At 71.3% G+C, this 362268-nt stretch carries 326 protein-coding genes, 9 tRNA genes, 3 rRNA genes, 1 other RNA gene, 1 pseudogene and 1 riboswitch (1 of these 341 cut by a window edge); of the genes and pseudogenes, 120 read left to right on the plus strand and 220 right to left on the minus strand.

Going from position 1 to position 362268, the window contains the following annotated elements:
- From ABRP24_RS14190 to otsA, 23 genes are all read right to left on the minus strand, one after another.
- Positions 1 to 42 carry the 5' portion of a glycosyltransferase gene (locus ABRP24_RS14190; protein WP_349848867.1) on the minus strand. 3522 nt of this gene lie to the left of the window's left edge, so 42 of the gene's 3564 nt are visible here — the first part of the coding sequence; the start codon lies at positions 40 to 42; its stop codon lies off the left edge, out of view.
- The gene (locus tag ABRP24_RS14195) at positions 39 to 1004 is read right to left on the minus strand and encodes a glycosyltransferase family 2 protein (protein WP_301599562.1); all 966 of its coding nucleotides are present in this window, start codon (positions 1002 to 1004) and stop codon (positions 39 to 41) included. Before ABRP24_RS14195 ends, ABRP24_RS14190 begins: the two co-directional genes overlap by 4 nt.
- A complete protein-coding gene (locus tag ABRP24_RS14200; protein ID WP_349848869.1) occupies positions 1001 to 1939 on the minus strand; it encodes a glycosyltransferase family 2 protein in 939 nt (312 codons plus the stop codon). The genes ABRP24_RS14195 and ABRP24_RS14200 overlap by 4 nt, the downstream gene beginning before the upstream one ends.
- Before the next feature lie 427 nt (positions 1940 to 2366).
- Positions 2367 to 5150 (minus strand): AMP-binding protein, encoded by a 2784-nt coding sequence (locus ABRP24_RS14205; RefSeq protein ID WP_349848871.1) that lies wholly within the window; start codon positions 5148 to 5150, stop codon positions 2367 to 2369.
- Positions 5151 to 5529: 379 nt separating this feature from the next.
- Positions 5530 to 5601, minus strand: a tRNA-Gln gene (locus ABRP24_RS14210).
- 45 nt (positions 5602 to 5646) lie between these two features.
- On the minus strand, positions 5647 to 6678 hold the full coding sequence (locus ABRP24_RS14215; protein WP_349848873.1) for an NAD(P)/FAD-dependent oxidoreductase: 1032 nt from the start codon (positions 6676 to 6678) through the stop codon (positions 5647 to 5649).
- Positions 6679 to 6684: 6 nt separating this feature from the next.
- A complete protein-coding gene (gene gltX, locus ABRP24_RS14220; RefSeq protein WP_301598492.1) occupies positions 6685 to 8172 on the minus strand; it encodes a glutamate--tRNA ligase in 1488 nt (495 codons plus the stop codon).
- Positions 8173 to 8288: 116 nt separating this feature from the next.
- Positions 8289 to 8405, minus strand: a 5S ribosomal RNA gene (rrf, locus tag ABRP24_RS14225).
- A 158-nt stretch (positions 8406 to 8563) separates the two neighbouring features.
- A 23S ribosomal RNA gene (locus ABRP24_RS14230) occupies positions 8564 to 11691 on the minus strand.
- A gap of 427 nt (positions 11692 to 12118) precedes the next feature.
- A 16S ribosomal RNA gene (locus tag ABRP24_RS14235) occupies positions 12119 to 13640 on the minus strand.
- The 16S, 23S and 5S rRNA genes sit together here, the layout of an rRNA operon.
- Before the next feature lie 520 nt (positions 13641 to 14160).
- Entirely contained in the window at positions 14161 to 14931 is a 771-nt protein-coding gene (locus ABRP24_RS14240) for a fumarylacetoacetate hydrolase family protein (protein WP_027466538.1), read from the minus strand.
- A 30-nt stretch (positions 14932 to 14961) separates the two neighbouring features.
- On the minus strand, positions 14962 to 16071 hold the full coding sequence (locus ABRP24_RS14245) for a branched-chain amino acid aminotransferase (protein ID WP_027466537.1): 1110 nt from the start codon (positions 16069 to 16071) through the stop codon (positions 14962 to 14964).
- A 15-nt stretch (positions 16072 to 16086) separates the two neighbouring features.
- A complete protein-coding gene (locus ABRP24_RS14250; protein ID WP_214525475.1) occupies positions 16087 to 17160 on the minus strand; it encodes a 3-isopropylmalate dehydrogenase in 1074 nt (357 codons plus the stop codon).
- A gap of 13 nt (positions 17161 to 17173) precedes the next feature.
- Complete coding sequence (gene serA, locus ABRP24_RS14255) at positions 17174 to 18763, minus strand: phosphoglycerate dehydrogenase (RefSeq protein ID WP_027466535.1); 1590 nt, start codon at positions 18761 to 18763, stop codon at positions 17174 to 17176.
- A 157-nt stretch (positions 18764 to 18920) separates the two neighbouring features.
- The gene (locus tag ABRP24_RS14260; RefSeq protein WP_027466534.1) at positions 18921 to 19259 is read right to left on the minus strand and encodes a hypothetical protein; all 339 of its coding nucleotides are present in this window, start codon (positions 19257 to 19259) and stop codon (positions 18921 to 18923) included.
- Positions 19260 to 19300: 41 nt separating this feature from the next.
- Positions 19301 to 19765 (minus strand): hypothetical protein, encoded by a 465-nt coding sequence (locus ABRP24_RS14265; RefSeq protein WP_027466533.1) that lies wholly within the window; start codon positions 19763 to 19765, stop codon positions 19301 to 19303.
- Between the two features lie 59 nt (positions 19766 to 19824).
- Positions 19825 to 21015 carry a mannitol-1-phosphate 5-dehydrogenase gene (locus ABRP24_RS14270; protein WP_111056057.1) on the minus strand — a complete coding sequence of 397 codons (1191 nt, stop codon included), beginning with the start codon at positions 21013 to 21015 and terminating at the stop codon, positions 19825 to 19827.
- Positions 21016 to 21224: 209 nt separating this feature from the next.
- Positions 21225 to 22250: a ketol-acid reductoisomerase gene (gene ilvC, locus ABRP24_RS14275; protein ID WP_214543594.1), complete on the minus strand. Its 1026-nt coding sequence runs from the start codon at positions 22248 to 22250 to the stop codon at positions 21225 to 21227.
- 71 nt (positions 22251 to 22321) lie between these two features.
- Complete coding sequence (ilvN, locus tag ABRP24_RS14280; protein ID WP_301599575.1) at positions 22322 to 22822, minus strand: acetolactate synthase small subunit; 501 nt, start codon at positions 22820 to 22822, stop codon at positions 22322 to 22324.
- Positions 22819 to 24642, minus strand: a complete 1824-nt coding sequence (locus ABRP24_RS14285) for an acetolactate synthase large subunit (protein ID WP_027466529.1) — start codon at positions 24640 to 24642, stop codon at positions 22819 to 22821. The genes ilvN and ABRP24_RS14285 overlap by 4 nt, the downstream gene beginning before the upstream one ends.
- Positions 24643 to 24687: 45 nt before the next feature.
- A complete protein-coding gene (ilvD, locus tag ABRP24_RS14290; RefSeq protein WP_071246395.1) occupies positions 24688 to 26382 on the minus strand; it encodes a dihydroxy-acid dehydratase in 1695 nt (564 codons plus the stop codon).
- A 70-nt stretch (positions 26383 to 26452) separates the two neighbouring features.
- Positions 26453 to 27235 carry a trehalose-phosphatase gene (gene otsB, locus ABRP24_RS14295; protein WP_349848892.1) on the minus strand — a complete coding sequence of 261 codons (783 nt, stop codon included), beginning with the start codon at positions 27233 to 27235 and terminating at the stop codon, positions 26453 to 26455.
- The gene (gene otsA, locus ABRP24_RS14300) at positions 27228 to 28820 is read right to left on the minus strand and encodes an alpha,alpha-trehalose-phosphate synthase (UDP-forming) (protein WP_071246399.1); all 1593 of its coding nucleotides are present in this window, start codon (positions 28818 to 28820) and stop codon (positions 27228 to 27230) included. Before otsA ends, otsB begins: the two co-directional genes overlap by 8 nt.
- A gap of 226 nt (positions 28821 to 29046) precedes the next feature.
- On the opposite strand from otsA, the gene ABRP24_RS14305 reads away from it, so the two are divergent.
- Together ABRP24_RS14305 and ABRP24_RS14310 are read left to right on the plus strand one after the other, a co-directional pair.
- Positions 29047 to 31803: a hypothetical protein gene (locus ABRP24_RS14305; protein ID WP_349848894.1), complete on the plus strand. Its 2757-nt coding sequence runs from the start codon at positions 29047 to 29049 to the stop codon at positions 31801 to 31803.
- Between the two features lie 84 nt (positions 31804 to 31887).
- On the plus strand, positions 31888 to 32859 hold the full coding sequence (locus tag ABRP24_RS14310) for a magnesium transporter CorA family protein (RefSeq protein WP_349848896.1): 972 nt from the start codon (positions 31888 to 31890) through the stop codon (positions 32857 to 32859).
- Positions 32860 to 32904: 45 nt separating this feature from the next.
- Here ABRP24_RS14310 and ABRP24_RS14315 read toward each other — a convergent pair whose 3' ends face one another.
- Entirely contained in the window at positions 32905 to 34056 is a 1152-nt protein-coding gene (locus tag ABRP24_RS14315; RefSeq protein ID WP_349848898.1) for an SLC13 family permease, read from the minus strand.
- Between the two features lie 93 nt (positions 34057 to 34149).
- Between ABRP24_RS14315 and ABRP24_RS14320 the strand changes: the two genes are divergently transcribed.
- On the plus strand, positions 34150 to 34338 hold the full coding sequence (locus ABRP24_RS14320; protein WP_027466522.1) for a hypothetical protein: 189 nt from the start codon (positions 34150 to 34152) through the stop codon (positions 34336 to 34338).
- Positions 34339 to 34462: 124 nt separating this feature from the next.
- Here ABRP24_RS14320 and ABRP24_RS14325 read toward each other — a convergent pair whose 3' ends face one another.
- Positions 34463 to 35626 (minus strand): mechanosensitive ion channel domain-containing protein, encoded by a 1164-nt coding sequence (locus tag ABRP24_RS14325; protein WP_349848901.1) that lies wholly within the window; start codon positions 35624 to 35626, stop codon positions 34463 to 34465.
- 138 nt (positions 35627 to 35764) lie between these two features.
- Here ABRP24_RS14325 and ABRP24_RS14330 point away from each other — a divergent pair, with 138 nt between their 5' ends.
- Complete coding sequence (locus ABRP24_RS14330) at positions 35765 to 37297, plus strand: amino acid permease (protein WP_027466521.1); 1533 nt, start codon at positions 35765 to 35767, stop codon at positions 37295 to 37297.
- A gap of 77 nt (positions 37298 to 37374) precedes the next feature.
- Positions 37375 to 37674 (plus strand): hypothetical protein, encoded by a 300-nt coding sequence (locus ABRP24_RS14335; protein WP_155896884.1) that lies wholly within the window; start codon positions 37375 to 37377, stop codon positions 37672 to 37674.
- A gap of 92 nt (positions 37675 to 37766) precedes the next feature.
- On the opposite strand, the gene ABRP24_RS14340 is transcribed toward ABRP24_RS14335, so the two are convergent.
- From ABRP24_RS14340 to ABRP24_RS14370, 7 genes are all read right to left on the minus strand, one after another.
- Positions 37767 to 38423, minus strand: a complete 657-nt coding sequence (locus ABRP24_RS14340) for a PepSY domain-containing protein (protein WP_349848904.1) — start codon at positions 38421 to 38423, stop codon at positions 37767 to 37769.
- A gap of 49 nt (positions 38424 to 38472) precedes the next feature.
- Positions 38473 to 39873 (minus strand): HAMP domain-containing sensor histidine kinase, encoded by a 1401-nt coding sequence (locus ABRP24_RS14345; protein ID WP_349848906.1) that lies wholly within the window; start codon positions 39871 to 39873, stop codon positions 38473 to 38475.
- Positions 39866 to 40543: a response regulator transcription factor gene (locus tag ABRP24_RS14350; protein ID WP_027466518.1), complete on the minus strand. Its 678-nt coding sequence runs from the start codon at positions 40541 to 40543 to the stop codon at positions 39866 to 39868. Before ABRP24_RS14350 ends, ABRP24_RS14345 begins: the two co-directional genes overlap by 8 nt.
- A 48-nt stretch (positions 40544 to 40591) precedes the next feature.
- On the minus strand, positions 40592 to 40804 hold the full coding sequence (locus ABRP24_RS14355; protein WP_027466517.1) for an SCO4848 family membrane protein: 213 nt from the start codon (positions 40802 to 40804) through the stop codon (positions 40592 to 40594).
- Between the two features lie 162 nt (positions 40805 to 40966).
- On the minus strand, positions 40967 to 41893 hold the full coding sequence (locus ABRP24_RS14360) for a hypothetical protein (protein WP_301626170.1): 927 nt from the start codon (positions 41891 to 41893) through the stop codon (positions 40967 to 40969).
- Entirely contained in the window at positions 41890 to 42351 is a 462-nt protein-coding gene (locus ABRP24_RS14365) for an ImmA/IrrE family metallo-endopeptidase (RefSeq protein ID WP_027466515.1), read from the minus strand. The genes ABRP24_RS14360 and ABRP24_RS14365 overlap by 4 nt, the downstream gene beginning before the upstream one ends.
- Positions 42348 to 42788, minus strand: coding sequence for a hypothetical protein (locus tag ABRP24_RS14370; protein ID WP_051596928.1), 441 nt, complete (start codon positions 42786 to 42788; stop codon positions 42348 to 42350). The genes ABRP24_RS14365 and ABRP24_RS14370 overlap by 4 nt, the downstream gene beginning before the upstream one ends.
- Before the next feature lie 101 nt (positions 42789 to 42889).
- Between ABRP24_RS14370 and ABRP24_RS14375 the strand changes: the two genes are divergently transcribed.
- Positions 42890 to 43540, plus strand: a complete 651-nt coding sequence (locus tag ABRP24_RS14375; protein WP_371836757.1) for a YigZ family protein — start codon at positions 42890 to 42892, stop codon at positions 43538 to 43540.
- A gap of 105 nt (positions 43541 to 43645) precedes the next feature.
- On the opposite strand, the gene ABRP24_RS14380 is transcribed toward ABRP24_RS14375, so the two are convergent.
- Positions 43646 to 43718: transfer RNA gene (locus tag ABRP24_RS14380), tRNA-Lys, on the minus strand.
- Positions 43719 to 43813: 95 nt separating this feature from the next.
- Here ABRP24_RS14380 and bcp point away from each other — a divergent pair.
- Complete coding sequence (gene bcp, locus ABRP24_RS14385) at positions 43814 to 44284, plus strand: thioredoxin-dependent thiol peroxidase (protein WP_027466512.1); 471 nt, start codon at positions 43814 to 43816, stop codon at positions 44282 to 44284.
- A 79-nt stretch (positions 44285 to 44363) separates the two neighbouring features.
- Here the strand turns inward: bcp and ABRP24_RS14390 are convergent, their stop codons facing one another.
- Complete coding sequence (locus tag ABRP24_RS14390; RefSeq protein ID WP_035808873.1) at positions 44364 to 44795, minus strand: hypothetical protein; 432 nt, start codon at positions 44793 to 44795, stop codon at positions 44364 to 44366.
- Positions 44796 to 45056: 261 nt separating this feature from the next.
- Between ABRP24_RS14390 and ABRP24_RS14395 the strand changes: the two genes are divergently transcribed.
- The gene (locus ABRP24_RS14395) at positions 45057 to 45305 is read left to right on the plus strand and encodes a WhiB family transcriptional regulator (RefSeq protein WP_017888820.1); all 249 of its coding nucleotides are present in this window, start codon (positions 45057 to 45059) and stop codon (positions 45303 to 45305) included.
- Positions 45306 to 45661: 356 nt separating this feature from the next.
- Here ABRP24_RS14395 and ABRP24_RS14400 read toward each other — a convergent pair whose 3' ends face one another.
- A complete protein-coding gene (locus tag ABRP24_RS14400; protein ID WP_027466510.1) occupies positions 45662 to 47161 on the minus strand; it encodes a sensor histidine kinase in 1500 nt (499 codons plus the stop codon).
- A gap of 118 nt (positions 47162 to 47279) precedes the next feature.
- Here ABRP24_RS14400 and ABRP24_RS14405 point away from each other — a divergent pair, with 118 nt between their 5' ends.
- Positions 47280 to 47720, plus strand: coding sequence for an Rv3235 family protein (locus tag ABRP24_RS14405; RefSeq protein WP_214520440.1), 441 nt, complete (start codon positions 47280 to 47282; stop codon positions 47718 to 47720).
- Between the two features lie 143 nt (positions 47721 to 47863).
- Here ABRP24_RS14405 and secA read toward each other — a convergent pair whose 3' ends face one another.
- From secA to mtrA, 6 genes are all read right to left on the minus strand, one after another.
- Positions 47864 to 50644 carry a preprotein translocase subunit SecA gene (gene secA, locus ABRP24_RS14410; protein WP_111056066.1) on the minus strand — a complete coding sequence of 927 codons (2781 nt, stop codon included), beginning with the start codon at positions 50642 to 50644 and terminating at the stop codon, positions 47864 to 47866.
- 171 nt (positions 50645 to 50815) lie between these two features.
- Positions 50816 to 51526 carry a ribosome hibernation-promoting factor, HPF/YfiA family gene (gene hpf, locus ABRP24_RS14415; RefSeq protein ID WP_214520441.1) on the minus strand — a complete coding sequence of 237 codons (711 nt, stop codon included), beginning with the start codon at positions 51524 to 51526 and terminating at the stop codon, positions 50816 to 50818.
- 158 nt (positions 51527 to 51684) lie between these two features.
- On the minus strand, positions 51685 to 52347 hold the full coding sequence (locus tag ABRP24_RS14420; RefSeq protein WP_349848914.1) for a phosphoribosyltransferase family protein: 663 nt from the start codon (positions 52345 to 52347) through the stop codon (positions 51685 to 51687).
- Positions 52348 to 52444: 97 nt separating this feature from the next.
- Positions 52445 to 54127, minus strand: coding sequence for a GerMN domain-containing protein (locus tag ABRP24_RS14425; protein ID WP_349848916.1), 1683 nt, complete (start codon positions 54125 to 54127; stop codon positions 52445 to 52447).
- On the minus strand, positions 54127 to 55851 hold the full coding sequence (gene mtrB, locus ABRP24_RS14430; protein ID WP_349848918.1) for an MtrAB system histidine kinase MtrB: 1725 nt from the start codon (positions 55849 to 55851) through the stop codon (positions 54127 to 54129). The genes ABRP24_RS14425 and mtrB overlap by 1 nt, the downstream gene beginning before the upstream one ends.
- 5 nt (positions 55852 to 55856) lie before the next feature.
- Positions 55857 to 56531: an MtrAB system response regulator MtrA gene (gene mtrA / locus ABRP24_RS14435; RefSeq protein ID WP_017888813.1), complete on the minus strand. Its 675-nt coding sequence runs from the start codon at positions 56529 to 56531 to the stop codon at positions 55857 to 55859.
- A gap of 149 nt (positions 56532 to 56680) precedes the next feature.
- Between mtrA and ABRP24_RS14440 the strand changes: the two genes are divergently transcribed.
- From ABRP24_RS14440 to ABRP24_RS14460, 5 genes are read left to right on the plus strand one after another with little or no spacing between them, the layout of a single operon-like run.
- On the plus strand, positions 56681 to 58054 hold the full coding sequence (locus ABRP24_RS14440) for a glycerophosphoryl diester phosphodiesterase membrane domain-containing protein (protein WP_349848920.1): 1374 nt from the start codon (positions 56681 to 56683) through the stop codon (positions 58052 to 58054).
- A complete protein-coding gene (locus ABRP24_RS14445; RefSeq protein ID WP_214520445.1) occupies positions 58051 to 58692 on the plus strand; it encodes a DUF4129 domain-containing protein in 642 nt (213 codons plus the stop codon). The genes ABRP24_RS14440 and ABRP24_RS14445 overlap by 4 nt, the downstream gene beginning before the upstream one ends.
- Complete coding sequence (locus ABRP24_RS14450; RefSeq protein WP_214520446.1) at positions 58689 to 59939, plus strand: DUF4350 domain-containing protein; 1251 nt, start codon at positions 58689 to 58691, stop codon at positions 59937 to 59939. The genes ABRP24_RS14445 and ABRP24_RS14450 overlap by 4 nt, the downstream gene beginning before the upstream one ends.
- A 5-nt stretch (positions 59940 to 59944) precedes the next feature.
- Positions 59945 to 60952 (plus strand): AAA family ATPase, encoded by a 1008-nt coding sequence (locus ABRP24_RS14455; protein ID WP_371836761.1) that lies wholly within the window; start codon positions 59945 to 59947, stop codon positions 60950 to 60952.
- A complete protein-coding gene (locus tag ABRP24_RS14460) occupies positions 60952 to 62304 on the plus strand; it encodes a DUF58 domain-containing protein (protein WP_176709005.1) in 1353 nt (450 codons plus the stop codon). Before ABRP24_RS14455 ends, ABRP24_RS14460 begins: the two co-directional genes overlap by 1 nt.
- 13 nt (positions 62305 to 62317) lie before the next feature.
- On the opposite strand, the gene ABRP24_RS14465 is transcribed toward ABRP24_RS14460, so the two are convergent.
- Positions 62318 to 63316, minus strand: coding sequence for a stage II sporulation protein M (locus ABRP24_RS14465; protein ID WP_111056074.1), 999 nt, complete (start codon positions 63314 to 63316; stop codon positions 62318 to 62320).
- Positions 63317 to 63358: 42 nt separating this feature from the next.
- Here ABRP24_RS14465 and ABRP24_RS14470 point away from each other — a divergent pair, with 42 nt between their 5' ends.
- Positions 63359 to 64228 carry an RDD family protein gene (locus tag ABRP24_RS14470; protein ID WP_051596923.1) on the plus strand — a complete coding sequence of 290 codons (870 nt, stop codon included), beginning with the start codon at positions 63359 to 63361 and terminating at the stop codon, positions 64226 to 64228.
- Positions 64229 to 64382: 154 nt separating this feature from the next.
- Here ABRP24_RS14470 and ahcY read toward each other — a convergent pair whose 3' ends face one another.
- Positions 64383 to 65861 (minus strand): adenosylhomocysteinase, encoded by a 1479-nt coding sequence (gene ahcY / locus ABRP24_RS14475; protein ID WP_111056267.1) that lies wholly within the window; start codon positions 65859 to 65861, stop codon positions 64383 to 64385.
- Between the two features lie 103 nt (positions 65862 to 65964).
- A complete protein-coding gene (locus tag ABRP24_RS14480) occupies positions 65965 to 66180 on the minus strand; it encodes a DUF3499 family protein (RefSeq protein ID WP_027466499.1) in 216 nt (71 codons plus the stop codon).
- A 59-nt stretch (positions 66181 to 66239) separates the two neighbouring features.
- On the opposite strand from ABRP24_RS14480, the gene ABRP24_RS14485 reads away from it, so the two are divergent.
- On the plus strand, positions 66240 to 66680 hold the full coding sequence (locus ABRP24_RS14485; protein ID WP_071405768.1) for a metallopeptidase family protein: 441 nt from the start codon (positions 66240 to 66242) through the stop codon (positions 66678 to 66680).
- Positions 66681 to 66728: 48 nt separating this feature from the next.
- Here ABRP24_RS14485 and ABRP24_RS14490 read toward each other — a convergent pair whose 3' ends face one another.
- From ABRP24_RS14490 to manA, 5 genes are all read right to left on the minus strand, one after another.
- On the minus strand, positions 66729 to 68132 hold the full coding sequence (locus ABRP24_RS14490) for a DUF5719 family protein (protein WP_349848924.1): 1404 nt from the start codon (positions 68130 to 68132) through the stop codon (positions 66729 to 66731).
- Positions 68129 to 70966 carry a glycosyltransferase gene (locus ABRP24_RS14495; RefSeq protein WP_349848926.1) on the minus strand — a complete coding sequence of 946 codons (2838 nt, stop codon included), beginning with the start codon at positions 70964 to 70966 and terminating at the stop codon, positions 68129 to 68131. Before ABRP24_RS14495 ends, ABRP24_RS14490 begins: the two co-directional genes overlap by 4 nt.
- 178 nt (positions 70967 to 71144) lie before the next feature.
- Positions 71145 to 71477 carry a WhiB family transcriptional regulator gene (locus tag ABRP24_RS14500; RefSeq protein ID WP_081827389.1) on the minus strand — a complete coding sequence of 111 codons (333 nt, stop codon included), beginning with the start codon at positions 71475 to 71477 and terminating at the stop codon, positions 71145 to 71147.
- Between the two features lie 188 nt (positions 71478 to 71665).
- Complete coding sequence (gene galE / locus ABRP24_RS14505) at positions 71666 to 72628, minus strand: UDP-glucose 4-epimerase GalE (protein ID WP_027466495.1); 963 nt, start codon at positions 72626 to 72628, stop codon at positions 71666 to 71668.
- Positions 72629 to 72684: 56 nt separating this feature from the next.
- Positions 72685 to 73893, minus strand: a complete 1209-nt coding sequence (gene manA, locus ABRP24_RS14510) for a mannose-6-phosphate isomerase, class I (RefSeq protein ID WP_349848928.1) — start codon at positions 73891 to 73893, stop codon at positions 72685 to 72687.
- Positions 73894 to 73938: 45 nt separating this feature from the next.
- On the opposite strand from manA, the gene ABRP24_RS14515 reads away from it, so the two are divergent.
- Both ABRP24_RS14515 and ABRP24_RS14520 read left to right on the plus strand, forming a co-directional pair.
- Positions 73939 to 76083: an acyltransferase family protein gene (locus ABRP24_RS14515; RefSeq protein ID WP_083404086.1), complete on the plus strand. Its 2145-nt coding sequence runs from the start codon at positions 73939 to 73941 to the stop codon at positions 76081 to 76083.
- Positions 76080 to 77480, plus strand: coding sequence for an O-antigen ligase family protein (locus tag ABRP24_RS14520; RefSeq protein ID WP_349848931.1), 1401 nt, complete (start codon positions 76080 to 76082; stop codon positions 77478 to 77480). The genes ABRP24_RS14515 and ABRP24_RS14520 overlap by 4 nt, the downstream gene beginning before the upstream one ends.
- Before the next feature lie 37 nt (positions 77481 to 77517).
- Here ABRP24_RS14520 and ABRP24_RS14525 read toward each other — a convergent pair whose 3' ends face one another.
- Complete coding sequence (locus ABRP24_RS14525) at positions 77518 to 78885, minus strand: hypothetical protein (RefSeq protein WP_349848933.1); 1368 nt, start codon at positions 78883 to 78885, stop codon at positions 77518 to 77520.
- 90 nt (positions 78886 to 78975) lie between these two features.
- On the opposite strand from ABRP24_RS14525, the gene ABRP24_RS14530 reads away from it, so the two are divergent.
- A complete protein-coding gene (locus ABRP24_RS14530) occupies positions 78976 to 80277 on the plus strand; it encodes an O-antigen ligase (RefSeq protein ID WP_081827387.1) in 1302 nt (433 codons plus the stop codon).
- A 120-nt stretch (positions 80278 to 80397) separates the two neighbouring features.
- Complete coding sequence (locus tag ABRP24_RS14535) at positions 80398 to 82260, plus strand: hypothetical protein (RefSeq protein ID WP_349848935.1); 1863 nt, start codon at positions 80398 to 80400, stop codon at positions 82258 to 82260.
- Positions 82261 to 82368: 108 nt separating this feature from the next.
- On the opposite strand, the gene ABRP24_RS14540 is transcribed toward ABRP24_RS14535, so the two are convergent.
- Together ABRP24_RS14540 and ABRP24_RS14545 are read right to left on the minus strand one after the other, a co-directional pair.
- Positions 82369 to 83115, minus strand: a complete 747-nt coding sequence (locus ABRP24_RS14540) for a polyprenol monophosphomannose synthase (RefSeq protein WP_349848937.1) — start codon at positions 83113 to 83115, stop codon at positions 82369 to 82371.
- Positions 83112 to 85766 (minus strand): glycosyltransferase, encoded by a 2655-nt coding sequence (locus ABRP24_RS14545; protein WP_371836758.1) that lies wholly within the window; start codon positions 85764 to 85766, stop codon positions 83112 to 83114. The genes ABRP24_RS14540 and ABRP24_RS14545 overlap by 4 nt, the downstream gene beginning before the upstream one ends.
- Between ABRP24_RS14545 and ABRP24_RS14550 the strand changes: the two genes are divergently transcribed.
- Positions 85744 to 87063 carry a glycosyltransferase gene (locus tag ABRP24_RS14550; protein WP_175474949.1) on the plus strand — a complete coding sequence of 440 codons (1320 nt, stop codon included), beginning with the start codon at positions 85744 to 85746 and terminating at the stop codon, positions 87061 to 87063. The two genes, ABRP24_RS14545 and ABRP24_RS14550, sit on opposite strands and share 23 nt — an antisense overlap.
- Positions 87064 to 87233: 170 nt before the next feature.
- On the opposite strand, the gene ABRP24_RS14555 is transcribed toward ABRP24_RS14550, so the two are convergent.
- Positions 87234 to 89747, minus strand: coding sequence for a hypothetical protein (locus ABRP24_RS14555; RefSeq protein ID WP_051596918.1), 2514 nt, complete (start codon positions 89745 to 89747; stop codon positions 87234 to 87236).
- Positions 89747 to 90319 carry a hypothetical protein gene (locus ABRP24_RS14560; RefSeq protein WP_111056083.1) on the minus strand — a complete coding sequence of 191 codons (573 nt, stop codon included), beginning with the start codon at positions 90317 to 90319 and terminating at the stop codon, positions 89747 to 89749. Before ABRP24_RS14560 ends, ABRP24_RS14555 begins: the two co-directional genes overlap by 1 nt.
- 205 nt (positions 90320 to 90524) lie before the next feature.
- Here ABRP24_RS14560 and ABRP24_RS14565 point away from each other — a divergent pair, with 205 nt between their 5' ends.
- The 5 genes from ABRP24_RS14565 (at position 90525) to ABRP24_RS14585 (ending at position 95768) form a co-directional block, all read left to right on the plus strand.
- Positions 90525 to 91424, plus strand: a complete 900-nt coding sequence (locus ABRP24_RS14565) for an ABC transporter permease (RefSeq protein ID WP_027466489.1) — start codon at positions 90525 to 90527, stop codon at positions 91422 to 91424.
- A gap of 3 nt (positions 91425 to 91427) precedes the next feature.
- On the plus strand, positions 91428 to 92657 hold the full coding sequence (locus ABRP24_RS14570) for an ABC transporter ATP-binding protein (protein WP_214520463.1): 1230 nt from the start codon (positions 91428 to 91430) through the stop codon (positions 92655 to 92657).
- A gap of 14 nt (positions 92658 to 92671) precedes the next feature.
- The gene (locus ABRP24_RS14575; RefSeq protein ID WP_349848941.1) at positions 92672 to 93691 is read left to right on the plus strand and encodes a glycosyltransferase family 2 protein; all 1020 of its coding nucleotides are present in this window, start codon (positions 92672 to 92674) and stop codon (positions 93689 to 93691) included.
- A gap of 74 nt (positions 93692 to 93765) precedes the next feature.
- Positions 93766 to 94917 carry a glycosyltransferase family 1 protein gene (locus ABRP24_RS14580; protein ID WP_349848943.1) on the plus strand — a complete coding sequence of 384 codons (1152 nt, stop codon included), beginning with the start codon at positions 93766 to 93768 and terminating at the stop codon, positions 94915 to 94917.
- The gene (locus ABRP24_RS14585; protein ID WP_027466485.1) at positions 94914 to 95768 is read left to right on the plus strand and encodes a glycosyltransferase family 2 protein; all 855 of its coding nucleotides are present in this window, start codon (positions 94914 to 94916) and stop codon (positions 95766 to 95768) included. The genes ABRP24_RS14580 and ABRP24_RS14585 overlap by 4 nt, the downstream gene beginning before the upstream one ends.
- Positions 95769 to 95787: 19 nt before the next feature.
- Here ABRP24_RS14585 and ABRP24_RS14590 read toward each other — a convergent pair whose 3' ends face one another.
- The 3 genes from ABRP24_RS14590 to ABRP24_RS14600 are packed head-to-tail and all read right to left on the minus strand — an operon-like array spanning position 95788 to position 99146.
- Positions 95788 to 97629 (minus strand): glycosyltransferase, encoded by a 1842-nt coding sequence (locus ABRP24_RS14590; RefSeq protein ID WP_349848945.1) that lies wholly within the window; start codon positions 97627 to 97629, stop codon positions 95788 to 95790.
- Positions 97630 to 97651: 22 nt separating this feature from the next.
- A complete protein-coding gene (rfbA, locus tag ABRP24_RS14595) occupies positions 97652 to 98515 on the minus strand; it encodes a glucose-1-phosphate thymidylyltransferase RfbA (RefSeq protein ID WP_349848947.1) in 864 nt (287 codons plus the stop codon).
- Positions 98516 to 98537: 22 nt separating this feature from the next.
- Positions 98538 to 99146 (minus strand): dTDP-4-dehydrorhamnose 3,5-epimerase family protein, encoded by a 609-nt coding sequence (locus ABRP24_RS14600; RefSeq protein ID WP_027466482.1) that lies wholly within the window; start codon positions 99144 to 99146, stop codon positions 98538 to 98540.
- Positions 99147 to 99277: 131 nt separating this feature from the next.
- On the opposite strand from ABRP24_RS14600, the gene ABRP24_RS14605 reads away from it, so the two are divergent.
- From ABRP24_RS14605 to ABRP24_RS14630, 6 genes are all read left to right on the plus strand, one after another.
- The gene (locus tag ABRP24_RS14605; RefSeq protein WP_027466481.1) at positions 99278 to 100219 is read left to right on the plus strand and encodes a glycosyltransferase family 2 protein; all 942 of its coding nucleotides are present in this window, start codon (positions 99278 to 99280) and stop codon (positions 100217 to 100219) included.
- On the plus strand, positions 100209 to 103124 hold the full coding sequence (locus ABRP24_RS14610; RefSeq protein ID WP_349848950.1) for a hypothetical protein: 2916 nt from the start codon (positions 100209 to 100211) through the stop codon (positions 103122 to 103124). Before ABRP24_RS14605 ends, ABRP24_RS14610 begins: the two co-directional genes overlap by 11 nt.
- A 142-nt stretch (positions 103125 to 103266) precedes the next feature.
- Complete coding sequence (rfbB, locus tag ABRP24_RS14615; protein ID WP_027466479.1) at positions 103267 to 104253, plus strand: dTDP-glucose 4,6-dehydratase; 987 nt, start codon at positions 103267 to 103269, stop codon at positions 104251 to 104253.
- Positions 104254 to 104334: 81 nt separating this feature from the next.
- Complete coding sequence (gene rfbD / locus ABRP24_RS14620; RefSeq protein WP_349848952.1) at positions 104335 to 105186, plus strand: dTDP-4-dehydrorhamnose reductase; 852 nt, start codon at positions 104335 to 104337, stop codon at positions 105184 to 105186.
- The gene (locus tag ABRP24_RS14625; RefSeq protein ID WP_349848954.1) at positions 105183 to 106130 is read left to right on the plus strand and encodes an NAD-dependent epimerase/dehydratase family protein; all 948 of its coding nucleotides are present in this window, start codon (positions 105183 to 105185) and stop codon (positions 106128 to 106130) included. The genes rfbD and ABRP24_RS14625 overlap by 4 nt, the downstream gene beginning before the upstream one ends.
- A 9-nt stretch (positions 106131 to 106139) precedes the next feature.
- The gene (locus ABRP24_RS14630; RefSeq protein WP_349848956.1) at positions 106140 to 107291 is read left to right on the plus strand and encodes an acyltransferase; all 1152 of its coding nucleotides are present in this window, start codon (positions 106140 to 106142) and stop codon (positions 107289 to 107291) included.
- A gap of 121 nt (positions 107292 to 107412) precedes the next feature.
- On the opposite strand, the gene ABRP24_RS14635 is transcribed toward ABRP24_RS14630, so the two are convergent.
- Entirely contained in the window at positions 107413 to 108594 is a 1182-nt protein-coding gene (locus ABRP24_RS14635) for a glycosyltransferase family 4 protein (RefSeq protein ID WP_111056092.1), read from the minus strand.
- 29 nt (positions 108595 to 108623) lie between these two features.
- Between ABRP24_RS14635 and ABRP24_RS14640 the strand changes: the two genes are divergently transcribed.
- On the plus strand, positions 108624 to 109679 hold the full coding sequence (locus ABRP24_RS14640) for a YbhN family protein (protein WP_214523258.1): 1056 nt from the start codon (positions 108624 to 108626) through the stop codon (positions 109677 to 109679).
- A 57-nt stretch (positions 109680 to 109736) separates the two neighbouring features.
- Positions 109737 to 110879: a glycosyltransferase family 1 protein gene (locus ABRP24_RS14645; RefSeq protein ID WP_349848959.1), complete on the plus strand. Its 1143-nt coding sequence runs from the start codon at positions 109737 to 109739 to the stop codon at positions 110877 to 110879.
- 25 nt (positions 110880 to 110904) lie between these two features.
- Here the strand turns inward: ABRP24_RS14645 and ABRP24_RS14650 are convergent, their stop codons facing one another.
- The 5 genes from ABRP24_RS14650 to ABRP24_RS14670 all read right to left on the minus strand — a co-directional run bounded on the left by ABRP24_RS14650 (position 110905) and on the right by ABRP24_RS14670 (position 116950).
- Positions 110905 to 111666: a glycoside hydrolase family 16 protein gene (locus tag ABRP24_RS14650; RefSeq protein ID WP_071244221.1), complete on the minus strand. Its 762-nt coding sequence runs from the start codon at positions 111664 to 111666 to the stop codon at positions 110905 to 110907.
- A gap of 175 nt (positions 111667 to 111841) precedes the next feature.
- Positions 111842 to 112309, minus strand: coding sequence for a 5-(carboxyamino)imidazole ribonucleotide mutase (gene purE / locus ABRP24_RS14655; RefSeq protein ID WP_035809140.1), 468 nt, complete (start codon positions 112307 to 112309; stop codon positions 111842 to 111844).
- Between the two features lie 54 nt (positions 112310 to 112363).
- Positions 112364 to 113512: a hypothetical protein gene (locus ABRP24_RS14660; protein ID WP_349848960.1), complete on the minus strand. Its 1149-nt coding sequence runs from the start codon at positions 113510 to 113512 to the stop codon at positions 112364 to 112366.
- A 122-nt stretch (positions 113513 to 113634) separates the two neighbouring features.
- A complete protein-coding gene (locus tag ABRP24_RS14665; RefSeq protein WP_301627972.1) occupies positions 113635 to 115608 on the minus strand; it encodes a glycoside hydrolase family 6 protein in 1974 nt (657 codons plus the stop codon).
- A 205-nt stretch (positions 115609 to 115813) separates the two neighbouring features.
- Positions 115814 to 116950 (minus strand): 5-(carboxyamino)imidazole ribonucleotide synthase, encoded by a 1137-nt coding sequence (locus ABRP24_RS14670; RefSeq protein WP_027466473.1) that lies wholly within the window; start codon positions 116948 to 116950, stop codon positions 115814 to 115816.
- Between the two features lie 113 nt (positions 116951 to 117063).
- Between ABRP24_RS14670 and ABRP24_RS14675 the strand changes: the two genes are divergently transcribed.
- Positions 117064 to 117582: a GtrA family protein gene (locus tag ABRP24_RS14675; protein ID WP_071244232.1), complete on the plus strand. Its 519-nt coding sequence runs from the start codon at positions 117064 to 117066 to the stop codon at positions 117580 to 117582.
- Positions 117583 to 117592: 10 nt separating this feature from the next.
- Positions 117593 to 119131, plus strand: a complete 1539-nt coding sequence (locus ABRP24_RS14680; RefSeq protein WP_349848963.1) for a DUF2142 domain-containing protein — start codon at positions 117593 to 117595, stop codon at positions 119129 to 119131.
- Here the strand turns inward: ABRP24_RS14680 and ABRP24_RS14685 are convergent.
- From ABRP24_RS14685 to ABRP24_RS14700, 4 genes are all read right to left on the minus strand, one after another.
- On the minus strand, positions 119109 to 120992 hold the full coding sequence (locus tag ABRP24_RS14685; RefSeq protein WP_214520475.1) for a hypothetical protein: 1884 nt from the start codon (positions 120990 to 120992) through the stop codon (positions 119109 to 119111). The genes ABRP24_RS14680 and ABRP24_RS14685 overlap by 23 nt on opposite strands.
- Positions 120993 to 121048: 56 nt before the next feature.
- Positions 121049 to 122356, minus strand: a complete 1308-nt coding sequence (locus tag ABRP24_RS14690; RefSeq protein WP_349848965.1) for a UDP-glucose/GDP-mannose dehydrogenase family protein — start codon at positions 122354 to 122356, stop codon at positions 121049 to 121051.
- An 82-nt stretch (positions 122357 to 122438) separates the two neighbouring features.
- A complete protein-coding gene (locus ABRP24_RS14695; RefSeq protein ID WP_071244247.1) occupies positions 122439 to 122987 on the minus strand; it encodes a PH domain-containing protein in 549 nt (182 codons plus the stop codon).
- A gap of 4 nt (positions 122988 to 122991) precedes the next feature.
- Positions 122992 to 123792 (minus strand): biotin--[acetyl-CoA-carboxylase] ligase, encoded by an 801-nt coding sequence (locus ABRP24_RS14700; RefSeq protein WP_214525931.1) that lies wholly within the window; start codon positions 123790 to 123792, stop codon positions 122992 to 122994.
- 74 nt (positions 123793 to 123866) lie between these two features.
- Here ABRP24_RS14700 and ABRP24_RS14705 point away from each other — a divergent pair, with 74 nt between their 5' ends.
- Complete coding sequence (locus ABRP24_RS14705) at positions 123867 to 125462, plus strand: acyl-CoA carboxylase subunit beta (protein WP_349848968.1); 1596 nt, start codon at positions 123867 to 123869, stop codon at positions 125460 to 125462.
- Positions 125462 to 125716 (plus strand): acyl-CoA carboxylase subunit epsilon, encoded by a 255-nt coding sequence (locus ABRP24_RS14710; RefSeq protein WP_051596908.1) that lies wholly within the window; start codon positions 125462 to 125464, stop codon positions 125714 to 125716. The genes ABRP24_RS14705 and ABRP24_RS14710 overlap by 1 nt, the downstream gene beginning before the upstream one ends.
- Before the next feature lie 716 nt (positions 125717 to 126432).
- On the opposite strand, the gene ABRP24_RS14715 is transcribed toward ABRP24_RS14710, so the two are convergent.
- The 4 genes from ABRP24_RS14715 to ABRP24_RS14730 all read right to left on the minus strand — a co-directional run bounded on the left by ABRP24_RS14715 (position 126433) and on the right by ABRP24_RS14730 (position 130893).
- On the minus strand, positions 126433 to 127482 hold the full coding sequence (locus tag ABRP24_RS14715) for a hypothetical protein (RefSeq protein WP_027466467.1): 1050 nt from the start codon (positions 127480 to 127482) through the stop codon (positions 126433 to 126435).
- Entirely contained in the window at positions 127479 to 128732 is a 1254-nt protein-coding gene (locus ABRP24_RS14720; RefSeq protein ID WP_349848971.1) for an ATP-binding protein, read from the minus strand. Before ABRP24_RS14720 ends, ABRP24_RS14715 begins: the two co-directional genes overlap by 4 nt.
- Positions 128733 to 128737: 5 nt before the next feature.
- Positions 128738 to 129457, minus strand: coding sequence for a response regulator transcription factor (locus tag ABRP24_RS14725; RefSeq protein WP_301597583.1), 720 nt, complete (start codon positions 129455 to 129457; stop codon positions 128738 to 128740).
- A gap of 176 nt (positions 129458 to 129633) precedes the next feature.
- Entirely contained in the window at positions 129634 to 130893 is a 1260-nt protein-coding gene (locus ABRP24_RS14730) for a TRAM domain-containing protein (RefSeq protein WP_349848974.1), read from the minus strand.
- Between the two features lie 14 nt (positions 130894 to 130907).
- On the opposite strand from ABRP24_RS14730, the gene ABRP24_RS14735 reads away from it, so the two are divergent.
- Positions 130908 to 131702 (plus strand): Maf family protein, encoded by a 795-nt coding sequence (locus ABRP24_RS14735; protein ID WP_349848976.1) that lies wholly within the window; start codon positions 130908 to 130910, stop codon positions 131700 to 131702.
- A gap of 79 nt (positions 131703 to 131781) precedes the next feature.
- Positions 131782 to 133569 (plus strand): biotin carboxylase N-terminal domain-containing protein, encoded by a 1788-nt coding sequence (locus ABRP24_RS14740; RefSeq protein ID WP_173034498.1) that lies wholly within the window; start codon positions 131782 to 131784, stop codon positions 133567 to 133569.
- A gap of 88 nt (positions 133570 to 133657) precedes the next feature.
- Here the strand turns inward: ABRP24_RS14740 and ABRP24_RS14745 are convergent, their stop codons facing one another.
- The 13 genes from ABRP24_RS14745 to ABRP24_RS14805 form a co-directional block, all read right to left on the minus strand.
- Positions 133658 to 134350, minus strand: coding sequence for a hypothetical protein (locus ABRP24_RS14745; RefSeq protein WP_349848978.1), 693 nt, complete (start codon positions 134348 to 134350; stop codon positions 133658 to 133660).
- A 407-nt stretch (positions 134351 to 134757) separates the two neighbouring features.
- Positions 134758 to 136422: a phospho-sugar mutase gene (locus tag ABRP24_RS14750; RefSeq protein WP_349848980.1), complete on the minus strand. Its 1665-nt coding sequence runs from the start codon at positions 136420 to 136422 to the stop codon at positions 134758 to 134760.
- Complete coding sequence (locus tag ABRP24_RS14755; RefSeq protein ID WP_349848982.1) at positions 136419 to 137261, minus strand: purine-nucleoside phosphorylase; 843 nt, start codon at positions 137259 to 137261, stop codon at positions 136419 to 136421. Before ABRP24_RS14755 ends, ABRP24_RS14750 begins: the two co-directional genes overlap by 4 nt.
- 29 nt (positions 137262 to 137290) lie before the next feature.
- Entirely contained in the window at positions 137291 to 137569 is a 279-nt protein-coding gene (locus ABRP24_RS14760; protein ID WP_349848984.1) for a PTS sugar transporter subunit IIB, read from the minus strand.
- A complete protein-coding gene (locus ABRP24_RS14765; protein WP_027466459.1) occupies positions 137566 to 138012 on the minus strand; it encodes a PTS sugar transporter subunit IIA in 447 nt (148 codons plus the stop codon). The genes ABRP24_RS14760 and ABRP24_RS14765 overlap by 4 nt, the downstream gene beginning before the upstream one ends.
- A gap of 3 nt (positions 138013 to 138015) precedes the next feature.
- Positions 138016 to 139128, minus strand: a complete 1113-nt coding sequence (locus ABRP24_RS14770) for an adenosine deaminase (protein ID WP_349848986.1) — start codon at positions 139126 to 139128, stop codon at positions 138016 to 138018.
- A gap of 120 nt (positions 139129 to 139248) precedes the next feature.
- Positions 139249 to 140547 (minus strand): thymidine phosphorylase, encoded by a 1299-nt coding sequence (locus tag ABRP24_RS14775; protein ID WP_349848988.1) that lies wholly within the window; start codon positions 140545 to 140547, stop codon positions 139249 to 139251.
- Position 140548: 1 nt separating this feature from the next.
- Entirely contained in the window at positions 140549 to 141031 is a 483-nt protein-coding gene (locus ABRP24_RS14780) for a cytidine deaminase (protein WP_071244268.1), read from the minus strand.
- 19 nt (positions 141032 to 141050) lie between these two features.
- On the minus strand, positions 141051 to 142340 hold the full coding sequence (locus ABRP24_RS14785) for an ABC transporter permease (RefSeq protein WP_027466455.1): 1290 nt from the start codon (positions 142338 to 142340) through the stop codon (positions 141051 to 141053).
- A complete protein-coding gene (locus ABRP24_RS14790) occupies positions 142337 to 143704 on the minus strand; it encodes an ABC transporter permease (RefSeq protein ID WP_349848991.1) in 1368 nt (455 codons plus the stop codon). Before ABRP24_RS14790 ends, ABRP24_RS14785 begins: the two co-directional genes overlap by 4 nt.
- A 55-nt stretch (positions 143705 to 143759) precedes the next feature.
- Positions 143760 to 145280 (minus strand): ABC transporter ATP-binding protein, encoded by a 1521-nt coding sequence (locus tag ABRP24_RS14795; RefSeq protein ID WP_027466453.1) that lies wholly within the window; start codon positions 145278 to 145280, stop codon positions 143760 to 143762.
- Positions 145281 to 145421: 141 nt separating this feature from the next.
- On the minus strand, positions 145422 to 146486 hold the full coding sequence (locus ABRP24_RS14800; RefSeq protein ID WP_027466452.1) for a BMP family protein: 1065 nt from the start codon (positions 146484 to 146486) through the stop codon (positions 145422 to 145424).
- Between the two features lie 198 nt (positions 146487 to 146684).
- Positions 146685 to 147800 (minus strand): mannose-1-phosphate guanylyltransferase, encoded by a 1116-nt coding sequence (locus ABRP24_RS14805; RefSeq protein WP_027466449.1) that lies wholly within the window; start codon positions 147798 to 147800, stop codon positions 146685 to 146687.
- A 154-nt stretch (positions 147801 to 147954) separates the two neighbouring features.
- On the opposite strand from ABRP24_RS14805, the gene ABRP24_RS14810 reads away from it, so the two are divergent.
- The 6 genes from ABRP24_RS14810 (at position 147955) to ABRP24_RS14835 (ending at position 153487) form a co-directional block, all read left to right on the plus strand.
- Positions 147955 to 149190, plus strand: a complete 1236-nt coding sequence (locus tag ABRP24_RS14810; protein WP_232750000.1) for a glycosyltransferase family 1 protein — start codon at positions 147955 to 147957, stop codon at positions 149188 to 149190.
- Between the two features lie 78 nt (positions 149191 to 149268).
- Positions 149269 to 149718 (plus strand): succinate dehydrogenase, cytochrome b556 subunit, encoded by a 450-nt coding sequence (sdhC, locus tag ABRP24_RS14815; protein WP_017888739.1) that lies wholly within the window; start codon positions 149269 to 149271, stop codon positions 149716 to 149718.
- Between the two features lie 11 nt (positions 149719 to 149729).
- A complete protein-coding gene (sdhD, locus tag ABRP24_RS14820) occupies positions 149730 to 150176 on the plus strand; it encodes a succinate dehydrogenase, hydrophobic membrane anchor protein (protein ID WP_027466446.1) in 447 nt (148 codons plus the stop codon).
- Positions 150177 to 150225: 49 nt separating this feature from the next.
- Positions 150226 to 152019: a succinate dehydrogenase flavoprotein subunit gene (gene sdhA, locus ABRP24_RS14825; protein WP_027466445.1), complete on the plus strand. Its 1794-nt coding sequence runs from the start codon at positions 150226 to 150228 to the stop codon at positions 152017 to 152019.
- Position 152020: 1 nt separating this feature from the next.
- Positions 152021 to 152794 (plus strand): succinate dehydrogenase iron-sulfur subunit, encoded by a 774-nt coding sequence (locus ABRP24_RS14830; RefSeq protein WP_071244286.1) that lies wholly within the window; start codon positions 152021 to 152023, stop codon positions 152792 to 152794.
- 51 nt (positions 152795 to 152845) lie between these two features.
- Complete coding sequence (locus ABRP24_RS14835) at positions 152846 to 153487, plus strand: TNT domain-containing protein (RefSeq protein ID WP_349848996.1); 642 nt, start codon at positions 152846 to 152848, stop codon at positions 153485 to 153487.
- A gap of 67 nt (positions 153488 to 153554) precedes the next feature.
- Here the strand turns inward: ABRP24_RS14835 and ABRP24_RS14840 are convergent, their stop codons facing one another.
- The 5 genes from ABRP24_RS14840 to ABRP24_RS14860 form a co-directional block, all read right to left on the minus strand.
- Positions 153555 to 154295, minus strand: a complete 741-nt coding sequence (locus tag ABRP24_RS14840; protein ID WP_371836759.1) for a DUF805 domain-containing protein — start codon at positions 154293 to 154295, stop codon at positions 153555 to 153557.
- Positions 154292 to 154816, minus strand: a complete 525-nt coding sequence (locus ABRP24_RS14845; RefSeq protein ID WP_071244290.1) for a DUF805 domain-containing protein — start codon at positions 154814 to 154816, stop codon at positions 154292 to 154294. The genes ABRP24_RS14840 and ABRP24_RS14845 overlap by 4 nt, the downstream gene beginning before the upstream one ends.
- Positions 154813 to 155397, minus strand: coding sequence for a DUF805 domain-containing protein (locus tag ABRP24_RS14850; protein WP_083404092.1), 585 nt, complete (start codon positions 155395 to 155397; stop codon positions 154813 to 154815). Before ABRP24_RS14850 ends, ABRP24_RS14845 begins: the two co-directional genes overlap by 4 nt.
- Before the next feature lie 81 nt (positions 155398 to 155478).
- Positions 155479 to 155964, minus strand: coding sequence for a DUF805 domain-containing protein (locus ABRP24_RS14855; protein WP_027466440.1), 486 nt, complete (start codon positions 155962 to 155964; stop codon positions 155479 to 155481).
- A gap of 120 nt (positions 155965 to 156084) precedes the next feature.
- On the minus strand, positions 156085 to 157017 hold the full coding sequence (locus tag ABRP24_RS14860; protein WP_349849001.1) for an NADP-dependent oxidoreductase: 933 nt from the start codon (positions 157015 to 157017) through the stop codon (positions 156085 to 156087).
- Positions 157018 to 157048: 31 nt separating this feature from the next.
- On the opposite strand from ABRP24_RS14860, the gene ABRP24_RS14865 reads away from it, so the two are divergent.
- Positions 157049 to 157750: a hypothetical protein gene (locus tag ABRP24_RS14865; RefSeq protein ID WP_071244297.1), complete on the plus strand. Its 702-nt coding sequence runs from the start codon at positions 157049 to 157051 to the stop codon at positions 157748 to 157750.
- Between the two features lie 27 nt (positions 157751 to 157777).
- Here the strand turns inward: ABRP24_RS14865 and ABRP24_RS14870 are convergent, their stop codons facing one another.
- The 3 genes from ABRP24_RS14870 to ABRP24_RS14880 all read right to left on the minus strand — a co-directional run bounded on the left by ABRP24_RS14870 (position 157778) and on the right by ABRP24_RS14880 (position 159353).
- On the minus strand, positions 157778 to 158041 hold the full coding sequence (locus tag ABRP24_RS14870; protein WP_173034525.1) for a hypothetical protein: 264 nt from the start codon (positions 158039 to 158041) through the stop codon (positions 157778 to 157780).
- 370 nt (positions 158042 to 158411) lie between these two features.
- Positions 158412 to 158681 carry a hypothetical protein gene (locus tag ABRP24_RS14875; RefSeq protein ID WP_027466436.1) on the minus strand — a complete coding sequence of 90 codons (270 nt, stop codon included), beginning with the start codon at positions 158679 to 158681 and terminating at the stop codon, positions 158412 to 158414.
- Positions 158682 to 158696: 15 nt separating this feature from the next.
- A complete protein-coding gene (locus tag ABRP24_RS14880; RefSeq protein WP_349849004.1) occupies positions 158697 to 159353 on the minus strand; it encodes a hypothetical protein in 657 nt (218 codons plus the stop codon).
- Between the two features lie 73 nt (positions 159354 to 159426).
- Between ABRP24_RS14880 and ABRP24_RS14885 the strand changes: the two genes are divergently transcribed.
- Positions 159427 to 160068 carry a TNT domain-containing protein gene (locus ABRP24_RS14885; protein ID WP_176709047.1) on the plus strand — a complete coding sequence of 214 codons (642 nt, stop codon included), beginning with the start codon at positions 159427 to 159429 and terminating at the stop codon, positions 160066 to 160068.
- Between the two features lie 580 nt (positions 160069 to 160648).
- On the opposite strand, the gene ABRP24_RS14890 is transcribed toward ABRP24_RS14885, so the two are convergent.
- Genes ABRP24_RS14890 through ABRP24_RS14910 form a run of 5 tightly spaced genes read right to left on the minus strand, consistent with a single transcriptional unit; the run spans position 160649 to position 164495 of the window.
- The gene (locus ABRP24_RS14890) at positions 160649 to 161188 is read right to left on the minus strand and encodes a hypothetical protein (RefSeq protein ID WP_027466437.1); all 540 of its coding nucleotides are present in this window, start codon (positions 161186 to 161188) and stop codon (positions 160649 to 160651) included.
- Entirely contained in the window at positions 161185 to 163431 is a 2247-nt protein-coding gene (locus tag ABRP24_RS14895; protein ID WP_349849008.1) for a TNT domain-containing protein, read from the minus strand. The genes ABRP24_RS14890 and ABRP24_RS14895 overlap by 4 nt, the downstream gene beginning before the upstream one ends.
- Complete coding sequence (locus ABRP24_RS14900) at positions 163428 to 163811, minus strand: DUF6507 family protein (RefSeq protein WP_349849011.1); 384 nt, start codon at positions 163809 to 163811, stop codon at positions 163428 to 163430. The genes ABRP24_RS14895 and ABRP24_RS14900 overlap by 4 nt, the downstream gene beginning before the upstream one ends.
- A gap of 1 nt (position 163812) precedes the next feature.
- Complete coding sequence (locus tag ABRP24_RS14905) at positions 163813 to 164130, minus strand: pore-forming ESAT-6 family protein (RefSeq protein ID WP_027466434.1); 318 nt, start codon at positions 164128 to 164130, stop codon at positions 163813 to 163815.
- Positions 164131 to 164159: 29 nt separating this feature from the next.
- Positions 164160 to 164495, minus strand: a complete 336-nt coding sequence (locus ABRP24_RS14910) for a WXG100 family type VII secretion target (RefSeq protein ID WP_027466433.1) — start codon at positions 164493 to 164495, stop codon at positions 164160 to 164162.
- A 98-nt stretch (positions 164496 to 164593) separates the two neighbouring features.
- Between ABRP24_RS14910 and ABRP24_RS14915 the strand changes: the two genes are divergently transcribed.
- From ABRP24_RS14915 to ABRP24_RS14950, 8 genes are read left to right on the plus strand one after another with little or no spacing between them, the layout of a single operon-like run.
- Complete coding sequence (locus ABRP24_RS14915) at positions 164594 to 165706, plus strand: FHA domain-containing protein (RefSeq protein ID WP_349849014.1); 1113 nt, start codon at positions 164594 to 164596, stop codon at positions 165704 to 165706.
- Positions 165703 to 166812, plus strand: coding sequence for a DUF6177 family protein (locus tag ABRP24_RS14920; RefSeq protein WP_349849016.1), 1110 nt, complete (start codon positions 165703 to 165705; stop codon positions 166810 to 166812). The genes ABRP24_RS14915 and ABRP24_RS14920 overlap by 4 nt, the downstream gene beginning before the upstream one ends.
- Positions 166796 to 167074, plus strand: a complete 279-nt coding sequence (locus ABRP24_RS14925) for a hypothetical protein (protein WP_051596901.1) — start codon at positions 166796 to 166798, stop codon at positions 167072 to 167074. The genes ABRP24_RS14920 and ABRP24_RS14925 overlap by 17 nt, the downstream gene beginning before the upstream one ends.
- Positions 167071 to 168438, plus strand: a complete 1368-nt coding sequence (locus tag ABRP24_RS14930; RefSeq protein WP_301600696.1) for an EsaB/YukD family protein — start codon at positions 167071 to 167073, stop codon at positions 168436 to 168438. The genes ABRP24_RS14925 and ABRP24_RS14930 overlap by 4 nt, the downstream gene beginning before the upstream one ends.
- Before the next feature lie 2 nt (positions 168439 to 168440).
- Complete coding sequence (locus tag ABRP24_RS14935; RefSeq protein WP_349849020.1) at positions 168441 to 169295, plus strand: hypothetical protein; 855 nt, start codon at positions 168441 to 168443, stop codon at positions 169293 to 169295.
- Complete coding sequence (gene eccCa / locus ABRP24_RS14940) at positions 169292 to 173356, plus strand: type VII secretion protein EccCa (RefSeq protein WP_349849022.1); 4065 nt, start codon at positions 169292 to 169294, stop codon at positions 173354 to 173356. Before ABRP24_RS14935 ends, eccCa begins: the two co-directional genes overlap by 4 nt.
- On the plus strand, positions 173346 to 173690 hold the full coding sequence (locus ABRP24_RS14945; RefSeq protein ID WP_232749984.1) for a hypothetical protein: 345 nt from the start codon (positions 173346 to 173348) through the stop codon (positions 173688 to 173690). The genes eccCa and ABRP24_RS14945 overlap by 11 nt, the downstream gene beginning before the upstream one ends.
- The gene (locus tag ABRP24_RS14950) at positions 173687 to 174295 is read left to right on the plus strand and encodes a hypothetical protein (RefSeq protein WP_176709055.1); all 609 of its coding nucleotides are present in this window, start codon (positions 173687 to 173689) and stop codon (positions 174293 to 174295) included. Before ABRP24_RS14945 ends, ABRP24_RS14950 begins: the two co-directional genes overlap by 4 nt.
- Positions 174296 to 174368: 73 nt before the next feature.
- Here ABRP24_RS14950 and ABRP24_RS14955 read toward each other — a convergent pair whose 3' ends face one another.
- The 4 genes from ABRP24_RS14955 to ptsP form a co-directional block, all read right to left on the minus strand.
- A complete protein-coding gene (locus ABRP24_RS14955) occupies positions 174369 to 175526 on the minus strand; it encodes a mannitol-1-phosphate 5-dehydrogenase (RefSeq protein ID WP_349849025.1) in 1158 nt (385 codons plus the stop codon).
- Positions 175523 to 175960, minus strand: coding sequence for a PTS sugar transporter subunit IIA (locus ABRP24_RS14960; RefSeq protein WP_071244331.1), 438 nt, complete (start codon positions 175958 to 175960; stop codon positions 175523 to 175525). The genes ABRP24_RS14955 and ABRP24_RS14960 overlap by 4 nt, the downstream gene beginning before the upstream one ends.
- Positions 175961 to 176048: 88 nt before the next feature.
- Positions 176049 to 177596, minus strand: coding sequence for a PTS mannitol transporter subunit IICB (locus tag ABRP24_RS14965; protein WP_027466425.1), 1548 nt, complete (start codon positions 177594 to 177596; stop codon positions 176049 to 176051).
- A 68-nt stretch (positions 177597 to 177664) separates the two neighbouring features.
- Entirely contained in the window at positions 177665 to 179323 is a 1659-nt protein-coding gene (gene ptsP / locus ABRP24_RS14970; RefSeq protein ID WP_027466424.1) for a phosphoenolpyruvate--protein phosphotransferase, read from the minus strand.
- 251 nt (positions 179324 to 179574) lie between these two features.
- Between ptsP and ABRP24_RS14975 the strand changes: the two genes are divergently transcribed.
- A complete protein-coding gene (locus ABRP24_RS14975; RefSeq protein ID WP_027466423.1) occupies positions 179575 to 180345 on the plus strand; it encodes a DeoR/GlpR family DNA-binding transcription regulator in 771 nt (256 codons plus the stop codon).
- Between the two features lie 69 nt (positions 180346 to 180414).
- Positions 180415 to 180687 carry an HPr family phosphocarrier protein gene (locus tag ABRP24_RS14980; RefSeq protein ID WP_022905912.1) on the plus strand — a complete coding sequence of 91 codons (273 nt, stop codon included), beginning with the start codon at positions 180415 to 180417 and terminating at the stop codon, positions 180685 to 180687.
- A 92-nt stretch (positions 180688 to 180779) separates the two neighbouring features.
- On the opposite strand, the gene ABRP24_RS14985 is transcribed toward ABRP24_RS14980, so the two are convergent.
- Positions 180780 to 181112 (minus strand): hypothetical protein, encoded by a 333-nt coding sequence (locus tag ABRP24_RS14985; protein ID WP_027466422.1) that lies wholly within the window; start codon positions 181110 to 181112, stop codon positions 180780 to 180782.
- 52 nt (positions 181113 to 181164) lie between these two features.
- Here ABRP24_RS14985 and ABRP24_RS14990 point away from each other — a divergent pair, with 52 nt between their 5' ends.
- From ABRP24_RS14990 to ABRP24_RS15025, 8 genes and pseudogenes are all read left to right on the plus strand, one after another.
- Positions 181165 to 182007 carry an exodeoxyribonuclease III gene (locus ABRP24_RS14990; RefSeq protein ID WP_349849029.1) on the plus strand — a complete coding sequence of 281 codons (843 nt, stop codon included), beginning with the start codon at positions 181165 to 181167 and terminating at the stop codon, positions 182005 to 182007.
- A 41-nt stretch (positions 182008 to 182048) separates the two neighbouring features.
- Complete coding sequence (gene trpS / locus ABRP24_RS14995) at positions 182049 to 183059, plus strand: tryptophan--tRNA ligase (protein WP_071244338.1); 1011 nt, start codon at positions 182049 to 182051, stop codon at positions 183057 to 183059.
- Between the two features lie 2 nt (positions 183060 to 183061).
- Positions 183062 to 183616, plus strand: coding sequence for a GNAT family N-acetyltransferase (locus tag ABRP24_RS15000; protein WP_176709058.1), 555 nt, complete (start codon positions 183062 to 183064; stop codon positions 183614 to 183616).
- A 91-nt stretch (positions 183617 to 183707) separates the two neighbouring features.
- Positions 183708 to 184787: a bifunctional diaminohydroxyphosphoribosylaminopyrimidine deaminase/5-amino-6-(5-phosphoribosylamino)uracil reductase RibD gene (gene ribD, locus ABRP24_RS15005; protein WP_349849125.1), complete on the plus strand. Its 1080-nt coding sequence runs from the start codon at positions 183708 to 183710 to the stop codon at positions 184785 to 184787.
- Positions 184788 to 184816: 29 nt separating this feature from the next.
- Positions 184817 to 185446 (plus strand): annotated as a pseudogene (gene ribA, locus ABRP24_RS15010) (GTP cyclohydrolase II); the annotation flags it as partial.
- A 219-nt stretch (positions 185447 to 185665) separates the two neighbouring features.
- Positions 185666 to 187045 (plus strand): MFS transporter, encoded by a 1380-nt coding sequence (locus tag ABRP24_RS15015; RefSeq protein WP_349849033.1) that lies wholly within the window; start codon positions 185666 to 185668, stop codon positions 187043 to 187045.
- Positions 187046 to 187311: 266 nt separating this feature from the next.
- Positions 187312 to 187527 (plus strand): hypothetical protein, encoded by a 216-nt coding sequence (locus ABRP24_RS15020; protein ID WP_027466417.1) that lies wholly within the window; start codon positions 187312 to 187314, stop codon positions 187525 to 187527.
- Positions 187528 to 187534: 7 nt separating this feature from the next.
- Positions 187535 to 189388 carry an ABC transporter ATP-binding protein gene (locus ABRP24_RS15025; RefSeq protein WP_349849036.1) on the plus strand — a complete coding sequence of 618 codons (1854 nt, stop codon included), beginning with the start codon at positions 187535 to 187537 and terminating at the stop codon, positions 189386 to 189388.
- 46 nt (positions 189389 to 189434) lie between these two features.
- Here the strand turns inward: ABRP24_RS15025 and ABRP24_RS15030 are convergent, their stop codons facing one another.
- From ABRP24_RS15030 to ABRP24_RS15105, 16 genes are all read right to left on the minus strand, one after another.
- Positions 189435 to 190943 carry an NAD-dependent succinate-semialdehyde dehydrogenase gene (locus ABRP24_RS15030; protein ID WP_349849038.1) on the minus strand — a complete coding sequence of 503 codons (1509 nt, stop codon included), beginning with the start codon at positions 190941 to 190943 and terminating at the stop codon, positions 189435 to 189437.
- Entirely contained in the window at positions 190940 to 191560 is a 621-nt protein-coding gene (locus tag ABRP24_RS15035; protein ID WP_349849040.1) for an isochorismatase family protein, read from the minus strand. Before ABRP24_RS15035 ends, ABRP24_RS15030 begins: the two co-directional genes overlap by 4 nt.
- Before the next feature lie 23 nt (positions 191561 to 191583).
- Positions 191584 to 193092, minus strand: a complete 1509-nt coding sequence (gene dacB, locus ABRP24_RS15040; protein ID WP_349849042.1) for a D-alanyl-D-alanine carboxypeptidase/D-alanyl-D-alanine-endopeptidase — start codon at positions 193090 to 193092, stop codon at positions 191584 to 191586.
- A 73-nt stretch (positions 193093 to 193165) separates the two neighbouring features.
- Complete coding sequence (locus tag ABRP24_RS15045; RefSeq protein WP_349849044.1) at positions 193166 to 194161, minus strand: Gfo/Idh/MocA family oxidoreductase; 996 nt, start codon at positions 194159 to 194161, stop codon at positions 193166 to 193168.
- A gap of 67 nt (positions 194162 to 194228) precedes the next feature.
- A complete protein-coding gene (locus ABRP24_RS15050; RefSeq protein WP_051596899.1) occupies positions 194229 to 194669 on the minus strand; it encodes a BLUF domain-containing protein in 441 nt (146 codons plus the stop codon).
- A 192-nt stretch (positions 194670 to 194861) separates the two neighbouring features.
- Positions 194862 to 195656 (minus strand): glycoside hydrolase family 16 protein, encoded by a 795-nt coding sequence (locus ABRP24_RS15055; protein ID WP_349849047.1) that lies wholly within the window; start codon positions 195654 to 195656, stop codon positions 194862 to 194864.
- 180 nt (positions 195657 to 195836) lie between these two features.
- A tRNA-Thr gene (locus tag ABRP24_RS15060) sits at positions 195837 to 195909 on the minus strand.
- A 44-nt stretch (positions 195910 to 195953) separates the two neighbouring features.
- Positions 195954 to 196589, minus strand: a complete 636-nt coding sequence (locus tag ABRP24_RS15065) for a TetR/AcrR family transcriptional regulator (protein WP_035808852.1) — start codon at positions 196587 to 196589, stop codon at positions 195954 to 195956.
- Between the two features lie 24 nt (positions 196590 to 196613).
- Positions 196614 to 197756 carry a DNA polymerase III subunit delta' gene (locus ABRP24_RS15070; RefSeq protein WP_027466411.1) on the minus strand — a complete coding sequence of 381 codons (1143 nt, stop codon included), beginning with the start codon at positions 197754 to 197756 and terminating at the stop codon, positions 196614 to 196616.
- 25 nt (positions 197757 to 197781) lie between these two features.
- Complete coding sequence (gene tmk, locus ABRP24_RS15075; RefSeq protein ID WP_027466410.1) at positions 197782 to 198417, minus strand: dTMP kinase; 636 nt, start codon at positions 198415 to 198417, stop codon at positions 197782 to 197784.
- Positions 198414 to 201230: a type I DNA topoisomerase gene (topA, locus tag ABRP24_RS15080; RefSeq protein WP_349849050.1), complete on the minus strand. Its 2817-nt coding sequence runs from the start codon at positions 201228 to 201230 to the stop codon at positions 198414 to 198416. The genes tmk and topA overlap by 4 nt, the downstream gene beginning before the upstream one ends.
- Entirely contained in the window at positions 201206 to 201685 is a 480-nt protein-coding gene (locus ABRP24_RS15085) for a hypothetical protein (protein WP_214520536.1), read from the minus strand. Before ABRP24_RS15085 ends, topA begins: the two co-directional genes overlap by 25 nt.
- A gap of 1 nt (position 201686) precedes the next feature.
- Entirely contained in the window at positions 201687 to 201992 is a 306-nt protein-coding gene (locus ABRP24_RS15090) for a TadE family type IV pilus minor pilin (protein WP_173034573.1), read from the minus strand.
- A gap of 10 nt (positions 201993 to 202002) precedes the next feature.
- Positions 202003 to 202242, minus strand: coding sequence for a DUF4244 domain-containing protein (locus ABRP24_RS15095; protein ID WP_027466407.1), 240 nt, complete (start codon positions 202240 to 202242; stop codon positions 202003 to 202005).
- An 84-nt stretch (positions 202243 to 202326) separates the two neighbouring features.
- Positions 202327 to 203160: a type II secretion system F family protein gene (locus tag ABRP24_RS15100; RefSeq protein WP_027466406.1), complete on the minus strand. Its 834-nt coding sequence runs from the start codon at positions 203158 to 203160 to the stop codon at positions 202327 to 202329.
- Positions 203157 to 204086: a CpaF family protein gene (locus tag ABRP24_RS15105; RefSeq protein WP_027466405.1), complete on the minus strand. Its 930-nt coding sequence runs from the start codon at positions 204084 to 204086 to the stop codon at positions 203157 to 203159. The genes ABRP24_RS15100 and ABRP24_RS15105 overlap by 4 nt, the downstream gene beginning before the upstream one ends.
- Positions 204087 to 204856: 770 nt before the next feature.
- Between ABRP24_RS15105 and acs the strand changes: the two genes are divergently transcribed.
- Positions 204857 to 206809, plus strand: coding sequence for an acetate--CoA ligase (gene acs / locus ABRP24_RS15110; RefSeq protein WP_349849054.1), 1953 nt, complete (start codon positions 204857 to 204859; stop codon positions 206807 to 206809).
- Between the two features lie 80 nt (positions 206810 to 206889).
- On the opposite strand, the gene ABRP24_RS15115 is transcribed toward acs, so the two are convergent.
- Both ABRP24_RS15115 and ABRP24_RS15120 read right to left on the minus strand, forming a co-directional pair.
- Positions 206890 to 207351: a RidA family protein gene (locus ABRP24_RS15115; RefSeq protein ID WP_027466403.1), complete on the minus strand. Its 462-nt coding sequence runs from the start codon at positions 207349 to 207351 to the stop codon at positions 206890 to 206892.
- Positions 207348 to 207506, minus strand: coding sequence for a DUF4177 domain-containing protein (locus ABRP24_RS15120; protein WP_017888699.1), 159 nt, complete (start codon positions 207504 to 207506; stop codon positions 207348 to 207350). The genes ABRP24_RS15115 and ABRP24_RS15120 overlap by 4 nt, the downstream gene beginning before the upstream one ends.
- 50 nt (positions 207507 to 207556) lie before the next feature.
- Between ABRP24_RS15120 and ABRP24_RS15125 the strand changes: the two genes are divergently transcribed.
- The 5 genes from ABRP24_RS15125 to ABRP24_RS15145 all read left to right on the plus strand — a co-directional run bounded on the left by ABRP24_RS15125 (position 207557) and on the right by ABRP24_RS15145 (position 213047).
- A complete protein-coding gene (locus ABRP24_RS15125; RefSeq protein WP_071247319.1) occupies positions 207557 to 210121 on the plus strand; it encodes a transglycosylase domain-containing protein in 2565 nt (854 codons plus the stop codon).
- Positions 210118 to 211074: a metallophosphoesterase gene (locus tag ABRP24_RS15130; RefSeq protein ID WP_027466402.1), complete on the plus strand. Its 957-nt coding sequence runs from the start codon at positions 210118 to 210120 to the stop codon at positions 211072 to 211074. The genes ABRP24_RS15125 and ABRP24_RS15130 overlap by 4 nt, the downstream gene beginning before the upstream one ends.
- Positions 211075 to 211167: 93 nt before the next feature.
- Positions 211168 to 211241 (plus strand) — tRNA-Pro (locus tag ABRP24_RS15135).
- 157 nt (positions 211242 to 211398) lie between these two features.
- Complete coding sequence (locus ABRP24_RS15140; protein ID WP_349849058.1) at positions 211399 to 212433, plus strand: histidine kinase; 1035 nt, start codon at positions 211399 to 211401, stop codon at positions 212431 to 212433.
- Positions 212430 to 213047: a response regulator gene (locus ABRP24_RS15145; protein ID WP_027466400.1), complete on the plus strand. Its 618-nt coding sequence runs from the start codon at positions 212430 to 212432 to the stop codon at positions 213045 to 213047. The genes ABRP24_RS15140 and ABRP24_RS15145 overlap by 4 nt, the downstream gene beginning before the upstream one ends.
- Positions 213048 to 213127: 80 nt before the next feature.
- On the opposite strand, the gene ABRP24_RS15150 is transcribed toward ABRP24_RS15145, so the two are convergent.
- From ABRP24_RS15150 to ffs, 13 genes are all read right to left on the minus strand, one after another.
- Positions 213128 to 214174 carry an LLM class flavin-dependent oxidoreductase gene (locus ABRP24_RS15150; RefSeq protein WP_035808847.1) on the minus strand — a complete coding sequence of 349 codons (1047 nt, stop codon included), beginning with the start codon at positions 214172 to 214174 and terminating at the stop codon, positions 213128 to 213130.
- 252 nt (positions 214175 to 214426) lie between these two features.
- Entirely contained in the window at positions 214427 to 215053 is a 627-nt protein-coding gene (locus ABRP24_RS15155; protein WP_349849060.1) for a thymidine kinase, read from the minus strand.
- Positions 215053 to 215754, minus strand: a complete 702-nt coding sequence (locus ABRP24_RS15160) for a response regulator transcription factor (protein ID WP_035808846.1) — start codon at positions 215752 to 215754, stop codon at positions 215053 to 215055. Before ABRP24_RS15160 ends, ABRP24_RS15155 begins: the two co-directional genes overlap by 1 nt.
- On the minus strand, positions 215741 to 216997 hold the full coding sequence (locus ABRP24_RS15165) for a hypothetical protein (protein WP_349849063.1): 1257 nt from the start codon (positions 216995 to 216997) through the stop codon (positions 215741 to 215743). The genes ABRP24_RS15160 and ABRP24_RS15165 overlap by 14 nt, the downstream gene beginning before the upstream one ends.
- Positions 216994 to 218214, minus strand: coding sequence for a sensor histidine kinase (locus ABRP24_RS15170; protein ID WP_214520548.1), 1221 nt, complete (start codon positions 218212 to 218214; stop codon positions 216994 to 216996). The genes ABRP24_RS15165 and ABRP24_RS15170 overlap by 4 nt, the downstream gene beginning before the upstream one ends.
- 170 nt (positions 218215 to 218384) lie before the next feature.
- The gene (locus ABRP24_RS15175; protein ID WP_111056155.1) at positions 218385 to 219503 is read right to left on the minus strand and encodes an Rv2578c family radical SAM protein; all 1119 of its coding nucleotides are present in this window, start codon (positions 219501 to 219503) and stop codon (positions 218385 to 218387) included.
- 58 nt (positions 219504 to 219561) lie between these two features.
- Entirely contained in the window at positions 219562 to 221049 is a 1488-nt protein-coding gene (locus ABRP24_RS15180) for a malate:quinone oxidoreductase (RefSeq protein WP_349849066.1), read from the minus strand.
- A gap of 105 nt (positions 221050 to 221154) precedes the next feature.
- Positions 221155 to 222207, minus strand: a complete 1053-nt coding sequence (locus tag ABRP24_RS15185; protein ID WP_071405015.1) for an aspartate-semialdehyde dehydrogenase — start codon at positions 222205 to 222207, stop codon at positions 221155 to 221157.
- A 43-nt stretch (positions 222208 to 222250) separates the two neighbouring features.
- Entirely contained in the window at positions 222251 to 223516 is a 1266-nt protein-coding gene (locus ABRP24_RS15190; RefSeq protein WP_017888681.1) for an aspartate kinase, read from the minus strand.
- Positions 223517 to 223632: 116 nt separating this feature from the next.
- The gene (recR, locus tag ABRP24_RS15195; protein ID WP_017888680.1) at positions 223633 to 224232 is read right to left on the minus strand and encodes a recombination mediator RecR; all 600 of its coding nucleotides are present in this window, start codon (positions 224230 to 224232) and stop codon (positions 223633 to 223635) included.
- Positions 224232 to 227018 carry a DNA polymerase III subunit gamma and tau gene (locus ABRP24_RS15200; RefSeq protein ID WP_349849067.1) on the minus strand — a complete coding sequence of 929 codons (2787 nt, stop codon included), beginning with the start codon at positions 227016 to 227018 and terminating at the stop codon, positions 224232 to 224234. Before ABRP24_RS15200 ends, recR begins: the two co-directional genes overlap by 1 nt.
- Positions 227019 to 227182: 164 nt before the next feature.
- The gene (locus ABRP24_RS15205; protein WP_349849069.1) at positions 227183 to 234802 is read right to left on the minus strand and encodes a choice-of-anchor G family protein; all 7620 of its coding nucleotides are present in this window, start codon (positions 234800 to 234802) and stop codon (positions 227183 to 227185) included.
- Between the two features lie 232 nt (positions 234803 to 235034).
- An RNA gene (ffs, locus tag ABRP24_RS15210) (signal recognition particle sRNA small type) lies at positions 235035 to 235131 on the minus strand.
- Between the two features lie 37 nt (positions 235132 to 235168).
- On the opposite strand from ffs, the gene ABRP24_RS15215 reads away from it, so the two are divergent.
- Positions 235169 to 235843, plus strand: coding sequence for an SDR family oxidoreductase (locus ABRP24_RS15215; protein WP_027466391.1), 675 nt, complete (start codon positions 235169 to 235171; stop codon positions 235841 to 235843).
- A gap of 140 nt (positions 235844 to 235983) precedes the next feature.
- Here the strand turns inward: ABRP24_RS15215 and ABRP24_RS15220 are convergent, their stop codons facing one another.
- Positions 235984 to 237180: an acetate/propionate family kinase gene (locus tag ABRP24_RS15220; RefSeq protein ID WP_027466390.1), complete on the minus strand. Its 1197-nt coding sequence runs from the start codon at positions 237178 to 237180 to the stop codon at positions 235984 to 235986.
- 49 nt (positions 237181 to 237229) lie between these two features.
- Positions 237230 to 239338 carry a phosphate acetyltransferase gene (gene pta / locus ABRP24_RS15225; protein ID WP_349849072.1) on the minus strand — a complete coding sequence of 703 codons (2109 nt, stop codon included), beginning with the start codon at positions 239336 to 239338 and terminating at the stop codon, positions 237230 to 237232.
- Between the two features lie 121 nt (positions 239339 to 239459).
- Between pta and ABRP24_RS15230 the strand changes: the two genes are divergently transcribed.
- Together ABRP24_RS15230 and ABRP24_RS15235 are read left to right on the plus strand one after the other, a co-directional pair.
- Positions 239460 to 239544 (plus strand) — tRNA-Ser (locus ABRP24_RS15230).
- A gap of 301 nt (positions 239545 to 239845) precedes the next feature.
- A complete protein-coding gene (locus ABRP24_RS15235; protein WP_027466388.1) occupies positions 239846 to 240487 on the plus strand; it encodes a hypothetical protein in 642 nt (213 codons plus the stop codon).
- A 92-nt stretch (positions 240488 to 240579) separates the two neighbouring features.
- On the opposite strand, the gene ABRP24_RS15240 is transcribed toward ABRP24_RS15235, so the two are convergent.
- Both ABRP24_RS15240 and ABRP24_RS15245 read right to left on the minus strand, forming a co-directional pair.
- Positions 240580 to 242622: a helicase HerA-like domain-containing protein gene (locus tag ABRP24_RS15240; RefSeq protein WP_349849074.1), complete on the minus strand. Its 2043-nt coding sequence runs from the start codon at positions 242620 to 242622 to the stop codon at positions 240580 to 240582.
- 41 nt (positions 242623 to 242663) lie between these two features.
- The gene (locus ABRP24_RS15245; protein ID WP_051596893.1) at positions 242664 to 243920 is read right to left on the minus strand and encodes a multidrug effflux MFS transporter; all 1257 of its coding nucleotides are present in this window, start codon (positions 243918 to 243920) and stop codon (positions 242664 to 242666) included.
- Positions 243921 to 244146: 226 nt separating this feature from the next.
- Here ABRP24_RS15245 and ABRP24_RS15250 point away from each other — a divergent pair, with 226 nt between their 5' ends.
- Complete coding sequence (locus tag ABRP24_RS15250; protein ID WP_139179218.1) at positions 244147 to 244728, plus strand: TetR/AcrR family transcriptional regulator; 582 nt, start codon at positions 244147 to 244149, stop codon at positions 244726 to 244728.
- A gap of 122 nt (positions 244729 to 244850) precedes the next feature.
- Here ABRP24_RS15250 and ABRP24_RS15255 read toward each other — a convergent pair whose 3' ends face one another.
- From ABRP24_RS15255 to ABRP24_RS15275, 5 genes are all read right to left on the minus strand, one after another.
- Positions 244851 to 245423: a substrate-binding domain-containing protein gene (locus ABRP24_RS15255; protein ID WP_349849077.1), complete on the minus strand. Its 573-nt coding sequence runs from the start codon at positions 245421 to 245423 to the stop codon at positions 244851 to 244853.
- Between the two features lie 30 nt (positions 245424 to 245453).
- Positions 245454 to 246896: an MFS transporter gene (locus tag ABRP24_RS15260; RefSeq protein WP_301581170.1), complete on the minus strand. Its 1443-nt coding sequence runs from the start codon at positions 246894 to 246896 to the stop codon at positions 245454 to 245456.
- A 90-nt stretch (positions 246897 to 246986) separates the two neighbouring features.
- Positions 246987 to 248132, minus strand: a complete 1146-nt coding sequence (locus ABRP24_RS15265) for a cystathionine gamma-synthase (protein ID WP_301581169.1) — start codon at positions 248130 to 248132, stop codon at positions 246987 to 246989.
- 13 nt (positions 248133 to 248145) lie between these two features.
- Positions 248146 to 249510, minus strand: coding sequence for a cystathionine beta-synthase (locus ABRP24_RS15270; protein WP_027466384.1), 1365 nt, complete (start codon positions 249508 to 249510; stop codon positions 248146 to 248148).
- Positions 249511 to 249678: 168 nt separating this feature from the next.
- Complete coding sequence (locus ABRP24_RS15275) at positions 249679 to 251553, minus strand: ABC transporter ATP-binding protein (RefSeq protein ID WP_176709724.1); 1875 nt, start codon at positions 251551 to 251553, stop codon at positions 249679 to 249681.
- Positions 251554 to 251679: 126 nt separating this feature from the next.
- On the opposite strand from ABRP24_RS15275, the gene ABRP24_RS15280 reads away from it, so the two are divergent.
- Both ABRP24_RS15280 and ABRP24_RS15285 read left to right on the plus strand, forming a co-directional pair.
- Entirely contained in the window at positions 251680 to 253104 is a 1425-nt protein-coding gene (locus tag ABRP24_RS15280) for an amino acid permease (RefSeq protein WP_301581167.1), read from the plus strand.
- Positions 253105 to 253301: 197 nt separating this feature from the next.
- A complete protein-coding gene (locus tag ABRP24_RS15285) occupies positions 253302 to 254228 on the plus strand; it encodes a hypothetical protein (RefSeq protein ID WP_232749955.1) in 927 nt (308 codons plus the stop codon).
- Between the two features lie 160 nt (positions 254229 to 254388).
- Here ABRP24_RS15285 and rplL read toward each other — a convergent pair whose 3' ends face one another.
- The 4 genes from rplL to ABRP24_RS15305 all read right to left on the minus strand — a co-directional run bounded on the left by rplL (position 254389) and on the right by ABRP24_RS15305 (position 257871).
- Complete coding sequence (rplL, locus tag ABRP24_RS15290; protein ID WP_027466380.1) at positions 254389 to 254772, minus strand: 50S ribosomal protein L7/L12; 384 nt, start codon at positions 254770 to 254772, stop codon at positions 254389 to 254391.
- 51 nt (positions 254773 to 254823) lie between these two features.
- Positions 254824 to 255339 carry a 50S ribosomal protein L10 gene (gene rplJ / locus ABRP24_RS15295; protein WP_017888663.1) on the minus strand — a complete coding sequence of 172 codons (516 nt, stop codon included), beginning with the start codon at positions 255337 to 255339 and terminating at the stop codon, positions 254824 to 254826.
- A gap of 280 nt (positions 255340 to 255619) precedes the next feature.
- A complete protein-coding gene (locus ABRP24_RS15300; RefSeq protein WP_349849083.1) occupies positions 255620 to 257134 on the minus strand; it encodes an ATP-binding protein in 1515 nt (504 codons plus the stop codon).
- Positions 257131 to 257871, minus strand: a complete 741-nt coding sequence (locus tag ABRP24_RS15305) for a response regulator transcription factor (RefSeq protein WP_017888661.1) — start codon at positions 257869 to 257871, stop codon at positions 257131 to 257133. Before ABRP24_RS15305 ends, ABRP24_RS15300 begins: the two co-directional genes overlap by 4 nt.
- Before the next feature lie 103 nt (positions 257872 to 257974).
- Between ABRP24_RS15305 and ABRP24_RS15310 the strand changes: the two genes are divergently transcribed.
- The 5 genes from ABRP24_RS15310 (at position 257975) to ABRP24_RS15330 (ending at position 263524) form a co-directional block, all read left to right on the plus strand.
- On the plus strand, positions 257975 to 259009 hold the full coding sequence (locus ABRP24_RS15310) for an acyl-CoA dehydrogenase family protein (RefSeq protein ID WP_349849085.1): 1035 nt from the start codon (positions 257975 to 257977) through the stop codon (positions 259007 to 259009).
- The gene (locus tag ABRP24_RS15315) at positions 259006 to 260361 is read left to right on the plus strand and encodes a bifunctional PIG-L family deacetylase/class I SAM-dependent methyltransferase (protein ID WP_349849087.1); all 1356 of its coding nucleotides are present in this window, start codon (positions 259006 to 259008) and stop codon (positions 260359 to 260361) included. The genes ABRP24_RS15310 and ABRP24_RS15315 overlap by 4 nt, the downstream gene beginning before the upstream one ends.
- Positions 260358 to 261068 carry a glycosyltransferase family 2 protein gene (locus ABRP24_RS15320; RefSeq protein ID WP_301600084.1) on the plus strand — a complete coding sequence of 237 codons (711 nt, stop codon included), beginning with the start codon at positions 260358 to 260360 and terminating at the stop codon, positions 261066 to 261068. The genes ABRP24_RS15315 and ABRP24_RS15320 overlap by 4 nt, the downstream gene beginning before the upstream one ends.
- A 129-nt stretch (positions 261069 to 261197) precedes the next feature.
- A complete protein-coding gene (locus ABRP24_RS15325; protein ID WP_349849090.1) occupies positions 261198 to 262745 on the plus strand; it encodes an ABC transporter permease in 1548 nt (515 codons plus the stop codon).
- A gap of 101 nt (positions 262746 to 262846) precedes the next feature.
- Positions 262847 to 263524 (plus strand): ABC transporter ATP-binding protein, encoded by a 678-nt coding sequence (locus ABRP24_RS15330; RefSeq protein ID WP_027466375.1) that lies wholly within the window; start codon positions 262847 to 262849, stop codon positions 263522 to 263524.
- A gap of 160 nt (positions 263525 to 263684) precedes the next feature.
- Here the strand turns inward: ABRP24_RS15330 and ABRP24_RS15335 are convergent, their stop codons facing one another.
- The 6 genes from ABRP24_RS15335 to ABRP24_RS15360 form a co-directional block, all read right to left on the minus strand.
- Entirely contained in the window at positions 263685 to 264632 is a 948-nt protein-coding gene (locus tag ABRP24_RS15335; RefSeq protein ID WP_301600082.1) for a biopolymer transporter Tol, read from the minus strand.
- A gap of 124 nt (positions 264633 to 264756) precedes the next feature.
- Positions 264757 to 265596, minus strand: coding sequence for a carbohydrate ABC transporter permease (locus tag ABRP24_RS15340; protein ID WP_027466373.1), 840 nt, complete (start codon positions 265594 to 265596; stop codon positions 264757 to 264759).
- Positions 265589 to 266584 (minus strand): carbohydrate ABC transporter permease, encoded by a 996-nt coding sequence (locus tag ABRP24_RS15345; protein ID WP_017888646.1) that lies wholly within the window; start codon positions 266582 to 266584, stop codon positions 265589 to 265591. The genes ABRP24_RS15340 and ABRP24_RS15345 overlap by 8 nt, the downstream gene beginning before the upstream one ends.
- Before the next feature lie 249 nt (positions 266585 to 266833).
- On the minus strand, positions 266834 to 268135 hold the full coding sequence (locus ABRP24_RS15350) for a sugar ABC transporter substrate-binding protein (protein ID WP_071247367.1): 1302 nt from the start codon (positions 268133 to 268135) through the stop codon (positions 266834 to 266836).
- A gap of 114 nt (positions 268136 to 268249) precedes the next feature.
- On the minus strand, positions 268250 to 269401 hold the full coding sequence (locus ABRP24_RS15355) for a Gfo/Idh/MocA family protein (RefSeq protein ID WP_138803847.1): 1152 nt from the start codon (positions 269399 to 269401) through the stop codon (positions 268250 to 268252).
- Entirely contained in the window at positions 269398 to 270144 is a 747-nt protein-coding gene (locus ABRP24_RS15360; RefSeq protein ID WP_349849094.1) for a sugar phosphate isomerase/epimerase, read from the minus strand. The genes ABRP24_RS15355 and ABRP24_RS15360 overlap by 4 nt, the downstream gene beginning before the upstream one ends.
- A 144-nt stretch (positions 270145 to 270288) precedes the next feature.
- On the opposite strand from ABRP24_RS15360, the gene ABRP24_RS15365 reads away from it, so the two are divergent.
- Both ABRP24_RS15365 and ABRP24_RS15370 read left to right on the plus strand, forming a co-directional pair.
- Positions 270289 to 271500: an ROK family transcriptional regulator gene (locus ABRP24_RS15365; protein ID WP_110863395.1), complete on the plus strand. Its 1212-nt coding sequence runs from the start codon at positions 270289 to 270291 to the stop codon at positions 271498 to 271500.
- Positions 271501 to 271567: 67 nt separating this feature from the next.
- Positions 271568 to 272251: a YqaJ viral recombinase family protein gene (locus ABRP24_RS15370; protein ID WP_214561295.1), complete on the plus strand. Its 684-nt coding sequence runs from the start codon at positions 271568 to 271570 to the stop codon at positions 272249 to 272251.
- Between the two features lie 5 nt (positions 272252 to 272256).
- Here the strand turns inward: ABRP24_RS15370 and ABRP24_RS15375 are convergent, their stop codons facing one another.
- From ABRP24_RS15375 to ABRP24_RS15400, 6 genes are all read right to left on the minus strand, one after another.
- Positions 272257 to 272865 (minus strand): Pr6Pr family membrane protein, encoded by a 609-nt coding sequence (locus ABRP24_RS15375; protein WP_349849097.1) that lies wholly within the window; start codon positions 272863 to 272865, stop codon positions 272257 to 272259.
- A gap of 85 nt (positions 272866 to 272950) precedes the next feature.
- A complete protein-coding gene (rplA, locus tag ABRP24_RS15380) occupies positions 272951 to 273640 on the minus strand; it encodes a 50S ribosomal protein L1 (protein WP_017888639.1) in 690 nt (229 codons plus the stop codon).
- A gap of 90 nt (positions 273641 to 273730) precedes the next feature.
- Positions 273731 to 274162 (minus strand): 50S ribosomal protein L11, encoded by a 432-nt coding sequence (gene rplK, locus ABRP24_RS15385; RefSeq protein ID WP_017888638.1) that lies wholly within the window; start codon positions 274160 to 274162, stop codon positions 273731 to 273733.
- A gap of 158 nt (positions 274163 to 274320) precedes the next feature.
- A complete protein-coding gene (nusG, locus tag ABRP24_RS15390; protein WP_349849100.1) occupies positions 274321 to 275361 on the minus strand; it encodes a transcription termination/antitermination protein NusG in 1041 nt (346 codons plus the stop codon).
- A gap of 135 nt (positions 275362 to 275496) precedes the next feature.
- Positions 275497 to 275760, minus strand: coding sequence for a preprotein translocase subunit SecE (gene secE, locus ABRP24_RS15395; protein WP_371830607.1), 264 nt, complete (start codon positions 275758 to 275760; stop codon positions 275497 to 275499).
- Between the two features lie 35 nt (positions 275761 to 275795).
- A tRNA-Trp gene (locus tag ABRP24_RS15400) sits at positions 275796 to 275868 on the minus strand.
- 152 nt (positions 275869 to 276020) lie between these two features.
- Between ABRP24_RS15400 and ABRP24_RS15405 the strand changes: the two genes are divergently transcribed.
- Positions 276021 to 277247 carry a pyridoxal phosphate-dependent aminotransferase gene (locus ABRP24_RS15405; RefSeq protein WP_071247383.1) on the plus strand — a complete coding sequence of 409 codons (1227 nt, stop codon included), beginning with the start codon at positions 276021 to 276023 and terminating at the stop codon, positions 277245 to 277247.
- Between the two features lie 117 nt (positions 277248 to 277364).
- On the opposite strand, the gene ABRP24_RS15410 is transcribed toward ABRP24_RS15405, so the two are convergent.
- The 3 genes from ABRP24_RS15410 to ABRP24_RS15420 are packed head-to-tail and all read right to left on the minus strand — an operon-like array spanning position 277365 to position 279267.
- Positions 277365 to 278393 carry a UDP-N-acetylmuramate dehydrogenase gene (locus ABRP24_RS15410; protein ID WP_349849102.1) on the minus strand — a complete coding sequence of 343 codons (1029 nt, stop codon included), beginning with the start codon at positions 278391 to 278393 and terminating at the stop codon, positions 277365 to 277367.
- A 2-nt stretch (positions 278394 to 278395) separates the two neighbouring features.
- Positions 278396 to 278821: a MaoC/PaaZ C-terminal domain-containing protein gene (locus ABRP24_RS15415; RefSeq protein WP_027466539.1), complete on the minus strand. Its 426-nt coding sequence runs from the start codon at positions 278819 to 278821 to the stop codon at positions 278396 to 278398.
- Positions 278818 to 279267 carry a MaoC family dehydratase N-terminal domain-containing protein gene (locus ABRP24_RS15420; protein WP_083404408.1) on the minus strand — a complete coding sequence of 150 codons (450 nt, stop codon included), beginning with the start codon at positions 279265 to 279267 and terminating at the stop codon, positions 278818 to 278820. The genes ABRP24_RS15415 and ABRP24_RS15420 overlap by 4 nt, the downstream gene beginning before the upstream one ends.
- Before the next feature lie 131 nt (positions 279268 to 279398).
- Here ABRP24_RS15420 and ABRP24_RS15425 point away from each other — a divergent pair, with 131 nt between their 5' ends.
- Together ABRP24_RS15425 and ABRP24_RS15430 are read left to right on the plus strand one after the other, a co-directional pair.
- Positions 279399 to 279797 (plus strand): hypothetical protein, encoded by a 399-nt coding sequence (locus ABRP24_RS15425; RefSeq protein ID WP_111056175.1) that lies wholly within the window; start codon positions 279399 to 279401, stop codon positions 279795 to 279797.
- A gap of 112 nt (positions 279798 to 279909) precedes the next feature.
- Positions 279910 to 281805 carry an ABC transporter ATP-binding protein gene (locus ABRP24_RS15430; protein ID WP_349849103.1) on the plus strand — a complete coding sequence of 632 codons (1896 nt, stop codon included), beginning with the start codon at positions 279910 to 279912 and terminating at the stop codon, positions 281803 to 281805.
- 93 nt (positions 281806 to 281898) lie between these two features.
- Here ABRP24_RS15430 and ABRP24_RS15435 read toward each other — a convergent pair.
- The 5 genes from ABRP24_RS15435 to ABRP24_RS15455 all read right to left on the minus strand — a co-directional run bounded on the left by ABRP24_RS15435 (position 281899) and on the right by ABRP24_RS15455 (position 284458).
- Positions 281899 to 281972: transfer RNA gene (locus tag ABRP24_RS15435), tRNA-Met, on the minus strand.
- 32 nt (positions 281973 to 282004) lie between these two features.
- A tRNA-Thr gene (locus ABRP24_RS15440) sits at positions 282005 to 282076 on the minus strand.
- A 93-nt stretch (positions 282077 to 282169) separates the two neighbouring features.
- The gene (locus ABRP24_RS15445; RefSeq protein WP_349849104.1) at positions 282170 to 283336 is read right to left on the minus strand and encodes a peptidoglycan DD-metalloendopeptidase family protein; all 1167 of its coding nucleotides are present in this window, start codon (positions 283334 to 283336) and stop codon (positions 282170 to 282172) included.
- Positions 283337 to 283484: 148 nt separating this feature from the next.
- Positions 283485 to 284315, minus strand: a complete 831-nt coding sequence (locus ABRP24_RS15450) for an inositol monophosphatase family protein (RefSeq protein WP_349849105.1) — start codon at positions 284313 to 284315, stop codon at positions 283485 to 283487.
- Between the two features lie 58 nt (positions 284316 to 284373).
- A tRNA-Tyr gene (locus ABRP24_RS15455) sits at positions 284374 to 284458 on the minus strand.
- A 162-nt stretch (positions 284459 to 284620) separates the two neighbouring features.
- Between ABRP24_RS15455 and ABRP24_RS15460 the strand changes: the two genes are divergently transcribed.
- Both ABRP24_RS15460 and cls read left to right on the plus strand, forming a co-directional pair.
- Positions 284621 to 285109, plus strand: coding sequence for a YajQ family cyclic di-GMP-binding protein (locus tag ABRP24_RS15460; RefSeq protein ID WP_017888627.1), 489 nt, complete (start codon positions 284621 to 284623; stop codon positions 285107 to 285109).
- Between the two features lie 33 nt (positions 285110 to 285142).
- Complete coding sequence (gene cls / locus ABRP24_RS15465; RefSeq protein WP_071247396.1) at positions 285143 to 286603, plus strand: cardiolipin synthase; 1461 nt, start codon at positions 285143 to 285145, stop codon at positions 286601 to 286603.
- 36 nt (positions 286604 to 286639) lie between these two features.
- Here cls and ABRP24_RS15470 read toward each other — a convergent pair whose 3' ends face one another.
- The 4 genes from ABRP24_RS15470 to ABRP24_RS15485 form a co-directional block, all read right to left on the minus strand.
- Entirely contained in the window at positions 286640 to 287755 is a 1116-nt protein-coding gene (locus ABRP24_RS15470) for a heparan-alpha-glucosaminide N-acetyltransferase domain-containing protein (RefSeq protein WP_349849106.1), read from the minus strand.
- A gap of 5 nt (positions 287756 to 287760) precedes the next feature.
- Entirely contained in the window at positions 287761 to 289134 is a 1374-nt protein-coding gene (locus tag ABRP24_RS15475) for an FAD-dependent oxidoreductase (protein ID WP_071247400.1), read from the minus strand.
- A gap of 84 nt (positions 289135 to 289218) precedes the next feature.
- A complete protein-coding gene (locus ABRP24_RS15480) occupies positions 289219 to 290295 on the minus strand; it encodes a polyprenyl synthetase family protein (protein WP_027466355.1) in 1077 nt (358 codons plus the stop codon).
- Positions 290296 to 290326: 31 nt separating this feature from the next.
- Positions 290327 to 291118: a demethylmenaquinone methyltransferase gene (locus tag ABRP24_RS15485; protein ID WP_017888622.1), complete on the minus strand. Its 792-nt coding sequence runs from the start codon at positions 291116 to 291118 to the stop codon at positions 290327 to 290329.
- A gap of 86 nt (positions 291119 to 291204) precedes the next feature.
- Between ABRP24_RS15485 and ABRP24_RS15490 the strand changes: the two genes are divergently transcribed.
- Positions 291205 to 292464, plus strand: a complete 1260-nt coding sequence (locus tag ABRP24_RS15490) for an isochorismate synthase MenF (protein ID WP_176709102.1) — start codon at positions 291205 to 291207, stop codon at positions 292462 to 292464.
- An 82-nt stretch (positions 292465 to 292546) separates the two neighbouring features.
- On the opposite strand, the gene menD is transcribed toward ABRP24_RS15490, so the two are convergent.
- Both menD and ABRP24_RS15500 read right to left on the minus strand, forming a co-directional pair.
- Positions 292547 to 294352 carry a 2-succinyl-5-enolpyruvyl-6-hydroxy-3-cyclohexene-1-carboxylic-acid synthase gene (gene menD / locus ABRP24_RS15495; protein WP_349849128.1) on the minus strand — a complete coding sequence of 602 codons (1806 nt, stop codon included), beginning with the start codon at positions 294350 to 294352 and terminating at the stop codon, positions 292547 to 292549.
- Entirely contained in the window at positions 294345 to 294704 is a 360-nt protein-coding gene (locus ABRP24_RS15500) for a PLDc N-terminal domain-containing protein (protein WP_071406307.1), read from the minus strand. Before ABRP24_RS15500 ends, menD begins: the two co-directional genes overlap by 8 nt.
- A gap of 65 nt (positions 294705 to 294769) precedes the next feature.
- Here ABRP24_RS15500 and ABRP24_RS15505 point away from each other — a divergent pair, with 65 nt between their 5' ends.
- Positions 294770 to 295105 carry a DUF4229 domain-containing protein gene (locus ABRP24_RS15505; protein ID WP_071247405.1) on the plus strand — a complete coding sequence of 112 codons (336 nt, stop codon included), beginning with the start codon at positions 294770 to 294772 and terminating at the stop codon, positions 295103 to 295105.
- A 39-nt stretch (positions 295106 to 295144) separates the two neighbouring features.
- Here the strand turns inward: ABRP24_RS15505 and ABRP24_RS15510 are convergent, their stop codons facing one another.
- The 4 genes from ABRP24_RS15510 to ABRP24_RS15525 are packed head-to-tail and all read right to left on the minus strand — an operon-like array spanning position 295145 to position 298632.
- Positions 295145 to 296146 carry a 1,4-dihydroxy-2-naphthoate polyprenyltransferase gene (locus tag ABRP24_RS15510; RefSeq protein ID WP_349849108.1) on the minus strand — a complete coding sequence of 334 codons (1002 nt, stop codon included), beginning with the start codon at positions 296144 to 296146 and terminating at the stop codon, positions 295145 to 295147.
- A 5-nt stretch (positions 296147 to 296151) separates the two neighbouring features.
- Entirely contained in the window at positions 296152 to 297327 is a 1176-nt protein-coding gene (locus ABRP24_RS15515; RefSeq protein WP_349849110.1) for an AMP-binding protein, read from the minus strand.
- Entirely contained in the window at positions 297327 to 298256 is a 930-nt protein-coding gene (locus ABRP24_RS15520; RefSeq protein WP_071406303.1) for a 1,4-dihydroxy-2-naphthoyl-CoA synthase, read from the minus strand. The genes ABRP24_RS15515 and ABRP24_RS15520 overlap by 1 nt, the downstream gene beginning before the upstream one ends.
- A 31-nt stretch (positions 298257 to 298287) precedes the next feature.
- On the minus strand, positions 298288 to 298632 hold the full coding sequence (locus ABRP24_RS15525) for a hypothetical protein (RefSeq protein ID WP_027466348.1): 345 nt from the start codon (positions 298630 to 298632) through the stop codon (positions 298288 to 298290).
- 317 nt (positions 298633 to 298949) lie between these two features.
- Between ABRP24_RS15525 and ABRP24_RS15530 the strand changes: the two genes are divergently transcribed.
- Entirely contained in the window at positions 298950 to 299939 is a 990-nt protein-coding gene (locus ABRP24_RS15530; RefSeq protein WP_349849112.1) for an o-succinylbenzoate synthase, read from the plus strand.
- Positions 299940 to 300230: 291 nt separating this feature from the next.
- Here ABRP24_RS15530 and ccsB read toward each other — a convergent pair whose 3' ends face one another.
- From ccsB to ABRP24_RS15560, 6 genes are all read right to left on the minus strand, one after another.
- Complete coding sequence (gene ccsB, locus ABRP24_RS15535) at positions 300231 to 301250, minus strand: c-type cytochrome biogenesis protein CcsB (RefSeq protein WP_349849130.1); 1020 nt, start codon at positions 301248 to 301250, stop codon at positions 300231 to 300233.
- Positions 301251 to 301255: 5 nt separating this feature from the next.
- A complete protein-coding gene (locus tag ABRP24_RS15540; protein WP_349849114.1) occupies positions 301256 to 302980 on the minus strand; it encodes a cytochrome c biogenesis protein ResB in 1725 nt (574 codons plus the stop codon).
- Positions 302964 to 303662 carry a cytochrome c biogenesis CcdA family protein gene (locus tag ABRP24_RS15545; RefSeq protein ID WP_071247888.1) on the minus strand — a complete coding sequence of 233 codons (699 nt, stop codon included), beginning with the start codon at positions 303660 to 303662 and terminating at the stop codon, positions 302964 to 302966. The genes ABRP24_RS15540 and ABRP24_RS15545 overlap by 17 nt, the downstream gene beginning before the upstream one ends.
- 45 nt (positions 303663 to 303707) lie before the next feature.
- Positions 303708 to 304346 (minus strand): TlpA disulfide reductase family protein, encoded by a 639-nt coding sequence (locus ABRP24_RS15550; RefSeq protein ID WP_349849116.1) that lies wholly within the window; start codon positions 304344 to 304346, stop codon positions 303708 to 303710.
- A complete protein-coding gene (locus ABRP24_RS15555) occupies positions 304343 to 304999 on the minus strand; it encodes a histidine phosphatase family protein (protein ID WP_214529588.1) in 657 nt (218 codons plus the stop codon). Before ABRP24_RS15555 ends, ABRP24_RS15550 begins: the two co-directional genes overlap by 4 nt.
- A 67-nt stretch (positions 305000 to 305066) precedes the next feature.
- Positions 305067 to 306560, minus strand: coding sequence for a SulP family inorganic anion transporter (locus ABRP24_RS15560; protein WP_349849117.1), 1494 nt, complete (start codon positions 306558 to 306560; stop codon positions 305067 to 305069).
- Positions 306561 to 306601: 41 nt separating this feature from the next.
- Here ABRP24_RS15560 and ABRP24_RS15565 point away from each other — a divergent pair, with 41 nt between their 5' ends.
- Positions 306602 to 307003, plus strand: coding sequence for a MerR family transcriptional regulator (locus ABRP24_RS15565; RefSeq protein WP_027466340.1), 402 nt, complete (start codon positions 306602 to 306604; stop codon positions 307001 to 307003).
- Here the strand turns inward: ABRP24_RS15565 and ABRP24_RS15570 are convergent.
- Together ABRP24_RS15570 and ABRP24_RS15575 are read right to left on the minus strand one after the other, a co-directional pair.
- Positions 306980 to 307183 carry a hypothetical protein gene (locus ABRP24_RS15570; protein ID WP_027466339.1) on the minus strand — a complete coding sequence of 68 codons (204 nt, stop codon included), beginning with the start codon at positions 307181 to 307183 and terminating at the stop codon, positions 306980 to 306982. The genes ABRP24_RS15565 and ABRP24_RS15570 overlap by 24 nt on opposite strands.
- Positions 307173 to 307526, minus strand: coding sequence for a hypothetical protein (locus ABRP24_RS15575; protein ID WP_027466338.1), 354 nt, complete (start codon positions 307524 to 307526; stop codon positions 307173 to 307175). The genes ABRP24_RS15570 and ABRP24_RS15575 overlap by 11 nt, the downstream gene beginning before the upstream one ends.
- 171 nt (positions 307527 to 307697) lie before the next feature.
- On the opposite strand from ABRP24_RS15575, the gene aspS reads away from it, so the two are divergent.
- Positions 307698 to 309038 (plus strand): aspartate--tRNA(Asn) ligase, encoded by a 1341-nt coding sequence (aspS, locus tag ABRP24_RS15580; protein WP_027466337.1) that lies wholly within the window; start codon positions 307698 to 307700, stop codon positions 309036 to 309038.
- Between the two features lie 119 nt (positions 309039 to 309157).
- Here aspS and ABRP24_RS15585 read toward each other — a convergent pair whose 3' ends face one another.
- From ABRP24_RS15585 to ABRP24_RS15605, 5 genes are all read right to left on the minus strand, one after another.
- A complete protein-coding gene (locus ABRP24_RS15585) occupies positions 309158 to 309451 on the minus strand; it encodes a Dabb family protein (RefSeq protein ID WP_071247431.1) in 294 nt (97 codons plus the stop codon).
- Complete coding sequence (locus ABRP24_RS15590) at positions 309448 to 309702, minus strand: glutaredoxin family protein (protein WP_071247435.1); 255 nt, start codon at positions 309700 to 309702, stop codon at positions 309448 to 309450. Before ABRP24_RS15590 ends, ABRP24_RS15585 begins: the two co-directional genes overlap by 4 nt.
- An 87-nt stretch (positions 309703 to 309789) precedes the next feature.
- Positions 309790 to 309888: a 30S ribosomal protein bS22 gene (locus ABRP24_RS15595; RefSeq protein WP_003792170.1), complete on the minus strand. Its 99-nt coding sequence runs from the start codon at positions 309886 to 309888 to the stop codon at positions 309790 to 309792.
- Positions 309889 to 309997: 109 nt separating this feature from the next.
- Positions 309998 to 310192, minus strand: a complete 195-nt coding sequence (locus ABRP24_RS15600) for a helix-turn-helix domain-containing protein (RefSeq protein WP_017888579.1) — start codon at positions 310190 to 310192, stop codon at positions 309998 to 310000.
- A gap of 137 nt (positions 310193 to 310329) precedes the next feature.
- Entirely contained in the window at positions 310330 to 310845 is a 516-nt protein-coding gene (locus ABRP24_RS15605) for a helix-turn-helix transcriptional regulator (protein ID WP_051596885.1), read from the minus strand.
- 74 nt (positions 310846 to 310919) lie between these two features.
- On the opposite strand from ABRP24_RS15605, the gene ABRP24_RS15610 reads away from it, so the two are divergent.
- Both ABRP24_RS15610 and ABRP24_RS15615 read left to right on the plus strand, forming a co-directional pair.
- On the plus strand, positions 310920 to 312353 hold the full coding sequence (locus ABRP24_RS15610) for a TrkH family potassium uptake protein (protein ID WP_027466334.1): 1434 nt from the start codon (positions 310920 to 310922) through the stop codon (positions 312351 to 312353).
- The gene (locus ABRP24_RS15615) at positions 312346 to 313041 is read left to right on the plus strand and encodes a TrkA family potassium uptake protein (protein ID WP_216852501.1); all 696 of its coding nucleotides are present in this window, start codon (positions 312346 to 312348) and stop codon (positions 313039 to 313041) included. The genes ABRP24_RS15610 and ABRP24_RS15615 overlap by 8 nt, the downstream gene beginning before the upstream one ends.
- A gap of 87 nt (positions 313042 to 313128) precedes the next feature.
- Here the strand turns inward: ABRP24_RS15615 and proC are convergent, their stop codons facing one another.
- A complete protein-coding gene (proC, locus tag ABRP24_RS15620) occupies positions 313129 to 313959 on the minus strand; it encodes a pyrroline-5-carboxylate reductase (RefSeq protein WP_349849122.1) in 831 nt (276 codons plus the stop codon).
- A 64-nt stretch (positions 313960 to 314023) separates the two neighbouring features.
- Between proC and ABRP24_RS15625 the strand changes: the two genes are divergently transcribed.
- Entirely contained in the window at positions 314024 to 314980 is a 957-nt protein-coding gene (locus tag ABRP24_RS15625; RefSeq protein WP_027466331.1) for a cation diffusion facilitator family transporter, read from the plus strand.
- On the opposite strand, the gene ABRP24_RS15630 is transcribed toward ABRP24_RS15625, so the two are convergent.
- The gene (locus tag ABRP24_RS15630) at positions 314961 to 315395 is read right to left on the minus strand and encodes a nucleoside deaminase (protein ID WP_349849133.1); all 435 of its coding nucleotides are present in this window, start codon (positions 315393 to 315395) and stop codon (positions 314961 to 314963) included. The two genes, ABRP24_RS15625 and ABRP24_RS15630, sit on opposite strands and share 20 nt — an antisense overlap.
- Positions 315396 to 315471: 76 nt before the next feature.
- Between ABRP24_RS15630 and upp the strand changes: the two genes are divergently transcribed.
- The 5 genes from upp to ABRP24_RS15655 all read left to right on the plus strand — a co-directional run bounded on the left by upp (position 315472) and on the right by ABRP24_RS15655 (position 321143).
- Positions 315472 to 316107, plus strand: a complete 636-nt coding sequence (upp, locus tag ABRP24_RS15635) for a uracil phosphoribosyltransferase (protein ID WP_110861591.1) — start codon at positions 315472 to 315474, stop codon at positions 316105 to 316107.
- Between the two features lie 682 nt (positions 316108 to 316789).
- A complete protein-coding gene (locus tag ABRP24_RS15640; RefSeq protein ID WP_027466328.1) occupies positions 316790 to 317557 on the plus strand; it encodes a winged helix-turn-helix domain-containing protein in 768 nt (255 codons plus the stop codon).
- A 258-nt stretch (positions 317558 to 317815) separates the two neighbouring features.
- On the plus strand, positions 317816 to 318328 hold the full coding sequence (locus tag ABRP24_RS15645) for a MarR family winged helix-turn-helix transcriptional regulator (protein ID WP_027466327.1): 513 nt from the start codon (positions 317816 to 317818) through the stop codon (positions 318326 to 318328).
- Positions 318325 to 319674 carry a deoxyribodipyrimidine photo-lyase gene (locus ABRP24_RS15650; protein WP_349849123.1) on the plus strand — a complete coding sequence of 450 codons (1350 nt, stop codon included), beginning with the start codon at positions 318325 to 318327 and terminating at the stop codon, positions 319672 to 319674. Before ABRP24_RS15645 ends, ABRP24_RS15650 begins: the two co-directional genes overlap by 4 nt.
- Positions 319671 to 321143, plus strand: coding sequence for a serine hydrolase domain-containing protein (locus tag ABRP24_RS15655; RefSeq protein ID WP_349849124.1), 1473 nt, complete (start codon positions 319671 to 319673; stop codon positions 321141 to 321143). The genes ABRP24_RS15650 and ABRP24_RS15655 overlap by 4 nt, the downstream gene beginning before the upstream one ends.
- Positions 321144 to 321198: 55 nt before the next feature.
- On the opposite strand, the gene ABRP24_RS15660 is transcribed toward ABRP24_RS15655, so the two are convergent.
- A complete protein-coding gene (locus ABRP24_RS15660) occupies positions 321199 to 322170 on the minus strand; it encodes a PfkB family carbohydrate kinase (RefSeq protein WP_349849383.1) in 972 nt (323 codons plus the stop codon).
- A gap of 157 nt (positions 322171 to 322327) precedes the next feature.
- Here ABRP24_RS15660 and ABRP24_RS15665 point away from each other — a divergent pair, with 157 nt between their 5' ends.
- On the plus strand, positions 322328 to 322945 hold the full coding sequence (locus ABRP24_RS15665) for a TetR/AcrR family transcriptional regulator (protein ID WP_349849385.1): 618 nt from the start codon (positions 322328 to 322330) through the stop codon (positions 322943 to 322945).
- A gap of 109 nt (positions 322946 to 323054) precedes the next feature.
- Here the strand turns inward: ABRP24_RS15665 and ABRP24_RS15670 are convergent, their stop codons facing one another.
- The 5 genes from ABRP24_RS15670 to ABRP24_RS15690 all read right to left on the minus strand — a co-directional run bounded on the left by ABRP24_RS15670 (position 323055) and on the right by ABRP24_RS15690 (position 329219).
- Positions 323055 to 323669, minus strand: a complete 615-nt coding sequence (locus ABRP24_RS15670) for a superoxide dismutase (protein ID WP_027466323.1) — start codon at positions 323667 to 323669, stop codon at positions 323055 to 323057.
- A 44-nt stretch (positions 323670 to 323713) separates the two neighbouring features.
- Positions 323714 to 324223 (minus strand): flavin reductase family protein, encoded by a 510-nt coding sequence (locus tag ABRP24_RS15675; protein ID WP_027466322.1) that lies wholly within the window; start codon positions 324221 to 324223, stop codon positions 323714 to 323716.
- A 236-nt stretch (positions 324224 to 324459) separates the two neighbouring features.
- Positions 324460 to 325983, minus strand: coding sequence for an MFS transporter (locus ABRP24_RS15680; RefSeq protein WP_027466321.1), 1524 nt, complete (start codon positions 325981 to 325983; stop codon positions 324460 to 324462).
- A gap of 213 nt (positions 325984 to 326196) precedes the next feature.
- Positions 326197 to 327204, minus strand: a complete 1008-nt coding sequence (locus ABRP24_RS15685) for a LacI family DNA-binding transcriptional regulator (protein ID WP_349849388.1) — start codon at positions 327202 to 327204, stop codon at positions 326197 to 326199.
- On the minus strand, positions 327183 to 329219 hold the full coding sequence (locus ABRP24_RS15690; protein WP_349849390.1) for an aldo/keto reductase: 2037 nt from the start codon (positions 329217 to 329219) through the stop codon (positions 327183 to 327185). The genes ABRP24_RS15685 and ABRP24_RS15690 overlap by 22 nt, the downstream gene beginning before the upstream one ends.
- 155 nt (positions 329220 to 329374) lie before the next feature.
- Here ABRP24_RS15690 and ABRP24_RS15695 point away from each other — a divergent pair, with 155 nt between their 5' ends.
- Together ABRP24_RS15695 and ABRP24_RS15700 are read left to right on the plus strand one after the other, a co-directional pair.
- A complete protein-coding gene (locus tag ABRP24_RS15695; RefSeq protein ID WP_027466318.1) occupies positions 329375 to 329923 on the plus strand; it encodes a TetR/AcrR family transcriptional regulator in 549 nt (182 codons plus the stop codon).
- 66 nt (positions 329924 to 329989) lie between these two features.
- Positions 329990 to 330160: a hypothetical protein gene (locus ABRP24_RS15700; RefSeq protein WP_017888559.1), complete on the plus strand. Its 171-nt coding sequence runs from the start codon at positions 329990 to 329992 to the stop codon at positions 330158 to 330160.
- A gap of 133 nt (positions 330161 to 330293) precedes the next feature.
- On the opposite strand, the gene ribH is transcribed toward ABRP24_RS15700, so the two are convergent.
- From ribH to ABRP24_RS15725, 5 genes are all read right to left on the minus strand, one after another.
- Complete coding sequence (gene ribH / locus ABRP24_RS15705; protein WP_027466317.1) at positions 330294 to 330773, minus strand: 6,7-dimethyl-8-ribityllumazine synthase; 480 nt, start codon at positions 330771 to 330773, stop codon at positions 330294 to 330296.
- Positions 330770 to 331459 (minus strand): 3,4-dihydroxy-2-butanone-4-phosphate synthase, encoded by a 690-nt coding sequence (gene ribB / locus ABRP24_RS15710; protein ID WP_308192257.1) that lies wholly within the window; start codon positions 331457 to 331459, stop codon positions 330770 to 330772. The genes ribH and ribB overlap by 4 nt, the downstream gene beginning before the upstream one ends.
- Positions 331459 to 332112: a riboflavin synthase gene (locus tag ABRP24_RS15715; RefSeq protein ID WP_349849393.1), complete on the minus strand. Its 654-nt coding sequence runs from the start codon at positions 332110 to 332112 to the stop codon at positions 331459 to 331461. The genes ribB and ABRP24_RS15715 overlap by 1 nt, the downstream gene beginning before the upstream one ends.
- A gap of 94 nt (positions 332113 to 332206) precedes the next feature.
- Positions 332207 to 332341: riboswitch (FMN riboswitch) on the minus strand.
- 128 nt (positions 332342 to 332469) lie between these two features.
- Positions 332470 to 334191 (minus strand): hypothetical protein, encoded by a 1722-nt coding sequence (locus tag ABRP24_RS15720; protein ID WP_349849395.1) that lies wholly within the window; start codon positions 334189 to 334191, stop codon positions 332470 to 332472.
- A gap of 87 nt (positions 334192 to 334278) precedes the next feature.
- The gene (locus ABRP24_RS15725; RefSeq protein WP_349849397.1) at positions 334279 to 335589 is read right to left on the minus strand and encodes a hypothetical protein; all 1311 of its coding nucleotides are present in this window, start codon (positions 335587 to 335589) and stop codon (positions 334279 to 334281) included.
- A gap of 111 nt (positions 335590 to 335700) precedes the next feature.
- Here ABRP24_RS15725 and ABRP24_RS15730 point away from each other — a divergent pair, with 111 nt between their 5' ends.
- A complete protein-coding gene (locus ABRP24_RS15730) occupies positions 335701 to 336132 on the plus strand; it encodes a GNAT family N-acetyltransferase (protein WP_027466313.1) in 432 nt (143 codons plus the stop codon).
- Between the two features lie 15 nt (positions 336133 to 336147).
- Here the strand turns inward: ABRP24_RS15730 and ABRP24_RS15735 are convergent, their stop codons facing one another.
- Both ABRP24_RS15735 and ABRP24_RS15740 read right to left on the minus strand, forming a co-directional pair.
- Positions 336148 to 336675 carry an Lrp/AsnC family transcriptional regulator gene (locus ABRP24_RS15735; RefSeq protein ID WP_027466312.1) on the minus strand — a complete coding sequence of 176 codons (528 nt, stop codon included), beginning with the start codon at positions 336673 to 336675 and terminating at the stop codon, positions 336148 to 336150.
- Between the two features lie 9 nt (positions 336676 to 336684).
- Positions 336685 to 337251 (minus strand): TetR/AcrR family transcriptional regulator, encoded by a 567-nt coding sequence (locus tag ABRP24_RS15740; RefSeq protein ID WP_027466311.1) that lies wholly within the window; start codon positions 337249 to 337251, stop codon positions 336685 to 336687.
- A 119-nt stretch (positions 337252 to 337370) separates the two neighbouring features.
- On the opposite strand from ABRP24_RS15740, the gene ABRP24_RS15745 reads away from it, so the two are divergent.
- Both ABRP24_RS15745 and ABRP24_RS15750 read left to right on the plus strand, forming a co-directional pair.
- Positions 337371 to 338846 (plus strand): MFS transporter, encoded by a 1476-nt coding sequence (locus ABRP24_RS15745; protein WP_071247493.1) that lies wholly within the window; start codon positions 337371 to 337373, stop codon positions 338844 to 338846.
- A 174-nt stretch (positions 338847 to 339020) separates the two neighbouring features.
- Positions 339021 to 339467: a phage holin family protein gene (locus tag ABRP24_RS15750; RefSeq protein ID WP_232749924.1), complete on the plus strand. Its 447-nt coding sequence runs from the start codon at positions 339021 to 339023 to the stop codon at positions 339465 to 339467.
- A 50-nt stretch (positions 339468 to 339517) separates the two neighbouring features.
- On the opposite strand, the gene ABRP24_RS15755 is transcribed toward ABRP24_RS15750, so the two are convergent.
- Entirely contained in the window at positions 339518 to 340024 is a 507-nt protein-coding gene (locus tag ABRP24_RS15755; RefSeq protein WP_349849401.1) for a hypothetical protein, read from the minus strand.
- A 40-nt stretch (positions 340025 to 340064) separates the two neighbouring features.
- Positions 340065 to 340454 (minus strand): DUF5997 family protein, encoded by a 390-nt coding sequence (locus tag ABRP24_RS15760; RefSeq protein ID WP_017888549.1) that lies wholly within the window; start codon positions 340452 to 340454, stop codon positions 340065 to 340067.
- 33 nt (positions 340455 to 340487) lie between these two features.
- Between ABRP24_RS15760 and ABRP24_RS15765 the strand changes: the two genes are divergently transcribed.
- Both ABRP24_RS15765 and ABRP24_RS15770 read left to right on the plus strand, forming a co-directional pair.
- Positions 340488 to 341297 carry a LysR family transcriptional regulator substrate-binding protein gene (locus ABRP24_RS15765; RefSeq protein WP_349849403.1) on the plus strand — a complete coding sequence of 270 codons (810 nt, stop codon included), beginning with the start codon at positions 340488 to 340490 and terminating at the stop codon, positions 341295 to 341297.
- Positions 341294 to 341764: a GNAT family N-acetyltransferase gene (locus ABRP24_RS15770; RefSeq protein ID WP_349849405.1), complete on the plus strand. Its 471-nt coding sequence runs from the start codon at positions 341294 to 341296 to the stop codon at positions 341762 to 341764. The genes ABRP24_RS15765 and ABRP24_RS15770 overlap by 4 nt, the downstream gene beginning before the upstream one ends.
- A gap of 181 nt (positions 341765 to 341945) precedes the next feature.
- On the opposite strand, the gene ABRP24_RS15775 is transcribed toward ABRP24_RS15770, so the two are convergent.
- Genes ABRP24_RS15775 through ABRP24_RS15785 form a run of 3 tightly spaced genes read right to left on the minus strand, consistent with a single transcriptional unit; the run spans position 341946 to position 343758 of the window.
- On the minus strand, positions 341946 to 342626 hold the full coding sequence (locus tag ABRP24_RS15775) for a DJ-1/PfpI family protein (RefSeq protein ID WP_349849407.1): 681 nt from the start codon (positions 342624 to 342626) through the stop codon (positions 341946 to 341948).
- A 57-nt stretch (positions 342627 to 342683) separates the two neighbouring features.
- Positions 342684 to 343304, minus strand: coding sequence for a DNA-3-methyladenine glycosylase I (locus ABRP24_RS15780; RefSeq protein ID WP_176709129.1), 621 nt, complete (start codon positions 343302 to 343304; stop codon positions 342684 to 342686).
- Positions 343305 to 343341: 37 nt separating this feature from the next.
- Entirely contained in the window at positions 343342 to 343758 is a 417-nt protein-coding gene (locus tag ABRP24_RS15785) for a VOC family protein (protein ID WP_349849409.1), read from the minus strand.
- Here ABRP24_RS15785 and ABRP24_RS15790 point away from each other — a divergent pair.
- On the plus strand, positions 343739 to 344383 hold the full coding sequence (locus ABRP24_RS15790; RefSeq protein WP_371836760.1) for a DUF3800 domain-containing protein: 645 nt from the start codon (positions 343739 to 343741) through the stop codon (positions 344381 to 344383). The two genes, ABRP24_RS15785 and ABRP24_RS15790, sit on opposite strands and share 20 nt — an antisense overlap.
- Positions 344384 to 344604: 221 nt before the next feature.
- Here the strand turns inward: ABRP24_RS15790 and ABRP24_RS15795 are convergent, their stop codons facing one another.
- Together ABRP24_RS15795 and ABRP24_RS15800 are read right to left on the minus strand one after the other, a co-directional pair.
- Complete coding sequence (locus ABRP24_RS15795; RefSeq protein WP_027466303.1) at positions 344605 to 344940, minus strand: hypothetical protein; 336 nt, start codon at positions 344938 to 344940, stop codon at positions 344605 to 344607.
- 22 nt (positions 344941 to 344962) lie between these two features.
- Positions 344963 to 346633, minus strand: a complete 1671-nt coding sequence (locus ABRP24_RS15800; protein WP_071247518.1) for a sodium:solute symporter family protein — start codon at positions 346631 to 346633, stop codon at positions 344963 to 344965.
- A 142-nt stretch (positions 346634 to 346775) separates the two neighbouring features.
- Between ABRP24_RS15800 and aroQ the strand changes: the two genes are divergently transcribed.
- Positions 346776 to 347219 (plus strand): type II 3-dehydroquinate dehydratase, encoded by a 444-nt coding sequence (aroQ, locus tag ABRP24_RS15805; protein ID WP_027466301.1) that lies wholly within the window; start codon positions 346776 to 346778, stop codon positions 347217 to 347219.
- Between the two features lie 256 nt (positions 347220 to 347475).
- Here the strand turns inward: aroQ and ABRP24_RS15810 are convergent, their stop codons facing one another.
- Complete coding sequence (locus tag ABRP24_RS15810) at positions 347476 to 348072, minus strand: NAD(P)H-dependent oxidoreductase (protein WP_027466300.1); 597 nt, start codon at positions 348070 to 348072, stop codon at positions 347476 to 347478.
- Positions 348073 to 348160: 88 nt separating this feature from the next.
- Here ABRP24_RS15810 and ABRP24_RS15815 point away from each other — a divergent pair, with 88 nt between their 5' ends.
- The gene (locus ABRP24_RS15815) at positions 348161 to 348628 is read left to right on the plus strand and encodes an MSMEG_6728 family protein (RefSeq protein WP_027466299.1); all 468 of its coding nucleotides are present in this window, start codon (positions 348161 to 348163) and stop codon (positions 348626 to 348628) included.
- Between the two features lie 22 nt (positions 348629 to 348650).
- On the opposite strand, the gene ABRP24_RS15820 is transcribed toward ABRP24_RS15815, so the two are convergent.
- The 7 genes from ABRP24_RS15820 to ABRP24_RS15850 form a co-directional block, all read right to left on the minus strand.
- Entirely contained in the window at positions 348651 to 348941 is a 291-nt protein-coding gene (locus tag ABRP24_RS15820) for a hypothetical protein (protein ID WP_017888538.1), read from the minus strand.
- A gap of 218 nt (positions 348942 to 349159) precedes the next feature.
- Complete coding sequence (locus tag ABRP24_RS15825; RefSeq protein WP_111233264.1) at positions 349160 to 349426, minus strand: hypothetical protein; 267 nt, start codon at positions 349424 to 349426, stop codon at positions 349160 to 349162.
- 79 nt (positions 349427 to 349505) lie between these two features.
- Positions 349506 to 350645 (minus strand): cysteine desulfurase family protein, encoded by a 1140-nt coding sequence (locus tag ABRP24_RS15830; protein ID WP_349849415.1) that lies wholly within the window; start codon positions 350643 to 350645, stop codon positions 349506 to 349508.
- A 2-nt stretch (positions 350646 to 350647) separates the two neighbouring features.
- The gene (nadC, locus tag ABRP24_RS15835) at positions 350648 to 351571 is read right to left on the minus strand and encodes a carboxylating nicotinate-nucleotide diphosphorylase (protein ID WP_349849417.1); all 924 of its coding nucleotides are present in this window, start codon (positions 351569 to 351571) and stop codon (positions 350648 to 350650) included.
- Positions 351568 to 353283: an FAD-binding protein gene (locus ABRP24_RS15840; protein WP_349849419.1), complete on the minus strand. Its 1716-nt coding sequence runs from the start codon at positions 353281 to 353283 to the stop codon at positions 351568 to 351570. Before ABRP24_RS15840 ends, nadC begins: the two co-directional genes overlap by 4 nt.
- A gap of 32 nt (positions 353284 to 353315) precedes the next feature.
- Positions 353316 to 354587 carry a quinolinate synthase NadA gene (nadA, locus tag ABRP24_RS15845; protein ID WP_349849421.1) on the minus strand — a complete coding sequence of 424 codons (1272 nt, stop codon included), beginning with the start codon at positions 354585 to 354587 and terminating at the stop codon, positions 353316 to 353318.
- An 8-nt stretch (positions 354588 to 354595) separates the two neighbouring features.
- Positions 354596 to 355303: an NUDIX domain-containing protein gene (locus ABRP24_RS15850; RefSeq protein WP_035808830.1), complete on the minus strand. Its 708-nt coding sequence runs from the start codon at positions 355301 to 355303 to the stop codon at positions 354596 to 354598.
- Positions 355304 to 355447: 144 nt separating this feature from the next.
- On the opposite strand from ABRP24_RS15850, the gene ABRP24_RS15855 reads away from it, so the two are divergent.
- The 3 genes from ABRP24_RS15855 (at position 355448) to ABRP24_RS15865 (ending at position 358734) form a co-directional block, all read left to right on the plus strand.
- Positions 355448 to 355729 carry an acylphosphatase gene (locus ABRP24_RS15855; protein WP_349849424.1) on the plus strand — a complete coding sequence of 94 codons (282 nt, stop codon included), beginning with the start codon at positions 355448 to 355450 and terminating at the stop codon, positions 355727 to 355729.
- Positions 355730 to 355896: 167 nt separating this feature from the next.
- Positions 355897 to 357378 (plus strand): MDR family MFS transporter, encoded by a 1482-nt coding sequence (locus tag ABRP24_RS15860; protein WP_349849426.1) that lies wholly within the window; start codon positions 355897 to 355899, stop codon positions 357376 to 357378.
- A 108-nt stretch (positions 357379 to 357486) separates the two neighbouring features.
- A complete protein-coding gene (locus ABRP24_RS15865) occupies positions 357487 to 358734 on the plus strand; it encodes a D-arabinono-1,4-lactone oxidase (protein ID WP_349849428.1) in 1248 nt (415 codons plus the stop codon).
- Positions 358735 to 358850: 116 nt separating this feature from the next.
- On the opposite strand, the gene ABRP24_RS15870 is transcribed toward ABRP24_RS15865, so the two are convergent.
- Complete coding sequence (locus ABRP24_RS15870) at positions 358851 to 359360, minus strand: 2'-5' RNA ligase family protein (RefSeq protein ID WP_173034733.1); 510 nt, start codon at positions 359358 to 359360, stop codon at positions 358851 to 358853.
- Positions 359361 to 359541: 181 nt separating this feature from the next.
- On the opposite strand from ABRP24_RS15870, the gene ABRP24_RS15875 reads away from it, so the two are divergent.
- From ABRP24_RS15875 to ABRP24_RS15885, 3 genes are read left to right on the plus strand one after another with little or no spacing between them, the layout of a single operon-like run.
- Positions 359542 to 360492, plus strand: a complete 951-nt coding sequence (locus tag ABRP24_RS15875) for a MetQ/NlpA family ABC transporter substrate-binding protein (protein ID WP_027466289.1) — start codon at positions 359542 to 359544, stop codon at positions 360490 to 360492.
- Positions 360492 to 361592, plus strand: a complete 1101-nt coding sequence (locus tag ABRP24_RS15880) for a methionine ABC transporter ATP-binding protein (protein ID WP_349849431.1) — start codon at positions 360492 to 360494, stop codon at positions 361590 to 361592. The genes ABRP24_RS15875 and ABRP24_RS15880 overlap by 1 nt, the downstream gene beginning before the upstream one ends.
- Positions 361589 to 362263, plus strand: coding sequence for a methionine ABC transporter permease (locus ABRP24_RS15885; protein ID WP_017888525.1), 675 nt, complete (start codon positions 361589 to 361591; stop codon positions 362261 to 362263). The genes ABRP24_RS15880 and ABRP24_RS15885 overlap by 4 nt, the downstream gene beginning before the upstream one ends.
- Positions 362264 to 362268 lie beyond the last annotated feature (5 nt).

Below are 362268 nucleotides of genomic sequence, written 5' to 3' on the forward strand. Positions count from 1 at the left end.
CACGACCGGCGAGAGGACCATCGCCAGGGTCGCGCGGGTCACGGTGTGCCCACCGGCTGCGGGAGCGGGGCGGGTGCGGGCGGGGTCCGCACGACGACGGTGCCGAGGACCCGGCCGACGGCGTAGCCGGCGACCGTCGAGACGACGGAGAGCGCGATCGCGTACGCCCGCAGGCCTCCGCCACGACCGACGTGACGCAGTTCGCGCAGCACGGCGCCCGGGATCACGCGGGTCAGGTAGGTCGACTCGCTGGCGAGCGAGTCACCCGTGCCGACCCGACGGCTCAGCACGGCCTTCGAGATGCCCTCGTAGTAGCTGCGGCGGCGCAGGTAGCGCATCGTCACACGGTCCGGGGAGACCCGGTGCGAGACGTTCGAGCGCGGTTCGTGCCGGATCCGCGCGCCGGGACGGGCCTGGGCGATGCGGATGCAGAGTTCGGTCTCCTCGCAGCCGAGCGGCTGGTTGCCGACGCGGCCGATGCCGGAGCGGAAACCGCCGGCGAGCAGGATCGCGTCGCGGCGGAACGCCATGCTCGACCCGATGACGTTGCGGACGTCGCCCGGGGTCTCGGGCAGCCCGCGGTACGAGCACCCGACGATCCAGAGCAGTTCGTCGGCGTACGGGCCGGGGCCGGTCGCGGCCGGCCAGGACGGCGTGGCACGACCGCCGACACCGACGACGTCGGGGTCCTCGAGCGCGGTGAGCATGTGCCCGAGCCAGTCGGGGTCCGCGGTGGCGTCGTCGTCCAGGAACGCGACGACGTCGGCGTCGGTCAGGGCGACACCGGTGTTGCGGGCCCCGGAGAGTCCGCGGTCCTCGGTGTTCGGGACGACCCGCAGTTCCGGCCAGCGCGCGGCGGCGCGGGCCAGGAGCTCGGGCTCGTGGTCGATGACGACGACGACCTCGGGGCCCTCGGGCTGGCGCTTGGCCGACTCGACGCTGTCCTGCAGGTCACCCCAGCGCTGCTGGGTGTAGGCGCAGATGACGACCGCAACGGTCGTCACGCGACGTCCTCCTCGAGGGCGACGACGGACGCGACGACGGACGCCCCGGCGACGACGGATGCCCCGGCGACGGCGGACGCAGCGACCGGCGACGCAGCGGCGGGCGCAGCAGCGACAGGAGCAGCAGGCGGCGCGGCCAGCTGCTCGGCCGGCGGGACGACGCTCATCGCCGCGCGACGGACCTCGGCACGGCCGATGGCGGCGCGACGACGCTCGTGCATGATCGACTTCAGCACGCGGATGCCGTCGGTCACGGCGTTGAGGTTGCTGGAGCCGTGCACCCGGAGCTTCTCGTGACTCGGCACCTCGGTGATCGCGAGCTCGGCGGCCGACCAGCGGCAGGTCAGGACGGTCTCGATCTCGAACCCGTCGCCCCACAGCATCGAACCGTCGGCCGGCTTCGGCAGCTCGGACGACAGCAGACCGATCTCCGGCAGGACGTCCGCCCAGAAGGCGTTGTAGCCGTAGCAGAGGTCGCTGTAGCGGGTGCCGAGGATGATGTTGCAGAGCATGTTCAGGCCGCGGTTGCCCATGTTCCGGACGATCGTGATGTCGTCGCTGCCACCGCCGAGCGAGTACCGGGTGCCCTTCGCGACGTCGGCGCCGTCGATGAGTGCCTGGACGAACCGCGGGATCTCGTCGGGGTCCGCGGAGCAGTCGGCGTCGAACATGACGACGATGTCGCCGGTGACGGCCTCGAAGCCGCAGGCCAGGGCGTTGCCCTTGCCCTTGCGGGTCTGGTGCACGACGCGGATGTCGGGCATCACGCGCTGGGCGGCGGCGATGGTGTCGTCGACGGAGTTGCCGTCGACCAGGATCACCTCGTACACGGGCGGGAGCTTCGGGAGGATGATCTCGAGGTTGCGGGCCTCGTTCCGTGCCGGGATGACGACGGAGACCCTCGGGTCTGCAGGGCGAACGGTACGTGCGGGCATGGCGCGGTCCTGTCGGGTCAGGGTTGCTGTCGGGTGGTGGCTCGTCGAGACGAGCGGCGCGTCCTCGGATGACGCATCGACGACGGTGACCGTCGTCGGTCGAGCAGCGGGACGCGGGTACGACGCCGCCTGCTTGCCGCGGGTGAGTGGGTACTCTCCCCCGCGGTTCCAACCATCGCCGTGGCCAGCGGGAGGGTCAATGCGCGGTGCGGTCCCTTGCGGACACCCGGGTGCGGATACGGAAACCCGCAACCCTCGTGCAGGTCGGCCCTCCGGCGCGGCGGCCGGCGGGCGGTGGACGCAGGACGAGCGGACGGGCGCGCCCCGCAGAGCGGCAACGCGAAGCGCTGCGCGGGGCGCGCTGACCGAGCCTGCGAGGGAGGTGTGCCAGCCGGCACCGCGCCTCCCGTCCGGTCGTGGGCCGGTCTCAGACCTGCGGCACGTCCGCCGTCTCGAAGGCGGCCCGCAGCGCGACCGCCAGCTCGGCGACGTGCGGTTCCCGCAGCAGCGACGTGTGCTCGCTCGCGATCCGCACCATCTCGGTGGGCCCGCGCAGCAGGGCGGACCACCCGGCGGCGTCGGGGTTGGCGTCGGCGAGGACGTAGGTGGCCCTCCCGTGGAACGGCGTCGGGTGGTGGCGCCTGGTGACGATCTCGGCCTGGTCGAAGAACGCGTCGAAGTCCTTCTGCCCACCGTGCCGCAGCACGCCGGCCGTGTACGCACGGAGCCGCTTGGCGAACAGCGCCCCGTACGGCACACCCGCGGGCAGCACCCGCCTGACGGCGCGGTCGAGCCCCCGCTGCACGGCCCGGACGGCGGTGTTCGGCTGGTCGCGCGGCTCCATCCGGCCGAAGTGCAGGCGTGCCTGTTCGGACTTCGTGCGGGGCAGGTAGGTGTCGAGCAGGACGACGTGCTCCACCTGCTCCCCGCTCTCGGTCAGGAGCCGGGCGATCTCGAGCGCGACGAGTCCGCCGAGCGAGTGCCCGACGAGCAGGTACGGGCCGCGGGGCTGCACGATGCGCATCAGGGCGAGGTAGCGGCGGGCGCTCCGCTCGATGTTCCAGTCCGGCATCCCACGGCGCTCGAGGGCGTGCTGCTGGAACGCGTACAGGTCGTGTGCGGGCAGGTGCCGCGAGAGCGGCAGGAACGTCAGCGCCAGGGCACCGCCACCGGCGAAGCAGAACACCGGCGGACGGCCGCCCTCGCGCGCCTCGGACACCTTCACGACGTCGGGGTGGCTCGGCAGCGCGCTCGTCCCGCTCCGCACCCGTCGGGCGAAGGCGCGGAGCGTCGGGTGCTCGAGTACGTCCGAGGAGCGCAGGTCGACCCCGAGCCGGTCCTGCACGACGGCGAGCATCTCCTCGGCGGACAGCGAGTCGCCGCCGAGCGCGGAGAAGTCCTCGTCCAGGTGCACGCCCCGGAGGCCGAGCACCTCGGCCCAGATCTGCCCGACGACGAGCTCCCACTGGTCGTACTCGCCCTCGACCATCTCGGTCTCGACGCTCGGCGCACCGGGGAGTTCGGCCCGGTCAACCTTGCCGCGCTCGTTCCGCGGCAGTTCGGTCATCGGCACGATCGACGCCGGCACCATGTACTCGGGGAGCCGCTCACGGAGCGCCCGGCGGAGCGCGCCCGGTGCCGGGGTGCGGTGCCCCGGGCGACCGACCACGTAGGCGACGAGCCGGGTGACGGAACCGGGGTCGACCTGTGCCGTCACGACCGCGTCGTGCACCTCGGGGACCGCGCGGAGGGCCGCCTCGACCTCACTCGGCTCGACCAGGTAGCCGCGGACCTTCACGGCGTCGTCGGATCGGCCGAGCAGCACGAGCCGCCCGTCGGGGTCGACGCGTGCCAGGTCGCCCTGCCGCCAGCTCGGGGTCCCGACGGGGATGCCGGCGACGGCCTCGGCTTCGCCGGTGTGTCCGGCCCGTTCGGCGGTCTTCTCCGGCGCGCCCCAGTAGCCCGCGGTCAGGGCGTCGGAGACCACGACGAGCTCGCCGGTCTCCCCCGGGTCGGCAGGGCTGCCGTCCTCACGGAGCACGAGGACCGTCTTGCCGGGCAACGGCCACCCGGCGGGCACGACGCCCTCGGGCACCGGCTCGCCCGGGGTCACCGGGCAGTAGGCGACGCACGCGGTCTCGCTCGAGCCGAAGGCGTTCAGGAGCAGCGTGTCCGGGTCCAGGTGGGGTCGGGCCGCGGCGAGGTCGGCGCCGGTGACGGACTCGCCCGTGGTCATCAGGAAGCGCAGCCCGCCGAGCACCGGTGCGGTTCCGGCTGCGGTCCCGTGCGACCCGGGGGCGCTCTGCGACCCGATGATCGAGCGCAGCAGGTGCGGGGTGCAGACGAGCACGTTCACGTCGTCGTCCCGGAACCGCCCGAGCAGTCGCTCGACACCGAGTTCACGCGGCTCGAGCAGCACGATGGTGCCGCCGCAGAGCAACGTGTCGAACGAGAACAGGAGCCCGGCGGCGAAGGACAGCGGCAGGACGACCCCGAGCCGGTCGCCGGGGCCGAGGCCGAGCGCGACCGCGTCCTGCTCGGCATCGGCGATCTGCTGCCGGTGCGTCAGGACGACGCCCTTCGGCATGCCGGTCGAGCCGGAGGTGAAGACGATGGCGAAGGGGTCCCGCCCGCCGGGGCGCACGCCGACGGTGTCCGCCGACGGGGCCGCGCCGGGACCGCCCGCGTCCAGCGGTTCGCCCGTGTCCAGCAGTTCGCCGAGTGCGTGCACCCGGCCGTCCCGCTCCGCGACGACGGCAGCGGCCAGCGCCGCACGCTCGGTGTCTGCCACGATCTCGTCGACGCCGGCGAGCCGGGCCACGTGCGCCAGGCGTGCTGCGGGCAGGTGGTCGTCGAGCACCACCACGGTCCGTCCGGCACGCACCAGCGCGAGGATGCCGATCACGGCCTCGGTCGACTGCCCCGCCATCAGCCCGACCGGCTTCGACGCCCCGCCCGGGGTGTCGCCGACGCCGGCGCCGCTGTGGTCGTCGGGTCGGAGCGTCACGGCCAGGGCTGCGGCCAGCGCGCGCGAGGCCCGGTCCGCTTCGGCGTAGGTGTACGGGCGGCCGTCGCCCGCGAGCGCGGCGGCGTCGCCCCGGAGTGCCACCACGCGGTCCCAGCGGTCCAGCACGGAGTGGTCGGCCGCCGCGGGCACGGCTGCGGGGTGGTTCCAGGGATCGACGGTCGTTAGCGGGTCGACGGAGGTCACGATGACACCTCGGGTGCTCAGCAGCGGACCGCCACGACTCCCGCGACGGTCTTCCGACCGTAGGTCCGCGCTCCCCCCGCCCGCGAGCAGTCGAGAGCCCGGTGCGGGGAACCGCAACCGGCCTGGAGGCGCGGCCTGCGCCCGCCACGGACGGTACGGCTCCGGAACGACCGGACCACCGCCGTGGGCGCCTTCCGCACGGCGGCTCGCGCCGGCTCGGGGATCGTGCGGTTCCGCGCAACCTCCGGATCAGCCGTGGCGTGACCGTGGATGAGCCGTGCATCCCCGATGAGGACGCTCGGAACCAGCGGGGCCGCGAACGAGAACAGCCTGGAACGAGAACAGCCCCCGGGAGATCCCGGGGGCTGTTCATCGAGTGCTGGGGTACCTGGACTCGAACCAAGAACGACGGTACCAGAAACCGCTGTGTTGCCAATTACACCATACCCCAAAAGGCCTGTCGGCCTTCTGGCCCGGTCACCCGGGGCACGATCAACTACTGTACAGCATCCCGGAGGTCCGCAAGACCACCCACCAGGTCTCGGTGCACGGCGGCGGCGGTCGCGGCTCCGTGTCCGGCGGCGACGATGAGCTGCTCCGGCCCGGGAGGGGTGACGTCTCCCACGGCGTAGAGCCCCGGGACGGACGTCCGGCCCACCCGGTCGACCACGAGGAGTCCCCGCGTGTCGCGCTGGAGCCCCTCGAGTGCTCCGGGCGTGTCGCCGTTCTCGGCCGTGTTCCCGCTCGTGGCGCTCGTACTCGTGGTGGCGCTGGTGCGCAGCCAGTCGAGGTCGGCGTGCCACACCGGTCGGACGAACCCACCGGTCCGCGGCTCGACGTGGCCGTCCGCGAGCCGGACGCCGGTCATCCCGGAGCGATCGCCCTCGAGGTCCTCGACGACCCGCTCGTCCACGACGACCCCCGCCGACGCCAGCCGAGCACGGCCGGCGTCGTCGAGCGGCGCCACCCCGTTCGTGTAGACGATCAGGTCGTCGGTCCAGGAGGCGATGAGCAGCGCCCGGTCGACCACGTCGTCGGTCTCGCAGATGAACGCGAGCGGCTGCCCGGCCTTGTCGTACGCATCACACTCGACGCAGCTGTGCACCGCGGTGCCGTAGAACGCGCGGAGCATCGGCAGCGCCGGGAACTCTTCACGCAACCCCGTCGCCACGACGACCGTCCGGGCGCGGGCCTCGAGCTCGGTGCCGCGCCACGAGCCGTGCACCCGCCAGGTGTCCGTGTCGACGTCCGGGGCCACCAGGTCGACGACGGACTGGACGACCGTCGCCTCCGGGTACCCCTCGACCTCGGTCCGCCCGAGCTTCCGGAGCTCGAGCGGCGAGATGCCATCGCGCGTCAGGAACCCGTGCGACCGGAGCGTCGCGGCGTTCCGGGGGCGGTTCGCGTCGACGAGCAGCACGGTGCGCTTCGCACGGACCAGGTTGAGCGCAGCGCTCAGCCCGGCCGGACCAGCGCCGATGATCGCCACGTCGTGCACGACCGGGACGGTGTGCGCCGTGCTGCTCACGGTCGGTCAGCGCGCCGCGAGGGCGCGGAGCCGGGTCAGGGTGGACTCCTTGCCCAGGATCTCCATCGACTCGAACAGCGGCGGACTGATCCGACGTCCGGACACCGCCACGCGCAGCGGGCCGAAGGCGACGCGGGGCTTCAGGCCGAGCTCGTCGATGAGGGCTGCACGGAGCGCGCCCTCGACGGCCTCGGTGGTCCAGTCCTGGACGCCCTCGAGTGCCGCGGTGCTCGCCGCCAGGACCGTCGCCGTGTCGCCCTTGAGCGAGGCCAGGGCGTCGTCCTCGACCACCAGGTCGGCGTCGGAGGTGAACAGGAACCCGAGCATCGCCGGTGCCTCGCCGAGCAGCTGCATGCGCTCCTGCACGAGCGGAGCAGCCTTGGTCAGGACCTCGAGCTGCTCCGGGGTCGCCGGGTCGCTGATGAACTCCGACAGGTACGGCAGCAGGCGCGACCGGAAGTCCTCCGGCGCCAGCAGACGGATGTGGTCCCCGTTGATCGCCTCGGCCTTCTTGTGGTCGAAGCGGGCCGGGTTCGGGTTCACGTCGGTGACGTCGAACGCCGCGACCATCTCGTCGATCGAGAACACGTCGCGGTCGGGGCCGATCGACCAGCCGAGCAGCGCCAGGTAGTTGACGAGCCCCTCCGGGATCATGCCGGCGGCACGGTGGTGGAACAGGTTCGACTCGGGGTCACGCTTCGAGAGCTTCTTGTTGCCCTCCCCCATCACGTACGGCAGGTGCCCGAACACGGGGATGGAGGGCGCGAGGCCGATCTCGTACAGCGCCTCGTACAGGGCGATCTGCCGCGGCGTCGACGACAGCAGGTCCTCACCCCGGAGCACGTGGGTGATGCCCATCAGGGCGTCGTCCACCGGGTTCGTGAACGTGTACAGCGGCGTGCCGTTCGGGCGGACCACCACGAAGTCGGGGAACGTGCCCTGCTTGAAGGTGATCTCACCGCGCACCAGGTCGTCGAAGCTCAGGTCACGGTCGGGGACCCGCAGCCGGAGTGCCGGCTCGCGGCCCTCGTCGCGGAAGGCCTGGCGTTCGGCATCGGTCAGGTCACGCTCGTGGTTGTCGTACCCCTGCTTGGGGTCACGACCGGCGGCCTTGTTGCGGGCTTCCATCTCGTCCGGCGTGACGAAGGACTCGTAGATGTGGCCGGATTCCTTGAGCTTCGCGATCACGTCGTCGTAGATCGCGGTTCGCTCGGACTGCCGGTACGGTCCGTGCTCGCCGCCGGCGTCCACCCCTTCGTCCCAGTCGAGCCGGAGCCAGCGGAGCGCGTCGAGGATCTGCGCGTACGACTCCTCGCTGTCGCGGGCGGCGTCGGTGTCCTCGATGCGGAACACGAGCTTGCCGCCGGTGTGGCGGGCGTACGCCCAGTTGAAGAGCGCCGTACGGATGAGCCCCACGTGCGGGGTCCCCGTCGGGCTCGGGCAGAAGCGGACGCGGATGTCGGAGCCGGAGGCGGTGGTGAATGGCGCAGTCATGACCCGTCAACCCTACCGCGGCGCCTGTCCCTCCCACCGGCCCTGTGGATGGGTCGCAGAACGCAGAAAACCCCTGACCACGAATGGTCAGGGGTTCCCTGGTTCTTCTACGTTAAGTCCGGCGGCGTCCTACTCTCCCACAAGGTCCCCCTTGCAGTACCATCGGCGCTGAGAGGCTTAGCTTCCGGGTTCGGAATGTGACCGGGCGTTTCCCTCTCGCTATGACCACCGGAACACTCTCGACCAGATCATGCATTTGGTCTCAAAGCTGTCCCAGCTACCATCTCCCGTGAAGAAGACAGAGCGGTGTATTCAGTTTCGATTCCCGATCGTCTGTCGGGAACCACAAAGTGGACGCGAGCCCGTGCAACAAGTGCACGGAAATCAGTGTGTTATCAAGTCTTCGGCTTATTAGTACCGGTCAGCTCCACGGGTCGTTAGTCCCCGCTTCCACATCCGGCCTATCAACCCAGTAGTCTGCTGGGAGCCTCTCACACTCAAGGTGCATGGAAATCTCATCTCGAAGACGGCTTCCCGCTTAGATGCTTTCAGCGGTTATCCGGTCCGAACGTAGCTAATCAGCGGTGCCCTTGGCAGAACAACTGACACACCAGAGGTTCGTCCATCCCGGTCCTCTCGTACTAGGGATAGATCTTCTCAAATTTCCAACGCGCGCAGCGGATAGGGACCGAACTGTCTCACGACGTTCTAAACCCAGCTCGCGTACCGCTTTAATGGGCGAACAGCCCAACCCTTGGGACCTACTCCAGCCCCAGGATGCGACGAGCCGACATCGAGGTGCCAAACCATGCCGTCGATATGGACTCTTGGGCAAGATCAGCCTGTTATCCCCGAGGTACCTTTTATCCGTTGAGCGACAGCGCTTCCACAAGCCACTGCCGGATCACTAGTCCCGACTTTCGTCCCTGCTCGACCTGTCAGTCTCACAGTCAAGCTCCCTTGTGCACTTACACTCGCCACCTGATTGCCAACCAGGTTGAGGGAACCTTTGGGCGCCTCCGTTACTCTTTGGGAGGCAACCGCCCCAGTTAAACTACCCATCAGGCACTGTCCATGAACCCGATCAGGGTCCTACGTTAGACATCCAAAGTGACCAGAGTGGTATTTCAACAATGACTCCACGAACACTAGCGTGCCCGCTTCACAGTCTCCCACCTATCCTACACAAGCCACTCCGAACACCAATACCAAACTGTAGTAAAGGTCACGGGGTCTTTCCGTCCTGCTGCGCGTAACGAGCATCTTTACTCGTAGTGCAATTTCGCCGAGTTCGCGGTTGAGACAGCTGGGAAGTCGTTACGCCATTCGTGCAGGTCGGAACTTACCCGACAAGGAATTTCGCTACCTTAGGATGGTTATAGTTACCACCGCCGTTTACTGGGGCTTAAATTCAGAGCTTCGCCCAAAGGCTAACCCTTCCTCTTAACCTTCCAGCACCGGGCAGGCGTCAGTCCGTATACATCGTCTTGCGACTTCGCACGGACCTGTGTTTTTAGTAAACAGTCGCTTCCCACTGGTCTCTGCGGCCTTCAACGCTCACGGAGTAAATCCGGTCACGTGTCCGGCCCCCCTTCTCCCGAAGTTACGGGGGCATTTTGCCGAGTTCCTTAACCACGATTCTCTCGATCTCCTTGGTATTCTCTACCTGACCACCTGAGTCGGTTTCGGGTACGGGCGGCTGCAACCTCGCGTCGATGCTTTTCTCGGCAGCATAGGATCACTGATTTCCCCTTACGGGTACGCGTCGGATCTCAGGCACACAGACGACGGATTTGCCTATCGTCAGCCCTACATCCTTACACCAGGTTCACCTTACGGATACCATCGCCTGGCTCAGCTACCTTCCTGCGTCACACCTGTTCATACGCTAACCGCACCAGCATGGGGTCGAGCGTTAGACCGGCCACCATCACCCCGAAGGGATCCGGTTGTACCGGGTTAGGACTCTTAGCACCACTGGATTAGCTTGGGCGGTTGTTCGCCGGTACGGGAATATCAACCCGTTGTCCATCGACTACGCCTGTCGGCCTCGCCTTAGGTCCCGACTTACCCAGGGCGGATTAACCTGGCCCTGGAACCCTTGGTCTTTCGGAGGACGGGTTTCTCACCCGTCTTTCGCTACTCATGCCTGCATTCTCACTCGTGTAGCGTCCACGGCTGGATCACTCCGCCGCTTCACTCGCCACACGACGCTCTCCTACCACTCCGCACGACTGAACCACGAAGGCTTGTCTATAGTGCGAAATCTACAACTTCGGTGGTGTGCTTGAGCCCCGTTACATTGTCGGCGCGGAATCACTTGACCAGTGAGCTATTACGCACTCTTTCAAGGGTGGCTGCTTCTAAGCCAACCTCCTGGTTGTCTGTGCAACTCCACATCCTTTCCCACTTAGCACACGCTTAGGGACCTTAGTTGGTAGTCTGGGTTGTTTCCCTCTCGACGATGAAGCTTATCCCCCACCGTCTCACTGCTGCGCTCTCACTCACCGGCATTCGGAGTTTGGCTGACGTCAGTAACCTGTTGAGGCCCATCGGCCATCCAGTAGCTCTACCTCCGGCGAGAAACACGCAACGCTGCACCTAAATGCATTTCGGAGAGAACCAGCTATCACGAAGTTTGATTGGCCTTTCACCCCTATCCACAGCTCATCCCCTCCATTTTCAACTGAAGTGGGTTCGGTCCTCCACGACGTCTTACCGTCGCTTCAACCTGGCCATGGATAGATCACTTCGCTTCGGGTCTAGAACATGCGACTCAAACGCCCTATTCAGACTCGCTTTCGCTACGGCTGCCCCTCACGGGTTAACCTCGCCACATATCACTAACTCGCAGGCTCATTCTTCAAAAGGCACGCCGTCACCCCTACTAAGGAGGCTCCGACGGTTTGTAAGCAAACGGTTTCAGGTACTATTTCACTCCCCTCCCGGGGTACTTTTCACCTTTCCCTCACGGTACTTGTCCGCTATCGGTCATCTGGGAGTATTTAGGCTTATCAGGTGGTCCTGACAGATTCACACGGGATTTCTCGGGCCCCGTGCTACTTGGGATACACATCCGGCCATAACACCATTTCGTCTACGGGGCTGGCACCCACTACGGCCCGGCTTTCAAACCGGTTCGACTATGATGCGCTGTAACCGTCCCAGTCCGGCAGAACTGAGTGACGTGTCCCACAACCCCGACCATGCAACGCCCGCCGGCTATCACACATGATCGGTTTAGCCTCATCCGCTTTCGCTCGCCACTACTCACGGAATCACATGTTGTTTTCTCTTCCTGTGGGTACTGAGATGTTTCACTTCCCCACGTTCCCTCTACCCGCCCTATATATTCAGGCGGGAGTCACCAGGTCGCAAAACGCCTGGCGGGGTTTCCCCATTCGGAAATCCTCGGATCGAGGCTCGATTATCAGCTCCCCGAGGCTTATCGCAGATTTCTACGTCCTTCATCGGCTCCAGATGCCAAGGCATCCACCGTTTGCTCTTAGAAACTTGACCACAAAGATTAAAATTGCGATCCAACGTCACCAATCAACAACCTAAAAGTCTGATCATGGATGACGCGAATCAAAGATGCTCGCGTCCACTGTGTAGTTCTCAACATACGATCGGCACCAGCACTCCCCCACCACAACGGTAGGTTCACCCTGGCCCGAAGAAGGACCCGTAGGCCCAACCCCCACCACCACTCACGTGACGACAGGAAGCCTGGTCCCTCAGGACCCAACAACGTGCACCAGCCAGCAGCTCCACCCCGACCCGTCCCAACCCTGCAAGCAGAGCGTACTGAGGTCGGAAGCATCACTCCCAACTGCACTGTCAATGTTCCACCCATGAGCTACCCGTCGGACACGTTCGGTCCGAATCAGGCGCCTGGACCATGCGTGCCCCGATAAGGGACAACACGAGGCCAGATGCTCCTTAGAAAGGAGGTGATCCAGCCGCACCTTCCGGTACGGCTACCTTGTTACGACTTAGTCCTAATCACCGATCCCACCTTCGACGGCTCCTTCCACAAGGGTTAGGCCACCGGCTTCGGGTGTTACCGACTTTCATGACTTGACGGGCGGTGTGTACAAGGCCCGGGAACGTATTCACCGCAGCGTTGCTGATCTGCGATTACTAGCGACTCCGACTTCATGAGGTCGAGTTGCAGACCTCAATCCGAACTGAGACCGGCTTTTTGGGATTCGCTCCACCTTACGGTATCGCAGCCCTTTGTACCGGCCATTGTAGCATGCGTGAAGCCCAAGACATAAGGGGCATGATGATTTGACGTCATCCCCACCTTCCTCCGAGTTGACCCCGGCAGTCTCCTATGAGTCCCCGGCATAACCCGCTGGCAACATAGAACGAGGGTTGCGCTCGTTGCGGGACTTAACCCAACATCTCACGACACGAGCTGACGACAACCATGCACCACCTGTACACCGACCACAAGGGGGCGACCATCTCTGGCCGTTTCCGGTGTATGTCAAGCCTTGGTAAGGTTCTTCGCGTTGCATCGAATTAATCCGCATGCTCCGCCGCTTGTGCGGGCCCCCGTCAATTCCTTTGAGTTTTAGCCTTGCGGCCGTACTCCCCAGGCGGGGCGCTTAATGCGTTAGCTACGACACAGAAACCGTGGAAAGGTCCCTACATCTAGCGCCCAACGTTTACGGCATGGACTACCAGGGTATCTAATCCTGTTCGCTCCCCATGCTTTCGCTCCTCAGCGTCAGTTACGGCCCAGAGATCTGCCTTCGCCATCGGTGTTCCTCCTGATATCTGCGCATTCCACCGCTACACCAGGAATTCCAATCTCCCCTACCGCACTCTAGTCTGCCCGTACCCACTGCAAGCCCGAGGTTGAGCCTCGGGATTTCACAGCAGACGCGACAAACCGCCTACGAGCTCTTTACGCCCAATAATTCCGGACAACGCTTGCACCCTACGTATTACCGCGGCTGCTGGCACGTAGTTAGCCGGTGCTTTTTCTGCAGGTACCGTCACTTTCGCTTCTTCCCTACTAAAAGAGGTTTACAACCCGAAGGCCGTCATCCCTCACGCGGCGTTGCTGCATCAGGCTTTCGCCCATTGTGCAATATTCCCCACTGCTGCCTCCCGTAGGAGTCTGGGCCGTGTCTCAGTCCCAGTGTGGCCGGTCACCCTCTCAGGCCGGCTACCCGTCGTCGCCTTGGTGAGCCATTACCTCACCAACAAGCTGATAGGCCGCGAGTCCATCCCCAACCAAAAAATCTTTCCACCACCAGACCATGCGGCCAGTGATCATATCCAGTATTAGACGTCGTTTCCAACGCTTATCCCAGAGTCAGGGGCAGGTTACTCACGTGTTACTCACCCGTTCGCCACTAATCCACCCAGCAAGCTGGGCATCATCGTTCGACTTGCATGTGTTAAGCACGCCGCCAGCGTTCGTCCTGAGCCAGGATCAAACTCTCCGTAAAAAAATACAGACCCAACACCCGAAGGCATCAGACCGAGTTGATTCTGACTGTTGACTGTCTACTGACAATCTTCAATCCAAAAGGAATTGCTTCATGACCCAGTCAGCAAGCCGACCAGGCACGAGGTCAATCAATAAATTGGCATTGACAATGTGCACGCTGTTGAGTTCTCAAGGACCAGACGCACTCCCCGCTCGACCCATCACAGGTTCCGCCAGAGAGGCATTCGTCTTGTACAACCTCCTGGGCGCACAACCAGAGGTCGTGGTTCCGAGGAGTTGGTTGCCTGAGCGGGACCCCGTCCGGACTGCATCTCCAGGTGTTCAACCCGGTGATCGTCTCGGCCGTTCCGTTCTCCGCCTCAGCGGCAACGAGTGATTACTTTACGCAGAGGTGAACGGCAGCGCCAAGCCGGGCCACATCCCGGGCGTGTCGCCATCTGCGCCGCGGCTGGGCACTGCCCCGAGAACGACGAACGGCCCGCTCCCCACCTGGGGGAACGGGCCGTTCGGCAGCGCTGTCAGTGCCGGGCGATGACGGGGTTCTTGAGCGAACCGATGCCGGAGATGGTGACCTCGACGATCTCGCCGTCCCGGATCTGTCCGACACCGGCCGGGGTCCCGGTCAGGATGACGTCACCGGGCAGCAGGGTCCAGATCGAGGACACGAACTCGACGAGCGACGGGATGTCGTGCACCATCTCGTTCGTCGAGGCAGCCTGCCGGAGGTCACCGTCGACGCGGGTCTCGATGCGGATGTCCGACGGGTCGATCTCGGTCTCGATCACGGGGCCGAGCGGGCAGAAGGTGTCGAACCCCTTCGCCCGAGTCCACTGCCCGTCGCGCGCCTGCAGGTCACGGGCGGTCACGTCGTTGGCGATCGTGTAGCCGAGGATGACGCTCGCGAAGTCCTCACGCCGGACGTTCTTCGCGAGTGAACCGATCACGATGGCGAGTTCGCCCTCGTGGTCGACGCGTCCGATGTCGGCGGGGAGGCGGATGGGTTCGTCCGGACCGATCACCGAGGTGTTCGGCTTGAGGAACACCACCGGGTCGTCGCCGGCGCGCTCGTCCATCTCCGAGGCGTGCTCCGAGTAGTTGAGCCCGACGCCGATGACCTTCGAGCGCGGGATGACGGGGGCGAGGAGCTTGGCGTCGGCGAGTGCCACGCGCTCCCCCGTGGTCTCGAACCCCTGGTACATCGGGTCTCCCGCGAGCACCACCAGGGCGCGCTCGTCGAGGATGCCGTACCGGGGGTCTTCACCCTTGCTGCTGAACCGTGCGATCTTCACCGTTCGACCCTACCCACGCCCGCCGGTCGATCAGGACGCGTCGGTCAGCTTGGTCATCCAGCCGTGGGGGTCGGGACGACGGCCGTACTGGATGTCGGTGAGCTCGTCGCGCAGGGACATCGTGAGTTCGCCCGCCCCGACGGTCGGCGAACCGATCGTGAAGCCGTCGCCCCGGAGTTCGGCGATCGGGGTCACCACGGCGGCGGTGCCGCACGCGAAGGCCTCGGTGATCGAGCCGTCGGCGACGCCGTCACGCCACTCGTCGAGGGTCACCCGGCGCTTCTCGACGGTCAGGCCGCGGTCCTCGGCCAGCTGCAGGATCGAGTCACGCGTGATCCCTTCGAGGATCGAGTCGGAGTCGGGCGTGACGAGGGTGCCGTCGGACTTGACCAGGACGACGTTCATGCCGCCGAGCTCTTCGAGGTACTTGCCCTCCACCGAGTCGAGGAACATCACCTGCTGGCAGCCGTGCTCGTAGGCCTCTTGCTGGGGCAGCAGCGACGAGGCGTAGTTGCCGCCGGTCTTCGCCGCACCGGTCCCGCCCTTGCCGGCACGGGCGTACTGCGTCGACAGCCAGATCGACACCGGCTTCGGGCCCGAGGTGAAGTACGCACCGGCCGGGCTCGCGATGCAGTGGTACGCGACGGCCTGTGCAGCCCGGACCCCGAGGAACGACTCCGTCGCGATCATGAACGGCCGCAGGTACAGGCTGGTCTCGGGCGCCGAGGGCACCCAGTCGACATCGGTCTGCACCAACTGCCGGATCGACTCGACGAACGCCTCGACCGGGAGCTCCGGCAGAGCGAGCCGTCGGGCGGACCGCTGGAATCGCCGGGCGTTGGCGTCCGGTCGGAACGACCAGACCGAACCGTCCGCGTGCCGGTAGGCCTTGAGCCCCTCGAAGATCTCCTGGGCGTAGTGCAGGACACTCGCGCTCGGGTCGAGGGACAGCGGCCCGTACGGGTGGATCGACGCGCTGTGCCAGCCGTCGTCGAGCGTCCACTCGACCGTCGCCATGTGGTCGGTGAAGTGCTTGCCGAAGCCCGGGTCGGCGAGGATCTGCTCGCGCTCGGCGGCCGCGCGACGGTCGGCGGACGGGGTGCTGGCGAACTCGAGTCCGAAGGCGGTGTCGGTGCTCATGGGGAGGACTCCTTCTCAGGCGGTGGTGGTGCGTGCCGTGGCCGCGGCGGCGATCGCGTCGCCGATCTCGGCCGTGCGACGCGGCGTGGTGCCCCGGTCGGCGAGGTCGGACTCCACCGCAGCCGTCACCGCGGCCGCCAGGTCACCGCGACCGATGTGGTCGAGCAACAGGGCGACGGAACGGATCGCGGCGGTGGGGTCGGCCAGCTGCTGACCTGCGATGTCCGGCGCGGAACCGTGGACCGGCTCGAACATGCTGGGGAAGGTGCCGTCCGGGTTGATGTTGCCCGAGGCCGCCAGACCGATGCCGCCGCTGATCGCGCCGGCCAGGTCGGTGATGATGTCGCCGAACAGGTTGTCGGTGACGATGACGTCGAACCGTGCGGGGTCGCGCACCATGTGGATGGTGACCGCGTCCACGTGCTGGTAGTCGACCGTGACGTCCGGGTACTCGGCGCCGACGGCCGCGACGGTGCGCTGCCAGAGGGCTCCGGCGTGCACCAGGACGTTGCTCTTGTGCACGAGGGTCAGGTGGCGACGCGGGCGTCGGTCCGCCAGCGCGAAGGCGTACCGCACGACCCGCTCGACACCGAAGGCGGTGTTCAACGAGACCTCGGTCGCGATCTCGTGCGGGGTACCGGTCCGGATGGCACCGCCGTTGCCGACGTAGGGCCCTTCGGTCCCTTCGCGCACGACCACGAAGTCGACCTCACCGGGGTCGGCGAGCGGTGTCGGGACGGCCGGGTGCACCGTCGTCGGCCGGAGGTTCACGTAGTGGTCGAACGCGAAGCGGAGCTTGAGGAGCAGCCCGCGCTCGATGATGCCCCCGGCGAGCCGCGGATCACGCGGGTCACCGCCGACCGCTCCGAGCAGGATCGCGTCGTGCTGCGCGATCGCTGCCATGTCGTCGTCGGTCAGGATGTCGCCGGTCTCCAGGTACCGTGCGGCGCCGAGGGAGAACGGGGTCTCCTGCACCACGAGGTCGTCTGGCAGGACCGCGTGCAGGACCTTCAGGGCCTCGTCGACGACCTCGGGGCCGATGCCGTCACCACGGATGACCGCGAGTCGGATCGTCTGCGCGCTGCTCATGTCCGCCACTCCCCTAGAGCGTGATGTCGATCTCGCGGAGCGAGGACGCGTCGATCGCCGAGCGGACGTGCTCGAGGATCTCGGCCGGCACGGGCGAGTCGACCGTCAGGACGCTCAGCGCCTGGCCACCGGCGGCTTCGCGCGAGATCTGCATCGCGGCGATGTTGATGCCGGCCTGGCCGAACTCCTTGCCGTAGACCGCGACGATGCCCGGTCGGTCGGTGTACTCCATGACGACGTGGTGCCGGTCGAGCGGCACCTCGACGTCGTGCCCGTTGATCTCGACGAGCTTCTCGACCTGCTTCGGGCCGGTGAGCGTGCCGGACACGCTGATCGCCGGGCCGTCGGACTGGGCACCGCGGATCGTCAGCACGTTGCGGTACTCGGGGCTGTCGGTCTCGGTGATGAGGCGGACGGTGACCCCGCGCTGCTCGGCGATGAGCGGGGCGTTGACGTACGAGACCTGGTCGCTCACGACGTCGGTGAAGACGCCCTTGAGCGCCGCGAGCTTCAGCACGCTGACGTCGTACTCGGCGAGCTCGCCGTGCACCTCGACGTCGATGCTCGTGACCGGCGAGGTCGCCAGGGCGGTGAAGACCTGGCCGAGCTTTTCGACGAGCGGGATGCCGGGGCGCACGTACGGGTCGATGACCCCGCCGGCCACGTTCACCGCGTCGGGCACGAGCTCGCCGCCGAGGGCGAGACGGACCGACTTGGCGACCGAGACGCCTGCTTTCTCCTGCGCTTCGTCGGTGGAGGCACCGAGGTGCGGCGTCACGACGACGTTCGGGAGTGCCAGGAGCGGCGAGTCCTTCGGGGGCTCGGCGACGAAGACGTCGAGGCCGGCGCCGGCGATGGTGTTCGCCGTGAGTGCACGGTGCAGGGCGTCCTCGTCGATCAGGCCGCCGCGGGCCACGTTCACGACGAACGCGGTCGGCTTCATCAGGGCGAACTGGGCGTCCGAGATCATGCCGAGGGTCTCCGGCGTCCTCGGCATGTGGATCGTGGTGAAGTCCGCTCGGCGCAGCAGGTCGTCGAGGGAGACGAGCTCGACCCCGAGCTGCTGCGCACGTGCCGTGGTGACGTACGGGTCGTACGCGATGACCGTCACGCCGAAGGCCTGCAGCCGCTGGGTGATGAGCGCGCCGATGCGGCCGAGGCCGATGATGCCGACGGTCTTCTCGTAGAGCTCCACACCGGTGTACGACGAGCGCTTCCACGCGCCGGCGGCCAGCGAGGCGTGGGCGGCCGGGATGTGCCGCGCGAGCGACAGGATGTGCCCGACCGTGAGCTCCGCCGCCGAGATGATGTTCGAGGTCGGGGCGTTCACCACCATCACGCCGGCGGTCGTCGCGGCCTTGATGTCGACGTTGTCGAGGCCGACGCCGGCACGGGCGACGACCTTGAGGCTCGGTGCCGCGGCGATCGCCTCGGCGTCGATCTTGGTGGCGGACCGCACGAGGACGGCGTGCGCGTCGGACAGCGCCGCCAGGAGCGCCGGACGGTCGGTGCCGTCCACGTTCCGGATCTCGAAGTCGGGCCCGAGGGCGTCGACCGTTGCGGGCGAGAGTTCTTCGGCGATCAGGACGACCGGCTTCGACACAGCAGCTGTTTCCTCACTCGAGACGGTTGGTATCCCACCATGCTATCGACGCGGGCCGGTGGTTACGACCGCGGGAGCGGTCCTGTGGAGAACCACACGACGGCCGGGAGGCGCGGGGCGGGGCCGCACCGTGCCTCCTGGCCGTGGGCGGGTCGCGTCAGAAGTCCAGCAGCGTCGGGACGAACAGCTGGAGGTCGAGCCAGAGGGCGCCGGCACCCGCGAACGCGACCACGAACACCGCGATCGTGACGGGCAGGCTCGCGCGCCGGGTGATGACGATCGCCGCGACGAACGCGACCGGCGCGATGAGGATGTCGAGCACGAGCCACAGCCACGGGGTGCTGGTCTGCAGCGAGTCGCCACCCGAGGTCGTCTGGAGGAACGCGTTGAAGGCGTCCACCCGCTGGTTGATCTGCGTCAGGTTGCCGACGGCCTGCACCGTCATGTAGGCGAACAGCGCCGCGAACACCACCCAGACCACGATCTTCGCGACCACGGGGGCACTGTTCCGGCGGGTCGTCGCCGGCACTGCCCCGGTCACCCGAAGCTCCGCGTCAGGAGGAACGGCCAGGGGAAGAGCACGACGGCGCCGAGGAGCATCCAGAGCAGGCGGGTCCGGGTGCGGCTGCTGCGCGCTGCCCAGAGCACCACCGTGAACCAGAGTGCCGGCGCGAGGATCGCGAGGAAGCGGAGCACCTCGACGAAGAGCGTGAGGACGGTGTCGACGCCGGAGACGTACGCGGTCGAGGCGGTGAGGAGCCAGGCCACCGTGTAGAGCAGGTAGAGGCCCCCGAAGACGCCGAACCCGACGAGCGCGCCGGAGGTCTCGGGGGCTTCGGGGTCACGGGCTCCGCGGTCGCGCACCGCCACCGGGTTGTGCGCCGCGTCGACGTGGGTGGCGTCGTCCGCGTCACCCCAGCTGAGGGCGGCGTCGTCGGTGTCGACGGCGTTCGGCACGTCCGGGTCGATCGACCCGTCTGGTGGGGATGCTGCCGTGGTCATGCCCCGATTCTACGAGGGACACGACCCCGGGGAGACCAGCGACGGCCGGGAGGTCGACGTCAGACGTCGGCCGGCTGCGTCGCGAGGACCTCGGCGACGACGTCGCGGACGGCCGGGAAGAGCGGGTGGCTCTCCATCAGGCCCGTGAGGATCTCGGTGAGCGCGTGCGCGGTCGCCCCGGAGCGCAGGAGTGCGTGCAGCTCGATCGACTCCGGGTCGTTCTCGTCGTCGAACGCGAGCGCCGCGCGGACCGCACCGAGCAGGTGTTCGACGGGCAGGCCGCGCTCGGCGAGCTGCGACGCCGGGCCGACGAAGCGTTCACGACGGCCGAGCTTGCGGAGCGGGTTGCGGCCGACGCGTGCCGTGGAGTCCGGCAGGTGCGGGTTCGCGATGCGGGAGAGGTTCGCGGCGACGTAGCGCGCGTGGTCCTCGGGGTCGAAGCCGTGCTTCGCGATCAGCAGTGCGGTGGTCTCGGCGAGCACCCCGTCGACCTCGGCGCGGACGGCGTCGTCCTCGAGTGCTTCGCGGATGAGCCGGATGCCCCGCACGTAGCCGTGGTAGGCGGCGGTGGCGTGCGCCGTGTTGACCGTGTAGAGCTTGCGCTCGACGAAGGGCTGCAGGTCGTCGACCCAGGTGACGCCCTCGATCGTCGGCGGTTCGGCGTCGGAGCCGAGGAACGGGGTGCGCTCGATGACCCACTCGTAGAACGGTTCGAGCACGACGTCGAGGCCGCCGGACTGCCCGAGCACACCGGACTGGTCCGGGACGATGCGGTCGATCGCGCAGTTCGCGAAGACGGCGGCGATGTCGCGGTCTTCGAGGATGGGGGCGCGGCGGATGCTGGCGTGCAGGGAGTCGGTCGCGTTGAACGCGTTCTCGCAGGCCACGATCGTGACGTCACCGCGCTCGAGCGGACGTGCCGCGAGCCCTTCGGCGATGAGCGGCGCGACGAGCGGGAGCGTGCGTGCGCCCACGGCGGTGGTCACCACGTCGGCCTCGGCGATGGCCTGCACCACGCGCTCGCGGTCGGTCTTGCTGCTGAGCGCACGGAACCCGTAGACGAGGTGCTCGACCGGCATCTCGCCGACCTCGTGCACCACGAACCGGCCGGCTTCGTTCAGGGCCGAGACCACGCGTTCGTCGACGTCGACGAAGGTGAGCTCGTAGCCGCTCGCCACGAGGAACTGGCCCACGAACCCACGCCCGATCTTGCCGGCGCCGATGTGGACCGCTCGCTTCGTCACCGCCATCGAACGATCATCCCATGCTGGTCGGGGCGGTCCTGACCGCGGGTGCGCAGCACGGCCGACGGGTGTCGGGAATCGTCCGCGCGCACGGCGGAGGGACGCCGGTCCGCGGCGTCGGGGCTGGAGAAGAGCTGCTGCATAACGTTCGGGTCACATCGCGAGGCGGCGGTGCAGGTGCACCGCCGCCTCGTCATCGAGTGGTTCTCGGAAGACTACCGCGCGGCCGAGCCGTCCACGTAGTCGCCGTCGTTCTGCTTCCACGCGAAGAGCGCGCGGAGCTCACGGCCGGTGGCCTCGATCGGGTGGCCCTCGCCCTTGGCACGGAGCGCCTTGAACTCCGGAGCGCCGGCGTCCTGGTCCTCGATGAAGCGCTTCGCGAAGGCACCGTTCTGGATGTCCGCGAGCACCGCCTTCATGTTCTCCTTGACGTCCGGCGAGATCACGCGCGGGCCGGAGACGTAGTCACCGAACTCGGCGGTGTCGGAGATCGACCAGCGCTGCTTGGTGAGGCCGCCCTCCCAGATGAGGTCGACGATGAGCTTGAGCTCGTGCAGGACCTCGAAGTAGGCGATCTGCGGCTGGTAGCCCGCCTCGACCAGGGTCTCGAAGCCGTACTGGATGAGCTGCGAGGTGCCACCGCAGAGGACGGCCTGCTCGCCGAACAGGTCGGTCTCGGTCTCCTCGGTGAAGGTCGTCTTGATGCCGCCGGAGCGGAGGCCACCGATGGCCTTGGAGTACGACCACGCGAGGTCCCAGGCGGAACCGGACGCGTCGACCTCGACGGCGACGATCACGGGGACGCCACGGCCGGCCTCGTACTCGCGGCGGACGGTGTGCCCCGGGCCCTTCGGCGCGACGAGCGACACGTCGACGCCCTCGGGCGCCTCGATGTAGCCGAAGCGGATGTTGAAGCCGTGGCCGAAGACGAGCGTCGCGCCCGGCTTGAGGTGCGGGCGGATGTCCTCGGCGTAGACGATGCGCTGGACCTGGTCCGGCGCGAGGATGACGACGACGTCGGCCCAGGCGGTGGCGTCGCCCGGGGTGTGGACCTCGAAGCCCGCCTCTTCGGCCTTCTGCCGGCTCTTCGAGCCCTCCTGCAGGCCGATCTTCACCTCGACACCCGAGTCACGGAGGTTGAGGGCGTGGGCGTGGCCCTGCGAGCCGTAGCCGATGACGGCGACCTTCTTGCCCTGGATGAGCGTCAGGTCGGCGTCGGCGTCGTACACGATGTCAGTCACGAGGGTGTGTCTCCTTGGTTCTGTGGTCTGTGCCGGGCACCATCGGCGCCCGGGAAGGGTGTGACGGGCGCTCAGCGCACCCGGTCGGTGATGCTCTTCGGTCCGCGGCCCATGCCGAGGAGGCCCGCGCGGGCGAGTTCCTTGACGCCGTAGGGCTCGAGCACGCGGAGGATCGCCTGGATCTTGCCGGGGTCGCCGGTCACCTCGACGATCAGGGAGTCGGTCGCCACGTCGACGACCTGGGCACGGAACAGGGTCACTGCTTCGAGCACCGCCGAGCGCGTCTGGTTGTCGACGCGCACCTTCACGAGCATGTGCTCGCGCTGGACCGACTGCGAGAAGTCCAGTTCGACGATCTTGATGACGTTCACCAGCTTGTTGAGCTGCTTCGTCACCTGTTCCAGCGGGAGGTCCTCGACGTCGACGACGACCGTGATCCGGCTGAGGCCGTCCACCTCGGTGTTGCCGACGGCGAGCGACTCGATGTTGAACCCGCGCCGGGCGAAGAGTCCGGCGACACGGGTCAGCAGACCGGGCTTGTCCTCCACGAGGAGGGAGAGGACGTGGCTCATGCGGTTTCTCCCGTCATGTCGGCGTCCTCGTCGTCCCAGGTGGGCGCGAGTGCCTGGGCGTACTCGATGGAGGAGTTGCTGACGCCCTGCGGGACCATCGGCCAGACCATCGAGTCACGGCTCACGACGAAGTCGATCACCACCGGGCGGTCGTTGGTCGCCAGGGCGAGCTCGATCGCGGCGTCGACCTCGTCGGCCTTCTCGACGCGGATGCCGAGGGCACCGTAGGCGTCGGCCAGCTTCACGAAGTCCGGGACGCGGCGCGAGGCGTGCCCCGTCTCGAGGTCGGTGAAGGAGTGCCGGCCGTCGTAGAACAGCGTCTGCCACTGCCGGACCATGCCGAGCGACGAGTTGTTGATGATCGCGACCTTGATCGGGATGTCGTTGATGACGCAGGTCGCGAGTTCCTGGTTCGTCATCTGGAAGCAGCCGTCGCCGTCGATCGCCCAGACCACGCGGTCCGGCTGTGCGACCTTCGCACCCATCGCCGCGGGGACCGAGTAGCCCATCGTGCCGGCGCCACCGGAGTTGAGCCAGGCGTTGGGCCGCTCGTACTTGATGAACTGCGCGGACCACATCTGGTGCTGGCCGACACCGGAGGCGTAGACGGCCTCGGGACCGGAGAGCTCACCGATGCGCTTGATGATGCCCTGCGGCGCGAGGAGTCCGTCGGTCGGCTCGGCGTACCCGAGCGGGAAGTCGGTCTTGAGCTGGTGGAGCTTCGCCCACCACTCGTCGGTCGACGCGCGGTCCTCGACGGCGATGCCGCCCCAGGCGTCGAGCAGGTCGACCAGGACCTCGCGGGCGTCACCGACGATCGGGACGTCGGCGAAGCGGATCTTCGAGATCTCGGCCGGGTCGATGTCGACGTGCACGACCTTGGCGTCCGGGGCGAACTCGTCGGCCTTGCCGGTCACGCGGTCGTCGAAGCGGGCACCGAGGGCGACGATGAGGTCGCTGTCCTGCAGGCCGAGCACCGCGGGCACCGTGCCGTGCATGCCGGGCATGCCGAGGTGCTGCGGGTGCGAGTCCGGGAACGCGCCGCGCGCCATCAGGGTCGTGACGACCGGCGCACCGGTCGCCTCGGCGAAGCGGAGCAGCTCGGCGGTCGCGCGGGAGCGGATGACCCCGCCACCGACGTAGAGCACCGGGCGCTTCGACTCGGACAGCAGCTGCGCGGCCGCGGTGATCTGCTTGCCGTGCGCCTTGGTCACCGGGCGGTAACCGGGCAGGTCGATCTTGGGCGGCCACACGTACGGCGCCGACTTCTGCTGAGCGTCCTTCGTGATGTCCACCAGCACGGGACCGGGCCGACCGGTCGTCGCGATGAGGTGCGCCGCGGCGAGGGTCGCCGGCACGTCGGCCGGGTCGGTCACCAGGAACGAGTGCTTCGTGATGGGCATCGTGATGCCGACGATGTCGGCTTCCTGGAACGCGTCGGTGCCCATCAGCGTCGAGAACACCTGACCGGTGATCGCGATGAACGGCACCGAGTCCATGTAGGCGTCGGCGATGGCCGTGACGAGGTTCGTCGCACCGGGGCCGGACGTCGCGATGGCGACCCCGACCTTGCCGGACGACGAGGCGTAGCCCTCGGCGGCGTGGCCGGCGCCCTGCTCGTGACGGACGAGGATGTGGCGGATCGTGGTCGACGCCATCAGCTCGTCGTAGAACGGGATGATCGCGCCGCCCGGCAGGCCGAAGACGTCGGTGATCCCGAGGTGCTCGAGCGTCCGGAGGACGGCTCCCGAGCCGGTCAGGATCTCCGGCGACCGGCGTGCACCGGCGGCCGCGGACAACGGAGTTGCTTCCGTGGGCATGAGTGGTCCTTGCCTGAGTGGTGGCGGTGGTGCGGGTGTCGGACGCTAGCCCGTGACCGCGCCCTGGGCGGCGGACTTGACGAGCTTGGCGTACTTCGCGAGGACTCCGCGGGTGTAGCGCGGGGGCAGCGGGGCCCAGCCGTCACGGCGGGCCTCCAGCTCGGCCGGGTCGACCAGTAGGTCGAGCGAGCGAGCCGCGATGTCGACACGGATGCGGTCGCCATCACGAACGAAAGCGACTGGACCTGCGTCCACTGCTTCCGGTGCGATGTGGCCGATGCACAGGCCGGTTGTGCCGCCTGAGAATCGACCGTCGGTCAAGAGTAGTACATCCTTGCCGAGGCCCGCGCCCTTGATGGCCGCGGTGATCGCGAGCATCTCGCGCATGCCCGGGCCGCCCTTGGGGCCCTCGTAACGGATGACGACGACGTCGCCCTTCTCGATCTTGCCCTCGGTCAGGGCGTCCATCGCCGCACGTTCGCGGTCGAACACGCGGGCGGGGCCCTCGAAGACGGAGGCGTCGAAGCCCGCGGTCTTCACCACGGCGCCCTCGGGGGCGAAGGAGCCCTGCAGGACGGTCAGGCCACCGGTCTCGTGGATCGGGTTGTCGAGCGTGCGGAAGACCTCGCCGTCGAGTGCCGGCGGGTCGATCTCGGCCAGGTTCTCGGCGACGGTCTTGCCCGTCACGGTCATGCACTCGCCGTGCAGCAGGCCCGCGTCGAGCAGCGCCTTCATGATCACGGGGATGCCGCCGTTGCGGTCGACGTCGACCATGACGTACTTGCCGAAGGGCTTCATGTCGGCCAGGTGCGGGACCTTCGAACCGATGCGGTTGAAGTCGTCCAGCGACAGCTCGACCTCGGCCTCGTACGCGATCGCCAGCAGGTGCAGGATCACGTTGGTCGAGCCGCCGAGGGCCATCGCGACGGCGATCGCGTTCTCGAACGCTTCCTTGGTGAGGATCTGGCGGGCGGTGATGCCGTGCTCGAGCATGTTCACCACGGCCTCGCCGGAGCGGTGCGCGTAGTAGTCGCGGCGACGGTCGGCGCTCGGCGGGGCGGCGGAGCCCGGCAGCGACATGCCGAGCGCTTCGGCGACCGAAGCCATCGTGTTCGCGGTGTACATGCCACCGCAGGCGCCCTCGCCGGGGACGATCGCACACTCGATCTTCTTCAGCTCTTCCTCGCTCATGGTGCCGGCCTTACAGGCACCGACGCCCTCGAAGGAGTCGATGATGGTGACTTCCTTCATCGTGCCGTCGGCCTGCTTCACGTAGCCCGGCATGACCGAACCCGCGTAGAGGAACACGCTCGCCAGGTCGAGTCGCGCGGCGGCCATCAGCATGCCGGGCAGCGACTTGTCGCAGCCGGCGAGCAGGACGGTGCCGTCGAGGCGTTCGGCGTTGACGACGGTCTCGACGCTGTCCGCGATGACCTCACGCGAGACGAGGGAGAAGTGCATGCCCTCGTGGCCCATCGAGATGCCGTCCGAGACGGAGATGGTGCCGAACTGGAGCGGGTAGCCGCCACCGGAGTGCACGCCCTCCTTCGCACCCTGCGCGAGGCGGTCGAGCGAGAGGTTGCACGGCGTGATCTCGTTCCACGAGGACGCGATGCCGATCTGCGGCTTGCTCCAGTCCTCGTCTCCCATACCGACGGCCCGCAGCATGCCACGCGAGGTGGTTGCTTCGATCCCGTCGGTGACGACCCGGCTGCGCGGCTTGACGTCGATATCAGGCATGGGATGAGTCTAGGACGCTTTGGGATACCAGCCGTGCACCCCCGTGCATTCTCATGCTCCGGGCCCGCGATCAGCGGGTGGCGCGGAGCCTCGCCAGCTGCTTCAGGACCCCGGTCAGGGCCGCGGGGTCGGCGATGCGGTACCCGGCCCGGGTCTGGCCCGGCCCGACCTTCACCCCGACGTCGCCGTCGCCGAGCACGCGGAAGGCGTCCTCGTCGGTGACGTCGTCGCCGGCGAAGAACACCGCGTCGGCGCCGTGCAACTCGCGGAGCCGGGCGATCGCGTCGCCCTTCGTGACGTGGCGCACCGCGAACTCGACGATGTCCTTGCCACCGCGCTCGAGCACCTCGGGGTCGGCCTCGTGCGCCGCACGGCTCGCCGCCGCGTTCGCCTCGGCAGCGACCTCGGCGGAGACGCGGCGCGTGTGCACCCCGTGCCCCGCGGGCTTGTGCTCGATGACGACGCCCGGGAACCGTTCGCCGACCGCGTCGAGCGCGGCGCCGATCCGTGCCACACGACCGACCTCGTCATCGGACAGCGCGGCCTCGTCGTGGCCGTCCACGCGCCACTCGACACCGTGCGAGCCGACGAGCGCCATGTCCTCGGGTGCGTGGGTCACCGCGGCCAGGCTGCCGAGCGGACGCCCGGACACGAGCACCACCTCGGTGTCCTTCGCACGGTGCAGGGTCAGGACCGCGGCCCACGAGCCGGGCAGCGCGCCGACCTGCGAGGGGTCGTCGGCGAAGGGGGCCAGCGTGCCGTCGAAGTCGAGGGCGACGATCAGTCGCGGCGCAGCCGCGAGCGTCTCGAGGGCCGTGTCGATGGCGGTCTGGTCGGTGGTGGTCTCAGTCATCACGTGCCTCCCGGGTGTCCTCGGCAGCCCTGGCGGACTGGGCGTCCTGGTCGAAGATCGACATGTTGTCGGTCTGCGCCTCACGGTGCTGCTCACGCGGGTCGGCGGCGGACGGGTCGATCTGGGCGTTCCGCGGCGCGTGTCGGTCGAGCGCCTCGAGGAACGAGCGCGACCAGCGCGCCACGTCGTTGTCGCGGACGCGCTTGCGGAGCGCGCGCATGCGCGTCGACCGCTCGCGACGCGGCATCTGGATGGCGCGCTCGATCGAGTCCTTGAGCGCTCCGATGTCGTGCGGGTTCACGATCACGGCCTGCTTGAGCTCGTCGGCGGCACCGGCGAACTCGGACAGGATGAGCACCCCGTCGTTGTCGAAGCGGGCGGCGACGTACTCCTTCGCGACCAGGTTCATGCCGTCGCGCAGTGCGGTGACGAGCATGATGTCGGCGGCCAGGTACAGCGCCACCATCTCCTCGCGCGGGTAGCCGTGGTGCAGGTACGAGATCGGCTGGTGACCGATGACGCCGAGGTCGCCGTTGATGCGGCCGACGCTCAGCTCGATCTCGTCGCGGAGCGCCGCGTACGAGTCGACACGCTCGCGACTCGGGCTCGCGACCTGGATGAGGGTGGCGTCCTCGACCGCGATGCGGCCGTCCTCCACCAGCTCGCCGAAGGCCTTGATGCGGTGGCGGATGCCCTTGGTGTAGTCGAGCCGGTCGACACCGAGCAGCACCGTCTTCGGGTTGCCGAGGCTCTCGCGGATCTCGCGAGCACGCTCCTGCACCTCGGGCTTGCGGGCGATCGCCTCGAAGCTCTCGGCGTCGATGGAGATCGGGAAGTGCCTGGCCTCGACGTGGCGCACCGTGATGCCCTTGCGGCTGCGCGGGGCTGCCGGGTCGTCCACCGGGACGTCGATCGTGGTGCCCTTGGTCGTGTAGCCCTTGATGTGCCGCACCGCGCGCAGGAAGTCGCTGGCGTCGTCGTGGCGCTGGAAGCCGATGACGTCGGCGCCGAGCAGCCCGTCGAGGATCTGCGCACGCCACGGCAGCTGCGCGTAGATGCCGACCGGCGGGAACGGGATGTGGTTGAAGAAGCCGATCGTCAGGTCGGGACGCTTCGCACGGAGCAGGGCCGGCACGAGCTGCAGCTGGTAGTCCTGCACCCAGACGATGCCGTCCTGCTCGACGATCTCGGCGATCTGCGTGGCGAAGCGCTCGTTCACCCGCTTGTACGCGTTCCACCAGTCGCGGTGGTAGCTCGGGTGCTCGATGACGTCGTGGTACAGCGGCCAGAGCGTGTCGTTGCTGAAGCCCTCGTAGTACTCCTCGACGTCGTCGTCGGAGAGCGGGACGGGGACGATGTGGATGCCCTCGTTGTCGAACGGTGCGACCTCGACCTCGGCCTGCCCCACCCAGCCGACCCAGGCTCCGTCGTTCGCGCGCATCACGGGTTCGAGGGCGGTGACGAGGCCGCCCGGCGAGTGCCGCCAGCCCTCGTTGCCGTCCTGGTCGACGACGCGGTCCACCGGGAGTCGGTTGGAGGCGACGACGAACGAGTAGCGGGTCTGTTCGGTGCGGTCTGCAGGCATGGGGTGGTGTGATCTCCGTTCCGCCCGGCCGGGGCCGGGTGCGTCGGTGCGTCGTGCGTCGGGTGCGACGGCCGGCGTGGTGCGCCGGGCGCGCTGCCGAAGTTACCAGCGTGGGGACAGCGCATTCACGGCGGATCGGCGGTTCCGCTACGCTGCAGGCACGTGTCGGGGGGACACGGGTGCTGGAGTGCGGCGCCGGCCTCCCGGTCGGAGAGGACCCCCAGCCGTGAGCGAGAACCCGCCCAACCAGCCCGTCCCGCCGTCGCAGCCCGGCCCCGGCCAGTCCGGTTCCGGCCAGCCCGTCCCGCCGTCGCAACCCGGTCCCGGCCAGTCCGCCGAGAACGGCCAGCCCGCCTGGCAGCAGCAGCCTGGAGGCCCGCAGCAGTGGTCGGGTCAGCCCGCCCCCGCCGCACAGCCGTCCGATGCGTTCGGCCGCTTCCTGCGCTCCGTGTCCGGTCGCGACTGGCTGGCGGCCGTGCTCGCCGCCGTCGGCGGCTGGGTCGCGGCGTACGTCGTCGCGGGACTCTCACTGCTCATCACCGTGGGCCTGCTCGCATCCGGCGGCAGCGGTCCGGCAGCTCCGTCCACCGGGTCCGGCACCGACTTCGGCGCGGGCTCGGCCCCCGACGTGGAGTCACTGCTCTCCGGCGTGAGCGTCCTGCTCGGTGCGCCGGCGCAGCTCGTGGCCCTCGCCGACCTCGGCCGTCTGCACCTGTCCGGGTCCATCGGGTTCCTCGGTTCCGGTTCGGGCTCGCTCGCCGTGGTGCCCGCGCTGGTCCTCACCGCGCAGGTCGTCCTGGCCGTCGTGCTCACCCGCCGGATCCGTACGCGTGGCCTCGGTCGCACGCAGGTGCTCATCACGGCGGTGGTCTCCGGCCTCGTCACCACCGTGCTCACGAACGTCGCGGCCGCCCTGTTCGCGATCCGGTTCCCGTCGGTGTCCGGCGCGGTCATCGAGCCGGTGCACGCCGTCGGTGTCGGGAGCATCCTCGGCGCGTTCGTCATCGGTGCCCTGGCCGCGCTCCTCGCCCGGCCCTCCGTCCTCGCTGGTGGCAACGTCTTCGCCGCCCGCCTGCTCGGCACACTGCGTGTCGCCGCGTCGCAGCTCACGGTCCTCGTCGTGCTGGTCGCCCTCGTCGTCCTCGTCGTCGCCGTCATCGCCCAGCCGTCCTTCGGCTCCGCGTTGCCGCTGCTGCTCGGCAACGTCGCGGTCGGGCTGACCGCGCTCGGGTTCTTCGGTGGTGTGGGGACCTCCGGCTTCGGGTCCGCCAGCGACACCGCCTCGGTGTTCAGCGGGGCCGGCGGCTGGACCTGGCTGGTCGTGCTGTTCGTCGTCGTCACCTCGGTCGTGGCCGGGCTCGCACTCGCCGTCCGCCGCAACGACCGGATCCGCACCACCCTCGACTGGGTCGTCACGCCGCTGGTGTGGTTCGCACTCGGTCTGCTGTTCTTCGTCCTCGGCACCGGCGTCGCCTCGTACCAGGTGAGCAGCACGAGCTCCGTGGACGCATCGGGGTCGATCGGCGTCGCGCCGTGGACGCCGATCGTCTTCGCCCTGTGGGGCGGCGTGATCGAGGTCGTCGCCCGGTACCTCGCTCCGGTGCTCCTGCCCCGCCTCGGTGGTGCCGCGGTGCTCCGGACGTCGCGTCTGGTCGGGGCGGACCCCCGCCCCGTCGTGCCGCAGGCGTTCCCGGCCGGGCCCGTCGCCGGTCCGGGCGCCCCCGTGGCACCCACCGCCTCCGCCGACCCGGCCGCTCCCGGTGCTCCCGCTGCGCCCGGCGCGCCTGTCGCCGCCGACGCTCCGGCCGCCGCCGCGTGGAACACTCCCCCGGCCGCCGGCCAGCAGGCCCCGTACCCGCCGGCCGGGTCCGGCCAGGAGCCCGCGGACGGCCCGCAGTCGATCTCCGGCGCGCAGCCGTCGTACGGGTCGCAGCCGCCCTACGGCACGCAGCCCCCGTACGGCGCACCACCCGCCTACGGGTCGCAGCCGTTCATCGGCGGTGGTGCCCCCGCTCCGGCACCGATGTCCCCGCGGTCCAAGAAGATCCTGGTCCGTTCGCTCATCGCCGGCGGCGCCGTGATCGTCGTCGTCATCGCCGGCGCGGTCACGACGAGCGTCCTCCGCGCCAACGTGTGGGGTCCGGCACCGACCGTCAAGTCCTACGTGCAGGCCATCGCCAGCGGTGACGCCGACACCGCCGCCGACCTGAGCGAGGTCCCCGACGACGCCGCGATGCTCGACTCGAAGGTGCTCCGGAGCGCGAAGGACCGCCCGTCGGACATCCGCGTCGGCCGGGTCGCCCGGACCGGTGACACCGCGATCGCCACCCTGAGCTACACGCAGGACGGCAAGAACCGCTCCGGCCAGGTGTCGTTGCGGCGCACGGGCACCTCGTTCCTGGTGAAGGACGAGTGGCGTGTCACGCAGCCCCTCGCCCAGCAGGTCACCCTGACGGCCTCCGACGTGCTCGAAGGTGCACCCGTGACCGTCGGCGGCAAGGAGATCGGGGAGATCAGCGAGGGCAAGTTCACGTCCCTCGCCTACCCCGGCACCTACCAGGTCTCGGTCGGCGGGACGAAGTACTTCACCGGCGGCACCGAGAAGGTCTCCGTGGGCACGGCCACGTCCGGCTACGTCGACTTCGCACCGAAGGCGACCAAGGCACTCGAGCAGGACGCCGAGCGGTACGTGACCGACCTGATCGACGACTGCGCCGAGAAGACCGAGCTCCGGGCACTGAGCGGTTGCCCCTGGTACGGGCCCTACGACGCCGACGGCGGCGTGCAGTACGACGTCACGTCGAAGCCCGAGCTGCAGGTCGAGGCGTCCCGCGCCGGCACCGTGATGGTGACGAGCACGAAGGACGGGAGCGTCTCGTACAGCTACACCTCGTACCTCGGCGACAAGAAGCGCGGCGAGGATTCCTTCGATGTGAACCAGTACCTGAAGGTGGAGGACGGCAAGCTCGTCTCCGCCTACTGAGCAGGAGCCGACTGAGCGGCTCCGCAGCACCGCGACGGCCGACCCGGGATCTCCCGGGTCGGCCGTCTCAGTAGGCTGACGAGCATGGTCAGGACACGGGCGTGGTGCAAGGGCGACACGGTCGAGCGGGACTTCCCCGTCGACCGGATCTCCGACCTCGTCGCCGATCCGGACACGTTCGTCTGGATCGACTACACCGACCCGACGTCGGCCGATCTCGAGCAGATCGAGGAGGAGCTCGGCATCCACGCGCTCGCGGTCGAGGACGCCGTCGAGCACGGACAGCGGCCGAAGCTCGACCGGTACCGGGACAGTCTGTTCCTGGTCGTCTACGACGTGGGCGGCACGGACGACGAGGGCGACCTGATCACGCACGAGGTCAAGGCCTTCGTCACCGAACGGGCGCTCGTCACGATCCACGGGTCCGACGTCGACACCACCCCGATGGAGCACCGGCTCACCGCGAACTCCGACATCGCCGAACACGGCGTGCCCTGGCTCGTCTGGGCGCTGCTCGACGCCGTCGTCGACCGGGCGACCGACACCGTCGAGGACCTGGAGCGGCAGATCGACGCGCTCGAGGACGACCTGTTCGAGCCGGGCGACCCCCGTGAGCAGCAGATCCAGCGGCGGTCGTTCCGGCTCCGCAAGACCCTCGGGGTGCTCCGGCGGCTGGTCGTCCCGACGCGGGACAGCGTCGCCTCGTTGCTGCACGGTGACGCGGAGACGATCTCGAACGGCATCCGGCCGTACTTCCGCGACGTCGAGGACCACCTGGTCTCGATCGCCGACTCGGTCGAACAGCTGCGCGACGCGGTGTCGAGCGTGCTCGACACGACCCTGAACCTGGCGTCGAACCGGCAGAACACCGTCATGAAGAAGGTCACGAGCTGGGCGGCGATCATCGCGATCCCGACGGGGGTGACGAGCTTCTTCGGGCAGAACGTCGAGTTCCCGGGCGAGGGAGCCTGGAGCGGGCTCTGGGCGTCGCTCGCGATCATCACCGCGTCGTCGCTCGTGCTCTACCGCGTCTTCAAGGCCCGCGACTGGCTCTGACCGCGTAGGGTTCCGGCACCCGAACGGTCCGAGGCCCCGCCGACGTCAGAGCGCGAGCGCCAGGACCCCGGCGACGACGGTGAGCGGCGCGACGATGCACCCGAGCGCCATGTACCGGCCCCACGACAGGTGCACGCCCTCGGCCGACAGCCGCGCGTGCCACAGGAGCGTCGCGAGTGAGGCCCACGGGGTGATGAGACAGCCGGCGTTCACGCCGATGAGCAGGGCCGCGTACCGCACGGCCTCGTGCCCGGCGGCAGGTTCGAGCACCAGGTACGCCGGCAGGTTGTCGATGCCGTTCGCCGCCACCGCGCCCGCACCGCCGAGCAGCAGCAGCGGGCCGGTCCCGGTGCCGCCCTGCAGCGCGTGCACGATCGGGTCGGTGATGCCCGTCGTGTGCAGCGCCTCGACCACCACGAAGAGCCCGGCGGCGAACAGCAGGGTCGACCACGGCACGCGGGACACCCGGAGTTCGGACGGGGACCGGAACGCCGCGACCACGACGAGCACCACGGCGGCCAGGACCGCAGCGATCCACACGGTCACCCCGGCCGTCAGGGCGACGACGAGCGCGACGAGCACGGCGGAGGCCGCCCAGAAGAACACGGGGTCGCTCGGTGTGCGGACGGACACCGGCGAGTAGCGGCCGAACAGCTTGCCCCGGAACACCACGAGCAGGACGACGCACGGCACGACCACCCCGGCGACCGCGGGCCAGGCGATCAGCCCGGCGAACGGCAGCGGGCCGCCGAGCCCCATCCGGTCGACGGCGAGCAGGTTCGTCAGGTTCGACACCGGCAGCAGCAGCGAGGCGGTGTTCGCGAGCCAGACCGTGGTCAGGGCGAACGGCATCGGGGGCAGTCCCACACGCCGTGCGAGCGAGATGACGATGGGGGTGAGGAGCACCGCGGTGGTGTCGATCGACAGGAAGACGGTGCAGAGCACGGCGAGCACGACGACCGCACCCCAGAGTCCGATGGTGCGTCCGCCGCCGACCCGGGCGGCGACGTCGGCGAGGCGGTCGAACACTCCGGCGTCCGCGGCCAGCTCGGCGACGATGGTCAGTCCGAGCACGAACCCGAGGACCGGCAGGACCCGGTCGGCGAGGACGGCGAGGTCGTCGAGGGGCAGCAGCCCGAACACGACGCAGACCGCGCCGACCACGAGCAGGGCCGCTCCGATGACCGCTTGACGCACGAACACTCCTCTGGCAGACACCGCGGCAGGGTGACCGGCGGCGCTCCAATGTACGGGCCGGTAGCGTTGTCAGCACGACGACAGGAGGCCTCTGTGCGCAAGTTCATGTTCAACGGTGCGGTGTGGAGTTCGCTCATCAGCGGCTACAGCGTGCTGCAGACCACCCGCCAGGGACCGCGCGACTGGCGGCTCGCGCTGACCTGGGTCGCGTGGCTCGCCACGACGATCGTGGCGATCGGCACGGTCGTCGAGGACGACCGCGCGGTCAAGGCGCGCCAGTAGGACCAGACGCGGCAGGCGGTCGCAGACGCGACCGGCCTGACGGACGGGAGGCACGGTGCCAGCTGGCACCGTGCCTCCCGTCCGTCGTCCTGGCCGTCCAGGACACGCCGATCCCGTCACCGGGTCAGCGCTCGGACTCCGGGATGCCGGAGGTCTGGATCGGTCCGGTGAAGAGCGCACCGCGCTCGTCGTCGCCGAACAGCTGCGAGTCCCCCTCTGCCGGGCGTCCGCGTCGCCGCGGCGCCGTCGCGCTCGGCTCGGTGAGCTGCACCCGCTGGACCGGCAGGGCGTCCGGATGGGTGCGCTGGAGCCACTCGACCATCTCCTCACGGACGTAGCAGCGGAGGTCGAACAGGCCACCGGCATCGGGTGCGGTCACGAGGATGCGGACCCGGACGAGTCCCCCGACGGCGTCCGTGACCTGGAGCACCTTGACCCGGCGGTCCCAGATCGTCGAGGTGTCGAGGATCCGGTCGAGCTCCGCGCGCATGTCGGCCGGGCTCACCCGCCAGTCGAGGTCGAACTCCACGGCGCCGAGCAGTTCGCTGCCGGTCCGCGTCCAGTTCTCGAACGGCGTGCTCGTGAAGTACGTCGACGGCAGCACGAACCGACGGTCGTCCCACAGGTGCACGACGACGTAGGTCAGGGTGATCTCCTCGATCCGGCCCCACTGCTGCTCGACGACGACGACGTCGTCCACCCGGATCGACCCGGAGAACGCCAGCTGCATACCGGCGAACACGTTGCCGAGCGTGGACTGCGCGGCGAGGCCCGCGACCACGGAGATGAGGCCGGCGCTGGCGAGCACGCTCGCACCCGCCGCCTCGACCCCGTCGAAGGTCAGCAGGATCGCGCCGACCGCGATGATGACGAGCACGGCGACGGTGAGCCGCCGGATGATGAGCACCTGGGTGCGGATGCGACGCGCCTGCCGGTTGTCGGGCACGTCGATGCGGAAGCGGTGCAGCCCCAGGTCCTCGAGGAAGATCGCGACCTGGCACGCCAGCCAGCACCCGGTCGCGATCGTGACGATGAGGAAGGCGTGCGCGACCTCGTCGCGCCACGGGTAGGCGTCGGCGTTCCGCGGGATGCTCGACGTGAAGGCGATCCAGAGCAGGACGGCCAGCAGGACGGTGCGGAACGGGTGCTTCGTCCGTCGCGAGAGCACGCCGGCCCAGCGTTCCCGGCGCGCGATCGCCCGGAGGACCAGGTGCAGGACGAGGGCGACGACGGCGGTGACGAGCAGGGCGAACCCGATCGCGACGAGGAGTCGGAGGAGGATGTCCATCCCTCCATGCAAGCAACGGACGACGGTCGTCGTTCAGGATCGGGGCACCGTCGGCTGTGCGGACGTTCAGCAGCTGCGGTTCGACCGAACCGGGGTTTGCGTGACGGCCCGGTCCGGTGCGCATGTAGGTTCTCTCGCATGACAGCGCAGAACGACACGGGTGGCAACCGAGCGCCGGCGAACGACTTCTCGCACGAGCAGGAGGGCTACCAGCACGGTCTGAAGCCCCGGCAACTGCAGATGATCGCGATCGGCGGCGCGATCGGCACCGGCCTCTTCCTCGGTGCCGGCGGACGCCTGCACACCGCGGGCCCCGCGCTCGCGCTGACCTACCTGGTCGCCGGGATCTTCGCCTTCTTCATCCTGCGGGCCCTGGGCGAGCTGGTGCTGCACCGTCCGTCCTCGGGGTCGTTCATCTCGTACGCCCGCGAGTTCTACGGCGAGAAGTTCGCGTACGCCGCGGGCTGGATGTACTTCCTGAACTGGGCGATGACCTCGATCGTCGACACCACCGCGGTCGCGATCTACCTGCAGTACTGGTCGGCCTTCACCGCCGCACCGCAGTGGCTGCTGGCGCTGATCGCCCTGGTCGTCGTCCTCGCGGCGAACATGGTCGCCGTGAAGGTGTTCGGTGAGCTCGAGTTCTGGTTCGCCCTGATCAAGGTCGCCGCGCTCGTAACGTTCCTCGTCGTCGCGATCATCTGGCTCGTCTTCGCGTTCCCGGTCGAGGCCGGTGGCGAGGCCGTCCGGACCGGCTTCTCGATCTGGGGTGACAACGGCGGGCTGTTCCCGAACGGGCTGCTCCCCGCGGTCATCGTGATCCAGGGTGTCGTCTTCGCCTACGCCGCGATCGAACTCGTCGGCACCGCGTCGGGTGAGACGCAGAACGCCGAGAAGGTCATCCCGCGCGCGATCAACTCGGTCGTCTTCCGCATCGCGGTCTTCTACGTCGGGTCGATCGTCCTGCTCTCCCTGCTGCTGCCGTACACGGCCTACAAGGAGGGCGAGAGCCCCTTCGTGACGTTCTTCTCGTCGCTCGGCAACCCGCACGTCGGCGCGATCGTCGGCGGCATCATGAACTTCGTCGTGCTCACCGCGGCCCTGTCGTCCCTGAACGCCGGCCTGTACTCCACCGGACGTGCGCTCCACTCGATGGGGATGAACGGTTCGGCGCCGAAGTGGACCACGAAGATGTCGAAGGGCGGTGTCCCCTACGCCGGCATCCTGCTCACCGCGGCGTTCACCGTCGCGGGCGTCGTGCTGAACTACTTCGTGCCGAGCCAGGCGTTCGAGATCGCCCTGAACATCGCCAGCCTCGGCATCATCACCGCGTGGGGCACGATCATCCTGTGCCAGATGCGGCTGCGCCAGTGGGCCAAGCAGGGGCTCGCGAAGGAACCCTCCTTCAAGCTCCCCGGGGCACCGGTCACCGCCTGGCTGACCCTGGCGTTCCTCGCCTCGGTCATCGTCCTGATGGCGATCGACTACCCCGTCGGCACGTACACGATCGCGTCGCTCGTCATCATCATCCCGCTGCTCATCGTCGGGTGGTTCCTGCAGCGTGACCGCATCCTGCGCATCGCCGCCCTGCGCGAGGGCGTCACGGGCCCCTACCCGATCGGTGTCCGCGACCCCGCCGCCTCGGTACGGCGCGACGGCGACGGGAGCTAGCGCTCCGCTTGTCCCCGGAACGCAAGGCCCCCAGCGCCGAACACGAGCGGTCCGGCACCCGTCGCTACCATCAGCGGGTGCCGGACCGCTCTGTTTCTCCCACCCTCGACCTGCAGCTCAGCTGGCGAGGTGCCTACGGACGCCTCCGGGTGTTCCCGGATCGTCTCGAGGCCGAGACCGACTACCAGCGCGAGACGCGCACGACGGTGCCGATGGACGCGGTGCAGGGGTGGCGCCTCGGACCGTGCGACGAGGACGCCGTCTGCGTCGAGTTCCTCGCCGGGCAGGACACCTACCGGGTGCTGCTCGACACCCCGGACGAGCAGCTCGCTGCGCTGGCGATCCGGAAGGTGCTCGGCCCGCCGCTGGAGTCCTGAGGACGCCGGTGCCGGGCCGCGGGAGGCCGCGGCGCGGCTGCCCGGTTGCGCGGTTGCCCGGGGGCCCGGGGGCCCGGGGACTGGGGGCCAGGTCAGTCGTCGCTGTCGACGCGGTCGGTGACGACGTCACCGGAGCCGGCGTCGATGCGCACGCTGTGCTTGGTGCCGGACGAGTCGAGCACGTCGCCCTCCCAGACCACCGTGCCGACGTGGTCGTCGAGTCCGAGTTCGGTCACGGTCCCCGCGTGCAGGTCCTGGAAGGCGTCGACGGCCTGCTTGACGCTCAGGTCGGCGGCGGCGACGAAGCGCTCGTGCTCGGCCTTGTCGTCCGCGTCGGCGGCCTCGGTCTGCGGGGTGCCGGCGACCGAGGTGCCGTCGGCGTTCGTGTGCACCTCGTGCTCGGTGCCGTCCTTCGTCACGACCAGGACCTCGTAGGCGGAGGCGCCCTGCTCCTGCTCGACCGAGATGACGGTGCCCGAGCCGACCTCGCCGCGTGCGGTGGCGACCGCTGCGAGCAGGGCCGTGTTCGAGCCGGTGGACGCGACGCCGGACGCACCGGACGACGACGAACCGGAGCCCGACGAGTCCGTCGCCGACGAGCCGACCGAGCCGGAGCCGGCCGAGCCGGTGTCGTCGTCGGAGTCGTCGCTGGCGCAACCGGTGAGTGCGAGCGCCGCGACGATCGGCAGGGCGGCGAACGCGGCGATGCGGCGGGCGGAGGGCTTCTGGTGCTGGGTGCGGAAGTTCATGTGGACGAGCATCGCGTCGGGGTGCTGAAGCAGCCCTGAAGCCGCCTGTTCAGCCGCCGAGTGCGATGCGGACGACGAACCGCGCGCCGCCGAGCGGGGACGTGACCACGGTCGTGTCGCCGCCGTGCGCCCGCACGGCGTCGCGGACGATGGCGAGGCCGAGCCCCGCGCCACCGGCGTCCCGGCTGCGGGCCTCGTCGAGACGGACGAACCGCTCGAAGACGCGCTCGCGCTCGTCCTCGGGGACGCCGGTGCCGTCGTCGTCGACCGTGAGCACCGCGGACCCGTCGTGCTCGGTGAGCGACACGGCGACGCGTGTGCTCGCGTGCCGGACGGCGTTGTCGACGAGGTTCCGGACCACCCCTGCCAGCACGCGCTCGTCGCCGAGGACCCGCGCTGTCGAGATCGCCGAGCCGTCCACCCGGACCGCCGGGGCGTCGCCGTCCCGCGCGGGCGCGTCACCGGCCGTCGACCGCGCTCGCGCGCGGGCCACCGCGTCCAACGCCAGGTCGTCGAGGTCGACGGGGCGACGCGTGCGGATCCCGCCCTCGTCGAGGCGGGAGAGCTCGAGCAGCCCGGTGACCAGGTCCTGCAGGCGCACCGCCTCGGACCGGACGACGTCGGCGAGGTCGGCCACGTCGGTCCGCTCCGGGTGCGCGACGGCGACCTCGGCGTGCTGCCGGATCGACGCGATCGGCGACCGGAGTTCGTGGGAGGCGTCGGACACGAAGCGCCGCTGGCTCTCGGCGGATCGTTCGAGGCGGTCGAGCATGGCGTTCATGGTGCTCGCGAGCCGGGCGACCTCGTCGCCGGTGTCCGGCACCTCGACCCGGGCGTCGGGACGGGCCGCCCGGATCGTCTCGACCTCGGTGCGCATCTGCTCCACGGGCCGCAGCGAGCGCCCGGTGACGGCCCAGGTGACCGCGACCAGCACGAGCACCAGCACGGGCACCCCGACGGCGAGGAGCACGACGGCGGTGCGGACCGCGGTGTCGGCCTGGTCTAGCGTGGTGCCGTATACGAGCGTCGCCTCACCGCCGCCGGGCAGGTCCACGTCGTCCGCCACGAGCAGCCAGCGTTCGCCGTCGTGGGTCCACCGGGACTCGTCGGCGGTGGGCAGTGCGGCGCCGTCGGCGTCCTCGCCGTGCGCCAGGACCGCCCCGCCGTCGCCGATCACCTGCACCAGGACGTCCTCGTAGCCGGTCACCGCGGCCGCACCGTCCGTCTCGACCCGCGAGGACACCTGCTCGAGACCGGCCTCGGCCGAGGTCCGCACGCCGTCGAGCAGCACGAGCCGCAGCACGACGACGAACGCGACGGCGCCGAGGACCAGGGCCGCGAGGACGACGACCCCGGCGCCGAGGGTGGTGCGGGCACGGACCGACCGGGGGCGCCGTGGCCTGCTTCGTGCGGGCCCGCTCGCACGGGGGTTGACCGGCCGCTCAGCCACCGTCGGCCGCCAAGCGGTACCCGGCGCCACGGACCGTCTCGATCGCGGCACGCCCGAACGGCCGGTCGAGCTTCCGGCGGAGGTGTCCGACGTACACCTCGACGATGTTCGGGTCGCCCTCGAAGTCGACGTCCCAGACGTTCTCGATGACGTCGCGCTTCGACCGGACCTGTCCCGGGTGCCGTGCGAGGTACTCGAGCACGGCGAACTCGCGGCTGGTCAACTCGACGGGGGTCTCGCCCCGGGCCACGGTGCGCGCCGCGGGGTCGACGACCAGGTCGCCGAGGGTCAGCACGGTGGGGCGCTCGCTGGCACCCCGTCGGACGAGCGCCCGGAGCCGTGCGACGAGCACCGGGTGCGAGAACGGCTTGGTGACGTAGTCGTCGGCCCCCGCGTCGAGCGCCTCGACCTGGTCCCACTCGCCGTCCTTGGCGGTCAGCATGAGCACGGGGGTCCAGTCGCCGTCGGCGCGGAGCTGCGCGCACACGGCCCAGCCGCTCAGGCCGGGCATCATCAGGTCGAGCACGATCGCGTCGTAGCGGAACTCACGCGCGTGCCACAGACCGTCCACGCCGTCGTTCGCGACGTCGACCGCCCATCCCTCGGCCTCGAGGCCGCGGCGCACGCCGTCGGCGAGCCGGACCTCGTCGTCGACCACCAGCACACGCATGGGTTCGATCCTGTCGTGCCCCGCTGAAGCAGGGCTGAAGCGACCGGCTCAGACCAGCAGCAGGATCCCTGCGATGACGGACGCGACGGCGATCGCGAGCGCGATGAGCAGGAGCACGAGGTGCACCGTGTAGAAGGTCGTCGGCTTGCCGGCGGCGTCGCGGGCACGAGAGTCCTTCGCGACGCGCTGGAAGAAGCGCGGCCAGGTGACGACGTTGAAGACGGCGCCGATGAACAGGACGACTGCGGCGAAGACGAGCACGGGACGATCCTACTGAACGCCGGTCTCGACGATGCTGGTGCCGCGATGCCGGGCAGGTGGTGCTCGGCCGCCCCCAACGCGGCCGAGTCCCGACCCGGCAGGCCACAGGATCTGTAGCACCTGCTACAGACTCTACACGGCCTGTCCGGCAGCGTCGAGGGACTACGCGGTCTCGAGCGCGGCCTCGGCGTCGGCGAGGGCGGCACGCTCGGCGTCGGACAGTGACGCCCGTGCGCCCCGGACGCCGTCGTTGATCTCGACGATGCGGCGGCTGAGCCGGGTCGCGGGGTCGTCGGTCGGCGGGTAGGCGTTGTCCACCCCGATCCGTTCGTGCAGCGGCGCCAGGCGGCGCAGCGCATCGTCCACGCGGCGGGCCCGGCGCCGGCGGGAGACCCGGTGGCCGACGACGAGCAGCAGCATGCCGGACGCCACGCACAGCACGGCTCCCGGCGTGGTGACGTCGTAGGGCAGCGAGAGCGCGTGCGTGACGTCGAGGTCACCGGCGACGTGGGCGACGTCCATCACGACGACCACGACCATGCGGACGACCCCGAGCACCCCACCGAGGACCAGGACCCACAGCCCCACCAGGTCGGTGGTCGTCCGGGCTTCGCGGAGCCGGAGCACGCAGATGAACCCCGTCGCGCCGAGGGCGACTCCGAGGTAGACGGTCTGCGCGATCGAGTAGACGGTGGCCGCCGGGTGGGAGCCGGCGTCGAGCATGAAGGTCGTCGTGGTCGCGGGCTTGTCGAGCACGGTGAACGCGACGACGACCACCACGACGACCACGGCGAAGGACACCCCGACCGCGTTCCGGAGCCAGGGCCGCGCAGCACCGACCGCCTTCGCCACGCCCCACAGCAGCGTGCTCGTGCCGGCCACCATGAGGCAGTCGCTGACGACGGTCACGACGTTGTACCCGCCGAGCAGCGGGTCGAGCCACCGGTACAGCGGGTCGACGTTCGTCACGATGGTGGCGGCGAAGAGCAGGAACGTGAACGCCAGCGTGCGGTCCTGCCCCCGTTGCAGGACCAGCAGCACGATCGTCCCGACGATGAGCAGCACCGCCTGGACGACGGCGATGATCACCCGAAGACCCCTCGGAAGGCGCTCGGGCGGCCGCGGTGCTGGCGGATCACCGTGGCCAGGCGGTCGGCGAAGACCTCGGCCTCGTGCTCGTAGGTGTTCGAGAACATGCCCCGGGCCAGCGCACGCTCGACCTTGTACTCGGGCAGGTCGGGGATGACGTCGCGGATGTACGCGCTCTGCGGGGCGTGCTCCTGGTGCCGGTGCAGGACGTGCCCGAGCTCGTGGCCGATGACGAACGACCGGAACGTCGGCGAGGCCGTCGGCGAGATCATCACGAGGTGCGCGTGCTCGAGCGTCGCCACGAAGCCGCACACGGGCTCGGCGGCCAGGAACGACTCCTCGCGCACCACGATCGGCTTGCCGACGACGTCAGCGGCGGCGGCGACGGCCTGGTCGACGTCCGACCACCCCTCGGCGGCACCACGAGCCCAGAACGCCTCGACGAGGGCGTCGGTCATGCGACACTCCCCCGCTGCGATTCCTCCTCGAGCACCTCGGCGATGCGCCGCAGCGCGTCGGGTGAGAGTTCACCGGGGAACGTCCGGGCCGCGAAGCCGCTCACGCGGGCGGAGCGCAGGGACCGGACGAGGGCGAGCTGGGCACCGATCCGTTCCGGTACCTCGCTGTCCTCGAGCAGGAAGCGCTCGTCGACCTCGAAGTACCCGGCCAGCAGGCGCAGGAGCTCGGTGTCGCGGTTGCGGCGACCGTCGCCGGAGAGCATGTAGGTCCACTTCGCCCGCGACAGCGACCCACCGTGGGCCGCGACGTACTCCTCGATCGAGGAGAACGGCACCGGGGCGCCACGCTGGGACTCCTCGAAGTCGAGGAGCAGGTTGAGGCGGCGCGCGAGCTCGGCGGCGTCGAGCGCCCCGCCCTTCAGATCACCCGTGTCCATGTCGGACTCCTCCCCAGCCGTGTCCGCGCGAGGTGTGGGTCCGGCGCGTGGACGCCATGCTAGCGCGGGCGCCCGGCACGCGCGCCGCTAGCCTCGTGGGCATGCCCCGCCGCTTCCCCGCCACCGTCGCGGCACCGGTCGAGCACGAGATCGTGATCACGAAGTCGCGCTTCATCACCACCGTCGCGCCGGTCTCCGGCGTCGAGGACGCCGACCGCGTGATCGCCGAGGTCCGCCGGCGGTACTGGGACGCCCGGCACAACTGCACGGCGATGGTCACCGGCGTGCTCGGGGACCAGGCCCGTTCCTCGGACGACGGGGAACCCTCCGGCACCGCGGGCGTCCCGATGCTCGAGGTCCTGCGACGCCGCGGCCTGACCGACGTCGTCGCGGTCGTCACGCGGTACTTCGGCGGGGTGAAGCTCGGCGCCGGCGGACTGGTCCGGGCCTACTCGACCTCGGTGTCCGAGGCGCTCGACACGGCGGTCCTCGTCCGCCGTGAGGCCCTGACGCAGGTGCGCTTCGACGTCGACCACGCCGACGCCGGGCGGCTCGACAACGTGCTGCGCGACTGGGTCCGACACCACCACGCGACGCTCGGCCCGACCGAGTACGGGCAGGCGGCGACCTTCGAGGTGTGGGTCCCCCACGAGGCGCTCGGCGCCCTGACGGCCGACCTCGCCGCCGCGTCGGCCGGTTCGCTCGAACCCGTCATCGGCGAGGAGCGGATCGTCGACGTCCCCACCGACTGAATCCGCGGTTCCTGCACACCTCGGGCGTGTCTCCGCTTCTGCGCGGAAACCTGCCCGGAACGCACGAACGCCCCGACTCGATGAGCCGGGGCGTTCGTCCTGCGGTGCACCCCCTCGGACTTGAACCGAGAACCCACTGATTAAGAGTCAGTTGCTCTGCCAATTGAGCTAGAGGTGCATGTTCCGGCTTCCGTGCCGCAACGGGAATCAACAATAGCATGGGTTTCGCGCGCCCACGACCACTCGTGGGCGCACGACGCGAACAGGAGCACCATGACCGACCGTCTCGTCCCCGGCGACACCGCCCCCGACTTCACGCTGCCCGACCAGGACGGTGTGGAGCACTCCCTCGCTGCCCTTCGTGGCAAGAAGGTCATCGTGTACTTCTACCCGGCGGCGTCCACCCCGGGCTGCACCACCGAGGCCTGCGACTTCCGCGACAACATGTCGTCGCTGCAGGCCGCCGGCTACGAGGTCCTCGGCGTCTCGAAGGACGAGCAGGCGAAGCTCAAGACGTTCCAGCACGAGCAGGCGCTGACCTTCCCGCTGCTGAGCGACCCCGACCTCGCCGTGCACAAGGCCTACGCGGCCTGGGGCGAGAAGAACAACTACGGCAAGATCGTCACCGGCACGATCCGGTCCACGATCGTGGTCGACGAGGACGGCACCGTGCAGCTGCCGCTCTACAACGTCAAGGCGACCGGTCACGTGGCGAGCCTGCGGAAGAAGCTCGGCCTGGTCTGAGGACCGGCCACGCACCGGAGGCCCGGTGCCGGTTCTCGGAACCGGCACCGGGCCTCCGGTGTGTGGCGGACCAGACCGTCTACTCGGCCGGACGCGCGAGCGCGGCCGTCACCGACCGCGACAGCACCAGCGTGATGCCGAGCAGGGCCGGGACGAGCAGCAGCCAGCCGACCGCGGCGACCCGGAAGACGCCCTGGAACGCCCCGATCGCGATGGCGCCCTGCAGCACCTGCCAGACGATGATGCCGGAACGCACCCAGGCCCGGCCCTGCCACAGGCCGTTCAGCAGCGCACCGAGCCAGAGCGCGGCGATGGCGACGAGGACCGTGAGGGCGATGCCGGAGGCGATGCTCGTGGCCGGGGCGACGAGCAGTTCGACCACCAGGACGACCGTCACCACCACCAGCGCGAGGAACTCGAGGCCGACCACGGCGAGCAACCCCAGCATCGCCGGCGACCGGCGCGCGACGGGTGCGGAGGGATCGGTGTCGTTCGGGGTGTCGTCGTGCACAGTGATCCTCCAGCATCGGAACCCTTGATTTGGCCCTACCAGTATGGAACGATATTGGAGGTCGTTTGGACGGCACGATGTGGTGTGCGTCTCCCGTGGTTCATCGCTCCTCCCCCGAGCGTCTCGCGGGCGTCAGACACGCTTCCTGCGGACTCCTCCCCACAGTTGTCCCCTCCATGCCGCATGCATGGTCAGCGTTCCGATCCCCCGAACCACGGCCCCGGCCTGCCGTTCGAGCATCGACATCAAGGAGCACCACACATGGACTGGCGTGACAAGGCTGCCTGCCTCACCGCAGACCCCGAGCTCTTCTTCCCCGTCGGGAACACCGGGCCCGCCGTCGACCAGATCGAGAAGGCCAAGTCGGTCTGTGCGCGATGCACGGTCACCGAGATGTGCCTGCAGTACGCACTCGAGAACAACCAGGACTCGGGTGTCTGGGGTGGTCTCAGCGAGGACGAGCGTCGTGCGCTGAAGCGCCGCGCCGCCCGCGCTCGCCGCGCGTCCTGACCCCGGTCGTCTGACACCACGACGCCCGTCGTCCCCTCGGGGGCGGCGGGCGTCGTCGTGCGCGCGGGGCGGGCGCGGCGCAGCGCGGCTGCGCACAACCAGAATGCGTCCGCGCCACGTGATCGGCTTGTGCGGATGCATTTTGGTTGTGCGGACGTTCGCGCAACCGCCTGGAGGCCCGCTGCCGGTCCGCCGTGCAGCCGCCGCGCCTCCAGGCGGTCGCGTCGCGAGCTGCGACGGAGTCCGCAGGGCTGGCCGTCGGCGGACACGACCAAAGCGAACCCGCGCCACACGAGCGCAGGGCGCGGATGCACTTCGGTTGCGCGGACGACGAGCGCGCCAACCGCCGGGCGGCGTCAGGCGGGTGCGGTCAACCAGCGGAACGGGATGGTGATCGTCACCTCGGTGCCGCTGCCCGTCAGGGTGTGCCAGTCGATGGTGCCGCCGAGCTCGCCCTGGATGAGCGTGCGGACGATCTGCGTGCCGAGGCCCGAACCGACCTTGCCCTCGGGGAGCCCCACGCCGTTGTCGCGGACCTCGATCTCCAGGTGGTCGTCGAAGCGGCGCGCGACGATCTCGACCTCGCCGTCACGGCCGTCCAGCCCGTGCTCGACGGCGTTCGTCACGAGCTCGGTGAGGCCGAGGGCGAGGGGCGTCGCAGCCTCGGACGGCAGCACCCCGAACTCGCCGGTCTTCTTCGGGTGCACGGTCGTGTTGTGCGACGCGGCGACCTCGGTGACGAGCTTGAGCACCGAGTCGAACACCTCGTCGAAGTCCACCGTCTGGCTGAGGCCGCTCGACAGGGTGTCGTGCACGACGGCGATGGCGGCGACGCGGCGCATGGCGTTCTGCAGCGAGGTCCGCGCTTCGTCCGAGTGCGTACGACGCGCCTGGATCCGCAGCAGGGACGCCACCGTCTGCAGGTTGTTCTTCACGCGGTGGTGGATCTCGCGGATCGTGGCGTCCTTGGTGATGAGCTCGCGCTCCTGGTGCCGCAGTTCGGACACGTCGCGGCAGAGCACGATGGCACCGATGCGCTCACCGTGGTCGCGGAGCGGGATCGAGCGGAGCGACACCGTGACGCCCTTCGACTCGATGTCCGCCCGCCACGGTGCACGGCCGGTGACGACGAGCGGCAGGGACTCGTCGACGTCGAGCTGGGCGCCGATGAGCTCGGTGGTGACCTCGGCGAGGGACTTCCGCTCGAGTTCCCCCTCGAAGCCCATGCGGTTGAACGCGCTCAGGCCGTTCGGGCTCGCGAACGTGACGATGCCGGCGGTGTCGAGGCGCAGGAGGCCGTCGCTGGCACGGGGCGCACCACGACGTGGGCCCGCCGGCGCACCGAGATCGGGGAAGTCACCGGTGGCGATCATGCCGAACAGGTCGTTCGCGCTCGCGGTGAAGTTGAGCTCCTGGCGGCTCGGGGTCCGCATCTCGTCCTGGTTGGAGTGACGGGTGACGACGGCGATCGGCCGCTCGGTGGTCTCGGCGCTCTTCGCGCTCAGGCGGCGGAGCACCGGGATCGCGCGGACGCGGGTCGGGGTGTCCTCGTACCAGTCCGGTTCGGCGGAGTCGACGACCCGTGACCCGGCGAAGCTCTCGGTAACCTGGCCGCGCCACTCCTCGCGGATCTCCTGGCCGACGATGTCGCGGTAGAACAGCGTCGCCGCAGAGCTCGGCCGGGCGTGTGCGACGGCCACGAACGAGCCGTCCTCGGCCGTCGGCACCCAGAGCACCATGTCGGCGAACGACAGGTCGGCGAGGAGCTGCCAGTCCCCCACGAGCAGGTGGAGCCACTCCACGTCTGCTTCCGAGGAACGGCCTTGCGCGAGGACGAGGTCACTGAGGGTCGACACCCAGCCAGTCTAGGTCCGCCGCCTTGTGGAGAACGTCGTCCTCTCCACAGGGTAGACCGGTTCGTATTTCGTATGTCGCACGCCCCATACGCTCGCTCCAACGACGGAAGGGGCAGGGGTGGCAGAGCAGGCACGCCGCATCGATCACGAGACGACGACGGCGCACCCGCCGCCGTTGCGGATCGTCGAACCGCCGCCGGAGCCCGCCACGGCGACCGGTCCCCCGGACCCGGCGACGACGGCACGAGCGCTCGGGCTCTGCGTCGCCGAGGTGCTCACCGGCGCGCGAGAGGTCGACAGCATCGCCCGGTGGATCAGCGACGACGTGCAGCGGCACCTGCAGCAGCGGGCCGCGGTGGCAGCGCACGCGCGGGGCTCCGGTCGGCGGGCACGCGGGCGCCCGGTGCTCCGGGTCGGCAGCGTCCTGGTGTGCCGCCCCGCGGCGGGCGTCGCCGAGGCGACGGTGGTCGTGCACACGCGCAGTCACGCGCGAGCGGTCGCCATGCGACTCGAAGAGCGACACGGTCGCTGGCAGGCGACCGCGATCGGGGTCCTGTAGCCGGGTGGCGGACGGACGGGAGGCCCGTGGCGGCGCCGCCACGGGCCTCCCGTCCGTCGGCGGTCACGCTTGGTGAGCACGAATGGTCGGGTCCCGACGTGGGACCCGACCATTCCTGCTCACGATGCGCTCGCGCGCGGACGCTAGTTCTTCTTGGCCGCCTGGCGACGCTCGGCGCGGTTGCTCGCCGCGGCCTGACCGGAGGCCGTGGCCGCGTTGCCGAACGCGGAGCCCTGCTCCGGCTCGGCGGCCGCTTCGGCCTCGGCCTGGGCGCGCTGCGCGCGAGCGGTCGCGGCCTGCTCGAGGCGACCCTTCTCGTCGCGGACCTCGACCTCGCCGTCGATCGACGGAGCCGAGTACTCGAGGCCGGAGACCTCGTCCTCGCCGAGACCCTTGGCCTCGATCACCGCGTTCTCGCCGTCGGACTGCACCTGGACCTCGAGGTTGAACAGGTAGCCGACGGACTCTTCGCGGATCTGCCCCATCATCGTCTGGAACAGGGCGTAGCCCTCGCGCTGGTACTCGACCAGCGGGTCGCGCTGCGCCATCGCGCGGAGGCCGATGCCGTCCTTGAGGTAGTCCATCTCGTACAGGTGGTCGCGCCAGCGGCGGTCGATCACCGAGAGCACCACGCGACGCTCGAGCTCACGCATCGCCTCGTCGCCGAGGAGCTCCTCACGCTGCTGGTAGGCCAGCTTGGCGTCCGAGAGGATCTCGCGGGCGAGGAAGTCACGCGACGCCTTGCCCTTCGAGCCGGCCTCGGTGATGACCTCGTCGATGGAGATCGAGATCGGGTACAGCGTGCCGAGCTCGGTCCACATGGCGTCGAGGTCCCAGTCGTCCGGGGAGCCTTCGCCGGTGTGGCTGTCGATCACGTCGTCGATGACGGCCTTGAGGAACGACTGCGCACGGTCGTGCAGGTCGTCGCCCTCGAGGATGTGGCGGCGGTCGCTGTAGATCGCCTCGCGCTGGCGGTTCAGGACGTCGTCGTACTTCAGGACGTTCTTGCGGATCTCGGCGTTGCGGCCCTCGACCTGCGCCTGGGCGGACCGGATCGCACGGCCGACGAGCTTGTTCTCGATCGCCAGGTCATCCGGCACGTTCGAGCGGCCCATCAGGCTCTCGGCGGCACCGGAGTTGAACAGGCGCATCAGGTCGTCGGTCAGCGACAGGTAGAAGCGGCTCTCGCCCGGGTCACCCTGACGGCCGGAACGACCACGCAGCTGGTTGTCGATGCGGCGCGACTCGTGGCGCTCGGTACCGAGCACGTACAGGCCGCCGACGGCGCGGACCTTGTCGCCCTCTTCCTCGACCTCGGCCTTGACGCGCGCGAACACGTCGTCCCACTCGGCCTCGTACTCGTCCGGGGTCTCGGTCGGCGACAGGCCCTTGACGTGCATCTCCTGCACGGCGAGGAACTCCGCGTTGCCACCGAGCATGATGTCGGTACCACGACCGGCCATGTTCGTCGCGACGGTCACGGCGCCGAAGCGACCGGCCTGGGCGACGATCGCGGCTTCACGTGCGTGGTTCTTCGCGTTGAGGACCTCGTGCTTGACGCCCTGCTTGGCGAGGAGCTTCGACAGGTACTCGGACTTCTCGACGCTCGTGGTGCCGACGAGGACGGGCTGGCCCTTCTCGTGGCGCTCCGCGATGTCCTCGGCGACCTGCTCGAACTTCGCCTTCTCGTTCTTGTAGACGAGGTCCGTCTGGTCGATGCGCTGCATCGGCTTGTTCGTCGGGATGGGGACGACGCCGAGCTTGTAGGTCGACATGAACTCGGCCGCCTCGGTCTCGGCGGTACCGGTCATGCCGGAGAGCTTCTGGTAGAGGCGGAAGTAGTTCTGCAGCGTGACGGTGGCGAGGGTCTGGTTCTCGGCCTTGACCTCGACGCCTTCCTTCGCCTCGATCGCCTGGTGGATGCCCTCGTTGTAGCGGCGGCCCATCAGGATGCGGCCGGTGTGCTCGTCGACGATGAGCACCTCGCCGTTCATCACGACGTAGTCCTTGTCCTTCTTGAACAGGGCGACGGCCTTGATGGAGTTGTTCAGGAACGAGATGAGCGGGGTGTTCGCCGACTCGTACAGGTTCTCGATGCCGAGGTAGTCCTCGACCTTCTCGATGCCGGGCTCGAGGACACCGACGGTGCGCTTCTTCTCGTCGACCTCGTAGTCCTCGCCCGGGGTGAGGCGCTTGGCGATCGAGGCGAACTCGGTGAACCAGCGGTTGGCCTCGCCCGAGGACGGACCGGAGATGATGAGCGGCGTGCGGGCCTCGTCGATGAGGATCGAGTCGACCTCGTCCACCACGGCGAAGAAGTGGCCGCGCTGCACCATGTCCGAGGCCTGCCACGCCATGTTGTCGCGCAGGTAGTCGAAGCCGAACTCGTTGTTCGTGCCGTACGTGATGTCGGCGGCGTACTGCTCGCGGCGCTCGGCCGGGCTCTGGTTCGCGATGATGCAGCCGGTGGTCATGCCGAGCGCGCGGAAGACGCGGCCCATGATCTCGGACTGGTACGACGCCAGGTAGTCGTTGACCGTGATGACGTGCACGCCGCGCGACGGGATCGCGTTGAGGTACGCGGCGGTCGTCGCGACGAGGGTCTTGCCCTCACCGGTCTTCATCTCGGCGATGTTGCCGAGGTGCAGTGCCGCGCCACCCATGAGCTGCACGTCGAAGTGCCGCATGCCGAGGGTCCGCTTCGCGGCTTCACGCACGGCGGCGAACGCCTCGGGCAGGAGGTCGTCGAGGGTCTCGCCGTTGGCGTACCGCTCGCGCAGCTCCTTGGTCTCGTCGTGGAGTTCCTCGTCGGTGAGGCTCGAGAAGTCGTCCTCGAGGTCGTTGATGGCCGAGGCGTACGCCTTCAGCCGACGGAGGGTTCGTCCTTCGCCGATGCGGAGGACCTTCTCCAGCACGTTTGCCACGTGAACTCCTTACGAGGTCGTCGCGCGCGACCTGCACGCCCGATCGACCAGTCATGCTAGCAACCCGCGAACGCACGGCGCTGTGAGCGGCGCGGCTGCCCGCGGACACGGGTGTGCGCGGCCCGCGAACGGACCGCGCACACGGTGCGGGACCGGTGGTCCCGAGTGGGATCAGGCGATCGCGGCTGCGCGCTCCGCGTCGGCGTCGACCGCGGCCGGCGCCTGGCCGGCCGGCACCTCGTCGATGCCGATCACGCCGTAGTCCCAGCCCTTGCGTCGGTACACGACACTCGGACGGCGGGTCTCGGCGTCGAGGAACAGGTAGAAGTCGTGCCCGACGAGCTCCATGTAGTACAGGGCGTCGTCGACCGTCATCGGGGCGGCCTCGAAGACCTTGTGCCGGATGACGACCGGGCTGTAGACCTCGTTCTCGTCCTCGGCGGTCTCCTGGTCGACGACCGGGACGGCACCGGTCGCGACGTCCTCGATGAGCTTGCCGTCGGCCGGGACGACACCCATGCCGTCGAAGCCGCTGCCGGCGGCCTCGGCGACCGAGGTGGGGCGGTGCCGGCCGTGGTGCACCTTGCGGCGGTCACGCGCCCGACGGAGGCGTTCCATGATCCGCGCGAAGGCGAGGTCGAAGGCGGCGTACTTGTCCGACGCCGCGGACTCGGCCCGTACGAGCGGCCCCGGTCCGATCAGCGTGAGCTCCACGCGGTCCTCGCCCTGGCTGCCGCTCGACTTCTCGTGGTGGCGGCTGATGCGCACCTCGAAGGCGAGGGCGCGGTCGGCGAGCACGTCGATCTTCTCGGACTTCTGTTCGACGTAGGTGCGGAAACGGTCGGTGACCCCGACGTTCCGGCCCGTGATCGTCACGTCCATGTGGCGGCTCCCATCCAGTGTCGGCGCGTCGCCTCCGTCCGGCGACCCGAACGCCTTGTCGCGAGGCTAGACCCGGCGCACCCTCGGCGTCACGGGGAGGCGGCGAGTCCGTCGGACACTCACCGGACACACAGCGGCCACCGGGTGTTCACCGAGCGTCAGTCGTCGACGCTCGCCACGGCGACACAGCGCACCACCCGCCCGCCCGCAGCGCGCACGGCACGGACGCCCTCGGCCATCGTCACTCCCGTGGTGACGACGTCGTCGACGAGCACGACGTCGCGGCCGTCGACGCAGGACGCGCGCAGGGTCCCGACGGTCGCGGCGACGCGTTCCACCGCCGACCGCTCCTTCTGCCCCGGTCCGGATCGCCCGCGTCCGGCCGGGGTGCGGACGAGGCGCCCCGTGTGCCGGACACCACCACGGGCGAGCAGCAGCACCACCGGGTCGAACCCACGCCGTCGGGCACCCGCGCGGGACGGCGGCACCCGGAGCACCACGGTGCCGTCCGGGGCCGCGGCGAGCGCCGCGCGGACGAGGGCACCGAAGCGGACGCCGAGCGGTCGGGCGACGTCGACCCGGCCCCGGAGCTTGAGTTCGAGCACCAGGGTGCGGACCAGCCCCTCGTACTCGAAGGCGGCGTCGAGCCGGACGCCGGCGACCAGCCGGACCCGCCGGGGCCGTGCGTCGAGCGCCGCGCGGCACGGTGGGCAGAGCGCGCGGTCCGGGCGGCCGCAGCCCAGGCAGGCGACGGGCAGGAAGAGCCCGAGCACGGCGAGCAGGGCATCGCACCAGGGGGTGGGGGCGTCATCAGGGGACATGCCCACGACTGTGGTGGTGACCGGACGACGGCGGTGGGCCGGTGCGCCGGACGGTGGACGGGCCTCCAGGCCGGGTGGGGTGTGGAGGACCGTCGTGTCAGCGCTGGACGCCGAGCACGTCGGCGGTGACGCCCGTCGTGTCCCAGCCGCCCCCGGTGGACTGCAGGACGTTGCCGCTCGACATCCGGAGCAGCAGCGCGCCACCGCTGCCGCCGCTGATCGCGGTGGCGCGCCCGTCGGGCTTCGGCAGGGTGCTCGACTTGCCGCCGATGGTGGTGCGGACGATGTTCGGACCGGTGGGGGTCTGCCCGACCGAGGCGACGTCGGTGTCGCTCACCCACGCGGCATCGACCGCGGTGCCGCTGGCGGCCTGCACCCGGACCGGGGCGCCGAACGAGGTCGGTGACCGGTCGGAACCGCGGATGATCGCCATCACGTACAGGCCGGGGCCGTCCGAGGTCTGGATGAGCGCGAGCGCCCTGGTCGAGTCGCGGGACACCTGGAACGACACGAGGTCGCCGCGCGGCAGGGTGGTGCGCACCTGGTGGGGGTCGCCGCCGAGGCCGTACGCGGTGATGTGACGGGTGTCGGACTGCTGCCCCGCCCAGACGAAGCCGAGGTCGTCGACGGCGGGGGCGATGAGGTCGTCGCGGGCATCGACGCGCAGGCGGTCCTTGCCGCGCACGACGACGACGCCGTCCCGGTTGCCGACGGCGGCCGTGGTGCCGGACGCCGACAGGGCGATCGAGGTCGGGTCGAGGCCGGCGATCGCGGCCCCGACGCCGCTGCCGAGCTCGGAGACCTTGCCGGTGCCCGAGGCGGCGTAGCCGACGACGCCGTCCTCGTCGACCAGGGGTCGGGGGTCGACGTCGGGGTTCTGCTGGGCGTCCGCTCCCCCGGAGTCCGGCACCGACAGCGTCGCGCCCTCGATCGTCATCGAGACCGACGAGATGGTGGCGACCGAGGCGAGGGACTTGCTGAGCTGTTCCCGCATCCGGACCTTGTCGACGGTGCTCGCGCGCAGGGCGTCGCTCGACAGGTCGACCAGGGCGGTGCCGCTGTCGATCGTCACCGCGTTGAGCGACAGCTGGGTGCCCTCCGGGAACGACGAGACGACGGCGCCCTTCAGCCAGTCGGCGGGCCCCGCGAGCAGGGCGCTGGCGATGCGGGTGCTCGTGGAGGACCGGGCGAGGAACCAGCGCTGGTCGGGCACGAGGAAGCGGTAGGTCGGGTCGTAGAAGTACAGCGCGTGCGGCTGGAACACCGACTCGAAGCTGACCGGCGACAGGATGATGCCGTCCGGGGCGTAGGCGATGCGCCACTCGCCGTCCTCGCGGACGAACTGGAACGTCAGCGTCGACGAGGTCGGGCGGACGGACTGGGTGTACTCCCCCTCGGAGTCGACCGTGGCACTGGCCGTCATCGTGTAGGTGAGCTCGCTGTCGTCGGCGCGCTCGACGGTGCCGCTGCCGTCGCGGATCGTGACGCCCTGCCGCGGGTTCCACCGCTGGGCGAAGTCGGCGGCCAGGAACTGCCGGGCGATCGCGTAGTTGTCCTGGGCACCGGTGGCTGCGGCGATGAACCCGCGGAGGATCGCCGTCTGGTCGGACCCGGTGATCGGTTTGTCCGGCCGGAAGTCGACGCCCGAGAGCGACTCGTCCTTGATCGTCTGCCCGGTGCGCACGGCACCGTCGGTCGGGATGGCCGCGCAGGCGGTGACCGCGAACAGGCTGACCGCGGCGAGCGCGACGGCGAGGACGTGGCGGATCCGGTGGCGCATCAGGACTCCTCTCGCACGGCGCGGGGGCCGTCGTACGACTCGTCGAGCTCGGGCAGCGGGATGGCCGAGGTGGCGGTGGTGCCCTGCTCGTTGCGGGGCAGGGTGAGCACGAAGGTCGATCCCTCGCCCGGTCGGGACCACACGTCGATGCGCCCGCCGTGGAGCTTCGCGTCGCCGAGGCTGATCGCGAGGCCGAGCCCGGTGCCGCCGATGGTGCGCTTCCGGCTCGGGTCGGCCCGCCAGAAGCGGTCGAACACCCGTGCGGCGTCCTCCGGCGGCATGCCGACGCCCTGGTCGCGGACGGCGATGGCGACGGTGCGTGCGTCGCTGTCGACGACGACCTGCACGGGCTTCGCGTCGCCGTGCTCGATGGCGTTGCCGACGAGGTTGCGCAGGATGCGGCGGACGCGCTTGGCGTCGAGCCGCATCGTGGTGTGGCCGCCGGGGGTCGCCAGCTGCAGCTCGACGCCGGCGCGTTCGGCGAGCGGACGGAACTCGTCGACGATGTCCGCGGCGAGGGACGCCGGGACGACGGGTGCGGTGTCGAGCTGCACCGCCTTGGCGTCGTACCGCGAGATCTCGAGCAGGTCGGCGAGGAGCATCTCGAAGCGCTCCACCTGGGCGTGCAGGAGTTCGGCGGACCGGCCGACCGACGGTTCGAACGCGTGCCGGGAGTCGTAGAGCATGTCGCCGGCGAGCCGGATCGTGGTGAGCGGGGTGCGGAGCTCGTGCGACACGTCGGACACGAACCGCTGCTGCACGCGGGAGAGCTCGGCGAGCTGGGTGATCTGGCGGCTGACCGCCTCGGCCATCCCGTTGAAGCTCCGCGCCAGGGTCGCCAGGTCGTCCTGCCCGCGCACCGGGATGCGTTCGTCGAGGCGCCCCGCGGCGATCTTCCGGCTCGTCTCGGCGGCACCGCGGATCGGCACGACGACGAGCCGGACCACGAGCGACGTGACCAGGGCGATGAGCACCATGAGCGCCACACCGCCGATCGAGAGCGTCTGGGAGACGAAGTCCAGGGTCTGCTGCGCGTCGGAGAGGTCGTAGACCAGGTACAGCTCGTACTGGCCGGCGCTCGGGATCTGCAGCGTGGACCCGACGGCGAGGCCCGGCACCCGGCGCCCGTCGTCCTCGAGTTCGACGGGCTGCAGGCTCAGCCGCCCGGTGTTCTGCGCGACCTCCTTGCGCAGGGCATCGGTGATCACGGCGTCCGGGAAGCCCTGGCTGGCGATGGTCTGCAGCGTCTGCGCGGTGGACTGGTCCGGGCTCCGCTCGATCGCGATGCTCGTGCCGCCCGGACTCGTCGTGTTCGACAAGATCGCCTGCCGGGCCTCGTTCTGCAGCGTCTCGAGCTCGGACTGGTTGTTGTCCTCGCCCGCGGTCGCCGCGTCGAAGATCCCCTGGGCGACGATGGTGGCCCGTGCCGACTCGGACTCGATCTGGTCGCGGCGCTGCGAGTAGACGTTCGTCGAGATGCTCACCATGACCGCGGTGCCGATGATCCCCACCGCGAGCCCCGTCGTCATCACGGTGATGGCGACCGAGCGGAACATGAGCGAGCGCCGCCACAGGTACGCGATCGGACGCCAGGCGCGTCGGAGCCAGCGCCGCATCCGGCGGCGGCTGCGGTCGACGACGCCGATCGAGACGGTGGCCCCGCCGGCCCCGCCGGCGCGGCCCGAGCGGCGTGCCGAGCCCGACGGGCGCGTCGAGGGTGGCACGGTGCTCAGGCTCCTCCGGCGCGGTACCCGACGCCGCGGACCGTGGTGACGGTCTTCGGGTTGTCCGGGTCGTGCTCGATCTTCGCGCGGAGCCGCTGCACGTGCACGTTCACCAGGCGGGTGTCCGCCTTGTAGTGGTAGCCCCAGACCTGCTCGAGCAGCATCTCGCGGGTGAACACCTGGTTCGGCTTCTCGGCGAGCGCCCGGAGCAGGTCGAACTCGAGCGGCGTGAGCGCGATCACGGTGTCGCCGCGGCGCACCTCGTGCCCGGCGACGTCGACCGTGACGTCGCCGACGTGCAGCACGGTGGCGTCGGACGCGCTCGGCCGCAGGCGGGTCCGGATGCGGGCGACGAGCTCCTTCGGGTTGAAGGGCTTCACGACGTAGTCGTCGGCACCGTTCTCGAGCCCGAGGACGACGTCGGCGGTGTCGCTCTTCGCGGTGAGCATGATGATCGGCGTGCCGCTCTCGGCACGGATGCGCTTGCACACCTCGATGCCGTCGATGCCGGGCAGCATGACGTCGAGCAGGACGAGGTCCGGCTTGGTGGCGTGGAACGCGTCGACGGCGTCGTTGCCGTCGGCGCTGAACTCGGGTTCGTACCCCTCGGAGCGGAGCACGATGCCGATCATCTCGGAGAGGGCCTGGTCGTCGTCGACGACGAGGATGCGCGGTGTCATGTGATCTGGACTCCGGGTGGCGTGCGGGTGCCGTGGTCGGCACGTGTCCCCACACGATAGCCGAGGCCCCGCCGAGCCGGGTTTTCCGCCAGGATGGAGGTGGACCGTGCATCGCTGGCTCGGTCCGACACGACGAGGGGGCTGGAGTCATGTCCGATTGGCACACACCGGGCGGTGGGCAGCAGGGTGCGCCGACGCCGCCGGCGTCCGGACCCGGACCCCTGTCTGGAGGCCCGCCCCGCTTCTCCGTGCCGCCGCAGCCCGCCCCGGGGCCGGGTCCGGGGCGACCGGGCGGCCCGTCCGGCGGCTCGCGTCCGGTGATCCCCCTGCGCCCGCTCGGCCTCGGTGACGTCCTGGCCGGCGCGTTCACGGTCTTCCGCCGGAACGCCCGCGTGCTGCTGCTCTGGAGCGTGCTGCTGAGCGGTGTGCTCGGCCTGCTCTCGACGCTGGCCAGCACCTTCGGGCAGCAGGCGCTGCAGTCGCGGATGTTCTCGGCCCTCGACGGCGGCAGCGGTGCCGACTCGGTGGTCGCGGGCACGCTGACGCTCACGGCGCTGCTCTCGGTCGTGCTGCCGTTCCTCGCCTACCTCGGTCGCGGGTTCCTGGTGGCGCCGGTCGCCGCGGACACCGGGCAGCGGGTGCTCGGCCGTCGAGCCACGTTCCGGGGGCTGTGGGCGCTGCTCGCCGGCCGCCGGTGGTCCGTCGTCGCGTGGATGCTCGTGCAGATCGGGGCCGGCGTGGTCCTCGCGATCCTGGCCGGGCTCGTGTTCTTCGGGGTGTTCGCGGCCATGGGTGCCGCCGACTCCGGCACCGGGTGGTTCGTGCTGGCGCTCGTGCTGTTCGTGCTCGGGATCGGTGTCGTCGTCGTGTGGCTCGCCACGCGCTTCGTGCTCACCGTCCCGACCATCGCGCTCGAGGGCCGGCCGGTCTTCGCCGCTGCCGCCCAGTCGTGGCGCCTGACCCGCGGAGCCTTCTGGCGGACCTTCGGCATCCTGCTGCTCGTGCAGCTCATGTTCGGGTTCGCCGCATCCATCGCGTCGATCCCGCTCACCATCGGCGCCGTGCTCATCGGGGGCACCTTCGACCCCCTCGGGCAGACGGGCGGCACGTCGGGTGCCGGTACCGGTGCGGTCATCGCCATCGTCGTCGGGAGCCTGCTCGCGATCGCGGTGCAGTGCGTCACCGACGTGCTGAGCGCGTCGATCACCACGTTCCTCGCCATCGACCGGCGGATCCGCACCGAGGCGCTCGACCAGCGGATCGCGTCGCACCTCGACTCGGGGCAGCCGACCGACCCGTTCGCGCCGTCCGAGCCCGTCGCACGCCCGCCGTGGCCGCCGCAGCAGCAGTGGGGTGGCCAGCAGTGGCCGGGGCAGCAGTGGCAGGGGCAGCAGCAGCCGTGGCAGCCCGCGCAGCAGCAGCCCTGGCAGCCCGGTCAGCAGCAGCAGCCCTGGCAGCCCGGTCAGCAGCAGCAGCCGTGGCAGCCGGGTCCGGGCCAGGCCCCACCGAACGGCTCCGCGTGACGGCGGTCGACCCGGACGAGGCGCGGCGCCTGCTCGAGCGTGAACTCGAGCGGTCCGCCTACGACGGTGCCCGGCCGACGTGGTGGGACCGTGCCTCGCGCTCCTTCCTCGACTGGCTCGGGTCGCTCCGCGCCGACGGCATCGACTCCCCCGCTGCGGCCCGCACGGCGCTGGTGATCGCGATCGTGGTCCTCGTCGCGGTCGTCGTGCTCGTCGTCGTCGCCCGCGGACTCCCCCGCCGGCGCGCCCGGGCCGGTGACGGTGACACCGGCGGGGTGTTCGACGCCGACGACCTGCGCTCCGCCCGGGAACTCCTCGAAGCGGCACAGGCCGCGGTCCGTCGCGCCGACTGGTCAGCAGCGGTGCTCGACGGGTTCCGCGCGATCGCCAGGGGCCTCGGCGAGCGCGATCTGGTGCCCGACGTGCCCGGAGCCACCGCGCGGACGATCGCCGCACGGGGCGCCGTGCCGTTCCCCGCGTCGGCCGGTGCACTCGACGCGGCAGCGACCGCGTTCGACGCGGTCCGGTACCTCGGCGGTGAGGCCGACGAGGCCGCGGCCCTCCGCGTGCTCGACACCGAGCGCTCCGTCCGGCAGGCCCGCCCCGCCCGCGCCGAGGGACCGGCGGTACCGGCATGACGACCGACACCGCCACGCGGACGAGCACCGGGCCGACTCCGGCTCCGGCTCCGGCTCCGACCGAGGGACGCCGGTTCCGCGTCGGGTTCTGGGTCGCCATCGTCCTGGTCGGCGTCCTGCTCGCCGCCCTGACCGCCCTCGTGCAGGGCACCGACCCGGACGCACCGCGCGCGCTCGACCCGACCTCGACGACGGCGAGTGGTTCGGCCGCCCTGGTCAGGGTGCTCGAGCAGCGGGGCACCGCGGTCTCCGTCACCGACACCGTCGACGGCGTCGGTGGGATCGACGGCGGCACGGTGTTCATCGACGACGCCGACGGGGCGCTCGACCCCGACGTCGCAGAACGGATCGCCCGCACGGCGCGGCACGTCGTGGTCGTCGGCACGAGCGGCGCCGGGCTCGAGGCACTGCTCGGGTTCCCGGTCGACCCGGCCGTCCAGGTCGACGGGGACGCCACCGTCTCGACGGCCTCGTGCGGGATCCCGGCGGCGGCCTCGGCTGCCCGGGTCACCACCGCCGGCTCCGGGTACACCGTGGACGACGACGACGCCGCCGAACGGTGCGCGCCGACGGGCGACGGCGGCTCGCGCGTTTGGGGCCTCGTGCGCACCGCGACGCCGGGCGGCGACGTCACCCTGCTCGGCACGACCTCGGCGTTCCGGAACGACACGATCGCCACCGCCGGGAACGCCGCGCTCGCCCTCGGGCTGCTCGGCGCCGACGAGCGACTCGTCTGGTACACCCCGGCGGTCGGCACCCCCGACGCCGCCCCGACCCTCGGCGAGCTCGCCCCGCCGTGGGTCCCGAGTGCCCTCGCACTGCTCGCCCTCGTCGCCGTCGCAGCCGGTGTCTGGCGGGGCCGACGGCTCGGCCCGCTCGTCGTCGAGCGGTTGCCCGTCGTCGTCCGTGCTGCCGAGACCACCGAGGGGCGTGCCCGGATGTACGCCCGCACCCGTGACCGCACCCACGCCCTCGACACCCTGCGCATCGCGGCCGTCCGCCGCATCGGCCGGATGCTCGGACTCCCCCGTTCGGCCCACGTCGACGAGGTCGTCCGGGCCGCGGCCCAGGCCACCGGCATCCCGCACACCCGTGTCGGTGCCGTGCTCGTCGGCGGGACCACCGCCGACGACCGTGCACTCGTCGACGGCACCGCGGCGCTCAACGACCTCGAACGCGCCGTGCGCCGGGCGACCTCCGGCGACCGACCCACCTCTGACCCCGACCGACCAGGAGCACGACCGTGACCGACCTGCCCCCTGCCACCACCGAGCACACCGCGCCGGAGCACGACCCCACGACCGCGGCCGTCTCCGACCTGCGCGACGCGTTCGGCCGGGTCCGCACCGAGGTCGCGAAGGCCGTCGTCGGCCAGGAGGGCGCGGTGTCCGGCATGATCGTCGGACTCCTCGCGCAGGGGCACGTGCTGCTCGAGGGCGTCCCCGGTGTCGCGAAGACCCTGCTCGTCCGCAGCCTCGCCGCCGCGATGACGCTCGACACGAAGCGCATCCAGTTCACGCCGGACCTGATGCCCGGCGACGTCACCGGGTCGCTCGTCTACGACGCCTCGACCGGCACATTCCCATTCCGCGAGGGCCCCGTCTTCACGAACGTCCTGCTCGCCGACGAGGTCAACCGCACGCCGCCGAAGACCCAGTCGGCGCTGCTCGAGGCGATGGAGGAACGCCAGGTGAGCGTCGACGGTGACGCCCGTGCGTTGCCGGACCCCTTCTTCGTCGCCGCGACGATGAACCCGATCGAGTTCGAGGGCACGTACACGCTGCCCGAGGCGCAGCTCGACCGGTTCCTGATGAAGCTGACCCTCGACATCCCGCCGCGCGACGTCGAGTGGCAGGTGCTCCGTCGCCACGCCGACGGCTTCGTGCCGCGCGACGTCCGGTCGGCCGGCATCACCCCGGTGGTCGGCGTCGACGAGGTGGTCCGTGCGCAGCGTGCCGTCCGCGCCGTCGGTGCCCGCGACGACGTGCTCGCCTACATCGTCGACCTCGCCCGGGCCACCCGGCAGGCACCGTCCGTCCGTGTCGGTGTCAGCCCCCGCGGTGCGACGGCACTGCTCGCGGCCGCCAAGGCCTGGGCCTGGCTCACCGGCTACGACGCGATCACCCCGGACCACGTGCAGGCCATGACCCTGCCGGTCTGGCGGCACCGCCTGCGGGTCGCCGCCGACGCCGAGCTCGAGGGCGTCGGCGCCGACGGCGTGCTCCAGCAGGTGCTCGAGCAGGTGCGGGTGCCGATCTAGTGGCGGTCTCCGGCCGGTTCGTCGCGCTCCTCGCCGTCGCCCTCGTGCCCACCGTGCTGCTCGGCAGCGGGTGGGCCGGTCTGGCGTGGGTCGGGGTGGTGCTCCTCGCCGCGGCCCTCGACGTCGTGCTCGCCGCCGACCTGCGACGGGTCCGGGTGGAGCGGCGGATGCCCCGGCTCGCCCGACGCGACAGCACCGCGGACGGCACCCTCGTGCTCGCCAACGACGGCTCCCGGACGGTCCGCGGTGTGGTCCGCGACATGTGGGAGCCGTCGGCCGGCCACCGTCCCCGTCGGATCCGGATGACGGTCCCCGCCGGGGAACGACGGACGGCCCGGATGCGCTTCACACCGTTCCGTCGTGGTCGACGCCGCACCACCGGGGTCGCCGTGCGGTCCTTCGGTCCCCTGGGCCTCGCCGCACGGCAGCGGGTCGTCGCGGCACCGGGCGAACTCGTCGTGACGCCGCCGTTCCGCTCCCGGCGGCACCTGCCGTCACGGTTGGCACGGCTCCGCGAGCTCGACGGCGAGACCACGCTGCAGCTCCGCGGGCACGGCACCGAGTTCGACTCGCTGCGCGACTACGTGCGCGGCGACGACGTGCGGTCGATCGACTGGCGCGCCACCGCGCGGCGGCAGGACCTCGTCGTCCGCACCTGGCGGCCGGAACGCGACCGGCGCGTCGTCGTCGTGGTCGACGCGGGCCGGGCGGGTGCCGGCCGGGTCGCCGACGAACCCCGACTCGACACGTTCATCGAGTCGGCGCTGCTCCTCGGCGCCCTCGCGGCAGCCGCCGGTGACCGCGTCGACCTGGTGGTGCTCGACGACACGGCACACGACCGGGTGCACGGCGCCACCCGCACCGACGTCGTGCAGCGCTTCGGCGAGGCACTCGCGATGGCCGAACCCGGGCTCGCTGCGACCGACTGGGCATCCGTGCCCGCGCTCGTCGACTCGATCACGACCTCGCGCGCCCTGGTCGTGCTCGCCTCGAGCCTCGACTCCGTCGGCGCCTCGGGCGACCTGCTCGCCGTGCTCCCCCGGCTGTCCCGACGGCATGCGGTCGTCGTGACGAGCATCGAGGACCCGGCCGTCCAGCAGATGGCACGCGGCGGGGTGGACCCGACCACGGCGATCCGGACCGCGCGGGGCGGACGGGTGCCGGGCCTCCCGACCGGCGCGGAGCGCGACGTCTACCGACGCGCCGCCGCCGAACGCAGCCTGCTCGACGCGGACGGCGCGGCCGACGTCGCACGGCGCTCCGGCGCCGAGGTCGTGCGCGGCGCACCGGCGGACGTCCCGCCGCTCGTCGCGGACGCGTACATCCGGGCGAAGGCCACCGGCCGGCTCTGAACCGGGACGGACGCTAGCCGGCCACCAGGGCGGTGGAGCCGCGCTCGAACTCCTCGAGGTCGCCGCGCTCCCCCGCTCGGTACGCGCGGCCGCCGAGCACCCACTGGTAGGCGAGCACCGCGACCAGGGCGAGGGTACCGATGCCGATCTTGATCGGCCACGGCCAGTCCTGCCGCGTCACCACGCCCTCGACGATGCCGGACAGCAGCAGGGTCAGGGTCAGGCCGATCGCGATGGTGATGAGCGCACGGCCGTCCTCGGCGAGGGCCTGGGCGCGGGTGCGTCCGGACCCCGGCGCCACCCACGACCAGAAGATCATCAGCCCCGCGCCGCCGGCGAGGAACACCGAGTAGAGCTCGAGCTGCCCGTGCGGGGAGATGTAGAGGAAGAAGTCGGCCAGGCGCCCCTGGGAGTGCATGATCGCCGCGGAGACCCCGAGGCTGACGGCGTTCTGCATGATCGAGAACGGCACGAAGACGCCGGTGATGCCGAACGCCACCATCGTCGCGGCGATGTAGGCGTTGTTCGTCCAGACCTGCGCGGTGAAGGCCCCGAGGCCACGGTCGGAGTAGTAGTCGACGAAGTCCTGCGTTGCGTACCGGCGCAGGGCCTCGTCGCTGCCGAACGTCGCCGTCGCACCGGGGGTGGTGGTGATCCAGACGGCGACGATCGCCGCGATCGCCACCGTCGCGAGCGCGACCCAGATGGTCACCCAGCGGATCCGGTAGAGCGCCGCGGGCAGCTGCCGCGTGAAGAACAGGGCGACGGCGGTCAGCGGGTCGACGGGGGTCCCCGTGAACCGCAGGCGGGCGCGGAACAGCGTCAGCGAGAGCCGGTCGCCGGCCACGGTGCGCGGTGCGGCGCCCCGGATGCGGGCGAGGTCGGTCGCGGCCTCCTGGTAGCCGGCGACGAGCCGGTCGACGTCCGCACCGGACCGGTGCCGGGCACGCGCCAGACGGTCGAGCTCCTGCCACCGGTCACGGTGCACCTCGGTGTAGGCATCCAGGTCCACGTGTTCCCCCTCAGGTCGCGCGATCTCCGACAGAATGATCCCATGCCGAAGCCCCGCACGCCGCGTGACCTCGCCGACGCCCGGTTCTCGCGCGACCTCGACGAGACCGCCGACGAGCTGGTGGTGGGCGAGGGCGTCGCGCTCGACGTCCAACCCGCCGGACTCGTGCTGCGGCTCGCGGCCGCGCTGCTGGACGGCCTGTGCGTCCTCGTCCTGTTCGTGCTCGCGCTGTTCGGTGTCTCGCGGCTCTGGCCCAGCGGCATCGACCCGGCCTGGGGTGCAGCGCTCGGCATCGTGCTGCTCGTCGTCGTGCTGGTGCTGGTCCCCGCGGCGGTCGAGACCGTGACGAAGGGACGGAGCGTCGGACGGTTCGCCACCGGCACCCGGGTGGTCCGGCTCGACGGCGGCGCGATCGGGTTCCGGCACGCCTTCACCCGGGCGCTCGTCGGCCTGTTCGAGCTCTGGATGACGTTCGGCTCGGTCGCCCTGCTCGTCGCGCTGTTCGGCAGTCGGCCCCGGCGCCTCGGCGACCTGCTCGCGGGCACGATCGTGCAGCACGAGCGCCTGCCGAAGCAGCGGGACCCCGAGGTGCTGCTGCCACCGGAGCTGACGGCGTGGGCCGTCGTCGCGGACGTCTCGGCGCTGCCGCAGCGGTTGGAGAACCGCCTGGGGGCGTTCTTCCGCGGGGCTGCTCTGATGCGCCCCGAACTGCGCGAGGCCGCGGCGCAGACCCTGGCGGCCGAGGTGTCAGCGTTCGCGCACCCCGTGCCGCCCGTCCCGCCCGAGGTCTTCCTGGCCGGGGTCGTCGTGCTGCGGCGCCGACGGGACGTCCGGGCGCTGGGTGCCCGCGCCGAACTGCTCACCGCCGCGGGTGCGACGGCGGCGGCGCCCCCGCCCGGCTTCCCGCGCTGACGCGCGGCGCGACGGGCTGCGCGCTGCGCCGCTGCGCGCTGCGCGCTGCGCCGCTGCGCGCAGCGCCGGAAGAGTTCGCACAACCAAAGTCACCCGGCACCACACAATCGCGCGGTTCCGGGTGACTTTGGTTGTGCGGGCCGCCCCGCGGCGCTCAGTAGCGGTAGTGGTCCGGCTTGAAGGGACCCTCGACGGGGACACCGATGTACGCCGCCTGCTCCGGACGCAGCGACGTCAGCTGCACCCCGAGGGCGTCGAGGTGCAGGCGCGCGACCTTCTCGTCCAGGTGCTTCGGCAGCACGTACACGCCCGTCGGGTACTCCTCGCGCCGGGTGTGCAGCTCGATCTGCGCGAGCACCTGGTTCGTGAACGAGTTGCTCATCACGAACGACGGGTGCCCGGTCGCGTTGCCGAGATTCATGAGCCGGCCCTCGGACAGCACCAGGATCGACCGCCCGGTCGGCAGCCGCCACTCGTGCACCTGCGGCTTGATCTCGACCTTCGAGACGCCGGGCAGCGCCTCGAGCCCGGCCATGTCGATCTCGTTGTCGAAGTGCCCCACGTTCGCCACGATCGCCAGGTGCTTCAGCCCGAGCATCTCGTCGACCCCGACGACGCCCAGGTTGCCGGTGCACGTGATGACCATGTCGACGGTGTCGACGACGTCCGCCAGGCGCGCGACCTGGTAGCCGTCCATCGCCGCCTGCAGCGCGCAGATCGGGTCGACCTCGCTGACGATGACACGGGCACCCTGTCCGCGGAGCGCCTCGGCCGCACCCTTGCCGACGTCGCCGTAGCCGACGACGAAGGCGACTTTGCCGCCGATGAGCACGTCGGTGGCGCGGTTCAAGCCGTCGGGCAGCGAGTGCCGGATGCCGTACTTGTTGTCGAACTTCGACTTCGTGACGGAGTCGTTGACGTTGATCGCCGGGAACTTCAGCTCGCCGTTCCGGAACAGCTCGTACAGACGGTGCACGCCCGTGGTGGTCTCCTCGGTGACGCCCTGGATGTCGGCCGCGATGCGGGTCCAGCGGTCCGACGATGTCTCGAGCGACCGCGCGACGGTGTCGAGCACGATCTTCCACTCGGTGCTCGCGTCCGGCTCGGCGACCGGAGCGGCGCCGGCCGCCTCGGCGTCGGCACCGGTGTGCACGAGCATCGTGGCGTCGCCGCCGTCGTCCAGGATCAGGTTCGGCCCGGTCCAGTCCGCGCCGGCCGCGGTGGCCTCGTCGCTCCAGTCGAAGATGCGGCTGGTGCACCACCAGTACTCCTCGAGCGTCTCGCCCTTCCACGCGAACACCGGGACACCGGCGGGGGCGTCCGGGGTACCGGTGGGTCCGACGGCGACGGCGGCGGCGGCCTCGTCCTGGGTGGAGAAGATGTTGCAGCTGGCCCAGCGCACCTGCGCGCCGAGGGCGACGAGCGTCTCGATGAGCACCGCGGTCTGCACCGTCATGTGCAGGGACCCGGCGATGCGCGCGCCGGCGAGCGGCTGCGACGCCGCGAACTCGTCACGCAGGGACATCAGGCCCGGCATCTCGTTCTCGGCGAGGCGGATCTGGTGCCGGCCCGCCTCGGCGAGGGACAGGTCGGCGACGCGGAACGCAGCAGCGGTGCGGGTTTCGGTGGGCATGCCCACAGTCTTCCATGCCGGGAGGCGCGGATCACCAGCCGATCCCGGTCACGTCCCACGGGCCTCCCGTCCGACCACCGCGGCACGTCGCGGACGCGAGCCGTCAGTCGGCGTCGCGCGGCAGCGGCTCGCGCCGCACCACCTGCCAGCCCCGCGGGACGCGCAGGGTGGCCGCGTGGCGGGCGCAGAGGTCGTAGCCGTGCGGTTCGACCCGGGTCGACAGCGGGCCGACGACCACCATGGAGTCGCCGTAGTCGTACGTCAGGGTCGACGAAGCGCTGTTGGCACACGCCACCTTGCTGCAGATCCGCACGTCCATCTCGTCAGGGAGCCTAGCGGAGCGTCCGGCGCGCACCGGTCCCCGCGTACGATGTGGGGATGCGTCGGAAGCCTCGCCTCGTCACCCCGGTCGACCGCGGTCGGGGGCGCTCCCGGCACGGCCGTGGCGGGCGTTCGAGCGTCACCGGACCGGAGCTCGCCCCGATCATCACCCGCGCCGAGGCGTTCGACCGGATCGTCGGTGACAGCGCGCACTACCTGCTCGGTCTCTGGCCCGAGGAGCTCTCCGGCGTGGTGTTCCAGGTGGCGGACATGCCGAGCGACACGACGCTGCCGGACGAGATGCCGCGCTGGCGCATCGACCGCGACACCCGCCGCGTGACCGTCTTCCGGATCCCCGTCGAACGGGTGAACCGGAGCCCCGAGAAGGACGACTCGGACCGCCGCATCATCATCGAGACCGCGGTGTTCCGCGCCGTCGGCGAGCTGATCGGCAAGGACCCCTGGGACCTGGCACCGGACCGCTACCGCCACTGGTGAGCCACGGCGGTCCGCCGACGACGTCCGTCGACGCGCGTCCGCCGGACGTCAGGGGTAGACGCGGACCGGGGTCGACACCGCGGTGGCCGGACGGATCGGGAACCCGGCGATCCCGTCGTCCCCGAGGTAGCTGACGCCGGCGACGACGCCGTCGGCACCGGTGAGCGTGAGCTGCTTCGCGGTCTGGACCGACAGGGTCTCGGTCGCTCCCGACGGCACCTCGACCCGACGCTGCTCGTCGCCCGAGCGGATCGTCACGGTGCGGTCCGATCGGGTCGGGTTGACGAGGTTCAGCCGTGCGCCGTCGCCCGGGGCGATCGAGGTGATCGCCCGCTCGCCGAGCGGCTCCGCCGACGCGAACCAGCCGAGGTCGGTGCCGTCCCCGTCGGTCGGGGTCGTCGTGCGGGCCCCGGCGACGATCGGGACGGTCGAGGTGATGGTGAACGAGTACCGGCCGTCCGGGAAGTCGTCGAGCGGGACGTCGGTGACGACGCCGGGTTCGGCGGTGGCGTTGACGGTCGTGCCGCCGCCGTCCGCCGTCGTGATGCCGAGGGTGACGCGTGCGGACCGCTCGCCGGGGACGAACAGCCGGACGACCGGTGCGGCGTCCGCGGTGTCGCTGCCGCGCTGGGCCGCCTTGGCGTTCGCGAGGGCGACCGCGGGGATCACCTGCGAACGCGTGGGCGCGGCGCCGCCGGAGACGATGTCGTAGCCGCCCGGCGTGAGCGTCCGGACGACGGTCTCCTGCATGTGTGCCACGATCTGGCCGCCGGATGAGGTGACGTGCACGACGGTCGAGGCCGCGTCGGAGACGAAGCCCGAGAGCGGGACGACCTTCTGCGTGTTCGGCGCCACGACGATCCCGGTGGTGCCCGGCGCGCTGACGGTGCCGTTGCTGTCGAAGATCGCCAGGTCGACGGTGGCGTTCACGTCGGTCGGGTTCGACAGCGTGACGAGGCTGGTGCGCCCGGTCTCCGTCGAACCGCCGACGAGCCAGGTGGACTGGCTCGGGTCGTCGCACGAGGCGGCACCGGCGCCGACGAGGTCGCCGTTCGAGACGCTCTGGAAGCTGCTGCCCGCGACCTGCGGCGTGGTCTCCCCCGCCGGGGCCGTCAGCAGCCGGGGGTCGCTGCCGCCGGTGGTCGAGGCGTCGAGCTCGGACCGGTCGACCGTCGAGCCCGTGGTCGCGGTGGCGACGGTGGCGGTGCCGACCGTGCTCGCCTGGGTCGCGTCGTTGCCGGCGTCGTCGGACAGGCGCAGGGCGCTGCCGGCGCAGACGCGCTCGGCAGCGGCCGGGATCGGTGTGACCGTGCGCCCGGCCGGACGCCCGGGCTCGGAGTCGGTGCCGTAGGCGTGCGCCGCGGTGACGGCGCCGGCGGCGACGACGACGGCGACCGCCGTGGCGGTGCCGCGGACGACCCACCGGCGGACGGAGGCGGGGGTGCGGCTCATTCGTCTCGCTCCTCGTCGAAGGTGGTGGCGGGTTCCTCGGCCTCGATGACGTTCGAGGTGGCACGGCGGCGGCGCGGTGCCGTCGGGACCGCGAGCAGGGCTGCGGCGCCGAAGACCACGCCGAGCACGACGAGGTACAGCACGTGGGTGGCCTGGGTCGCGGCGGAGCCGGAGCGGGTGCGGTCGACCTCGCCGTCGTAGTGGAACAGCTGCCCGTTGGTGGTCTCGCCGATGCTCGTGAAGAGCGCGTTCTGCCCGATGGCGCCCGCGGCCCGGTCGTGCACCGTCTGCGCCTCGGGGTCGTCGTCGGCGTCATCGATGAGCACGAAGCTCACGCCGAGCTCGCGGAGCGCCGGCCGCGGGTCGTACCCGCTGCGGCTCGCCAGGTTGCCGGCGAGCGTGGTGAGGCGTGCGCCGGACTCGCTCAGCCGGAGTGCGGTGGCGTCGAGCGTCGACTGGTCGTCGAGGGTGGAACCCTGCCCGCGCTCGAGCGTGACCGCGAGCGATCCGTCGTCCTGCGGGACGACCACGAGCGTGCCGACGTCCGGGTTCGCCTGGGCCTCGGCGTTCACGTAGGCGCTGAGCACCCGGCCCGTGGTCGGCTCGATCGTGGCCGTGCCGAGGTAGAACGCTGCGAAGGCCGGCGCCACGGCGACCCCGGCGAGCACGGTCGCGACGAGCCCGGTGACCGGGGCGGCCTTGGGCAGCACGTCGATGCCGATGCAGGCCGCGACCACGAGGGCGAGCCAGTACACGGACAGACCGCTGCCGGGCCAGACGATGGTGGTGGTCGAGCCGACACCGGTGACGGTGACGTGGGTGGCGGCGAAGGCCGTCGCGAAGCCGAGGAGCGCGATGACGAGCGCCGAGCCGGCGACCGCCCAGCGGTGTCCGAGCATCGCCCCGATCGCGGCGACGGCCACGGGGAGCGCGAGGACGGCCATCACGATCGGCAGGGCCGCGGCGACCAGTCCGAGCCCGGAGGTGGCCGGGAGCCAGCCGGTCCAGTCCGGCAGGGGCTGCCCGATGGCCAGCTGGAGCGCGGACGGCGCCCGGGTCGCGGACGGCACACCGGGGTCGGCGAACACGGCGAGCAGGTTGCCCCGTGCCGCCTGCGCCAGGATCAGCGGCAGGAACAGCACCGCGGTCGGCACCGGGATGAACACGCGACGGTGTGCCCGGCGCCAGCCGACCAGGAGCGCCACGAGCCAACCGATCAGCAGGACCGGCAACAGCGACGGCGCCGAGGCGGCGACGACGGCGAACAGGAGCGATGCGCCGGAGGCCCACGCCCACGAGCGGTGCGCCTCGAGCACGGCGACGAACAGCCACGGCAGGACCAGGTGCGCGATCACGGCGCCGAGGTGCCCGGTGGTCACCGCGCCGACGAGCGACGGGGCGATCGCGTAGAGCGACGCACCGATGACCGGGACCCACGTGCGGGTCGTGACCTTGCGCACTGCGAACCAGGCGCCCAGGGCGGACAGCGGGAACGCGACGAGCATGACGAGCACGACCGCGGTGGACGGCGACCAGAAGACGATCGAGCCGAGCACGGCGAGCACCGCGGCGAAGGGGTCGGACGGGCCGGTGAAGCCCGTGCCGAGCGAGTGGAAGCCGTACCCGACGTTCTGCCAGAGCTGTCCCGGGGTCGCGGAGAGCGGCAGGAGTCCCCCGCCGGTCAGGGCCGGCGACCCGAGCAGCGGGTAGAGCGTCACGACGCTGAGGACCGCGGCGGCCAGGACCACCCAGATGCCGCCGTCGCTCAGGAACGACGCCCGCGCGATCGGGGCGTCCTCGACCCGGGCGAGTTCGACGTCGCGCGAGGTGGTGCGGTGTTCGTGCACCCGCCGCCAGCTCACGCGGAGCGGCTCGACGGCTGCCCACCCGAGCTTCTTGGTGCGGGCCAGGTTCTTGCGCGCGCGCCCGGTGCCACCGCCGAACGCGACGGCGAACGCGGCGGAGAGTTCGGGGACCACGGCGGCGGGGTGCTTCGCGACGAGGTGTCCGAGCGCGCGGCCGATCGCGAACGGCACGAGCGTGAGCCAGTGCAGCCAGACCAGCGCGGCCGGCGCGTAGGTCATCCGGCGGTGCAGCTGCGCCTGCCGGTGCATCCGGACGCGCCGCGCCTCGGACACACGCTTGCGACCGAACTCCTCGATCGGTCCGGCGCTGGTGACCTTGGCCTCCGGCACGAGGGCGACGCGGTGTCCGGCGAGACGGACCCGCACCGAGAAGTCGAGGGCCGCGTCGACGTCCGGCAGCGCCGGGTCGAAGCCGCCGAGTTCGTTCCAGACCGAGCGGCGCACCAGCATGCCGCCAGCGGCGACGGCGAGCACGTCGGTGTTGCGGTCGTGCTGGCCCTGGTCGAGCTCGTCCTGCACCAGCACGATCGACCGGCCGAAACGGGTCATGCTCTCGCCGAAGGCACGGATGAGCGAGGGGTCGTCATCGGCGACGAGCTTCGGACCGGCGACGACGACGGACGGTGCGATCTCGACGGCGGACAGCAGCTCGGCGAGCGCGGTCGGTGCCGGCGCGTTGTCGTGGCCGAGGATCCACAGCCACTCGTCGACCGGCTCGTCGGTCGCTGCGGGCGGCGCGCTGCGCTCGCCCTGTCGGACGGCGTCGCCGAACGCCCTGCCCGCGGGGAGACGGACGAGCTGCGCGGACCCACCGAAGGACAGTTCGGCGGTCGATCCGTCGGTCGTGCCGACGTCGACGACCACCAGGTTCTCGGGGTGGCGGGTCTGGGCGGCGAGCGCGTCCAGGGTCCGGTCGAGGTGGGCCGCCCCGTTGGCGGCGACGAGGATCGCGGTGACTCTGGGCTGCATGACGGGCGTCACTCTACGGTCTGGAGGCGCGGTGTCGGCTGCGCACGGCGGCGCGCCGTGAACCTGTGGGCGCGCTCACTGCACGGTGCGGGACGGGCGGAGGTGGTCGCCTTCCGGCGCCTTCGTCGCAGGCTCCTCAGGGGCGCAGTCGCACGGCGCTGGCGCGCCGTGAACGCTCCTACGCCCGCTTCCGCAGCTTGCGGCGTTCGCGCTCGGAGAGGCCGCCCCAGATGCCGAAGCGTTCGTCGTTCTCGAGCGCGTACTCGAGGCACTGCGCCCGGACCTCGCACGAGGTGCAGATCTTCTTCGCCTCGCGCGTGGAGCCGCCCTTCTCGGGGAAGAACGCCTCGGGGTCGGTCTGCGCGCAGAGCGAGTCGACCTGCCAGGCGAGCGGGTTCTCCTCGTCGTCGGTCTCCGGACGTCGGACACCCGGGACGCCGAGCGCCACGGGATCGACGTGCCAGTCCTCCGGAACTCCGGCGTGGAACTCGGAACCGTTCACCCTGATCACCCCTGCCGCCTCGACAACGAACCCCAACTCTTGCGGCCGTTGCCTGTAATTACAGCGGTGTCATTCGCCTGAGTCAAGTCGCGGATCATAGAAGCCACTGACCGCTCCAGCGTGTCATGTCCCCCGTTTGGGCGTGTCGCACCGCACAGGTGGGCCTTCCGGGGGACAACTGACGCGTCCTCAGGCGCTCAGGAGGCGCTGCGACGGGCCTCCCACGCGCTCGACACCATCTCGTCCAGGGAGTGCCGCATCGCCCACTCGAGGTCACGGGCGGCGGCCTCGCCGGTCGCGACGATGCGGGCCGGGTCGCCGGGGCGCCGCGGTGCGATCTCGGGGTCGAAGGCGATCCCGGTGCCCGCCGCCATGGCGTCCATGATCTGCCGGACGCTGACGCCGTCGCCGCTGCCGAGGTTGTAGGCACGCTCGAGCGGCTCCCCCGCCTCGAGCTTCTGCGCGGCCACCGCGTGCGAGTGCGCCAGGTCGGCCACGTGCACGTAGTCACGCACGCAGGTGCCGTCCGGGGTGGCGTAGTCGTCGCCGTTGATCCGCGGGGTCCGGCCGGCGAGCAGCGCGTCGAAGACCAGCGGGAACAGGTTGTGCGGGCTGGCGTCGTACAGGTCGGGCTCCCCCGAACCGACGACGTTGAAGTACCGCAGCGACGTGGTGGTGAAGCCCGCGGCGACCTCCATGTCGCGCAGCAGCCACTCGCCGATGAGCTTCGACTCGCCGTAGGGCGACTCCGGGTTCTTCGGGGTGGACTCGACCACGGTCTCGACGTCCGGGGTGCCGTAGACCGCCGCGCTCGACGAGAACACCGCCTTGGTGACGCCGGTCTCGGCCATCGCACGCAGCAGGGTGGCCATGCCGGTGACGTTCTGCTCGTAGGTGTGCAGCGGACGCTCGACCGAGACGCCGGCGTACTTGAACCCCGCGACGTGGACCACGCCGGTGACCTCGTGCTCGCGCAGGGTGCGTGCGACGAGCTCGCCGTCGAGGATCGTGCCCTCGACGAACGGCACGTCGTCCGGGACGAACGCGCGGAAGCCGCTCGAGAGGTCGTCGAACGCGACCGTGTCGATGCCGGCCGAGCGCAGTGCTCGGACGACGTGGGACCCGATGTACCCGGCACCGCCGGTGACCAGCCAACTCATGCTCGCCACGCTAGCGGACGTCGGCGACGCCCCGGTCGCGGCGCCGGTGTCGCGCCCTAGGCGCCGGTGGCGATGAACACGGTGGACGTGATGCCGTCCGACGAGTCCGCCTCGACCGTCACGTCGCCCTCGTCCGGCGTGACGAAGCACGACTCGCCCTTGCGGAGCAGGGTGGCGGACTTCGCGCCGACGAGCGTGACGACGCCCTCGGTGCAGACGGCGATCGACGGGCCGACCAGCGGGGCGACGCCGCCGGTGCTCAGTCCCGCGGGGCGACCGTCGCCGTCCACCCGCAGCAGCGCGAACCCGACGCCGTCCGGCGCGAACCGGTCGACGCCCGGGGCGATGCGCTCCGGCTCGAGGACCGGGGCCGGGTACGCGGTGAAGTCGAGCACCCGCAGGAGCTCCGGTACGTCGACGTGCTTCGGCGTGAGCCCGCCGCGCAGCACGTTGTCCGACGGCGCCATCAGCTCGATACCGAGCCCGTCGAGGTAGGCGTGGATGTTGCCGGCGGGCAGGTACATGGCCTGCCTAGCGGCGAGCGTCACCCGGTGCATGAGCAGGGAGACGACGATGCCGGGGTCACCGGGCCAGCTGGTCGCCAGGTCGCGGACGGTCGCGGTGTTCGGGGTGAGCAGGTCGTCGTCGAGCGAGACGGCCAGGTCGCTCGCGGCCTGCACCACGGCGAGCGCCGACTCGTCGGCGGTCTCGAGCCAGCGGACGGTGTCCTCGAGCCCGTGCAGCAGGTGCACCTCGAGCGGACCGAGCCGTCCGGTGCCGGCGTCGAGCACGCGCACCTCGGCCAGGGTCTCCTCGACGGGGCGGAAGCCGCTCAGCGCCTCGAACCGCTCGCTCAGCGCGACGACGAGCTCGGGCTTCGGGAACGGGTCCTTGTAGTTGCGGGCCGGGTCGTCGAGCGGGATCCCCTCGCGCTCCTCGCGGGCGAACCCTTCCTCCGCCTGCTCCGGGGTCGGGTGCGCCTGCAGCGAGAGCGGTGCCGCCGCCGCGAGCACCTTGAGCAGGAAGGGCAGGTCGGTGCGGTCCGGACCCAGTGCGGTCTCCGGCTCGTCGGCGATCCAGTCACGGAGCGTGTCGGCCCCGCCGACCATGGCCGGGTTGACGACGACACTGGGGCTGCCGGCGTGGGCGCCGAGCCAGAGCTCCGCCTGCGGGGCACCCGTGACGGTACGGCCGAGGAGCTCCGGGATCGCGGTGACCGAGCCCCAGGCGTAGTCGCGGGGGGTGTTCGTGATGCCGAGGAACATGGGCCAGAGCCTACCGGCGCGGCGCGCGACACTAGAATCTCCGCGATGTCTGCAAGCACGGTCGAACCGCCGACCCGAGGATCCCTCCGCACCTCTTCGCCCCGGTCGACCGACCCGACCCGGTGGGACATCCAGGGGCTCCGCGCGTTCGCGGTCCTGGCGGTCGTGCTCTACCACCTCTGGCCGGCACGTCTGCCCGGCGGGTTCGTCGGCGTCGACGTGTTCTTCGTCATCTCGGGTTTCCTCATCACCGGACACCTGCTCCGCGAGCTCACCGCCACCGGCCGGATCGGACTCGCCGGGTTCTGGGCGCGCCGGGCGAAACGGCTGCTGCCCGGGGCGTTCATCACCATCGTCGCGACCGGTTCCGCCGTCCTGCTGTGGGTGCCGAGCGCGCTCTGGGGGCAGTACGGACGCGAGCTCATCGCGTCGACGGTGTACGTGCAGAACTGGCAGCTGGCAGCCGACTCGGTCGACTACCTGGCGCAGGGCAACCGGCCGTCGCCGTTCCAGCACTTCTGGTCGCTGTCGGTCGAGGAGCAGTTCTACATCGCCCTCCCGCTCCTCCTGCTCGCCGCACTGTGGGCCGCTCGCCGCATGCGCCGATCGGGTGCCGACCCGGTCACCGTCACCCGGGTGCTCCTGGGGGCCGTGGTCGTGCTGTCGCTCGCGTGGAGCATCATCCAGACGCAGACGGCCCCGGGTGTCGCGTACTTCTCGACGGCGACCAGGGCGTGGGAGTTCGCGCTCGGCGGCCTTGCCGCGACCCTCCCCCTGACGGCACCGCGGACGACGCCGGCGCGGTCGGTGCGCATCGTCGGCGCGTGGCTCGGCGCAGCCGGGCTGGTGGTGTCGTTGTTCGCCATCACCGCGTCGACGCCGTTCCCGGGCATCGCCGCGGCCCTGCCCGTCGTGTCAGCCACGCTCGTCGTGCTGTTCGGTGGGCACTCCGGCCTGCAGCGCGTCGGCCGGTCCACCCCGGTCGCGTTCCTCGGCCGGATCTCGTACGCGGTCTACCTCTGGCACTGGCCCGCGGTCGTCCTGCTGCCGATCGTGCTCCGCCACGACCTCACGACGAAGGACCGGCTCGCGATCCTGGTCGGCTCGGTCGTGGTCGCCGCCGTGACGACGCTCGGCATCGAGGAACCCCTGCGGTTCTCCGCGCGGGTGCGGTCGCTCCGCCCGCGGCGGGTCGCGCTGTACGGCGTCGTCAGCACCGCCCTCGTCGTGGCGCTCGGTGCCGCGTCGCTCACCGCCCTGCACGTGCAGCAGGTCCAGGCGGCCGAGTTCCAGGAGCGCCTGAGCACCGGTGACGTCCGGTGCTTCGGAGCGGCGGCACTGATCTCGTCGTCCGATCCCTGCGTCAACCCGGCGCTCGCGGCGGTCCGCGTCCCCGCTCCCGCGAACGCCCTGGAGGACGACTCGAACCGGCCCGCGTGCTGGTCGAACGACTCGAGCGCGTTCAACGTCTGCGCGCTCGGCCCGAAGTCCGGCTACACGAAGCACCTCATCGCGATCGGCGACTCGCACAACAACGTCTTCGTGGACACGTACGAGAAGATCGCCGAGGCACGCAACTGGCGCATCGACGTCGCCGGGCACCAGAGCTGCTACCTCACCACGGCGGTGCAGAGCGCTGGCTCGCAGAAGCAGGTCGACGACTGCAACGCCTGGAAGCAGAACGCGATGGCGTACCTCCGCTCCCACCGGGACCTCGACGGTGTGATCGTGACGCACTCGACCGGCAACGGGCCGGTCGAGCCGGCGGCCGGCGAGTCCGAGGAGGACGCCGTCGTCGGCGGCCTGGTGCAGGCGTGGCAGGCCGCGGCCGACGTCGGGATCCCGATCGTGGCGCTGCGCGACAACCCGGGCGCGCGACCGGACATCGTGGCCTGCGTGGGGCAGATGTCCGGACCGACCACCGACGAGTGCGACTCCAGCCGTTCGGTCGGGTTCACCCTGTTCGACGGCTCCGAGCAGGCGGTCGCCCGGATGCCGGACAAGGCGCGCCTGATCGACCTGTCGCGCTACTACTGCACCGACACGATCTGCCCGGCGGTCATCGGCGGCGTGCTCGTGCACCGTGACCGGACCCACCTGACGAACACCTTCGCGGTGACCCTGGCCCCGTACCTCGGCGACGAGATCGCCGGCGCACTCGACACGTTCGGCGGCGACGGTCGTCGATGAGCACGTACCCTGACGTCGTGACGAACACCTGGCCGCTGTCCCGCGGGACCGTCCCCGAGCGCGAGGCGTTCTCCTTCGGGGCAACCCTGCTGTTCGTGCTCTTCGCCGGGGACGCCGTCCCCAACACGCTCACGTGGGTGGGCGGGGCGGTCCTCTGGGCGCTCGTCGCCGCGTGGGGTGTCTCGATCCTGGTCCGGGCGCGTCCGCCGATCGTCCGGACGCCCTGGGCGCTCTGGTTCTTCCTGGGCTGGTGCCTGGTGTCGGTGGCGTGGTCGCACTGGCGTCTCGCGACGCTCGCCAGCATCACCGCGCAGGTGATCTGCGTCGCGGCGGCCTTCGCCGTCGCGTCCACCCTCACCTGGCGCCGGATCCTGGACGCGCTGAGCCTCGCCATGCGCTGGGTGCTGCTGGTCTCGCTGCTGTTCGAGGCGTTCGTGGCCGTGGTCGTGCGCCACCCGATCGTGCCGGTCTGGACCGACTACGGCGACCGGGACATCCCGGACGCGTTCTACTTCTCGCGGGCCGAGCTCCTGACCGGCGGACGCATCCAGGGTCTGCCCGGCAACGCGAACCTGCTCGCCATGGTGGCCCTGCTCGTCGCCATCGCCGTCGCCGTGCAGTTCGCCGAGGGGCGCATCCGGCGGAACCGTGCCGTCGGCTGGCTGGTCCTGGCCGCCCTGGTGCTCGCCCTCACGCGGTCGTCCACCGTGCTCGTCGCGGCGCTCGTCGTCGTGGTCGTCCTCGTCGTCGCGCTGTGGATCCGGAGCGTCCCGACCGAGCGGCGGACCCCCAGGTACCTGGTCGTCCTGCTCGGCGCCGCGGTGGTCGCCGTGGTCTCGTCAGCGGCGAGCGGAGCCGTCTCGGAGCTGCTCGGCAAGGGTGCCGACGCGACGGGCCGCGGGCAGATCTGGGACCGCGTCCTCGGCCTGGTCGATCAGCACCCGGTGCTCGGGTGGGGCTGGATCGGCTACTGGTGGCCGAGCATCCCGACGCTGGCCGACCTGGCGCACCGGAAGGGTGTGACCTACCTGCAGGCCCACGACGCGTACCTGGACGTGTGGATGCAGACGGGGTTGATCGGGCTGGTGCTGTTCGCCGTGTACGTCCTGACCACCCTGAACCGCTCGTGGTCGTCGGCGACCCGCATCGGGTACGGGGCGACGCAGGTCCCACGGCCGTTCGACCCGGTGTCCCTGCTGCCGCTGCTCGTCGTCGTCGCACTGCTCGTGCAGTCCGTCGCCGAGTCCCGGTTGCTCTACCAGGGCAACTGGGTGCTGTTCGCCCTCATCGCGATCAAGACGCGCATCGTCCTGGTCGGCGAGGAACCCCACTCCACGGGCGACGGCCCACGCACACCGGCCGCACGACGCGAGTTCCGGCTGCCGACCGGGCGCTGACCGCCTCCCCGGACACGGATCGAGCACACCGGGGCCGTCAGCGCTCGAGCAGTCGCGCGCACGGCACCCGTGCAAGCCACGGTGCCTTCCGGACGGCGACCGCACCCGTCGGGTCCCCGTCGCACGCCGCGACCGCCGCCGGGATCTGTGTCGCCCAGACCGGACCATCGCTCCGGCGGGTCGGGCCCGGCCCGACGTTGCCCAGCGTGGCGACGACCACCACCGCGACGACGCACCAGCCGGTCAGGAGACGGACGAACCGGGTCGGCGACGAGCCCGAGGCCTTCCGCCTCGGCTGCTCCCCCAGCAGGACGCTCGCCGCGACGACTGCGCCGGCGAGCAGCAGCAGGCCGGACGCAGCGGCGTAGCGCAGCGGCGGGACGGCCGCGAGGGCCGCGGTCGGCGCCGCCCAGGGCTGCGCCTCGCCGCCGTTGGCGTACAGCGCCGCCCACCACAGGCCGCCGGACGCCACGGCGAGCGCCACGATCACCCACCGGGCTCGCCACTGCGCGACCACGACGGCGGCGACGAGCACGGCGGTCAGGAGCAGGACGGGGACGACCACGACGCCCCAGCCGTGCGTCACCACGGAGCGGACGGCGGCTCCGACGTCGGGGTTCCAGATCCCGGCGACCGGCTGCAGCACCCAGCCGGCGATCACGTCGGCGATCGTCGGCGAGCCCGCGGTGCGCGAACGGTGGTCGGTGGCCGCCGTCACGATCTGTGCGACGCCTCCGGTCAGGGCGACCACCGTGACCGGGACGGCGCGGGGCCACGCCCGGGCTCCGGACGGATCCCGTGGCGGCCACCACGCGAGTCCGAGGAGCGGGAGGAACAGCACCGCCTGCAGCTCGGAGAGGACGACGAGGCCGGTCAGGACGGCGACGACGGCGGAGCCCCACCAGGTCCGTGCCCGGTACGCGAGCAGCCACGGCACCGCGAACAGCAGGAACCAGTGGAGGTTCGCGGCGTTCCCGGCGATCTCGAACGGGGCGAGGGGCAGCAGGGCGGGCACCGCGGCGAGCAGCGCACGGAGCGGCCACTGCGGCACGACCTCGCGGGACAGCACGAACACGGTCGCCGCCACCGCCCCGACGACCAGGCAGGCGCCGACCGACAGCGCCCGGGCGTACTCCTCGACGGGCAACGACCATGCGACGTCGACGAGGACCCGCGGCACGAGGTGCAGGTACCCGGCGTACGGGTGCAGGAGGGAGTCGACCGGGCCGAGGGCGAGGCGTTCCCGGAGGAACACACCGCCGTCCTCCGCCCACACGGTCCCCCGGGTCGCCGGACCGAGGCGCCACCACGTGAGCGCGGCCACGACCACGCCGACCACGAGTGCGGCGCCGACCGCGCCGAGGGCGTGGAACGGGCGGGGGATCGTGCTCGCGGGGCGCTGCATCGTCGGACGACGCTAGCCGGTTCATCACGGATCAGCGATATCGACGCTCCGCGATGCCCGGCTCCGAGGCGCGTGCGCCAAGATGGTCGGGTGACGGACGGACGGTTGACGAAGCGTGTGCTCGCGCGCCGCTACCTCTCCGCGTGGGTCGGGTTCTCCGCCGGTGGACGGTTCAGCCAGGCGCTCGCGACGGTCATCGTCCTGTTCGCCTTCGGTCAGCCGACGGTCGAGGCGCTCGTCGGACGCGCCGGGGTCTGGGCCGTGCTCGTCGCCCTCGTCGTCCTCGCCGGGCTCAGCCTGCTCGGCCAGCGCTACCGGATCGAGTGGCACGGGGTCCTCCCGCTGTCGCTCCTGGCCCTCGTCGGCTACTGCGCCCTGAGCGTGCTCTGGAGCGAGTACTCGTGGGTCGCCCTGCGGGGGCTCGTCAGCACCGTCTGCTTCATCGGCCTCGGCCTGTACCTGGCGCTCGGCCGCGACCTGGTGCAGCTCATCCGGGCGTCCGGCGACGCCTTCCGCATCCTGCTCGTCGCCGCGCTCGGCCTCGAGGTCCTGTCCGGGCTCGTCCTCGACCTGCCGATCCCCGCGTTCGGGATCCAGGGCACCATCGCCTACGGCGGCCCGATCCAGGGCATCGGTGGCACCCGCAACTTCATGGGGTTCATCGCGGCGATGGCCCTCGTCACCTTCGTCGTCGAGTTCCTCACCCGCTCGGTGACCACCTGGCGGGCGATCGGGTCCGTCGCCCTCGCCGTGATCGCGCTGATGCTGGTGCAGTCCCCCATCACCGGTCTGGCGATGATCGCCCTCGCGGTCACCGCCCTCGCACTGTGGTCGCTGCGGCACGCCCGCCCGACGACACGGCCCGTGGTCAACGGGGTCCTGGGCGGGACGGTGCTGCTCATGGTCGCCGTCGCCGTGCTCGCCCGGCACCGGGTCCTCGCCGAGATCGGCGCAGCGGGCGGTACCGCGACACGGCTCGACCTGTGGTCGCAGATCAGAGTGTTCATCGGCCAGTACCCGATCCAGGGCTGGGGCTGGGTGGGGACCTGGCCCCGGGAGGCAGTCGTCCCGTACGTCACCTTCATCGACCCCGCCGGGCACCGGTTCACGTCCGGGCTGAACGCGTTCATCGACGCGTGGCTGCAGATCGGTCTCGCCGGCACGATCATCCTCGGGCTGACGGCCGTGCTCGCGTTCGCACGCGCGTGGGTGACGGCGACGACGTTCCCCGGCGTCGCCTACGTGTGGCCGGCCGCCGTCCTGGTGCTCCTCGCGGTCACCAGCACGGCGGAGAGCTACCTGCTGCACGGCGCGGGCCTGATGGTCTTCGTGGCCGTCCTCGTCATCGCGGCACGACGTCGGTCGTGGCGTCGGCACCTGCCACGCACCTGATCGCCGAGCCGTGTGCCGACGGACACACCACCGCGCCGTCGAACGCGCTCCCGTCACCGGGTGCCCCTAGACTGCCCGGGACCGTCAGGGGGACGGTCCTCGTCGTCAAGGAAGCACCACATGCGCCTGCACCGCCGCCTCGCTCTCGTCCTGACCACCGCGCTCGTCGCCACCGGCGTCGCCGTCGTCGCACCCGCGACCGCGGCCGACGCCGCAGCTCCGGCGACCGGTCGCTACACGCCGATCGACACGACGCGCGTGTGGTCGGGCGCGCTCGGCACGACGCCGAAGGCCGTGAAGATCGCCGGTTCGGCCGGGGTGCCGACGAACGCGACCGCCGTCGTCGTCAACGTCGAGGTCGCGAAGCCGACGGCCGCCGGCTACGTGCGGGTGACGCCGGCCGGCAAGGACGCCACCGTGGCCACCCAGGACTTCGCGGCCGGCCAGACGATCGCGAACCTCGTGACCGTCCGCCTGGTGAACGGGTCGATCCAGGCGAAGCTCTCAGCGGGCACCGCGAGCGGGTACTTCGACGTCGCCGGCTACTACGCCGACGGCGCCGGAGCGACGTACGCCCCGCTGGACGCCGCCCGCGTGTTCAGCGGCCCGGTCGGCACCAACCCCGTCCCCGTGCCGCTCGCCGGCCGCGGCGGGATCCCCGCCGACGCCACGGCCGTCGCCGTCAACGTCGAGGTCAGTGGGCCGACGACGGCGGGCTACGTCCGGGTGACGCCCGCCGGGCAGGACCCGCAGGTCGTCACGCAGCTGTACTCGGCCGGGCAGTCGCTGTCGAACCTCGCCATCGTGAAGCTCGTCGGCGGTGCGGCGCAGGTGAAGCTCTCGAAGGGATCGGGGACCGTCTTCATGGACGTCGCCGGGTACTACTCGAACGCGTCGACCGGTTCGGTGTTCGTGCCGATCGACACCACGCGCGCCTTCGCCGGAGCCGTGTCGACGACCGCGGGCACCGTCCGGCTCTCCGGCGTGGCCGGGGTCCCGGGCACCGCGACCGCCGTCGTCGCCAACGCCGAGGTCACGAAGCCCACGACGGCCGGGTACCTGCGCCTCACGCCGGCCGGACAGGACCCCCAGGTGGCGACGCAGCTGTTCGACGCCGGACGGCCCGTCGCGAACCTCGTGATGGCCAAGGTCACCGGGTCGAGCGTCGACCGCCGGGTGCAGGCCAAGGTCTCGCGCGGCTCGGCGCAGCTCCACCTCGACGTCGCCGGGTACTTCCTGGACGGCTCGAGCGGGACCGGCTTCGGCGCCGACGTCTCGTGGCCGCAGGGCGGTTCGCCGTCGGACTACCCCGTGGGCCAGGCGTTCGGGATCGTCGGTGTGAACGGTTCGCTGCCGAACCAGGACAACCCCTCGCTCGCCCCGCAGCTCACGTGGGCAGCCGGGTCCACGAACGGGACGTCGCAGCCGGCGACACAGCTCTACGTGCTCGCCGCGAACCCCGGAAAGGCCGCGTCGGTCTGGCCGCGGACGAACCGCGACCCGGGTGGCACGACGGTCACGAACCCGTACGGCACCTGCACCGGCGGCTACGACCAGGCGTGTTCCTTCATGTACGGCTACACCCGAGCGTACGAGGACACCCACACCCGTGGGGTCCCCAACCCGTCCTCCCACCGCTGGTGGATCGACGTCGAGACGGGGCTGTCCTGGCTGACGGCCGCCGATGCGAAGGACCACCAGACGCAGAACCGCGCGGACATCGAGGGCATGGTCGCCGCCCTGCGGGCCGCCGGGGTGTCCACCGTCGGCATCTACTCCACCGGGTACCAGTTCTCGCAGATCGTCGGCACCGTGCCGACGTCGTCGCCCCTGCGCGGACTGCCGAGCTGGCTCGCCGTCGGCGAGGACGGGGTGGCGGCCGCGCAGAAGGCGTGCTCCGGTGCCGGGCTGACCGCCGGCAGCCAGGTCCGGATGGTGCAGTACGTGGTCGACGACCAGGACCGCGACGTCACCTGCGTCTGAGCCGCGACGAGCGCCGGACCGGAGGCGCGGTGCCCGCCCGCACCGCGCCTCCTGCCCGGCGATGTGCCAGGACACCGCCGTCGTGCGGCGGGCGGATCAGCCGTACCGTCAGGCGCGCGGCCGGCGCCGGAAGCGGCGCTGGAGTCCCCACCGGGTGACGCGGACCATGGCCTCGACGACGACCGAACGGCTCATCTTCGAGACCCCGTGCACACGATCGCGGAACCGGATCGGCACCTCGACGATCCGTCTGCCCAGGTCGTCGACCCGCAGGGTCATGTCGATCTGGAAGCAGTAACCCTTCGAGTCCACCGTGTCGAGGTCGATGCGCGCGAGCGACTCGGCCCGGTAGGCGCGGAAGCCCGCCGTGACGTCCCGCACGGCGACGCCGAGCAGGATCCGGGCGTAGGTGTTCGCGCTCCGGCTCAGCGCCTGCCGCGACAGCGGCCAGTCCACCACCGACCCGCCCGGGACCCAGCGCGACCCGATCGCGAGGGCGACCGACTCGTCGTCGCGAACGGCGTCGAGCAACGCCGGCAGCCGGTCGGCGGGGTGCGAGCCGTCGGCGTCCATCTCGACGAGCAGCGGGTACTCGCGTTCGAGTCCCCACCGGAACCCGGCGACGTAGGCGGTGCCCAGGCCGAGCTTGCCGCTGCGCTCGACCAGGTGCACCCGCGGGTCCGTCGACGCGATGTCGCGGACCACCCCGGCCGTGCCGTCGGGGCTGCCGTCGTCGACCACCAGGACGTGCGCCGTCGGCACCGCCCGGAGCACGGCGGCCGTGACCGCACGGACGTTCTCGGCCTCGTCGTACGTCGGGACGACGACGAGGGCCGAGGCTGGTGCCGGCGTCACCGGTTCGTCAGGCGCCGCTTGATCTTGCCCGCGACGCTGCGCGGACCCTCGGTGCGGAAGTAGTGCACAGCACGGCCGACGTCGTAGCGGACGCCCGACAGCGGCTTGCGCTCGGGCACGCGCACGCGCATCTGGTGCGGTTCGACGGCCGAGACGGTGTCGCGCACCGACTTGTCCGCCGCGCGGACGGGGTTCCGGCAGAACTCGACGAGCGGTGCGAGGACGTTCTCCCACGTGAACTGCTCGCGGATGCGGTCGACGTTGCCGATGAACTCGGCGCGGGCCTTCTTGTCGAAGAGCGCGGTCTCCAGCGCGTCGGCGAGGCCGTCGATGTCCTGCTCGTGCACGGCGATCCCGAGCTTCTCGGCAGCGACCAGGTCACCGAAGGAGTCGCCGGCGGTCGTCACGATCGGCAGACGGGCCCACAGGTAGTCGAGGATCCGGGTGCGGAACGAGAACGTCGTCTCGAGGTGCTCGTAGTGCGTCGAGACACCGGCGTCGGCCTCGAGCAGGTACGCACCGCGCTCCTCGTACGGGATCCAGGCGTCGTTGAAGAAGACGTTCGTGCCCGTGAGTCCGAGGGCGTCGGCCTCGGCACGCACCTTGGCGACGATGTCCATCTCGGGCACGTCCGGGTTCGGGTGCTGCACGCCCATGAAGAACAGCTTGACGTTCGGCTTCCGCTCGGCGAGCCGGCCGATCGAGCGCACGAGCGTGATCGGGTCGAACCAGTCGTAGATCCCGCCACCCCACACGACGAGCTTGTCGGTCTTGCCGATGCCCGGCACCACGCCCTTGACCCGCTGCTGGTCGTGCACGGGCGGCGTCGAGGAGAGGCCGAACGGCACGACGCCGATGAGCGAGCGCAGGTCGGGATCGCGGGAGTACGTCCGGGCGTTCACCCGCCCGGACCCGGCGAGCTGGCCGAGCCAGAACATCCGCTGCCGTTCCGAGGCGCAGATGAAGTAGTCGCCGAGCTCGAGCTGGTGGTTCAGCGTGTCCGAGGCGTCGAGGATCTGACGGTTCCACTGGTCGACGTCGTCGCTGCGGCCCTGCTCGAGCTGCTCGAGGTGCAACGGGTCGTAGACGTCGACGACGAGGATCTTGCGCGTGGACTCGAGCACCGGGAACAGCCGGAGCGCGTGGCCCTGGACGATGATGACGTCCGCCCACGCCTCGTGCTCGACCATCTGCCGCGGGTGACGGTGCGGCACGGTGACGACGTCGTACGACGGGTCGATCTGCGACGAGCGCGTGAGGCTGATCACACGCACGTCGTGCTCGTTCGCGAGCTGCTTCGCCATCTGGGTGGCGCGGATCGCCGGTCCGGCCATCTTCTCGCCGATCGAGTCGCCGGTGATGATGAGGACGCGACGACGGGTCCCGACCTCGAGCACGCCGAGCGAGTGCACGATCTTGTCGTAGCCGGCCAGGTAGTTCTCGATCGGGTACGCGGGCTCGTCACGGTTGCCGAACAGGCGCAGGAGCTCGCGGTCACTGCGGACACGGCTCGCCTGGATCGCGCGGCGCGACTCGGTCATCGAGGGCAGCTGCTCGACGAACTGGTCGACGCCGTAGATGCCCGCCATGCTCGTCTTCGGCACCGGGATGGTCGGGACGCTGTCGTCGCCCGGGTTGCGGAGGTCGAGCTCGGTGGAGTCGAGTTCACCGCGGCCGACGGCCCGGCGGACGGCCAGCGCGAGCGATCCCGGCAGTGCCGCCGCGAGCTGCTCGTCACCGAGGTTCTTGTACAGGGTGAAGAGCGCGTTCCGCTCGAGCAGGTACGTCTCGCGGAAGTCGCCGAACTTGTTCATCGACGCGTGGTGCTTGTGGAACGCGACCGACTTCGGCTGGTAGCGGAAGCGCCACCCGAGCAGGTTGAGGCGCCATCCCAGGTCGACGTCCTCGTAGAACATGAAGTAGCGGTCGTCGAACCCGCCGAGCTGCTCGAACAGCTCCGCACGGATGAACATCGCCGCACCCGTACCGAACAGCACGTCGGTCTCGGATTCCCAGCGGCCGGTGTCCGGCGACCCGGCGAAGGGCTTGTAGCCCATGCCGTACCAGGTCATCGCGGCCTCGGTGAAGTCGACGTTGACGCCTTCCCAGTCGAGGACCTTCGACGCCACGGCACCGATGTCCGCGCCGGCGGCGAAGGTCGCCATCGCCTCGCGCACCCAGCCGGTGTCCGGACGGGCGTCGTTGTTCAGGAACGCCACGATCTCGCCGGAGGAGTGCTCGACGCCGAGGTTGCAGCCGCCCGTGAACCCGAGGTTGGCACCGGAGTCGACGAACGTGAAGTCGAGGTCGGAGGCCTTGAGCCGTCCGACGTGCTCGGGGCCGGAGCCGTTGTCCACGACGATGACCTCGAGCCGGTCCTGCGGCCAGTCCTGCTTGCGGAGCTCGGCGATGCTCGTCAGTGTGTCGTCCGTGCCCTTGTAGTTCACGAGAACGACGGACACGACTCCTGGCTTGCGCTCTGTCACGGCGAGTTCCTCCAGCTGCAGCCGCGGGCGCGGCACGGGTCGGTGATCCGGCCGTCGAGGATGCCCGACGGCCGACAACACCCTACAAGGCGCAGCACGGCGCTCGGCGGAGGTCGTGCCCGGGTCGGGCACAATGGGCACCGTGACGCACCACTCGATCCCCACGGCCCCCGCCCCGTCCCCGCTCGCCGCCGAGTACGACGCGATCGCTCGTGGCGACCACGCGACGGGCAGCAGGGGGACGATCCGCTTCGCGGTGTCGACGGACGACACCACCGAGGGCAAGGGCGACCTGTTCGTCGCGCTCGGTCTCGCCCGGGCGCTGCGTGCCCACGGCTGGGGCGTGGACCTGTGGCCGATCCGCCGCTGGACCGAGGACGTCCCCGACGACACCACCGTGCTCGTCAGCATGATCGAGTCGTTCGTCCCCGGACTCGTGCCGTCCCGGACCGCCACGGTGGCGTGGGTGCGCAACTGGACGGCACAGTGGGCATCGTCGCCCTCCCTCGCCGAGTTCGACGCCGTGTGGGCGTCGTCCTCGATCGCCCGCGACGCCCTGTCCGAGGTGGTCGACGTCCCCGTCGAGGTGGTCCCGATCGGCGTCGACCTCGACCTGTTCCGGCCCGACGTGGACGGGACGCCCGGCCCGCGGACCGGACGCACGGTCACCACCGTCAACTTCTGGGGTGCCAGGCGCGGCGTGCAGGACGTGCTGCAGCAGGTGGCGCCGGCCGAGCCCGTCGTCTGGTTCGCCGCCAACGTGGAGCACGTCGATGCCGCCCCGGGCGTGGAGCTCCGGCCGGCGGTGTCGTACTTCGCCCTGCCCGAGGTCTACCGGGCCGCCGCGTTCGTCGTCGACGACGTCATCGCGCCGGCCGCCGAGTTCGGCACCCTCAACTCACGGCTGTACGAGTCGCTCGCGTGCGGCGCGCTGCCGGTGACGAACTGCGCGCTCGGTCTCGACGAGCTCGGCCTGACCGACGTCCCGGTCTTCACCGATGCCGCCTCGCTCGAGCGCGCGATCGCGATGCCTGCCGACGAGCGCGACGAACGCGCCGAACGGCTCCGGAACGTGGTCGTGGAACGCCACTCGTACGCCCGACGAGCCGAACAGGTCGCGCCGTCGCTCGACGCCGCGCTGGAGCGCGCAGCGACCCGCTCGGGCGCGCGGCACCCGCTGCTGCGGTGGGCGGCGCTGCAGCGCGAGGTCCTGCGCGCGACCGAGCAGGAGCGCGACGTGCACCGCGCCGGGGTCGACGACATCAACCGCCGGCTCATCGTGTCCGAGGAGGCGGTCGCGGTCCTGGACCGGGCCCGACAGGACGCCGAGGCCGCGCGACGGCACGCCGAGGCCGAGCGTGACGCGATCGCCACCCGGTACGACGCCCTCACCCACTCCGCCGAGTTCCGTGCCCTCGACCGGCTCGGCGGCGTGGCACGAGCCCTCCGGCGCCGCGGCTGACACCGCTGCCGCGGCTGCGTGCGCCGCGGACGTGACGACGACGGAACGGGAGGCGCGGTGCCAGCTGGCAGCTGGCACCTGGGCCGACGCCGGCCGGTTCTGGGCCGACGCGCCAGCGGCGGACGGGCCGTGCCCGGTGGGGAGCCTCCCGTTCCGTCGTCCCGGACCCGCTACGAGACCGTCACCGTCTTGGTGCCGAAGTCCTTGTAGGCCCCGCCCGGCAGCTCCTGGTACCAGATGCGCACGGTGTGCTTGCCCGGCTTGACGCCGCTGAGCGTCGTCGCCAGACCGACGTCGGAACCCCATCCCGGGTGTGCCCGCTCCACGTCGGTCCGGACCGCGTTCGCCGTGCCGGAGGCCGCGCCGACACCGTCGAGGTGGATCTTGTACCTCACCGGGGCGAACGTGTCCGGGTCGATCGCCCAGCCCTTGACGGCGACGGTCCCCCGGCCGCCCGTCGCGGCGTCGTAGGCGCCGTACACGGCTCCGGTCTTGCCGGTGGGTGCGGGGACGGCGTCCTGCACGGTCACGGACTTCGTGCCGAAGCTGACGTAGTTCCCGCCGGGCAGGTCCTGGTACCAGACCGTCACCGTGTGGGTGCCCGCCTTGACGCCGGTGAGGGTGACCGCGAGCCCGAGGTCGTCACCCCACCCGGGCTTGGCGGCGGCGATGTCCGCACGGACCGCGTTCGCGCTGCCCGCGGCGGCACCGACGCCGTCGAGGTGGATCTTGTACTTGACCGGGTCGTAGCGGTCCGGATCGATCGCCCAGCCCTTCAGGGCCACGGTGTTCGGACCGGCGGTGGCCTGCTCGAACGAGCCGGTGACGGCGCCGGTCTTGCCCGTGGTGCCGGTCGACGGCGGGGCCGCGACCGTGACGGTCTTCGTCCCGGCGCTGACGTAGGTGCCGCTCGGCAGGTCCTGCCACCAGAGGGTGACCGTGTGCTTGCCGGGGGTGAGGCCGGTGAGCGTGGTCGCCAGGCCGTGCGACGATCCCCACTTCGGGTAGGACTTCGCGACGTCGCTGCGGGCAGCGCTCGCGCTGCCGGCCGCCGCTCCGGCACCGTCGACGTGGATCTTGTACCGCACCGACGCGTACGTGTCCGGGTCGATCGCCCAGCCCTTCAGCGCGACCGAACCGATGCCGCCGGTGGCCGACTCGAACGAGCCCTTCACGGCGCCGGAGGTCCCCGTCGACGCCGTGACGGTGACGGCCTTCTGCGCCACGCGCACCCAGGTCGCGCCCGGCTTGTCCTGGGTCCAGAGCGACACCGTCCGCGATCCCGCCGCGACGTTCTGGATCGTCCTGGAGAAACCGACAGTGCTGCTGGCACCCGGGTACTTCGCGGCGATGTCGGTCCGCTGGACGTCGGCGGTCGCCGAGATCGCGCCGACACCGTCGACCTGCACCTTGTAGGCGGTCGCGGCGGACGAGTCCCGGTCGAGCGCCCACCCGCTCACCGCGATCGTGCCGGTGCCGCCGGTGACGGTCTCGAGGCTGCCCACCGGGGCCGCTGCCGGCACGGTGACGTCACCGCAGTTGAGCAGCGTGTTCGCGCCCGCGCCGACGTTGATGCCGAAGACGCAGACGGTGTGCTTGCCCGGCGTGATGCCCGTGAGCGTCGTCTGGAAGCCGTGTGCGGTGTTGCCCGAGCCGAGGCGCGAGGCCAGGTCGGTGCGGTTCGCGTCGGCCATCACCGACGCCTTGCCGACGCCGTCGACGTAGAACTGCGCCTTGATCGAGGCGGTGGTGTCCGGGTCGGCCGTCCAGCCGCGCACGGCGATGGTGCCGCCCACGTTGCCGGACTGCGAGTCGACGTGCCCGATCGGCGAGGACCCGCCCGTGGGCGATCCGAACCAGTCGGTGTACATCCGCCAGAAGTTGCGGTTGCCGTAGGCCGAGCAGGAGTCACCGGTGCCGTAGAGGTTCGACATCGCCGCCGTGTTCGGCGTGTACGGGGTGTAGATGTACAGGCCCGCGGTCGCCTGGTTCTTGATGTAGACCGTCTTGCGCCCGCACGCCGCGTTCGGGTTGTAGAGGATCGAGTTGTTGCGACCCGCCTGGTACGCCCACGACGTCGGCGACGCCTGGTAGCGCTTGAACTGCAGTGCCGCGGCGTAGACCTGCTGGCCGAAGCCGTAGTACGCCGGGTCGCACGGGGCGGTGTCCGGGCAGGCGAAGCCGGTGGCGTGCAGGTACATGTAGCTCGTCGGCGAGTTCGTCGCGACGATGCCCTGCTCCTTCTGCAGCAGGACCAGCAGCACCTTCTGGCTGATCCCGCACGCGGCACCCACCTGGGCGATGACCGTGGCTGCGGACTTGTTGCCGCCGGGGATCGCCGAGCACCGGTTCGGGACGACCCCGATGGCGCTCATGTTCTGCGTGAAGTCCTTCAGGCAGGCCGGGCCGCCCGAGGCGCGCTTGCAGTTCGGTGCGACGCTGTTGAGGAACGACTGGACGGCCGATCCGCTCATCGCGTCGCCGTCGTAGAAGTTGGCGTCGCTGATGATGTTGCCCGGGTCGAAGTTCGCGGGGACCGCGGCCGAGGCCGGTTCGGTCGTCGTCTGCTCGGACACGATCGTGCCGATGGTCAGGCCGCTCACCGCGATCGCCAGGGCGGCGGTCATGCCGAGCACCGCACGCAGGGGTCGACGGCGACCGCCACGGTCGAGGATGGAACGCATCACGGCACCTCCGCCGTCATCGGCTCGGACGTGGTCGACTTCGACCCGACCGAGTACTGCAGGGTGATGGACCACGTGCCGGTCGACACCTGGCTCGCGGGGAACGACGCCTGCGCGCAGTTCACGGACGAGGCGCTGGCCTGGGCCGTGCTCGTCGCGCTGCGGGTGACGCCGCCCTTCTTCGCCTGGAAGGTGCAGGTCCCCGAGGCGTCGGTGGTGCCGGACACCAGACCGCCCGCCTGGAGCGTCTTGCTGCCGGCGTCCCAGCCGGAGAACGTGACGACCGCCGTCGCCGGGAAGTCACCGGGGTCGACGTCGGGCTGCGGGGTCTCGCCGCTGCCCGGGAAGGCCGTCGGGACGTCGTCGTCGGACGGCTCCGCGGTCGGCTGGGTCGACTCGGGCGTCGAGGGCGTCGAGGGGGTCGCACTCGGCGACGTCGTCGGGGTCGCGCTGGCCGTCCGCGTCGCGCTGGGCGAGGGTCGGGGGTCGTCGCCGGAGGAACACCCCGCCGCGAAGAGACTGAGAGCACCGACCACCGCGAGCGCAGCGATCGACCGTGGAGCAAGCTGCATGCTTTCGGGCCGTCCTGTGGTTGTTGACAAGGGTCCGGGTTGCATCAACGGTAACCCCAAAGTGAAGGTTGAGAGTTGCTCTCGCGCACTTTGCCCCCCGCTCGGGGGCGGAGTCGCCAGGGATACCGCGCACGGGGCGCGCGGCGTTCCCCCGCGGTGCAATGAGTATGCTGTTCCGGTCCTGCCCCCACGAACGAAGAGACGTATGGTCGACCAAGCCCGCATGACGGCGCTCGCGAACGAGCCCCTCGTCGTGATCGGCGCTCCGACGAGCGCCTTCAAGGGCACCTGGAGAGAACTGCGCGACGTCTTCCGTCAGCGCGAGATGCTCGGGATGCTCATCCGCCGCGACCTGAAGGCGCGGTACAAGGACTCGGCACTCGGGTTCGTGTGGACGCTGGTGCGTCCGCTGACCCAGCTGATGATCTACTACTTCGTGATGGGCAAGATCCTCGGCTCGTCACGGGCGATCGACAACTTCGCGATCTACGTGTTCACGGGCCTGACCGCCTACACGCTGTTCAGCGAGATCGTCGCCGGCTCCACCGGGTCGATCGTCGGCAACAGCGGTCTGATCAAGAAGGTCTACGTGCCGCGCGAGGTCTTCCCCCTCGCGAGCGTGGGCGCCGCCCTGGTCAACTTCCTGATCCAGTTCGCGATCCTCATCGCCGCGACCGTCGTGCTCGGGGTCTTCCCCTGGCACGAGGGGTTGATCTACCTCATCCCGTCGCTCCTGGTGATCCTGGTCTACGGCGCGGCGATCGGCCTCGTGCTGTCCGCGCTCAACGTGTACCTGCGCGACGTGCAGTTCGTGATCGACGTCGGCCTCATGGTGCTGCTCTGGGCGTCGCCGATCGTCTACTCGTACTCGATGGTCGTCGCCGAGCTGAAGGTGCAGTGGCTGCTGGCGGTCTACACGAACAACCCGCTCACCCTGTCGGTGCTGGGTCTGCAGAACGCGATCTGGATCCACCCGACCCCCGTCGACTACCCGCCGCACCTGATGATGCGCCTCGGCATCGCCCTCGTGATCGGGCTCTTCTGCCTGCTCGGGGCGCAGCGGGTGTTCTCCCGGCTGCAGGGCAACTTCGCGCAGGAGCTCTAGACCATGGCCATCAGCACCCCCGTCGCCCCGGCGACCTCCGGCGCCCACACCGACCGCCCGGACGTCATCGTCATCGACCACGTCCGCAAGCGGTTCGTCGTCCGCAAGGACAACACCATCCGCGAGCGGATCGTCACCCTGGGCCGTGCCGGACGGAAGCACCGGCAGGACTTCTGGGCGCTCGACGACGTCACCGTCTCGATCCAGGCCGGCACCACCGTCGGGCTCATCGGGCAGAACGGTTCCGGCAAGTCGACCCTGCTGAAGGCCATCGGCGGGATCATCCAGCCGACGTCCGGCACGGTCGCGCGCCGCGGACGCCTGGCGGCCCTGCTCGAGCTCGGCGCCGGGTTCCACCCGGACCTGTCCGGCCGCGAGAACGTCTTCCTCAACGCGAGCCTGCTCGGCCTGACGCGCAAGGAGACCGAGGAACGCTTCGACGACATCCTCGCGTTCTCCGGCATCGGCGACTTCATCGACACCCAGGTGAAGTTCTACTCATCCGGCATGTACGTGCGACTCGCCTTCGCGGTCGCCGTGCACACCGACCCCGACGTCCTGCTGGTCGACGAGGTGCTGGCCGTCGGTGACGAGGCGTTCCAGCGCAAGTGCCTCGACCGCATCCGCTCGTTCCAGGAGCAGGGCAAGACGATCATCATCGTCACGCACTCCCTCAGCCAGGTGCAGGAGATGTGCGACCGCGTCGTGCTCCTGAACAAGGGCAAGGTCCTGCACGACGGGGACCCGATCGGTGCGGTCAGCCTGTTCCGCGACGTCCTCGAGGAGCGTCGCGCCGGTGAGCTCAGCGCCGACGTGGCGGTCGGCCGCGGCACGGTCGTCGGGGCCTCGGTGCACGCCGACGGCAAGGGCCAGCGCGACGGCGTCACGCCGGGCGACGACCTGCTGGTCGACATGGAGTTCGAGCACCTGGACGGCGTCGAGGACTGGGAGGCCGCGGTCCAGATCAACAACACGGCCGGACAGGTGGTGTACGGCACCACCACCGGCATCATGGGCATCCACCTCGACCCGCTGCACGGCCGCAAGAAGCTCCGCCTCCGGATCGCTGACACGAACTTCGGCACCGGCAAGTACTTCATCAACGTGTCGATGATGGACTCCGCCGGTCGGCACCTGCACGACCTGCCCGAGTGCGACTCGTTCGAGGTGCCGTCGTTCGGCGACGCCGTCGGCAGCGTCTACGCGAAGCCCTCCATCGAGGAGCTGGGCTGACGATCCCCGACGGCGTGACCAGCACCGCGGTCGTCGTCGTCAACTGGAACCGCGCCGACCTGACCACCGCGGCCGTCCGCGCCGTGCTCGCCGAGGGCGCCGCCGACGACGTGATCGTCGTCGACAACGGATCGACCGACGACTCCGTCGCCGTGCTCCGGCGCGATCTTCCGGACGCCGTCGTGATCGCGCGGGACGACAACGGAGGGTTCGCAGCCGGCGCGAACACCGGTATCCGGCACACCGACGCCGACGTCGTCGTGCTCCTGAACAACGACGCGGTGCCCGCGCCCGGCTTCGTCGCGGCGCTCCGCGACCACCTGGCGCAGGCGGGGCCGGAGGTCGCGGCGGTGACGGGCCGCATCGTGCTCGCCGGACGCTGGACGGGCCTCCCGATCGGCGTGACGCCCGCACCCGACCAGCGCGTCCTGCGCGACCACGACGGCCGTCCCTGGACGCCGTCGGCGGACGGCGAGGTGCGGCTCAACTCGACCGGCGTGCGCGTCGACCGCGACGGGAACGGCATGGACCGAGACTGGTTCGCGCCCGTCGACCGGGCCGCGGACGTCGACGTCTTCGGGTTCTCCGGCGGGGCCTCCGCCCTGCGGCGGAGCGCCCTCGACGACGTCGGCCTGCTCGACGAGTCCCTGTTCATGTACTACGAGGACACCGAGCTCGCCTGGCGGCTCCGCCGACGCGGGTGGCGCGTCGAGCACGCCGCCGGCGCGGTCGTGGAACACGACCACTCGGCGTCGTCCGGCGTGCAGAGCGACCTGTTCCTCTTCCGGAACGCGAGGAACCGGATGGTCGTCGCGCTCTGGCACGCACCGTGGCCGACCGTCCTGCGCGCGAGCGCCCGGACCCTCTTCCGCGGCCTGCGCGGGTTGCGCTCCGCATCCACCCGTCGGGAGGCCCGGCTCGTCCTGGCAGCGTTCGCGGACGTCGTCGGGGCACTCCCGTCGCACCTCGCGCGGCGGCTCCGCGAGTCGCGGCGCGCGTCCGTCCCTCGTCGCAGCGTGGACCCGGGCGCATGAGCGCGGAGGGCTATCCTGGTCACTCCCCCGCCGACGGACCCGACCGTCGCGCCCCCGTTCGGAAGGACCCACGCGTGCCGCAGCTCCCCGTCCTCGTCGACGGGACCGCGGTACCGCGCGAACTCGGCGGTGTGGGCCGGTACGTCGAGGGCGTCGTGTCACACCTGACCGACCCGGCGCTCGACGTCCACCTGGTCGTCCGACCCGTGCACGCCGAGCACTTCCGCGCCGTGGCGCCGCACGCCACCGTGCACACCGCGCCGGCGTGGACGGACTCCGTCCCGCTGCGGTTCCTGTGGGAGCAGACCGGCCTGCCGGCACTCGGCCGCAGGATCGGCGCGCGGGTGCTGCACTCCCCGCACTACACGTTCCCGTTCGGCTGGCGCGGCGGCTCCGTCGTCACCCTGCACGACGCCACGTTCTTCTCGAACCCCGAGTGGCACTCCCGCCTGAAGCGCACGTTCTTCACCTGGTGGAGCCGTCGATCGCTGCGCAGCCGCCCGGTCGTCATCGTGCCGAGTGCGGCCACCGCGACCGAGGCCGCACGGGTCGTCAGCGGGATCCGCGCCGACGTCCGGGTCGCACCGCTCGGCGTCGACCGTGCCGTGTTCCACGAGCCGTCGATCGCCGAGGTCGAGGACGCCCGGATCGCGGCGACACTGCCCGAGGGCGCACCCTGGATCGCGTTCCTCGGCACGATCGAGCCCCGCAAGAACATCACGGCCCTGCTCGACGCCTACGCCACCGTTCGGGCGTCGCGAGCGGCCGCCGGTTCGGACACCCCGTGGCTGGTGCTCTCCGGGGCACGCGGATGGGACGAGTCCGCGATCGCACGGCTCGACGTCCTGCAGCCCGACGACCACGTGATCGAGGCCGGCTACCTGCCCCTCGAGGACCTGTCCGGCTACCTCGGTGGGGCGGAGTTCGTCGTCTACCCGTCGCTCGGCGAGGGCTTCGGCCTGCCGGTGGTCGAGGCGATGGCCGCAGGCGCCTGCGTCCTGACCACCCGGCGGTTGTCGCTGCCCGAGGTCGGCGGCGACGCAGCGGTGTACACCGAGCCGTCCGCTGACGCACTGGCCGAGGCGATGGCCGCGCTGCTCGACGATCCCGCACTCGTGGCGTCGCACCGGGCGGCCGCGCTGGCGCGTGCCGACGTCTTCACCTGGCAGGCCACCGCGGGCGTGCACGTCGACGCGTACGCCGCCGTCGCCGGGGGTGCACGGTGATCCGGGTCGCGGTGCTCACGGTCACCTACAACACCGGCGAGACCATCCGACCGTTCCTGGCGAGCGTCGCCGCTGCGTCGTCCGAACCGGTCGCCGTCGTGATCGCGGACAACGGCTCGACCGACATCGACGCACTGCGGGCGATCGGCGAGTCCTACGGCGCCGTCGTGGTGTCCTCCGGGGGCAACCGCGGCTACGGCGGGGGCATCGACGCCGCGCTGAGCGCCCTCGACGACGTGCTGCCCGACGTCCGCCCCGAGTTCCTGCTCGTCACGAACCCCGACGTCGTCCTCGCACCGGGATCGATCGACGAACTCGTGCGCGCCGCCGACCGGCTGCCGACGGGCGGGTCGTTCGGGCCGCGGATCCTGGACGAGCAGGGCGAGACGTACCCGTCCGCGCGCCAGTTGCCGTCGCTCCGGACCGGACTCGGCCACGCGGCGTTCTCGCGGTTCTGGCCCGCAAACCCCTGGAGCCAGCGGTACTGGTCCACGACGCAGGTCGTCGAGCGTGAGGCCGGCTGGCTGTCCGGCGCGTGCTTCCTCATCCGCACCGATCTGTTCCGGCAGCTCGACGGGTTCGACGAGTCGTACTTCATGTACTTCGAGGACGTCGACCTGGGCCAGCGCGTGGGTCGCTCCGGTCGCACGAACGTGTACGTGCCGACCGCCGTGGTCACCCACACCGGGGCGCACTCGACGTCGTCGAACCGTCGCCGGATGGAGATCGAGCACCACCGCAGCGCGTACCGGTTCCTGTCGCGGAAGTACCGGGCGTGGTGGCTGTTGCCCCTCCGTGTCGTGCTGCACGCCGGTCTGTCGCTCCGAGCCCGCTGGGTCACGCGCAAGTAGCGCGAGCCGGCGGCAGGTGTCAGGGGCCGGGGCGCAGACGCCTGCATGCGGCGCGAGCGGCGGCGAGCAGCACCGCGGCCCGGGCGTCGAAGGAGTGCTCCGCCGCGATCCGATCGGCGACCGCAGCACGCTCGGCAGCCGCCGGCCACGCGTGCGTCGGGTCGAGCAGGGCGGCCACGTCGTCCCGCGAACGGGCGACGGCGAGCGTCGGGACGTCGAGCACGTCCCCGAGGCCGGCGACCTCGTCCGTGACGACGACCCCACCGGACGCCAGCACGTCGAAGACCCGGTTCGACACGAAACCGCCCGCCGCCATGTCCGGCCAGTGGTCGTTGAGGACCACGCGGGCGGACGCGTACGCCGTCGCGACCTCGGTCCGTGACAGCGCGACGGCCCCGAGCATCGCGGAGGGCACGACGCCGTCCCACCCCGGGCCGTGCACACGCAGGTCGGTGCCGAGTGCGACCGCGTCGGCGACCACCGGCCGGGCCGCGCCACGGGTCGACCCGACGAACACCACGTGCCCCGCGTCCTGGCCTGCGACCGACCGGGCGGCCGGGTGGAACACCGCCGGGTCGGTCGCCTGCAGCAGTGCCCCGACCGGCACACCGGCACGTGCGGCGGCTTCCGCAGCCCACACCGGACCCGCAGCGAACGCCGCGTCGAACGACCGGAGCTCGGTGTCCGAGACGTCGTCGGGGTGGCTGATCACCCACAGCAAGTTCACCGACGCCGGGTTCGGCGGCACACGGTCCAGCCCGCGGATGACGAGCGTGATGTCGTCCGCGGCGTCGTCGTCCCGGACGTGCGCGTCCCGCCGGTCGACGCGGACCCGCTGGCCGAGGCCCTCGAGCGCGCCCGCGAGCTCGGTGGCGAAGTGCACGTCGCCCCACCCGTCGCCCTCGGGCCCGGCCGGGGCGGCGATCTTGACGGACCAGGACAACCGGTCGTCGTCGGAGCGCGATCGGGGCGCCGGGATGACGGGTCGCGCACCCCACGGGGGCAGCGGGGGTCCGGCTGCGACCGCTCCGTCGCCGTCCGGCGCCCGGTCGCGCCAGACCGAGAACGCATCCACCGTCGCCGCGTCGACCGTCCGTCCGGAATCAGCCGAGCGGGTCAGCGACCACACCGCACGCACGGGTCGGCCGTCGCGGTCGGCGACCGCGCGGGTCCAGCTGGTCAGGGTCATCCGCTCGTCCGGGAGGCACGGTGCCGGCACCAGGGAAGCGCCCGGCACCGAGACGGCCGGCTGGTCCGCTGCGAAGACCGGCACCGCGGCGAGCGGGGAGTCCTGGCGGTCGTCCGCCTGGCTGCGGACCGGACTCGTCGACCCGTCGTCGGACCAGGGAAGTACTCCCGGGCGCAGCAGCCGCACGCCGTCCCGCTGCGAACCGTCGGGCATCCGGATGCGGGCCTGGGCCACGCCGTCGCCGCCGGCCTGTGCGAGGACACGCAGGTCCTGGTCGGTCACCCGGACCGTCGAGTCGAGCGCCAGGAGCACACGCCCGACCCCGGCGGCGACCCCGGCGTTGATCGCCGAACCGATGCCGTCGACCGGCGCCGAGCGGACCCAGGGGATCCCCCGCGCCTGCTCGCCGACCGGCGACGCATCGGCGACGTAGCCGACCGCGCGGACGTCCGCCGAGGGGCCGAACGCCAGACGAGCCGCGGTGACCATCGACGGCAGCGCGTCGTACCGGTCGGACCGGCTCACCAGCAGCACCGTCACCGACACCTCGAGTGCCGGCAGGGCACCGTCCCAGCCGACCACCCGCTCGGGGTGGGCCGGTGTCACCGACGTGGGACGGGCCTCCGGGCCGGAGACCGCCGCGTCAGGCCGACGCCGACGGAAGAGTGCCATGCGAGGACCGGCCGCGCCGACGTCAGACGGCGAGCAGTCGCTGCAGGTAGACGCCGTAGCCGCCCTTGACGAGCGGTGCTGCCAGGTCGGCGAGCTGCGCGTCGTCGATCCAGCCGTTGCGCCAGGCGATCTCCTCGATGCAGCCGATCTTGAAGCCCTGACGGTCCTCGATGACCTTGACGTACTCGGACGCCTGCATCATCGACTCGAACGTGCCGGTGTCGAGCCAGGCCGTCCCGCGGTCGAGGACCTGGACGCCGAGCTCGCCCGCCTCGAGGTAGCGCTCGTTGACGGTCGAGATCTCGAGCTCCCCGCGGGCGCTCGGCTCGATCGTCTTCGCGATCTCGATGACCTTGTTGTCGTAGAAGTACAGGCCGGGGACGGCGTAGTTCGACTTCGGCTCCGTCGGCTTCTCCTCGATGGACACCGCGGTGAAGTCGTCGTCGAACTCCACGACGCCGTACGCCTTCGGGTCGGCCACGTGGTACGCGAAGATGGTGGCGCCGGCGACCTCGGTGTTCTTCCGCAGGTTCGTGCCGAGGCCCGTGCCGTGGAAGATGTTGTCGCCGAGGACGAGCGCGACGCTGTCGTCGCCGATGAAGTCCTCGCCGATGACGAAGGCCTGCGCGAGGCCGTCCGGGCTCGGCTGGACCGCGTACTGGATGTCCATGCCGAGGGACGAACCGTCGCCGAGCAGGGCACGGAACTGGTCGTTGTACTCCGGCGTCGTGATGACGAGGACCTCGCGGATGCCGGCCATCATGAGGGTCGACAGCGGGTAGTAGACCATCGGCTTGTCGTAGATCGGCATGAGCTGCTTGCTGATGCCCTTGGTGATCGGCCAGAGACGGGTGCCGGAACCCCCGGCCAGGATGATGCCCTTCATCGCGCTGTGCTTCCTTCGTTCGTTACTTGGTCGTGCGGAGCGACTCGGTGTACGCCACGCACTCCTCGTAGGTGGGCAGCAGACCCGCGGCGGCGGCTTCCTCGAGCGTCGGCGCGCTGGTGTCCTTCTCGGACAGGACCGGCTCGCCGAGTCCGTCGGGCAGCTCGAGGCCGACCGTCGGGTCGAGGATGGTGATCCCCTTCTCGCGCTCCGGGTCGTAGTGGGCGCTGACGAGGTAGTTCACCGTGGACTGGTCCTCGAGCGCGACGATGGCGTGCCCGAGACCCTCGGACAGGTAGACGGCCCGACGGTCGACGTCGTCGATGCGCACGGAGTCCCACTGCCCGAACGTCGGCGAGCCGACCCGGATGTCGACGATGTAGTCGATGAAGGCGCCGCGCACCGCGGTCACGTACTTGGCCTGGCTCGGCGCGACGAGGGCGTAGTGGATGCCCCTGGCCACACCGGCCGAGGAGATCGACATGTTCACCTGTCGGAGGTCCAGCGGGTGACCGACCGTCTCTTCGAGGACGTCGGCGCGGTACGCCTCGAGGAATGCTCCTCGTGCGTCGCCGTGCTGGACGGGCGTGAACTCCCACGCGCCGGGGATCTTCAGTTCGCGGATCTGCACGGCTGCACCCTACCAAGCCGCCCGCCCCGGGACGCGTCGGCAGGCCGTACCTGCGCCGGTCCGTGGGTTCGCATAGGCTGTCATGGCCTCGCGCACCTGCCGGACCCCATGAAACGAGACACTGCGAACCCGTGAAGCTCTTCATCCAGATCCCCTGCCTCAACGAGGAGAACACCCTCGCCAGCGTCATCGACTCCATCCCGCGGGAGATCGACGGCATCGATGAGATCGAGATCCTGGTGATCAACGACGGCAGCACCGACCGCACCGTCGAGGTCGCCAAGGAGCACGGTGTCAAGCACTTCGTGCACCACACCACGAACATGGGGCTGGCCCGCTCCTTCCGGGACGGCGTCGACTACGCGCTGCTCCACGGCGCGGACATCGTCGTCAACACCGACGGTGACAACCAGTACCCGCAGTCGCAGATCGCCGAACTGGTGCAACCGATCCTCCGGAAAGAGGCCGAGATCGTCATCGGCGACCGGCAGACGCGGACCATCGAGCACTTCTCCGGCTTCAAGAAGCTCATGCAGCGCTTCGGCTCGTGGGTCGCCAGCCGCGCCGCCGGGCTCGACCTGCCCGACGCCGCGAGCGGGTTCCGCGCGTACTCGAAGTACTCGCTCATCCGCCTGAACATCGTCACGCGCTTCAGCTACTGCATGGAGACCATCGTGCAGGCCGGCTACAAGCGCCTGGCCATCGCCTCGGTGCCGATCACGACGAACCCGAAGACCCGCGAGTCGCGGCTGTTCAAGAACATCTGGCAGCACATGTTCCAGTCGGGTTCGGCGATCGCCCGCGTCTACCTGATGTACCGGCCGATGGCGCTGTTCCTCTGGGTGGCGGCGATCCTCGGGGCGCTCGGGGCCTGGCCGCTCGTCCGGTACCTGGTGCTGCTGGCGATGCACACCGGCGGCAACCACCTGCAGTCGATCATCCTCGGCGTCGTCCTGTTGATCACGGCGGTGCTGAGCATCGTGATCGGCGTGGTGGCGGACCTGACCCGCCTGAACCGGACCCTGGCCGAGGAACAGCTCGACCTGCAGAAGCTGCAGCGGTATGGGGACTGAGCGCGGAGCGTCCGTGCTCGACCGGCGGACACGCTTCGCGCTCTGGGTCCGTCGACCCGGCAGCTGGGTGGAGATCGCGGCCTGGGCTGCGCTCGCAGCGTTCGTCGTCTGGACCATCGGACCGGCACTGATCGGACACGGCACCTTCCTGAACACCGGCCTGCTCGGTCGGTACACCCCGTGGGGTTCGCTGTTCCAGTCGACGGCGACGTCGACCAACATCCTGAACAGCGACACGATCGACACCGTCGCGCCGCAGACCTCGCTCCTGACCCGCCTCGCCCACGAGGGCGTCTTCGGCGCGTGGAACCCCTACGTCGCCGGCGGCGCGGAACTCGGCGGCGTGCCCGACTCGGGCGCGTGGTCCCCGCTCGCGCTGCCCTGGTGGATCCTCCCCCTGGCGGCCGCGCCGGGCTGGGTGAAGCTCCTCGAGATCGTCGTCGTCACGGTCGGCATGTCCCTGCTGCTGCGCCGCTGGGGTGTCCCCCGCGCTGGCTGGGCGATCGCCGCCCTCGTCTACTCGTCGTCCGGCTTCATGGTCGCGTGGTCGAACTGGCCGCAGACCCGGGTCGCGGCCTGCATCCCCCTGCTCTTCTGGGCGATCGACCGCGCCGCGGTGGAGCTCCGCGCGCGTGACGTCATCGCCGTGGGCGTGCCGCTCGCGTCGATGCTGCTCGGCGGGTTCCCGGCCATCGTCGGCTACGCCCTCTTCATCGGTGGGCTGTACTTCCTCGTCCGCACGATCGTCGCGCACCGACGGTGGGTCCCCGTGGTCGTGAGCGGGGCGATCGCGGTGGGCGGCATCCTGTTCGGCCTGCTGCTGTCCGCGTGGCAGCTCGTCCCCTTCGCCATCAACGCCACGAGCCTGGTCGACTTCAGCGGCCGTGGGCAGAGCGGCCCGAACGGTCTCGGCACCCCGCCGCTCGTGAGCGCGTGGGTGCCCGACATCTCGTTCGTGCAGAGCACCGGCCCCGCCTGGGGCATCCGCAACCCGGTGGAGGAGTACTCCTACCTGGGGATCGCGGCCGTGGTGCTCGTCGCCGTGGCGGTCCTCATCCGCCCGGCGACGCACACCGCCGCGGCCCTGCCCGACGACGCCACGCCGGCCGTCCGCGCACGGCACGACCTGGCCCGACGTCGCACCCGCGGCGTCGTCGCGATCGTCGCCTCGATGCTGGCGCTCGCGGTGGTCATCGTCTACCTCGGCGGCCCCGTCCTGTCCGCCGTCCGCGAGCTGCCGGTCTTCGACACGAACCCGATCGGTCGCGCTCGCGTCGTCGTGATGTTCCTCGCCGCGGCCATGGCCGGGGTGGGCTTCGGCCGCCTCGTGCAGCCGGAGAACCTCCGCGACGAGCTGGCACGCTTCCGCGCCGCCGGGCCCCTCCGGCGCGCCGGTCGGATCGCGGCCGTCGCCGTCGTGCTGTTCACCGCCGTCGGCGTGGGGATGCAGACCCTGCTCGCGATCCCGCCGATCGCGGAAGAGTACGTGCACCGCACCAAGCTCGAGATCCTGGCGGTCGGCATCCTCGGCGCGGTCACCGTCGTGCTCGTCGTGCTCGTCTGGGTGTTCCGGTCGAGGGTGCTGGCGACCGTCGCCGCCATCGGGGTCGTCGCGCTCGTCGTCGTCCCCGCGGTGACGGCCACGAAGCCCTGGTGGCCGATCGCGCCCACGTCGACGTTCTACCCGACCACCCCCGCCATCGACTACCTGCAGGAACACGTCTCCGCGCAGGACCGCTACGCCGCCACCGGCAGCGCCATGCTCCCGGGGTCGTCCTCCTACTACCGGATCCGCGAGACCACCGGACACGCGTTCCAGACGGGCGAGTGGAAGGACCTCATGCGGGCGGTCGACCCGGACACGTACCCGACGGCCACCTACCTGACGTTCGAACCGAACCTCATGCCGTCGCTCGCCCGGTCGGGGATCCTCGACCGGCTCAGCACGAAGTACCTCGTCGCCGACCCGTCGGGGCCGCTCGCCGGCACCGCCGAGCCGGGTGCAGCGCAGACGAAGTGGTCCGACCTGACCGCGGACAACCCCTCGGTGGACTCGGCCAGCAACACCGGCCCGGTGAACGGCATCACCTTCACCGGTCCGCCGGCCCCGACCCTGACGCCCGGGGGCATGACCCTCGACGTGGCGATCGTCGCCGACGACTCCGGCAAGACGATCACCTCGACGTCGACCCACGTGCCGGGCCTCGGCGGCCCGCGGAACGTGGCACTCCAGGGCTCCACCATCCCGACGTCGACCTCGTGGCACGTCCGGATCACCGTGACCGGGCAGGACAAGCTCGTGCCGATCGGCACCGACGACGCCGGCGACGCCGTGATGAGCATCACCCGTCCGGTCGCCGGCGACGGCGTCCGCGTGGTGCACACCGGCGATGCGACGATCTACGAGCGCGGCAACGCCCTGGACCGCGTGCGCTGGGCCTCCGGCCAGGTGGTGGAACGCACCGGACCGGCGCGCGTCCGGGCACTCGCCGACCAGTCGCTGCCGGACTCGACCGTCGTCCTGAGCGCGCCGTCCGAGCACACGGCCGACCCGGACTCGAGCGCCGAGATCACCCTGCGCGACAGCGACGTGAACAGCACGGTCGCCGAGGTCGACGCCACCGGGAGCGGCTGGGTGGTCGTCTCCGACTCGCTCCAGCGTGCCGGCTGGACGGCGACCGTCGACGGCGAACCGACCGACCTCGTCGCAGCCGACGACGCCGGCGCCGCCGTGTGGGTCCCCGGCGGCGAGCACACGGTGGAGCTGCGGTACGCGGTGCCGGGCGCCCGGACCGGGTACCTGCTGACCGGCGGCAGCATCGTCCTCGCCGTCCTCGCCTGCACCGTCGTCACCCTGCTCGTCCGGCGCCGCCGCAGGCGTGGCGACGACGCGGCAGGGCTGTGACCGGCTGGTATCGTCAACCGATCCACGGTCGGCCGGCGATCCTGAACGGGACGCCGACGACCGACGCACCACCGGACGGCCACCGCCGACCGGAGCACACCGATCCCAGAACCACACCGACTCCGAAAAGGAACCAGACCTCGTGAAGATCCTCGTCACCGGCGGAGCCGGCTTCATCGGCTCGAACTTCGTCCGACGCACCCTGCAGGACGCGTACCCCGGACTCGAAGGCGCCGAGGTCGTCGTCTACGACGCACTGACCTACTCGGGCAACCTCGAGAACCTCGCCCCGGTCTCGGACTCCCCCCGGTACACGTTCGTGCAGGGCGACATCCGCGACGCCGCGAAGCTCGACGAGGTGATCCCCGGCATCGACGCGATCGTGCACTTCGCCGCCGAGTCCCACGTCGACCGGTCGGTCCGCGACTCCGGCATCTTCGTCGAGACGAACGTCGTCGGCACCCAGCGTCTGCTCGACGCGGCGCTCCGCCACGGCACCGAGCGCTTCGTCCACGTGTCCACGGACGAGGTCTACGGCTCCATCAGCGAGGGGTCGTGGGACGAGGAGCGCCCGCTCGAGCCGAACTCGCCGTACTCGGCGTCGAAGGCCGGCAGCGACCTGCTCGCCCGCAGCTACCACCGCACGCACGGGCTGAACCTCTCGATCACCCGCTGCTCGAACAACTACGGGCCCTACCACTTCCCCGAGAAGGTCATCCCGCTCTTCGTCACGAACCTCATCGACGACCTGCACGTCCCGCTCTACGGCGAGGGCAACAACATCCGTGACTGGCTGCACGTCGACGACCACACCCGCGGCATCGCGATGGTCCTGACCCGTGGTCGCGCCGGCGAGATCTACAACATCGGCGGCGGCACCGAGCTGACCAACAAGGAGCTGACGCAGCTGCTCCTGGACGCGACCGGCAAGGACTGGTCGTACGTCGACCGCGTCGCCGACCGACTCGGCCACGACCTGCGCTACTCGGTCGACATCTCGAAGATCAGCAGCGAGCTCGGCTACGAGCCGCAGGTGCCGTTCGAGCAGGGCCTCGCCGACGTCGTGCAGTGGTACCGCGACAACCGCAGCTGGTGGGAGCCGCTCAAGGAACGCGCCGCACTCTCCTGAGCCGCCGCGGCCCAGGAGCACACCGGCGTGCTCCTGGGCCGACCCCTGCTCGACCGCCACCCCCGACACGGAAGCGACACCATGACCCGGTACCTCATCACCGGCGCCGCCGGCATGCTCGGCCACGACCTGCAGCACGCCCTGGCCGGCCGCGACGTCACCGCCCGTTCCCGTGCCGAGCTGGACATCACTGACCCCGCGGCCGTCGACGCCGCGGTCGCCGGGCACGACGTCGTGATCAACTCGGCCGCCTACACGAAGGTGGACGACGCGGAGACCCACGAGGACACCGCGACCGCGGTGAACGCGGACGGGCCGGCGTTGCTCGCCGAGGCCGCGGTGCGGCACGGGGCCAAGCTCGTGACCATCTCGACGGACTACGTCTTCGACGGCAACGGCACCGCTCCCTACGCCGAGGACGCCCCCACGGACCCCCTGAACGCCTACGGCCGGTCCAAGGCCGTCGGTGAAGCCCGCGTCCGCGCGATCGCGCCGGACTCCTCGTACGTCGTCCGGACGGCGTGGATCTACGGCGCACACGGACCCAACTTCGCCGCGACCATGCTCCGGCTCGCGGCGTCCCACGACACCGTGAGCGTGGTCACCGACCAGGTCGGGCAGCCCACCTGGACCGGAGACCTGGCCGCACGCATCGTCGAGCTCCTCGACGCCGAGGCCCCCGCCGGCATCTACCACGGCACGAACAGCGGCCAGGGCTCGTGGTACGACTTCACCCGGGCGATCTTCTCCGAGAACGGTCTCGACCCGGAGCGCGTCCTGCCGACCGACAGCGGTGCCTTCGTCCGTCCGGCACCCCGCCCGGCGTACAGCGTGCTCGGCCACGACGCCTGGTCGCGCGCGGGCCTCGCCCCGATGCGCGACTGGCGCGAGGCGTTGCACGCGGCGACCGAGGCCGGGATCTTCCGCGCATGACCCAGCCGTCCACCCTGGTGGTCGGCGCCGGCGGGTTCCTCGGCGGTGCCGTGCACCGGTCACTCGTCGGTTCGGGCGCAGCGACCACCGCCGCCCGCGTGCCGTGGGACGACCAGGACGCCGCCGTCGAGGCACTCGTCGACGCCTTCCGCTCGGTGCGGTCGCAGCCCGGCCGCTGGCGTGTGCTGTGGTGCGCGGGCACGGGGGTCGTCGCCACCGGAGCCGACGTCTTCGACGAGGAGCAGCGTCTGATCGCCCGGGTCCTCGACGCGACCCGGGACGACCCGTCCGGAGACGGCACGCTCTTCTTCGCGTCGTCGGCCGGAGCGGTCTACGCCGGCAGCGTCGAACCGCCCTTCGACGAGGGCACCGAACCGCTCCCGCTGGCTCCCTACGGCCACGCGAAGCTCGCCGCCGAGGCCCAGTTCCGGACGTGGGCCGCCGAGACCGGCACGCGCCTGGTGGTGGGGCGGATCTCGAACCTCTACGGCCCGGGCGCGAACCTCGGCAAGCCGCAGGGGCTCGTCTCGCAGCTCACCCTCGCCCACCTCGAAGGCCGGCCGTCGTCGATCTACGTGCCGATGTCGACCACCCGCGACTACCTGTACATCGACGACGCCGTCGACATGGTGCTCCGGACCATCGACCTCGTCGAGCAGGGTCCCCCTGCGGCCGCGGTCACGAAGATCCTGGCCTCCGGTCAGCCGGCGACGATCGCCGACGTCATCGACGCGGTCGAGCAGGCGATCGGCAGCCGCCTGGACATCCGCGAGGGCGCCGACCCCTCGGCCACGTTCCAGGGACTCGACCTCCGCATGCGGTCCGAGGTGCTGCCGCAGGTCGGCGACCGCACCTTCGTCCCGTTCCCCCAGGGGGTCGCGACGACCGTCGAAGCCATCCGCGCCCGTCGCGCACCCATCGGGGCCAAACCCGCCGAGCAGTAGGATCGCCGCATGCGTGATCGCCCCGCGGGCCGCATCGGGTCGTTGGACGGACTCCGTGGCGTCGCCGCCGCCGTCGTCCTGATCCACCACGGACTCCTCGTGGTGCCGACGCTCTCCGACGGCAACAACGGCCAGCCGATCCCGGCGAACCGCGCCTGGCTCGTCGACACGCCCCTGCACGTGTTCTGGGCCGGCGGCGAAGCGGTCTTCGTCTTCTTCGTCCTGAGTGGTTTCGTGCTGACGCTCCCCGCACTCCGCCGCGCACAGGACTGGATCGCCTACTACCCGAGCCGCCTGCTCCGGCTCTACATCCCCGTGATCGCCTCGGTCGGCCTGGCGCTGGCCCTGTTCCTGCTCGTCCCTCGAACCACCGAAGCCGGGGCCTCGGGCTGGCTGCTCCGGCACGTCGAACCGCTCACCGCCGGCGGCCTGCTGGGCGACCTCACCCTGGTCGCGCCGACCCGACTCAACAGCCCGCTGTGGTCGTTGACGTGGGAGGTCGCGTTCTCCCTCCTGCTGCCGCTCTTCGTGCTCATCGCGAAGGCCACGCACCGGGTGTGGTGGCTCACCGCGATCGCGGCGCTCCTGCTCTCGGCACTCGGCCGGCAGTACCGCGAGGACTGGCTGATGTACCTGCCGATGTTCCTGCTCGGGTCCGCCCTGGCAGCCGGGTGGGAGCGGATCCCCGAGATCCGGCGTGGCCCGGGCTGGGTCCTCGCCGGACTGGCGGTGCTCGGCATCACGTTCGAGTGGTGGCTCCCCCGCTCCCTGGTCGGCATCCACGTCCCGATGGTGGTCGTCGCCTCGGCCGGGCTCATCGTCCTGCTGTGCGGGAAGTGGCTGCCGGCGGAACGCGTGATGCTCGGACCGGTCCCCCGGGCGCTCGGACGGCTCTCCTTCAGCCTGTACCTGGTGCACGAGCCGATCACGGTGTCGGTCGCCTACCTGCTGCCCACCTCGGTGCCGTGGCTCACGATGCTCGTGGCGATCCCGGTCGCCGTCGTGGTCGCCGGGCTCTTCGCCCGGCTCGTCGAGCTGCCGGCGCACCGGCTGGCCAAACGGGTCGCTCGGACGATCACCGCGCGACGCGGACGCGTCGGCGGCCCGCCCGCCCGCGCCGACGACGCACGGCTCCCGGACGACGACCGCCGCGCAGCCTGACGGGCGTCAGGTCCCGGGACCGGGACGCAACGACTCTGCGGGCTGGAGGCGCGTGACGGCGCCGCCACGCGCCTCCAGGCCGCCCTGTGGTCGCGTCACCTCGTCGAGGGGACGCTCCCGGCTACCGGGCGCGTGCGGCGGTGAGCAGGGTGCGGTACCGGTCGCCGACGGCGCCGACGGTGTGTGCCGCGGCGGTGTCGGCCGCGGCGCGGCCGAGCCGCTCGGCCAGCGCGGGATCGGCGAGCAGGCGGTCGATCGCCGCCGCGAGCGCGCGGGCGTCGCCGGGTTCGACGAGCAGTCCGTTCACGCCGTCCTCGACGACGTCGACGATGCCGGGGACCGCCGAGGCGACGATGGCGCAGCCGGCCGACATGGCTTCGAGGAGCGCCACCGGCAGGCCGTCGCGGTCGCCGTTGGCGGCCGGCACCGACGGGTAGAGCGCGATCGCCGCCTTCGCGTACTCGGACGCGAGCGCTTCCTTCCCCTGCGCGCCGAGGAACGTCACGGCCGAACCGGCACGGGCCTGCAGCTGGGCGCGCAGCGGACCGTCCCCGACCACGGCCACCTCGGTGGGCTGCTCGGCCATGCGGTCGAGGGCGTCGAGGAGGACGGTCGCGCCCTTCTTCTCGACCAGACGGCCGACGAAGAGCACCCGGCCGGGCACCCGGGTCTCGCGCTCGACGGCACGCGTGATCGGATCGAGGTCGACACCCATCGGGACGACGTGCACCTGGTCGTCACGGGCGCCGAGCTTCCGGAGTTCGCGCGCCATGTCGGTGCTCATGCAGGTCACCGATGCGGCGCTGCGGATGACGGACCGCTTGACGGCCTGGAGGACCGGGTGGCGCAGCGCGTACAGGTCGCCGCCCAGCGTGGTCACGACGCGGGGCAGGTCGCCGAGCACGACGCGGCCGACGGCTCCCTGCGGGATGATCCAGTGCAGCAGCGCGACGTCGGGCTGCGAGCGGCGGCGCTCTCGGCCCAGCGCGGCGGCCATGGACACGAAGAAGAACGGGACCTGCAGCCAACGGGACTTCTTCGCCCGCAGATTGTCGACGATCGCGCCGTCCGCCAGGTCACGCCAGCGCGACGGGAAGTAGCCGAACCGACGGACCTCGACGTCCCCGATCCGCTGGTGCGCGCGGGCACCCTTCGTCATCGGGGCGACCACCACCACGCGGTACTCGTCCGACAGTGCCGTCGCGAGGTCGAGCACGAAGCCGGGCGTGCCGTCGCCGGCCTCGGCGGGGAAGGTCGACGCAGCGACGAGCAGGGTCGGGCGGAGTTCCGGATCGGGTCGCATCCAGCGCGCTCCCTTAGAGTTGTCGGTCGATGGACGCACAACAGCCTACGGGGTCGGCCGCGGGGTCCCCGGACCCGCTCGACACCTCCGCCGACGCCGCGATCGGCGCCGTCCCGACGACCGGACGGCGGGCCCGTGTGCTCACCGTCGTCAAGTGGGTGGCGGCCGTCGTGGCCCTCGCGTTCCTGGTCTGGAGCATCGCGCGGCAGTGGGACGCCATCAGTCGCGACTTCGTGCGGCTCGACGCCGGCACGATCGTCCTCGGCGTCGCCGCGACGATCGTCGCCCTCGTGGCGAACATGCTCTCCTGGCGGGCCATGATGTCGGCGAGCGGGTTCCGGGTGCGCCTCGCCGCGGCGTCCTCGATCTTCTTCGTCGGGCAGCTCGGCAAGTACATCCCCGGCGGCGTCTGGTCCATCGCCGCCCAGGCCGAACTCGGGCGCGCACACGGCCTGCAGCGCACCGGCAGCGCCGTCGCGGCACTGGCGTCGATGCTCGTGAGCATGGTCACCGCGGCCGTCGTCGGGATCGTCGCGGTCCTGCTGGCCTCCTCCACCGGGTTCGCGACGTTCTGGTGGCTCATCCCGCTGATCGTGGTGGGGCTCGTCTGCCTGACCCCGCCGGTGCTCGGCCGCCTCATCGCCGTCGCGTTCCGGATCCTGCGTCGCCCCGCCCAGGACACCACCCTCACGTGGACGGGCACCGTCATGTCGCTCGTCTGGTCGCTCGTCATGTGGCTGGCGTACGGAGTCCAGGCGACCCTCGTGCTGCGGGTCTTCGGAGCCGACTCGCCCACGCTCTTCCCGGTGGCCGTCGGCGCGTACGCCGTCGCCTGGCTCGTGGGGTTCGTGGTCGTCATCGCCCCGGCGGGGATCGGGCCGCGCGAGGGCATCCTGGTCCTGCTCCTCGGCAGCGTGGCCGGTGGATCGGCACCGCTCGCCCTCGCCGTCATCAGCCGGGTCTTCATGACCATCGGGGACGTCGTGCTGGCCGGGGTCGGCGCACTGCTCGCGGCGCGCCACCGCCGGAAGACGGCCGCCGCCGCGCTGGGCGGTGGCGCTCCGGGAGCGCCCCGTGCCGACTGATAGGGTCGGCGTTCGGCCGCGCCGCGCGCACGGCAGCACCACGAGGAGGCGCACCACATGACAACGCTCCACGTCATCGTGGACCAGGTCGTCGCCCCGGTCCCCGGGGGCATCGGTCGGTACGCCGAAGAGCTCACCCGCCACCTCATCGAGCACGCCCCCGCCGGCTGCGAGGTGTCCGGCGTCGTCTCGGCGGTGGGCCGCGACGAACTCACCCACATCCGGACCCTGCTGCCCGGGCTCGCCGACCTCGTCCGGCTGCCGCTCCCGCGCCGCGAGCTCTCCCTCGCCTGGCAGGGCGGGATCGTCGGCAGCCTGGCGAAGGGCATGGTGCACGCCCCGAGCGTGCTCGCCCCGTTGGTCCGGCACGACCGTTTCCAGGACCCGGGCCGGCAGACCGTCGTCACCGTGCACGACACGGTCCCGTGGACCAACCCCGAGACCCTGACGCCGCGCGGCGTCCACTTCCACAAGGCGATGGTCAAGCGTGCGTGGAAGCACGCCGACGCCGTGGTGGTGCCGACCCACGCGGTGGCGAGTGCGCTCAACGAGATCCACCGGTTCGACGACCGGCTCCGGGTCATCGGCGGAGCGCCGAGCGGGCGGCTCCGGCTGCCCGTCGACGCCGATCTCCGCGCCGAGCGGCTCGGGCTGCCGGAGCGGTACGTGCTGGCCGTCGGCACGCTCGAGCCACGGAAGGCGCTGGGATCCCTGATCGAGGCGATGGCGCACCCCGACGCGCCGACGGACATCCCGCTCGTCATCTCCGGCCCGGACGGTTGGGGCGACGTCGACGTGTACGGCACGGCGGAACGAGCCGGTCTCTCGCGTGACCGGGTGAAGGTGCTCGGGCGGATCGACGACGCCGACCTCGCCGTGGTCTACGACCGGGCCACCGTGTTCGTGTTCCCGAGCCTGGCCGAGGGGTTCGGTCTGCCCGTCATCGAGGCGATGAGCTTCGGCACCCCGGTCGTGCACTCGGACGACCCCGCCGTGTCCGAGGTCGCCTCCGACGCCGGTGTCACCGTCGCCATCGGTCCGAAGGAGTCCTACCCGGAGCGGCTCGCGCAGGCCGTCTACCAGGTGGTCAACGACCCCCTGCTCGCCGGGCAGCTGGCCGTCGCCGGCCCCGATCGCGCACGCATGTACGACTGGAGCGATTCCGCCGCCGAGACCTGGCAGCTGCACGCCGACCTCTGACGGTGTGCAGCTGCCCGTCCGGCGGTCAGCCCGTGTACGAGTAGGTCGTGACCCAGTCGATGTACAGGTGGCCGACCCCGCCCCAGTTGCCCACCTGGAACATGTAGCGGTGCGCGGTGGTCGGGACGTCCCTGGTGACCGTCTTGATGACCTTCCCGTCGAGCGAGTACGACACGGACTTCCCGGGGATCCACTCGATCGAGTAGGTGTGCCACGAGCGCCACGTCGTCCCGGTGCTCAGGCTGGTCGCCGTCGCTTCACGTCCGGGCGTCATCGAGTGGTGGTGCAGCATCGGTGCGGACTCGAAGTTGGCCTCCGGGTAGTCGATCTCCCCGTCCGACCACTTGTCCGACGTCGGCCACAGCATGAAGGCGGCACCGTTCCCGTTGCCGCCGGCGGCCATGGCGCGCACCGTGAACTTCCCGCCCTTGTGTCCCCACGCGCCTGTGGGCGAGCCGAACGTGCCGGCTGACCCGCGCTTGCCGTCGAGACGGACGTCCATGTTCCCGTTGATCGCACTGATCTGCGTCCCCGAGTAGTACATCCCGCCCGTCCCGTCGGGGTAGGGCTGCCACGACTTCGCGTAGGACGCGGCGAACTTCCCCTTGGCCGCCGCGGTCGTCCGGAAGTCCTCGCGGAACGTCTGCTTGAACTTGCCGATGTTCCCGACCGGCGCGGAGGTGTTCGCTGCTGAGGCGGCGCTCACCTGACCGAACGGCCCGGCGACCAGCACGACTCCCAGGAGCACGACGGAGAGTGCGGCTCTCGTGATCGCGCGATTCTGCATGAGCTGTCACTCCCTGACATGACGATTCGCACCCGTTCCCGTGGGTGCCGGACGGCCGGCCCTCGGCCGTCCGGGGTCCACGGTAGTTGCGTTGTCCATCCTGCGCGGGGGGTTGACTTCGCCAGGGCGTCCCCAGTACGAGGGGTGCCGAACGGTACGGGGAGCGCAGCGGACGTCAGAGGGAGTCGCGGAGGCGCGCGGCCTTCTCCTCGACCAGGCGCTCGAGTCCTTCGGCGTACTCCGTGAGCCGCGCCGCGACACCGGGCTCGGAGGACCCGATGATCCGCGCGGCGAGCAGCCCGGCGTTCGCGGCGCCGTTGATCGCCATCGTCGCGACCGGGATGCCGGCCGGCATCTGGACGATCGACAGGAGCGAGTCGAGTCCGTCGAGCCGTGCCAGCTGGACGGGCACGCCGATCACGGGCAGCGTCGTCATCGAGGCCACCATGCCGGGCAGGTGGGCAGCCCCACCGGCACCGGCGATCACGACACGGATGCCCCGCTGGGCGGCACCCCTGGCGAAGCGGTTCATCTTGTCGGGCGTGCGGTGCGCGGACACCACGTCCGCCTCGAACGGGATGCCGAGCTCGGCGAGGATGTCGGCCGCGGCCCGCATGGTCGGCCAGTCGGAGTCCGACCCCATGATGATCGAGACGAGCGGCTGTGCTGGGGCTGCGGAGTCGGTCACACGCCGAGCCTAGCCGAGCAGCACCCGCCGCCAGGTGTCACCGTCACGGCCGATCGTCCGCGCGTCGCGGACCCACCGCTCGGCCCGTTCGTCGGGCGCCCCACGCTCGACCGCGCCGCGGACGGCTACCCGCCAGGCGTCGACGTCGTCGGGGACCCCGACCGCTCCGTACCGCTCGGCCACGGCGTACGACGGCCGGTCGGAGACCACGGCCGGCAGCCCGAGTGCCGTGTACTCCAGGAACTTCAGGTCGCTCTTCGCGCGGTTGAACTCCTCGTCCCGCAGCGGCGCGACTCCCGCACGCCAGCGCGCGCGGTGGGCGACGAGCCAGCGGGAGAACGCCGGGTAGTGCCCGTCGGGCACCTCGATCCGGCGGAACCAGTCGGCGTCGCCGTCCTCGGTGACGCCGATGACCTCGAGCCGGATCGGGGTGCCGTCGGCTGTGGCCAGGTCGGCGAAGACGTCCCGGAGCAGTTCGAGGTCGGCGGCGTGGGTGAGCGTTCCCATGTACAGCACGCGGTGCTCGCCGGCCGGCCGTTCGTCGTCGTCCTCGGTCGCGCCGGAGGTCCACAACCCCGGGTCGAGGGCGTTCGGCACGACCACGACGTGCCGGGCGACCGGACGCACCACCTCGGCGAGCTCCGGCGTGCTCACGATCACGGTGTCGGCGCCGCGCACCAGGGCGTCGATGGAGGCCAGGCGGTCCGGGTCGTACTCGGCACGGGCCAGTCGTGCCCGGCCGGACACCGTGAAGAAGTCGTCGTCGACCTCGGCCACCACCCGGATCCCCCGCCGCGCCGCGGTCTCGAGGAAGGGCTGCACGACGGTGCGCGGCAGGACGTCGCGCTGCACGAGGACCGCGGTGTACGCGGTGGTGTCGGCGCCAGCGACGAAGGCCACGGGATCGACCTGTCGGACCTCGGCGGCACCGGCGTCCGACAGGTGCTCCACCCGGCGCACGACGCGGACGTGGGCGGACGCGGGGTGTGCACCGCCCCCGCCCGCGACGACGTACCCGAGGACCGGCAGCGGCACGGCCCGAGTGGCCGTCGCCTGCTGCTGCTCGGGCGGACGCTCGTGCTCGGCATCTGGACGCGGCGCACCGACGACGGCGCGGCGGAGCCGACGGACGGCCCGGCGGACGAGATCACGCGGCATGGCGCCATTCTCCCGCACCCGCCGGACGGTCGCAGCCGCACCCGCCCAGGCGACCGCTCCGCTCGCCCTCGTGGTCGCGGTCGTGGTCGCGGTCGTGGTCGTGGTCGCGGTCGCGGTCGCGGTCAGCGCACCTGCACCGTCGCGCAGCCCAGCGACGTGTCGCCGCCCTTCCCGATCCCGACCGCGGTGAGGCACACCGATCGCTTCCCGGACGCGACCGGCACCGACCCGGTGAACCCGTGGTGCTCGCCGCCGCCGTGGACACGGTCGACGTCGCTGCGCTGCCGATCGGCGACGAGACTGCCGACGACCCGGCCGCCGACGCTCACCCGGACCGTGACCGGACGCTGCACGGCGTCCCGGTCGAACGCCCACCCCCGGACGCTGACGCGGCCAGCCGATCCGGACGACGCAGATTCGCTCCGGCCGACCGGGGCCGCGACGGGCACCGTGACGCTCCGGCACGGGCTCGCCGTCCGGTCCGCGCCGCCGTCGATGTTCCGGGCGATCGCGCACACGGTGTGCTTCCCCGCCCCCGAGGCCACGATCTCGGCGAACCCGTGCGCGGGACCGGCGCCCCAGGTCCGGTCGACGTCCGCCCGGGCCCGACCGGCGGACCGGGACGCGACGACCCGTCCGTCGACCGTGAACGCGACCGTGCTGGCCGTGTCCGGAGCGTCCCCGTCGAACGCCCAGCCCGTCACGGCGACGCCACCGACCGCGACGGTCACCGACTCGAGGCCGACGTACGGGTCGTGCCGGAGGGCACGCACCTGCACGCACCCGAGCTCGGCGTCGGACCCCGCGCCGATGTTCACCGCGGTGACGCAGACCCGGCGGAGGCCCTCGGCGGCCGGCACCGCGGTGTCGAACCCGTGGGGCTCCCCGACGCCGTACGCCGCGTCGATGTCCGGGCGGGTGCGGTCCGCGCTCAGCACGCCGGCGGCGACACCGTCCACCGTCGCCCGGACCCGGACCGGCTGCGTCGGGTCGTCCTCGTCGAAGGCCCAGCCGCGCACGCGGACTCCTCCGCCGGCACCGACGACGGCCTCGAGCGCACCGCGCGGGGCCAGGTCGGCGGTGGGCACCCCGAGCCGGGCGTTCGCGACCAGCGCCTGCGCGTAGGAAGAGAACCACTTGCCTGCAGCCGGGGCACCGTTGCAGGTGCCGTCGCTCGCGCCGGGGGTCTTCACCCACAGCAGGGCGTCGAGCGCCGTGCCGTCGGACACCACCCGGGGCGAGGTGCCGAGCCCGGCGCCCGGCCCGTTGCACCAGGTTCCGCGCCAGCCCTGCCCGTTGCGCGAGGTGTCGATCACGTAGTGCGAGCCCCCGGTCGCGGCGGACACCTTCTGCGCGTACGCCTGCTCCTGCGCGGTCGGGTAGTAGTTCGCGACGTTCGTGAAGAACCCGCGGGCCTGCTGCACGCCCGCACTGTTCAGCCGCGACGCCATCAGCGCCGGCTGCACCCAGTTCGAGTTGCCGGCGTCCAGGTAGGCGGGGACCCCTGCGGCGGTCAGCCCGGCGACGGTGCGGGACAGGATGCGGTAGCGCTGCTCGTCGAGCGCGGTGCTGCACTTGGCGTTGCTGAGCATCGCGAGCGAGTCCGGTTCGACGATGACGGCTGCACGGTGCCCGGCGAGAGCCGCGGTGACCTGGTCGACCCAGGCGTCGTAGGACCGCTCGTCGAAGCCCCCGGCGGAGTACCCGCCGCAGTCGCGGTCCGGGATCGCGTAGAGCACGAACACGGGGGTGGTACCGGACTGCTCGGCCCCCGTGAGGGCGGTGCTGATCGTCTTGGTCAGCTGCGTCCCCTGGCTCCAGTCGCCGAGCCAGGTGGCGACGGGGTGGCCGGCGATGGTCCCCGCCGCAGCGGCTCCGGCCGGGTCGGTGGCGGCGAGGGCAGCCTGGGCCTTCGCGGCCTCGCTCGTGGGCGACCGGTACGGCCCGGCTCCGTAGAGCGACGCGGACGTGGCCGAGCGGATGGTGGCGGCCGAGGTCGCTGCGGACGCGGACGCGGTCGGCAGCAGGCCGGCGACGGCTGCGACGAGGGCGACGGCGGCGCCGCAGACGGCGGCACGGCGCGGACGGCGGCGCATGGGGACTCCCTGGACGGTGGGCACGGACCGTTCCAGGGGAACACGCGGTCCCGACCCCCGCCAGCCTCCCGACCGGGTGCCACCCGAGGGGGTGTCCGCAGAGCGGCCGACAAGTGCGTCCCGCACCCGGGACGCTACGGGAGGCCCGTGGCGGCGTCGCCACGAGCCTCCAGTGACGTCATCCGGTCACGTCGGTGACGCGACCTCAGTCGTCGAAGTGCGCTGCGGCCGCGCGGGCGCGGTACACGACGTCGTCGACGTCGTCACCGAGCACCGTGACGTGCCCGATCTTCCGGCCGGGCCGGGGCGCCTTGCCGTAGAAGTGGTACTTCGCCTCGGGGAAGGCCTCGAGCGCTGCGGGGTACCGGGCGGCGAGGTCGCCGTCCGCGGGTCCGCCGAGCACGTTCACCATGACGGACGCCGGGGCGAACGAGCCGGTGGCTCCGAGCGGCAGGTCGAGGACCGCTCGCAGGTGCTGCTCGAACTGGCTCGTGGTGGCACCGTCGATGGTCCAGTGCCCGGTGTTGTGCGGACGCATCGCGAGCTCGTTGATCAGGATGCGTTCGTCGTCGGTCTGGAACAGCTCGACGGCCAGCACGCCGGTCACACCGAGTTCTTCGGCGATGCGGACGGCGATCGACTCGGTCAGGTCGGCGATCCGGCCGGCGCTGTCCGGAGCGGGTGCGATGACCTCGGCGCAGACCCCGTCGCGCTGCACGGTCTCGACGAGCGGCCAGGCGACGACCTGCCCGGAGGGTCGGCGTGCCACGGACTGCGCGAGCTCGCGGGTGAAGGGGACGAGCTCCTCGACCAGGAGGGCCTGGTCGCCGCCGGCCTCGGCCACGGCGATGAACCAGTCGTCGACGTCGGAAGCGTCCGAGACGACCCGGACGCCCTTGCCGTCGTAGCCGCCCCGCGGCGTCTTGACGACGGCTCGGCCACCGTGCTCGGCGAGGAAGGCACGGAGTTCGTCGGGACCGTGCACGGCGGCCCAGTCGGGCACCGGCAAGCCGAGTTCGCTCAGCCGGCGGCGCATGGTGATCTTGTCCTGGGCGACGGCCAGCGCGTCCGGACCGGGGTGGACCGCCACGCCCGCGTCGACCAGGCTGCGCAGGACGTCCTGCGGCACGTGCTCGTGGTCGAAGGTCACGACGTCGACCTGCCGGGCGAACTCGAGCACCGTGGCGGCGTCGTGGTAGTCGCCCTCGGCGGTGGCGGCGATGCCTGCGGACATGCCCGGCCCCTCGGCGAGCACCCGGATGTCGATCCCCAGTTCGACCGCGGCCGGCACCATCATCCGTGCCAGCTGTCCCCCACCGATGACCCCGACGCGCAACGCCATGCTGTGTGATCCTTCCGGCGTTCCCACCGCATGGTGTGAACGCGTTGTCTACAATCGCTGTTCGGGTCGCGCTCTGCACGACCGGTCACAACTCTACGGATCCTGGAGGGCTCGTGCGGCGCCTCATCGCCCAGCTGGCACGCTTCGGCGTCGTCGGTGCCGTCGGCTTCGTCGTGGACACCACGGTGTTCAACGTGCTGCGGTCGACCCTGCTGAACCCGGAGGACGTGCACTCGGGACCGTTCTGGGCGAAGGTGGTCTCCACGACGGTCGCCATCTTCGTCAACTGGATGGGCAACCGGTACTGGACGTTCCGCGAGCAGCGACGGGCCGTTGCCACCCGCGAGGGTGTCGAGTTCGTCGTCGTGTCCCTCGGCGGCATGGTCATCTCGCTCGGCTGCCTCGCCGTCTCCCACTACGTCCTCGGCTTCACGTCGGCGCTGGCCGACAACGTCTCCGGCAACGTCATCGGGCTGCTGCTCGGCACCGTGTTCCGCTTCTGGCTCTACAAGGTGTGGGTCTACCACCCGGAGCGCGTCGGACGCACCGGACCGGACGAGCGCGCCGGAGCCGACACCGTCGAGGACGCGACCGTCGCCGCGACGACCCGGTCCGAGGCGTCCGGCCAGTAGTCTCGGAGCGATGCAGCACGCACCGCACCCCCTCGTCACCCGGGCGGAGGCCCTGCGGACCGCGGTGCTGACCGCCGCGTTCGGCCTCTGGCTCGTCCTCTGGGCGCTCGTCGTCCCGGCGTTCCAGGCACCGGACGAGCCGGCCCACTTCGACGCCGCCCTGCACGTTGCGACCGGCTCCGGGTGGCCCGACCCGGGCACCCTGCACGTGTCGAACGCCGTCGGGGCCGCGCAGCAGGAGCAGGCCTCCGGGGATGCGTCGTCCTGGTCGACCGTCAGCGCGCTGCTGCAGGAACACCCTGGGGACTCCGGGACGGTGAACCAGATGACCCAGCACCCCCCGACGGCGTACCTGGCGGACGCCGCCGTGCTCCGGGTCCTGCACCACGGCTCGCTGCGCTGGGACCACGCGCTCGTCGCCCTCCGGCTCGTCGACGCCGCGCTCGTGACCCCGCTCGCGCTGCTGACGTGGGCAGCGGTCCGCCGCCTGACGCGCTCGCCGCGCGCGGCACTGTTCGGCGCCCTCGCCCTGTTCGCCGTGCCGCAGCTGGCGTCCGTCGGCGCGTCGGTGACGAACGACGCCCCGGTGCTCCTGCTCGGTGGCACGGTGGTGTGGCTCGCGACCCGGCTGCTCACGGGCGACCTCCGCCGCCGGACCCTGCTCGCCCTCGCCGTGGCGCTCGGACTCCTCGTCGCGACGAAGGGCACGGGGCTGCCGGCGATCCCCTTCGTGGCGCTCGTGGTGCTCGTCGCGGGAGCGGGCACGCTGACCGGTGGTGCACGATCCCTCCGGACGGCCGCCGCACTCGTCGTGGCGGGGGCGATCGGTTCGTGGTGGTGGGTGCGCAACCTCCTCGTGTTCCACACCCTGCAACCCGACGGCTACGCCGCGATCCGGCCGGACCGTCCGTTCCCGGCGGGTGAGCACCCGTCACCCGGGCACTTCCTCGACGTCAGCTGGGGAACGCTCGCGCGGACGTTCTGGGGGTCCCCCGGGCAGCGGGCGCAGGTGAGCATCGGTGACACCCTGACCGCCGTCCTGACCGCCGTCGCACTCGTCGTGCTCGTCGGCTGGGCGTTCCGGCGCGGACCCACTCTGGTGCCGGCGGTGTGCCTCGCGGTGTTCCCCGGACTCCTGCTGCTCCTGCAGACGGCGAGCAGCGCCCGGGCGTACCTGGACACGACCGAGGTGGCCGGCACCCAGGGCCGCTACCTGTTCCCCGCACTCGTGTGCCTCGTGGTGCTCAGCGCCCTCGCGTGGCGGCGGCTCACGGGGCCGGGCGCCGGACGGACCGTGCTCACCCGGTCGCTCGCCGTCGCGCTGCCGGCGGTGGGGCTCTGGGGGCTCTCCGTCGTCAGCGCCTGGTTCTGGAACGCCGCCGACGGCCCCCTGTCGGCGACGAGCGTCGCGCGGTACGGGGCCACCGGTCCGGTGCCGTTCGCCGTGGTGCTCCTGGTCGCCATCCTTGTCGCCGCCGGGATCACGGTCGGCGTGGGCGGGGTGTGGCGGCCGTGGCCCGTCTCGGTCAGCGCTCGGCGACCTGGATGACGTCCACCGAGCAGGACTGCTGCGGGGCGCCCTTGGCGTCCGAGCAGACCTGGTAGACCGGGAACGTGCCGACCACCGGTCCGATGGCGGAGTAGTCGCGGACCTGCGGGTCGCGCGGGTTCGTGTAGTTCAGGAAGTACTGCACGTCCGCTTCGCGGAGCAGGCCGACGAAGGCCGGGTCCTGGTAGTCGTACGCCTGCCCGTCCTCGCCGTACATCTGGGCACCGAGCCGGAACGCCACGAGCACCGTGTTGCGGGTGTTCGTGCCGAGGATCCTGCTGCCGGCGGGGATGACGTCGGACGCCAGGAGCGCGTCGACCAGCGGCTCGTCGGGGTGGATGACCTCGCCGAGGACCTGTCCGGCCGGGATGCCCGACGGGCGGACCTCGTACGTCGAGAACGGGGCGCGGACACCGTTCACGTTCTGACTGTACGAAGCGACCACGACCAGCACACAGCCGAGGACGGCGACGACCTTGCGGATGCGTCGACCGCGCCGCACCGTGCGCCAGAAAGTGGGCAGCAGGGCTCCGGCGACGAGCACCGAACCCGTGAAGAGCGGCAGGTAGTACCGCGCGTTGCCACCCAACGACTCCACCGTCGCGATGCCCGCGTACCCGAGCAGGTACACGCCGGAGAACAGCCCGACGATGCTCGTGAAGACGAACCGCCGGTAGTGCACCACCCCGGCGACGGCCGCACCGACGAACACCACCCCGATGGCCAGGGCGAAGGGCGCGAACGAGCCGATGCGGGTGAAGTAGAAGGGCAGCGCTTCGAGGCGCTGCTCGACGTAGTACCGGACCTTGCCGACGAGCGTCGTCGTGCTGCTCTCGTCGGGCTCGGCCGCGACCGGTGTGCCGGCAGGCAGCCGGACCGGCAGCTCGCGCTCGGCGGTGTACACGCCGGCCTCGTACAGCGACGGTGTGCGGTCCTCGTTCGGCGACACCGCCAGCCCGTTCGGCGGCGCGGGGATCCGGACCTCCTGGTAGTCCTTGCCGGACGAGTCGGAGAACTTCTTCGAGACGTTGACCGTCAGTGACGATCCGAGCTCGATGCCACCGAACTTGGCCGACAGCGCCCCCACCCAGGGCGCGGAGAACAGCACCGCCGTCAGGAGCGCGACCACCGGCAGCAGCAGCGACCGCGGTTCTCGTGCGTCCCGCCGGTCCTGGAACCACCGGACGAGCGCCCACGACGGCACCACCACGAGGAACACGGGGACCAGGAACGCCTTCGTGCAGTACCCGATGGCGCACACCAGTCCGACGACCGCCGCGGCCACGACGATGCGCCGGACCGAGCCGTGCCAGGCGCGGTCCGCCGCGAGCAACGACCACACGAAGAGCAGGCCCCACAGCAGCACGAGGGTGTCCGGCGTCTGCAGGGCGACGTTCGCCAGCATCAGCGGGGCGGTCGCCACGATCGACCACGCGGCGGTCCAGCCGTTGCCGGTCGTCCGCAGCAGCAGCCACGCGCCGACGCCCATCACGGCGGTGCTCGCCGCCAGGTTCACGATCGCGAACGCCGTGCTCGGTCCGAACCCCATCACCATGAACGGCGCCATCAGCCAGGAGACCATCGGGGACCAGTAGCCGTTGACCGCCTCGGCCCAGTGCCCGCCGGCGTACTGCTCGGCGATCGACATGTACGAGATGCCGTCGATGTTGGTCACTTCGAGCCGGGTGCGGTAGGCCACGACGCCGACCAGGACCGCGGCGACGAGCAGCAGCGCAGCGTTGGCCAGGATCGAGGAACGCGACGGGTGCCGCCCCTCGTGGAACGCGCCGAACCGACGACGGTGACGCTCCCGCTCCCGCGTCCGTGGTCCGGCCGCGTGCGCGACAGCACGTGGCGGCACGGTCGTCCCCGTGTCTGTGTCCGCAATGCCCGTGCTGCCGCCCCCCGGGATGATGCTCAGCGCCCCATGCCGCGGTACGTGAAGCCCGCCGCGGTCCAGGCGTCGCGATCGAGGCAGTTGCGGCCGTCGATGACCACGGGTGACGCCACGAGCGCGGCGGCGGCGGTCGCGTCGAGCTCGCGGAACTCGGTCCACTCGGTGAGCACGAGCACCAGCTCCGCTCCCCCCAGTGCCTCGGCCGCGCTCTCGACGTAGTCGAGCTCGGGGCGCACGCGGCGCGCGGTGACGACGGCCTCGGGGTCGTACGCCGAGACGACGGCGCCGAGTTCGTGCAGGCGGGCCGCGATGTCGAGGGCCGGCGAGTCGCGGACGTCGTCGGAGTTCGGCTTGAAGGCCAGGCCGAGCACCGCGACGCGCTTGCCGCTGACGACCCCGCCGAGCAGCTCCTGCGCCAGCTCCACGACGTGGGCGCGACGGCGCAGGTTCGTGGCGTCGACGTCGGCCAGGAACGCCAGGGACTCCCCGACGCCCAGCTCGTTCGCCCGCGCCTGGAACGCACGGATGTCCTTCGGCAGGCAACCGCCACCGAAGCCGAGGCCGGCGTTCAGGAACTTCCGGCCAATGCGGGCGTCGTGGCCGATCGCGTCGGCGAGCGCCGTGACGTCGGCACCGGCGACCTCGGCGATCTCGGCCATCGAGTTGATGAACGAGATCTTCGTGGCGAGGAACGCGTTGGCGCTGATCTTCACGAGCTCGGCGGTGGGCAGGTTGACGACGAGTCGGGGCGTGCCGGTGGACAGCGCCTCGGCGTAGACCTCGTCGAGGGCGGCGACGGCCTGTTCGCCGCCCTCGCCGTCGGGCACGCCGTAGACGAAGCGGTCCGGCGCGATGGTGTCCTGCACGGCGAAGCCCTCACGCAGGAACTCGGGGTTCCAGACGAGGGTGGCACCGGGGACGGCTTCGCTGACCTCGGCGGCCAGGCGTGCGGCGGTGCCGACCGGCACGGTCGACTTGCCGACGACGAACTCGCCCGCGGACAGGTGCGGGGTGAGCGCGGCGACGGCGGCGTCCACGTAGGTCAGGTCTGCGGCACCGGTCGGACCCTGCGGGGTGCCGACGGCGAGGAAGTGCACGCGGGCGCCGGCGACCTCGGCCATGTCGGTAGTGAAGCGGATCCGACCGGACTCGAGGGCCTCGGTCAGGATCTCGGGCAGGCCCGGCTCGAAGAAGGGGGCCTCGCCCGCAGCGAGCCGCTCGATCTTGGTGGGGTCGACGTCCACGGCGACGACCTCGTGTCCGAGTTTGGCCATGGAGGCGGCGTGCACGGCACCGAGGTAGCCGCAGCCGATCACTGAGATACGCACGTCGAAGACGGTACCGGTTTCTCGCCGAACTCTCATCACGGCGCCGCAGCGACGCCCGCGGCGACGCCCGCACCGGCCGGGGTCAGGCCCGCACGTCACCCCACGGCGGACGGTCCGGACCGCCGACGATCTCGTCCCAGTCCGGCTCACGGTGCCGGCGCCTGGCCTCGTACGCCTCCACCAGGTCGTGCAGGACGGCGACGACGAGGTCGGCGTGCGGCACGTCGGCGAGGACCACCGCCGGGTCGTCCCCGGGGAACACGAGCACGTCGCCAGAGCGGAACAGCCCCTGCAGCCCGCGGCGCCGCACGGTGACGTCGTAGCCGCGGGAGTGCAGCAGCTCCCGCCGCGTCCGCGTGCCGAGTCCGTTGACCACGACCAGGCGACGGGTGGTGACGACGTACCGCTCCGACATCCAGCGGAACAGCGGGACGGCGCCGCCGAACACGACGAGCACCACGACGACGAGCGCGACGACGGCGTTCAGCCACGCCAGCTGCGCCTGGAACACGCCGAAGCCGAACCCCCCGGCCGCGGTGACGAGCACGACGAACACCGCCGGGCGCACCAGCCGACGAGCGTGCGGTCGCAGGCGCGCGACGACACGTTCGGGCGGGGGCTCGGCGGTCATGCCGTCATGCATACCGCAGGTGGGTGACGTCTCCCACCGCGACGCCCCTGGTGCGCCCCGCCTGGTCCCGGATCGTGATGCGACCGGCGTCGTCGATGCCGGTCGCGTCGGCCTCCTCGACGGTGCCGTCCGGCAGCTCGAGGCGGATGCGGCGACCGATGGTGCCGCACGCGGCGCGGACGTGGGACCGGACCGTCTCGGCGGCGGGACCACCCGTGACCAGGCCGGCCACCGCCTCCAGGACGGACCGCAGGAAGGCGGACAGGACCGCGTCGGCCAGGGCGGGTGCGTCGTCGACCGCGCCGGCGAGCAGGAGCGAGGTGGACGTCGGGGTGGGCAGCCGATCAGCCGGGATCGTCAGGTTCACGCCGGCCCCGACCACGACGCTGCCGTCGGCGGCGACCTGGCAGAGGATCCCGCACACCTTGTCCCCGGCGACCTGCACGTCGTTCGGCCACTTCACCACGACGTCCGCGCCGGTGGGGAGCACCGACGCGATCGCGTCGCGCATGGCCGCGCCAGCCACCAACGGCAGCCAGCCGCGGTCGTGGTCGTCCAGGTCCGCCCGGACGAGCACGCTGGCGGCCAGCGTCTCACCGGCCGGAGCGGTCCAGGTGCGGTCGAGCCGACCCCGGCCCGCGGTCTGGTGCAGGGTCGCGAGGACGCTGCCGTGCTGCTGCTCCGGAGCGGCGGCGAGCAGGTCCGCGTTGGTGGACCCGGTCTCGGCGGGGGCGGTGATCGTCGCGCCCGCCGACCGGACCGCCTCGCTGGTGGCGGGGAACGACGGCGACGGGGATGTGGACATGCACGCAAATGTACGGGCAGGAACCGTGGGGGTCCTCCAACCGGCAGCGTCCCACCCGCCGGTAGGGTGAGCGGGTGACTTCAGGAGACACCCCCGATCTGTCGACGACGGCCGGCCGGCTGGCCGACCTCCGCGACCGGTACCACGAGGCCGTGACCGCCGCGGGCGAATCCGCCATCGCCAAGCAGCACGCGAAGGGCAAGGGCACCGCGCGCGAACGCATCGAGCAGCTGCTCGATCCGAACTCCTTCGTGGAGTTCGACGAGTTCGTGCGCCACCGCACCACGTCGTTCGGCATGGACGCCAAGCGCCCCTACGGTGACGCGGTCGTCACCGGCGTCGGCACGATCCACGGGCGCAACGTCGCGGTCTACGCCCAGGACTTCACGGTCTTCGGCGGGTCCCTCGGCGAGGTCGCCGGCGAGAAGATCATCAAGGTCATGCAGCACGCGCTGAAGACGGGTGTGCCGATCATCGGCATCCTCGACTCCGGCGGCGCCCGCATCCAGGAAGGCGTCGTCGCGCTCGGCAAGTACGGCGAGATCTTCCGCCTGAACACCCAGGCTTCCGGCGTCATCCCGCAGCTCTCCATCGTGATGGGCCCGGCGGCCGGCGGTGCGGTGTACTCCCCCGCGCTCACCGACTTCGTCATCATGGTCGACAAGACCAGCCACATGTTCGTCACCGGTCCGGACGTCATCAAGACCGTCACGGGCGAGGACGTCGGCTTCGAGGAGCTCGGTGGCGCCCAGACGCACAACGCGGTCTCCGGCGTGGCCCACTACCTGGCCGAGGACGAGACCGACGCGCTCGACTACGCGCGCTCGCTCATCGGGTTCCTGCCGGACAACAACATGTCCGACCCGCCGGCCTACGACGTCGCCCCGGAGCTCGAGACCACCGACGCCGACCACGAGCTCGACCTCGTGATCCCGGACTCGACCAACCAGCCGTACGACGTCACCACGATCATCGAGCACATCGTCGACGACGGTGAGTTCCTCGAGGTCCAGCCGCTCTTCGCGCCGAACATCCTGATCGGCTTCGGCCGGGTCGAGGGCCGCACGGTCGGCATCATCGCGAACCAGCCGCAGGCGATGGCCGGCACGCTGAACATCGACGCCGGCGAGAAGGCCGCCCGCTTCGTGCGGTTCTGCGACGCCTTCGGCATCCCGATCCTGACCCTGGTGGACGTGCCCGGCTACCTGCCCGGCACCGACCAGGAGTGGACCGGCGTCATCCGCCGCGGCGCGAAGCTGCTGTACGCCTACGCCGAGGCCACCGTCCCGCTCGTCACCGTCATCACCCGCAAGGCCTACGGCGGCGCGTACATCGTGATGGGCTCGAAGCAGCTCGGTGCCGACATCAACCTGGCGTGGCCGACCGCCGAGATCGCCGTCATGGGCGGCCAGGGTGCCGTCAACATCCTGTACCGCGCCGAGATCAAGCGCGCCGAGGAGTCCGGCGAGGACGTCGCCGCGGTCCGCACGAAGCTCGCGAACGAGTACACGTACAACGTCGCGTCGCCCTACCTGGCAGCCGAGCGCGGTGAGCTCGACGGCATCATCCAGCCGCACGCCACCCGGGTGTCGGTGATCAAGGCCCTCCGGTCGCTGCGGGGCAAGCGCGCCACGCTGCCCCCGAAGAAGCACGGGAACATCCCGCTCTGATGGGGCGCCACGCAGCAGCCGTCCCCTCGGACGAACCCGCCTCGGTGGCGGACGTCCGGGTGGTCTCCGGCGACCCCACGCCCGAGGAGCTCGCCGCCGTGGTGGCCGTCCTGCAGCGGCAGGCCGACGAAGCCGCAGCGGCCGGACGCGCCGCCGTGGTCGTCGAGCCCCGCACGGGGTGGGACGCCGCGGCCCGCGGACTGCGCCGCCCGCTCGACCACGGGCCGGGTGCCTGGGGCCGATCGCTCCGCTGATGTACCCCTGGTGCGCACGCGACCGGAACGGTTGCAGGGCGCACTTCCCGGTCGGTATCCCCTCACTCGGGGGACACGATCAGCGAATACGGACCGGAACTGCCGGAATTGTCCCCCATAATGACGACTGACATGCAGCTCGTGCGTGGGCATAGTAGTTGGTGTTCGGTGTCCTTCAACGAAAGACATCGCAGGACGGTGGCCGACTAGGGTACGAAGCCACCGCCCGCTGCGAGGCAGGGCGACATTCGGGTTGTCGCTCAGCCTCGGGTCGTGAACGGGCCGGTCGGTATCCGACCGGCCCGTTCCCCGTTTCCGGGGCGTGTGGCGGCTGCGGGCGGGTGCTGCAGCGGCTGTCGGGGCGGGGCCGATGCCGACGCGGAACGACACCGTCGACGTCGTACGACACCGACACGGTCGCTTCCGCGCGTTCGCAACAGTTGCGCGCGGGTCAGAGCGACACCGTCGACGTCGTACGACAACGACATGGTCGCTCCCGTGCGCGCGCCAGCCCGGCGCACCACGTGACGGCCGGGAGGCCCGTGCCGGGGCCGCCACGGGCCTCCCGGCTGTCCCCCATCGCGTCCAGCGCCGCCCGCACGTCCGGCGCACCACGCACGTCCGCAGCGCCGTCCGCACCACGTTCGCGACGATCCGCCTGTCGATCACGTGGTGCATCGTCGCGGAACGCGCGCGCGTGCCGCGCTCAGCGCGCGCTACGCCGGCTCGTGCCGCGGGATCTCCAGCCAGAGTGCGACGGAGTCGTCCTCGTCACCGTCGTCGTCGTCCAGCCCCGCTCCGAGCGCCGCGGACTCGCTGGCCGCGCCGTCGAGGCGGAGTCCGACGACGGTCACCGCGGAGTCGGACCCCTCGCCGACCGTCCGCACGATGACGTTGTCGGCGTCGCGGGCCTGCCGGAGCGCCTCGGCGACGCGGGCGTGGATGCGGCGGATGTCCGGGGCGTCCAAGTCGTCGAGCCCGCCGTCGTCGTGCAACTGCACGGTCGCGCCGCGGCGACGCAGGCGCATCACCTCGTCGCGGACGTCGTCGGACAACAGGGACCGGCCCCGGATCTCGTCGCGGATGGCCTGCTCGAGGTGCAGGCACTCGGCACGGTCGGCGTCGTCGAGGTCGCCGCAGGAGTCGATGATGCGCTGCAGCATCGGCAGGGCCATCCGGGTGGTCTGGCTCAGCCGGAACTGCCGCTCGAACACGTGGGCGTCCTGCGCGGCCTGCCAGTCCGCGGTCTCCTGCTCGGCGAGGACGAGCTCACGGGTGTTCCGGATGGCGCGGCTCATCGCGGCGGCGAAGACCGTGGCGATCGCGACCCAGGCGACGCTGCCGACCACGCCGAGCCCACCGAGCGAGCCGAGACCGGCCCAGGCGACGGTGTACACGGTCAGGAACAGCACGCCGGCCCATGCGAAGGGTCCGCGGCCGCGCACGACGAGCACCACCATGAGTGTGCCGATGGCCGCGATCCACCAGGTGGCGGACCCAGGACCGCGACCCTCGACGAGGACGGGGGCGGCGATCACCGGCATCACGATCGCGGTGGCGAGCGAGAAGCAGGCCGTCCAGACCGGCAGGACCCTGCCGGGGACGAAGAGTGCCAGGCCGGTGGCCGCGGCGTACAGGACCATGCAGGCGATGATCGGGGCGACCTGGTCGACGCGCGGCAGCGTGGCAGCGGCGAGGACCAGGTGGTAGACGGAGAACAGCGACGCCAGGCCGAGGGCGATGCTCGCCGGCAGGGAGACCTTCATGCGGTCGTCCTCGCGGCCGGCGACCACGTCAGCACGATGCGGGTGCCCTCGCCCGGTGCGGTGTGCACCTCGGCGCGACCGTCGACGGTCGCGACCCGCTCCACGATGGAGCGACGGACACCGAGCCGTTCGGCGGGGATGGCCGCGACGTCGAACCCGCGGCCGTCGTCACCGACCTCGACGAGCACCCCCTGGCCCTGCTGCTCGATGCGGACCCAACGGGAGACGTCAGCGTCGCCGGCGTGCTGCACGCTGTTCACCGCGGCCTGCAGCGCCGCCGAGGCCAGCGCGTCGGCGACCGACGCGGGCAGGCGGACCGACCCGGTCGGCGTCGGGACGAGGCGGACCGGGGCGGGCAACGCACCCACCCCCTCGCGGATGCGCGCCCGGAGTTCCCCGAGGGCGACCGGCGCGACGTCGCCGGGACCGTCGGTGGCCGCTGCCTCGAGGTGGTCGATCGCGTTCCGGGCCATCCGCGCGGCGAGGGTCTTGGCCTCGAGCGTGTCGGCACGGGCGGCGGAGAGCAGCGTCGTGAGCACGCTGTCGTGCACGATGGCGTCCACCTGGACCCGCTCGACCTCGGTGGCGTGTTCCCGGATGGCGAGCGAGTACCGCCGCACGGCCGTGGACTGCGCCGTGTCGACCGACGTGGCCGCACGCCGCAGCACCACGGCGATGACGAGCACCGCACCGCTGAGCAGCGCCGTGTAGACACCGTCGAGCAGGACGGCGAGGACCCCGACGTCGCCGCCGAGCGGGCTGAGCCGGATGACGACGTACACCGCCGGCACGAGCGCGGTGTAGACCGTCGCACGCCACGTGGCGAAGCCCATCGCCGCCGCCGTGCAGCCGACCGTGCAGAACCACCACGGCCACGGCTGCTGCGCCGACGGGATGGGCTGCTGCACGGTCGCCGTCCACGTCACGAGCACGACGAGGAACAGCAGCGCGCAGACGATCTGCGCCAGCTGCGCGACCCGCTGCACGAAGGCCGAGACCCCGATGAACACGAACGACGCCGCGAGGGCGAGCATCAGCGTCGGCCCCCAGAACGGGTCGAGGTACGGCAACTGCTGCAGGACCGCGGGCGCGTCGACGATGCCGAGGCCGATCGCCGCCATCGCGAGGAGGATCGCGAACGCGCGCTCGACCGACGCCTGCGTGATCGAGGCACGGACGCTGCGCGCCGGATCGGCGCCGAACGGCGCCGGTTCGACGACCGTCCGCGCCGACTCAGCCGCGGTCGCCATCCGTGTCAGCGACCGTCGCCGTCGGGGTCGATGCCCGAGTCGAGTCCGGGGAGGATCCCGTCCTCGACGGCTCGACGCAGCAGGTCGACCTTCGTCGGGGCCGGGCGACCGACCTCGACGTACTTCACACGGATCCGGTCGAGGTACTCACGGGCCGTCGAGTAGCCGATGCCGAGCTGCTGGGCGGCGAGCTTGAGCGGGAGACCCGAGGCGTAGAGGTGCAGGATCTCGCGCTCGCGGCGGCCGAGCTGCGCCTTCGCGAAGTCGCGGTCGGCGTCGATGGCGCTCGCCCACTCGAGGTTGTTGAGCACGTCACCGCGTGCGACGGTGGCGACCGCGGCCATCACGGTCTTGGTGGCCGAGGACTTCGGGATGACGCCTGCAGCCCCTGCTGCGAGCGCCTCACGCACGTTGGCGACACGGTCCGCGATGGAGTGCACGAGCACCGCCGATCCCGTCCCCTGCACGCCCTTGACGTTCTCGGTCACGGTCGAGCCGTCACCGAGGGACAGGTCGAGGACGACGACGTCGACCTCTCGCCCGCCGAGGTTCTGGACGTACTCGGGGACGCTGGCGGCGGTGAGCACCACCTCGAACCCCTCGTTCTGGCACGCCGCCTGGATCCCGAGTCGGACGGACTCGTGGTCGTCGACGATCGCGACCCGGACCGGCCTGGTGGCCGCCCCTGACGTCTCGGTGCTGGTGGTTGTCGTTCCTGCTGCCACAGTGGCCTCTCGTTCCGATGCGCGACGCCGGCCCCTGAAACCGGAGTGCCATCAACGACCCAGGATACCCAGCCCGGACTCAGGTGCGGGGCTTCTGGGCTGCGCCACGCTGGCCGGTCCGCCGATTGGTGGACACCCCGACACGCAAGGACCCGGCCTCGCGCGACCACCGGACCTCAGCGTGCGGGGACCAGGCGCGCGACGGCTTCCAGGTGGTGGGTGTGCGGGAACAGGTCGAAGGCCCGCAGTGCTTCGAGCCGGTAACCGAGGTCGGCGAACGTCGCGACGTCGCGGGCCAGCGCCACCGGGTCGCACGCCACGTAGACGACCTGCTCCGGCTGGAGCGCGGCGATCTGCACGACCACGTCACGACCGGCACCGGCGCGGGGCGGGTCGAGCACGATCGTGCCGGCGCGGAAGCGGTCCTTCTCGGCGCGCGAGGCGTTCGCCACCGTGTTCGTCAGCCAGCGGTCCACGCGGCCGGTCTCGGCGCGGGCGCCGAGCCACTCGGACAGGTTCTCCTGCGCGTGCTCGGTGGCACGGGCGGCGCTCTCGACGCTCGTGATGCGCGCCTTCGGGCCGACCAGGTCGCCGAGGGCGGCGGCGAGCAGGCCGACACCGCCGTACAGGTCCAGGTGGGTGCCCTCGGGGTCCAGGCGGTCGCGGTCGACCAGGTCCTGCACGGCCTCGGTGAGCACGGTCGCCGCGGCGCGGTGCACCTGCCAGAACCCGTTGTCGTCGACCTGGAACGTGCGCTCCCCGACGACCTCGGTCACCACGGTGGGCTTCTGGTCGTCGATGACGAGCCGCGCACCCTCGGAGCCACTCGGCGCGAGGACGTCGATGACCGAGGAGCCCGGGAGCGCGCCGCGGCCGAGCGGGGCGCTCTGCTGCACGACGGCGGTCGCGAGCGGCAGGCCGGTGACCGGGATGACGGAGTGGGAGCGGGCCGCGAACGGGCCGGCGGTGCCCTGCTCGTCGACGTGCAGCCGGACGCGGGTGCGCCAGCCGAGGCCGTTCGCCGCGTCGTCGCCGGGCGCGGCCTCGACGACGACGTCGTGGCCGAGCACCTCGGCGAGGTCCATCCGTGCGAACCGCGCGAACGAGTCGACGAGGACGTCGTGCTTGAGCGTGCGCTGGTGTGAGAGGGCGATGTGACCGAACTCGGCACCACCCGGGCGCGTCTCGGGGTCACGCTCGAGCGCGGCCTCGGGCCAGACGTGGTCGACGCGGTGCTCGCTCGGCGTGATGACGCTGACCGTGTCGGCGCGCCAGAACGACTTCTTGCGGTCCTCGGTCACCCGGGCGACGACGCGCTCCCCGGGGATCGCGTCCGAGACGAAGACCACCCGTCCTTCGTGTCGTGCCACCGAGATGCCGCCGTGGGCGATCCCAGTGACGTCGAGTTCGAGCAGCGTGCCGACGGATTCACCCATGGTGAGATGGTCCCATGCGTCTGTACCTCGCGAGTACATCCCCCGCCCGCCGAGCACTCCTCGCCCAGTCCGGGATCGAACCCGTGCTCGTGTCCCCCGGCGTCGACGAGGACGCCGTCGGCGCCGCCGCCGCGGCATCGCTCGGCCGTGCCCTGACCGGACCGGAGCTCGTCTCGCTGCTCGCCGTCGCCAAGGCGTCGGCAGTCGCCGACTCCGCGGTCGCCGGGTCCCCGGTCGACGGGGTCGTGTTCGGCGGGGACTCCGCGTTCGAGGTCGACGGACAGCTGTACGGCAAGCCGCACGACCCCGCAGTCGCCCGGGAGCGCTGGCGACAGATGCTCGCCGCCGGCGGCGGGACGCTGTGGAGCGGACACTGCGTGATCGATCGACGACGCGACGACCGGCACCGGGACCCGGAACCGGCCACGGGACGGCCTGGAGGCGCGGCACCGGCCCGCACCGTGCCTCCCGTCCGGTCCCTGGTCACGTCCACCGCCGGCGTCCCGCAGCTGGGTGCCGTCGCGCCCGGCGGGTCGGCGCTGGCCGCCGGTGGCGACCGCGTGGTCGCGGTCGACAGCGCGGTGCTGACCTTCGCCGACGATGTGTCCGTCGACGAGATCGACGCGTACGTCGCGACGGGCGAGCCGCTCGAGGTCGCGGGTGCCTTCACCATCGACGGCCGTGCCGCGGCGTACATCACGCGGATCGACGGAGCACCGTCCGCCGTGATCGGGATGTCGCTGCCGGTGCTGCGATCGATGCTCCTCCGGGGCTTCGGCATCGCCTGGCACGACCTGTGGACACTGTAGACATCCGCACCTGTTCCGGGTGGTTCTTTGTGGGTGCCAGTCAAAACGCACTCCCGCCACACGAATACGCTGATGTGTCATGCCCCGTATCAGCAAGGTCCTCATCGCGAACCGCGGCGAGATCGCCGTCCGCATCATCCGCGCGGCCCGCGACGCGGGCAAGGCATCGGTCGCCGTCTACGCCGACCAGGACCGCGATGCCCTGCACGCCCGCCTCGCCGACGAGGCCTACGCGCTGAACGGCACCACGAGCGCCGACACGTACCTCGTCATCGACAAGATCATCTCGGTCGCCCGCCGCTCCGGCGCGGACGCCGTGCACCCGGGCTACGGGTTCCTCGCCGAGAACGCCGACTTCGCCCGCGCCGTCATCGATGCCGGGCTCGTCTGGATCGGCCCGTCGCCGGAATCGATCGAGCGCCTCGGTGACAAGGTCTCCGCGCGCCACGTCGCCGAGAAGGTCGGCGCGCCGCTCGCCCCCGGCACCATCGAACCCGTGCAGGACGTCTCCGAGGTCTTCGACTTCGTCGACCAGGTCGGTCTGCCCGTCGCGATCAAGGCGGCGTTCGGCGGTGGCGGTCGTGGTCTGAAGGTCGTCCGCGACCGTGCCTCCGTCGAGGAGCTCTTCGAGTCCGCCACGCGGGAGGCGATCGCCGCGTTCGGTCGGGGCGAGTGCTTCGTCGAGAAGTACCTGGACAAGCCGCGCCACGTCGAGACCCAGTGCCTGGCGGACGAGCACGGCAACGTCGTCGTGGTCTCCACCCGCGACTGCTCCCTGCAGCGTCGTCACCAGAAGCTCGTCGAGGAAGCCCCGGCGCCCTACCTGACGCCCGAGCAGCAGACCGCGCTGTACGAGTCGTCCAAGGCGATCCTGCGCGAGGTCGGCTACGTCGGTGCCGGCACCTGCGAGTTCCTCATCGGCGCCGACGGCACCGTGTCGTTCCTCGAGGTGAACACCCGCCTGCAGGTCGAGCACTGCGTCTCCGAAGAGGTCACCGGCATCGACCTGGTGCGCGAGCAGTTCCGCATCGCCGAGGGCGGCGTGCTCGACTACTCGGACCCCACGCCGCGGGGACACTCGTTCGAGTTCCGCATCAACGGCGAGGACCCGGGTCGCAACTTCTTCCCCGCGCCCGGCCCCGTGCACGCCTTCAACGCACCGTCCGGCCCCGGCGTGCGTGTCGACTCGGGCGTCGTCTCCGGTGACGTCGTGTCCGGCTCGTTCGACTCGATGCTCGCGAAGCTGATCGTCACCGGCGCCACCCGTGCCGAGGCGCTGGAGCGTTCGCGCCGTGCACTCGCCGAGTTCGAGGTCACGGGCCTGCCGACCGTGCTCCCCTTCCACCGTGCCGTGGTGTCGGACCCGGCGTTCGCGACGGCCGACGACGAGCCCTTCAGCATCTACACGCAGTGGATCGAGACCGACTTCGTCAACGACATCCCGGCGTGGAGCGGCTCCCCCGAGGAACTTCCGGCCCCGGCTGCGCGCGAGAGCGTCGTCGTCGAGGTGCAGGGCAAGCGCATCGAGGTCACCATGCCGTCGATCGTCGGTGGCGGTGCTGCCGGTGCCGGTCTCGCCGGTCGTCGCCCCGCCGGCCCCACCGCTCCTCCGAAGCGCCGCTCGTCGGCCGTCCGCGGGGGCCTGGCGAAGTCCGGGTCGTCCGTCGCGTCGCCGATGCAGGCCACCGTGGTGAAGCTCGCGGTCGCCGAGGGTGACACCGTGGTGAAGGGCGACCTGCTCGTCGTGCTCGAGGCCATGAAGATGGAGCAGCCCGTGCAGGCCCACAAGGACGGCGTCGTCACCGGCCTGAACGCCCCGGTCGGCCAGACGGTCTCGTCCGGTCACGTGCTGCTCGAGCTCGCGTAGCCCGAGCGCTTCTTCTCGCAAAACACCGGTGTTCGCCGGTTGAACACGCGCACACCGCGGTTCGACTCGTGAACACCGGTGTTTTGCTTCATCGAACACGATGCACTCCGGCTGCCTCGAGTGCCACGGGGCCGTTGCCGCCCGGCTCAACATCCGGCCACGTCACGCGGACGACCTTTCGAACGGAGCGGTGCGCACGGAGCCGGTCCTCTCGGAGCTTCTCGTCGATGACGACGCGCTCAGGGGTCCGACCAGCGCGCATCGTCCGGTCGCGGTACTTGACCAGCCCGTCGAACTCCACGACCACGCCGGCGTCCTCGAACCAGAAGTCCACCCGGCCGATCAGGCCGGCCGCATCGCGGAACTCCTGCTGCAGCACCGGCGCCGGGAACCCCGCTTCTGCCCAACACAGCCGCGCCACTGACTCACCCGGCGAGTCAGCAGCCGCGTCCGCGAACTCGATCGCCCGTCGCGCGCGGGTGGACGCCCGCGGACGAGGCTCCCGGCTGCGCAGTTCGGCGAGCAGCGCTTCCTGCGACACTCCCCGGGCCAGCACCGCGTCCAACACGACCACCGCAGTGCGGAACGACGCTCGGAGCGCGACGTCGACCCCGGTGACCACGAGGGTCGTGACGGGCAGGCCGCCGACGCTCGCACAAGCGATGGGACGACCCGCCCCTCCGACCTTCTGCAGATGCGCGCGACGTTGACCGGTGGCTCGACGCGGATCGGTGGCGACGACGTGCTCGGGGAACTCCCCGAGCCACGGGAGTCCGAGCATCGCCACAGCCGACTCGTGGGAGATCACGAGGGCGGGGTGGATGTTCGGCGCGACCGCATCGACCCGTGCACGATGGCGCTCCGCTGCACTCGCTGCTTCGAACGCGTCTCGGTCGACGTACCGGCCGGCTGTGAGGCGGATGAGGGTTCCTCGGCGAGCGGCATCCGCGAGCCGTCGGTGCGCTCTCGGATCGGGATCGCCCGGAGCCGCGCCGAACACCGTGATGTGAGCCATGGCCCCACCGTCACGGCTCCCGCACGGCCCACACGACGGCGACCCTCTCTTTGTGATCAGCCGTCGCTCCCCCACCCCCTGTGGAGGAACAGCAAAACACCGGTGTTCGCGCTCTGCACCGCGTTGTGCGGGTGTTCAGAGCGCGAACACCGGTGTTTTGCGGACCGGTGCGCCTACGACACCAGGGGGCGCACCGCGGCGGCGAGGGCGTCGACCAGGCGCTGGGCCTCGGCGGGGGTGTCCGCGACCGTGTCGAGGTAGACCTTCACCTTGGGCTCGGTGCCGCTCGGGCGGACGATCACCCGGGCGTCGCCGGACAGGTCGTAGCGCAGGATGTCCGAGGGCGGGAAGCCCGCCACCCCGTCGGCGTAGTCCGTCACCGTGTGCACGTCGAGCCCGCCGAGCTCCGTCGGCGGCGTGACCCGGAGCGACGCCATGATCTCGCCGATGCGCGACAGGTCGTCGACGCGCGTCGCGACCTGCCCCGAGGCGAACGCGCCGAACTCGGCGGCGAAGGCCTCGAGGTGGTCGGCGATGGTCGAGCCCGACGCGGCGAGCTCGTCGGCGAGGGACAGCAGCTCCAGCGCAGCCGAGATGCCGTCCTTGTCGCGCACGACCGACGGGTCGACCAGGTAGCCCAGGGCCTCTTCGTACCCGAACAGCAGCTCGGGCACCCGCGACACCCACTTGAAGCCGGTCAGGGTGTCGCGGTACTCCAGCCCGTGGCGCGCGGCCACCCGGGCCAACGCCGGCGACGAGACGATCGACGCGGCGAGGGTGCCGGTCGCGCCGGACTCCGACGCCCGTGCGGCGGCCCGCCACCCGAGCAGCCAGCCGACCTCGTTGCCCGACAGTCGACGGTAGGAACCGGATCCGTCCGGGATCGCGAGTGCGAGCCGGTCGGCGTCGGGGTCGTTCGCGATCACCAGGTCGGCGCCGACCGCCAGACCGCGGGCGATCGCCAGGTCCATCGCGCCGGGCTCCTCAGGGTTCGGGAACGACACCGTCGGGAACGCCCCGTCCGGCTCGATCTGCTCCGGCACGACCGCCGGCTCGGCGAACCCGGCCGCCGCGAACACCGCACGAGCGGTCTCCCACCCGACGCCGTGCATGGCCGTGTAGACGACCTTCGGCTGCGCATCGCCCGCGAGTGCGGGAGCGGGCACGATGGCGGCCGTCGCGGCCACGTAGGCGTCGACCAGGGCCGACGTCGCCACGGTGTAGTCCGTGCCGCGCGGCAGGTCCGTGACGGACCCTGCGGCGACGGCGTCGATGGCGTCCGCGATCTCGCCGTCGACGGGCGGGACGATCTGCGAGCCGTCGTCGTCCTGACCGAGGTAGACCTTGTACCCGTTGTCCCGGGGCGGGTTGTGGCTCGCGGTGACCATGACGCCGGCACCGACGTCGAGGTGCCGGACGGCGAACGCGAGCACCGGCGTCGGCAGGGCCGAGGGCAGCAGGGTGACCTCGAGCCCGAGGCCGCGCATGACCTCGGCCGAATCACGTGCGAAGACGTCCGAGTTCACCCGGCCGTCGTACCCGATCACGACGCTGCGCGAGCGCCCGGTGTCGATGAGGAACCGTGCGAGCCCCGCAGCGGCCTGGGCCACGACGACCCGGTTCATGCGCCGCGGGCCCCAGCCGAGCTCCGCGCGGAGTCCGGCGGTGCCGAACTGCAGCCGGCCGTCGAACCGCTCGGCGAGCGCCCGGACAGCGGGACCGTCACCGTCGGCCGCCGCGTCGATCGCCGCGGCCAGCTCGTCGCGGGTCTCCGGGTCGGGGTCCTGCGCCAGCCACGCCCGCGCGGTGCCGAGCACCTGGTCGAGGTCGAGCTTCACGACGCCGGCTGCCCGAGTGCGGCGACCACGCGTGCGAGCAGATCGGCGATCACCGGCTCGGCCTGCTTGCCGGCCTCGAGCACCTCGGTGTGCGACAACGGGGTCTTCTGGATGCCCGCGGCGAGGTTCGTGATGAGCGAGAACCCGAGGACCTCCATGCCGGCCTGACGGGCGGCGATGGCCTCGAGCGCCGTGGACATGCCGACGATGTGCCCGCCGATGGTCTTCGCCATCTGGACCTCGGCCGGGGTCTCGTAGTGCGGGCCGCGGAACTGCGTGTAGACACCCTCGTCGAGCGACGGGTCGACCGTCCGGGCCAGCTTGCGCAGCCGCGCCGAGTACAGGTCGGTGAGGTCGATGAACGTCGCGCCCTCGAGCGGGCTGTCCGCGGTCAGGTTGATGTGGTCGCTGATGAGCACCGGCGTGCCCGGGGTCCAGTGCTCCTTGATGCCGCCGGCACCGTTGGTCAGCACCATGATCGAGGCACCGGTCGCCGCGGCCGTGCGGACGCTGTGCACGACCCGACGGACCCCGTGGCCCTCGTAGTAGTGGGTGCGGGCACCGATGACGAGCGCGTGGCGGCCGTCGGCGAGGCGGATCGACCGGATCGTGCCGGAGTGCCCGGGGACGGCCGAGGCGCTGAACCCGGGGACCTGCTCGGCCGGGATCTCGGACACGGTCTCACCGATGATGTCGGCGGCCTTGCCCCAGCCCGAGCCGAGGGTCAGGGCGATGTCGTGCCGCTCGATGCCGGACTGTTCGGCGATGGCGGCTGCGGCGTCCCGCGCGACCTCGAACGGGTCGGCAGCGGGGTCGTTCAGCGGGTTCTCGGTGCTCATGCCCCAACTCTAAAGGGCGGACTGCACGCTCAGTGCTCGCCGAGCGCCCGGTCCACCGCCGCCGTGATCTCGCCCTGGTCGAAGTGGTTCGCGATGACGATGACCTCGGCGTAGGTGTCGCCGATCGCCTCGACGAACTCCTGACTCGTCAGGATCACGTTGGCGTCGTCGGAGACGTGCCGCACGGACGCGACGTCCGCTGCGACGACGGACGCGGAGAGCCCGAGGGCGTCGAGCGCCTTCTCGGCGTTCACCTTGAGGATGCCGCTCGACCCGATGCCGGCGCCGCAGATGGTCACGATCTTCACGCGGAGACCCCCATGATCGTGCGGACCTCGTCCGCCGTGGTCGCCGCCGCGATCCGCCCGGTCACGGTGGCGTCGTTGAACAGGTTCGCGATCTCGCCGATCGACTCCAGGTGGGTGCCGACCTCGGCCACCGCGAGCCCGAGCACCACACGGACGGGGTCGTTGTGCGGGTGGCCGAACGCAACAGGAGCAGCCAGCGTCACGATCGCGAGTCCGTCCCGCACGACGGCACCACCCGGCCGGGCGTGCGCGAACGCGAGCCCCGGCGAGATGACGATGTACGGCCCGTGCTCCTCGACCATGCCGATCATGGCGTCGGTGTACTCGTCGGTGGTGGCGCCCGAGGCGACGAGCGCACCGCCGACCAGGCGCATCGCGTCACGCCACGCGGGCGCGTCCGCACCGAGGAGGACGGCGGTGTCCGGCAGCGGTGGCAGTCCCATGCGTCAGGCCTCCTGGTACCCGGCCGTGATGGTGGCGATGATCTCCTCGCGGTCCTCGAGCGGCAGGAACGACCCGAGCGCGGCGTTGATCTGGAACGCGGCCAGGTCGTCGAGGTCGTAGCCGAACGTGCCGGCGAGCAGCGCGAGCTCCTTCGACAGCGAGGTCCCGCTCATCAGGCGGTTGTCGGTGTTCACCGTGACGCGGAAGCCGAGCTGGTAGAGCACGTCGAACGGGTGGTCGGCGAGGTCGTCGCCCCACGCCGCGATCGCACCGGTCTGCAGGTTGGACGACGGCGAGACCTCGAGCGGGATCTCGCGGTCACGGACCCACGAGGCGACCTCGCCCAGGGAGGCCAGCGTCGAGCCGTCCCCGGCGTCGGACAGGGCGACGTCCTCGAAGATGCGGACGCCGTGCCCGAGGCGGAGCGCCCGGCCGTCGACGAGCGCGGACCGGATGGACGCGAGCCCGTCGGCCTCGCCCGCGTGCACGGTGACGGGGAACAGTTCGGACCCCAGGTAGTCGAAGGCGGCGCGGTGGTTCGAGGCGGGGAACCCGGCTTCGGCACCGGCGATGTCGAAGCCGACGACCCCGGCGTCACGGTGCCGGACGGCGAGCTCGGCGATCTCGAGCGACCGGTCGGCGTGCCGCATCGCGGTGACGAGCTGGCCGACGCGGATGCGCCCACCGGCGGCGTCGACGGCTTCCTCGATGCCGGCCTGTACCGCCTCGACCGTCTGGTCGAGGGTCAGTCCGCCCTGCAGGTGCTGCTCCGGCGCCCAGCGGACCTCGCCGTAGACGACGCCGTCGGCGACCAGGTCCTCGACGAACTCGCGGGCGATCCGGGTGAGCTGCGGTGCGGTCTGCATCACCGACGTGGTGACGTCGAACGTCTTCAGGTACTCGACCAGTGAGCCGGAGTTCGACTGGTCGGCGAACCACTGCCCGAGCTCGGCCGGGTCGGTGGTGGGGAGCGACACACCCGCCGAGGCCGCGAGCTCGATGATGGTCGCGGGACGCAGGCCGCCGTCGAGGTGGTCGTGCAGCGAGACCTTCGGCAGGTCGTTGATGACTGCCCCGGCGTCGGGCAGGCGGTAGGTCGGGGCGTCGGCGCTCATGCCCCCAGGCTATCGGTGGTCACCGCCGCCGCGCAGGCACCTGTGCACAACCCACAACGGAAGACACTGGAGGCTCCCCACAGCTGTGCAGGGAGCCTCCGGTCGGTCGGGTGGCTGGGTTCAGGACCCGATGCGCTCGCGCACGATCGGCCCACGTGCCGTGGCAGCGGAGCCCGCCGGGCCGATGGTCCACGCACCCTCGAGCGACTCGAGTGCGCGCGGGATCCGCGACGCGTCGTCGGAGTGCAGCGTCCAGAGCGGCTGGCCCTCGGTCACGATGTCCCCCGGCTTGACGTGGAGCTCGATGCCCGCACCGGCCTGCACCGGGTCCTGCGCGCGGGCACGACCGGCCCCGAGCCGCCAGGCCGAGACCCCGAACGGCAGTGCGTCCTGCTGCGTGAGGACCCCCGACGTCCCAGCGGTGACGACGTGCTGTTCGCGGCCCACGGGCAACGCGGCGGACGGGTCCCCGCCCTGCGCCTCGATCATCCGACGCCAGGTGTCCATGGCGCGGCCGTCCGCGAGCGCCGCTGCGGGGTCGGCGTCGGGCAGTCCGGCCAGCGTGAGCATCTCGGTCGCGAGCGCTACGGTCAGCTCGACGACGTCGGCGGGGCCACCGCCGGCGAGCACCTCGACCGACTCCCGCACCTCGAGCGCGTTGCCGATCGTCAGCCCGAGCGGGACCTCCATGTCGGTCAGCAGCGCCGAGGTCGCGACCCCGGCGTCGTTGCCGAGGTCGACCATGGTCTGCGCGAGCTCCCTGGACGCCTCGTAGGTCGGCATGAACGCGCCGGACCCGAACTTGACGTCGAGCACGAGCGCACCGGTGCCCTCGGCGATCTTCTTCGACATGATGCTCGACGCGATGAGCGGGATGCACTCGACCGTGCCGGTGATGTCGCGGAGCGCGTAGAGCTTCTTGTCCGCGGGGGCCAGGCCGGACCCGGCGGCGCAGATGACCGCGCCGACGTCCTGCAGCACCTGCATCATGCGGTCGTTCGAGATGGACGCCTGCCACCCGGGGATCGACTCGAGCTTGTCGAGCGTGCCGCCGGTGTGGCCGAGCCCGCGGCCGGACAGCTGCGGCACCGCGACGCCGAACGACGCCACCAGGGGTGCCAGCGGCAGGGTGATCTTGTCACCGACCCCGCCCGTGGAGTGCTTGTCGACCGTCGTCTTGCCGAGCGACGAGAACGACATCCGCTCCCCCGACGCGATCATCGCGAGCGTGAGGTCCTTGATCTCGCGCCGCTCCATCCCGTTCAGGAAGATCGCCATCGCCATCGCGGCCATCTGCGGGTCCTCGACGTAGCCGCGGGTGTACGCGTCGACGAGCCAGTCGACCTCGGCGGTGCTCAGGGCCCCGCCGGAGCGCTTCGTGCGGATGAGGTCGACGGTGTCGAACGGCTCGACGGCCATGTCAGTGCTCCTGCTGGTAGGTGGCGAGGGTCCGCGGCCCGAAGGCGTCCGGCAGGACCTCGTCGATGGTGCGGATGCCGGAGAGCGTCTCGAGGAGCATGCCCTCGGTCGAGTGCTCGAACAGCAGCTGGCGGCAGCGGCCGCACGGCATCAGGGTCGCCCCGTCGCCGTCGACGCACGTGAACGCGACGAGCTTGCCGCCCCCGGTCATGTGCAGCTGCGACACGAGGGAGCACTCCGCGCAGAGCGTCACCCCGTAGCTCGCGTTCTCGATGTTGCAGCCGGAGACGATCCGCCCGTCGTCGGTGAGCGCGGCGGCGCCCACCGGGAACGACGAGTACGGCGCGTAGGCGCGCCGCATCGCGGCCGTGGCGGCGTCCCGCAGGACGCCCCAGTCCACGTCGTCGACCGGGAGGCCCGTGGCGGCGTCCGTCGGGTCGGTGGCGGTGACCGCCTGGTCACCTGGTTGCTGCGTGTCGGTCATGTGTCGTGCCTCCAGGCCGTCAGCTCTTGATGTAGGGCTTGCCGGACGCGGCGGGGCCGCGCGACTGCCCGACCAGGCCGGCCACGGCGAAGATCGTCACCACGTACGGCAGCATCAGCAGGAACTCGCTGGGCACGGGTGAGTCGATCGCTCCGAGCGTGTTCTGCAGGTTCGACGCGAAGCCGAACAGCAGCGCCGCGAGCGTCGCCTTGATCGGGTCCCACCGGCCGAAGATGACGGCGGCGAGCGCGATGTAGCCGGCGCCCGCGGTCATGTCCTTCGTGAACGGCCCGACCGCGTCGAGGGTGAAGTACGCCCCACCCAGACCGGCGATCGCACCGGCGAGGGAGACGTTCCAGAACCGGGTGCTCGTGACGTTGATGCCCACCGTGTCGGCGGCCTGCGGGTGCTCGCCGACCGCGCGGAGGCGCAGGCCCCAGCGGGTCTTGAACAGGCCGAAGGTGACGACGGCCACGGCGATGTAGGCCAGGTAGACGACGACCGTCTGCTCGAAGAACACCGGACCGATGACCGGGATCTGGTGCAGCAGCGGGATCTCGACCTTCGGGAACCGGATGCCGATGTTCAGGGTCTCCTCGTTCGGGGAGAGCACCTGCGAGTACAGGAAGCCGGTCAGGCCGGAGATGAACGCATTGATGACGACACCGACGATGACCTGGTCGACCAGGTACTTGATGCTGAACGCCGCGAGGACGAACGACACGAGCATGCCGGCGACGAGCGCGGCGACGAGGCCGACCCAGGGCGACCCGGTGATCGACGCGACCATCGCGGAGCTGAACGCACCGGCGAGGAACTGACCCTCGATCGCGATGTTCACCACGCCGACCCGCTCGGAGATGACGCCGCCGAGGGCACCGAACACGAGCGGGACGCTCAGGCTCAGCGCGCCGAGCAGCAGGCCGGGGATCGGCAGGGACGAACCGGCCGCGGCCCACGTCAGGAACCCGATGACGAAGACGACCGCGAACACCGACGTGACCCACAGCGGGACCCGGCGGAGTGCCCGCGTCTCGATGAACGCGTACACGGTCAGGATCGCGAGCAGGACGATGACGACGATGCCCGTCCCGAGCGCGGGCAGCGGGACGTTCGGCAGCGCGAAGAAGTCACCGGCGTTCGCGAGGCGGAACGTGGTGGTGCCGGAACGCGGCAGCAGGCCGAACAGCACGATCGCGATGAGCGTGAACACGCCGTACCCGATCGGGAGCTTCCAGCTCCTGGTGGTCTCGACCGGACGGGCCGCGAGCGGCGACGCGGGGGCCGCGGTGGGGCTGATGGTGCTCATGCGGCGACCGCCTTCTTGCTGGTCTTGCTCGTCTTCGTGCGCTTGCGTGCACCCGGCTGCGGGATCCGGAAGATCGCGCGGACGAGCGGCGGCGCCGCGATGAAGAGGACGATGAGGGCCTGGATGACCCCGACGATGTCGATCGGGATGCCGTTGGCGGCCTGCATCGCGTAGCCACCGTTCTTCAGCACGCCGAACAGGATGGCCGCCCAGAACACACCCCAGGGCTTGGAGCGGCCGAGCAGGGCCACGGTGATGGCGTCGAAGCCGATGCCGGCGTCGATGCCCGATGTGAAGCCCGAGGTGACGGCGCCCTGCACCTGGTAGGCGCCGGCGATGCCGACCAGGGCACCGGAGATCAGCATCACCCAGATGGTCAGCGACGGGACGCTCATGCCGGCCACACGCGCGGCACGGGGGTTCTCACCGATGGTGCGGAACCGGAAGCCGAGCGACGACTTGTTGACGAGCCACCAGACGACGACGACCGCGATGATCGCGACGATGAACCCGAGGTCCACGCCGTACCGCACGCCGAAGAGCTGCGGCAGCAGGGCGCTCTCCTTCGTGGCGGGCGAGATCGGGTTGCTGCTGCCCGGGGCCTGCAGCAGGCCCGGGGTGCGGAGCAGGTAGCTGACCAGGTAGAGCGCGACGTAGTTGAGCATGATCGTGACGACCACCTCGTTCGCACCCGTCCGGGCCTTGAGCACCCCGACGATGCCGCCCCAGACCGCGCCGCCGACGATGCCGGCGAGGATCGTGAGCGGGATGTGGATCGCGGCGGGCCCGTCGAACGAGAACCCGACCCACCCGGCGGCAGCAGCGCCCATCAGGATCTGGCCCTGGCCGCCGATGTTGAACAGCCCGGCGCGGAACGACAGCGCGATCCCGAGCCCGGCGGCGATGAGCGGAACCGAGTAGTCGACGGAGCGCGTGAGCGGCCCGACCGCCTGCTGGAACGAGTCCGCGCCGAAGTTGAACACCGAGCCCTGGAACAGCGAGGCGTACGCGCCGCCGACCGCGGTGCCGACCGCTTGGAGCATGTCCGTCGGGCGGGCGAAGAAGTACCCGGCGGTGGCACGGACGTTCTCGTCCGTCACCGCGATGAGGATGCCGCAGGCGACCAGCGCGAGGACGACGGCGAGCACCGTGACGAGCACGGACCCGTTCAGGATCCCCTGCAGGGCGGCCTGCCAGCGGTCACCACCGGCGCCGTTGCGGCGCTCGGTGTCCTCTGCCGAGTCCGTCATCAGGTGCGGGGTCGACTCGACCTCCTGCAGACGGTCGTCGGTGAGCGGGGCGTCCGCGGTGCCGTGCGCAGCCGGGGTCGGCTGCTGCGTGTTGTCTGGCGGTGGGGTGGTCACGCTGCCAGCTCCGTTCCGGTCGTGGGTGTGGCGTGGATCTCGCCGGCCGAACCGGTCATGCGGCCAGCTCCGTTCCTTCGGGGATCTCCCCGGCCATCATGAGGCCGAGGACGTCGCGGGGGGTGGTCGCGGGGACGATGCCGACGATGCCGCCGCGGTACATCACGGCGATGCGGTCGGCCAGGGCGACGACCTCGTCGAGCTCGGTGGAGACGACGATGACCGGCACCCCGGTGTCGCGGGTGGCGACGATGCGCTTGTGGACGAACTCGATCGAGCCCACGTCGATGCCGCGGGTGGGCTGCGCGGCGACGAACAGCCGCAGTTCACGGCTCAGTTCGCGCGCCAGGACGATCTTCTGCTGGTTCCCGCCGGACAGCCGACCGGCCGCGGTGGTGCGGCCGGGGGTGCGGATGTCGAACTCGGCGATCTTCTCGTCGGCGAAGGCGTCGCGTTCCGCCGACCGGATCGTGCCGGCGCGGACGAACTCGGCGTGGTCGGCCCGGTCGAGCATCAGGTTCTCGGCGATGGTGAACTCGCCGACCAGGCCGTCCTCCTTGCGGTCCTCGGGGACGAAGCCGACGCCCGCGTCGAGCACCTGCTTGACGCTCCGGCCGGTGAGCTCCTTGCCGTCCAGGGTGATCCGGCCGGCGTGGGCGGGCTCGAGGCCGATGATCGCCTCGGTGAGCTCGGTCTGGCCGTTGCCCTGCACCCCGGCGATCGCCAGGACCTCGCCGCGACGCACCGTGAAGGAGACGTCGTCGACGAGCACGATGCCGGACGGGTCGGTGACGGTGAGGTGTTCGACGACCAGGGCGTCGTCGCCACCGGTCGAGGGTTCCTTGTCGACCACGAGCGAGACGGCACGGCCGACCATCAGCGCGGCCAGCTCGTTGTTCGTGGCGGTCGGCGAGGCTTCGCCGACGACCTTGCCGAGACGGATGACCGTGATGCGGTCGGCGACCTCGCGCACCTCGCGGAGCTTGTGGGTGATGAAGACGATCGCGGTGCCGGCTTCGCGGAGCTGGCGCATGATGCCCATCAGCTCGTCGGTCTCCTGCGGGGTGAGGACGGCCGTCGGCTCGTCGAACACCAGCACGGAGGCGTCGCGGGACAGCGCCTTGATGATCTCGACGCGCTGCTGGACGCCGACGGGCAGGTCCTCGACCTTGGCGTCGGGGTCGACGTCGAACCCGAAGCGGTCGGAGATCTCCTGCACGCGCTTGCGGGCACCGGCCAGGTCGAGCCGCCCGCCGAAGGTGGTCTGCTCCTGGCCCAGCATGACGTTCTCGGCGACGGTGAACACGGGCACGAGCATGAAGTGCTGGTGCACCATGCCGATGCCGGCGCGCATGGCGTCACCGGGGCCGTCGAAGTCCTGCACCACGTCGTCGAGCAGGATCTCGCCCTCGTCGGCGTCGTACAGGCCGTACAGGACGTTCATCAGGGTGGACTTGCCGGCGCCGTTCTCACCCAGGAGGCAGTGGACCTCACCCGGCTCGACGGTGAGCGAGATGTGGTCGTTGGCGACCAGGGCGCCGAACCGCTTGGTGATGCCGCGGAGTTCGAGCTTCATGTTCGGGAGTCTATTTCTGTCTCGCGCGCGCCACGCGGGCGCACGGTGTCGCGTGCACCCCGCGGATGCACGATGTGGTGTGCGCCACCCGGGCGCACGAGAACGCGGGCGAGGGATGCTCCCCCGCCCGCGTTCACCGGGTCAGGACTGGGTCTTGACCTTGATCGAGCCGTCGATGATGCCGGCCTTCACGTCGTCGAGCTCGCCCTGCAGGCCCTTGTCGACCTTGGACTCGAAGTCGTGGAACGGCGCGATGCCGACGCCGTCGTTCTCGAGGGTGCCCACGTACGGGTCCTTCGAGAACTTGTCGTCAGCCGCCTGCTCGACGACGTCCTTCACGGCCGGGCGCATGCCCTTCTCGACCGAGGTGAAGGCGATGTCCTTGTAGCGGGGGTCGGCCTCGTAGAGGTCGCTGTCCGCACCGATCAGGACGGAACCGTTGTCGGCGTCCTTGATGGCCTCGGCGGCGGACTGGTAGATCGGGCCACCGACGGGCAGGATCACGTCGGCGTCCTGGTCGAGGAGCGTCTGCGCGACGGACTTGGCCTGCGTGCCGGCCTCGAAGCCACCGGTGAAGGAGCCCTTGCCGGTGTCGACGTTCCAGCCGACGACCTTGACGTCCTTGTCCTTCTGCTCGTTGTAGTACTTCACGCCGTCCGCGAAGCCGTCCATGAAGATGGTGACGGTCGGGATCTGCATGCCACCGAAGGTGCCGACGACGCCGGTCTTCGAGTAGGACGCCGCCGCGTAGCCGGCGAGGAACGCCGCCTGCGAGGTGTCGAACGTGATCGGCTTGACGTTCTTCGCGTCGATCGAGTTGTCGTCGATGATCGCGAAGTCGGTGTCGGGGTTCGCAGCGGCCTGCTTCTTCGTGGCGTCGGCCAGGTTGAAGCCGACGGTCACGACGAGGTTGCAGTTCTGGCCGATGAGCTGCTCGATGTTCGAGTCGTAGACGGTGGCGTCCTTCGACTCGGCCTCCTTGTAGGTGGCACCGAGGTCCTTGGCGGCGTCCTTCATGCCCTCGTAGCCGAGCTGGTTGAACGACTTGTCGTCGAACCCACCGGCGTCGGAGACCATGCAGGGGCGGAAGTCGGTCTTCTTCGCCGAGTCGGTGGTGGACGGCGCCGAGGCGCAGCCGGCCAGGACGGCGACGGTGCCGGCGAGCGCGAGGCCGCTGAGGACGACCTGTCGGGTACGAGATGTCACGGGTTGGTTCCTCCGGGGAGCGTGCCCGGACCACGTGCGTTCCGGGCGATCGTGGCGACAGTACACGACCGTCGGGCCGGTACAGGACCCGTTGCGGGGCTCCTGCGGATCGGTTACGGGATCGCGACCCCGCCGAAACGCGCCCGTAACGCGGGGCCGCACGCAGACCCCCAGTTCGAGGGGTTTCTCGGTGGAGCGCTACAGGACGTCGCCCCGGCCGCTGATCTTCAGGGCATCCACCACACCCTTCACCCGCTGAGCGTTCGCGCTGGTGGTGACGAGCAGGGCGTCCGGGGTGTCCACGACGACGATGTCCTCGACGCCGATGAGCGAGATGAGTCGCTGGCTGTGCGAGATCACGATGCCGCTCGACGAGTCCGCCAGGATGCGGGCACCGTCCCCGAGCACGGCGAGGTTGTTCGGCCGACCGCCGGACTGCAGCTTGGCGAGGGAGGCGAAGTCCCCCACGTCGTCCCAGTCGAAGTCACCGGGGACGACGGCCATGCGTCCGGCCGCGGCGGCGGGTTCGGCGACCGTGTAGTCGATCGCGATCTTCTCGAGCATCGGCCAGACGGCGTCGACGACGGCGCCGCGGGCCGAGGTGTCCCAGGCGTCGGCGAGCTCGTTGATGCCGGCCAGCAGCTCGGGCTTCGTCCGGCCGATCTCGGCGAGCAGCACGTCGGCGCGGGCGATGAACATGCCGGCGTTCCAGAGGTAGTTGCCCTGCTCGACGTACGAGCGGGCGGTGTCGAGGTCCGGCTTCTCGACGAACGACTTGACGGCGTGCGCAGTGGGGGCGCCCTCGATGTCGAGTCCGGCGGTGTCGGCGTTGATGTACCCGAAGCCGATCGCGGGTTCCGTCGGGGTGATGCCGATGGTCGTCACGTAGCCGGCGCGGGCGACGGCGACGGCCTCGCGCACCGAACGACGGAAGCCGCGGGCATCCCCGATGACGTGGTCGGCGGCGAACGAGCCGATGACGACGTCGGGCTCGCGGCGCACCAGGATCGCCGCGGCCAGGCCGATGGCGGCCGTGGAGTCCTTTGGCTCGCTCTCGAGCACCACGTTGTGGTCCTCGACGCCGGGCAGCTGCGACTCCACCGCGACCCGGTGCGCACGGCCGGTGACGACCATGATCCGCTGGTCACCGGCGAGCGGCGCCAGGCGGTCCCAGGTCTGCCGCAGCAGCGAGGTGCCGGAACCCGTCAGGTCGTGCAGGAACTTGGGTGCGTCCGCGCGCGACAACGGCCACAGGCGCGATCCGATGCCCCCTGCGGGGATGATCGCGTAGAAGTCTTCGAGAGCGTCAGCCACGCGCTCACCGTACCGGTCCCACCGGGCGGATCCTGGGTGGTCTCCGCACGATTCCCGCATGCGGGCTCCCGCAGCGTTGTTCACCCGGCGCGCGCGTCCCGTTCACGTCGTCGGCCCCGCCGGGTCACGTCATGCCCGGAGCATGGGCAGCACCATGAGCGCACGCAGCGTGGAGCGCGGCACGTCCCCCCGGACCGTCGCCGTCGTGACCGAGAGCTTCCTGCCCACCCTCAACGGCGTGACCACCAGTGTCCTGGCGGTCCTCGACCACCTGGAACGACGGGGTCACCGCGCGGTCGTGATCGCCCCGGACACCCCCGGCCTCGCTCAGTTCCGGTCGCGCAGCGCCGTCGAGCGCTACCGCTCCTTCGACGTCCACCGCATCCCCGCCGTCGCCTACCGGCAGTTCCCGGTGGCGCTCCCCCACCCGGTGCTCGACACGATCCTCGCCGCCTCCGGCGCCGACGTGCTCCACGCCGCGAGTCCGTTCCTGTTGGGTGGGCGCGCGATCACGGCAGCCGGGAGGCTCGGCATCCCCTCCGTCGCCGTCTTCCAGACCGACGTGGCCGGGTTCGCCCGCCGCAACGGCCTGACCGCGACCGTCCCGTTGGTGCGGAAGATCCTCGGACGCATCCACGCCGGGGCCTCGCTGACGCTCGCCCCGTCGAGCGCGACGGCCGCGATGCTCGCCGATGAGGGCGTGCCCCGCGTCGCCCGCTGGGGTCGCGGCGTCGACACCGAGCTGTTCCACCCCGCGCGCCGGTCGACCGGGCACGTGCGGGCACTCCGCCGCCGCCTGGCCCCGAACGGTGAGACCATCGTCGGCTACGTCGGACGCCTCGCCCCGGAGAAGGAGGTCGAGCGGCTCGCCGAGCTCGGCGGTGTCCCCGGCATCCGGGTCGTCGTGGCCGGAGGGGGTCCGTCGCGGGCGATGCTCGAACGTCGGCTCCGGCACCTCGACGTCACCTTCACTGGCCCCCTGCGCGGCGACGCCCTCGCCGACGCGTACGCGGCGCTCGACCTGTTCGTGCACACCGGTCCGGCCGAGACCTTCGGGCAGACCCTGCAGGAGGCCCACGCCTCCGGCCTGCCCGTGATCGCGCCGGCGTCCGGCGGCCCGCTCGACCTGGTCGCCCCGGGGCTCGACGGCGAGCTCTACGACGCCGATGCCCCGCAGGCCCTGCGGCACGCGGTCCTGCGGCTGCACCACGACCGCGCGCTGGCGGAGCGGATGGGTTCCGCCGGTCGACTCCGGGTCGAGGGAACCACCTGGGAGGCCGTCGGCGACCAGCTCCTCGACCACCACGACACGGCCCGCACCATCGGCGCGCCGCCCGTCGGACGGGGCCTCCGGGCCGGTCGGGACGAGAAGGTCAGCGCCCGCGCATAGGATGGGTCGTGTTCCACACGAACACGAACGGCAAGGGCTCGCCGATCGGGCGAGCCCGTCCTATGGAAGGACGAGCTCATGGCTGAGCACACCGGCGGGGGTACGGCGACCGCGGTGCCCGACGTCTCGATCGAAGCCCCGCGGGCTTCTCGGACGCCACAGGGCACGCTCTACCGCGGTTCGATCGGGATGTGGTCGTGGGTTCTCCACCGCATCACCGGCGTCGCGATCTACTTCTTCCTGCTCGTGCACATCCTCGACACGGCGCTCGTGCGGCTCTCACCCGAGGCGTACAACGCGGTCATCGGCACGTACAAGACCCCGATCATGAACCTCGGCGAGATCGCGCTCGTCATGGCCATCGTGTTCCACGCCTTCAACGGCCTGCGGATCATCCTGATCGACTTCTGGTCGAAGGGCCCGAAGTACCAGCGGGCCATGTTCTGGATCGTCATGGTCCTGTGGGCGGTGGCGATCGCGGGCTTCCTGCCCCGCCAGCTCATGAACCTCGTCGCGGACTTCAACTGAGGGGCACGAACATGACCACGCAGATCGTCGAACCTCCCCGCTCGGCCGCAGCCGCCCGCAGCACCACCAACTGGGAGAAGTGGGGCTGGATCTACATGCGCGCTTCGGGCGTGCTGCTCGTCGTGCTGATCTTCGGCCACCTCTTCGTCAACATGGTGGCGGGCGAGGGCGTCAAGCAGATCGACTTCGCCTTCGTCGCCGGCAAGTGGGCCAACCCCTTCTGGCAGGTCTGGGACTCGCTCATGCTGGTCCTCGCCCTCATCCACGGCTCGAACGGCATGCGCACGATCGTCAACGACTACGTGTCGAAGCCCGGCATCCGCAAGACCCTCCTCGTCGCGATCCTGGCCGCCTGCGTCGTGCTGATCGTGCTCGGGCTCCTCGTCTGCTGGACCTTCGACCCGTGCCCCGCTGGCGCCGCTGCCGCCGACCTGCCGTCCTTCTGCCCCGCGCAGTAGCACCACCACCGTTGCTGCCCGCGTTCCCACCGTCTACGGAAAGACCCCTGTGACCGAGACCACCGTCCACCACCACCAGTTCGACATCGTCATCATCGGCGCCGGAGGCGCGGGCATGCGAGCCGCGATCGAAGCCGGCCCGAAGGCGAAGACGGCCGTCATCTCGAAGCTCTACCCCACCCGGTCGCACACCGGTGCGGCACAGGGCGGGATGGCCGCGGCCCTCGCGAACGTCGAAGAGGACTCGTGGGAGTGGCACACCTTCGACACGATCAAGGGCGGCGACTACCTGGTCGACCAGGACGCCGCCGAGATCCTGGCGAAAGAGGCGATCGACGCCGTCATCGACCTCGAGAACATGGGCCTGCCGTTCAACCGCACGCCCGAGGGCAAGATCGACCAGCGCCGTTTCGGTGGCCACACCCGCGACCACGGCAAGTCCCCGGTCCGCCGGGCCTGCTACGCCGCCGACCGCACCGGGCACATGATCCTGCAGACGCTGTTCCAGAACTGCGTGAAGCTCGGCGTCGAGTTCTACAACGAGTTCTACGCGCTCGACCTCATCATGGTCGACGTCGTCGGTGACGACGGTGTCACCCGCCAGCAGCCGGCCGGCGTCGTCGCGTTCGAGCTCGCGACCGGTGAGCTGCACGTCTTCCACGCCAAGGCGATGATCTTCGCGACCGGCGGCTTCGGCAAGATGTACAAGACCACCTCGAACGCGCACACCCTGACCGGCGACGGCGTGGGCATCGTGTGGCGCAAGGGCCTGCCGCTCGAGGACATGGAGTTCTTCCAGTTCCACCCGACCGGGCTCGCCGGGCTCGGCATCCTGCTGACCGAGGGCGCCCGCGGCGAGGGCGCGATCCTCCGGAACGCCTCGGGTGAGCGCTTCATGGAGCGGTACGCCCCCACCATCAAGGACCTCGCACCGCGTGACATCGTCGCGCGCTGCATGGTGCAGGAAGTCGCCGAGGGCCGGGGTGCCGGACCGAACAAGGACTACGTGCTGCTCGACTGCACGCACCTGGGCGCCGAGGTCCTCGAGACGAAGCTGCCGGACATCACCGAGTTCGCCCGCACGTACCTCGGCGTCGACCCCGTCGTCGAGCCGGTGCCCGTGATGCCGACCGCGCACTACGCGATGGGCGGGATCCCGACGAACGTCAAGGCCGAGGTCCTGTACGACAACACCACCGTCGTCCCGGGCCTGTACGCCGCCGGCGAGTGCGCCTGTGTCTCCGTGCACGGTTCCAACCGCCTCGGCACCAACTCGCTGCTCGACATCAACGTCTTCGGCAAGCGCTCGGGCAACAACGCCGCCGAGTGGGTCCAGACCGCCGAGTTCCTCCCACTGCCGGAAGACCCGGCGGCCGGCGTCCGCGGCATGCTCGACCAGCTCCGTGCCTCGACCGGTACCGAGCGCGTCTCCGCCCTCCGCAAGGAACTGCAGGAGGAGATGGACAAGAACGCCCAGGTGTTCCGCACGGACGAGTCGCTGGCCCGCGTCACCGAGACCCTGCACACGCTCCGCAACCGCTTCATGCAGGTCTCCGTGCAGGACAAGGGCAAGCGGTTCAACACCGACTTGCTCGAGGCCGTCGAGCTCGGGTTCCTGCTCGACCTGGCCGAGGTCGTCGTCTACTCCGCGCGCAACCGCAAGGAGAGCCGTGGCGGCCACATGCGCGACGACTACCCGAAGCGCGACGACGAGAACTACATGCAGCACACCATGGCGTACCTGACGGGCGACCCGCACTCGTCACTCGCCGACGACCACATCACGCTCGACTGGAAGCCCGTCGTCATCACGCGGTACCAGCCGATGGAGAGGAAGTACTGAGATGACCGACACCCTGGTCTCCGACGCACCCCGCACCGACACCGTGCAGGACGCTCCTCCCGGATCCTTCTCCGTCACGGTCATCGTCCGTCGCTTCGATCCCGACGTCGACGACGAGCCGCGCTGGCAGGACTTCGACGTCATGATGCTGCCGACCGACCGCATCCTCGACGCCCTGCACAAGATCAAGTGGGAGCAGGACGGGTCCCTGACCTTCCGCCGCTCGTGCGCACACGGCGTCTGTGGGTCCGACGCCATGCGCATCAACGGCCGCAACCGCCTGGCGTGCAAGACCCTCATCAAGGACCTCGACGTCTCGAAGCCGATCTACGTCGAGGCGATCAAGGGCCTGCCGCTCGAGAAGGACCTCGTCGTCGACATGGAGCCCTTCTTCCAGAGCTACCGCGAGGTGCAGCCGTTCCTGCAGTCCTCGTCGGCCCCGACGCCCGGCAAGGAGCGCGTGCAGTCCGTCGCCGACCGTGCCCGCTTCGACGACACCACGAAGTGCATCCTCTGCGCCGCGTGCACGTCGTCCTGCCCGGTGTTCTGGACCGACGGGCAGTACTTCGGCCCCGCCGCGATCGTGAACGCACACCGGTTCATCTTCGACTCCCGCGACGACGCCGCGAACGTCCGTCTCGACATCCTCAACGACAAGGAAGGCGTCTGGCGCTGCCGCACGACCTTCAACTGCACCGACGCGTGCCCCCGTGGCATCCAGGTGACGAAGGCGATCTCCGAGGTCAAGCAGGCGATCATGCGCGGCCGGGCGTAGTCCCGGCTCCGTCCAAGGCCCAGCACCACGCCGACCGATAGGCTCCCGACCATGACGTTCGCGGACACCCGCCCCATCCTCGACCAGCTCGGCTACACGACCCGGTACGTGCAGCTCCCCGGCGAGACCCTGCACGAACCGCCGGTCGAGGGGGCGCTCCGCATCGTCCAGACCGACGCCTCCGGCTACGCACTCGAGGTCGTCGACTACGGCACGGCTCGTCGTCTCGCGCAGGCCACGGGCGAGGACGACGCGGTCGAGATGCTGCGCCGGTTCCTGAACCGTCCGTTCCCGGAGCCGCGCGACATCCCCCGCCACGAGCTCGAGGGGCTCCGCGACCGCGCGGCGTCGACCTACCCGCAGCTCGCGCAGCAGGTCGCGCAGGCCGGCGAGCAGGGGCTGACCATCCAGATCCCGGCCGGTGTCCCCGTCGACCGCATCGGTGGCCCGGACGGCTACCTGCTGCACCCGCTCGACACCCCGCTGTCCAGCCGGTCGCTGCCCCCGCACGTGACCTCGTCGCCGGAGACCCACCGGTACGTCGTCGACCGGCCGTTCCTGGTGAACGTCCGCTTCGTCCAGCCGTGGTTCGAGCAGCCGGGCGGGGCCCTGCGCTTCCAGATCGCCGACCCGTCGGCCACCGTGCGTGACCTGGTCGTCGACGGTGCGCTCGTCCGTCTCCGGGTGGTCTGAGCCCTCCGACACACGAACAGCCCGCCCCGCGCTCGACGCGTGGGGCGGGCTGTTCTGGTCCGTGGAACTACCGCAGGTCGGGGCGGTCGTACTGCGCGCCGGCCGGGCTCGACGGCAGGCAGCCGAACACGATCGCGGCGGCGCTGACGAAGAGCGCGATGAGCCAGAACGGGCCTGCCAGGTTCGCATCGTGCACGCGACGCCAGCCCAGGGCGATGCCCGGCACGATCGTGGCGAGCCACCAGAGGAAGTAGAGCCCGAGCAGCACGAAGGCGAACGGCGACGGCGCGCTGCTCCCCGTGGGGTTGCCGTACTCGTCGACGGCGCCATTCGCCCCGACCGTCGCGAAGAGGACGGCGTAGAACCCGCCGAACAGCACGATGGTCACGATGGCGTTGGCGAGCACCGCGTACCAGAACTCACTCCGGCTGGCGCGGCCGTCGAACCGGGCGTACTTCTTGAAGAACCGGGTGAACGCGTCGAGGAACCCGATGCCGTACCACGGTGCCCAGAGCGGCGGGACCCCGTCGGGACTGAGCGGGATCGGCTGCGCGAACTGCGGGTACGGGTCGGCGTACGGCTGCGCGTACGGCTCCTGGTACGGCTGCTGCCCGTGCCCAGGCTGCTGCCCGTACTGAGGCTGCTGCCCGTACTGAGGCTGCTGCCCGTACTGAGGCTGCTGCCCGTACTGAGGCTGCTGCCCGTACTGAGGCTGCTCGCCGTAGCCGGGCTGCTGCCCGTAGCCGGGCTGCCCCTGCGACTGGTCGCCGTCCGGCTGGCCCCACTGGGGCGTCCCGCCGTTGCTCATCGGTTCGTCCCGGGCCGGTCGTACCGTGCGCCCTGCGGGTTCGACGGCAGCAGGCCGAAGACGATGCCGACGACGCCGATGAACAGCGCGATGATCCAGAGCGCCCCGGAGAGGTTCGCATCGTGCAGGCGTCGCCAGCCGAGGGCGAGCGACGGCACCAGGGTCGCGAGGCCCCAGAGTGCCAGCAGGACGAGCACGACCCAGAAGACCGGCGGGACCGGGTCGACCACGGTGATCTCGTTGCCGTAGTAGTCGACGGTCCGGCTGTTGAGCGTGGTGAGGCGGATGACGGTGCCGATGGCCACGAGTGCCCCGGTGACGATCGTGTTCGCCAGGAACCACCACCAGAACTCACTCCGGCTCGCACGGCCGCTGAACGTGGCGTACTTCGCGAAGAAGCGCGCAACTGCCTTCGGGAACGAGATTCCGTACCACGGGGCCCATCGCGGCGGCGTCCCCGCGGCGTCGGTCTGCTGACCGGGCTGCTGCGGGGGCGCCCACTGCTGCGTGCTCTCGGTCATCGGGCGCCCTGCGGACGGTCGAAGCGCGCACCCTGCGGGTTCGAGGGCAGCAGGCCGAAGACGATGCCGACGATGCCGACGAAGATCGCGATGATCCACAGCGCGCCCGTCAGGTTCGCGTCGTGCAGGCGGCGCCAGCCGAGGGCGAGCGTCGGGACGATGATCGCGAGGCCCCAGAGCAGGAACAGGATGCCCGAGATGACGAACAACGCCGACGGCTCGGTGACGGTCGACTGGACGCTGGTGGACGTCGAGGACGACATCGACACGGTCGAGCGCTCGGAGGTCGCGAAGCCGATGCCGTACAGGATGCTGAGGACGATGGTGACGATCCCGTTCGCCAGGTACCACCACCAGAACTCGCTCCGGCTGGCCCGACCGCTGAACGTCGCGTACTTCTTGAAGAAGCGGCCGACGGCCTTGCCGAAGGAGATCCCGTACCACGGTGCCCAGAGCGGCGGTTCGCCGTTCGGTCCGGTCGGCGGCTGCTGGCCGTACTGCGGTGCGCCGCCGTATTGGGGTGTGCCGCCGAACTGGGCGTTCGGCTGGTTGTTCGGATCCTGCGGGTACTGGTCGCTCACGTGGTCCCCCTCGAGTGTTGGCTGATGTTCACGGTCGAGTCAACCAGAACTCCTGAGGGGCCGTCAGAACCGGTACGCGCGTCAGCCCTGCAGCGGACGGTCGTACTGCTGCCCCTGCGGGTTCGACGACATCAGGCCGACGATCAGCGAGAACAGGATGCCGATCGGCGGGATGACGAACAACAGCGCGAGCAGGCCGCTGAGGTTCACGTCGTGCAGCCGCCGCACGGTCAACGCGATGAAGCCGAGCGCGCAGGCCAGGCTCCAGAGGCTGCCGAGACCGTCGGAACCGTCGTCGATGAACGGCAGCACGTTGAACCCGTTGCCAATGATGCCCGCGGCCGCCGAACCGATCAGGTACCAGAGCGCCCAGAACCAGTACTCCGACTGGCTGGCCCGGCCGTCGAACCGCACGTACTTCTTCCAGAAGCGCAGGAACGCCTGGGGGAACGGGATGCCGTACCAGGGCGCCCAGAGCGGCGGCTCGGACCTGCCGCCACTCGGCCGCCCCGGACCGGGCTGCGCGGACTGGCCGTACGGGTCCCGGGGCGGGTACTGGTCACTCATCGTGGGGTTCCTTCCGGCGGGGCTGTCGGTCCACACAGAGTGTGGCACTCCCCCGAGCCGGCGAGCGTCATCCGTGCGAACGACTCTGGCCCCGACCGTGCACCTGACCCGACCGTGCGGTCAGGGCAGGAGCGCGAGCTTGCCCCCGGGGTGCCCGGACTCCAGCAGCTCCGCCGCCGCCTTCGCCTCGGCAAGCGGGAAGGTCCGCGCCACCGGGACCTCGAGCTGTCCGGCGCCGGCGAGGTCGATGAGCCGCTGCCGCACCGAGTCACGGAACGCCTTGCTGGCCGGCTGCGCCCCGCCCACCGCGGCGATGCCGTCCGATGCAGCGCGCGCCTGCGCGGCGATCGTCACGATCCGTGACCGGTCCGCGACCAACGCGAGCGAGACGTCGACGGCCTCGTCGGTGCCGACGCAGTCCAGTGCCACGTCGATACCGGAGGGTGCGAGGTCACGGACACGCGCCTCCAGGCCGTCGCCGTACGCGACCCATTCGCCACCGAAGCGTCGCACGACGTCCGCACCACGTTCCGACGCGGTGCCGATGACGCGGGTGCCGAGCAGCCGCAGCTGCTGGAGCAGGCTGACGCCGACCGCGCCCGAGGCGCCGTGCACCAGGACGGTGTCGCGCCCCTCGGCGCGGGTGACGCGGAGCATGTCGGCGGCGGTCGAGCCGGCGAGGAGCAGGTTGGCGGCCTCCGGGAAGCCGAGCGACGCGGGCTTCGCGAAGACGTCGGCCGCGGGCACCGTGACCGACTCCGCCCAGCCGCCGCTGATGCGGAACGCCAGGACCTCGTCGCCGACCGCTCCCCCGCCGGACGCGATCTGCGTGTCGGGGCCGACGGCGGACAGGACGCCGGCGACCTCGTACCCGACGGCGATGGGCAGGTCCGCGGGGTCGCCCTGGCGGGTGTGCTTGGTGTCCGCCGGGTTCATGCCGGCGGCGCGGACGGCGATGGTGACCTCGCCGGAGGCGGGCGCCGGCACCTCCGTGTCGACGTACTCGAGGACTTCGCTGCCGCCGAACCGCGGGGTCACCCAGTGCTTCGTCATGCGGGCGACGGTACGCCGGTAGCCTGCTGGCGTGACGAGCCACGAACGACCGACGGGCCTCGCGCTGACCTTCCGGCACGACGGCGCACTCCTCCTCGAGCTCCTGCACGGCTGGTACGACGCCTTCGACAGCGCCCTCACCCGCGTGGACGACGAAGACCGGATCCGAGCCGTGCTGCGCTGGTGGATCGCGACGACGCCCACGTCGACCGAGCGCCGCTCGACGTTCCCCGCCTGGCAGGAGTTCGGGTCGGATCGTGCGTTGCGGATGTTGATCACGGAGCAGCCGAGCGCTGCGGCGAGGAAGCTCGCGTTCGGCACCGATTCCGCCTCGAGCGGCTTCGCGAAGACCCTGGCGACGGGGGCCACCGATCCGACGTCGCGGGCATCGCAGTTGTTCATCGACGGTGTCGCGCGCGGGGCCCTTCGTGTCTTCCGTAACGAACAGCAGCGTGCCGAGAAGCGTCTTGCCGGAGGGAAGTACCTCCCGATCCTCGAGGGGTACCTCGAGGAGATGCGTTCGTACGTCGACGTCAGCGACCAGTATGGCGCCTACCACGACGTCCGTACCGGCATCGGTGCGATCCTCGACAACGAGGAGTACCTCGCGCTGTCGACTGATCCTGGAGCTCGGGCGCTCTACGCGGAGCTGCTCGAGGAACAGAACAACTTGTACAACTGGTACATGGACCTCGCGAAGGGCGGGCACGAATGGGCTCGCAGGAGGCACTGACCCCAGCGACAGCCGCACGTCGTCGGTTCAGCGCCAATCCCAGGAGAACTTCCACTCGAGCGCGTCGAGCGCGGACGGGGCCACCTCTGGATGAAGTCGCGAGAAGTTCTCCTTGAACAGGTCCATTCCGCGGATCAAGTCGTTGTCGACGGAGGCCCAGCCGATCTGTGACAGCGTCTCATAGTCGCGCATGACCTCCTCGAGATCACGGTGAACCGTGTCGGGAAACGACTCCACTGCCATCCAGAACGCACCAGGTGTCGCACTGCGCCCCTTCCCGGTCAGTTGCACTACTGCTTGGCTGAGAGCAACATTCACGACCAAGTGCGGTCCTTCCGTTCAGCCCAGGTCACCCGGGCGGGGCTGGATGCCGGACCCACCTTCACGCTCGTTGTGATCGCCAGGTTGTTCTTCAGAGGCGGGATCCGCTCCCGATTCCCGATCGCCGCACCGATCGCTCGGCCGTGTGCTCTGGTCCTCACCTGACGAACGCCTTTCTTGTGATCATGGGGCCAGACCGGCTCTCGGGTCTCCTTCGAGGAACTGCGCAGCGTCGGCCACCGCACCGGCGGGAGCGATGATCTGCACCTCCTGCAGACGACCGTCCGGCTGTCAGAAGGGTCCTCGACCAGGCCCAGTCAGAACGGGCATCAGACCTGCGCTAGTGCCCGAGGAGCTTCTTGCGGAGCTCCTTGTACCGTACGGACCCTTGTACGCGGCTCACGAAATCGTCGACGGCCGCGGAGCGGTCCGAATAGTCGTCGACAGATTCCTCGGTGCTCCGTTCATTCGTCGTGGAGACCCGCCATCCGTCTGCTGTCTCGTAGATGCACGGGGTGTTCACATCGTTGGAGGGCCGCCGCATCCAGCAAAAGGGAACGCCCGCGGCCTCGGCGACGGCGAGTTCGCGCATCACGTCGATGTCATCCATGAGTTCGTCCTGTTCTCAGTGCAGAGGAATTTCGCGGAGTACGCCGAGGACCTGGAGGATCTCGGCCGGCAGCGGCAGTTGTACCTGCACTCCGCCGCCCGGAGAGCCGAAGCGACCGACTGCTGCGATCTCACCACGATACGCACCGAGGGATCCGAGGTCGTCCGCCGTCTTGTTGCGCTGCTGGAGCAGTGCGTCAACGAGTTCCTTGTGGTCCCCGTCCAAAGCGTCGTACGCGCCCCCTAGATCGCCGACGTCGTGGACGACCTCGTACTGGTGGTACTGGTTGGCGTCCTCCAAGTAGGGCAGACCGCGTTCATCGTAAACGTCCACGTGCTGGCGACGACCGCCACCTGGACATCGTCGGGAGCCGTCGCTCTGGTACTCGACGAATCCGTGCACCCTCTTGACGAAGTCACCGATGGCCTCCTCACGATCTGAGTAGTCCTTAACGGACTCCTCGGTGGCGCGCTCGTTCGTCGTCGAGACACGCCAACCGCCATCCATCACGTAGATGCTCGGCATGTCGGCCTCGTTCGAAGGCCGCCGCATCCAGCAGCAACGAATGCCAGCAGCTTCGGCCACGGCGAGCTCACGCGTCGCGTCGACGTCGTCCATGGTTCGTCCTACCTTCTCCGGCCGCTGCTCGAGGGCGTCGAGGACCCGGAGCATCCCGGCCCACGGTATCGGCCCGACAATCCCGAACCGGCCGAAAGCGACGCTCGGCCGTCGATACGCTGGTCGGGTGGCCTTCTCTTCGCTCCGCGCAAACCTCGACCGCTCCGGTTTCACCTCACAGTTCGTCGCGCTCCCCGGTGACGTGCTCGACGGACCGCCGCTCGAAGGCGCGCTCCGTATCGAGCCGTCCGGGACTGGCTTCGAGTTGCAGTGCGTGGATTACGGCCAAGCGCGAGTGATCGGACGCGCAGAGGACGAGGACGGCGCAGCGGAGGTGCTCCGTGCGTTCCTCCGCCGCCCGATGCCGGCGCCCAGGACGATCTCACGCAGAGAACTCGGGAGGCTCCGAGACTCGTCTGAGCGCTACCTTCCCGAACTGGCCGACCAGATCCGGTCCAGCGGCGGACAGGTCCTCATCCAGCTGCCCCCAGGAATCCCCGTGGACCGAGTCGGTGGGCCCGACGGATGGCTGCTCAACCCGTACGCCGCCTCGTTCGAATCGCGAGCGCTTCCGCCGACCGCGCTGTCGCTCCCGTCGACCGTCCACCCGTACGTGACGACGGAGAACGTCCTCGTTCACGCCCAGATCACACTCCCCTGGTTCGGGCAGCCCGGCGGCGCGGTCCGCTTCTCGATCGCGGAGGGTGCGGAGACGATCCGCGATCTGCTCGTCAGCGGCGCGCTGCAGAGGATCGTCGTTCAGGACTGAACGGACGGCCGCGCCTCGTGCCGAGAGACCGGAGTCAATCGGGAAGCGCAGGCTCGGCGAATGCTCGCCGGGAATCGGTCTCGAGCGCGCACTGCTCGATGCGGTCCACGGGAACACGCGCCACCGTTGCGAACGGCAACGAAACGACCCCTCCCGAACCAGGCACGGTGCGGGGCGCCCTGCGCCGTCCACCGGAGCACGTTCAACGTGGACTCGACCGTCGACGTCATGCCAGCGGGAAGCTCCTGGGGGTGATCGATGCAGCCAGTGGGCGCGTTCGAGGTCAGCTCGATCTCGGGTGACACCAGCAGCAGAGGACGCGATTCGACGCGCAGCATCGTCACCGTCTCCGTCTCTGAACACGACATCTGTCCAGTCTCCCGAGCCTCGGTCGCCTCGCCATCCCAGGACTTCCGAGTCCTGCACGACGTAACGCTCCAACGTCTCGTGATCGCCGAACTTCACGAGCGTCGGCTCGGTGACGACCCGCTCATGCCCAGCACTGCGCAAGAGGACCACGAGCACCTCGAGGCACGGTATTGCGGCGTAGTCCGATGGATCAGCGGCACGACGGAGTCGTTCAGCGCGAAGCAGCGGACGCCGCGGCCGCGAACGCCGAGCGGGCGTCGAGCTGGAGCGCGCACTCTTCGATCTGGTTCAGCGGCACCCGTGCCACGGCCGAGAACTGCACCGCATGGGCCTCCGGGAGAGCGCCGCCGAAACGGACTCGGTGTTCCGTTCCCGATGCGCTCCAGGTGAGGAGAACACCGGCGCCGTTTTGCTCCATAGTGAACCCTTCGGGGAGTTCGTGCTCTTGGTCGGGAAGCCAATGTGCGATCGGCAGGCCACGAGCTTCGCGAATGTACCCACTCGCGTCCGCGACGATCCACAATTCCGCGTCCGTGGCCGACCCGAACCGTGTGCCGGTCAGGGCGCCACGCCCCCGGTCTCCACGCCACTCCTCGACCGACGTGCCTGACACCGAGTACCGCTGCAGTGTCTCGTGATCGCCGAACTGCACCCTTCGCGGTTCACACGTGACGAGGTCGTTTCCGGCACGCAGCAGGACGTCCTCGAGGTACTGGAGGTCGGCGAACTCGCCTGGTTCGCTGTCGGTCAACTCAGGATTCCCATTCTCTTGAGGTCGGTGACGGAAACGAACTCAATCGGATCGCCCGGCTTGAAGAACCGCACCTGCAGTCCACCGCCAGGGTGCCCGAAAGCCGGAGCGATCTCGCTCACCTCGATCTTCAGTCCCTTTCCTTCGAATGCAGCGGCATCAAAGTCGAACGTCGAGTACTTGTCGCTGAGGTTGGACGGCGGCAACGCTCGCTCTTCGAATGACGTCCCGGGGAACGAGAGGAATTCGCCCTTGTCCGCACCGAGCCGGTCCAACTGCGACCCGTACTGCTGCACGAACAACTGCGGATCCGTCCAGTCGACGCGATGGCCAGCAACAGCTCCCGCGTTGCCCGGGTACTCCGGCGCGTACGACTGCCACTTCTCGTTCCAGTCGATGTACCGGTCTTCCCAGCCGTCCCGCGTGAGGTAGTTGCCGTCGGCGTCCTTGCCGTACAGGCTGTTCGGATTGCCCCAGTCGTCGACGAGAGCGCGCACTTCGTCGCTCATCCCCGCGCCCTTGTACGTCGGGTCGTCAGGAGCTCGGTAGTTCTCACCGAGCTCGTCGAAGTGGAGGTGCGGCTGGCCGTAGCCGGGCCGCTCGGCATCGCCCCGGGCCGACTCGTCACGCTCCCAGCCGGGACCACTGGGATCGTCGGAGAACACCGGGTCCGTCGAACGGTCGTAGTGGTGCGGGGGCGGAGTCCCGGACCCGTCGTGCCCGTCGCCGTCCGGCCGACCACCACCGGCGCCGTGATCGGCATCCGTGCCGTGGCCCGACCCACCGTGCCCGGCCGAATCGCCCCCGTGCCCTGCACCGCCGTGCGACCCCGACGTCGAACCGCCGTCGCCTGTCGCCGTCTCGCCATGCTCCCCGCGCCCACCGGCCCCCACGAGCGCCGGCTCCCGCTCCGGCGCGTGCACCGTCGCGTCGCCGCCGTCGGCCCGCGCGTTCGCGTCGCTCCCCGCCCGCACGTCCGTGTCCGCCTCGGTCCGAGCAGGCGGCACCTCGACGTCGGTGTCGCCGTGCCGTCCGTGCAGGTAGTCACCGAGCCCGGTCTTGAAGTCGGCGAGGCGCCCGGTCGACCCGACGGCGTCGTCACCGACACCCTTGGTCATGATCGTCTTGAGCTCATCGAGCCTCGGCAGCACCTTGGTCAGGCCCTTCGAGACCCACGCGCCGGCATCGACGAGATCGAGGTACTTCCCCGCCTTGCCGATGGCCCCCGCGACTTCGCCGACCTTGCCGACGGCGCCGAGCTTGCCCGCCTGCCCGACGATCGGGACGACGATCGAGCCGATCCCCCACAGCGCCTGTCCGGCGGCGCGACCGGGGTCCCTGCCCCATTCGTCCCAACCGACGGTGGCCTTCCCCAGCTGGGTCCACGCCTCGCGCTGGAGGTCGGGGTCCTTCTGCATGGTCTTCGTGTTGAAGCCGGTGAGGGCGAGGACTCCGCTCCACGACGTCGCCGCGGTCCCAAGGTGGAAGCCCGTGCCGTCCAGACCGACGAGGGTGCCGAGTCCCTTCACGGTGCCCCAGATGCCGTCGACGGCCACGCCCGTGAGCATGTTCGGCAGGAAGTCGACGGTCTTCTCGGAGCACGATTCCTTCCGCTCCGATGCGGTCCCCCACGGCAGCTTCGTGCCGGCGGGCAGTTTGTCGTACCCGTAGGCGAGGGCGTCGTCCGAGCCACTGCCGCTCATCGCGTGCAGCGGTTGCAGGCCGGACAGCCCGCGGATGGTGTTCGCGCAGGTGCGCTCGGCAGCCTGGTACGCCACCACCTGGGCGGCGACGCCGTTGATGATCGCGTTGTTCTCGTCGGTCAGGGTCTCGTCCTGGTCCCAGGACTCGACGGTCGCGTTGTTGCCGTACTCGGTCGTCGCGGTCTTCGGGGTGAACGCGTCGACGTCGCGGTGCAGCTGCTCGGCACGCGTGACGTACGCCTTGAGCGCAGCGACGATCGGTGTGACCTCGGTGACGAACGTGTCGAGCGCCTTCGCCGCGGTGTCCAGGTCGTCGCCGAACGTCGTGCCCTGGGGCCCGATGGGCGTCATGACCGCGAAGAGTTCCTGATCGCTCGGGCCCTCGTAGGAACCGGAGATGCCGCTCCAGGCGGTGACGATGTCGGCCGTGCCGTCGCGGACGGCCGACGCGACGGTCCGCAGCGAAGCGGCGCCGCTCGTGATCGCCTCGAGCTGGACGTCCGTGTACGGGATGGCTCCCGTCTTGACGACGCCGGTCACCGGTCGAACATCCCGTCGAACGCGCGGAAGTCGCCGTTGGTGGACGCCGTGACGGCGTTCGCCTGTGCCGTGGCAGCACCCATCTCGTCATCGCCGTCGACGATGGCACGTGTCGCGCCGGCAGCGCCGTAGAGCGACGCCTGGATCCGGTTCTGGATCCCCGTCAGTGTGGCCTGCCGGTGCTCGAAGAACCCGGCGAGCGCCTCACCGATCACCAGTGACTGTGCTGCCGTCGCGGCGTCCTGCACGACTTCTCCGACACCCTGGATCGATCCGTCCGCGGATCCGCCCAGAGCGTTGTTCATCGTCGTGGTCTTGGTCGAGACGTCCGTCAGGACGGCCTCGACCCCGGCGGGGTCGACCCGCCATCCGTCGACCACGTCAGCCGATGTTGCCGACGGCCGACTTCGCCTTGCTGATGGCCGACTGCGCCGACTCGTCGTTCGACTGCAGCGATGCGCGCAGCGTCGCGATGATCTGCTTGACCTCGCCGGCGACGGTGTTCCACCGCTGTTCCTTGGCGTGGTACTCGTCCGAGACGCCGTCGGCCTGGTAGTCGGCCATGGCTGCCTTCACGTCGGAGTCACGCTGCGCGATGAGCGACTCGAGCTGCGCCGCGACGGCGTTGAAGTTGTCCTGTGCGTTCTGCGAGGCCGCGACGTCGTAGTCGCGACGATCTGCCTGGTTGCCACCGCTCATGGTGTTCTCTCCCTCTCCCCGAAGATCCGTCAGGCGCGGCCGCTGAAGCGGGCCGCGTCGAAGTTCGAGCTGCCCTCGAGCGAGCTCGTGGACTGCGCCATGTCCTGGTCGCCTTCCTGGAACGAACGGTCCATGCCCGAGATGCCCTGCAGCACGCTCGCGAGCGCACCGTTCAGCTCGTTGGCGATGGTGTCGGTCTCGGCCTTGAAACGGTCGAAGGCCTGTCGACCGGCACCGTTGAAGCGACCCTGCAGCGGCTCGGCCGAGTCGGCCAGCTTGCGCACGAGCGTCCCCAGGTCACCGGAAGCACCGGACGTCTGCTTGGTCAGGTTGGTCAGGACCTGAGCCCCCATCGCGAACTTCATCGCGCATCCTCTCCGTCGTTCCCCCACCCCGAACGGGTGACAGCGAATACACGCAGCGTAGACCACGTCCGCCGCGCGCGTCACCCTCCGGTTCTGACATGATCGTTCCTGCCGAGGGGAGGTGGGGCATGTCGTCGATCGTGGTCGAGTCCGTGGTACCCGTGCTGACCTGTGGTCGCTGCGGGGTCGCGACGAGCCAGGGCCAGCGCTTCTGCACCGACTGCGGTGCCCTCCTCGGGCGCACGATCGGCTCCGCCGAGTACGACGCCGTGCAGGGCGTCGCCACGGCCCCGGCCGGTGCTGTCGTCCTCGCCCGGCTGGTGGACGTCGTCGTCTGCCTGCTCGGCGGTGCCGCCGGCGCCGCCCTCCTCTTCCTCGCCCACACCGCGGTCCCCTCCTCCGACCCCGTGGGCACCGCCGTCGCCGGAGCGGTCGCCGGGCTCGTCGTGACGACCGCGATCGTGGTGATGCGTGCCTCCAGGACGGGCCGCGGGCCGGGCGGGCTGCTCCTCCGTACCCGCGTCGTCGACGTCGACGACGCGCTGCCCGCCGGGCCCTTCCGACAGCTCGCCCGGCTCGGTGGCGGTCGGCACCGACGTGCGCCCGGAGCCGGCCCCTGGGCCGCGGCGACGGGCACGCTGACCGCGTCACTGAACCGCGGACGCGAGCCGCTCGATCCCGCCGTGCCCGCGCTCGGCACCGCCTTCGGTGCCGCCGCGTCGGCGGGTGTCCGTCCGGGGTCGGCGCCGCTGCCTGGAGGCGCGGTGCAGGCTGGTCTCGACGCCACCCGTCGCGCGGGGTTCGGTCCCACCCCCGCGGCCGGGTTCGCGGCGGTGCCCGCGCCGACCGCACCGGTGGCCGACGACTCGGTACCGCCCGACGCGGTCGTCCTGCGGTTCGACTCCGGCGCCGTGCACTGGTTCGCCGGAACCTGCGTGATCGGCCGGAACCCCGAGGCGGAGCCCGGTATCGCCACGGTCGCGGTGCCGGACCTGTCGCGCACGCTCTCGAAGACGCACGTCGCTCTCGTGCAGGCCGGCGGAGTCGTCCTGATCCGTGACCTCGGTTCGACCAACGGCACCTCGGTGGTCCGTCCGGACGCCTCGTTCGAGGACCTCGTCCCCAGCGTGGACCTGCCCGTGCCCGCCGGTTCGACGGTCCGGATCGGCGACCACGCCTTCGTGGTCGCCCGGATCGGGGCCACGACGTGAACCCGCTCCGACACGACACCGCCGAGGACGACCGTCCGGGCGCGACGCACCCGCTCGTCGACTCGGCGGGCGACGGCAGCATCCGCTACGAGACCCGCGCGGCGATCGTGCGGCTCGGACGTGCCCAGGCGGACCTGCTCGCCACCGCGGCAGGCGGGGGCGCCCGCCCGATCCTGGTGACCGACGGCCTGTCCGTCGTGACCGAGGCCTTCCGCCAGGCGTTGCTCGACTGCGGCGGGGCGTGGGTCGTCCGCGGCGACGACGGCCTGCGGAACGGACTCGACGGCGGACGGCTCGACGACTTCACGGACGCGCTCCGGACCGGCCCGCCGACCTCGGTGCAGGACGTCGCCGTCGGGTACCTGCGCCCCTGGACGCCGACGGCGGAACACCTCGTCGTCTCGGTGTCCGTCCGGCACCGGGCCGCGGACGAGACCGTCCTCGGGGCCACCACCGAACTCCTAGCGACGGAGCTCGCCGGGGCGGCACCGACCGGCTGGGGGACGCACGAACCCGCCGGTCAGGCGTGGGACCGGCACACCCTCACCGAGGCCGCTCGCTCGCGGATGCCCGACTCCACGCGGTTCCTCGCCGTCGGTTCGCCCGACGCGCCCCTCGCGGTGACGATCGCCGCGCAGCGCACCGAGCACGGCGTCGAGGAGCTCACCACCGGGCTGCTCGCGGTCGGGGCACTCGGGGACACCGTCTCCGAGATGCGGGTCGCCGCCGTCCCGCAGGTGCTCGGGCGGCTCGCCACGACGCAGCTGCCGCTCTTCGCCCTGGTGCTCCGGCGCCCGGGCCGCGCGGACCTCGCGCAGGCGCCGCGACTGTCCCCGCCCCCGCTGCCGGTCGCGATGCTCCTCGGTGCGCCGGCCGTCCGGCAGCTCGACCTCGACGTCGAGGCGATGCGCGACCGCTTCGGCGCCGTCATCGCCGGACGCCCTCGGATCCCGGCGCTCGTGCTGCCCTTCGGGCGGCGGCAGGACCGCAACCCGGTCGACGAGCTGGCCGACGTCATCGACCACATCGGGCCCGACCGCGTCGCCGACGCCGTCGGGATGGACGACCGGACGAGGGAGCAGGTGCAGCGTGCCGCGGAACAGTGACTCGATCCTGCTGGAGAGCGTCTCGACGCACCGCCGACGACTCCGGCAGGCGTTCGTGCTCGGTCGCCTCGCCGACCGCCGGTTGGTGAACGACAACGTCAAGCGGTTCATCGGCAGCGTGGTGCTCGCCGCGGTCGTGGGGGTCGGGTGCCTCGGGTACTCCTTCGTCACGAACGCGCTGGCGCAGCAGGCCGCCCAGCAACAGGCGCAGCAGACACCGCGACCGGTGCCGACCACGCAACCCCAGCAGGAGACCAATTGAGCGACTTCACCCGCGTGACCGTCGTCGGTGTCGGCCGCCGTGCAGACGTCGTCGTCGCCTCCGACGAGCCGTTCGCCGGACTGCTGCCGCGGCTGGTCGACATCCTCGACGAACCGATCGCGGACAGCGCGCAACCCGTCGCCATCGTGCGCGTCACCGGTGAAGAGGTCTCCCTGGCAGCGGACGCCGCCACACAGGAGATCGCCGACGGCGAGGTCCTGCACCTCGTCCGTCGCGCCGACGCACCACCGCCGCCCGAGGTCTCGGACGTCACCGACGCCGTCGCGGACTCGCTCGGCCGTCGTCGCGACGGCTGGGGCACCGCCGCACGCTGGTCAGTCGCCGCCGCCGCCGTCGGGGCCACCGCCTCGGTCGCGGGCACCCTCGTGGTCGCCGCGTTCACCGTCGCCTCGGTCCGAGCCGCGTTCGACGGCGGGACCGTCTCCCCCGCACTGTTGCCGTCCGTGCTCGTCGGCAGCGGCGTGGTCCTGGCGATCGCGGCGCTCGTCGCGGGTCGTGCCGGGGCACGCTGGACCGGCATCGCCCTCACGGCCGCGGCCACCGGGCTCGCGCTGCCGATCGGGCTGGCCGTCGGACCGGTCGTCGGGCGGGACGGCGACCAACCCGCGATGGTCGCCGCCCTGGTGCTCGTCTGGGCGTGGATCGCGCTCGGCCTCGGACTCGGCGTCGGACAGCGCACGCGGACGATCGGCGTCGCGGCCGTCGTCGGCGTCGTGCTCCCGCTGCTCGGCATGCTCACCTGGCTCACTCCGGCGCCGCAGGCCGCCGGCTGGGGCGTGGTCGGGATCGCAGCCATCGCCGTCTGCGGGCTCCTGCCCTCGGTCGCGATGTCCTCCGCCGGACTGACCGGCCTCGACGACCGTGTGAGCGGCGGCGAGCCCGTCGCTCGCGCCCGCGTCGTCACGGCGCTCGAGGACGCGTACCGAGCACTCGACTGGACGACCGCCGCGGTGGCCGCCCCCATCGCCCTCGCCGGCGCCGCACTCGTCTCCGACCGCGACCCCTGGGCCGTCGGGCTCGGCGCCGCGGTGGTCGTCGTCGCCGCACTCCGCACCCGCGCCTTCCCGCTGACGCTGCAGGGCGTGCTGCTCTGGAGCGCCGTCGTGGTCGCCGCGGTGCTCGGGCTCCTCGGTCACGCCACCACCGCACCGTTCCAGGTGCTCGGCGCGCTCGCAGGCCTCGGGGTGCTCGGAGCCCTGCTCGCCGGGGTCCGGCCGGCCGCACACCAGCGAGCGCGCCTGCGGTCGCTCGGCAACGTCCTCGAGACGATCTCGGTCGTCGTGGCACTGCCGCTGCTGCTCGGCACCTTCGGCCTCTTCGCCGCACTCCTGGAGACGTTCTGACCATGCGGCTCCTCGACGACGTCGTCCCCGCGCTCGGGCGGGCGTTCTTCGGCAGCGTGGCCGGTGGTGCACGCGAGCTCGACGATGCGCACCGGGCCATCCGGCAGGCCGTTCCCACCAGTCGGCGCATCGCGTTCGCCTCGCTCCGGGGCGGCACCGGCTGCTCCGTGACCGCGGCAGCCGTGGCGACCGTGCTCGCCCGTCGTCGCTCCGGACGGGTGCTCGGCGTGGACGGTGCCGCCGGGCTGCGCTCGTTCGCCACCCACGCCGGCGCCGACCGGACGGACCCGACGCCGCGGTCCGAGCGCCGCGACGCCGCCCGGACGTCCTGGGACGCGACCGACGGTCTGGCGGTGACCCCGCCCGGACTGCACGTGCTGCGGATCGGCGACCCGCGCCTCCCGAGCCGACAGGCCGCACCCGCCGAGTGGACCGACGCCGTCGAACCGATCGCGCGGTTCTTCGACGTCGTCGTCGGGGACTGGGGGTCCAGGAGCCCGTTCGTCGACCTCGGCGCCGTGGCTGCCGATGCCCACGTCGTCGCCCTCGTCACCGGCCCGGACCGCCCCGCAATCGAGGAGGGCGTCGCCCACGCCGACGCCGTCCGGCGGCACGCACCGGACACGCGCGTCCTGGTCGTCCCGGTCGACACCACGGGGGCTGGCCTCCGGGCCGCGCGCACCGCCGTCCGGTGGCCCGGGCACGCCGTCCACCCGATCCCGGGCGACCCGAGCGTCGCCGGGGGCGGCGAACGCCCCACGGCCTCGCGGATCGCGCTCATCCACCTGACGGCAGCGCTCGTCGACGCCGCGGTCGACCGTCGCACCAGCCGCACGACCCCGGAGGTCGCCCGGTGAACCGCGTCGTGCACCGGCCCGCCCGGGTCTCCACCCCGCTCGTCCGTCCCGAGGCCGAGCAACTCGCCCCGCCACCGCAGCTCCCGGAGGGGCCGAGTGGCGGCCTCCCGCTGCAGTCGCTGCTGCCGGTCGTCGGTGCGATCTCGTCGGTCGTGATGATGGTCGTGCTCCGGGGCAACAACCCGGTGCTCATGGTCGTCGCCGCCCTGGTCTTCGTGGTCGCCCTCGTCGGCGGCCTCGGCATGGCCTTCACCCAGCGGGGCAACGCCGTCCGGAACCGGCGGACGCAGCGCGAGCGGTACCTCGACTACCTCGAGGAACTGCGCGGCGACCTGCGGACGCGCACGACCGCCGTCCGGGAACGGGCCGAGCACGTCGACCCCTCGCCCGACACCCTCCCCCGTCTCGTCGGTGACCCGGCACGCCTCTGGGAACGGCGGCGCACGCACGGCGACTTCCTGCGGGTCCGCGTCGGATCAGGTGACGTGGGGTGGCTCGACCTCGCCGTGCCGCCCGACCAGAACCCGGTGCAGCCGCTCGACCCGCTCATGCTCGCCGAGCTCGAGCAGGTCGCCGAACACTACGGCACCGTGCACGCCATGCCCATCGCAGTCCGACTCGACGGCGCCGGGGACGTCTCGGTCGTCGGCGACCGCGACGCCGTGCTCGAGGTCGCACGGGCACTCGTCGTGCAGCTCGCAGCGCTGCACGCCCCGGACGACCTGCACCTCGCCGCGGCGTTCCCGGCGGCGCGCGCCGATGACTGGGACTGGTTCGACCTGCTCCCGCACGCGCGGATGGACCGCACCTTCGACGGGCCGCTGCGCGCGCGCCGGGTCGCCGAGGACGTCCCGGCGCTCGCCCGCACCCTCGCCGGCGAGCTGGGCGAACGCGCCCGGACCGCCGCGATGTACCGGCGGTCCGGTGACTCGGCCAAGCGCAGCGACCTGCCGCGCCTGGTGGTGTTCGCGGACGAGCACGGCGCCGTCGCCGTTCCACTCGCGCTCCCCGAGGGCGAGACCCGGCCGGAGGACCTCCGGATCACGGTCGTGCACCTCGTCGCCGACCGGCTGCACGAACCGTCGGACGTCCGGGTACGGGTGACTGCGAGGTCGGACGCCCCGGGTGCCGACCGTGGCACGGGCGCCGCATCCGGTGCACGCACGACGCTCCTCGAGATCGTCGACGCCCGCGACGTCGAGGAAGGTGAGCCCGCTCCGGTCCAGCTCGCCGTCTGCGACCCCGTCGCCCCGCCCCTCGTCACCGCCGTCGCGCGAGCGCTCGCACCCCTCCGACTGTCCGCCGACACCGAGCAGCGTGCCGAGTCGTCGGCCGCCATCGGCGTCTCGGACCTGCTCGGGGTCGACGACGTCGCCACGATCGACCCGGACCGCACCTGGCGCCCCCGAGCCCCGCGGGACTTCCTGCGCGTACCGATCGGTGTCGACGACTTCGGCGCTCCGCTGCTGCTCGACCTCAAGGAGTCGGCGCAGCTCGGCATGGGGCCGCACGGTATCTGCATCGGTGCGACCGGATCCGGCAAGAGCGAGATGCTCCGCACCCTCGTGCTCGGCCTCGCGGTGTCGCACCCGCCGGAGGACCTCGCGATGATCCTCGTCGACTACAAGGGCGGTGCCGCGTTCGCCCCGTTCGCCCGCCTCCCGCACGTCGCGGGTCTCATCGACAACCTCGCCGACGACCCGCAGCTCACCCGGCGTGCTCGGGCGTCGATCGCCGGCGAGGTCCGACGGCGCCAGGAGATGCTGCGCGACGCCGGATCGGCGCCCTCCATCACGCACTACCGGGAACTCCGCACCCAGCGACCGGACCTGCCGCCGATGCCGCACCTCGTGCTCGTCATCGACGAGTTCGGCGAGCTGCTCACCGCGGAACCCGAGTTCGTCGACCTGCTCCTCATGATCGGGCGCATCGGACGATCGATCGGCGTGCACCTGCTGCTGTCGAGCCAGCGCATCGAAGCCGGCAAGCTCCGCGGCCTCGACACGTACCTGTCCTACCGGCTCGGCCTGCGCACGTTCTCCGAAGCCGAGAGCCAGGTCGTGCTCGACACGGGCGACGCGTTCCACCTGCCCGCCGTGCCCGGCTACGGCTACCTCAAGGTGGACACGAGCGTGTACACGCGGTTCCGATCCGGCTACGTGTCCGGCCCGGTCGAGGACGCCGCTCCCGCGTCGGCCGTCACCACGTCGTCCGCGGACACCGCCCCCGAGCCGTTCGAGCTGCCCGTCTACAACACGCTGGCGGCCGAGGACGACGCACCCGGTGAGGTCACGCTCGAGGCACCCGACGTCGGGCGGAGCGTCGTCGACGAGGCCGTCGAACGCCTCGACCGCGGCGACCGCGACACCACGCCGGTGTGGCTGCCGCCGCTGCCGACGCGTCTCGCACTCGGCGCCGTCCTCGACCCCAACGCCGTCTCCGACCCGACCGGGGTCACGGTGCCGATCGGCCTGCTCGACGACCCCGCGCGGCAGCGACAGCGGCCGTGGATGCTGGACCTCACGCGGGGCGGCGGACACGTCGCCGTCATCGGAGCACCCGGATCCGGCCGGACCACGTTCCTCCGCACGCTGGCCGCATCGATCGCGCTGACCACGACGCCCCGCCAGGTCAGCGTCTACGGGATGGACCTCGCCGGCGGCGGCCTCGGTCGCATCGAGGGCTTCCCGCACGTCGGCGGTGTCGCCACGCGTGCTGACCGGAACCGCCTGCTCCGGCTGGTCGAGGAGCTGCAGGCGATGATCCGCCTGCGCGAACGGGTGTTCCGCGACCACGGCATCGACTCACTCGCGATGCTCCGCACCCGGCACGCCGCCGGCCGTGTCCCCGAACTGGGATCGGCGGACGTGGTGCTCCTCGTCGACGGGTTCGGCGTGATGCGCACCGAGTTCGAGGAGCTCGAGGACGCCTTCGCCGACCTGCTCCAGCGCGGCGGCAGCTTCGGCATCCACGTCGTCCTCGGGCTCACCCGGTGGAACGAACTCCGGCTCGCGAGCCAGCCACTGATCGGCCAGCGGTTCGAACTGCGCCTCAACGACCCGGCCGACTCCACGATCGCCCGCGCTGCCGCGGCGACCCTGAAGTCCGGCGAGCCCGGTCGAGTCCTCACCGACGGCGAGTTGTTCGGCCAGGTTGCCCTGCCGGTGCTCGACGACGTGGAGGACGGTGTGGTCGGCGACGAGCTCGGCGCCCTCGCGCAGCGGGTCGCCGACAGCTGGGGCGGTCCGGCTGCCGCGCCGATCCGCCTGCTGCCGGAGTCGTTCGACCCCGCCGAGCTCCCGGACCCGCTCGACACCCCGACGACGGTCCCGTTCGCGCTCCGCCAGGACACGATGGACTTCGTGGCCTTCGACCCTGCCGTCGACCAGCACCTGCTGGTGTTCGGTGACACGGCCAGTGGCAAGACCGCGCTCCTCCGGGGGCTGGCGGCCGGGTTCATGGAACGTTCGACGCCGGACGAGCTCGTCCTCGCCTTCATGGACGTCCGCGGCAGCGCTGCGGCCGGGACGCCTGACGACTTCCTCGGCGGGCACGCGGCGAACGGCCGGGACGCCCGGGGGCTCGCCGCGGCCATCGCCGCGGAGCTCGAGCAGCGCGCCGCCGGCACGTCCACCGGACCACGGCCCCGCATCGTGGTGCTCGTCGACGACTACGACATCGTCGCCTCGGCCGGCACCGACCCGCTCGCGCCCCTCATGCCGTACCTGCCGTCGGCGCGTGACCTCGGACTCCACGTCGTGCTCACGCGGCCCGTCGCCGGTGCGGCACGCGCGATGTACGACACCGTGATCCAGTCGATCCGCGACTCGGGTGCGACCGGGCTCGTGCTGAGCGGCGAACGGTCGGAGGGGCAGGTGTTCCCGAAGGTCTACGCGGAGCAGTTCCCGCCCGGCCGTGGGCGTCTCGTCCGACGCGGGACGCCCCCGCGCATCGTACAGGTCGCCCACTTCCCCACGGCGACGACCGTTGCCCCGGCGCAGGCCGACCCCGCCGGTCAGACGACCGTGCTCGACCCGAAGGGAGCCGTCGATGCCCCGTGAGGTGAACATCCTGTCCGCTGCGGCGCCCTCGTCGCTCGCACTGGTCGAGGCCGGAGCGAAGATCGCGCCGGATCTGCGGGTGCGAACGCTCGACCGCGTGGTCACCGAGATCGTCGACGACCGCGGGCGGGCCGTCCTGAGTGTCCAGATGCCCGAGCGTGTCGAGAACGCCGCCGAGATCGCACGACTCGCCCCGTGGGCGACGCGCGCCGCGCCCGTCTGGTGGACCGAGGCCTGGGTTCCGTGGGGGCCGACGGGCGAGGTCGGTGTCGCGATCGTCCAGGCCTTCGCAGCGTCGATCGATGCCCAGCTCCTCGTGGAGGACGGCGCGTGAGCACCACACCCCCGACCTCGGCTCCGTTGCCGCCCATGCCCGGCTCGCGGCGGGCAGCCGCGCAGCGCGCCCGGACCGTGCTCGTCGCCGGGGTCGCCGGCGGCACCGGCACGACGACCGTCGCGGCACTCCTCGCCGATGCGGTCGGCGGACGTCTCGGCGTGGTGGTCCAGGCGACGGACCACTCCGGTGGCGAGCTCGCCGCACGACTCCCCACCCTGCAACCGGCCACCTCACGCGTGACGGTGCACGACATGGGGGCGCACGTCGGCCCTGCCGCCGTCCTCGCGGCGACGCCGGAGAACTCCCTCGTCGTGGTCGGGCGGGCCACCGCCGACGGTGCGGCGGACGTCCGGGCAGCGCTCGCGTCCATCGCCGATGCTCCGGACCCGACCCTCATCGGGCGATCGGTCGTGGTGCTCGTGGACCGCGGCGCGGCGCAAAATCCGGTGGACACCCGTCGGCTGAGCGACACCGGGGTCTCGGCGGTCCTCGTGCTGCGCGCCGACCGCGCGCTCGGCCGTCCCGGTCGGGTCCAGGTGGGAGCGATCAGCGACACCACGATCACGACGGTGTCCGGTCTGCTCACGGCCCTGGGCTGGTAGCCGCGACCGGTGGACGAACGGGAGGCCCGTCACCAGCTGGTGACGGGCCTCCCGTTCGTCGGTGCTGACGTCGTCAGGCGCGCGCGGACCGGATCCGCTCGGTGAACGCAGCGTGCAGCGGGTGCTCCGCAGCGAGACCGGTGATCTGCGTGGCGACGTCCGCGTCGGACGCGTCCGACGCCAGCAGCGCCTGCAGTTCGACGCTCTGCTCGTCGTCCGCGACGTCGAAGCGGAGTGCCGCACCCATCGCGTCCAGCAGCGCCGTCGGCTCCGTGCCGTCCTCGGCCAGCGCGGCGGCGGGCGAGACGAACCGCTCGTCGCGCGACAGCTTGCGGAGCGGCTGGCGGCCGACGCGGGTCACCGTGTCGGGCAGGTGCGGGTTCTCGAACCGGCCGATGATCGCCTGCACGTACGCGCGGTGCACCTCGGGGTCGAGCTCGTGCCGGCGGATGAGCAGGTCGCTCGTCTCGGCGAGCACGGATTCGAGCTCGGAGCGCACGGCGGGGATCGCGATGGCGTCCGAGATCTTGTCGGCCCGGGCGACGAAGCCGTGGTACGCGACGGTGGCGTGCCCGGTGTTCACCGTGAAGAGCTTGCGCTCGATCGATGCGGCGAGGCCGTCGACGTAGTGCGCGCCGGGGATCTCCGGCTCGTTCCCAGCGAACGGCGTGCGGTCGATGGCCCACTCGTAGTAGGTCTCGACGGTGACGTCGAGTCCGCCGCCCTCGGGCTGTGCGGGCACGATGCGGTCGACGGCGGTGTTCGCGAAGACGGCCTTGGCCAGGGCGGCGTCGCGGCCGTCCTCGGGCAGGGCGGCGACGATGAACTCGCGCAGCCGGTCCGTGGCGTTCAGCGCGTTCTCGCACGCCATGACGGCGATCGGTGCGGCGTCCGCGTCACGGGCGACGAGCGCGCGCGCGATGACCGGGGCGATGAACCTCAGGACGTTCGGGCCCACGGCGCACGTGACGATCGCTGCGGTCGCGATCTCGGCGACCACGCCGTCCTCGTCCTGCGCGCTGTTCAGTGCGCGGAAGTTCGTGACCTCGTGGTCCTGGGCGCCGGCCCCGACCTCGTGCACGGTGTACGAGTCGGCTGCGGCCAGGGCGTCGATGAGCGGGGCGGCGACGTCGGCGAAGACGACCTCGTACCCGGCTTCGTGGAGCAGGAGCCCGACGAAGCCGCGGCCGATGTTGCCGGCGCCGAAGTGGACGGCGGTGCTGGTGCTCACTCGTTGACCTCGCCGAGGATCGACAGGATCGCGGCGGTGTCGGCGGCGTCGGTGAGCTTCTGGACCTCGTCCTCGTCGGAGAACACGATCGCGATCTTCGACAGGATGTCGAGGTGCTCGTTGTTCACGCCGGCGATGCCGACGACGAAGCGCACGGGGTTGCCGTCCCAGTCGATCGGGCTGGCGTAGCGGATGAACGACAGGGCGGACGACTTGATGGCGTCCTTCGCGTCGTTGGTACCGTGCGGGATGGCGAGGAAGTTGCCCATGTAGGTGGACACGCTCTTCTCACGCTCGAGCATGGCCGGGTAGTAGTCGGCCGTGACCGCGCCCGCAGCCTCGAGGATCTCGGCCGCCTCCTTCATCGCTTCCGACTTGGTCGGCGCGGTGTCCTCGGTGTGGATGCGGATCTGGCTCTCCTGCAGGACGGGCATCGGGGGTTCTCCTTGTGTTGAGGACGAGATGGAGGGGACGGGTCAGCCCCGTCCCCTCCGATACTGCACTTCGTTACTGGTTGTGGCGTTACTGGTTCTTCAGCTGCTCGACGACCTGGTCGTACTGCGGAGCGTTCATGAAGTTGCCGACCGACACGTGCTGCGCGTTCGGGTTCTTCTGCTTCGCGCGGTCCGTCAGTTCTTCCTGCGTGATGATCAGGTCCTCGTCACCGGACAGGTTCGCGATCGCCTTGTTGGAGACCGTGACCCCTTCGATGCCCGCCTTCTTGATCTTGTTGCGCAGGACGCTGGCGCCCATCGCGCTCGAGCCCATGCCGGCGTCGCAGGCGAAGACCAGGTTCTGGACCTTCGTCGCCGTCGCCGTGCTCGCCGAGCCGACGCCGCCGAGGGAGGCCTCGGCCTCTTCCTCGTTGGCCGGGGAGTTGTTGCCGAGCAGACCGGCGGTCGCCGCGTTGACGTCGCGGCCCTTGTTGGCCTGGAGCTTCGCCATGGCGGCGCTCATGTCTCCGTCGTTGCCTGCGGCGCGGTCGCGCTTGCGGGTGGCGAGGAGGAAGAACGCGGCGACCGCGAACGTCACCGCCGCCGAGAACACGACCGACAGGATGACGCCGACGAAGCTGTCACGGGGCGTGTTGCCGAGCACCGCGATGATCGAGCCCGGAGACGCCGGAGCGGTCAGGCCCGAGTTGAAGATGACGTTCGTCAGCACGCCGGTGCCACCACCGAGGATGACGGCGATGAACAGGACCGGCTTCTGCAGCACGTACGGGAAGTAGATCTCGTGGATGCCACCGAAGAACTGGATGATGATCGCGCCGGGAGCGGTCGAACGGGCGATGCCCATGCCGAAGAAGGAGAAGGCGAGCAGGATGCCGAGGCCCGGACCGGGGTTCGCCTCGAGCAGGAAGAGGATCGACTTGCCCGACTCCTTGACCTGGTCGACGCCGAGCTGGTCGAGCACACCGTGGTTGATGGCGTTGTTCAGGAAGAACACCTTGGCCGGCTCGATGAAGACGCTGGCCAGGGGCAGGAGGGAGTGCGTGATGAGGAACTCCACCGCGACACCGAGCGCGTCGGCGATACCGGTGAAGACCTTCGACAGCCAGAAGAACCCGGCCAGGAACAACCCGAACCCGAGGATGCCCGCGGAGTAGTTGTTGACCAGCATCTCGAAGCCCGGCTTGATCTTGCCGTCCCACAGGCGGTCCATCTGCTTGACCAGGTAGGCGCCGAGGGGGCCACAGATCATCGCGCCGAGGATCATCGTGGTACCGGAGCCGAGGATGACACCCATCGCGAAGATCGAACCGACGACGGCACCGCGGGTCTCGTAGACCATGCGGCCACCCTGGATCGCGATCGCGAGCGGGATGAGGTACGTCAGGATCGGGCCGACGACGCCGACGACGCTCCCGTCGCGGGAACCGCCGAGCGCCGCGACCGGCGTCCAGCCGTCCGGGATGAAGAAGGCCGTGATGATGCCCCACGCGATGAAGATCGCGATGTTGGGCATGACCATGCCGGAGAGGAACGTGCCGAACTTCTGAACGGCGACGCGTGCGCCGCCCCGCGACTTCGCGGGTGCGTCGGGCGCTGCAACGGACGACGTTGTCATGTGCGGTGACTTTCTGTGTGGTGGAGCTGCTGCGTGGTGATGGGAGGGGTGGTGCTGGGGGTGGTGGTTCAGGCGGCGTGCGTCGCGGCCGCGGCAGCGGACTTCGCGGCCGCCGCCGTGCTCGCGGCGAGTGCCGCCGTCGCCATCTCGCGGGCCTGTTCGAGCGTGTAGCGACCGAGTTCGGCGCGCACGTCGGCCAGGGCCGCGGGGGTCATCGAGAGGGTGGTGGCGCCGAGACCGACCAGGACGACGGCGAGCAGCGGGTCGGCTGCTGCCTCGCCGCAGATCCCGACGGCCTTGCCGGCGGTGGCGCCCGCGGTGCCGAGCTGCGCGACGAGGCGCAGGACGGCGGGGTGCCACGGGTCCTGGTAGGACGCGACGGTGCCGAGCATGCGGTCGGCGGCCATCGTGTACTGGGTCAGGTCGTTCGTGCCGATCGACACGAAGTCGGCGTTCTGGAACACCTGCTCGGCCATCAGCGCGAGCGACGGCACCTCGGCCATGACACCCGCGGTGCGGATGCCGAGTTCGCGGGCCAGGGTGACGAAGTACTCGGTCTCCTCGGCGTCGGCGACCATCGGGGCCATGACCCACAGGTCGGCCTCGGTCGCGGCGTCGGCCTGCGCGAGCGCGGTGAGCTGGTCACGCAGGACCTCGGGGTGGTTCCGCAGGGCACGCAGGCCGCGGCGCCCGAGGGCCGGGTTCTCCTCGTCCTTGTCGGTGAGGAACGGCAGGGGCTTGTCGGCGCCCGCGTCGAGCGCGCGCACGACGACCTTCTTGCCGGGGAACGCCGCGAGGAGCTGACGGTACGACTCGGTCTGCTCGTCGACCGTGGGGGCCTTCGGCGAGTCGAGGAAGAGGAACTCGGTGCGGAAGAGCCCCACGCCCTCCGCACCGAGAGCAACGGCGCCGGCGGCGTCGGCGGGGCTGCCGAGGTTCGCGAGCAGGGGCACGACGTGGCCGTCTGCGAGCGCACCCGCGGTGAGCGGTGCTGCTGCGGCGGCGAGGCGGTCGGCGATGCGCTGGTCGACCTCGGCCACGAGCGCGTCGGACGGGTCGGTCGAGACGGTGCCGGCCACGGCGTCGACGACGACGTGGACGCCGTCGGCCAGGTCGTCGGCACCGGTCACACCGACGATGGCGGTGATGCCCTTGGCACGGGCGAGGATCGCGGTGTGCGAGGTCGGGCCGCCGTCACGGGTGACGAGCGCCAGGACCTTCTCGAGGTCGAGCAGCGCGGTGTCCGCCGGGGCGAGGTCGCGGGCGACGAGGACGAAGGGGGTGTCCGACTCGGGGACGCCGGGGGCGTGCACGCCGCGGAGCTTGGCGATGATGCGCTGGGCGACGTCGTCGAGGTCGGCCGCGCGCTCCCCCATGTAGCCGCCCATGCCGACGAGCAGGTCGCGGAACTGGGCGAACGCCTCGTACACGGCTCGCTCGGCGTTGGTGCCGCCGTCGATGCGGGTGTGCACGTCGTCGAGGAGCGTCGGGTCCTGCGCCATGAGCGCCTGGGCCTCGAGCACGGCCTGGGCGTCGCCACCGGCGAGCTGCCCGCGCTTGTTGAGGTCGTCCGCCACGGCGGCCAGTGCGTCGTGCACGGCCTGCTTCGCGTCGTCGGCCGAGCCCACCAGGGCGTCCTTCGACGGTTCGCCGAGCGGGTCAGCCATCCGGAGCACGGGGCCGTGGGCAACGCCACGGCCGACGCCGGTGCCGAGCAGTTCGGACATTCGAGACTCCTTCATCTCACACGCGCTTGCGGTGGGGTGGATCGTTCGGTGCACACGACACGGGAACGGACCACGCCCGTGCGGCTGAGCAGCACACTACCCCGCTTCGCGTTGACAAACAAACACATCCGGGGATAAAAATACAGAAACAGATGCCCGTTTGCGTCTGGCGGATCGAACGCAGGGGACGACATCGCGCATGTCGTGCCCGAGCATGTCCGTTCCGTTCCGACCCGAGACGACGAGGTCCGATGTACGCACCAGAACGCCACCAGCGCATCGTCGAGCAGGCGCGCGCGCAGGGCCGGGTGGACGTCAAGGACCTGGCCGAGTTGCTCGCCGTCACGCCCGAGACCATCCGCCGCGACCTGACGAGCCTCGAGCGCCGCGGCCTCGTCCGTCGTGCGCACGGCGGTGCGATCCCCGTCGAGCGGATCACCCTGCACCCCGGCGTCGGCGACCGCGGCGGGATCAACCAGACCGAGAAGATGGTCATCGCCGAGGCCGCCCTGGCGGAACTGCCGGAGAACGGCTCGATCATGATCGACGCCGGCACCTCGACCATCTGCCTCGCCGAGCTGCTGCCGACCGACCGCGGGCTGACCGTCGTCACGCACTCGCTCCCCGTCGCCACCGCCGTCGCGAACCGCCCGGGCATCGACCTGCACCTGCTCGGCGGCAACATCCGCAGCGACTCCCTGGCCGGCGTCGGCACCTGGACGCACCAGCTCATCGGCATGGTCAGCGTCGACGTCGCCTTCATCAGCATCAACGGCATCACGCCGGAGCGCGGCCTGACGACCCACAACATGGCCGAGGCCGCCGTGAAGAGCGCGATGATCAAGTCCGCACGACGGAGCATCCTGCTCGCCGACCACACCAAGTTCGGCCGCGAGGAGTTCGGTCGCGTCGCCCCGCTCGCCGCGATCGACACGATCATCACCGACCCCGCCGTCAACCTCGACCTGGTCCGCGAGGTCGAGGCCGCCGGCACCGAGGTCTTCTGGCCAGGCCGACCCTGACCGTGCCCCGTTCCCGCCCACCCAGCGCTCGCTAGCATGAGCCAACCACCCATCGACAGGAGTACATCGATGTCCGAAGCCACCCGCACCGTGACCGTCGCCAGCGCATCCGGCCTGCACGCTCGCCCCGCATCCCTCTTCGTCCAGACCGTGACGGCGTCGGGGCACCAGGTCACGATCGCCAAGGGCGACAAGTCCGGGAACGCCGGCAGCATCCTCGCCCTGCTCGGGCTCGGCATCGAGAACGGCGACGAGGTCACCCTCACCGTGTCGGGCGACGACGCCGAGACCACGGCGGACAGCCTGGTCGAGTTCCTCAAGACGGACCACGACGCGGCCTGATCGCGCAGGTGGCGTCCTGCACGCGACCACCAGACGGACGGGAGGCCCGTGGCTGCGCAGCCACGGGCCTCCCGTCCGTCGTCCGATCGCCGCTACGGCGCGATGGGCGGGATCGCGCGCAGCTCGCCCCAGGCGAAGGAGCTCTCGGCGATGAAGTCCTGCAGGTCGTCGGCGAGGTCGTGGAGGAGTCCGGGCAGGTCGTCGACGTCCTCGACGAGGCTCCTCGTACCCTGGGTCTCGCCCCCGATCTCCCAGACGACGCTCATCGAGCTGTCGATGAATTCGTCCTCCTCGTGGTCGAGTTCCCAGTCCCCGTGCGGGCTCACCCAGAAGCGGGCGGAGCGGAACTCGTCCGGACGGAGCATCTGCGCTGCCACGGGTCGGAACGCGGCGAGCAGCTCGCCGACGGTCATCACGACGGTCATGGGCAGATCGTACGACCGAGGGCTGTCGGCACCCGCCGATAAGGTGTTCTGCATGACACGCCTGCGCCTCGCATCCGTCAACGTGAACGGCGTCCGCGCCGCCTTCCGCAAGGGCATGGGCGACTGGCTCGCCACCCGCGACGTCGACGTGCTGGCCCTGCAGGAGGTGCGCGCGTCGAGCGACGACCTGGCGGCGCTGCTCGGCGACGACTGGGACATCGTGCACGACCCGGCGACCGCGAAGGGCCGGGCCGGCGTCGCGATCGCATCTCGACACTCCGCTCAGATTCACCGCGTCGCGCTCGGCCCGGACGACTTCGACTCGGCCGGCCGCTGGCTCGAGGCCGACTACGAGATCGGCGGGACGACCGTCACGGTGGTCTCCACGTACGTGCACTCGGGCGAGGTCGACACCCCCAAGCAGGACGAGAAGTGGAAGTTCCTCGACGCGATGACCGAGCGGCTGCCGGCGCTCCGCGAGCACAACCCGCTCGCGGTCGTCGTCGGTGACCTGAACGTGGGGCACGACGAGCGCGACATCAAGAACTGGAAGGGCAACGTCAAGCGGGCCGGCTTCCTGCCGCGCGAGCGCGCCTACTTCTCGCGGTTCTTCGGCGCCGACGGCGAACCGGTCGAGGGCGCCGACGGCTCCACGGGTCCCGGGCTCGGATGGGTCGACGTGGGCCGCGCCCAGGCCGGCGACGTCGACGGCCCGTTCACGTGGTGGTCCTGGCGCGGGCAGGCGTTCGACAACGACACCGGTTGGCGCATCGACTACCAGATGGCGACGCCCGACCTGGCCGCCAAGGTCACGGAGTACACGGTCGACCGCGCCGCGGCGTACGACCAGCGATGGTCCGACCACGCCCCCGTGGTCGTCGACTACGAACTCTGACCCCTCTTCTCTCGCTTCACCTGACGCACCGGAGCACCACCATGACCAAGACCCGCATCTTCTCGGGCATCCAGCCGTCCGCCGGCTCACTGCACCTCGGCAACTACGTCGGGGCGCTCATGCAGTGGAGGACCCTGCTCGACGACTACGACGCCATCTACTGCGTCGTCGACATGCACGCGATCACCTCACCCCAGGACCCGGCCGAGCTCCGCGCGAACACCCGGGCCACCGCTGCGCAGTACATCGCGTCGGGCATCGACCCGTCCAAGGCGACGCTGTTCGTGCAGTCGCACGTGCCCGCGCACGCCGAACTCGCCTGGGTGCTGAACACCCTGACCGGCTTCGGCGAGGCGAGCCGGATGACCCAGTTCAAGGACAAGTCGGCACGCCAGGGTGCCGAGGCCGCGTCGGTCGGGCTCTTCACCTACCCGATCCTGATGGCCGCGGACATCCTGCTCTACGACACCAGGGTCGTGCCGGTCGGCGACGACCAGCGCCAGCACGTCGAGCTCACGCGTGACCTGGCCGGACGCTTCAACTCGCGGTTCGGTGACACCTTCGTCACGCCCGAGGCACGCATCCTGACCGAGACCGCGCGCATCTACGACCTGCAGGACCCGACCAGCAAGATGAGCAAGTCCGCAGCGTCGGACAACGGCCTCATCCGCCTGCTCGACGACCCGAAGCGCACTGCGAAGAAGATCAAGTCGGCCGTCACCGACGCCGAGCGCGAGATCCGGGCCGACCGCCAGGCAAAGCCCGGTGTGACGAACCTGCTGTCGATCCTGTCGGCGTTCACCGGCACCTCGATCGCCGCGCTCGAGGAATCGTTCGCCGGCAAGGGCTACGGCGACCTGAAGGGCGAGGTCGCCGACGCCGTCGTGGCCGAGCTCGAACCGGTCCGCGCCCGCACACTCGAACTCCTCGACGACCCGGCGGAGCTCGACCGGCTGCTCGCCGTCGGCGCCGACCGCGCCGAGTCGATCGCGCAGGAGACCCTGGCCCGCGTCTACGACCGCATCGGGTTCGTCCCGCGGTCGCGCGGCTGACCGTGCAGCCCGTCACGCTCGAGTCGGCGCGGGTCCGGCTCGACCTCCCCACCCGCGCCGACACCGCGGCGATCACCGAGGCCTGCCAGGACCCGGAGATCGTCCGGTGGACGACGGTGCCGACGCCGTACCGCGAGCAGGATGCCCGGACCTTCGTCGACGCCCTGGTCGGACCGGGGTGGGCCTCGGACCGCGAGTACACGTGGGCGATCCGACCGGCCGGTTCGACGTGGCTCGCGGGCATCATCAGCTACCGCACCGCCGGTCGTGACCTCGGGTTCTGGCTCGCACCGTCCGCGCGCGGCGCCGGGCTCATGCACGACGCCGTCCAGCTCGTCGTCGACTGGGCGTTCGAGCAGGGCGCGCAGGACGTCTACTGGGAGTGCTACGAGGACAACACGGCCTCGGCGGCAGTCGCCCGTGCGGCCGGGTTCTCGTACACCGGCCTCGGCGCAGCCCGGGTTCCGGACCGGGACGGCGGCCCGACCACAGCGTGGACCGCACTGCGACGCGCCGACGGCACACCCGCCTCCGAGCTCCCGTGGCCCAGCGCCTGAACGCGCTCACAACCGTGGTGACGTGTCACCCAACCACCGCCGGTAGGCTCGGCCCGTGAGCGACACGGCACGACCCACCGAGGTCCGGGCGATGCGCCGCGGGCTCGAACTCGCGGCCCTCGGGCCCGTCGTCGGCGACCACGCCCGCGTCGGCGCCGTGATCCTCTCCCCCGCCGGCGAGGTCCTCGCCGAGGGGTGGCACAAGGGCGCCGGCACCCCGCACGCCGAGGTCGACGCGATGGCCAAGGTCGATCCGGCACTGCTGCGCGGCGCGACGGCGGTCGTCACCCTCGAACCCTGCAACCACATCGGGCGCACCGGGCCGTGCGCCGTGGCACTGCTCGACGCCGGGATCGCCCGGGTCGTCTACGCGATCGACGACCCCGGAGCCGACGTGCACGGCGGCGCCGACCGACTCCGCGCCGCCGGGGTCCAGGTCGTCTCCGGCGTCCTGGCCGACCAGGCCGAGGCGTTCCTCGAACGGTGGCTGCTCTCGGTCCGGCTCGGCCGACCGTGGGTCACCGTGAAGTGGGCTTCCAGCCTCGACGGGCGCGCCGCCGCTGCCGACGGCACGAGCAAGTGGATCACCGGCGCCGCCGCACGGCAGCACGTCCACGAACAGCGCGCCGCCCACGACGCGATCCTCGTCGGCACCGGCACCGTCCTGGCCGACGACCCGAGCCTGACCGCCCGCGGGGACGCCGGCGAACTCCTCGCCGACCAGCCGCTCGCCGTGGTGCTCGGTGACCGCCCGGTGCCGGCCGACGCCGCCGTCCGTCGGCACCCGCGCGGGCTCGTCACCCTGCCTGGACACGACCTGGCCACCTCGCTCGGTGCCCTGCGCGGGCACGGCGTGCACTCGGTCTTCGTCGAGGGTGGTCCCACGGTCGCCTCGGCGCTCATCGCCGCCGGACTCGTCGACGAGTACCTGGTGTACCTCGCCCCGGTGCTGCTCGGCGGACCCCGTGTCGCCCTCGACGACCTGGGGGTGGGAAGCATCTCCGAGCGTCGGCGGTTGGACGTACTATCGACCACCAGCCTCGGCCCCGACCTGCTGGTCCGAGCCCGACCGCACCGTCCGCAGCACCAGAACCAGCACCGCCAGCAACAGCAGCACGCGACACCCGGGCTCGGGAACGACGGGCCCACGAACGACCGGAGCACCCCATGACCGATGCGCTGACCTCCCCCACGCCGGGGAGCCCGGTCAAGTTCGAGGTGTCGACGAACGTGCCGACCACCCACGGCACCTTCCAGATGCGCGCCTACCGCGACCTCGTGACGAGCGCGGAGCACGTCGCGATCATCGGCACCCTGCCGGACGGCTCGATGCCCACCGACGGGGCACTCGTCCGGGTGCACTCCGAGTGCCTGACCGGTGAAGCCTTCGGGTCGTTGAAGTGCGAGTGCGGCCCCCAGCTCGACGCCGCGCTCGACACGATCGCCGCCGAGGGCGGTGTGGTCATCTACCTGCGCGGGCAGGAGGGCCGCGGCATCGGTCTCATCAACAAGCTCAAGGCCTACCGCCTGCAAGAGGACGGTCTCGACACCCTCGACGCCAACCTCGCGCTCGGCCTGCCCGCCGACTCCCGCGCCTACGGCGGCGCCGCGGGCATCCTCGCCGACCTCGGGATCACCCGCGTCCGGCTGCTGTCCAACAACCCGGAGAAGCGCCGCCAGCTCGAGGAGCACGGCATCACCGTCGACTCCCTCGTGCCGCTCGTCGTCGGCATCTCGGCACAGAACGCCGGGTACCTGGACACCAAGCGCGACCGGATGGGCCACCAGTTGCCCGAGCACCTCGAAGCCGGGGCCGGCGCGGGCGCCTGAGCGCGCGCCGGTGACGGACGCTGCGGCCAGCTGACTCTGGGCTGATTCGCAGGCAGACGACATCTGTCGTATGATCGGGCTTCCGTCACAAGCGGTCCCCCTCAGCCGAACGCACCCGATCGGTGCCCGCGCCACCCCGCGCGAACCGATCGGTGTCCGCCGTTTCGGATCCTCGTGCTCCCCGTCGGGAGCACGCAGCACGGAAGACCCCGCACTGTCATGACCGCCGCCCCGGCACCCGCAACGCCCACCTCCGCTCCGGCACCCACCGGCAACCCGCGCTCCCGCGTCGTCATCGCGAGCCTCGTCGGCACGTCGATCGAGTTCTACGACTTCTACGTCTACGCGACCGCAGCGGTGCTCGTCTTCCCGACGCTGTTCTTCCCGAACGAGGACCCGACGGCCTCGCAGCTGTCCTCCTTCGTCACGTTCGCCCTGGCGTTCTTCGCCCGGCCGGTCGGGTCGATCATCTTCGGGCACTTCGGCGACCGGATCGGCCGCAAGACCACCCTCGTCGCATCGCTGCTCGTGATGGGAACCGCCACGTTCCTGATCGGCTGCCTGCCGACGTTCGACACCATCGGGGTCTGGGCCCCGGTCCTGCTCGCCGTGATGCGCTTCGCCCAGGGCGTCGGCCTCGGCGGCGAGTGGTCCGGCGCGGCCCTGCTCGCGACCGAGAACGCGCCGAAGGGCAAGCGCGGCGTGTTCGGCTCGATGCCGCAGCTCGGTGCCCCGATCGGCTTCCTGCTCGCGAACGGCCTGTTCATCGCGATCAACGCGGCGATGCCCGCCGGTGCCGACGGCACCCCGAACGCCGACTTCCAGGCGTGGGGCTGGCGCATCCCGTTCCTGCTCTCCGCCGTGCTCGTCATCATCGGCCTCTACGTGCGCTTCAAGCTCGTCGAGTCCCCGGTGTTCCGCGGTGTGCAGGAGTCCGGCACCGTCGCGAAGGTCCCGCTCGGCCGGGTGTTCCGCACCTCGTGGAGGGCCGTCATCATCGGCACGTTCGGCATGGTCGCCACCTACGTGCTCTTCTACTTCCTGACGACGTTCACTCTGCAGTACGGCACCACCGGCACCGAGAACAGCCCGCTCGTCCCGAAGGTCGGCCTCGGCTACACCCGTGGCGAGTTCCTGACGCTGCTGATGATCGGCGTCGTGTTCTTCGGCATCTTCACCCCGATCGCCGGGCTGCTCGCCGACAGGTTCGGCCGCCGCGCGACCCTCATCCCGACCACCATCGGCATCGCGCTGTTCGGCCTGACGTTCCAGTTCTGGTTCGCGGCGTCGAGTGGGCCGATCACCGTGGTGACGTTCCTCATCGTCGGGCTCTCGCTGATGGGGCTGACCTTCGGTCCGATGGGTGCGCTGCTGCCCGAGCTGTTCCCGACGAACGTCCGCTACACCGGCTCGGCCATCGCGTACAACGTCGCGTCGATCCTCGGTGCGTCACTCGCCCCGACCATCGCATTGGCACTCTGGAAGCCGGACGGCGACATCTTCCTGGTCGGCCTGTACCTGACGATCGCCGCGGTCGTGACGCTGGTCGCGCTGCTCTTCGTGCGCGAGACGAAGTCGAAGGACATCGCCGACGCCTGATCGGCGACGCATCCGCGGGACGGGAGGCCCGGTGCCAGCTGGCACCGGGCCTCCCGTCCGTCATGTGCGCGCCTCGCCCCCCGCGCAACACGCCGTCGTGTCAGCGGGACGCCGCATGCCCTCCGAGACGCCGCCGGATTCGGCGGCGTCTCGCGCGCGTGGCGGCGTCGAACGAAGACGCCGGCGTCTGCGCACCCGGTGCAGCGCGGCGAGACGCCGTCAACGCAGGTTGACGGATGTCGGTGCGTCAATGTAGGTTGACAGGCATGGACCGACCGACCATCACGAGCCTCGCGGCCGGAGCGTCGGGGGATGACCCGTTCTCCGCCCTCGCCAACGTGCGGGAGCTGCGCCGTGAGCTCGACCGGACCGAAGAGCTCGCCGCGCGACGTGCCCGCACGGCCGGCGCCTCGTGGCAGGAGATCGCGACGCTGCTCGGTGTCAGCCGACAGGCAGTGCACAAGAAGTACGGCAGAAACTAGGAACACGATGAGCTTTCCCTTCGCACGCCCGAAGACCTCCGACGGCCCCCGCGCCACGTTCGGTCGCCTGCTGTCCTACCTGTTCGAGAACAAGCCCGCGATGGTCGTGATCATCGTGCTGAGCGTCCTCGGTGCGGGGGCCTCGCTTGCGCAGCCGCTCCTGGTCAACCAGGTCATCACCGCGGTGCAGCAGGGCGACACCCTCAGCACGCTCGTGTGGCTGCTGGTCGGGCTCGTCATCGTCGCGGGGGTGCTGAACGGTGTGCAGCACTTCCTGCTGCAGCGCGCGGGCGAGGGCGTCGTGCTCTCCACCCGCCGCAAGCTCATCGCCCGCATCCTCAACCTGCCGATCTCGGAGTTCGACACCCGCCGGACCGGCGACCTCGTGTCCCGCGTCGGCAGCGACACCACGCTCCTGCGGGCCGTCCTGACCCAGGGACTGATCGAGTCGATCGGCGGCGCGCTCACGTTCGTCGGTGCCATCGTCGCGATGGCGATCATCGACCCGCTGCTGCTCGGCATCGTGATCGTGATCGTCCTGATCGCCATCGTCGTCGTCGGCGGGCTGAGCCGTCGCATCCGGGTCGCCTCGAAGCGTGCGCAGGAGAAGGTCGGCGACCTCACCGCGGCCGTCGAACGCGGGATCGGCGCGGTCCGCACCATCCGAGCGGCCGGCGCCACCGAGCGCGAGGTGCGCGAGGTCGACGGCCACGCGACCGAGGCCTACAAGCGGGGCCTCGACATCGCCAAGATGTCCGCCTTCGTCGTCCCCGTCGCCAGCATCGTCATGCAGGTCGCGTTCATCGCCGTCCTGGGCGTCGGCGGGGCACAGGTCGCCGCCGGCACCATCACCATCGCGACGCTCATCACGTTCATCCTGCTGCTCTTCATGATGATCATGCCGCTCGGCCAGGCGATGGGCGCGGCCGTGGCCGTCGCCCAGGCGCTCGGCGCGCTCGGCCGGATCGAGGAGATCCTGCACCTGCCGACCGAGTCCCAGGACGACGAGTCGGTCCGACCGGCCGCAGCGGTCGCCACCGACGACGCCATCGCGTTCGAGCACGTGTCGTTCCGGTACCGCGCCCAGGCGGACGCCTCGGGTGCCGACGGCGCGGTCGCGTCCGACCCCGCGGACCGTCCAGGAGGCCCGGATCACGTCGACGACGAGCGCCCGGCCGACGACGTGGTGCTCCACGACGTGTCGTTCCGGGTGCCCCGCGGCTCGCGCGTCGCACTCGTGGGCCCGTCCGGTGCCGGTAAGTCGACGACCCTGGCGCTCATCGAGCGGTTCTACGACCCCACCGACGGCGTCATCCGCCTGGGTGGCATCGACGTGCGCGGCATGGACCGCGACGAGCTCCGTGCCCAGATCGGCTACGTCGAGCAGGACGCCCCCGTGCTCGCCGGCACGATCCGCGCCAACCTGCTGCTCGGGTCGCCGAACGCCACCGAGGACGACTGCGTCCGGGTGCTCGAGGCGGTCAACCTCGGCGAGGTCCTGCACCGCGATCCCCGCGGTCTCGACGCGCAGGTCGGTGAGGACGGCGTGATGCTCTCCGGTGGGGAACGGCAGCGCCTGGCCATCGCCCGCGCGCTGCTCGCCGCTCCCCCGATCCTGCTGCTCGACGAATCGACGTCGTCACTCGACGGGGTCAACGAGCAGAAGATGCGGCTCGCGATCGACGCCGTCGCCGAGGACCGCACCTTGCTCGTGATCGCCCACCGGTTGTCGACGGTGGTCGACTCCGACGTGATCGTCGTGCTCGAGCACGGCCGCGTCGTCGGCAGCGGCACGCACTCCGAGCTCGTGGAGTCGACGCCGCTCTACCGCGACCTGGCGAAGCACCAGCTGCTCGTGTGAGTTCGGGTACGGCCGCGAGCACCGCGGCCGTACCGTCGACTCGGACTCAGGCGGCGAACGGGTCCGGCGTCAGCACGTAGACGGTCTCGAGGTACTCCTCGATGCCCTCGTGCGAGCCCTCGCGGCCCAGGCCCGAGGACTTCACGCCGCCGAACGGGAACGCCGCATTGGACACGACGCCCGTGTTCAGCCCGAGCATGCCCGTCTCCAGGCGTTCGGCGAGCCGCTGGCCGCGCCGGAAGTCGGTCGTGAAGGCGTAGGCGATGAGTCCGTACTCGGTGTCGTTCGCGAGCCGGATCCCCTCGTCCTCGGTGCTGAAGCGCGTCACCGAGGCGACCGGTCCGAAGATCTCCGTCGTCATGATCTCCGAGCCGGGCCGCACGTCGTCGATCACCGTCGCCTCGTAGAAGGTGCCCGGGCGGTCGATCCGGTGGCCGCCGGTGACGAGCCGGGCACCGCGGCCGAGGGCGTCGTCGACGAGCGACGCGGCCTTGTCCACGGCCCGGTCGTCGATGAGCGGTCCGAGCGTCGTGCCGTCCTCGGTCCCCCGGCCGACGCGCAGGGCGTCCACCTTCGCGGTGAGGGCCGCGACGAACGCGTCGGCGATGCCGTCCTGCACGAAGAACCGGTTCGCAGCGGTGCAGGCCTCGCCCGTGTTGCGGAACTTCGCGAGCATCGCCGCGTCCACCGCCTCGTCGAGGTCCGCGTCGTCGAACACGAGCAGCGGGGCGTTGCCGCCGAGCTCCATGCTCGTCTTGAGCACGTTGTCCGCCGCCTGCTTGAGGAGCGCCGAACCGACGGGGGTCGAACCGGTGAACGTCAGCTTGCGCAGGCGCGGGTCGGCGATGATCGGCTCCGACAGCCCCTTGGCGTCACTCGACGGGATCACGTTGAGCACACCGTCCGGCAGCCCGGCACGGCGGAACAGCTCGACCAGGAACAGGGTCGTCAGCGGGGTGAGGTCGGCCGGCTTCGCGACCACCGTGCAACCAGCGGCCAGGGCAGGTCCGATCTTCCGGGTCGCCATCGCGAGCGGGAAGTTCCACGGTGTGATCGCGTAGACGGGGCCGACCGGACGCTTCAGCACGATCGCGCGGCCGGTGCCCTCGGGGTTCGTGCGGTAGTCGCCGGTGATGCGGACCGCTTCCTCCGAGAACCACCGCAGGAACTCGCCGCCGTAGACGACCTCGCCGCGGGCCTCGGCCAGCGGCTTGCCCATCTCGAGCGACATCAGGGCCGCGAGGTCGTCAGCGTGCTCGTGCACCAGGTCGAAGGCCCGGCGCAGGATGTCCGACCGTGTGCGCGGGGCCGTGGCTGCCCAGGACTCCTGCGCGGCGGCCGCGGCGTCGAGCGCGGCGACGCCGTCCTCGGGGGTGGCGTCCGCGACCTCGGCCAGGACGGCACCGGTCGACGGGTCGTGCACGGCGAACGTGGACCCGCTCGACGAGGCACGCCACGTGCCGCCGATGAAGAGTCCGGTGGGGACGCCCTCGACGCGGACGTGCTCGTCGGCGACGGTGGTGGTGGTGGTTTCGTTCGTGGTGGTGTCGGTCACAGTCGTGCTCCTCCTGGGTTCGCGAGGCCCTCGTCCATGTCGCTGCGGTCGACGTGTCCGCCGGCCGCCCGGATCTCGTCGAGCGCCCGGGCGCTGCGCTCGGCGTCGACGCCGGCCACCAGGTCCTCGTACACGGCGACGTCGAGGCCCGCGGCACGGGCGTCGAGTGCCGAGGCCCGGACGCAGTGGTCGGTCGCGATGCCGACGACGTCGATCGTGTGCACGCGGCGCTCGGCGAGCACGTCGGCCAACGGGACGCCCGCTTCGGTCCCGGCCTGGAACGCCGAGTAGTCCGGCGTGCCCTGGCCCTTGAGGACGTCGACATCGATCAGGGCGGTGTCGAGGTCGGGGTGGTAGTCGGCGCCGGGCGTCCCGGCGACGCAGTGCACCGGCCACGTGTCGACGAAGTCGGGTCCTTCGGGTCCGGCGAAGTGTCCGCCGTTGTCGTCGTCCCCGTGGTGCCAGTCACGGGACGCCACGATGAGGTCGTACTCGTCCCCGTGCCGACCGAGGAACGCGGTGATGCGCTTCGCGAGCGCCGCTCCCCCGGCGACCGCGAGCGCACCGCCCTCGGTGAAGTCGTTCTGGACGTCCACGACGAGCAGTGCTCTTGCCATGGGTCCATCCAACACCCGTCGGCTCAGGAGCCGGTGAGCTTGCTCCCGCACGAGTAGGTCGCGGCGGTCACCGCGTCGAGTGCCGGCAGTGCCGCCGCGCGCGACGAACCGATGGCGTAGAAGGCGAAGGTCAACCGGGACCCGTCGGCGGCGTCGATGTAGCCGCCGAGGGTGTTCGCGCTGTCGATCCAGCCCGTCTTCGCGTGCACCTTGCCGCGGGCGACCGCGTTCGCGCCGGTGAACCGACTGGCCAGGGTGCCGGACTGGCCGGACACCGGCAGGGCGTTCGCGAGCGTGCCGAGGCCCTTCGCGCCGGAGGCGACCTGCACCATGAGGTGTGCGACGAACTCCGGCGACACGGCGTTCGAGGCGCTCTCGCCCGAGCCGTCCTTGATCACGATGCCGGCCGGGTCGAGGCCGTAGGAACGTAGCGCCGACTGGTACACGGACGACAGGGACGCCGCCGAGCCGTTCGACCCGGACTCCTTCGAGGACACCCGGGCGAGCATCTCGGCCAGGGTGTTGTCCGAGTTCGGGATCATCTGCCCGATGAGCGTCGACACCGGCTGCGAGGAGACCGTGGCGATCGTCTCGGTGCCCGTCGTCGCCCGCTTGACGATCTGCGCGGAACCGGCGCCCGCGACTCCTGCGTTCGCCAGTGCCGTGCGGAAGGCGACGCCCGCCCGCCCGACCGGGTCATCCGACCGCGGTGACGTCGCCGCTGCGGCGTTCGCTCGGTCGCCGTCGACCATCAGCGCGGTGACCTCCGGCTGGTACCCGATGGTGCGCTCGGAGACCGGCCACGTGGGGTCCCAGGCGTCGGCATCGCTCCAGTAGGAGTCGTCGGTGACGATCGTGGTGACCGGGGCGGCACCCACCTTCGCCTTCACCTGCTGTGCGAGCTGGGCGAGGGTCGGGGCGCCCGGGTACACGGTGCCGCCGCCCGCGGACAGCGTCGCGTCACCGTGCCCGACCAGGGCGACGGTGTTCGCGGACTCCCGTGTGACGGTCGTCGGGATGCGGTGATCACCCCCGAGCACGGAGAGCGCGGTCGCCGACGTCAGGGTCTTCATGACGCTGCCCGTCTGGGCGGCCCGCTCGCCGTGCTTCGAGAACAGCACCTTGCCCGTCTCGGCGTCCATCACGTACCCCTCGAAGTCGCCGAGGCCGCTCGCCGACGCAGCCGTCGCGATCGAGCAGGTCCGGAGGGCGGACGGGCCGGCGAGGTCGTCCGGCACCGCACGGGCGTCGGCGGTCGGCGTCGGGGACGGCTTCGCCGTCGGGCGCTTCGTGGTGGTCGTCCGGTCCGGAGCCGAGGACGCGGTCCGGGTCGAGCTCGGCGCGGCAGACCGGGAGTCGGGGGTCGTGGCCGCTGCGACGGCGACGGCCCCACCGGAGCCGACCACGAGCAGCGCCGCGAGACCACCCGCGATCCAGGGGACCGGGCGTCGTGCGGCGGAGGCGCGCACCGCGGTGACGGCGGCGCGGAACCGCTCCGGGACGGAACGCGGGGTGGGCTGCTGCTCGGACATCGTGACCGATCCTACGGAACTGCGGCAGGAGCCTCCAGGCCGGGGGCGGGATCCGTCGAGGACGGGTGCCGGATCAGGGAGCCGTGCCGGGACCGTCGGCGGGGTACCGGACCCCGACCTGGCGACGTGCCTCGTCCAGCACCGCCATGATCGCGACGGTCTCGTCCGGGTCCATCGGGCCGCCGTCGTGGCGGCCCGACGTGATCATCGTCTCGAAGGCGCGTGCCTCGTGCTCGTAGCCGCCGAGCTCCTCGCGACCGTCGAACTCCTCGACCACGGCGCCGTCGCGGTCGCGGATCCGCCAGGTGGTCGGCGTGTACCAGGTGGAGTCGAGGTCGATGCGGCCGGTCTCGCCGATGATCGACGCCGTGTTCGGGCTCCGCAGGTCCATCCCGAAGTGGATCATCGACTGCGCGCCGCCCGGGTGCGTCATCACCAGGCCCATCTGCTCGTCGACGCCCTGCTCGCTCAGCGTGCCCGCTGCGACGAGCGCGGTCGGCACGCCGAGCACGTCCACCGCGAAGGACACCGGGTAGATCCCGAGGTCGAGCATCGCTCCCCCACCGAGTGCCGGGTCGCGCAGCCGGTGACCCGGGTCCGTCGGGAGGGCCTGGTGGTGTGTCGCCTCGACCACCATCGGGCGACCGATCCGACCCTCGGCGACGATCTCGCGGATCATCGCCATCTGCGGCAGGAAGCGGGTCCACATCGCCTCCATCACCGCGACGCCCGCGTGCCGAGCTGCGTCGACGACCGTACGGGCCTCCTCCGCGGTCATCGTGAAGGCCTTCTCGACCAGGACGTGCTTGCCCGCCCGGATCGCGAGCAGGGCGTCCTCGGCGTGCCGGACGTGCGGGGTCGCGACGTAGACCGCGTCGATGCGCTCGTCCGCCACCAGGTCCTCGTAGGAACCGTGGGACCGCTCGATGCCGAACTCCGCGGCGAAGGCCTCGGCGTGTTCGCGGGTGCGGCTGCCCACGGCGGTGAACACGATGCCGGCCGCGGTGCAGTCACCCACGAAGGACCGTGCGATGCCGCCTGTGCCGATGACTCCCCAGCGAACCGTCATGGGTCCTGTTTACCAGCGCGAGGTGGGCCGCGGCGGCGCTGTCAGCGGCGCTGGCCGCCTCGGGTCGTCAGCGGCGGTGTTTGCCGAGCGCCGCGTCCGGGGCGGCCATCGGGTGGTTCCGGAACCAGCGCAGGAGCTCACGGGCACGGCTCGTGTCGGCGCTCGCGTCGCCCTCGGCGAGGAACGAGTCGAAGCCGTCGGGCAGGTCGGCGTCCGGTTCGCGGTGGAACGCCATCTTCCACTCGCCGAAGCGCCGGGTGTGGATGCGCTCCTCGACCAGCAGGCCGACGTCGGTGTGCCGCGGGTCGTCGATGATGCGCTGGTACGTCTCGAGCACGGCCGCCTCGGGGCCCTCGAGCAGCTGCATGAACCGGCCGTCCTTGTAGACGAGCAGACCGGACAGGCCGGACGCGGTGTTGCGGACCCGTGCGTGCTCGAGCAGCGCGTCGAGCCGCTCCTGGTCGAACACCTCGTTCGCCGCGCTCATGTAGACCAGGGACAGCAGCATGACGACCTCTCGGTGACGACGGAACGTGTTCCCTCTCATCGTGGACCGCACCGAGCCCGTCGGGCAGCCCCAGAACGGGGATCGTTCCCGTCCGCGCGCCCGCGTCGAGGTTCGGGTCATCGACGCGAGCACACGGGTGTCGGGTCGTACGACCGGACTGATTCGGAGCCCCCGTCCGGGGGGATTGGTCACTCACCTGTCGTAGGTGCGGACCCAGTCGATCTGGACGTGCCCCGGGTCGCCCCAGTTGCCGGTCTGGAACATGTAGCGGTGCGGAGTGGTGGGGACGTTGCGCGGCACCGTGAACACGAGCTTGCCGTCGAGGTAGTACCGGACGCTCTTGCCCGGCACCCACTCGGTCGTGTAGGTGTGCCACTCGTTCCAGGACACCCGGGTGTTGTAGTGCTCGAAGCGGCGCTCCAGCCCGGGCAGCATCGAGTGGTGGAAGACACGGGGCGACCCGTCGAACTGTCCCTCCGGGTAGCTCAACTCGCCGTCGGCCCAGGCGTTCGACGTCGGCCACAGCATGACCGCGATCCCGTTGCCGTCTCCGCCGGTCGCCCGCGCTCGGATGCTGAAGGTGCCGCCGACGTGTGACCACGCGCCGGTGGGTGTGCCGAACGTTCCGGCAGCACCGTGCTCACCGTCCATCGCGACGTCCAGGTAGCCGTCGTGGGCGCTGACGACCTCGTTCGAGTAGTACTTGCCGCCGGTGCCGTCGGGGTACGGCTGCCACGAGTTCCGGTACGTCTCGGCGAAGGGGCCGCCGGCTGCGGCGGGGGTGTCGAACTCCTCGGAGAAGGTCGGCTCGCGGTCCGCCAGGTACGCGGGGCCGGTCGCGGACGCCGTCGGGGTCGCGGACGAACCGGTGCTCGGCGACGAGGTCGACGCGGACGTCGCGACGGACTCGGGCACGGCTGCCGCGGTCACCGCGAGTGCTCCGGCGGTGGCGGCGACCACGACGATGACCAGGACACGCTTCAGCACTGCGTCATCGCCGGTGGAGCGCTGGGCTGGTGGTCGGTCATCGTGTCCCCCGTATCGAGGACAAGGCTAGCCCGCGATCACGCCCGACGTCTGCCCCTCGGGCGAGGGACACGGATTCGTCCGGAATACGAAAACCCCGGTCAGAGCCACTTCGAGTGGACCTGACCGGGGTGTTCACGGAGCCGCCTGTCGGAATCGAACCGACGACCTATTCATTACGAGTGAATCGCTCTACCGACTGAGCTAAGGCGGCGCACACTCCATGTCCGGAGTGGCACGAGCAATGACTATACAGGTTCAGACGAGTGAACGCGAAACCAGCACGCCGAGCTCGGCGAAGGACCGTTCGAGCTCGTCGACCAGGTGTGTCCCGGCTTCGGAACCCGACCACTCCCACCATGCGTGGCGCAGGGCGGCGAGGGCGACGATGGCCGCGAGACCGGCGCGGCGACGAAGCGCCTCAGGGTCCGCGGCGAGCTCCGGGTCGGCGTCTTCGAGCCGCCGTGCGACGGCCGCCTGCAGCTCCGCCTGGAACTCCTTCATGGACGCCATCCGACGGCTGAACAGCTCCGGGTTCGCGCGCAGGACCTGCTGACGCTCCTCGATGAGCCCGCGCTCCTCGATCAGTTCGCGCGTGGAGTGCACGAGCAGCGTGCCGATGTCCGCGAGCAGGTCACCGCTCGGACCGCCGTCGACGAACGCCTGCAACGCCGCGTCGTCGGGCAGCTGCGGGTCGTCCCCGAGGATCGCCTGCTCCTTGCTCGGGAAGTAGTTGAAGAACGTCCGCGGCGAGACGTCGGCTCGCCGGGAGATCTCGTCCACCGTGACCGCGCCGAGGCCGTCCTCGAGGGCGATCCGGAGCGCAGCCTGCTGGATGGCGCGCCGGGTGGCGCGGCGCTTCCGTTCGCGCAGGCCGGGTTCAGCGTCGGGCATGCCGTGATTGTCGCACGCCGTGCCTCAGCGGCGGGCCCGGGCGATGGTGACGAGCAGTGCTTCGAGCGCCAGGAGTGCCGCCACGTTGGCCGCGATGCGCTGCCGCGCCAGGGCGACGGCGTCGAGGACCTCGAGCGCGGCAGCGGGCGGTGTCGTCGGCAGCGCGTGCTCGAGCTGGTCTCGCATGGCCAGGTTGACCGGTTCCGCCGGGGCTCCGAGCCCCAGCAGGAGCAGGTCGCGGTACAGCGAGGAGACGTCCACCAGGATCCGGTCGAGGCCGTCGCGCAGGCTCCGGGTCGCACGGCGCTTCTGATCGTCCTCGAGGGCGCGGAGCTGCGATCGGAGCGCCGGCGGGATCGTCCCGCCGGGTTCGACCCCGAGCGAGCGCAGGGCCGCGTCGCGCTCTTCGGAGTCGCGCTGCTCGGTGATGGACTTGGCGTCTTCGTCGGCGACGGCGAGGAGCTCGGCGGCCGCCATGACGGCGTCACCCACGCTCCGCACACCGAGCACGGTCGTCAGGGTCCGGCGGCGGCGGTCACGTGCGGGCTCGCTCGTGGCCAGGCGCTGCGCCATGCCGATGTGGCTCTGCGCCTGACGAGCAGCATCCATCGCGAGGGCGCGGTCGACACCGGTCCGGGCGACGAGCAGGTCGGCGACGGACTCGATGCCGGGCACGCGCAGACGGACCGAGCGGACGCGCGACCGGATCGTCGGCAACAGGTCGGCTTCACTCGGGGCGCAGAGGATCCAGACCGTGCGCTCCGGGGGTTCCTCGAGCGCCTTGAGCAGCAGGTTCGAGGTGCGCTCGGTCATGCGGTCGGCATCCTCGATGATGACGACGCGGTAGCGCCCGACCGACGGCGAGTAGTACGACGAGGTGACGAGCTGCCGGATCTCGTCGATCGTGATGATCACGCGCTGGGTGGTGAGCACCGAGACGTCGGGGTGGGTCTTCGCGGTGATCTGCCGCAGGGTGTGGTCGTCGTCGGGGCCGTTGCCCACGAGCGCCGCGGCGAAGGCGGTCGCCACGTTCGACCGACCCGACCCGGGCGGGCCGGTGATGAGCCACGAGTGCGTCATGCCACCGGTGCCGTCGGTCGACTCGGCCGCGTTGCGCAGCGACGCGACCGCTTCTTCCTGCCCGGTCAGGCCGTCCCACACGCTCACGGGACCATCCTGTCAGTGACCACCGTCATGCCGGGTCGATCCCGACGAGCGGAGCGACCGCTCGACGGACCGCGTCCTGCACGGCGTCGGTCGGGTCCGAGGCGTCGACCACCAGGAAGCGCGATGGCTCAGCCTCGGCCATCTCGAGGAAGGCCTGACGGACGGACTCGTGGAACGCCGCGGCCTCGGACTCGAGGCGGTCGAAGGTGTCCCCCCGTGCCGCGGCCACCCGGGCGCGTCCGACGGTGACGTCGAGGTCGAGCAGGATCGTGAGGTCCGGTGCCAGACCGTCCGCTGCCCACTCCGAGACGGAGCGGACCTGCTCGGCGCCGAGCCCGCGCGCGACGCCCTGGTAGGCGACGGACGAGTCGATGTAGCGGTCCTGCAGGACGACCTCGCCACGAGCGATCGCCGGACGGACGACCGTCTCGACGTGCTGGGCACGGTCGGCCGCGTACAGCAGCGCCTCGGCCCGGGGAGCGACGTGGCCCCGCTCGTGCAGGACCATCTGCCGGATCTGGACGCCGAGGTCCGTGCCGCCGGGTTCGCGGGTGCGCACCACGGTCCGGCCGTGCGCACCGAGCCACGCCGAGAGCAGCTCCGCCTGGGTCGTCTTGCCCGCGCCGTCGCCGCCCTCGAGCGTGATGAAGCGACCGGTCACTTCTTCTTGGCCGCCGTCCGACGAGCCGGGGTCTTCTTCTTGACCGGCCCCTTGGCACGCTTGTCGGCGATGAGCTGCACCGCGCGGGCGTGGTCGACGGCCTCGACGTCCTCGCCCTTCGGGATGGTCGCGTTCGTCTCGCCGTCGGTGACGTACGGGCCGAACCGGCCGTCCTTCATCTTGATCGGCTTGCCGGACACCGGGTCGGCGTCGAACTCCTTGAGGGCGGCGCTCGCGGTGCGGTTGCCGCCGTACTTCGGCTGCGCGAACAGCTCGAGTGCACCGGGCAGGTCGATGTCGAAGATCGCGTCCTCGCCGGGCAGGGTCCGGGTGTCGGTCCCCTTCTTCAGGTACGGCCCGTACCGGCCGTTCTGCGCCGTGATGTCGTTGCCCGTCTCCGGGTCCTGACCCACGACGCGGGGAAGGTCGAGGAGCTTCAGCGCGGTCTCGAGGTCGACGGTCTGCGGGTCCATCGACTTGAAGAGCGAGGCGGTGCGTTCCTTCGGCGCCGCGGCCTTCTTCGTCGTCTTCTTCGCGGGCGCCTTCTTGGCGGGGGCCTTCTTCGCCGTCGCCGTCTCGCTCGTCGCGGTCGCAGCAGCTGCATCGGCCGCCGGGGCCTCCGCCGCTACGGGCGCCTCGACGACCTCGCCGGTCTTCGGGTCCACGGTGGGTTCGGGCTCGGGGCTGCGCTCTGTGACGTAGGGGCCGAAGCGGCCGTCCTTCGCCAGGACCTCTTTCCCGGTCTCCGGGTTGATCCCGACGACGCGGTCCCCGATCACCGGGGCGTCGACGAGTTCCTTCGCCTTCTCGACGGTCAGTTCGTCGGGAGCGAGGTCCTCGGGGACGTTGACACGCCGCGGCTTCTCGGGGTCGTCGCTCGGCACCTCGATGTAGGGGCCGTACCGACCGATCCGGAGCGTGAGGCCCGGAGCGAGCTCGACCGAGTTGATCTCGCGGGCGTCGATCTCACCGAGGTTGTCGATGACGGTCCGCAGGCCGCGCTGGTCGTCGTCGCCACCGAAGTAGAAGCCCTTGAGCCAGTCCACGCGGTCGGCGTCGCCGCGGGCGATGCGGTCGAGGTCTTCTTCCATCTCGGCGGTGAAGTCGTACTCCACGAGCTCGCCGAAGTACTCCTCGAGCAACCGCACCACGCTGAACGCGATCCAATTCGGCACCAGCTGCGTGCCGCGGAGCGAGACGTAGCCACGGTCGATGATCGTCGGGCTGATCGTGGGGTAGGTCGACGGACGCCCGATCCCCAGCTCTTCCAGCGTCTTGATGAGGCTCGCCTCGGTGAAGCGCGGCGGCGGGGTGGTGTCGTGCCCCTTCGCCTCGACGTCGGTGACCGAGAGGTGCTCGCCCTGGGCCACGTTCGGCAGGGCGACGTCCTGGCCGGCACGCTCGGAGGACTCGTGGCGGTCCTCGTCACGGCCTTCTTCGTAGGCGCTGAGGAAGCCGCGGAACGTGATGACGGTGCCCGAGGCGGTGAACTCGGCGTCGGTGCCGTTCGCGGTCGACGCGATGCCCTCGACCGACTCGGTGGAGGAGATGCCGAGCACGATCGACGCGGTCGAACCCTTGGCGTCCGCCATCTGGGACGCGATGGTGCGCTTCCAGATGAGGTCGTAGAGGCGCCACTCCACACCGGTCAGGGTGCCCTGCAGGTCCTGCGGAGTGCGGAAGGAGTCGCCAGCGGGACGGATCGCCTCGTGCGCCTCTTGCGCGTTCTTGCTCTTGCTCGCGTAGAGACGGGGCTTGTCGGGCACGGTGGCCGAACCGTACAGGTCGGCTGCCTGCTTGCGAGCGGCGTCGATGGCCTGCTTCGAGAGCGAGACCGAGTCGGTACGGATGTAGGTGATGTAGCCGTTCTCGTACAGGGTCTGCGCAGCACGAGCGGTCTGTCGCGGGGACAGACGGAGCTTACGAGCGGCTTCCTGCTGGAGCGTCGACGTGGTGAAGGGGGCGGCCGGGCGTCGCGTGTACGGCTTCGAGTCGACACTGCGGACGGTGGCGTCACCTGCGCGCTCGAGGACCGTCGTCAGCGACGCGGCAGCGGCCTGGTCGAGCCGGACGACGTCACCGCTGAGCGTGCCGCGGTCGTCGAAGTCACGACCGGAGGCGACACGGGTGCCGTGGATCCGGGCGAGACGCGCGGAGAAGGAGGACTCGCCGGCCTTCTCGAACCGGGCGGAGAGGTCCCAGTAGTTGGCGGAGACGAAGGCCAGGCGCTCGCGCTCACGGTCGACGACGAGTCGGGTGGCGGCGGACTGCACGCGGCCGGCGGACAGACCGGGGGCGACCTTGCGCCACAGGACCGGGGAGACCTCGTACCCGTAGAGACGGTCGAGGATCCGGCGGGTCTCCTGCGCGTCGACGAGGGCGGTGTCGAGCTCACGGGTGGCTTCCTGCGCGCGCTGGATCGCCTCCTTCGTGATCTCGTGGAAGACCATCCGCTTGACGGGGACCTTCGGCTTCAGGACCTGCAGCAGGTGCCACGCGATCGCTTCACCCTCGCGGTCTTCATCTGTTGCGAGGTAGAGCTCGTCGGCGTCCTTGAGGGCGCGCTTCAGCTCGGAGACGGTCTTCTTCTTGGCATCGGACACGACGTAGTACGGCTCGAAGCCGTTGTCGACGTCCACCGAGAACTTGCCGAGGGAGCCCTTCTTGAGCTCGGCCGGCAGGTTCTTCGGCTCGACGAGGTCGCGGATGTGTCCGACCGAGGCCTGGACTTCGTATCCGTCACCGAGGTATTGCGCGATCGTCTTCGCCTTCGCAGGGCTCTCGACGATCACGAGCTTCTTCGTGCCTGGCACGTGTCTCCTTGATCGATGGTGCTGATCGGCCCTGTCCACGAGCGTGTCCGGGTCGACCGGGACATCGGTGACCGCGGGCCGACAGGCACACCATACACATAGTGTTCGGGCGGGTCGCCTGCCGGACCGGCCACCGCGAGTGCGCTGACGACGAACGGACCCGTGCCCACGACCACGCGGACCCGGGCCGTGGTGGCGACGAGTTCGCAGGCGTCGAGGGCGGCCCCGTTCGCCGTGGCGATCCGGGTGGCGACCGCGCAGGGCTCCCCCGGCACCAGCCCGGTGGCGGCCGCCGCGGTGCCCACGGCGGCGGCGTCGGCGGCGCCCTGGGCCCGGATGGCCTGCGTGCGGTGACCGGCTGCGGCGAGCGCCGACGACCCGACGAGGACACCCACGCCGAGGACCGCCACGAGCAGCACGGTCGCCGAGCCGCGTTGGCCGTCGGGACTCGTCACGTCAACCCCCTCGGGCCGCGGCGCACCCCGTCGCGGTCAGTGGGAGCGCCGCGGCGGGACCGGTCGCGCCGCGCGTGGCGTCGACGCAGACCAGGTCGCCGTCCGACCGGACGACGACCGAGACCCCCGGGACGATCCGGTCGGCCGCTGACCGCCCCTGGCTCTCGTCGTCGCGCCCGATCGCCCGGGCGGCGGTGGCTGCGGCGAGTTGCAGACGGCCCTGCGCGTCGACGACGAGGACCGCCGCGACGAGGGCGGTCAGCACGATCGCCACCACGGGGAGCGCCACCGCGAACTCGACGGTCACGGAGCCGCGCTCACAGCGAGAGCGCGCCACGGACGAGGTCGGTGAGGATGGTCTGGACCTCGCCGGACCGCATGACGGCGACGAGCACACCGGCGAAGGCCACGGCGGCGAGGATGACGACCGCGTACTCGGCGGTCGCCGATCCCCGGTCGTCCCGCAGTCGTGACCCCCAGCGGGCGACGAGGGGGCGCGGGTGACGGTGGCGGATGGTCCGACGGGTGCGGTTGCCGGGGGATGACGTGGTGCTCATGGTGTCCGTCCTTTCTGTTCGGTGGGACCAGCGTGTCCGGGCCGGGGTGTCGACGAGGCGGTCACGGTGGCATCTGTGGAGAAGTCATTCAGTACCGCCCACCGTGGAGGAGAGGACCCCCACCACCACGGGCACCACCCCTACGAGCACGAACGCCGGCAGGACGCAGACGCCGAGTGGCAGCACCAGTCGGACGGCCAGTCGTTCCGCCGCCACGAGCCCGTCGGCAGCGGCCTCGTCGCGCACGTCCTCGGCGGCGCGGCGGAGCAACCCTGCGGCGGGGACTCCTGCACGCCGGGCGAGGTCGAGGACCTCCCGCAGCCGGTCCAGGTCTCCGGCGGGCGCGGCGGCTCCCGCGGACGCCTCGGCGACGGCCTGCCCGGCGGTGGTCCACGACCCGCCTCCGGCGACCGCCACGGCCCAGGCGTCGAGGAGCACCCCGGGGACGCGGCCGTCGGGCGTCGCGGAACGGACCAGCCGGGCGGTCCACCTCCGACCGGCCAGGACGAGGGCCGCCGCGGTGCACGAGCACGCCCAACCGGCCGGTGAACCGACCAGGACCTCGACGGCACCGGCGCCCCAGGCCGCACCGAGGCCCAGCCCGAAGAGCGGCAGCGCGAGCACGACCCGGGCGCTCGTCCGCGGACCGGCCAGGGCGACCCGGATCGCGCGGTCCGAGGCGGCGGCGCGTCGGAGCGCGCCTGCGAGCCCACGGAGGGTCTCCGCGACGGGCGCTCCCGTCCGGTCCGCCACGCGGAGGACGACGACGATGTCCTGCTGCGCGGGTCCCCCGGCCCCGGGCAGTCCGCCGACGAGCCGCCAGGCCCGCGGCGGCGGGACTCCCGCCGCGACCAGCGTCGCCACCCGGTCGAGCACCCCGGCAACCCGCGCCGGGCCGTCGGGTGTGGGTCGGCTCACCGCAGCCCGTCCACCGGGCGCACCTCGAGCCTCCCGTCCGGGCCGACGCACAACGTGCCCACGCCGCCCAGCCGCCGCTGTCCTGCTCGTCGTTCCACGTGCAGGACCAGGTCGAAGGCGCTGACGGCCTGCCGGGCGAGCGCCTCGGCACCGAGGCCGGCGAGTGCGCCGAGTGCTTCGAGGCGAGCGGCGACGTCGGCGATGCCGTTGGCGTGCACGGTGCCGGCTCCCCCGTCGTGCCCGGTGTTCAGGGCGGAGAGGAGTTCGCGGACCTCGGCACCGCGGCACTCCCCCACGACGATCCGGTCGGGTCGCATCCGCAGCGCCTCGCGCACGAGCCGGTCGAGGCCGAGCGCGCCGACCCCCTCGGCGTTCGCCTGCCGCGCCTCGAGCGCGACGACGTGCGGGTGGGCGATCCGGAGCTCGGCGACGTCCTCCACCGTCACGATGCGCTCGTCGACGGGGACGTTCCCGAGCATCGCCGCGAGCAGGGTGGTCTTGCCGCTGCCGGTCGCGCCGGTGACCAGGACGTTCCGGCGCGCGGCGACGGCGTCCTCGACGACCGACCGCGGGACGAACGCGAAGGTGCCGCCGCGCTCGAGGGTGGCGAGGGAGGGTCGCTGGACCTGTGGCAGCCGGATCGACACGGCGGTGCCGCCGACGGACACCGGAGCAAGGACGACGTGGACCCGGACGCCGTCGCCGTGCCGGACGTCCGCGCACGGGGTGGTCTCGTCGACGTGGCGACCGCCGAGCGCGACGAGCCGGGTCGCGAGCTCGCGGGCTCGCGCTTCGGTCAGTCGCGGCTGGACGGCTTCGAGGCCGGTCCCGCGGTCGACCCACGTCCCGACGCCACCGAGCACCAGGACGTCCGTCACGGTGGCATCCGTCACCAGGGCTGCGAGTTCCTCGAACTCGACGACCACGGCGGCCCGGCGACGAGTCGGCTGCGCGGTTCCGGGCAGGAAGGGGGCCGACGGAGCAAACGGCCGCGCCGGTGCCGAGGACACAGGCGGTGTCGACGCAGCAGGCGCCGACGCGCGGGGAAGAAGAGGAGCACGGTGCAGGGGCATGCCGCCGACGGTAGGGAGCGCGCCACCGCCCCGGAGAGACGGTCCCCACTTCTGTGGACAACGTCGGAGTGCCCCACCAACGGACCGGTTTGTCCCCCGAAACGGAAAGCCGTACCCCGGTCGATGATGCGACACCGACGCGCTCGGGTTGCCCCACCACCCCCGCTCCCCCCGGCCGGACTGCGCGTAGCACCTGCTACGCAAGAACATGCAGAATGCATGCACGAGCATGGACCGGTCTGTCCACGCGACCGGCGTCCCTGCGCGGATCGGGGCACACGACGGCGCCCGACGAGCAACCCTCGCTCGAGTCGGACCCCGGGAAACAGAAGAGGCGGCACCGGTTGGGGGGAACAGGTGCCGCCTTGACATCGAGGGATTGGGGGGAATCCGATTCGATGCCGCCGGAAACGAGTCCAGCGGGAACTACTGTACCCCACGATCGGCCCTCGAGGGCAACCCCGGACACGACGTCCGGGCGTGCCGCGCCCCGACCCGGCCGAGGGGTAGTCTCCGGATGCACGCAGGCACCGGCGACGGATGCACGCACGCAACCGCCCCGGATGCGCGCACGCACCCACGACGGATGCCACCAGAGGCCGCAACGACGCGAAAGGACATCGATGTCCACTCCGACCCAGACCGACCCCCGAGGCGACGACGGAGCGACCTTCGCGCCGCCGCCCGAGTTCGTGGCCGACGCGGTCGCCGGCGAGGACCTCCACCACGCGGCAGCAGCCGACCGCGAGGCCTTCTGGGCCGAGCAGTCCCGCTCCCTGCTCGACTGGCGCACCCCGTTCACGCAGACCCTGGACTGGTCGGGCGCCCCGTTCGCGAAGTGGTTCGCCGACGGCACGCTCAACGTCGCCGAGAACTGCCTCGACCGACACGTCCGCGCCGGCAACGGCGACCGGGTCGCGATCCACTTCGAGGGCGCTCCCGGCGACACGCGCCGCATCACCTACGCCGAGCTGACCGCCGAGGTGCAGCGCGCCGCGAACATGCTCACCGACCTCGGCGTGGGCCGGGGCGACCGGGTCATCGTGTACCTGCCGCTCATCCCCGAGGCCGTCGTGACGATGCTCGCCGTCGCCCGCATCGGTGCCGTGCACTCGGTCGTCTTCGGCGGGTTCAGCGCGGAGAGCCTCCGCGCCCGCATCGAGGACGCCGGCGCGAAGCTCGTCGTGACCGCGGACGGCGGATGGCGGCGCGGCGCCGTCTCACCGCTCAAGCCCGCCGTCGACGAGGCACTGACCGGCGAGGGCACCGACACGGTCGAGCACGTCCTGGTCGTCAAGCGCGGCGGCAACGACATCGCGTGGAACGACCGCGACCTCTGGTGGCACGACGAACTCGCCAAGGCGGCACCGACCCACGAGGCACCGGCGTTCCCCGCCGAGACCCCGCTGTTCATCCTGTACACCTCGGGCACGACCGGGAAGCCGAAGGGCATCGTGCACACCTCCGGCGGCTACCTGACCCAGGCGGCCTACACGCACAAGAACGTCTTCGACATGCACCCGGAGAAGGACGTCTACTGGTGCACCGCCGACATCGGCTGGATCACCGGCCACTCCTACGTCGTCTACGGCCCGCTCGCCAACGGCGTCACCCAGGTGCTCTACGAGGGCACCCCCGACGAACCGAAGCCCGGGCGCTGGTGGGACCTCGTCGACGCCTACGGCGTCACAGTCCTGTACACCGCACCCACCGCGGTCCGCGCGGCGATGAAGGCCGGCCGCGAGATCCCCGAGGCGCGCAGCCTCGAGACCCTCCGCCTGCTCGGCAGCGTCGGCGAACCGATCAACCCCGAGGCGTGGCAGTGGTACCGGCAGGTCATCGGCCACGACCGCACGCCGATCGTCGACACGTGGTGGCAGACCGAGACCGGCGCGATCATGATCTCCGCGCTGCCCGGCGTCACGAAGCTCAAGCCCGGCGCCGCGCAGACGCCCCTGCCGGGCATCGTCGCCGAGATCGTCGACGACGACGGCAACCGCGCCGACCCGGGTGAGAGCGGCTACCTGACGATCACCGAGCCGTGGCCGTCGATGGCCCGCGGGATCTGGAACGACCCGGACCGGTTCGTCGAGACGTACTGGTCGCGGTTCCCCGGCCGCTACTTCGCCGGCGACGGTGCGCGGCTCGACGGGCAGGGCGACATCTGGGTGCAGGGGCGCGTGGACGACGTCATGAACGTCTCGGGCCACCGCCTGTCGACGGCCGAGATCGAGTCCGCGCTGGTCGGCCACGAGGGCGTCGCCGAGGCCGCCGTGGTCGGTGCCGCCGACGAGACCACCGGGCAGGCCGTCGTCGCGTTCGTCATCCTGACGGCCGAGGCCGCCGCCGACGTCGACCGCGATGCCGCCTCCGCGGAACTCCGCAACTGGGTCGGCAAGCGGATCGGCGCCATCGCGAAGCCGCGCCAGGTCGTCATCGTCCCGGAGCTACCGAAGACACGCTCCGGCAAGATCATGCGACGGCTGCTCCGCGACGCGGCCGAGGGCCGCCGCATCGGCGACACGACGACACTCGCCGACCCGACGATCATGGCGACCATCTCGGAACTCATGTAGTCACGCCAGACGGAAGCAGGGCCTCCAGTCAGATCCAGACTGGAGGCCCTGCTCGCGTCCTGCGTTCGACTGACGGTCCGTCAGGCGGTGAGTTCCACCACCAGCTCGACCTCGACCGGCGCGTCCAGTGGGAGCACCGCGACGCCCACCGCGCTCCGCGCGTGGACGCCGGCGTCACCGAAGACCTCGCCGACCAGGGTCGACGCCCCGTTCGCGACACCGGGCTGCCCGGTGAACGACGGGTCCGAGGCGACGAAGACCGTGACCTTGACGACCCGCGCCACGCGGTCGAGCGAGCCGGCGACCGACTGCACGGCGGCCAGGGCGTTCAGCGCGGCCACACGAGCCTGGGCGGCGGCGGTCTCGGCGTCGACGTCGGTGCCGACCTTGCCGGTCACGGGCAGGGCACCGTCGACGAACGGCAGCTGACCGGCCGTGTAGACGTACTGCCCCGTCACGACGGCGGGGACGTACGCGGCGACGGGCGCGGCGACCGCGGGGATCGTCAGGCCGAGGGCGGCGAGCCGGTCGGAGACGCTCATGCGTCGGCCTTGGGGCGCTTCAGGTAGGCGACGAGACCGCCCTCGGGTCCGGTGACGATCTGGACCAGTTCCCAACCCTCGTCCCCGTAGTTGTTGAGGATCGCGGTGGTGTTGTGGATCATCAGCGGCGTGGTGAAGTACTCCCAGCGAGTCATGCGGTTCCTTGCCAGCCTTTCAGTCGGGGGTGTCGTTTAGGCTGCATCCTATGTCTGCCCAGAAGACGTCTGCATCGCGGACCAAGCCCGTCTCAGCAGTCGGCGCCTTCATCGGATTCGTCGGGTTCAGTGCCCTCGCCGGCCTGCTCGTCACGATCGGTGTCACCCCGGCCATCGCGGTCGCCGGTGTCACGACGACGTCCACCATCGGCGTGTTCGAGTCCCTGCCGGAGTACATCGAGATCGGTGACCTCCCGCAGCGCAACGAGGTCTACGCGTACTCGGGCGGCAAGTCCGTGCACTTCGCGACCGTGTACGACCAGAACCGCGAAGAGCTGAAGTTCGACCAGATCAGCGAACAGCTCAAGAACGCCGCGATCGACGGCGAGGACAAGCGCTTCTACGACCACGGCGGCGTCGACATGACGTCCCTCGTCCGCGCCGGTGTCGGCAGCCTCGCGGGCGGTCTCGGCGACTCTGGCGGTGGCTCCACGCTGACGATGCAGCTCGTCCGCAACATCAAGATGCAGCAGGCCCTCGAGCTCCCCACGAAGAAGGAGCAGGTCAAGGCCTACAACGAGGCAGTCGAGCAGACCATCCCCCGCAAGCTCGAGGAGATGAAGCTCGCGATCGGGCTGGCGAAGAAGTACTCCAAGAAGGAGATCCTCACCGCCTACCTGAACATCGCCTACTTCGGCGACCAGACGTACGGCGTGCAGGCCGCCGCGCAGCACTACTACAACAAGAGCGCGACCGACCTGACCCCGGCAGAGGCGGCGTCACTGCTCGCCATCGTGCAGTACCCCGAGGCGCGCAACCTGTCGAACCCGAAGAAGTACGAGGCGAACGTCGCCCGGCGCGACGTCATCCTGAAGTCGATGTACGCCCAGAAGAACCTGACGAAGGCCGAGTACGACCAGGCCGTCGCCTCGAACCCGAAGGACTACGTCCGCCTGACCCAGCCCTCGCAGGGGTGCCGGGCGTCGGTCGGCGACGGATCGCAGTTCTTCTGCGACTACGCCGTCAAGGTCGTCAAGGAGATGTCGCAGCTCGGATCGTCGCAGAAGGCCCGTGACACCGCGTGGCGCAACGGCGGCTACAAGATCCAGACGACGCTGAACATCGACCTGAACGCCGAGCAGAAGCGGCTCGTCAACACCTACGACAACAAGGCCGAGACCGGCCTGGCGCTGGGGGCCACGCTCAACTCGATCGAGGCGGGCACCGGTCGCATCCTGACGATGGCGCAGAACAAGGACTACGACCAGTCCCTGAAGTCCGCGCCGACGTCGACCTCGATCAACTACAGCGTCGACTACAAGTACGGCAACTCCGGCGGCTTCCAGACCGGCTCGACGTACAAGCTGTTCACGCTCCTCGCCTGGCTCAAGGCTGGTCACGGTCTCAACGAGGTCGTCAGCGGCGCACCACGGAACATGTCGTCCGGCTGGACCGCCTGCGGGTCACCGATCACCGCGGGCAACTACAACCCGAAGAACGACAGCCCCGGCGAGAGCGGCAACTACACGGTGGCCGCCGCGACCGCCGGCTCCATCAACCTGGCGTTCCTGAACATGGCGCAGAAGCTCGACCTGTGCGACATCCGCGACACGGCGGAGTCCCTCGGCGTGCACCGCGCCGACGGCGGCGAACTGCAGTACACCCCGTCGTCCGTCCTCGGCGTCAACGAGATCGCACCGATGACGATGGCAGCCGCCTACGCCGCCGTCGCGAACAACGGCATCTACTGCAAGCCGATCGCCATCGAGCAGGTCACCTCCCCCAGCGGCAAGCAGCTCGGCGGACAGACCAAGGACTGCAAGCAGGTGCTCGACCCCGAGGTCGCCCACGCCGCTGTCTACGCCATGAAGGGCACGATCGCCAGCGGTACCGCCCGCGGCGCGCAGACCCCGGACGGTACCCAGCTGTTCGCCAAGACGGGTACCACCGACACCGCGAACCAGATCTGGCTCGTCGGGTCGAGCTCGCGGGTCGCGACGGCGTACTGGCAGGGCAACACCGACGGCAAGCTCAACAACCTGCGGCACTACAGCAACGGGGTCAACGGCACGTACGCCGGTGTCCGAGCGAGCGTGTGGCAGCAGGCGATGACCCCGATCAACGCCGCCTACCCCGCCGGTGCCTTCACCGACCCGAACACCTCCGCCCTCCGCGGCAACAGCAAGGCGCTGCCGGACCTCCGCGGCAAGACGGCCGACGAGGCCCGCGCCGCGATCTCGGGTGCCGGCTTCACCTACGTCGACGGCGGCGCGCAGCCGGGCGCCGGCAAGGCCGGAACCGTGACCTCGACCTCACCGTCGGCCGGTTCGCTGCTGTCGTCCGGGTCGAGCGTCACCGTCTACACCTCCGACGGGTCGCAGATCACCGTGCCGTCGGTGACGGGCAAGCCCCTCTCCGACGCACGCGCCCAGCTGAACCAGGTCGGGCTGACGAACGTCGCCATCGCCGAGCAGTACGCGAAGGGCGGCGGCGACAAGGAGTGCCGTGTCGCCTCGGTCGAGCCCGGCGTGCACACCGACGCCAACAAGGACTCGACGGTCACGCTGACCCTGTACGGCGACAAGAACGGCAAGGCGCCCAAGGACTGCAAGTGACCCGCGGTCGTACCGCACTCGGGGTCCTCGCAGCCGGCGCGGCCGTCGGTGCCGCGTCGGCAGCGTGGGGTTCGCTCGTCGAGCGTCGCCGCTTCGGGATCCGGTGGGAGACCGTCCCGGTGCTCCCGCCGGGCTCCCGTGACGTCACCGTCCTGCACCTGTCCGACATCCACATGGCCCCGTGGCAGGCCGACAAGCAGCAGTGGCTGCGCGACCTGAGCCTGGTCGAGCCGGACTTCATCGTGAACACCGGGGACAACCTCGGCCACGCGACCGCGAACGCCGCCGTGGAGTACGCGCTCGAGCCGTTCCGCGGGGTGCCCGGGGTCTTCGCCTACGGGTCGAACGACTTCTTCGGGCCCTCCCCGCGCAACCCGCTCAAGTACTTCTCCGGGCCGAGCCGGATGCACAAGGCCGCGGAGCCCGTCGGGCTCGACATCGATCGGCAGACGGCGTTCTTCGAGTCGCTCGGCTGGCTCGATCTGAACGACCAGGCGCACGCGATCGAACTCCGCGGCTCCCGCTTCGAGCTGTTCGGCACCTCGGACGCGCACCGCGACTGGGACCGGCTCGACCTGCTCCCCACCAACGTCGACGAGATGCGCAGTGACGTGCCGTGGTCCGAGGACGAGGACGGCCCCGCACCGGTCGCCATCGGTGTCACGCACGCCCCCTACCGTCGGGTGCTCGATGCCTTCGTGACCCAGGGCGCCGACATCATCTTCGCCGGGCACACCCACGGCGGTCAGGTGGCGGTCCCCGGGGTCGGCGCGCTCGTCACGAACAGCGACCTCCCCCGTCGGTACGCCAGCGGGCTGCACAAGTGGGAGCACCGCAACCACTGGTCGTGGCTCGAGGTCTCCGCGGGCCTCGGCACCTCGATCTACGCGCCCGTCCGGTTCGCCTGCCGACCCGAGGCCGTCGTGGTCACCCTCTCCGCACGGGCGTCCTGACCCGACTCGCCCGGGAGTTCGCCGGATGGTCGTGAGCACCCTGGATCATCGGATAGTATTGTCGGGTTGCTCCGGTACGGAGTGATCACACCGCGGGGTGTGGCGCAGCTTGGTAGCGCGCCTCGTTCGGGACGAGGAGGTCGCAGGTTCAAATCCTGTCACCCCGACACTGTGTTGAGACAGTACGAAGAAGGCCCTGGTTCTCCGGAACCAGGGCCTTCTGCTTTCCCCGGGCGCAGCACGACCGTCCGATGGGTCGCACGACCCACTCGGTCCGTTCGTCCCCCGCTGCGAGCACCACCTCCCGCTACGCTCGCAAACGCCATGCAGAACGACCATCCCCTCACCGCCGTGCTCACCACGATCGCTGCGGAGTTCCCCGACATCGCGGACGACCCGGTGCTCGCGGGGAACCTGACGGAGAACGTCACGTCGATGATCGCCGAGGCCCACGAGCGCTACGCGGCGGGGACCGACGGAAGCGTCGTGAGCCACACGTTCCTCGACCCCGAGCACCTGGCGACCGGCAGTCTGCACGCCGAGCACGCCCAGCACCCGGCCGGCGCCATGCTCGCGGCCGAGATGCTCTTCGACGCCTACCTGCCGGTCTTCGTCGACGAGGTCGGCGCGGTGTCCACCGCCGAGGTCCTGCGTGCCACCAGGGCCCTGCACGCCGGCATCTGGAGCCGGTTCCCGGCCGGGGCGGTCGCGTACACGGAGGCACTGCGCCAGCGTGTCACCACGGCACACCTGGACTCCCGCACGCAGATCGCGCGAGACCTGCACGACCGCGTGGCACACGGCATCCTCGCCGGGTTGCAGCGCCTCGACCTCGTCCTGCTGACGGACCCGCCCGCGGACGAGCGTGCCGCACAGCTCGACGATGCGGCACGGTTGCTCAGGAGTGCGCTCGGCGACGTCCAGGACCTCGCGGTGAGCCTGCACGCCCGCGTCGGTGACGCGCTGCTGGACGACGCGCTCCGCCGGCACGTGCACGACCTGTTCCCCGACGACGGCCGCCTGTCCATCGAGTCGACGGGCACCTCCGGTCCACTGCCGAACTGGCAGGCGGAGGAAGCGCTGACGATCCTGCTCGAGGCGCTCACGAACCGCAGCAAGCACGCCCCGGGGTCGACGAGCTCGGTGCGCTTCGCGTGGTCCCCCGCTGCCGTGGTGGTGACGGTGACCGACGACGGTCCGGGCTTCGACGTGCACAGCGATGCCGACGGTCGCCTCGGGCAGCAGACGATGCGGGAGCGCGCCGCGGTGATCGGCGCTCGGCTCGACGTCGAGAGCACCCGCGGCAGCCGACAGCACGGCACCACCGTCCGCCTGAGGATCCCGAGGGGCACCCTGTGACCGTCACCCACGTCGCCATCGTCGACGACCACCGGCTGTTCCGTGAAGGGCTCGCCACCATCCTGGCCGCGGTCCCCACGATCCGCGTCGTCGCACACGGCGAGCGACCGGCCGAGGTGCTCGACTCCCCCGAGGCCGCCGCGGTCGACGTCCTGTTGCTCGACGTCGAGCTGGACGGTCCTCCGGCACGGACGACGATCGCCACGATCCGCCGCACCCGCCCGGACATCCGGGTCGTGGTGCTCACGATGCACCGGGACGCGGTCCTCCGCCGCACCCTGCTCGACGCCGGCGCGGTCGACTTCGTCACGAAGGACACCCCGAGCCGCGAACTCGTCGACCGGATCGCGCGTGCAGCACATGCCGACGCGGCTCCGGTCACGTTCCCCGTCGACCTGGTCACGGAGGCCCGAGCCGGCTCACCGCTGAGCGACCGCGAGCTCGAGGTCCTGCGACTCATCGCCGCCGCACGCACCAACGCCGAGATCGCCGCCGACCTGCAGCTCGCGATCGGCACCGTCAAGCGGCACGTCTACAACGTGTTCCGCAAGCTCGACGTCAGCTCCCGCGTCGGTGCGGTCGCCGCGGCCACGCGTCTGGGCTTGCTCACCTGAGGCTCCGCGGAACTCCGTGAGCAGCAATGGTCGGGTGCCCAGTGGACACCCGACCATTCCTGCTCACGAAGCGACCCGGACTAGACGGACGCAGCAGCCGCGCCCGCGGGCACGAGCTTGCCGGCGGCGTGCAGCCCGGCCACGACGTCGAGCGCCTGGTGCCGGTACCGCGCCTGCGCAGCACCGGGCGACACGATCACGCCGTTCGCCCCGGTCGACGCCACGAGTGCGTTGATCTTCTCCGCGACCTGCTCGGCGTTGCCGTAGGCCTGACGCTCGGTACGGGCGGCGATGAACCGACGCTCGAGGTCGTTGAACTCGTACGCGCGCGCCTCGTCCATCGACACCGGCTCGGGCTTCCGGCCCGAGCGCATCCGGATGAACGAGATCATGCCCGGGGCGCTCTGCTCGTCGATGACGGCGGGGTCCTCGTCGGTGACGACCTGCACGCCGATCAGCGCGTTCGGCGTCTGGCGGAAGCGCGACGGACGGAACGAGTCGCGGTACAGGGCGAGTGCGGCCTCGGTGTTGTCCGACGCGAAGTGGTGGGCGAACGCGAACGAGATGCCGAGCGCACCGGCGACCTGGGCGCTGTAGCCCGAGGACCCGAGCAGCCAGAACTCCGGCACGTCGCCGTAGCCAGGCACGGCGCGGATGCCGGCCAGCGGGTTCTCCGCGCCCATGCCGGTGAAGAACCCGATCAGGTCGGCCAGGCGGTCCGGGAAGTCGTCGACGTCGAGTCGGTCCGTGCGGCGGAGGGCCATCGCCGTTGCGCCGTCGGTGCCGGGAGCGCGCCCGAGCCCGAGGTCGACCCGGTCGCCGTACAGGGCACGGAGCGTGCCGAACTGCTCGGCGACGACGAGGGGCGCGTGGTTCGGCAGCATGACGCCACCCGAACCGATGCGGATGGTCGAGGTGGCCGCACCCACGGCGCTCAGCAGCACCGCCGGGGCCGAGGACGTGATGCCCGGCATCCCGTGGTGCTCGGCGACCCAGAACCGCTCGTACCCGAGCTGCTCGGCGTGCACGGCCATGTCGATGGACCCCTGCAGGGCCTCGGTGTTGGACTGGCCGTACTCGCGGGTGGCCAGGTCGAGGACGGACAGGTGCAGGGTGTCGTCGGTCATGTGGTCGCCAACGCACGCGGGCCCGCCCGCATTCCACCCGGGACCGGGACGTCGACCGGTCAGGACATGCCGTCGCGCGGCCGCCGACGGTTCACCAGGCGTCGCCTGGAGGTCGCGGCAGCGACGGTTCGCGACCACTCGGCGGACGCGTGCGGCGCGCCCTGGACGCACCGTGCAGCGGACTGGAGGCCCGTGGCGGGGCCCGTACCGCGCCTCCAGGCCGCCCTTCGGTGGCGTCTCGGGCGCCGAGCGTCAGGCGCCGTCGAGGCGGCCTCCGGACTCCGTCAGGTAGCAGTTGGCGCAGAGCGACTCGTAGGCGACGTCGACGCCGTCGATCGCGACCTGGGAGCCGTCGAAGACGAACCGACCGTCGACCGTGCGGGCGTTGAAGACCGCCTTGCGGCCGCAGCGGCAGATGGTCTTCAGTTCTTCGAGGGAGTGCGCGACCTCGAGCAGGCGGGCGCTGCCGGGGAACGCCTCGGTGCGGAAGTCCGTGCGGATGCCGTACGTGATGACCGGGATCTCGTCGAGCACCGCGATGCGCAGCAGGTCGTCGACCTGCCGCGGGGTGAGGAACTGCGCCTCGTCGACGAGCACGCAGCTGACGGGCCGCACCATGCCGTCCAGGCGGTCCGACTCGGGGTCGACGGCGCCGGAGGCGGTGACGGCCTGGCGCACGTCGGCGTCCGGGGAGAAGACGATGTCGACGGTCCGGGTGACGCCCAGGCGCGAGACGATCTCACGGTCGCCCTTGGTGTCCACGGCGGGCTTGGCGAGCAGCACCCGGTGCCCGCGCTCCTCGTAGTTGTAGGCGGCCTGCAGCAGGCCCGTGCTCTTGCCGCTGTTCATCGCGCCGTAGCGGAAGTAGAGCTTCGCCACTACGCGAGGAACCCGTCCTCGGCGGCCCGACGGATCAGGTCGGACTTCTTCGAGGCGGGGCGGCCCACCTTGCTGTACTTCTCGCGCACGCGACGCAGGTAGGTCTTGGCGGTCTCGTACTGCACGTTCATCTGCGCGGCGACCTCGTTCGTCGAGTAGCCGGACACGTAGAGCCGGAGCGCCTCTTCTTCACCGGCGCTGAGCTTCGGCCGCTGGTGGGCGGCGGCGCCCGTCGGCAGCGGACGCCACTCCCGGGGCTGCGGGGTCTCGCGGGCGACGCCCATGATCTCGCGGGCGACGTCCATGACCTCGCGCATCGGGAGCGACTTCGACAGGAACGCCGCGGCACCGGCGGCCAGGGCACGGTCGCGGGACTCACGGCTGTCGACGCTCGAGAGCACGATCACCTTCGCGCCGGCGGCACGGCAGGTGCGGACGCGGGCCTCGATCGAGACGGGTTCCTTGAGCTGGAAGTCCAGGAACACCAGGTCGGTCGGGAAGCTGTCGCTGTGGACCATCTCGAGCCAGGTGTGCGCGGTCAGGGCGAGGTCGAAGTCGAACGCGTTCACCGCGATCCAGCTCGACAGGCTGTCCAGCAGCACCTCGTGGTCGTCGAGGATGGCCAGCCGCACACGTCGTGCTCCCGGGTTCGGGAGGGACGGCGACCCCTCCGAGAGCCTGTTCGGGTCAGTGCTGGTCATAGGAGAACCTTAGTGCGAGGGCGGAAGGGCGGACCGCGACGTCGAGGTCGGGGAACGTCACGCGGAGGACGGCGAAGTAGGGGTCGAAGGTGCGGTGGATGCCGATGTCGGAGTCCGCGACGGCGAGTTCCAGGTCGACGGACACACGAGCGGGTGCGGGCGACTGCGCGGGCCGGGCGGCAAGGGGCGCCGACGCTGCCGGCGACGCCGGAGTTGCCAGGGGTGCCGGGGTTGCCTGGGCGGCCGGGCCCGCCACGGTGTCGGCTCGTCGCACGGTCGCGCGGAACCCGGCCGGGTCGACGGTCGACGCGCGGAGCGCTGCACGGACGAAGGTGCGGACGACCGCCCGCTGGTCGGTGTCGAGCGTCGCGATGAGGCCGTCGGGGTCGTCGACCACCGGCGCCTGGCCGCCGTCGACCCGGACGGCGTGCTCGAACCAGGTGCGATCGGCGTCGGCGACCATGGACGCCCGGATGCCGTCGGCGATCGCGCGGGCACGGGCACGGTCGGCGTCGGTGATGACGTCGCGCGTGCGGAGCTCGGCGAAGAACGGGGCGACGTCGCGGGACAGGATCGTCGAGCGGTCCTGCTGCACGCTCGCCGCGATGCCGTCCCGCTCGGCACGCGCGACGGAGTACGACCCGGCACGGATCTGCACCCGTTCGGCGAGCCCCGCGAAGGTCCAGGCGAACACCGCGGACGCGGCGGTCAGCGCGAGCGTCGGGGCCGCGGCCAGGAACGCCGCGACGGCGACCGGAACCTCGTGCGGGAACTCCGCGGCGCCCGCACCCCAGGTCACGGCGTTCACAGCGGCCAGGACGACCCCGCCGACCGTCAGGTCGGTCCACGGGCGGTACGGGGCGACCATGACGATGCCGGTCGCGGTGATCAGGGACATGAAGTCGTTCAGGGCACTGCGGTCCGGCCCCCACTGCGCCGCGACGCTCGTGACCGACGCCAGGCCGAGCAACCCCACGTGCGCGACGAACGCCGAACGAGGGAACGGCGCACGGAACGGGCTCGAGGCAGCGAACACCACCACCGCCGAGGCCGCGACGAGCAGCACCGTGAGGGCGCTGAGTGTCGGGCTGCCCACGACGTCGCGGTCGAAGATCGACACGAGCAGGGCCCAGACGACGCTGCCGGCCCCGAGCACGAGGGCCAGGGGCCGCGACCCCATCGCGCCGAGCGGGTCGTACTGCTGCGCGGTGCGGCGGGACCCGCGCTGCCGTGCCGTCGTCATCGCTCGGTCCCCCGCTCGTCGCTGACCACCGGCACGGTGACCGCGCCGGTGACCGGTCCGTACGGCACGGTCATCATGACGCTCGTGCCGGAGCCGGGCGACGACCAGATCTGGACGTCGCCACCGACCCGGCCGATCCGCTCACGCACCGAGCCGCGGAGGCCCATCCGGTCGGCTCCGGTGGCGTCCTCGTCGAACCCACGACCGTCGTCGACGACCATGACGGTGCAGGACGCGCTGTCGTCGAACACGCTCACCTCGGCGGCGTCGGTCCCCGCGTGCTTCCGCACGTTGGCCAGGCACTGCCCGACGGCCCGGACGACCGCCGACAGTGCACGCTGGTCCAGGCGTTCCAGCGCGGAGGTGTCACCGGAGACGGTGACGTCGAGCCCGAGCGTCCGGTGCTCGTCGACCATGGCGCCGAACGCCTCGGCCGCGGCCCCGGGACGCGGGCGGGCGGTCGGCGCGAGCCACCCCTTGCCGGTGAGCACCGCGACGTCGGCGTCGACCGTCTCGGCGAGGTGCGGGTCCATCGGGCCGTCCGGCGCGAGGGCGATGGCGCCGAGGTGGTTGAGCACGGTGTCGTGCAGGATCGCGGACGCCTCGGCCTCGACCCCGGCGCGGTAGGCGGACACGTGTTCTTCGCGCGCGGAGCGCAGGAGTTCGGGCTGCACCCGTTCGCTCCGGCCCGTGCTGCGGGTGGTGAAGAGCACGAGCGCGACCACGAAGCCCAGGGTGACCCACGCCAGGATGAGCGGACGGGGCGGCTGGTCGGCCTGCACGATGGCGATCCAGGTGGCGAGTCGTCCGGTCAGGAAGCCCACGAAGGACCACAGCACGACGCGGCTCGGCACGGCCCCCGCTCCCCCGACCAGGATGAGCGGGATCACGACGAGGGACATCAGGTACGAGGTCACCCACCCGGTCGGCACCTGCTGCTGGACCCCGACGGCGAACCACCAGGCGCAGACACCGCCGACGGCCAGGAACGCGATCGCCGAGACCCGGGTGCCGAACTGCACGTGCACGCCGATCATGGCGAGCATCGGGACGACCGCCAGCGCGGTGCCGACGACCTGCGCCCCGGGCTCGGACAGGCCGTAGAGCACGAGCGTGATGGCCGCGGCCAACAGGGACCCGATGGCGCCGGCGTGGAATGCGCGCACGGTCGACCACGCGTTCACTCGCGGTGCGAGGTGCGTGGGGATGCCGAGCACGAGGTGGATCCTTCCGGGTGGCGAGGGCGCCGTCCACGATCCAACCACCGGAGCAGCGGCCGTGTACCCCGAATCCGGGGCCGTGCGGCGACCCGCACGATGATAGCGGCCTGGACCGGGGTCTTGCTGTCCCCCGAACGTGGACCGGACACGACCCGGACGGACACCCCTCAGAACAGCGTCTGTGCCGCCGCCGGCCGGAGCAGCCGCTGGTCGAACCCGGGGTCGGCGCGCTTCAGCGGTGACACCGTCGGCACCGACTGCTCCTCTGGCACGCCCGACTGCAGCGTTCGCGGTTCGGAGAAGCCCATCGACCCCGTCGCCGGGTCCACCCGCCCCAGTCCGACCCCGTGGGCCGCCAGGATCGGGCGGATGCGCTCCGACAGCCACCGTCGGTAGTCCTTCGGCGCGTAGGTGTTGTCGAGGTACATCGCGCGGTACCGCTGCACCAGGTCGGGTCGCTCGCGGCCGAGCCACTCGAACCACCACGGCTTGACGCCGGGTCGCAGGTGCAGCGCCGAGTACATGATGCTCGTCGCACCGGCCGCGGTCGCCCGACCGATGGCGTCGTCGAGGTGTGCGCGGGTGTCGGTGATGTACGGCAGCACGGGCATCAGGAACACCGCGCAGTCGAGCCCAGCGTCGCGGATGGCCCGCACGGTCGCCAGCCGGGCCGACGTCGTCGGGGTGCCGGACTCGACCGACTGCTGCAGCGAGTCGTCGTACACGGCGATCGACATCGCGAGGTCGACCGGCACCACCTTCGCCGCCTCGACCAGCAGCGGGAGGTCGCGGCGCAGCAGCGTGCCCTTCGTCAGGATGCTGAACGGGGTGCGCGACTCCGCCAGCGCCTCGATCACACCGGGCATCAGGCGGTACCGCCCCTCGGCCCGCTGGTACGGGTCGGTGTTCGTGCCGAGCGCCACCGGGTGGCGGTCCCACGAGGGCTTGCCGAGCTCACGCCGCAGCACCTCGGCGACGTTCGTCTTCACCACGATCTGCTGGTCGAAGTCGGCGCCGCCGTCGAACTCCAGGTACGTGTGCGTCGGGCGGGCGAAGCAGTACACGCAGGCGTGGCTGCACCCGCGGTACGGGTTGATCGTCCAGCCGTACGTCCCCGACCCGTCCGCGCTCGGCACCCGGTTCAGGGCGCTCTTCGCCAGGACCTCGTGGAAGGTCACCCCGGCGAACTCGGGCGTCGTCACGCTCCGGACGAACCCGCTGTTCGACTCCATCCCGGGCAGTGCGTCGCTCTGCTCGGCATCGATCGCCTGTCCACTCCACCGCATGCCGTCATTCGAACACACGTTCGAACAGACTGCAAGGCGGAGCGGTCCGGTGCAGTCCTCAGTGGTGCAGGCCGAGCACCTTCGCGGTGCGCTCGAGCGTGGCGTCCGCCAGCTCCGGGTCGTCGCCGAGGTCCTGCCCGTAGGTCGGCACCATCGCTCGGACGTCGTCCTGCCAGGCATCCCACCGGTCCGGGAAGCACCGGCGCAGCATCGTGAGCATGATCGGCACGGCGGTCGAGGCACCCGGCGACGCACCGAGCAGCCCCGCGATCGAGCCGTCGGCGGCGGTGATGACCTCGGTGCCGAACTGCAGCACGCCGCCCTTGTCCTTGTCGGGTTTGATCACCTGGACGCGCTGGCCAGCGGTGATGCGGTGCCAGTGCTCGGGCGCGGCGCTCGGCATGAAGTCACGGAGCGCCTCGAACTTGGTGTGCTTCGACGCGAGGAGCTGGCCGACCAGGTAGCGGACCAGGTCGAAGTTCGAGAACGCGACGCTCAGCATCGGTCGGAGGTTGTGCGGCCGGATCGAGCGGAACAGGTCGAGGACCGAGCCCTGCTTCAGGAACTTCGGGCTGAACCCGGCGTACGGCCCGAACATCAGCGACGAACCACCGTCGACGATGCGGGTGTCGAGGTGCGGCACCGACATCGGCGGGGCGCCGACACTGGCCTTGCCGTAGACCTTGGCGGAGTGCTTCTGCACCACCTCGGGGTCGTCGGTGCGCAGGAACTCGCCCGACACCGGGAAGCCGCCGTAGCCCCGGATCTCCGGGATGCCGGACTTCTGCAGCAGGTGCAGGGCTCCGCCGCCGGCGCCGACGAAGACGAACTTCGCGGCGATGCGCTGCGTCGACCGGCCGATCTCGTTGCGGACGTTGAGCACCCAGCCCTCGGACACCTTCGAGCGGGTCAGGTTGGTGACCTGGTGCGAGGGTTCGAACTCGACACCGTCGATCTCGAGCTGGTCGAAGAGCTGGCGGGTGAGTGACCCGAAGTCGACGTCCGAGCCGGCTGCCGAGTACGTCGCCGCGATCGGCTGGTCCTTCTTGCGGCCCGGGATGAGTGCCGGCGCCCACTTCCGGATCTGCGCCGGGTCGTCCGAGAACTCGATGCCGGCGAAGAGCGGGTGGTCACGCATGGCCTCGTACCGGGCACGCATGTAGGCGACGTTGGCCTCGCCCCACACGAACGAGATGTGCGGCGTGGGGTTGATGAAGTTCGACGGCTCCGGCAGCACACCGGTCTCGACCAGGTGCGCCCAGAACTGCCGCGAGACCTGGAACTGCTCGTTGACCGTGACGGCCTTCGCGATGTCGACACGCCCGTCCGGCAGTTCAGGCGTGTAGTTCAGCTCGCACAGTGCCGAGTGCCCGGTACCGGCGTTGTTCCACGGGTTCGAGGACTCCTGCGCAACCGTACCGAGCCGCTCGTACACGCGGATCTTCCAGCTGGGCTCGAGCTTGTGGATGATGGCCCCGAGCGTGGCACTCATGATGCCTCCGCCGATCAGGACGACGTCGATGGGGTCCACCTGCTGCTCTGCCACCCGTCGATCCTACCGGCGGCATCCGACAGACGGACAGGAGGCCCGTGGCGGTGTCGCCACGGGCCTCCTGTCCGTCTGCTGGTCGCGCTCGGCGCGCTCGGCGCGTTACGCGTCGACGGAGCGGCGCGCGACGATCGTCTCCGCGATCTGCACCGCGTTGAGCGCGGCGCCCTTCCGCAGGTTGTCGTTGCTGACGAACAGGACGAGGCCGCGGCCCTCGGGCGCGGACTGGTCCGCGCGGATGCGGCCGACGAACGCCGGGTCCTGGCCGGCGGCCTGCAGCGGGGTCGGGACGTCGGAGAGCTCGACTCCGGGTGCGCTCGACAGGATCTCGGTCGCACGCTCGGGCGACAGCGGACGCTCGAACTCGGCGTGCACCGAGATGGAGTGCCCGGTGAACACGGGGACGCGCACGCACGTGCCGGCGACGAGCAGGTCGGGGAGCTCGAGGATCTTCCGGCTCTCGTTCCGGAGCTTCTTCTCCTCGTCGGTCTCGCCCAGGCCGTCCTCGACGATGCTGCCGGCGAGCGGCACGACGTCGAAGGCGATCGGGCGGACGTACTTGACGGGCTCGGGGAACGTCACGGCGGATCCGTCGTGCGTCAGCGCAGCGGTGTCCTGCTCGAGCGCGGCCTTCGCCTGGCCCAGGAGTTCCTCGACCCCGGCGAGCCCGGAACCGGAGACCGCCTGGTAGGTCGTCGCGACCAGGCGGCGGAGCCCGGACTCGGTGTCGAGCACCTTGAGCACCGGCATGATCGCCATGGTCGTGCAGTTCGGGTTCGCGATGATGCCCTTCGGCGCCTGGTCGATGGCGTGCGGGTTCACCTCGCTCACGACGAGCGGGACGTCGGGGTCCATGCGCCAGGCGCTCGAGTTGTCGACGACGAGCGCTCCGGCTGCGGCGAACTTCGGCGCGAGGGCCCGCGAGGCGGTGGCCCCGGCGGAGAACAGCGCGATGTCGATGCCGGACGGGTCGGCGAGCTCGGAGTCCTCGACCACGATCTGCTCGCCCCGGAACGGCAGCGTTGTACCGGCGGAACGGGCGCTCGCGAAGAAGCGGACCCGGTCGGCCGGGAACGCGCGCTCTTCGAGCAGGCGACGCATCACGGCGCCGACCTGGCCGGTGGCGCCGACGACGGCGACGGTGAGGGTGCTCATGCGGTGCTCCTGGTGGTTCAGCGGATCGACGGGTCGGCGGGCGTCAGCGGCCGGTGCCGGCGTAGACGACGGCCTCGGCGTCGGCGTCGAGGCCGAACGCGCTGTGCACGACGCGCATCGCCTCGTTCAGGGTGTCGGCGCGGGTGACGACCGAGATGCGGATCTCGGACGTGGAGATCATCTCGATGTTGATCGACGCGTCGTGCAGGGCGCGGAAGAGCTGCGCCGAGACACCGGCGTTCGTGCGCATCCCGGCGCCGACCAGGGCGAGCTTGCCGATCTGGTCGTCGTACTGGATGCTCTCGTAGCCGATGTCGGCCTTCGCGACCTCGAGCGCCGTCAGCACGGTCTGGCCCTGGTCCTTCGGCAGGGTGAACGAGATGTCCGTCCGCCCGGTCGACGCCGCCGACACGTTCTGGACGATCATGTCGATGTTCGCCCCGGCGCGCGCGACGTTGGTGAAGATCTCGGCGGCCTTGCCCGGCTGGTCCGGGACCCCCACGACGGTGATCTTGCCCTCGGAGAGGTCTCCGGCGATCCCGGTGATGATCGGTTCTTCCACGGTTTCCCCCTCGGCAGGGTTGTAGACGATGGTGCCCTCGTTGTTGTTGAACGAGGACCGGACGTGCAGGGTGACGCCGTGCCGCCGGGCGTACTCGACGGCGCGGATGTACAGGACCTTGGCACCCGAGGCTGCGAGCTCGAGCATCTCCTCGCTGGTGACGCGGTCGACCTTGCGGGCCTTCGGCACGACACGGGGGTCGGCGGTGAAGATACCGTCGACGTCGGTGTAGATCTCGCAGACGTCGGCGTCGAGTGCTGCGGCGAGGGCGACGGCCGTGGTGTCCGAGCCGCCGCGGCCGAGCGTGGTGATCTCGCCCGTGGTGCGGTTGAAGCCCTGGAACCCGGCGACGATCGCGACGTGGCCGGAGTCGAGCGCCTCGCGCACCCGCTTCGGGGTGACGTCGACGATGCGGGCCTTGCCGTGCTGGGCGTCGGTGAGCATGCCCGCCTGGCTGCCGGTGTAGGAGGACGCTTCGACCCCGAGGCTCTTGATCGCCATCGCGAGCAGCGCCATCGAGATGCGCTCCCCCGCGGTCAGGAGCATGTCGAGCTCACGGCCGGCGGGGATCGGCGTGACGGAGTGCGCCAGGTCGACGAGTTCGTCGGTGGTGTCGCCCATCGCCGACACCGCCACGACCACGTCGTTGCCGGCCTTCTTCGTCTCGACGATCCGCTTCGCCACGCGCTTGATGCTCTCGGCGTCCGCGACGGATGAACCACCGAACTTCTGCACGATCAAGGCCACTGGCTGGTACTCCCGGAGACGGCGACACCGCGAGGTCACGCGGTCTCACAATGGTAGTCGGTGTTTCGGGGATGTTGCGTGCGAGCGGGCCCCGACGCAAGGATCCTGCGTGGGGGTCAGCCGCCGACGACGCGGCGCCCCTCGAAGGCACGACCGAGCGTGACCTCGTCGGCGTACTCCAGGTCGCCGCCGACCGGCAGCCCCGACGCGAGCCGCGTGGTGCGGATGCCCATCGGGACGAGCAGCCGGCTGAGGTAGGTCGCCGTCGCCTCGCCCTCGAGGTTGGGGTCGGTCGCGATGATGACCTCGGCCACGGTGCCGTCGGCCAGGCGCGTCATGAGCTGCTGGATGCGGAGGTCGTCCGGTCCGATGCCGTCGATCGGGCTGATCGCCCCGCCGAGCACGTGGTACAGCCCACGGAACTCCCGGGTGCGCTCGATCGCCGCCACGTCCTTCGCTTCTTCCACGACGCAGATCGTGGCCGGGGAGCGGCGCGGGTCACGGCAGATGCTGCACTGGACGTTCTCGGTGACGTTGCCGCAGATCTCGCAGAAGCGGACCCGCTCCTTGACGTCGGCCAGCAGCTCGGACAGACGACTCGGGTCGAACGACTCGGTCTGCAGGATGTGGAAGGCGATGCGCTGCGCCGACTTCGGTCCGATGCCGGGCAGGCGGCCGAACTCGTCGATGAGGTCCTGGACGATCCCGTCGTACATCAGGCACCGTCCTGGTGGAGAGCGGTCTCCTCGATGAACTGGGCGTTGAGGATCTCACGCACGACGGCCTCGCCGTACCGGCCGGCGACCGGGGCGCGGCGCGCGGGCGGTGCGGTGCGTGCGGGAGCGGCGGCGGGCTGGGCCGCGCGCTGCGGTGCGGCCTGCTGCACCGGGGCTGCCGGCGCCGCGGCTGCGGGCGCTGCTGGCGCTGCGCCGCGTCCGATCCCCGGGTCGGGGAACGGTGCGCCGTCGTCGTACGGTTCGTCGTCGAGCGGGTAGTCGTCGACCGGTACGCCCGGCACGACAGGACCGCCGGGAGGCACGGCGCCCGCTCCGGACGCCGCCTGCGGACCCGGGGTGGTCGGCTGGTCGGGCTTCCCGGCCGTGGCACCGGCCGGTCGCGCGGGTGCGGCCGACGGTGCCGGCTCGGTCGGCTGGGGCGTGCTCGTCTCGGCGGGGGCGACCGGCGCGGACGCCGGCACGGTGCCGAAGGGTGCCGCCCAGCTGGGCTCGACGGACTCCGGGACGGCGTCGGCGGTGGGGTCGCTGGCGGGGATGGTCGCGACTGCCCAGTCCGTCACCGGTGCACCGGAGGGAGCGGGGGTCGGCTCGGCCGGTGCCTGGTCGCGCTGCGGCGCGGACGCGGTCGGCGCTGCCTTCGGCTCCGGCGCGGACTTCGGCGCTGGCGCGGACTTCGGCGCCGGCGCTGCCGTCGGCGCAGGGGCTGCCGTCGACTCGGGTGCTGCCGACGCGGCCTTCGGCTCCGTGGCAGGGGCGGCCGTCGTCGTGGAGGCGGCAGCGGACGCCGGCGCCGGGGCTTCCGGTGCTGTGGGCTCCGGAGCCGGAGCCGGAGCCGGGCTCGCGGCGGCGGGGGCCGGACGCTGGGCCGGTGCGGCCTGCTGCGCCGGAGCCGGCTGCTGCTGCTGCGGGGGACGCTGCTGCTGTCCGGGCCCGCGGGCGACGAACTTCACGCGGAGCCCGAGGACGTCCACGATGGCGGCGCGCAGCAGTTCGCTGACGCTGGCCGAGGGGTCGGACATCTCCTTGAACGAGGCGACGTCCTGCTGGCTCGGGAACGTCAGCGTCAGCACGTCGTCGCGGAGCGCGGTGACCTGCGCCGTGACGACCACCGACCACGCCGAACGCTTGGCGTGCTGCACATGCTCGACGATCTGCGGCCAGGAGTCGCGCATCTGCTGGAAGCCGACGGCACCGACGGTCCGGACGGCGGGCTCGTCACCGATCGTCGTGCCCTGACCGGTGGACGACGGACTGACCGGCTCGGCAGCGGGCTTCGAAGGCTCGGACTTCGCGGGCTCGCCCGAGGACTTCGCGGGCTCGGCCGAGGTCTGCGCGGGTGCTCCAGGGGTGCTCGGAGCGACCGCTGCCCACGACGCTGCGGCGTCACGAGCCACGGCTCCGGAGTCGGCCTGCGGCGCGGCGGGCTGCTCGACGGGACGCTCGGGCGTCGTGCGAGGCGCTGCCGGAGCGGGCGACGGGGCGAGGGAGGGAGCAGGAGCCGCGGCTGCCGGCTGCTCACGACGCGGTGCAGCGGCGACGGCGGGAGCGGACTGCTCGCCGGCGCCGGCCTGGTGTCCACCGGCGTCGTGCCCACCAGCGTCGCCCACCCCGACACGACGTTCCAGTCGCTCCACCCGGGCGAGGGCTCCGCGCTGGGTGTCGTCGGCCTCGGGCACGAGCATCCGGGCCGTCATGAGTTCGAGGTGCAACCGGGGCGAGGTCGCGCCGGTCATCTCGGTGAGGGCCCGGTTCGCGATGTCGGCGGAGCGGGAGAGCCCGGTCGCGCCGAAGACCCCGGCCTGGCGGCTCATGGTGTCGAGCTCTTCCGGTGAGACCCCGCGCAGGACCGCGGCGGCGCTCTCGTTGGTCGCCGCGACGACGATCAGGTCGCGCAGGCGCTCGAGCAGGTCCTCGACGAAGCGGCGGGGGTCCTGTCCGGTCTGCACGACACGGTCGATCGCGGCGAACGCGGACGCCGGGTCGGCGACGGCCAGGGCGTCGACGACGTCGTCGAGCAGGGCGGCGTCGGTGTAGCCGAGCAGGGCCACGGCACGCTCGTAGGCGATCGCCCCGTCTTCGCTGCCGGCCATCAGCTGGTCGAGCAGGGACAGGGTGTCACGGACGGATCCGCCGCCGGCACGCACCACCAGGGGCAGGACGCCGGGGGCCACCGAGACGGACTCCTGCGTGCAGAGCTGCTCGATGTACTCGAGCATCACCGCGGGCGGGACGAGCCGGAACGGGTAGTGGTGGGTGCGCGACCGGATGGTGCCGATGACCTTCTCGGGCTCGGTCGTCGCGAAGATGAACTTGACGTGCTCCGGGGGTTCCTCGACCAGCTTGAGCAGCGCGTTGAAGCCCTGCGGCGTCACCATGTGCGCTTCGTCGAGGATGAAGATCTTGTAGCGGTCGCGGGCCGGGGCGAACACGGCACGGTCGCGCAGGTCACGCGCGTCGTCGACACCGTTGTGGCTCGCGGCGTCGATCTCGATGACGTCGAGCGAACCGCTGCCGTCGCGGGCGAGTTCCACGCAGCTCGGGCAGACACCGCAGGGGGTGTCGGTCGGGCCCTCGGCGCAGTTCAGGCAGCGCGCGAGGATGCGGGCCGACGTCGTCTTGCCGCAGCCACGCGGGCCGCTGAACAGGTAGGCGTGGTTGACGCGGTTCGTGCGGAGCGCCGTGCGGAGCGGGTCGGTGACCTGCGACTGCCCGATCAGCTCGGCGAAGTTCTCGGGCCGGTAACGGCGATACAGGGCGGTGACCACGCGACAAGGGTAGCCGTCACGACCGACAACCCGCGTGCCCGTCCACAGGTCGTCCCGCCGGGCCGGACCACCCACAGGCGGTGGGCCGAGCGCCCGGACGGCACCGCGCCTCCCGTCCGTCTGGTCGACGGGCGGGAGGCGCGGTGTGTGACGCTGGTGCGGACTCAGCCGCGGGTGCGGCGACGGAACCCGCGGGCGAGGCGGGAGAGCCCCAGCAGCAGGAACCCGAGGGCCACCAGGCCCGCCGCGGTGCCGGCGATCGGGACGACGTCCGCGCCGGTCCAGGCGAGGTCACCGGTGCCGTTGCCGGAGCCACCGATCCCGGTGCCGGAGCCGTTCCCGGAGCCGCCGCCGGTGCCGTTGCCGGCCCCGATACCGGTCCCGGAGCCCCCGCCGGTCCCCGGCGTGCCGGGCAGTCCGGGCGTACCGGGCGTCCCGGGCGTCCCGGGCGTTCCGGGGGTACCGGGCGTGCCCGGGGTGCCGGGCGTGCCCGGCTCCTCCGGGTCGACGGCGTCGTCCATCACCATGACGCGGAGCATCTGCGCCTGCGAGGTGAACCCGCCGACCGACTGGGTGACGCGCAGCATGTGCCCGCCGACCGGCAGCCCGACCATGACCCACCACGTGCCGTCCTCGTCGGCCGTCGTGGCGACCGCGTCGCGGCCCATCGGCTGCACGGTGACGGTCGCGCCGGGCTCGGCGGTACCCGTGACCATCAGGTCGTGGTCACCGTCCTCGTCCGCCGTGTACTGCGAACCCGGTGTCGGCGAGGTGACCGCGAGCGGCTCCAGGGTGTCGACCACGATCGGCACCTGCGGCGCCGCCGAGGTCGTGCCGTTCACCGACTGCGTGGCGCTGATCATCCACTCCCCCTCGGGGACGCGCTCGAACACGACGCTCCACGCACCCTCGTCGTCGGCGGTGGTGGTGCGGACCTGCCCGGTGGACAGGGTCACCGTCACCGCGGCGCCGGGGGTGGCCTGACCGGTCACCGTGAACGAGCCGGTGTCCCCGAAGCCGTCCGCCTGGATCAGCTGCCCGGGGTCGGGGCTCGTGATGACGATGCCCGTCTCCTGCGCGGCCACGACCGTGACGTCGGCGGTCACCGGGTCGGAGGTCCGACCGCCGACCGTCTGCGTCACGGACACCGTGTGGTCCCCGAGGGGGACGCCACCGATCGTGACCGTCCACGAACCGTCGTCGCCGGCGGTCGTCGTCGCGCTCCGGCCGTCGACGTCGACCGTGACGGTCGCACCGGGCTCGGCGGTGCCGCTCACCGGGACCGACCTCGTCGACCCCGTGGTGGGGAATGCCTGGCCGTCGGTCGGGCTCGAGATGACGACCGGCGTCGCGGCCGTCACGGTGAAGCCGACCCGCGGGGCGTCGGTCGTGGCACCGTCGACCGTCTGGCTGGCGGCGATGGAGTGGGTCCCCTCGGCGACGTCCGGCACCGTCACGGACCACGCGCCGTCGTCGTCCGCGGTCGTGGTGACCGCGGTGCCGTCGTCGATGCGGACCGAGACCGTGGCGTTCGGTGCGGAGGTACCGGTCACGCGCACGTCGGTCGAGCCGCCGAGCACCCGGTGGTCGGTGCCGTCGGCCGGGCTGGTCACGACGATCGCGTCCGCGGCGGCGACCACGACGGTCACGTCGCGCTCGATCGCATCGGACGTCGTGCCGTTCACGACCTGGGTGACGACGAGCGTGTGCTCGCCCGCAGGCACGTCGACCAGCGTGGTCTCCCACCGTCCGTCGGTGCCGACACGGACCACGACCGGGTCGGCATCGTCGAGGACGACGCGGACCGTCGCGCCGGGCTGGCCCTCGCCGCCGACCGGGACGGTCGCGGTGGGGTCGGTGCTCGGCACGGTGAACGTGGTGTCGTCAGCCGGGGCGGTGACGGTCAGCGCCGCACCGGGTGCGACGGTGAAGGTGCTGCGCACCGCTGCGGACGTCGAGCCGTCGACCGTCTGGGTCGCACGGATCGTGTGCTCACCGACGGCGGTGTCCGGCAGGTCGACGCTCCAGGTGCCGGCGTCGGTCGCGGTCACGGTCCGGGCGTCGCCGCCGTCGATCGTGACACGGACCTCGGCACCGGGCTCGGCGGCCCCCGCGGCGGTGAGGGTCGCGACCGAGTCGCGCTGGGCGACCCGGATCGTGGACCGGTCCGCCGGGGTGGCGATCGTGATCGGGTCGGCGACGAGGACGCGGACGTCCACCGTCACCGGCGCGGACTCGGTGCCGTCGATGCGCTGCGTGACGCTGACGGTCGTGGTGCCGGCCGGCACACCGGGGACCGAGACGCTCCACGCGCCGTCGTCGTCCGCGGTGGTCGACTCGGTGCGACCGTCGCCCAGGTCGACCACGATGGTCGCGCCCGGCTCGGCGGTACCGGCGACGTCGACCGTCGTCGTGCCGTCCCCGTCGGCGACCGTGTACTCCTGGTCGGCCGTCGGCTCGGTGATGACGACGGGCGCGCCCGCCTCGATCTCGAACGTCGTCCCGACCGGGGTGGTCGAGGTCGAGCCGTCCACGGTCTGCGTCACCTCGACGGTGTGCTCACCGACACCGAGGTCCGGCACGTCGACGCTCCACGAGCCGTCGTCACCGGCGGTGACCTCGACGGGGTCGCGGTCGTCGACGGTGACCGTCACCGTGGCGCCGGGCTGGGCATCACCGGCAACCGGCACGGTCGTCGTCGCGTCACCGTCGGCCACCGTGATCGGGTCGTCGCCGGGCTCACGGATGACCAGGTCGGCAGCGGCGACCACCGACACCGGTCGTTCGACCGCCGCGCTCGTGGTGCCGTTCACGGCCTGCGTGACCGAGGCCGTGAACGAGCCGGTCGGCACGTCCTCGACCGTGGTCGCCCAGCGGCCGTCCTCGTCCACGGTCGCCGTCGCGGTCCCGCCGTCGCCGAGGTCGACCGTGACGGTCGCGCCCGGTTCACCGGTACCCGCGAAGTCGACCCCGGTGGTGGCGTCGTCGTCCGCGACCGTGACGGTGGTGGCACCCCGCGGCGTGGACACGACGAGCGGGGCTCCGGCACGGACCGACACCGCCGCCGTCACCGGCGTCGAGGTCTGCCCGCCGACGACCTGCGTCGCGGTGACGCGGTGGTCACCGACCGGGACGTCCTGGAAGGTGGTCTCCCACCGGCCGTCCTCGTCCGCCGTCACCGTCTCGGTCTCGCCGGTCGAGATCCGGACCGTCACCTCGGCGTCGGGCTGCGCCCGACCGGTCACCTCGACGTCGGCGGTGCCGGACGTGTCGGCGACCGTCACGACGTCGCCGTCCTCCGGGGTCACGATGGTGAGCGCGGTTCCGGCCCGCACGGTGACGGTCTGGTCCGGACTGGAGGCGGTGGTCCCGCCGACCGTCTGGCTGGCGGTGAGCGTCGGGGTGCCGACACCGACCCCACCGAACGTGACCGTCCAGTCGCCGTCCGCGTCCGCGGTGGTGGTCGCCTCGTCGTCGCCGAGACGCACCGTCACCGGCGCACCCGGCTCCGCCGAACCCGTGACCACGACGTCGCGCGTCGCGTCGGCGTCCGGCACGAGCAGGACCGCATCGGTCCCCGGTGCGGTGATCGTGACGGCTTCGGCGGCCTCGATCGTGATCGTGCGCCCGACCGGGTCGGAGGTGCGCGGGTCGGAGACGCTGCCGGCCAGGGTCTGGGTGACCGAGACCTGGTGCACGTCGACGCCGAGGTCGGGGAAGGTGACCGACCACGTGCCGTCGGCACCGACCGTCGTCTCCTGGTCCTCGGAGCCGGCGAGGGCCGCCGTGACCGCGGCGCCGGGCTGGCCGGTGCCGGTGACCGTGACGTCGCGCTCGACGTCGGGGCCTGCGACCGAGATCGGGTCCGTGTCCGGACCGGTGATCGTCAGCGCGTTGGCCGTGACGACCTCGAAGGTGATCGGGACGGCGCTCGTCACGACGTCCTCGACCTCCTGGCTGGCCGACGCCGTGTAGACGCCGGTCGTGGCGAGACCGGTCGCGTCGACCGCCCACCGCCCGTCGTCGTCAGCCGTGGTGGTGAACCGGGTCCCGGGGCCGACCGAGACGGTCACCGCGGCACCGGGCTCGGCCGTTCCGGTGATCCGGACGGTCGCGGTGGCGTCGGCGTCGACCACGACGAAGCGTGCGCCGCTCGCCGGGGTGTCGATGACGATGGCGTTGCCGGGGACCACGGTGAAGTCACGGGTGACCACCGGGCCGTCGGTGCCGTTCACGGTCTGCACGGCCTCGACGGTGTGCTCGCCGATGCCGAGCTGCGTGGTCGGGAGCTCCCAGTTGCCGGCCGTGTCCGTGACGACCTCGACGGGGTCGCCCTCGTCGATCGTGACGGCGACGGTCGCGCCGGGCTCCGCGGTGCCGCGGACGACCACGTTGGCCTGGCCGCCGGTGCCGGCGGGCACCTGCTGGGCGTCACCCGGTGCCACGATGACGAGCTCGTCGCCGGCCTCGACCGCGAAGTCACGGTCCACCGGTGCCGAGGTCGCACCGTCGACGGTCTGGGTGACCGTCGCGGTGTGGTCGCCGGTGCCGACGTCGGTGAGGACCACCGACCAGGCGCCCTGCGGGTTCGCCGTCGTGGACACCGCGTCGCCGTCGTCCAGGACGACCTCGATGCGGGCGCCGGGCTGCGCGGTGCCCCGCACGGTGACGTCGACGACGGAGTCGTCGGTGGCGACCGTGACCGTGGCGTCCTGCGCCGGAGCGGTCACGGCGAGCTGGGCGCCCGCCTGCACCGTGACGACCTGGCGGACGGCCGGCGAGGTGGTCCCGCCGACGGTCTGCGTCGCCGAGATCGTGTACCTGCCGACCGGGACGTCGGTGACGGTCAGCGTCCAGGTGCCGTCGTCGTCGGCCGTCGTGGTGGCGGTCAGTCCGTCGCCGAGCGAGACCCGCACCTCGGCGCCGGCCTCGGCCGTGCCTGCCAGGTCGAGGTCGGTGGTGGTGTCGGCGTCGAGGACGGTGACGACGTCGCCGTCCTCCGGCGAGGTGATCGCGAGCGGGTCGCCCGCCTCGACGGTGAAGGTGGTCTCCACCGGGCCGGACGTGGTGCCGTCGACGCTCTGCCGCGCAGTGGCAGTGCGCTCTCCGACCGGGACGTCGGCGAAGGTCGTCGTCCAGGCACCGTCCTCGTCCGCGGTCACCGCGGCGGTGAAGGAACCACCGATGCCGACGGTGACCCGGGCGTTCGGGGCGGCCGAGCCGGACACCGTCACCGGGGTGGTCGAGCTCTCGTCGGCGACGGTGATGGTGCTGCCGTCGGCCGGCTCGTCGATGGTGAGCGCGGGGGCCGCCGTCACGGTGAAGTCCCGGGTGACCGGGGCGCTCGTGGTGCCGCCGACGGTCTGGGTGACCTCGGCCGAGTACTCCCCGGCCGGGACGTCCGTGACGCTCGTCGACCAGGTGCCGTCGGCGTTCGCGCGGGTGGTGGCGGTCAGGCCGTCACCGAGGTCGACGTCCACGCGGGCACCGGCCTGGGCACTGCCGGAGAACGGGACGGACCGGGTGTCGCCGGCGAGCGGGAAGTCCTGGTCCGCCGTGGGGATGTCGACGGTCAGGCCGGCCGCGGCCACGACCCGGAAGGACCGGGTCACGGGTGCCGAGGTCGTGTCGCCGACGGTCTGCGTGACGCTCGCCGTCTGCTCGCCGACCGGGACCTCGGGGACGGTGACGCTCCAGGCGCCGGCGTCGTCCGCCGTGCCCGTCGCGGTCACGCCGCCGCCCAGGTCGACGCTGATGCGCGCGTTCGCCGTCGCGGTGCCCGTCAGGGTGACCGGGGCGGTCTCCCCCGTCGTCGTGAAGGTCTGACCGGCCGTGGGGGTGGTGATCGTCAGGGCGCGCTGGGCCACGACGGAGAAGTCCTGCGTCGCGGTGCCGGCCGCGGTGCCGCCGACCGTCTGGGTCGCGGTCGCGGTGTACGCACCGGTGGGGACGTCGGCGATCGTCGTCGTCCAGGCACCGTCGGCAGCGACGGTCGCGGTGCCGGTCCGGTCCCCGCCGAGGCTGACCGCGACGGTGCCGCCGGGCTCGCCGGCACCGCTCACGACGACGCTGCGGGTCGAGGTCGCCGACGGCACGGTGAACTGCTGTCCGGCCGTGGGCGCCGTGATGGTCGGAGCCGCGAACGCCGTGGCGCGCACGGTCGAGGTGGCGAGGTCCACGGTGGCGACGTTCGCCCCGGGGAGCACGGAGAGCCGCAGGGCGTGCACGCTCCGCGATCCGGTGTCGTACCCGCGGGGGTCGCGGAAGCCGGTGGTGTCCTGCGCGTTCACGGTGAGGTCGACGACCTGACGGAGCAGCAGCACGACGGGGCTCAGCAGGGTGGAGACGGCCGAGGTCGTCGCCGTGAGCGTCGTGCCGAGGTTCGTCAGGGCCGTGCCCGTCACCAGGGGACGCACGATGGTCTGCAGTGCCGGGATGACGACGGTGTTGACCGCCGGGGCGAGCAGGGTGCCGAGCACGTTCAGCCCGAGGGGGCCACCGGTCGCCGTCACCGTGGCGGCGGCGGGCGACGTGCCGGCGAGTGCGCCGAGCGTGGTGTCCGCGCGGAGGGCCAGTGCGGTGAGCGGGATGCCCGCGAGGTTGACGTTCGCGGTGACGTTCACCAGCACGGCGGTCGAGTTGATCGTGTTGACGACCGCGGTCTGCAGCGCCGTCGGCAGCTGCGTACCGAGGATCGTCGTGATGCTCCGGTTGATCGAGCTCACGGCCGCTTCGGTCAGCACCGACGTGTTCGCGGGCTGACCGTTGAGCGTGGTGAGCCGGTCGAGGTCGACCGTGATCGCGCCGGTCGACGGGGTGATCGTCACCGCACCGTCCGTGAGCGGCTGCTGCAGCACACGGGTCAGGGTGTCGTCGAGGTTCAGGTCGACGGTCGCGGTGACCGTCGTGCCGTTGACGTTCACGAGTCCGAGGCTCGTCGTGCGGAGGAGCCGCTGCAGTTCGCCCGTCAGCGCCGTGGTCGTGCCGGACAGCGCGCCGTCGGCACCGACCGCGGAGTTCACCGTGCCCGAGAAGGTGCGCAGGTCGTTCCGGAGCGCGGTGCTGAGTCCGGCGACCGCCGGGCTCGTCAGGTTCAGGTCCGCGCCGGCGATCCGGTAGTCCGTCGTCGTCCCGACCGTGGTGCCGCGCGTCGCCTGAATCCGGGATGCCAGGGCCCCGACCCGCAGCTGCGCGTTCGACAGCACCGTGGTGTCGGCGCCGACGCGCGAGAACAGCGGGTTGAGGTTGACCGTCGCGGCGCCGGTGCCGGATCCGGTGCCGACCCCGATGCCGCCGTCGTTCGTCAGGAGCCCCGACGACGCGGTCGCGCCCGTGGCCGAGGTCGTGGCGTACTGACCGTCGACGCCGAGGGTCAGGATGCCGTTCGGGCCGAGCAGGTCGACGTCGTTGCCGAGGTCCACCCCGACCGCGTTGAGCGCCGTCAGGTCGAGCGGCTGGTTCGTGGTGCCGCCGCCGGAGCTCGCGCCCCGCGCGGAGTACGCGCCGCCGAGCTGGGCGACCGCATCGGCGTTCACGATGCCGGAGCCGCTGAGCAGCAGCCCCTCGGCCTCGGCGACGTCGGTCTGGGCGGCCGCAGCGGGTTGGATCGCCACGGTGGCGGCGATGAGCGCCGTCACCGTGGCGACGACGCCGCCGCGCAGGAGGAGCCGCCGACCGTCCGTCGCTCGTCCTCGAGCTCGGCCGTCGGCGCGGGTGATCCGTCGTGTCCGTTCGTCCGCTGCGGAGGGTACGGGGGTACCGGGCAGCGACGCGTGCCTGCGCATGCGTGTCTCTTTTCCTGGCGGGCGCGCCCGCCACCTGATCCTCGGAATCCACCGCTGGTGAGGCGGTGGAGGCTCCTCCGCTGGTGAGGCGGTGGAGGGTCGGAATCCTGGTTGGGGATTCCTGAGGCAGATCTTTACACATGATCAGGAAGCTGTCCGCAAGCATCGAAGAAAAAGGACGCGAGACCTCCCGAACGGGGGGCGACACCGGGGAGCTGACTCGACCCGGAACGAAGAAGACTCCTCACGCACCCGCCAGAGCCTGGTTACCCTTGCTGCGTTTCCGCCCTGGGGGAGTTGGCCTGGATGGCGTCACGTGAGGAGCCGCCGAGAAGTCTACCGGACGCGACGGGCAGACTCGAACACATGAAGATCGCCATCGCCGGAGGACACGGCCAGATCGCCCTGCTCCTCGCCCGCCAGATCACCGACGCCGGCCACGACGCCGTCGCGATCGTCCGCAACCCCGCGCACGTGGCCGACGTCGAGCAACAGGGGGCACGTGCGATCGTCGCCGACCTGGAGCAGCTCGGCGACGACGACCTCGCGCTCCGCCTGCGCGGTGTCGATGCCGTGGTGTTCGCCGCCGGTGCCGGGCCGAACAGCGGCGCCGAGCGGAAGCTCACCGTCGACCGTGACGGTGCGATCCTGCTCGCCGACGCCGCCGAGCGTGCCGGCATCGAGCGCTACGTGATGATCTCCGCGATGGCGGCCGACACCTACGACCCCGAGCTCGCCGTCGTGCCCGCGCAGGACGACGCCGCGGTGTTCCAGGTCTACCTGCGGGCGAAGGCCGAGGCGGACGCGAACCTGCGGGCCCGACGCCTCCGCTGGACGATCGTGCGTCCCGGCGGTCTGCTCGACACGCCGCCGCAGGGCACGGTCCACGTCGGCCGGACCGTCCCGCGCGGCTCGATCCCTCGCGCGGACGTCGCGACCGTCGTCCTGCACGCCCTGCTCGACGACGCCGCGGTCGGCGTGCAGTTCGAGGTCACCAGCGGCGACACCCCGATCCCGGCGGCGCTGGGCGCCCTGACCTGACCGGTCGGCGCCGGCCGCACCGTGCGGTGGACGCGCCCCAGGGACGGGCGGGAGGCACGGAGCCAGCCCGCCCCGCGCCTCCCGTCCGCAGCCTGCCGGCGCGCCGACGCGAGGCGACACGCGCCCACGCGCCCCACGCGTCAGAGCGCGACCGCGGCCGACTGCCGAGCGATCTCGAGCTCCTCGTTCGTCGGGATCACGAGCACCGCGACCCGTGAGCCGTCGGTGGAGATGCGGCGGGCGTCGCGCGACGCCAGCTCGTTGCGGTCCGGGTCGATCTCGATGCCCAGGTGCTCGAGCCCCGCGAGCACGCGGCGCCGCAGCAGCGCGTTGTTCTCGCCGACCCCCGCGGTGAACACGACCGCGTCGAGCCCGCCGAGCTGTGCCGTGTAGGCACCCACGTACCGACGGATGCGGTGGCGGTACACGGCGAGCGCCGCCTCCGCCTGCTCGTCGCCCTTGGTGGCGGCGTCCTGCACGTCCCGCATGTCGCCGTTGCCGGTCAGGCCGAGCAGACCGGACCGCTTGTTGAGCATGGTGTCGAGCTCGTCGAAGGTCATCCCGGCCTCGCGGTGCAGGTGGATGAGCACCGCGGGGTCGAGGTCGCCGGAGCGGGTGCCCATGACGAGCCCCTCGAGCGGGGTCAGTCCCATCGAGGTCTCGATGGACTTCCCGCCGTCGATCGCCGCGACCGAGGCGCCGTTGCCCAGGTGCAGCACGATCGTCTTGAGCTCGGCGAGCGGCCGGTCGAGGAACTCCGCGGCCTGCTCGGAGACGTACTTGTGGCTGGTGCCGTGCATGCCGTAGCGGCGGATCCCGTACTCGGCGGCCAGGTCGGCGGGGATCGCGTACGTGTACGCGTGCGGCGGCATCGTCTGGTGGAACGCGGTGTCGAACACGGCGACGTGCGGGACGTCCGAGAAGACCTGCTTCGCGGCGCGGATCCCCTCGAGGTTCGCGGGGTTGTGCAGCGGCGCGAGGCTGTTGAGGTCCTCGATCTGCTGCTCGACCTGGTCCGTGACGACCGTCGCGCGGTCGAAGGTGGTGCCGCCGTGCACGACGCGGTGGCCGACGACGGCGGGCGGGTGCTCGTCGAACGACGGGCCCACCTTCGCGAACGCGTCGATCATCGCCTGGAACCCGGCTGCGTGGTCGGGCACCGACGCGGCGTCGTTCGACGACGACTCCCCTGTCAGCGCGTTGGTGTGCTTCCAGGCCCCGGCGGACTCGCCGATGCGCTCGACGAGCCCGGAGGCGAGCGTGCGCTCGTCCTCGAGTTCGATGAGCTGGTACTTGAACGAACTCGAGCCGGAGTTGACGACGAGGGCTGCGGTCACGGGGTGGTCACTTTCTGTCGGGCCTGGAGGCGCGGTGCGGGTCGGGCGGTCAGGCCGCGTCGGTCGCGGTGCCGGCCTGGATCGCGGTGATCGCGACGGTGTTCACGATGTCGCCCACCAGGGCGCCGCGCGACAGGTCGTTGATCGGCTTGCGCAGGCCCTGCAGGACCGGGCCGATCGCCACGGCGCCGGCCGAGCGCTGCACGGCCTTGTACGTGTTGTTGCCGGTGTTGAGGTCCGGGAAGATGAACACCGTCGCGCGGCCGGCGACCGGGGAGTCCGGCATCTTCGTCGACGCGACCGTGGGGTCGGCTGCGGCGTCGTACTGGATCGGGCCCTCGACGAGCAGGTCGGGCCGCCGTTCCCGCACGAACGCGGTGCCGGCGCGCACCTTGTCGACGTCGGCACCGGAGCCGCTGTCGCCGGTGGAGTAGCTGAGCATCGCGACGCGGGGGTCGATGCCGAACTGGGTCGCGGTCTCAGCGGACGAGATCGCGATGTCGGCGAGCTGCTCGCTCGTCGGGTCCGGGATCACCGCGCAGTCGCCGTAGACGAGCACGCGGTCGGCGAGCGCCATCAGGAACACGCTCGACACGATCGAGGTGTCCGGACGGGTCTTGATGATCTCGAACGACGGCCGGATGGTGTGTGCCGTGGTGTGCTTCGCGCCGGACACCATGCCGTCGGCGAGCCCGAGCTGCACCATCATCGTGCCGAAGTACGAGACGTCGGTGACGGTGTCGCGGGCGAGCTCGATCGACATCCCCTTGTGGGCACGGAGCCGGGTGTACTCCTCGGCGAAGCGCTCACGCAGCTCGGGGTCGAACGGCGAGACGAGCTGCGCGGCCTCGAGGTCGAGGCCGAGCTCGGTCGCCCGCGTGCGGATGGCGGCGGGGTCGCCGAGGATCGTCAGCTCGCAGACCTGACGCTGCAGCAGGGTGGAGGCGGCGCGGAGGATGCGGTCGTCCTCGCCCTCGGGCAGGACGATGCGCTTGCCGTAGCTGCGCGCCCGGTCGAGCAGGCCGTGCTCGAACATGAGCGGGGTGACGACCCCGGACGGAGCGAGCTGCAGGCGGTCGCGCAGGGCCTCGGCGTCGACGTGCTGCTCGAACAGGGCGAGCGCGAGGTCGGCCTTCCGGGGCGAGTCGGCGGCCAGGCGGCCCCGGGTCTGGGTGATCCGGAGGGCGGTGTCGTAGGTGCCGAGGTCGTTCTGCGCGATCGGCAGCGAGCTCGACAGGCCCTCGAGCAGCCGGGACACCTGCGGGGCGATCTCGAACCCGCCGTTCAGGATGACGCCGGCCAGGCTCGGGAACGTCTCGGACTGGTTGGCGAGCAGCGTGGCGATGAGGACGTCGCTCCGGTCACCGGGGACGACGACGATGCCGCCCTCGATCAGCCGGGGCAGCACGTTCTCCATGCTCATGCCCGCGACGACGGTACCGAGGGCCTCACGGTCGAGCAGGGCGTCGTCACCGCGGACCAGGGTGGCGCCGGTGGCCTGCAGCAGGGCGCGGACCGTCGGGGCGACGAGCACACGGTCCTCGGGGATCGCCCACACCGGGACGTCGGGGTGGTCGTCGTGCACGGCCTGCTCGACGCTCGTCACGATGGCGGCGAGGGCGTCCGGGTCGGCACGGTTCACCACGACGCCGAACAGCTGCGCGTGTGCCGCCCGCAGCTCGCTCGTCGTGACGTCCGCCACCTGCACCATGCCCTCGGGCGTGCGGGCCGCTCGTTCGGCGGCGTCGCGGCCACCGAGCACGAGGAGCACCGGAGCGCCGAGGTTCGCGGCGACCTTCGCGTTGAAGGACAGCTCGGTGGGGCTGCCCACGTCGGTGTAGTCGGACCCGAGCACCACGACGGCGTCGCACTGCCGCTCGACCTGGGCGAACCGGGTGACGATGGTGCCGAGGGCCGCCTCGGGGTCGGCGTGCACGTCGTCGTAGGTGACCCCGACCGCATCGTCGTACGAGATGCCGACGGCCGTGTGCTGCAGCAGCAGCTCGAGCACGTAGTCGGGTTCGACGACCGAGCGGGCGACGGGCCGGAACACGCCGACGCGGCCGACGGACCGGGCGAGGGTCTCGAGGACACCGAGGGCGACGGTGCTCTTGCCCGTGTGCCCTTCTGCTGACGTGATGTAGATGCGGGTCGACACGAGGCCCAGGGTAGTCGCCGCACATGTCACGACATCTGGGAGCACCGTCGCCGACGACACGCGGTCGTGAGCACCTCGGAGAACCTGTACCATTGGGTGTCGCCGTCGCGAGACGGTGTCAGGAGAATTCGCCTAGTGGCCTATGGCGCACGCTTGGAAAGCGTGTTGGGTGCAAGCCCTCGGGGGTTCGAATCCCCCATTCTCCGCAGCGAGCAAGACCGCAACACCCACGAAGGACCCGCACCGATCGGTGCGGGTCCTTCGTGGTTCCACAGTCGATCGGTCCCCCACCCTGCGGACGAGCGCGTGCCCTGTTCCCCCTCGGTTGGCCGGGAAACGCCGACCAGGGGTGGAACGGGCTGTCCCCGGTACCCGTCGGTCGCCTATGCTGGCCGAGCGAACGGCTGCGGGACGAGCCGACCGCGGTGCATCGAGCGGCAGGGGCGTCGCTCGGAGGGCGTGCTGGTCAGCGTGCCCGGAACACCCGAGGGGACGAGGAGACGCGCCATGGGGGACACCACCGTGCCCGCAGTGCCCGTGCGGCCCGCCGTCTTCGACACGGTCCTCCGTCCGCGCCGGTCCCTCGTCCGTTCCACCGCGCTCAGCATCGCCTTCTCGGCCGTGCCGCTCGCCGTCGCCCTGGTCTGGGTCTCGTTCCCGTTCCGCACGTGGGCCGTGTTCGCCGGCATCGTCGTCGCGATGGCCGCGGCCGTCGGCATCGTGTTCGTCCGACTGCACACCGCGTTCATCGGGATCGACGACGACGGTCTGACGATCCGTGGCGTCCTCACGGCGCACCGTCGGATCCCCCGCGACCGCGTGCACAGCCTGGTGCTCGCCACGACCTTCGGCTCGTCCGTGGACCGGACCGTGCGGGAACTCGTCGCGTTCGACCGGACCGGCACCCACCTCTTCCGGCTCCGCGCCGACGTGTGGGGCGACGACGGGCTCGACCGGGTGGTCGACGCGCTCGGCGTGCAGGTCGTCGAAGAGTCGCGGCCCGTCTCCTCCCGCACCTTCGCGAAGCGCTACCCGACGAGCCGCGCCTGGTACGAGCAGCGGTCGGCGTTCCTGCTCGTCGGCGGCCTCGTCGTGCTGGTCGTCGGCGGGTTGCTCGCCGTCGAGTTCGCCGGCCTCAACGCCCCCTGACCCACCGGCGGACCGGCCAAAGGCCAGCGGCCACCGCACGGCACCCGTCAGCACGGCACCGGTCAGCACGGCACCGGTCAGCGCGGCACCGGTCAGCGCCGACGCCGCAGCGTCGAGAAGATCCCGCGCACCACTTCCTTCGCGATGGTCCCGCCCAGCCCGGAGCCGAGCAGGTCCGACAGCGGGTCCCCCGCGGATCGACGCGTCCCGGATCGCCGCGTCCCGGCCCGCTGCGTCCCGCCCGACCGACCGGAGCCGCCGGACCGACCGGACCGCCGGGCGTCCGACGCTCGCTCGGCCCGCTCGAACTCCCGCTGCTGCCGCTCGTACTCCTGCTGGGCATCCGCCGATGCGTCCGCCGCGGCGGCAGCTGCCTCGTCGGCTGCGGCAGCGGCGTCGGCTGCAGCGGCCGCCGCCTCCATCCGGCGCGCGAGCACCTCGCGCGCCGAGTCCGGATCGACGCGTGTGCCGTAGGTCGACAGGAGCGGTGAGGCCTGCACCCGCGCGGCCATCTCGTCGGCCGGCATCGGGTCCATCGACCCCTGGGGTGCGCGCAGCCGGGTCCACGCGACGGGGGTCGGTGCGCCCCGCTCGTTCATCACCGTGACGATCGCCTCGCCGGTCGCGAGCGACGTGAGGACCTCGCCCAGGTCGTAGTCACTCGTCGGGTAGGTCGAAACCGTCGCCCGGAGCGCCTTCGCGTCGTCCGGGGTGTGGGCGCGGAGCTGGTGCTGGATGCGCGACCCGAGCTGCGCCAGCACGTCGTTCGGCACGTCCTTCGGGGTCTGCGTCACGAAGAAGACCCCGACGCCCTTCGACCGGATGAGCCGCACGGTCCGCACGATCTGCTCGGTGAAGTCCTTCGACGCCCCGTTGAACAACAGGTGCGCCTCGTCCAGGAAGAACACGAGCTTCGGCTCGTCCTGGTCGCCGACCTCGGGCAGCTCGTTGAACAGGTCCGCCAGCAACCACATCAGGAACGTCGAGAAGACCTCCGGCCGGTCCTGCACACCGGGCACCTCGAGCAGGCTGACGATCCCCCGCCCGTCCGCCGCCGTCCGCAGGAACACCTGCGTGTCGATCTCGGGCGCCCCGAAGAACCGGTCGGCGCCCTGGTCGGCGAAGGTGACGAGCTCGCGCAGGATCACCCCCGCGGTCTGCTTCGACAGGCCCCCGAGCTCGGCGAGTTCCCCCTTGCCCTGCTCGCTCACCAGGAACGTCAGCACGCTCCGCAGGTCGTCGAGGTCCACCAGCGCCAGACCTTGTTGCGTCGCGTAGTGGAACACCAGGCCGAGCGAGGACTCCTGCGTGTCGTTCAGGCCGAGCACCTTCGACAGCAGCAGCGGCCCGAACCCGGAGACGGTGGCACGGATCGGCACGCCCGTACCCTGCCCGCCCAGCGAGAACAGCTCGGCCTGGCTCGCGACGCCCTGCCACTGCTGGCCGATGCCCGCGGTGCGGTCGAGCAGCTTGTCGGTCGCCTGCCCCGCGACGGCCAGACCCGACAGGTCGCCCTTGATGTCGGCGGCGAACACCGGCACCCCGTTCGCCGCGATCTGCTCGGCGAGCACCTGCAGCGTGCGGGTCTTGCCGGTGCCGGTCGCCCCGGCCACCAGCCCGTGCCGGTTCAGCATCGCGAGCGGGATGCGGACCTGCACCTCAGGCACCGCTGCGCCGTTGACCAGTGCACCGAGTTCGATCGCACCGCCGTCGACGGCGTAGCCGTCACGGATCGCCGCGACCGCGTCCGATCCGAGCGGTCCGGTCCCACCCCGGACGGGAGGCGCGGCGCCGGTCGCCGCCGTCGCCACCGGATCCGGGGCGGTCGCCTCGACCGCCGCGGCAGGGGTGGTCGGAGCCGGTGCGGCCGCCGCGGCAGGGGTGGTCGGAGCCGGTGCGGCCGCAGGGGCGGGCTCCGCGTCGGGCGTGAGCCGCGCCTCCAGGCCAGTGGGTGGTGGGGACCCGACGACCGCGGGTTCCGCGTCGGCGGTGCGCTCCGTCTGCTCCTCCACCGCCAGTGCGGCGGCGAGCCCATCGGCTCGCCGCGCCGCTTCGTCGGCGAGCCGACGTGCCTCGTCGGCGGCCTGTCTCGCTGCCTCGGCAGCCGCCCGTGCCCGCTCCGTCGCGTCGCTCATGGGCACAGCCTAGAGACCGGAGCGCGCGGCGGTCCGGGTCGTCAGTGCGTGAGCGCGGGGACCGTCCGGGGGCGGACCACGAACCAGAGCATCAGGATCGCGACGGCGGCGGTCGACGCCATCACCATCGCCATCGGGGTGGCCGTCGTGATGCCGAGCCAACCGACGACCGGCGAGATGAGCCCGGCGACGCCGAAGTTCAGGGCGCCGAGCACCGAGGCGGCGGTCCCCGCCTCTTTTCCGTGGGCGGCGAGACCGATGACCTGGACGAGCGGGAACGAGAACCCGCACGCGGCGATGAAGAACCACAGCGGCACCAGCACGCCGACCAGACCGGCCCCGAGCTGGTCGAGGACGATGATCGCGAGCGACGCCAGCAGCAGGGTCGCGGTGGAGCACGCCAGGATCCACTGCGGACCGACGCGCTGGGCGAGGCGCGACGAGATCTGCACACCGAGGACGACCCCGACCGAGTTGACGGCGAAGAGCAGCCCGTACTGCTGCGCGTCGAGCCCGTAGACCTGCTGGAACAGGAACGGCGACGCGCTGAGGTACGAGAACAGCCCGCTGAACACCATGGCGCCGATGAGTGCGACGCCGACGAAGATCCGGTCGGAGAACAGCGCCTTGTAGCGCTGGCCGATGGTGGAGTGCCCGGCCTCGTGCCGACGGGCCGGCGGCAGGGTCTCGACGATGAGCAGGATCGACGCGATCACCACCGCCAGGCCGTAGCAGGCGAGGAAGACGAAGATGCCGCGCCAGCTGGTGAACTGCAGCATCTGCGACCCGATGAGCGGCGCGAGGATCGGCGCGAGGCCGTTCACCATCGCCAGGCGGGACAGCATCCGCACCAGCGGCTTTCCGCCGAACAGGTCACGCACCGTCGCCATCGCGACGACACCACCGGCTGCGGCGCCCATGCCCTGCAGCACGCGGAACACGGCGAGCAGCTCGATGTCCGGCGCGGTCGCGGCGCCGATCGACGCGGCGATGTGCACCGTCGTCGCGATGATCAGCGGCAGCCGGCGACCCACCTTGTCGCTCCACGGACCGACCAGGAGCTGCCCGATGGCGAAGCCGAGCGTCGTCGCGGTGAGCGTCAGCTGGACCGCGCCGTCGGTGACGCTGAACTGGTCCTTGATCGCCGGGAACGCCGGCAGGTACAGGTCGATCGTGAACGGACCGAGCGCCGTGAGGGCGCCCAGGACGAAGACGTAGACGAGTCGCTGCCCGCGGGAGAGCGAGTCTCCCGGGTGCAGGACGACCCGGAGCGAACCGGTGGTGGCGGGCGCGGTCACGAGACAGGAGTCCTTCGACGATGAGGGGGCGGGGGTGATCGCGGGTCGATCGAATCGATTCGTCCGCGGAACCATCCTACGGTCGCCGGTGCGTGCTCGGCGCCGCCGGTGCCGGCCGCCCGCGTGAAGCGGCTCGTGCTGCCCCTCGGCCGCGCGCGGACCATGCGGTAGCGTCGGACTGCTCGGGGGCCTTCCGGGTGAAGCGGATCAGAAGGGGGTGGGCGTCATGGTGGATGCCCGGATCCTGCACACCACTGCAGCGCTGCGCGAGGCGATCCTGCGACTCGCCGCGGACCGACCGGTCTCGGAGATCACCGTCGCCGACGTCACGCGTGCCGCCGGCATCAACCGGGCCACGTTCTACTCGCACGCCGTCTCCCCCGGGTCGCTGCTCGCCGACGTCCTGACGCCGGAACTCGACCGCATCCGGCAGGACGACGCCGACGAGCGCCGAGCCGCCGCCGACCGGGGCGCCGGAGCCGACGAGCTCGCAGCCATCACCCGGCGCGGCATCAACGCCGTCGTCGAGCACGTGACCACGCACCGCGACATCTACGGCAAGGCGCTGCCGGACCCGAACGACGCGTCGCTGCACCGGCTGCTCGTCGAGCACTTCACGGTGTCGAGTGCCCTGCACATCCGCGAGCTCGATCCCGCACGCCGGCCCGAGCTGCTCGACGACGTCGCCGCGGGGTTCGTGGCGCAGGGGTTCGTCGGGGCGATCGAGGCCTGGCTGGCGGGGCCCCGACGGTCGCGGAAGGCGCTGGTGGAGACGATCACGCTGTCGTTCCCGGCGTGGTGGAGCTGAGCCGGCCGTTCGTTTCGGTCGTGTGATCGCGTGAGCGCGTGGGTGCTGGCCTGCTGCCGTGCTCGTGCTGCTCGTGCTGTGCGTGCTGTGCGTGCTGTGCGTGCTGTGCGTGCTGTGCGTGCCTACTCGGCGTCGGTCGTGTCGCCGTCCGACGGGTCGGTCTCCGGCTTCTCGCCGCGCTGCAGGGACTGCACGACCTCGACCGCGGTGGCAGCGACGTCCGCGTCGTCGCCCTCCGACGGCACGCGGTAGTCGGCGGAGACCCCGTCCCCACCGGTGCCGGCGGCGGGCAGCAGGTCGCCGAGGGACACCACGACGACCCCGGCGTCGTGGGCGGTCTGGATCACACCGGTCAGGGCGGACGGACGGGCCGCGTGCACGAGCAGGGCCTTGGCGCCCTTGCGCACGAGCTGGGCGACCGCGGTCTGCTGTGACGCCGCGGCGCCCGATGCCGGAGCGACCCGGACGTCGGGCCGGAACCCGGCGTCGGTCAGGTCGGTGCGGAGCCGGTCGGCGAGGGCCGCGTCGTCGTGGAGCAGGACGACACCGATCACGGCCTGCTGGTCGAAACCGCCGTCGGAGCTCGTCAGGTCGGTGCTCTGCACCGGTGTGGGGGCAGCCGACGTCGTGCCCTGGCACCCGGCCAGGGTCAGGGCCGCCGCCAGGGCGACGGTCACGGCGACGATGCGCAGCACGGGGTCTCCTCTTCGGTCCGGTCTGCCACGCTACCCGGCGGCCGGGCCGTGCGACGACGGAGTCCGCGACGGGACGGATCCGCCCGGGCCCACCGGGGCCGTCGTCGCCGGCGCCGGCACGGGGCCGAGCCGTCGGACGGCCGCGATCGCCAGCGCAGCGAAACCGATCATCGCCGCGAAGACCAGGGGGAACGACACCGTGCCGTCGGCACCACCGGTCGCGGTGAAGAGCAGGCCGGTCACCGCGAGACCGATCACGCTGCCCGCGGCGTCAGCGATCGTCAGGGCAGAACTCGCGAAGCCGTCGTCGCCCTCGCCGGAGAACCGCAGGGTCAGCATCGAGGCGCGCGGGTAGATCGCGCCCATGCCCGCGCCACCGACGAACCAGCCGGCGACCAGCACCCACCACGACAGGTCGAACGTCGCGACCGCGAGCGCGGTCACCAGGCTGACGAGCACCAGCGTCAGCCCGACCCCGAAGGTGCGACGGGCGGTGAGCCGCTGCTCCCCCAGACGACCGTGCGCCCAGCTCGAAGCAGCCCAGCTGAGTGCCGCCACCGTCAGGGCCAGCCCCGCAGCGGACGGTGACAACCCGTGTTCGGCCTGCAGCAGGAACGGCACGTACGCCTCGCTCCCGAAGAACGACGCGGCGACGAGCCCGCGCAGCAGCACGACCGACGGCAGCCCGGCCGCGGCCCGGAACGTGCCGGTCGGCAGCAGCGGCCGCAGGGCGAACCAGGTGCCGACCAACCCGACGAGCACCGCCGCGACCATGCCCCACGGGTTCAGGTCGGGCGCGACGTTGAGCAGCAGGATCGACACGGCAGCGGCCACCGACCAGCCGATCCTGAGCCGCTGCCACGGCGGGCGGAGCGACGCGGCCGGAGCGTGCACCCGGCCGAGGGTCGGCACGAGCAGGGCGAAGGCGACCAGCGCGATCGCCAGCGCCCCGGCGAACACCCAGTGCCAGTTCCAGGTGTCGGTGACGATGCCGGCCAGGGCGGGGCCGATCAACGCCGGCACGACCCAGGCCGCGGCGAACCCGGCGAACACCGGTCCGTGCAGCTCGGCGGGGAAGATCCGGGCGACGAGCACGTAGAGCACCACGTCGATGGCCCCGGCACCGAACCCCTCGATGAGCCGACCGGCCAGGAACACCTCCATGGTCGGCGCGAGCATGACCACGGCGGTCCCCACCGCGAAGAACGCCGCCGACACCCACGCCACGATCCGGCCACCGGCGCGATCGGTCCAGTTGCCGGCGAGCACCATCCCCGGCACCCCGGCGGCGAGCGGGGCGGCGAAGGCGAGCGCGTACAGGGTCTCGCCGTCGAGGTCGCGGCTGATCACCGGCATGATCGTCGTCATCGCCAGGTTCTGGAACGCCGCGACGCCGACGATCGCGACCATGCCGATCGTCGCGAGGGCGTACGGCCCGCTCAGCAGGCTGGTCCGCGACGCCGTTGTGCTCACCTACGACATCGTAGGGGCGAGGGGTGACGGTGTGGCAGCGGTCCCGCGTCAGCGGTCCCGCGTCACCGGTCCGCGTCACCGGGCCACGCGTCAGCGCGTCAGCGCCTGCTCCAGGTCCGCCACCAGGTCGCCGGCGTCCTCGATGCCGACCGACAGCCGAACGACGTTCTCCGGCACGGCCAGCTCGGTGCCCTTGACCGACGCGTGCGTCATCTCGCTCGGGTACCCGATGAGCGACTCCACGCCACCGAGCGACTCGGCCAGGGCGAACAGCTCCGTCGACTCCGCGAACCGCCTCGCGGCCTCGGCGCCGCCGGACAGCGCGACCGAGAGCATACCGCCGAAGCCGCGCATCTGGCGGGCGGCGACGTCGTGCCCCGGGTGGTCGGGCAGGCCCGGGTAGTAGACGCGCTCAACGCCGGGCGCGACGACGAGCGCCTCGGCGACGGCCTGCGCGTTCCGCGAGTGCCGCTCCATCCGCACCGCGAGCGTCTTGATGCCACGGGTGGTCAGGTAGGCGTCGAACGGCGACGAGATCGCACCCGCGCCGAACTGCAGGAACTGCACCTTCGCCGCGAGCTCCTCGTCCGCGAGCACGACGGCTCCGCCGACGACGTCGGAATGTCCGCCGAGGTACTTCGTGGTCGAGTACACGACGACGTCGGCGCCGAGCGACAGCGGCTGCTGCAGGTACGGCGACGCGAACGTGTTGTCGACGACCACCAGGGCGCCCGACTCGTGCCCGAGGGTCGCGAGCGCGGCGATGTCGGCGATCTTCATGAGCGGGTTCGTCGGCGTCTCGACCCACAGCACCGTGGTGGCCGGGGCCCCCTGCAGTGCCGCGCGGACCTGGTCGAGGTCGCTCATGTCGACGACGACGAGCTCGACACCCCACGGAACGTGCAGCCGACTCACCAGGCGGTGGGTGCCGCCGTACACGTCGTTGCCCATCACGACACGGCCACCGGGGACCAGTGCGGCGCGGAGCAGGGCGTCCTCGGCGGCGAGCCCGGAGGCGAACGACGACGCCGCGACGCCCCCGTCGAGGTCGGCGAGGAGCACCTGCAGCGAGTCGCGCGTCGGGTTGCCGGCGCGCGAGTACTCGTAGCCGTTGCGCATGCCGCCGACACCGTCCTGCACGTACGTCGACGTCAGGTGGATCGGCGGGATGACGGCGCCGGTGGTCTCGTCGGGCTCCTGGCCGGCGTGGACGGCCCGGGTGCTGAACTCGGTCATGCTCGGTGGTTCCTTACTCGGAGAGGTAGGTGAGGAGGTCGTGCCGGGTCAGCACGGTGACGGGCTTGCCGTCCTCGACGACGAGGAGCGCGTCGGCCGACTCGAGCGCACGACGTGCCGCGGAGACCGACTCGCCGACGCCGATGAGCGGCAGCGGGTCGCCGACGAAGCCGGTGAGCGCGTCCGACATCTTCGCGGTGCCGGTGAAGACCTGCTCGAGCAGTGCCTTCTCCTCGACGGCGCCGACGACCTCGCCGATGACGACGGGCGGCTCCGCGCTGAGCACCGGCATCTGCGAGACGCCGTACTTGGTCATGATGTCGACGACGTCGCGCACGGTGTCCGCCGGGTGCGCGTGCACCAGGTCGGGCAGGCGGCCGTCCTTGCCGGCGATGAGCGAGCCGACGGTGCGCTCGTCGTCGGTCTCGGCGAAGCCGTAGGAGCGCATCCACCGGTCGTTGAAGATCTTGCCGAGGTAGCCGCGGCCGCCGTCCGGCAGCAGCACGACGACGACGTCGTCCTCGGTCAGGTCACGGGCCGCGCGGAGTGCCGCGACGACGGCCATGCCGCTCGAGCCGCCGACGAGCAGTCCTTCTTCACGCGCCAGGCGCCGGGTCATCGCGAAGGAGTCGGCGTCCGACACGGCGATGATCTCGTCCGGCACGCCGGCGTCGTACGCGCTCGGCCAGAAGTCCTCGCCGACGCCCTCGACCAGGTACGGGCGACCGGTGCCGCCGGAGTAGACGGAGCCCTCGGGGTCGGCCCCGACGATTCGGACGCCGCCGTCGGACGCCTCCTTCAGGTACCGTCCGGTGCCGGAGATCGTGCCGCCGGTGCCGACGCCCGCGACGAAGTGGGTGATCTGCCCCTCGGTGTCGCGCCAGATCTCCGGACCGGTGGTCTCGTAGTGGCTGCGGGGACCGTTCGGGTTCGCGTACTGGTTCGGCTTGTAGGCGCCGGGGATCTCCTGCACGAGCCGGTCCGACACCGAGTAGTAGGACTCGGGGTGCTCCGGCGCGACCGCGGTCGGGGTCACGACGATCTCGGCGCCGTACGCCGTCAGCACGTTGCGCTTGTCCTCGCCGACCTTGTCGGGCAGCACGAAGACGCACCGGTAGCCGCGCTGCTGTGCGACCAGGGCCAGACCGACGCCGGTGTTGCCGGAGGTCGGTTCGACGATGGTGCCGCCGGGGCGCAGATCGCCAGAGGCCTCGGCCGCGTCGATGATCCGGGTGGCGATGCGGTCCTTCGACGACCCACCGGGGTTCAGGTACTCGACCTTCACGAGGATGGTCGCCCGCACCCCCTCGGTCACCCGGTTGAGCTTGACGAGCGGGGTGTCGCCGACGAGGTCGACGACGGAGTTCGCGTAACGCACGCCGTCGAGTCTAGGACGCGGTCCCCGCGTCCCGCTGGGATGTGTCGTGTGCGGACAACGCTCCGGGATCCCGCGGCGGACGGCGTGCCCTGGTCGCGCTGCGCGCCGGACGGGAGGCCCGTGCGGACGCCGCCACGGGCCTCGGCGTCCGGCGCCCGGTCGCGACCGTCAGGGGCGGACAACGTCCGCCGACGAGTTCTGCTGTCGGTGCAGCTGCGCGTACGTGCCGTCGAGGGCGAGGAGTTCGTCGTGCGTGCCCTGCTCGACGATCTGGCCGTGGTCGAGGACGAAGATGACGTCGGCGTCGCGGATCGTCGACAGCCGGTGCGCGATGGAGATGGTGGTCCGGCCGGCCGCCGCCGTGTCGAGCGCCGTCTGCACGACGTGCTCCGAGATGGAGTCGAGCGCGCTGGTGGCCTCGTCGAGGACGAGCACCGGCGGGTCCTTCAGCATGACCCGGGCGATGGCGATGCGCTGCTTCTCACCACCGGACAGGCGGTAGCCGCGCTCCCCCACGACGGTGTCGTAGCCGTCCGGGAACGACGCGATCGTGTCGTGGATGTTCGCCGCACGGGCCGCACGCTCGAGCTCGTCGTCGGTGGCGTCGGGCTTGGCGTACCGCAGGTTCTCACCGATCGTGGCGTGGAACAGGTACGTCTCCTGGCTGACGATGCCGACGTGCCGCATCAGGTCCTCGTGCACCAGGTCGCGGACGTCCTGCCCGGCGAACCGTACCGATCCTTCGGTCGCCTCGTACAGCCGGGGCACCAGGTAGGACACCGTCGTCTTGCCCGCGCCGGAGGGACCGACGAAGGCCGCGAACTGCCCGGGGCGCAGCTCGAACGACACCCCGCGCAGGGTCGGCTTGTCGGCTTCGCCGTCGGGGTAGGTGAAGACGACGTCGTCGAAGGCGACGTGGCCGACCTTCGACTCGTCCACGGGCCGGGCGGTCGGCGAGTCCGTGATGGCCGGCTTGAGGTCGAAGTACTCGAAGATGCGGGCGAAGAGCGCACCGGAGGTCTGCAGGTCGAGGACCACGCGCAGCAGCCCGACCGTCGGGAACAGGAGCCGGGACTGCACCGTCGTGAACGCGACGATCGTCCCGGCCGTGATCGGGACGTCGCCGATGATCAGGTACGCGGCGACGACGTAGATGATCGCCGGGATGATCGACAGGAAGATCTGCACGATCGCGAAGAACCACTGCCCGGACATCTGCTGGCGCACCTGCAGGGTGATCTGGTTGCGGTTCTCGTCCCCGTAGCGGCGGGTCTCGCTGGCCTGCTGGTTGAAGCTCTTCGCGAGCAGGATGCCGGAGACGCTCAGCGCCTCTTGCGTGATGGCCGTCATGTCGGACAGCGACTCCTGCGTCTGCGCGGCGATGCGGGCCCGGACCTGGCCGACGCGGCGCTGCGCGATCACGAGCAGCGGCAGCAGGACGACGGCGACCAGCGTCATCTGCCAGCTCAGCAGGAGCATCGCGACCACGGCGGCGATCACGGTCACGGTGTTGCCGAGCACCGACGAGATCGTGTTGTTCAGCACGCTCGCCACGCCGCCCACGTCGTTCTGCAGGCGGGACTGGATGACGCCGGTCTTGGTGCGGGTGAAGAACGCGAGTTCCATCCGCTGCAGGTGCGCGAACAGGCGCATCCGCATCGCACCCATGACCTTGTTGCCGACCGTCGCGGTCAGGTACGTCTGCCAGACGCCGACCCCGGCGCTCGCGATCCAGAGCAGGACCATCGCGGACACGAGCTCGATCAGCACCGGGACGTCCGGGCGGCCCGACGGCGGGAACAGCCCACGGTCGAACGCCTGCTGGGTGAGCAGTGGCGGCACGACCGAGATGGCCGCACCGATCAGCACGAGGACGACCGTGAGCACGATCGCCCGACGGTGCGGCTCGAACAGCGCGGCGATGCGCCGGACCAGGTGCGGGATCCTCGGCGCCTCGGCGTTGGCGGCCTTCTGCGCGCGGAAGTCGCCGCTCGAGATGCGCCCACCCCCGCGCGGACCGCCGCCTCGCCCGCCGTGTCCCATGCTCATGGAGCCACCGTAGCCCCGCGCTCGGACATCGACCGCCCGCTCCACAGCACTGCAGTATTTGACCCCGTTCAGGGGGCGTGCGAGCATGTGCCGTCCCCGTCCCCGCACCACCGAGGTCCCATGTCGTCCGCGCCGTCACGTCCCACGTCCCTGGGGGCGCAGCTCGCCCGCCGCAAGCCGATCGAGCAGCTGCAGGCCGAAGCCTCCCGTGGTGTCAACGGTGAACCGCTCCGTCGGTCGCTCGGGGTCTGGCAGCTGACGATGATCAGCGTCGGGGCCACGCTCGGCACCGGCATCCTGGTCGTCCTCGGCACCGCGGTCCCGCTCGCCGGTCCCGCCGTCTGGATCTCGTTCGTCGTCGCCGGGATCGCCGCGTTGCTGTCCGCGCTGTCCTACGCCGAGATGGCGGGCGCCGTCCCGACCTCGGGGTCCAGCTACTCGTACACGTACGCCACGATGGGCGAGGGCATCGCCTGGATCTGCGGCTGGTGCCTCGTGCTCGAGTACGCCGTCTCGGTGGCCGCGGTCGCGGTGGGTGCCAGCGAGTACGTCGACGAGACCCTCCGTGTGTTCGGCCTGCACCTGCCCACCGCGCTCGCCGCTCCCCCGGTCGACGGCGGCGTGGTCAACCTGCCCGCGGCGGTGCTGGTCCTGCTCGCCACCGTCGTGCTGCTGCCCGGTGCCCGCGAGAGCGCCTGGGTGAACACGGTCATGGTGATCGTGAAGATCGCCCTGCTGGTCTTCTTCGTCATCGTGGCGTTCACGGCCTTCCGGGCGCAGAACTTCCAGCCGCTGGCCCCGATGGGCGCCGCCGGGGTCACCGCCGCCGCATCACGGCTGTTCTTCTCGTACATCGGCTTCGACGCCGCCTCGACCGCCGGTGAAGAGGCGAAGAACCCCCGCCGCGACCTGCCCCGGGCGATCATCGGCTCGATCGCGCTCATCACCGCGCTGTACATCCTCGTCGCGATCGCCGCCGTCGGGGCCCGCTCGTGGACCGCGTTCTCGTCGTCCGAAGCGTCACTCGTCCGCATCGTCGTCGACGTCACGGGGCAGCCGCTCGTCGCCCTCGTGTTCTCGATCGGCGCCGTCGTCGCCATCGCCAGCGTCGTCCTCACCGTCCTGTACGGCCAGACCCGCATCCTGCTCACGATGTCCCGCGACGGCCTGGTACCGAAGGTCTTCGGGCGGGTCTCCCGTCGCACCGGCACCCCGATCGCGAACACGCTCATCATCGGCATCGCCGTGACGATCGTCGCCGCGCTCGTGCCCCTCGGTGAACTCGCCGACGCCACGAGCATCGGCACCCTCGTCGCCTTCGCCCTGGTGAACGTGTCCGTCATCGTGCTCCGCCGCTCGCAGCCCGACCTGGAGCGCTCGTACCGGGTGCCGCTGTTCCCCGTCGTGCCGATCCTCGGCACCCTGAGCTGCGTGCTGCTCGCGGTGTTCCTCGGCGCCACCACCTGGATCGCCTTCGGCATCTGGATGGTCGCCGGCGCCCTGCTCTACCTGGCCTACGGCCGCCGCCACAGCACCCTGCGCTGACGCGCCGCCGCGCCGCGCCCGCCGCGCCGACCTCGCGTGCTCACCGACTCCTCACGCGCGCCGTCCCCCGTGAGGTGTCGCTGAGCGCGTGAACTCGCGACGCGGTTCCTCGTCCACAGCGGCCACGTTGAGACCGCCTCGTCCACAGATGCCCTGTTCGGACACCGGCGGCGGTCGCCGTCGACGAACATCACGGCATGAACGAGAGCACCCACCGCCCGCACCTGCTCCGTGCCACCGCACAGGACCCGACCCACGCGAGACTCCTGCAACGTCGGTACGCCTCGGGATCGTTGGTCCGCCTACTCGCGGGCGTGTACATCGTGACCGAGGAGTGGGACGCGCTGAGCGCTGTCGGCCAGCACCTCGCCCGTGCACGGGCCATCGCGCCACGGCTGCGTCCTGGCTCGGTGTTCACCCACGTCACCGCCGCGCTGATCCACGGCTGGCCACTGGTCGGGGACGCACCGGACCGGGTCCACGTGGTCGACCCGGCAGTCTCGGTCATCCAGCACCGAGCCGGTCTCATCCGTCACCCGAGCGGTCCGACGCCGCGGACCGCTGCCACGGCGTTCGACGGCGTACCGGTCACGGCGGCCCTGGACACCGCGACGGCGCTCATCACGACAGGGTCGCGCCACGTCGCCGCCGTGGCCGTCGATGCCGGCATCCGTCAGGGGGTGCTCACCCTGGACGACCTCCGCGGCGTGGTCCCCGTCCGTCCTGCACGCGGCTCGGTGCACGCCGAGACGGTCCTCTCGGCGCTCGATGCACGGCACGAGTCGGTCGGCGAATCGTTCGCTGCGATCCGGTTCGTGCAGGTCGGACTCCCGTCGTGCGAGCCGCAGGTCGAGTTCCGGCACCGCGACGGCACGGTCGACCGCGTCGACTTCTGGTTCCCGTCACTCGGCGTCGTCGTCGAGTTCGACGGCCGGCAGAAGTACGTCGACCCGTCGATGTTGCAGGGGCGCGATCCCGCGGACGTCCTCTGGGCCGAGAAGCGTCGTGAGGACCGGCTCCGCGCGCTCCCCGCAGTCAGGGCCGTCATCCGCGTGACGTGGTGGCACCTCGTCGAGCCGGACCGCCTCCGTGCGCTCTTCCGCTCGCACGGCGTCTTCATCTGAGCGGTACGACATCACGCGCTGACCGACACGTCACGGGCCGGAGCGCGCGTGAAGTGTCGGTGAGCGCGAAACGTCGCCGCGCCCGCCGCGCGCGGCCCCCGCACACGACGAAGGCCGCCGCCCCGAGGGGCAGCGGCCTTCGTGACCGGAACGGTCGAGACTACGCGAGCTCGATCGTGGCGCCAGCGGCCTCGAGGGTCGCCTTCGCCTTGTCGGCGGTCTCCTTGTTCGCACCCTCGAGGATCTTGGCGTCGGCGGTCTCGACGAGCGCCTTGGCCTCACCGAGGCCGAGCGACGTCAGGCCACGGACCTCCTTGATGACCTGGATCTTCTTGTCACCAGCGGACTTGAGGATGACGTCGAACTCGGTCTTCTCCTCAGCGGCCTCGGCCGGAGCAGCTGCACCGGCGGGGGCGGCAGCGGCGACCGGGGCGGCCGCGGTGACCTCGAAGACCTCTTCGAACTTCTTCACGAAGTCCGAGAGCTCGATGAGCGTGAGCTCCTTGAAGGCCTCGATGAGCTCGTCCTGCGAAAGCTTCGCCATGATTTTCTCCTACTACTAGCTAGTACGTGTGGTTGATGAACGCGAGCCTGATCAGGCCGCGGACTCCTGCTTCTCGCGAAGGGCGTCCACGGTGCGGACGGCCTGCGAGAGGGGTGCCTGGAACAGGTACGCAGCACCGAACAGCGAGGCCTTGAGTGCGCCGGCGAGCTTGCCGAGCAGCACTTCACGGGACTCGAGGTCGGCGAGCTTGTCCACCTCGGTCGCGGTGAGCGGGTTACCGTCGAAGTAACCGCCCTTCACCACGAGCTCGGGGTTCGCCTTGGCGAATGCACGCAGCGACTTCGCGACGGCGACGGTGTCACCGTGGACGAAGGCGAGAGCGGACGGACCGGCGAGCTCGTCGTCGAACGACGAGATGCCGGCGTTGTTCGCCGCGATCTTGGTCAGCGTGTTCTTCACCACGGCGTACGTGGCGTGCTCACGGATCGAGTTGCGGAGCTCCTTGAGCTGCGCGACCGTGAGACCGCGGTACTCGGTGAGCAGAACGGCGTTCGAGCTACGGAAGGACTCCGTGAGCTCGGCGACCGCAGCTTCCTTGTTCGCCATGGTTCTCCTTGGGGGTCTTGCCGGCAGCCCCAGGTCCACGAACGAAAAAAGCTCCGGCGCAGAGGCTCGGAGCTGCTCTCACCAGATGGTGGGAGTGGTTCGGAACACCTGCGCGGGATGCCTCACGAGTGAGGACCTTCGGTCACGATGTTCACAAACACGTTGCGAGCAGCACGACATCCGGCGGTCTTTGGCTTCGAGAACTGTACCAGACGCCGTGGGCGTCACCAAACACCCCCACGGGAGGCGCGGGGCGGCCCTGCCCCGCGCCTCCCGACCGTCAGTGGGTACGGTCCACCGCAGCGGGTGTCGCCGACCAGTCCGCGGACCCGGCAGGGTCAGCCGACGACGACGCGACAGCCCCCGCCGCGGCGGCAGCCGCAGCAGGGTCGCGCGGAAGGTGCACCGTGAACACGGTGTCTCCCGGCTCGCTCGTGACCTCGACCCGGCCACCGTGCGCCTGCACCACCGCGTCCACGATGGCGAGCCCGAGGCCGGTCGACCCCACCGTGCGGGACCGCGAGCTGTCGGCCCGAGCGAAGCGCTCGAACAGCTTCGGCAGGAATTCCGGGTCGATCCCCTGGCCGGTGTCGCGCACGGTCAGGTCGACTCCGCCGTCGACCGGCGCGAGGCCCACCGTGATGCGGGTGCCCTCGGGCGTGTGGGTCCGGGCGTTCGTGACGAGGTTCACGATGACCTGGTGCAGTCGTGCGGCGTCGCCCGTGATGGCCACCGGCTCCGGCGGGACGTCGACCTCGATGGGGTGTTCCGGCGAGGCGGCGTGTGCGTCGTTCACCGCGTCGAGCACCAGGCCGGTCAGGTCGACCTCGGCGAACTGGATCTCGCGGCCTTCGTCGAGCCGGGCGAGGAGCAGCAGGTCCTCCACCATCGAGGTCATCCGGATGGACTCGGACTCGATGCGGCTCATCGCGTAGACGACGTCCTTCGGCAGGTCGCCGCCCATGCGCCGGGTGAGCTCGGCGTACCCGCGCACCGAGGCGAGCGGGGTCCGGAGCTCGTGCGAGGCGTCGGCGACGAACTGCCGCACCTTCTGCTCCGAACGTTCCCGGGCCTGCATCGCACTGCCGATGTGCCCCAGCATGCGGTTGAACGCGCTGCCGACCCGGCCGACCTCGGTTCGGGGGTCGGTGTCGGGCACGCGGACACCGTCGAGGGCGTCGCTGCGGTCGAGCGGCATGCGCGCGACGGTGGACGCGGTCTCCGCGACGCGCTCGAGCGGTCGGAGCGACTGCCGGACCACGAACGCGGCGACGACCGAACCGGCGACCAGTGCGGTCGCCACGACGGCGAGGACGACCCCGAAGAGCTTCCAGACGCTGTCGTAGACGGGGGCCATCGGGAGCCCCACGACCAGGACGGCCGGGCCGACGTTGACGGCGGCGAGGCGGTACCGCCCGACGTCCGAGCCGAGGTCGATCGTCTCCGGGTCGGCGTCCACGCGGACGGACCCCAGTGCCTCGGCGCTCGTCTGCGGGACCCCGCTCGGGCGGCCGTAGTCGTCGAGCACGTTCGCGATGACGACCTGCCCGTCGACGAAGTACGCGGTCAGGGTTCCGGCGGCCTGCCCGGACGGTCGGGACAGGTCGATGCTCGGCTGCCCCGACTGGTTCTGCTGCAGGTACCGCTGCGCCCGGTGGGTGGCGCTCGTGATCTGCTTGTCGATCGCGCTGGTCTGGATCGAGGCGAGCGCGATGATGCTGGCCGCCCCGATCACCGCGCTGACGGCGACGACCAGGGCGACGATGCTCAGGACGAGCCGGCGCCGCAGGGTCACGAGGTCGGCTTGATGACGTACCCGACGCCGCGCACCGTGTGGATCATCGGGGTCTCACCGGCGTCGATCTTCTTGCGCAGGTAGGAGATGTAGATCTCGACGACCGACGACTTGCCGCCGAAGTCGTACGACCACACGCGGTCCAGGATCTGCGCCTTCGACAGCACGCGGCGGGGGTTGCGCATCAGGAAGCGGAGCAGCTCGAACTCGGTGGCGGTCAGTTCGATCGGACGGCCGGCGCGGTGCACCTCGTACGACTCCTCGTCGAGCACCAGGTCACCGACCACGATGCGGGAGTCGCCGGCCTCGGAGATCGAGATCTGCGAGCGGCGGATGAGCCCGCGCAGCCGCGCCACGACCTCCTCGAGGGAGAACGGCTTGGTGACGTAGTCGTCACCGCCCGCGGTGAGCCCGGTCACACGGTCCTCGACGGAGTCCTTCGCGGTGAGGAACAGCACCGGGGTGTCGTCGTTGTTCTGCCGCAGCCGGCTGAGCACCTGCAGCCCGTCGAGGTCCGGCATCATCACGTCGAGCACCATGGCGTCGGGCTTGAACTCCCGCGCGGTCGTCAGGGCGTCCTGGCCGCCGTTCGCGCTCTTGACGTCCCAGCCCTCGTAGCGGAGCGCCATGGACAACAGGTCGGTGAGGCTGGCTTCGTCGTCGACGACCAGGATGCGCAACGGGGTTCCGTCGGCACGCGTGAGGCGCGGGGCTGCTGCGGGCTGGGAGATGGTCACGTCTTCGAGTATCGAGAAGTTCCTATGAGTCGTCTGTGGCACGGCCCAGTGCGTTCTGTGGATCGAGGACACGTCCACGTGTGCCGCTCCGTACGTTGGGAGCATGTTGCGATCTGCAGCCTGGCCCCCGTCGGCCCGGCACCTGGACACCGCGCGGATCGAACGGACGACCGGGAGGCCCGGCTCGACACCGACGGACCGCCTCGCGGTCGCGCGAGCGGTCGCCGCCACCACCCCACCCCTGTCCGCCGGGACGGCCGGCGGGTTCTTCGGCACGCTCGCCGCGGTCGCCGCGGCGGACGTCGCCGCCGCCCGCACCGTCGAACCGCACCTGGACGCGCTCGGGATCCTGGCACAGGCCGGCGTCGACGCCCCGGACGGCTCGACCTGGGGTGTCTTCGCCGCCGAGGGCCCGGGCCTCCGGCTCGATGCCGCGCCCCAGAACGACGGCACGGTCCTGCTGCACGGCACGAAGCCGTGGTGCTCGCTCGCCTCGACGCTCTCGCACGCCCTGGTCACCGCGCACCTGGGCGACGAGCGGGTCCTCGTCGCCGTGGACCTGCGACAGCCCGGCGTCACCGTGCACGACGACGCCTGGGTCGCACGCGGCATGCCGGACGTGCCGAGCGGACCGGTCGACTTCGACGGCGTCCGGGCACGACCCGTCGGCGCTCCCGGTTGGTACCTCGGCCGTCCCGGCTTCGCCTGGGGCGGCATCGGCGTCGCGGCCTGCTGGTGGGGCGGTGCGGTCGGGCTCGCCCGGGTGCTCCGCGAGACCGCGGCCGCGCACCCGGAGTCCGAGCTGCTGCAGGCCGCCCTCGGCGCCACCGTGGCCGACCTCGCCGACGCCGAGGACGCCCTCGCCGACGCCGCCGCCCGGATCGACGGGTCCGACACGGGTTCCGACGACACCGACTGGCGGTTGCTCGCCCAGACCGTCCGGTCTCGGGTGCGCCGATCGGTCGACGCCGTGCGCGAGCGGGTGGTCGCCACCATCGGCCCGGCTCCGCTGACCGCCGACGCCGCCGTTGCCGCGCGGGTCGCCGACCTCGAGCTCTACGTCCTGCAGGACCACGGAGCCCGCGACCTGGCCCGCATCGGCCGCATGGTGCTCGAGCGGGGCGGTGTCGCGTGGTGAGCTTCGACCACCGCGAGCCGGGCACCGACCCGGCGGCGTGGACGGGGTTCCTCGACGGCCTGGACGCGCCGGCGATCGACCTGGCCGGCACCGGATCGGTGGTGGTCGTCGCGCCCCACCCCGACGACGAGACCCTCGGCGCCGGTGGGCTGATCGCGGCAGCTGCAGCGGCCGGCGTCCCCGTGCGCGTGCTGCTGCTCACCCGCGGCGAGCGCTCCCACCCGGACTCCCCCACGACGACCCCGGAGGCGCTCGCCGCCGCCCGTGACGACGAGTTCGTGGCGGCCCTGCGCACCCTGCACCCCGACGTGACGTCGACCTCGGCGGGGATCCCGGACGGCGCGACCCGCGAACACCGAGACCGTGTCGTCGACACCCTCGACACGGTGCTCGCCGACGCCGCCCGCCCCGTGCTGCTCGTCGCGCCGTGGCGCGGGGACGGGCACCGCGACCACCGCATCGCCGGCGAGGTCGCCGAGGCCGCCGCGGCGAGCGCCGCCGACGTCGACCTGCTCGCGTACCCGGTCTGGGCCTGGCACTGGGACGACCCGGACCGCTCCGTCGCCCCGTGGGACGACGTCCGGGCCCTGTCGCTGCCCGACGACCTCGTCGCCCGGAAGCGTGCCGCCCTCGACGCCTACCCGTCGCAGACCCGGCCCCTGTCGCCCGCGCCGGGGGACGAGGCGATCGTCGACGACCGGCACGCCGCCCACCACCTGCGGACGACGGAGTGGTTCTTCGCGCCGGGGCCCGCCCCGTCGCGGTCTCGCGAGTCGTTCGACGCCCACTACGACCGGAAGCCCGAGGGGTGGGACTTCGACGGGTCCTGGTACGAGCAGCGCAAGCGTGCCGTGACGCTGGCGGCGCTCCCCCGCCCGCGCTACCGGTCGGCGCTCGAGCTCGGCTGTGCCACCGGGGTCCTGACGGCCGCCCTCGCCGAACGCGCGGACGACGTGCTCGGCACCGACATCTCGGCGGCGCCGCTGGAGCGTGCTGCCCGCCGTGCCCCGACCGCGCGGTTCGTGCAGGCGGCCCTGCCGGCGGAGTGGCCGGACGGGCGCTGGGACCTGGTGGTGATGTCCGAGGTCGGGTACTACCTGTCGCCCGCCGACCTCGACGCGACGATCGACCGTGTGCTCGGGTCGCTCGATGACGACGGCGTGCTCGTGGCCTGCCACTGGCGGCATCCCGACGACGAGGCCGTGTCGAGCGGTGACGCGGTGGACGCGCGGCTGACCGAACGGTGGCCGCGTCCCGCTCTGCTCCGGCACGTGGAGGAGGACTTCGTCCTGAGTGTCCTTCCCGGCCCGGCGGTCACCTCGGTGGCCCGGGCCGAGGGGATCATCCGGTGACGCGACCGGAACCGCGTGCACGCATCGACGTCGTCGTCCCCGCGCACGACGAGGCGGACCGGATCGCCGCGTGCCTCGACGCGCTCCTGGTGGCCGTCGACCGGCTCGCCGCGGAGCGACCCGGAGTCGACGCCGCCGTCACGGTGGTGCTCGACGGCTGCACGGACGGCACCGCTTCGGTGGTCGCGCGGTACCCGGTCGACGTCCTGACCACGGACCGTGTCGGGGTCGGTCGGGCACGGACCATCGGGGCGACGCACGCCCTCCGTGCGCACGACGGCGACCCGGCGTCCCGGTGGCTCGCCCACACCGACGCCGATTCCCGGGTGCACGAACGGTGGCTCGTCCAGCAGTGCGACTCCCTGGCGTCCGGCGCGCAGGTGCTCGTCGGCGCCGTCGTCCCCGACCCAGACGACCTGGCGCCCGCGGTGCTCGACCGCTGGAGGCTGGCGCACCCGCCCGGTGCTGCCCTCGGCCACGTGCACGGCGCGAACCTCGGCGTGCTCGCCGCGGCATACGTCAGCCTCGGCGGGTTCGACCCCGTGCCCGAGCACGAGGACGCGCGGCTGGTGGCCCGGGCGCGGGCGCTCGGCTTCCGGGTGGACGCCACCGTCGACCTGCCGGTGGTGACGAGCGGGCGTTTCGCCGGCCGGACCCCCGGCGGGTACGCGGAGCACCTGCGCCAGCGGTACGGCGACGTCGGCTGATGCGCCCTTAGCCGTCACATAGGTGCGCGATGGGCCGGTCATCGACAGCGTGCCTAGGTTCTCCTCCGTCGGCCCCGCCGCGTGCTCTGCGCGGCCGGTGACCCCAGCCGGCCACCACCGAGGAGAACCATGTTCCTGACCTACCTCAGGCGCGAACTCACGAACCGCAAGAAGCAGACGGTCATCATCGCGATCGGGATGGCCCTGGCCATCGCCCTCGTGGTGATCGTGTCGTCGATCTCGGGTGGCGTGCAGGCAGCGCAGTCGAGCGTCCTGCAGTCCGTGTACGGCGTCGGCACCGACATCACCGTCACCAAGACCGCGACGGCGTCGACGAACGGCGGGCGTCCGAGCTTCGACTTCGGCAGTCAGGGCGACAGCGACGACGACAGCGGTTCGACCGACCTGTCGCAGTCGCGGCTCGCGGTCGCGCGCGGCACGAGCACCCTGGACGCCGCGAACCTGTCCACGATCACGAGCACCGACGGCGTCAAGGCCGCAACGGGTGTCCTGACCCTCGAGAACAGCACGTTCTCCGGCCAGGTCCAGCAGCAGTCGACCGACGACAGCAGCACGGACAGCAGCGGCGACTCCAGCAGCGACAGCACGACTCAGCAGGGCCCGCCGAGCGGGGACACCGGCGGTGGCGGCGGGTTCGGCGGTGGGTCGTTCAGCGTCGACTCGTTCACGGTGACCGGCATCCCGGTGTCCGGCGCGACGGTCGGTCCGCTCACGAGCACCGAACTCACGAAGGGGCGCACCTTCTCCGCGAAGGACGCGGGCAAGGACGTCGTCGTGCTCGATGCGTCGTACGCGAAGAGCGAGTCGAAGGCGGTCGGCGACACCGTCGACATCGGCGGCACCGACTTCACCGTCATCGGCATCGTCAGCTCCACCGGCTCGGCCTCGACCACGGGCTCGAACACCTACATCCCGCTCGACACCGCGCAGGCGCTGGCCGACCTCGACGGCAAGGTCACCTCGATCTACGTCTCCGCCGAGTCGTCCTCCGACGTCAGCACCATCAAGTCCGCACTGCAGGCGAAGCTGACGAGCGCCACCGTCTCCACCGAGGCCGACCTGGCATCGAGCGTGTCCGGGTCGCTCAGCACCGCGTCGAGCCTCGTCTCGAACCTCGGCAGGTGGCTGTCGATCGTCGTGCTCGCCGCGGCGTTCCTCATCGCGATCCTCTTCACGATCTCCGGCGTGACCCGCCGCACCCGCGAGTTCGGGACCCTCAAGGCGATCGGCTGGTCGAACGGCCGCATCACCCGACAGGTGGCCGGCGAGTCCCTGGTGCAGGGCCTGATCGGCGGCGTGCTCGGCGCCGCGGCCGGCCTGATCGGCATCCTCGTCGTGAACGTCATCAGTCCGACGATCTCGGCGAGCGCCTCGAGCACGACCGGCGGGGTTGCCGGTGGCGGTGGTGGCATGCCCGGCGGCGCAGCGACCGCGGCCGCGGGCAGCGGCACGACGGGCGGTGCACCGGCCGGGGGCTTCGGCGGCGGCGCGAGCACCGCGTCGACGACCGACGTGGTCCTGCACGCCCCGGTGACCGTCGAGATCATCCTGCTGGCGATCGGCCTGGCGATCCTCGGCGGCCTCATCGCCGGCGCGCTCGGCGGCTGGCGGGCGAGCCGGCTCCGTCCGGCCGAGGCGCTCCGGAGCGTGGCCTGATGCCCGGCCGCACCGACACGACCGAACCGACGACAGGAGCAACCGTGACCAGCACCGACACCGCGACCGGCGAGGCGGAGGCGAGCCGTGCCTCCAGTCCGATGTATCGGCTGACGAACGTCAGCAAGACCTACAAGCAGAAGAACCGGACCGTCACCGCCCTGACGAACGTCCACCTGACGATCCCGCAGGGGCAACTCGTGGCCGTCCAGGGGCCGACCGGCGGCGGGAAGTCGACGCTGCTGCAGATGCTCGGGGCGCTCGACCGGCCGAGTGCCGGGTCGATCCACCTCGGTGGCGACCGCGACGTGGCGAAGCTCGGCGACGGCGCGCTGACCGACCTGCGGGCGACCGAGATCGGCTTCGTGTTCCAGAGCTTCAACCTGATCCCGACGCTGACGGCGCTCGAGAACGTCGAGACGGCGTTCGCGGGGTCGCTCGCGAACCGGTCCCGGAGCGAGGTCCGCGAGCGTGCGGTCGCTGCCCTCCGCGAGGTCGGACTGGGTGAGCGGATGGAGCACCTGCCGGCCGAGCTGTCCGGCGGACAGCAGCAGCGCGTGGCGATCGCCCGGGCGCTGGTGAAGAACCCGAGCGTGCTGCTCGCCGACGAGCCGACGGGTGCGCTCGACGAGTCGACCCGCGACGAGATCATGGCGCTCATCGAGAAGCAGTGGCGGGAGCGCGGGCTGACCGTCGTGATCGTCACGCACGACTCGTGGGTCGCGAAGCGTGCCGAGCGTCGCCTGCACATCAAGCAGGGGCAGGTCCGCGAGGTCTAGCGGGGCGGTGGGGCGGTGGGGCGGTGGGGCGGTGGGGCGGCGGGGCGGCGGGGCGTCCGCCCGCGTTTCGCGCTGAGCGACAGTCCACGCGTCCGGTGGCGCGTGGACTGTCGCGCAGCGCGTGAGGACGCCGCCGCCCCCGGCGCCGCCGACGCCGCCGCTACCGGGCCACCGGGTAGTCGCAGTACGCGAACCACGCCGAGTCCGGGGCCCACGGCGGCACGTTGACCGTCCCCTGCCCACCGTCGAGTGCCACCAGGGTCTCCGGCTGGACCGCGATCCGTGCGCCGCGGACGAGCGAACCCGGCAGCAGCCGGAGCTCGACGCGGTGGTCCGCCGGGTGGCCCTGCACGCCGGGCTCGTACGACAGGTACAGCAGGTGCGAGCCGTCCGGCGACAGGTGCGGGAACCAGTTCACCCGGTCGTCGTTCGTCAGGCGGACCGGGCTGTCGTGCCCGGGCCAGCGCACGGCCAGCTGCGCGGTGCCGGGGGTGAACCGCTCCGTGTTCCAGAGCAGGATCCCGCCGGCCGGACTGATGGTGCAGCCGTCGTCGGGGTGGTCGTCCCGCGTGACGAACGTCGGCTCGCCGGTCTCCGGGTCGACCATCGCGACGTCGGTCGTCCAGACGCCGTCCTCGGACAGCTCCCCCACGATCGCGGCGAGGGCGCTGCCGTCGGGGGCGATGCCGTGCAGGTAGAACTTCCGCTTGGTGGGCAGGGCCGCTGCGACGTCGGTGACCCGGGTCGCGGGACCGCCCTCGGGCAGCGGGACGCGGTAGAGCTCGCCGTCGCGGGCGCTCACCACGATGGAGCTGCCGGACGGCTCGAGCACGTGGTCGTTGTTGATCTCGTCGACGCCGTCCATCGGCACCGGCACGAGCGCCGTCTCGTCGAGCACGGTGCCGCTGTCGGCCGACGGCAGCCGCAGCAGCCACAGGTCGCCGTCGCCGTTGAGCACCAGGGTCTCGGCGTCCAGGACGTTCGGCGCCTCGACGAGCACCGTGGCCGACTCGAACACGAGCCGCGAGGTGCGGGATTCGACGTCGTACACGTGCACGCGGCTGGTCTGTCCGGGCAGCAGCTGCCGCCCTCGGGTCTCGTCGCTCATGGTTCCATCCTGTCGGTCGTCGGGGGCCGGTGGGGAACGGCAAAACACCGGTGTTCACGCTGCGCACCGCGTCATGCGGGGGCGTCGAGCGCGAACACCGGTGTCTTGCGGAAGGGGCCTCCGCCTACTTCACGGCACCGGCGGTCAGGCCGGCGACGAATTGGCGCTGGACCACGAGGAACGCGGCCACGACCGGGATCGACACGACGAGCGACGCCGCCATGACCTGGTTCCAGTACACGTTCGTCTGCGTCGAGTACTGCTGCAGACCGACCGCCAGGGTCGAACCGAGGCCGTTCGTCATGACCGAGGCGAAGAGGACCTCACCCCAGGCCGTCATGAACGAGTAGATCCCGACCGCCACCAGACCCGGGCGGGCCGACGGCAGGATGACCCGGAACAGCGCACCCATCGGGCCCGAACCGTCGACCATCGCGGCCTCGTCGAGCTCGCGCGGGATGGTCTCGAAGTACCCGGCCAGCATCCAGATCGAGAACGGCAGCGTGAAGGTCAGGTACGTGATGATCAGGCCGAGCCACGAGCCGACGAGCTGGATGCCCAGGGTGTTGCCGAGGTTCGTGAAGATCAGGAACAGCGGCAGCAGGAACAGCACGCCGGGGAACATCTGCGTGGAGAGCACCGCGGTGGTGAAGGTGCTCTTGCCCTTGAAGTTCCAGCGCGAGACACCGTAGGCGGCGAACGTCGCGATGATCAGCGAGAACACCGTCGCCACCGTGCAGACCACGAGCGAGTTGACGAAGTACCGGCCGAGCGGCACCGTCGACCACATGTCGATGAACGGCTGGAAGGTGATCCGCGACGGGATCCACGTGAAGTTGTCCTGCACGTCGCCGAGGGGCTTGATGGCCGTGGTGATCATCACGTAGAGCGGTACGACCGTGAACAGCGTCAGGACGACCAGGGTGATGATCTTGAAGGACTTGGCGCCAGTTGTCTCACGCACGGACGGACCTCCGGTTGGTCACGGCGAGGTAGATGCCGGTGACGACGAGCAGGAAGAGCAGGAGCAGGACGCTCATCGCGGCACCGGAACCGAAGTTCCAGGTGATGAACGACGCGTTGTAGATGTGGAAGCTCAGCAGGTCCGCGGCGGGTGGCTGCGCGGTCGAGCCGAACAGCACGAACGGCGTGTTGAAGTCGTTGAACGTCCACAGGAACATCACGAGCACGAGCGTCACGTTGACCGGGCGGACCATCGGCAGCGTGATCGAGCGCCACTGGCGGAACGGCTTGGCGCCGTCGACCGAGGCGGCCTCGTACACGTCGTTCGGGACGGACTGCAGCCCGGCCATGAGCATCAGGAACGCGAACGGCCAGGTCTTCCAGATCGCCACGACGACGACGGCGACGAAGGCGTTGTTGCCGATGAGCCAGAACGGGGCGTTGCCGCCGAAGAGACCGAGTTGGTCGACCAGCAGGTGGTTCAGGGCCCCGGAGTCACGCTGGAACATGAACTTCCAGGTGATGACGCCGGCGTACATCGGCAGCGCGTAGGGCACGAGGAACAGGGTGCGGAAGAGCCCGCGTCCGGCGAACGGCTTCTGCAGCGCGACCGCTGCGGCCATGCCGAAGGTCCAGGAGAGCCCGACCACGAGGACCGTGAAGGCGCACGTGATGAGGAACGAGTTGAGGACCCCGCGGCCGATCGCCTGGTCGAAGTCGACGACGACCTGGTAGTTCCGGAACCCGGCGAAGGGCGCGGCACCCCAGTTCGCGATGAAGTACTTGGTGAGCTGGATGAACGAGATCCAGATGCCGGTGAGCATCGGGACGATGTGGATGAGCAGCTCGAACAGGATGGCCGGCGCGACGAGCGCGTAGGGCAGCCAGTGGGTCTTGCGCTTGCGACCTGGCGGACGGCCCGACATTGTCGGGGCCTTCGTGTGCGTCAGGTCGATGCGCTCCGAGTCGGGCAGGACCGTCGTGGACATCTGGTGGGGCCTTTCGGCAGGAGGGGCGTGCAGGTGCGGTCCGCGCGGGCCGTGGCAGCGGCCTGGGCCCACGCGGTCCGGTTCCGACGCGATGCGGAGCTTGCGGAGCAGCGTGGCGGCCGAGGCCGTGGGGGGAGGCGCGGGGTGCGTGGGGCGTGTGCCTCACGGCCGACGGGTGGTCGGCCCTGGAACGTCAGGGGCGGAGGCCCGGGCGCGTCCGTCGGACGCGACCCGGGCCTCCAGGGTGGATCAACCGGCGGCCTGGGACACCTGGTCCTGGGCGGTCTGCAGTGCCGACTTGATGTCGGCCTCGGAGACCTTGGAACCGGTCGCGATCTTGGCGAACATGTCGTTCATCGCCTTGCCGACCGTGGACTCGAACTGGTCCTCCGCGGGCACCAGCGGGAGCGGCTTCGCCTTGTTGTTGTAGATGTCGAGGAACGTCTTCGTCTGCTCGTCCGTGACGGAGTCAGCAGCCTCGGCGAGCACCGGCAGGGCCGAGTACGGCTTGTCCAGCGTCGTCTGCGTGTCCATGCTCGTCATGTACTTGACGAACTTGAGCGCGCCGTCCTTGTTCTTCGTGTTCTTGAAGACCGACAGGTTGATGCCAGCCGGGAACGAGGCGATCTGCTCGCCACCGCTCGGAGCGGGCAGCGCCACGACGCCGTACTCGTCCGACTTCATGCCGAGGGACTCGATGGTCGCGTTCGCGTTGTTCTGGTTGAGGATGAACGCGGCCTTCTTCTTCGCGAAGTCCGTGGTGGACTGCGTCGCGTTGTCGTACTGCGCGTTCGACAGGTTGGCGACCTTCGAGTCCTGCATCAGGTCGAGGTAGCGCTTGATGCCGTCGACGTTGGCCTTCGAGGTGAAGGTCGGCTTGCCGTCCTTGTCGAACCACTCGCCACCGTTCTGCGCCGAGTTGATGAACGCGAAGTGCGAGTTCTCGGTGTACGAACCGCCCGCGAGGCTGAAGCCGTAGGTGTCACCCTTGGTCAGCTTCTCGGCGTCGGAGACCATCTCCTCCCACGTGGTGGGCGGGGTGATGCCGGCGTCCGACAGCATCTTCTTGTTGTAGTACAGGCCGTAGGCGAGGCCGTAGAGCGGGACGCTCGTGACCGTCTTGTCGGGAGCGCCACCGGTGGACAGGGCGACCTTGCCGAACTTGTCCTCGCCGCCGATCGCCTTCATCTCGGCGTCACCGAACTCCTGGAAGGCGCCGGTGGCCTGGAGCGAGGTCGCCCAGGTGTTACCGATGTTGACGACGTCCGGGCCCTGGCCCGAGGTGACGGCGGTCTGGATCTTGTTCTGCAGGTCGTTCCAGCCGATGACCTGGAGGTCGACCTTGATCCCGGTCTCCTTGGTGAACTTCTTGAGGACGGGGGTCAGCACCTCCTTGTCGTTCTGCAGGGACGTGCCCTGGTTGGACGCCCAGTAGGTGAGCGTCTTGGAGTCGCCGGAGTCGCCGGACGATCCGGAGGAGCAGGCTGCGAGGCCGGACACGGTGAGTGCGGCGGCCGCGGTGATGGCCAGTGCGCGGATGGCAGTGCGCATGACTCTCTACTTTCTCGTCGTTGAGATGGTGCAGGGGATGGTGCAGAGGTGGAGCTGGTGCTGCGGATGGTGCTGGTCGGGTGCTGCTGTGGGTTGCGGGCAGCGCCCTGGCGGTCAGGCCAGGGTGCGTTCCGCGGGGTCCCAGCCCTCGGGGAGGGTCGGGGAGGGCGACACGGTGCTCTCGACGAGCACCGCCTCGCCACGTTCTGCCGCCTCGGCGATGGAGACCATCACGTCGAGGACGTGGAAGGCGAGCGCACCGGGGACGCGGTTCTCGTCGCCGGCCCGCAGCGAGCGGGCCAGGTCGACCACGCCGGTGCCGCGCGAGTAGGTGGAGCCGACCGCGGGGATCGTCTCGGGCTCCTCGGAACCGAGGGCGTACAGCTCGGTGTCGCCGTCGAAGTTGTTCGGGTCGGGGAACACGACGGTGCCGGTCTCCCCCGCGATCTCGACGAAGCCGGTACGGCCGCGGTCGGACTCGAACGAGAAGACGCTCTGCGCGCTGCCGCCGTTCTCGAACTCGATCAGCGCGGAGTGGTTCGTCGGGACGTCCACCGGGAACTCGGTGCCGGCCTTCGGTCCGGAGCCGATGGTGCGGGTGGCGCGGGACTTCGACGCCGTCGCCGTGACCTTCTTCACCGGTCCGAACGTCTGGACGAGGGTGGTGATGTAGTACGGGCCGATGTCGAACAGCGGACCGGCGCCGTAGGCGAAGAGGAACTCGGGGCTCGGGTGCCACGACTCGGGGCCGGGGCTCTGGAAGAGCGTCAGGCCGTTCAGGGGGGTGCCGATGCGGCCGTCGCGGATGGTGCGGAGCGCGGTCTGCAAGCCGGCGCCGAGGAACGTGTCCGGGGCGACACTGACGGTCTTGCCCGCGGCGGCCGCGGCGTCGCGGAGCTCGGCGGCGCTGGCACGGTCGAGAGCGTAGGGCTTCTCGCCCCAGACGTGCTTGCCTGCGGCCAGGGCCTGCAGCGCGACCTCGACGTGGGCGGCCGGGATCGTCAGGTTCACGACGATCTCGATGTCGTCGTCGGCCAGGAGCTCCTCGACGGTGCCCGATCCGGGGACGCCCCACTTCTCGGCCTGGGCGGCGGCGCGCGGCAGGTCGATGTCGGCGATGAAGCGGACCGTCACGTCGGGGAAGACGGTGAGGTTCGACAGGTACTGGTCCGAGATGACCCCGGCGCCGATGACGCCGACGCCGACGGGGCCGGTGCGGGTGGCGCTGTCGGTCGCCGTTGCGGCAGCGGTCGTGGTGTCGGTCATGCGCGGGCCACCTCGAGGAACGTGTAGGAGTCGGCGACGGCCTGGAAGACGTCACCCTCGTGGTCGTCGAGCTCGACGACGTGCAGTGCATCGGGCGCCGCGGCGATGATCTCGCGGATCGGCATGATGCCGTTGCCGACGGCGACCTGCTGCTTGTCGTCGTGCGAGCCGTCGCCGTCCTTGACGTGCAGGAACTGGACCTTGTCGCCGTACTTGCCGATGACCGCGACCGGGTCGTCCCCGCCGACCTGCACCCAGTAGGTGTCGAGCTCGAGCACGACGTCGTCGGACAGGGCGTCGGCGAAGACCTCGTAGGCGCTGACACCGTCGATGCGGTTCGAGAACTCGAACGCGTGGTTGTGGTAGCCGAGCAGCAGGCCGTGGTCGGCGGCGCGCGGGGCGAGGGCGCTGAGTTCGCGGGCGATCGCCTCGACGTCCTCGCGGGTGGTCCAGCGGGACTCGTCGATGTGCGGGTCGATGAGGGTCCCGAAGCCCAGGGTGGTGGAGGCGTGGAAGATGCGCTCGAGGTCCTGCTCGCCGGCGTCCAGCAGACGGGCGTGGCCGCTCGGTGCGGCGAGGCCGGCGTCGCGGAGGGCGGCGGCGAGTTCGTCGGCGTTGTCGACGAAGCCGAAGGCCTCGACGTTCGTGTAGCCGATGTCGGCGATGCGCTGCAGGGTGCCGGGCAGATCAGCACTGAGGGCATCGCGGACCGTGTAGAGCTGGACCGAGAGCGGTTGGGTCACCAGGGGTTCTCCTCGTCGAGATGGTGCGGTCGTCACTGACCGATCGTCACACTACGAGCACTTTTGTCGGCGGTCAAGCAGAAGTCCGAGGAATGTCGACGGACTTCATTGCGTGGCGCGAACGATGTGTGCTTCACTCCCCACATGGTCGACTTGAACCGGACGGCAGCGTCGCCTCCGGTCGGGACGAGCGAGCTCTTCCAGATCCTCCGCGACGGCGTGCCGCGCACCAGGGCCGAGCTCGCCGCACTGACAGGACTCGCACGCTCCACCATCGGCGTGCGCCTCGACTCCCTGATCGACATCGGGCTGGTCGGCGCCGTGGACACCGCCGTGTCCACCGGCGGCCGTCCGCCCGCCCAGGTGGCGCTGAAGCCCCGCGCCCGGCTCGTGATCGCCGCCGACCTCGGCGCCTCGCACGGTCGCGTCGCCGTCACCGACCTGGTCGCGGCACCGCTCGCCACCCGCGAGGCCCGGATCGACATCGCCGCCGGTCCGGTGCCGACGCTGTCCTGGCTCGTCGAGACGATCGACGACCTGCTCGCCGAGGTCGGGCGCAGCCGACAGGACGTCATCGCGATCGGGATCGGGGTCCCCGGGCCCGTCGAGTTCTCCACCGGCCGCCCGGCCAACCCGCCGATCATGCCCGGTTGGGACGGCTTCGACGTGCCCTCGTGGCTCCGCCAGCACATCGCCGCCCACGTGCTGCTCGACAACGACGTCAACATCGCTGCCCTCGGTGAGCGGGAGCACGGCTGGCCGGACGTCGACCACCTGCTGTTCGTGAAGGTCGCCACCGGCATCGGGTCCGGCATCGTCTCCGAGGGCCGGCTGCAGCGCGGCGCCCAGGGCACCGCGGGTGACATCGGCCACGTGCGGGTCTCCCGCGCCGGCGACGTCCCCTGCCACTGCGGCAACACCGGTTGCCTGGAGGCCGTGGCCTCCGGTCCGGCGATCGCCCGCGCACTCCGCGCGAAGGGGCACGACGTGCACACGGGTGCGGACGTGATCGACCTGGTGAACCGGTCCGACCTCGACGCGATCTACGCCGTGCGACAGGCCGGTCGGGACATCGGCGAGGTCCTGGCGACCTGCATCTCGCTCATCAACCCGTCCGTCATCGCACTCGGCGGTTCGATCACGCAGGCCGGTGAGCACCTGCTCGCCGGCGTCCGCGAGGTCGTGTACTCCCGCTCGATGCCCCTGGCGAGTGAGCACCTCGTCATCGTGCAGTCCCGCGCCGGGTCCCTCGCCGCACTGCAGGGCGCCGCGGCCCTCGCCATCGGCTACGCCCTCTCCCCCGCCGGGGTCGACGAGCTGGTCGCGTTCGCCGAGGGTCGCGAACTGGTCTCCTGACGCACACCCGCGATCGCGTGAGCGCGTCGGTTTCGGTCTTGCCGGTGGTCGGGGGGACAATCGTCGGGTGACGATCGTGCAGCCCACCCTGTGGGGCGACCTGGACCCCGGTCTGGAGGCGCATCCCGCCTCCGGAACACCGGTCCCGGCTGCGCGTGATGCGTTCACCGCCCTGCGCGGCCACACCGAGCGCATCGTCGCGCACTCCTCGGACCGCGTCGCCTGGCTCCGCGCCCGCGCCATGGGCATCACCGCCACCGACGTCGCCCGGCTCGCATCGCTGCGCGCCGTCGAGGCCGTCGTCACCGAGAAGCGCTACGGATCCCGCTTCTCCGGCAACGCGTTCACCGAGCACGGCAAGGACCGCGAACCGGTCATCGCCGCCTGGGTGGCCGCCACCCACGGCATCCAGCCCTCGGCGCACCTGTTCCACGCCGCTGCGAACCGCGCGCACCTCGCCACGCCGGACGGGGTCGGGGTCGACGAGTCGTCCCGCGTGGTGCTCGCCGAGATCAAGACCACCGGCAAGGCCTGGCGGAGCATCCCCCGGCACTACCTCCGGCAGATCTGGTGGCAGCAGTACGTGCTCGGTGCCGACCGCACCCTGTTCGTCTGGGAACGCCACGACGGGTTCGTTCCGGTCGCCGACGAGCCCGAGTGCCGCTGGGTCGACCGCGACGACGACCAGATCCGCGGGCTCGTCCAGCTCGCCGACCTGGTGCTCGACAAGCTGCGCGGCTTCCGCTCCTAGCCCCCCTAGACCTTCACCAGTCGCAGTCGGCTCATCCCGACGACGAGGATGCCGAGCAGGGTGATCGAGACCGCGATCCCGACCACGTAGATCGCGACGACGCCGTAGCCCTGCGCCGGATCGAGGAACGGGTACGGCACCCACCCGTCGGTCGCGCCACGGAGGAGCACCACGGTGGTCCAGACGGCCGGGTAGAGCAGGAACCACCACACGTGGCGGAGCAGCAGCCGCGCATGGTCCGAGAACAGCAGCCAGTCGAGCACCGCGTACACCGGGATGATCTTGTGCACGATGTCGTTCGACCACGGCACCGAGGCCGACACGTTCGCGCCCGTGAGCAGCGTGTTGTAGACGATGCCCGTCGTCGCGATGTACACCGTCGCGGCGCCACGGAGCACCGAGACGGCGAGGTCCGCCCGCTTGCGTCGGGCTGCGGCCACGAGCGTCACCGCGAGGGCCACGGCGACGATCAGGTTCGACTGGATCGTGAAGTAGCCGAAGAAGTTCCAGAACGAGTAGGTCGGGGTCTGCGAGCTCTCGAGCCACTGCGCCACGACCGCGACGACGATGGCGATGACGGCGATCAGTCGGAGCGAGTTCACGAGGGTGCGCACGGCTCCACGGTATCGGGACACACGCCCCACATGCGGAAAGGACCCGCACCGTTGCCGGTGCGGGTCCTTCCACGAGTCTCTCGACTCAGATGCTGTTGACGTCCAGCGGGATGCCGGGGCCGAAGGTCGTCGAGACGGCGCCCTTCATGACGTAACGGCCCTTCGAGGACGACGGCTTGAGGCGGTTGATCTCCTCGAGCGCGGTCGAGATGTTCTCGTCGAGCTGCTCCGGCGTGAACGAGGCCTTGCCGACGACGAAGTGCACGTTGGCGTGCTTGTCGACGCGGAACTCGATCTTGCCGCCCTTGATGTCGTTGACGGCCTGCGCCACGTTCGGGGTCACGGTGCCGGTCTTCGGGTTCGGCATGAGGCCACGCGGGCCGAGCACCTTACCGAGACGACCGACCTTGCCCATGAGCTCCGGGGTCGAGACGGCGGAGTCGAACGAGGTGTAGCCCTCGGCGACCTTCGCGATGAGCTCGTCGCCACCGACCTCGTCGGCGCCGGCGGCGATGGCGGCCTCAGCAGCCGCACCCGTCGCGAAGACGATGACGCGGGCGGTCTTGCCCGTGCCGTGCGGCAGGATGACCGTGCCGCGGACCATCTGGTCGGCCTTGCGGGGGTCAACGCCGAGCTTCAGCGCGACCTCGACCGTGGAGTCGGTCTTCGAGGAACCGGTCTCCTTGGCCAGGGCGACGGCCTCGGTCGGGGTGTAGAACTTGTCGGCCTCGATCTTCGCGGCCGCGGCCTGGTAGGCCTTGGACTTCTTCGCCATGGTGGTCTCCTTGCGAGATACGTGGTTGGCGAGCCGGCGAGGCTCTCCCACGGAAAGGTGTCTGGTGGTGGGCCGGAGCCCGATCGGTGCTTAGGCCTCGACCGTGATGCCCATCGAGCGTGCGGTGCCGGCGATGATCTTCGCGGCCTGCTCGATGTCGTTGGCGTTCAGGTCGGCCTGCTTGGTCTCGGCGATCTGACGGACCTGGTCCATCGAGATCTTCGCGACCTTGACCGTGTGCGGGGTCGAGGACCCCTTCTGCACACCAGCAGCCTTCTTGATGAGCTCGGCGGCCGGCGGGGTCTTCAGGACGAACGTGAACGAACGGTCCTCGTAGACGGTGATCTCGACCGGCACGACGTTGCCACGCTGCGACTCGGTCGCCGCGTTGTACGCCTTGCAGAACTCCATGATGTTGACGCCGTGCTGACCGAGCGCCGGACCGATCGGGGGGGCCGGGTTGGCGGCTCCCGCGTTGATCTGCAGCTTGATCAGGCCCGTGACCTTCTTCTTCGGTGCCATGACTTGTCTTCCTCCTGGAATCGAACACACGGGGATCCGTGCACTCTCCCGCTGGTCCGGCCGTTCCGGACAGCGGTGAAGGCCCGCTCGCACGAGGCGCGCGGGCCCAAACCCGTTCAGTGTAGTCGATCTCGGTGATCGCTACATCTGGGTGGTCGCTAGAGCTTGGTGACCTGGTCGAAGCTGAGCTCGACCGGGGTCTCGCGCTCGAACAGCGAGACGAGGACGGTGAGCTTGCCGCTCTCGGGCTTGATCTCGGAGATCGAACCCGGCAGGCCCGCGAACGAGCCTTCCTTGATCGTGATCGTCTCGCCGATCTCGAAGTCGACCTCGGCTGCGGGCTGCGCCTGCAGGCCACTGCCCTTCGCGCCGCCCTTGGTCGGGGCGGCCTCGGCGACCTGCACGAGGGACTTGAGCATGCCGAACGCCTCGTCGAAACGGAGCGGCGTCGGGTTGTGCGCGTTGCCGACGAAGCCGGTGACGCCCGGGGTGTGCCGGACGACGGACCACGAGTCCTCGTTGAGGTCCATGCGGACGAGCACGTACGAGGGGATCCGGACGCGGGTGACCAGCTTGCGCTGCCCGTTCTTGATCTCGACGACGTCCTCCATCGGGACCTCGACCTGGTAGATGTAGTCCTCCATCGACATCGAGACCATGCGGTTCTCGATGTTCGACTTCACGCGGCGCTCGAAGCCCGCGTAGGAGTGGATGACGTACCACTTGCCCGGCTTCATCCGCAGCTCGGCCTTGAAGGCCTCGTACGGGTCGACCTCGGCGGGCTCGTCCTCGGCGTCGAGTGCCTCGTCGGCGGCGAGCGTCTCGTTCGCCTCGGCGGCGGTCTCGGACTCGAGTTCGACTTCTTCCTCGTCCTCGACGGCCTCGACGGCGGCCTCGGCCTCGTCGGTGGAGTCGATCTCGAGTGCGTCGTCCACGACGGCGTCGGCCTCGGGGTCGCGGGCTTCCTGCAGGGCCGTCAGTGCTTCGTCGAGGCCGGCGTCGACGGTGCCGTCGTCGGGCTCGGAGCTGAGGCCGAGGGACTCGTCGTCGTCGCCCTCGATCGAGATCGCACGCTCTTCAGCGGACTCGACGGAGCGTCCTTCGCCGGTCTCGACGTCGCCTTCCTGGTTCTCCTCGACCTCGGAGGACTGCTCGGCAGCCGTCGCGAGGTCGATGTCATCGCGGGAGTTGTCAGACACAGTCGATTCTTTCCGTTCGGTGGTTCGGGTCGGGTTGGCGTTCGTTCACGGTCACGAGCGACGCCGTCACGATCGACGCCGTCTCGGGCGACCGTACTCCTCGAGGACGACCGCACACGGCAGTCGACGTCAGGGTCAGGCCGTGGGCCCGTTGCCGAAGACGTACCCGACGCCGAGACCGAACACGAAGTCGAGGATCGACACCAGGATCATCATGACGACGACGAACACGAGCACGACGCCCGTGTAGCTGAAGAGTTCCTTGCGGGTCGGCGTCACGACCTTGCGCAGTTCGCCGATCACCTGACGGATGAAGAGCACGATGGCAGCGATGGGCCCGCGGCGCTCGGCCCGGTCCTGCTTCGCCTTGGCGACGACGTCGTCCGCCGTCGTCTCCATGTCTTTGCTCGCCAACTTCTACCCTTCCAGAGTTGCAGGGCGGACAGGACTCGAACCTGCAACCTGCGGTTTTGGAGACCGCTGCTCTACCAATTGAGCCACCGCCCTTCGCAACACGGTTCGTCACCGATCCGCGTTCCGGTGGACGAGTCTACGGGAGTCCGTCACACGGTGTCCACTTGGCCCCTCCCACGGCGTGCCGCGCCGGTAGGCTGGACCCCGTGAGCACCGCAGCCCCAGGCCCCGAGTCCACCGCCCACGTGTCCGTCGACACCCTCGCCACCGCGCCGGCCGATCGTCCGCGCATCGCGTCCCGCATCGCGGCCATCGCCGAGTCCGCGACGCTCAAGGTCGACGCGAAGGCCAAGGCGCTCAAGGCCGCCGGGCGGCCGGTGATCTCGTTCGCCGCCGGCGAGCCCGACTTCGCGACCCCGCAGCACGTGGTCGACGCGGCCGTCGCTGCCGCGCAGGACCCGAAGAACCACCGGTACACGCCCGCGACCGGCCTGCCCGAACTCAAGCAGGCCATCGCCGACAAGACCGCCCGGGTGTCCGGCATCACCGTCGAGCCGTCGCAGGTCATCGTCACGAACGGTGGCAAGCAGGCGGTCTACCAGGCGTTCCAGACCATCGTCGACGCCGGTGACGAGGTCCTGCTGCCCGCGCCGTACTGGACCACCTACCCCGAGGCCATCCGGCTGGCCGGCGGCGAGCCCGTCGAGGTCTTCGCCGGCAGCGACCAGGACTACCTGGTGACGGTCGAGCAGCTCGAGGCCGCCCGCACCCCGGCGACCAAGGCACTGTTGTTCTGCTCGCCGTCGAACCCCACGGGCGCCGTGTACTCCGCCGAGCAGACCCGGGCCATCGGCGAGTGGGCGCTCGAGCACGGCATCTGGGTGATCAGCGACGAGATCTACCAGGACCTGGTGTACGACGGCGTCCGTTTCGCCGGCATCCTGGCCGAGGTCCCCGCCCTCGCCGACACCACGATCCTGGTGAACGGCGTCGCGAAGACCTACGCGATGACCGGCTGGCGCGTCGGGTGGTTCATCGGCCCGACCGACGCCGTCAAGGCCGCGTCGAACCTGCAGTCGCACCTGTCGTCGAACGTCTCGAACGTGTCGCAGCGCGCCGCGATCGCCGCCCTGACCGGTCCCCAGGAGCCCGTCGCCGCCATGCGCGAGGCCTTCGACCGCCGACGGAAGGCCATCGTGGACGGCCTCAACGCGATCCCGGGCTTCCGCACGCCGACCCCGCAGGGAGCCTTCTACGTCTACCCGGACGTCACCGCGCTGCTCGGCCGCGAGTGGGCCGGCACCACCCCGACGACCACGCTCGAGCTGGCCGACCTGATCCTCGAGCACGCCGAGGTCGCGGTCGTGCCGGGTGAGGCCTTCGGCCCCTCCGGCTACCTGCGCCTGTCGTACGCGCTGGGCGACGACGACATCGCCGAGGGCGTCGCCCGGCTGGCGGCGTTCTTCGCGTAGACGCTGCGCCCACGACACCCCGCAGAACGCAGAACGGGCCACCTCGTGGAGGTGGCCCGTTCTGCGTGCCGGGAGGCCCGTGGTGCGTCGTGCTCGTCCGTCCCGTCGGGCGGACGATCAGCCGAGCAGGTCGCCCACCACGACGGGTTCCGGGACGAGCGAGACGCCGAACCGGTTCAGGACGGTCACCTGCACGAACCGTGCGAGCTCGGCCACCTGCGCGGCCGTCGCCCCGCCGCGGTTCGTCAGCGCGAGGGTGTGCTTCGACGAGATCGCCGCACGGGAGCCCGGCACCGCGTAGCCACGGTGCACGCCGGCGTGCTCGATGAGCCACGCGGCACTGAGCTTGACGTCGTCACCCGCGGGCCAGCGGGGCGCGTCCGTCGGCAGGGTCTCGGCGAACGCCGGCGAGACGATCGGGTTGGTGAAGAACGACCCGGCGCTCCAGGTGTCGTGGTCGTCCCCGTCGAGCACCATGCCCTTCGAGCCGCGCAGCCGCAGGACCTCGTCGCGGACGGTCGTGGGCGGCACGAGCGCACCGAGCTCGACCCCGAGCGAACCGGCGAGCTGCGCGTAGCGCACGGGCACACCGTGCTCCCCCGCGAGCCCGAGCCGTAACTCGACCGTCAGCACGACACCGCGCCGACCGTGCTTGAGGGTCGACGTTCGGTAGCCGAGCGCCAGCTCGGCTGCCGGGACCCACGCGCGCTCCCCCGTGGCCGCATCGAGGAACTCGACGCGGGTGAGCACGTCGGCGAGTTCGACCCCGTAGGCGCCGATGTTCTGCACCGGGGACGCACCGACCGTGCCCGGGATGCCGCTGAGGGCCTCCAGGCCGGTCCAGCCGTTCGCGACGGTCGTGGCGACGAACGGGTCCCACGGTTCCCCCGCAGCGACGCGCACCGTGACGCCGTCGGCGTCGCGGTCGGCGTCGACGCCCGTCGTCCGGACCAGCACGACGGTGCCGTCGAAGCCCTGGTCGGCGACCAGCAGGTTGCTGCCGCCGCCGAGGACGAGCCACTCGTGGTCGTCGAAGGCGTCGAGCGCGTGGGTGACGAGCTCGTCGGTCGTCGTGGCCGTGAGCAGCCGGGTTGCGGCCCCGCCGACGCGGAGCGTCGTCAGGTCGGCCAGCACCGGCTCGGACACGGTCAGCGGAACACCACCGTGACCTGCGCCTTGCCGAGCACGGTCTGCCCGGCGGCGGTCACGGTGAGGTCGATGCGCTTCGGCCGGCCGTCCTCGTCGACGGTGCCGACCTTCGCCACGATCCCGACGGTGGCACCCTGCTCCGGGTCGACGACGACGGGGCGCGTGAAGCGGACGCCGTAGCCCGCGACCCAGCCGCTGTCGCCGAGCCACTCGGCGACCGGCTGGACGGCGATGCCCATCGTGAGCATGCCGTGGGCGAGGACGCCGGGCAGGCCGACCGAGGCGGCGACGTCGTCGCGGTAGTGGATCGGGTTGAAGTCGCCCGAGGCGCCGGCGTACCGGACCAGCGAGTCGCGCGTGATGTGCACGTCACGCTCGGCGACGACGGTGCCGACCTCGAGCGCGGTGGCGGGTGCGGCGGTCATGCGTCGTCTCCTCGGACCACGAGGGTGGAGGTCGCCGTGACGACGTGCTCCCCCTCGGCGTCGTTCATGGTGCTCTGGGCGGTGACCATCGCGTTGCCGCCGAGGGTCTTCACGCTGGTGACCGTCAGGGTCGCGGTGAGCTCGTCACCGGCGACGATCGGCCGGTCGTAGGTGAAGGACTGCTCGCCGTGGACGACGCGCGAGAAGTCGATGCCGGCGTCGGGCTCGTTCAGGAGCTGCGCGAGCGTGGCCTCCTGCACGACGACGGCGAACGTCGGGGGCGCGACCACGTCGGCGTACCCGGCGGCACGTGCGGCGCCCGGATCGTGGTGGACGGGGTTGGTCGCGAAGACCGCACGCGAGAACTCGCGCACCTTCTCGCGGCCGACCAGGTAGGGCTGGGCCGGCGGGAACGTCCTGCCGACGAGCTCGGGGTTCACTGACACCACGGCAGTCTACCGAGGCACGTCCGGAGGCCGGTGATCGATGAGAACGCTTCAGCTAGACTGTCTGAGACCGATTCGGGGGAATCGGAGCGTGCCGTGCGGCACGGGTTCGTTCGGGACGGGGAGGGCCGATGGACACCACGACGGAGTTCGCCGTGCACACGGGAGACCGGTGCACCGCCATGGAGGTCGCGGCCGCCGCGCTGCGCCGCACGGGCCACCACGTCGAGTCGACGGGTGGCACGATGACCGCGACGGCGGGCAGCCGCACGCTCACCATCCTGCTCGGTGCGCTCGTGCAGCCGGCCCGGGAGTACCGCCGGTACGAGCTGTCGACGGTCGTGGACGGCGCCACCACCACGATCACCCTGCGCCGGGCCGGGCACGGCACGGCCGTGTCGGGCGGCAGCATCGGGGCGAACCGGCGACGGGCCGCCTGGCAGCACGTCACCGCCGCGGTCGAGGACGCGTTCCGTACGGCCGGGGTGCTCGCGACGCGCACGGACACGGGCTCCCACCGCACGCAGTAAGCCGGCCCGACGGCCTCCGGCGGGTGGCCGCGCGGCGCACCGCCACAGGAGCGGTCACCGGGGACCCGGCCAGCCATCTAGGTTGGGCCAGGGGCCCCGGAAAGGAACCGCCATGAGCATGGAGAGCGCAGCCTGGAGCTCGCTGTACAAGATCTCGTCCGCGCAGGGCGGCAAGCACGGGTTCTCCCGCGCGTCCGTCCGGCGGATCCTGACGTTCGCGGTGCCGTACCGGGCGAAGCTGCTGGTGTTCATCGGTCTCTCCGTCGTCGGCGCCTTCCTCGCGGTCGCGACGCCGGTCCTCGCCGGGCAGGTGGTCGACGTCATCGTCGCCCGCGGAGAGGTCTCGACGATCGTCCGGCTCGCCGTGGTCATCGCCCTGGTGGCCGTGGCCGACGCCGCCGTGTCGCTGACGACGCGGTGGTACTCGGCACGGATCGGCGAGGGCGTGATCCTGGACCTCCGCACCGCCGTCTTCGACCACGTGCAGAAGATGCCCATCGCGTTCTTCACCCGCACCCGGACCGGTGCGCTCGTGAGTCGCCTCAACAACGACGTGATCGGCGCCCAGCAGGCCTTCAGCGGCACGCTGTCCGGCGTGGTCACGAACCTCGTGGCGCTGGTCCTCACCCTGATCGTCATGCTCAGCACCTCGTGGCTCGTGACGGTCCTCGCCGTCGTCATGCTCCCGGTCTTCCTGGTGCCCGCACGCCGGATGGGCAGCCGCCTGGCCGCCCTGCGCCGCGAGGCCGCCGACCACAACTCCGCGATGAGCACCCAGATGACCGAGCGCTTCTCGGCTCCCGGCGCCACCCTCGTCAAGCTGTTCGGCCGACCCGACGAAGAGGCCGAGGAGTTCCGCGTCCGTGCCGCCCGGGTCCGCGACATCGGTGTCCGGACCGCGATGCTGCAGTTCGTCTTCTTCACCGCGCTGATGCTCGTCTCCGCGCTCGCCCTGGCGCTCGTCTACGGGCTCGGCGGCTTCCTCGCGCTCGCCGGCCGGCTGGACACCGGCGAGGTCGTCACCCTGGCGCTCCTGCTCACGCGGCTGTACGCCCCGTTGACGAGCCTGGCGAACGCGCGGGTGGAGATCATGAGCGCCGTGGTCAGCTTCGAGCGCGTCTTCGAGGTGCTCGACCTCGAACCGCTCATCCGGGAGCAGCCCGACGCGGTGACCATCGCCGACGGCCCCGTCTCCGTCGAGTTCGACGACGTCCGGTTCGCCTACCCGTCTGCCGACAAGGTGTCCCTCGCCTCGCTCGAGGAGGTCGCCACGCTCGACACCCGCGGCGGCGAGGAGGTGCTGCACGGACTGTCCTTCCGGATCGAGCCGGGGCAGACCGTCGCCCTGGTCGGCTCGTCCGGGGCCGGCAAGTCCACGGTCGCACAGCTGCTCGCGCGCCTGTACGACGTCGACAGCGGCGCGGTGCGCCTGGCCGGGACGGACGTCCGCGACGTCACGTTCGCCTCGATGCGGCACACCCTCGGCATGGTGACGCAGGACGGCCACCTGTTCCACGAGACCATCCGTTCCAACCTGCGCTTCGCACGGCCCGAGGCGTCCGACGACGAGGTGTGGGACGCCGTCCGCCGTGCGCGGCTCGAGCCGCTCATCCGGTCCCTCCCCGACCAGTTGGACACCATGGTGGGCGAACGCGGCTACCGGCTGTCCGGGGGCGAGCGCCAGCGGATGACGATCGCCCGGCTCCTGCTCGCCCAGCCACGCGTCGTCATCCTCGACGAGGCGACGGCGGCACTCGACTCCACGTCCGAGGCAGCGGTGCAGGCTGCGCTCGGCGAGGCGCTCGAGGGGCGGACGGCGATGGTGATCGCGCACCGGCTCTCCACGATCCGCAGCGCGGACGTGATCCTGGTGGTCGAGGACGGATCGATCGTGGAGCGTGGCACACACGACGAACTGCTGGCCGCGGGTGGCCGGTACGAGGAGCTGCACCGCACCCAGTTCGCCGCGCAGGAGAACGTCGCGGCCGACGTGCAGGCGGCGGACTGATCGCGCGGTGGGTGGACCCCAGAAATCGAAGTGGGGCCGGCAACAGAGAAGGCCCCCTGACCCAGGGAATCCTGGACGAGAGGGCCTTGCGTGTAGCGAGGGCGGGACTTGAACCCGCGACCCCACGATTATGAGTCGTGTGCTCTAACCAACTGAGCTACCCCGCCAGAGATCCGGAGCGGCACGCGCACCGGGTCGGAGCCCCGAGTCAGGATTGAACTGACGACCCCCTCCTTACCATGGAGGTGCTCTACCACTGAGCTATCGGGGCGATGTGCCGCGAACGGCACCACACGAGGATAGCAGACCTCCGACGCTGCTCCGGAACCGGACGAGACGCCCGGGCGTGCCGCGTCGTGGGCCGCTAGTTCGCGTTGGTCTTGAGCCACGCCAGCGGGTCCACCGGGACCCCGTCGACGTGCACCTCGAGGTGCAGGTGCGGGCCCGTGGAGTTGCCCGTGCTGCCGACGAGACCGAGGATGTCGCCGACCTCGACGTGCTGGCCGGTGACGACCTTAAAGGAGTTGTCCTCCATGTGCCCGTAGACGCTGACGAACTGCTTGCCGTCCACGTCGTGCTCGACCCAGACGTCGTTGCCGAAGCCGCCGTCGTTCGCCTGCACCTTGATCACGGTGCCGGCGGCGATGACGCCGATCGGGGTGCCCTCGCCCGGGGCGAAGTCGATGCCCATGTGGTTCGTCGAGCAGAACGAGCACCCGGCGACCTGGCGTCCACCGAAGCCCGAGGTGATCGGGACGCCGGTCAGGAACGGCCACTGGATGGTGCCGGTCGGGTCGTTCGTGAAGGTCGAGGAGTCGACGTTCGCGTACTGCGTGGCGTCGGAAACCGTGTACTGGTCACGGGCGGTCGATCCGTCGGCCGAGGCACCGACCTGCATCGACTGGGTGGCACCCGAGGTGGCACGGGCCGCGGTCGAGCCGGACGCCGGGACCCAGAGCGCCTGCGCCGGCAGCGAGGTCGAGACCACGAGGCCTGCTGCGAAGAGCAGTGCGCCGACCGCGGTCACGCGCGAAGCAGCACGGCGGAACGACGCGCCCTGCTTCGGGGACCGCGCTGCTGCGGCGGTCGTGGTGGCCGTGGACCGGATGTGACGGGTTGCGCGGGCGACCGCGGTCTTCGTGACCGGACGGCTGCTGCGGCGGCGCGATGCGGGGACCTGCCCCGCGACACGACGGGGCTGCGACGCCGGGGCGACGGGAGCGACCCGCAGGGCGTGCACGACGGGCGAGGTGGGGGCCGGCGGCGTCACGATCCGGGAGGCCGGGCGCACGGGCGATGCCGGTGCGAGGTCGATCGGCGACACGGGGGCCGCGGGGGTTCCCGGCGTGACCGCACCGATCACGTCGTCGAAGCTCGGACCCGTCGAGCCCTGTCCCTCCTGCGCCACGACCGTGCCCTTCGCCGCGGCTCGCTCTGCCTCGATCCGAGCGCGTCGGGTCTGGTGGACGACCGGGGTGGCGGCGTCGACGGAACCGTCGGTGGGAGCGGACGACAGAGGAGTACGGGGCATGCGTGCGGTGGCGATCCTGATCAGAGAAGGGCTCACTCGTTGGTAACGAGCAGATAACGGGACCTGAGCACGCTAGCAGGCAAGGTCGCAGGTCGCCAGTCGTAGTCAGGTCCGCCCGGCACCCCCGGCCCCGGGGATCGGCACGTCGTCAGGCCCGCACGGCTCCGAGCGCACCGGCCTCGAGACCGCGCACCAGGGCCTCGAGTTCGTCGGCGACGGCGGGGCTCGCGAACAGGAAGGAGCGCGTCCCTCCGGCCTCCCAGATGCGGATGGCCGCGCCGGCCTCCTGCGCGACGAGGGCACCACCGGCCATGTCCCACGGGTTGATCCCGCGCTCGTAGTACGCGTCCACCACGCCCGCCCCGACGGCGCAGCAGTCGAGCGACGCCGCTCCCCCGCGGCGGATGTCCCGCACCTCGCCGATGAGTCCGGCGAGCACCGCGACCTGCTCCCGGCGACGGTCGGCCGTGTACCCGAACCCGGTGGCGACGAGCGTCTCGGCAAGCGAGCCGGGCGCGGCGACGGACAACGGTTCCCCGTCACGGGTCGCTCCCTGACCGACGGCCGCGCGGAAGACCGTGCCCGTCGCCGGCGCCACGACGACGCCCGCGATCGGGTCCCAGGTCGTCGGGTCGGGTGCGCCCCGCACGACGCCGATGCTCACGCCGTACTCGGCGCTGCCGTACAGGTAGTTGACCGTGCCGTCGATCGGGTCCACCACCCAGGTGATGCCCGAGGCACCGGAGGCCGACCCGGACTCCTCGCCGTGGAAGGCGTCGTCGGGGCGGGCCTCGGCGATACGGGCGCGGATGAGTGCCTCGACCTCGCGGTCGGCGGCCGTGACCACGTCGACGATGCTCGACTTCCGGTCCGCGATCTCGACCCCCTCGGCACGGCGGCGTGCGGCCAGCGCCGCTGCGTCACGGGCGATCGACTCGGCGAGGTCGGCGAACTGGGACGGTGTGGGGTCGGATGCCATGCACCCATCCTCCCGGAAACACCATCGGCCCCGTCCGCAGTGGACGGGGCCGATCAGATGGTGGCAAGTGAGGGATTCGAACCCCCGAAGGCTACGCCGGCTGATTTACAGTCAGATCCCTTTGGCCGCTTGGGTAACTTGCCATGCGCACCCAGCCGGTGTGATCACCAACCGAAGGCGCGCACAAAAGCATAGCGGATGGCTGACGGTGGTCGTGACCATCGGCCCTGGACGCGACCACGCACTTACGAGGGCCCGCGCACGGGGGCCGAACCGGGCCTCCCGTCCGCCGTTAGGCTGTCGGCATGGCAGACAGTTCCTTCGACGTGGTCAGCAAGGTCGACAAGATGGAGGCGGAGAACGCCCTCAACCAGGCGGCCAAGGAGATCGAGCAGCGGTACGACTTCAAGGGCGCCGACGCCTCGGTCGCGTTCAGCGGCGAGGACGTCCTGATCAAGGCGAACTCGGAAGAGCGCGCCAAGGCGGTCCTCGACGTGCTGCAGAGCAAGGCGATCAAGCGGAACATCAGCCTGAAGAGCCTCGACGCCGGCGACCCGTACCCCTCGGGCAAGGAGTACCGCATCGAGGTGAAGTTCAAGAACGGCATCGAGCAGGACGTGGCGAAGAAGATCGGCGCGTTCCTGCGGGCCAACGCCCCGAAGACGGTGAAGAGCCAGATCCAGGGTGACGAGCTCCGCGTCTCGTCGAAGAGCCGTGACGACCTGCAGAACACGATCCAGCTCCTCAAGGGTGAAGAGTTCGACGTCCCGTTGCAGTTCATCAACTTCCGCTGACCCGCGGCCCCTGCGAACGACACCCGACACCCCGTGGAGCACTGGCTCAGCGTCGTCATCACCGTCCTGCTCGTCCTGCTGGACCTGGCGATCCGCGTCTTCTCGATCATCTACGTCCCGATCAACCGGAAGCCGCAGACCGCGACGGCGTGGCTGCTCGCGATCTTCCTCATCCCCTACATCGGCTTCATCGTCTTCCTGGTCATCGGGTCGACGAAACTCCCCCGCGCCCGTCGCGAGAAGCAGACCGAGATCAACGCGTACATCCTCGAGCAGACCGAGGGCATCGAGCGGGTCCGGCGCGACCACCCGTGGCCCGCGTGGCTCGAGAGCGTCACGCGGCTGAACCGCGAACTCGGCGCGATGCCGTTGGTCGGCGGCAACTCCGCGGAGCTCTACCCCGACTCCGAGGAGTCCATCGCCGAGATGACCCGGGCGATCGACCAGTCCCGCCGGTTCGTGCACGTCGAGTTCTACATCGCGACGCTCGACGACACCACGCGCCCGTTCTTCGAGGCGCTCGCGCGGGCGCAGGCCCGTGGGGTGACCGTGCGGTTCCTGCTCGACCACTGGGCCAGCCGCGGGTACCCGGGCTACAAGGACACCCTGTCGTTCATGGACCAGGCGGGCATCGAGTGGCACCTGATGCTGCCCCTCCTGCCGTTGCAGGGGAAGTTCCAGCGCCCCGACCTCCGCAACCACCGGAAGATCATGGTGATCGACGGCTCGGTCGCGTTCACCGGCTCGCAGAACCTGATCGACGCGTCGTACGACATCAAGTCGCACGTCGAGAAGGGCATGGTCTACAAGGACCTGTTCGCTCGGTTCGAGGGACCGGTCGTCGCGGGGCTCAACGCCCTGTTCGTCACCGACTGGTACAGCGAGACCGACGAGCTGCTGCTGCGCGAGAGCGACCCCGTCCAGCGGGCCGACCGCGGCGACGCGCTCGACTGCCAGGTGGTGCCGTCCGGCCCGGGCTTCGACGGCGAGAACAACCTGCGCCTGTTCAACGCGCTGCTCTACTCGGCGCAGCAGAAGGTCTCGATCACGTCGCCGTACTTCGTGCCGGACGACTCGATGCTCTACGCCATCACCACGACGGCGCAGCGCGGGGTCGACGTCGAGCTGTTCGTCGGCGAGATGGGCGACCACGCGATGACCTGGCACGCGCAGCGCTCCTACTACGAAGGACTGCTCCGCGCCGGTGTGCGGATCTGGCTGTACCGCGCGCCGACGATCCTGCACGCGAAGCACTTCACGATCGACGACGAGGTGTCGGTGATCGGGTCGAGCAACATGGACATGCGCTCGTTCAGCCTGAACCTCGAGGTCTCCGTGATGGTGCGCGGGCACCGCTTCGTCGACGCCCTGCGCGAGGTGCAGGAAGCGTACAAGGAGCACAGCTTCGAGCTCACGCTCGACGAGTGGTTCGACCGTCCGCGCCGGTCCAAGGTGCTCGACAACGTCGCGCGGCTCACGGCGGCGTTGCAGTAGCCGCCGGGAGGCCCGGTGGGGCTCCGCCAGGTGCGCTCAGCGCATCGGGACGAGGGACACCAGGGCCCCCACCACCCGCTCGAGCGGGCCGCGACCCAGGAACCGCCGCCACAGCATCGCGAAGACCACCGAGCCGAGGGCGAACCAGCCCCAGGCCTCGACCGACTCGGGGGAGGTCGGCAGCATCGCGATGACCACGAGGTGCCCCGAGTACACCGTCAGCGGCATCGAGCCGACCGCGGCCAGGGGGAACGCGATCCGCTCGGCGAAACGCCCGCGGCCGTCGAACACGAGCAGGCACAGGGCGATCACGGCGACCGCCACCCCGGCCGTCCCCACCACGTCGACGACTGACGACGAGTGGTCACGCGGGGACAGGAACAGCTGTGCGAGGGCCTGGCCGGGGGTCGAGCCCTCGCCCGCGTACGGGACCCCGGGGAACGCCAGGGCCGCGTCGTCCGGCAGCGGGGCGAGGACCGACCCGGCGACGTACGCGGTGGTGGCGACCAGTGCGCCGGACACGAGGAGCGCAACCTGCCGGCCACGTTCCTCCAGGCCTGCCCGGGCGACCGCGAGCCCCACCAGGACGTACGCCAGGAAGGTGACCACGGGGTAGACCAGGCCGAGCTGGACGCCGATCATGCCGGCGTCCGCGTAGGCCGGCGCGATCGTCAGCGCGGCGAGCGGCGACAGCACCGCGCAGAGCGCGGCGATGCCGAGCAGCGCCACCGGTCGGACGCGGAGCACCGGGACCACCAGCAGGAACAGCACCCCGTAGGTCGGCAGGATCACGTACACGGGGGTGTCGAGCGCCATCAGGGCGAACCCGATGACGACGACCACCACGGCGCGGATGGCGAGCCGGGCACGGATGCGGCCGATGGTGGGCGGGCCGGGCGGGTCGGCACGGCCGCTCGTCAGGCCGATCGAGACCCCGGCGAGGACCGCGAACAGTGTGGACGGGCGGCCGTGGGCGACGGCGGTCCAGGTGGCGGGGTCGGTCCAGTCGAGCTGCTCCGCGATGCCGCCGACGTGTGCGGCCATCATGCCGAGCAGCGCGACCGCACGGGCCACGTCCACGCCCTGCAGCCGTGACCCCGACGCGGACGCGCCCCGCACCGCGGTGGGCGGGACGGGGCGCGTGTCGGTCATGGTCGTCAGCTGGTCGGGGTGTCGACGCGGCCGAGCGAGACGTCGATCATCTCGTCGCGCGGCACCACCTTGATGCGCTCGCGCCCGTCGACCGCACCGAGCGCCTGCTCGTGGGTGTCGAGGTGGTGCCAGCCCTCGAGGTCGGTGTACTCGACACCGCGCTCGCGGAGCAGGGCCGGGATGGCCTCGTCGGACGGGTCCTCCGGGGTCCACCAGCTCGCCTGGTCGTTGACGATGTGCTGCACGGTCTCCATCGCGTCGGACTTCGTGTGTCCGATGAGCCCGACCGGACCGCGCTTGATCCAGCCGGTGGCGTACACCCCGGGGATCTGCTGGTTGTCGTCGTCGAGGACCTGGCCCTCGTGGTTCGGGATGACACCGTGCCGCTCGTCGAACGGCACCCCGGGCAGCGGGGAACCGAAGTACCCGACCGCGCGGTAGGCGGCCTGGATCGGGATCTCGCGGATCTCGCCGGTGCCCTCGACGCCGCCCTCGCCGTTCGGACGGGTGCGCTCGTAGCGGATGGCGGTCAGCTTGCCCTGCTCGTCGCCGACGAACTCGATCGGCTTCGCGTAGAAGTGCAGGTGGAGCCGGCGGCTGGCCTGGCCGACCTCGCGCGTGCGCCACTGCTCGAGGACACGGTTGATCACCATGACCTGCTTGTTCGTCGCGATCGCGGTCTTCGACGCCTCGTCGTGGTCGAAGTCCTCGTCGTAGACCACCATGTCGACGTCACGGACCTCGCCGAGCTCGCGGAGCTCGAGCGGCGTGAACTTCACCTGCGCCGGACCGCGGCGGCCGAAGACGTGCACGTCCGTGACCGGCGATGCTTTGAGGCCCTCGTACACGTTCGCGGGGATCTCGGTCGGTAGCAGGTCGTCGGCGTGCTTCGCCAGGATGCGCGAGACGTCGAGGGCGACGTTGCCGACGCCGATGACCGCGACGCTCTCGGCGTGCAGCGGCCAGGTGCGCGGGACGTCGGGGTGGCCGTCGAACCAGCTCACGAACTCGGCTGCGCCGTACGAGCCGTCGAGGTCGACACCGGGGATGTCGAGGTCGGCGTCCTTGATCGCACCGGTCGAGAACACCACCGCGTTGTAGTGCTTCTTGAGGTCCTCGAGGGTGATGTCCTCGCCGTAGCGGACGTTGCCGAACAGCCGGACGACACCGCGGTCGAGGACGTCACGCAGGGCGTTGATGATGCCCTTGATGCGCGGGTGGTCGGGGGCGACGCCGTACCGGACGAGACCGTAGGGCGCGGGGAGCTGCTCGAACAGGTCGATCGACACGTCGTAGCCGTGCGCCTCGCGCAGCAGGATGTCCGCGGCGTAGATGCCGGCCGGGCCGGCGCCGACGATGGCGAGTCGGAGGGTGGGCACTGATCGTCTCCAGTTCGTTCGGGTGGGGGTTCCCGGGGGCCTCCCGACCGGGCCGCCGTGGGCGTGCCGCGTCGGGAGGGGTGTTCAGCGGCTTCGGTCGACGACGGAGTCCGCGAAGCGGGTGAGTGCCCGTTTCACGGTGCCGTCGGGGAGCGGGGCGAGGGCGGCGACGGCTTCGCGGGCCCAGGCGACGGCGACGGCGCGGGTCGCCGCGGTCGCCTCGTGTTCGCGGAGCGCGGCGACGGCCGACTGGTACGGCGCGGAGTCGACCACGTCGTCGGGCGCACCGTTGACGTCGCGCTCGATGCGCTCGACCAGGTGTTGCGCGGACGGATCGGTCGCGGCCATCCGGCGCAGCTGCAGGACCGGCAGGGTGTCCACGCCTGCGCGCAGGTCGTTGCCGGCGATCTTGCCCGTCTTGTCCGTCGCGGGGGCGAGGTCGATGACGTCGTCGACGAGCTGGAAGGCCACGCCGACCTTCTCGCCGAAGGTACCGACGGCGTCGAGGTAGGCGCGGTCGGCACCGGAGAACATCACGCCGGCGCGTGCCGCGGTGGCGATGAGCGAACCGGTCTTGTCGCTGAGCACCTGGATGTAGTGCTCGAGCGGGTCGTCGTCCGGCTGCGGCCCCGTCGTCTCGTGCAGCTGCCCCATGCAGAGGCGCTGGAAGGTCTCGGCCTGCATCCGGATGCCCTCGGTGCCGAGGTCGGCCGTGATCAGGCTGGCGCGGGCGAAGAGCAGGTCACCGGTCAGGATCGCCACGTTGTTGCCGTAGGTGATCTGCGCGGCGGGGACCCCGCGGCGGACGGGTGCCTCGTCCATGACGTCGTCGTGGTACAGGGACGCCAGGTGCGTGGTCTCGATGCTCACCGCGGCCTTGACCACGGCGTCGGTCACGCCGTCACCGAGCTGAGCGATGAGGAGCGTCAGGGTCGGGCGGATGCGCTTGCCACCGGCGGACAGCAGGTACCGGCTGGTGGTGTCGGCGAGGGTGTCGGTGGAACGCATGGCGTCCTCGAGCCCCTGCTCGACGAGTTCGAGCCCGTCGTCGACCGCGGAGATGAAGCGTCGGTCGGCGGGCGTGGCGAACAACCGCTCGCCGATGCCCAGCGATGCGCGCAGGCTCGGCGCGCGACGTGCGACCGGGACGCTCGGATTCAAGTGCTGCTCCGTCTTCGGGGGTGGTGACCGGTCAGTCGGCGGCCGGGTCGACGCGCGGCTGCTCGCCGGTGTTCTGGTGGTCGCGGCGGGCCTTCGCACGCCGTGCCGCGGACTCGCGCACCGTGTCGGCGACGGGCTTGCGGCCACGGTGCAGTGCGACGATACCGGCCGTCAGGTTGCGGTAGGCGACCACCGAGAAGCCGACACCGCGGAGCCACTGGGTGAGCACCTGCTGGTCGGGCCACGCGTCGATCGACTCGGCGAGGTAGCGGTAGGCGGCCGGATTGCTGCTCGAGAGCCGCGCGATGCCCGGGAGCACGCGCTTCAGGTAGGTGCCGTAGCCGAAGCGCAGCAGGGCGCGGGGCGGCGTCGAGAACTCACAGATGACGACGCGGCCACCGGGCTTCAGGACGCGCAGCATCTCGGCGAGCGCCTGCTTCGGGTCGTTCACGTTGCGCAGCCCGAACGAGATCGTGACGGCGTCGAACGTGTCGTCGTCGAAGGGCAGCTGCTCGGCGTCGCCCTCGACGAAGGTGATCTCGGGGTGGCGTTCACGGCCGACGGCGATCATGCCGGCGGACAGGTCGAGCGCGGTGACCTCGGCGCCCTTCTTGGCGAAGGCCGCCGCGCTGGTCCCGGTGCCCGCGGCGATGTCGAGGACCTTCTCGCCGGGCTGCGGGTCGACCGCGCGGACCGTGGCGACACGCCACAGCGGGGCGTTGCCCGCCGACAGGATGTCGTTCGTGAGGTCGTACTTGGCCGCGACGTCGTCGAACATCGCCGCCACCTCGTCCGGGCGCTTGTTCAGGTCCGCTCTGCTCACACGATCAATCCTAGAGGTCCCGACCGAGCGTTCACCGGACTCGCAGCCACCCGGGCGGTGCGGGATCGGCGCGTAGCATCGGAGCCGTGACCCGAACCACCACGGCGGCGCCCCCGCTGACGGTCTCGACCCGGATCCTCGACGACCCGGGCGCCGTCCTCCGCCACACGCTCCGCGACCGTCCCCTCGCCTTCGTCCGGAACGGCGACGGCATCGTCGGCATCGGCGAGGCACTCCGGTTCACCTTCACCGGCCCCGACCGGATGCGTGACGCCGCGGCCCTCTGGCGCAGCGTCGTCGAGACCGCCGTCGTCGACGACCCGGTGCAGCTGCGCGGTTCGGGGCTCGTCGCGTTCGGGTCGTTCGCCTTCGCCGACGACTCCGCCGACGAGAGCGTGCTCATCGTGCCCCGGGTGGTCCTCGGTCGGCGGCGCGGCAAGGCCTGGCTGACCGCGATCGACACGACGCTCGGCGCAGAGCCCCTGGCCTTCACCCGGACCTCGGTCCCGGTCCCCCACGTCGGGCCGCACGTCTCCGTCGCGCTGCGTCCCGGGCACATCGACGAAGACACCTACGCCGCCAACGTGTCGGAGGCCGTCCGCCGCATCGTGTCCGGGAGCGCCCGCAAGGTGGTGCTCGCCCGCGACCTCGTCGGCACGCTGCCGCCGGGAGCCGATCGACGGGCGGTCCTGCTCGACCTCGCGGCCGCCTACCCGCAGTGCGTGACCTTCGCGGTGGACGGGCTGATCGGCGCCACCCCCGAGACCCTCGCCCGCACCGACGGCACGCGGCTGACCGCACGGGTGCTCGCCGGCAGCGCCGCCCGGGGCACCGACGAGGTGTCCGACCGGGCTGCAGCAGAGGCCCTGGCCAGCAGCGCCAAGGACGTCGAGGAGCACACCTTCGCGATCGACAGTCTGCTCGCGGCCCTCGCCCCGCTCGCGACGGACCTGCGCGCCGACGCCGAACCGTTCCGGCTGCAGCTGCCGAACCTGTGGCACCTGGCGACGGACGTGCAGGCCACGCTGCCGCCCGACACCACGTCACTGGACGTCGCCGACGCCCTGCACCCGACGGCCGCGGTCGCCGGCACCCCGACCGACGTGGCCGTGCAGTTGGTCGCCGAGCTCGAGGGCGTCGACCGCGGCCGCTACGCCGGGCCGGTCGGCTGGATGAGTGCGACGGGTGACGGCGAGTGGATGCTCGCGCTCCGCAGCGCCCGGATCGACGACGACGGCACCGTCCGAGCCTGGGCGGGGGCCGGGATCGTCGCTGGTTCGGAGCCCGCGCGCGAGGTCGCCGAGACCGCCCTGAAGTTCCGGCCGATCACCGACGCGCTGGCCTGAGGCAGCCGCGCGACCCGCGCGACCGGGTAGCCGCGCGACCCGCGCGACCGCGTAGCCGCGCGGGGCGCAGCCGCGCGACCGGTCAGTCCGACAGCGGGACCTCGATCACGACCCGCTCGGCGGGGTCGGTGAGCACCCGCTCGAGGTCACCCCACGTCGCCGCCCGGCGGTACTCCCACCCGAGGCCCGTGACGACCCGCTCGACGTCGACGTGCTGCGGGGTCGACATCATCCGCCGCATGTCGGCCTCCGGCGTGGTCTTCGCCACCTCGAGCCCTCGGAAGATCGCGCCACCGTGGTCGTTGCCGACGACGACCTGCACCCGGTGGGTGCGTTCCTCGGTGCCGGTGACGAACGCTCCGAGGTCGTGCAGCAGCGTCAGGTCACCGAGGAGCACGCGGGTGGTGCCCACCGAGGCCGAGGACTGTTCGAGCGCCGCGGCGATGCCGAGCGCGGTCGAGACGGTGCCGTCGATGCCGGCGAGCCCGCGGTTCGCGTGCACCCGGATCTTCTTGCCGAGCACCCGGGCATCGGCTTCACGGATGAGCTGCGACGCCCCGAGGACCAGCCGGTCGTGCGGCCAGGTCACGCCCCAGACGGCCTCGGCGAGCATGGCGCGGTCGACGGGTCGGCGACGGAGCGCGACCTCGTCACGCAGGAACTTGTTCCGCTCGACGCGGTCGGCGGAGCGCTTGGCGTCGAGGTCCGGGCCGGCGTCGCCGTCCCCCAGGATCCGGCGGCTGGAGCCGACCCAGCGGCCGACCCACGCGCGGTGCTCCGGCCGGGTCCGGCCCGTCACGCGGACGTCGGACACGAAGGTGGTCAATGATTCGCTGGGCCCACGCCGCCGGTTCCCGGGCGACGCGCCAGCGGCGTCCGGGCCGTGCCGGTGGGGAGAGGCGCGGGCCGGGTCGAAGGGGTCGGCCGCCGGTCCGCGGACCACGATCGTCTCGACCCCGTCGCGCTGCAGGAGCGCGGGGACCTCCCTGCTGAGGGTCGGGTGGCCGAGCACGACGGCCCGGCGGACGGCACCGCCGTGGTCCGGGTCGCGCAGCAGCTCGCGGTAGGCCACGACCAGGTTGCGGCCGAAGCGCGCGCCGCTCGAGACCTCGGCGAGGAGCGGCGCCCCGAGTTCCCAGGCGATCCGCTCGGCGTCTTCGCCGGCGTCGTGCCCGGCGATGACGACGGTGCCCGGTTCGTCGTCCGGGGTGAGTTCGGCGACCGGCAGACCGGTGTGCGCCCGGCGGGTCGCGAACGCCAGGTCGACCTCGTCGTCCGGCACGGGGCTGACGTGCTCCGGGACGAGCCCGGCGGACAGCGGCTCGCGGAACGCGACGTTGAGCTGCGCGGGACCGGGTTGCCCAGTGTGCCCGGCTGCGGCGGCGACGGCCTGTCGGGCGAGGGTGCGCAGGGTGTCGCGGAGCGAGGCGTCGACACCGTGCGCCGACGGGGCCTCGACGTCGCGGACGAAGGCGACGGCCTGACCGAAGATCCCCGGCTGGACGGTGGTCTGGTTGCTGCCGATGCCGCGCAGCTCGTCGGGGCGGTCGGCGCTCAGCACGATCATCGGCACGCCGGAGTGGTGCGCCTCGAGCACGGCGGGGTGCAGGTTCGCCACCGCGGTGCCCGACGTCGTCACCACCGCTGCGGGCCGGTGCGTCTCGACCGCGAGCCCGAGTGCGAAGAACCCGGCGGTCCGTTCGTCCAACCGCACGTGCACGGTCAGCCCACCGGCGCGTTCCAGGGCGACCGCCGCGAGGGCGAGTGCCTGGGAACGCGAACCGGGGCTCACGACGACGTCGGTGACGCCGGCACGCACGAGTTCCTGCAGGAGGGCGAGTGCGGTGTCCGTCGCCGGGCTGCCCGAACCGACGGGGCCGTCAGCGATCGGTGCGGCCGTCGTCGTCGCGCTCGTGGAACTGGTCTTCGAGGTCTCGGAGGGTCGCGTCGTCCTGGTCCTTGTCCGTGAGGGTGGTGCCCGGCTCCGGCGTGGTGCCGAGGAAGTCCGGGTCGTCTTCGGGTCCACGGTAGCGGGCCGACGCACCGGGGTCGGCCGCCGGGGTGCGACCGAGCAGGAACCAGAGCACGCCACCGAGGACGGGCAGGATGATGACGAGCAGGAGCCACACGCCGCGACGCAGGGAACGGACGCGCTGACGCGGCATCGTGCCGCAGTCGATGGCCGCGTACACCGTGAAGGCGACGGCGGCCACGGCGACGATCAACCACAAGCGGACCATGCGGTGAAGTCTAGGTCGCGACCCTGTGATGCCCCTGCCGGTCGGCGCTTCCGTAGACTCACCGTGTGAAAGCGTGGCTCCTGTACACCCTGGCTCGGCTCGGCATCTTCGTGGTGGCGCTCGTGCTCCTCCTGCTCCTGACGCCGATGCCGTGGTACTGGGCGACGATCGTGGCCGCCCTGGTGGGCCTGCTCGTCTCGTACATCGCCCTGTCCGGACTGCGCACGCAGGTGGCCCTGAGCCTGGCGAACCGCCGCGGCACCCCGGAGCGCGACGCCGACTCGGACTTCGAGGACGACTTCGTCGACGCCGCCGACTCCGACGCGGCGGCCACCCCGACCGACCGTCCGGTGTCCGATGCCGAGCGGCACGGAGCGCGACGGGACGCCGACGCCGACTGACCCCGGACGCGGGACCGTCCAGTCGAGCAGCCGGAACGGCTACGGCTGGACGGCCAGGGTGATCCCGAGCACCACGCCGAAGGCGAGCGAGGCGAACGACGACAGCTGCAGGGCCGTGATGAGCTCGCGGGGCTTCCGTGACGACACCCCGATCGCCAGTGCCGGCAGGGCCAGCAGCAGCGAGAAGTACGTGAAGCCCGTGCGGAAGTACAGCAGCACGAACCAGAGCAGCACGACGTACGGCAGCATCAGGAACAGGCCGAAGAGGACGCGGGCCACCGGACGGCCGACGACCACGGCGAGCGTGCGCTTGCCCGCCAGCTGGTCCTCGTCGATGTCGCGGATGTTGTTCACCATCAGGACCGCGCAGGCGAAGAACCCGGCGGCGACGGCGGCTGCCCAGCCGTTGACGGTGACCTCGCGGATCTGCACGAACTGGGTGCCGAGCACGGCGACCAGTCCGAAGAAGACGAAGACGAAGACCTCGCCGAGGGCGTTGTACCCGTACGGCTTCTTGCCACCGGTGTAGAACCAGGCGGCGACGATGGCGGCGGCCCCCACGAGCAGCAGCCACCACAGCTGGGTGAGCAGCACGATGACCAGGCCGGCGACCGCGGCCAGGCCGAAGAACGTCAGGGCGACGGTGAGCACGGTCCGGGGCTTGGCCAGGCCGGCTCCGGTGAGTCGTGCCGGACCGACGCGGTACTGGTCGGTGCCGCGGACCCCGTCGGAGTAGTCGTTGCTGTAGTTCACGCCGATCTGCAGGAACAGCGCCACGGCCAGGGCGAGCAGCGCGACCGCGAGGTGGCCGTCCTTCGCCAGGTAGTCGCCGAAGTCGCCGGGCTCACCGCTGCCGACGAACGCGACGGCGGTGCCGAGCACGACCGGGACGACACCGAGGGTCAGGGTGCGCAGGCGTGCGCCGCCGATCCAGTCGCGTGCGGTCGCCTTCCGCTTGGTGCGGGCGGGGGCAGCGGCCTTCGCCGGGTTGCCGGACCGGCCCTGCTTCTGCGTCGAGTTCTTCGTTCGTGCCACGAGCACCGATCTTATTGCCGATGCGACCGCCCGGCGGCTCGCGGTCCCGACGAGCGGACCGGGTCGGCGAGCGCCTGCACGGCCCGACGGTCGGGTTTGCCCGACGGCAGCATCGGGATCCGGTGCACCAGGACCACGTCGGCGGGGCGGGCGGCACGCCCCAGGGTGGCTCCGACGTGGGCACGCACGGCCTCGAGGTCGAGCGGCTGCTCGGTGACGACGACCGGGACCTCGCCCCACTCCCCCGCCGAGCGCCGGGCGACGACAGCGCTCTCCTGTCCGGGGAGCCCGCGGACGAGCCGTTCGACCGCACCGAGCTGGACCTTCTCGCCGCCGGAGATCACCACGTCGTCGAGGCGTCCGAGCACGCGGACCACGCCGTCCGACAGGGTCGCGGTGTCCCCGGTCCGGTACCAGCGCAGCCCGTCCCGCTCGACGAAGGCCGACGCCGTGCGGGCGTCGTCGTCGAGGTACCCCTCGGCGAGCATCGGCCCGGCCAGGTGCAGCTCGCCGTCGACCAGCGCGGTGCGCACCGTGCCGAACGGGACGCCGTCGTACACGCATCCACCGCTCGTCTCGCTCGCACCGTACGTCGTCACGATCCGGACCCCGGCGTCGAGCGCCCGCTGCCGGAGCGGCGCCGGGGTGGCCTGCCCGCCGACCAGCACCGCGTCGAACCGGGCGAGCGCACGCGTGGCGTCGGGGTCGTCGAGGACTCGTGCGAGCTGCACAGGCACCAGGGAGGTGTAGCGACGGGGCGCGGCCGGACCGACGACGAGCCGTTCGGCCGCCTCGGTGAACGCGGCGGCCGCGAAGTGCCCGGGTGGCACGACGACGGGGTCGGTGCCCGCGGTGATCGAGCGGATCAGGACGTTGATGCCGGCGATGTAGTGCGTCGGCAGTGCGAGCACCCAGCGCCCGGGCCCACCGAGTGCCGCGTCGGCCGCGGCGGCACCGGCGAGGAGCGCCTCGGACGAGAGCGCCACCCGCTTGCCGGTGCCGGTGGACCCGCTCGTCTCGACCACCAGGGCGACCGCCTGACGGACCTCGGCCGGCGGCGGCGTCGGCAGTGCAGGAGCCCCCTCGGCGACGGGGAGCAGTGCGGGGCCGCCGGCGAGTGCTGCCTCCAGGCCGCGCAGCACGGCCGTCGGGTCCGACGTGCCGGTCGCGACCAGCGGACGGGGCATCAGTAGTGCCAGGGGAACGCGGTCCACTCGGGAGCACGCTTCTCGAGGAACGAGTCACGACCCTCGACGGCCTCGTCGGTGCCGTAGGCCAGCCGCGTCGCCTCGCCCGCGAACACCTGCTGGCCGACCATGCCGTCGTCCACGGCGTTGAACGCGTACTTGAGCATCCGGATCGCCGTCGGGGACTTGCCGAGCACGATCTCGCCCCAGCGGATCGCCTCCCGCTCCAGGTCGGCGTGCGGCACCACGGCGTTCACCGCACCCATCTCGTACGCGCGCTGGGCGGAGTACTCCTGCGCGAGGAAGAAGACCTCGCGGGCGAACTTCTGCCCGATCTGCTTGGCGTAGTAGGCGCTGCCGTAACCGCCGTCGAACGAGCCGACGTCGGCATCGGTCTGCTTGAACTTCCCGTGCTCGGCGCTCGCGATGGTGAGGTCGCAGATCGCGTGCAGGGAGTGCCCACCGCCGGCAGCCCAGCCGGGGACGACCGCGATGACGACCTTGGGCATCATCCGGATCAGGCGCTGGACCTCGAGGATGTGCAGCCGCCCCATCGACGCCTGTGCGGCCGCGGGGTCGACGCCCTCCGGCGGTGCACCCTCGTCGCCGACGTACTGGTAGCCGCTCCGCCCCCGGATGCGCTGGTCGCCGCCGGAGCAGAACGCCCACCCGCCGTCCTTCGGGCTCGGGCCGTTGCCGGTGAGCAGCACGACGCCGACACGGGGGTCCTGCCGGGCGTCGTCGAGGGCGCGGTACAGCTCGTCGACCGTGCGCGGGCGGAAGGCGTTGCGGACCTCGGGACGGTCGAAGGCGACCCGGACGATGCCCTTGGAGACGTGCTTGTGGTACGTGATGTCGGTGAACTGCTCCGCGATCGGAGCGGTGGTCCAGACGTCGGGGTCGAACAGGTCGGAGACGGGAGCAGCCATGCTCCCAACGTACCGCCGGGCGTCTGGCGGGTCAGGCGCCCATGTCGGTCAGGATCTCCGGCGCGACGAACACCATGATCACGATGAGGATCACGGGGTTCGCGAAGAACGCCAGGACGACCCCGACGGCGCCGTACCAGCGCCCGAACGAGCCGACGGCGGCGACGAACCCGAGCACCGCGGCGACGAGCGTCAGGAACACGACGACGAAGCAGATGCCGAAGGCGAAGTTCGTGTCACCGCCCATGAACACGGCGAAGGCACTGGCGTCGACCGCGGCGGAGACGACGGCGAGGCCGAGTGCGATCTTGCCGACGACGGGGTTGCGGCGCCTCGTGGCGCCCGTCTGCCGCACGTCGACGGTGTTGCGCTGCATGAGGCTGGCGAAGTCGTCGGAGTCGCGCCCGGCAGCCGCCGCGGGTCGAGCGCCCGCTGCCGGTCGGGCTGCCGCCGCTGGTCGGGCTGCGGCCGCCGATCGGGCTGCCGACGCCGGACGGGCCGCGGCGCCCGACGGGTCGGACGGGCGCTGCGATGCGCGTTGCTGTGCTGCGCGCTGCCGCGGATCCACCGCCACCGAGCCTCCATCGTCTTCGGGTCGTTCCCCTGCCGACCGAGGCCGACCGATGCATGCTAATGCCCTGCCCTGGCGGTCCCCTCCGAGGAACCGGCGGGCCCCCTGGGTGCGGTGGGAGGATGGCGGACGTGCTCCCCGACCTCGCCGAACTCCTCGCCGACGCCCACGTGGTGGCCCTGCCGATGCGCGTGCGGTTCCGCGGCATCACCACGCGCGAGGCGGTCGTGCTGCGCGGCCCCGCAGGCTGGACCGAGTTCTCGCCGTTCGTCGAGTACGACGACGCCGAGGCCGCCGCCTGGCTGCGGGCCACCGTCGACTTCGGGTGGACGGACCACGAACCGGCCGCCGACTCCGTGCCGGTCAACGCCACCGTCCCGGCGATCGCCGCCGACGCCGTCGCCGACCTGCTCGCGCGGTACCCCGGGTGCACCACCGCCAAGGTCAAGGTCGCGGAGCCCGGCACGACGGTCGACGACGACGTCGCCCGTGTCGCCGCGGTCCGCCGGGTGATGGGGCCCGAGGCCGCGGTCCGGGTCGACGCGAACGGGCTGTGGAGCGTGGAGCAGGCCACCGCGGCGCTGGAGCGGCTCGCACCGTTCGACCTGCAGTACGCCGAGCAGCCCTGTGCGACGGTGCCCGAGCTCGCCGAGCTCCGGTCGCGCGTCGCCGGCCTCGGGGTCCGGGTCGCCGCGGACGAGAGCGTCCGGAAGGCGAGCGACCCCCTCGCCGTCGCCCGGGCCGGTGCCGCCGACGTCCTGGTCGTGAAGGCCCAGCCGCTCGGCGGGATCAGCGCGGCCCGTGCCGTCATCGCCGACGCCGGGTTGCCGTGCGTCGTCTCCAGCGCGCTCGACACCTCGGTCGGGCTCGGGATGGGAGCGTTCCTGGCCGCCGCGGCGATGACCCCCGGGTACGCCGCAGGACTCGGGACCGCGGCGATGTTCGCCGGGGACGTCACGGCCGATCCCCTGCTGCCGGTCGGCGGTCGGGTGCCGGTACGCCGGGTCGACGTCGCGCCCGAGCTGGTGGAGCGGTCCGCCGCGTCGCCGGAGCGCACGGCGTGGTGGCGTGCGCGGGTGGCCCGCGTGCACGCACTGCTCGCCGCCGGGTAGCGCACCCGCCGCGTCCTCACGAGACGCCGTCGTCCCCGCAAGACGCCGGCGTCTCCTTTCGGCGCCGCCACGTCATCGAGACGCCGCCACGTCATCGAGACGCCGCCGAGTCATCGAGACGCCGCCGAAACCTGCGGCGTCTCGCCGACGACGCGGCGTCCCACCGACACGACGGCGTCTTCCTGGCCGTGCACGCGACCCGACGACGGACGGGAGGCACGGTGCCAGCTGGCACCGTGCCTCCCGTCCGGTCGTGGTCGCGACCAGGGCCGCATCAGCGACCCATGCGGCTCACAGCCCCGAGTAGCTGTGCAGGCCCTTGAAGAAGACGTTCACGACCGAGAAGTTGAACATCACCGCAGCGAAGCCGATGAGGGCCAGCCAGGACGACCGCGCACCGCGCCAGCCGCGGGTCGCACGGGCGTGGATGTAGCCCGCGTAGACGACCCAGATGATGAAGGTCCAGACCTCTTTCGTGTCCCAGCCCCAGTAGCGACCCCAGGCGCGTTCCGCCCAGATCGCACCGGCGATGAGGGTGAAGGTCCAGAGGACGAAGCCGACGAGCAGGACGCGGTAGGTCAGGACCTCGAGTCGGTCGGCGTCGGGCAGCGTCGCCATGAAGCGGAGCTTGCCGGAGGCCGTGCGGCCCTGGCGGTACGTCTGCACGAGCTGCGCCACCGCGAGCCCCGCGCCGAGCGCGAAGAACCCGGTGCCGGCGATGGCCACGAAGACGTGGATGACCAGCCAGTACGACTGCAGGGCCGGCTGCAGCGGAACGACGGGGACCCAGTAGTTCACCGTCGCGATGCCGAGCAGGATGATCGTCAGGCCGGTGATGAAGACACCGAGGAACTTCAGGTTCTGCCAGAACTGCACGAGCAGGAAGATCAGGGTGATCAGCGCCGTGCCGGTCAGCGAGAACTCGAACATGTTGCCCCACGGCACACGGTCGGCCGCGATGCCGCGGAGGACGACCGAGGCGACGTGCAGCACGAGCGCGAGGATCGTCATCGCCATGCCGACGCGCTCGAACTTCGTGCCGCGGCCGGCCGAGCCACCCGACGGCGGTGCGGCGACCTGCTCGAGCACGACGGTGCCGCCGCGGACGGTCGCGACCGTCTTCGCTCCGCGTGCCGACGTGGCGCCGGCCGCGTCGGACGAGCTGTCGTCGGCGCCCGCGTTCTTCGCGGCGGCCGTGACCTCGCCGGAGCGTTTGGCCATGTCGAGGGCGAACGAGATGAACGCGACCACGTACACCGCCATCGCGGAGTACGTGAGCACGACCGAGTAGGTCGCGAGGTTCGTGGTCATGTCGTTCACTGGGGCATCCTAACTCCGAGGTCCGACGTGTGGCGCTGTGCGATGTCCGCGACGGCCCGTTCGAGGTTCGGGTCCTCGCCGCGTGCGAGTCCGGCGTACTCGAGGTCGTACTCGCCGCCCTGAGCATCGCGACGCGGGACGACCTTCACCCAGACGCGGCGGCGCGGGACGAACAGCGAGGTGAGCAGACCGAGGGTGGAGAGCAGGGCGAACCCGCCCACCCAGAGCTGCGAGGGGTCGTGGTGGACGTCGAGGGAGACGTACCGCTTGACGCCGTCGAAGGTGATCGACCCGGCGCCCTCCGGCAGCTTCTTCGTCTGGCCGGGCTCGAGCGCGATGCTCGCGGTGTCCGACTGCCGACCGGCGATCTGGTCGAGGCCCTTGGTGCTCAGCGTGTACACGCTCTGCGGCACACCGCTGTCGAGCCCGAGGTCACCCGTGTAGACCTGCAGCGTCAGCAGCGGGTTCTGGGTGTCCGGGTAGGCACTCGAGTACGCGCCGCTCGCGAGCTTCGACGCGGTGGGGTAGAAGAACCCGACCATGCCGAGCTGGTCCGGCTTCGCGTCCGGCACCTTGATGACGCCGGTGGAGGTGTAGTTCGCGTCCTCCGGCAGGAACGGCACGACGTCCTTGAACGCCACGTTCCCGTCGCCGTCACGCACCGTGACCTGCATCGCGTAGCCGTTGCCGAGCAGGTAGACGTTCGTGCCGCCGACGTGCAGCGGGTCGTTCACACCGAGGCGGCTCGTCTTCGGCTCGCCGCCCTTCTCGGTGCTCGTGACGGTGGCCGAGTAGTCGAGCGCCTGGCCGAGGGCGTCGAGGTTGCGCTCCTCGTACTTCGTCACGAACTTGTCGAGGCGCAGGTTGTAGCCCTTGAGGTCGGTCTGCTGGAACCAGCGACCGGGGTTGAACGAGTCGTACGAGCCGAGCACGTTCGAGAAGGTCTGCCCCTCGACCAGCAGGCGCTGTCCGGTGAAGCCGAAACCGCCGCCGACACCGACCGCCAGGAGCACCCCGACGAGGGCGGCGTGGAACACCAGGTTGCCGGTCTCGCGCAGGTAGCCGCGCTCCGCGCTCACCGAGTCGCCGAACCGCTCGACGCGGTACCCGGACCGCTTCAGGATCGCCATCGCACGCGTCACCGCGTGCTCGGCGGACGGGAGGCCCGTGGTCGCGTCGATCCCGGTCGTCCCGTCGATCATCGCGTCGGGTTGCACCGCCACGGTGCGGAAGCCCGCCAGTCGCGTCAGGCGCGCGGGGGTCTTCGGCGGACGGGTCCGCAGGGCCTGCCAGTGGTGCTTCGTGCGGGGCACGATGCAGCCGATGAGCGAGATGAAGAGCAGCAGGTAGATAGCGGAGAACCACACCGAGGTGTAGGTGTCGAAGACCTGGAGCTTGTCGAGGACCGGGTAGAGCTGCGGGTGGTCCGCCTTGTACTGCACGACGCCGTTCGGGTCGGCGGTGCGCTGCGGGACGAGCGAGCCCGGGATCGCCGCGAGGGCGAGCAGCATGAGCAGGAACAGCGCCGTGCGCATGCTCGTCAGCTGCCGCCAGAAGAACCGGAGGTACCCGACGAAGCCGAGCTTCGGCTGGTTGACGCCGCCGTCGGTGGGGCCGGAGCCGTCGACGTGGTCGGACGGCCGCTGCGGGTCGGAGGCGCTGTCGGCCCCGTCGCCTGCGCCCGTCGGGATGTGCTCGTTGAGGTCAGACTGCGGGGACAAAGCTCTGGATCACCGCCCCGACGCTCGACATGACGGCCGACCAGATACCGGTGACCATGAGCAGACCGATGACGATCAGGATCGCTCCTCCGATGATGTTGACGGTGCGCATGTGACGCTTCACCGCCGCGATGGCCCCCGTGGCCCAGCCGGCGCCGAGGGCGACGAGGACGAACGGGATGCCGAGCCCGAGGCAGTACGCCACCCCGAGCCACATGCCCTGCCAGGCGCTGCCCGACTGCACGCTGAGCAGGTTGATGGCCGCCAGGGTCGGGCCGAGGCACGGGGTCCAGCCGAGGCCGAACACGATGCCGAGCAGGGGGGCACCGAGGAGCCCCGTGGCCGGGGTCCAGCTGGGCTTGATGGTGCGCTGCAGGAACGTGAACCGACCGACGAACACCAGGCCCATCGCGATCACGACGACCCCGAGGATCTGCGTGATGAGGTCGCGCCACCGCACGAGCCAGAAGCCGAGCGCCCCGAACACGGTGGTGTACGCCACGAACACCGCGGTGAACCCGGCGATGAACAGCAGCACGCCGAGCACCACGCGGCCCCGACGCTGCCCGCCCTCGGCGACTCCGCCGACGTACCCGAGGTACCCCGGAACGAGCGGCAGCACGCACGGGGACAGGAACGACACGAGCCCGGCGAGCGCCGCCACGGGCAGCGCCACGGCCATCTGGCCGCTCAGGATCGCGTCGGCGAAGGGGTTGGAGGTCACGGGTCAGGACGCCTTGCCGGCGTCGAGCTCGTCGCTGACCAGGGTCTGCAGGATGCTCGTGCCGTCGATCGCGCCGAGGACCCGGGCGGCGACGCGGCCCTTGGTGTCGAGGACGATCGTGGCGGGCACCGCGTTCGGTGCGATCTGCCCGGACATCGCCAGCTGCATCGTGCCCGTGCGCTGATCGAGGACGGTCGGGTACCGCACGTCGAAGGTGCGCTCGAAGGCGGCCGCGGTCGCTGCTTCGTCACGCACGTTGACACCGATGAACGCGACGTCGTCGGCGTCGGCGTACTCGTCGTGCACCTGGTTGAGGTACTTCGCCTCGGCACGGCACGGCGGGCAGCTGGCGTACCAGAAGTTCAGGACGACGACCTTGCCACGGAGGTCCTTCGACGAGACGGTGTCGCCGTTCGAGTCCTCGGCCCGGAACGTGACCGGGTCGGTGCGGTCCTTCGCGGAGACCTCGGTCACGGCGCCGTCGCCGGAGATGTAGTTCTGGGTCGTGCCGTTGCCGTACTGCTTCGCGATGCCGCCACTGTCCGACGAGCAGCCGGACAGGACCAGGACGGCGGCCACGGCCGTCGCCGCGAGGACCGCGAACCGCTTGCTGATGACGCGCACACTGCTCGTGCTGTTCACACTGCTCCTTCGTCGACGGCGGTCGCGCGCAGTTCCTGCGCGGGGTCCGCGTACCCGACCTCGGTGAACCGACCGGTCGACGTGGCGGGCACACGTTCGACGGTGGTGATGCTCGACAGGTCGCAGCGGCGCTTGCGCGGGTCGTGCCACAGGGGCTCCCCCGCGAGCTTCCGGTGGACCATCCAGATCGGCAGCTGGTGGCTGACCAGGACGACGTCGCCCTCGTCCACGCTCTCCCACGCCGTGGTCATCGCCGCGAGCATGCGGTTCGCGATGGACTCGTACGCCTCGCCCCAGCTGGGACGCAGCGGGTTCGCGATCCACGGCCACTCCGCCGGGCGGCCGAGCGAGCGCTTCGTGAACCCGGGGGGCTGCCCCTCGTAGCGGTTCGTCGGTTCGATCAGGCGCTCGTCGAGCGTCACGTCGAGCCCGTAGGCGGCCGACCAGGGTGCGGCGGACTCCTGCGTGCGCTGCAGCGGGGACGCGACGATCCGACGCACGTCGACGCCGGCGTCCTTCCAGGCGGTGGCGGAGGTCTGGGCCATCCGCGTGCCGAGGTCGCTCAGCCCGAAGCCCGGGAGCCGGCCGTAGAGGACGCGGCCCGGGTTGTGCACCTCTCCGTGCCGGACGAGGTGGAGACGGGTCGCGGGCATGGGTTCCAGTGTAGGTCGCCCGCGGTTCCCACCGCCCCCTCAGGTGATTCACCGGATGCGGAAGCACTCAGCCGCCGAGCTCACCGGAGAGCCGCCCGTGCAGCGCGATCGAGCCGGTGTCGAGGTTCACCACCTCGACGGTCGACCCGTGCTTCGCGAACCGCTGTTCGACCCCGTCGAGCGCGGCGACCGTGGACGCGTCGAACACGTGGGCGTCGGCCAGGTCGATGATCACGTGCTCCGGGTCCTCGGCGTACGAGAACCGTGTGACGAGGTCGTTCGACGAAGCGAAGAACAGCGCCCCACGGACCCGGTACCGCACGGTGCGGTCGTCGACCGGCTCGCGGACCACGGTCACCACGTGGGCCACCCGTCGGGCGAAGACCAGGGCCGCCACGACCACGCCGACGAGCACCCCGGTGGCGAGGTTCTCGGTCACGACGACCACCACGACGGTGACGAGCATGACCGCGGTCTCGCCGAGCGGCATCCGTCGGAGGGTGCGCGGTCGGATGCTGTGCCAGTCGAAGGTCGCGACGCAGACCATGAGCATGACCGCCGTCAGTGCCGCCATCGGGATCTGGGCCACGAGGTCGTGGAGCGCGATCGTCAGGACCAGTACCGAGACGCCGGCCGCGAAGGTCGAGACGCGGGTCCGGGCACCCGCGGTCTTCACGTTGATCACCGTCTGGCCGATCATCGCGCAGCCGCCGGTCCCACCGAAGAAGGCGGACGCGATGTTCGCGACACCCTGACCCCAGGACTCGCGCCACTTGCTCGAGCCCGTCTCCGTGATGGAGTCGACGAGCTGCGCGGTGAGCAGGGTCTCGATCAGGCCGACGATCGCGACGCCGAACGCGTACGGGGCGATGATCTGCAGCGTCTCGAAGGTGAACGGCGTCGTGATGCCGCCGAAGCCCGGGAGCGCCGTCGGCAGGGCGCCCTCGTCGCCGACCGTCGGCACGGCGATGCTGAACACCATCGTGAGGCCGGTGACGACGACCACAGCGATGAGCGGCGCGGGCACCGCCTTCGTCAGGAACGGGAAGCCGACGATGATCGCGATGCCGAGCACGGTCAGCGGCCAGACGACGAACGGGACGTCGTCGCCGAGCAGGTTCGGCAGCTGGGCGGTGAAGATGAGGATGGCCAGGGCGTTCACGAACGCGACGTTCACGCTGCGCGGGATGAAGCGCATCAGCCGTGCCACCCCGAGGAACCCGAGCACGAGCTGGAACACGCCACCCAGCACGATCGCGGGCACGAGGTACTCGATCCCGTGCTCCCGGACGAGCGGGGCGATGACGAGCGCCACCGAGCCGGCTGCGGCGGAGATCATCGCCGGGCGACCGCCGACGATGGAGATCACGATCGCGATGACGACGCTCGAGAACAGACCGACCGCGGGATCGACCCCGGCGACGACGGAGAACGAGATCGCCTCGGGGATGAGGGCCAGCGCGGTGACGATGCCGGCCAGGACCTCTCGGGTGAGCATGCGGGGCGAGCGGAGGGCGGCGAGGACGCTCGGGGCCGTCGGCGCGTGTGTGATCACGGACATCGATCGGAACTCTACCCTCACGTGAGGGTAGAGTCGTACCCGTGAGCACCAGCGACGTCCCCGACACGATGCACATCGGCGAACTCGCCGACCGCGCCGGCATGTCCCTGCGCACCATCCGGCACTACGACGAGGTCGGGCTGCTCGTACCGAGCGGCCGCACCACCGGGGGGTTCCGGGTCTACACGGCGCAGGACCTCGATCGGTTGCTCGTGATCCGCCGGATGAAGCCGCTCGGGTTCACGCTCGACGAGATGGCCGAGCTGCTCCGCGTGGTCGACGCCCTCGCGACGAAGGACCCCGAGGACGAACCAGCGCTGGCGGCCCGCCTCGACGCGTACCTCGAGGACGCCCGAGCCCGCCACGCCAAGCTCGTCGAACGGGCCGGCATGGCCGAGGAGTTCATCGGCACGCTCGGGTCACTCCGCGCTTCGCTCCCCTGAACGCTCGTACCGTGCGAGCCATCGCCGTTCTGCCTCGGCAGCTTCTTCCGGGGTGTACTCCAGGCGGGCTTCCACCCGCTCGAACATGGCGATCATCTTCCGCGCCTTCCGTTTCGGGTACGCGTCGAGGATGACCTGGTTGAGCCGGACCTGAGCGCGCCGACGTTCCTCACCCGTCATGTGCATGAACATCCGTTGCATCGCGTACCTCTTTTCCGAGTGTTCGTACCAGGACACTCACACCCGGATCATCGACCCGTCCATGAATCTGCATGTCGTACATCGCTCCAGCGACCATCCGACCGATCTCGGCTTTGCCGACGTCGTCGGACGAGACCATCTCGGCCGCCCAGACGACCTGTTGCCACACGTACGCTCGCTCGGTCGCGCGCTGCTCTCGCCGCCACCGCATGAACGACCAGATCGTCGCCGTCGTGGTGCCGCCGAGCGCCATCAACGACGCGACGACCGTCGCGACCGCCGCAGGCGGCCAGGTCGCGAGCTCCCCTGTCCCCGTCCCCACCCGGTCCCCCTCTCGTCCCGCGACCCGGCCACGTCGAGAACGCTACGGAGTCCACGCGCGCCGCCACGGGCCTCCCGGCATTCGGTGGAGAACGCCGGACGCAGGCGGCCGTGTGGAGGGAGGAACCCTGCCGCCCACGCCCCCGGACGCAGGCGGTTAGACTCGACCACCGTGATCGAACGCACCCGCATCGCCGACCTGGCAGCCCTCCCCGACGGTCCCGTCTCCGTGGCCGGATGGGTCGAGACCGTCCGAGACCAGAAGAAGGTGCAGTTCGTCGTGCTGCGCGACGAGACCGGCGCCGTCCAGCTCGTGAACCCGGCGACGCGCGAGGCCGAGGACGGCGACGACGCCGCACAGTCCGCGCTCGCGACCACGAACGAGATCTCCGGCCTGGCGCACGGCACCTTCGTGCACGTCACGGGCACGCTGAAGCACGACGAGCGCGTGAAGCTCGGCGGGCTCGAGGTCAAGATCGGTGCGCTGCAGGTGGTGAGCGCCGCGATCCCGGAGACCCCGATCGCCGACGACTCGTCGCTCGACAAGCGTCTCGACTGGCGTTTCCTCGACCTGCGCAACCGCAAGCAGAACCTGATCTTCCGCATCCAGACGACGCTGGAGCACGCGTTCCGCACGTACTGGGTCGACCGCGACTACATCGAGATCCACACCCCGAAGCTCATGGCGTCGGCCTCCGAGTCGCGCGCCGAGCTGTTCCAGCTCGAGTACTTCGAGACGACCGCCTACCTGGCCCAATCGCCGCAGAACTTCAAGCAGATGGCACAGCCGGCCGGCTTCGGTGCCGTGTTCGAAATCGCCGACGCCTTCCGCGCCGACCCGTCGTTCACGAGCCGCCACGCGACCGAGTTCACCAGCGTCGACGCCGAGTTCTCGTGGATCGAGTCCCACGAGGACGTCATGGCGATGCACGAAGAGGTCCTGGTCGCCGGCATCACCGCCGTCAAGGAGAAGTACGGCAAGGACATCGCCGAGGTCTTCGGCTTCGAGCTGCAGGTCCCCGCGACGCCGTTCCCCCGCGTGACCCTGGCCGACGCGCGCAAGATCGTCGCCGACAGCGGCTACGACGTCGTCCGCGCCGACGGTGACCTGGACCCCGAGGGCGAGCGCCGCGTCGCCGCCTGGGCGAAGGAGCACCACGGCTCCGAGTTCGTGTTCGTCACCGAGTACGACGCCTCGATCCGGCCGTACTACCACATGCGGAAGCCCGGCGACCCGTCGGTCACCAACAGCTACGACCTCATCTTCAACGGCGCCGAGATCTCCACGGGTGCCCAGCGTGAGCACCGCGTCGACGTGCTCGAGGCGCAGGCCGTCGAGAAGGGCCTCGACCCGGAGGAGCTCGGCTGGTACCTCGACTTCTTCCGCTACGGCGTCCCGCCGCACGGTGGCTTCGGCATGGGCCTCGCGCGCGTGCTGATGCTCATGCTCGGTGAGCCCTCGATCCGCGAGGTCACGTACCTGTTCCGTGGCCCGACGCGCCTGACCCCGTAGGTCCCGCGCTGCGCGGCACCGCCGCGCGCACATGGTGAGCAGCAATGGTCGCCTCCCGATGCGGGAGGCGACCATTGCTGCTCACGAAGCGACGAGCGCGCGCGGACGGGAGGCCCGGCTCAGCTCTGCCAGTCGATGGCGGCCCGCGCCGTGACCAGTTCGCGGATCGCCGCTGCCGCGGCCTGGTGCTCCGGGTGCACCTGGTACGCATCGAGCCCGGCGAGGTCGTCGAAGCTGGCGACCACGGCGACGTCGTGGTTCTTGTCCGGGTAGGCGACGTTCTCGACGACCTCGAGCGAGCGGATCGACTCGACGGTGCCGACCAGACCGGTCAGGAGTTCGCGGATGCGGGCGATCGACGCGGTGCGGTCGAGATCGGTCCGCAGGGACCAGGAGACAACGTGGGAGATCATGCGCGGGCCTCGGCCTTCTCGAGCGCACGTGCGAGCCGGTCGGCGTCGACGTGCCAGTTGCTGTGGACGCGCCCGTCGATCAGTACGACCGGGATGTCCTCCGCGTACTCCTGGCGGAGGGCGTCGTCGTCGAGGATCGAGCGTTCCTGCAGGGTGACCCCCGGGTGGTCGGCGACGACGCGTTCGACCACGGGTCGGGCGTCGTCGCAGAGGTGGCATCCGGGCTTCGTCAGGAACGTCACTGCGGGCATGGTCCCAGCGTAGTCCGGGAACGCGAAAGCCCCGGCGAACCGGGGCTTCTCGTGCAGGTCCTCCGACCTGCGCAGACCTGTGAGGGTCTACTTCTTGTTGCGGCGCTGGTGACGCGTCTTGCGAAGGAGCTTGCGGTGCTTCTTCTTCGCCATGCGCTTACGACGCTTCTTGATGACAGAACCCATGTGGACCTCGCTCGGACTGATGCTGATGTACGGACACCGGGCCGAAGAGACCGCGGAAAATCAACCTGCCCGAGTCTACCGGCTGCCCGCTGTGATGTCGAACGCGCGCTCAGCCGACGTCCGCCACGCCACCGCGCAGCACGTCGGCGACGGCCGACTCGGGGACGCGGAACGAGCGGCCGAAGCGGATGGCGGGGAGCTCACCGGCGTGCACCATCCGGTACACGGTCATCTTCGAGACGCGCATCATCTCGGCGACCTCAGCGACGGTGAGGAAGCGCACGTCGTCGAAACTGCCGGTCATGGTCCGCCTTCGGGGCTCGCACGCGCGCTGCGCACGGGAGTGGTGTGACCTGTGTGGTCAGTGGCAACTGTAGAGGCGCGTGCGACCCGGTGTCCAGGATCAGTCCGCGGCCGGTGCCCACCGGCCGCGCCGCGGGCTCAGTCCTCGTCGCCCCGGCGGGTGAAGCGCTTGCGGCTGCGGTCGACGACGCGCTCCCAGCCCTGCTGCGCTCCGGAGATCGCCGCGGTGGCCCGGTACGACGCCTCGGCCATCACACGGCCGAGTTCGGTGCCCACCTCGACGGTCGCCTTGCCGGCCGTGCCGTTCCGGCGGATCGACACCGGCTGGCCGTCCGGCGTCCACGCGGTGGTGGCCGGGGTGCCGTCGGCGTCGACCGCGCCCGTGAACGGCAGGACCCAGTCCTCCAGGTGCACGAGCGGCTCCGGGTCGAGCCGGTAGTAGCGGTGCTGCCCTTCTTCGCGACTGGTGACGAGCCCGATGTCGCGCAGGACACGCAGGTGCTTCGACACCGTGGGCTGACTGACCCCGAGGCGTTCGACGAGCTGACCGACGCTGAGCTCCCCGCCGGTGACGTCCGAACCGTAGGCGGACAACAGCGTGCCGAGCAGCTCGCGCCGGGTCGGGTCCGCCACGACGGAGAAGATGTCGGCCATGGGGCAAGGCTAGCCGGGGCACCACGGATGTACCATGACGAACCGTCCCGGCCCATGTCCTCGGAGGCATACGCATGCTCGACCGAACCGAGCCGATCCCGCACCACGTGAGTGTCGGCCGACGGCGAGCGAGCCGGATCGCGACGGTGCTGCGGTCGTCGCCGTCCCGACTGGCGATCGTCGTGTTCATCGCGCTGATCTTCCTGTTCACGGTGGCCTTCATGACGCCGTGGGCCACGGCGGACCGCAGCAGCACCCACTTCGCGGACGCCCTCTTCACCGCGGCGTCGGTGGTCTGCGTCACCGGGCTGTCCACGGTCGACATGGCGACGCACTGGTCGGTGTTCGGCAAGGTCCTGGTGGTCATCGGCACCCAGATCGGTGCCGTCGGCGTCCTGACCTTCGCGTCGATCCTCGGCCTGTTCGTCACCCGGAAGCTCGGCCTGCGCGCGAAGCTCATGGCGGCCGGCGACTCGAACCCGCTCCGCACCCACCACGGCGCCGTGCCCGAGGGGCAGGCCGTCCGGCTCGGCGAGGTCGGCACCCTGCTCGCGACGGTGGCGGTGAGCACCCTGTCGATCGAGATCGTCCTCGGCCTGCTGCTCCTGCCGTCGGTGCTCATCGCCGGCATCCCGTTCTGGACCGCGGTCGGCGACTCCTTCTACTACGCGGCGATGGCCTTCACGAACACCGGGTTCTCACCGAACGCCGACGGCCTCGACCCGTTCGCCCACGACTACTGGTTCCTGACGCTGCTCATGATCGGTGTCGTGGCGGGGTCCATCGGGTTCCCGGTGATCCGCGCCCTGACGAAGCAGCTGCGCACCCCGCGGCGCTGGCCGATCCACGTCAAGCTCACCCTGGCGACGAGCGCGGTCCTGCTCCTCGGCGGCGCGGTCGTCTACACCGCCCTCGAGGCGTCGAACCCGACGACCTTCGGCGAAGAAGGAGCCGGGCGCACCGCGTTCCAGGCGCTCTTCCTGTCGACGATGACCCGCTCCGGCGGGTTCTCGCTCGTCGACTTCGACCAGCTCAACGGCTCGAGCCTGCTCGTCACGGACATGCTCATGTTCATCGGTGGCGGATCCGCCTCGACGGCCGGCGGCATCAAGGTGACGACCCTCGCGGTGCTGTTCCTGGCCGCGGTCGCCGAGGCGCGCGGCCGCCAGAGCATGGAGGCCTTCGGTCGTCGGATCCCGAGCGACGTCCTGCGGGTCGCGGTGGCCATCGTGCTCTGGGGAGCGACGATCGTGGCCGTCGCGACCGTGGTGCTCCTGCAGATCACCGACGACTCGCTCGACCGCGTGCTGTTCGAGGTGATCTCGGCGTTCTCGACCAGCGGCCTGTCCTCCGGCGTGTCCGCGAACCTGCCGGAATCGGGCAAGTACGTGCTCGCCGCCACCATGTTCCTCGGCCGGGTCGGTACAGTGACCATCGCCGCTGCCCTGGCCGCCAGCCAGAGCCGGCAACTGTTCCGCCGTCCCGAGGAGAGGCCGATCGTTGGCTGACCGCACCCGTTCGTCGCACCAGCACGGTGCCATCAGTCACGACGCTCCCGTCCTCGTCATCGGGCTCGGTCGCTTCGGGGCCGCCACCGCCGGGCAGCTCGAACGCCAGGACCGCGAGGTGCTCGTCGTCGACACCGACGCCGGACTGGTGCAGAAGTGGTCCGACCGGGTCACCCACGCGGTGCAGGCGGACGCGACCGACATCGACGCGCTCCGGCAGATCGGCGCGCAGGACTTCGCCATCGCCGTCGTCGGCACGGGCAGCGACCTGGAGTCGAGCGTGCTCATCACGGCGAACCTGGTCGACCTCGGCGTCCCCCAGATCTGGGCGAAGGCGATCAGCCGCTCGCACGGCACGATCCTGTCCCGCATCGGCGCCAACCACGTCGTCTACCCCGAGCGCGAGGCCGGCGAGCGCACGGCGCACCTGGTCTCCGGCCGGATGCTCGACTTCATCGAGTTCGACGACGACTTCGCCGTGGTCAAGATGTTCCCGCCGCGCGCGGTCCGCGGCAAGGACCTCGCCACCACCGTGATCCGCACCCGCTTCGGCCTGACCGTGCTCGGCATCAAGCCGCCCGGCAACCCGTTCGTGCCGGCGACGCCGGACAGCGTCATCGGCGAGGACGACGTCATCATCGTCTCGGGTTCCGAGACCGATCTGGAGCGCTTCGCCGCGTACGAGTAGCGACCACCGGACGGACGGGAGGCCCGTGGCGGCGTCGCCCCGGGCCTCCCGTCCGCACTGTGGCTGCGTCCACGACGTGGTGTGCGTCTACGACGCGGCGATCTCCTCGGCACGCGCGATCGCGGCACGCGATGCGCGCAGCAGCGTGTCCGCCAGGTCGGCGTCCTGCAGCACCGCGACGGCACGCTCCGTCGTGCCCTTCGGGCTCGTCACCGCACGGCGCAGGTCGGCGGGCTCACGGCCCGACCGCTCGAGCAGCTCGACCGCGCCGCGGACGGTGCCCTGCACCATCGTCGCCGCCTGCTCGTGGGTGAACCCGAGCTCCTCGGCGGCACGCTGCCACTGCTCGACCAGCAGGAAGACGTAGGCGGGACCGGAGCCGGACACGGCGGACAGTGCGTCGAGCTGCTCCTCCGGCACCTCGATGACCTCGCCCGAGGCGGTGAACACCGACGACGCCAGCGCGACGGCCTCGGCGTCGGCCGAGGTGCCCGCGCTGATGCCGGTGACGCCGTGGCCGACGCCGATCGGGGTGTTCGGCAGGGCACGGACGACCCGGACGCCGGCGGGCAACCGAGCCTCCATGCTCGCGGTGGTGGTGCCGACGGCGACGCTGACCAGGACGGCACCGGGCTCCAGCTCGTCGGCGACCTCGTCGAGCAGGTCCGCGATCATGTACGGCTTCACGCCGACCACGACGAGGGCCGCGCCACGCACGGCCGCCCGGTTGGCGCCGGGGTCGGTGTCGCTCGCGGTGGCGTCGAGGCCGCGCTCCCGGTGGGCAGCAGCGGACGCCTCCGACTTCGTGGTGAGGGTCACGGTGGCCGGGTCGAGTCCCGCGGCGAGCAGGCCGTCGAGGACCGCGCCGGACATGGAGCCGACGCCGAGCAGGGCGGTGCGGGGCAGGTCGATCGTCATGCTCCCGACCCTACCGACGCGACCCGCCTAGGATCGTGTCGCAGACCACGAGAAGGGGACAGCTGTGAGCGCTTCCGGAGGCACGAAGGCGATCTTCGCCGCACTCGGTGCCAACATCGGCATCGCGATCGTGAAGTTCATCGCGGCGGCGATCAGCGGATCGGCGTCGATGCTGGCCGAGGGCGTGCACTCCCTGGCCGACTCCGCGAACCAGCTCCTGCTGCTGCTCGGTGGCCGCAAGGCCCGGCGAGCGGCGGACCAGGAGCACCCCTTCGGCTACGGGCGTGAACGCTACGTGTACGCGTTCGTCGTCTCCATCATCCTGTTCTCGGTCGGCGGTGTCTTCTCGCTCTACGAGGGCATCGAGAAGCTCGCCCACCCGCACCCGCTCGAGAACTGGTGGCTCCCCCTCGTCGTGCTCGTCATCGCCATCGGTCTCGAGGGCTTCTCGCTCCGCACCGCCCTGCACGAGGCCCGACCGCAGAAGGGTTCGCAGAGCTGGGTGCAGTTCGTGCGCCGTGCGAAGGCCCCCGAGCTGCCCGTCGTGATGCTCGAGGACACCGCGGCCCTGCTCGGCCTGGTCTTCGCCCTGTTCGGCGTCGGCCTGACGGCGATCACCGGCAACGGGGTGTTCGACGCGATCGGCACGATGCTCATCGCGGCGCTGCTCATCGCGGTCGCGGTGGTGCTCGGCATCGAGACGAAGAGCCTGCTCGTCGGCGAGGGCGCGACCGCCGCCGACGTCGAGCGCATCAAGCAGGCGGTGCTCGACGGCCCCGAGGTCGACGCGATCATCCACCTGAAGACCCTGTACCTCGGACCGGACGAGCTGATGGTCGGTGTGAAGGTCGCCGTCGACGGGGACCGCCGGCTCGGTGACGTCGCCGCCGGCATCGACACCGTCGAGCAGCGTGTCCGGAGCGCCGTGCCGATCGCCCGGGTGATCTACGTCGAACCGGACGTCCTGCGCACCGGGCCGCAGCCGCCGACCGAAGCGATCGTCATCCTCGCCGCGGACTGAAGAAGTCGTCGAGCAGCTCGGCACACGCCTGCTCGAGCACGCCCCCGATGACCTCGGAGCGGTGCGCCAGCCGTCGGTCCCTGGCGATGTCGTAGACGCTGCCGCTGGCGCCCGCCTTCGGGTCCCACGCGCCGAACACGACCCGGGGCAACCGTGCGGCCATGACGGCGCCGGCGCACATCGGGCAGGGCTCGAGCGTCACCACGAGCGTGTGCTCCTCGAGGTGCCAGTCCCCCGTCACCGCCGCTGCAGCACGCAGAGCCAGGACCTCGGCGTGGGCCGTCGGGTCCTGCCGCGCCTCGCGCTCGTTCCGACCGGTGGCGACCACGGCGCCGTCACGGTCGAGCACCACGGCGCCGACCGGGACGTCGTCGGTCTCCAGGCACCGTCGGGCCTCGTCGAGCGCACGCTCCATCGCCGGGACGAACGGGCGGGCTGCGGGCTCCTCCACGGGACCTCCTGACGGTCGGCGGCACGCTAGGCTCGACCCTATGCGAGTCCACGTCGCCGACCACCCGCTCATCACCCACAAGCTCTCGGTGCTCCGCGACCGTACGACGCCCTCCCCCACGTTCCGCGCCCTGACCGAGGAGCTCGTCACGCTCCTCGCGTACGAGGCCACGCGGGGCGTCCGGGTCACGGCGACGCCGATCGACACGCCGGTGGCGCACACCATGGGCGTCGCGATCGCCAAGCCGCGGCCGCTCGTCGTCCCGATCCTCCGCGCCGGGCTCGGCATGCTCGAGGGCATGGTCAAGCTCGTCCCGACGGCCGAGGTCGGCTTCCTCGGCATGGCCCGCAACGAGGAGACGCTCGAGCCGCAGACCTACGCCGAGCGCCTGCCCGACGATCTGTCCGGTCGGCAGTGCTTCGTGCTCGACCCGATGCTCGCCACCGGTGGCACCCTCGCCGCCGCGATCGACTTCCTGTTCGCCCGCGGTGCGCAGGAGGTCACGTGCGTGTGCATCCTCGGTGCCCCCGAGGGGCTCGCCATGGTCGAGCAGGCCGTCGGCGACCGCAACGTCTCGATCGTCCTCGGTGCGCTCGACGAGAAGCTCGACGAGAACGGGTACATCGTCCCGGGCCTCGGCGACGCCGGCGACCGCCTCTACGGCCTGGCCGAGTAGCGCAGACCCGACACGTCTCGGACAGGAGGCGCGGTGCCGGCTGGCACCGCGCCTCCTGTCGTCCGTGCGGTCCCGACCGCCGCACGCGCCCGTTCCGGGCGTACCCGCCCGTTCCGGGCGCACCTGCCTGTTCCGGGCGTACCTGCCCGTTCCGGGCGTACCAGGTCGGTTCTTTCGACCCGGTACGCCCGATTCGACTTTCCATCGCGTGCGCAATGGGAAAGAACGGGCGTGGCACTCGACGCCCGGGCGGTCGCGCCCACCGCACCGTCCGTGCGGACGGTTGACACCGCGTTGGTATACCGCAGATACTCGTCACATGACTGCAACCGTGTCCACCCGCGTCCTCTCCGAGGCGTGCTCCTCCGCAGGGGCAGTGGGGACCGTCGGCGTGATGATGCCGACCATGCCGGTCATGCGTTGTCGAATGTGTGCCTGATCGGCACCCGTTCCAGCCGGATCCCCCGCGACACCACCCCCGTCGCGAGCGCGTGATCCCCGGGTGACGGACACCGTCGGCGACGCGCACCACGTCACGAGGTCTGTCTCCCGTTCCCCCGGGTCGGCCCCGGTCCGCAGCAGGACCGCAGGGCACATCGGCGTACCGCCGTACCCGGGATGACGCATTCGACACCGGCCGCCGCGCCACCCGCGCACCGGCCACACCGCCCGGAGAACCACCATGTCGCTCACCATCGCCCAGCCCCGCACCGCGCTCCGCACCGCACCGGCCCCGACCGACCTCGGCACCGTGACGCCGATCCGCCCGCGCCCGGCCTCCCCGGCAGCCACCGGACCGGCCACCGTGCCGACGAGCCCCGTGGTCGCACCGCAGCGGAACCGCGCGCTCCCCGAGGGCACCGAGGCCCGCGGCTTCGCCCTGTACGTCGGCATCGACGAAGCGAAGGCCGCAGCCGCCGGCACGACCCTGGCCGCGGTGGTCGAGCAGCTGAAGGCCCTCACCGCGCAGCTCGTCCCGTCGTCCGAGACCTACGCGGCCGTCGCCGTCGCCGCCGAGCACTCCGGTGGCCGTGACGTCGACGTCGTCCGGCTCGCCCTGCAGGACCGCTCCGCGGTGGCCGCCCGCAAGCAGGCCGAGAAGCCCGAGCCCGAGGAGACCGGTGTCGTCATCGACATCTCGCGGAAGCGCGTGACCCTCGACGGCGAAGCGGCACCCCTGACCTACAAGGAGTTCGAACTCCTGCAGTTCCTGGTCCTCCGCGAGGGCCAGACCGTCGACCGTTCCGCGATCATCGAGGGCCTCTGGTCGGACGGCGAGGACGAGACCCCGAACGAGCGCACCATCGACGTGCACGTGCGTCGGCTCCGCTCCAAGCTCGGCGCGTTCGAGGAGATCGTCCGCACCGTGCGGGGCGTCGGCTACCGCTTCGACCGGCACGCGGACGTCGCTGTGCGGTACGCGTCGACCCCGTCGCCCGACCTCTTCTGAGCCTGATCGACTGCTCTTGGTGAACTCGCAGCGAACCGGCCACGGAGAGGCTGGCGCGCCGTTACCCCTTCGTTATACAGTCGGTGGTGCAGACGGTGTTTGCTGTGGCAGCGCCTGCGGAATGTGATTGCAGGAAACTCTTGGTGCAAGGGAGAGGGCCGGTCGCCGACAGGCGGCCGGCCCTCGTGCATGTCGCCCGGTTCCTGTCGGACCCCGTCGGTAGTGTGGTCAGACCGTACGACCGGAGGGAACGCGAACGTGAGCGAGACACGCCGCAGTGAGAAGGCGACCGCCGTCGCCGCCTGGGAAGCGCTCTTCCGCGCCCAGGTCGCCGTGATGCGGAGTCTCAACGCGGACTTCCCCGGCGACGAGATCTCGTTCAACGAGTACGACGTCTGCTTCAACCTGTCGACCCAGCCCGGCCGCCGCTGCCGGATGCGCGACCTCACCGGGCACCTGCTCCTCACCCAGCCGAGCGTCAGCCGCCTGGTCGACCGACTCCTCGCCCGCGGCATCGTCGAGAAGCAGCCGGACCCCACCGACGCCCGCGGTGTGATCGTGGCGCTGACCCCGCACGGCTTCGACGTCTACCGGCAGGTCGCCGTGCAGCACGCGGCGAGCATCGCGCAGCAGGTCGGTGCCGGGCTGTCCGACCCCGAACTGCGCACCCTCACCGAACTCTGCACGAAGCTCCGGCTGGCGGTCGGCACTGCACCGGGCCGGCGGTCGACGACCCGCCCGGTGGCCGCTCCGGATGCGGCGACGGTGTGACCGGCGCGATCGTCTGGCTCCGTGACGACCTGCGGCTGTCGGACAACCCCGCGCTCCGTGCGGCGATCGACCACGGTGGCGACGTCACGGTGGTGGTCGTCTTCGACGAGCAGTCGCCGGGGCTCCGTCCGATCGGTGCCGCGAGCCGCTGGTGGCTGCACCAATCGCTGACCGCCCTCGACGCCGACCTGCAGGAGCGCGGTTCCCGGCTGGTCCTCCGACGCGGTGCCGCGGCGACGGTCATCGACCAGCTCGTCGCCGACACCGGGGCGAACGCCGTGTACTGGAACCGTCGGTACGGCGCCGTCGAGCGGGACATCGACGCCGGCATCAAGGCGGCCCTGCACGACCGTGGCGTCGAGGCGCACAGCTTCGCCGCGAACCTGCTCTGGGAACCGTGGACCGTGCTCACCGGGCAGGGCGAGCCGTACAAGGTCTTCACCCCGTTCTGGAACGCCGTCCAGGCTCTGCCCGAACCGCGCCACCCCCTGCCCGACCCCGACGACCTGCCCGCTGCGGCCGACGTCACCGGTGATGCCCTGGCCGACTGGGCACTGCTGCCGACGAAGCCCGACTGGGCCGGCGGGCTCCGTGACGCCTGGACCCCGGGTGAGCACGGCGCCCAGCAGCAGCTCGAGCACTTCGTCGAGCACGCGCTCGAGGACTACGACCAGCGCGACGAGCCCGCGATGGAAGCCACCAGCAGCCTGTCGCCGTTCCTGCGGTGGGGCGAGATCAGCCCGTACCAGGTGTGGCACCGCCTGCACGAGCGGCTCGAGCCCGCGCAGCGCCAGAACGCCGCCGCGTTCCTCCGGCAGCTGGCATGGCGGGAGTTCAACTGGAACGAGTACTTCCACTGTGACGACATCGCCACCGTCAACGTCCGTCGGAACTTCGACGCGTTCCCGTGGCGTGACCCGGAAGCGGCCGAGCTCGACCGCTGGCGGCAGGGCCTGACCGGCTTCGACCTGGTCGACGCGGGCATGCGTGAGCTCTGGCACAGCGGCACCATGCACAACCGGGTGCGGCTGGCGGCCGGGAGCTTCCTCGTGAAGAACCTGCTCGTCGACTGGCGCGTCGGGGAACAGTGGTTCTGGGACACGCTGGTCGACGCCGACCCCGCCAACAACGCGGCGAACTGGCAGTGGGTCGCGGGCTCCGGCTTCGACGCCGCCCCGTACTTCCGGGTCTTCAACCCGGACCGGCAACTCGAGCGCTTCGACCCGCACCGCGAGTACGTCCACCGCTGGGTCCCCGCCGACGAGCTGCGCCCCGAGCCGATGGTCGACCTGAAGGCGTCGCGGCAGCGGGCGCTCGACGCCTACGAACGGATGCGGCGATCGTGACCGGGTCGCACCCCGCGGTCGCCGCCGTCGTCGACCAGGTCGACGAGCTGTTCCGTGCTCGTGTCGAACAGGGCATCGCGCCGAGCAGCGTGTGGGGCGTGTTCGACCGCTCCGGGCTCGTCGCGTCCGGTGGGCACGGCGACCGCGGGGACGGCCGGCGGCCGGACGCCGACACCGTCTACCGCATCGCCTCCTGCACCAAGAGCGTCACCGCCGCGACCCTGCTGACCCTCGTCGCACGAGGTGCGCTCGATCTCGACGCGCCCATCACCGACTTCGTGCCGGCGTTCGGCGCCGTCACCCTGCCGACCCCGGACTCCCCCGTCCCCACGGTGCGGATGCTGCTGACGATGTCGGCGGGCTTCCCCACCGACGATCCCTGGGCCGACCGGCAGGAGTCGATCTCGGACGCCGAGCTCGACGAGGTCCTGCGCGGCGGCCTCCTCTTCGACTCGCTGCCCGGCACCCGCTTCGCCTACTCGAACCTCGGCTACGCCCTGCTCGGCCGGGTCGTCGCCGTCGTGACGGGGCGGCCCTTCACCGTGGCCGCCGACGAGACCGTGCTCCGTCCCCTCGGGCTCACCGACACGGTGTTCAGCGCCGACGAGTCCACCGGGTTCGTCGTCACCGGTGTCCGCGGACACGAGGGCGACTGGGAACCCCTGCCGATGACGGGCCCCGGCGCGTTCTCGTCGATCGGCGGGCTCTTCTCGACCGTCCGCGACCTGGCGCGCTGGGCGACGCACCTCGGTTCGGCGTTCTCCGCAGCGCCGGAACCCGGCCCGGTCTCCCCCGCCGATCGCCGGCTCATGCAGCAGGCGATGCGGGTCGTCCCGTCGTCCGTCGTCCCGGGTTCGGCCCGCGCGACGGCGTACGGCTTCGGGCTGTTCGTCGAGCAGGACGACCGCTTCGGCGAGCTCGTCTCGCACTCCGGCGGCTACCCGGGCTTCTCCGCGCACATGCGGTGGTCCGTTCGCGACGGCCTCGGGGTCGTCGCGTTCGAGAACGCGACGCAGGCCAAGGTGTCCGCGGCCGCACAGCAGGCGCACGACCTCGTGCTCGACGCGGCGCTGACGGCCCGGACACCCGGCCCATCGGACGCCGGCACCGACGTGACCGGAGCGACCAGTGGGGTGGCGGCGACCACCCGCGCGACGCGGGTCGCCCAGGCCGCCGTGACGCGCCTCCTGGCCGACTGGCACGACGACCTGGCGGACGCGATCTGCACGCCGAACGTGGCCATGGACGTGCCCTACGACCGCCGACGGCGGGCGGTGGCGCAGGCCGTCGGCGATGTCGGCGCCGACCTCGGCGCCGCACCGGTGTCCGAGTACTCGGCGACGCCGTCACACCTGCGCTGGTGGCTCCCCGGCACCTGCGGGCGACTGCGCGTCGAGATCCGGCTCGCACCCGCAGCCGCGGGGCGCGTCCAGACCCTGAACGTCGTCGCCGAACCGTCGGAGCACTGACCGAGCGCTGACCCGACCGAGCGCTGACCAGGCGGTGCCACGTGGGTACCCCGGCTCAGACCGGCGGTCGACCGCCCACGAAGCCGAGTGCCCGCGCGGCGACCCGAGTGCCCTCGCGGGCTGCCGCACCGACGCGGACCGGATCCGTCGCCCACGCACGGACGAACCCGGCGACGAAGGCATCCCCGGCGCCGATGGTGTCGACGACGGTCGCCGGTGTCGCGGGGACCCGGTGGACGCTGCGGCCGCGGCGCCCGATGAGCGCGCCGTCGGCCCCGGCCGTGACGACGACCAGTGGGACGTGCTCCGTCAGCCGCCGCACCGCGGAGTCGAGGTCGTCGCCCCCGCCGAGGGCGAGCGCCTCGTGCTGGTCGGGGAAGAGCACGTCGACGCCCCGCAGGGCGTGGAGGAACCGGTCGGCGCCGATCGTCTCGATCACCGCCACCGACGAGGGGTCCACCGCCACGCGCGCCGGCCCCGTCCGGGCGCACGCCACCAGGTCGGCGAGCCGGTCGGCCCCGCCGCCGAGCATGGCGGCCCCGGTCAGGTGCACGATGTCGGCGCGGGCGACCACCGACGGCGGGACGTCGGCGGCACTGATCTTCCCGCTCGCGGCGGGGTCGGACATCGCGGTGCGACCGTGGTCGTTGCGGACCGAGACGACGACCCCGGTGGACGTCATCGCGTCGTAGCGCAGGTGGGCGCGGACCCCGGCGTCCTCGAGCGCGCGCTCGTGGCGGTAGACGTCGTCGACCCCGACCCGGGCGACGACGTCGACCTCGGCCCCGAGCCAGCCGAGCCAGGTGGCCGTGTTGCCACCGGCGCCGGTCGGACGGTGGCGGATCTCCGCAGCGGGGTCGTGCACCCCGATCCGGTGTGCGGTGGTGTGCACGAGGACACCGTCCAGGACGTCGCCGACGACCAGGAAGCGTTTTCCGGCGCCACGACGGCGACCCGTGAGCACCCGTCCGGCGCGGGTCCCCTCGGGCCGGGATGGCGGCGGAGCGCCCTCGTACGGCATGGACATCCGGAACAGTGTACCCGGAGCCGAGTTTTTCTCCGTTTCTATCGGTGAAAACGGAGGTTTCCAAGAGGGATCACACACGACGACCATGGTGTCATTGAAATACTGGCTGCTAGTATGTGGGCGGTCGCGCGACCACCGCCCAGACGACGGAGATGCCATGCCCAGGAAGCCCGACCCCACCCGCAAGCCCGCGATCCTCCAGAAGGTCGTCGACCACTTCGTCGAGACCAAGATCGAGGACGTCACGGTCCGGGGGCTCGGCCGCGTGCTCGGGACGAGTGCCTACCCGGTCGTCTACCACTTCGGCTCACGCGAAGCCCTGATCGACTCCGTCGTCGAACACCTGGCGGCCTCGCGGCCGGTGGCGACGCTCGACCCCGACGCCGACGCGGACGCCCTCGCCGATCACCTGGTCGCGGCCTTCGGCGGGCTCGATGACCCGCACCGTGCGCTGGCCGCGCGACTCACCTTCGAACTCGGATCGGTCGAGTCCCTCGACGGACGCGACCGCCAGCGCCGCGCGCACCGCTGCCACGTGGCGGCCATCCGGGCGTGGTGCCGGGCACACGGTGCCGACCCCGTCCTCGCCGAACGTGCGGCACAGGACACGGTGATGGCCGCCCGCGGAGCGCAGTGGAGCGCGCTCGTCGACCGCGCGCGCACCGAGGCCGACGCCGCACTGCGTCGCATCGCCCACGACCTGGCTTCGAGCACGACCGGCGCCGACCGCGCGCTGCGCGCGACCGCGACAGAGAACCGGTCGCGGATCCGGTGACGGCGTGCGGTCCGGAACGGCACCCGGACCACGAACGGGAGGCACGGTGCCAGCTGGCACCGTGCCTCCCGTTCGTCAGGTGGTCACCGTGGTGACCCGCCGACGCGGATCAGAGCGTGACGAACCGCTGCGACTTCGCGTTCTCGAAACGAGCGGCGACGTTCTCCCAGTCGACGATGTTCCAGACGGCCTTGACGTAGTCCGCCTTGACGTTCAGGTAGTCGAGGTAGAAGGCGTGCTCCCACATGTCGAGCATGAAGATCGGGACCAGACCGAACGGGATGTTGCCCTGCTGGTCGAAGAGCTGGAACGTGGTGAGCTTCTGGCCCACGGTGTCCCAGGCCAGCACGGACCAGCCGGAGCCCTGGATGCCGTTCGCGACGGCGGCGAACTGCGCCTGGAACTTCTCGAACGAACCGAAGAACTCGTCGATCGCCGCGGCGAGCTCGCCCTCGGGGACCTTCGTGTCCGGGCCGAGGTTGGTCCAGAAGATCGAGTGGTTCACGTGGCCACCGAGGTGGAACGCGAGGTCCTTCTCGAGCTTGTTGATCGCGCCGAAGTTGCCGGACTCGCGGGCCTCACCGAGCTGCTGCAGCGCGGTGTTGGCACCGGTCACGTAGGCCTGGTGGTGCTTGTCGTGGTGCAGCTGCATGATCTTGCCGCTGATGTGCGGCTCGAGCGCGGCGTAGTCGTACGGCAGTTCCGGCAGGGTGTACTCAGCCATGTGAGGTCCTTTCGATCAGTGGGTTGTGGACGCGGCTCCGCGGCTCACGAGAGCCGGGAACGATCGGTGAGGGAGTGGAATTCCCGGTTGTGGTAGACCAGCGGCTCGCCGCGGTCGGCGCCGACGATGATGTCGAGCACCTCGGCCACGACGACGGTCGAGCTGCCGATGGGCGTCGTCGACAGCGGTCGGCAGCGGAGTGCACTCGCCGCACTCGGCAGGTAGCGGTCGCCGGACGGCAGCGTGCCCCAGATCGGGTCGTCGGCGGCCGGGCTGCCGGTCGACGCGAAGCGCTTGGCGAGTGCGACCCCGAGCGAGTCGACCAGGTGCACGACGAACAGCGGCGCACCGAGCACGACCCCGGCCGAGCCGGAGTTCGTCGAGAGCGAGAAGACCAGCACGGGCGGGTCGACGGCCACGCTCGCGACGCTCGAGGCGGTGAGGCCGGTCGGTCCGTCCGGGCCTTCGGCCGTGATCACGGCGACGCCGGCAGGGTGCCCGCGGAAGGCGGACTTGTACGCGTCGGCGATGGTTGCCGGTGCTTCGTCGGGCATGGTGATCGTGGTCGTTCCTTCGGGAGGGGCTGCCGTCACTCGGCGGCTGTCACCCAACGTATGACCTGAACCCTGGTTGAGGTCAACGATTCACAGGTTCGGGCTCGGCCGGGCGCGCCGCTGTGGCACTTCGTGAGCAGGAATGGTCGGGTCACGCACGGCGACCCGACCATTCCTGCTCACGAAGCGCAGCTCACGAAGCGCAGCTCGCGCCCGCAGTGCGCCCGCGCGGCCGCTCAGCGGCGCTTGAGCATGACGAGCGCCCCCGCGGCCGCCACCACCATGAGCACCGCGGCGACGCCCGCCGTGATCGTCACGCCGGAGTCGAAGGCCGCCCGCGCCGACTCGAGCAGCACCTGCCCGGCGCTGCCGCCGAGCTGCCCCGCCGCGGCGACCGCGCCGCCGAGGGTCTCCTGCGCCGCGACGTGTGCCGCCGAGGACAACCCGTCGGGCACCACGACGTGCGCCCGGTAGGTCGTCGCCAGGATCGTGCCGAGCACCGCGGTCCCGAGCACGGCCCCGATCTCGTACGCCGTCTCCGACATCGCCGACGCCGCACCCGCCTTGTCCGCCGGAGCCGTCGAGATGATGAGGTCGTTCGTCACCGTCTCGGACGCCCCGATCCCGATGCCGAGCAGCACGAACGCGAACGCCAGGGCGGCGATGGAGGCGTGGTGTCCGAGGACCGCGACGAGGGCGTACGCCGCCGCCGAGAACAGCAGCGCGACCGACACGACCCAGCGCGGGGCGACACGCGCCACGATCGGCACGACCGCGAGCCCGGCGACGATGGTCAGGACCGACCCCGGGATGAGCACGACGCCGGATGCGAACGGGTCGAGCCCGGCCACGAGCTGCAGGTGCTGGGCGATGAAGAACAGGAACCCGGTGAGCGAGAACATCGCCGCCAGGTTCATCAGCACGCTGCCCGTGAAGGCCGTGCTGCGGAACAGCCGCAGGTCGAGCATCGGCGTGCGGGACCGCAGCTGCCGACGGACGAACGCGATGCCGCAGACGACACCGACCGCGAGCATGGCGATCGCGAGGCCGCGCTCCTCGGGGTGCACGACCGACTTGATGGCCCACGCGATCGGCGCGAGGGCGCCGAGGGACAGGAACATGCTCGGCAGGTCGACCGGCCCGGGCATCGGGTCGCGGGACTCCGGCACGCAGAACGGCACGCCGACGAGCATGAGCACGAGGATCGGCACCGCGACGAGGAACACGCTGCCCCAGTGGAAGTGCGCGAGCAGCGCGCCGCCGACGAGCGGGCCGAGCGCGTTGCCGGCCGCGAACATCGTCGACCAGACGGCGAGCGCCATCCGCCGCTCCCCCGCGTCCACGAACACGTTGCGGATGATCGAGAGCGTGGCGGGCATGAGCATCGCGCCGAACACGCCCATCGCGATGCGGGCCGCGACGAGCATCCAGGCGTCGGTCGCGAAGGCCGCGGCCACCGAGAACAGTGCGAAGCCGGTCGCGCCGATCACCAGGATCCGCCGTCGACCGATGCGGTCACCGATGCTGCCCATCACGACGAGCAGGCCGGCGAGCACCAGCGGGTACGCGTCCACGATCCAGAGCTGCGTGGTGGCGTCCGGGTTCAGCGCGCGACTGATCGAGGGCAGCGCGAAGCTCAGGATGGTGTTGTCGACCGAGATGAGCAGGACCGGCAGCATGAGCACGGCGAGCGCCAGGAACCGTCGGGCGCGGCTCCCGGTGACGCGGGTGGCGACGGGGCTGGTGAGCAGTGCGGACACGGCGGACTCCTGGGACTTCGAGCCGGACCAGGTCGACGGCGGGTGGTACGTGGGGCAGACGAGACGGGACGCGGGATGGACACGCGCCCCGTCAGGACTCCGTTAGTGTACCGTCCGGACGGTTTTGGTTGCAAATGCAACTGACCACGGCCGGGAGGCCCGTGTCGGTCCCGCCACGGGCCTTGCGTCCGTCCACTGGTCGCGTCGTCGGGCCTACGCCGATTCGCGGAGCAGCAACCGGTGTCGAACCGTGCGCTCGACGGCCTCGCCCGAGCGCGGCAGCTCGCCCGCGAGCATGCCGAGCGCCAGGTCGAGGGCCTGGCCCGCGACCTCGTCGAGGTCGACGGCCAGCGTGGTGAGCGTCGGCGCGACGAGGGTCCCGAGCGGCAGGCCGTCGACGCCGACCACGCGGAGGTCACCGGGGACGTCGACACCGGCACGACGGCAGGCCGACAGCACCCCGAGGGCCAGCACGTCGTTGAAGGCCAGGACCGCGTCCACCCGGCGGTGCTCGGCGAGGATCCGCTCCGTCTGTCCGGCGCCGGCCTCGGCGGTGGGCGCGGCCGCGACGACGAGGTCGGGCAGGTACCCGCGACGCCGGAGTGCCGCGACCATGTGCTCCCCGCGCTGGCTCGGCGCGCCGTCGGCGGCGGCGTCGAGCACGACGGGGTGCTTCACCCCGACGTCGACGAGGTGGTCGGCGAGGTCCTCGATCGCGGCGGTCGGGTCGATCCGGACCGCGGCGCGGGTCACCGACCCGAAGGGGTCGAGTTCGACGACCGGGACCGAGCCGAGCCGTTCGATCCACTCCGGCGCACGGGACCCGAGGTAGCCGATCACGACGTCGGTCTGGACACCGAGGGACTCGACCATCCGGTCCGAGTCGCTCGCGAGCCCGACGTCGGCGAGCATGACGTTCCACCCGCGGGCGGCGGCCAGGCCGAGCACCGCGGAGGCGAGTGCCGGTGCGTAGGGGTTCCGCAGGTCGTTGACGACGAGCCCGAGCTGGTGGTCGCCACCCGTGACGAGCCCACGGCCGAACCGTGACGGACGGTAGTCGAGCGCAGCCGCGGCCTGGAGCACGCGGTCCTTGGTCGCCGCGCTGATGCCGGACATGCCGTTCATCGCGCGGGTGACGGTCTGCCGGGACACCCCGGCGGCCGCGGCGACGTCGATGATCGTCGCGCGGCCGCCCGGGGTCAGGCGCGGAGGTCCAGCCATGCCACCTGTTCCGGGGAGAGGTCGACGGAGAGGCCGGTCATGGACGACCGGGCCTCCGCGATCGTACGGGGTCCGAAGAGCGGGAACGTCGGGAACGGCTGGTTGAGCACGTACGCCAGTGCGATCGCCGTCGCGGGGACGCCGAACTGCTCGCCGAGTTCGCGCGCACGCCGGAGCCGCTCGAAGTTGTCGTCCGAGTAGTAGCAGCGGACGAGTTCCGCGTCGCTGGTGTCCTCGGGCGTCGCGCGGCCGGTGAAGAACCCGCGGGCCTGCGACGACCACGGCAGCAGCGGGACCTGGCGTTCCTCGAGCCAGGCCTTCGATGCCGCATCGGTCGCGTGTTCGCAGCCGTCCCACGGCACGTCGTACGCCTCGGCGAGACCGAAGTGGTTGCTGAGCACCTCGAACCCGTGCTTGCCGTTGGCCCGTGCGTAGGCGTTCGCCTCGTCGAACCGTGCGGGGGTCCAGTTCGAGCCGCCGTACACGCGGATGCGCCCGGCTCGGCGGTGCTCGTCGAGCACGTCGACGAACTCCCCCACCGGGATGTCGGGGTTGTCGCGGTGCATCATGTAGACGTCCGCGTAGTCGGTTCCCTGGCGCTCGAGGCTCTCGAGCAGCTGCCGGGTGATCGACTCCGGGTCACAGTGCGGGGTGTGGGCACCCTTCGTGATGACGACCACGTCCTCGCGGATCCCCCGGTTCTGGATCCACCTGCCGAGCCTGCCCTCGAGCACCCCGCCGCCGTAGATGTACCCGGTGTCGAACACGTTGCCGCCCTGCTCGACGAACAGGTCGAAGATCGCGCTGGCGTGTGCCAGGTCGGGCTGGTTGTCGACGCCCATCACCAGGCGGGACATCCGCTTGCCGACGCCCGGCACCTCGCCGTAGCGCATCGGGTTGCCGTCCTGCACGGTGAGCGGTCGGCCGGACACCGTCGGGATGTCGGCGGTCTCGGCCTCGAAGGGGTAGCGCAGGCCGATCGCCGCGCGCCACCTGTCGAGCGTGCGGGCGGTGGCGAGGGTCTCGTCGATGGTCATCTGCGCCGCTTCGACCCCGCCGGCACGCAGGGCGTCGGTGGTGGCGTCGGCTTCTCGGGCGTAGGGGTGCTCACCCGCGAACGACAGGGAGCGAGGGGGTTCGTCGACGGTGTGGATCTCGATGGTGGGGTCGTCGCCGAGGGTCCACGGGTCGGTGAGGGTGATCCGGCCGCGCGAGCCGTACACCGACACGGCGTTGTCGTCCTGCACGAAGACGCCGGTCCGGACCGTCGCCGTGGTCCCGCCCTTGTAGGTGAGCTGCGCGACCGTCCACTCGTCGACCCCGGTCGGCCCGAGCGTGCCCGTGGCGGTGAGGTCCACCGGCTCGGCGACGGCGACCCCGGTGGCGGCCTGCACGATCGCCGCGGCCATCGTCACCGGGTACCCGCCCACGTCGAGGATCCCGCCGCCGGCGGTGTCGGCGCCGAACAGTCGACCGGTGCGCTCGCCCGTCCGGAAGGCGAACGAGGCGTCGACGTGGGTCACGTCGCCGATCACGCCGTCGCGGATCAGGTCGAGCAGCGCCGCGGTCTGCGGGTGGAAGCGGTACATGAACGCCTCGACGAGCGGCAGGCCGGCCTGGCGTGCGGCGTCGGTGAGCGCCATCGCGGTGCCGTGGTTCACGGCGAGGGGCTTCTCGCAGAGGACGGCCTTGCCGGCCTCGAGTGCGGCGAGCACGAGTCGGGCGTGCCCGGTGTGCACGGTCGACACGTAGACGGCGTCCACCCGCGGGTCGGCGAGGACCTCGTCGTAGGTCCCGGCGGTCACGTCCGCGAACCCGAACCCGGCGGCCTCGTCGGCGAAGCCCTGCGCCCGCCCGGCGGACGAACTGCCGGCCGCGACCAGGACACCCCCGCTGGCGGGCAGCTGCGAGAGGAAGCGTCGGGCGATGCTGCCGGGGCCGAGGACGGCCCACCCGGGGCGGTCGGTGGTGGTCGAGGTCGGGGTGGTGGCGGTGTTCGCCGTCTGCGCTGACATGCGGATCCTTGTCGTCTCGTGAACCTTCACGGTCGGCTCGACGCTAGCCGGTACCGGAACGATGAGCAACGGTCCTGCGGCATTTCGTGAGCGTTCACGGCGACTGCGGAGCAGCCGGCGTCCGCGCCCCCCGGAACTGCTCCTAGACTCTCGGCATGGCCAGTGCCCGCGACCGTGTCCTCGACAGCTTCGTCGCCATCGTGTGCGAGGAAGGCGAGCGTCCCGCCACGCTCGACGCCGTCGCCGCGCGCGCCGGCGTCTCGAAGGGCGGGCTGCTCTACCACTTCGGCTCCAAGGCCGCCCTGGTCGAGGGGCTCTGCGAACGGCTGTCGGACCTGTCCGCGATCGACGTCGAGCGCATGCAGGAGGCCGAGGACGGCGCCGCGCGCTACTTCGTCCGCAACTGCCTGTTCGTCGGCAGCGAGCTGGACCTCGCCCTGCTCGCCGCGAGCCGCCTGCAGCAGGCCGGTTACGAAGAGGCCGGACGCACTCTCGACGACACTGAGAACGCCTGGCTCGCGACCCTCGTCGACGCCCTCGGCGACGAGCCGACCGCGCAGGCCGTCAAGCTCCTCGGCGACGGGCTGTACCACCAGGCCTCACTCGGCGCGGCGAGCGAGGTGCGACCGAAGCGGGGCAGCGTCGACATGGAGACCCTGCTCACCGTCGTCGACCGTCTGATCGCGACGCGACCGGGAGCGTGAACCGGCGCACCCCCGGCTGGGGATAGACTGGGGAACGATCCACTCGTCGACACCCGGAGGTATCCCGTGGGCCGCGTCATCGCCGCTGTTTTCTCGATCCTGCTGCTGCTGGTGTCGATGTACCTGTTCGGGTTCGCCTTCCAGGTGGAGTCGGGCCAGGCCTTCGTCTTCATGGCCGGCGTGCTCCTGATGAGCCTCTCCTTCTTCCTGCCGATCCACGTGTTCGGCAAGCGCTGATCAGCAAGCACAGACCAGCAACGCTGATCAGCAAACACTGACCAGCAACGCTGATCAGCAAGCACAGACCAGCAAACACAGAACGGCCCCGCACCTCACCGGTGCGGGGCCGTTCTGCGTGGGGTCCGGCGCCTCAGACCAGGACGCGCAGGGACCGCAGCGTCACCGCGGTGCTGATCGCCGCGTGTGCGGCCTCGGCACCCTTGTCCTCCTTGGAGTCGGGCAGCCCGGCACGGTCGAGCCCCTGCTGCTCGTCGTCCAGCGTGAGCACACCGAACCCGACGGGCTTGCCGGTGTCGATCGCGACCTGCGTCAGGCCGCTCGTCGCCGCTCCCGACACGTACTCGAAGTGCGGGGTGCCGCCGCGGATGATGACACCGAGCGCGACCGCCGCGTCGAAACCGGCCTCGAGCGCGGTCTTCGCGACCACGGGCAGTTCGAAGCTGCCGGGGACGGGGATGACGTCGGCCGTCGCCCCGAGCCGCTCGACCTCGCGCTGCGCCCCGGCCAGCAGGCCCGCCGCGATCGTGTCGTGCCACTGTCCGGCGATGATGGCCACCCGGATCCCGGTGCCGTCGACCTGGTCGCGGTCCGCCGCGCCTGCTCCGCTCATCGTGTCGTTCCTTCCGTGGGCGCTGCGGTCGCTGCCGCCGCCCGGTCTGCCGCGTCCAGCCACTCGGCGAGCGCGGCGATGGTGATGACGGGCACGCCCTCGCGTGCCCCGAGTCCGACGAGCGCCGGCAGCCGCATCATGCTGCCGTCCTCGTCGACGATCTCGCAGATCGCCGCAGCGGGCCGGAGTCCGGCCGCGGTGACGAGCTCGATCGCTGCTTCGGTGTGCCCGGCGCGCTCGCGGACCCCGCCCGGTCGTGCACGCAGGGGCACCACGTGTCCGGGGCGGTGCAGGTCGTCGCGCACCGAGGCCGGGTCGGCGAGGACCCGCAGGGTGCGGGCGCGGTCGTGGGCGCTGATGCCCGTGGTCACGCCGACGGCGGCGTCGACGGTGACCGTGTAGGCCGTGCCGCGGACGTCCTCGTTGTGCGCCACCATCGGCGGCAGGTCGAGGGCGTCGGCGATCTCGGTGCTGACCGGCGCGCAGATGAACCCGGACGAGTGCGCCACGGTCCACGCGATCCACTCCGGCGAGGCGAGCTCGGCGGACAGGATGACGTCGCCCTCGTTCTCGCGGTCCTCGTCGTCGACGACGATCACCGGGCGACCGGCCGCGATCGACGCGATCGCGGTCTCGATGCTCGACAACCCGAGTGCCTGCGGGGCGGCACCGACCTCGGCGACCATCACCGGGCCTCCGATCCGACGGTCTCGAACGACTGCGCCGCGGCGTCGAGCCGCAGCATGCGGCGGACGTGCCGGGCCAGGACGTCGGTCTCGACGTTCACCCGGTCACCCGGCACGCGGAGCCCGAGCGTCGTCGCCTCGAGCGTCTCGGGGATCAGGCTCACCTCGAACCAGGCCGCGTCGGGCGCGGTGTCCTCGGGCGAGACCGCGCTGACCGTGAGGGAGACGCCGTCGAGCGCGATCGAGCCCTTGTCGACCACGAGCGGGCTGAGCGCCGGCGCGAGCGAGAACCGCACGCGCCGCCAGCCGTCACCGTCGGCCGTCTCGAGCACGGTGGCGGTGCCGTCGATGTGACCCTGCACGATGTGCCCGCCCAGGCGGTCGCCCACCGAGGCGGCGCGCTCGAGGTTCAGGCGGTCCCCCACACGGAGTGCGCCGTGGGCGCTCATGTCGAGGGTCTGCTTCATGACGAAGGCGGTGAAGGTCTCGGGGGTCTGCTCGACGACGGTCAGGCAGACACCACTCGTCGCGATCGAGTCGCCGTGCCGGGCGTCCTGCACGACGACGGGGCCGTGCACGGTGAGCGCGACGGAGTCGCCCTGCTGCTCGACGGCGGTGACGGTGCCGAGTTCCTCGATGATGCCGGTGAACACTGGTGTCCTCTCAACGGGACTCCGGGGGCGTTCGACGATCGTCGGCATCGACGGACGGGTCGCACCCCACGGGTCGTGGGGTCGTCCTGCCCGCCCAGCGCGCCTCCCATCCGGACTTTCACCGTCGGTCCCGGAATCCCACCGGGTCAACCTCTGTCGGGTTCGCACCCGTCATCAGTTCGTGGACTGTCACCACCGGCTCGGAATTACACCGACCCCGGAGCGCTTGCGTAGTCGGAACGATACCCCAGGCCGCTGACGGCCGCGCCACGGTGTCAGCGCCGTCGTAACCGGGCGTCTCCCCCGGGCATGGTGACGAGGGGCGCCACGGTGTGACGCCCCTCGGTCACCCGCCGGTCAGTGCCGGCGACGGAGCACGAGCGTGCCCGCTCCGGCGAGGAGCAGCAGGAGCGCGAACCCGGCCGGCAGGACCGGCGAGCCGGCTCCCGTGTAGGCGAGCTCCGGCTGGCCGTCACCGGCCGCGGCGGCTGCCGCGACGGTCGCGGCGCTCGCCCGGGCCCCGCCGGTGGCAGCGGTCGTGGTGGTCACCACACCCGCCGTGGAGGCCCGGGTCGGCTCGACGACGCCGACCGCGCCCACCGGGATGGTCGCCGTACCGGGCGTGGTGCCGGTACCGGTGCCCGTCCCGTCGGTGGGGACGGTGCCCGGGTCCGTACCCGGGTCCGTACCCGGGTCGGTGCCCGGGTCCGTACCCGGGTCCGTGCCCGGGTCGGTGCCGGGGTCGGTGCCCGGGTCTGTACCGGGGTCAGTGCCGGGGTCCGTGCCCGGGTCCGTACCGGGGTCCGTACCGGTGCCGGTGCCGGGGGTGGTGCTGGTGCCGTCACCGACGATGCCGATCCCGTTGCCGCCGATGGTGATCGGCAGGCTGATCACCGGGGTGACCTGGGTGCCGGAGAGCAGGCCGCCGTCGCCGGAGGTCGAACCGCCGGTCGTCGGGGTCGTGGTGCCGGTGGCCGGAGCCGTCGTGCCGCCGGTGCTCGTGCCGTCGCCGAGGACGCCGATGCCGTTGCCACCGATCGTCACCGGGACGTCGACGACCGGGGACACCTGTGTGCCCGAGGCCGTGCCGTCCGAACCCGAGGTCGAACCACCGGCCGCCGGAGCAGTCCCAGTACCCGTGCCCGCGGCGGGCGTCGTGCCCGTCGAGGTGCCCGTCCCGAGCAGTCCGATGCCGTTGTCCGCCACCGTGACCGGGATCGAGACCACCGGGGACACCTGCGTGCCCGAGGCCGTCCCGTCCGAACCCGAGGTCGAACCACCGGCCACCGGTGCAGTCCCGGTCCCGGTACCCGTGCCCGCGGCGGGCGTCGTGCCCGTCGCGGTCCCGTCACCGAGGACGCCGATGCCGTTGCTACCGATCGTCACCGGGACGTCGACCAGGCCGGTCACCTGGGTGCCGGAGAGCAGTCCGTCGGTGCCCGAGGTGCTGGGTGCCGACGGTGCTTCGGCAGCCGGCGCCGGAGTGGTCGCCGCCGGGGCGGTCGACGTGGAGGTGCCGTCGCCGAGGACGCCGATCCCGTTGCCGGCCACCGTCACGGGGACGGTCACGGTCGGGGCGACCTGGGTGCCGGAAGCCGTGCCGTCCTCGCCCGAGGTGCTCGGAGCCGGAGCGGCAGGCGCGGCAGGCGCCGGAGCCGGAGCCGGAGCCGGTGCTGCAGGTGCCGGAGCTGCCGCGGGTGCGGCGGCCGAGACGGCGTCACCGGCGACGGCCACGGCGTTGCCGCCGACCGTCACTGGTGCCGCGACGTCCGGCACCACCTGGGTGCCCGAGAGCGTGCCGTCCTCGCCCGAGGTGCTGGGGGCAGGAGCGGTCGTGGCCGGAGCCGGAGCCGGAGCGGCGGGCGTGGACCCGGTCGCCGTCGACACTGCGTCGCCGAGTACGGCGATCGCGTTGCCGCCGAGGGACACCGGGGCGTCCACGGCGGGGGCCACCTGCGTGCCCGAGACGATGCCGTCGGCACCGGATGTCGTGGCCGCGTTCGCCGCAGCCGTGCCGCCGAGCGTGAGCCCGCCGACGAAGAGGGCGAACCAGAGCCCTCTGGAGACGTACTTGTTCATGGTCGTACTCCCTGATCGAGATCGTCACCGACCGCGGACGCAGCCGGGATGTGTGCGTGCCTGCCGTGGCGGACAGGCGCACCGATCTCAGTCAGGGGCGACGTCGTGCTCGCCGACGACGGATGCGGGGACCGCGTCGTCGGCGAGCGTGCCGCGAGACCCCGCGGCGAGGGAGACGATGTCGTCGGTCGAGCCGACGATGCCGACGGCTGCTGCGCCGCCGGAGGTCGAGGAGGCACTGCCGCCGAGCACACCGGCGTCGGCTCCGTCGAACGGGAGCCCGTGGCCCTCGCCGTCCGCGGGGACGAGCAGCGCGCGCCCACCGAGGGTCGCGTCCTGCGCCTCGACGGCCGCGGCGAGCGGGCCGACCGTGACCGTCGTGGCGACTGCGACGACCGGCTCCGACGGGCGGAGCCCGGCAGAGCGGTGGCCCAGGGCATCGGCGGCGACGGCGCGTGCGGGCGCCGAGGTGCCCTGCGCGGGGACCGTTCCGGGCCGGACGGGGGCGTTCGCGACCGGCACCGACGGGACGGGCCCGGCGGACGGGTTCGAACCGCCGCCCACCGGGAGCGCGGGGACGTCGACGACGGGGGCCGTGCCTCCTGGCAGGGTGCCGCCGACGGACGGGACGACGCCCCCGACCACGTCGGGGACGGTGCCCACGGTCGTGCCGACCGAGCCGAGCGTGTCGTCGACGAGGCCCGTGACCGGGCCGGTGACGGTGCCGAGGGTGTCGTCACCGAGGACCGTGCCGACCACCGGGACGCTGCCGACCACGTCGTCGACGGTGTCGACGACGGCGGTCACGGGGCGCGTGTCGGTGACGCGTTCCACGGTGCCGGTGACGGGGCGCAGGACGTTCGCGACGGTGTCGGTGACCGGCCGGGAGGCACTGGTCACCTGGTCGACGACCTGTCGCACCGGGCGCGTGGCCGGGCCGGCCGCGGGGGCGGTCGTGGTGGGCGCGGCAGCCGGGGTGGTCGCGACCGGAGCGGGGCTCGACGGCGCGGCGGGGGCCGCGGGAGCCGGGGCAGGTGCGGGCGCCGCGGGCACCGGAGCGGGTGCGGGTGCGGGGGCCGGAGCGGGCGCAGCAGGTGCGGGCGCAGCAGGAGCAGGTGCAGGTGCAGGTGCGGGTGCCACGGCCTTGCGGACGGGAGCCGTCACGCCGCCGACGACCTTGCCGACCTCGCCGGTCACGCCCTGCACGGTGCCACCGACGCCGTCCACGACGCTGCCGACGAGGCCGCGCTGCTCGGTCGGGACGGCCGAGGTCGTCGCGGCGGAGGCCGGTCGCGCGCCGAGCAGCAGGGACAGCAGCACCAGGGCGGCGAGGGTCCCGACGCCCAGCAGGACGATGCGGAGTGCGGCGCGCCAGGGTGCGCGCAACGGGTGGTCCATGCGCTCACCTCCTGATCTCGGCTGCGCACGTAGAGTGGTTGACCGGCAATGTACGCCGATCCGGTCCGGAACACACCCTGTTTCGGAAGAAATTCTCAGGAAGGGCCGTCCGTGGTCTCGATCTTCAACGCTCCGACCCGCAACCTGGACATCGTCACGCTGCACGAGATCCTGCGGCTCCGCCAGGACGTCTTCGTCGTCGAGCAGGAGGCCGCGTACGGCGACATCGACGGCCGCGACCTCGAGCCGGGCACCGTGCAGTTCTGGGCCGGCAACGGTTCGGTGGACGCGACGCTCCGCCTGCTCCGCGAGCCCGACGGCACCGAGCGCATCGGCCGGGTCGCCACCGCGAAGCACGCCCGCGGCCAGGGACTCGGCGCGCAGCTCATGGAAGCCGCGATCGCCGAGTCCCGCTCGCCGAGCATCGCCCTCGGTGCCCAGTCGCACCTGGAGCAGTGGTACGGCCGCTTCGGCTTCGTGCGCTCGGGCGACGAGTACCTGGAGGACCGCATCCCGCACATCCCGATGACCCGGAAGCGCTGACCCTGGTTCCGCGCGTCAGGCCCGCCAGCGCCGCAGTTCGTCGAACGAGCGGCCCTGGGTGGCCCGGTCGGCGACGAGGCGTTCGAACACGATGTTCGTCTGCGTCGTCGCCACCGAGGGGTCGCCGCTGAGTTCGTCGGCGACGAAGTCGCGGAGCTGCTCGGTCGACTCGCACGCGATGTGCACGAGGAAGTCCTTGTCCCCCGCCAGGAACGACACGTCCTGCACGACGGGCACCCGCAGCAGGCGCTTGGCGAAGTCCCGCAGTTCGTGGCGGGCCGCGGCGTGCACCCGGACGGACACCATCGCCTCGATCGAGAACCCGAGCCGGGCGACGTCCACCTCGGCCCGGTAGCCGCGGATCACCCCGGCGTCCTCGAGCGCGCGGACCCGTGCCAGGCAGGTCGACGGCGCGATGCCGACGGCGGCGGCGAGCCGGTTGTTCGGGATCCGGGCGTCGGCCGACAGGGTCCAGAGGATGCGCTCGTCGACCTCGTCGAGGCGCGGAGCGGGGTCGGGGCGACGTGCGGGACGGTCGGACACGGCTCGACGCTACCGCGGCGGCGCGAGCAGGGCGCGGAGGGCGTCCTCGAGCGCGGCCGACACGACGGCGTCGTCGGCGGATGCCAGCGGTTCCACCGCGGTGGACTGACGGAGCATCGACATCCCGAGCACCACCGCCAGCGCGATCTCGGCACGGACGAGCAGTTCCTCGGACCCCGCGCCGCCGACCGTGCCCGCGAGCCGTTCGGCGTACCGGCGCAGCGTCTCACGGCGGATGGCATCGGCGCCGTCGTCGCCGGAGGACCGGAGCAGGAGCATGAGCTGCAGTGAGTCGTCGTCGGTCGGGGCCCGCACGATGTGCGTGATGATGCCGGTCAGCGCCCGTTCGAGGCCCTGCTGGCTCGTCTCCTCGGCCCCCAGGTCGCGGACGACCCGGTCGAGGCAGGCGCGGAAGAGCCCCTCCTTCGAGCCGAAGTACCGGTTGATGAGGGCGACGTTCACCCCGGCGTCCCCGGCGATGTCGCGCACCGTCGTCCCGCGGTACCCGTCGAAGGCGAACCGACGCCGGGCGGCCTGCACGAGCAGGAGTCGGGTGGCCGCGGCGTCCTTGCTCATGGAGCGCAGCCTATCGGTCCTCACAGGGATGTAAGCAAGCGTTGACATGCTCCCCCGAGCGCGTACGCTCGTCATGTCAGCAATTGTTTACATCGACGACCACGACGACACGGAGCACGATGACCGACACCATGCAGAGCCCACGGACCGGCTCGCACCCCACCACCGACGGACGCCGGCCGAACAGCACGGCGATCATCGTCTACCTGTCCCTCGGCGGCCTGTCCTTCGCCGTCCTGCAGTCGCTCGTCGCCCCGGCGCTGTCGACCATCGGGCAGGACCTCGGCGCCTCCACCAGTGCGACGAGCTGGGTGCTCACCGCCTACCTGCTCTCCGCCTCGGTGCTCACGCCGATCCTCGGTCGCCTCGGCGACATGATCGGCAAGCGCAAGGTCCTGATCGTGGTGCTGTCGATCCTGCTCGTCGGCGCCGTGCTCGCCGCCCTCGCACCGAACCTCGGCGTCCTCATCGTCGGACGCGCGCTGCAGGGTGCCGCCGGAGCCGTGATGCCGCTGTCGATCGGCATCGTGCGTGACGAGCTGCCGAAGGAGAAGGTCAGCGTCACGATCGGCCTGCTGTCCGCGATCTTCGGCATCGGTGCCGGTGTCGGCATCGTCGCCGCCGGACCCATCGTCGAGCACCTGTCGTGGCACTGGCTGTTCTGGCTCCCCGCCGTGCTCGTCGTCATCGCACTGCTCGGCGCGGTCTTCGGCATGCCGGAGTCCCCGGTGCGGAAGCCCGGCCGCCTGGACATGGCCGGCACGTTCGTCCTGGCGGTGTCGCTCGTCGCGATCCTGCTCGCCGTCAGCGAGGGCGAGACCTGGGGCTGGGGCGACGGCAAGACCATCGGCCTGCTGGTCCTCGGCGCCGTCGCACTGGTCGTGTTCGTCCTCGTCGAGCTCCGGGTCGCCGAGCCGCTCATCGACGTCCGGCTCTTCGCGGTCCGCGGGGTCTGGACCGCCCACGTCGTCGCACTCGTCTTCGGGTTCGCGATGTTCGGCACCTTCGTCCTCGTGCCGACGCTCCTGCAGCTCCCGACGGCGCTCGGCTACGGCTTCGGCAAGGACGTCACCCAGGCCGGTCTCTTCCTGCTGCCGACCGTCGTGATGATGGTCGTCGCCGGGCCCATCGCGGGCATCCTGGTGCGCAAGGTCGGCCCGAAGCCGCCGATGCTCATCGGCGGCTTCGCCATCGTCGCCGCGTTCGTGCTGCCGGCGATCGCACACGCCGAGCTGTGGCAGGTGGTGGCCTCCGGCGTCCTGACCGGCATCGGCATCGGCATGGCCCTCGCCGCCTGCTCGAACGCGATCATCGAGAGCGTCCCCGCGAACCAGACCGGTGAGGCCATCAGCGCCAACACGGTCGTCCGCACCATCGGCTCGAGCGTCGGCACCGCCGTCATCGCAGCGCTGATCACCTCGCACAGCACGCCGCAGGGACTGCCGACCGACGACGCGTTCACCATCGGGTTCTGGGCGTGCACCGGCGTGGCGGTCGTGGCCGTGCTCGCCGCGCTCGCCGCGCCGTCGATGCGCGCCCGCCGCGCAGCGGCCGCCGCCCGTGGGATCGACGACCTCGAGGAGGTCACCGAGTAGGGCCCTGGGCCCGACCACCCGGGAGGCCCGTCCAGCGTCGTCGACGCGGGGCGGGCCTCCCGTCCGTCGCGCAACCTGGGAACGCACCGGGCGCATCCGAGCCGGCGTGACGATCATCGGACCGGTCGCGTCCCGTCAGGGGACGCGGACCGCCGCGCCCGGACAGGAGACCCCATGAGCAGCACCGACCACGACGACACCACCGCTCCCGGACGGCCGTCGTTCCGCGACACGGTGACCGCGGGACTCGTGCAGAAGGCCCTCGAGCCGGTGCTGCGGGCAGTGCGTGACGAGGTCGCCTCGGCGCGGCGCGAGATCGGCGAGCGCGCGAGCGGTGCGAAGACCGGGCTGGTGCTCACCGGGGTGGCCGTCGGGTTCGCCCTGACCACCCTGGTCGCGCTGGCCGGCTTCGCGGTGGCGCTGCTCGCCCTGGCGCTGCCGCTGTGGGCGGCGACCGGGATCACGTTCGTCGTGTTCGCGATCGTGACCGCTGTCCTGTTCGTCGTCGGCCTGCGCGGGATCCGGCGGGGTGTGCCGCCGGTGCCGAAGGACACGATCCAGGCGGCGAAGCAGCGGGTGACGCACGCGGATGCCCGGGCGGACGGCGCCGCGCGCGACTGACGGACTCGACGGACCGGCTGCGGGGGCCGCGACCGCCGGGGCGGGCTCCGCTACATCGCCAGGATCATGCCGACCACGGCGACGGTCATCGCGAAGACCTCGCCGCTGCGGACGGCCCGCCGGTCCTCACGGCCCCACTCGTACCGGAGCAGCCAGCCGCTGAACGCGCAGTAGCCGATCACGCCGGCGCCGAGCACCGCGGACAGGGCGATGCCGTGCCCGGCGTGGTCGCCGGCGACGCCCGAGGCGTGACCCATCAGCAGCATCCCGGCCATCACGACGGCGGAGAGCGCGCGGTGGACGTCCATCGGCTCCGCACGGCGACCGTCGGCGCGGCGGCGACGCATCACGGGCAACGGCGCGAGCAGGAGCAGGAGGGTCCCGGCGAACAGGGTCCACACCGCACCGGCGTCGACGACGGGCATGAGCATCGCGACGAGCATCACGCCCGCCGGCACGATCACGCCCGGGCGCGGTCGGTAGCGGTCACCGACGATGCAGCACACCGACGCGAACTGCGGCACGACGAGCATGGCGTCGGCGACGGTCTCGTGCACGTGGGGCGTCCTCGGTGCGGCGGAGTGGTGCGGGGTGGGGTCAGTCCTCGGCGCGGGCAGCGGCCTTGGCGGCGCGCTCCTGCTTCACGCGGGCGTTCTCGGCGTGCACGGCGGCCTGCGTCGCACGCTCACGGACGAGCCACTCGGGCTTCTGCTCGAGCAGCGTCTTGATGTCCGCCGTCGTCAGTGCGTCGTCGATCCCCGCACGGCTCAGGCCGGAGATGGAGATCCCGAGCTTCTGCGCCACGACGGGTCGCGGGTGCGGGCCGTCGCGTCGGAGGTCCTCGAGCCAGGTCGGGGGTTCGGTCCGGAGCTCGTCGAAGGCGGTCCGCGTGAGGGGAGCGCTCTGGAAGGACTCCGGAGCGGCCGTCAGCAAGATGCCGAGCTTCTTCGCAGCCGTCTCGGGCTTCATGGTCTGTTCCTGCGCCATGAGGACAAGGGTACGGCCCCTATGCTCGTCTGCATGACCGCGGCTCTCACCATCGCCTTCGTGCCGGGGGTCTCCCCCGCAAAGTGGGCCCGTGTCTGGCGGGAACGCTTCCCCTCCGTCGAGCTCCGGCTGCGGCCGATCGGCGCCGACGACGTCGACGACACGCTGGCGGGCGAGGCCGACATGGTCTTCGCACGCATGCCCGTGTCCGAGCAGCACAAGGCCATCCCGCTCTGGACCGAAACGGCCGTCGTCGCGATGCCCAAGGACTCCCCCCTCGCCGAACTCGCCGAGGTCGACCTCGGCGACGCCGAGGTCCACGTGATCGACGCCGGCCCGGTTCCGGCCGACATCGACGGATCGCTCGACCTGGTCGAGGCGAACGTCGGCGTCGTCGTGCTCCCCCAGTCGCTGTTCCGCGCCGCCAGCCGCAAGGACCTCGTGGGTCGTCCGCTCATGAACGCCGAGGGCACGCGCATCGCACTGGTCTGGCGGGACGAGGACGCCACCGAGACCACCGAGGAGTTCATCGGCGTGGTGCGCGGACGGACCGCCAACAGTTCGCGCCAGCCGGGAGGCACGGATCGCGACGACGACGACGGCTCGCGTCCGGCTCGTGGCGGCGCCAAGGCCGGGTCGGCTGCCAAGGGTGCGTCCGGTTCGTCGAGTGGGTCGGGCGCGCCGGGCTCCAAGGGCGGCTCCGCCGGCGGCAAGGCCAAGGCCAAGTCGCCCGGCAGCGGGAAGTCCGGCAGCGGCAAGAAGTCGAACACCGGCAAGGGACCCACGCCCGGTCGCGGCAAGATGCGCGGCAAGCCGAGCCGGGGTTCCAAGGGCAACCGATGACGGACACGCGGCTGGCACCGATGCCGGCCACGCGCCTCCCGGCCTGGCTCCGGCGCACGATGGCCGAGTACGTCGAGTCACGGATGCAGGCGGGCGAGACCCGCGAGCAGGCCGAGGCGAACGAACAGCAGTCGCGGGACCGTTGGTTCCCGGGCGGGTCTCCCGCCGACGGGCACCTCGTGTGGGACGTCATCGACCAGGACGACACCGTCATCGGGTACCTGTGGATCGGACCGCTCACGCCGGGCAGCACCGATTGGTGGGTGTTCAACGTCGAGATCGACGAGGCACGCCGGCGCCGCGGGCACGCGCGTCGGGCGCTCGAACTCGGACACCGCGCCGCCGCTGAGAACGGTGCGACGAGCATCGGGCTGAACGTGTTCGGCTACAACACCGGGGCGCAGGAGCTCTACGCGGCGCTCGGGTACCAGGTGACGTCGGCGCAGATGCGGAAGCCGCTGGTCTAGCCCGCGGCGGCGGCTGCTGCGGCTGCTGCGGCTGACGCGGCGGCTCGGGTCCGCCCGGTCACAACACCCCGCGTGCATGGCCCCGAGCGGTCACGAAGTGTCGACTGGCCACGCCCGGATCGACGTGTCGTGACCACTCGGCGGAGGCCAGCGGGGATTCGTGACCGTCCGAAGGTCCGCGTCAGCGCAGGACGGCTGCGGCGGCGCGGGTCACCCTCGCGCCGCGCGATTTCTCGGCTGCTGCGCGGGCCCGGGTGACGACGACGGCGTCTGCACGCTCGGCCGATCCGTGGTCGAACGGCGGTTGCGGGTCGTACTCGATCTGCAACTGGATCGCCTCGGCCGCGGACTGTCCGGCGAGCTCGGCCGCGAGCCACAACGCCATGTCGATGCCCGCGCTCACGCCGGCGGCGGTGACGACGGCGCCGTCCCGGGCGATCCGGGCGTCCACCGGCTGCGCTCCGAAGGCCTCGAGCATCGGTTTCGAGGCCCAGTGGGTCGTCGCGCGTCTGCCGGCGAGCAGCCCGGCGGCACCGAGCACGAAGGCGCCGGTGCACACCGACGTGATCCACGTCGCGTGCTCGGCCTGGCGCCGCACGAAGGCCACGACGTCCGGGTCGAGCATCGCGTCGAAGGCACCGTCACCACCGGGCACCACGAGCACGTCCGCCGCTCGGGCTTCGCTCATCGTGGTCGTCGGGACGAGTGACAGGCCACAGTCGCTCGGCACCGGGTCGAGCGTCGCCGCGACGTACTCGACCCGTGCGCCGGGCACGCGGCTGAGGACCTGCGCCGGACCGGTCAGGTCGAGCTGGGTCAGGTGCGGGAACAGCAGGAACGCGATCCGGATGTCGTCGGCCATGTCGCGACCATAGTCCCGGCGTTCCCGTTCCCGTTCTCGTACTCGCTGGCTTGCCCGTCAGCTCCAGACGCCGGAGGTCCCGCGCCGGTGGCTGCCCATCAGGTGGGTGTCGACGATGCCGAGCGCTTCCATCAGGGCGTACATCGTCGTCGGTCCGACGAAGGCGAAGCCGCGCTTCCGCAGTGCCTTCGACAGGGCAAGGGATTCGTCCGACTTCGTCGGGACCTCGGCGGAGGACCGCGGCTCGGGCGTGGTCGTCGGCCGGAACGACCACACGAAGTCGGCGAGCCCGCCGTCCTGCCGCAGGGCGATCGTGGCGTTCGCGTTGGTGATCGTCGCGAGGATCTTCGCGCGGTTCCGGACGATCCCGGCGTCGGCCATCAGCCGTGCGACGTCGTCCTCGCCGAAGGCCGCGACGGTGTCGGCGTCGAAGTCGGCGAAGGCGGTACGGAACGCCGGTCGTTTCGCGAGGATCGTGCGCCACGACAGACCGGACTGGAACGCCTCGAGCGAGAGCCGCTCGAACACCCCGCGTTCGTCGCGGACGGGCATGCCCCACTCGGTGTCGTAGTACTCGCGCAGGAGCTCGTCCGACGACGCCCAGACCGGCCGGGCGAGGCCGTCGTCGCCGGTGACGAGGTCGGGCACGGACGGGGCGTCGACGGGCTCGGTGCTCATGCGTCCATCCTGGCGGGCGCCGCCGACAGCGCCTGGCTCACTCGGCGGGCGGGCCGTCCTGCGTCGCCTGCTCGTCCATCCAGACGTACTCCCAGCGGTGTCCGTCCGGGTCGGTGAAGCTCCGCTGGTACATGAAGCCGAGGTCCATCTCCGGCCGGTCCTCGGTGCCGCCGGCAGCGACCGCGGCGTCGACGACGCGGTGGACATCCTCCTTCGACGGGGCGCTGAGCGAGTTGATGACCTCGATCGTGTCGGCGTCGGCGATCGTCTTGTCGGTGAACTCGGCGAACTTCGCCGTCGTCAGGACCATCACGGAGATCGACCCGGACACCACCACGCACGCCGCGGTGTCGTCGCTGAAGGCCGGGTTGATCGAGTACCCGAGCGCCTCGTAGAACGCCTTCGAGCGCTCGAGGTCCGTGACGGGCAGGTTGATGAAGACCATCGTGTCCATGGCGGTTCCTTTCGTCACGCTCAACCTGGACCCACCTGGAGCAGCGCGCAACCGTTTCGTGGGGGAACCAACCGGTACACAATATGCTGGCGTGATGCGGGCCTTCGTGGACGAGTCAGAACCGGGTGGTGGGCGGGACCACACCGCGTACGTCCTCGCCGCGGTGATCATGCGGATCAACGGCGAGGAAGAAGCTCGCGAGGCGGTTCGACGGGCGACCCCTCGGCGCATGCGGAAGCTGCACTGGTACGAGGCGCTGCCAGCTCAGCGCATCTCGTGGCTCGATCTCCTCCGGCGTGCGGTGACCGTCATCGTGGTCCGGTACGACGGCGCCGTGGCACGGACGGAACGTCGGCGAAGACGGTGTATCGAACGCCTCGTGCACGAACTCGAGCTGCGGAAGGTCGGCCACGTGGTCCTCGAGACGCGCGGACCCGCCCGGGACAAGGATGACCGGGCGATGTTCGATGCGCTCCGCGATCGTGGAGTCGGTCATGGAGTGCGGTTCGAGCACCTCAACCCGTCCGAAGAGCCGCTCCTCGCGTTGGCCGACATCGCCTGCGGGGCTCATGTTGCCGGCCTCGCCGGGGACCACGGACTGACGAGCCCGATCCTGGTTTCCTGACGCACGCCCCCGAAAGCGCAAATCCTCGGGCCCGCGCTGGCTGCAGGACATCCGAGGATCACTTTCGACCGAGCAGCACCCGATCGACATATCAATGCTACCCGCCGTGCTCGGCTCCGGTCAAGACGTGCGCAGCCCAGGCCGGAAACGACGAAGTCGCTGTCGTCCGACAGCGACTTCGTCGTTCCGTGTCAGGCCGGGGACGCCCGCCCCGAGCAGCCTCAGGCCAGCTCGCGTCCCTCGCCAGCGGCACGCTGGTGCGACTCGGCCTCGGCCTGGCCGATGATGTCCTCGGCGGGCACCGGGTTCAGGCGGTCCCAGAGGAAGAACAGGCCGCCGCCGACGAGCAGCGAGATCCCGACCCACAGGTTGATGTGGATCCCGCCGGTCTTCTCGGGGTCGGTGTTCCAGTGCACGATCCCGACGATGGTCGTGATCACGCCGTAGAGCACGAACAGGCCGCCGAGGATGCGGCGCAGGTCGAGTCGGCGGGTGGAGCGGACGAGGGCTGCCTTCTGCTCCTCGGTCATCGCGCCGGGGGTGGTGGTGTCACTCATGAGAAGTGGTCTCCTTCGCGGATCAGAGGAACGGGAGGTACAGGACGACGCACAGCACGAGCGCGACAGTGCCGAGCAGGGCGGGCGAGCGGTACCAGGCGGTGTCCGTCGCGACCGAGTCGCCGTGCAGGTCGATCTTGCCGACGCCGTAAACGAGCCCACCGAGCTCCTTCTCGTCCTTCGGCTTGGTGAGCATCGAGACGACGAAGCCGACGATCAGCACGGTGACGAACGAGATGATCGCGCCGTACAGGGTCTCCGCGGTCGCGGTGGCGAACAGGTCCGGGTTCACCAGGTAGGCGATCCAGGTGATCGTCGGGGTCACGATGCCGAGGACGTAGCCCCAGAGCGCACCCTGCGTCGTCATGCGCTTCCACAGCAGGCCGAGGATGAACACGGCGAACAGCGGTGCGTTGAAGAACGAGAACAGCGTCTGCATGTACGTCATGATGTTCGACGCCTGGGCCGCGATGAACGCGGTCGCGATGCCGACCACGACGCCGACCACGGTGACCCAGCGGCCGGTCTTCAGGTAGTGCAGGTCGGGCATGTTCGGGCGGATGTAGCGCTGCCAGATGTCGTAGGTGAAGACGGTGTTGAACGACGAGACGTTCGCCGCCATGCCGGCCATGAAGGACGCCAGCAGGCCGGTCACCGCGATGCCGAGCACACCGGTCGGCAGGTACATCTGGATGAGCTTCGGGATCGCGTCGTTGTAGGTCAGCGTGCCGTCGGCGAACTGGTTGCCCACCACGGCCGCGGCGATGAGGCCCGGGATCACGACGATGGCCGGGATGAAGAGCTTCGGGATCGCGGCGATGAGCGGGGTGCGGCGGGCCGCGGACATGTTCTTCGCCGAGAACGCGCGCTGCACCTCGGTGAAGTTCGTGGTCCAGTAGCCGAACCCGAGCACGAAGCCCAGGCCGAGCACGATGGCGAGCCAGTTGGCGCCGATCGGGTTGGTGACGTCGCCGAAGCCGGTGCCGGCCCAGGCCTGCAGGTGCTGCACGCCCTGGGTCTCGGTGATGGCCTTCGACAGGCCGTCCCAGCCGCCGACGCGGTGCAGACCGACGATCGTCAGCGGGATGAGCCCCGCGATGATCACGAAGAACTGCATGACCTCGTTGTAGATCGCGCTCGAGAGCCCGCCGAGGGTGATGTAGACGAGCACGAAGCCGGCGGAGACGATGATCGCCAGCCACTCCGGCCAGCCGAGCATGGCCTCGATGACGATGGCCATCGCGTAGAGGTTGATGCCCGCGATGAGCACGTTCGACACCGCGAACGCGATCGCGTTCACCAGGTGCGGCGCCTTGCCGAAGCGGCGCAGCATGAACTCCGGCACGGAGCGCACCTTCGAGCCGTAGTAGAACGGCATCATCACGAGGCCGAGGAACACCATCGCGGGCACGGCGCCGACGAGGTAGTAGTGCAGGGTGGCCATGCCGATCTGGGCACCGTTGGCCGCCATGCCGAGGATCTCGGTCGCACCGAGGTTCGCGGACACGAACGCCAGGCCCGTGATCCACGCCGGCATCGAGCGCCCGGACAGGAAGAAGTCCATGCTCGTCCGGACCTGCTTGCGGGCGGTGAACCCGATCCCGATGACGACCGCGAAGTACACGATGATCATCAGGTAGTCGACCCAGCCCAAGTCGAGCCGGATCCCTTCGTTCGCTGCAGCGAGAACCATTCACATCTCCACGTCAGTGTGTTGCAGTCGACAACTCTGCCGACCCGGACGGAGACGTTACACCGATTTGTGACCGTTCACATAGCCAGCGCATGCATCGTCCGAGCCGCGCATCGCTCCCCCGGTTCGCTACGCTCGGCCCATGACCGACGCGTCGCGCATCCTCGTCCTCAACGGCCCGAACCTCGACATCCTCGGGCGCCGCGACCCGGAGCAGTACGGCACCGTGACACTCGCCGAGATCGAGGCGATCGTGCACACCGAGGCGGCCGTGCACGGGCTCGAGGCCGACTTCCGCCAGACGAACCGCGAGGGCGAGCTGGTCGAGTGGCTGCACGAGGCGCTGGACGACTTCGCCGCGGTCGTCATCAACCCCGCCGCCTACGCGCACACCTCGGTCGCGCTGCACGACGCGGTGGAGGCCCTGTGGGTCCCCGTCGTCGAGGTGCACCTGTCGAACACGTGGAAGCGCGAGCCGTTCCGCCACGTCGACCACGTCGCCACCGCCGCGACGGCGGTCATCGCCGGCGCGGGCGCCGACGGCTACCGCCTGGCGGTCGCGCACGTCGCGTCCCTGCTCGGCTGAGCCGCGGGCGGACCGGACCCACGCCGCCGGTACCCGGGACGCGCCGGCGGTCTCCGTGCAGTGCGGGCGGACTGGTGGCCCGTGGCGGCGTCGCCACGGGCCTCCAGTCCGCCATCTGGTCACGCTGGCTCGCGCCCGTTCCTTCCCATCGCACGCGCGATGCAAGGTGGTTCCGGGCGTACCTGATGAGAAGTTCCGACCCGGTACGCCCGGAAGCACCAGGTACGCCCGGAAGAGCCGGGCGCGCGCACGCCGATCAGAACTCGGCGGGGCGCCGCACGTCGGTCAGGCCGGCGGTGGCGAAGCCGCCGCGGATGAGCGGCACGGCCCGGCGCACGGCCTGGTCGATGCGGAGCTCGAGGTCGACGCTCGCGATGTCGTAGCCACCCTCGCGCTTGGTGAAGTCCCGCTCGTTCCCGAACACCCCGAGCGGCAGGGTGGTGGACTGGAAGAACCCGAACAGCGGGCGCATCTGGTGCTCGACGAGCAGGGCGTGCCGATCGCTGCCCCCGGTCGCGGTCAGGAGCACCGGGGTGTCGACGAGGTCGTACTGGCCGACCCAGTCGAAGAACAGCTTGAAGGCACCGGAGTAGGCCGCCCGGAAGGCCGGGCTGCCGACGACGAGCACGTCCGCGGCCTCCACCGTCTCGAGGGCCCGGCGGGTGCGGTCGGACATCGTCTCGCGACCCGACGCCGCTCCGAGGTCGGCCAGCAGCGGCCCGATCTCGATCGTCTCGGTCCGGGCGCCGTCGATCTCCTCGGCCAACCGGGCCACCGTCGCCGCGACCAGGGTCGAGGTCCGCGAGGGGTCCGATGGGCTGCCACTGACGCCGACGACCAGTTCTCCGCTCATGCGGTCGATGCTCACACGCTGCCGGGGCGGGCGGCACGTTCGTGACGACATGTGTCGGGTGCCAGTCGGTCGGGGTAGCGTCCGCGCCATGCAGACCTTCCTGCCGTACGCCGACTTCCGGGCATCCGCCGAGGTCCTCGACGACCGGCGGCTCGGCAAGCAGCGGGTCGAGACCCTGCAGGTGATGCGAGCGCTGACGCTCCCCGACTACGGCTGGCAGCACCACCCGGTGACGGCGATGTGGCGCGGCTACCGCCCGGCGCTGATGGCGTACCAGGAGGCCACGTGCCGCGTCTGGGCCGAGCGCGGGTACGCCGACACGTGTCTCGAGAAGACCCTGCTCGACCTGGGCCGCGTGCCGGAGGACCTGGCGACGTACGAGCGCGGCGACGTGCCGATCCCGCCGTGGAACGACGACGAGGCCCTGCACGTCTCGCACCGGTCGAAGCTCGTGCAGAAGGCGCCGGAGCACTACCGGGAGCTGTTCCCCGACGTGCCGGACGACCTGGACTACGTCTGGCCGGGGACCCCCGAGCCGGCGACGCACACCGTCTGACGATCAGGCGACCGCCAGGCCGTCAGGCGACCGGGATCCAGCGACCGCCCTCGCGCCGGGTGACGACGTCGGAGCGGATCTCCACCACGTCCCGCAGCCCGTCGACGGCGGCATCGCGGACGGCCGCGGCGACACGGTCGTCCTCGGCCTCGAAGCGCACGACCGCGCACGGGACGCCACGGAGCAGCCGGACGTCCTCGGCCTCGACCACGGCGTGTTCGCGCACCAGGGCGGCAGCTGCGGGCAGGACGGCGTCCGGTGCCGTGCCGGGCGCGAGGGCACCGATCGCCAGGGTCACGCGGTACGAGGGCATGCGACGACGCTACCGGGGAACCGGATCCCGCCGTGGGCTGCAGGGGAACCGACGCCGCTCAGGGGTGCGGACGTCGACCCACGGCGGGATCGCGGTGTACGGCGGGACACGACGACAGGGGGAACGTCGCGCCCCGCGCCGGACGTCGATCAGGGGGTCGACATCCGGTCTGGGTCCACCGCGCGGCTCGGTTCAGGGGAACCGCACGGTGGTGGACCTCAAGGGTGTTCGGTGTCCTCTCGGTACCGGTCCGTCTCGGTCGGTGCGGGCATCGACCGGTGGGCGGCGGCTGGCCGGACCATCGGGAGCAGGGCACTCCCGGCGGTCGCGAGCGCTCCGACCACGGCGATGATCCCGAGCGGGGCCGTGCCGAGGTCGTGCTGCGCTGCCAGGGCGAGCGCGACGAGGGTGGCCGGCGCCGGCAGGAGCTGCACCGCTCGGAAGCGGTCGTCCCGTCGTGTCCGGGTCATCATCGCGTTTGCCATGACGACACTCTGACGCAGATCGGTTGTCCGCAGAAGGGGGGACACGTACCCAGAGATGGAGTAGAACGTCTAGTACACCTCAGCCGAGGGCGCGGACGGTCGCCACGGCGTCGGCCACGGCCCCGACGACGACCGGGACGTCGTCGGACGTCAGGGCCGCGTCGAACGTCAGGCGCAGCGCGGTGCGCGCCACGTCCTCGGGGATCCCGAGCGCCGTGAGCACGTGGGAGGCCTCGGTGCTGCCCGCGGCACAGGCGCTGCCCGACGACGACACCACGTCGCGCCGCTCGAGCTCGAGCAGGACGGTCTCGCCGTTGACGCCCGGGAAGCAGAACGACGCGTGCCCGGGCAGCCGGTGCTCCCGCGACCCGGTGACGAACGCGCCGGGGACCGCGTCGAGCACGCCGTCGAGCACCGCGTCGCGCACGGTGGTCGCGGTGCCATCCCCCGACCGCACCGTCTCCGCCGCCAGCCCGAGGGCGGCCGCCACCGCCACGGCACCGGCCACGTCCTCGGTGCCGGACCGCCGCCCCCGCTCCTGTCCCCCGCCGTGCAGCAGCGGCTCGAGCGGGACGCCGGAGCGCACGGCGAGCACGCCGGTGCCCTTCGGGGCGCCGAGCTTGTGCCCCGACAACGACAGCGCGTCGACGCCCAGGGCCCCGAGACCGATCGGCAGCCAGGGCGCGGATTGCACGGCGTCGGTGTGGAACCGCGCCCCGACCTCGTGCGCCACCGCCGCCAGCGCCGGCACGTCCTGCACGGTGCCGATCTCGTTGTCGGCGTGCGCGATCGAGACGAGCGTGGTGTCCGCGCGGAGGGCCGCTCGCAGCGCCGCCGGGTCGACGCGGCCGTCCGGCCCGACGGGCAGCACGGTGACGTCGAAGTCGTGGAAGCGGGCGAGGTACGCGCAGCTCTCCAGCACCGCCTCGTGCTCGATGGCGCTCGTGACGACGTGCCGACCGCGGGGCGCGGCGAGGGCGATCCCCTTGATCGCGGTGTTCGCCCCCTCGGTGCCGCCGGTGGTGAAGACGACCTCGGCGGGCCGGCACCCGAGCACCCCGGCGACGGCGGCCCGTGCGGCGGTGAGTCCCCGCGCCGCTTCGTCCCCGACGCCGTGCGTCGACGAGGGGTTGCCGAACACCCCCGTCAGGTAGGGCCACATCGCCTCGAGCACCTCGCGGCGGACCGGGGTGGTGGCGGCGCGGTCCAGGTAGAACACGACTAGTCCTGCACGGGCACCGCGACGTGCTCCGTCGGCACCGCGACGTGCTCGGGCACCGCGACGTCGATGTCGAGCCCGAGGTCGAGGGCCCGCGCCGAGTGGGTGAGCGCCCCGACCGAGATGACGTCGACGCCGGTGTCCGCGATCGCCGCGACGGTGTCGAGCGACACGCCTCCCGAAGCCTCGACGAGCGCGCGCCCGGCGACGATCCCGACCCCGGTCACGAGTTCGTCCGGGGTGAAGTTGTCGAGCATGATCGTGTCGACCCCCGCAGCGACGACGGGTTCGATCTGGTCGATGCGGTCCACCTCGACCTCCACGTGCACGGTGTGCCCGAGCCGCTGGCGGGCCCGGGCGATCGCGTCGCCGATGCCGATCCCGCCGGCCAGGAGCACCGCCAGGTGGTTGTCCTTGGCGAGCACGGCGTCGGAGAGCGAGGTGCGGTGGTTGTGTCCGCCACCGCACCGGACGGCGTACCGCTCGAGTGCTCGGAGGCCCGGCGTCGTCTTCCGGGTGTCGACGATCCGCGCAGCGGTGCCCGCGGCGGCCGCGACGTGAGCCGCGGTGGTCGTCGCGATGCCCGACATCCGCTGGACCAGGTTGAGGGCGACCCGTTCGGCCCGCAGCACGGCCCGCGCCGACCCGGTCACGGTCGCGAGGACGTCGCCCGCCGCGAAGTGCGTGCCGTCGGCGACGTGCACCACGGCCTGGATCGACGGGTCGACCGCGTGCATCACGGCGACGAACACCGCCCCGCCGCTCAGCACGCCGGGCTCGCGCGCGCCGAGGGTCGCGGTCGCGGTCGCCTCCGCGGGGATCAGGGTCTCGCTGGTGACGTCGCCCCAGGGCGCGTCCTCCTCGAGCGCGGTCTCGATCACGCGACGGAGCGCGTGCGGCGGGATGGTGCCGGGGTCGGTGGTCATGCGGGTACCTCCTGCGGGACGGCTGCGGAGCCGTCGGCGCGTTCGTCCGTGTGCTCGTCGGGGTGGTCGGCGACCCAGGCGTACGACGCCGGGGCGGTGGGGTCGGTGTCGGGGTGGTCGGTGCGGGCGTGCGCCCCGCGGGACTCGGTGCGGGCCTCGGCGGCGAGCGCGACGAGTCGGGCCAGGTCGAGGAGCGCACGGTCCTCGTGCTCGCGCACACCGCCGCCGGTCGGCGCCGTCAGCGCGTCGAGGTCGCGGCGGGCGCTGGCCAGCCCGACGGCGTCACGGAGCAGCCCGACCCGGTCCGTCATGACGGACTGGACCGCCTGCCGGACGGCACCGTCGTCGTCGAGGTGGGTCGCGCCTCCAGGCAGGGTCGGACTGGGCCCACGCCTGCCGGTTCCGGCGCGCTGCGGAGCGGCGTGACGGCCGAGCAGGTGGGGAGGGGCGCTGATCGCGTCGGCCGCTCCGGGCACGCTGGTGACGTGGAGACCGGCGTCCCCGCGCAGGCGGAGCAGGCCGGGTCGCGGTGCGGCGACCGCGTCCGCTGCGCGGACCGCGAAGACGAGTCCCTCGAGCAGGGAGTTCGAGGCGAGCCGGTTGGCGCCGTGGACCCCGGTGCAGGCGGCTTCGCCGACGGCGAGCAGTCCGGGCAGGCTGGTGCGGCCCTCGGCGTCGGTCGCGATGCCGCCCATCGAGTAGTGCGCGGCCGGTGCGACGGGGACGCCTTCGCGGGTCCAGTCGAACCCGGCGGCGCGGGTGGCCCGGGTGAGTCCGGGGAACCGCGTGACCAGGAACCCAGGGTCGAGGCCGGTGGCGTCGAGGAGCACGGGCGCGCCGCCCTGGTCGCGCACCGCGGCGGCGATCCCCCGGGCGACGACGTCACGCGGAGCGAGCTCGGCGTCCGGGTGCACGTCGGTCATGAAGCGGTGCCCGGCGGCGTCGCGCAGGACAGCACCTTCACCGCGGACGGCTTCGGACACCAGGCCGCCGCCGGGGACGGCCAGCCGCGTCGGGTGGAACTGGACGAACTCCAGGTCGGCGAGGACGCCGCCGGCGCGCCAGGCGGCGGCGACCCCGTCACCGGTCGCGACCAGGGGGTTCGTCGTCTCGCGGTACAGGTGTCCGGCTCCCCCGGACGCGATGACGACGGCGTCCGCGTCGAGCCGGCGGGGTTCCCCGAGCAGGTCGAGGACGTCGACGCCGACGACCACGCCGCCGCGGACGACCAGGTCGGTCAGGCTCGTGCGCTCCAGGATCGTGACGTGTCGGCGGTGCAGCGCCGCGATGAGGGTGCGTTCGATGGCGGCTCCGGTCGCGTCACCGTCGGCGTGCACGACGCGCCACCGGCCGTGCGCGGCTTCACGCCCGCGCGCGAGGTCGTCGCCGTACCGGTCGAGGGTCGCCGGGTCCGACGACCGGTCGAAGGGCACCCCGAGGGCGAGCAGGTCGCGGACGCGGGCCGGGCCGTCGGTGCACAGGACCTCGACGGCCCGGGCGTCGGCGCTGCCCGCCGCAGCGACGTGGGTGTCGGCCTGGTGCAGCGCCGCGGAGTCGTCGGCGCCCAGCGCCACCGCGATGCCGCCCTGGGCGTACGCGGTGGCGCTGTCGGCGAGCGCCCCCTTCGTCACCAGGGTGACGTCGTGCAGGGCACTGGCGCGGATCGCTGCGGTCAGGCCGGCGATGCCGGACCCGACGATGACGACGTGCACGGTGGTCTCCCTCGTTCGGTCGGGTCCGCGTCTCAGCCGCGCGGCTTGGCGGCGAGCATCCGCTCGAGCGCCACCTTGGCGTCGGCCTGCACGTCGGCGGGGACGACGATCTCGTTGAGGACCTCGCCGCGGACGAGTGCCTCGAGCACCCAGGCGAGGTAGCCCGGGTGGATCCGGTACATCGTCGAGCAGGGGCAGACGACCGGGTCGAGGCAGAAGATCGTGTGCTGCGGGTACTCGGCGGCGAGCCGGTTCACCATGTTGATCTCGGTGCCGATCGCGAAGGTGGTCGGCTCGGTGGCCGCGGCGACGGTCTTCCGGATCAGGTCGGTGCTGCCGGCGTGGTCTGCGGCGTCGACGACGGCCATCGGGCACTCCGGGTGCACGATGACCTGCACGCCCGGGTGCTCGCGGCGGGCCTGGTCGATCTGGTCGACGGTGAAGCGGCGGTGCACCGAGCAGAAGCCGTGCCAGAGGATGACCTTCGCCTCGAGCAGGTCCGCGGCGGAGTTGCCCCCACCGGGCAGCCGGGGGTTCCACATCGGCATCAGGTCGGTGCTGATGCCCATCGCCTTCGCGGTGTTGCGGCCGAGGTGCTGGTCGGGGAAGAACAGGACGCGCTGCCCGCGCTCGAAGGCCCACTCGAGCACCGTCGCGGCGTTCGACGAGGTGCAGACGATGCCACCGTTCCGACCGCAGAAGGCCTTGAGGTCGGCGGCGGAGTTCATGTAGGTGACCGGGATCACGGGGACGCGGCCGTCGGCGTCGGGCTCGGTGCCGTACACCGCCGTCAGCTCCGCCCACGCCGCCTCGACGCTGTCGATGTCGGCCATGTCGGCCATCGAGCAGCCGGCGGCCAGGTTCGGCAGGATCACGCGCTGGTCGTCGCGCGCCAGGATGTCGGCCGTCTCGGCCATGAAGTGCACCCCGCAGAACACGATCGCCTCGGCGTCGGGCTTCGTCAGGGCGGCGTTCGCGAGCTGGAACGAGTCGCCGAGGAAGTCCGCGTGCCGGACGACCTCGTCGCGCTGGTAGAAGTGCCCGAGGACGACGACCCGGTCGCCGAGGGTGGCCTTCGCCCGCTCGATGCGCTCGTGGAGCTCCTCGGTCGGGGCCGTCTTGTACTCGTCGGGCAGGACACCCTGGCGCGGGGCACTCGTCGGGATGACGTCGGACATCGACGACCCCGGACCGTACCCGGGGCGGGAGTCGAAGTCCCACGTCGGCACGGCGAGGTCGGGCGTGCAGGTGCTGCCGGCGGCCCTGCCGTTGGAGATGAGTTCGATCGTCGTGGCGATGGACACGGGGTTTCCTATCGGTTCCGCTGCTGGTGCTGATCGGCCCCGGTCTGCAGCGGGCCGTTGTCCGCGTAGGCCAGGTCGGGGTTCGAGCGGTACAGCCGGGCCGGACGGTGCCGGCCCCCGCTCGTGGTCTCGTCGGTCGGCAGGACCGCGTCGGTCTTCTCGACCTGCCGACGGAAGTTCGCGGGGTCGAGTGCTCGGCCGAGCACCGCCTCGTACACGCCCCGGAGTTCGGCGAGGGTGAAGCGGTCGCCGAGGAACGCCTGCGCAATCCGCGAGTACGACATCTTGTTGCGCAGCCGCCACAGGGCGTACTCGACGATGCGGTCGTGGTCGAAGGCGAGCGGCGGGTGCTCGTCGGCCAGGAACCACCGGACGTTCCAGTCGTCGGGCACGACGTTCGCCTCGTCCGGGTGCACGAGCGCCCAGTACACGATCGACACCACGCGGCTCGGGGAGCGTCCGACGTCACCGAACGCGTAGAGCTGCTCGAGGTACCGCGGCTGGACGTTCGTCGTCTCGCGCAGTCGGGCGGCCGCGGAGTCCTCGAGGCCCTCGTCGTCGCCGACCCAGCCGCCGGGGAGCGCCCAGGAACCCTCGAACGGTTCGGCGACGCGACGGACGAGCGGCATCCACAGCGCCGGGGCCCCGGTGTCGGGGTGCGGGCGCAGTGCGACGATCACGGTGGAGACCGCGACGCGGATGCCTGCTTCGTCCATGGAAGAGATAGTGTCAATCTGACTCGAAGTGTTCGGGTTGGGATGACACTATCACTGCCGACGCGGTGCGCTCGTCACGAGCCGGAAACAGATCGTCACGGGGCCGAAAACTCCCGGGAGGCCGCCGCGGTTAGCGTGGAGGACATGACGACGGTGACGAGGGTGCATGCCGTGGTGTCGGGGACGGTCCAGGGGGTCGGCTTCCGGTACTGGACCGCTCGGAAGGCGGACGGGCTCGACCTCGTCGGCTACGCGAGGAACCTCTGGGACGGCACGGTGGAGGTCGAGGCGGAGGGACCCTCGGTCGCCGTCGACTCGTTGGTCGAGTGCCTGCGCACCGGGCCGCCGTTAGCGACCGTGACCGACGTCACCCTGCGGTCGGTCGTGCCGCACGGGGACGCCGACGGGTTCGCGATCCTGCACTGAGCGGACGTGCGTGGGAGCGGTGCCGGCGCCCGGCGTGCTCGGCACCGATCGTTCACCTGCGGATGTCGGAGCGAAGCGGAATAATCGCATCCACTCAGGGAGTTGGCCTGTCTGCGCGTCCTGCGCCACACCCGTTCCACCCGTCGTGACCCACCAGGAGCACCCGCATGACCCAGGCCGTCGATTCCGCCCCCCGCACGGGAAGCGTCTCGCAGCCGTCCGCTGCCGAGACCCGACTCGTGATCGGGCTGCTGCTCGTCTCCGCGTTCGTCGTCATCCTCAACGAGACCATCATGGGCGTGGCCCTGCCCCGGCTCATGGACGACCTGGACATCAGCGCCGCGACCGGCCAGTGGCTGACCACCGGCTTCCTGCTCACCATGGCGGTCGTCATCCCGATCACCGGGTTCCTGCTGCAGCGCTTCAACACCCGACCGGTGTTCGTCTGGGCGATGGGCCTGTTCTCGGTCGGCACGCTGATCGCCCTGCTCGCGCCGGGCTTCACCGTCCTGCTCGTCGGCCGCATCGTGCAGGCCAGCGGCACCGCGATCATGATGCCGCTGCTGATGACGACGGTCCTGACCCTCGTCGACCCCGCGCACCGTGGCCGCATCATGGGCAACATCTCGATCGTCATCTCGGTCGCTCCGGCCATCGGCCCGACGATCTCCGGCCTGATCCTCAACGCGTTCTCGTGGCGCTGGCTGTTCGGCTTCGTGCTGCCCATCGCGATCGCGGCGCTCATCCTCGGCATGGTCAAGGTGCAGAACGTCTCGACGCCGCGCAAGGCACCGATCGACGTCGTCTCGGTCGTGCTCTCCGCCTTCGCGTTCGGCGGCATCGTCTACGGCCTGTCCAGCATCGGCGAAGCCGGCACGACCGGTCCGCTCGTCCCGGTGACCGCCCTGGTCGTCGGTGCCGTCGCCCTCGCGGTGTTCATCGTCCGGCAGACGCGCCTGCAGCGCACCGACAGCGCCCTGCTCGACCTGCGCACCTTCCGCACCCGTGGCTTCACGGTGCCGATCGTCGCGATGGGGCTGAGCTTCATGGCGATGTTCGGCACGCTCATCCTGCTGCCGATCTACCTGGAGCGCGTCCTCGGCCTCGAGGTCCTGCAGGTCGGCCTGCTGCTGCTCCCCGGTGGTCTGCTGATGGGCCTGCTCTCCCCCATCGTCGGTCGCATCTACGACCGCCGTGGCCCGCGCGTGCTGCTCATCCCCGGATCGATCATCGTCAGCGCCGTGCTCTGGGCACTCTCCACCGTCGGTGTCGACACCAGCGTGTGGTTCGTCCTCGGTGCGCACGTGGTGCTGAGCATCGGCCTGGCCCTGACCTTCACGCCGCTGTTCACCGCGGCGCTCGGTGGGCTGCCCCCGAAGCTGTACTCGCACGGCAGCGCGGTGCTCGGCACGGCGCAGCAGCTCGCCGGTGCGGCGGGCACGGCCCTGTTCGTCACGCTGCTGACGATCGGTGCGGCCGCCGCCGTCGAGGGCTCCGGTGCCCGTGGGGTCCAGGTGGCCACCGCGTCGGGCGTCGGTACCGCCTTCATGGTCGGCGCGATCATCTCGCTGTTCGGCATCCTGGCGTCGGTGTTCGTCCGCCGGCCCGAGGTGCCCGAAGGCGCGCCGACGCCCCCGCCCGTGCACTGACCGACGAGCCTCGCGCACCGACCGACGAGCAGGGCCGGACGCCGAACCCGTGACGGGACCGGCGCCCGGCCCGCTCCCGTCTCCGGCCCGCGTGGCAGGGTGGGCGCCATGCGGTCGACGACGAGCGAACTCAACTGGTCCGGCACGGTCACGTACACGGCCGAACGGGTCGTCCGCCCGTCGTCGATCGACGGGGCCGCCCAGGTCGTGGCCGACGCCGATCGGGTGCACGGCCTCGGCACCCGGCACTCGTTCAACGACGTCGCCGACACCGCGGGCACCCTGCTCGACCTGACCGGCATCCCCACCGACCTGGTCGTCGACGCCGAGCACCGCACCGTCACGCTCGGGGCCGGCACCCGGTACGGCGACGTCGCGGCCGACATCGACCGGGCCGGGTTCGCCCTGCACAACACGGGGTCCCTGCCGCACATCTCGGTCGGGGGTGCGGTCGCGACGGGCACCCACGGCTCCGGCACGACACTGGGGTCGCTCGCCACCGCGGTGCGCGCGTTCGAGGTGCTCGGCCCGGACGGCTCCGCCCGGACTCTCGACCGGACGGACCCCTCGTTCGACGGTGCCGTGCTGCACCTCGGACTGCTCGGCATCGTGACCCGGGTGACCCTCGACGTGGAACCTGCCTACCGGATGCGTCAGGACGTCTACGGCGCGATCCCCTGGGACACCTTCACGGCGAACGTCGCCGAGGTGCACGCCGCCGCGTACTCGGTGTGCGCCTACACGGTGTTCGGCGACGCGATCACCGAGGTCCTGGTGAAGTCACGCGTCCCCGACGGCGCCGAGGACGTGCCGGTGCCCGAAGCGCTGGCCGGCGCACGCCGCCTGCCCGGCACCCCCGGCGACGACCGCCGGACCGCGCGCGACGGCTCGGTCGGCCCGTGGTGGGACCGGCTGCCGCACTTCCCGATCGGGTCCGTCCCGAGCCACGGGTCCGAGGTGCAGAGCGAGCACTTCGTCCCGCTCCGGCACGCGGCGGCCGCCCTCGACGCGCTCCGCGGGCTCGCCGACCGGTTCCAGCCGCACCTGCACGTCTGCGAACTCCGGACGATGGCGGCGGACGACCTCTGGCTCAGCCCGACCCAGGGCGAGGACGTGCTCTGCATCGCGTTCACCTGGAAGAAGCACCCGGCCGAGGTCGCCGCGCTCCTGCCCGACCTGGAGTCCCGGCTCGCAGCCTTCGACGGCCGACCGCACTGGGGCAAGATGAGCTCGCTCGACCACGCGGCGATCGCCGGGCTGTACCCACGGCTGGCGGACTTCCGCGACCTCGTCGCCCGGGCCGACCCGGAGCGGACGTTCGCATCCGCGTTCGGCGAGCGGGTGCTCGGGACCTGAGCCGGGCCTCCAGGCCGTGCCCCGGAACCAGGTTCCGGACACGGCACCACGGGATCGCGCGGTGCCGTGTCCGGAACCTGGTTCCAGAGGCGGGAACGCACCCGATGCGTGCCCCGCTAGTCGGTCGTGAACGCGAGCGGCGTGATCGTCCGCGTCTCGCCGTCCCAGTGCCGGACGCCGCCGACGTCGAGCGTCTCCGGCAGCGGCACGGCGCGCAGCGCAGCGACGGCGCGCGGCAGGTCCTCGTCACGCACCCGGCGAGCCAGCGTGACGTGCGGCGACCAGTGCCCGGGCACCGACGTCTCGACGCCGCCGGGGGCGACCGCGTGCACCTCGCCGTGGAAGGTCGTGAGTGCCGCGTCGACGACCACCGCGCGCACGAGGACCGACCGACCGGCACCCGCGGGGAAGAGCAGCAACCCGCCGAGCCGGATCGAGGTCGGGACCGACGTGCGGAACCCCGCCGGCACGGGCAGCGTGTCCCCGGCGGCCAGGGTGACGTGCGGGGCGTTCGACGGCGACGGGTGCCGGCCGAGGCTCGGCAGGTCGGCGTCGATCAGGGCCTGCCAGGCGGACCGCACGGCGGCGTCCGACTCCGGACCGAGGACGAGTTCGATGCTGCGCACGGTCCGAGTCAACCAACCGGGACCGCGAGGTGCCCCGTGACGGTTCAGCGGGCCGCGCGCTGGCGGCGATGTAACACAGCGGAACGGAACTCGCCCCGGGGGTGGACCGCACGTCACACTCGTCTCCACGCCGCGGACCACCGCGGCTCCCCCACACGCACGGCCCACGAGGAGCACCAGCATGTCCGCAGCCCCCGCACTGCCCGAGAAGCCGAAGGGCAAGCGCCCGATCGGCTGGATCGTCGCCGCCGCGATCGTCGTCGTGGCGATCGTCGTCGCCGTCATCGTCGGAGCCGTCCGCTCCGGGAGCAACGACGCCGGTGCCGCCGGTGACGCCGCCCCGAAGACCGTCACGATCGGTGTCGCGGACAAGTCGCTCGGCTACTGGAGCACGTACACGAAGCTCGCGAAGGACAAGCTCAACGTCACCGTCAAGCTGACGAACTTCTCGGACTACTCGCTGCCGAACCCCGCCCTCAAGGACGGCCAGCTGGACATCAACCAGTTCCAGCACATCCAGTACCTGGCGGACTACAACGTCACCTCCGACGACGACCTGCAGCCGATCGGTTCGACCGCCGTCTACCCGCTGCCGCTCTACGCGACGAAGTACGACAAGCCGTCCGAGCTGCCCGCGAACGCGAAGGTCGCGATCCCGAACGACTCGATCAACCAGGCCCGTGCGCTCCTGATCCTGCAGGCGGCGGACCTGATCACGCTCAAGGACGGCGGCTCGGCGTTCTCCACCGCGGACGACATCGAGACGAAGAAGGTCGACGTCCAGCCCCTCGACGCCTCGCAGACCGCGAACGCGCTGCAGCAGGGCTCCGTCGCCGCCGCCGTCGTGAACAACAACTTCGCCACAGCCGCCGGCCTGCCGATCTCGGACGCGATCTACCAGGACGACCCCTCGAGCGCGAGCGCCGCCCCGTACGTGAACGTGTTCGCCGTCCGCGACGAGGACAAGGGCAACAAGACCTACCTCGAGCTGGCGGAGCTGTTCCAGGACGACGCCGTGCAGAAGGCCTTCGCGAAGGACCTGCCCGAGGCCGTCGCCCGCGACGAGAGCGCCTCGAAGCTGCAGGACGAGCTCGCCCAGGTCGAGCAGGACGCGAAGGCGGCCAAGCAGTAGTGCCGGTCCTCGTCGAACTCCGCGGCGTCTCGAAGCACTACCGCCGCGCCGACACCGGCGAGACCGTGGTGGCCGTCGAGGACGTCTCCCTGGACGTGCACCAGGGAGAGGTCCTCGGCGTCATCGGGTACTCCGGTGCCGGCAAGTCCACCCTGGTCCGCCTGGTCAACGCGCTGGAACTGCCGAGTTCCGGCACGGTGACCGTCGCGGGCCGCGAACTGACGGCGATCCCCGAGCGGGACCGCCGTCTGGCGCGTCGCAACATCGGGATGATCTTCCAGCAGTTCAACCTGTTCCGGTCCCGCACGATCGCCGGCAACGTCGCGTACCCGCTCAAGGTCGCCGGCGTGCCGAAGGCCGAGCGGAACCGTCGCGTCGCCGAGCTGCTCGACTTCGTGGGCCTGCTCGAGCGCGCCCACGCCTACCCGGAGCAGCTGTCCGGCGGCCAGAAGCAGCGCGTCGGCATCGCCCGCGCCCTCGCCGCATCGCCCGACCTGCTGCTCGCCGACGAGGCGACCAGCGCCCTCGACCCGGAGACCACGTCCGAGGTGCTCGCGCTGCTCCGCCGCGTCAACCGGGAGCTCGGCGTCACCATCATCGTCATCACGCACGAGATGGACGCCGTCCGGCAGATCGCCGACCGGGTCGCCGTGATGGAGCAGGGGCGGGTCGTCGAGGTCGGGGACGTCTACGACGTGTTCTCGACCCCGAAGACCGGCGCCGCGCAGCGCTTCGTCCGCACCGCGCTGCACGACCGGCCCTCCCCCGAGACGCTCCGGCGCCTGCGGGACCGCCACCCGGGTCGGCTCGTCACGGTGCAGATCACCGACGAGGCCGGGCTGCAGAACCGCATCGACGCCGCGTTCCGCGCCGCCGGGGTCACCGCCGAGCTCGTCTACGGCGGGGTCGGCGAGATCCGGGAGCGCCGGATCGGGTCGCTCACCTACGAGCTGAGCGACGCCAGCGGCGGGCCAGGCCGGCCAGGCGGTCCCGGCGGGTCGGGTGCGTCCGGTGCGTCCGGCGCGCCCGGCTCCATCGACGCCGCGATCGCCGCACTCCGCGCCGACGGCGTCACGACCGACGAGGAGGCCGCCGCGTGAACAACAACTCGTTCCAGAGCGTGATCGACACGTTCGACGTCTTCCTCGCCGCCATCCGCGACACCATCGTGATGTCGCTGATCTCGCTGGTCATCGCCGGGGTCATCGGCCTCGCGCTCGGCCTACTGCTGTACGCGACCCGGCCGGGCAACGTCCTCGGCAACCGCACCGCGTACACGGTGCTCAACGTGTTCGTGAACCTGATCCGCCCGATCCCGTTCGTGATCTTCCTCGCCGCGATCGCGCCGCTGTCACGGGTCGTCGTGCAGACCACGATCGGTGTCCCAGCGGTGACCTTCGCGATCTCGTTGGCCGCGGCCTTCGCGGTGTCCCGGATCGTCGAGCAGAACCTGCTGTCGGTGGACCCGGGCGTCGTCGAGGCTGCTCGGGCCTCGGGTGCACACCCCGTGTCGATCCTGCTGACGGTGCTCATCCCCGAGGGTCTCGGCCCCCTGATCCTCGGGTACACGTTCATCTACATCGGCATCGTGGACATGACGGCGCAGGGCGCGCTGATCGGTGGCGGCGGACTCGGCGAGTACGCGATCACCTACGGCTCGCAGCGCTACGACTGGTGGGTGGTCTACGTCTCGGTGGCGGCGATCGTCGTCATCGTGCAGCTCGGCCAGTTCATCGGCAACCGCTTGGCGCGCGCGACGCTGCGTCGCTGACGCAG

It is taken from the genome of Curtobacterium sp. WHRI 8282 (genome assembly GCF_040223925.2).
GTDB classification, from domain to species: Bacteria; Actinomycetota; Actinomycetes; order Actinomycetales; family Microbacteriaceae; genus Curtobacterium; species Curtobacterium flaccumfaciens.

Coding starts and splice junctions, on each gene's coding strand:
- ABRP24_RS14200 (WP_349848869.1), bottom strand. CDS start 1,939: ATGCCCGCACGTACCGTTCGCCCTGCAGACCCGAGGGTCTCCGTCGTC.
- gltX (WP_301598492.1), bottom strand. CDS start 8,172: ATGACTGCGCCATTCACCACCGCCTCCGGCTCCGACATCCGCGTCCGC.
- ABRP24_RS14245 (WP_027466537.1), bottom strand. CDS start 16,071: ATGAGCACCGACACCGCCTTCGGACTCGAGTTCGCCAGCACCCCGTCC.
- ABRP24_RS14250 (WP_214525475.1), bottom strand. CDS start 17,160: ATGAGCAGCGCGCAGACGATCCGACTCGCGGTCATCCGTGGTGACGGC.
- ABRP24_RS14265 (WP_027466533.1), bottom strand. CDS start 19,765: ATGACCACGGCAGCATCCCCACCAGACGGGTCGATCGACCCGGACGTG.
- ABRP24_RS14270 (WP_111056057.1), bottom strand. CDS start 21,015: ATGGCGGTGACGAAGCGAGCGGTCCACATCGGCGCCGGCAAGATCGGG.
- ilvN (WP_301599575.1), bottom strand. CDS start 22,822: ATGAGCCACGTCCTCTCCCTCCTCGTGGAGGACAAGCCCGGTCTGCTG.
- ABRP24_RS14285 (WP_027466529.1), bottom strand. CDS start 24,642: ATGCCCACGGAAGCAACTCCGTTGTCCGCGGCCGCCGGTGCACGCCGG.
- ilvD (WP_071246395.1), bottom strand. CDS start 26,382: ATGCCTGATATCGACGTCAAGCCGCGCAGCCGGGTCGTCACCGACGGG.
- otsB (WP_349848892.1), bottom strand. CDS start 27,235: ATGACTGAGACCACCACCGACCAGACCGCCATCGACACGGCCCTCGAG.
- otsA (WP_071246399.1), bottom strand. CDS start 28,820: ATGCCTGCAGACCGCACCGAACAGACCCGCTACTCGTTCGTCGTCGCC.
- ABRP24_RS14310 (WP_349848896.1), top strand. CDS start 31,888: ATGGTCAGGACACGGGCGTGGTGCAAGGGCGACACGGTCGAGCGGGAC.
- ABRP24_RS14325 (WP_349848901.1), bottom strand. CDS start 35,626: ATGGACATCCTCCTCCGACTCCTCGTCGCGATCGGGTTCGCCCTGCTC.
- ABRP24_RS14330 (WP_027466521.1), top strand. CDS start 35,765: ATGACAGCGCAGAACGACACGGGTGGCAACCGAGCGCCGGCGAACGAC.
- ABRP24_RS14340 (WP_349848904.1), bottom strand. CDS start 38,423: ATGAACTTCCGCACCCAGCACCAGAAGCCCTCCGCCCGCCGCATCGCC.
- ABRP24_RS14350 (WP_027466518.1), bottom strand. CDS start 40,543: ATGCGTGTGCTGGTGGTCGACGACGAGGTCCGGCTCGCCGACGGCGTG.
- ABRP24_RS14365 (WP_027466515.1), bottom strand. CDS start 42,351: ATGACCGACGCCCTCGTCGAGGCGTTCTGGGCTCGTGGTGCCGCCGAG.
- ABRP24_RS14370 (WP_051596928.1), bottom strand. CDS start 42,788: ATGGACACGGGTGATCTGAAGGGCGGGGCGCTCGACGCCGCCGAGCTC.
- ABRP24_RS14375 (WP_371836757.1), top strand. CDS start 42,890: ATGCCCCGCCGCTTCCCCGCCACCGTCGCGGCACCGGTCGAGCACGAG.
- bcp (WP_027466512.1), top strand. CDS start 43,814: ATGACCGACCGTCTCGTCCCCGGCGACACCGCCCCCGACTTCACGCTG.
- ABRP24_RS14395 (WP_017888820.1), top strand. CDS start 45,057: ATGGACTGGCGTGACAAGGCTGCCTGCCTCACCGCAGACCCCGAGCTC.
- hpf (WP_214520441.1), bottom strand. CDS start 51,526: ATGGACGTGACGATCACGGGCCGGAACGTCGGGGTCACCGACCGTTTC.
- ABRP24_RS14420 (WP_349848914.1), bottom strand. CDS start 52,347: ATGTCCCCTGATGACGCCCCCACCCCCTGGTGCGATGCCCTGCTCGCC.
- ABRP24_RS14425 (WP_349848916.1), bottom strand. CDS start 54,127: ATGCGCCACCGGATCCGCCACGTCCTCGCCGTCGCGCTCGCCGCGGTC.
- mtrA (WP_017888813.1), bottom strand. CDS start 56,531: ATGACACCGCGCATCCTCGTCGTCGACGACGACCAGGCCCTCTCCGAG.
- ABRP24_RS14440 (WP_349848920.1), top strand. CDS start 56,681: ATGTCCGATTGGCACACACCGGGCGGTGGGCAGCAGGGTGCGCCGACG.
- ABRP24_RS14450 (WP_214520446.1), top strand. CDS start 58,689: ATGACGACCGACACCGCCACGCGGACGAGCACCGGGCCGACTCCGGCT.
- ABRP24_RS14470 (WP_051596923.1), top strand. CDS start 63,359: ATGCCGAAGCCCCGCACGCCGCGTGACCTCGCCGACGCCCGGTTCTCG.
- ahcY (WP_111056267.1), bottom strand. CDS start 65,861: ATGCCCACCGAAACCCGCACCGCTGCTGCGTTCCGCGTCGCCGACCTG.
- ABRP24_RS14480 (WP_027466499.1), bottom strand. CDS start 66,180: ATGGACGTGCGGATCTGCAGCAAGGTGGCGTGTGCCAACAGCGCTTCG.
- ABRP24_RS14485 (WP_071405768.1), top strand. CDS start 66,240: ATGCGTCGGAAGCCTCGCCTCGTCACCCCGGTCGACCGCGGTCGGGGG.
- ABRP24_RS14490 (WP_349848924.1), bottom strand. CDS start 68,132: ATGAGCCGCACCCCCGCCTCCGTCCGCCGGTGGGTCGTCCGCGGCACC.
- ABRP24_RS14495 (WP_349848926.1), bottom strand. CDS start 70,966: ATGCAGCCCAGAGTCACCGCGATCCTCGTCGCCGCCAACGGGGCGGCC.
- galE (WP_027466495.1), bottom strand. CDS start 72,628: ATGAGTTGGCTGGTCACCGGCGGTGCCGGGTACATCGGGTCCCACGTC.
- manA (WP_349848928.1), bottom strand. CDS start 73,893: ATGTTCCTCGGCATCACGAACACCCCCCGCGACTACGCCTGGGGCTCG.
- ABRP24_RS14515 (WP_083404086.1), top strand. CDS start 73,939: ATGTCTGCAAGCACGGTCGAACCGCCGACCCGAGGATCCCTCCGCACC.
- ABRP24_RS14520 (WP_349848931.1), top strand. CDS start 76,080: ATGAGCACGTACCCTGACGTCGTGACGAACACCTGGCCGCTGTCCCGC.
- ABRP24_RS14525 (WP_349848933.1), bottom strand. CDS start 78,885: ATGCAGCGCCCCGCGAGCACGATCCCCCGCCCGTTCCACGCCCTCGGC.
- ABRP24_RS14535 (WP_349848935.1), top strand. CDS start 80,398: ATGCGCCTGCACCGCCGCCTCGCTCTCGTCCTGACCACCGCGCTCGTC.
- ABRP24_RS14555 (WP_051596918.1), bottom strand. CDS start 89,747: ATGCGTTCCATCCTCGACCGTGGCGGTCGCCGTCGACCCCTGCGTGCG.
- ABRP24_RS14560 (WP_111056083.1), bottom strand. CDS start 90,319: ATGCAGCTTGCTCCACGGTCGATCGCTGCGCTCGCGGTGGTCGGTGCT.
- ABRP24_RS14565 (WP_027466489.1), top strand. CDS start 90,525: ATGGTCGACCAAGCCCGCATGACGGCGCTCGCGAACGAGCCCCTCGTC.
- ABRP24_RS14570 (WP_214520463.1), top strand. CDS start 91,428: ATGGCCATCAGCACCCCCGTCGCCCCGGCGACCTCCGGCGCCCACACC.
- ABRP24_RS14590 (WP_349848945.1), bottom strand. CDS start 97,629: ATGGCACTCTTCCGTCGGCGTCGGCCTGACGCGGCGGTCTCCGGCCCG.
- rfbA (WP_349848947.1), bottom strand. CDS start 98,515: ATGAAGGGCATCATCCTGGCCGGGGGTTCCGGCACCCGTCTCTGGCCG.
- ABRP24_RS14610 (WP_349848950.1), top strand. CDS start 100,209: ATGGGGACTGAGCGCGGAGCGTCCGTGCTCGACCGGCGGACACGCTTC.
- rfbD (WP_349848952.1), top strand. CDS start 104,335: ATGACCCGGTACCTCATCACCGGCGCCGCCGGCATGCTCGGCCACGAC.
- ABRP24_RS14625 (WP_349848954.1), top strand. CDS start 105,183: ATGACCCAGCCGTCCACCCTGGTGGTCGGCGCCGGCGGGTTCCTCGGC.
- ABRP24_RS14630 (WP_349848956.1), top strand. CDS start 106,140: ATGCGTGATCGCCCCGCGGGCCGCATCGGGTCGTTGGACGGACTCCGT.
- ABRP24_RS14635 (WP_111056092.1), bottom strand. CDS start 108,594: ATGCGACCCGATCCGGAACTCCGCCCGACCCTGCTCGTCGCTGCGTCG.
- ABRP24_RS14640 (WP_214523258.1), top strand. CDS start 108,624: ATGGACGCACAACAGCCTACGGGGTCGGCCGCGGGGTCCCCGGACCCG.
- ABRP24_RS14645 (WP_349848959.1), top strand. CDS start 109,737: ATGACAACGCTCCACGTCATCGTGGACCAGGTCGTCGCCCCGGTCCCC.
- ABRP24_RS14650 (WP_071244221.1), bottom strand. CDS start 111,666: ATGCAGAATCGCGCGATCACGAGAGCCGCACTCTCCGTCGTGCTCCTG.
- purE (WP_035809140.1), bottom strand. CDS start 112,309: ATGGGGTCGGACTCCGACTGGCCGACCATGCGGGCCGCGGCCGACATC.
- ABRP24_RS14660 (WP_349848960.1), bottom strand. CDS start 113,512: ATGCCGCGTGATCTCGTCCGCCGGGCCGTCCGTCGGCTCCGCCGCGCC.
- ABRP24_RS14665 (WP_301627972.1), bottom strand. CDS start 115,608: ATGCGCCGCCGTCCGCGCCGTGCCGCCGTCTGCGGCGCCGCCGTCGCC.
- ABRP24_RS14670 (WP_027466473.1), bottom strand. CDS start 116,950: ATGGCGTTGCGCGTCGGGGTCATCGGTGGGGGACAGCTGGCACGGATG.
- ABRP24_RS14680 (WP_349848963.1), top strand. CDS start 117,593: ATGCAGCACGCACCGCACCCCCTCGTCACCCGGGCGGAGGCCCTGCGG.
- ABRP24_RS14695 (WP_071244247.1), bottom strand. CDS start 122,987: ATGACCGCCGAGCCCCCGCCCGAACGTGTCGTCGCGCGCCTGCGACCG.
- ABRP24_RS14700 (WP_214525931.1), bottom strand. CDS start 123,792: ATGTCCACATCCCCGTCGCCGTCGTTCCCCGCCACCAGCGAGGCGGTC.
- ABRP24_RS14710 (WP_051596908.1), top strand. CDS start 125,462: ATGGGGCGCCACGCAGCAGCCGTCCCCTCGGACGAACCCGCCTCGGTG.
- ABRP24_RS14715 (WP_027466467.1), bottom strand. CDS start 127,482: ATGAAGGTCTCCCTGCCGGCGAGCATCGCCCTCGGCCTGGCGTCGCTG.
- ABRP24_RS14720 (WP_349848971.1), bottom strand. CDS start 128,732: ATGGCGACCGCGGCTGAGTCGGCGCGGACGGTCGTCGAACCGGCGCCG.
- ABRP24_RS14730 (WP_349848974.1), bottom strand. CDS start 130,893: ATGGGTGAATCCGTCGGCACGCTGCTCGAACTCGACGTCACTGGGATC.
- ABRP24_RS14735 (WP_349848976.1), top strand. CDS start 130,908: ATGCGTCTGTACCTCGCGAGTACATCCCCCGCCCGCCGAGCACTCCTC.
- ABRP24_RS14740 (WP_173034498.1), top strand. CDS start 131,782: ATGCCCCGTATCAGCAAGGTCCTCATCGCGAACCGCGGCGAGATCGCC.
- ABRP24_RS14745 (WP_349848978.1), bottom strand. CDS start 134,350: ATGCTCGGACTCCCGTGGCTCGGGGAGTTCCCCGAGCACGTCGTCGCC.
- ABRP24_RS14755 (WP_349848982.1), bottom strand. CDS start 137,261: ATGAGCACCGAGAACCCGCTGAACGACCCCGCTGCCGACCCGTTCGAG.
- ABRP24_RS14765 (WP_027466459.1), bottom strand. CDS start 138,012: ATGGGACTGCCACCGCTGCCGGACACCGCCGTCCTCCTCGGTGCGGAC.
- ABRP24_RS14770 (WP_349848986.1), bottom strand. CDS start 139,128: ATGAGCGCCGACGCCCCGACCTACCGCCTGCCCGACGCCGGGGCAGTC.
- ABRP24_RS14775 (WP_349848988.1), bottom strand. CDS start 140,547: ATGGCCGTCGAGCCGTTCGACACCGTCGACCTCATCCGCACGAAGCGC.
- ABRP24_RS14780 (WP_071244268.1), bottom strand. CDS start 141,031: ATGACCGACACGCAGCAACCAGGTGACCAGGCGGTCACCGCCACCGAC.
- ABRP24_RS14785 (WP_027466455.1), bottom strand. CDS start 142,340: ATGAGCACCATCAGCCCCACCGCGGCCCCCGCGTCGCCGCTCGCGGCC.
- ABRP24_RS14795 (WP_027466453.1), bottom strand. CDS start 145,280: ATGAAGCTCGAACTCCGCGGCATCACCAAGCGGTTCGGCGCCCTGGTC.
- ABRP24_RS14810 (WP_232750000.1), top strand. CDS start 147,955: ATGAGCGCACGCAGCGTGGAGCGCGGCACGTCCCCCCGGACCGTCGCC.
- sdhC (WP_017888739.1), top strand. CDS start 149,269: ATGGCTGAGCACACCGGCGGGGGTACGGCGACCGCGGTGCCCGACGTC.
- sdhD (WP_027466446.1), top strand. CDS start 149,730: ATGACCACGCAGATCGTCGAACCTCCCCGCTCGGCCGCAGCCGCCCGC.
- ABRP24_RS14830 (WP_071244286.1), top strand. CDS start 152,021: ATGACCGACACCCTGGTCTCCGACGCACCCCGCACCGACACCGTGCAG.
- ABRP24_RS14835 (WP_349848996.1), top strand. CDS start 152,846: ATGACGTTCGCGGACACCCGCCCCATCCTCGACCAGCTCGGCTACACG.
- ABRP24_RS14840 (WP_371836759.1), bottom strand. CDS start 154,295: ATGAGCAACGGCGGGACGCCCCAGTGGGGCCAGCCGGACGGCGACCAG.
- ABRP24_RS14845 (WP_071244290.1), bottom strand. CDS start 154,816: ATGACCGAGAGCACGCAGCAGTGGGCGCCCCCGCAGCAGCCCGGTCAG.
- ABRP24_RS14855 (WP_027466440.1), bottom strand. CDS start 155,964: ATGAGTGACCAGTACCCGCCCCGGGACCCGTACGGCCAGTCCGCGCAG.
- ABRP24_RS14860 (WP_349849001.1), bottom strand. CDS start 157,017: ATGACGAAGCACTGGGTGACCCCGCGGTTCGGCGGCAGCGAAGTCCTC.
- ABRP24_RS14875 (WP_027466436.1), bottom strand. CDS start 158,681: ATGGATGACATCGACGTGATGCGCGAACTCGCCGTCGCCGAGGCCGCG.
- ABRP24_RS14880 (WP_349849004.1), bottom strand. CDS start 159,353: ATGCTCCGGGTCCTCGACGCCCTCGAGCAGCGGCCGGAGAAGGTAGGA.
- ABRP24_RS14905 (WP_027466434.1), bottom strand. CDS start 164,130: ATGAGCGGTGGCAACCAGGCAGATCGTCGCGACTACGACGTCGCGGCC.
- ABRP24_RS14910 (WP_027466433.1), bottom strand. CDS start 164,495: ATGAAGTTCGCGATGGGGGCTCAGGTCCTGACCAACCTGACCAAGCAG.
- ABRP24_RS14915 (WP_349849014.1), top strand. CDS start 164,594: ATGATCGTTCCTGCCGAGGGGAGGTGGGGCATGTCGTCGATCGTGGTC.
- ABRP24_RS14935 (WP_349849020.1), top strand. CDS start 168,441: ATGCGGCTCCTCGACGACGTCGTCCCCGCGCTCGGGCGGGCGTTCTTC.
- ABRP24_RS14945 (WP_232749984.1), top strand. CDS start 173,346: ATGCCCCGTGAGGTGAACATCCTGTCCGCTGCGGCGCCCTCGTCGCTC.
- ABRP24_RS14960 (WP_071244331.1), bottom strand. CDS start 175,960: ATGCCCGTCCTGCAGGAGAGCCAGATCCGCATCCACACCGAGGACACC.
- ABRP24_RS14965 (WP_027466425.1), bottom strand. CDS start 177,596: ATGACAACGTCGTCCGTTGCAGCGCCCGACGCACCCGCGAAGTCGCGG.
- ptsP (WP_027466424.1), bottom strand. CDS start 179,323: ATGTCCGAACTGCTCGGCACCGGCGTCGGCCGTGGCGTTGCCCACGGC.
- ABRP24_RS14975 (WP_027466423.1), top strand. CDS start 179,575: ATGTACGCACCAGAACGCCACCAGCGCATCGTCGAGCAGGCGCGCGCG.
- ABRP24_RS14980 (WP_022905912.1), top strand. CDS start 180,415: ATGTCCGAAGCCACCCGCACCGTGACCGTCGCCAGCGCATCCGGCCTG.
- ABRP24_RS14985 (WP_027466422.1), bottom strand. CDS start 181,112: ATGACCGTCGTGATGACCGTCGGCGAGCTGCTCGCCGCGTTCCGACCC.
- ABRP24_RS14990 (WP_349849029.1), top strand. CDS start 181,165: ATGACACGCCTGCGCCTCGCATCCGTCAACGTGAACGGCGTCCGCGCC.
- trpS (WP_071244338.1), top strand. CDS start 182,049: ATGACCAAGACCCGCATCTTCTCGGGCATCCAGCCGTCCGCCGGCTCA.
- ribD (WP_349849125.1), top strand. CDS start 183,708: ATGCGCCGCGGGCTCGAACTCGCGGCCCTCGGGCCCGTCGTCGGCGAC.
- ABRP24_RS15015 (WP_349849033.1), top strand. CDS start 185,666: ATGACCGCCGCCCCGGCACCCGCAACGCCCACCTCCGCTCCGGCACCC.
- ABRP24_RS15020 (WP_027466417.1), top strand. CDS start 187,312: ATGGACCGACCGACCATCACGAGCCTCGCGGCCGGAGCGTCGGGGGAT.
- ABRP24_RS15025 (WP_349849036.1), top strand. CDS start 187,535: ATGAGCTTTCCCTTCGCACGCCCGAAGACCTCCGACGGCCCCCGCGCC.
- ABRP24_RS15035 (WP_349849040.1), bottom strand. CDS start 191,560: ATGGCAAGAGCACTGCTCGTCGTGGACGTCCAGAACGACTTCACCGAG.
- dacB (WP_349849042.1), bottom strand. CDS start 193,092: ATGTCCGAGCAGCAGCCCACCCCGCGTTCCGTCCCGGAGCGGTTCCGC.
- ABRP24_RS15045 (WP_349849044.1), bottom strand. CDS start 194,161: ATGACGGTTCGCTGGGGAGTCATCGGCACAGGCGGCATCGCACGGTCC.
- ABRP24_RS15050 (WP_051596899.1), bottom strand. CDS start 194,669: ATGCTGCTGTCCCTGGTCTACATGAGCGCGGCGAACGAGGTGTTCGAC.
- ABRP24_RS15065 (WP_035808852.1), bottom strand. CDS start 196,589: ATGCCCGACGCTGAACCCGGCCTGCGCGAACGGAAGCGCCGCGCCACC.
- ABRP24_RS15095 (WP_027466407.1), bottom strand. CDS start 202,242: ATGAGCACCACGTCATCCCCCGGCAACCGCACCCGTCGGACCATCCGC.
- acs (WP_349849054.1), top strand. CDS start 204,857: ATGTCCACTCCGACCCAGACCGACCCCCGAGGCGACGACGGAGCGACC.
- ABRP24_RS15115 (WP_027466403.1), bottom strand. CDS start 207,351: ATGAGCGTCTCCGACCGGCTCGCCGCCCTCGGCCTGACGATCCCCGCG.
- ABRP24_RS15120 (WP_017888699.1), bottom strand. CDS start 207,506: ATGACTCGCTGGGAGTACTTCACCACGCCGCTGATGATCCACAACACC.
- ABRP24_RS15125 (WP_071247319.1), top strand. CDS start 207,557: ATGTCTGCCCAGAAGACGTCTGCATCGCGGACCAAGCCCGTCTCAGCA.
- ABRP24_RS15140 (WP_349849058.1), top strand. CDS start 211,399: ATGCAGAACGACCATCCCCTCACCGCCGTGCTCACCACGATCGCTGCG.
- ABRP24_RS15150 (WP_035808847.1), bottom strand. CDS start 214,174: ATGACCGACGACACCCTGCACCTGTCCGTCCTCGACCTGGCCACCCGC.
- ABRP24_RS15160 (WP_035808846.1), bottom strand. CDS start 215,754: ATGACCAGCACTGACCCGAACAGGCTCTCGGAGGGGTCGCCGTCCCTC.
- ABRP24_RS15165 (WP_349849063.1), bottom strand. CDS start 216,997: ATGACGACGGCACGGCAGCGCGGGTCCCGCCGCACCGCGCAGCAGTAC.
- ABRP24_RS15175 (WP_111056155.1), bottom strand. CDS start 219,503: ATGCGGTGGAGTGGACAGGCGATCGATGCCGAGCAGAGCGACGCACTG.
- ABRP24_RS15185 (WP_071405015.1), bottom strand. CDS start 222,207: ATGAGCACCCTCACCGTCGCCGTCGTCGGCGCCACCGGCCAGGTCGGC.
- recR (WP_017888680.1), bottom strand. CDS start 224,232: ATGTACGACGGGATCGTCCAGGACCTCATCGACGAGTTCGGCCGCCTG.
- ABRP24_RS15205 (WP_349849069.1), bottom strand. CDS start 234,802: ATGCGCAGGCACGCGTCGCTGCCCGGTACCCCCGTACCCTCCGCAGCG.
- ABRP24_RS15215 (WP_027466391.1), top strand. CDS start 235,169: ATGAAGATCGCCATCGCCGGAGGACACGGCCAGATCGCCCTGCTCCTC.
- ABRP24_RS15235 (WP_027466388.1), top strand. CDS start 239,846: ATGGGGGACACCACCGTGCCCGCAGTGCCCGTGCGGCCCGCCGTCTTC.
- ABRP24_RS15240 (WP_349849074.1), bottom strand. CDS start 242,622: ATGAGCGACGCGACGGAGCGGGCACGGGCGGCTGCCGAGGCAGCGAGA.
- ABRP24_RS15250 (WP_139179218.1), top strand. CDS start 244,147: ATGGTGGATGCCCGGATCCTGCACACCACTGCAGCGCTGCGCGAGGCG.
- ABRP24_RS15265 (WP_301581169.1), bottom strand. CDS start 248,132: ATGACCGAGTTCAGCACCCGGGCCGTCCACGCCGGCCAGGAGCCCGAC.
- ABRP24_RS15275 (WP_176709724.1), bottom strand. CDS start 251,553: ATGGGACACGGCGGGCGAGGCGGCGGTCCGCGCGGGGGTGGGCGCATC.
- ABRP24_RS15280 (WP_301581167.1), top strand. CDS start 251,680: ATGTCGTCCGCGCCGTCACGTCCCACGTCCCTGGGGGCGCAGCTCGCC.
- ABRP24_RS15285 (WP_232749955.1), top strand. CDS start 253,302: ATGAACGAGAGCACCCACCGCCCGCACCTGCTCCGTGCCACCGCACAG.
- rplL (WP_027466380.1), bottom strand. CDS start 254,772: ATGGCGAAGCTTTCGCAGGACGAGCTCATCGAGGCCTTCAAGGAGCTC.
- rplJ (WP_017888663.1), bottom strand. CDS start 255,339: ATGGCGAACAAGGAAGCTGCGGTCGCCGAGCTCACGGAGTCCTTCCGT.
- ABRP24_RS15310 (WP_349849085.1), top strand. CDS start 257,975: ATGTTGCGATCTGCAGCCTGGCCCCCGTCGGCCCGGCACCTGGACACC.
- ABRP24_RS15325 (WP_349849090.1), top strand. CDS start 261,198: ATGTTCCTGACCTACCTCAGGCGCGAACTCACGAACCGCAAGAAGCAG.
- ABRP24_RS15330 (WP_027466375.1), top strand. CDS start 262,847: ATGTATCGGCTGACGAACGTCAGCAAGACCTACAAGCAGAAGAACCGG.
- ABRP24_RS15335 (WP_301600082.1), bottom strand. CDS start 264,632: ATGAGCGACGAGACCCGAGGGCGGCAGCTGCTGCCCGGACAGACCAGC.
- ABRP24_RS15345 (WP_017888646.1), bottom strand. CDS start 266,584: ATGTCCACGACGGTCCTGCCCGACTCGGAGCGCATCGACCTGACGCAC.
- ABRP24_RS15350 (WP_071247367.1), bottom strand. CDS start 268,135: ATGCGCACTGCCATCCGCGCACTGGCCATCACCGCGGCCGCCGCACTC.
- ABRP24_RS15355 (WP_138803847.1), bottom strand. CDS start 269,401: ATGACCGACACCACGACCGCTGCCGCAACGGCGACCGACAGCGCCACC.
- ABRP24_RS15365 (WP_110863395.1), top strand. CDS start 270,289: ATGGTCGACTTGAACCGGACGGCAGCGTCGCCTCCGGTCGGGACGAGC.
- rplA (WP_017888639.1), bottom strand. CDS start 273,640: ATGGCGAAGAAGTCCAAGGCCTACCAGGCCGCGGCCGCGAAGATCGAG.
- rplK (WP_017888638.1), bottom strand. CDS start 274,162: ATGGCACCGAAGAAGAAGGTCACGGGCCTGATCAAGCTGCAGATCAAC.
- secE (WP_371830607.1), bottom strand. CDS start 275,760: ATGGAGACGACGGCGGACGACGTCGTCGCCAAGGCGAAGCAGGACCGG.
- ABRP24_RS15415 (WP_027466539.1), bottom strand. CDS start 278,821: ATGACCGCCGCACCCGCCACCGCGCTCGAGGTCGGCACCGTCGTCGCC.
- ABRP24_RS15425 (WP_111056175.1), top strand. CDS start 279,399: ATGGACACCACGACGGAGTTCGCCGTGCACACGGGAGACCGGTGCACC.
- ABRP24_RS15430 (WP_349849103.1), top strand. CDS start 279,910: ATGAGCATGGAGAGCGCAGCCTGGAGCTCGCTGTACAAGATCTCGTCC.
- ABRP24_RS15445 (WP_349849104.1), bottom strand. CDS start 283,336: ATGCCCCGTACTCCTCTGTCGTCCGCTCCCACCGACGGTTCCGTCGAC.
- ABRP24_RS15450 (WP_349849105.1), bottom strand. CDS start 284,315: ATGGCATCCGACCCCACACCGTCCCAGTTCGCCGACCTCGCCGAGTCG.
- ABRP24_RS15460 (WP_017888627.1), top strand. CDS start 284,621: ATGGCAGACAGTTCCTTCGACGTGGTCAGCAAGGTCGACAAGATGGAG.
- ABRP24_RS15470 (WP_349849106.1), bottom strand. CDS start 287,755: ATGACCGACACGCGCCCCGTCCCGCCCACCGCGGTGCGGGGCGCGTCC.
- ABRP24_RS15500 (WP_071406307.1), bottom strand. CDS start 294,704: ATGGTCCGCTTGTGGTTGATCGTCGCCGTGGCCGCCGTCGCCTTCACG.
- ABRP24_RS15515 (WP_349849110.1), bottom strand. CDS start 297,327: ATGCCCCGTCCGCTGGTCGCGACCGGCACGTCGGACCCGACGGCCGTG.
- ABRP24_RS15520 (WP_071406303.1), bottom strand. CDS start 298,256: ATGGCTGCTCCCGTCTCCGACCTGTTCGACCCCGACGTCTGGACCACC.
- ABRP24_RS15525 (WP_027466348.1), bottom strand. CDS start 298,632: ATGCAGCGCAACACCGTCGACGTGCGGCAGACGGGCGCCACGAGGCGC.
- ABRP24_RS15530 (WP_349849112.1), top strand. CDS start 298,950: ATGGCGGACGTGCTCCCCGACCTCGCCGAACTCCTCGCCGACGCCCAC.
- ccsB (WP_349849130.1), bottom strand. CDS start 301,250: ATGACCACGAACCTCGCGACCTACTCGGTCGTGCTCACGTACTCCGCG.
- ABRP24_RS15545 (WP_071247888.1), bottom strand. CDS start 303,662: ATGGCCGTGGCGCTGCCCGTGGCGGCGCTCGCCGGGCTCGTGTCGTTC.
- ABRP24_RS15555 (WP_214529588.1), bottom strand. CDS start 304,999: ATGCCCGCGACCCGTCTCCACCTCGTCCGGCACGGAGAGGTGCACAAC.
- ABRP24_RS15560 (WP_349849117.1), bottom strand. CDS start 306,560: ATGTCCGTGATCACACACGCGCCGACGGCCCCGAGCGTCCTCGCCGCC.
- ABRP24_RS15570 (WP_027466339.1), bottom strand. CDS start 307,183: ATGACGGGTGAGGAACGTCGGCGCGCTCAGGTCCGGCTCAACCAGGTC.
- ABRP24_RS15585 (WP_071247431.1), bottom strand. CDS start 309,451: ATGATCTCCCACGTTGTCTCCTGGTCCCTGCGGACCGATCTCGACCGC.
- ABRP24_RS15590 (WP_071247435.1), bottom strand. CDS start 309,702: ATGCCCGCAGTGACGTTCCTGACGAAGCCCGGATGCCACCTCTGCGAC.
- ABRP24_RS15595 (WP_003792170.1), bottom strand. CDS start 309,888: ATGGGTTCTGTCATCAAGAAGCGTCGTAAGCGCATGGCGAAGAAGAAG.
- ABRP24_RS15600 (WP_017888579.1), bottom strand. CDS start 310,192: ATGACCGGCAGTTTCGACGACGTGCGCTTCCTCACCGTCGCTGAGGTC.
- ABRP24_RS15605 (WP_051596885.1), bottom strand. CDS start 310,845: ATGGCCGACATCTTCTCCGTCGTGGCGGACCCGACCCGGCGCGAGCTG.
- ABRP24_RS15610 (WP_027466334.1), top strand. CDS start 310,920: ATGCTCGACCGAACCGAGCCGATCCCGCACCACGTGAGTGTCGGCCGA.
- proC (WP_349849122.1), bottom strand. CDS start 313,959: ATGACGATCGACCTGCCCCGCACCGCCCTGCTCGGCGTCGGCTCCATG.
- ABRP24_RS15630 (WP_349849133.1), bottom strand. CDS start 315,395: ATGGAGCGTGCGCTCGACGAGGCCCGACGGTGCCTGGAGACCGACGAC.
- upp (WP_110861591.1), top strand. CDS start 315,472: ATGCGAGTCCACGTCGCCGACCACCCGCTCATCACCCACAAGCTCTCG.
- ABRP24_RS15640 (WP_027466328.1), top strand. CDS start 316,790: ATGTCGCTCACCATCGCCCAGCCCCGCACCGCGCTCCGCACCGCACCG.
- ABRP24_RS15660 (WP_349849383.1), bottom strand. CDS start 322,170: ATGTCCATGCCGTACGAGGGCGCTCCGCCGCCATCCCGGCCCGAGGGG.
- ABRP24_RS15665 (WP_349849385.1), top strand. CDS start 322,328: ATGCCCAGGAAGCCCGACCCCACCCGCAAGCCCGCGATCCTCCAGAAG.
- ABRP24_RS15670 (WP_027466323.1), bottom strand. CDS start 323,669: ATGGCTGAGTACACCCTGCCGGAACTGCCGTACGACTACGCCGCGCTC.
- ABRP24_RS15675 (WP_027466322.1), bottom strand. CDS start 324,223: ATGCCCGACGAAGCACCGGCAACCATCGCCGACGCGTACAAGTCCGCC.
- ABRP24_RS15685 (WP_349849388.1), bottom strand. CDS start 327,204: ATGGCTGGACCTCCGCGCCTGACCCCGGGCGGCCGCGCGACGATCATC.
- ABRP24_RS15690 (WP_349849390.1), bottom strand. CDS start 329,219: ATGTCAGCGCAGACGGCGAACACCGCCACCACCCCGACCTCGACCACC.
- ABRP24_RS15695 (WP_027466318.1), top strand. CDS start 329,375: ATGGCCAGTGCCCGCGACCGTGTCCTCGACAGCTTCGTCGCCATCGTG.
- ribH (WP_027466317.1), bottom strand. CDS start 330,773: ATGAGCGGAGCAGGCGCGGCGGACCGCGACCAGGTCGACGGCACCGGG.
- ribB (WP_308192257.1), bottom strand. CDS start 331,459: ATGGTCGCCGAGGTCGGTGCCGCCCCGCAGGCACTCGGGTTGTCGAGC.
- ABRP24_RS15720 (WP_349849395.1), bottom strand. CDS start 334,191: ATGAACAAGTACGTCTCCAGAGGGCTCTGGTTCGCCCTCTTCGTCGGC.
- ABRP24_RS15725 (WP_349849397.1), bottom strand. CDS start 335,589: ATGGACCACCCGTTGCGCGCACCCTGGCGCGCCGCACTCCGCATCGTC.
- ABRP24_RS15740 (WP_027466311.1), bottom strand. CDS start 337,251: ATGAGCAAGGACGCCGCGGCCACCCGACTCCTGCTCGTGCAGGCCGCC.
- ABRP24_RS15745 (WP_071247493.1), top strand. CDS start 337,371: ATGACCGACACCATGCAGAGCCCACGGACCGGCTCGCACCCCACCACC.
- ABRP24_RS15750 (WP_232749924.1), top strand. CDS start 339,021: ATGAGCAGCACCGACCACGACGACACCACCGCTCCCGGACGGCCGTCG.
- ABRP24_RS15760 (WP_017888549.1), bottom strand. CDS start 340,454: ATGGCGCAGGAACAGACCATGAAGCCCGAGACGGCTGCGAAGAAGCTC.
- ABRP24_RS15765 (WP_349849403.1), top strand. CDS start 340,488: ATGACCGCGGCTCTCACCATCGCCTTCGTGCCGGGGGTCTCCCCCGCA.
- ABRP24_RS15770 (WP_349849405.1), top strand. CDS start 341,294: ATGACGGACACGCGGCTGGCACCGATGCCGGCCACGCGCCTCCCGGCC.
- ABRP24_RS15775 (WP_349849407.1), bottom strand. CDS start 342,626: ATGGCCGACGACATCCGGATCGCGTTCCTGCTGTTCCCGCACCTGACC.
- ABRP24_RS15780 (WP_176709129.1), bottom strand. CDS start 343,304: ATGAGCACCGAGCCCGTCGACGCCCCGTCCGTGCCCGACCTCGTCACC.
- ABRP24_RS15790 (WP_371836760.1), top strand. CDS start 343,739: ATGAAGACCATCGTGTCCATGGCGGTTCCTTTCGTCACGCTCAACCTG.
- ABRP24_RS15785 (WP_349849409.1), bottom strand. CDS start 343,758: ATGGACACGATGGTCTTCATCAACCTGCCCGTCACGGACCTCGAGCGC.
- ABRP24_RS15795 (WP_027466303.1), bottom strand. CDS start 344,940: ATGAGTGACACCACCACCCCCGGCGCGATGACCGAGGAGCAGAAGGCA.
- ABRP24_RS15800 (WP_071247518.1), bottom strand. CDS start 346,633: ATGGTTCTCGCTGCAGCGAACGAAGGGATCCGGCTCGACTTGGGCTGG.
- aroQ (WP_027466301.1), top strand. CDS start 346,776: ATGACCGACGCGTCGCGCATCCTCGTCCTCAACGGCCCGAACCTCGAC.
- ABRP24_RS15810 (WP_027466300.1), bottom strand. CDS start 348,072: ATGAGCGGAGAACTGGTCGTCGGCGTCAGTGGCAGCCCATCGGACCCC.
- ABRP24_RS15815 (WP_027466299.1), top strand. CDS start 348,161: ATGCAGACCTTCCTGCCGTACGCCGACTTCCGGGCATCCGCCGAGGTC.
- ABRP24_RS15820 (WP_017888538.1), bottom strand. CDS start 348,941: ATGCCCTCGTACCGCGTGACCCTGGCGATCGGTGCCCTCGCGCCCGGC.
- ABRP24_RS15825 (WP_111233264.1), bottom strand. CDS start 349,426: ATGGCAAACGCGATGATGACCCGGACACGACGGGACGACCGCTTCCGA.
- nadC (WP_349849417.1), bottom strand. CDS start 351,571: ATGACCACCGACCCCGGCACCATCCCGCCGCACGCGCTCCGTCGCGTG.
- ABRP24_RS15850 (WP_035808830.1), bottom strand. CDS start 355,303: ATGGACGAAGCAGGCATCCGCGTCGCGGTCTCCACCGTGATCGTCGCA.
- ABRP24_RS15855 (WP_349849424.1), top strand. CDS start 355,448: ATGACGACGGTGACGAGGGTGCATGCCGTGGTGTCGGGGACGGTCCAG.
- ABRP24_RS15860 (WP_349849426.1), top strand. CDS start 355,897: ATGACCCAGGCCGTCGATTCCGCCCCCCGCACGGGAAGCGTCTCGCAG.
- ABRP24_RS15865 (WP_349849428.1), top strand. CDS start 357,487: ATGCGGTCGACGACGAGCGAACTCAACTGGTCCGGCACGGTCACGTAC.
- ABRP24_RS15875 (WP_027466289.1), top strand. CDS start 359,542: ATGTCCGCAGCCCCCGCACTGCCCGAGAAGCCGAAGGGCAAGCGCCCG.